The organism is Lysobacter sp. SCRH-1R (assembly GCF_057747855.1).
The window spans coordinates 513661-961560 of the sequence record NZ_CM173227.1 but is presented as its reverse complement, the minus strand read 5'-3'; the positions used below and the strand labels follow the sequence as shown (position 1 = coordinate 961560).

Genomic DNA, 447900 nt, shown 5'->3' with positions numbered 1-447900 from the left:
ATCTGGCGCTGCCGCTTGGGCAGCACCAGCAGCGACCACAGCACGACCAGCAGCGCGAGCGCGTCGCGATCGAGCTGCAGGTTGCTCGCGGCCCACGCGCGCGCACTGCCGAAGACATCGTTCTCCTGCGCGCGCGCCACGCCGACGGCGACGTGAGCGGCGTAGGGATGTTCGAGCAGGCGCAGGCCGACGCCGGCGAGGCGGCGGTCGAGGTCGTCGCGCAGTTCCGCGTCGACCAGGACCTGACGCACCGCGGAGTCGTCGCGCGGCAACCAGCGCTCGGCGAGCAGGCGGGCGATGAGGGTGGCGGTGGGATCGCTCATGGGGTTTCCGTTGTTGCGGCGGATTTCTTTTTCTGCTTTGGTTGTTTCGCCGTTGCCTCGCTTTGCCCGTCATCCCGGCGAAAGCCGGGATCCAGGCTGGCAGCGTCGGAAGCAGGCACGGCGTCGTCGGACGCTACGGGCCTGGGTCCCGGCTTTCGCCGGGATGACGGTTTCCTGGAAGGTTTCGGAGCGGCATGCGTGTCGGCTTCGCTACCTGCATCGCATTCGTCGTCGCCGTGGTTCACCGAGTCGGCCTCGTACGCCGCGTCGTCCTTCCCCGTCAGCCACGCCCGGCTCATGTACGCCACGCCCGCGCGGTTGACCTGCTCGAACTGCGTGCCGACCTTCCAGCGCAGCGGCAGCTGGGCAATCGATGCGCTGACGCCGTTGCGGTTTTCCGCGCCGGGGTCGCCGATCAGGCCGAGCAGCGACAGCCGGTACGCGCTGACCGCGAAGCCGTCCTGCGGTACCCAGTCGGACAGCGCCGTGTCGGCATCGCGTTCGAGCGAGGTCAGCTGCGACAACCATTGCTCCGCGTGCGCGTAGTCGTTCTCGGCCACCGGCGCCTGCGTGTCGTCGGGCGCGTCCTGCGCGGGCGGCAGCGAGGCGTCTTCCTGCGCCTCGCGCTCGCGTTCGACCAGCTCGTATTCGGCGATGTCCAGTGCGATGGGCGCCAGCATGAAAGCCGGCGCGACCACGCGCGCGAGCGCGTCGTCCGCCAGCGCGGCGAGCGCATCGGTGTCCATGCCGCGCAGGAAGCGGTTGACGTCGGTGGACGACAGGCCGCTCGCGCCGATGTGCACACGGTGGCGGTCGAGTTGGTTCAGCGCCCGCTGGAACACCGACGCCTGCCGCAACATGGAGCTCTGCGCGCGACCGATCTGCTGCGCGACGCGATGCGTGGCGGCGTCGAGTTCCTCGTCGGCGGCGATCTCCTTGACGATCGCCGTGCCCTTCTCGACCCACTGCCACACCTGCTGCAGCGTGCCGGCGGCGCGCTGGATGCGGTGCTCCGAGCCGCTGAGCACGGCCTGGTCGAAATCCTCGCGGTATTCGTTGAGGCGCGACAACAGGTGCTGCAGATCGTCGCCGCGCACGCGCCCGACGGCCTGGCCGGCGGCGAGCTGCGCGGTGACGTAGGCCAGCTCGTCGCCCTCGCGGTTGAACTGCAGCAGCAGGCCGATCGACGACAGCGCCTGGCGCCCAACCGGGCTGATGCGGTAGCGCTGCGTGTCGTTATCCCAGCGCAGCAGGTCGTTCTCGCGCAGGCGGCCGAGCACGGTGTCGAACTTCACCGGGTCCAGGTAGGCGAAGTGGTCGCGCAGCTCCTGCGGGCTCCAGTCCGGGGCGGCGCCGCGCTCGCCGATGGCGCGCAGCACCAGCAGGCGCACCATCACGCTCTCCTCGCCACCGTGGAACAGGGTCGAGAAGGCGCGCAGGAGGTCGCGGGCGGACAGGAGCGGATGCAGGTCGGGCAGGTCGGCCGCGACGATGCCGGCGCGGAGGTAGTCCTGCAGGGGTGCGGAAGCGTCGTCCATACAGGACCGGAAACTACGGGTGGGCCATGTTCGGCGAGGGGCGGGCGGGAGACAACCCTTGCGCGCCGGGGCCTTTTGGGCGTGGGCGGTGGGCGCCCCCTGCTTGAACGCCACCGGCTTTCCCGGCATCGTGCCCGCTTCCGTACGCCAGCGTACATATCGACGACATCCGCCGATGACGGTCGCCAGCCCCCTGAGCTTCGCCCCCGCCGCGCCGCACGAGCCCCACCCGCTCTACCCGCACCTGTTCGCGCCGCTGGACCTGGGCTTCTGCACCCTGCCCAACCGCGTGCTGATGGGATCGATGCACACGGGGCTGGAGGACAAGGCGGCCGACTTCCCGAAGCTCGCCGCCTACTTCGCCGAGCGCGCGGCCGGCGGCGTCGGGCTGATCGTCACCGGCGGGTTCTCGCCGAATCTCGCCGGCTGGCTCAAGCCGTTCGGCGGGACGATGCGCTTTCCGTGGGAAGTGCGGCGCCACCGGCAGGTCACCGGCGCGGTGCATGCGCACGGCGGGCGCATCTGCCTGCAGATCCTCCACGCCGGCCGCTACGGCTACAGCCCGCTGCAGGTGGCGCCGAGCCGGCTCAAGGCGCCGATCAACCCGTTCACGCCGCGCGCGCTCTCAGCCGGCGGCGTCGAACGGCAGATCCGCGCCTTCGTGCGCAGCGCGACGATGGCGCGCGAGGCCGGTTACGACGGCGTCGAGGTCATGGGCTCGGAGGGCTACCTGCTCAACCAGTTCACCGCACCGCGCACCAATAAACGTCACGACGCGTGGGGCGGCGATGCCGCCAGGCGCATGCGCTTCGCGGTGGAGATCGTCCGCCGCATCCGCGAGGCCTGCGGGCCGGATTTCATCATCGTCTACCGGCTTTCGATGCTGGACCTGGTCGACGACGGCCTGGCGTGGGACGAGGTCGTGCAGCAGGCGAAGGCGATCGAAGCGGCCGGCGCGACGCTGATCAACACCGGCATCGGCTGGCACGAGGCACGGGTGCCGACCATCGCCACGTCGGTGCCGCGTGCGGCGTTCACCGGGATCACCGCGCGCCTGAAGCCGCACGTCGGCGTGCCGCTGGTGACGACCAACCGCATCAACATGCCCGAGGTGGCCGAGGGCGTGCTCGCCCGCGGCGAGGCCGACATGGTGTCGATGGCGCGACCGCTGCTGGCCGACCCGCAGTGGGTGAACAAGGCGCGCGAGCGGCGCGCGCTCGACATCAATACATGCATCGCCTGCAACCAGGCGTGCCTGGACCACGTGTTCGAGAACAAGACCGCCAGCTGCCTGGTCAATCCGCGCGCCTGCGCCGAGACCGAACTGAATTACGTGCCGACCTCGAACCCGAAGCCCATCGCCGTGGTCGGCGCCGGCCCGGCCGGGCTGGCCGCGGCGACGGTCGCGGCCGAACGCGGGCACCGGGTGACCCTGTTCGAAGCGTCGGGGGAGATCGGCGGGCAGTTCAACCTCGCCAAGCGGATCCCGGGCAAGGAGGAGTTCCACGAAACGCTGCGCTACTTCGGCCGCCGGCTGGAGCAGACCGGCGTGGACGTCCGCCTGGGCACCTACGCCGAGGCCGCGACGCTGGCGGGCTTCGACGCGGTGGTGCTCGCCAGCGGCATCCGCCCGCGCGAGGTGGATTTCCCCGGCGCTGACCACCCGAAGGTCGTCAGTTACCTCGATGTGCTGGGCGGTCGCGTCGTGCCGGGACGGAAGGTGGCGATCGTCGGCGCGGGCGGCATCGGCTTCGACGTGGCGGAGTTCCTGGTCGAGCACGGGCCCAGCGCCGCGCTGGACCCGGCCCGCTGGCGCGCCGAATGGGGCGTCGACCTGGCCTACGACGGGAACCGCGGCGGCCTGGCCGCGCCGAAGCCCGAAGCGCCCGCGCGCGAGGTCTGGCTGCTGCAGCGCAGCCCCGGCCGACCCGGCGCCCGGCTCGGCAGGACGACGGGCTGGATCCACCGCGCCACGCTCAAGGCGAAGAAGGTGCGGATGCTCGGCGGCGTCGAATACCTCGGCGTGGACGACGAGGGCTTCCACGTGCGCGTGGACTGCAGCGAACAGGTGCTGGCGGTCGACCATGTGGTGGTCTGCGCGGGCCAGGAGCCCTTCAAACCGCTGGCGGAGGAGCTCGTGGCGCAGGGCGCCGTGGTGCATGTGATCGGCGGCGCGGATGTCGCGGCGGAGCTCGACGCGAAGCGCGCCATCGCCCAGGGAAGCCGCCTCGCGGCCATCCTGTAGCGAATTGCGCAGCCCTTGCGGGGCAAGGGCTGCAGGGGTGTCGCGCAGTCGATCGGGAGGCCTGGTTTGGGGCGTGCGCCGACCCGACCGGCAACTTCCTGAACAGGCGTTCGGCATTCCGGTGACCGGGGCCCGCAACCCAATCCCGTTTGCATACAACGAGTTGCGATCGGGCCGGCGGATTTCCAGCCGGAACCGGGAGGCCCGGTCAAGCCCCCTTTGTTCACGAGGCATTTATCTTCGCGCCGCTACCGTGCGCCAACTTTTTTCGGCCACCCCCTTGGTGGCGACCCTCACCGCCCGCGCACCCTACCCTTCCGCGCGGCTTTGGTGAATGGGCAAAAGCGCGCCGCAGAGTGCGCTGCCCTCCCCAGTACGCCATGCCGGTTCGCGCGGTGGCCCCTTCCCCTTGGGAAGCGGACTCCAAGCGGCCCGGCGCAACGGAGCAAGGAGTCCGATTAGATGAAACTGGCTTGGATCCTGTGGCTGGCCTCCGTGCTTCCGCCACAAACCGCCGACTCGCTGTGCCTGAGCACCACCGTCTACCTGGAAGCGCGCGACCAGTCGGTCCGCGGCCAGAAGGCGGTCGCCGAGGTCGCCCTGCGTCGCCGCGACAGCGGCCTGTGGGGCAACACCGTCTGCGACGTGGTCACCGCACGCAAGCAGTTCGCCCCGACCCTGGTGTCGCCGGGCACGCGGCTGAGCAACACCGATGCCTGGGCCGAGGCCGTCGGCATCGCCCTCGACGCCGAGCGCAACTGGGCGCTGCCGCCCGGCGAGCGCAAGGAGATCGTCCCCGGCGCCAGCCACTTCGCCGCACACGCGATCGCCAGTCCGTCCTGGCGCACGGCGTACCAGGTGGCGACGATCGGCGACCACACCTTCTATAAGGTGCAGTCGTTGAAGCCGCGGCGTTCGTAGGCGCGCGGCGCCTCCGCCCGGCGGCATGGCCCGTCCGGGCGCATTCATGGCAATGATCTGTTGCATGCCACGGCGTTGAGCCGCGGCCCGCGCGTCGGCCATAGTGTCGGGATTCGCTTTCCTTGAAGGGATCCCCGCAATGAAGCTCTACACCAAGCCCGGCGCGTGCTCGACCGCCGACCACATCGCGCTGCAGTGGACGGGCCAGCCCTTCCAGCTGGAGATCCTCGACAAGGACTCGATGAAGGCGCCGGCGTACCTGGCGATCAATCCCACCGGCGCGGTGCCGGCGATCGTGGACGGCGACTTCGTGCTGACCCAGAACGCCGCGATCATGGGCTACATCGCCGACTCCTTCCCCGAAGCCGGCCTCGCCGGCGACGGCAGCGCGCGCCAGCGCGCCGAGGCGTCCCGCTGGCTGGCCTTCGTCAATTCCGACCTGCACCCGGCGTTCAAGCCGCTGTTCGGGCCGGGCAACTTCATCGGCGACGAGAGCCAGTACGAAGCCGTGAAGCACGCCGCCCGCGCCCGCGTGCGTTCGCTGTTCGAGGTCGCCGACCGCCAGCTCGCCGGCCGCCAGTGGCTCGCCGGCTTCCGCAGCTACGCCGATCCCTACCTCTACATCACCCTGCGCTGGGCGCGGGGCGTGGGCATCGATCTGACGGGCCTGGACCACCTGGCCGCGTTCAAGGCCCGCATGGAGGCCGACCCGGCGGTGCAGAAGGCGTTGCAGATCGAAGGGCTGGCGTAACGCGCGAAGCCACGCCACGAACGCACGAAGGCGGCTCCGGCCGCCTTCGTGTCGTTGGCACCCCGCCGCGCCTCAGGCCTGCGCGAGCGCGCGGAAACGGCGCTCCATCTCCGCGGCGAAATCGGTGTCGCGCGCCTTGCCCAGCGCGGTGCTGAAGTCCGGCAGCAGCGCGATCAGTTCGCCCACGTCGGTGCAGCGTTCGACCTTGAGCTGCAGGAAATAGCCGCGCAGCCCGAGGTGCTCGCGCACGGTGTCGGACATCAGCGTGTAGAGCGCGGAATAGCCGTTCGCGCCAGACGGCCCGGAGACGGGCGCGGGCGCCACGGGAGCCGGTTCGTTTGCCGACGCCGGGCGCGCGGCTTCGCGGATCGTCGCGGCAGCGGCGGCGGCCAGGCTCTGCGGCACGGCGATCAGGCCCATCGCCTGGAGCTGCTGCAGGGCGTCGTCCGGCGCCTTCAGGCCGGCCGCCACGCCACGCAGCTGCGCCCCGTTGCGTTGCCCGTCCACCATCAGCAGGATCGACCGCAACCCGTTCGGCAGCTTCAGCGTGCGGCTCTGGATCTCGTCGCGACCGGCATCGGTCTTGTTCGGCACTTCGTCGTCGCGCATGGTTCCCCCCGGACCATTGGCTGCGAAAGCCGGCCGACTATGCCACGGTTGGACGCGCCGCGCTCGGCACCCGTTCAATGTTCGACGCCGCCGATGCCGGGCGGCCTGCCCTTGCCCTGCGACGTCCGCGTTCCCCGCCACAGACCTTCCCAGGAAAAAGGCCGCGCAATGCGCGGCCCTTTCCATCTCGAACGAAGCGCCGGTCAGCGCTTGTCGATCGCCACGTACTCGCGATCTTCCGGCCCGGTGTAGTTCGCGCTCGGACGGATGATCTTGCCGTCCTCGCGCTGCTCGATCACGTGCGCGCTCCAGCCGGTGGTGCGCGCGATGACGAACAGCGGCGTGAACATCGGCGTCGGAATGCCCATCATGTGATAGGCCGACGCGCTGTACCAGTCGAGGTTCGGGAACATCTTCTTGGTGTCCATCATCAGGTTCTCGATGCGCTCGGACACGTCGAACAGCGTCTTGTTGCCGCCATCGATGCACAGCTTGCGCGAGAGTTCCTTGATGATCGGGTTGCGCGGATCGCCGATGGTGTACACCGGGTGGCCGAAGCCGATGATGATTTCCTTGCGATCCATGCGCGCGCGGATGTCGGCCTCCGCCTCATCGGCCGAACCGTAGCGCGCGATGATGTCCATCGCCACTTCGTTCGCGCCGCCGTGCTTGGGGCCACGCAGCGCGCCAATCGCGCCGGTGATGCACGAATGCAGGTCCGAACCGGTACCGGCGATCACGCGTGCGGTGAACGTCGATGCGTTGAACTCGTGTTCGGCGTAGAGGATCAGCGACTTGTCGAGCGAGTCGGCATGCAGCTGCGAGGGCTCCTCGCCATGCAGCAGGTGCAGGAAATGCGCGGCGACGGAATCGTCGTCGGTTTCCACGTCGATGCGACGGCCATTACGCGTGAAGTGCCACCAGTACAGCAGCATCGAACCGAAGCTGGCGATGAGCTTGTCGGCGATGTCGCGCGCTTCGGACGCCGGATGGCCTTCGCGCTCGGGCAGCACCGTGCCCAGCACGGAGCAGCCGGTGCGCAGCACGTCCATCGGATGCGCGTTGGCGGGAACCAGTTCCAGCGCTTCGGACACGATCGCCGGCAGCCCGCGCAGGCGCTTGAGCTTGGCCTTGTACTGCTTCAGCTGCGACGCGGTCGGCAGCGCGCAGTGCACGAGCAGGTGCGCGACTTCCTCGAAGGTCGACTTCGTCGCCAGGTCGTGGATGTCGTAGCCGCGGTAGTGCAGGTCGTTGCCGCTGCGGCCGACGGTGCACAGCGCGGTGTTGCCCGCGGCGGTGCCGCTGAGCGCGACGGATTTCTTGGCCTTGGGCAGGACCTGGGTGGTCTCGGTCATCGGGTTTCTCCTCGTGCGTGGTCCGACGCGGGGTGACCGGTCGGCCCGGGGTGCGACGTTGTCTGGATCGAAGGGTGAGCGTGAAGGGGCGACAGCGGGATTATTCGATCAAAGCCAGCCTGCGACGGGGGTCGCAGCCGACCGTGGTGGGCCGGATCGCGCCCGCCACGGTCGAAGGGCGACGGACGCGCCGGCGGAGATGGGGACAGGGGGACTCCATGGGAAGGCCCTGTACGCTCCGTCGGCCGACCTTTATTTCCTGCTTGCGAACAGCGCGTCGAGCTTGTTCTCGAAATCGTGGTAACCGATGCGATCGTAAAGCTCATCGCGCGTCTGCATCGTGTCGACGACGGCCTTCTGGTGGCCGTCGCGACGGATCGCGGTGTAGACGTTCTCGGCGGCCTTGTTCATCGCACGGAACGCCGACAGCGGGAACAGCTGGATCGCGACGCCCGCCGAGGCCAGCTCGTCGCGGGTGAACAGCGGCGTCTTGCCGAACTCGGTGATGTTCGCCAGCACCGGCACCTTCACCGCATCGACGAAGCGGCGGTAGGTGTCCAGGTCGTACGCGGCCTCGGCGAAGATGCCGTCGGCGCCGGCTTCGACGCAGGCGATGGCGCGCTCGATCGCCGCGTCCACGCCGTCCACCGCGATGGCGTCGGTGCGAGCGATGAGGAAGAACTCCGGGTCGGTCTTCGCATCGGCGGCGGCCTTGACGCGATCGGCCATCTCGCCCTGCGACACGATTTCCTTGCCGGGACGATGGCCGCAGCGCTTCGCGCCGACCTGGTCCTCGATGTGGCAGGCGGCGGCGCCGGCCTTGATCAGCGACTTCACCGTGCGCTCGATGTTGAACGCGCTGGGGCCGAAGCCGGTGTCGATGTCGACCAGCAGCGGCAATTCGCAGACGTCGGTGATGCGACGAACGTCGATCAGCACGTCTTCCAGCCCGGAAATGCCCAGGTCCGGCAGGCCGAGCGAACCGGCCGCGACGCCGCCGCCGGACAGGTAGATCGCGCGATACCCCGCACGCTGGGCGAGCAGCGCGTGGTTGGCGTTGATGGCGCCGATGACCTGCAGGGGCTTTTCGACGGCAAGGGCGGCGCGGAAACGCGCGCCGGCGGAGGCGGTGGTCATGCGGGGCTCCTGTGTGCGGCGGGCGTCAATCTGGCACCATCGCATTGGTTGATCAATCTTGATCGACCCAATCAATATGTCACCGCCATGCCGCCGACCCAGGACCTGCTTTCCGCCCGCGAAACCTGCCGCCTGCTCGGCATCAGCCCGGCGACGCTGTACGCCTACGTCAGCCGCGGCCTGCTCGAATCCCGCCCCGGGCCCGACCATCGGAGCCGCTTGTACCTGCGGCAGGACGTCGAGCGCCTGGCCCAGCGCCAGCGCGCCGGCCGCGGCGAGGCGCGCGGGGCAGCGCAGAGCCTGGATCGCGGCCTGCCCGTGCTGGAGACGCGGATCTCGCTGATCCATCCCGACGAGGGCCCGTATTACCGCGGGCGGTCGGCGATCGCGCTCGTGCGCGGCGGCGCCACGCTGGAGGACACCGCGCGTCTGCTGTGGGACTGTGGCGATGACGATCCGTTCGACGCACCGCTTCCGGCCGCGTGGCCGGCCACGGTGGCGGCGATCGCCAGCGATGCGTCGCTTCCTCCGCTGGAACGCACGATGGCGGCGTTCCCGCTGCTCGCGCTGGAAGAACGCCACTCCCTCAACGCGGCCACGCGAACGCGCCATCGCGTCGCGGCCACGCTGCTGCGCCAGAACGCGGCGCTGCTGGTCGCCGGAGCGCCGGCTTCGGCACCGGTGCATGCGCTGCTCGCGCATGCATGGATGCCGCGCGATGCGGCGTTCGAGGATCTGGTGCGCGCGGCGCTCGTGCTGTGCGCCGACCACGAGCTCAACGTGTCGGCCTTCGCCGCGCGCGTGGTCGCATCGACCGGCGCGCATCTGCACGCGACGGTCTGCAGCGGCCTGGCTGCGCTGTCGGGACCGCGGCATGGTGGCGCGACCGCGCGTGCGTACGCGCTGATCGGCGAGGCGCTGCAATCGGAATCTCCGCGCGAGGCGATCGCGGCGCGCTGGCAGCGCGGCGACGACCTGCCGGGGTTCCGCCACGCGCTGTATCCGCACGGCGATCCGCGCGCCGCCGAGCTGCTGTCGCGACTGCGCCGTTGCGCGCCCGATGCGGCGAAGATGGACGCGTTGAACGCGCTGGTCATCGCGACCGAGGAAATCAGCGGCCAGCGTCCGAACATCGACTTCATGCTCGCGGCGATCTGCCACGCGCACGCATTGCCGGCGACGCCGGCGCTGGTGATCTTCGCCGCCGGCCGCCTCGCCGGCTGGCTCGCGCACGCGCTGGAACAACAGGCGCAGGGCGGACTGATCCGCCCGCGCGCCCGCTACGCCGGGGTGACGCCCGCGCAGGAATGATGCGAGTCAACGTTCCGCGTCGGGCCCGCGCTCCAGCGCGCGCTTCACTTCCTCCAGCGCACCGGGATCGTCCAGCGTCGACAGATCGCCTGGATCGCGGCTTTCCGCCAACGCCTGCAGCGAACGCCGCAGCAGCTTGCCCGACCGCGTCTTCGGCAACGCGTTCACGACATACACGCGCGCCGGCTTCGCGACGCCACCGAGTTGTTCCACCACGCGCTGCTGCATCCCGATCGCCGCATCGCTCGCCGATTCATCCTGCCGCTTGAGCGTGGCGAACACCACCGGAACCTGCCCTTTCAGTTCGTCGCGAACGCCGATCACCGCCGCTTCGGCGACGCTGGGATGCGTCGAACACGACTCCTCGATCTCGCGCGTGCCCAGGCGATGGCCCGCCACGTTGATGACGTCGTCCGTGCGACCGAGGATGAAGGTGTAGCCATCCTCGTCGCGGATCGCCCAGTCCAGCGAGCTGTAGACGAGCTGTTTGAAATGGCTGAAGTAGCTCGAGAGGAAACGCGCGTCGTCCTTCCACACCGTCGTCAGGCAGCCCGGCGGCAGCGGCGGTTCGATCACCAGCACGCCCTTGGTTCCGGCGGGCACGTCGTCGCCCGTGGCGTCGTCGATCACGCGCAGCTTGTAGCCCGGCGTCGGCAGACCGGGCGAGCCGAACTTCACCGGTTTCAGGTCGAGTCCCGGCATCAGCGACAGCACCGGCCAGCCGGTTTCGGTCTGCCAGTAGTTGTCGACGATGGTCTTGCCGATGCCGTCGGTGATCCATTGCGCGGTCGGTTCGTCCAGCGGTTCGCCGGCGAGGAACAGCCACTGCAGCGCGGACAGTTCGTGCTTCTTCAGGAACGACGCGTCCTGCTTCTTCAGCACGCGGATGCCGGTGGGCGAGGAGAACATCGTACGCACGCCGTACTGCTCGCAGATGCGCCACCAGATGCCGGGATCGGGATTCGTCGGCAATCCTTCGTACAGCACCGATGTGGCGCCGGCGATCAGCGGCCCGTACACGTTGTACGAATGTCCGACCGCCCAGCCGACGTCGGACGTGGAAAACATCACCTGCCCCGCGCGCACGTCGTAGATCGACCACATCGACAGCGCGAGCGCCACCGCGTAGCCGCCGACGTCGCGCTGCACGCCCTTGGGTTTCCCGGTCGTGCCGGAGGTGTAGAGCAGATAGCTCGGCTCGTTCGATTCGAGCCATTCGACGTCGACTTCCGCGCCGTCGAACCGCTCGCGCAGTGGCGCGTAGTGCACGTCGCGGCCGTCGACCATCGCGTGCTGCGGATCGAGGCCGCGCTCGACGATCAGCACCTTCGGCGGCGGCGATTTCGCGGCATCGCATGCGGCATCGACCAGCGGCTTGTACGGAATCACCTTGCCGCCGCGCATGCCGGCGTCGGCGCAGATCAGCAGCTTCGGCGTGGCATCGTCGATGCGCAGCGCGAGGTTGTGCGCGGCGAATCCGCCGAACACCACCGAATGCACCGCGCCGATCCGCGCGCAGGCGAGCATCGCGAACACCGCCTCGGCCATGTTCGGCATGTAGATGACGACGCGATCGCCGCGCCCGACGCCGAGCGAACGGATCGCGGCGGCGAAGGTATTCACTTCGCGATGCAGCTCGCGATAGGTGATCTCGCGGGTGGCATTGGTTTCGGTCGAAATCGCGACGAGCGCGAGCTGGTCGGCGCGTTCGTGCAAATGGCGATCGACCGCGTTGTGGCAGAGATTGGTCTCGCCGCCGGCGAACCACTTGCGGAACGGCGGATTGGAGTAATCCAGGATCTTTTCCGGCGGCTTGTTCCAGTGGATCGCCCTCGCCTGCTCGCCCCAGAACTCCTCGGGCTGTTCGATCGAGCGGCGGTAGAACTCTTCGTAGCGCATGGATGGCCCCTCCGGCGGCGATGCGTTTCAGGCTAGTCCGGGCGGCGTGAGCATTCGTTACGACGATGGTCGAACGGGCGGCGATCGGCACGGGCGCGCGCGTAAGCGGTTGATTCTGGCCGGCGCGGCGCACCGATCCGGCAAGGCGCCTGGCGCGATGCAGCACCGGCGCACGTGGGCAATGCGGAATTTTCGCCCTGCTCCTGCCGGCACCGCGGGCCGCATTGTGTCGGGCGTCGCGGCCCCGGGGATCGGGACCGCGTTTCCCCCGACACCCGGACGTCCGCCAGCGCGGGCGTTCCCGCTCCATGCCATCGCATCGCCCATGAAGTCTTCCCCTTCCCGCTTCTATCTCTGGGTCCTGGCCGCCGTCGTGATCGGCGGCACGCTGGGCCATTTCCTTCCCGACACCGCCGTCAAGCTGAAGCCGCTCGGCGACGCGTTCATCGCGCTGATCAAGATGCTGATCGCGCCGATCATCTTCCTCACCGTGGTGCTGGGCATCGCCGGCGTGTCCGACGTGAAGAAGGTCGGGCGCGTCGGCGTGAAGGCGATCGCCTATTTCGAAGTGGTCTCGACCATCGCGCTGGTCATCGGCCTGATCGTGGTGAACACGATCAAGCCGGGCGCCGGATTCCACGTCGACCCGGCCACGCTGGATGCGGGCGCCGTCGCCAAGTACGTCGATGCGGCGAAGGAACAAAGCACCACCGAATTCCTGCTGCACATCATCCCCAAGACCTTCACCGACGCCTTCACCGGCAGCGGCGACCTGCTGCAGGTGCTGCTGCTGGCGGTGCTGTTCGGCTTCGCGCTGATGCACATGGGCAAATCCGGCGCGCGCGTGGTCGAGCTGTTCGACACGATCTCCAAGGCGTTCTTCGGAATGATGGCGACGATCATGAAGCTCGCGCCGATCGGCGCGGGCGCGGCGATGGCCTTCACCATCGGCAAGTACGGCGTGGATTCGCTCGGCCCGCTGGCACTGCTGATGGGCAGTTTCTACCTCACCTGCGCGCTGTTCGTGCTGGTCGTGCTGGGGCTGATCGCGCGCCTCACCGGTTTCAGCATCCTGCGTTTCATCCGCTACATCCGCGACGAACTGCTGCTGGTGCTGGGCACGTCCTCGTCGGAGTCGGCGCTGGTGCCGCTGATGCAGAAGCTGGAACGCCTGGGCTGTGCGCGTTCGGTCGTGGGCCTGGTGATTCCCAGCGGTTACTCGTTCAACCTCGACGGCACCAACATCTACCTGACGATGGCGGCGATCTTCGTCGCGCAGGCGCTGGGCATCGAACTGACGCTCACGCAGGAAATCACCCTGCTCGCGGTGGCGATGCTGACGTCCAAGGGCGCTTCGGGCGTGACCGGCGCGGGCTTCATCACGCTCGCCGCGACGCTGGCGGTGGTGCCGTCGGTACCGGTCGCGGGGCTCGCACTGATCCTGGGCATCGACCGTTTCATGAGCGAGGCGCGCGCGCTCACCAACATCATCGGCAACGGCGTGGCGACGATCGTCGTCGCGCGCTGGGAGAACGACCTCGACCGCGTCCGCCTCCAGCAGGAGCTGCGGCACCCCGGCTCGTTCCCGCTCGCACCGCAGCAGGCCGTGCGTACCGCTGCCGACTGAGTCCCTCCCACCCCACGGTTCCATCCCCCATGAAACATGCGTTCCTGGCCGCCGCACTCGGCGGCCTGCTGCCCTTTGCCGCCTCCGCCGCCGACTTCGACCAGTGGCCCACGCACCGCGTTTTCGCCGACGGCACCGACGTCGGCCTCACCGGCAGCTTCGCCTACGACCTCAACGATTTCTCCGGCGATCGCGGTTACGGCACGCCCGCCACCACGCTGCACGACGACGACGCGGTGCGCCGTCGCGAGCTTGCCCTGTTCGTGAAGAAGAAGGACGTGTACGACTTCACCGTCGGCATGGATTTCTACAACGACAGCTGGCTGGACGTCGCGCTTCGCGTCGAAACCAGGGCGTTGTTCGGCGCGGACGTCGGCCGCGTGCGCGTGGGCTATTTCAAGACGCCGGTGGGCCTGGAGGCGAACACCGCCGCGCGCGCGACCAGCCTGATGGAAACCGCGTCCGCCACGCAGGCCGTGTACGAAGGGCGCCGCACCGGCGTGGAATGGTCGCTCGCGCGTCCGGACTACGGCGTCAGCGCGGCGTATTTCTTCGGTCAGGATCTGCACGGCGACAACCCGGGCACGACCGCCGCCGGTCGCGCGTACTGGCTGCCGGTGCACGGTGAAGGTCGCACGCTGCACCTGGGCGTGTCGGCGTCGGCGGAGAATCCGCACGGCAGCACCGATGGGCGCGATATCCACCACGGCCCCGATTCGCGCTTCCGTGCGCGTCCCGAGGCGGGCCTCACCGACGTGCGGCTGGTCGATTCGGGCAAGCTCGGCCCGACCGACCGCATCGTCCGCAGCGGCCTGGAAGGCCTGTGGATCGACGGCGCGTGGTCGCTGCAGGGCGAATACCTGCGCGGCACCTCCAACCGCGCCGACGGACTGCGCGATTACACGGCGCAGGGCGGCTATTTGACGGGCAGCTGGGTCGTGACCGGCGAATCGCGCCCGTACTCGAACGGCAACGTCGGCAACGTGAAGCCGGCGCACGGCTACGGCGCGGTGGAACTGCTGGCGCGCTACGGCGACCTCGATCTGGACGACGCGGGCCTGGCCGGCGGCCGGCAGCGCGACCTGACGTTCGGCGCGAACTGGTATCTCACCTCGCACTTCAAGTTCCAGGCGAACTACGTGCATGTGCTCGACGAAAAGCGTTCCGCGTATTCGGCGAGCGATGCGGTGGAGTTGCGGGGACAGGTGCAGTTCTGACGCGAGGCGCGCCGCACCTGCCTACTGCGGATGCGGCGCGGCCTGGTGCGTGCGCGGCAACACGCGCCGCAAAAACAAACGGGGCGACCATTGGCCGCCCCGTTCGCATTCAACGCGGGAACCGCATCAGCCCAGCAGATGCGCCACGCCCGAACGCTCTTCTTCCAGCTCGGCCAGCGTCTTGTCGATCGCCTTCTGGCTGAAATCGTCGATCGGCAGGTCGCGGACCATCGTGTACTCGCCGTTCTGCGTGGTCACGGCGAAGCCGAACATCACGTCCTTCGGAATGCCGTAGCTGCCGTCGGACGGAATGCCCATCGTCACCCACTTGCCGTTGCTGCCCAGCACCCAGTCGCGCACGTGGTCGATGGCGGCGTTGGCGGCCGAGGCGGCCGACGACAGGCCGCGCGCTTCGATGATCGCCGCACCGCGCTTGCCGACCTTCGGGATGAACTCGTTCGCGTTCCAGTCGGCGTCGTTGATCTTGTCCTTCAGCGACTGGCCGTTGACGGTGGCGAAGCGGTAGTCCGGGTACATCGTCGGGCTGTGGTTGCCCCACACGACGAGCTTCTCGATGTCGCCCACCGCGACGCCGGCCTTGTTCGCCAGCTGCGACAGCGCGCGGTTGTGGTCCAGACGCAGCATCGCGGTGAAGTTCTTCGCCGGCAGGTCCGGCGCCGACTTCATGGCGATGTAGGCATTCGTGTTGGCCGGGTTGCCGACGACCAGCACCTTCACGTTGCGCGAGGCGACCTTGTTCAGCGCGGCGCCCTGGGCGGTGAAGATCTTCGCGTTCTCCAGCAGCAGGTCCTTGCGCTCCATGCCCGGGCCGCGCGGACGCGCGCCGACGAGCAGGGCGATGTCGGCGTCCTTGAACGCGACTTCGGCATCATCGGTGCCGACCATGCCGACCAGCAGCGGGAACGCGCAGTCTTCCAGCTCCATCATCACGCCCTTGAGCGCGGCCTGGGCCTTCTCCATCGGCAGCTCGAGCATCTGCAGGATGACGGGCTGGTCCTTGCCGAGCATTTCGCCGGACGCGATACGGAACAGCAGCGAGTAGCCGATCTGGCCGGCAGCACCGGTGACGGCAACGCGGACGGGGGTTTTCATGGGTGACTCCGTGATTCGTGATCGTGATTCGTGATCGGGGATTGGTGATTCGCAAGAGCAGTGAGGACGGTGATGCGTGACCCGCTTTCGCGAATCACGAATCACCCATCACGAATCACTGCAATTCAGCGAAGAATTCCTGGAAACGCTGCAGGCCCGGAGCGAGCTGCGGCGTCGGGCAGGTGTAGCTGATGCGCAGCGCGCGCGGCTCACCGAACGCCGAGCCCGGCACGCAGGCCACGCCCTTGGTTTCCAGCAGCGCGTTGCAGACGTCGACGTCGTTGTTGATCTTGATGCCGCTGGGGCCGTGCGTCTTGCCGAAGGCGACGCTGATGTCGGGGAACACGTAGAACGCGCCCTGCGGACGCGGGCAGACGACGCCCGGGATCGCGTTCATCACGTCCATCACCTGGTCGCGCTTGGCCTGGAACTCTGCGCACTTCTGCGTCGGGACGTCCTGCGGGCCGTTGAGCGCGGCGACGGCCGCGGCATTGACGATTTCCGGCACGTTGGTGATGTGGTTGGAGTTCATCGTCACCAGCGCCTGCGCGACGACTTCCGGACCGGCCATGAAACCCACGCGCCAACCCGGCATGCCGTAGGTCTTGGACAGCGAGTCCAGGAAGATCACGCGGTCCTTCAGCTCCGGGCGCGAATGCACGAAGTTGTGGTATCCGATGCCGTCGAACACCATGCGGTTGTAGATGTCGTCGGTGATGATCCACGTGTCCGGATACTTCGCCACGACGTCGGCCAGCGCGTCGATTTCTTCCTTCGTGTACACCATGCCCGTCGGATTGGACGGGTTGTTGAACAGGAAGACCTTCGGCTTCTTCGCGAGCGCGGCGTCGAGCTGCGCGGGCTTGAGCTTGTAGTCCTGTTCCGGCGGGCACGGCAGCAGGTCGATCTTCGCGCCGACGATTTCGGCGATGTCGAGGTAGCTGGTCCAGTACGGCGTCGGGAACGCGATCGTGTCGCCTTCGTCGAGCAGCGCTTCGGCGAGATTGTAGATGACGTGCTTGGCGCCGATGCCGGTGGCGCAGTTGACGCGGCCGTAGCCGGTCAGGCCAATCTTCGCCATGTGCTCGACGAAGGCGTCCAGCAGCGCGTCGGGACCGCGGTTGCTGCCGTACTGGCCACTGTCTTTCGACAGCGCCTCGCGTGCGGCGGCGTAGACGTGCTCGCCGGGCAGGAAGTTGGGAACACCGATCGAGAAGCTGATGATGTCGCGGCCTTCGGCCTTGAGCCGCTTGGCCTTCTCGGCAACCTGCATGATCGCGCTGGGCTTGGCGCGACCGATGCGCCGGGCAAGCTGGGGCATCGCGGAACCTCGTGGGAGTCGGATGTGGGGTGTGGCTCGCGGCTGGATCAGTCCGCCTGGAACACGCCGCGAACGTCGGCCATCGAGCCTTCGGATGTTAACACGCGGGGGCGGCGTGCCTGCCGGCGGCCGATGCGAAAACGCCCGCCTGGGCAAGCCGGGCGGGCGTTCCTCGGGCTTTACGTGGCGGAGCAGAAACCGTCCTGCCGCCGAACGCCGGGACGGGCCCGAAGCATTCGTCCGAGATCATCGCGATCAGCAGCGCATTGCTCGTCCCGACCCTCACCCCAACCCCTCTCCCGGTGGGAGAGGGGCTCAAGCATCGCGCGATTACGGACGAGCGTTCGCGTCGAGCGTCTTGTTCCACTCCGCGACGCGATCGGCCTTCGCCGCCAGCACGCCCGCGGTGTCGCCCTCGATCTTCACCGACTTGATCGTGTCGCCCTGCTTCACGCTGTCGACGATCTCCTGGCCCTCGATCACCTTGCCGAACACGGTGTGCTTGCCGTCCAGCCAGGGGCACGGGACGTGGGTGATGAAGAACTGGCTGCCGTTGGTGCCCGGGCCGGCGTTCGCCATCGACAGCACGCCGCGCTCATGGCTGAGCCCCGTACGGGTTTCGTCCTCGAAGCGGTAGCCCGGGCCGCCGGTGCCGGTGCCCTGCGGGCAGCCGCCCTGGATCATGAAGTCGTTGATGACGCGGTGGAAGTTCAGCCCGTCGTAGAAGCCCCGCTGGGCCAGATTCACGAAGTTGGCGACGGTCAGGGGCGCCTTGTCGGCGGCCAGTTCCACGCGGATCGGGCCGCGCTCGGTGTCGAAGGTGGCGATGAGGCTCATAACCGTCTCTCCTGGACGTTGGACAGCTGGGGGAAGGATTCCCGCATTCGTGGGCCCACATGGCGGCGGCGCGGAGCCCGCACAAGGGGGAAGCGACGCCGTTCAGATGAACAGGCCGGTGCGGTCACAATCCAGGTATACTGTCAGGCTTCCTTTTCCAAATTGAGCGCCGACCGGCGCCCTCTTCCCATGTCCGCTTCCCAGTCCGTAGAACGCCTGCGCAACATCGCCATCGTCGCCCACGTCGACCATGGCAAGACCACGCTCGTCGACCAGCTGCTCAAGCAGTCCGGCACCCTGAACGAGCGCGCCGTCGTCCCGGACCGCGTGATGGACAGCAACGACATCGAAAAGGAACGTGGCATCACGATCCTGTCGAAGAACACCGCGATCCGCTGGACCAACCCGAAGACGGGCGAAACCTGGCGCATCAACATCGTCGACACCCCGGGACACGCCGACTTCGGCGGCGAGGTCGAGCGCGTGCTGTCGATGGTGGACTCGGTGCTGATCCTGGTCGACGCGATGGACGGCCCGATGCCGCAGACGCGCTTCGTGACGCAGAAGGCGTTCGCGATGGGCTTCAAGCCGATCGTCGTGGTCAACAAGGTCGACCGCCCGGGCGCGCGCCCGAGCTGGGTGCTGGACCAGACCTTCGACCTGTTCGACCGCCTCGGCGCGAACGACGAGCAGCTCGACTTCACCACCGTCTACGCCTCGGGCCTGCAGGGCTACGCCGGCATGACCGAGGACGTGCGCGGCGGCGACATGACCCCGCTGTTCGAGGCGATCTGCGAGCACGTGCCGGCGCCGCCGGTCGATCCGGACGGCCCGTTCCAGATGCGCGTCACGTCGCTGGACTACAACAACTACGTCGGCATCATCGGCGTGGGCCGCATCCAGCGCGGCAAGGTCAAGACGAACCAGCAGGTCACGGTGATCGCGCCGGACGGCAAGACCCGCAACGCCAAGGTGCTGCAGGTGCTGGGCTTCATGGGCCTGGAGCGGGTGGAAGTCGGCGAGGCGCAGGCCGGCGACATCATCGCCTTCTCGGGCATCGAAAGCCTGGGCATTTCCGACACGCTGTGCGATCCGTCCGCGGTCGAACAGCTGCCTGTGCTGACGGTCGATGAGCCGACCATCTCGATGACCTTCCAGGTCAACGACTCGCCGTTCGCCGGCGTGAAGGACCGCAGCGGCGGCAAGTTCCTCACCTCGCGCCAGTTGCGCGACCGCCTCACCCGCGAGACGCAGCACAACGTCGCGCTGAAGGTCGAGGACACGCAGGACGCCGACAAGTTCAAGGTCTCCGGCCGCGGCGAACTGCACCTGTCGATCCTGATCGAGAACATGCGCCGCGAAGGCTACGAGCTGGCCGTGTCGCGCCCGGAAGTGATCATCAAGGAAATCGACGGCGTGATGCAGGAGCCGTACGAGTCGCTGGTCGTCGACATGGAAGAGCAGTTCCAGGGCGGCGTCATGGGTCGCCTGGGCGAGCGCAAGGCGCTGCTGCAGAACATGGAACCCGATGGCAAGGGCCGCGTGCGCCTGGACTACATCATCCCGGCGCGCGGCCTGATCGGCTTCCAGACCGAGTTCCGCACCCTCACCGCCGGCACCGGCCTGTTGTTCCACGTCTTCGACCACTACGGCCCGAAGACCGAGGGCGCGATCGGCCAGCGCATCAACGGCGTGCTGATCTCCAACGGCACCGGCCCGTCGCCGGCGTATGCGCAGGCGGCGATGCAGGAACGCGGTCGTCTGTTCATCGAGCCGGGCGAGGAGATCTACGAAGGCCAGATCGTCGGCATCAACGCCAAGGACAACGACCTCACCGTCAACGCCCTGCGCGGCAAGCAGCTGACCAACTTCCGCGCCGCCGGCAAGGACGACGACGAAGGCCTGATCCCGCCGATCAAGTTCTCGCTGGAACAGGCGCTGGAATTCATCGACGACGACGAACTGGTCGAAGTCACGCCGAAGGCGATCCGCCTGCGCAAGAAGCTGCGTACCGAGAACGACCGCAAGCGCGCCTCGCGTGCGGCGTGAACCAACGGGGCGTCGCCATGTCTGACCAGGCCATGAGCGACGCCCACTACGACCCGGATCCGCAAGCGCATCCGGGCCTGCATCTCATCGCGATTTTCGAAGCCGCCAAGGGCCTGCTGGCCTTCGCGGCGGCCTTCGGGCTGGAACTGCTGGGCCCGGAGCCGCTGCTGCGCTGGCTGCACGAGCTGACGCTGCGATTCCAGATCAGCACCGAACACGGCGCGCTGGCGTGGCTCTCCAGCGCCATCAATCCCGACAGCGTGCATCTCGCCGCGGCGCTCATCTTCGCCTACGGGGTGCTGCGCATGGTCGAAGCCTGGGGCCTGTGGCGGGTGAAGGTCTGGGCCTCGTGGCTGGGCTGCATCAGCGCGGCGATCTACCTGCCCCTCGACGTCTATGCGCTGTTCCGCCATCCGGGTTGGATGTCGGTCGGCGTGCTGGCGCTCAACTTGATCGTCGTCGCAGTGCTGGCACGCGACATCTTCAAGCGCCACCACTAGGCGGCGCGCGCGAACCTGAATGACGTATCCTCCGGTCAGCCACCTGCGACCGGGGAATCGCAATGCGCTCTTTGATCGTCAAGACGTTGCCGCTGGCGACGCTGCTCGCCCTGTTGCCCGCCTGCCAGCGCACCGCGCCGGGCACCGCGCACGCCGCCAGGCCCGCCGCCGCCGCGACGACGGCGCCCGCTTCGGCGCCACGCGGCGGCTTCGCGTTCGCCGAGGTCGGCATCGACGAACTGCAGATCCGCATGGGCCGCGGCGAACTCACCAGCCACGCGCTGACGCAGGCCTATCTCGCCCGCATCGCCGCGCTCGACGACGCCGGGCCGACGCTCAACGCCGTCATCGAGCTCAATCCGGCCGCCCTGAAGGAAGCCGACGCGCTCGATGCCGAGCGCAGGGCCGGCCGCGTGCGCGGGCCGCTGCACGGCATACCGGTCCTGCTGAAGGACAACATCGACGCCACGCCGATGGCGAATTCCGCTGGCTCGCTGGCGCTGGCCTCGCACCATCCACGCACCGACGCGTTCGTGGTCGCACGCCTGCGCGACGCCGGCGCGGTGATCCTGGGCAAGACGAACCTCAGCGAATGGGCGAACTTCCGCTCCACGCGTTCGACCTCCGGCTGGAGTGCGCGCGGCGGGCAGACGCGCAATCCGTACGCGCTCGACCGCTCGCCGTGCGGATCCAGCTCCGGCAGCGGCACGGCGGTGGCCGCGAACCTCGCCGCCGCGGCGATCGGCACCGAAACGGACGGCAGCATCGTCTGCCCGTCCTCGGTCGCGGGGCTGGTGGGCATCAAGCCGACCGTGGGTCTGGTGAGCCGCAGCGGCATCATCCCGATCTCGCACAGCCAGGACACCGCCGGCCCGATGGCACGCAGCGTCGCCGATGCGGCGATCCTGCTGTCGGCGATGGTCGGCCGCGACGACAACGACGCGGCGACGGCCGAAAGCACGGGCCGCGCGATCTTCGACTACCACGCGCGCCTCAACCGCGACGGCCTTCGCGGCGCGCGCATCGGCGTGCTGCGCAAGGCGATGGGCTTCCATCCCGCGGCCGACGCGGCACTGGAACGCAGCCTGGACGCGATGCGCCAGGCCGGCGCGCAAATCGTCGACGTCGAGCTGCCCACCGCCGGTCAGTGGAACGACGCGGAGATGGACGTGCTGCTCTACGAGTTCAAGCACGGCTTGAACGGCTATCTGTCGCGCAGCGGCGCGCCGGTGAACTCGCTGGCGGCGCTGATCGAATACAACCGCCGCAACACGAAGACCGAGATGCCGTTCTTCGCGCAGGAGCTGTTCGAACGCGCGCAGGCGAAGGGCACGCTGGACGAGATGGCCTACATCGACGCGCGCAGCAAGGCGCGGCGTCTCGCGGGTGCGGAAGGGCTCGAGGCGGTGCTGTCGGCGTCGTCGCTCGACGCGATCGTGGCGCCGGCGACCTCGCCGGCGTGGCTGATCGATCCGGTCAACGGCGACCACTTCCTCGGCGAAGGCTACGGCGCCGCCGCGGTCGCCGGCACGCCCAGCATCACCGTGCCGATGGGCGATTACTTCGGGCTGCCGATGGGCATCGTCTTCATGGGCCCGGCGTGGAGCGAACCGCGCCTGATCGAGCTGGCGTACGCGTTCGAGCAGAAGACGAACGCGCGCAAGGCGCCGCAGTTCCTCGCGACGGCTCCGCTGCAAACGACGAAGGGCTGACGCGGCCGCCAAGCAGACGGCCGCCCCGTTCGCGGAGGGCCGTCAAGCAGCGCGATGAGCGCGAGGCTTACGCGGGCGCCGCGATCTGCGCCTGCTTGCGCACGATCAGCATGGCGATTTCCAGCGCCTGCTCGTAGTTCAGGCGCGGATCGACCGTGGACTTGTAGGCGCGTTCCAGATCGCTCTCGGTGAGTTCGCGCGCACCGCCGAGGCATTCGGTGACGTCCTCGCCGGTGAGTTCCAGGTGCACGCCGCCCAGGCGCGTGCAGGCGGCGGCATGCAGTTCGAACGCCTGCTCCAGCTCGCTGCGGATGTTGCGGAAGCGGCGCGTCTTGTAGCCGTTGCTCGTGCTTTCCGTGTTGCCATGCATCGGATCGCAGACCCACAACACGCGGCGTCCGTCGCGGCGCACGGCGTCGAGCAGCGCCGGCAGCTTCTCGGCGATGCCGGTCGCGCCCATGCGGTGGATGAAGGTCAGGCGGCCCGGCTCGTCTTCCGGATTGAGCAGGTCGATCGTGCGCAGCAATTGGTCCGGCGTGACCGACGGGCCGACCTTCAGCGCGATCGGATTGCGGATGCCGCGGAAGTATTCCGCATGCGCGCCGTCGACCTGCGCGGTGCGCATGCCGATCCACGGGTAATGCGTGCTCAGGTTGAACCAGCCCCAGTGGCGCGGCACCTGGCGCGTGAGCGATTCCTCGTACGGCAGCAGCAGCGCTTCGTGCGAGGTGTAGAAGTCGACGCGGTTGAGGTTGTGCACCTCGCTACCCGACAGCGTTTCCATGAAGCGCACCGCATCGCCGATCGCGTTGACCATGCGGCGGTATTCGTCGGCGAGCGGCGAATGGCCGACCCAGCTCAGGTTCCAGTATTCGGGGTGATGCAGGTCGGCGAAACCGCCGTCGATCAGCGCACGAACGAAGTTCATCGTCATCGCCGAACGCGCGTGCGCCTTGATCATGCGGCGCGGATCGGGCGTGCGCGCGTCCTTCGTGAACTCCGGCGCGTTGACCATGTCGCCGCGGTAGCTGGGCAGCGTGACATCGCCGATGGTCTCGGTATCGGCCGAACGCGGCTTTGCGTACTGGCCGGCGAAGCGTCCCACGCGCACCACGGGCTTGCGCAGGCCGTGCACGAGCACCAGGCTCATCTGCAGCAGCACCTTCAGCCGGTTGGAGATGACGTCGGAGGTGCAGCCGGAGAACGTCTCCGCGCAATCGCCGCCCTGCAGCAGAAAGCGCTTGCCTTCCTGCGCTTCGGCGAGCTGCTGCTTGAGGGAGAGGATCTCCCACGAGGTCACCAGCGGCGGCAGAGTACGCAGTTCGGCGAGCGCGCTGTCGAGCGCTGCGGCGTCGGGATACTGCGGCAACTGCATCGCGGTGCGGTTGCGCCAGGACTGGGGCGACCAGTCGGCGGGCAGGTTCACGGCGCGGAGGGTGCGGTCGGACGTGGGCATGACACGATGCTGCGATGCGGCGAACCACTATGGGCGCTCGTCCGGCGCGCTGCAACCGTTACAGCGGCAACCGAGCCGGGCCGCCCTTCTTCGGGTCCGGGATACGGTAAGGAACGCGCTCAGGCGCGACGGAAGGCCGCGTAACCGGCCCACAGCGCGAGGGCGACGAACCAGATCAGGCTCCACCAGGGCATCGACAGCCCGGCGAAGGTCCAGTCGACGTCGCCGCAGTTGCCGGTCGCCGTCATCACCTTGCGCACGACGTCCCACGTCGACATGGTCTCGCGCATGAACGACAGCGGCGCGCCGCACGAGGCCACGCCCGGCGGCTGCATCTGCACCCACACATGGCGGCCGGCCACCGCGATGCCGGCGAGCGCCGCGAGCAACGCGGCGATGCCGTAGGACTTGCGTCCGGCCGGGCGCTTCGGGCCGTGCAGTGCGCCGATCAGGAATACGATCCCCAGCGCGGCGAACGCCACGCGCTGGAAGATGCACAGGTTGCACGGCTCCAGCCCGTCGTGCAGCTGCAGGTAGATCGCATAAGCGAGCAGCCCTGCGCACGCGAGGAAGCCGAGGAAGAACTGGAGGCGGAACGAGCCGCGCAGGAGGGTCGTCATGGCGGGAGAGCTTAACCGGCCTGCGTGTTCGATTGCACGGCGAATGGGCGGCGATCGCACGGCTGGTCGCCGGCGGTGCACGGTTCGGCGCGCGGACGTTTGATTGGCCGGGGCCGTCGTACGTGCGGGTGGCGTTCGACTGCGCGCATATCCCGTCGCGGAATGGGCGGATGCATAGGCGCGATGCAGCGGCGTGGCGAACCCAGGTGCGCTTCGCTTACCCGGGCTACAACGGCGGCGACGCTCCCGCGCACCGACCGCTCGTCCCCTATCGGCGCTCGTGCGCGAGTCGCAAAAGCAAAAAACCCCGGCTCTCGCCGGGGTTCTGCTGGATCTTCCGTCGGCAGCCTGGGCTACCGGCAGCCTTCGGATTACTCCGCGGCGGCTTCCGGACGATCGACGAGTTCGACGTAGGCCATCGGCGCGTTGTCGCCAGCGCGGAAGCCGCACTTGAGGATGCGCACGTAGCCACCCGGACGCGCCTGGTAGCGCGGGCCCAGCGTGGTGAACAGCGTGCCCACGGCTTCCTTGTCGCGCAGGCGCGAGAAGGCGAGGCGGCGGTTGGCGACGCCGTCGACCTTGGCCAGCGTGATGAGCGGCTCGGCGACGCGGCGAAGTTCCTTCGCCTTGGGCAGGGTGGTGCGGATGAGGCCGTGCTTGATCAGCGAGGCCGCCATGTTGGTGAACATGGCATCGCGATGGGCGCTGGTACGGCTGAACTTACGGCCGGCTTTCTGGTGGCGCATGACTGTGATTCCTGTTGAATGTTGAAACGCTGGAGTTCGCTGTCGCCTTCGTGGCGTTGTTACCTGGACTGCGGATGGTCCGAACCGGCGCTCCGTTGCCGGCTATGCCGCAGGGCTTGGGCCCTGTCGGCAGGACGCGGCGCTTTGATCGGATCAAAAGCGCCGCGCTTTGAACTTTGCTGCTGCCATCCCTGGCGAAAGGTGGTGGGCTCCGGAGAGTCCTGCCCGGGCATCCTGCCCGGTCGTTCGCGCCCGCAGCCGATGCCGGTAGGCAGCATCGGCTAAGCGCGGGCGTTCACCCCATCATGCCGTGGGAGGCGATGCCTGCCGGCGGCCAGTTCTCGAGCTTCATGCCGAGCGAAAGACCACGCTGGGCGAGGACTTCCTTGATCTCGGTAAGCGACTTCTTGCCGAGGTTCGGGGTCTTGAGCAGCTCCACTTCGGTCTTCTGGATCAGATCGCCGACGTAGTAGATGCTCTCGGCCTTGAGGCAGTTGGCCGAACGCACGGTCAGTTCGAGGTCGTCGATCGGGCGCAGCAGGATCGGGTCGATGCCGCTGGTGGCCGGCTTCGCCGCACCGCGATCGCGGTGGGTGAAATCGCCGAACACCGACAGCTGGTCGGTCAGGATGTCGGCCGCGGTGCGGACGGCTTCCTCGGCGTCGATCGTGCCGTTGGTCTCGATGTCCAGGACCAGCTTGTCCAGGTCGGTGCGCTGCTCGACGCGGGCCGCTTCCACGGCATACGCGACGCGGCGGACCGGCGAGAAGCTGGCGTCCAGCATCAGGCGACCGATGGCGCGGGTTTCCTCATCCGGACGACGACGCACGGCCGCCGGCTGGTAGCCGAAACCGCGCTCGATCTTCAGACGCATGTTGAGCGCGGTGTCCTTGGTCAGGTGCGCGATCACATGATCCGTGTTGAGGATCTCGACGTTGTGGTCCGTCTTGATGTCGCCAGCGGTGACGATGCCCGGGCCCTGCTTCGCCAGCGACAGCGTCGCCGACTCGCCGGTGTGCATGCGGATCGCCACGTCCTTGAGGTTCAGCAGAACCTCAAGCACGTCTTCCTGCAGGCCTTCGACCGTGGTGTACTCGTGCAGCACGCCATCGATCTCGACTTCCGTGATTGCGAAGCCCGGAATCGACGACAGCAGCACACGGCGCAGCGCATTGCCGAGCGTATGGCCGTAGCCACGCTCCAGCGGTTCGATGACGACCTTGGCACGGTTGCCCGTAAGGCGCTCGATCTGGGGGCCGCGCGGGCGCAGCACCTGGTTTGCGGTAACCGTCATGTGTTGGCGTCTCCTGGGATTACTTCGAGTACAGCTCGACGATCAGCGCTTCGTTGATGTCGGCCGGCAGGTCGGCACGATCCGGAACGGCCTTGAACACGCCAGAGAACTTCTTGCTGTCGACTTCAACCCACGACGGCGAGAGGTCCATCTGCGATGCGACGGTCAGGGATTCCTGCACGCGCAGCTGCTTCTGGGCGCGCTCGGCCAGCGCGATCGCGTCGCCAGCCTTGACCTGGTACGACGGCAGATTGACCGGCTTGCCGTTGACCGTGACGCCGCGGTGCGAAACCAGCTGGCGGGCGGCCGGACGGGTCACCGCGAAGCCCATGCGGTAGACGACGTTGTCCAGGCGGGTCTCGAGGAGCTGCAGCAGGTTTTCACCCGTGTTGCCCTTCTTGGTCGAGGCCTTCTTGTAGTAGTTGCGGAACTGACGCTCCAGCAGACCGTAAATACGCTTGACCTTCTGCTTCTCGCGCAGCTGGGTGGCGTAGTCGGACAGCTTGCCCTTGCGGGCGGTCGGACCGTGCTGGCCGGGCTTCTGCTCGAGCTTGCACTTGGAGTCGAGGGCGCGAGCCGACGACTTCAGGCCAAGGTCAGCGCCTTCGCGACGGGCGAGCTTACAGGTGGGACCAATATAACGAGCCATGTTCTTTCAGCTCCTCAGACGCGACGCTTCTTCGGCGGACGGCACCCGTTGTGCGGGATCGGCGTCACGTCGATGATGTTGATGATCTTGTACCCGACGTTGTTCAGCGAACGAACGGCGGATTCGCGGCCCGGACCCGGGCCCTTGATGCGGACTTCCAGCGACTTGACGCCGTAGTCCAGCGCGGCACGACCGGCCTTTTCGGCGGCGACCTGGGCAGCGAACGGGGTCGACTTGCGCGAGCCGCGGAAACCCGCGCCGCCCGAGGTCGCCCACGACAGCGCATTGCCCTGGCGGTCGGTGATCGTGACGATGGTGTTGTTGAAAGAAGCGTGGACGTGGGCGATGCCGTCGGTGACGACACGCTTGATCTTCTTCTTGGTCTTGGTAGCAGCCGGCTTAGCCATGGTCTAAGTCCTTACTTCTTGATGGCCTTGCGCGGACCCTTGCGGGTACGGGCATTGGTACGGGTGCGCTGGCCACGCAGCGGCAGGCCGCGGCGGTGACGCAGGCCGCGGTAGCAACCCAGGTCCATCAGGCGCTTGATCGCGATGCCGATCTCGCGGCGGAGGTCGCCCTCGACCACGTACTTGCCGACCTCGGCGCGCAGGCGCTCGACTTCCGGCTCGGACAGGTCACGGATTTTGGTGGTCGAGGTGACGCCAGCGGCTTCACAGACCTTCTTCGAACGGGTACGGCCGATGCCGTAGATGCTTTGCAGCCCGACCCAGACATGCTTCTGGGCAGGCAGATTGACGCCCGCAATACGCGCCATAACGCGATCTCCAACTGGTTTGGCGGCCAGGACGGATTAATCCCGGCGGAGTGAACTGGAAATTTTAACAAGGTCTCGGGTTAATAGGAAGCCCTGCCGCATCCCGGGGGACGCGGCAGTGCCCGGCATGGGGAGTGTGCCCATGCTCCGGCGACGAAACCGGACTGGTCGGACAAGGCGTTGAACTGCCCTGCCCGGCCCCGCGCGCTACTCTGGCGCGCGAAAGGTCCGGGATCACCCGCGCGCGAGACCGCCGCGCGAGCCGCCCTTCAAGTTCGCCTTCTTCAGCAGACTCTCGTACTGATGCGACATCAGATGAGCCTGGATCTGGGCGATGAAATCCATGACCACCACGACCACGATCAGCAGCGAGGTGCCACCGAAGTAGAACGAGGTGCCCAGTTCGGTGCGCATGACCTCCGGCAGGAGGCACACCAGCACCAGATAAGCCGCGCCGGCCGCCGTCAGGCGGGTGAGGACGCCGTCGATGTAGTCAGCCGTCGCCTTGCCCGGACGGATGCCCGGAATCAGCGCGCCCGACTTCTTCAGATTGTCGGCGGTTTCCTGCGAGTTGAACACCAGCGCGGTGTAGAAGAACGCAAAACCAGCGATGAGCCCGGCGTACAGGATCATGTGGAGCGGCTCGCCCGGGTTCAGCCACTGGCTGACACGATGCAGGAACGACCCCGAATTGCCCTGGCTGAACCAGTTGGCCGCCGTCGCCGGGAACATCACGATGCTCGAGGCGAAGATGGCCGGGATCACGCCCGACATGTTGAGCTTCAGCGGCAGGAACGACGACTGGTTCATGTACGCGCTACGGCCGCCCTGACGACGGGCGTAGTTCACCGTGATCCGGCGCTGGCCCCGCTCGACGAACACCACGAAGTACGTGAAGCCCAGGACGATCGCCACCACGACGATGGCCACGAGCGCGCTCATGTCGCCGTTGCGGATCTGCTCGAACATGCCGAACACGGCCGCCGGCAGGCCTGCCACGATGCCCGCGAAGATGATCAGCGAGACGCCGTTGCCGATGCCGCGCTCCGTCACCTGTTCGCCCAGCCACATCAGGAACATGGTGCCCGCCGTCAGCGCGATCACCGCGGTCAGGATGAAGCCCGGACCCGGGTTGTAGACCACCGCGATGCCCTGGCTCGCGCCACCGGCCTGAAGCGCGGTGGCGATACCCCAGGCCTGGAACACGGCCAACGGGATCGCACCCATGCGCGACCACTGGTTGATCTTGCGCCGGCCCGACTCGCCTTCCTTCTGGATGGCCTTCAGACTGGGCACGATCTGCACCAGCAGCTGCACGATGATCGACGCCGAGATGTACGGCATCACGTTCAGCGCGAACAGGCTGAAGCGATGGAGGGCGCCACCGGAGAACATGTTGAACATGTCCACGATGGTGCCCTTCTGGGTTTCCATCAGCCGGAGCATGGCTTCCGGATTGACGCCCGGCACCGGGATGTAGCAGCCGATGCGGTAGACGATCAGGGCACCGACCACGAACAGCAGGCGCTGGCGGAGCTCGGTGAACTTGCCGAGTCCGCCGCCGAGGCCGGCTACCGCGTTGCTACCGCTGCGCGCCATCCGTCGATTACTCCTCGACCTTGCCGCCGGCCGCTTCAATCGCGGCCTTCGCGCCGGCCGTAGCGGCCACGCCCTTGAGCACGAACTTCTTGGTCAGCTCGCCCTTCACCACGATCTTGGCCTGCTTCGCGGTGCTCGGCACCAGCTTGGCGGCCTTCAGGGCGGCGAAATCGACGTCACCGGCCGGCAGCTTGTCCAGCTGGTACAGCAGCACTTCGGCCGTGTCCCTGGCGAGCTTCGAACGGAAGCCGATCTTCGGCAGACGGCGCTGCATCGGCATCTGACCGCCTTCGAAGCCGGCCTTGATCTTGCCCTTGCCCGAGCGCGCGAACGAGCCCTTGTGACCGCGACCGGCGGTCTTGCCCAGGCCGGAACCGATACCGCGACCGACGCGGGTGCGCTCGGTACGGGCGCCCTCGGCGGGCTGCAGAGTGTTGAGACGCATGTTGATTACTCCTCGACTCGGACGAGGTAGTGCAGCTGATTGATCAGGCCACGCACCTGCGGGCTGTCCTTCAGTTCACGCACGTCGTTGAGCTTGTTCAGGCCCAGCGCACGCACCGACAGACGGTGACGCGACTGGGTGCCACGCAGACCCTTGACCAGGCGCACCTTGACGGTGCCGCCGGCGACAGCTTCGTTCTTAGCCATTGATCAGGTCCTCCACCTTCTTGCCACGCTTCGCGGCGATCTTGGCCGGCGAATGCATGTCGGTCAGGCCCTTCAGCGTGGCGCGGACCAGGTTGATCGGGTTACGCGAACCGACGGCCTTGGCCAGCACGTTCTTCACGCCGACGGCTTCCAGGACGGCGCGCATCGCGCCACCAGCGATGACGCCGGTACCTTCGGAAGCAGGCTGCATGAACACGCGGGCTGCGCCGTGGCCGGCCTTCACCGAGTGCCACAGGGTGCCGTTGTTCAGGTCGACGTTTGCCATCGACTTGCGAGCGTATTCCATCGACTTCTGGATCGCGACCGGCACTTCGCGCGCCTTGCCATAACCGAAGCCGACCTTGCCGTTGCCGTCGCCCACCACCGTCAGCGCGGTGAAGGTGAACTGGCGACCGCCCTTGACGGTCTTGCTGACGCGGTTGACCGCGATCAGCTTCTCGATCATGCCGTCGTCGATCTCTTCGCGGTTGCGGTCGCGATCACGACCCCGCGGTGCACGGTGTTCTTCTGCCATTTCGATAGCTCGGTAGTTGAGGGATTTGCGGCTTCGCCGCTTATCGTTGTGGTGTGTTGCGGGTGCTTCGCGATCGCGGAAATCCGTGGTCGCGCCCGGCATTCCCCATGCCGGCGGGCGAAAACCTGGCGTGGGGACGAATCCCCACGCCTTCAAGGCATCAGAACTGCAGGCCACCCTCGCGGGCGGCGTCGGCGAGCGCCTTGATGCGACCGTGGTAACGGTAGCCCGAGCGGTCGAAGGCGACCTTCTCGATGCCGGCCGCCTTCGCCTTCTCGGCGATGATGCGACCGACCTTGGCGGCGGCGTCGGCGTTCTTGCCGTTCTTCAGGCCTTCCTTGACGTCGGACTGCACGGTCGAGGCCGAAGCCAGGACCTTGGAGCCGTCGGAGGTGAAGACCTGGGCGTACAGGTGCTGGCCGGTGCGCAGCACCGACAGGCGCGGCACGCCGAGTTCGCGGATGTGCGCGCGGGTCGACTTGGCGCGGCGCAGACGGGCGGTGTTCTTGTTCATGTGCGTATCTCCGAAAGCTGAAGACCCGGTTAGGCCTTCTTGGCTTCCTTGCGGATGATGACTTCGCCGGCGTACTTCACGCCCTTGCCCTTGTAGGGCTCCGGCGGACGGACAGCGCGGATCTTGGCGGCGAACTCACCGACCGCCTGCTTGTCTGCGCCGGCGACGACGATTTCGGTCTGCGACGGCGTGGCGATGGTGATGCCGGCCGGAGCCTGCAGCAGCACCGGGTGCGAGAAACCCAGCGCCAGGTTCAGGTCCTTGCCCTGCATCGAGGCACGGTAACCGACGCCCACCAGCTCGAGCTTGCGCTCGAAGCCTTCGGAAACGCCCTTGACCATGTTGGACAGGATGGCGCGCAGCGTGCCGGCCAGCGGGATCAGGGCGGCGTCCTCGGTGGAGAACGTGGCCGTGCCGTTGTCGACATTGACGTTGATACCGGCCGGCTTCGCGACGCTCAGGGTGCCCTTCGGGCCCTTGGCGCTGATCGATTCGGCCTGGATGTTGAGTTCGACACCCTTCGGGAGGGCGACCGGCTTCTTGGCAACTCGGGACATGTCTATTCCTCCCTTAGGCCACGAAGCACAGGACCTCACCGCCGACGCCCTGCTGGCGCGCCTGCGCATCGGTCATGATGCCCTTCGAGGTGGAGATGATGGCGATACCGAGGCCGCCCAGGACCTTCGGCAGATTGGCCTTGCCGCGGTACTGGCGCAGGCCCGAACGGGAGTAGCGCTCGAGGCGCTCGATCACCGGCTTGCCTTCGTAGTACTTCAGCGAGATTTCGAGTTCGGACTTGCCGGCGCCGGCTTCGGTCACGCGCGAACCGAGGATGTAGCCCTCGTCCTGCAGCACCTTGGCGATGGCCACCTTGACCTTCGACGACGGCATCTTCACCGTCTGCTTCCGGACAGCCGCCGCATTCTTGATGCGGACCAGCATGTCGGCGATGGGATCAGTCATGCTCATGAATATGCACCTATGAGTAGCACCGATATCCGCGGGATTGCGAATTCAGTTGTAGTGCCTGCTTGATCGGGAAAGTTCCCGGCAGGCGCCCCGCCCTGTCGGCCGGGGCATGACGCGAGCGAGCCGGCAAGTCTAGCAGACTTGCCGGCGCCCTGTCTTACCAGCTGGCCTTGCGCAGGCCCGGAACGTCACCGTTCATGGTGGCCTTGCGCAGCATGTTGCGGCCGAGGCCGAACTTGCGGTACACGCCACGCGGACGGCCCGACAGCTCGCAGCGGTTGCGCTGGCGGCTCGGCGAGGAGTCGCGCGGCAGCTTCTGCAGCTTGGTGGCCGCTTCCAGCTTGTCCTCGTACGAGGCCGTCTGGCTGGAGATGATCTTCTTCAGCGCTTCGCGCTTGGCGCCGTGCTGCTTGGCCAGCTTCGCCCGCTTGATCTCGCGGTTGACCATGGAGGTCTTAGCCATTGTTCAATCCTCGAGTTAGTTGCGGAACGGGAAGCGGAACGCTTCCAGCAGGGCCTTCGCCTCGGCGTCGGTCTTCGCGGTCGTGGTGATCGCGATGTCCATGCCGCGGATCGCGTCGACGGCGTCGAAGTCGATTTCCGGGAAGATGATCTGTTCCTTGACGCCCATGTTGTAGTTGCCACGGCCATCGAACGAACGACCCGACACGCCGCGGAAGTCACGCACGCGCGGCAGCGAGATGTTGATCAGACGGTCGAGGAACTCGAACATGTGGGCGCGACGCAGCGTCACCTTGCAGCCGATCGGCCAGCCGTCGCGGATCTTGAACGAAGCCACCGACACGCGGGACTTGGTCACGATCGGCTTCTGGCCTGAGATCTTGGTCAGGTCGGCGACCGCGTTCTCCAGGATCTTCTTGTTCGTGGCGGCTTCGCCAACGCCCATGTTGATCGTGATCTTTGACAGGCGCGGCACTTCCATCGGGTTCGTGTAACCGAACTTCTTGGTCAGGGCCGGGACGACTTCGTCCTTGTAGAACTTTTCGAGACGGGTGGTCATTTGAGCATTCCTCAGGCGTCAACCGCCTCACCGCTGGAGCGGAACACACGCAGTTTGCGTCCATCCTCCAGCACCTTGAAACCGACGCGCTCACCCTTGCCAGTGGCCGGGTTGAACAGCATCACGTTGGAAATGTGGATCGGCGCTTCGCGCTCGACCACGCCGCCCGGCTGGCCAGCCTGGGGGTTCGGCTTGGTGTGGCGCTTGACGACGTTGATGTTCGACACGACGACCTTCTCGCCGAGCACGCGCACCACTTCGCCCTTCTTGCCCTTGTCCTTGCCGGTGGTGACGATCACCTGATCGCCCTTGCGGATACGGTTCATATCAATTCCTCCGCTCAGAGCACTTCAGGAGCGAGCGAGACGATCTTCATGAACTTCTCGGTACGCAGCTCGCGGGTCACAGGCCCGAAGATGCGGGTACCGATCGGTTCCTGCTTGTTGTTCAGGAGCACCGCGGCGTTGCCGTCGAAGCGGATCAGCGAACCGTCCGGTCGACGCACGCCCTTGCGGGTGCGCACGACGACGGCGTCGTAGACGTCGCCCTTCTTGACCTTGCCACGCGGGATCGCGTCCTTGACGGTGACCTTGATGATGTCGCCGATGCCGGCGTAACGGCGCTTCGAGCCGCCCAGCACCTTGATGCACATCACTTCCTTGGCACCGGAGTTGTCAGCCACATCGAGGTAGCTCTGCATCTGGATCATGACTCAGCCTCCTCTTATTCGGCCGCGCGGCTGACGATCTCAACCACGCTCCAGTTCTTGGTCTTCGACATCGGCGCAACTTCCTTCACCCGCACGACGTCGCCTTCCTTGCAGGCGTTGTCGGCGTCGTGGGCGTGGAGCTTGGTCGAGCGGCGGATGTACTTGCCGTACAGCGCGTGCTTGACCTGGCGCTCGACGAGCACGGTGACGGTCTTGTCCATCTTGTTGCTGACAACCCGGCCTTCAACCGTGCGGACAGCCTTCTCTGTATTGTTGTCGGTCATGGCGGGTCCTTACTTCTTCTCGCCGAGCAGCGTGTTGACGCGAGCGATCTCGCGGCGCACGCGGCGGACGTCGTGGGTCTTGGCGAGCTGGCCGGTGGCCTTCTGCATGCGCAGGGAGAACGTCTCCTTGTGCAGCTCGGCCAGATGGGCCTTCAGTTCGTCGGCCGACTTCTCTCGCAGTTGCTTGAGGTCCATTAGCGCACCGTCCGGGTAACGAAAGTGGTGGTCACCGAGAGCTTGGCGGCGGCCAGACGGAACGCTTCACGCGCCACGTCCTCTGCCACGCCTTCGATCTCGTAAATCATGCGACCGGGCTGGATCTGGGCGACCCAGTACTCGACGTTGCCCTTACCGGAGCCCATTCGGACTTCGATCGGCTTCTTGGTGATCGGCTTGTCGGGGAACACGCGGATCCACATCTTGCCGCCGCGCTTCACGTAGCGGCTGATGGAACGGCGCGCGGCCTCGATCTGGCGCGCGGTCAGCTGACCGTGCGCCGTCGCCTTCAGGCCGTACTCGCCGAAGCTGACGGCATTGCCGTTCCAGCTCAGGCCTTCATTGCGGCCCTTGTGTACCTTGCGGTACTTGGTTCGCTTGGGTTGCAACATGGCTTAGTCCCTCGCCTCGCGGTTGGCGCGCGCCGGACGGGCCGGACGCTCGCTGCGCTCTGCACGCGGCGCTTCTTCCTGCTTCTCCTGGCCCACCTGCGAGAAGTCGAACACCTCGCCCTTGTAGATCCAGACCTTGATGCCGATGATGCCGTAGGTCGTCTTGGCTTCAGCGAAGCCGTAGTCGATGTCGGCACGCAGCGTGTGCAGCGGCACGCGACCTTCGCGGTACCACTCCGAACGCGCGATCTCGGCGCCGTTCAGGCGGCCGGCGACGTTGACCTTGATGCCCAGGGCGCCCAGGCGCATCGCATTGCCCACGGCGCGCTTCATCGCGCGACGGAACATGATGCGGCGCTCGAGCTGCTGCGCGATCGACTCGGCGACCAGCTGCGCGTCGAGTTCCGGCTTGCGGACCTCGGTGACATTGATGTGCGCCGGAACGCCCATCACGTCGCTGACTTCCTTGCGCAGCTTCTCGATGTCCTCGCCGCGCTTGCCGATCACCACGCCCGGACGGGCGGTGTGGATCGTCACGCGGGCGTTGTTCGCCGGACGCTCGATGAAGATCTTCGAGATGCCGGCCTGCGCCAGCTTCTTGCGCAGCAGATCACGGACCTTCAGGTCCGCCGCCAGGAAGTCGGCGTACTGCTTCTTGTTGGCAAACCACTTGGAGTTCCAATCCTTGGCGATGCCCAGGCGGATGCCGGTGGGATGAACTTTATGACCCATTGTCTGACTCCGCCTTACTTGCCCGCGCCCACAACCACAGTGATGTGGCTGGTGCGCTTGAGGATGCGGGTGCCGCGGCCCTTCGCACGCGCCATGAAGCGCTTCAGTGCGGGACCCTCGTCCACCATGATGGTCTTGACCTTGAGCTCGTCGATGTCGGCGCCCTGGTTGTTCTCGGCGTTGGCAATCGCGGACTCCACCACCTTCTTGATCAGGTGGGCAGCCTTCTTGTCCGAGAACTTCAGCAGGTTGACGGCGCGCTCGGCCGACAGACCACGCACCTGGTCGGCGACCAGGCGGGCCTTCTGCGGGGAGATGCGCGCGGTGCGCAGGATGGCTTTCGCTTCCATGGTCATCTCCTTACTTGCCCGACTTCTTGTCGCCGCCGTGACCCTTGAACGTACGGGTCAGGGCGAACTCGCCAAGCTTGTGGCCAACCATGTTCTCGTTGACCAGCACCGGGATGTGGTTCTTGCCGTTGTGCACGGCGATGGTGAAACCCACCATCTCCGGCAGGATCATCGAACGACGCGACCAGGTCTTGATCGGCTTCTTGTTGTTGCCCGCGGTCTCCACCTTCTTGATCAGGTGGTGGTCGACGAACGGGCCTTTCTTCAGTGAACGTGCCATGGCCGATTAGCTCCTGCGATCGCGCACGATGAACTGCTGGGTGCGCTTGTTCTTGCGGGTCTTGTAACCCTTGGTCGGCACACCCCACGGGGTGACCGGATGCGGGTTACCCTGGCCGGCCTTGGCCTCACCACCGCCGTGCGGGTGGTCGACCGGGTTCATGGCCGCACCGCGGACGGTCGGCTTGATGCCGCGCCAACGCGCTGCACCGGCCTTGCCCAGCTTCTCCAGATTGTGCTCGTCGTTGCCGACTTCGCCGATCGTGGCGCGGCACTCGGCCGGCACCTTGCGCATTTCGCCTGAGCGAAGACGCAGCGTGGCGTAGCCCTGCTCGCGAGCGACCAGGTAGGCGCTGGCGCCGGCCGCGCGGGCCAGCTGGGCGCCCTTGCCCGGCTTCATCTCGACGCAGCACACCGTCGTACCGACCGGAATGTTGGTCAGCGGCAGCGTGTTGCCGACGCGGATCGGGGCGTCACGGCCCGCGATCACCTGGTCGCCATCCTTCAGGCCCTTCGGGGCGATGATGTAACGGCGCTCACCATCGACGTAGCACAGCAGCGCGATGTGCGCGGTGCGGTTCGGGTCGTACTCGATGCGTTCGACGCGGGCGGGGATGCCTTCCTTGTCGCGCTTGAAGTCGATGATGCGGTAGTGCTGCTTGTGACCACCACCGATGTGACGGGTGGTGATGCGGCCGTGGTGGTTACGACCGCCGGTCTTGCCCTGCTTCTCGACGAGCGCCGCGTGCGGGGCGCCCTTGTGCAGGCCCGGGGTCACCACGCGAACCGCGCTGCGGCGGCCGGCGGAGGTGGGCTTGAAAGTCATCAATGCCATGGGTCTTTCCTCAGGCCTTGGCCATCACGTCGATCGACTGGCCTTCGGCCAGCGTCACGTACGCCTTGCGCCAGCTGCCGCGGCTACCGGCGCGAAAACGGAAGGACTTGTTCTTGCCCTTGACGTTCACGACGTTGACCGCTTCAACCTTCACTTCGAACAGCTTTTCCACGGCGACCTTGATGTCGGCCTTGGTAGCGTCCGTCGCGACTTCGAAGACGTACTGGTTGGAAACTTCCTGCAGACGGGCGGTCTTTTCGGACACGCGCGGCGCACGGATGATGTTGTAGAGCTTGGCCTCGTTCATGCCAGCCACTCCTCGATCTTCTTGACCGCGTCGGCGGTGACCACGACCGAGTCGGCGCCGACGAGGGCGACCGGATCCAGGCCCTGGACGTCACGCACTTCGACGTACGGCAGGTTGCGCGCCGAGAGGTACAGGTTCTCGGTGGCATCTTCGGTGACGATCAGCGGACGCTTGCCGACTTCCAGGCCCTTGAGCTTGGAAACCAGACCGGCGGTCTTCGGGGCGTCCAGATCGAACGACTCGACGACCTTGATGCGGCCCTGGCGGTTCAGCTCGGACAGGATCGCGGCGATCGCGGCGCGGTACATCTTGCGGTTGACCTTCTGCGCGAAGCTGCGCGGCTTGGCCGCGAAGGTCACGCCGCCGCCGACGAAGATCGGAGCCGTCAGCGCGCCATGACGCGCACCGCCGCCCTTCTGCTTCTTCGACTTCTTGGTCGTACCGTTGACTTCAGAACGGGTCTTCTGCGCCTTGGTGCCCGCGCGACCGGCGTTGCGATAGGCAACGACCACCTGGTGGACCAAGTCTTCGCTGAATTCGCGGCCGAAGATCGCGTCGGAAACCGACACAGTCTTGCTGCTGTTGGTGATGGCGAGTTCCATCGTCATCTCTCCTTATGCCTTGCTCGAGGGACGCACGATGACGTCGCCACCCGGCGCACCCGGCACGGCACCCTTGATGGCGATCAGGCCGCGCTCGGCGTCGACCTTCACCACTTCAAGGCGCTGCGTGGTCTGGGTTTCCGCGCCCATGTGACCGGCCATCTTCTTGCCCGGGAACACGCGGCCCGGCGTCTGGCGCTGGCCGATGGAGCCCGGCGAACGATGCGACAGCGAGTTACCGTGCGTCGCGTCGCCCATCGTGAAGTTCCAGCGCTTGATCGTGCCCTGGAAGCCCTTGCCCTTCGTGACGCCCTGGACGTCGACCAGCTGGCCGGCGCTGAAGATGTCGGCCTTGATCTCGCCGCCCACTTCAAAGCCACCGATCTGGTCGGCTTCCACGCGCAGCTCCCACAGGCCACGACCGGCTTCGACCTTCGCCTTGGCGAGGTGACCGGCTTCCGGCTTGTTGACGAGCGCGGCGCGGCGCACGCCGACGGTGACCTGCACGGCGCTGTAGCCGTCGGTGTCGTCGGTCTTGATCTGGGTGATTCGGTTCGGGGTCGCTTCGATCAGCGTCACCGGAACCGACTTGCCGTCTTCAGTGAAGAAACGGCTCATGCCGGCCTTGCGACCGACGATGCCCAACGAATACTTCTTCGCGGTCATGGTGGGAGCCTCAGGTCAGCTTGATCTGGACGTCGACGCCAGCCGCGAGTTCGAGCTTCATCAGCGCGTCCACGGTCTTGTCGTTCGGATCGACGATGTCGAGCACGCGCTTGTGCGTGCGGGTCTCGTACTGGTCGCGCGCGTCCTTGTCGGCGTGCGGCGACACGAGAATGGTGTAGCGCTCGATCTTGGTCGGCAGCGGAATCGGGCCCTTGACCTGGGCACCGGTGCGCTTAGCCGTCTCGACGATCTCGCTGGCCGAGCGGTCGATCAGGCGATGATCGTACGCTTTGAGCCGGATTCGGATCTTTTGGTCCGCCATGACGGAATTCCTTGGTTAAAAGAGCGACGGGCCGGCCTCTGGGTGTGCCGTACCCCTGAAAAAATGCAAACACCCCGGAGCTGCACCCTCGCCCCGGAGCTTCCATGCCTCAAAAAACAAGGCAGACCGGTCACCCGGCCCGCCCAGACGGAGTAGAACGCACGAAGAGCCCCGTTTAGCGTTCCTTGGAAGCCCGAAGGCCCGGAACGTACGGAGCGCGCCGTGCGACATGTCCCTGTCTGGCGAACACGAGGCGCTTCCTGCACCTCATTTCGCTGGTTGCGGCGGTTCCCGAGGGATCTGCCGCAGTGGTCGTGCATTCTAACCGGATATCCACAGCCTGCGCAAGCACCGGGTCCGGCAAGACAAAGCCCGGCGCGCGAGGCGCCGGGCTTCGTTCATCACTTCAGGATCTTCGCCACCACGCCGGCGCCGACCGTACGGCCGCCTTCGCGGATCGCGAAGCGCAGGCCTTCGTCCATCGCCACCGGGTTGATCAGCGTGACCGACATCTTGATGTTGTCGCCCGGCATGACCATCTCGACGCCTTCCGGCAGCGTCACCGCGCCGGTGATGTCCGTCGTGCGGAAGTAGAACTGCGGGCGGTAGCCCTTGAAGAACGGCGTGTGACGGCCGCCTTCGTCCTTCGACAGCACGTACACCTCGGCTTCGAACTCGGTGTGCGGGGTGATCGAACCCGGCTTGGCCAGCACCTGGCCGCGCTCGACGTCGTCACGCTTGGTGCCGCGCAGCAGCAGACCGGCGTTGTCGCCCGCCTGGCCCTGGTCCAGCAGCTTGCGGAACATCTCGACGCCCGTGACCGTGGTCTTCTGCGTCGGGCGGATGCCGACGATTTCGATTTCGTCGCCCACCTTGATGATGCCGCGCTCGATACGACCGGTCACCACGGTGCCGCGGCCCGAGATCGAGAACACGTCTTCCACCGGCATCAGGAACGGCTTGTCGACGTCACGCTGCGGCTCCGGAATGAACGTGTCCAGCGCGTCCACCAGCTTCAGGATCGCCGGCACGCCGATTTCCGACTGGTCGCCTTCCAGCGCCAGACGCGCCGAACCCTTGATGATCGGGGTGTCGTCGCCCGGGAACTCGTACTTCGTCAGCAGCTCGCGCACTTCCATCTCGACGAGCTCCAGCAGCTCGGCGTCGTCCACCATGTCGGCCTTGTTCAGGAACACCACGATGTACGGCACGCCCACCTGGCGCGACAGCAGGATGTGCTCGCGCGTCTGCGGCATCGGGCCGTCAGCGGCCGAGCACACCAGGATCGCGCCGTCCATCTGCGCCGCACCCGTGATCATGTTCTTCACGTAGTCGGCGTGGCCCGGGCAGTCCACGTGCGCGTAGTGGCGCGTCGGGCTTTCGTACTCGACGTGCGCCGTCGAGATCGTGATGCCGCGCGCCTTCTCTTCCGGCGCCGCGTCGATCGCGTCGTACGCCTTGAACTCGCCACCGAAACGCTCCGCGCCCACCTTCGTCAGCGCCGCCGTCAGCGTGGTCTTGCCGTGGTCGACGTGACCGATCGTGCCCACGTTCACGTGCGGCTTGGTGCGCTCAAACTTACCCTTGGCCATGGCTATCTCTCTCTAAAAAAAGTTGTTGCTAGTTGATCTGGCATAACAGGGTGCCGGCGGGGGCCGGCACCCGCGGACTCAGCTATCAGCCGCCCTTCTTCATCACCGCGTCGGCGATGTTGGCCGGGGCTTCGGCGTAGTGGTCGAACTCCATCGTGAAGGTCGCGCGGCCCTGCGACATCGAACGCAGCGACGTCGCGTAGCCGAACATTTCGCCCAGCGGCACCATCGCGTTGATGACCTTGCCCGACGGGCTGTCGTCCTGACCGGACAGCAGGCCACGGCGGCGGCTCACATCGCCCATGACGTCGCCGACGTACTCTTCCGGCGTCACGATCTCGACCTTCATCATCGGCTCCAGCAGGACCGGATCGGCCTTGCGGAAGCCCTCCTTGAAGGCCATCGACGAAGCGAGCTTGAACGCCATTTCCGACGAGTCGACGTCGTGGTACGAACCGAAGACGAGCTTGACCTTGACGTTCACCACCGGGAAGCCGGCGAGCGGACCACTGGTGATCGTCTCGCGCAGGCCCTTCTCGACCGCCGGGATGAATTCCTTCGGGATCACGCCGCCGGTGATGTCGTTGATGAACAGGAAATCGTTCTCGACGTCCGGATTGGCGCGATCGGCTTCGGTCATCGGCGACAGCTCGATCACGACGTGACCGTACTGACCCTTACCGCCCGACTGCTTGGCGTGCTTGTAGTCCGACTTCACGTCCGACTTGCGGATCGTTTCGCGGTAGGCCACCTGCGGCTTGCCGACGTTCGCTTCCACGTTGAACTCGCGACGCATGCGGTCGACGATGATGTCCAGGTGCAGCTCGCCCATGCCGGCGATGATGGTCTGGCCGGATTCCTCGTCGGTACGGACGCGGAAGGAGGGATCTTCCTGCGCGAGACGCGACAGGGCCATGCCCATCTTTTCCTGGTCCGACTTCGTCTTCGGCTCGACCGCCATCGAGATGACGGGCTCCGGGAAGGTCATGCGCTCGAGCGTGATGACGTGGTCGGCGGCGCACAGCGTGTCGCCGGTGGTCACGTCCTTCAGGCCCACGGCGGCAGCGATGTCGCCCGCGCGGACTTCCTTGATTTCGTCACGCTGGTTGGCGTGCATCTGCAGGATGCGGCCGATGCGCTCCTTCTTCGACTTGACCGGGTTGAACACCTGGTCGCCGGAGTTGAGCACGCCCGAGTAGACGCGGAAGAACGTCAGCGCGCCGACGAACGGGTCGGTCATGATCTTGAACGCGAGCGCGGAGAACGGCTCGGAATCCGACGCCTTGCGGCTGTCTTCCTTTTCGTTCTCGTCGATGCCCTGCACCGGCGGACGATCGGCCGGCGACGGCAGCAGGTTGATCACGCCGTCGAGCATGGCCTGCACGCCCTTGTTCTTGAACGCCGAGCCGCAGAACACCGGCACGATTTCCACGCGCAGGGTGCGCTCGCGCAGGCCGGCGATGATCTCGGCCTCCGACAGCTCGCCTTCGGACAGGTACTTGTCCATCAGCGCTTCGTTCGCTTCGGCCGCGGCTTCGACCATGAAGCTGCGCGCAGCCTCGGACTTCGCCTGCAGATCGGCCGGAATGTCGCGGTACTCGAACTTCGTGCCCTGCGAGGCGACATCCCAGTGGATGGCCTTCATCTTGAGCAGGTCGATCACGCCCTCGAAGCCGTCTTCAGCGCCGACCGGCACCTGCATCGGCACGGCGTACGCGCCCAGGCGGGACTTCAGCTGTTCGACGACCTTGTCGAAGTTGGCACCGGTGCGGTCCATCTTGTTGACGAACGCCATGCGCGGCACCGAGTACTTGTTGGCCTGGCGCCACACGGTCTCGGACTGCGGCTGCACGCCACCGACGGCGCACAGGACGAACACCGCGCCGTCGAGCACGCGCAGCGAACGCTCCACCTCGATGGTGAAGTCGACGTGGCCTGGGGTGTCGATGATGTTGAAGCGGTGCTGCGGCAGGGACTTGTCCATGCCGGTCCAGAACGCGGTCGTCGCGGCCGACGTGATGGTGATGCCGCGCTCCTGCTCCTGCTCCATCCAGTCCATCGTCGCGGCACCTTCGTGCACTTCGCCGATCTTGTGGCTGACGCCGGTGTAGAACAGGATGCGTTCCGACGTGGTGGTCTTGCCGGCATCGATGTGGGCCATGATGCCGAAGTTGCGGTAACGCTCGATGGGAGTGGTGCGAGCCACGGGACCCTCTCGTAAATTTTGGAATTCCAGATGGCCAGATGCCGGCACTGGGCCGGCGTCCGGTTCGCATGGCGGCTCTCTTGCCGCCGCGGCAGCTCAGCGGGCTGCCGGGGCCGGCGACCCCGATATGGGGCCGCCTCGCTCAGATCACCAGCGGTAGTGAGCGAACGCCTTGTTCGCTTCCGCCATGCGGTGGGTTTCTTCGCGCTTCTTGATGGCGCCGCCACGGTTTTCCGAGGCGTCCAGCAGTTCCGCCGCGAGCTTGCGCGGCATCGTGTTTTCACCGCGCTTGCGGGCCGACTCGATCAGCCAACGCATCGCCAGCGCCATGCGGCGCGAGGCGCGCACTTCGACCGGCACCTGGTAGGTGGCGCCGCCGACGCGACGCGACTTCACTTCGACCGCCGGAGCCACGTTGCCCAGCGCCTTCTCGACGAGTTCGAGGGCGTTGGGGTTCTTCTCGCCGATGACATCCATCGCGCCGTAGACGATCTTCTCGGCGACCGACTTCTTGCCGCTCTGCATGACCATGTTGATGAAACGGGCGATCGTCTCGCTGCCGTGCTTGGGGTCCGGCAGGACCGAACGCTGGGGGGTGGAACCTTTACGCGACATGGTGCGTACCTATTCTGTGATTCTTGTACGAAAGGCCGTTGGAGCGACCGAACGGATCAGGACTTCGGACGCTTGGCGCCGTACTTGGAGCGGGCCTGGCGACGCTTGGCGACGCCGGCGGCGTCGAGCGAACCACGCACGGTGTGGTAACGCACGCCCGGCAGGTCCTTCACACGGCCGCCGCGGATCAGCACCACCGAGTGCTCCTGCAGGTTGTGGCCTTCGCCACCGATGTACGAGATGACCTCGTAACCGTTGGTCAGGCGCACCTTGGCCACCTTGCGCAGCGCCGAGTTCGGCTTCTTCGGGGTGGTGGTGTACACACGGGTGCAAACGCCACGACGCTGCGGGCAGTTCGCCAGCGCCGGCGAGGCGCTCTTGTAGGTGGTCGCCTGCCGCGGCTTGCGGACCAGCTGATTGATCGTCGCCATCTGGAACTCTTTGAGGAAGGCCGTCGGGCCTACGTGGAAAAAACGAACGGCACGCCGGAGGAACCCGGCATACCGAGACGAAAAAGTATAGCCCGCGTTCGACGTTACCGTCAACGCGGACTAAACCGGATGCCCTGCCCGGCCATCATGGATGGCGCACGGCTGGGGCTTCACTGCGATCCCGCCCGTCCTAGGCCGAACACGAGGCGCATTCCTTGCGACCTCATTTCGTGATCTGGGCGAACCACGAAGGTTCGCGAAAACGCCGGGATTGTACCGGCAAACCGGGCGAGTGGAAACCCGCCCGGCGTGGCGCCCCTTACGAGGCGCTGGACTCCTCGCCCTGGACGTCGGCGGTCTCGGTCGCCGGCTCGGCGCTCGCCACCGGGGTGGACAGCGCTTCCAGCTCCGATTCCGTCAGGCCCGTGGCGCCGCGACGGCGCTGGGTGTGGTACGCCAGACCGGTACCGGCCGGGATCAGGCGACCCACGATCACGTTCTCCTTCAGGCCACGCAGGCTGTCGCGGGTACCGCGCACGGCGGCCTCGGTCAGCACGCGGGTGGTTTCCTGGAAGGAAGCCGCCGAGATGAACGACTCGGTCGCCAGCGAGGCCTTGGTGATGCCGAGCAGCACCGGCTCGAACTTCGCCACGATCTCGTTGCGACCCGCCAGGCGCGCGTTCTCCTCGATCACGCGCTGGCGCTCGACCTGCTCGCCATTGAGGAACTTGCTGTCGCCCTGGTCGATGATCTCGACCTTGCGCAGCATCTGGCGAACGATCACCTCGATGTGCTTGTCGTTGATCTTCACGCCCTGCAGGCGGTAGACGTCCTGGATTTCCTTGGTCAGGTACACGGCCAGCGGCTCGACACCCAGCAGGCGCAGGATGTCCTGCGGGCTCGGCTCGCCGTCCACCACGGTCTCGCCCTTCTCGACGTGCTCGCCTTCGAACACGATGATCTGGCGGTACTTCGGGATGAGCTCTTCGTGCTCGTTTCCGTCGGTGTCCTTGATGATCAGGCGCTGCTTGCCCTTGGTGTCCTTGCCGAACGACACGATGCCCGAACGCTCCGCCAGCACCGCCGGATCCTTCGGCTTGCGGGCTTCGAACAGGTCGGCCACGCGCGGCAGACCACCGGTGATGTCGCGCGTCTTCGACGCTTCCTGCGGGATCTTGGCGACCACGTCGCCCACGCCCACCGGCGCGCCGTCCTGCAGGTTCACGATCGAGCGCGGCGGCAGCAGGTACTGCGCCGGCAGATCGGTACCCGGGATGGTCAGGTCCTTGCCGTTCTTGTCGACGATGCGGACGATCGGACGCAGGTCCTTGCCCTGCGAGCCGCGACGCTTCGGATCGGTGATCTCGCGCGAGGCCAGGCCGGTCAGTTCGTCGGTCTTCTCGATGACGGTGACGCCGTCGACGAAGTCGATGAAGCGCACGAAGCCCGCCACTTCCGACACGATCGGGTGGTTATGCGGATCCCAGTTGGCGACCGTCTGGCCGGCCTTGATCTCCGCGCCGTCCTTCACGGTGACGGTGGCGCCGTACGGCAGCTTGTAGCGCTCGCGCTCGCGGCCGTGGCCGTCGAGCACCGACAGTTCGCCCGAACGCGAGACCGCCACCAGGCTGCCGCTGGCGTGCTCGACGTGCTTGAGGTTGTTGAACTTGATCGTACCGGTGGTCTTGACGGTCACGTTGTCGATGGCCGCAGCACGCGACGCCGCACCACCGATGTGGAACGTACGCATCGTCAGCTGCGTACCCGGCTCGCCGATCGACTGCGCGGCGACGACGCCGACCGCTTCGCCGTGGTTGACCAGGTGACCGCGACCCAGGTCGCGACCGTAGCAGTGCGAGCACACGCCGAACGAGCTGGAGCAGGTGATGGTCGAACGCACCTTGATCGACTGGACGCTGGCGTCCTCGAGCTTCTGCACCCAGGCTTCGTCGAGCAGGGTGTTGCGCGTGACGATCGGTTCCTCGTCGTTGCCCGGCAGGAACACGTCCTCGGCCACGACGCGACCGAGCACGCGGTCGCGCAGCGGTTCGACCACGTCGCCGCCTTCGACGATCGGGGTCATGGTGAGACCTTCGAACGTGCCGCAATCGGTCTCGGTGATCACCACGTCCTGCGCCACGTCGACGAGGCGGCGGGTCAGGTAACCCGAGTTCGCCGTCTTCAGCGCGGTATCGGCCAGACCCTTACGGGCACCGTGGGTCGAGATGAAGTACTGGAGGACGTTCAGGCCTTCGCGGAAGTTCGCGGTGATCGGCGTCTCGATGATCGAGCCGTCCGGCTTGGCCATCAGGCCGCGCATGCCGGCCAGCTGACGGATCTGCGCCTGCGAACCACGCGCGCCGGAGTCGGCCATGATGTAGATCGAGTTCATCGACTTCTGGTCGATGGTCTCGCCCTTCGCGTTCTGCACCTTCTCGGTGCCGATCGCGTCCATCATCGCCTTGGCCACGCGCTCGTTCGTGCGCGACCAGATGTCGACGACCTTGTTGTAGCGCTCGCCGGCGGTGACCAGACCCGACTGGTACTGCTCCTGGATTTCCAGGACTTCGGCTTCCGCCTCGTCCAGGATGCCCTTCTTCTCGACCGGGATGAGCATGTCGTCGATGCCGATCGACACGCCGGCACGCGTTGCGTAGCCGAAGCCGGTGTACATCAGCTTGTCGGCGAACACGACCGTGTCCTTCAGGCCGAGCATGCGGTAGCACGAGTTGATCAGGCGGCTGATGTTCTTCTTGGTCAGCTCGACGTTGGCCAGCGCGAACGGCAGGCCTTCCGGCAGGATTTCACGCAGCAGGGCGCGACCCACGGTCGTGTCGACGATCGAGGTCTTCTGCTCGGTGGTGCCGTCCTCGTTCCTCACCGTCTCGGTGATGCGCACCTTGCACTTGGCGTGCAGCTGCACGACCCGGTTGTCGTAGGCGCGCTTGACTTCGGCGACGTTGGCGAACGCCATGCCCTCGCCCGCCTTGTTTTCCAGGGCGCGGGTCATGTAGTACAGGCCGAGCACGACGTCCTGCGACGGCACGATGATCGGCTCGCCGTTCGCCGGCGACAGGATGTTGTTCGACGCCATCATCAGCGCACGCGCTTCCAGCTGGGCTTCCAGCGAGAGCGGCACGTGGACGGCCATCTGGTCACCGTCGAAGTCGGCGTTGAACGCGGTGCAGACCAGCGGATGCAGCTGGATCGCCTTGCCTTCGATCAGCACCGGCTCGAACGCCTGGATGCCCAGGCGGTGCAGCGTCGGCGCGCGGTTCAGCAGGACCGGATGCTCGCGGATCACCTCTTCGAGGATGTCCCACACCTCGGCCTCTTCGCGCTCGACGAGCTTCTTGGCGGCCTTGATCGTCGTGGCGAGGCCACGGCGCTGCAGCTTGGCGAAGATGAAGGGCTTGAACAGCTCCAGCGCCATCTTCTTCGGCAGGCCGCACTCGTGCAGGCGCAGGGTCGGACCGACCACGATGACCGAACGGCCCGAGTAGTCCACGCGCTTGCCGAGCAGGTTCTGGCGGAAGCGGCCCTGCTTGCCCTTGATCATGTCGGCGAGCGACTTGAGCGGGCGCTTGTTGGTGCCGGTGATGGCACGGCCGCGACGGCCGTTGTCCATCAGCGCGTCGACCGACTCCTGCAGCATGCGCTTCTCGTTGCGCACGATGATGTCGGGCGCGTTGAGTTCGAGCAGGCGACGCAGGCGGTTGTTGCGGTTGATGACGCGGCGGTACAGGTCATTGAGGTCGGAGGTCGCGAAGCGGCCACCGTCCAGCGGCACCAGCGGACGCAGGTCCGGCGGCAGCACCGGCAGCACGGTCATGACCATCCACTCCGGACGGTTGCCGGATTCGAGGAAGGCTTCGACCAGCTTGATGCGCTTGGTGAGGCGCTTGAGCTTGGTCTCGCTGTTGGTCGCGGCGATCTCTTCCTTCAGCGTGACCATTTCCGACTGCAGGTCGATCGTGCGCAGCAGCTCATAGACGGCCTCGGCGCCCATCGACGCCTCGAAGTCGTCGCCGTGCTCCTGGCGCGCCTGCAGGAACTGCTCTTCGGTGAGCAGCGTGCCGCGCTCCAGCGCGGTCAGGCCCGGCTCCGTCACCACGTAGGCTTCGAAGTACAGGATGCGTTCGATGTCGCGCAGCGTCATGTCCAGCATCAGGCCGATGCGGGACGGAAGCGACTTCAGGAACCAGATGTGCGCGACCGGCGAGGCCAGGTCGATGTGGCCCATGCGCTCGCGGCGCACCTTGGCCAGCGTCACTTCCGTGCCGCACTTCTCGCACACCACGCCACGGTGCTTCATGCGCTTGTACTTGCCGCACAGGCACTCGTAGTCCTTGATCGGACCGAAGATCGCGGCGCAGAACAGGCCGTCGCGCTCGGGCTTGAAGGTGCGGTAGTTGATGGTTTCCGGCTTCTTCACTTCGCCGTAGGACCAGGAACGGATCAGGTCCGGCGAGGCCAGCGCGATCTTGATGGCGTCGAAGTCGATCGCCGCGCGCTGCTGGTTGAAGAGGTTGAGCAGGTCTTTCATGTTTTTCTCCAATCGGAGGAATTCGTCGATGGGCCGTAAATCGCTGAGTCAATGCAGCGGGAAGCGCGCGTTCCGCGGCGCTTCCCGCAACCCGATCAGTTCTCTTCCAGCTCCATGTTGATCGCGAGCGAGCGGATTTCCTTCACCAGGACGTTGAAGGACTCCGGCATGCCGGCCACCATCTCGTACTCGCCGTCGACGATGTTCTTGTACATCTGGTTGCGGCCCTGCACGTCGTCGGACTTCACCGTCAGCATTTCCTGCAGGGTGTAGGCCGCGCCGTAGGCTTCCAGCGCCCAGACTTCCATTTCGCCGAAACGCTGGCCGCCGAACTGCGCCTTGCCGCCCAGCGGCTGCTGGGTGACGAGCGAGTACGGACCGGTCGAACGCGCGTGCATCTTGTCGTCGACCAGGTGGTTCAGCTTCAGCATGTGCATGTAGCCGACGGTGACCTTGCGCTCGAATGCTTCGCCGGTACGACCGTCGAACAGTTCGGTCTGGCCGCTGGACGGAAGGTCCGCCAGCTCCAGCATGCGCTTGATCTCCGACTCGGCCGCACCGTCGAACACCGGCGTCGCCATCGGCACGCCATCGGTGAGGTTCTTCGCCAGGCGCAGCAGCTCCTCATCGGTGAACTGCGTCAGGTCGACGCGCTCACCCACGACCGAGTTGTCGTGGTTGTAGATCTCGTTGAGGAACTTGCGCAGCTCGCCGATCGCCTGCTGTGCTTCCAGCATGCGCTGGATCTTCTGGCCCAGGCCCTTGGCGGCCCAGCCCAGATGCACTTCGAGGATCTGGCCGATGTTCATACGCGACGGCACGCCCAGCGGGTTCAGGACGATGTCGACGGTCTGGCCGTCGGCCGCGTACGGCATGTCCTGCACCGGCACGATGGTCGACACGACACCCTTGTTGCCGTGACGGCCGGCCATCTTGTCGCCCGGCTGGATGCGGCGCTTCACCGCGAGGAACACCTTCACCATCTTCAGCACGCCCGGAGCGAGGTCGTCGCCCTGGGTGATCTTGCCGCGCTTGTCGGCGAAGCGCTTCTCGAACTCCGCCTTGTGCACTTCGATCTGCTTCTGCGCGCGCTCGATCGCCTCGACGGCGTCATCGTCCTTCATGCGCAGGGTGAACCAGTCCTTCTTCGCCAGGCCATCGAGTACCAGCGAGGTGACGGTATCGCCCTTCTTCAGGCCGCCGCCGCCGTTGGCGGTCTTGCCGACCAGTTGGGACTTCAATCGGTCGTAGATCGCGGCTTCGAGGATCCGGTACTGATCGTCGAAGTCCTTCTTGACGCGACGGATTTCCGATTCCTCGATCTGGCGGGCGCGCTTGTCCTTCTCGATGCCGTCGCGGGTGAAGACCTGCACGTCGATGACGGTGCCGTCCATGCCCGGCGGCACGCGCAGCGAGCTGTCCTTAACGTCGGACGCCTTCTCGCCGAAGATCGCGCGCAGCAGCTTTTCTTCCGGCGTCAGCTGGCTCTCGCCCTTCGGCGTGACCTTGCCGACGAGGATGTCGCCCGCGCGCACCTCGGCGCCGATGTACACCACGCCCGACTCGTCGAGGCGGTTCAGCGCCTGCTCGGAGACGTTCGGGATGTCTGCGGAGATTTCCTCCGGACCCAGCTTGGTGTCGCGCGCGACGCAGGTCAGCTCTTCGATGTGGATCGTGGTGTAGCGATCCTGCTCGACCACACGCTCGGAGAGCAGGATCGAGTCTTCGAAGTTGTAGCCGTTCCACGGCATGAACGCGACCAGCATGTTCTGGCCCAGCGCGAGCTCGCCGATGTCGGTCGACGGACCGTCGGCCAGCACGTCGCCGCGCGCGACCACGTCGCCCACGTTCACCAGCGGACGCTGGTTGATGCAGGTGTTCTGGTTCGAACGCGTGTACTTGATCAGCGTGTAGATGTCGACGCCGGCGTCGGTCTCACCGACGATCTCCGACTCGTTCACCTTCACCACGATGCGGCCGGCGTCGATCTGCTCGATCACGCCACCGCGACGCGCGTTCACCGTCACGCCCGAGTCGCGCGCCACGGCGCGCTCGATGCCGGTGCCGACCAGCGGCTTCTGCGCACGCAGCGTCGGCACGGCCTGGCGCTGCATGTTCGCGCCCATCAGTGCGCGGTTGGCGTCGTCGTGCTCCAGGAACGGAACCAGCGCCGCCGCGACCGACACGGTCTGCATCGGCGAGACGTCCATGAAGTGGATCTCGCTCGGCGGACGCAGCATCGACTCGCCCTGGTAACGGCACGCGACGAACTGGGCGGTGATGTGGCCCTTCTCGTCCTGCGGCGCGTTGGCCTGGGCGATGACGTACTCGTTCTCCTCGATCGCCGACAGGTACTCGACGGCATCGGTCACGCGACCGTCCACGACCTTGCGGTACGGCGTCTCGAGGAAGCCGTACTTGTTGGTGCGCGCGAACACGGCCAGCGAATTGATCAGGCCGATGTTCGGGCCTTCCGGCGTCTCGATGGTGCAGACGCGACCGTAATGGGTCGGGTGCACGTCGCGCACTTCGAAGCCGGCGCGCTCACGGGTCAGGCCGCCCGGACCGAGGGCCGACACGCGACGCTTGTGCGTGACTTCCGACAGCGGGTTGTTCTGGTCCATGAACTGCGACAGCTGCGAGGAGCCGAAGAACTCCTTGATCGCGGCGGCCACCGGCTTGGCGTTGATGAGTTCCTGCGGCGTCAGGCCTTCGGACTCGGCCATCGACAGGCGCTCCTTCACGGCGCGCTCGACGCGGACCAGGCCGACGCGGAACACGTTCTCGGCCATTTCGCCGACCGAACGCACGCGACGGTTGCCCAGGTGATCGATGTCGTCGACGGTGCCGCGACCGTTGCGGATCTCGGTCAGCACGCGGATGACGTCGAGGATGTCCGACGTCTGGCCGCACTCGCCGCGCAGGCGCACGGACTCTTCGTCCTTGCGCTCGGCGAAGTACTTGGCGTCGTACAGCACCGACGCGCCCTCGGTTTCCTTGCGGCCGAGGCGACGGTTGAACTTCATGCGACCCACGGCCGACAGGTCGTAGCGCTCGAAGGTGAAGAACAGGTTGTGGAACAGGTTCTGCGCGGCGTCCTTGGTCGGCGGCTCGCCCGGACGCATCATGCGGTAGATCTCGACCAGCGCTTCCAGCTGCGTCTTGGTCGCGTCGATGCGCAGGGTGTGCGAGAGGTACGCACCGCGATCCAGGTCGTTCACCCACAACGTGCCGACCGACTCGATGCCGGCCTTGCGGAACGCGGCCAGATGGTCTTCGGTGATCTCGTCGTTGGCGATGGCCAGCAGTTCGCCGGACTTCGTGTCGACGACGTCATGCGCCAGGATGCGGCCGACGAGGTATTCGTCCGGCACGGCCAGGGCGGAGATGCCCGACTGCTCCAGCTGCTTGACGTGGCGCGCGGTGATGCGGCGGCCGGCTTCGACGATGACCTTCTCGCCATCGGACAGGTCGAAGTTCAGCGTTTCGCCGCGCAGGCGCTCCGGCACGAGCTCCAGCTGCACGCCTTCGCTCGGATCGACGTGGAACGTGTTGATCTCGAAGAACTCGCGCAGCATTTCTTCGTTGTTGTAACCGAGCGCACGCAGCAGCACGGTCACCGGCAACTTGCGGCGACGGTCGATACGGGTGAACAGCGCGTCCTTCGGGTCGAACTCGAAGTCCAGCCACGAGCCGCGATACGGAATGATGCGGGCGCTGTACAGCAGCTTGCCCGAGCTGTGCGTCTTGCCGCGATCGTGGTCGAAGAACACGCCCGGCGAACGGTGCAGCTGCGAGACGATGACGCGCTCGGTGCCGTTGACGATGAAGGTGCCGTTCTCGGTCATGAGCGGGATCTCGCCCATGTAGACCTCCTGCTCCTTCACGTACTTGATGGCCTTGGTCGACGACTCGCGGTCGTAGATCACCAGGCGCACGGTCACGCGCAGCGGCGCGCCGTAGGAGAGGCCGCGGTTGCGGCACTCGCGCTCGTCGAACGGGGGTTCGCCGAGCTTGTAGCCGACATATTCCAGCGCGGCGTTGCCGCTGTAGCTGACGATCGGGAACACCGACTTCAGCGCGGCATGGAGGCCGCGATCGGCACGCTTGGCCGGATCGGTGTGTTCCTGCAGGAACTCGCGGTAGGAATCGACCTGGATGGCCAGCAGGAAGGGCACTTCAAGGATCGACTTGCGCTTGCCGAAGTCCTTGCGGATGCGCTTCTTTTCGGTGAACGAATAATTCGTCGTGGAAGCCGTGGTCATGATGAGCTGCCGCCTCGGTTTTCTCTGGATCGAAGGTTCGGATCGAGAAGGGAAACGGGTGCCTGCGTGCCATGTCATTCCAACCGGACTGACGTGTTTCGCTTGCGGCGTTTCCGTTGTCTCGAATCGCGACCCCTTCAGGGGAATGAACTGTCAGTTGGAAGCCGCGGGTATTGCCGGCACCCGCACGCCCTCTAGTGCTGCTTCCAACTACCAACTCGGTTGGGTTTTCTTTGTTGCCGGGAACGTGAAAATCCGCGTTTCCCTTGGAACGGCCAAAGGCCGGGGACTTTCGTCCCCAGCCTTCAGGTGGTCGCCGGTACTGCGCTCTCGGTCAAGAGCTGGCGACGCGGGTACTGCTTACTTCAGCTCGACGGTCGCGCCAGCGGCCTCGAGTTCCTTCTTGAACTTCTCGGCGTCTTCCTTCGAAGCGCCTTCCTTGATGATGCCGCCGGCCTCGGTCAGGTCCTTCGCTTCCTTCAGGCCCAGGCCCGTGATGGCGCGAACCGCCTTGATGACGTCGACCTTCTTCGCGCCGGCATCCTTCAGGACGACGGTGAACTCGGTCTGCTCTTCGACGGCCGGGCCGGCAGCGGCCGGGCCAGCGGCCACGGCAACCGGAGCGGCGGCGGAGACGCCGAACTTGTCTTCGATCGCCTTGACCAGGTCCATGACCTGGCTGATGGTCATGCCGGCAACGGCGTCGACGATCTGTTCGTTGGTAAGGGACATGTTGTTAACCTCTGGAAATATTTGAACGTACGAATCGGTTCAGTCGCGTCACACGAGCGGCGGTTACGCCGTCTCGGCTGCGGCCTCGGCAGTTGCTTCGCCACCACCCTGCTTGTCGGCGACCGCCTTGACGGCGCGGCCGAACATGGTGACCGGCTCGGCCAGGACGCGGGCCAGCATGGCCAGGGCCTGTTCGCGGGTCGGCAGGGAAGCGAGGACTTCGACGTGCGCGCCCGGGTAGAGCTTGCCGTCGATGGAAACGACCTTCGCCTGCAGCTTGTCGTTGGTCTTGGCGAATTCCTTGATCAGACGCCCGGCAGCACCGGGGTCTTCCGACGAGAACGCATACAGCAGCGGACCGACGAGCGCGTCTTTCGTGCACTCGAACTCGGTACCTTCGACGGCGCGCGCGGCCAGGGTGTTCTTGACAACCTTCAAGAACACGCCGGTCTCGCGAGCCTTCTTGCGCATCGCGGTCATCTGGCTGACCGTGGTGCCTGCGTACTCGGCAGCGACCAGGGAGTGCGCCTTCGAAGCGACTTCCGCCAATTCGGCGACTACTTCTTGCTTCTGGGACAGATTGAGAGCCATTGCACTCCTCCAAATGAACTCCGCTCGCGGCTCCAGCCGCTTGCGGTCCTGGGCGGCACCGGATCCCTGGCGCCGGGGATGTCGAAGCATCCCGGTGGTGGCCAATCCAGAAAGATTTCCAGAAGGCACCATCTACGCAGGCCGACCCGGACGGGTCCGGATTAAGCAGCCCCGCTTCCACCGACGGCGATTCCCTGCCATGTCGAGCATCCCTGCCCGTCGCCGGTAGGCGCTGACCGCACCTGCGGTCTTTGACGGCTGCCGCGCGGACCGGAGTCGTTGCGACGCCCTCAAAAGTTTCGTCAATCGATTCCGCTGCGCGGCCATCGACGTTTGATTCTTTCAGTGCCCTCGCGGCTGTTGCGGTGAGGGCACTGGTGGAACCCGGCCTTCGCCGGGATGACGCATTGGCAAAGGCGCTCGCGCTATGCGCGAGCGCGCCAATGCGTCACTTCAGGGTCAGCGAGGCCTGGTCCACGGTCACGCCGGGGCCCATGGTCGAGCTGATCGAGATCTTCTGCAGGTACTGACCCTTCGCCGTTGCCGGCTTGGCCTTGATCAGGTCGAGCAGCAGGGCCTGCAGGTTGTCCTTCAGCGAGGCGTCTTCGAACGAGGCCTTGCCGATGGTGCAGTGGATGATGCCGGCCTTGTCGGTGCGGTAACGCACCTGGCCGCCCTTGGCGTTCTTGACCGCCTCGGCCGGGTTCGGCGACACGGTGCCGACCTTCGGGTTCGGCATCAGGCCACGCGGACCGAGCACCTGGCCCAGCTTGCCGACGACGCGCATGGCGTCCGGCGTGGCGATGACGACGTCGTAGTTCAGGTCGCCGGCCATCATCTTCTCGGCCAGGTCGTCCATGCCGACGGCTTCGGCACCCGCGGCCAGAGCCTCATCGGCCTTGGCACCGGACGGGGCGAACACCGCCACGCGGACGCTCTTGCCGGTGCCGGCGGGCAGCACGGTGGAACCGCGGACCTGCTGGTCCGACTTCTTCGCATCCACGCCCAGGCGCACGGCGACGTCGACGGACTCGACGAACTTGGCCTTGGTGGCGGTCTTGATGATCTTGATCGCCTCGTCGATGGCGTACGCCTTACCCGGGACGACTGCGGCCTTGATGGCCTTCTCGCGCTTGCTCATTGCCATGTCTTAACCCTCCACCACCAGGCCCATGCTGCGGGCCGAACCCGCAATCGTCTTCACCGCCGCATCGAGGTCGGCCGCCGTCAGGTCGGGCTCCTTCTGCTTGGCGATGGCTTCCAGCTGGGCGCGGGTGACCTTGCCGACCTTCTCGGTGTTCGGGCGCTTGGAACCGGACGTGATGCCGGCAGCCTTCTTCAGCAGCACCGTGGCCGGGGTCGACTTGGTGATGAAGGTGAACGTACGGTCGGAGTACGCGGTGATGATGACCGGGGTCGGCAGACCCGGCTCGAGCTTGGAGGTCGCGGCGTTGAAGGCCTTGCAGAACTCCATGATGTTCAGGCCGCGCTGGCCCAGCGCCGGACCCACCGGCGGGGACGGGTTGGCCTGGCCGGCCTTGACCTGCAGCTTGATGTAACCGACTACTTTCTTAGCCATTTCTTCTCTCCGGGTGCTAGCGCCTGGACCTCAGGCTCCCCATCGCGCCGGGAAAATCACGTGTCCCGACATCACGTTTGAACCTGGGGTTGCCGCTGACACGGCAACGGCCGCCCTGCGGCGGCCGGTGTTCCGGCCCGCGCCAGAGGCAGCGAGCCGGCAAGTATAGCAGAGATTTAGGCCTTTTCGACCTGGCCGAATTCGAGCTCGACCGGGGTCGAGCGGCCGAAGATCAGCACCGCCACGCGCAGGCGGCTCTTCTCGTAGTTGATTTCCTCGACCACGCCGTTGAAGTCGTTGAACGGGCCGTCGATGACGCGGACCATCTCGCCGGGCTCGAACAGGACCTTCGGCTTGGGCTTCTCGACGCCTTCCTGAACGCGCTGCAGGATGGCATCGGCCTCGCGGTCGGCGATCGGGAGCGGACGATCGGCGGTGCCGCCGATGAAGCCCATGACCTTCGGGGTCTCCTTGACCAGGTGCCAGCTCTCGTTGTCCATGCGCGGGATGCCCGCCTCTTCATGGGTTGCGATCTGGACCAGCACGTAGCCGGGGAAGAACTTGCGTTCGGAACGGCGCTTCTGGCCCGAGCGCATCTCGACCACTTCCTCGGTCGGGACGAGCACTTCGCCGAACTTGTCCTGCATGCCGTCACGGGCGATGCGGTCGCGCAGCGCCTGCGCCACGGACTTCTCGAAGCCCGAATAGGCGTGGACGACGTACCAGCGCTTGTGCACTTCGGTCATTTGCTTACTGCCCCAGAATCAACTTGACCAGGAACTGGATGAGCAGGTCCATGGCGGCCAGGATCAGGCTCAGCACGGCCACCGCGATGATCACCACCCAGGTGGTGCGCATCGCTTCCTGACGGGTCGGCCAGACGACCTTGCGCAGCTCGAAGCGCGACTCGGAGAGGAACTCGCGGGTCTGCAGCCCCTTGGCGCTGGTCAGGAACACGACAGCGGCGAGCACGAGGCCGGCGGCCACGGCGCCCGCGCGGGCGATACCCGCCCACTGGTCGAAGTAGATGTACGTAGCCACGCCAGCGGCCACCAGCAGCACCGCAAGTGCGTACTTGACGATGTCGCCGGCGGAACCGGACCCGGGTTGTTCGACCTTGCTGTTCATCCGATCCATCGCGCGGCAGCCGCGCCGCGTCTGTAGAGGGAAAGACCGACCACGTCTGACCGGGCTTCTGCGGAGGACCCGCATGGGTTGGCACGCCAGGAGGGACTCGAACCCCCAACCTGCGGTTTTGGAGACCGCTGCTCTGCCAATTGAGCTACTGGCGTATGGAACTAGTGTAGGGCTTTCTCAGACGGCAAGGGCGGACCGAAGCCCGCCCTGCTGTCGATTCCGGCGTCGCCTGGCCGCAGGGCGCGTCCAGGTCGTCGGATCCCGCTCTCGCGGAAGCGCCCTGCGCGCCAAGGCGCGCAGGGCCGGTTTGTTACTTCAGGATCTTCGCCACCACGCCGGCGCCGACCGTACGGCCGCCTTCGCGGATCGCGAAGCGCAGGCCTTCGTCCATCGCCACCGGGTTGATCAGCGTGACCGACATCTTGATGTTGTCGCCCGGCATGACCATCTCGACGCCTTCCGGCAGCGTCACCGCGCCGGTGATGTCCGTCGTGCGGAAGTAGAACTGCGGGCGGTAGCCCTTGAAGAACGGCGTGTGACGGCCGCCTTCGTCCTTCGACAGCACGTACACCTCGGCTTCGAACTCGGTGTGCGGGGTGATCGAACCCGGCTTGGCCAGCACCTGGCCGCGCTCCACGTCGTCACGCTTGGTGCCGCGCAGCAGCAGACCGGCGTTGTCGCCCGCCTGGCCCTGGTCCAGCAGCTTGCGGAACATCTCCACGCCCGTGACCGTGGTCTTCTGCGTCGGACGGATGCCGACGATTTCGATTTCGTCGCCCACCTTGATGATGCCGCGCTCGATACGGCCGGTCACCACGGTGCCGCGGCCCGAGATCGAGAACACATCCTCCACCGGCATCAGGAACGGCTTGTCGACGTCACGCTGCGGCTCCGGAATGAACGTGTCCAGCGCGTCCACCAGCTTCAGGATCGCCGGCACACCGATTTCCGACTGGTCGCCTTCCAGCGCCAGGCGCGCCGAACCCTTGATGATCGGGGTGTCGTCACCCGGGAACTCGTACTTCGTCAGCAGCTCGCGCACTTCCATCTCGACGAGCTCCAGCAGCTCGGCGTCGTCCACCATGTCGGCCTTGTTCAGGAACACCACGATGTACGGCACGCCCACCTGGCGCGACAGCAGGATGTGCTCGCGCGTCTGCGGCATCGGGCCGTCAGCGGCCGAGCACACCAGGATCGCGCCGTCCATCTGCGCCGCACCCGTGATCATGTTCTTCACGTAGTCGGCGTGGCCCGGGCAGTCCACGTGCGCGTAGTGGCGCGTCGGGCTTTCGTACTCGACGTGCGCCGTCGAGATCGTGATGCCGCGCGCCTTCTCTTCCGGCGCCGCGTCGATCGCGTCGTACGCCTTGAACTCGCCACCGAAACGCTCCGCGCCCACCTTCGTCAGCGCCGCCGTCAGCGTGGTCTTGCCGTGGTCGACGTGACCGATCGTGCCCACGTTCACGTGCGGCTTGGTGCGCTCAAACTTACCCTTGGCCATGACAGTCGACTCTCGCTTAAGGACGGAATTACGGGTGGTACGGAAAGATGGTGCTCACGACTGGAATCGAACCAGCGACCTCCTCCTTACCAAGGAGGTGCTCTACCGACTGAGCTACGTGAGCAGGTTGTTCCAGCAGTTCGTCTGTCGCGGCATCAATGGAGCGGGAGACGGGAATCGAACCCGCACCATCAGCTTGGAAGGCTGAGGTTCTACCATTGAACTACTCCCGCGCCGGACAAACCTGCTTGGGTACTGCGCCGACAGGTGGTAAGTCCGTCGGGTCTTGCATCCACCAGACCTTGCTTGAAGCCGGGCCGGATTGGAACTGGTGGAGGGAGGTGGATTCGAACCACCGAAGGCGTAAGCCAGCAGATTTACAGTCTGCCCCCGTTGGCCGCTTGGGTATCCCTCCAAAAGAGCCCGCAATTTTGGGGCTGGGATCCGGGGTTGTCAACGCGTTTCACGCATCAATTTTCGCGCGATGCGCCCTGCGGCACTTTCCCGGTCCTTCAGGCCCGCCGACGAACGGCAGGCCAGCGCCTTACACGTTGAAGCGGAAGTGCAGCACGTCGCCTTCCTGGACGCGATATTCCTTGCCTTCCAGGCGCAGGCGCCCGGCATCGCGCGCGCCGGATTCGCCCTTGTACTTGATGAAATCGTCGAACGCGATGGTTTCGGCGCGGATGAAGCCCTTCTCGAAGTCGGTGTGGATCACCGCCGCGGCCTGCGGCGCGGTCGCGCCGGCCTTCACGGTCCAGGCGCGGACTTCCTTCACGCCGGCGGTGAAGTAGGTCTGCAGGCCCAGAAGCTTGTACGCGGCGCGGATCACCCGGTTCAGGCCGGGCTCGTCCAGGCCCAGGTCGGCCAGGAACGCATCGCGGTCGGCATCGTCGAGCTGGCTCAGCTCTTCCTCGATCGCCGCGCAGACCGGCACGACTTCGGCGCCCTCGGTCACCGCGCGGGCGCGCACGGCGTCCAGGTGCGGGTTGTTCTCGAAGCCGTCCTCGAGCACGTTGGCGACGTACATCACCGGCTTGAGCGTGAGCAGGAAAAGATCGCGCAGCACGAGCCTGTCATCGTCCGACAGCCCCAGCGCGCGCGCCGGCTTGCCGTCGTCGAGACCCGCGCGAACGCGACCCAGCACTTCCACGCGGATCTTCGCGTCCTTGTCGCCGGTCTTGGCCGAGCGCTCGGCGCGCTGCAGGGCCTTCTCCACCGACTCCAGGTCGGCGAGCGCGAGCTCGGTGTCGATCGTGTCGATGTCGGAAATCGGATCGATGCGGTTGCTGACGTGGATGACGTCGTCGTTCTCGAAGCAGCGCACGACGTGCGTGATCGCATCGACTTCGCGGATGTGCGCGAGGAACTTGTTGCCCAGGCCTTCGCCGCTCGCGGCACCGGCGACGAGGCCGGCGATGTCGACGAACTCCACCGCGGTCGGAATGACCTTCTGCGGCTTGACGATCTCCGACAGCGCATTGAGGCGCGGATCCGGCACCGGCACGACGCCGACGTTCGGCTCGATCGTGCAGAACGGGAAATTGGCCGCGGCGATGCCGGCCTTGGTCAGGGCGTTGAAGAGGGTCGACTTGCCGACGTTCGGCAGGCCGACGATGCCGCATTTGATGCCCATGGCGGTGTTCCGTGATTCGGGATTCGTGATTGGCGACTCGCTGCGCTCGCTGCGAATCGACAATCACCAATCGCGGATCATCGGCTGGTGTGCAGCCGCTTCATGGCTTCGTTGAAATCGCCGGCGACCGCCAGCGGAAGCACGTCGTCGGCATCGCCGATGGCGCGCAGGATCGACGCTTCATCGTCCACGCCGGGCTTGCCAAGCACCCAGGACGTCACGCGGTCCTTGTGGCCCGGGTGACCGATGCCGATGCGGAGGCGGTGGTACTTGCCGTGGCCGAGCAGCCTGGTGATGTCGCGCAGGCCGTTCTGGCCGCCGTGGCCGCCGTCGAACTTCAGGCGCGCGGTACCGGGAGCGAGATCCAGTTCGTCGTGGACGACCAGCATCTGTTCCGGCTCGATCTTCCAGTAGCGCAGCGCCGCCGTGACCGACTTGCCGGAAAGGTTCATGTACGTGGCCGGCTTGAGCAGCCACACGGGCCGGCCGGCGATATCGACCTTGGCGGTCTCGCCGAACAGCTTGGATTCCAGGCCGAAGCGGACACCCTGGCGCAACGCGAGGGCGTCCACAAACCAGAACCCGGCGTTGTGCCGGGTCCGGAGATGTTCGGCACCGGGATTTCCCAGGCCGACGAGGAGGCGCAAACCGTCCATCGTGAAGTCACGCCGCAACCTGCCCGCCCGCGCGGGCAGGTCGTCGGGACGCGATTACTTCTCGTCCTTCTTGGCGGCCTTGGTGGCCGGCACTTCGGCCGACGGAGCCTCGGCCGACTCTTCGGCTTCGACGCGGCCATGCTTGGCGATCACGACGGCGACGTCGTGTTCCTTGCCCAGCTTCAGTTCCGGCAGCTCGACGCCCTTGGGCAGCTTGATGTCGGACAGGTGGACGATGTCGCCGACCTTCAGCGCCGACAGGTCGATCTCGATGAACTCCGGCAGGTCGCGCGGCAGGCAGCTGACGGTGACTTCGTTGAGCTCGTGCGTGATGACCACGTCGGCCGACTTGCCGGCCGGCGAGCCTTCCTGGCCGATGAAGTGCAGCGGCACCGACGCCTTCAGCGCGGCGTTCAGATCAACGCGCTGGAAGTCCAGGTGCATGATGATCTGCTTGAACGGATGGCGCTGGATGTCGCGCAGGAGCACGGCTTCGACGGTGCCGTCGATGTCGAGGTTCAGGATCGACGAGTAGAACCACTCGTTCTGCTGGGCCAGCCAGATCTTCTCGTGGTCGAGCTGGATCGCCTTCGGCTCGGACTTGCCGCCGTAGACGATGGCCGGGATGCTGGCGGCGTGGCGAAGGCGGCGGCTCGCACCCTTCCCTTCGACCTTGCGGCCAGTGGCCTTGAGGGTATGTTCGGACATTTTCGTTTACTCACTTACTTCGTTATGCCGCCTCGCGGCGGCGATGTGACTCTTCCGCGACCAGAAGAGCCTTTGGACCGGGACCGGAAACCGCTCCCGGAAAACTTCAATCCACGTACAGCGAACTGACCGACTCGCCGAACGCCACGCGCCGGATCGTCTCGGCCAGCAGCTCGGCGACGCTGAGCTGGCGGATCTTGCCGCAGGCCCGCGCCGCGTCGGAGAGGCGGATGGTGTCGGTGACCACCAGCTCGTCGAGCTGCGACCTGGTCACGTTGTCCATTGCCGCGCCCGACAGCACCGGATGCGTGCAGTACGCGACCACCTTGGTCGCGCCCTGCGCCTTGAGCGCGTTCGCCGCGGCGCACAGCGTGCCGGCGGTATCGACGATGTCGTCGACGAGCACGCAGGTCTTGCCGGCGACGTCACCGATGATGTTCATCACCGTGGCGACGTTGGCGCGCGGACGGCGCTTGTCGATGATCGCCAGATCCGCGTCGTCCAGGCGCTTGGCGATCGCGCGCGCACGCACCACACCGCCGACGTCGGGCGAGACCACCACCATGTTTTCCGTACCGTGCGCGCGCCAGATGTCGGCGAGCAGCAGCGGCGAGGCGTACACGTTGTCGACCGGGATGTCGAAGAAGCCCTGGATCTGGTCGGCGTGGAGGTCGACCGTCAACACGCGATCGGTACCGACCGCGCTGAACATCTTCGCCGCGACCTTCGCCGTGATCGGCACGCGCGAGGAACGCGGGCGGCGATCCTGGCGGGCGTAGCCGAAGTACGGCACCACCGCGGTCACGCTGGCGGCCGAGGCGCGCTTGAGCGCATCCACCAGCACCAGCAGTTCCATGAAGTTCTCCGCCGTGGGGGCGTTCGTCGGCTGGATGACGAACACTTCCTGGCGGCGCACGTTCTCCTCGATTTCCACCTGCACTTCGCCGTCGGAGAAACGGCCGACCAGCGCCTTGCCCAGGCGGATGCCGAGTTCCCTGCACACCGAATCGGCGAGCGGGCGGTTGGCGTTACCGCTGAAAATCAGCAGGTTGCGATCGTTCTGCATGGTCGGGCCGGTCGAGGATCAAGGATTCGGGATTGGGGATTCGACGAACCGAATCCCCAATCCCGAATGCCCGATCCCTCAAGCAAGTGGTTCCGGATGGAGTTGGCAGGGGCGGTAGGATTCGAACCTACGGATGCCGGGATCAAAACCCGGTGCCTTGGGCCACTTGGCGACGCCCCTGCAGTGGAGCCCGTCAGGGCGCCGGTGTTGCCTGTTTCGTCCAGTCCGCCAGTGCACGGTGCAGCGGCGAGGCGTGCGCCCCTTCCGCCACCCAGGCGCGAAGCCCGGTCGGCAATGCGGCCAGCGCCGCCTCGGCGGCTTCGCGCGTGGCGAATTCGACGAAGCACCCGCTGCCGGAACCGGTCAGGCGTGGCGAGCCGATCCGCGACAGCGCAGCAAAGACAGCCTCGACGGCTGGCTCGCGCGCGCGCAATACCGGCTCGAACGCATTCCCGAGCGGCCCACCCGAAACGAAGTCCGATATTGTCGCGGCCGGGGCATCACGCGTCAATTCAGGGGCTTTGAACAAAGTCGCCGTCGGCGCGTGCACGCCGGGGTCGGCCAGGACATACCAGGCTGGTGGCAGTTCGACCGGCGAAAGCCGCTCCCCCACCCCCTCGGCCCACGCGTTCTCACCGCGCACGAAGACGGGAACGTCGGCACCGAGTTTCAGGCCCAGCTCGGCGAGCCGGTCGGTGCCCAGCCCTGTGCCCCAGAGCGCATCCAGCCCGACCAGCACCGATGCGGCGTCCGACGAGCCACCGCCGAAACCGCCCCCTGCCGGAATCCGCTTGTCGATGATGATGTCGGCACCTTGGATGCAGTTCGCAGCCGATTGCAGCAGCTTGGCCGCACGTACCGTCAGGTCGTCGGCCTCCTCGACCCCCGACACGGAGGGCCCATGCCGCCGGATCTGCCCGTCATCGCGAACCCGCAACCGCACGGTGTCGCCCCATTCGAGGATCCGGAACACCGTCTGCAGCAGGTGATAGCCGTCGTCGCGCCGACCGGTGATCCGCAGGAACAGGTTCAGCTTGGCCGGCGCGGGCCAGAGGGTCCACGCCGGAGTCGGTGCAATCCCGGTCATGGCGTCGCGCCGGGCGTCCACTGGTCGACGATCAGGCGGACCTTCGCCTCGCCCTGCGTCGCGGTCAGGCGGGCAGGCAGGACCGGTCCGCTTGCGACATCCGGCTGCCACTGCGTGTAGTCGATGGTCCAGCCAGCCTGGGTCAGGCGCACCGGGCGGTCGCCTTCGCCGTAGACGACGCGCGCCTCGCCGAAGCGCCCGGCGTCCGCGCCCACGCCGCGGACCCAATCGGCCATCGCGCGCACGGGAATGTTCCAGCCGGTGGTCTCGCGCAGCATGGCCTCGACGTCGGCCGCCTCGCGCGGCCCGCCTTCGATGCCTTCGAGCCGGCCGCCGCCGGCATCGCCGCTCAGGCGCCAGCTCTGCCGCGTCACCGGCGCGCCCAGCGACATCGTGTAGCGATCGCCCGTTTGCTGCCAGTCGATGCGCCCGCTCCCGCCCTGCTTGCCGTTCGACACTGCGATGCGCCCGGACAGCGACCAGTCCGTCAGCGCCGCGCGACGTTCGTCCTGCGCCCGCGCGTTCGCGGCATCGACCGGTACCTGCGGCGCGCGCGTCGGCTGCGAGACGCAACCCGCGAGGGTCAGCGCCAGCATCGCCGGCGCGAGGAACGCGTGGATCGCCTTCATGCGCCGGTCTTCTCCAGCGCGCGCTTGAGCGCACGGTTGTCCGGATCGATCTTGCGCGCCTGCTCGAAAACCTTGCGCGCCTCGTCCCTGCGGCCGAGCTCCCACAGGACCTCCGCCAGGTGCGAGGCGATTTCCGCATCCTTCTGCAAGGTCAGCGCGCGGCGCAGCTCGACCAGCGCTTCCTCCTTGCGGCCCAGGCGATAGAGCACCCAGCCGTAGCTGTCGATGATCGCGGCGTTGTCCGGCTCGGCGGTGCGCGCGCGCTCGATCAGCTGCAGCGCTTCCTGGTAGCGCGTGGTGCGATCGGCCAGCGTGTAGCCCAGCGCGTTTAGCGCGGCCACGTTGTCGGGTTCGGCGACCAGGATCTTGCGAAGGTCGGCCTCGGCGCGCGGGATGTCGTCGCGGCGCTCCCAGCTCAGCCCGCGTGCGTAGAGGATTTCCGGATCGTCCGGGAAGGCCGCCAGTCCGCGCGCGTACGCTTCCATTTCGCCCGTGGCGTCGTCGTCCTTGTCGCGCAGGGAAGCTTCCAGCAGGTAGGCATCGCGGCGCGCTTCGTCGTCGGCCGCCGCGTCGGCCTGCAGCTCGCGCAGCGACTTGTAGGCCTCGTCGCCCCGCTTGAGTTCGTGCAGCACGTTCGCCGCGCGCAGCCGCGCAGACCAGCGCTGGTCGCCGCCTGGCACGCCGCGATACCAGGCGAGCGCCTCGTCGTTGTGCTCGAGGAATTCGGCGATCTGCCCCAGCAGCAGGCGACGCTGCGGATCGGGGTCGCTCGAACGCGTACGCAGTTCGTCGTACAGCCGGCCGAGCGCGGTCTTGTCCTCGGCCTGCGCGAGCAGCGCCGCGCGCAACGCGAAGGTCTGGTCGTCCTGCGGGCCCTTGGCGAGCACGTTCTCGGCCGCGTTGTAGTCGCCCAGGCGGTGGTATTCGTCGGCGATCGCGCGACGCAGGTCGGCATCGTCGCCGGCCTGGCCGGTGAGGGAGGCCAGCAGCTCGCGGGCCTCATCGGTCTTGCCGGCCTCGCGCAGCTGGCTTGCGCGCAGCAGGCCGACGCGCGCCTCGCCGGGGAAACGCTCGACGACCTCGGCGACGATGCGCTCGACCAACTCCGGCTGCTCCAGCGCCTGCGCCAGCCCGCCGAATGCCAGCCACGCCTGCAGCTTGTCGGGAATACGCCCGCCGTCGACGAGCTTCTCCAGCAGCCGCGCCGCCTGCTTCGGATCGCGCGCTCCGCCCGACAGCACGCCCAGCACCTGGCGCCAGCCGGCGTCGCCCGGCGATTGCAGCAGCGCGGTCAGGTGCTTGCGGGCTTCGCGCTCGTTGCCGCGGCGGATCGCCAGCACGGCCTCGGCGGCGGTCAGGCTCAGCCCCTCGCCGCCCTGCTGGCGCCACAGGTCCAGCGCCTGCGCGGCGCGCTTGTCGTCCTTGGCGAGCAGCGCGATGCGCGTCGCGCGCTCGGCCAGCGCGACGTCGTCTGCCTGTCGCGCCGCGTCCAGGTACGCCTGCGCGGCGTCGTCCAGACGGCCGGACTGCAGCGCGAATTCGCCCGCGAGCAGCGATTCCAGCGAGGCGCCGGTCGGATCGGCCGGTGCCGGCGGCTCCTTCTCGGCCGCCCACAGGGGCGTGAGGGCGAACGCGGCGATGAGGGCGAACGTGACGGGAGCGAAACAGTGCGTGCGCGAGCCAGCGGGCATTCGAACGGGCCTGAGGGAAGCCGGGACGGGACGGGGCCGGTAGAATGTCGGCCTCCGGGTAGCCAGCAGCTTATCGCAAGCACCTGAACGAGAGTCCGGCGTCAATGAGTTTGTTCGTACTAGGCATCAACCACCAGACCGCGCCGGTCAGCCTGCGCGAGCGCGTGGCGTTCTCGGCCGATACGGTGCCGGCCGCGCTGGATGCCCTGAAGACGCTGCCGCAGGTGCAGGAAGTCGCCCTGCTCTCCACCTGCAACCGGACCGAGCTCTACGCGGTGTCCAACGACGACGGACAGGCGCTGGCCGACTGGCTGGCGACGCATCCGGACGACGTCGGCGATCTGCACGCCTATCTCTACCGCCATCGCGACGCCGATGCCGTGCGCCATCTGTTCCGGGTGGCGACGGGCCTCGACTCGCTCGTGCTCGGCGAACCGCAGATCCTCGGCCAGGTGAAGGACGCGTGGGCCACCGCGCGCCACGCCGGCACGCTCGGCAGCCAGCTCGACCGCCTGTTCCAGCACGCCTTCACCACCGCCAAGCGCGCGCGCACCGACACGCGCATCGGCGCCAATCCGGTGTCGGTGGCCTCGGCGGCCGTGCGTCTGGCGCAGGAGTCGTTCGCCCGGCTCGAAGACTCCACGGTGCTGATGATCGGCGCCGGCGAAACCGTCGAACTCGCCGCGCGCCACCTCGTGCAGGCGCGCGCCAAACGTCTTCTCGTCGCCAACCGCACGCTCGCGCACGCGCAGGAACTCGCCAGCCGCCACGGCGGCTTCGCGCTGCCGCTGAGCGAGATCGACAAGCATCTCGGCGAGGCCGACGTGGTGATTTCCGCCACCGCCAGCCGCGATCCGATCCTGCAGCGCCCGCAGGTCGCCGCCGCGCTTGCCACGCGCAAGCATCGGCCGATGCTGCTGCTCGACCTTGCCGTGCCGCGCGACATCGCACCCGACGTGGCCGAGCTCAAGGACGTGTTCCTCTACACGGTGGACGACCTGGAACGCGCCATCGAGGACAACCGCCGCAGCCGCCGCGAAGCCGCGACGGAAGCCGAAGCGATCGTCGAACTGCAGGTCGCGCGCTTCACCGAAACCATGGCCGCCAGCACGCGCACCGAGCCGCTCAAGCGCCTGCGCGCGCACGGCGAAGCCGCCAAGGCCGACGTGCTGGCGCGCGCGCAGCAGCAGCTCGCCGCCGGGCAGGCGCCGGAGGACGTGCTGAACTTCCTCGCGCACACGCTCACCAACCGCCTGCTGCACGCGCCGACGATCGCGTTGCGCGAAGCCGCACTGACCGGCAATGCGGAACTCGCGCGCGCGGCGGAGAAACTCTTCGCGCAGAGCGAGGAACGAGTGGACAGGAACGAGATACGAGTGGACGAGGGCGGCGAACGGGAAGCCTAGCGACCTTCATGTCGCGGCCTGTACCCGTTTCCCGCTCCTCCACACTCGTTGCTCGCCCCATGACGCCCAGCCTGCGCCGCAAACTCGAAGCACTCGCCGAACGCCGCGACGAACTCGAACGCCTGCTCTCCGACGCCGACGTCATCGGCGACGCGGACCGTTTCCGCCGCTTCTCGCGCGAATTCGCCCAGCTGGAACCGGTCGCGAACGCGCTGAAGGCCGAAGCGCAGGCGAAGGACGACCTCGCCGCCGCGCAGGCGATGCGCGAGGACCCCGAACTGGCGGAACTCGCCGCCGACGAAATCGCCGCCGCACAGGAACGCCTGGAGCGCCTGGACGCCGAACTGCTCGCGCACCTGATCCCCAAGGACCCGCGCGACGAAGGCGACCTGTACCTGGAAGTACGCGCCGGCACCGGCGGCGACGAGGCGGCCATCTTCGCCGGCGACCTGTTCCGCATGTACGCGCGCTACGCCGAGCGGCAGGGCTGGAAGGTCGAGATCGAATCGGCCAGCCCCGGCGAACACGGCGGCTTCAAGGAAGTCATCGCGCGAGTGGAAGGCCGCGGCGCGTATTCCCGGCTGAAGTTCGAATCCGGCACGCACCGCGTGCAGCGCGTGCCGGAAACCGAATCGCAGGGCCGCATCCACACCTCGGCGGCGACGGTGGCCATCATTCCGCTGGAAGCCGAAGGCGATCCCATCGAGATCAACCCCGCCGACCTGAAGGTGGACACGTTCCGCTCCAGCGGCGCGGGCGGCCAGCACGTCAACAAGACCGAGTCGGCGATCCGCATCACCCACGTGCCCAGCGGCATAGTGGTCGAGAGCCAGACCGAACGCAGCCAGCACGCCAACCGCGACAAGGCGATGAAACGCCTGGCCGCGATGCTGGCCGAAGCGCAGGCCGCGAAGGCCGCGGCGGCGCAGGCCTCGATGCGCAAACTGCAGGTCGGCAGCGGCGACCGCAGCCAGCGCATCCGTACCTACAACTTCCCGCAGGGCCGCATCACCGACCACCGCGTCGAAGGCCTCACGCTTTACGACCTGCCCAACGTCATCCAGGGCGACCTGGACGAACTCGTCGCGCGCCTCCAGCACGAGCACCAGGCGGACGAGCTGGCGCGTTTGACGCAGGAAGGCTGACGCTGCGCTTTGAGCCCCCTCCCACCGCGAGAGGGGCGGGCTTGAGTGACAACAACGGAGCCGAAGTGTTCGCGCCCCCGTGCGCTACCGCGCTGCGCGTGTGCCGAAGGGAGCACAGCTACAATCGCAGCACCCGAGCACGGACCCGCCCCATGCCCCTCGCGATCGCACGCGCCACGCTGGACGACCTCGACGACGTCGTACCGCTGTTCGACGCCTACCGCCGCTTCTACGCGCAGCCCTCGGACGAAGCGCGTGGCCGCGCCTTCCTCGAAGCGCGCCTGCGCGCCGGCGAATCGGTCATCCTCATCGCACGCGATGGCGAACGCGCGGTCGGCTTCACCCAGCTCTATCCGATGTTCTCTTCGGTCCGCACCGGGCGGTTGTGGATCCTCAACGACCTCTACGTCGATGCCGATGCACGCCGTATCGGCGCCGGCCGCGCGCTGCTCGACGCCGCGACGGATTTCGCCCGCGCCGACGGTGCCGCCGGCATCACCCTGGAAACCACGCGCGACAACGCCACCGCACGCGCGCTTTATCGCGCCGCCGGATGGGAGGAAGCGGACACGCAGTGGTACGGCCTGTCGTTCGCGAACGGGCGCCAATGAACCACGCCGATCCGCGCATCGAGTTGCGTCGCGCACTGGAGCGCAATCCGGCCGACGGATACGCGTGGATCCTGCTGGCCGAACACGAACTCGATCGCGGCGACGCGGTGGCCGGCGAAACCGCGGCGCGGCGCGCGCTGGCGCTGCGGCCGGGGCATCCGGAAGCGCTAGCGCGCCTGGGCCGCGCGCAGTGGATGCAGGGACACCGAGAGGACGCCGTCGCCAGCCTGCGCGCGGCCGCGAACAATGCGCCGGACCATCCCGGCATCGCGGTGTGGCTCGGCCATGCGCTGGAGGACACCGGTGAAGCCGAAGCCGCGTCCGAAGCATATGCGCGCGCGCACGCACTGGCGCCGCAGGAACCGCAGATCGCCGCCTACCTGCTCGCGTGGCGACGCAAGCTGTGCGACTGGCGCGACCTGGACACGCTCGCGATGCAGGTGCGCGCGGCGGTGAACGACGGCACGGCGTCGGTGGAACCGTTCGCCTTCCTCAGCGAGGACGTGAGCGCCGCCGAACAGCTGCGCTGCGCGCGCCTTCGCGCCGTCGTACTGTCGCGGCAGATCCGCCCGATGCCACCCGCGCCGCCGCGCACGCACGGCCGTCTGCGCGTGGGTTTCCTGTCCAACGGCTTCGGCGCGCATCCGACCGGCCTGCTGACGGCGGCGATGTTCGAGCGATTGCGCGCGCTCGACGAACTCGACCTCCACCTGTTCGCACTGGACGCCGACGATCGCAGCCCGATCCGCACGCGCCTGCACGCAGCGGCGCACGTGCTGCACGACGTATCGCAGCAACCGCACGCGCGCGTCGCGCAGCGCATTCGCGATGCCGGCATCGACGTGCTGTTCGACCTGCGCGGCTGGGGCGGCGGCGGCACGCCGGAAGTGCTGGCGATGCGGCCCGCGCGCGTGCAGGTGAACTGGCTCGCGTATCCCGGCACCTCGGGCGCGCCGTGGATCGACTTCGTGCTGGCCGACGGCTTCGTGCTGCCCGAATCGATGGAAAGCGCCTTCAGCGAACAGGTGGTCCGCCTGCCGCGCTGCTTCCAGCCTTCCGACACGACGCGCGCGATCCCGCCGCCGCCTTCGCGCGCCGAATGCGGGCTGCCCGAGGACGCGATCGTGCTGTGCTGCTTCAACAACAGCTACAAGCTCAACCCGCGCAGCATGGCGCGTGCGTTCACGATATTGCGCGATGCGCCGGGAAGCGTGCTGTGGCTGCTGTCCGGCCCGGGCCACGCCGATGCGCGGCTGCGCGCGGCGGCGCAGGCGAACGGCGTCGATCCACAACGCCTGGTCTTCATGCCCAAGCAGCCGCACGCCGCGTACATGGCGCGCTTGCAGCATGCCGACCTGTTCCTCGACACCGAACCGTACAACGCCCACACCACCGCTTCCGACGCGCTGTGGGCCGGCTGTCCCGTGCTGACGCGCCCCGGCGACACGTTCGCCGCGCGCGTCGCCGGCAGCCTGAACCATCATCTGGGCATGGCCGGGATGAACGTCGATACCGATGAAGCCTTCGTCGCGCGCGGCATCCAACTGGCGCGCGATCCGGCGGCGCTGCGTGCGCTGCGTGCGGAACTCGCACGGCGTCGCAGCGACAGCGGCCTGTTCGACATGACCGGCTTCGCCCGCGATTTCACCGACGCCGTGCAACGCATGGCGCGATCCCCTGTTGCGTAGGAGTACGCTCCCCCCATGACCGCCACCGCCGATCTCATTCCGCTCAACCTGTGCGTGCTGACCGTGTCCGACACGCGCACGCCCGCCGAGGACAGTTCCGGCGATTACCTCGTGCAGTCGCTCACCGACGCCGGCCATCGCCTCACCGAGCGCGCCCTGCTGAAGGACGACCGCTACCAGTTGCGCGCGGTCGTCTCGCGCTGGATCGCCGACGAGAACGTGGACGGGGTGCTGGTCACCGGCGGCACCGGCTTCACCGGCCGCGACTCCACGCCCGAAGCGCTGCTGCCGCTGCTCGACAAGCAGATGGACGGCTTCGGCGAATTGTTCCGCGCGGTGAGCTTCGAGGAGATCGGCACCTCGACGCTGCAGTCGCGCGCCTTCGCCGGACTGGCGAACGGCACGTTCGTGTTCGCATTGCCGGGTTCGACGTCGGCATGCCGCACGGCGTGGGAGAAGATCATCCGCACGCAGCTGGATTCGCGCACGAAGCCCTGCAACCTCGCCACGCTGCGCCCGCGCCTGCGCGAGCGCTGACGCGCGCGTCACCACGGTCTCCGGATCCTTGGTTCGGCGCAGTTCCTTCCCGCGTTGGAGTCAGACATGCCGCTGGACACCACCCTGCGATTGCTCGCCAAGGCCAGCGGCATGAGCGCCGCCGACATCGCCACCGCGATCCCGCGCGCCGGCGCGGCGACGGTGAGCGCGTGGCTGCGCGGCGACAGGCTTCCCGGACGCGAACAGCTCGACGCACTCGCACGCGCCTTCGGCGTGCCGGCCGGCGCGTTGCTCGCGGAACTGGCGAGCACGCTCGACCCCGCGCGCACACAGGGCGAACACGACCTGCTCGCCGCATATCGCGCGCTCGACACGCGCCAGCGGGGCGCCCTGCTCGAAGTCGCGCGCAGCATGGCCGGCACGCGCCGGCGCGGCGCATCGAAGCCGAAGAACGCGGTCGCATCGCGCGCGCGCAACCGGAGCGCATCGTGATGGGCAAGCTCAAGCGCAAGGACTACAAGGCGGCGCTGGAACCGCTGCAGATCGAACTAGTGGAAATGGCGCGCTGGCTCGCCGATACCGGCAAGCGGCTGGTGGTGCTGTTCGAAGGCCGCGACACCGCCGGCAAGGGCGGCGCGATCGACGCGATCGCCGAACACCTCAACCCGCGCCAGTGCCGCATCGTCGCGCTGCCCAAGCCGGCCGATCGCGAACAGACGCAGTGGTATTTCCAGCGTTACGTGCCGCACCTGCCGGCCGCGGGCGAGATCGCGCTGTTCGACCGCAGCTGGTACAACCGCGCCGGCGTGGAGCAGGTCATGGGCTACGCCGACGCCGAACAGGTGCGCACGTTCCTGCGCCAGGCGCCGGTGTTCGAGCAGCTGCTGGTCGACGACGGCGTGCTGCTGTTCAAGTACTGGCTGTGCTGCGACCAGGCCAGGCAGGAAGAACGCTTCGCCGAAAGGCAGGAAGACCCGCTCAAGCGCTGGAAGCTCTCGCCCATCGACGTCGCCTCGCGCGAACGCTACGAGGAGTACACGAAGGCGCGCGAGGCCATGCTCAAGGCCACCCACACGCAGCACGCACCGTGGACGCTGGTGGAGTTCAACGACCAGCGGCGCGGCCGGCTGACCTTGATCCGCGACCTGCTCTCGCGCATTCCCGACAAGCGCGTGCCGGAGCACTGCATCGAATTCCCGCCGCTGGAGCGCAAGTTGAGGAAGGAGCGCTACACGGTGATCGAACCCATCGAGCCGGTCGAGCCGGACGAGGACTGATTCACCAGTTCCAGCGCACGCCCGGCTTCCCGTCCCGCGCATCGAAGCGGTTGCCGGCGAAACTGCGCTGGTAGCCGGGGTTCGCGTACCGCGCCGTGTTGCCGCCGAACTGGCGCGTCCCGCCCGCGTTCAACTGCCACCACGTGCCCGACACGTCGGCCTGGAATACGGCAGGTCGCCATGGCCCGAGGCGAACACCGTTCGCGGCTCGCCCTTGAACTCGTGCCCGTTCGCACGCAGCCAGCCGCGCATGAGACGCGGCGCGCCGCGGGTGTCGGCTCCAGCCGCTGGTCGCGCGCCCAGTGCAGGCCGAGGCGCGCCGCCAGCGATTCGGCGTCGCGGAAGCGCACCTGCGCAGCGATGTCGTCGCCCTCGAAATCGTCCACGCGCGGGCCAGTCTCCGGCAGGTCCGATGAAAGGCGCCGTCACAACGTCGAGCCAGGTCCAGCGCGTTCGTTACGCTTCGTGAAGCGGATGTCTCACACCGCCGAGAAACCCTGCCCCGCCTCGTCCTCGCGCGCCGGCAGGCGCTCCAGATCGTCCACGCGCGCCATCGGCGGGCCTTCGCGCAGCCACGCGGCGAGTTCGTCGATCGCCGCATCGTCGCCGGCGGCGAGCACTTCGACGCGGCCGTCGGCCAGGTTCTTCGCGAAACCGCGCAAGCCGAGCGCCTGCGCGCGGTCGCGCGTGGACGCGCGGAAGAACACGCCCTGCACCTTGCCGCTGACGACGAAGCGCGCGGCGCTCACGACTGCGCCGCCGGCGCTTGCGCGGCCGGTTCCTGCAACGGCTTGGGGCCGCCGGCCCTGGCGATCGCCGATTCGATGTCCTTCGCCGTGACCGGGCCGAGGAACCTGTCGGCGACCTTGCCGTCGGGCGCGATGAGGTACGTCATCGGCAGGCCGCGCGGCGTGGCGAAATCGGCGGGCGGATTGAACGTGTCCACCACCGCGATCGGGTACACCACCGGATGCAGCTTCAGGAACACCTTCATGTCGTCCGGCGTGATGTCCTCGTAGGCGAGGCCGACGACTTCGATGTGTTCGCGCATCGCGTCCAGCGCCGACAGCTCGGGCATCTCCTTCAGGCACGGCTTGCACCACGTGGCCCAGAAGTTCACCACGACCCACTTGCCGCGGCGTGCGGCCAGGTCGAACTGCTTGCCGTCGACGGTGGCGATGGTGAGCTTCGGTATTTCGGCGCCGCCCTCGCTGACCGGATGTTCCGGCGTCTGCGGCAGCGTCAGCGCGCCGGTTTCGTCGGGCGCCTGCGGTTCGGCGAGGTCGGTGTCGGCGGGTTTCTTCTGGCAGCCGGCGGCGAGCGCCGTCATCACGAATGCGACGGCAAGAAGGGAACGCACGGGTGCGCGGGACATGTCAGACCTCGTCGGCGTGGATGGAGGAGGCGCGCCGCTTGAGCAGCTCGCGCAGGGGAAGGCGGAGTTCGTCGAGCGCGGCGATCGCCGAGCGGCCCAGCGAATCGTCCCGGCACGGCAGCACCGCTTCGGTGACGGGGATGCGCAGCTGGCAGGCTTCGTACAGTTCGGCGAGCGACAGCTCGTCCAGGTCGCGCGCGAGCAGCCATTCGCCGGTCTCGGCGCGGCGCACGACGTTGATGGTGTTCAGCTGCGCCAGCATCTGCTGCACCAGCGCGTCGGTGAGCATCGGCTCCATCGCTTCGATCTGGTCGCTGTGCAGGCCGCGCCCGGTCCTGCGCGCCTCGTTGAAACGCGCGAGCAGGCGCAGCAGGCCGTAGATCTCGAAGCCCAGCGGCAGGCGCATGCCGACCGGCTGGTAGCGGAACTCGGATATCGACGACGCCAGCGACGCGCCCAGCAGGATCGCCACCCAGCTCAGGTAGATCCACAGCAGGAAGATCGGCACCACCGCGAGCGCGCCGTAGATCTTCGAATAGGAATTGAAGTTGCCCAGATACAGGCCGATGCCCCACTTCACCATCTCGAACAGCACCGCCGCCAGCGCCGCGCCGGCGAAGGCGTGGCGCCAGTGGATCGTGCGGTGCGGGACAACGCGGTAGATCGCGGCGAAGGCGAGCAGCTCCAGCGTCATCGGCGTGAGCCGGAGCATCGCGGTCTGCAGGGTCCGACCGGCCTGCGTTTCGAACAGCGACATGGCGAAGAACTTCGCCGACATCGCCAGGCTCGCCGCGGCGATCAGCGCACCCAGGGTCAGCACCGTCCAGTACACCAGGAAGCGGCCGATGCGCGGCCGTGCCGACTTCACCCGCCAGATGCGGTTGAACGCCGCCTCCACGCCGTTGAGGGTGATCAGCAGCGACACCACCAGCGCGATCACGCCGGCGGTGGTGAGCTGGCCGACGTTCGCCGAGAACTGCTTGAGGTACGCCTCCACCGACCGCGCCGCGCTGGGCACGAAGTTGGAGAAGATGTAGTCGCTGAGGCGATCGCTCCATTCGCCGAACACCGGGAACGCCGACAGCACGCCGAACACCACCATCGACAGCGGCACCAGCGCGAACACCGTCGTGTACGCCAGCGCGCCGGCGGCCTGGAACAGGTTGTCCTCGAGGAAGCGCCGCGCGAGGAAGCGGAAGAACGTGCCCACCCGGGCGCGGTCGCGCGCGCGTTCGCTCCAGCGGTACAGGGAATCCAGTGGCTCCATGCGGCGGAGGGTAACCGATGGGGGCACGCGGCGGGGTCAGTGCAAAGCCCCTGTCCCACCGCCGAGCCCCTCTCCGATCGTTGAGCCCTTCTCATCGTCGAGCCGCGCTCCCAGCGGGAAAGGGGTTGGGTGAGGACCAACGAAGCAGCGGCTTCGAAGATCCATCAACATCGCAACGCTGCGGTTTCCAGCCTCCGCCGCTATCCTTCCCCTCCAGCTTAGGAGGACGAAATGCCCGAGATCCTGGTGCTCTACTACAGCCGCGGCGGTTCGGTGGCGCGGCTGGCGCGGCAGATCGCGCGCGGCATCGGCGAGGTCGAGGGCGTGTCCGCGCGCATCCGCACGGTGCCGCCGGTGGCGGCGGTGACGCAATCCGCGGCGCCCCCGGTGCCGGAGGACGGCGCGCCCTACGTCGAACCGCGCGACCTGGTCGAATGCGCCGGCCTGGTGCTTGGCAGTCCGACGCGCTTCGGCAACATGGCCGCGCCGGTGAAGTACTGGCTCGATGGCCTGGTCGGCGAATGGACCAGCGGCACGCTGGTCGGCAAGCCGGCGGCGGTGTTCACCTCGACCGCGACCATGCACGGCGGGCAGGAATCCACGCTGCTGACGATGATGGTGCCGCTGCTGCACCACGGCTGCGTGCTGATGGGGATTCCGTACACGGAAAGCGCACTGAGCAGCACGCGCAGCGGCGGCACGCCCTACGGCGCCTCTCACGTGGCCGGCGGTTCCGACGATCCGCAGCCGACCGAGGAGGAGGCACAGCTCGCACGCGCCCTCGGTCGCCGCCTGGCCGCGCTGGTCGCGAAGGTGGCCGTATGAACGCACGTCACATACTGGTCCTCGCGCTGCTGGCGCTGGCGGCGGTGTTCATCGCCTGGTTCGCGCCGCAATCCTCGCCCGTCGCCGAACTGCTGGTGTTCGCCTTCCCGCCGCTCGCGCTCGCCATGGGCGTGCTGCGCCGCATGCGCACCGCCCCGTTCTGGGCCGGCGTGCTGGGGCTGGCGTGGTTCAGCCACGGCGTGATGGTGGCCTGGTCGCGCCCGGCCGAACGGGGCTTCGCCCTGGCCGAGGTCGTGCTGGCGCTGGTCGTCATCTTCTCGGCGAGCCTGCCGGGCCTGCGCGCCCGCTTCGCGAAGACGAAATAGCTTTTGTAGCCCGGGTGAGCGCAGCGCACCCGGGTTGGCCTTCGGATGCATCTCCCGGGTGCGCTGCGCCCACCCGGGCTACAATTGCGCGCATCCCCACCGCGCGCACTTTCGATGGACCAGCTCTGCATCGTCACCACCGGCGGCACGATCGACAAGATCTACTTCGACGACAAGTCGGACTACCAGATCGGCGAGCCGCAGATCGGCGGCATCCTCCGCGAGCTGGGCGTGGCGTTCCAGTTCAACGTGATCCCGATCCTGCGCAAGGATTCGCTGCACATCACCGCCGAGGACCGCGAGCTGATCCGCGCCACCATCGCCGCCCAGCCTGCGCGCCACGTGCTGCTCACGCACGGCACCGACACGATGGTGGAAACGGCCAAGGTGCTGGCGAACCTCAAGGACAAGACCATCGTCCTGACCGGCGCGCTGAGTCCGGCGCGATTCCGCGGCTCGGATGCCGAATTCAACGTCGGCTGCGCGGTGGGCGCCGTGCAGTCGCTGCCGCCGGGCGTGTACATCGCGATGAACGGCCGCATCTGGGACCCGATGCAGGTCCGCAAGAATGTCGCGGCGAACCGCTTCGAGCCGCTCGCCTGAGCCATCGGCGATGCGGGCCGGCACGACACCGGCCCGCAACGCGCCCGATCAGAACGCGATCGACCACTGCCGCAGGCGGCCGGTGTCGCCCCGCGCGCCATCGTAGACGCGCAGACGCCACGTGCCGTCGAGCGGCTTGTTCGACAGGTCGAGTTCCACCGTCTTCACCAGGTTGTCCGCGCTGCCGCCGCTGCGGTTGTGCAGGTTGAACGGCGTGCCGTCGGGAGCGACGAGGTCGACCTTCAGGTCGCCGCGATACGTGTGCGCGATGTCGATCGACACCGACGCATTGGCGGGCGCCCTGCCGCCGCGACCGGACACCACGATCGGGCTCTCGACCGTGCGCAGGTCGAGGATCGGGACTTCCGTGGCGTTCGCGTAGGTCCTGCGCGCGCTCGTCGTCGCGGGCGTGTAGCGGCCCACCAGCGAGGCTCCGCTGTACGCGGCGTACCCGCGCACCAGCACGTAGTACGTGCCGGCCTGCGCGGCCCCGATGCTGCACGTCTCGGCATTGCCGGACCGGATCGAGCGGCACTGGTAGCTCGTCGTGGTCGGCGCGCTGCCGAACTTCACGTACAGGTCGGCGTCGCCCGTACCGCCGCTGGTGGCGAACGTCAGTCCGGTGGCACCCGCAGGCACGGCCAGCGTGAACAGCCGTTCGCCCAGCCTCGCACCCGACAGTCCGGTGACCGCCACGCCGTTGACCAGCGCGACGATCGGCGGCGGCATCACCGCTTCCACCGCCGCGCGCGCGTTGACGATGCCCGCGCCGATCGGCTGCGAGGGCGCCGACGGGAACGGCGTCGCGGTGGATTTCAGCAGCGCCTCGATCTGCGCCGGTGTCTTCGGCATCGGCGAAACCGACTGCATCAGCGCGACCACACCCGCGACGTGGGGCGCGGCCATGGACGTGCCGTGCAGCGCGGCGTACGACTCGGTCGTTGGCGAGGTCAGGCCGGCGTTGAGCGTCGAGAGGATGCCGACACCCGGCGCGGCGACGTCCACCGGCGAGCCGTGGTTGGAAAAGGACGCGCGCGTGCCGGTGGCCGTACTGGCGCCGACCACGATGACGTTGCGGCAGTTCGACGGCGTCGACAGCGATGCATCGATGTTCTCGTTGCCGGCCGCGACCACGACCGTGCTGCCGCGCGCGACAGCGACGTCGAACGCGTTCTGCATCGTGACGCCGCATGCGCTCCGTCCGCCCAGGCTGATGTTGATGACCTCGGCGGACGTCGTGTTGCCCGGCACGCCGGGCACCGCGCCGCCGGACGCCCAGATCACGCCGTCGGCGATGTCCGAGTCGTAGGCGCCGCAGCGTCCGAGCACGCGCACCGGCAGGATCTTGGCGCCGTACGCGACACCCGCCACGCCCTTGCCGTTGTGGGTGACCGCCGCGATCGTGCCGGCGACGTGCGTCCCATGCCACAGCGAGTTGCTCGCCGCGCTTCCGTAATCGCATTCGCCTGCCCTGACCCAGTCCCCCGGATCGCGTGCATCGGAATCGCGGCCGTCGCCATCGTTGCCCATCCACGCATCGCTGACGAAGTCGTACCCCGGCAGCACGTTCGCACCGAGGTCGCTGTGATTCACGATGCCCGAGTCGACCACGGCAACCACGACGCCGGCGCCGCTGGCGACATTCCATGCCTGGTCCGCACGGATGCCGTAGGCGCCGGCATAACCCCACTGCTCGCCATAACGCGTGTCGTTGGGCGTGAGCAGGGCGTGGTTGAGTTTGTCGACTTCGACGTACTCGACATCCGGGTCGGCCGCGAGGCGGCGCATCAGCGATTCGGCTTCGACGCGATCGAGCTTGCGGCTGGCACGGATCACGTCGGCGCCATTCGCCATGCGCCGCAGCGGTTGCAGTTGCGTGGCGCGGCCGGTGGTCGTCGCGGCGGCGCCCAGGGTCGAGCGCAGCACGGCGGCATCGCGCCGCGGCGCGGAGCCGTCGCGGTATCGGACGATGTAACGATCGGTGCCGGCGGGGACGTCGGTGCCGGACAGGTGGACCCGCGCGTCCTGTGCGAGGACGGGCGGGATGCCCGTCAAAGCCGCGAGCGCGGCGAACGAAAGCGCCCACAGGCGCCGGGCGCGCCGGGTGGCGTGCGATTGGAGGGACATGTTGGAGGTTCCGTTGAGAGCGGGACGCGCGCATGCGCGCGCACCGATCGTCGACGAGCCTTCGCCACGCCTTCCATGCGAAAGAATCCCGCGCGGCGGCGATGTCCACCGCGGCCCTCCAGGAGCCCCTCCCCCGCGTGGCGGGAGAGGGGTTCCATTCCGCACGAGGGGGAGGAGGTCGTGCGGGTTCCGCGCCTGCCGGAGCCGATCCGCCGGCCCCGGCTTCATCAGGACGTGTTCGTCAGAACGTGATCGACCAGCTGTTGATGTAGCCCGTGTCGGCGTTGGCGTTGTCGTTCACGCGCAGCTTCCACGTGCCGTTGAGCGGCTCGCTGGTCAGGTTCTTCGTGTACGTGCCGACGAGGTTGTCGGCGCTGCCGCCACTGCGGTTGCTGATGTTGTAGAGCGTGCCGTCGGGCGCGACGAGGTCCACCTTCAGGTCGCCCCGGTACGTGTGCACGATGTTGACGCTGACCGACGCGTTGCTCGGCGCGTTGCCCGTGCGGCCCGAAACGGTGATCGGGCTGTCGATGGTGGCGTTGTCGTTGATCGGATAGTCGGTCGCGTTCGTGTAGATCTGCGTGCCGCCACCGGGGGTACCGCCACGGAACGCGGCGATCGTCGCCTTGGTGTTCACCAGCACGCGCTGGTTGTGGCTGGTGGCCGCCGTGCCCATGGCGACACCGCCGTAGGTGACGTCGGGGTTCGACCAGTAGTTCAGGCGCGGGCAGCCGCCGCTGCAGTCGTAGGCCATGATCGTGCGCCAGGCGTTGTTCGGCGCGCGATAACCGTGGCCGTAGGCGTAGGGCGAGGTGCTCGGGTCGGTCGCGGGATCGTGCCGCGCCGATTGCAGGTGGCCGATCTCGTGCGCGAAGGAGTAATAGCCCGTCGCGCAATCCCAGTAAGCGGTCGCGAACGCGGTCGTCGCGCTGGAACCGATGCCCGACGCGAGGCCGCACGCGGAGCCGTCGTTGCCGATCAGCACGGCGACGTCGGCGGCGGTGCTGTCGCGCAGCGAGTGGATGCTGTCCATGTAGCCGTCGGACGTGCCGCGGAAACGCGACAGGTCGGTGCTCATGCCCACTTCGCTGTAGGCCACGCTGGTGTAGCCGGCGAGTTGCAGGTTGATGCCGACGTTGGAGTTGACGTACCCCTGGTTCGATTCGGCCACCGCCAGTTGCGCGAGCGCCTGCATGTCGCCGCCGTACGCGGACACCGCCGCGTTGGTCGCGACGACGAGCACGCGGATGGTCGCGGTCGGGCCCGGATCGATCGCCAGCGCGCCCACCATTCCCGACCGCGCCTGCATGTCGATCTGCGGCAGGTCGCGGAAGGCGGCGGGATGATCCGGCGGCATCGCATGTTCGTTGACTTCGATCACCGCGTGGCTGCCATCGGGCAGCGGGCGGATGCGGTACAGCTGCCCGTTCACGCGCACGTTGCCGGTGACGCCCTGTCCGCGCCGGACGAGGATCACCGAGTTGTTTCCGTCATGTCGCACTTCACGCGCCGTCATCGTGCGGAACTTCGCGGTCTCGCGCACGTGGCCGATCCAGGTGAGGCTGCCGTCGGGATTGGCGGTCGCCTGCTCGAGCACGGCCGTGACGTTCTTCAGGCCGAGATCAAGGCCGATTTCAGCGTTCTGCGCGGCGACCGCATCCGGGTTGGCGCGCAGCGCGCGCAGCGAAGCGGAGGCTGGTTGCGCGGCGAGGCGGCCGGCGGTGGCGGCCGATCCGGCCTGCACCTGCGCGGGACCGAGGAACAGCGGTTGCGCGGCGAAGGCCGCGCCGGAAACGACGAGTGCGCCGGCCGCGACCAGCAGCCGTGCGCGAAGCGAAGCGTTGCGGTTCATGGATGCGTTCTCCTGCGTGGATGGGTGTCCTTTCCCGCGTGATTTCGAGCGGGCGCGGCGGTGCCGATGCGAGTGCGAGCCCGACACTTCGTCACCCCTCACCCCAACCCCGCTCCCGTGGGGAGAGGGACTCGAAACCACGCGGCAACCCCGCTCCCGAGGCCCGGGAGCGGGTGTCGCACATGCCTGGAACAGATCAACCGGTGAAGCGGATCAGAACGTGACCGACCAGCTGTTGATGTACCCGGTGTCGCCGCCCGCGTTGTCGTTCACGCGCAGCCTCCACGTGCCGTTGAGCGGTTCGCTCGACAGGTTGAACGTCACCGTCTTGTTGACGTTGTCCGCGCTGCCGCCGCTGCGGTTGTGCACGTTGTAGAGGCTGCCGTCCGGCGCGACGAGGTCCACCTTCAGGTCGCCCTGGTAGGTGTGCACGATGGCGACGGTCACCGACGCATTCGTCGGCGCGTTGCCGCTGCGGCCGGACACCGTGATCGGGCTGTCGACCGTGGTGTTGTCGCCGATCGCGTAGTCGGTGCCGTTGGTGTAGGTCTGCGTGCCGCCACCGCCGGCGGTGTAGCTGCCGGTGAGGCTCAGCCCGGAGAACGCCGAATAGCCGCGCACCAGCACGTGGTAGGTGCCCGCCTGCGCGGTGGCGATGTTGCACGTCTCGGCGTTGGTGCTGCCTTCGGAGCGGCAGTCGTAGCTGGACGTGCTCGGCGCGCTGCCGAACTTCACGTACAGGTCGGCATCGCCGCTGCCGCCGGTGGTGACGAACTTCAACCCGGTGGCGCCCGCGGGAACGACCAGTGTGTAACGCAGTTCGGTGCCCGCACTGCCCGACAGGCCGGTCACCGGTACGCCGTTGGTGAGCGTGCCGGTCGGCGGCGGCGTGGTGCCGTTGGCGGCGTCGACCACGGCCTTCGCATTGAGGATGCCCGGACCGATCTGCTGCGACGGCGTGGACGGGAACGCGGTGACGTTCGCCTTGATGAGCGATTCCACCTGCGCCGGCGTCTTCGGCGTGGTCGCCACCGACTGCAGCAGCGCGACCACGCCCGCCACGTGCGGCGTCGCCATCGAGGTGCCGTTGTACGAGGCGTAGGTTTCCGAACCCGGCGTGGTCGAACCGCTGTTGAGCGTGGACAGGATGTTCGAACCGGGCGCCGCGATGTCGATCAGCGAGCCGTAGTTGGAGAAGCTCGAACGCGCGCCGGTGCTGGTGGTGGAGGCCACCGCGATGACGTTGTTGCAGTTCGCCGGCGAGGCGTTCGACACGTTGGTGTTGTCGTTGCCGGCGGCGATCACCAGCGTGGTGCCGCGCGAAACGGCGCTGTTGATCGCGCTCTGCGTGGTCGTGCCGCACGCGCCGCTGCCGCCGAGACTGAGGTTGATCACCTCGGCCGGGTTCGCGTTGGCGGGCACCCCGCTGACCGTGCCGCCGGAGGCCCAGATGATCGCGTCGGCGATGTCGGAGTCGTAACCGCCGCAGGTGCCCAGCACGCGCACCGGCACGATCTTCGCGCCGTACGCCACGCCGGCCACGCCCTTGGCGTTGTTGGTGACCGCGGCGATCGTGCCGGCCACGTGCGTGCCATGCCAGCTCGACGGCTGCGCGGCGTGCGAGAAGCCGCACTGGTTCGCGCTGACCCAGTCGCCCGGATCGCTCGGGTCGCTGTCGCGGCCGTTGCCGTCGTTCGACACGCTGGTGTCGATGATGAAGTCGTAACCCGGCAGCACGTTCGCCGACAGATCGCTGTGGCTGGTGATGCCGGTGTCGAGCACGGCGACGACCGAGCCCGCGCCGTTGGTCACGTCCCACGCCTGGTTGGCCTTGATGCCGTAGGTGCCCGAATAGCCCCACTGTTCGGAATAGCGCGTGTCGTTGGGCGTGAGATAGGCGCGGTTGAGCTTGTCGAGCTCGACGTACTCGACGTCCGGATCGGCCGCGATCTGGCGCATCAGCGATTCGGCTTCGACGCGGTCGAGCTTGCGGTCGGTGCGCACGACGTCGGCGCCGGTGGCGGTGCGGCGCACGTGCCGCACGCCAAGCGCCTTGCCGCCGGACACGGCGGCGGCGGTGCTCAACGCGCTCTGCAACGAGGCGGCATTGGCGCGCTGCGCGCTGCCGTCCCTGTACTTGACGATGAAGCGATCGCTGCCTGCCTGGGCGTCCAGCCCCGAGAGGTTGACACGCGCCTGCTGCGCGAGCGCCGGCGCGGCGAGCGCGGACGACAGGGCGATGGCGGTGGCGATCGAAAGCGCATGCGCGCGGAAACGACGGCTACGGCTACGTTCATCCTGGTGCATCGACATCTGGTGGAACCCCCGAAGTTGGAACTGCGTGATGGGAAGCCCGGCCTACCGGCGCGCGAGCGCCGTGCGGCCGGCCTTTGTGCGGCCGCCGCATCGAGGCGATCGGCCGTGCTGCCAGCTGACACCCCCGGTGCCGCATAACCTGCGACAGCCCGGCATCACGCACTCCGGGGTCCCGGCGGTCGCCCGCCCCCTGTTCCCGTGACCCCTGCCTGCGCAGCTGTCGGGACTTCCACCCCGCCCGGCCCGGTACCGGAAGGGGTCACGCGTCCGGCTGGAATCCGGGGCGCGTTTCAACTCAACGCGACATCTACCCCACGCCCCACCGTTCATCGAAGCGACAGTTAGCGCAAAGTCGAGTTCTGTGGATGGCGTCACCGTTCAGCGGCGGGGGCACGGACGATGCGCCCGGTGGACACCACAAACGCGAACGCCCCGCGATGCGGGGCGCTCTTGCGATGCAGCATGAGGATGGCGTGAAGGCGCGGTTCGACCGCTCAGAACATCCCGGTTTCCAGCCGCGCCGCCTCGGACATCATCGTGCGGTTCCACGGCGGGTCGAAGACCAGTTCGACGTCGGCTTCGGCGACGGTCGGGATCATCTCCAGCTTGTCGCGCACGTCGGCGACCAGGATGTCGCCCATGCCGCACGCCGGCGCGGTCAGGGTCATGCGCACCTCGACGCGGCGGCCGGGTTTTTCCGGATGCGGCAGGATGCGCGCCTCGTACACCAGGCCCAGGTCCACGACGTTGATCGGGATCTCCGGGTCGAAGCAGGTGCGCAGCTGGCGCCACACCATCTGCTCGACGGCGTCGTCGTCGGCGCCTTCGGGGAGTTCGAGCGGTTCGGGCGGTTCCTTGCCGATGGCGTCGGCGTCGCGGCCGGCGACGCGGAACAGGTTGCCCTCGACGAAGACGGTGTAGCTGCCGCCCAGGCCCTGGGTGATGTAGCCGACGCTGCCGGCCGGCAAGGTGACCTGTTCGCCCTGGGGGACCATGACGACGGCGCAATCGCGCTCGAATCGGACGGGTTCGCTGCTGCGGGAATACATGCCGGGAAGATTGGGGTGCCGGACCCCGGCACAAGGCCGTGCATTCTACCGGCAGCGCCTTCGCGCGGGCCGTCCGGCGACAACACGCAGCGTGCCGCGTGCGGCGTCCATGGGTGCGCGCGGTGTCTCGCGGCCTTGCCGGCTATGCTGTGCGGCCTGCCGTCGCTAGAGCGTTCGATGACCCCAGCCGCCCTGCCCGCCCGCCGCTCCACGTTCTTCTCGTGGTTGCTGTTGCTGCTGGGCGCCTTCGGTTTCGCCGCGGTCTGGGTGCTCGCGAGCCTCTACACGGGGCGCCAGCTGGGCTGGATGGCGGTGCTCGGCGCACTCGACATCGCCTGGATGCTGCGCCTGGGCGGCTGGCAACGGGGCCCGGGCCGCATGCTCGCAGGCGTCGGCGCGACCGCCGCCATCGTGATCGCCTCGAACTGGTTCATCACCGCGACCCAGCTGGGCGCGATGCTGGGGCTGGATCCATGGGATTCGGCGATGCGGCTGGGCTGGCATCACGCGTGGATCCTGGTGTCGCTGGCGAACCATGCGATGGACGCGGTGTGGATCGGCGTGGGGTTGCTGGTGGCGGCGTGGCTGTCGCGCTGAGGCCGCTTTCGCAGGGCTGCACGCGAGGGGACGAGAACTCCTCCAGGCACTGCCCGAACAACGCCACCGCCTGTTCGATCTCTCCCACCGACAATCCGCAATACCCCAGCAGCAGCCCCGCGCGATCCGGCGGCGCCCGGTAATACGGCGCGATCGGATACAGCCCCAGCCCCAGGCTGCGCGCCCGCGCGATGAACGCCTCCCCCTCTTCCGCGCTGCGATCGACCAGCCACACCACCAGGTGCATGCCGGCGTGCGAATCGTTGATCTGCAGCCGCCCGCGACTGCATCGGCGCAACCCCTCGAGCAGCGCGTCGCGGCGCTCCTTCAGCGTCTTCCACGCGCGGCGCAGGTGGCGTTCGAAGCCGCCATCGACGATGAACCGCGCCAGCGCCGCCTGTTCGATGCCGCACGAACCGAAGTCGTCCTGCCACTTCGCATTGACGAAATCCCCGCGCAGACCGGCGGGCACGACGAGGTAACCCAGCCGCAGCGACGGGAACATCGCCTTGGAGAACGTGCCGACGTAGATCACCCGATCGCCTTCGTCGAGCGAGCGCAACGCGGCGAGCGGACGCGCGTCGTAGCGGAATTCGCCGTCGTAGTCGTCCTCCAGGATCCAGCTGCCGTGCTGTCGCGCGTAATCCAGCAGTTGCAGCCGCCTCGGCAGCGACAGCACCGCGCCGCTCGGGAACTGGTGCGAGGGCGTGACGCAGATCAGCTTGGGCGGCGTGGCCGGAAGTTCGCCGACCTTCATGCCGTTGTCGTCGACCGCCAGCGTGGTCACTTTCGCGCCGTGGATCTGCAGTGCCTCGCGCATCGCCGAATAGTGCGGCTCCTCCAGCAGCGCCTCGTCGCCGGGGTCGAGCAGCACGCGCGCGGTGAGCGCGACGGCCTGCTGCGTTCCGTCGACGATCACCACGTCCTGCGGCTCGGCCTGGATGCCGCGCCGCCGCGCGAGGTAATCGCACACCGCCTCGCGCAACGCGGGCACGCCTTGCGAGGCGGGATAGTTCGGCGAGGTGTACGCCGCCGCATGCGCGAGTTCGCGCGCCCAGGCGCTGGTCAGCGCCGGGTTCGCCAGCGGCACGCCGTACTGGAAGGCGTAACGCACGCCGGGGATCGCGCGACCGGGAATGCGCAGGTGGTCGTGCACGATGCGCGCGCGCCGCGCGAACTGCGATTGCGGCGGCAGCGGCGAATCGACCGCGTGCAGCGGTCGCGCGTTCTGCAGCGGAGGCGTCACGTAGCTGCCCGAACCGACGCGGCCATCGACGAAGCCTTCCGCGCGCAGTTGTTCGTACGCGGCCAGCACAGTGTTGCGCGAAAGCCCGAGCTCGCGGGCGAGCTGGCGCGTGGCCGGCAGCCGCGCGCCCTCGCTGACGCGGCCGGCGAAGACCGCGTTCTTCAGCGCCCGGGTCAGTTGCGCGTGGAGCGGGCCGCGGCCGTCGAGCTGGAGGTGCATGGCCGCTCTCCCTGAAGCGCCAAAAGGCGATTGGCTCCATTCAACCGCCCCCGATTGGCCCTTGCCAGTGCCAATTCGGCGCGGCCTCATAGGGCCATTCGCCCGCCGCCGGAGAGCGCCGATGAAAGCGACCGCCCGCCCCTTCGCCTCGTCCCGCATTCACCCGGGCCGTTCGCGCCCCGCCCTGTGGGCCTGGATCGCGCTCGGCGGCCTGGCCATCGCCAGCGCGGACATGCTGTTCGCGATGGCCTGGTGGGCGCAGTCAGGCACCCCGCCGGCGCGGATCCTGCAGTCGGTGTGGGCGTGGATCGCGGGCCGCGAGGCGGCGTTCGGCGGCGGCGCGATCACCGCGTTCGCCGGCGCGGCGCTGTACTTCGTGCTGATGTCGGCGATCGTTGCGATCTACCACGCCGCCGCGCGCGAGCACCGCGTCCTGCGCGAACGTCCGCTGCTGCCGGGCGCGCTGTATGGCGCGGCGTGGTTCGTGCTCCTGCACGTCGTCCTGGTGCCGGTGTTCTCGGCGGCGCCGCCGAAGCGCTTCCTGCCGGACTGGAACCTCGCGTGCCTGCTTGCGCACGTGGTGCTGATCGGGATTCCTGCGGCGTGGATGGCGCGGCGGTGGTATGGGGGCGTGCGTTGACGCAAGCGCAGCGGTGGCTCCCTCCCCTTCGAACGTAATCAAACGCGATCGGTTGCGCCCGGTTCGCGCTTGACGGCTCCCCGTCCGCTTCGCTTGCCCGGGCTACAAGAGCGCGGCTTCGGGCGCGGACGCGGTCCAAATGGCCCCTGGCCACACCTCCGGATTGGTTCTCCAAACGCCACACCAACGCAACTAGCGTGGGGCCAATGGCGCGTTGCGCCGACTGGACCTTCGACATGCCGTTGCACAGACACGTCATGCCCTGCCCGTTCGCAGCCGACGGCGATGCGCACGCCGCCGATGGCTGGCATTTCATCGCCGGCGGCGGCGCGGGATCGCTGCAGCTTCCACCCGCCTGGCCGTCGCTCTGGCTGCCGATGCGCGGGCGCCTGTCGATGCAGGCGCAGGACGCACGCTGGACGCTGATCGGCGGCCAGGCGCAGCTGTGGCGTGCCGGCGCGCTGTGCATGCAGGCCTCGCGCGACGCACGCTGGTTCGCGTTGACCGCCGCACCGGCGACGTGGAACGACGCGTTCGCGAACATGCATGCGGACGCAACGTGCATCGAGGAAGAACCGCTTCCGTGGCGCGGCGATCCGGGCGACGACGTGCAAGCCGCCATCGAACGACTCGCGCATGACGACGCGGCGCTGGCATCGCTGATCCCCGCATTGATCGGACGCCAGCGCGACGTCGCCGCGTGCCTGCCGCGCTGTCGCGGACGCACGCTCGCGCATCGGCGCCAGGCGCTGCTGCGGTTGCTGCATCTTCGCCACCTGATGCAGTGCCATGTCGAGACCGACGACGACGCGGCCATCGACGTATCGTGGCTCGCCGCGCGCGCTCACTACTCGCCCGGCCACCTCATCCGCCTGCACCGTGCGGTGTTCGGCGAAACGCCGAGCGATTACTTCACGCGGCTGCGCCACGCGCGCGCATGGGAACTCGTGCGCGAGACGGATATGCCGGTGGCGACGATCACGCACCGGCTCGGGTTCGAAAGCCAGAGTGCGTTCTGCCGCGCGTTCAAGCACGCCTTCGGCATGACCGCCACGCAGGCGCGCCGCGGGGAGACCGACGCATGCGCGGCGTGACGCGGCGCGCCGCGGGCTGGGGCCTGCTCGGTGGCGTGGTCGCCGGGACGCTCGACATGCTCTACGCCACGGGCTTCTGGACGCTGCATGGCGTGGCATCGCAACGCATCTTCCAGAGCGTCGCGGCGGGCGCGCTCGGAACCGCTGCGTATGCCGGCGGATGGACCACGGCGATGCTCGGCCTCGCCCTGCATTACCTCATCGCCGCAATGATGGGCCTGGCGTATGCGTGGGCGGCGCGCGACGCCCTGGCGCTGCGCGACCGCCCGTGGCGCCTTGGCGCGCTGTACGGACTGGTGCTGTACGCATTCATGACCTTCGTCGTCGTGCCGCTCTCGGCGTCGCCGCGCAGCGCGACCTTGCCGGTGTCGTGGACCGTGTGCAGCGTGATCGCGCACGTCGCGCTCGTCGGCTGGCCGTGCGCGTGGTTCGCGCGGCGCGGCTGGGACGGCCGATGGTCGCGAAGACCGGTATCGCACGCATTCGTCGATTCCACGACCTGACCGCACTTCCCCCTCGCTCGCGCGCCCGCACGGAGCACGCGGCGCCGCACCGCGCGCATGCGGCCCGCACATGCATGGAGTCATGCCATGAACGTAGTGAAACCCGCCCTGCTCGCCGTGCTGGCCGCGAGCGCGATGATGGTCCTGCCGGCGAGCGCCGGCGAATGCAGGAAGATCCACGCGGACCTCGACGAGGTCCAGTCCACCCAGGGCTGCAATCCCGGCCTGAGCGGCTGCTTCCTCGGCGAAGTCGACGGCAACCACGGCCTGCGCGGCACCACGCACTTCAATTCCGACAGCGCGGTGCAGACGAGCCCGTCGACCTCGCCGAACTTCATCATCTACAGCGGACCGTTCGAATACCGCACCGGCCGCGGCACCATCGTCGCGCGCGAAACCGGAGCGACGACGCGCGGCAGCGAGGGCGTGGTGACGGCGTACCAGCAGATCGTGTCGGGCACCGGCGAATTCGCGGGCGTGACGGGCTATTTCTTCGTCAGCGGGCACAAGAGCGGGGGCACCGTCGACACCTTCGTCAACGGTGAAATCTGCGCGCCGTGAGCGATCGGCCAGCGCCGTTGCCGACGGGCGACGGCGCTGGATTCACGGCCTGCGCTGCGGCAGGACCTGAACGTCGCCGCGCGAAAACAGCGGCACGCAGTGCGTCATTGCGTTCAAAATAGCGCCTTTCGTGGAGCAGGGCCGGGGACGCATGCGCATTGGAATCGACTTCGGCACCAGCTATTCGGCGGCCGGCGCGGTCGTGGACGGCCAGGTGCAGCTGATCCGCTTCGGCGATGCGCGGCAGTTCCGCACGACCGTGTTCTTCCCGCAGCGCCTGCCGGACGTGCATCAGTTCGAACTGACCGACGCACTGCAGGAGCAGGCCCGGCAGTGGGCGGCCACCGCGAAGAGCGGACAGACGCGCGAGATCGCGCGACTGGACGCGCTGCGACGCGACGCGATGAACCAGCCCGCGCACCGGCGCGCCGAGGCGCTGGCGCAGATCCCGACCCTGCGCAGGCGCAGCGACGACGAGCTCTGGCGCGCGGCCGTCGCCGCGGTGCGTCGCGACTGGGCCGCCACTCAGGTGCGCGAGGCGATGGAAGCGAAGGCCGACGTCGGCAACGCGCTGTACGGCGATGAGGCCGTCGATGCGTTCCTGTCGGCCGGGGAAGGCCATCTCGTCGTTTCGCCCAAGTCGATGCTCGGCTACAAGCTGGAAGCGCACGCGCGCGACGTGCTGCTCGGCATCGCCACGCACATCCTGCGTCACATCCGCATCACCGCATCGGAGCAGCTCGGGACCGACGTGCGCGCCGCGGTGCTCGGCCGGCCCGTGCAGTTCCGCAGTTCGATGAAGGAAGCCGGTGGCGTGCAGGCGCTGGAAATCCTGACCGATGCCGCCAATGCCGCCGGCTTCGAGGACGTGAGCTTCCTCGAGGAACCGTCCGCGGCCGCCTACGGTTATCACCGCAGCGTCGATCGTCCGCGCCGCACGATGATCCTCGACATCGGCGGCGGCACGACCGACATGGCGTTGGCCGACGTCGGCGGCGATGCACCGGTGCCGGTGATCCGCGGGTCGTGGGGCCAGCCGGTGGGCGGCACCGACGTGGACCTGGAACTGAGCCTGCGCGGGGTGATGCCGGTCTTCGGCAAGGGGGTCACGCCGACGCCGGTGCATCGCTACTCCGAGGCGTCGCACGTGCAGGACCTGCAGCGCCAGGCGAGTTTCCGCGCCGCGAACTTCGACGACGTCGCATCGCCGTATCGCGAGCGCCTTCATGCGCTGAAGCGATCCGGCCACACCGTGCGTCTGAACCGCGCGGTGGAGCGCGCCAAGATCGAGCTCGGCGAGCAGGCCAGCGTCACGCTGGAACTCGACTACATCGAGGACCACCTGCGTTGCACGATCGACCAGGCGCGCCTGCACGAGGCCGCGCAGCGGCCGTTCCTGTTCCAGCTGCGCGAGCTGATGCACGCGGCGAAGGGCGGTGCCGCGCAGGCGCCCGAGGTGGTGTATCTCACCGGCGGCATGTCGCGTTCGCCGTACGTGCCTGCGCTGGCGGCGGAAGTATTCCCCGATGCGCGGATCGTGCGCGGCGACGCATCGCTCGGCGTGGTGACCGGACTGGCGCACGCAGCGGCGGCATAGTGCCTGCAACGTCCGCCGCTCCTGCAAGGAGAGCGGCGGACATTGGCGTCGTCAGTGTCCGCCGCCGTCGAGCGTCTTCAGCTCGCTCACCAGCGCGCTCGCCATTTCCGCCCCATCGCCGTAGAGCATGCGCGTGTTGTCCTGGTAGAACAGCGCATTCTCGATGCCGGCGAAGCCCGTGCCCTTGCCGCGCTTGATCACGATGGTGTTCTTCGAATTGGCGACGTCGAGGATCGGCATGCCGTAGATCGGCGAGGCCGGATCGGTCTTCGCCACCGGATTCACCACGTCGTTCGCGCCGATCACCAGCGACACGTCGGTGTTGGGGAATTCCGGGTTGATGTCGTCCATGTCGGCGATGAGGTCGTAGGGCACGCCGGCCTCGGCGAGCAGCACGTTCATGTGACCGGGCATGCGTCCGGCGACGGGATGGATGGCGAACTTCACCTTCACCCCGCGCTCCATCAGCTTCTGCGTGAGTTCCCAGATCTTGTGCTGCGCCTGCGCCACGGCCATGCCGTAGCCGGGCACGATCACCACGCGCTCGGCGTAGGCCATCATCGCCGCGACGTCGCCGGCTTCGATGGGCTTCTGGGAGCCGGTGATCGCGTCCTGCGCCTGCCCGCCGCCGCCGAAGTTGGAGAACAGCACGTTGCGGATCGGCCGGTTCATCGCCTTGGCCATCAGCTGCGTGAGCAGCGTGCCCGCCGCACCGACCATGGTGCCGGCGATGATCAGCGCCTCGTTGCCCAGCACGTAGCCCTCGAATGCGACCGCAAGACCGGTGAGCGCGTTATAGAGCGAGATCACCACCGGCATGTCGGCGCCGCCGATGGGCAGCGTCATCAGCACGCCCAGCGCGAGCGCCAGCACGAAGAAGCCGACGATCGCCGGCACGCTGAGCGAATGCACGACGATGCCGCCGAGCACCAGCATCGCGACGAATACCGCGAGGTTGAACAGCTGTTGTCCCGGGAAAACGACGCGCTTGTCGAGGCGGCCGTCGAGCTTGGCCCACGCGACGATCGAACCCGACAGCGAGATAGCGCCGATCGCCGCGCCGATCACCGCCAGCACCAGCGCCGTCGGCGACGGTGCCTGTCCGACGGACGCGAAACGCAGCAGTTCCACCGCGCCGATCGCCGCCGCCGAGCCGCCGCCCATGCCGTTGTAGAGCGCGACCATCTGCGGCATGTCGGTGATGGCGACCTTCCTGCCGGAGATCCACGCGGCTGCGGTACCGATCACCAGCGCGGTCACGATCAGCGGCAGGTTGTGCAGTCCGGGGAGCAGGAACGTCGCGGCGGTGGCGATCACCATGCCCAGGCCCGCCCAGCGGATGCCGCTGCGCGCGGTCACCGGCGAGGCCATGCGTTGCAGGCCCAGCAGGAACAGCGTGGCGGCGACGAAGTAGCTGGCGGAAGCGACCCAGACGAGCACGTTCGCCGTGGCGCTCATGCCTTGCCTCCGGGCTTCCGGCTCGACTTGAACATCTCCAGCATCCGCTCGGTCACCACGTAACCGCCCGCCGCGTTGCCCGCGCCGAGCAGCACGGCGAGGAAGCCGATGGCCTTCTCCAGCGTGGTGTCGGCATGGCCGAGCACCACCATCGCGCCGATCAGCACGATGCCGTGGATGAAGTTGGAACCCGACATCAGCGGCGTGTGCAGGATCACCGGCACGCGCGAGATGATCACGTGGCCGGCGATGGCCGCCAGCATGAAGATGTACAGCGCCACGAACCCGTCGCCCATCATGCATCCCCATCGAGTTGTCGTCGGCATCATAACCGCGGATGAATGCGGCGCCAGTCGTGTCAACCGGCCCGGCGCCGGGGCGTTCCCCTTCCCGCAAGGCCACCCGGGCCGACACGAGGAAGGACCGCGACGCATGACCGCATCGACCATCGCCCCGCGCGCCGGGACCGCTGGCGTCGGCATCGCCCCGGACCCCGTATGCTCCGACGCGTGAACCGCGAAACCGAAGACGACGCGCCGTCCGCTTCCGCGGCGGACGCACACGCACAGGCAGTGTCCGCGCCGGGCGCGGCGCCCGACGCCGCGCCGGAACGGCTGCCGGCGTCGCTGGAGGAATTCCTCGCCGGCATCGGCACGCGCGCGTTCCGTTTCGCCGAGCTCGGCCTGCGCAATCGCGACGACGCGCTAGACGCGGTGCAGGACGCGATGATGAAGATGCTCGTCTACCGCGAGCGCCCGGTGCCGGAATGGACGCCGCTGTTCTGGAGCATCCTGCGCAGCCGCATCGTCGACGTGCAGCGGCGCCGCACCTTCCGCCTGCGCTGGCTGATGCCGACGCCGGAGCGCGAGGACAGCGCGCTGGACTGGGCCGACGACGCGCCCGATCCCTCGCGCGCCCACGAGGGGCGCGAGGCCTACGGCAAGCTCGCCGATGCGCTGGGCACGCTGCCGGCCCGGCAACGCGAGGCGTTCACGCTGCGCGTGCTGGAGGAACTCGACGTCGCCACGACCGCGCGGGCGATGGGATGCAGCGAAGGCGCGGTGAAGACCCATCTGTCGCGCGCACGCGAAGCGCTGCAGCGGCAACTGGAGGATTGGCGATGACACGCGAGCACGACCCCATGACCCCACACGGCGGGACCACCCACGACGACCGCTTCGACCAGGCCATGCGCGAGCTGCACGCGCAGGCCGTCACGCAGGTGTCCTCCGCCACCCGCGCGCGCCTGCGCGTGGCCCGCAACGCCGCTGCCCGGCCGGCCGTGCCGCGTGCGCGGCTCCATGGGGGCAAGGCCGGTTGGGGCGCGGGCAACTGGATGCTCGGCAGCGGCCTCGCCGCGGTGTTCGCGGTGGCGATCGGCCTGCAGCTGCGGCCGTCGCAGGCGCCCGTGCCCACCGCCGCACCGCCGGCCGTTTCGGTCGCGACGACCGAACCCGCGATCGCCTTCGACGCCGATACCGCCGTCGCGGCGCTCGACGAAAACCCCGACCTGTACCTGTGGCTCGCGTCCAACAGCGACGCCGTGCCTGCCCTGGAGCCGTGACATGCGCATCGCCCTGACGTCCCTCGCCTTCGCACTGCTGATCGCCAGCGCGCCGGTGCTGGCCGCCGATCCGCCGGCCGCCCCGGCCAATCCGCTGCCCGCATGGGAGCAGCTGACGCCGGCGCAGCGCGACACCCTGCTCGCGCCGATCCGCGATCGCTGGAACGCCCAACCCGACGAACGCGCGCGCATGCTCGAACGCGCCCAGCGCTGGCAGCAGATGACGCCCGAACAGCGCAAGCGCGCGCGCCATGGCATGCAGCGCTGGGAAAGCATGAGTCCCGAGCAGCGCGAGCAGACCCGCGCGCTGTTCGCGAAGATGCGCACGCTCGACGAACCCCAGCGCAAGGCGCTCAAGGTGAAGTGGCGCGCGATGTCGCCGGAGGAACGCCGCGTGTGGGTGCAGGCCAACCCGGCGCCGGCCGACATGCCGCCGGGGCCGCCGCCGCGGGATTGATCGCGCGTCGCCGAGGCTTCCCGCATCCCGCCCCTCCCGGCTAAAGCCGGGACCCGCATCCGCAGCCGGTCGCACCCCCGCATCCCGGAACCTTCCGCTACGATGCGGAAAAACCGGCACGGGGAGCAACGATGGCGGGCATCACCATTGGCGTGGCGGGTGAGACCGCACGCGGCGAGCGCCGCGTTGCACTGACGCCCGAAACCTGCAGGAAACTCGTCGCCCTCGGCGCGCGCGTACGCGTGCAGCGCGGCGCTGGCCTGCGTTCGGCCTTCACCGACGACGCCTATGCCGAGGCCGGCGCGGAGCTGGTCGACACCGCCGCCGATGCGCTGCGCGAAGCCGACGTCGTGCTCTGCGTGCAACCGCCTTCCTCGCCGACGCTGATGAGCCTGCGCAAGGGCGCGGCGATCGTCGGCCTGCTCGCGCCGCAGGTCGATGCCGCGCGCGGCGAGGCAATCAACGCGCGCAACCTCATCGCCTTCCCGCTCGAACGCCTGCCGCGCACCACGCGTGCGCAGGCGATGGACGTGCTCAGCTCGCAGGCGGGCATGGCCGGCTACAAGGCGGTGCTGATCGCCGCGCAGCTCGCGCCGCGCTTCTTCCCGATGCTGACCACCGCCGCCGGCACGATCCGGCCGTCGAAGGTGCTGATCGTCGGCGCGGGTGTGGCGGGTTTGCAGGCGATCGCCACCGCCAAGCGCCTGGGCGCGCAGGTCGAAGGCTTCGACGTGCGACCGGAAACGCGCGAGCAGATCGAATCGCTGGGCGGACGCTTCCTCGATCTCGGCGTCAGCGCCGCGGGCGAAGGCGGCTATGCGCGCGCGCTCACCGACGAGGAACGCGCCGAGCAGCAGCGCCGTCTCGCCGAACACCTGAAGAACGTGGACGTCGTCGTCTGCACCGCCGCGGTGCCGGGCCGACCCGCGCCGAAGATCGTCACCGCCGCGATGGTCGCGGGCATGCGTCCGGGCAGCGTCATCGTCGACCTCGCCGCGGAAACCGGCGGCAACTGCGAACTCACCCGTCCGGGCGAGACGATCGACATCGGCGGCGTGACCGTCGCCGGACCGCTCGACCTGGCGAGCATGGGCGCGGTGCACGCCAGCGAGATGTACGCGCGCAACGTGCTGAATTTCGTGAACCTGTTCGTGACCGGCGACGCCTCGCGCGAAGGGCGGCTGGCCCTGGACTGGGGCGACGAACTGCTGGCGAAGACGGTGTGGCCGGAGCGGGTGGTTGCGGCTGCGGTGGCTGCGGCTGCGACGTAGGGCGAGGCTGGTTCGGTTGGGGTTGCCGGTCATTCGAGCGAAGTCGGTCGGCTTGGGCCGCCTGCGTGGCAATGACGATCAGACGTGGCAACGCAGCAACGGGGGTCGAGGCGTCGCGATGTTGCGATGGAAGTTGCGCGTGCGCGTGCGCATGCGTCGCGGCTGATGTTGTAGCCCGGGTAAGCGAAGCGCACCCGGGAACGCGGCCGCCTCTCCAACCCGGGTGCGCTTCGCTTGCCCGGGCTACAAAAGAACATCGTCGTCCCGAAACATCGCCGCCCGAAACACCGTCATCCCAGAACATCGTCATCCCGGCGAAGGCCGGGACCAGACCCGCAACGCACGGGCACTCCTGCACCGGCAAACCACGTCACCGTCATTCCAGCGAAAGCTGGAGCCATTTTGTTGTTGCTGATGTTGTAGCCCGGTAAGCGAAGCGCACCCGGGAACGCGACCGCCTCTCCAACCCGGGTGCGCTTCGCTTACCCGGGCTACAAAAGAACATCGTCGTCCCGGAACATCGCCGCCCGAAACACCGTCATCCCAGAACATCGTCATCCCGGCGAAGGCCGGGACCAGGCCCGCAACGCACGGGCACTCCTGCACCGGCAAACCACGTCACCGTCATTCCAGCGAAAGCTGGAGCCATTTTGTTGTTGCTGATGTTGTAGCCCGGGTAAGCGAAGCGCACCCGGGAACGCGACCGCCTCTCCAACCCGGGTGCGCTTCGCTTACCCGGGCTACAAAAGAACATCGTCGTCCGGGAACACCATCATCCCAAGCAGTTCACCGATGAAAGAGTGCCCGTGCGAAGTGCCGGCAAGCTACCCCTTCATCGCAACGCCGGTGAAAGACCCCACCGTCAGCACAAATCCACTCAGCGCGTGGCCGACGCCCGATCCAGGTGCCGCTTCACCTGACGCATCGCCTCGTCGAAGGCGGTGCGCTCCGCGCCGATGGTCAGTCGACCGGCGCCGGCGAGCGAAGCGAGTTCCTCCGCCGAGGCGACCAGCACGCGCAGGCCGCGACGGTTCACCAGCAGGTAGCGCGAGGTGAGCGGGCTGAGCCAGGCGACCTTCACCGCCGTGCTCTCGCCTTCGGTACTGGTCAGACGCAGCCAGTCGCCGACTTCCAGCGTGCGCATGCGGTCGGCGAGCAGCGGATCGTGGCGCACCTCGTCGGTGCCGCCGGCCAGCCACAGGCGGCGCTCGGCCTCGCCCGCATCGTCCTCGGGCATCGCCAGCGGCGACACCGGGCGCTGGCGGCGCGGCGTGTCGGGCGTCGCCAGCGCACGCACCAGGCCGGCCATGCCGTGCTGCGCGGCGCTGTCGTCCAGGCCGGAACTGGCCAGGCATTCGATGATCGCCGGCTGCAACGCGAGCAACTGGTCGGCCAGCTCGCGACCGCGGCCTTCCTCGGCCAGGCGATCGGCCATCACCAGCGCATCGCCGAGCGCGATGGCTTCGGCGTGGCGACGCTGGTCGGTGTTCTCGCGCAATAGCATCTGCACCAGATGATGGCGCCACGGCATGGCGAGGAAATCCGCCACCGCCTGCGTCAGCGTCGAGTCGGCCAGGCGCTCTTCCAGCGCCGATTCGGCCTGCGCGCGCGCGGCGCCGAGGCGCTCGCGGCCGTAGGTTGCCTTGGCGGCGCGCTGCTCCTGCAGTTCGAAACGACGGCGCTGCTGCGCGAGGAGGGCGTCGAGCTCGGCGTGCGCCATCTCGAACACCGCCAGGTCCTCGTTGTAATCGGCGACGATGCGTTGCGAGATCTCGGTGGCGCGATCGAGCAGCTCGCGATCCTGCGGGGTTTCGCCGTCGTTGCCTTCGCAGGCTTCGGTGATCGCGTCGAGCAGCCGGCGCGCCGGGTGTTCACGCTTGACGAACACGGCGTTGTCGGTGAGCGCGACCTTGACGTATGGCAGCACGAGGCGCGCGTACAGGCGACGCGCACGATCCTGCAGCGCGTTGTGGTGGAACAGAGAATCGAACAGCATCGCGACCAGGTCGATCGCATCCTCTTCTTCCGGACTGAAGCAGGCCTGGTCCGGGTTGAGGCCCAACCGGCGCGCGCCGTCCTGGAGGTGGTCGCGAATGGTCTCGCCCAGCCGGCCCGACACGGCCAGCGCACGGGCGAACGCATCCGGCGGCTCGGCCTGCAGCAGCGAGGCGACGCTGAGGATCTCGTCCACGCGCATTTCGCGGCGCTGCATGACCGGGCGATCGGACATGCCGGCGGGACCTGCGGCCACGTCGCCGCGGGAGATCGAATCGCGCCACGCATGCAACTGGCTGCGCAGCTGCGCCAGTTCCTGCGCCATCGACGCGATGTCCTGTTGCGACATCGGCGGACTGGACGGACGTGCCGGCGGCGGGCCGTACTCCGGTGCCCCGAACCCGTCCTGGGGTGGATAGGCGCCGTAACCAGGTGCGGGCGGGGCGGGCTCGTTCCGCCGGAAATTCTCCTGCGAACGCGCGATCGGCGCGCCATAGCCCGAACTGCCTAGCAGCGCGTTCACGCGCGCGTAGAGATCGCCGAGCAGGCGGATCAGTTCGTTTTCGTAATGACGGAACAGCCGTCCGCGCAGCGTGTCGGGTACCTGCGCATCCTGAAGGGTCTGCGAGAACGCGGTGACCAGGCGCTCCGGGCCGATCGGGTTCGTCCCCGACGGCACGCGCATCGTGTCGGAGAGCGTCTGCAGGCGCCCCTGCAGCGTGTCCAGCGGGCGCGCGAAGCGCGCCACCAGCGATTCGTTGAGGCGACCGCTGGCCAGTTCGTATTCCAGCTGCTGTTCGTCGAGCAGGCGCAGCGGGACGTCACCGCCGCTGCGGATGCGCAGCGCGCGGAAGTCGTCGAAGGCCTGCGCGATCTGCTGGCGGAACTTCATGACGTGCGTGGCCTGATGCTGGCGCAGCATCCACAACGCCGCCTGTTCCTCATAATGGTTGGTCTTGCCGTCGCCCTTGAGCATGGCGACCTTCAGGGCATCCTCGACCGGGCCATAGAGCGTGCCCGGCAGGCCGCCGAGGACCTCCAGGGACAGACGCTTGATTTCCTCGAGCACGCGCAAGGGATCGGTACGCGTGGCTTGAGCGACGCCGTGCGGGTAGCCGGACACTTCGATGTCCCCTGTTACATCCTGAAGCGGAGCGAAGATTTGAAGCTGAAGTTAGGACCGAACCTGCCGCTTGCCGGCAGTTCCCCGGCACATAGTGGCAAGATACGACACCTCTTGCAGGCCCACATTAGACAATTGTGACTGATGTCGCTAAACACTTCTGATACCCGGCAAATCGATCAGGCCCTGGCGGGTCTGGACGCCCGCCGGTCGGTGCCGCCGAAGCAGCTCGGCGAGCCCGCTCCCGACCCGGACACCCTCCTGCGCATGCTCCAGTCGGCCGTCCGCGTGCCCGACCACGGCAAGCGCGTGCCCTTCCGTTTCCTGAGCTTCCGGGGCGAGGCCCGGCACGCCTTCGGCGAGCGCCTGGCCGCCCGCAGCCGCGAGCGCGACCCGGAGGCCAGCGAGGCGGTGTTCGAGAAGGACCGTACGCGATTCTCGCACGCCCCACTGGTGCTGGCGGTCATCGCCCGGCTTGGGCCGGACGAAAAGATTCCTGAATCCGAGCGGTTCTCCACGGCCTCCTGCGTCTGCTTCGCCCTGCTCCAGGCCGCCCAGGCGCTTGGGTTCGGCGCGATCTGGCTGACCGGCTGGCTGGCCTACGACGCCGAAGTCGCCGGCTGGCTGGGCCTGGCCGAACACGAGCGCGTGGTCGGCTACATCCACATCGGCACGCCGAAGCTGGACGCCCCCGAACGCGAACGCCCCGACCCGCACGAGCTGCTGTCCGAATGGACGCCGGCATGAGCACGCCCGTCGCCACGGCGTCCGCATCGTCGGGCACGCTCTATCTCGTCGACGCGAGCATGTACGTGTTCCGCGCGTGGCATTCGATGCCCAACGAGTTCCACGACACCGAGGGCTGGCCGACCAACGCCGTGCACGGCTTCGCGCGGTTCCTGCTGGAGCTGCTCGACCGCGCGCGCCCGCAGCACATCGCCATCGCCTTCGATGAAGCGCTGGACTCGTGCTTCCGCAACGCGATCTACCCGGCCTACAAGGCCAATCGCGAATCGGCGCCGGAAGAGCTGCGCCGCCAGTTCGTCCACTGCCGCACGCTGTGCGCGGCGCTCGGGCTGGCGGTGCTCTCGCACGGCGAGTACGAGGCCGACGACCTGATCGGCAGCGCCGTGGCGGCCTCGCGCGCGCATGGGTTCCGCTCGGTGATCGTCTCGGCCGACAAGGATCTCTCGCAGCTGCTGGGCGACCACGACGAGCAGTGGGACTTCGCCAAGGGCCAGCGCTGGGGCGCGGCCGGCGTGCCGGAGCGCCACGGCGTGGGCGCGCACCAGATCGCCGACTACCTCGCGCTGACCGGCGACGCGGTGGACAACATCCCGGGCGTGCCGGGCATCGGCGCCAAGACCGCCGCCGCGCTGCTGGCGCACTTCGGCACGCTCGACGCGCTGCTCGATCGGGTGGAGGAAGTGCCGTTCCTGCGTCTTCGCGGTGCCGCGTCCACCGCCGCGAAGCTGCGACAGCACCGCGACCAGGCGTTGCTGTGCCGTCGGCTGACGACGATCGCGCTGGATGCGCCGCTGGGCGAGACCTCGCTGCATTTCGCACGCGGCGCGGCGGACGCGGCGATCCTCGGGGCGCTGTGCGATGGCCTGCGCTTCGGCCCGATGACGCGCCGGCGGCTGTACCAGTCGGCCGGGCTCGACTTCGCTCCGTCACAGGCTCCGTAATAGCATCGGGCGATCACCCTCGACGCGAACCGCATGAACGCGAACCCCGCCGGACACGACGAAAACGAACCCATCGAAACCCTGTACGAAGGCCCGTGGCTGCGCATGCTGCGGCGCGGCCGTTGGGAATACGTGGAACGCACGACCGGCGAAGGCATGGCGGTGATCGTCATCGCCGTGACGCCGCAGGACAAGCTGCTGTTCGTCGAGCAGTTCCGCGTGCCGCTGGGCGCGCCGACGATCGAAATGCCGGCCGGCCTGGTCGGCGACAACCACGACACCGACACGCTGGAAGCCGCCGCGGGGCGCGAGCTGATCGAGGAAACCGGCTGGGCCGCGCAGCGCCTGGAAGTGCTGCTGGTCGGTCCCACTTCGGCCGGCATGAGCAGCGAACGCATCGCCTTCGTGCGCGCGCGCGGGCTTTCCAGGGTCGGCAGCGGCGGCGGTGTCGACAACGAGCAGATCACCGTGCACGAAGTCCCGCGCGCGCAGGCGCCGGCGTGGCTGATGCAGAAGCAGCGCGAGGGCTATGAGCTCGATCTCAAGCTCTGGGCGGGCCTGTGGATGCTCGAGCACAACCCGGACGGCTCGCCGGCGGATTGATCCGCCGCCCCACTGCGCGAGCTTTTGCCTTTGTAGCACGGGTAAGCGAAGCGCACCCGGGACCTGTCACGCCTGACCCCGGGTGCGCTTCGCGTACCCGGGCTACACAAGCGAAACCGCAGCTCAGCCCTGCATGTCCTCCAGTTCCACGCCTCGCGTCTCACGCACGGCACGCAGCACGAACACCAGCGACACCAGCGCGAACGTCGCGTACAGGCCATAGGCGAAGCTCAGTCCGATCTCCGCCAGCGACGGGAAACTCACCGTGATGGCGAAGTTCGCCAGCCATTGCGCGGACGCCGCGACGGCGAGCGCGATCGCGCGGATGCGGTTGGGGAACATCTCGCCGAGCAGCACCCACACCATCGGCCCCCAGCTCAGGCCGAAGAACACGACGTAGGCGTTCGCCGACACCAGCGCCACGATGTTCCAGGGCGCCGGCAGCGACAGCGCCATCCCATTGCCGACCGCCTGCGCGAAGCACAGCGCCATCAGCCCGAGCGTCACCGTCATGCCGATTGAACCGATGATCAGCAGCGGCTTGCGCCCGATGCGGTCCACCAGCGCGATCGCCAGCAGCGTCACCAGCACGTTCACGATCGAGGTGACCACGGTGATGGTGAAGGCGTCCGACTCGCTGAAACCGACCGAATGCCACAGCGTGGCGCTGTAGTAGAAGATCACGTTGATGCCGACCGCCTGCTGGAACACCGACAGTGCGATGCCCACCCACACCACCGGCAGCAGGCCGAAGCGCGGACCGCGCAGGTCGCGCAGGCGCGGGCGCACTTCGCTGGCGAGGCTTCGGCGGATGTCCTGCAGTTTCTGCTCCAGCGCCGGGCCGTCCTCCAGCGCGAGCACCTGCCGCAGCACGCCACGCGCTTCGTCGATGCGCCCCTTGGCGACCAGATGGCGCGGCGACTCGGGAACGCCCAGCACCAGCGTGCCGTAGACCAGCGCCGGCACCGTCGCGACGAGGAACATCCAGCGCCACGCCTCCAGCCCCAGCCATGCCGGCTTCGCGGCACCGCCGGCGACACCGGCGACCCACGCATCGCTGAGCAGCGCCGCGAAGATGCCGAGCACGATCGCCAGCTGCTGCAGCGAACCCAAACGTCCACGCACGTGCGCGGGCGAGACTTCGGCGATGTAGGCCGGCGCGATCACCGACGCCACGCCGATGCCGACGCCGCCGACGAAGCGCCAGGCGATCAGATCCCACAGCCCGATCACCAGCCCCGAGCCGATCGCGCTGGCGGCCAGCAGCACCGCGGCGACCTGCATCGTGCGCACGCGTCCCCAGCGGTCGGCGACGGGACCTGCGTACCACGCGCCCAGCGCCGCGCCGAGCAGCGCGCACGACACCGCGAAGCCGATGCGCGCCGCGTCCAGCGCGAAGCCGCCGCGGATCGCATCGACCGCGCCGTTGATCACCGCCGAATCGAAGCCGAACAAAAAGCCGCCCATCGCGGCGGCCAGGGAAATCAGCACCACGCGCGAAGTGGCGTGCTGCTGCGCATGCACCAAGGTATCCATCGTCTCTCCCGGGCACCCACGGTGGGCACCATGCGCGGCCGATTGTGCGCGGCCGGGCGGACGGCGGAAGGGCTGAATACGTATGCATGCGCCGGAGCCGGTCGATCCGGCTCCGGCGATTGGGAAAAAGTCAGCCCGCGAAACGGTCCGTGGCGCGTACCAGCGCGTCGACGTTCTCCGCTTCGAACGCGGAGTGGCCGGAGGCCGGCGTGATCTCCAGGTCAGCCTTCGGCCACGCCTTTTTCAGATCCCACGCGTTGGCGACCGGGCACACCACGTCGTAGCGGCCGTGCACGATCACGCCCGGGATGTCGGCGATGCGATGCGTGTCGCGCAGCAGCTGGTCGTCGACCTCGAAAAATCCGCCGTTGACGAAGTAGTGGTTTTCGATCCGCGCGAACGCGAGCGCGAACTGCGGGTCTTCGTGGCTCGCCGCGAAGTCCGGATCGATGTGCAGGAAACTCGTCGCGCCTTCCCACACGCTCCATGCCTTCGCCGCCGCCAGGCGAGTGGCTTCGTCGGGCGAGGTCAGGCGGCGATGGAAGGCGCTGATCAGGTCGTGCCGTTCGTCCGCCGGGATGGCCGAGAGGTAGTGCTCCCACGCATCCGGGAACAGGCGCGAGGCGCCTTCCTGGTAGAACCATTCCAGCTCCCAGCGACGCAGCATGAAGATGCCGCGCAGCACCAGTTCGGTGACGCGCTGCGGATGCGTCTGCGCGTAGGCGAGCGCGAGCGTGGAACCCCATGAGCCGCCGAACACCTGCCAGCGGTCGATGCCCAGCTTCCCGCGCAGCCGTTCGATGTCGGCGACGAGGTCCCAGGTGGTGTTGTCGACCAGGTCCGCGTGCGGCGTCGAACGCCCGCTGCCGCGCTGGTCGAACAGCACGATGCGGTAGCGCGATGGATCGTGGAAACGCCGCATCTTCGCGCTGCACCCCGCGCCCGGACCGCCGTGCAGCAGCACGACCGGCTTGCCGTCGGGATTGCCGCACTGCTCGAAGTACAGCGTGTGGCGCCCGTCGACCTGGAGCGTGCCGCTGTCGAAGGGTTCGATCTCGGGATAAAGCGTGCGCATCGCGTGCTCTCGTGGGAGGAGTACGGAAATTCTAGCGCGCGGGCCGATGACAACCTTTTCTCGGGAAACGAATTTTTAAGAACCGTCCGATGTGGGGTCCGGTGCCGCGCGGCTTTACTGCGCACCGCCCGGCGTCCGCCGGGGATCCCCCTGATGAGGAACACCCGTGAAGAAGTCTTTCCTTGCCCTGGCGCTCGCCGCCGTTCCGTTCTTCGCCGCGGCCAGCGAGGCCAACGACATCGGCTACAACTACGTGCAGCTCGACTACGTCTACCAGGACGGCGCGCAGATCGACGGCGTCAACGCCTACCCGAATGGCGGCAACCTGAGCGGCTCGTACGCGTTCACCGACAACGTGTTCGGCACGGCCAGCTGGGGCTGGACCGAGGACTCGGGCTACCACGCCAAGTACAAGGACCCGAACTGGTCGCTGGGCCTGGGCTTCAACACCGCCATCGGCGCGAACGCCGACTGGGTCTCGCAGATCAAGTACATCGACAGCGACGCGCGCGTCCGTCTGGACCGTGATTTCTGGGTGTGCGACGACTGCCGCTTCGACCTGGACTACCAGGGCGGCCAGATCAGCACCGGCGTGCTGGGCCGCGTCTTCGACGGCCTGACCGCCAACGCCTACCTCGGCTACGAGGACTACAACCACAACTACGACGGCAACTTCTTCGCCGAGTTCGGCATGGTCTACGCCTTCAACAAGACCTGGGGCCTGCACGGCGGCCTGCGCCTGGCCGAAGGCGTCGACACCTACTCGCTGGGCGTTCGCGCGAGCTTCTGAGTCGGGGTTGTTTCCCGGCGTTGTACGAAAGGGCCCGCTTTGCGGGCCCTTTTTGCGCGTGAACTTCCTGGTCGCGAGTTCCTGGTCGCAAGCCTTTTGCGTCGCGAACGCTGGTGGTGTGGACGTCGCGTCTGTCGCTGTGGACGTTTCTGTCGCTCTGGATGTTGTAGCCCGGGTAAGCGAAGCGCACCCGGGTGCGCGGTCGCCTCTCCTTCCCGGTGCGCTTCGCTTACCCGGGCTACAACAGCAAACCTTCGTCCGAGAAGATCGTCATTCCGGCGCAACCCGGGACGACTAGCAATGGCCAGCTTTCGCTGGAACGACGGTGAGGTGGGGAATCGATTACGCGCCCACCCGCCCCAACGTCACCCGATCGCGCCGCTCCCAATCCTGCACCGTCTCGACCGCATCGAAGCCCGCGTGTTCGAAGATCGACCGTACCGCGGCACCCTGATCCCAGCCGTGCTCCACCAGCAACCAGCCGCCTGGATTCAGATGCATCGGCGCATGAGCCGCAATGCGACGGATATCGTCGAGCCCGTCCGCGCCCGACGCCAGCGCACTCGCCGGCTCGAAACGCAGATCCCCCAGCTTCAGATGCGCATCGTCATCGGCGATGTAGGGCGGATTGCTCGCGATCAGATCGAAGCGGTCGTCCGTGAGCGGCGCGAACCAGTCGCCTTCGCGGAACTGCACGCGCGACAGGCCCAGCGCGTTCGCATTCGCCTGCGCCACCGCCAGCGCCGCCGCGCTCGCATCCGTCGCCACTACCTGCGCGAGCGGGCGTTCGAAGGCGATCGCCAGCGCGATCGCGCCCGTTCCGGTGCCCAGGTCCGCCACGCGCAGCGACACGCCTTCCAGCAGGCGTTCCAGGGCGAGTTCGACCAGCCGCTCGGTTTCCGGACGCGGAATCAGCGTCGCGGGAGTCACCGCCAGGTCGAACCGCCAGAACCCCCGATGGCCGAGCAGGTACGCGACCGGCTCACCGGCGAGGCGGCGCTCCAGCAGGCGCTCGAATTCGGCCTGGCGCGCGATCGGCGGAACGTCGTCCCGATGCGTGTACAGCCAGGTCGGGCCCACGCCCAGCGCGTGGGTGAGCAGGCGCTCCGCCTCGGCGCGCGCCTCGTCGCCGGGCAAACGGCGCGTGGCAGCGGCGAGGAGTTCGCCGACCGTGGCCGGCGTCGGGCCGTCGCCGGCGTCGAGGGAGCGAAGGTCGTCATGCATCCCGCATTTTCGCCTGCCGCGGCCCGCGCAGGGAGGCCTTGCGCGGCGCTCCACCACCCGCATGTCGAATGGGTGCCGGGCTTCCTATCGGCCCGACATGTCCATAGACATCGCCTATTGAATCAATCTCATCAATCAACTTGATGGATTGGATTGGCCTCCTTACCCTACTCGCACTGGTTTCAACCCTCACCCACCCAGCCAAAGGAACCATCCTGATGTCGCTGATCAACACCGAAGTCCTGCCGTTCAAGGCCACCGCCTACAAGAACGGCGAGTTCATCGAAGTCACCAATGCCGACCTGAAGGGCAAGTGGTCCGTCGTGTTCTTCTACCCGGCCGACTTCACCTTCGTCTGCCCGACCGAGCTGGGCGACCTCGCCGACAACTACGCCGAATTCCAGAAGCTCGGCGTCGAGATCTACGGCGTGTCGACCGACACCCACTTCACGCACAAGGCGTGGCACGACACCTCCGACACGATCAAGAAGATCCAGTACCCGCTGATCGGCGACCCGACCGGCGTGATCACCCGCAACTTCGGCGTGATGATCGAGGAAGCCGGCCTGGCCGATCGCGGCACGTTCGTGATCGATCCGGAAGGCAAGATCCAGATCGTCGAGATCAACGCCGGCGGTATCGGCCGCGATGCGGGCGAGCTGCTGCGCAAGGTCAAGGCCGCCCAGTACGTCGCCGCGCATCCGGGCGAAGTCTGCCCGGCCAAGTGGAAGGAAGGCGAGCAGACCCTGAAGCCGTCGCTGGACCTGGTCGGCAAGATCTGACCCACGCGCCGCGCCCTGTTCCACGGGGCGTGGCCTGGACGGGGCGGCCATTCCGGCCCGCCCCGCTCCACCGCCTCCCGCACGGAGGCCGTTCCGGTCAGTGGCTGACCACCCTTTTCGAATGTCGCGACGCCCGGGTCTCTCTCCCTCCCTCCGCCCGGGCGCTCGCGGCGTTCACCCCCACGAAACGCATCGCATTGGAGTCATCGCATGTTGGACGCCGATCTCAGGACCCAGTTGAAGGCCTACCTCGAAAAGGTCACGCAGCCGATCGAGCTCGTCGCCTCGCTCGATGACGGCGACAAGTCGCGCGAGCTGGAAGGCCTGCTGCAGGACATCGCCTCGCTGTCGGACAAGATCACCTACTCGCGTCGCGACGACGACGCGCGCCGTCCGTCGTTCGCGATCAACCGCGCAGGCACGGACGTGAGCGTGCGCTTCGCCGGCATTCCGATGGGCCACGAGTTCACCTCGCTCGTGCTCGCCCTGCTGCAGGTCGGCGGCCATCCGTCCAAGGCCGCGCCGGAACTGCTGGAACAGGTGCGCGACCTCGAAGGCGAGTACCACTTCGAAACCTATTTCTCGCTCTCGTGCCAGAACTGCCCGGACACCGTGCAGGCGCTGAACCTGATGAGCGTCATCAACCCGAACATCCACCACGTCGCCATCGACGGCGCGCTGTTCCAGGACGAAGTCGAGCAGCGCCAGATCATGTCGGTGCCCACCGTGCTGCTCAACGGCCAGCCGTTCGACCAGGGCCGCATGACCATCGAACAGATCATGGCCAAGCTCGACACCGGCGCATCGACGCGCGATGCCGAGAAGATCAAGGCCAAGGACGCATTCGACGTGCTCGTGATCGGCGGCGGTCCGGCCGGCGCCGCGGCGGCGATCTACGCCGCGCGCAAGGGCATCCGCACCGGCGTGGCGGCCGAGCGTTTCGGCGGCCAGGTGCTGGACACGATGGCGATCGAGAACTTCATCTCGGTCACCTACACCGAAGGCCCGAAGCTCGCCACCGCGCTGGAACAGCACGTGCGCGAGTACGACGTCGACATCATGAACCTGCAGCGCGCGAGCAAGCTGATCCCGGCGAACGAGCCGGGCGGCCTGATCGAAGTGCAGCTGGAAAACGGCGCGTCGCTGAAGTCGCGCAGCGTCGTCCTGTCGACCGGTGCACGCTGGCGCCAGATGAACGTGCCGGGCGAGCAGGAATACAAGAACAAGGGCGTGGCCTACTGCCCGCACTGCGACGGCCCGCTGTTCAAGGGCAAGCGCGTGGCGGTGATCGGCGGCGGCAACTCGGGCGTCGAGGCGGCGATCGACCTGGCGGGCATCGTCTCGCACGTGACGCTGATCGAGTTCGACGCGCAGCTGCGTGCCGACGAAGTGCTGCAGCGCAAGCTGCGTTCGCTGAAGAACGTGGACGTGATCGTCAGCGCACAGACGACCGAAGTGCTCGGCGACGGCCAGAAGGTCACGGGCCTGGTCTACAAGGACCGCATCGAAGGCGACGCGCACCGCATCGACCTGGAAGGCGTGTTCGTGCAAATCGGCCTGCTGCCCAACACCGAATGGCTGAGGGGCGCGGTGGCGCTGTCGCCGCGTGGCGAGATCGAAGTCGATTCGCACGGCCGCACCTCGGTCCCGGGCGTGTTCGCCGCCGGCGATGCCACGACCACGCCGTTCAAGCAGATCGTGATCGCGATGGGCGAAGGCTCGAAGGCGGCGCTGAGCGCGTTCGACCACCTGATCCGCACCAGCGCACCGGCGCAGGCGACGACCGCCGCCGCGGCCTGATGTCCCCGGCCCTTCCCCTGCTTGCGGGGGAAGGGCGCGGAGGCCGATGCTCCACATCCATGCAGCATCACGCGAGGGACACGCCTTGAACCTGCGCGATCTCAAGTACCTGGTGGCCCTGGCCGACCACAAGCATTTCGGCCGCGCCGCGGCGGCGAGCTTCGTGAGCCAGCCCACGCTGTCGACCCAGATCAAGAAACTCGAGGACGAACTCGGCGTCGCGCTGGTCGAGCGCGCGCCGCGTCGCGTGATGCTCACGCCGGTCGGCCGCGAAGTCGCCGAACGCGCACGCAAGGTCATCGCCGATGTCGAGCAGATGGCGGAAATCGCGCGCCGCAGCCAGGACCCGGAAGCCGGAACGGTGCGCTTGGGGTTGTTCCCGACGCTGGGCCCGTACCTGTTGCCGCACGTCGTGCCGAGATTGCGGCAACGTTTCCCGCGCCTGGAACTGCTGCTGATCGAAGAGAAGACCGACCAGATCCTGCAGCGCCTGCGCGATGGCCGCCTGGACGCGGGCCTGCTCGCGCTGCCGATCCACGACGACCAGTTGCACGTGGAAGTCCTGTTCGACGAACCGTTCCTGCTGGCCGTGCCGCAGCAGCATCCGATGGCCGAACAGGATTCGCTGGAACTGGGCGACCTCGACAACCAGCACCTGCTGCTGCTCGAGGAAGGCCACTGCCTGCGCGACCAGGCGCTGGATGTCTGCCACATGGCCGGTGCCGACGAACGCGACGGCTTTCGCGCGACGAGCCTGGAGACGCTGCGGCAGATGGTCGCCGCCGGCGTCGGCATCACGCTGCTGCCGGTGCTCGCCGTGCAGCCGCCGGTGCCGTCCTCGCCCGACATCCACCTGTTGCGTTTCCGCGGGCAGCCGCCGCACCGGCAGATCGCGATGGTGTGGCGGCGCAGCTCGGCGATGGGCGAATTCCTGAAGCAGCTCGCCGCCGAGTTCCGTTCATTGCCCGAGCAGTTGCTGCGCCCGCCGCAACCGGCACCGTCGCAGGACAGCCGGCTGTAGTAGCCCGGCTTTAGTAGCAGCCCGGTTTTTTGTAGCCCGGGTAAGCGAAGCGCACCCGGGAAGTAGCCGGCCGCCTGCCCGGGTGCGCTTCGCTTACCCGGGCTACAACAGCTACAACAGCGTCGACCGCATCGAACGATCAGTAATGCAGCAGCGAATGCAGGCGCACGTCCGCGCCCCAGCGTTCGCGACCGCCCAGCGCATCCAGCTCGATCAGCACGCTCGCACCGACCAGGTTCGCGCCGAGCTTCCCCACCAGTTCGCGCGCCGCGGCCAGCGTGCCGCCGGTGGCGAGCACGTCGTCGACGATCAGCGTGCGTTCGCCCGGACGCAGCGCATCGTTGCGCGCCTGCAGGCGATCGGTGCCGTATTCCAGCGCGTAGTCCACCTCGACCAGCGGCGGCGGCAGCTTGCCCGGCTTGCGCAGCGGGACGAAGCCCGCGTGCAGCTTCTGCGCGAGCGCCGCGCCGAAGATGAAGCCGCGCGATTCGATCCCGCACACCGCCTGCACCTGGCTGCCCTGCCACGGCTCGGCGAGCGCGTCGATGCAGCGCGCGAAACCGCCGGCATCGGCCAGCAACGGGGTCACGTCGCGGAAGGTCACGCCGGGCTTGGGGAAATCGGCGACGGCGCGGATCAGGGAATCGAAATCGAAGGACATGGCGCGGGGCCCATGAAACGGCCGGCCACGATACCCGAACCAGGCGTTCAGGCCGGCAGCCAGCCCTGCGAGGAATCCGCGGCCTCGTCGTCGTCCGACGCTTCGGCCGGCGCATTCAGCGGGAGCGCGGCGACGATGTCCTGCGCCTGCGGCCAGACCACGTCCGGCACGCACACCAGGATGGTCCCGAACAGCGGCAGCTCGCCCATCCCGCCCGTCAGCGCCTCGCCCTGCAGGAACACGGGGATTTCCTCCGCCTCCAGCGCGTGCCGCACCAGGTGGGCGTCGATCAGGTTCGCGGCTTGGTAGACGACTTTCATGGGACGCTCCGGGGGAAGAGGCTCGCGAACAGCATACGCCCGGCCTGAACGCGGATGCCGGCGGGTGCACGGCGGGGAATTGCGCCACCGGCTAAACTTGCCGGTCTACTCCGTCCACGGCTTCACGCATGTCCGCTACGCCCCACCCCGCCCCGTCCGCGCCCGGATCGGCCAACGCTGGATCGGCTCTCCCCGAAACCGCGCCCGTGAAGCAGGACTTCATCCGGCAGATCGTCCGCGAGGACCTGGCCAGCGGCAAGCACCACGCGATCCGCACCCGCTTCCCGCCCGAACCCAACGGCTACCTGCACATCGGCCACGCCAAGGCGATCTGCCTGGACTTCGGCATCGCGGCCGAGTTCGGCGGCGACTGCAACCTGCGCCTGGACGACACCAACCCGGTGAAGGAAGACCCCGAGTACGTCCGCGCGATCCAGGACGACGTGCGCTGGCTCGGCTTCGAATGGCACGACCTGCGCCACGCGTCGGACTACTTCGGCGTGCTGTACCTCGCCGCGGAAAAACTGATCCGCCAGGGCGACGCGTTCGTGTGCGACCTCACGCCGGAACAGGTGCGCGAATACCGCGGCACGCTGACCGAGGCGGGCCGCGAATCGCCGTTCCGCAACCGCAGCGTCGAGGAAAACCTCGATCTGTTCCGCCGCATGCGCGCCGGCGAATTTCCCGACGGCACGCGCACGCTGCGGGCGAAGATCGACATGGCCAGCGGCAACATGAACCTGCGCGATCCCGCGCTGTACCGCATCAAGCACGTCGAACACCAGAACACCGGCCACGAGTGGCCGATCTACCCGATGTACGACTTCGCGCATTCGCTCAGCGACGCGGTGGAAGGCATCACGCATTCGCTGTGCACGCTGGAGTTCGAGGACCACCGCCCGTTGTACGACTGGTGCGTCGACAAGGTCGATCTGGCGAACTCGCCGGAGCTGCTCGAACCCGTGCTGTCGAAGGGCTTCCCGAAGGAAGCGAGCAAGCCGCGCCAGATCGAGTTCTCGCGCCTGAACTTCAACTACCTCGTCATGAGCAAGCGCAAGCTGCTCGCGCTGGTGAACGAAGGCCTCGTGGACGGTTGGGACGACCCGCGCATGCCGACCTTGCAGGGCATACGTCGTCGCGGCTACACGCCGAGCGCGCTGCGCCTGATGGTCGATCGCGTCGGCATCAGCAAGCAGAACTCGCTGCTCGACATCTCGATCCTGGAAGGCGCGCTGCGCGACGACCTCGACGCCGCCGCACAGCGCCGCATGGCAGTGATCGATCCGCTGAAGCTGGTCATCACCAACCTCGATGCGGGCCACGAGGAATCGTTGACGTTCCCGAACCATCCCAAGGACGAGAGCGCGGGCACGCGCACGGTGCCGTTCTCGAACGAGCTGTGGATCGAGCGCGAGGATTTCGAGGAAGTGCCGCCGAAGGGCTTCAAGCGCCTGATCCCGGGCGGCGAAGTGCGCCTGCGCGGCGCCGGCATCTTCCGTTGCGATGAGGTGGTCAAGGACGGCGATACCGTCGTCGAGATCCGCGGCGTGCTCGATCCCGAATCGCGCCCCGGCATGGCCGGTGCCGATCGCAAGATCAAGGGCACGATCCACTGGGTCAGCGCGAAGCACGCGGTGAAGGCGGAAGTGCGCCTGTACGACCGCCTGTTCGTCGTGCCCGATCCGGACAGCGAGGAAGGCGGCAAGACGTACAAGGATCATCTCAATCCCGAATCGCGCCGGGTCGTCACGGGCTATGTCGAACCCGCTGCGGCGAACGCGCATCCGGAGCAGTCGTTCCAGTTCGAGCGCATCGGCTATTTCGTCGCCGACCGCTACGACCATCGCAGCGAGGCGCCGGTGTTCAACCGCAGCGTCACGCTTCGCGACACCTGGACCACGAAGGGTTGAACAACGCGAAGGAGCACGCCATGCGCCGCCTGCTGACCGTACTGCTGGTTTCGTCCCTGCTCGCGCTTGCGGCGTGCGCCGCGCCGTCGCCGGAAGGCGCACGTGCGGCCACGCCGACGGCGGGCGATGTCGCCACGCCTGCATCCGACAACGCGCAGGCTGCCGCGCAAGCGACCCGTGCACGCGCTCCGGAGCCCACGCCGAAAGAGCGTCAGGCCGACTCCGCGCAGACGCCCGTCAAACTTGATTTCAGCTGCAGGACCGATGCGGATTGCGCGGTGAAGAACGTCGGCAACTGCTGCGGCGCCAAGCCGGCGTGCGTCAACGCGAACAGCCCGACCGATCCGGAAGGCGTCAAGGCCGAATGCGCGCGCAAGGGCATGATGGCGATGTGCGGCTTCAAGCCCATCGAGGGCTGCCAGTGCGTGCAGGGGCAGTGCAAGGACAAGATCGCCGAAGTGGAGATGGTGCACTGATGCTCTACGCGCAGGTTCACCTCACCCTGCCCGCCTGGGTCCACGAATCGGTCGATACGCAACGCCTCTACGTCGGCGACGCCGCGAAGGTCGAACTCGCCATCGCGCTCTCGCGCATGAACATCGAAGCCGGCAGCGGCGGACCGTTCGGCGCGGCGGTGTTCGGGCCGGACGAACGCATCATTTCCATCGGCGTGAACCGCGTGATGCCGCACACGTGTTCGCTCGCGCATGCCGAGACGATGGCCTACATGCTCGCGCAGCAGCGCACGCAGCGCCCGCGCCTCAACGAGGATGCGGTGGGCGCGAAGCTCGGGCCGGTCACGCTGGCGACCTCGTCGCAGCCGTGCTGCCAGTGCTACGGCGCGACGATGTGGGCCGGCATCGACCGGCTGCTCATCGGGGCGCGCAGCGAGGACGTCGAATCGCTGACGCAGTTCGACGAAGGCCCGCTGCCCGCGGACTGGATCGGCGAACTCGAACGCCGCGGCATCGAAGTCGTGCGCGACGTGCATCGCGAACTCGCACGCGAGGTGCTGCGTGCGTATGGCGAATCCGGCGGCGAGCGGTACTGACGCCCGCATCGACATGATCCCGGCCGACGCCCTGCTCTGCTACTGCCGCCCCGGCTTCGAGCCCGAACTCGCGGCAGAACTCGGCGAACGCGCGGCGCTCGCCGGCCATCCCGGTTATGCGCGCACCGAGCGCAACAGCGGCTACGTGGAATTCCTCGGTGCGGACGCCGGCGCGCTGACGCGCGCGATGCCGTTCGACTCGCTCATCTTCGCGCGGCAGAAGCTTGCGCGATTCGCCGAACTGCGCGGCCTCGATCCGAAGGACCGCATCACGCCGATCCTGCGTGCGCTCGAAGCGACGCTGGGCAACACGTACACCTTCGGCGAGTTGTGGGTGGAGCATCCCGATTCCGACGAAGCCAAACCGTTGGCGGGCCTTGCGCGCGCCTTCGGCAATGCACTGCGCCCCGTGCTGCGAAAGGGCGGCTGGCTCACGCAGTTCGACGATTCACGCAAGTCGCGCCTGCATGTCGTGTTCCTTTCCGGCGACCACGTGCTGCTCGCCATCGGCGAGGCCGGCGACAGCGCGCCGTGGCCGCTCGGCATTCCGCGCCTGCGCATGCATGCCGACGCGCCGAGCCGTTCCGCGCTCAAGCTCGAGGAAGCGCTGATGGTGCTGATGAGCGGTAAGGAACGCGAACGACTGTTCCGCGAAGGCATGCGTGGCGCCGACCTCGGCGCCGCACCCGGCGGCTGGACGTGGGTGCTGATGCGACAGGGCCTGCACGTCACGTCGGTCGACAACGGTCCGCTGCGTGAACACCTGCTCGAAAGCGGGCGCGTCGACCACCTGCGCGAGGACGGTTTCCACTGGCAGCCGCGCGCGCCACTGGACTGGATGGTGTGCGACATGGTCGAACAGCCGCGCCGCGTCGCCGAACGCATTGCGACCTGGCTGCGCGAGGGCTGGTGCCGGCACACCATCTTCAACCTCAAGCTGCCGATGAAGAAGCGCTGGGACGAAACGCGGCTGTGCCTGGACCTGTTCCAGCAGCGCGCAGAGAAGCCGCTGCTCCTGCGGGCTCGCCAGCTCTACCACGACCGCGAGGAAATCACCGTTTTCGCGACGGTGCGCTGACGCGGCGATCACGTGGGTGAACGCTGGGCGCAACCGCACGCGTGAAATTTACCTGTGGTTGATGCGTGCGGGACTAGCGTCGGCCTCGCCCCCAAACCAGGCGAGACCCACCATGAATTCCGCGCATGTTCTTTCACCGAAACTGCTGGCGGTCGCGGTGCTCGCGACGATCGGCATCGCCGGTCCGGCAGCCGCGCAGCGCACCCAGGCCCAGCCGGCGAAGGCGCAGCAGCAGGCCGAAGCGGCAGCGCAGGCCGCGACCGATGAAGCCGAAACCGCACGCGACGCCGCGCAGAGTGCGCGCGATGCGACCAAGGCGACGACCGGCGGCTACACCCCCACGCACCAGCACGCCGACACCGCGCAGCGCGCCGCCAACCAGGCGGTGGACGCGTCGCACGACGCGCACGATGCGACCTCGGCCGCGCAGTCGGCCGCCGATCCCGCGACGCCGGCCGCCGAAGCGCAGCAGGCGGCAACCACCGCAGGCAACGCCAGCATGCAGGCGCAGGATGCGGCCGACGCCGCCGCGCAGGCCGCGAATCCGCCTCCCGCGACCCCGATGAGGCCCACCACCCCGCAGACGACGACCGGCGCGTCGACGCGGCAGGAAGTGAACGCGACCTCCAGCCCGCCGAACTCGACGCTCGCCAACAAGGTGGATTTCGACGGACTCGACACCAACCGCGACGGCAACCTCAGCCGCGCCGAAGTCCAATCCGAAACGATGCTGTCCGCCGACTTCGCCGCGATCGACGCCAACCGCGACGGTCGCATCTCCAAGTCCGAGCTTGCCGGCGGTAAGTGACCTGTCGAAGCCGCTGGCGATGGCGAACCCCTCCCGCGTCGGGAGGGGTTCGCTTTATTGCCCGGCCGCGTGCCGCCAGAACGCGTGCGTCAGCGGCGGCAGCTTGCCGGCCAGGCCCAGCAGCGGCCCGCGCAGCAGCGTGGCGGCGAGCGAATCGTTCGAGAACAACCGGTTGATGCCATCGAAGGCATAGGCCGACAGCGCGTTCCCGCTGCGCTGCGCGCGCGCCCAGCGCGACAGTCGCGATGCCGGATCGATGCCGCGCGCACGCGCATCGGCGACGGTGCGACGCAGGGTCGCGACATCGCGCAGCCCCAGGTTCACGCCCTGCCCCGCCAGCGGATGCACCGCGTGCGCGGCGTCGCCGATCACCGCGACGCGACCGCTCGCCAACGACTGCGCCAGTTGCAGGCGCAACGGGAACGCGGCGCGCCGCGATACGCGCGTCGATGTGCCGAGCGTGCCGGCGAAGGCATTGTCGAGTTCGCGCAGGAACGCCGTCTCGTCGGCTTCGAGCAGGCGCTGCGCTTCGGCTTCCGGCAGCGTCCACACGATCGAACTGACGTTGTGTGCGTCGAAAGGCAAGAACGCGAGGGGCCCGGTCGGCAGGAAGCGCTGCCAGCACGTCGCCTGATGCGGCCGCTCGCTTTCGACGAACGCGACCAGCCCGCGCTGGCCGTAATCGTGGCGTGGCGCTTCGATGCCGGCGAGCGAACGCAGCTTCGACTCCGCGCCGTCGGCGGCGACCACAAGCTTCGAACGCAGCGACAGGCCGCTTTCGAGCACGACCGTCGCGCCGCTTTCGTCCTGTTCGAATCCGACCACGCTGTCGGGGCAATGCAGCTGCACGCCGGCGCCGGGCAGCGCGTTCCAGAGACGGTCGACCAGCAGGGCGTGCTCGACGATCCAGCCGAGTTCGCGACGCCCGAAGGCATCCGCATCGAACGCGAGCTCGCCGCCGCCGGCGGCATCCCACACGCGCATCGCGCGGTACGGCTGCACGCGCGCGTTCGCGACCTCGCGCCAGACGCCCAGGTTGTCGAGCAGCGCCGCGTTGTCGGGCGCGAATGCATACACGCGCAGGTCGATGCGATCGGCATCGGTGGGCAGCGGCTGCCATGCGGGCGGCTGGCGGGGTTCCACCAGCGCGACCCGCATTCCATCGCGCGCGAACGCAAGCGCGGCAGCCGCGCCGACCACGCCGGCGCCGACGACGATCGCGTCGAGTCCCGATCCGCGACGGCTCATGCGTGCACCTCGCGGCACAGCGCCGGCACGTCGCCGCGGTATCCCATCGCGCCGCCGACGAGGAACGACTGCACCGAGGCAACGCGATCGACCGCGAACAGGCCGAGGCTGCGCAGCGGACGCAGGAGCGTCGCGTCGTTTGCGGTCAGGCGCGCGAGGCCGTCGGAGAACCCGATCGTGCGCTCGCGATCTTCGCGGCGCCGTTCGGCATAGGCCTGCAACAGCGCATCGCTGCCGCAGTCGGCCTGCGCATCGAGCGCGCGCGCGTCCTCGATGAGTTCGGCGAGCGTGAGCGCGTCGCGCAGACCGAGGTTGAAACCCTGCGCGCCGATTGGATGGATCGTCTGCGCGGCGTTGCCGACCAGGACCGCACGCGAGGCGATGGTGCGCTGCGCGACGACGCGGACCGCCGGATGCGAACTGCGCGGGCCGCACGAAAGAAAGCGTCCCGCGCGCCAGCCGAACGCGTCCTGCGCACGCGCGAGGAACCCGGCTTCGTCGAGCGCCGCGACGGCATCCGCGTCTTCGCGCGCGACGGCGTGGATCAGTCCGTGGTGGCGATCGCCGCGCGGCAGAAGGGCGGTCGGGCCGTGGTCGGTGAGGCGCTCGAAGGCGGTGCCGTCCGGCGGGCGCGAGCTGCGCAGGCGCGCGACGAACAGCGTCTGCGCGTAATCGTGCTCGTCCACGCCGATGCCCAGCGCATCGCGCACGAGGCTGCGCGTGCCATCGGCCGCCACCAGCAGGCGCGCGCGCAGGATGCGTTCGCCATCGGCATCGGCCACGCGGATCGCGCGCACGTCGCCGGCGCTTTCGGCCAGGCCGATGAAACGCACGGGGCGATGGCGCAGCAGGCGCGTTGCGTCGGCGAGACGGGCTTCCAGCGCCTCGCCGAAATCGCGCGCGACCACGACCCGACCGAATTCGCTGCGCCCGTAGCGCGAGGCATCCAGCAGGCCGCGACCGAAATCGCCGCGCCGGCTGACATGGATGCGTGCGATCGCGCCGGTGGGCGCGCGCAGCTTCTGCATCACGTCCAGTGCGGTCAGTGCGTTGAGCGTGGCTTCGGCGAAGCTGAGGTTGCGCTCGTCGAAGACCGCCGGCAGCGCGCCGGGCGGCGTCGCCTCGACCAGGCCGACGACGAGGCCCAGGCGCTCCAGCGCGATCGCCAGGCTGGCACCGACCAGGCCACCGCCCACGATGAGGACATCGTGGAGATCGTGGGCCGGACCTTGGGCGAGGGAGTCTCCGGGCGCGCCGGAGGGCGGGTTTGAGGGGGCCGCGACAGGCATTGCGCTATGCTAGCGGTTCCTGAAGGCCGTGACCTTCTCAAGACCCGAACACGATGAACCGTCCCGCTTCCGCCTCGCCTGCCGCCCACGACCGTCCCGCTTCCGGCCTGTTCGCGCCCGGTCCGCTGGTGCTCATCGGCATGATCGTGATCGCCGCGCTCACGCGCCTGTTGCCGCATCCGCCGAATTTCTCGCCGGTCGAAGCGGTGGCGCTGTTCGGCGGCGCCTACTTCGCCTCGCGCGCGCTGGCGATCGCGGTGCCGCTGGTGGCGATGCTGGTGTCGGACCTCGTCCTCGGCCTGACGCTGGGCGGGACCTACTTCGAACACTTCACCAGCCCGGCCTACCTGGCGACGTGGCTGTCGGTGTACGCGTGCATCGCGATCTCGGCGGTGCTGGGCTTCGGCCTGCGCGGTCGCGTCAACGGCGCGCGCGTGCTGGGCTATTCGATCGTCGGCTCGGTGCTGTTCTTCGTGGTCACCAACTTCGCCGTGTGGGCGACGGCCACGCCGATGACCGCGCATCCGGCCTGCCTGGTCGGCCTGGGCCCGTGCTACGTCGCCGCGCTGCCGTTCTTCCAGTGGACGGTGCTGGGCACGCTGTTCTACGCCGCGCTGCTGTTCGGCGGCTTCGCCCTGCTGCGCCGTCGCGTGCCGGCGCTGCGCGCGCAAACGGTCTGAGAAGGACGGGATTCGGGATTCCGGATTCGTAAGAAGCCCGTCTCCGAATCCCCATCCAGACTCACATGGGCAACCGTCTCTCCAGGATCTACACCCGCACCGGCGACGACGGCACGACCGGGCTGGGCGACGGCAGCCGCGTCGCGAAGGACTCGGCCCGCGTCGCCGCGTACGGCACGGTGGACGAAGCCAATTCGTGCATCGGCCTGGTGCTGGCAAGCGACGTCCCCGACGACGTCCGCGCGCTGCTGACCACCGTGCAGCACCAGCTGTTCGACCTGGGCGGCGAGCTGTGCATCCCGGGCCATGCCGCGATCGTCGACGCCGACATCGATCGCCTCGAACAGCAGCTCGACGCCTTCAACGAACCGCTCCCGCCGCTGAAGGATTTCATCCTGCCCGGCGGCGGCGAAGCGGCGGCGCGCTGCCACATCGCGCGCACGGTCGTGCGCCGTGCCGAACGCGAAGCCGTCTCGCTGTCGCGCATCGAAACGGTCCGTCCGGAAGCGGTGCGCTACCTCAACCGCCTGTCCGACCTGCTGTTCGTGCTGGCCCGCGTGCTCGCGCGCGCCAGCGGCCACGGCGAAGTGCTGTGGAATCACGAGCGGCGCAAGGCCTGACGCGCCGCGCGCCATGCGCATCTACACGCATCCTGCCTGCACGCGCCACGATCCCGGCGAGGGTCACGCGGAACGTCCATCGCGACTGGTCGCGGTGACCGAAGCGCTGCGCGAGGCGTTCCCCGACCTGCACTGGGAAGAAGCGCCGCGCGCGAGCCGCGGGCAGCTGCTGCGCGTGCACGACGACGCGCTGCTCGCGCTGGTGCTCGACACGCCCGTCGATGGTCCGATGCCGCTGGATCCCGACACCGTCCTCGCGCCGGGTTCGGCCGAAGCGGCGCTGCGCGCGGCCGGCGCCGGCATCGCGGCGGTGGATGCGGTGATGCACGGCGAGGCACGACGCGTGTTCTGCGCGGTGCGTCCGCCCGGCCATCACGCCACGCCTTCGGCGGCGATGGGGTTCTGCCTGTTCAACAACATCGCCGTCGCCGCGGCACATGCCTGCGACAAACACGGGCTCGCGCGCGTGGCGGTGGTCGACTTCGACGTGCACCACGGCAACGGCACGCAGGCGATCTTCGATACCGACCCGCGCGTGATGTACCTGAGTTCGCACCAGATGCCGCTGTATCCGGACACCGGTTACGCAAACGAGCGCGGCGTGGGCAACATCGCCAACGCGCCGTTGCCGCCGGGCTGCGGCAGCGAGGCGTTCCGCCGCATCTGGCGCGAGCTGCTGCTTCCGACGCTGGACTCCTTCCGGCCGCAGTTGCTCTTCATCTCCGCTGGCTTCGACGCGCACAAGCGCGACCCGCTCGCGCAGATCGAACTGGAAACCGACGACTACGACTGGATCACGCGCGAACTCGTCGCGATCGCGCAAAGGCATGGCGACGGCCGGATCGTGTCGATGCTTGAAGGCGGCTACGACCTGGCCGCGCTGCGCGAGGCGAGCGTCGCGCACGTGGGCGCGATGCTCGCTTGAACCGCCTGGCGGCGATCAGGTCTCCGGCACGAACTCCAGCGCGGCCGAATTGATGCAGTAACGCAGGCCGGTCGGCGGCGGGCCGTCGGGGAAGACGTGGCCCAGGTGCGACTGGCAGCGCGCGCACTTGATCTCCACGCGCCGCATGCCGTGGCTGTCGTCCACGTGCTCGCTGACGGCGTCCCTGGAGACCGGTTCCCAGTAGCTGGGCCAGCCGCTGCCGGAGTCGTACTTCGTTTTCGAGGAAAACAGCGGCGCGCCGCAGGCCACGCAGGTGTACGTGCCGGCTTCCTTGTGGTTCCAGAAGCGGCCGGTGAACGCGCGCTCGGTCGCCGAACAGCGGCATACCGCGAACTGTTCGGGGCTGAGGCGCTCGCGCCATTCGTCGTCGGTCCGGCAGACCGGTGCGTTGTCGGAAGAAGGCTGCTGGGACATGGGCCACTCCTGTCTTGACGCGGAAATGAACAGTGCCGGGAGCAAGATGGTGCTCGCGTTGCCCCCTTGCAAGGGATGCGGCAAGCTAGCGACCCCGTTTTCCTGAACGCCGACGATCACGGTTCCCGAGTGCGCCGACCCCTCCGACTGCTCCCGTTATCGCTGTGCATCGCGCTGGCCCTGCCGGCCTACGCTGCCGACGGCGACGAGGACGACTGGGGCCTGTGCCCGATCATCGACGTGGTGCCGACGTTCGAGGACGCGCCCGTCCCGACCGGCGACGCCACCACGCGCGCGAACGAGCCCACCGACATCGCCGGCGGCCAGCTCGAACGCGCGGGCACCGCGGAAGACATCGTCGTGCAGGACAACGTGCGCCTGAACCGCGGCGACCAGTTCCTGGGTACCGACAAGCTCAGCTACAACGCCGAAACCGGTCGCTACAGCGCGATCGGCAACGTGCGCTACCAGGACAGCGGCATGCGCATCCTGGCCGAGCGCGCCGAAGGCGACCAGAACGCAGACCGCCATCGCATCGAGGACGTGCAGTACCAGCTCACCCAGCGGCGCGGCAACGGCGGCGCCGAGCGCATCGAACTCGATGGCGCCCGCGGCCGGCTGGTCGGTTCGACCTACTCCACCTGCGCGCCGAACCAGCGCGCGTGGGAACTGCGCGCGAACCGCATCGACATCGACACCGTCGAAGGCATGGGCGTGGCACGCAACGCGACCGTGCGCATCGGCAACGTGCCGGTGCTGTACGTGCCGTGGTTCATGTTCCCGGTCGACGAACGCCGCCGCACCGGCCTGCTGTATCCGCAGCTGTCGATGTCCGGCCGTAACGGCTTCGACTACCGGCAGCCGATCTACCTCAACCTCGCGCCGAACTACGACGCCACGCTCTACCCGCGCATCATGGCCGATCGCGGCGGGCTGCTCGGCGCCGAATTCCGCTGGCTGTACGAGCGCGGCAAGGGCGAGGTCTACGGCAACTGGATGCCGAGCGACAAGCTGCCGGGCGACGAGCCCGACCGCTACCTCAACCCGGACGTCGGCTTTCCGGTTTCGAGCCTGCCTGAGAAGAACCGCGGGCAGTTCGCGCTGTCGGCCTCGCACAACATCAACAGCGCGTGGTACGCCAGCACCAACCTCGGCTGGGTGAGCGACACCCACTACTTCGAGGACTTCAGCAGCAGCCTGTACGGCATCTCGAGCTATTCGATCCGCAGCGATGCGGGCGTGTACGGGCGCGGCCGCTACTGGCAGGCGGCGGTCATGGCCGACCATTACCAGCTCGCCGACTACACCCTGCGCGAGCGAAACCTCGCCTTCGACCGCCTGCCCCGCGCCTACTTCAGCTGGGAGCAGCCGCTCACCTCGTGGGTGCAGGCCGGCGTGGACGCCGAGGGCGTGCGCTTCGAGCACCAGGAATTCCTCGGCGGCGCGCGTCTGGACGTCAAACCGTTCGTGACCTTCCCCCTGGAAGGCGCGAGCTGGTTCGTCCGCCCGAAGCTGGCCTGGCGCTACACGGCCTACCAGCTGGACGGCAGCGCACAGCAGCGCGCCGACGAACGCGTGAGCCGCAGCGGCGGCACCGCGTCTCCCGAGCAGTTCCAGGACAGCCACCTGACCCGCAGCATGCCGATCACCTCGGTCGATGCGGGCATGTACTTCGACCGCAACACCATGTTCCGCGGCACCAGTTATCTGCACACGCTGGAGCCGCGCCTGTATTACCTGAAGGTCCCCTACCGCAACCAGGACGATTTCCCGGTCTTCGACACCGGTTCGATGACCTTCAGCTGGGGCCAGCTGTTCCGCGACAACCGTTACACCGGCGCGGACCGTCAGATGGACGCCAACCAGCTCACCGCCGCCCTGACCACGCGTTTCATCAGCGAGGAGGACGGCCGCGAGCGCCTGGCCGCGAGCATCGGCCAGATCCAGTACTTCGACGACAGCCGTGTGACGCTGCCGAACCAAGCGACGATCGAGTCGGGCAAGTCGGCCTGGGTCGCCGACGCGAGCGTGACCCCGAACGACCGCTGGAACCTCGGCGCCACCTACATCTGGAATCCGAAATACCGCGGCGAAGACTTCGTCAGCGCACGCGTGCGCTACATGTTCGAGCGTGGCGGCATCGTCAACCTGGGCTATCGCTACCGTCGCAATGCGGCGTTCCGCGAGGGCATCGACCCGCCGCAGAACCGCGATCAGCTCGAGCAGGCGGATTTCTCCTTCCTGTATCCGATCAACGAGACCTGGAGCGTCGTCGGGCGCTACTACTACTCGATCCTGGACAGGAAGGAACTGGAGACGATCGCCGGTGTCCAATGGGAAAGCTGCTGCCTGGCCGCGCGCCTGGTGGGCCGCCGATACCTGAGAAACCGCGACGGCGAACTGGACACCCGGATCATGTTCGAATTCGAGCTGAAGGGCCTTGGCTCCGCGGGCCAGAACACGGAGCGGGTCCTGCGCCGTGGTATCCTCGGCTACGACCGCGACGACCTGTATCTCGTGCCGCCCACCTCGACGCAACGCCTGAACAACGGCGGCGGCCAAGTCGAATCCACCCCCGACCCGACCCTATGAAGAAACTACTCGCGTCCGCCCTCGCCGTCGCGGTGCTGTCCGGCACCCTCCTGCCCGGCGCGACCGCCCTGGCCCAGACCGCGGCCTCCGTCCAGCCCATCGATGGCATCGCCGCCATCGTGGACGAGGACGTGATCCTGAAGACCGAGCTGGATCGCGCGGTGAACAACATCCTGGCCCAGTACGCGGGACGCGAGAACCAGCTGCCGCCGCGCGACGTGCTGCAGCGCCAGGTGCTCGAGCGCCTGGTGCTGGTGAAGCTGCAGGTCGCCCGCGCCCAGGGCACCGGCGTGCGCGTGACCGACCAGGAAGTCGAGCAGGCCATCGCCGGCATCGCCCAGCAGAACCGCGTCTCGCCCGAGCAGCTCCGCCAGCAGCTGGCGCGCGAGGGCACCCCGTACACCGATTTCCGCAACTCGATCCGCGACGAACTGCTGATCCAGCGCCTGCGCCAGCGTTTCGCGCAGAGCCGCGTCTCGGTCAGCGAGTCTGAAGTGGATGCCGCCATGGCCGCCCAGGCGAACCAGGGCGCGCAGTTCCACCTCGCGCACATCCTCGTGGCCCTGCCCGAGGGCGCGACCGCCGAGCAGATCGCCACGGCGCAGAAGAAGGTCGAAGGCGTGAAGTCGCTGATCGACAAGGGCGAGATGGACTTCTCCGCCGCCGCGGTGCGCTATTCCGACAGCCCCAACGCGCTGGAAGGCGGCGACCTGGGCTGGCGCAGCGTGGACGAGATCCCGAACGCGTTCGCCTCGCTCATGCGCAACATGTCGCCCGGCCAGGTCACCGAGCCGATCCGCGGCCCGAGCGGCTTCCAGCTGCTCAAGCTGATCGAAGTCCGCGACGCCTCGCAGGCCGGCCCGAGCATGGTCACGCAGTACCAGGCGCGCCACATCCTGATCCGCGTCAGCGATTCGGTGGACGACGCCAAGGCCAAGGCGCAGGCGCAGACCCTGCAGGCCCGCCTGATGGGCGGCGCCGACTTCGCCCTGCTCGCACAGGAGCACTCGCAGGACCAGAGCTCCGCCTCGAAGGGCGGCGAGCTGGGCTGGTTCACCCGCGACGAGTTCGGCCCGGAATTCGGCAACGCCGTCGCGGGCCTCCAGCCGAACCAGGTGTCGCAGCCGATCCGCACCCAGGCCGGTTACCACCTGATCAAGCTGGAAGGCACGCGCGAGGCCGACGTCGGCGAGCGCAACCGCCGCGCCCAGGTCCAGGAAACCATCGGCCGCCGCAAGCTGGAAGACGAGTGGAACCGCTTCCTGCGCGAGATGCGCGGCGAAGCCTTCGTCGACGTGCGCGTCGGCAAGGCCGCCGAAGAGACCGCCACGCCCACCGCGCCGGCCAACGGCGGCTGAGGTGGGCTGAGTGACCCCTGTTCGGCTCGCGCTGGTGCCGGGCGAGCCGGCGGGTGTCGGCCCCGAGCTCTGCGTCCGCCTGGCGCAGCAGCCACGCGATTACTCCCTGACGGCGTTCGCCGACGCACGCACGCTGCTTGCGGCGGCGCAGGCGGTTTCGCTGCCGTTGCGACTGCTCGGTCCGGACGACGCGGCGACCGCTCCCGGCGAGCTGGCGCTGGTCGACATCCCGAACGCCACCGTTCCCGCGTTCGGCCAACCCGATCCGCGCAACGCCGCCGCCGTGATCCGCGCACTGTGCGAAGCGGCGCAGGGCTGCCTCGACGGCCGCTTTGCCGGCGTGGTCACCGGGCCCGTGCACAAGGCGGTGATCAACCAGGGTGGCATCGCCTACACCGGCACGACCGAACTGCTTGCCGACCAAGCCGGCCGCGACGTCGTGATGATGCTCGCCAACGACGTCGTCCGCGTCGCGCTCGTCACCACGCACCTGCCGCTGCGCGAGGTCGCCGATGCGATCACGCCCGTCGCGCTCGACCGCACGCTGCGCATCACGCACGACGCGCTGCGTCGTGATTTCGGCATCGACGATCCGGCGATCGCCGTGCTCGGCCTCAACCCGCATGCGGGCGAAGCCGGCCATCTTGGGTACGAGGAAATCGACGTGATCGAGCCGGTGCTCGCGACGCTGCGCGCGGGCGGCATGCGCCTGGTCGGTCCGCTTCCGGCCGACACCGCGTTCCTGCCGGCCAAGCTGCGCGGCTTCGACGCGGTGGTCGCGATGTACCACGACCAGGGACTGCCGGTGCTGAAATACAGCGGCTTCGAGCGCGCAGTGAACCTCACCCTGGGCCTGCCCTACCCGCGCGTCGCGGTGGATCATGGCACCGCGCTGGAACTCGCCGGGCGCGGCACGGCCGATCCGTCGAGCCTGCTCGCCGCGGCCGACACCTGTGCCCGTATCGCCCGCTTCCGCACCCCGGCATGATGCCCCGATGAGCACGCGCAGCCCCCATTTCACCGAGCCGGCCAAGAAGCATCTGGGCCAGCACTTCCTGCACGAACGCCGGATCATCGACCGGATCGTCCAGGCCGTGGACCCGAAGCCCGGCGACCGGCTGGTCGAGATCGGCCCCGGCCAGGGCGCGATCACCTTCCCGCTCCTCGATCGCCACAAGGAGCTGACGGTGATCGAGTTCGACCGCGACCTGATCTTCCCGCTGACCGAGGCCGCGCGTGCGCACGGCACGCTGGAAGTGATCCATCGCGACGTGCTCACCGTCGATTTCACCGCGCTGGCGCGCAACGCCGGCGACGAAGGCGGGCAGATCCGCCTGGTCGGCAACCTGCCCTACAACCTGTCCTCGCCGATCCTCTTCCACGCACTGGAACACGCCGACGCGATCCGCGACATGCACTTCATGCTGCAGAAGGAAGTCGTCGACCGCATGGCCGCCGGCCCAGGGAGCAAGGTGTACGGGCGCCTGGGCGTGATGCTGCAGGCGTACTGCCACGTGACGCCGCTGTTCGACGTGCCGCCGGGCGCGTTCCGCCCGCCGCCGAAGGTGGACTCGGCCGTGGTGCGGCTGGTGCCGCGCAAGCCGGAGACGATCGGCATCGACGATCCGGCCGTGTTCTCCGCCGTGGTGCGCGACGCCTTCGGCCAGCGCCGCAAGACGCTGCGCAACGCGCTTTCGAACCAGTGCGACGGCGCGGCGATCGAAGCCGCGGGCGTACGCCCGGACGCGCGCGCCGAGCAGATCGACGTCGCCGATTTCGTACGCCTGGCCAATTCGCTCGCACGCCAACGCAACGCGTGACGCCGGGGGCAACGCGTTCTCCACGACGCGTTGACCTATCGTGCACCGCAGCCCCTACACTGTCCGCATGAACCGCAGTACCGACTATTCCTTCGACATCTCCGTGGCGACCCGCTACCTCGACACCCAGTCGGAGCCGGGCCAGGACCGCTACGTCTTCGCCTACACCATCAGCATCCGCAACAGCGGCAGCGCGCCGGCGCGGCTCACGCGCCGCCACTGGCTGATCACCGACGGCAACGGCAAGGTGCAGGAAGTCGAGGGCGAAGGCGTCGTGGGCGAACAGCCCTGGCTGCGTCCCGGCGACGATTTCGAATACACCTCCGGCGCCGTGCTGGAAACCACGCACGGCATGATGGAGGGCACCTACACGATGGTCGGCGACGACGGCACGCAGGTCGAAGCGCCGATCCCGGCTTTCAGCCTGTCCGTGCCCCGCACGCTGCACTGACGGACGCCCCATGAGCATCTGGGCCATCGGCGACCTGCAGGGCTGTTACGACGCGACGCAGCGACTGCTCGAACGCATCGCGTTCGATCCGGCGCGCGACCGCCTGTGGTTCTGCGGCGATCTGGTCAACCGCGGCGGGCAATCGCTGGAAACGCTGCGCCTGGTGCATTCGCTGCGCGAGCACAGCGTCGTCGTGCTGGGCAACCACGACCTGTCGCTGCTGGCGATCGGCGAGCGTCGCGAGGACGAGCAGCGCAAGGTCAATCCCGACCTGCAGCGCATCGTGCTCGCCGAGGATCGCGACGTGCTGCTGGACTGGCTGCGCATGCAGAAGCTGGTGCACGTGGACCGCTCGCTCGGCTGGATGATGGTGCATGCCGCGCTCGCGCCGCAGTGGACCACGCAGATGGCCGAACGCTTCGCGCGCGAGGTCGAGGAACGCCTGCACGGCGACCAGTTCCGCCGGCTGCTGAAGAACATGTACGGCGACAAGCCGGCGTGGCACCCCAAGCTCGCCGGCATCGATCGCCATCGCGCGATCATCAACGTGTTCACGCGCCTGCGTTATTGCACGCCGCGTGGCCGGATCTCGTTCGAGGACAAGGGCGCGCCGGGCACGCAGCCGGTCGGGCTGTATCCCTGGTACGAAGTCCCGGGCCGCGCCGAGCGCGACCTGAAGATCGTCTGCGGCCACTGGTCCACGCTGGGCCTATTCATCGGCCACGGCGTCCACGCGATCGACACCGGCGCGGTGTGGGGCGGCAAGCTGACCGCACTCCAACTCGACACCGACGAACTGCGCATCGTGCAGGTGCCGGGACGCGACGTTCCCGCCCAGCCGCCGCGTCCGCGTCCGCCGTACCACGGCGACGACAAGCGCGCGCAACGCCCACGTCCGAACCATAACGGGCAGCGGCGCCATCATGGACGGCCGAATCCGAATGGTCCGCAGGGACCGCGTAACGACGCGCCCGCGCCGAAGGCGACGACGGAGCAGGATCGCGACTGAGCTGGTGCAGCGAGCGGAAAATTCCGCATGCCTGGGAATCATCGGGATCCTTCACCACGCGACGCATTGAGCCCCTCTCCCTTCGGCGACCGGAGGAAGTGCAGCGCTGAGAGGGGTTGGGGTGAGGGTCGGGACGTGCGGGCACGCTGGCGCTCGCGATACGCTTTTGCCCCCGCAGCGAACGCACACGCAAGATCAAAATGGGTTCCAGCGTTCGCTGGAATGACGGTGTGGTTTGGAACCGTCGACAGAGTGCCCCTGCGCCGTGAGCCTTGATCCAGGCCGTCGCCGGGATGACGTTCTTCGTGGATGCGGACCGAGGGCCCTCGGCGGAACGTCCCTAAACCCGCACGTAATCCACGAACTCGAACGCGAACGCATGCTTCGCATCCGCGTCATGCCGCTCGCGCGAAACCACGCGCCACTGCGACACGTCGAACGCCGGAAAGAACGCTTCGGCCCCTTCGACCCGGGTTTCGACATGCGTGAGAAACAGATGCGTCGCGACGGGCAGCGTCAGCGCATACACCTCACCGCCGCCGATCACGCACAGCTCGTCGGCACCGTCGGCTTCGGCGATACGCAACGCCTCGTCGACCGACGCCACCGCCTGCATCCCCTCAAACGGCACCGTCCCCGAGCGCGTCAGCACCAGGTTCCGCCGTCCCGGCAGCGCGCGCCCCAGCGACTGCGCCGTCTTGCGTCCCATCAGCACCGGCTTGCCGATCGTCAGCGCCTTGAAGCGCTTGAGATCGTCCGGGAGGCGCCACGGCAGATCGTTGTCGCGACCGATCGCGTGGTCGCGGTCGAGCGCCGCGATCAGGCTCAGCTTCATGCGCTCAGACCGCCACCGGCGCCTTGATCGCCGGCAGCGGGTCGTAATGCTCGATGGCGATGTCGTCGAAGGCGAAGCCGAAGATGTCCTTCACCTCCGGATTCAGTCGCAGCTGCGGCAGCGCGCGCGGCGTGCGCGAGAGCTGTTCGCGCGCCTGTTCGAAATGGTTGGAGTACAGGTGCGCGTCGCCCAGCGTATGCACGAAATCGCCCACGCCCAGTCCGCACACCTGCGCCACCATGTGCGTCAGCAGCGCATAGCTGGCGATGTTGAACGGCACGCCGAGGAAGATGTCGCCGCTGCGCTGGTACAACTGGCAGCTGAGCTTTCCGTTGGCGACATAGAACTGGAACATCGTGTGGCACGGCATCAGCGCCATGCGCGGAAGGTCGGCGACGTTCCAGGCGCTGACGACCAGGCGGCGCGAATCCGGATTGCGCCTGATCTCGTCGACCACCCAGCGGATCTGGTCGATCTCGATGCCGTCCGCCCCCGCCCAGCGCCGCCACTGCTTGCCGTACACGGGGCCGAGTTCGCCCTGCGCATCGGCCCATTCGTCCCAGATCGAGACCTTGTTGTCCTTCAGGTAACCGATGTTCGTGTCGCCCTGCAGGAACCACAGCAGTTCGTGCACGATCGAGCGCAGGTGCAGCTTCTTCGTGGTGACCAGCGGGAAACCTTCCGCAAGGTCGAAGCGCATCTGCCATCCGAACACGCTGCGCGTGCCGGTGCCGGTGCGGTCGGACTTGTCGCTGCCGTGTTCCAGCACGTGGCGGAGCAGGTCGAGGTACTGCTTCATCGCGATCTCTCCGGCTTACTTCACGGGCACGAACGGCTGCGGTTCCAGGGTCGGCTGGCGGCGCGACCACACGAACAGCCAGAACAGGCCCAACGCGATCAGCGGCAGGCTCAGCACCTGGCCCATCGTCAGCCAGCCGAACGCGAGATAGCCGATCTGCGCGTCGGGCACGCGGACGAATTCGACGAGGAAGCGGAAGCAGCCGTACAGCAGCGCGAACAGGCCCGACACCGCGTAACGCGGACGCGGCTTGCTGGAGAACCACCACAGCACGAGGAACATCGTCAGCCCTTCCAGCGCCGCCTGGTACAGCTGCGACGGATGGCGTGCGAACCGGTCCAGCGCGCCCGTCGCGAACTGCGCCTGCAACTGCGGCAGCGTCATGCCGGCGAATTCGGCTTCCGCGCGCGGGAAGATCACGCCCCACCCGGCCTGGGTGTACTTGCCCCAGAGTTCGCCGCCGATGTAGTTGCCCAGCCGGCCGAAGCCCAGGCCGGGCGGCACCAGCGGCGCGAGGAAATCGACGGTGTCCATCAGGTGCAGCCGGTGGCGGTGCGACCACCACCACGCCGCGGCGACCACGCCGACGAGGCCGCCATGGAAGCTCATGCCGCCTTCCCAGATGCGGAACAGCATCAGCGGATCGCGCAGCAGGTCGCCGAAGGAATAGAAGAAGACGTAGCCCAGACGGCCGCCCAGCACCACGCCGAGCATCGCGTAGAACAGCAGGTCGCCGTACGCCTGTTCGTTGACGCCCGGCAGGCGTCCGGCGCGCACGCGCATGCGGCCGAGCCACCACGCCGTGCCGAAGCCGAGCAGGTACATGATCCCGTACCAGTGCACCTGCAACGGGCCGAGGTTGAAGGCGATCGGGTCGATCTGGTGCAGGACTGTCATTCGGCGGCTCGGCTGCGGCGGCTCGGGAAGGCGTCGCCGTATTGTGCCGCAGGCAGGCGCGCGGCGGGTCGCCGTGGCGCCGGTCGGCGCGCGTCAGAGCACGTAGGGCAGATCCGGCAACTCGTTGGCGTCGTGCATGCCTTCCCCGCGCGGGAAGTGCTCGACCAGGATCGCCGTGAGCGCGGACACGCCGGCAAGCACGCCGGTTTCCGGCTCACCGGCACGCAGGCGTTCCTCGATCAGCTGGCACACACCGCGCCACTGCTCGTCGCTCACGCGGCCGACGAAGCCGCGATCGGCCACGATCTCGATCCGGTGGTCGGCCAGCAGCAGGTAGAGCAGCACGCCGTTGTTCGCCTGCGTGTCCCACACACGCAACTGGGCGAAAGCCTCGTGGGCGCGATCGCGCGCCTGCACGCCGGACAGCACCGCGCGCGGGTGCAGCGCGGGCTCGACGGCGAAGCAGATCTCGCCGGTGTGATGGCGCTCGCTTTCGGCGATCGCATCGGTGATGCGCTTGAGGCTGTCGCCCGGGAACAGGCGCTTGGCCGACGGCGCGAACAGGTGCTTGAAGAGCCTCATCGTGCGCGCCTCACCAGCTTCCGGAGGCGCCACCGCCTCCGCTCATGCCGCCACCACCGCCCCAGCCGCCTCCGCCGAAGCCGCCCCCCCCACCGCCAAAACCGCCGCCGCCCCAACCTCCCCCGCCCCAGCCGCCGAATCCGCGATCGCGCGCGTAGCGGCCGGCCGGCATCGAGGTCAGGCCGAAAAAGAAGCCGATCAGCGCGCCGATGCCGCCGACGACGATCAGCGACGACAGCAGCCAGGCGATGCCGCCCGCCGCCGCGCCGCCGATCACACCACGCACCAGCGACGGTGCGCGCCCGAAGATCCCGCGCGCGACCTGCGCCACGACGAAGGCGACGAACAGCGCGATCAGCCATCCGCCACCCTTCCTGCGTTCGGGCCGGTGGTCGGCCATCGGCGCCGGCAGCGCTTCGCCGTCGATCAGCTTGACCAGCGCCGCGGTGGCGTCGGTGATGCCACCGGCGTAATCGCCGCTGCGGAATTTCGGCACCAGGTACTCCTGGATCACGCGCGCGGAGGTCGCATCGGGAATCGCGCCTTCCAGTCCGTAGCCGACCTCGATGCGCACGCGCCGGTCGTCCTTGGCGACCACCAGCAGCACGCCGTCGTCCACGCCCTTGCGGCCGATCTTCCATTCCTCGAACGCACGCACCGCGTACTGCGCGATGTCTTCCGGTTGCGTGGTCGGCACCACCAGCACCTGCAACTGGCTGCCCTTGCGCTGCTGCAGCGCGAGCGCCTGCGCCTGGAGCTGCTGCTTCGTCGTCGCATCGAGCGTGCCGGTGGTGTCGATCACCGGCGAATCCAGCGGCGGGACCGGCGCGAGATCCTGTGCCTGCGCGATCGCGCAGAACAGCATCAGCGCAACCGACGCAAGCGCGCGACGCCATGCGGGCAGCACGCGGGCTGCGACGAAACTGCGGCGCATCGGCATCACGATCCGTCCGTCGCGCCGATCAGCCGTTCGACGGTGCCGGCTGCTGCTGCGGCGCCTGCTGCTGCGGCGGCGTCTGCGGCTGGGCCGGCGCGCTGAAATCGACCTGCGGCGCCTGCTGGATCTGCGCTTCGTTCTCGACGGTGAAGTTGGGCCGCGTCTTGTGGCCGAACATCATCGCGGTGAGGTTCACCGGGAAGCGGCGGATGGTGGTGTTGTAGTCCTGCGCCGCGCGGATGAAGCGCTGGCGCGCGACGGTGATCCGGTTCTCGGTGCCTTCCAGCTGCGCCTGCAGTTGCAGGAAGTTCTGGTCGGCCTTGAGCTGCGGGTAGTTCTCGCTGACCACCAGCAGGCGGCTGATCGCACTCTGCAGTTCGCCCTGCGCCTGCTGGAACTGCGCGAGCGAGGCCGGATCGTTGGCGTTGACGTTGATGCTGCCCACGCGCGAACGCGCTTCGGTGACCTGCGTGAGCACCTGCTGCTCGTGGCTGGCATAGCCCTTCACCGTGGCGACCAGGTTGGGGACCAGGTCGGCGCGGCGCTTGTAGTTGTTGAGCACTTCCGACCAGGCGGCGTTCACCGCCTCGTCCTTCTCCTGGATGGTGTTGTAGCCGCAGCCGCTGAGCGTGGCGACCATCATGAGCAGCACGAGCGCTTGCACCAGACGGATCATGGGGAACTCCTGGGGTGACGATTGGCGGGCATTGCAGCACCGGGAAGGTCGAGACGCAATGAGGGTCTTGGACGGCTCGTTACGAAGGCGTTACGACGGAGCAGGGTGCGGGAACGAGCGAAGAGGAACGAGACGAGGAACGGGAAACAAGGAACGCAGGCGCCAAAAACAAACGGCCTTCCGCGGGGAAGGCCGTCGTGGAAACGGACGCGGCTCTGGCCTCGCTCGTTTCTCTTTCCTATCGATTCGTTCCTCGCAACATCATTCCGGCTGCAGTCGCGCCTGCGCGCGACGCTTCGCCCACAGGTTGAGGCATTCCACCAGCGCCGAGAAACCCATCGCGCCATAGATGTAGCCCTTCGGGATGTGCAGTTCGAAACCGTCCGCCACCAGGTACACGCCGACCAGCACGATGAAGGCCAGCGCCAGCATCTTGATCGTCGGGTTGTGGTCGATGAACTGGCCCAGCGGCTTGGAGGCCAGCAGCATCACCGCGACCGCGAGCAGGATCGCCGCGACCATCACCGGCGTGTGGTTGGCCATGCCGACGGCGGCGATCACCGAGTCCAGCGAGAAGACGATGTCGATCACCGCGATCTGCGCGATCACGCCCATGAACGACGCCTTGGGCTTGGTGTGGATGTCCTCTTCCTCGGACTCGCCGATGATGAGGTCCTTGATCTCCATCGTGCCCTTCACCAGCAGGAACGCGCCGCCCAGGATCAGCACCAGGTCGCGCACCGAGATGCCCTGGCCGAACACGGTGAACAGATCGTTGGTCAGCCCAGCCAGCCAGGCCAGCGTGAGCAGCAGCGCGATACGCGTGATGCACGCCACCGCGATGCCGAACTTGCGCGCCTTCTCGCGCTGCGCATACGGCAGCTTGCTGACCGCGATCGAGATGAAGACGAGATTGTCGATGCCCAGCACGATCTCGATCGCGCTCAGCGTCACCAGGGTGATCCACACCTGCGGATCGGTCAGCATTTCCAGAATCACGTTCGATTTCCTGCCAGATTCATTTCAGCGAGTCAGAGCAACCGGGGCAGCACGATCGCGCCCCAGGTCAGCAATACGTTCATCATCACCACGAACACCGCCGCCGACCCCATGTCCTTCGCGCGGCCGGCCAGTTCGTGGAACTCCGGGCCGTAGCGTTCGATGACCGCCTCGACCGCGGAGTTGAGCAGTTCCACGCTCAGCACCAGCAGCATCGAGCCGATCAGCAGCACGCGTTCCACCGGCGTCTGCCCGAGCCACCAGCCGACCGGGGCCAGGACGACGAACAGGTATACCTCCAGCCGGAAGGAGGACTCGTGCAGCCAGGCCGCACGCAGGCCCTGCATGGACCATTGGGTGGCTTTGGCGATACGCGCGGGACCGCGCGGAAGGTGCCCGAATTCGTCGGCCATTCGTGGACTCAGGAGGCCTGCCGTGGGCGACCCGGGCCGCACGCGACGGGAGCGCGGCCGGGATTCCCGGCGGGCGCGCACACGACGAGGAGCGGATCTGCGATCGGCATGGGAGGCGGTCGTGGAAGGAAGAGGTCGCGGACGGGCCGCGGCAGGGGGCCGATTTTGCCACAAAGGCTCCGGCCCGCCGGCGTTCACGGAACGCGCCGTGCGGCGAGCCTTGCGTGTCATGCGCCGGTAGCGGGTTCTTCGCGTCCCGTTAGCGCGGGCGGGCCCATCCTGACCGACCCGCCCGGAGGTCCGCCATGTCCCGCTGCGCGCTGCTGGCCCGCCTGGAGGCGAAGCCGGGCAAGGAAGAGGAAGTCGAGCGGTTCCTGCGCGGCGCCCTGCCGCTGGCCGAAGCCGAACCGGGCACGCGGACATGGTTCGCGCTGCGCTTCGGGCCGACCTCGTTCGGCATCTACGACACCTTCGACACCGAAGCCGGCCGCCAGGCGCACCTGGACGGCCCGATCGCCGCCGCGCTCATGGAACGCGCCGGCGACCTGCTGGCCGCGCCGCCGCAGATCGACCGTGTCGATCTTCTGGCGAGCAAGCTGCCGCACTGATTCCCACCGGTTCCACCCCACCGGCGCACCACGCGCCGCCACGTGCCCATGGAGGCCGACATGAGCGTCCCCGCCACTCCCGAGGGTTACCACAGCGTCACGCCGTACCTGATCGTCGACGACGCCAGCGCCGCGCTGGACTTCTATCGCGAAGCGCTCGCGGCGGAGGAGATCTTCCGCCTGCCGATGGGCGACAAGATCGGCCATGCGGAAATCCGCATCGGCGATTCGATGCTCATGCTGTCGGACGAATGGCCCGACATGGACGCCTTCGGCCCGAAACGCCGGGGCGGCGCGACGGCGACGTTCGTGATCTACGTGCCCGACGTCGACGCGTCCTACGACCGCGCGGTGAAGGCCGGCGCGAAGGTCGACCGCCCCGTCGAGAACCAGGCTTGGGGCGACCGCATGGGCACCGTGGTCGATCCGTTCGGCCACAAGTGGAGCCTGGCGACGCACGTCGAGGACGTGTCGCCGGAGGAACTCAAGCGCCGCATGGACGAATGGATGCAGCAGCAGGCGGGGCTGACGGCCTGAGGGTTCGAGCCCCTCTCCCACCGGGAGAGGGGTTGGGTGAGGGTCGGCGAAGTGTCACGCGACCCTGTCGCGCGGAACCGCTCCCTGCGGAGGCGTCATCCGCCCTGAACGGACAAGCCCCTCACTCCCCCTCGTGAATCGCCGTTCCCCGGCTGCCATCGGGCCTGATCCAGCCGCGGAACATGCTGCCGCTGTTGAACGGCATCGCGATGTTGCCGTCGCGGTCGAGCGCGATCGCGCCACCGTCGCCGCCAGCCGCCGTGACGACTTCGTTGACCACCGCGTTCGCCGCCGTTTCCAGCGAATCGCCGCGATACGCCATGCGCGCGCAGATGTCATGCGCCACCGCATTGCGGATGTAGAACTCGCCCCAGCCCGTGCCGGAGACGCCGCAGCGTTCGTCGGCCCAGCTGCCGGCGCCGATCACCGGCGAATCGCCGACGCGGCCCCACTTCTTGTTGGTCATGCCGCCGGTGCTGGTCGCCACGGCGATGTGCCCCTGCGAATCCAGCGCGACCGCGCCGACGGTGCCGAAATACGTCGGCGCCTCCATCGTGCCGTTGTACGCCTCGCGCTTGCCCTTCGCGGCTTCGTCGCGTTGCGCCTTTTCAAGCTGCTGGCGGCGCTTGTCGGTGTCGAAATAGCTGTTGGGGACGCGCTCGATCTCGGGGTGCTCATCGGCGAACGCTTCCGCGCCGTCGCCGGCGAGCATCACGTGCGGGCTCTTCTCCATCACCGTGCGCGCGAGCCTGATGGGGTTCCTGATCGTCGTGACACCGGCGATCGCGCCGGCGCGGCGCGTGTGGCCTTCCATGATCGAGGCGTCGAGCTCGTGCCCGCCCTTGGCGTTGAAGACCGCGCCCTTGCCGGCGTTGAACTGCGGCGCGTCCTCCAGGACCACCACCGCCGCGGTCACCGCGTCCAGCGCGCTGCCGCCCCGGCTGAGCACGGCGTTGCCGGCGTCGAGCGCGCGGTTGAGGGCTTCGTGGTAGGCCTTGCGCTCTCCCGGCGTGATCGCGTTGCGCGGCACGAAGCCGGCGCCGCCGTGGATGACCAGCGCGGTCTTGCCGGTGGCTGGCGCGTCGGCCGCATGGAGGTTGAAGGACATGGCGAGCAGGACGGCGAACGGGAGCGAAAGACGCATGGACGGACCGGATGGAAACCTGGCCCGAGGATAGCGACTTTTTCTCATGCGACAGAGTCGCAGTCTGGCCAACGTTGCCGGGCCCGTCCGATGGGCGGCGGGGCCCGGGCCGGCCCGGGACATCGCAGTCCTCAAACGGCGGGATCCGCCTGAACGCCAACCCGGGTCCCCGCGCCTGCTGCACGGGGACCGCTGTCGCGTCCGCCTATTGCTGCCGCAGCGCCTCGATCGGGTCCAGCTGCGAAGCCTTCCGCGCCGGGTAATAGCCGAAGAACAGCCCGGTCATGATCGAGAACGTCGCGGCCAGCGCGATCACCTGTCCGTTCAACGCCACCGGCAGGTCGCTGAAGCGGCCGACGACCAGCGCACCGGCGACGCCGATCGCGATGCCCAGCACGCCGCCGCCGAGCGAGAGCAGCATCGCCTCGGCGAGGAACTGCCGGCGGACGTCCGACGGCCCCGCGCCGACCGCCATGCGCAGGCCGATCTCGCGGATGCGCTCGGTCACCGACACCAGCATGATGTTCATGATCCCGATGCCGCCGACGATCAGCGAGATCGTCGCCACCGCGCCCAGCAGCAGCGACATCAGGCGCGTCGTCGCGGTGCGCGTGGCGACGATCTCGGAGATGTTGCGCACGTTGAAGTCGTCTTCCTCGCCCGGCTTGATGCGATGCCGCTGGCGCAGCAGCGCCTCGACTTCGCCCTGCGCGTACGAGAGGTCCTTCGCATCGGCGACGGTCAGCGCGATCTGCATCACCGCGCCCGAGGGCAGGCCCATCGCGCCCATCAGGCGGCGGCGTCCGGTTTCCAGCGGCACCATCACCACGTCGTCCTGGTCCTGGCCGAAACCGCCCTGCCCCTTCGGCTTGAGCGTGCCCACCACGGTGAACGGCACGCGTCCCAGGCGGATCGTCTGGCCCACGCCGGAGTCGTCGCCGAACAGCGTGCGCCGCACCGTCTCGCCGATGATCACCGACTTCGCCGCGCTGGTGTAATCCTGCGCGTCGAAGCCCTGGCCGTTGTCGATGGCCCAGCCGTTGATGTCGAAGAAATCCGCCTGCACGCCCTGCCAGCTGGTGGACGCGTTGTTCTCCGCGTAGACCACCTGCGTGTTGCCGCGCAGGGCGCCGGCGACGTACTGCACTTCGGGGATCTCGTTGCGGATCGCGTCGACGTCGCTTTCGTTGAGCGTGAAGAAACTCGACGCGCTCATGCGCCCGCCGCCGCCCGGACCGCGTCGCGAACCCGGGCTGATGTCCAGCCGCTGCGAGCCCAGTCCGGAGACCATCTTGTCGATCTCCTGCTGCGTGCCCTGGCCGACGGAGACCATCACGATCACCGCCGCGATGCCGATGATCACGCCCAGCGACGTCAGCGCGCTGCGCATCCAGTTGCCGCGCAGGGCGTAGATGGCGGTTCTCAGGATGTCGGAGAAGTTCATGGCGCGCTTCCTTCGGGAACCGGCTCTTCGGCGTGCAACTCCCCATCGCGCATCACATACACCCGGTCCGCATGCGCCGCGACCTCCGCGTCGTGCGTGATCAGCACCACGGTGTGGTCGTCGTCGCGCAGGCGCTTGAACAGCGCGAGGATTTCCTCGCCCGTCCTGCTGTCGAGCGCGCCGGTGGGTTCGTCGGCGAGCAGGATCGGGGGACGGTTGATCAGTGCGCGGGCGATCGCCACGCGCTGCTGCTGGCCGCCGGAAAGTTCGCTGGGCTTGTGGCCGACGCGTTCGCCCAGGCCGACCGACACCAGCGCTTCGCGCGCGCGCTCCAGGCGTTCGTGCGGCGGCACGCGCGCGTAGCCGAGCGGCATCGCCACGTTGTCCAGCGCGCTCATGCGCGGCAGCAGGTTGAACCCCTGGAAAACGAAGCCGATCTTGTCCCGGCGCAGCGCCGCCAGCTCTTCCGCATCGAGCGTGGAGACGTCCACGCCGTCGCATTCGTAGGTGCCGGCGGTGGGCGTGTCGAGGCAGCCGATGAGGTTCATGAGCGTGGATTTGCCCGAGCCCGACGGCCCCATGATCGCGACGAACTCGCCGCGATCGATGCGCAGGTTCACGCCGCGCAACGCCTGCACTTCGGCTTCGGTGTGCGCGGCGTAGGTCTTGCTGAGCGCGCGGGTGAGGATCACCGGCACGTCTGCGCCGTCGCGTACGGCGGCGTTCAAGGGCGCGCTCATTCGCGCGCTACCTTGCTCGTTCGAGGGCGCGCTCATTCGCGCGCGACCTTGCTCGTTCGAGGGCGCGCTCATTCGCGCGCCCTTTCGCCGGTCACGATCGCGTCGCCGGCCTTGAGGCCGCCGCCGGAGATTTCCGTGTCGGTGCCGTCGCTCGCGCCCAGGCGCACCATCACCGCCTGCGGCTGGCCGTCGACGAGCTTGTAGAGCGGCACGCGCTTGGCGTTGACCAGGTTCGACAGCGCGGCATCCCACTGCTTCTTCCGCGCATCGTCGAGCGTCGCGCGGAAGGCGGCGAAGTCTTCCTTGAAGCGGTCGGCCATGCGCTGGCGCACCTGCGCCTGCACGTTGCCGGCGCCGGGTCCGCCGATCATCACAGGCCCGCCCGGGCCACCGCGACCGCCGCCGAACAAGCCGTTGCCGCCCTGCTGCGTCGCCTGCGCCTGGCGCGCGGCCTGGCGCGCGCGCACGGCTTCGACGGCGGTGTCGAACGCCGCCTGCTGGTCGGCGTTCAACTTCATCGAAGCGGCCGTGCGAGAGAGATCGTCGAGCATGCCCGTGCCACCGCGCGGGCCACCCGCCTGCGGCGCGGCGACCGCGTTCTGCCCGGCGTCGGCCGGCTTGAAGCGCAGCGCGGCGTTGGACACCTTCAGCACGTCGTCGCGCTTGCTGACTTCGATTTCCGCGTTGACGGTCAGGCCCGGCAGCAGCGTGCCGTCGCTGTTGTCGACGGTGACGACGACGGGATAGGTCACGACATTGTTCGTGGTGGTCGCCGACAGGCGCACCTGCTCGACCGTGCCGCGGAACTGGCGATCCGGGAACGCATCGACGGTGAACGACACGTTCTGCCCGGTGCGGACCTGGCCGATGTCGGCTTCGTCCACGGCCAGTTCGATCTTCATCTTCGCCAGGTCCTCGGCGATGGTGAACAGCTCCGGCGCCTGCAGGCTCGCGGCCACGGTCTGGCCGGGCTCGATGCTGCGCGTGAGCACCACGCCGTCCACCGGCGAGCGGATCACGGTGCGCTCCAGGTTCACCTGCGTGGTCTGCGTGGATGCGGTCTGCTGGCGGATCGACGCCTGCGCCGCGTTGACCTGCGCGCGCGCCTGGTCGAGCGCGGCCTTGGCGAGATCGACGTCGCTGCGCGCGACCAGCTGGCGCGCGCCGAGGTCGGCCTTGCGCCTGTAATCGAGCTCGGCGTTGAGCAGCGTCGCCTGCGCCTGGTTGAGCGACGCGCGTGCGCTGGCGATCTGCGCGTTGCCCTGCGCGATCTGCGCCTCGTAGGTCTTCGGGTCGATGCGCGCGATGACCTGTCCCTTGCTCACCTGGTCGTTGAAGTCGACCAGCACGTCGGTGACCTGGCCGGAAATCTGGCTGCCGACGGTGACGGTGGAAATCGCGCTGAGCGTGCCGGTGGAGGAGATCGCCACGCGGATGTCGCCGCGCTCCACGGGCACGGTGCGGAACGCGCCCTCGGCCGCTTCCGCGCCGCGCTTGCGATAGAAGTACGCGCCGCCCGCGACCAGGGCGAGCACCACCGCGGCGACGATGCCGTGGCGGATCCAGGGCGTGGGCTTGCGGGCATTGCGGGTCGGGCGGGCTGCGCTCATGGGGCTCTATTCAGGAGGTATGCCGGCGCGAACGCGCCAGCGGCGTGTGCGTTGACAGTGGGCGGAGGGAATCGTTCAGCCGATTCTCCCTCCCCTGCGTGCACGGGTGAGGAGGGACGCTTGCGCACCACTGGCGCGTGTCCCGGCGAACGGGCCAGCCCCGATGGCCGCGGGGTTGCGGAGGCCGCGACAGCGGCGGGATTCCCGCGCGGAGGTTCGGCGCTAGCGCCGCTTACCCCTGCAAGCAGGGGGACGAGCAGACGCCGGGGGAGAGGAACGGACTCATCGCCCGAACCGGATCACCGCCGTCGTCCCCTGCCCCGGCGCACTCGCCAGGCTCACCGGCCAGCCGAAGCGCTCGCCGAGCCGGCGCACGATCGACAGGCCCATGCCCTTGCCGTCGCTGTCGGCCGAATCGGCGCGGAAGAACGGATCGAACGCCTTGGCCAGGATTTCCGGCGACATGCCGATGCCGCTGTCGCGGATCACCACGCGATCGGGCATCAGGCGCACCTCGATCTCGCCCGATTCGGTAAACCGCGCCGCGTTCCCCAGCAGGTTGCCGACCATCACCCGCAGCACGTGCGGCGGCGCGACCAGTCGCGGCGCGCCTTCGTCGTGCAGGCTCACGGTGACCGGGCGGTCGCCGAGCAGCGGGCGGATGCGTTCGACCTCGGCGGTGACGATCTCGCGCACCTCGAATTCCTCGCTCTGCGGCGCCACGTCGGCTTCGCGGGCGAGGATCAGGAACGCCTCGATCACTGCCTCCATGTCGCGCCCGGCCTGCTGGATGCGCGACAGCGAACGCCGCGTGCGCGGGCTGTTCTCGGTGTCGGCGAGCATCAGGTCGGTGGCGACGCGGATCACCGTGAGCGGCGTGCGCAGTTCGTGGCTGGCGTCGCGGGTGAAGTTGCGTTCGCGCTGGACGAAATCGCCGACGCGCTGCGACAGCCCGGTGAGCGCGCGCGAGAGCTTGCGCACTTCGTCGCCCGCTTCCGGCGGCAGGTGCGCGGAGGCGATCGCGCTCGCATCGGGATCGCGCGGGTCCCAGTGCGCGACCTGGTTCGCCAGCCAGCTCACCGGCGAAACCAGGCGCTTGGACGTGCGATACGTCATCCAGATCAGCACGCCGCTGGTGACCAGCGAAAGCAACAGCGACACCAGTCCAGTCAGCAGCACCGACTGGTCGGCGAGCCACGCGGAGAACACGATGTACAGCGTGCCCTGCTCGCGGCGATCGACGTACACCAGCCGCCCGCTGTCGCGCAGGCGCTGCACGCCGTTGCCGGTCACCGCGCGCAGTTCGGCCGGCAACGCCGGCTGCAGGTTGCCGGGAATGACCAGGTAGCTCGTCATCGTCGAACTGCCCGGCAAGCGATGCGAAGGATCTTCCGCGTACGCCTGCCAGAACGCCTGCGCTTCCTGCGCGACCCGCTGTTCCACGACCTTCTGGCGCACGATGATCCCGGTGAGCAGGATGCCCACCGTGATCACGATGCTGCCGATCAACGCCTGCGTGATGAACGCGAGTTTGATCCTGCGCGGTAGTCCGTGCGCCATGAGTCGCGACTATTCAGGCGGCTGGGATATGTCCGCCACGCGATAGCCCGCGCTCTGCACGGTATGCAGCAGCTGCTTGTCGAACGGCTTGTCGATGGTCTTGCGCAGGTTGTAGAGATGGCTGCGCAAGGTATCCGAATCGGGCAGGCCGTTACCCCAGATCTCGCGTTCGATCTCCTGGCGGCTCACCACGCGCGGCGATTCGCGCATGAGGATGGTCAGCAGGCGAAGCCCGATCGGCGAAAGCTGCAGCTCGCTTCCGCCGCGCGTCACGCGCAGGCTGGCGGGATCGAGGACCAGGTCGGCGACCTTCAGCACCTCGCCCCCGACCTGCCGGCGTTCGCGGCGGATCAACGCGCGCAGGCGCGCTTCCAGCTCCTGGATCGCGAAGGGCTTGGTCAGGTAGTCGTCGGCCCCGGCGCCCAGGCCGGTGAGCTTCTCGTCCAGCGTGTCGCGCGCGGTGAGCATGAGCACCGGCGTCGACTTGCGCGCTTCCTCGCGCAGTTTCTTGCACAGCTCCACGCCGTCCATGCGCGGGAGCATCAGGTCCAGCACGATGACGTCGTAATTGTTTTCCGTGGCCAGGCGATAACCGTCGAGGCCGTCGCTGGCATAGTCCACCTCGAAGCCGCGACCTTCGAGATACTCGCCTACCATCTCCGAGATGTTGCGGTTGTCCTCGACAATGAGGACCAGGCCGCCATCCCTTGTTCCGGTACCCTGCATGCAAACCTCCCGACGCTTCAGCTTTGTGAAGGCTGCCGGGGCGCGGGTGGAGGGACCGTGAAGGCCCACCACGAAAACTGAACCAGCCCCAGCGAATCCTGCCCATGCCCCTGGAACGCATCCTCCCCATCGCCCTGCTGCTGGGCTCGAACGTCTTCATGACCTTCGCCTGGTACGGCCACCTGAAGTACAAGTCCGCGCCGCTCATGATGGCGATCCTTGCCAGCTGGGGCATCGCGTTCTTCGAATACTGCCTGATGGTCCCGGCCAACCGGATGGGCAGCGCAGTCTACTCCGCGCCCCAGCTCAAGGGCCTTCAGGAAGTCATCACGCTGCTGGTCTTCGCCGCCTTCTCGGCGTGGTACCTGGACCAGCCGCTGAAGTGGAACCACTGGGCGGGATTCGCGCTGATCGCGGTGGCCGCCTGGTTGATCTTCCTGGAGTGAGGGGTTTGGAGCAGGGGCGGGAAGCGGGCAAAGCGGCGCTTCCCACTTCTCGTTCCTGGTTCCTCGCCCCTCCCCTAGAACCGGATCTTCCCCGTCACGATGTCCTTGAACATCACCCAGTCGCCGAGGAACGAATAGAACGGGTGCTTGAACGTCGCCGGCCGGTTCTTCTCGAAGAAGAAATGCCCGACCCATGCGAAGCCGTAGCCGCACACCAGCGCCGCGAGCAACCACCACGCATTGGCACGCACGATCGCCAGCGCGACCAGCGCCAGCACGCCGCAGCTGCCGATGAAATGCAGCCGTCGGCTGGTGCGGTGGCGGTGTTCGCTCAGGTAGAACGGATAGAACTCGCGGAAGCTGGCGAAGCGCGACATGTCGTCCTCCGATGCCGGGCGCTCAGGCCTTCTCGGCGGCCTTCGCGCGATCCCAGAGGCGATCCTGCGCTTCCAGCGGAAGGCCGGCAAGCGATGTGCCGTCGGCCTGCGCCAGCGCCTCCATCGCACGGAAGCGGCGTTCGAACTTGAGGTTGGCGCGCCGCATCGCCGCGCCCACGTCGACCTGCGCATGCCGCGCGAGGTTGGCGCAGACGAACAGCACGTCGCCGATCTCGTCCTCCAGCCGGTCGCGCGCGGCGGCATCGTCCGGATTGGCGTCGAGCGCGGCGAATTCGGCGCGCACCTCGTCGATTTCCTCGTGCAGCTTGGCGAACACCGGCGTCACGTCCGGCCAGTCGAAGCCCACGCGCGCGGCGCGCTTCTGCAGCTTCACGGCGCGCTGCCATTCGGGCAGGCCGCGCGCGATGCCGGCCAGCGCGGAGGTGTCCGCGTGCCCGCCCGCTTCGCGTTCGCGACGCTTGGTTTCTTCCCACGCGACGGTCTGCGCCTGTGCATCGTCCACCGATGCATCGCCGAACACGTGCGGATGCCGGCGCACCATCTTGTCGCAGATCGCCGCGACGACATCGCCGAACGCGAACGCCCCCTGCTCCGACGCCATCTGTGCATGGAAGACGACCTGCAGCAGCAGATCGCCGAGTTCGTCCTTCAGGTCCGCCAGATCGCCGCGATCGATCGCATCGGCGACTTCGTACGCTTCCTCGATCGTGTACGGCGCGATGGTCGCGAAGTCCTGTTCCAGATCCCACGGGCAACCGCCCTTCGGATCGCGCAGGCGGGCCATGATGTCGAGCAGGCGGTGGATGTCACTGGACTTGCGCATGTTCTCGTTCCAAAGACGATTCCTGATGATCGTCATCCCGGAAGGCCGGAATCCAGGCGGTCACGTTCCCGAAAGAAAGGCACCGCAAGAACCTGCCGCCCGTGCGTGGATCCCGGCCTTCGCCGGGATGACGGCTCTGTAGCTGCGCGCTACGCGCGATCGCCCATCCATTCCCGCCACGGCAATTCCACATCGCCGAGCGCGATGAAATCGCCGTTGAGGATGCGTTCGCGCTGGTTGTAACGGAACGGTCGTCCCTGCGGATCGAACACCGCGCCGCCCGCGCCTTCCAGCACGCACTGGCCCGCGGCGGTGTCCCATTCGCTGGTCGGGCCGAAGCGCGGATACACGTCGAGCGTGCCCTCGGCGAGCTTGCAGAACTTCAGCGACGAACCGAGTCCGACCGGTTCGGTCTCGCCCATGCGATCGATGAACGCCTGCGTGCGGCCGTCGCGATGCGAACGGCTCGCCGCCACGCGCAGCGGCGCCGTCGCCGGCCTGCGCACGTGCAGCGGCAGGTCGCGCGAGCCTTCGCGGCGGAACGCGCCCAGCGCCGCACCGCCGTGCCACAGCTCGCCGGTCACCGGCGCCTGCACGATGCCCCACACGGCAACGCCGTCCTCGATCAGCGCGATGTTCACGGTGAATTCGCCGTTGCGCTTGACGAACTCGCGCGTGCCGTCGAGTGGGTCGACGATCCACAACCGCGTCCATTGGCGACGCATCGCCGTCGGCACTTCGTGCGCGGATTCCTCCGAAAGCACCGGAATATCGGGCGTGATCCGCGCCAGTGCATCGACGATGCAGCGATGCGCGGCAAGGTCGGCGGCGGTGAGCGGCGAATCGTCGTCCTTGTGCTGCACGGCGAATTCGCTGTCGTAGATGCCCAGGATCGCGCTGGCGGCATCGAACGCCACGGCGATCACCGCCTCGCGCATCGCGGCATCGGGAAGTGCGGACGGGTTCGTCATCGGGAGTGCGTCCTCAGCCATTCGCGGGCGATGAACAGTGCGGCGATGCTGCGGCCTTCGGAGAAATCCTCGCGCAGGATCAGCTCGTGCAGCGCGTCGAGCTTCCACGGCACCACTTCCAGTTCCTCCGGCTCGTCGCCGGGCAGGCGCTCGGGATACAGGTCGCGCGCGATCACCAGGTGCGCCTGGTGGCTCATGTAGGTCGGCGCGAGCGTGAGCGCGCGCAGCACCTGCACGTCGCGCGCGCCGTAGCCGGCTTCTTCCTTCAGTTCGCGGTCGGCCGCCTGCTCCGGCGTCTCGCCCGCGTCGATGCGGCCCTTCACCAGCCCGAGTTCGTACCGGTGCACGCCCGCCGCGTACTCGCGCACGAGCAGCACGGTGTCCTGGTCGATCATCGGCACCACCACGACCGCGCCGTGCCCGCGCCCGTGCAGGCGCTCGTAGTGGCGGCGCTCGCCGTTGGCGAACTCCAGGTCCAGGCGCTCGAGCCGGTACGGGCCGGCGTCGTGTTCGGTGATGCGGTGGATGGTGGGCAGGCGACGCGACATGCGGGCTCCAGACATGCGCCATCCGAAACGGCGCGAACGCGGGCGTGGAAGGTCCCGGCCCGGCGCGCGGCTAGAATGGCGGGATGCAGCGAATGGACGACATGATAGCGCGCGGCGACGCGACGGCCGCGTGGCGCGAGCGCGACCTGGCGGTGCTGTGGCACCCGTGCACGCAGATGCGCGAACACCTCGATCCGGCGGGCACCCTGCCCCTGCTGCCGGTCGAACGCGGCGAAGGCGCGTGGCTGATCGGCCGCGACGGCCGCCGCTACCTCGACGCCATCAGCAGCTGGTGGACCAACCTCTTCGGCCACGCCGAGCCGCGCATTGCCGCCGCCATCGCGCGCCAGGCGGGCACGCTGGAGCACGTGATCCTCGCCGGCGTGTCGCACGCGCCGGCGGTCGAACTGGCGGAGAAGCTGCTCGCCATCGCGCCGCGCGAGGCCGGGCGCGAACCGCTGGCGAAGGTGTTCTATGCAGACAACGGTTCGGCCGGTGTCGAAGTCGCACTGAAGATGGCCTTCCACTGGTTCCGCAACCGCGGCATCGAGGGACGCACGAAGTTCATCGCGCTCGACAACGGATACCACGGCGAAACGCTCGGCGCGCTCGCCGTCGGCGACATCCCGCTGTACCGCCGCGTGTACGCGCCGCTGCTCGCGCAGGCGCTGTTCGCGCCCTCGCCCGACGCGTACCTGTGCGACGACGGTGAAACGCCCGCGCAGCGTGCGCAACGCGCCGCCGACGCGCTCGCCGCGCTGCTCGAACGCCACGCGGGCGAAGTCTGCGCGCTGATCCTGGAACCGCGCGTGCAATGCGCCGGCGGCATGCGCATGCACGATCCGCTGTACCTCCGGCGCGCGCGCGAGCTGTGCGACGCGCACGGCGTGTTCCTGGTCTGCGACGAGATCGCCGTCGGTTTCGGCCGCACCGGCACGCTGTTCGCTTCCGAACAATCCGGCGTGCAGCCCGATCTGCTGTGCCTGTCGAAGGGGCTCACCGGCGGCGCGCTGCCGCTCGCGGCAGTGCTGGCGACGCAGTCCATCTACGAGGGATTCCTCGACGATTCGCGCGAGAAGGCCTTCCTGCATTCGCACAGTTACACCGGAAATCCGCTCGCCTGCGCCGCGGCGCTGGCGTCGTTGGCGATCTTCGAGCAGGACGACGTCATCGCGCGCAATCGCGCCACGTCCCAACGCATGGCGCGACTGGCCGAACCGTTCGCCGGACATCCGCACGTGGCCGATGTGCGGCAGGCGGGGATGATCGTCGCGTTCGAGCTGACGCGCGGCGGCGACAAGCGCACGCCGTTCGATGCATCCGCGCGCATCGGGCTTCGCGCGTACCGCGAAGCGCTGCGTCGCGGCGTGCTGCTGCGTCCGCTGGGCGACGTGCTGTACTGGATGCCGCCCTACTGCGTCGACGACGACGCCCTGCAACTGCTCGCCGACACCACGCGTGCGGCGATCGACCACGCCATCGAGGAAGCCGCATGCGCCTGACCCGCGTCCACGTCGACGAACCGCTGGCCGTCGGCCGCGAGATCGCGTTGCCCGACAGCGCCGCCGCGCACCTGGGCCGCGTGCTGCGGCTGGGCGTGGGCGATGCGTGCGTGCTGTTCAACGGCGACGGCCACGATTACGCGGCGCGCATCGTCGCGATGAACAAGCGCGAGCTGCGCGTGGCGATCGATTCGATGGAACCGGTGACGCGCGAGTCGCCGCTGAAACTCGTGCTGCTGCAGGGCGTCGCGCGCGGCGAGAAGATGGACCTGATCCTGCAGAAGGCGACCGAGCTCGGCGCGCACGCGTTCCATCCGCTGTGGTCGCAGCGCAGCGAGGTGAAGCTCGACGAAGCGCGCGCGGAGAAGCGCCTGGCACACTGGCGCAGCGTCGTGTCGTCGGCGTGCGAGCAGAGCGGACGTGCGCTCGTGCCGGAGGTCGCCGCACCGGTGTCGCTGGCGGCGGCATTGACGGCGCTGCCTTCGGGCGGGCTGCGGTTGATCCTCGACCCGGAAGGCGAGCTGTCGTTCGGCACGCTCGAGGTCGATATCGCGCAACCGGTCCATCTCGCCATCGGACCGGAAGGCGGCTGGTCCGACCTCGATCGCACCCAGCTGCGTGCCGCCGGCTTCCGTGGTCTCAGGCTCGGCCCGCGCATCCTGCGCACCGAAACGGCGGGACTGGCTGCGGTGGCGGCGTTGCAGGCGAAGCTCGGCGATTTCGCGTGAGGCCCCGCGGCCTTGGCCCCAATCGTCCGCTCACGCGTAACGCATCATCAGCCACATGAGCAACGCAAACAGGACGAACACCGTCATCGCGATGACGGTTGCATAGCGCGTCAGCAATGAGGTGTCGGGATGTTCAAGCATGGCCTCGAACGCCTGCGCATCCACGCTGAGTGCGGGCTCGTGAGTGGGATCGCGCAGCAACTTGCGGACGTCGTCCGCCTGCTCGTTGATGCAGGCGAACAGGGCCCACTGTTCGCCCATTCTGGGCCGCTCGACCAATGGCGCGAACGTCGGAATGCCTTTTGAAGCGAGCAGGTGGCGAACGCGTTTCAGTTCGTCGCCATCGTGGAAGCGGCAGATGAATTCCATTCAGGCCGGTCGGTAGAGGATCAGATCTTGAAGTACACCTTCCGCGCATCCAGCACCCGCACCACGCCCCACCACACCAGCACGAACGCGATCGCATACGAGAGCGACGCCACGTATGGCCCGGAGCGCGGCGCGATCCATCCGGCGAATGCGTGCTGGTACAGCGGATCGAGCCAGCCGAGCGCGGCCAGCGCGTAGAGCATGAAGGCCGAACCGGCGTACGCGGCGATCGCGTTCACGCCGAAGGCGCGGCCCAGCGGCGGCCAGCCACGCAGGTCGATGAGCGAATGGAAGATCGCGAGGACCCAGCACGCGATGCCGCCAGTCCACAGCACGTAGGACGGCGTCCACAGGTTCTTGTTGAGCGGCTGCCACGACGACCACGCGAGGCCGGCAGCCATCGCGACCGCACCCGCGATCCACAGCGCGCGACGGTTCCCGCGCCTGAGCCATTCGCCCGCGCGCAGGCCGAGCAGCGTCGTGGCGAGCGCGCCCAGCGTGCTGACCAGGCCTTCCGGATCGTGGCCGCGGCCGGTGGCCGCATCGAGCTGGTAAACGTGCGCGCCGAGCAGCGCGTGGTCGATGCGGCTGGCGATGTTCACGAACGGCTCCAGCGAGCCGCCGGTCGCGAGCAGCGCGCCGTAGCCGGCGAGCAGCGCGCCGATGAGGACCCACTGCGTGCGCGCCCGCGTGTGCAGCGCGAGCACGCCCGCGGCGGCGAAGCACAGGCCGATGCGTTGCAGCACGCCCATCACGCGGTAGTGCGGCAGGTCGAACGCCCACAGCGCGCACAGGTGCAGCAGCAGCCCGAGCCCGACGATGCGCGCGGCGCGCACGAGCACGGTCTTTGTCAGCGCGCGCACGTCGTCGCCGCGTTCGACGCGCGGCAGCAGCGCCAGCGCGATCGACACGCCGACGATGAACAGGAACATCGGGAAGATCAGGTCGGTCGGCGTGCAGCCGTGCCACGCCGCGTGTTCGAGCGGCGCGAACACGTGGCCCCAGTCGCCCGGGTTGTTGACCAGCAGCATCGCCGCGACGGTGAGCCCGCGCAGCGCATCGACCGAGGCGTAGCGCGGTGCGGACGGACCGCCAGCGCGGTCGCCGCGGCTCAAGCCGCCTGCGCCAGCGCGAGGCCGATCTGGGTTTCGATCGCGCCGAGGTCCGGCAGGAACGCCGCGTCCTCGTTGAGCAGCACGCGCGCCTGCACGCCGTTGGGGAGCGGGTTGTGGTCGTCGACCACCACCAGTGCATCGCGCGACACGGTGACCAGTCGCGGGAAGCCCTGCGTCAGCAGCGCGAAATATGGTGCGCGCGGATTGCCGCCCAGCGCGCGCAGCACGATCACCTTGCTGCCCAGGCCACCGCGTTCGTTCGCCAGACCCGAGAACCGGCCGAACGCGAGCAGCGGCAGCTGCCAGCCGCGCCAGCGGATGCGGCCCAGCAGCCAGTCCGGTGCGTCGGCGACGGCGTCCGGTTCGGCGTAGGAGAGCACTTCGGCGATGGTCGCGTTGGGCAGCAGCAGCCGTCCGCCCGCGACCTGGATGAGCACGCCGCGGATGTCGTTTTCGGGTGCGCCGCTGGATTGGGCTGCGTGTTCGGTGGCCATGTCCTGTGCTCCTGGGTCGTGCACCTGCTCGCTCAGCGCCAGCGTTCGGCCAGACGCGCCGCCAGTTCGGCCGGCTGGCCCGACTGCGCGCCGCGCGAGACGAGCGCCGACGCGGCGACCGCATCGTAGCAGCCGTCCGCCGCCTGTCCGGCGACCAGCGCGCCCGACCACGACAACTTCATCGCCGCATCGACCTGCGCCGGATCCGCGCCGCTCAGCATCAGCACGGCGGAATCGCTGGCCGGCAACGTGGCGAGCACGTCGTCGCCGCCTTCGACGAAGCGCATGCCCGACTCGCTCACCGCGATGGAAACGTCCGCCGGGAGGATGTAGATCGTGCCGGCCATCGCGATCAGGCCGGGCTCGGCCAGGCGTACCTGCAGGGGCGTGGCGCGCTGCATCTGCGCGACGAGGCGGTCGTAGCGTCCACCGTCCAGACGCTGCTGGACGATCACCGGACGCGGGAATTGTTCCGGCAGGCCGCCGAGCAGCTGGCGCACCGCATCCGGTCCGCCGATGCCGGCGAGCACGAGGATCGCGCCGCCCAGCTGCACCGCCGGCTTGTCCTCGACGAGTTCGAGCGCGGAGATGCGGCGCTCGATGTCGCCGAGGTCGCGCTGGAATTTGTGGTTCGGATCGGCCTCGCGCGCGGCAGGCGCCGAGGCGGGCGCATCGTCGGTGAAGGACCAGTCCGGCGCGGCCGGTGCGGCGGCCTTCGGTGCGTCCACCGCCGGCGCGCCGTCGCGGCTGACGTCGAACATCAGCACCGGTGCGGACGCGGCGGGCGCTGCCGCCGGAATCGACGTGGACAGCTCGACCACGTCCGGCATCGTCGATTCGAACACCGGCGTTGGCGTGTCGGCGACTTCGTAGTCGAAGCTCGATTCGAACGGTTCGATCACCAGTTCCGCGGACGCATCGATGGCGTCGGCCGGGACCAGCGACGTGTCGGCGGCGAAGCTCAGTTCGATGTCGGCCAGCGCCGGCGGCAGTTCGACGGCCTCGGATACATCGAAGCCGGCTTCCGCGGCGACGGGGTCGAACGGGCTGAGCGTGGTTTCGTGCGTGTACTGGACCTGCGTTTCGGCGATTTCCAGCGCCGGCGGGGCGGTGTTCGCCACGGCAACCGGCGCGGGCGTTTCGATCACCGGCCCACGCGCCGCGATCGTGGCGACCGGCGCCGCTTCACTGGTCGGCGCCCGCGATGGCGCGTCGAACGTCGCGACCGGCGCGGCGGCTTCGACCGCACGTGGCGCGGCGACCGGTTCCGGCGGCTCCATGCCTTCGGGTTCGTGGCCCGGCGGCAGGACGTCGCCGTGGCCGTGCAGCTTCGCGGCGAGATGGCGCACCCAGCGCGCCAGGTCCCAGCCCTCGCGCGTGGCGGCCAGCGCGGCTTCTTCGTAGATCACTTCGACCGACGGATCGGCCAGCACCGGATCGAACTTCTCGATCACGTCCTCGGTGACCGGATCCAGCGCGACCACGATCACCTGCGGCGCGGCCTGGCCGAGCGCTTCGGGTTGAAGCGTGGTCGGGTCGGCTTCCAGCACCAGGTGCGCGCCCGCGTCGGCCAGGGCCGAGCGCAGGCGTTCGCAGGCTGCGCCCGGTCGCGCCAGAAGGACCGCGCGACGGGAGGACTCACTCATTCCGTGCAGCCCCCAGCAGCTCGTACACGTTGCGCATCAGTTCCGGCTCCTGGTACGGCTTGCCCAGGTAGCGCTCCACGCCGATCTCGAACGCGCGCTGGCGATGCTTGTCGCCGGTACGCGAGGTGATCATCACGATCGGCACGCTCCGCAGGCGCGGATCGCCCTTCATCGCGGTGGCGAGCTCGTAGCCGTCCATGCGCGGCATTTCGATGTCGAGCAGCATCAGGTCGGGCACGCGCTCGACCATGCGCTCCAGCGCGTCGACGCCGTCCTTCGCGGTGAGCACCTCGAAGTTGTGGCGTTCGAGCACGCGGCCGGTGACCTTGCGCATGGTGACCGAGTCGTCGACCACCATGACCAGCGGAACGCGGCGCGTTTCGGCCGGCGCGACCGGCGCGGCGACGTGTTCGCGCGGCAGCATCGACTGGCGGCGCACCAGCGGCGCGACGTCGAGGATCACCACCACGCGGCCGTCGCCCATGATGGTCGCGCCGAAGATGCCCGGCACCGACGCCACCTGCGGACCGACCGGCTTCACCACGATTTCGCGGTTGCCGACGACCTGGTCGACGCACACCGCCGCGCGCAGGTCACCCGAGCGGATCAGCAGCAGCGGCATCTGCAGCGCGCCTTCGGCCTTGGCGGTGCCATGGCCGACCAGCGTGCCCAGATCGTGCACCGCGTAGTCCTCGCCGCCGTAGCGGTAGGTCGCGTCGACCATGTCCAGGCGGTCGCGGGCGATGCGGCCCACGCCGCGCACCGAGGCGATCGGCACGGCGAAGGTGGTCTCGCCGATGCGCACGAACACCGCCTGCGTGACGGCGAGCGTCTGCGGCAGGCGCAGGGTGAAGGTGACGCCCTTGCCCGGCGTGGACGCGATGTCGAGCGTGCCGCCGAGCTGGCGCACTTCGCTGGCGACCACGTCCATGCCCACGCCGCGACCGGCCAGGCGGCTGACCGATTCGGCGGTGGAGAAGCCCGGTTCCAGGATCAGCGCGTCGATGGCGGCATCGGACAGCGTGGCGCCTTCCGGCACCAGGCCGCGCTCGCGGCCACGGCGCAGGATCGCCTCGCGGTTCAGGCCGGCGCCGTCGTCGGCCACGATCAGCACGACTTCCGAACCTTCGCGGCGCACCGCGATGCGGATCGTGCCTTCGTCCGTCTTGCCGGCCTTCCTGCGCTTGTCCGGCGTTTCCAGGCCGTGCGCGACGGCGTTGCGGAGCATGTGCTCCAGCGGCGCGGTCATGCGCTCGAGCACGTTGCGGTCGAGTTCGCCCTGGGTGCCGTCGAGCTTGAGCGCGACGTGCTTGCCCAGCTCGTTCGAGGCCTGGCGTACGACGCGGCGCAGGCGCGGCAGCAGGCCGTCGAAGGGCACCATGCGCGTGCGCATGAGGCCTTCCTGCAGGTCCGAGCTCACGCGCGACTGTTGCAGCAGCAGCGTTTCGTACTGGCGCGTCAGGTCGTCCAGCGTAGTCTGCAGGCTGACCTGGTCCGCCGCCGATTCGGCGAGCGCGCGCGAGAGCTGCTGCAACGTGGAGAAGCGGTCGAGTTCCAGCGGATCGAACGCCTGCTCGCCGTCGTCGCCCTCGCGCTGGTAGCGCGCGACGATCTGCGCTTCGGTTTCGATTTCCAGGCGACGCAGCTGGTCACGCATACGCGTGTTCGTCGCCGCCATTTCGGCGATGGCGCCACGGAACGCACCGAGCTGCTGTTCCAGGCGGGCGCGGTAGATCGCGACCTCACCGGCGTAGTTGACGAGGCGGTCCAGCAGGTCGGCGCGGATGCGCACCTGTTCCTGTGGAGCGCGCACGCCGATGTCGTCCTCGTCGGTCAGCGGCTGGTCGCTGATTGGTGCGGACAGCGGCTTCAGGTCGACGTGCGGTTCGTGCGTCGCGTCGTCGACAACCTGCGGGGCCGGCTTCGGCGCGGGCGCGGGCGCCGGCTTTGCAGCGGGCTTCGCGACATGGGCGGCAGCCAGGTCGCCCAGCGTCGTCTCGCCGCGCGAACGCGCGTCGAACTCGGCGATGAGCGCTTCGGGCATGGCGATCGCGCGGCGGTCGCCGACCCGGGTGACCATCGCATGCAGGCGGTCGAAACCGCGCTCGAGCAGTGGCACGCCGTCGCGGCCGAGTTCGCAGCGGTTCTCGACCACGGCTTCGAGCAGCGATTCCATCGCGTGGCCGAGTTCGCCCACGGCCATGATGCCGGCCATGCGCGCGCCACCCTTGATGGTGTGCAGGTCGCGCTGCAGGCCGACCAGCGATTCGCGCTCGGTCGGGGCTTCGCGCAGTTGCGCGAGCAGACCGTCGGAATGGTCGAGCAGGTCGCTGGCTTCCTCGACGAAAATGTCGACCAGCTCCGGATCGAGCTCGCTCAGGTCCAGCGCTTCGTCCGGATCGTCGGCCCCGGCCAGCGCGTGCGCGATGAGCGCGGCCACCGCCGGCTCCTGCGCCTCGATGGACGGAGCGGGCGCTTCGTGCGATGCCTGCGAAGGCTCGTGCGCGGGCGCTTCGGCGAACGCGTCCTGCGCGATCTCCTCCACGTCCGGCAATTCGTCGCGCACGTCGCCGATCGACGGCGCATCCACGAAGCCCTGGCCGATGGACGCCGCTTCCAGCGACGCGGCTTCGACCGTCGCCTGCTGTTCGCGGGCGACGCGCTCGGCTTCGGCGTATTCGGCTTCCAGGCGCGCGTACTCGGCTTCCTCGTCGGCGATGCGCGCCGCTTCGAGGCGTTCGGCTTCCAGGCGCTCGGTGGCGAGGCGCTCGGCCTCCAGCAGTTGCGCTTCGATGCGCTGCTGTTCGGCGAGTGCGGCGGCCTGGCGCTCGGCCATCGCCGCTTCGACGGCGGCCTGGTGCGCGGTTTCCGCAGCGAGCCGCTCGGCGTGTTCCGCGGCAAGGCGCTCGGCTTCGGCGCGTTCGGCCGCGACGCGTTCGGCTTCGGCGCGTTCGGCTTCGGCGCGTTCGGCGGCGAGACGCTCCGCTTCGGCGCGTTCGGCGGCTTGTTCGGCGGCGCGGTGCTCGGCCTCGGCACGTTCGGCAGCGAGGCGTTCGGCTTGCGCCTGCTCGGCCGCGATGCGCTCGGCTTCCAGGCGCTCGGCTTCGGCGGCTTCGGCGGCGAGGCGTTCGGCTTCGCGTCGTTCCGCGTCCGCGCGCGCGTCTTCCTCGCGCTTGAGCAGCGCCAGGCGTTCGGCTTCGCGCTGCTGTTCTTCCAGCGCGAAACGCTCCGCTTCCAGGCGTTCGACTTCGATGCGCTCGGCGTTGGCGCGCTCGATCGCCTCGCGTTCGGCCTCGATGCGGCGCGCTTCGGCCAGCTCGGCCTCGATGCGCGCGGCGTGCGCGGGATCGGAGAGGTAGTCCGGGCCGACGTCGGCGGCCAGGTCGGTGAACTCGCTGAGGTCGATCGCGGTGAACGCGGGCTCGGCCGGCTCGTGCTGCATCGGCTGGCGCGCGTCCGGCAGGCTGTCGCGCAGCGCGCGCATGCGCTCGGCGAGGCCGTCGAAGGTCGGGATGCGCGGTGCCGGCGACTTCAGCGTCGCCAGCGTGCGGCGGATCGCGTCGGCGACCTCGCCCATCGCAGCCACGCCCTCGGTGCTGGCGGGCTGGGCGGAGGCCAGCAGGCGCTTGACGTAGACCTCGGTCGGACCGGTGATCTCGGTGATCACCGGCACTTCGGTCATCGCGAAGGCGCCGTTGAGCGTGTGGAACGCGCGCTGCAGGCCGTCGTCGGCCGGGCGCGGCTGCGCCTGGGCGGCGGCCAGCCACTGTTCGATCGTGGCCAGATGGCCGCTGACTTCGGCGTCGAGGATTTCCAGCAGCACCGAATCGACCGAGGCCGGCACGCCGGACTCGGGTTCCAGCACCGGGGCGGCGTCGAGGACGGGCACGTCGTCGAAGCTGATTTCCTCGACGTCCACGCCGTCCAGGCCGTCGAAGCTGACGGCTTCCAGCGTGATCTCCTCGATCGCCGGCTCGGCGACCGGTTCGACCACCGGCTCGACCGCCTGGACAACCACTTCCACCTTCGGCGGCGCGGGCGTGTACAGCGTTTCGTCGCCCTCGGCGAGGCGATCGGCATGGGCTTCCATCGCCGGCAGGTCGGCGGTGATGGCGCCTTCGTTGCGCAGCGCGGCGTGCAACTGCGGCAGCGCCGTGTACGCGTGGCCGACCAGGCCGATCACCGCCGGGCTCGCCGGACGGGTGCCGTCGAGCACGCGATTGAGCAGGTTCTCGATCTTCCAGCTGAACTCGCCCAGCGTCTTCGCGCCGACGAGGCGGCCCGAACCCTTGAGCGTATGGAAAACGCGGCGGATCGGACGCAGGCGCTCGCTGTCTTCCGGCCGCGCGTGCCATTCGGGCAGCAGGTCGCCCAGGTGGCGGATTTCCTCGTCGAGTTCCTCGAGGAACACCTCGCGGATCTCGTCGTCGATGTCGTCGCTGTGTTCGAAGCCGCCGGCGGCGATCTGCTGCGGCGTGCTCGCGACCGGCGCGGGCGCCGGCGCCGGAGCGGCCGGCGCGGAAGCGGCGACCTGCGCGACCGGCACTTCGGCGGCCAGCGTCGGCGATGGCGTCAACGCATTCGCGTCGAAGGCCGGCGCGGCCGGCGTGCCAAGCGTGATCTCGTCGGTCAGTTCGAAGTCCGGAACGCGCGCCAGGTCCTCGCGGCTGATCGGCGAGGACGGCGCCATCGTCGCGGCGATGTCGAACTCCGGCAGCGGCCAGTAGCGCAGCGCTTCCAGGCTCTGGCGGGTGATGTCGAGGATGTGGTTGCGGTTCGGGCGCTGCTCGCGCAGCGCTTCGAGGTAGTACTCAAGACTCGCGAGCGCGTCGGCGAGCGTGTCCAGCTGCTGGCCGTTGGGCACGCGCTTGCGGCCGATCAGCTCGACCTCGGTGTAGCGCTTCACGCCGGTGAGGTAGTCGGCCGGCTGCGGCAGCTCCAGCATGCGCAAGGCGCCGGCGACTTCGTCCAGCACGCGCGGGACTTCGGCCAGTTCGGCGTGGTCCCAGTTGGTTTCCACGAACGCGACGAACGCCTGGCGCGCATCGCCGAAGTTGGCGATGGCTTCGCGCACGAGCACGTCGAGCACCTTGCGCGCCTCGCCAGCGAGCAGGTCGTCCTCGGCGCCGGCGTCGGGCAGGCCCAGGCGCGAGACCTGGTCGTCCAGCGAGGCGTCGACATAAAGCAGTGCACCGGCGACGTCGAGCAGCGCGCCCTCGTCGGCCGGACGCTTGCCCGAGACGATGTCGTGCATCGCGTCGCGCTGCTGCAGCACGACGGTGCGGGCGACGCCCAGTCCCATCATGCCGAGCGTGTCGCTGACGCGGCCGAGCGCTTCCACCTGCGGCTTGAGCTCGGCGACGTCGGTCTGGCCGGTGCGCAGGTGCAGGTCAAGCGCGTCCTTGACGCGCAGCAGGTCTTCCTTGATCGCCGCGGCGACGGTGTCCAGCAGCGCGCGGTTGCGGCCCGACAGCGAGCCGCGGGCGTGTTCGAGTTCGGACTCGCTGGGCAGGTGCGACGCCAGTTCGAAGGTGTGGCGCAGGTCGTCCAGCGCCGGATGGCGGCCGTCGCTGTGGGCGACGTGGTAGAGCAGCTGGCGGGTCGGCTCGGCAGCCGGCTCGGAGCGGTGCGCGCCGAAACCGTCGTCGGCGAGCATCAGTCGCGCTTCGCGCTCGACGCCACCGAAGGCCTGGCGCAGCGCGCGCGTGGCCGGTAGCGCGCCGTCGCGCAGGGCGCCGGCAACGGACGATGCGACCCACAGCATGCGGCGCACGGGTTCGAGCACGACTTCGCCGAGCAGGCCGTCGATGGCGCCGGCGAGCTTCTCGGGCTGGGTCGGGTTGCCGTCTTCCGGCCAGTTCGCCAGCGCATCGCGCAGGGCGGCCAGGTGCGGCGACGTCGCGCCGCGCGTCGGCGCAGCCGCCGGCAGGGCGCTGGGCAGGTTGGCCGGGAGCGGGCGGTCGAGATCCGGCGCGAACAGCACGCTTTCGTTGAGGCCCGCCTCGCCGCGCGTGGCGCGCAGTTCGTTGAGCAGCGGCAGCAACACGATCGGAATGTCGCGATGGCCGCCCTGCAGGCGTTCCAGGTAATCGGGCAGCAGGACGACGCCGCGCATCAGCGCCGCGCAGGCTTCGTCGCGGTCGGCGACCTTGCCCTGCTGCAATGCCAGCGCCAGGCGCTCCATCTCCTCGGCGACCATCGCCGGCGCGTACAGCTCGACCATGCGCAGCGTGCCGTGCACCTGGTGCAGCTGGTCGGCGCAGTGGCGCATGCGGGTGGCGTCGGCGGGATTCTCGGCGTACGCCTCGATCTCCTGCTGGGCCAGGCGCAGGGTCTCGTCCAGCTCGGGCTTGATCCAGCCCAGCGTGGTCGTGTCGATGGCCTCGCGCATCACGGTCATCGTCCACCTCGCATGTGGCCGAGGCGGCCCCGCTTACGGTGGCCGGTGGTCAACATTTTCATGGACCTCGCGTCCCTGCTCAGGCCGGCAGCTTGAAGTCGGCGACCGAGCGGCGCAGGTCGGCGGCCAGTTGCGCCAGGTTTCCAATCGACGCGGCGGTCTGGTTCGCACCCTGCGACGTCTGCGCGGTAATCGACTGGATGGTGTTCATCGTGGCGGTGATGTTCGATGCCGCGCTGGACTGCTGCTGCGCCGCGCTCGAAATGCCCTGAATGAGGTTGGACAGATCGCTCGACACCTTTTCGATCTCGCCCAGCGCGGTACCCGCGTCCTCGGCCAGTCGCGCACCGGCGACCACTTCGGAGGTCGTCTGTTCCATCGAGGACACCGCTTCGTTGGTGTCGGACTGAATCGTCTGCACCAGCGTTTCGATTCGCTTGGTCGCGTTCGATGCGCGTTCTGCGAGTCGCTGCACTTCGTCCGCCACGACCGCGAAGCCGCGGCCCGCTTCACCCGCCGAGGCCGCCTGGATTGCGGCGTTCAGCGCGAGGATGTTCGTCTGTTCCGAGATGTCGTTGATCAGTTCCACGATCGAGCCGATTTCCTGCGACGACTCACCCAGTCGCTTGATTCGCTTCGAGGTTTCCTGGATCTGGTCGCGAATGCTGTCCATGCCCGCGATGGTCTGGCGCACCACGCCCGCGCCCTTGGTCGCGATCTGCACCGAGCGCTGCGCCACGTCCGCCGATTCGGCCGAGTTGCGCGACACCTGGTTGATCGACGCCGCGATTTCGCTGATACGGCTGGAGGCGGAGTTGATTTCCTGCGCCTGGTGTTCGGCGGCCTCGGCCAGGTGCATGGCGGTGGCCTGCGTTTCCTGCGCGCTGGCGGCGACCTGCACCGAGGTGTCGGTAATCGTCTGCACCAGGCTGCGCAGCTGTTCGACGGCGAAGTTGATCGAGTCCGCGATCGCGCCGGTCATGTCCTCGGTCACGGTCGCCTTCACGGTCAGGTCGCCTTCCGCGAGCGAACCCATTTCGTCCAGCAGGCGCATGATCGCCTCCTGGTTGCGGTCGTTGAGTTCCTTCGTCGTCAGGTAGCGCTTCTTCTGCTGGCTGTTCAGCGAGACCACCAGGAAGACGATGGCGAGCAGCGCGACCAGGCCCGAGATGATCGACACCAGGATGTGGCCGATCGGGTTGGTCGAACGCACCGAGCCGAACGAGGTGAAGGCGCGGAACAGCGCCTGGCTGTCGGTCAGCAGCTTGTTGGAGCCACCGGTGATCGACTCGGCGGCGGCCTGCGCGGCGAACAGGTTCTGCGAGGAGGACAGGATCGCGTCCAGGTCCTTCTTCATTTCCAGCCACAGCGTTTCGGCCTGGCCGAGCGCGGCGATCGCGTTGGCGTTGCCCAGCGGGGTCACGCCGAATGCGGCGTCGCCCTTGCGCAGGCCGGTCAGCACGTTGCCGAACACCGCCGCGTCGCGGCCCAGCGCCTCACCGGCGAGCGCGGCGCCACTGCCGCCGGCGCGGATCTGCGTGATGCGCTCGGCCATCTTGCCCGACAGCACCACCTGGCGCAGCGCGATGTAGACCTGCGAGGACGGCGAACCCGACGCCGACATCGCGCGAACCAGTTCGTCCAGGCGCGCCTGCAACTGCGGCACGCGGCTGGCGAAGCTGTCGGCATTGCCGGCCAGCGCCAGCACGGCCTTTTCGGAGGCGACCACCTGCTCGGCGCTCTTGCCGAGCGGACCCCAGGTGTCGGTCACGGTGTTGATCGGCCCGGCCACGCCGGCGGTCTGGCCGAAGTTGGCGTTGAGCTGCTCGACGTCCTTCACGATCTGCGCGCGCGTTTCCTTGAACGCGGAGAACGCGGCGGCGTCGCCGCTCACCGCTTCCTGGCCCTGCACCGCGAGCTTCTGCGAATTCACCTGCAGGTCCGAGGCGGAGGAGCTCGCGCCGCCGAGGCGTGCGGCCTTCCATGTCGCGTAGCCTGTGTTCAGGCCGAAGATGAGCACCGATACGCCCAGCACGACCAGCCAGGTGTTGACGCCAAGATTGCGGCCCTTGCCGGCAGCGCTATCCATAACAGTGCTCATGGTTGAACCTCAACGTTGCTGATGCGATGCGGCATGTCGGATGCCGCCTGGCGGAATTCGGGAGTGCGGGCCAGCCTGTCCAGGCTGAAGATGCCCCACGTGTGCGCGTCGAGGCGATAGCCGCGTTCGACGAAATGCGCGTAACGGCCCTGGGTCAGCGCGACGACGTCTTCGTCGTCGTCCTGCCCGGGCGTGAGTTCGATGCGGTGCTGCTCGTGGAAGCTGCGCTGGCCGTAGAGCTCGTCGATCAGCACGGCCACGTCGCCGCCGGGCTGGCGGACGAGCAGGATGCGCTGGCTTTCGTGCAGGACGGTGCGCTCGCCTTCGAGGAACTGCTTCAGGTCGACGATGGGGAGCAGGTTGCCGCGCACGTTGGCCAGGCCCAGCAGCCAGGGCTGCGCACCCGGCACCTGGGTGACCTGCGGAAGCGGCAGGATTTCCAGCACTTCGCCGAAGCCCGAGGCCAGCCGGCGGGCGCCGATGCGGTAGCCCACGCCGCGCCACAGGCCGGGCGCGTCGAGCTGTTCGGGCAGGCCGACCACGTGCGCCAGGCTGCGGCGCTCGTAATCCACCAGCACGTCGAAGGGCGAATGGAGCATCGGCGGGTCCGGCTCAGGCGCCCAGCAGGGCGTTGATGCGGGCGATCAGTTCGTCCTCGCGCGGCGGCTTGACGATGTAGTCGCGCGCGCCCTGGCGCATGCCCCAGGCCTTGTCGGTGTCCATGCCCTTGGTGCTGACGATCAGCACCGGGATGGCGCTGGTGTCGGCGTCGCGCGACAGCGCGCGCGTGGCCTGGAAGCCGTTCATGCCCGGAAGCACGACGTCCATCATCACCAGGTCCGGCTTCTCGCGCTTGCAGGTCTCGATGCCGTCCTCGGCATTGCCCGAGGCCAGGACCTGGTGTCCGTTGCGCTCCAGGAGCTGGGTCAGGACCGCCGTGTCGGTCGGCGAGTCCTCGATCAGAAGAATACGTGCCATTGGTGCCCTACCCCCCGGTCAGGCGTTTACGTGCGTGCGGATCGCGTCGAGCAGTTCTTCGCGTGTGAATGGTTTGGTGAGGTACTGCTCGGAGCCGACGATGCGTCCGCGCGCCTTGTCGAACAGGCCATCCTTGGAGGACAGCATGATGACCGGCGTGCCCTTGAACAGATGGTTGTTCTTGATCAACGCGCAGGTCTGGTAGCCATCCAGCCGCGGCATCATGATGTCCACGAAGATGATCTGCGGCTGTTGATCGGCGATCTTCGCCAGCGCCTCGAAGCCGTCGGTGGCGGTGACCACCTCGCACCCCTCGCGCTTGAGCAACGTCTCGGCGGTTCGGCGGATCGTCTTCGAGTCATCGATGACCATGACTTTCAGACCGCCGAGGCTGCCGTTGCGGACCTCGTCTAGCATTTTCGAATTCCCCCATGCGAATGCCGCCGTGTGCAGGCACTTCGCCAGTCGCCTTTATTCCAAGCCGCGCGGAAGCTGTCAAGCAGCCGTTCCGGCAGGCAAGCTGAATGCGCCACGGAGCCGGCCCGGCCGGTTCCGCATCCGGATCGTGCTTGAGGTGCCGCGGGGCGGTCAGGCGACGATGGTGGGCACGCCCATTGCATATACCGTAACGAAGTGACAATTCCGAGCACTTCGGGGCCGAGCCGGGACGGCGGTCTCATTAGCCCGGAACCAGCGGAAAGGAACGAGAAACGAGTGATGGGTGGGGTGGCACCCCCTCGTTTCCCGTTCCTCTCTGCGCGTTTCTCGCCTGCTACCATCCCCCGACCCTCCCCCAGCAGCCCGCCATGCCGCTCGACATCGTCGTCGTGATGGACCCGATCGGGTCGATCAAGATCGCCAAGGATTCCACCTTCGCCATGCTGCTGGAGGCGCAACGCCGCGGGCATCGGCTGCATTACGTGCGACCCGGCGGGCTGTCGGTCCGCGACGGCGCGGCGGAGGCGATCGTCGCCCCGCTGCGCGTGCGCGACGACAAGAACGGCTGGTTCGAACTGGGCGAATTCGCGACGCTGCGCTTCGGGCCGGGACAGGTCGTGCTGATGCGCAAGGACCCGCCGGTCGACAGCGAATACATCCACGACACGCAGATCCTCGGCCTGGCGCAGAACGCCGGCGCGCTGATCGTCAACGACCCGCAGGGCCTGCGCGACTACAACGAGAAGCTCGCCGCGCTGCTGTTCCCGCAGTGCTGCCCGCCGACGCTGGTGAGCCGCGATCCGGCCGCGCTGAAAGCCTTCGTCAACGAACACACCGACGCCGTGCTCAAGCCGCTGGACGGCATGGGCGGGCGTTCGATCTTCCGCGCGCGCGCCGGCGAAGCGAACCTCAACGTCATCCTCGAAACGCTCACGCAGGGCGGCCACAGCCTCGCGATGGCGCAGCGTTATCTCCCCGAAATCACCGACGGCGACAAGCGCATCCTGCTGGTCGACGGCGAGCCGGTGGACTACTGCCTGGCGCGCATTCCACAGGGCGACGAATTCCGCGGCAACCTCGCCGCCGGCGGGCGCGGCGAAGGCCGTCCGCTGAGCGAGCGCGACCGCTGGATCGCCGCGCAGGTCGGCCCGGAAATGAAGCGCCGCGGCATGCTGTTCGTCGGCCTGGATGCGATCGGCGATTACCTCACCGAGGTGAACGTCACCAGCCCGACGTGCATCCGCGAACTCGATGCGCAGTTCGGGATCAACATCGCCGGCCTGCTGTTCGACGCGATCGAACGCCGGATCGGCGCGTGAAATCCCGACGCAATTCCGCTCCGGCAGCCACGATCGACGCGTACGCTAGGCACGCATGAACGCAGCAGTCGCCACTCCCTACGAACCGGCCGGCAATGGCCGCGTCAGCGCGACCTTCGTGCTGTCGCTGATCGTGCACGGCATCGTGCTGCTGGGCGTGGGCTGGACGCTGGAAACCGCCGCGCCGGTGATGCCGACGCTGGACGTGATCCTCACCCAGACGACGAGCGCGTTGACGCCGAAACAGGCCGATTTCCTCGCCCAGGCCAACAACCAGGGCGGCGGCGAACACGACAAGAGCACGCGTCCGCGCGATGCGCAGTCCGGCCCGCTGCCCCAGGCGGCCACCGGCATCGCGCCGCGTACGCTGCGCGCGCAGTCGCCCGCGCCGCAGCCGGCGCCGCAGGCGCGCGTGGTCGCCAGCACGCGCGGCGAAACCGCCACGCCGACGCCGCGCAGCACGCCGTCGCCGAGCGAACGTGCACTGCCGCGCGGCGAGGAGAAGATCGAGCGTGACATGCAGATGGCGCGACTGGCGGCCGAAATCCACATGCGTTCGGAACGCTACGCGAAGCGCCCGTCGCGCAAGTTCGTTTCGGCCAGCACGCAGGAGTACGTGTGGGCCGGTTACCTGCGCGACTGGGTCGATCGCGTCGAGCGTGTGGGCAATCTCAACTACCCCGATGAAGCGCGTCGCCGCCGGCTCGCGGGACAGGTGGTGATCAGCGTGGCGATCCGTCGCGACGGTTCGGTCGAGCGCGCCGACATCGTGCGCACCAGCGGCATTCCGTTGCTGGATGCCTCCGCGCTGCGCATCGCGAAACTCGCCGAACCGTATGCGCCGCTGCCGCGCACGGACGAGAACCCGGACATCCTGCACGTCACGCGGACGTGGAACTTCCTGCCGGGCGGGACGCTGGTGGACGACTGAGGCGTTGACTACGCCGCGGTTGTAGCCCGGGCAAGCGAAGCGCATCCGTGGCGCTTGATGGTCTGAGGTCGAGGCGACGTGGCGATCCCGGGTGCGGCCTTCGGCCTTACCCGGGCGACAAAAGCCATCGCCCGCGGCTGCCCTGACGCCCTGCCCCGGCCTTCGCCGGGATGACAGGATGAGTGGAGTGAAAGCGCTAACGCCACACGCGTGGCTTACCGCTTCGACTCGCGCAACGCCTGTTGCTCCTTCAACGTCAACGCGACGTTGTTGCGCAGGTAGGCCGGCTCGATGCGTTCGGCCGCGACCGCATCGCCACGTGCGAAGGCCATCGCCGCGAGCCGCGCGACGTCCGCCGCATGCGGCAATTGCGTTGCGTCGATCGAAACGAAGCGTGACGCCAGCCGTTCCGACAACGCATGCTCCGCCGCAGCAAAGCCGGTTCCCACGCCGATCCAGCCGCCGGCTTCTCCCGGCACGATCACATCGCCGGGCGCGCTGACACGCTCATCGCTGAGTGCGCGGGCGTCGCCGTCGCGCAGTTCGAACGCTGCCGAATACACCTCGCCCATGCGCGCGTCGATCGCGGCGAACACGCGCGACGCGCCGGTAGCGTGCGCATCGGCGCGCATCGCAAGCGCGGCCAGGGTCGAAATCGCCACGACGGGCCGATCCAGCGCAAGCGCGATCCCCTGCGCCAGCGCGATCCCAAGACGCACACCGGTGAACGCACCGGGCCCACGACCGACGGCGATCGCGTCGAGCTGCGCGCGCTTCAGGCCCGCATCCGCGAGCAGTTCTTCCGCCCACGGCAGCGCGAGTTCCGCATGCCGGCGCGGGGCGATCTCGAACCGCTCGCGCACCTCGCCGTCGATGGACAACGCGACGGAAAGGGCTTCGGTGGAGGTCTCAAAGGCGAGCAGGTTCATTGGGTTCCGCCGCGTGGATCAATGTGAGGTGGCCGGTGTCGCGGTGTTCGAAACGGCCCATCCAAACGCCTGGGCTGCCTGGATGATGTCGGGGTACCGCGTGCTTTCGCGAAGCATGCCATTCTCGTCCAGGAAACCTACGCCGCATTGCTTGAATTCCAGCGAGATGAAGAGTGCGGCCTCGCGTTCGCGGGCCACCACCCAGGCTTCGCCCTCGTCGCATTGCACACAAAATGGCGCGACGACCCGGGCTTCCAGTTCCGGGCAATACATCAATATCGCCTCGCGAATCTCCGCCTCGAGCGAGGCCACGATCGCCGCGGCCTCCTCGGGCGAGAGGTCGTCGTCCTGCCTGTCGTTCCCGTGCATCACGCGCCGCCTCCTTCCCGCCCATCGAAGAACGCCGCCACATCCTCCACCCGCCGCGTCTTCGGCAGCGGCGGCAGCGAATTGAGGAACACGCTGCCGTAGGTCTTGCTGGTCAGGCGCGGGTCGCACAGGACGAGCACGCCGCGATCGTTCTCGTTGCGGATCAGGCGGCCGGCGCCCTGCTTCAGCGCGATCACCGCCTGCGGCAGCTGCTCGTCGCGGAACGGGTTGCCGCCGTTGCGGCGGATCGCATCCAGGCGCGCCTCGAACACCGGGTCGTCGGGCGCGGCGAACGGCAGCTTGTCGATCACCACCACGCTGAGCGCATCGCCGGCCACGTCGACGCCTTCGCGGAAACTCGCCGCGCCCAGCAGCACGCCGTTGCCCGATGCACGGAAGCGTTCCAGCAGCACCGGGCGCGGCGCCTCGCCCTGAACGAACAGCGGCCACGGCCCGTCCTTCAGCAACTCGGCGGCTTCGCGCAGCGCGCGATGCGAGGCGAACAGCACGAACGCGCGGCCGTTGGACGCTTCGAGCACGGGCCTGATCTTCTCGATCATGCTCTCGTTGTAGTGACGCACGATCGGCTCGGGCAGGCCGCGCGGCAGGTAGCACAGCGCCTGCGTTTCCCAATCGAACGGACTGGGCACCAGCAGCGTGTGCGGCGGATCCTCGCCCTTGAGGTACAGGCCGAGCTTGATCGCGAAATGTTCGAAACGCCCGCCGACCGCGAGCGTCGCGGACGTGAAGATCCATGCCGCCTGCGAGCGCGCGCGATGCTGCGCCAACGGCCCCGCGACATCGAGCGGCGTGCGGCTCAGGCGGAAACCGCGTGCGGTGAGTTCGTACCAGAGCACGCTGTCGTCGGCGCGCTTGCGTGACGACTCCGCGTCGCTCTCACCCGCGACGCCTTCGTCATCCGGCGTTTCCGCGGCTTCGTCGACGGGCACGTCCTCGCCATCGCGCCAGCGCTTCAAACGTCCTTCGAATTCCACCGCGCGCGCCGCGCACGCATCGAATCCGGGCGACGCGGACGCGAACGGCACGACCGCCGAATGGAACGCGCGCAGCGCGTGTTCCAGCGCGTCGAACGCCTGTTCGACGCCGGCATCCTCCGCGGCGCGACGTCGCGTGCCGCGCACGGGCAGTTCGTCCATCGCGGCACGCAGCGCGCGCACGCCCTGCTCCAGCGCGCGCGCCGGATCCTGCACAGCGGCGAGCGCGGACGGGACCTGCCTGCATTCGGTGAGCGCGTCGCGCGCAAGCTCCACCAGCGGTCGCGCGCTCAGCGCTTCGCCGAAGAACTGCGCGGCGAGTTCGGGCAGCTGGTGCGCCTCGTCGACGACGAAGGTCTGCGCGCCCGGCAGGATTTCGCCGAAACCTTCCTGTTTCAGCGCCAGATCGGCGAGCAGCAGGTGATGGTTCACCACGACCAGGTCCGCGGCCTGCGCGCGCTGGCGCGCCTGCACGACGAAGCAGTCGTTGAAGAACGGGCACTCGCTGCCGAGGCAGTTTTCCGCGGTACTGGTGACCATCGGCAGCAGCGGCGAGTCTTCGGGCAGCGCGTCGAGTTCGGCGAGGTCGCCCATGCGCGTGCGGCCCGACCACGCGACGATGCGCTGGAACTGCGCGGCCATCTCGCGCGAGCTGAACGCGCCCTTGAAAAGATGCGGTTCGCCCTGCGCCTGCCGCATGCGGTAATGGCACAGGTAATTCGCGCGTCCCTTCAGGAGCGCCGTCTTGAGCCCCACGCCGAGCGCGTCGCGCACGCGCGGCAGGTCGCGATGGTAGAGCTGGTCCTGCAGCGCGCGCGTGCCGGTGGAAACGATGGTCTTCTTGCCCGACAGCAGCGCCGGCACGAGGTAGGCGAAGGTCTTGCCCGTTCCGGTCCCGGCTTCGGCGAGCAGCGTGCCGCGGCGATCGACGGCATCGGCGACGGCCGCGGCGAGGTCCTGCTGCGCCGGACGGGACGCGAAGGACGGGATGTTGCGCGCCAGTTCACCGCCTTCGGACAACGCATCGCGGCTCGCCTGCGCGAGGCGGCTCAAGGCGCGCGCATCGGCCGTCGCACCTTCGATGGAGGCGTCGTCGAAGCTCGTTTCGATGGGCGATGGCGGCGCGGCCTGCATGGTCTCGACGGTTCCTGTGAATGGCGCGGCGCGAGCTTCGCGCCTCCGGCCATCCCACGTGGCCGCCCCACTCACGACACCTGCCGATCACGGGAATCCGCGGCGACGCCGCGTGCACCGGGCCATTCTAGCCTGCGCGATGGGAGGAGCCGGTCAGAAGCGCATTCGATACGGATGAATGCGACGAGCGCCGATGCGGCGTCGCGATCCGGTGTGTCGGAACGCCGCTGCCGCTCAATAGCGCGGCGGGGCGGCGACGGTGCACGAGTCGCGCTCGCGGCGCGCGTCGGCGACGGTTTCGCCCGGCACTTCCAGCGGGGCCGATCGCGCCTGGCGCACCTGGGCGATGGTTTCCCAGTGGCGGCGACACAGCGGGCCGACTTTCGAACCGCGCTCGACGCCGAGCTTCGCGAAGCGCTCGGCAGCGGCGAGGTCCTTCACCAGCAACGCGGCCTCGGCGCGTTCCTGCAGCAGCGCGGGATCGTCAGGGTTCAGCTGCAGCGCCTGGTCCAGCGCGGCGACGGCCTGCGGGTACTGGCCGCTCTGTTCGAGCCGCTCGGCGTCCTCGCGCAGGTCTTCGACCTGGGGATCGCGGATCGGCTGCACGTCCAGCTCGGTGCTGGCGGCGCCGCCGGCGGCACGGATCGCGGCGACCGCCGCGACGGCGTCGATGCTCGGGGCCGGCGGCGCCGGCGGAGTGCTGCTGCAGGCCGCCAGGACGGACAGCGCCAGCGCGTGGAGGACGATGCGGGGGATGCGGGGGTTCATCACGGGGTCTCTTGCGGCGGGGCCTCCTCGCGCGGGGCCTCCTCTTCCTTCCGGCCGAAGCCGAACCACTCGCGCCAGCCGCCGCTCTCTTCCTCGACGGGTTCGGGCTGCGGGCACGGCGCGTACTGCGGCGCGAAGCCGGCGACATAGGCGAAACGGCGGGCGCCGGGGCAATCGGCGTCGGTGGAGTTGGAGCCGATCGTCCACTGCCAGTCGATGCCCTTGTTGCCCACTTCCAGCGGCGCGGTGGGCAGGCGCGAGAAGATCGACGACCACACGCGCATCGCACCGGTCGCGCCGTACAGGCCGGTTTCCTTGTTCTGGTCGTTGCCGACCCAGATCACCGCGAGATGGTCGCCCGTCCAGCCGGCGAACCAGCTGTCGCGGCCGTCGTTCGACGTACCGGTCTTGCCGGCCGGCGACAGGCGGCCCAGGCCGTCGCGCACGAGCTGCGTGCCGGTGCCGTTGGACACCGCCTGTTGCAGCGCGATGGTGATCAGCCGCGCGGCGATCGCGTCGCCTTCCTGCGCCGGCGCGGGCTCCTTGTCGTAGCGGTTGAGCGCCTTTCCGTTCGCGTCGAGCACGCCGCGCACGGCGTGCAGCGGCTGGATTTCGCCGCCGGATGCGAGGAACTGGTACAGCTGCGCCATCGCGTACGGGCTCTGGTCCACCGCGCCGAGGATCAGCGCCGGATGCGGCGGAGCTTCGATGCCGGCAAGCGTGCGGATCAGGCTGGCGATGCGTTCGGGCTCGACCTGCATGCCCACGCGTACCGTGGCCTGGTTGTAGGACATCGCCAGCGCATCGACCAGGCGCACCGTGCCGTGGCTGCGGCCATCGGAATTGCCGGGATTCCAGTTCTTGTTCTTGCCCAGCGCGACGGTGACCGGCGAATCGTCGACCCAGCTGGCCAGCGAATACCTGCCCGGCTGCGCCAGCGCGAGCAGGTAGACGAAGGGCTTGAGCAGCGAACCGACCGGACGCTGCGCTTCGATCGCGCGATTGAAACCGTGTTCGGCGACGCTGCGGCTGCCGACGACGGCCACCACGTTGCCGTTGTGCACGTCGGTGACCACCAGGCCGGTCTGCAACGGCGGACGACGCTTGCTGTCCAGGCCCTTGAGCGTGCGCGCGACCGCGCCTTCGGCCATCGCCTGCGCGGAGGGAGACATGCCGCTCATCACGCTCAGGCCCGCACCGGCGAGCGCGTCGGCGGGATAGTCGCGCGCCAGCTGGCGACGGATCAGGTCGACATAGGCCGGGAAACGGTTGGCCGCGATGCTGCCCGGATCGGTGGTCACGCCGAGCGGCGCCTTCAACGCGCGCTGGTACTCGGCGTCGTCGATGAGGTGGGTTTCGTGCATCTCGCCGAGCACGAAATTGCGGCGTTCCAGCGCACGCCCGGGATTGCGGCGCGGGTCGTAGTACGACGGGCCGCGCACGATGCCGATGAGCAGCGCGATCTGTTCGGTGCTCAGGTCCGACAGGTCGCGCCCGAACCAGAACTCCGAACCCGCCGCGACGCCGTGGATCGCCTGCGCGCCGCGCTGGCCGAGGTAGACCTGGTTGAAGTACGCCTCCAGGATCGTGCCCTTGTCGTAGCGCGCTTCGATCAGCAGGGCGTAGAGGATTTCCTTGCCCTTGCGGCTGAGCGTGCGCTCGCGGCCGATGCCGAGCAGGCCGCTGCGCGCGAGCTGCTGGGTCAGCGTGCTCGCGCCCTGCGTGCTGCCGGTGGCGGTCTTGAAGGCGGCGCGAACCATGCCGCTGACGTCGATGCCGTGGTGACTGTTGAAATCGCGGTCTTCCACCGCCTGCAGGCCGGTGACCAGCAATTCGGGCACCTCGCGCAGGCGCACGAGGCGGCGTTCCTCGTTCTTCTGGCCGTAGAGCGTGGCGATGCGCGCCGGGTCCAGGCGCACGGATTTCAGCGCGCGCTTCGCCGACGCATCGCGCACCGAGGCGACCTTGCTGCCGGACAGCACCACTTCGATGCGCCGCGCCGGCACCGGGCCGTCGACGTCCTGGAAGCCGCGGCTGGACACCAGCCATCGCCCGCCCTTGCGCGCGTAGGTGCCCGGGCGCGTCCCGTCGCCTTCGTGGTAGGCCGCCGCATCGAGTTCGGTCTTGAGCGTCGCCGAATCCAGGGTCAGGCCCGGCGCCAGTTCCAGCGGTCGCGCGTAGACACGCGTGGGGATCTGCCACTTCAGCTGGCCGAAGCGCTCGCCGACTTCATGGTTCAGGTAGAGGGTGTACGGGACCAGGAAGCCCAGCCCCAGGCCGATCGCCGCGAGTACCCAGATGACCAGCCGCCGGCGCCATTGCGGGGCGTCGCGCTGCTCGGTGTCGTCGTTGTCGTCTTCGTCGTACTGGATTCGGGCCACGGCATGGGACAATGGCGGGGCTGCGCCCTCGTGCCCGCGAGTCTAGCGCAGCCGGCCGGCGGCCCCGCGAACGGGGTGCGGGACCGCCGTTCGCGTTAGGGAGTTCCTTCAGCATGACGATGATCCGATGGGCCTGAGCTGGACCGAGTTGCGATTCTTCTACGACCGGGGAACCGGTCTTGTCCGCCGGGGGCTCGCCAGCGTGCGCACGCGCGGCGTGCGCGCCTCGTGGGAGCGGGTGCTCAAGCAGTTCCACACCGTGCCGATGGAGCAGCGTCTGGCGCTGTACCTGCCCCAGGCGGAGCCGTTCGCGCCGTTCGCGGTGCCGCATGCGCAGCGGCCGAAGGCGAGCATCGTCATTCCCGTCTACAACCAGTTCGCGCACACGCTGGCGTGCCTGCGGGCGATCGCAGCGCATCCGCCCTCAGCCCCGATCGAAATCATCGTCTCCGACGATGGTTCCTCGGACGAAACCGCGGATGCGCTCGCGCAGGTCGAAGGCGTGCGTTACCACCGCCGTGCGCGCAACGGCGGTTTCATCGCCGCCTGCAACGATGGCGCGATGCAGGCACGCGGCGAGTTCCTGGTTTTCCTCAACAACGACACGATTCCGCAACCGGGCTGGCTCGATACGTTGCTGGCGACGTTCGACAGCGGCCCGGACATCGGACTGGCCGGCGCGCAACTGGTGTATCCCGACGGGAGATTGCAGGAAGCCGGCGGCCTCGTGTTCTCCGACGGCTCCGCGCACAACTACGGCCGTTTCGAAAGCCCCAACGATCCGCGTTATGGGTTCGTGCGCGACGCCGATTACTGCTCCGGCGCGGCGCTGGCCATGCCGCGTGCGCTGTTCGAAAGCGTGGGCGGCTTCGATCGACGCTATGAGCCGGCGTACTTCGAAGATACCGATATGGCCTTCGCGGTCCGCGCGAAGGGATTGCGCGTCGTCTACCAGCCGCACGCCCACGTCGTGCACATGGAAGGCACCACGGCCGGCGTGGACGACACCAAAGGCGTGAAGGCCTACCAGGCGCGAAATCGCCATGTTTTCGCCGAAAAATGGCATGAAGCGCTGCAGCATCAGCCGCCACCGCAAACAACCCCGTACCTCGCAGCCGGTGCCGGCGCTGCGCGGCGGGTGCTCATCGTAGACGGCGCGACGCCGCAACCCGATCGCGATTCGGCTTCGTTGCGGCTGGTGAATCTGATGCGGCTGCTGCGCGAGGAGCAGGCGCAGGTGGCGTTCTTCCCTGGCGACCTGAGCCATGCGCGCGACAACACGCGCAGGCTCCAGTCGCTTGGCGTCGAAGCCTGGTACGCGCCGTTCGCGACGACGCCCGCACAATGGATGCGCACGCACGGCCGGGCCTTCGACACGATCGTGATCTGCCGCCACTACGTCCTGCGCGAATGGCTGCCGCTGGTGCGCCGGTTCGCGCCGCAGGCCAAGCTGGTCTTCGACACGGTCGACCTGCACTACCTGCGCGAACGCCGCGGCGCCGAGCTCGCGGGCGATGTCGCGCGCAAGCGCGCGTCCGAGCGTACCCGCACGCTGGAACTGGAGATGATCGCCCGCAGCGACGCGACGCTGGTCGTGAGCGAGGTCGAACGCACGCTGCTCGCGCAGGACGCACCCGGCGCCCGTGTGGAAATCGTGTCGAACCTGCACCACGTGCGCGGCCGCGGCCTGCCATTCGAGCAACGCCACGACCTGGTCTTCGTCGGTGGTTTCCGCCATCCGCCGAACGTCGACGCGGTGCAGTGGTTCGTAGGTGACGTGTTCCCGATCGTCCGCGCGCAATTGCCCGAAGTGCGATTCCACTGCATAGGCAGCGACACGCCGCCGGAGATCGCGGCATTGGCCGCACGCCCCGGCGTGGTCGTGCACGGGTATGTGCCCGACATCGACCCGTACATGGATGGCGCACGCATCGCCGTGGCGCCGCTGCGTTACGGCGCCGGCGTGAAGGGCAAGGTAAACCTGAGCATGGCGCACGGCCAGCCGGTGGTGGCGACGGCCTGCGCGGTCGAAGGCATGCACCTGCGCGACGGCGAGGACGTGCTGGTCGGCAACGACCCGGAGGCGTTCGCCCAGGCCGTGGTACGGCTCTACACCGATGCGGCGCTGTGGAATCGCCTGTCCCGCAGCGGCCTCGCGAACGTCGAGCGCCACTTCTCGCTGGACGCCGCGCGCGACGTCGTACGTCGCGTATTGCTGGAACGCGACTGACCGCTAGTTCGCCGCCGACGCCGCCCGCAGCCGGTCGGCGAATTCCCCGAGTCCCGTCGCCTGCGGATCCAGTTCGCGGGCGGCGGTCAGGGCGGCCTGGGCGGCGCCGATCTCGCCCGCGCCCAGGCGCTCGTCGCCCACCGCGATCCAGCGCTGCGCAAGACGCCGGCGCGCGTCGCGCAGGGCGGCGCTTTCGCCTTCCAGCACGGCGCGTGCGTCCAGGCATTCGCGCGCGCGACGCAGGCGGTTGCCGCGCAGTTCGTTCTCGAAGCACCGCTGCGCGGCCGGCAACAATCGCGCCATCGCGCCGCGCACGCGCGGATCCTGCGGCGCCAGCGCCTGCGCGGCGCGCAGCTTGTCGTACGCGCTGTCGCCGGGCGGCGTGAGCAGGTCGCCGTTCGCTTCGGCCCGCGAGGCATCGGTGAGCAACTGGTCGATGCGGCGCGCACGCTGCCCGGACGATTCGCGTTGCCCGTAGCGCTGCTGCGTCTGCCGGGCCTGCGTCAGCCGCTGCTGGGCCTGGTCGATGCCCGGCGCCTGCAGCGAGATCGCGCGCGCGTCGCGCAACGCGGCTTCGGCTTCATCGAAACGGAAATCCGCGGCGTAGCGTTCGCTGCGCTGGGCGTAGGTGTTGGCGATCTGGATCAGCCCGCGCTCGGCGGCGGCATCGTCGGGCATCGCGGCGAGCGCGGCGAGGTATTCGTCGAGCGCATCGTCCAGGTGGCCCCGGCGCAGCGCCTGGTCGCCGCGGCTGCGGTGCTGTTCGCCGGCGCGCGCGAGCTGCGCCAGCGCGTCGGGCAGGTCGACGTGGCCCGGATCGGCCGACTGCACGCGGCGGATGCGCGCGGAGGCCTCGGCCAGTTCGCCGCGCGAGAGCGAGGTGCGCGCGAGCTGGAGCAGATCGGCGAGCGTGTCCTCGCGGCCCTCGAGCGCTTCGATGCGCGCCGGCTGCAACGCGAGGACGCGCTGGTAGAGCGGCAATGCAGCGTGCTCGTTGCCGTCGAGCTGGCCCGCCAGGCGTGCAGCCGCGGCCTGCGCCAGCAGCGTGTCGATGCCCGCTTCGGCGGCTTCGCGGGCGCGCAGGCGTTTTTCGAGCGCGTCGACCTGCGCACGCGGCACGGACAGTTCGCGGGCGAGCGCCAGCATCGAATGCGCTTCCTTGTAGCGCCGGGCGTTCATCGCCTTGCCGGCGCGCGCCAGCGCTGCCTGGCCGACCTTCGCCAGGCCTGCGCGCGCTTCGCTGCGGTCCGGATCGCGCGCGAGCGCCGCGGCATACAGCTCGCGGGCGCCACGACCGTCGGGCGAGGTCAGGCGGCCCTGCGCCAGCGCGCGTGCGGCGTCGGCCTGCAACTGCTGGGCGCGCGTTTCCGGCCAGAGCATGTCCGACAGCGGCTGGCGCAGCACGAACAGGCCGGCACCGAGCGCGGCGAGGACGAGCATCGCCACGAGCCACGCCCAAGGACGCGACGGCTGCGCCGGCTCGGCGATGGGGCTGCGACGGCGATGCCGCTTCTTCGGCCCGGCACGGAAGTCGTCGACCTCCCAGCCGACCATTTCCTCGCGCGGCTCGGCGCCCAGCGTCGGCTCGATGCGACCACGCGGCGAGGCCGCATCGTCGCCGAGCGGGCCGTGCCAGGGGTCCGGGTTGGGATCGCGGGGCGTCTTTGAACTCACCACGCAAGGATAACGCCGGGAAAGTGGTGGGTCCGTCGCAACTTTCGGCGTGCGTTCAGCGGCGCGCGTTCAGCGGCGCTGCGCGTGCTCGACGCCCGGCAGCGCGGACAGCTTGCCCAGCAGCGTGGACAGCTGGCCGTAGTCGCCCACGCGCAGGCGCAGGCGCAACCGAACGCGCGCACCGTTGCGCTCGCTTTCGCTTCGGATGCTGACCACGTGCGCGTTGCCCTGCGCGATCAGGTTGGTGACTTCCTTCAGCAGCCACTTGCGGTCCAGCGCCAGCACTTCGACGTCGACCTCGTAGCCGCTGCCCGCGCGGCCCCACTCGACCGGCAGCACGCGCTGCGGCTGCGCGGCCGCCAGGCGCTGGAACGCGGCGCATCCAGGGCGGTGCACGCTCACCCCACGCCCACGCGTGAGATAGCCGACGATCGCCTCGCCCGGCAGCGGCTGGCAGCAGCGCGCGAGCTGCACCAGCAGGTTGCCCACGCCTTCCACGGTGAAGTCGTTGCTCCGTCGAGGCGCGCGGCGCGGGGTCGGCGGCGTGACGGTGGTGGTCGTCGCGGGCGCGGCGGCGACGGCCTGCGCGGCTTCGCGGGCGCGTTCGTGCTCGAGCAGCGCGCGACCCACCTGGTGCGGGCCGATGTCGCCCAGCGCCACCTGCACGTACACCTCCGCATCGCTGGCGAGGTTGAACTTCTCCCGCGCCGGCGCGAGGTCGGCACCGAGCAGGCCGAGGCGGCGCAGTTCCTTGTCGAGCAGCTCCTTGCCGGCCGCTTCGTTGCGCGCGCGGTCGAGCTTGTGGAACCACGCGCGCACCTTGTCGCGCGAACGCCCGCTGGCGAGAAAACCATTCGCCGCGACCAGCCAGTCGCGGCGCGGCTCGCCGGTCTTCGCGGTCATGATCTCCACGCGATCGCCGCTGCGCAGCTTGTGGTCGAGCGGGACGATGCGTCCGTCCACCTTGGCGCCGCGGCAGCGATGGCCCACTTCGGTATGCACGTGGTACGCGAAATCCAGCGGCGTCGCGCCGGTGGGCAGGTCGATCACCTCGCCCTTCGGCGTGAGCACGTAGATGCGGTCCTCCACCAGTTCGGTGTCGAACTCGCCCGCGAGCGACACCTCCTCGCGTCCGCCCTCGCCGCCGGCTTCCAGCAGCCGGCGCATCCACGCGATCTTGCGGTCGAACGCGGCATCGGCGCTGTGGCTGCCGACTTCCTTGTATTTCCAGTGCGCGGCGACGCCGAGCTCGGCCTGGCGGTGCATCTCGTGCGTGCGGATCTGCACTTCCAGCGTCTTGCCTTCCGGGCCGATCACCGCCGTATGCAGCGAGCGGTAATCGTTGCGCTTGGGTCGCGCGATGTAATCGTCGAATTCGCTGGGCACCGGCGTCCACGTCGCGTGCACGACGCCGAGCGCGGCATAGCAGTCGGCGAGGCTGTCGACCATCACGCGCACCGCGCGCAGGTCGTACAACTCGCCGATCGGCACGTTCTTGCGCTGCATCTTCTTCCAGATGCTGTAGATGTGCTTGGGACGGCCGGCGATGTCCGCCGTCAGCCCCTGCGCGGCCATCGCCTCGCGCAGCGTGCGCTTCACCTGCTCGATGTAGCGTTCGCGATCGGTGCGCTTCTCGTCGAGCAGGCGCGCGATCTGCTGGTAGGTCGCCGGTTCCAGGTAACGGAACGCGAGGTCTTCCAGTTCCCACTTCAACTGCCAGATGCCAAGCCGGTTCGCGAGCGGCGCGTGGATGTCGCGCGTGAGCGTCGCCAGTTCGCGGCGCTCGGCTTCGGGCAGACGCTCGGCGTGGCGCATGCGCGCCAGCTGCCGCGCGAGCAGGATCGGCACCACGCGCAGGTCGCGCACGATCGCCAGCAGCAGCCGGCGCAGGCCCTCGTTGCCGGCCTGGCCGTGGCGCTGGGCATGCAGTTCCCACACCTGCCCGGCGGCGCGCTGGCCTTCCAGCAGCGGCGCGATGCCGGGGAAATCGCGTTCGATGCGAGGGCGCAGCGCTTCCTCCCACGCCGGATGCGCGTGGAGGATCGCCGCCGCCGCGGTGTCGCCGTCGGCGCCGAGCAGCGCCAGCGCATCGAGCATGCTGGCCACCAGTTCGGGAGGATCGCCGCCTTCCGCACCGGCGGTCGCCGCCGCCTGCTGCATCGCCCGCTGCAGCGGCGCGGGGATGCCCGCGCTGGCCGGATGCGCCAGCGCCGGATGCGACGAGGGGGACGGTGTTGCCATGGCGCTGAACGGATGTGCCTTGGAGTCGGCGACGCGGGGACGGTCTACACTAGCCCGCATCCGACTGGAGGAACAGCGCATGACCCGCATCGCCCCGCCTGCCCGCCTTCTCGCGCTCGCCGCGCTGCTGCCCTTCGCCTTGGCGGCGATGGCGCAGGAGAAGATCGAACAGCAGATGACCTACGAGCAGTTCAAGGCCTCGGGCCTGGACAAGCTGTCGGCGGCGGAGCTGGCGAACCTCAACGCGTGGTTGTCGGGCAAGCTGGAAGTCGAGACGGCGAAGGCCGCCGACGAGGTCCGCCAGCAATCGGGCGAGGACCGCCGCGGTATCGCCCAGCGCGAATCGCGCGAGCCGGTCGCCGGCGCCATCACCGGCGCGTTCACCGGCTTCGGCAAGGGGCGCCAGTTCACGCTCGACAACGGCCAGGTGTGGCAGCAGATCGACGATGTCTCGCTCAGCGCCAAGCTCGACAACCCCAAGGTGCGCATCACCCCGAGCCTGCTCGGCGGCGCGTGGTACCTGGCGGTCGATGGCTACAACACCCGCGCGAAGGTGCAGCGCGTGAAGTGACGACGGCCTCGGCCGTTCAAGGGATGTCCGTTCGCGATTGAGTCCGACGAGGTGATCCGATGCGCTGGTCGTTGCCGTTCGCCGTTGTGATGTCGCTGTATGCGTTCCTTCCGTCTCCGTCGGCGCATGCCGCGGAGAAGACCTACGTTCCCATCGAACAGCGCCTGAGCGCCGAGCAGATGCGCGCCACGGGCCTGGACACGCTGTCGCAGGAACAGCTGTCGCTGCTCAACAGCCTGCTCAGCGAGGACCGCGCCGAAGTGGCGCGCGCGGTGGAGGCCGAAGTGGTCGCGAAACACACGCAGGACAGCGCCGGCAAACGTGCCGAGCGCGTCGAACGCCAGCCGGTGTCCGGCACGGTGGCCGGCGAACTGCGCAAATGGTCCACCGGCCAGACCGTGCAGCTGGACAACGGCCAGCGCTGGCGCATCGTGCAGGGCGACGTGTATTTCTCGAGGCCGGTGAGCAACCCGAAGGTCACCATCGCGCCGGGCTTCCTGGGCGCGTGGTGGATGCGCATGGAAGACGACACGCCGGCGGTGAAGGTGCAGCGCGTCGACTGACGCGCGCCTGCGTCAACGGCGCAGCTGCGAAAGCCGCTGCGCCAGTTTCTTCGGCGACACGCCGCCGCGCGTGCCCAGTTCCTGCGCGAACAGCGACACCCGCAGTTCCTCCAGGTCCCATCGCAGCGCCTGCCATTCCGGCGCGTCCGCCTCGTCCTTCTCCACCGCTTCGGCCAGCGCGTCGGCGAAGGGCTTGAGTTCGAGCATGCGCGCCTGGTCGCGCATCGGATCGCGCAACGCACGCTCGCCACGCAACGCGAGCGCCTTCAGATAGCGTGGATATTCGCGCAGCGCATCGGCCGGCACGTTGCGCAGGAATCCCGGCGGGGTCAGCATCGACAGGTGCGCGCGCATGTCGTCGAGGTTGCCGCTCGCCCAGCCCATCAGCGGCGATTCGAGCTTGGCACGCGCTTCCGCGACGGCGGCGAGGATCGCCTCCGCCTGCTTCAGCCGCTCCATCGCATCGCCGAACACCTGTCTGCCGATCGCATCGCGACGCGCGGCGAAGGTGTCGGCGTCGCGGATGTCGCCGATCGCGTCCTCGGCGGTGAGCGAAGCGAACGCGCCGTCGACGAGATCCGCGCGCAGCCGGTCGCCTTCCTTCAGGCCGTCCGTGCGCGGCGCCGCCGCTTCGATCGAGGCGTACAGCAGCCCCATCTTCGGCGTCACCGGCAGTTGCTTGCGCGCCTGCCGGAGCTTGTCGGCCAGCGCGATGGCCATCAGCCGCCGCACGCCGCGCGGATGTTCGAGCAGCGCGACGTCGCGCTCGGCGTGCACGCGCAGCGAGACGCTGTCGCCATCGTCGTGCAGCGCCGGATACGCCGGCACGCCGCCGGCACCCGGCACGGACGCCGGAATCGGCGCATCCGGGAACGCCACCAGCCCGCGTTGCGCGAGGCCATCTGCGGCCTTCGCCGCGAACGCCGCCGCCGCACGTTCGCCGAACCGCTGGCGCAGGTCGTCCAGATCGCGCGATTCGGCCAGTACCGATTTGCCGTCGCGGTCGAACAGGCGCAGGTTCATGCGCAGGTGCGGCTCCAGCGCGGATTCGTCGAAGTCCGTCTGTGCGACGGGCACGCCGCCGAGCTTGTGCAGGAAGCGCGCGAGCTCGCCGGTGATGCTGTCCGCCGACGGCTGCGGATGCGCCTCGTGGAACGCACGCGCGAAATCCGGCGCAGGCACGAAGTTGCGGCGAATGGTCTTGGGCAGCGTCTTGATCAGCGCGGCGGCCTTGTCCTGCACGAAGCCCGGCGCAAGCCAGGTCAGGCGCACCGGATCGATCGCGTTGAGCAGGTGCAGCGGCACCGCGAGCGTCATGCCGTCGTCGCTCGCGCCGGGCTCGAAGCGGTACTTCACCGCGAGCCGCACGTTGCCCAGCGCGAGGTACGGCGGGAAGCGCGCGGCATCGCTCTCGTCGCCGATCATCAAATCCGACAGCGACCATTCCAGCGCGACCTTCCCGTGCTGCGGCAGCTTGCCGTACCACGCATCGAGCGCCTGCGTGTTGTGCACGTTCGCGGGGAGGCGATCGAGGTACCACTGCGCCATCCAGTCCTCGTCGACGACCAGGCCGCTGCGGCGCTGCTTGGCTTCCTCCTCGCGCGCTTTCGCCAAAGTCGCCAGATTGCGCTGCAGGAACGCGCTGCGCGTGTTGATCTCGCCCGTCACCAGCGCGTCGCGCGCGAAGATCGCGCGGCTCTCCTCGGGGAACAGCGCGCCGTAATGCACCGGGCGCTTGGGCGCGAGCACCAGTCCGAACAGGCTGATCTGTTCGCTGCCGATCACGCGCCCCTGCGAGCGCGACCAGCGCGGATCGTGCTGCCGGCGCGAAAGCAGGTGCGCCAGTTCGGAGATGGCCCAGTCCGGTTCGATCGCCGCGTTGGTCAGCGCCCACACGCGTTCGGTGTCGAGCAAGGTCGCCGACAACACCCACGGCGGCGGTTTCTTCGCCAGCGGCGAGCCGGGAAACAGCTGGAATTTGCGACCGCGCGGGCCGTCGAAACCCTTGTCGCCGCGCGTGCCGATCTGCGTCGGCAGGCCGGCGAGCAGCGCCTTGTGCAGCGTGGCGTAGGCGGATTGATCGAGCGCGCCGTGTTCGTTGAGCGCGGCGCGCGATTCCTTCCAGCCCAACTCCTCCGCCATCAGTTTCAGCTGGCGATGCAGCTCGCGCCATTCGCGCATGCGCAGGAAGCCGAGGAAGTTCTTCTCGCACCACGCGCGCAGTTTCGACTGCGTGAGGTCCTCGTGCGCGGTGTTGTAGGCATTCCACAACTTCAGGATGCCGACGAACTCCGACTTGTGGTCGGCGAACTGCGCATGCGCGTTGTCCGCCGCGGCGCGCTGGTCGGCCGGGCGTTCGCGCGGATCCTGGATGCCGAGGAACGACGCGATGACGAGCATCTCGCGCAGCACGCCGTGTTCGTTCGCGGCCACGAGCATGCGCGCGAGCTTCACGTCCACCGGCAGGCGCGACATCAGCCTGCCGGTCGGCGTGAGGCGCCGCTGTTCGTCCACCGCGCCGAGTTCGGCCAGCTGCTGCCAGCCGTCGGCGACGGCGCGCGGATCGGGCGGCTCCAGGAACGGGAATTCCTCGATGCGGCCCAACCCCAGCGACAGCATGCGCAGGATCACGCCGGCCAGCGCGGCGCGGCGGATTTCCGGATCCGTGTAGCGCGGGCGCGATTCGAAATCGGCTTCCGAGTACAGGCGATAGCAGGTGCCTTCGCTGATGCGTCCGCAGCGGCCTTTGCGCTGGTCGGCGCTGGCCTGGCTTACCGGCTCGATGTGCAGGCGATCGAGCTTGCCGCGCGGGCTGTAGCGCTTCACGCGCGCCAGGCCCGGATCGACGACGTAGCGGATGCGCGGCACGGTCAGCGAGGTTTCGGCGACGTTGGTCGCCAGCACGATGCGGCGCTTCGGGCCGGGATTGAACACGCGGTCCTGGTCGCGCACGGACAATCGCGCGTACAGCGGCAGCACCTCGGTTTCGCGATACTTGCGACGTTCGAGCGACAGATGCGCGTCGCGGATCTCGCGTTCGCCGGGCAGGAAGATCAGCACGTCGCCGCGCGGGTCCTCGCGCGTGATCTCGTCGCATGCGGCGACGATGCCGTCGTTGGTGGTGCGATCGCCGTCGTCCTCGCCCTCGCCCTCGCCTTCCAGCGGGCGATAACGCACCGACACCGGATAGCTGCGCCCTTCCACGTTCACCACCGGTGCGTCGCCGAAGTGCGCGGCGAAGCGCTCGGTGTCGATCGTCGCCGAGGTGACGATGACCTTCAGGTCCTTGCGTTTCTGCAGCAGTTGCTTGAGGTAGCCGAGCAGGAAGTCGATGTTGAGGCTGCGTTCGTGCGCCTCGTCGATGAGGATGGTGTCGTACTGCGACAGCCAGCGGTCGGACTGGATCTCGGCCAGCAGGATGCCGTCGGTCATGAACTTCACCGCGGTCTGCTCGCCGACGTTCTCGGTGAAGCGCACCTGGTAGCCGACCGCACCGCCGAGCTGCGTCTGCAGTTCCTCCGCCACGCGGCGCGCCACCGCGCGGGCGGCGATGCGGCGCGGCTGCGTGCAGCCGATCATGCCGGCGGCGCCGCGTCCGGCGGCCAGGCACAGTTTGGGCAGCTGGGTGGTCTTGCCCGAGCCGGTTTCGCCGGCGATCACCACCACCGGATGCGCGCGGATCAGTTCGACGATCTCGTCGGCCTTCGCCGCGATCGGCAGGGTGGGATCGACCGGCGCGGTGGGCAGCGCGGCGGTGCGGGCTTCGCGTTGCGCGACCGATGCCGCCAGCGCCTGCGCGAAGGCATCGCGGGCGCGGGCGTCGGCGGGTTTGCCGCTCCAGCGCGACCACAGGCCGTGCAGGCGGCCACGATCGCGACTCAGCGCGCCGTCGATCGCGCGCCGGGCCTGGCGTAACGTATTGCTGACGTTGCCCTGACTAGACTCCGCCGGGTCCATAGACTTCATCGATTGCACTGCCTGGAAGAAACCACCCACATCGCGGACGGCATGGCCTATTGTCGCCGCAATGCCATGATCGAAGGGAGAACCGCAATGGCCAAAGCCAAGAACGACAAGACCGCCAAGCCGCAGAAGTCCGCAAAGTCCCAGTTCACCCCCACCGCCAGCAGCCAGGCCATCGATATCGGCATCAGCGGCGGCGACCGCCAGAAGATCGCCGAGGGACTGTCGCGCTTCCTGTCGGACAGCTTCACGCTGTACCTGAAGACCCACAACTTCCACTGGAACATCACCGGGCCGATGTTCAACAGCCTGCACGTGATGTTCGAAACCCAGTACACCGAGCAGTGGACCGCCCTGGACGAAACCGCCGAACGCATCCGCGCGCTGGGCTTCAACGCGCCGGGTTCGTACGCCGAATTCATCCGCCTGAGCTCGATCCCCGAGGAGCCCGGCCTGACCGAGGCGCCCGACTGGAAGGAGATGGTCCGCCAGCTGGTCGCCGGCAACGAGGCCGTGGCCCGCACCGCGCGCAAGGTCCTCAAGACCGCCGACGATGCCGGCGACGATCCGACGGTCGACCTGATGACCCAGCGCCTGCAGACCCACGAGAAGTACGCGTGGATGCTGCGCTCGCTGCTGGAGTGATGGCGCCGCGCGCCTGAGGTTTCAAGGTTCCGCCCCTCTCCCGTCCGCGGGAGAGGGATCCTGGCGGCAGGACGCAGGACGAGGCGCCTTCCGACCGTTCTTCCCGCAGTTTCCTGACAGCTCTGCCCGCGTCGCCCGGTAAACTGGCGGCATGTCAGACCCCGCACTCGATCTGCTCCGCCGCGTGTTCGGCCACCCCGGCTTCCGCGGCGAACAACGGCAGATCGTCGAACACGTCACCGGCGGTGGCGATGCCCTCGTCCTCATGCCCACCGGCGGCGGCAAGTCGCTGTGCTACCAGCTGCCCGCGTTGCTGCGCGAAGGCTGCGCGCTGGTCGTCTCGCCGCTGATCGCGCTGATGCAGGACCAGGTCGAGGCGCTGCGCCAGCTCGGCGTGCGCGCCGCGTACCTCAACTCCACGCTCGATGCGGAGGAATCCGCGCGGATCGAGCGCGAGCTCCTGTCCGGCGAACTGGACCTGCTCTACGTCGCACCCGAGCGGCTGCTGACCCAGCGCTTCCTTTCGCTGCTGGACCGCGCGCGACTGGCGCTGTTCGCCATCGACGAGGCGCACTGCGTCTCGCAATGGGGCCACGATTTCCGCCCGGAATACCGCCAGCTCACCGTCCTGCACGAGCGCTGGCCGGACATCCCGCGCATCGCGCTGACCGCCACGGCCGACGCGCCGACGCGGCGGGAAATCGCCGAACGCCTGAACCTGGAAGACGCGCGCCAGTTCGTCAGCTCGTTCGACCGTCCGAACCTGCGCTACCGCATCGTGCACAAGGACGGCGGCGGCGTGCGCCAGCTGCTGGATTTCCTCGACGGTCATCGCGGCGAAAGCGGCATCGTCTACGCCTTCTCGCGCAAGCGCGTGGAAACCGTCGCCGAGCAGCTCCAGGCCGCCGGCCTCAACGCCCTGCCCTACCACGCCGGCATGGACGCATCGCTGCGCGCGCAGAACCAGCGGCGTTTCCTGCAGCAGGACGGCATCGTGATGGTGGCGACGATCGCCTTCGGCATGGGCATCGACAAGCCGGACGTGCGATTCGTGGCGCACGTCGACCTGCCCAAATCCATCGAGGGCTACTACCAGGAAACCGGCCGCGCCGGCCGCGACGGCGAGGCAGCCGAAGCCTGGCTGAGCTACGGCCTGGGCGACGTGGTCAACCTGCGGCAACTGATCCAGCAGGGCGAAGCCGGCGAGGAACGCAAGCGCCTGGAACTTCGCAAGCTCGACGCGTTGCTGGGCTACTGCGAATCCACGCAATGCCGGCGGCAGGCGCTGCTGGGCTGGTTCGGCGAAGCGCACGGCGGCGCCTGCGGCAATTGCGACAACTGCCTGGACCCGCCGCGCAGCTGGGACGGCACGCAGGCCGCGCGCAAGGCGCTGTCGTGCGTGTACCGCACCGGGCAGCGCTTCGGCGCCGGGCATGTCATCGACGTGCTTCGCGGCGTGGTGACCGACAAGGTGAAGCAGTGGGGCCATGAACGCCTGAGCACCTGGTCGATCGGCAGCGATCTCGACGAGCGCCAGTGGCGCGGCGTGTTCCGCCAGCTCGTCGCCGGCGGACTGCTCGAAGCCGACGTCGAGCACCACGGCGCGCTGCGCCTCACCACGCTGAGCGGGCCGGTCCTGCGCGGCGAAGTCGAACTGCGCTTCCGCCATGAACCCGAGAAGCCCGCGCGCGGTCGCCGCACGCGTGGCGGCTCGGCCGGCACGGCAATGGTGGTGGACCTGGATCCGGAATCGCAGGTGCGTTTCGACGCGCTGCGCGAGTGGCGCTCCAGCACCGCGCGCGAACAGAACGTGCCGGCGTATGTGATCTTCCACGACAGCACATTGCGTGCCATCGCGCAGGCCGCGCCGGAAGACCTCGACGAGCTCTCGCGCGTGCCGGGCATCGGGGCGAGCAAGCTCGATCGCTACGGCGAGGCGGTGCTGCAGCAGTTGTTCGATGCCGCCTGAGCGAGCGGCCGGCGGCGATCAGCCCGGGGTCCGGCTGGAGCGCCTGAACACCCACCACTTCGCGCTGGCGAAATTCAGGCACATGCCCACACCCGACCCCACTGCGACCGCCAGCAGCGGCACCCACGCGGCCCTCGGCAGCAGCAGGACGGTCACGGTGTAGGCGGCCAGGTTCGCCGCGCCCCCGGCCGACATCGCCAGCAGATAGCGCCACCACTCCGCCCAGGCCGACCCGCGACGCCCGCCGGCGAAGGTGAAGCGGCGATTGATCCGCCAGGTCGTCCACACCGCCAGCAGGAACGAGCACGCGCGACCGGCGAAATAACCGGCCCCGAGCGCAAGCGCGGCGTACAGAGCCGTGGCGTCAACCACGAACCCGATCGCGCCTGCGACGGCGAAGCGGACGATTTCCCGTTTCATCCGTGCAATTGTAGGCGCGCGCTCCGGGCTCCCTCGCGCGGCCCACACACCCGCCCCGCTAGCCTCAAAACCTCCGCCACGTCAGGGTCGTGGAGGCCGGCATGGGAATGTCCATCGAAGGCGGTTGCCTGTGCGGAGCGGTCCGGTATCGCGCCACGGCGCCGCCGGTGTCGCGAAGCATCTGCCATTGCCGCAGCTGCCGGAAGGCGAGCGGCGCGCCTTCCGTCGCCTGGTCGACCTTCCACGTCAACAGTTTCGTCTTCACCCGCGGCCTGCCGGTGCGTTACCGCTCATCGAAGGAAGTGATGCGCACGTTCTGCGGCATCTGCGGCACGCAACTGAGCTACCGGCACGACGACGACGTGGACAGCATCGACATCACCACCGCGACGCTCGACGCACCCGAACAGTTCCCGCCGACCAAGGAAATCTGGATCGAACACAAACTGCCGTGGGAACGCGCCAACGAAGCGATGCGGCATTACCCGCGCACGAGCGCGGGCTGACACGGGAGCGACAGGATGCCGGAGCTCGGCAGTTTCGAAGGCGGCTGCCTGTGCGGCGCGATCCGCTATCGCGCTACGGCCGAACCGCTGCGGGGCGTGATCTGTCATTGCGAGCTCTGCCGCCGCCACTCCGGCGCGCCGGCGCTGGCGTTCGTGCACTTCCCCGGTACTGCCTTCGAATGGATCGGCGCGGCGCCGGCGTGGTTCCAGTCTTCCGCGCACGCGCAGCGCGCCTTCTGCCCGCGATGCGGGAGCACGCTGGGGATGCGCGAGGACGTACTCGCCGATCGCGTGCAGGTCTGCGTGGGCAGCCTCGACGACCCCTCCCGCGTACGCATCGACGACCACGTGTGGACGCGCTCGCGCGTGCCATGGTTCGACACGACCGACCGGCTGCCGCGTTTCGAACGCAGCAGCGCGGCGGTGGCGAGCCTGGCGGAGGATGGAAATCCGCCCGGAATCAGCGGCAGTTCGTGACGACCGGGCCGGTCCTGGCGACCGGGCAAAGCTCCAGCGGCGTCAGGCTGTCGGCAACGGGCGCGCACGTGCCGCGTCGCTCCAGTCCGTATCGCGCCAGATGCCCCGTGGCCGGATCGGTCCCTGCCGGTTGCAGGAGGAACATCGGCCCGGCATGGGACTGGACGGTCGAGACGACCTTCGACTGGAACTTCGTGCATGCATCGGGCTGGATGAATCCGTTGCCGATCGCCACCGCGGGAACCGATGCAGGCAGGAACGCCGCGGCATGGCCGATGGGTTCGTTGGTGTCGAGCAGCACCAGCGCATCTGCCGGCATCGCCGGGAATTCGACCGAGACCATCGGCGAAGCGAACTTCTGCCGCCACCAGCTCGGACGATTGGTCGCGGCGATCATCACCAGCGAGCACGCCACCAGCGCGACGATCCAGCGCTTCCGCGTGAGCGGAATTTCCGAAAGGAACCCGACGATGAGCAGCGAGAAGAGCAGTTCGAGCGGAAGCGCATAGCGGTAGATGCCGTAACCGCACACCCACAGCGCATACGAGACTGCGCAGAACGCGAGGATCGGAGCGAGCGGGCCTCGCTTTCCGCCGCCCGGATCGATCGCACCGCGCCGGCCGCGCCAGGTCGCCACGGCGATCGCGATGAGCGCGAGCCATCCCAGGAAAAGGCGCGGATCGGCGAGATTCACTTCGGAAAAGTGCTTGCTGTTGCGCAGGAGCCTGAGCGGCGCAAGCAGCGCATCGCCCGCGCCCTGCGGCAGGAAGCGCGTGTCGTTCCATGCCTGCGGCAGCGCGTAGGGCGAATGGAACCAGTGGTTGAAGTACGGGAACAGCGGGTTTTCGTAGAGCGACCACATCGTCCACATCCACGGCCCGGCGAATAGTAGGGTCGCGGCGACGCCGCCGATCCCGAGCGCCACGATCCGCATGGGCAACTGACGCACGGGCCCCGCGAAGCAGGCCGCGGCAATGAAGCCGAGCGCATAGATCGCCGCCGTCAGCTTGAGGCCCACCGCGGCGCCAACGACCAGCCCGATCGGCAGCCACGTGGCGAACACGCCGCGACGGCCGTCCGATGAAACCATCCACCACAGCGAGCCGATCACGGCGGCGGCCACCGGCGCGTCGTTCAACGTGGTTCCAGTGACGCTCCAGAAGCCCGCGCCCGAGATCGCGACGATGCCGGCGGCGAGCGTCCGCTGCCAACTGGTGCGGGCGGGCCACAGCGCATCCAGCAGGCGCAGGCCGAAGAAGAGCGCGATCGCGCTGAACGCCGCCAACCAGATCGACACCAGCCAGCCCGGCGCACCGGCGCGAACGGCCAGCGCCATCGGCAGGTCCAGCGTCGGGTTGTGCCAGGACTGGAGCTGCGCCGGCGCCACGTCGACGAGCATGCGTCCGTCGATCCAGGCGATGGCGTTGTAGAGGTGATAGTTGCGCAGGTCCCAGTTCGCGTCCTGCCCCTGGAAAATCACGGCGAACGCGACAAGCGCGATGCTGACGAGCGCCGCCGTACGGGTGGAAGCGTTCGCGTCTGAAGGGAATGGGCGATCCATTGCGGTCGAATCCGGTGGGCGTTGGCAGTGCTTGTCCCACGGCACGGGAACGCGCGCATTCCGTGGGACGAACGAGGGGGAAGTGCCGGAGCGTTCCGGCGGTCACAGGATATCGCCTTCGGTTGCGGTCCCGTCATGTCGGGCCACTTCGCTTGCGCGTGGCCGGCAGCCTCCGGCGCCGTCAGCGCCTGGCAGCGGCACCGCGATCTACCACCGCCAACAATCGCAGGAATCAATGCGGAATTTTCAGCCCGTTCCCTGCTGGCGGGGAGCCGACATGCTCAGGATCAGCTGAGCGCATTGGACATGCCGCACGAACGATGTGCGGACCTTGTTATCTCCTATTACGCGAGATGTCATTGCAGGAATTTTCTGAGTGAGCGCATCGCGTCCGGTCGCCGTGGAAGGCATCCATTCCTCCCGCCAGATCACCGCCGCAAGGGCCTTTTTCCCGCCACCGCGCGTACGAAACCGGGAGTTGCGGGCCGCTCCTCACGCGCAGCCCTGATGAGAAAACTTCGCGTTGCCGATCTTCACGATGGCGAAAAATGCTTAGGCCCGTCGCAACACACGGGAATCGAGACGGAAAGCCGCCTGGAACGGAATCGATCGGGAAGCTGCGCGCACGGAGAACGAGCGCTGCGCCGATGCTTCACGGTGTCACTGCCGCACGTATCGAATCGCGCCGGGCCGAATGGCGTCCGGCGCGACATGCGCACCTTGCGGAAGGACGCCTGACCGATGCCCACGCCCATCAACCGTGGCGCAGGCTGGATCATCTACGAAGACGACGTTTCCTTCGGCGGACCGTGCCGGCTGATGTCGTTGTTGCCGGCGCATCGCAGCGTGGCGTCCGTGGCGCGGTACGCCGAGCAGGTCTACGTCGATCGCCATGCGACGCTGGAGGAACGTTTCCAGTACCGGCGCAAGCCGCAGGATTCGCGCTATTCGGCCAAGACCGATCCGCGCCACGGCGGCATCTACGTCGGGCACTCGCCGCGGTTCGTCGGCGTGTATGCGCAGAGGATCGTGTCGCATGCGAGCGTGCTCGAGTTCTGGTACCGCATCGCCACCGACCGCGGAACGCCCGGGCCGATCTTCGAGTGCCGGATGCTGCGGCTCCCCGTCTGAACGCACGACATGCGTGACACCGGGGGCAATGGCGCGGCGACTGCTCTTCGTCGGCGAACGCGTCGTCCGGTGCGCGCGCGGTGCGTACGCGGATCAAGAATGCGTCTCGAAAGGTGGCGCCGCGCACGTTCGTTGGACAGGACGTGCCAACGGCTTGATCGAACAGAGAGTCGTCGACGCCATGGACCAGAGCGCGGGCTGGGTGATCTACGAAGACTATGGTGGCCACGATGCGCCGCGCCGGCTGCTGTCGGTGCTGCCGGCGCACAAGAGCTACGCCGCCGTCGCGCGCGTCATGGAGCAGATGTACGCCGAGCGGTTCGCGTTGATGGACGAGCCAATCCCGACCGGCCGGCGCCCTCGCCGCCCGCGTTTCATGGCGCAGAAGGACGCGCTGTACGGGGCGATCTACGTCGGCCACCTGCCGGTGTACATCGGCACCTACGCGCACCGGATGCGGGTGAACGGGGCGACGCTGGAGTTCTGGTACCGCATTTCGACCCGCGGCGACCCGTGCCGGCCCGTCTTCGAGGACCGCCACCAGCTGCTCTCGATCGTCTGGAACACCACGCCCTGATCCGGGGTCTGATCCGGTCCGGCGCCCCGGCCGACGGGCCGCGGACATGAGACATCCCCGGCTTGCCTGTATGCTACGCGGCCCTTCCAAGCAGGAATCCGCATGAACAAGGCACAGCTGGTCGAATCGATCGCCGAGCGCTCGCAGCTCACCAAGTCCCAGGCCGAGGCGGCGCTCAACGCGCTGGTCGAATCCGTGACCGAGACCCTGAAGAACGGCGAAGCGGTCACGCTGGTCGGCTTCGGCACCTTCGAGGCGCGCAACCGCGCCGGCCGCACCGGCCGCAACCCGAAGACGGGCGAGGACATCGTGATCCCGGCGACGATCGTGCCGGCCTTCAAGCCGGGCAAGGCCCTGAAGGACGCGCTGAAGTAAGCGCTTCGACGGTGCGCGTGGCTGCCTGGGCGGTCACGCGCGCCGGGTTTCACCCGACGCGCCGATGCGCGTCGATGCAGGCGCGCCTTGAGGACGTCGGGGCGCGAACCGCGCCACGATGCCCTGAGCCCGCTCGTTGGCGGGCACGCTCGCAGTCATCCCTCGATGCCGACGAGGCCTAGATCCTTCGCGACCTGACCCGCGCACTCCGCGCCGATGGCGGTCGCCGCTTCCACGACTTTCGCGTATTCGTCCGCCTGCCATTCGGGCAGCGGGCGCACCTGCTGAAACTGGCCCGTGCAGGTCGTCCTGCCGGCCTTCTTGCCTTCCGGCGTCTTCATCGACACGTCGATCGCGTACGCCAGGTGGTAGTCGTCCTTGAACATGCCCTCGTACTCCAGCGTCCACACCTTCTGCTGGACCTGCACGCGATAGCCCGCCGCGGCGTCGGCGGCGTGCACGGGCACGCCGATCTCGGCCAGGCGCTGCTGCAACGCGTCCTGCATGACCGGCGCCGGGCCAAGCAAGCCGACGCGCTGGTGGCCGTAGTCGTCGATGGCCTGCTGGGTCAGGTTTCCGGCCTGCTGCGCGATCTCCAGCGCATCCTGCGGATTGCTCGCGCCGCTGCCCATGGCATTGCCTACCAGCATGCCGATGCCGAAGGCCGCCATGCGCTGGCCCTTGGTCTTCACGGCCACGTTCTTGGCGCCCTTGACGGGCTCGAACGTGATGCCGCCGGTGCGCAGCGCATCGATGGATACCGCTTCGGCAGCCGCGGCCTGCGTGCTGCAGACGGCGAGTGCGAGCGAGAGGAGGCAGGCGGTGGTTTTCTTGTTCATTTGCATGGGTCGATCAGGTTGGTTGGAAAGGACACAGCGTTCGGCTGTCGGGATGGATGGATATGTTTGAGGGGCATCAGCGCAGACGCGCCCGCAATCCGCGTCGGGCGATGCAGCACGGGTGGCGGGTTCGTGGGTACGTCGCGGTCGCGCGCTTCGGTTCGCATGCGTCGCTCTTGCGCTGACGTCAGCGTTCGCATCAGTGTCGGGGGCGCGGGCAATCCACACGCCATTGGGACCCAGCTGTGCAAACCACATCCCTGTCGATCGAGCCACGTAGATCCTTCTCCTGCATCGGACGCGCAGGGTATTCCTGGCGCCACACAGCACGAGTGATCGGGTCACCGGCTGTCGGATACTCCTGAGATCGGCCGCAGATCGGGATACTTGAGGTCTTCAAGTGCGGGCGCGCTCTGAGGCCGCTGCGTCGCGTGCGAGCAAGCGATCACATGCAAGCGCATGTCGCCATGAGCAACGCTGCTTGAAACCAACTGAAGAAAGATGCGGCGCGCCGAAGCTTCATCTGATCGCCTCATTATGTGACGCGACGCGCAATTTGTTGACAGCTGTTCGCTCCGGCACTGATGATCAGCGCAGGGAGTCAGGACGCGACGGGGGCTGCATGCGCGCGACTTGTCGTTTTGCCGTGATCGTCTATTTGATCGCATCCAGCAGCGCGTTCGCGCACGGAGGCGGCCTTGATAAGGACGGTTGCCACACCAATCGCAAGACCGGCGACTATCACTGTCATCGCGGTGGCGGTAGTTCATCAAACCATTCGCCCAACATTCCGACGAACAACCTGCAGCCAACTCGCAGGGCGCCGGCGCGAACAAACGCATTTGCCAACTGCCCGGAAGCGCGAGCAGCTGGAGCAGCGCCTGTATACCGGGGCGAGCCTGGCTATGGGCCACATCTGGACCGCGACGGCGACGGCGTTGGCTGCGAACCCTATCGCGGCCGATAGGGCACGAGAAAGTAGTCCAACTGCACTACGACCCTTAGGGGCAAGGGAAGTGCGAAGGTTCATCCTTGACCAGAACGCCCAGAACAACGTCGTCCACGACACCGGCACTGGCTGCGCGTATATGCCAGCGCCCGCAAATCAAATCGATCGCATGGCGTCGCACGCGTGAATGTCTCGCTTGAACCGTTTGACGCTCGACGCACCGGCCTGGGCCGGCTCAAAATTGGACCTCTATAGCGTCTGAGATTCGTCCATGGCCCGATTCCCGGCTGCATGCGCCCTTCTGGTTTTCATGCCGATGGCCGGGCTCGCGGCGGCCAAAGCCGGTACTGCCACGGCTGTCAGTATCGAGATTTCCCAGGGCACATTCGACGGCACCGGATTCGACGCTACGACTCGGAATCCTGACCTTGGCAAGCGCTATCACGCGGCTCTCGCCGAAGCGGTTCGTCGGATATGGCCCGACATGGGGCAAGAAGAATCCACTTCATGTGAGATGCATTTGCGGCAGCTCCCAGGTGGCACAGTGCTAGGTGTCGACTTTGGCCCTGCTTGCGGTTTCAGCAGTCAGCTCAAGGCGGAGATCTACAAGGCCATTCAACGGACCTCGCCGCTGCCCTACCCGGGTTACGAGGCCGTGTTCAATCGTCTATTGACCGTGCGCATCACGGTTGGCAGGGATGCACATTCGACGGAGAGCCACACGTCTCCTGGGCAGAATGGCTATTTCGATCCTGTCATTGTCTATCGGGTTACGCCGGTGTATCCGGACCGCGCCGCAGCCCAAGGCATCGGCGGAACCGTCAGGGTTGAACTGACGGTGGGCGAAGATGGCAAGGTAAAGGCGGTGCAGATCCTGAAATCGTCTCGCCAGGAATCCCTGGACGCCGCGGCGCGCGAAGCCTGTCTGCAGTGGATGTTCCAGCCGGCGATGCTGGACGGAAAGGCCGTTGAGTCGCGCTGGACTGACGAACTCGTGTTCGCACCTTCGTCCTTGTGATCAGTGGCTGATGGTGTCGACGCCGGAGCGCCGACTGGCGGCCCCCGATGACGAATTACGGAGTCAATTACGGACGTGACGGAGTTAACTACGGCCGTGGCAGTTTCTCGCCAGATGAGCTGCTTAACTGCCTGATCGATATGGTGGGCCGTGATGGATTCGAACCATCGACCAGCGGATTAAAAGTCCGATGCTCTACCGACTGAGCTAACGGCCCACTTTGACGTTCGGCGCGGGCGATGCCCGGGCGCGAACCCGGCGTCGCGCCGGGGCGTGCATTCTAACGCAGGGCGCCGTGACGGTGCAGGCGGCGTGCGTCGCACGCGGGGCGAATGCGGTTCAGACGTAGCGCGTGGGATCGGCGACGCCCGCGGCGGCGAAACCCTCGGCGCGCAGGCGGCACGCGTCGCAGTGGCCGCAGGCGCGGCCATCGTCGTCGGCCTGGTAGCACGAGACGGTCTGCGCGAAATCCACGCCCAGGCGCACGCCTTCGCGCACGATGTCGGCCTTGCTCATGAACTGCAGCGGCGCGTGCACGCGGATGCCCGCGCCTTCCACGCCGGCTTTCGTGGCGAGATTGGCGAGTTTCTCGAAGGCTTCGACGAACTCGGGCCGGCAATCGGGATATCCCGAATAGTCCACCGCGTTGACGCCACAGAAGAGGTCGTTCGCGCCCAGCACTTCGGCCCAGCCCAGCGCGACCGACAACATGATCGTGTTCCGAGCGGGCACGTAGGTGACGGGAATCGCATCTTTCGGCGCGTCCTGCCCGACGGCGTGGCCGTCGGCGTCGGTCGGCACGGTGATCGCCTCGTCCGTCAGCGCCGAGCCGCCGATGCTGCGCAGGTCGACATTGACGGTCTTGTGCGCGACGGCACCGAGTGAGTCGGCGACGCGCTGCGCGGCATCGAGTTCGGACGTATGGCGCTGGCCGTAGCGCACGCTCAGCGCATGCACGGCGAAGCCCTGCGCGCGGGCGATGGCGACGACGACGGCGGAATCCATCCCGCCCGAAACCAGGACGACGGCTTTCTTCATGGCGTTTCCTCAAGGACGAGCGGGCTCAGCGGCCGGGCTCGTCGTTCCACAGGATCTTGTGCAGTTGCAGCTGGAAGCGGACCGGCAGGCGATCGGCGACGATCCAGTCGGCCAGGTCGCTCGGCTTGATCTGCGCGAAGCTCGGCGAGAACAGCACGTCGCAGACCTCGGTCAGGCGGTGCTGCGCGACGATGTCCTTCGCCCAGTCGTAATCCTCGCGCGAGCAGACGACGAACTTCACCTGGTCGTGCGGCGTCAGCAGCGGCAGGTTCGACCACAGGTTGCGATGCACCTCCATCGAACCCGGCGTCTTGATGTCGAGCACGCGCGAGACGCGCGGATCGACCTCGGCGATGTCGATCGCGCCGGAGGTTTCCAGCGACACCTCCAGGCCTGCGTCGCACAGCCGTTTCAGCAGACCGATGCAGCGCTTCTGCGACAGCGGCTCGCCGCCGGTCACGCAGACGTGGCGCGCGCCGAGGCGAGCGACCTCGGCCAGGATGTCGTCGATCTGCCACCACTCCCCGCCGTGGAAGGCGTAGGCGGTGTCGCAGTATTGGCAGCGCAGCGGACAGCCAGTCAGGCGGACGAATACGGTGGGCCAGCCGATCGAGCGGGCCTCGCCCTGCAGGGACAGGAAGATTTCGGTGATGCGCAGCCGGTCGGGCGATGCGACGGCCGCATCGAGGGGGACGGCGTTCATCCCGCTATTTTAGCGGATCAGCGCAGGCGTCCGAGCTGGATCGCGTTGAGGCGGTCGCTCGCGGTTCGGGCGGCGTCGGTGCCGGGGTACTTGTTCGACACGTCGGCCAGGGTGCGCTCGGCGGCCTCGACCTGCTTCTGGTTGAACTGCGACAGGCCGATCTTGAGCATCGCGCCCGGGGCCTTGTCGTGGGTCGGGTAGCGGTCCAGCAGCGACTGGAACTGCACCTGGGCCATCTGGTAGTTCTGGGTGACGTAGTAGCTCTCGCCCAGCCAGTACAGCGCGTTGGGCGTGTAGGCGCCTTCGGGGTGGGTCTCGATGAAGCTCTGGAACAGGCGGGCGGACTCGACGTAATCGCCGGTCTTCAGGGCGTTGAAGGCGGCGTCGTAAGCGACGCGCTCGTCGGCGCTCTTCGCCAGGGCGCCCTTGTCGCCGTAGACCGCCGGTGGGCGGTCCTTGGCCGAAGCCGACGGCGCGGCGGGCTTGGTGCCCGCCGGCGCCGGCGTACCTTCGGGAGCGGGCGGAAGGACCGCGCCGCTCTCGAGCCGGTTGATGCGACCGTCCAGGTCCAGGTACTGGGCCTTGGAACTCTGCAGCAGCTGCTGGTTCTGCTGCTGCAGTTCCTCGACCTGCGAACGCAGGGACTGGATCTCGTTGCGCAGCTGGGTGACCTGGTTGAGCAGGTCGACGTTGCCCTGGTTGTTGGCCGCCTGCTGTTCGAGAACAGTCACGCGGTCGGCCAGGCTGGCGCGCTGTGCGGCGGCAGGCGCGGCGACCCCGAGGGCCGCCGCGAATGCCATGGCGAGTACGGTCGTGCGGATCATCGACGCTTACTTCGCGGTGTAGACGATCTCGACGCGGCGGTTCTTGGCCCAGCAGTCCTCGTTCGAGTCCGTGCAGACCGGGCGCTCTTCGCCGTAGGAGGTCACGGTGATCTGGCTGGCCGAACCGCCATTGGCCTGGATGGCCGACGACACGGCGTTGCCGCGGCGCTCGCCGAGGCCCAGGTTGTACTCGCGGCTGCCGCGCTCGTCGGCATGGCCTTCCAGCGTCATGCGCGAGGACGGACGGTCGCGCAGGTACTTGGCGTGGCAGCCGACGATGGCCTGGAACTCCGGACGCAGGGTGTCCTGGTCGAAGTCGAAGTAGACCACGCGCTGACGCAGGCAGGCGTCGGTGTCGAGGTCTTCGGGGCCGTAGACGCCCGAAGTGGCCGGCTGTTCGGTCTGGGCCGGCGGCGGGGTGGTTTCGGCCGGCGGGGTTTCCTTGACCTTCTTGGAGCAGGCCACGGCCGCGGTGCAGAGCACGGCAGCCAGCAGGATACGAGTGGTGTTATTCATGGTTGTTCCTCGTCGAAATCGGGCGTGTGACAGATCGGGGCAAACAGCTCTCAGCAATACACCGCTTTGTTTGTATCAACGCGGCAAACGGAACGGCCCCCAGGCCGGCTCACGCACGTCCCCATCCGCCAGCACCAGGCGCTGGCGCACCCGGCCGTCGGACGAAACTGCGTAGAGCACGCCCCGGCGGCCCTCGCGCGCAGCATAAAGGATCATTGCCCCATTGGGTGCAAAGCTCGGCGACTCATCGAGGGATCCGGGCGAAAGTGTGCTCCATCGCGCACCCCCGAGGCTGCTGTCCATCAGTGCGATGCGGTAGTTGTTGCCGCTGCCCTGGGCCGTGGCGATCTTCTTGCCGTCGAAGGACACGCTGGCGCTGGCGTTGTAGCTGCCCTGGAAGGTCACGCGCGTGGCGCTGCCGCCGCTCGACGGGACCGAGTAGATCTGCGGACGCCCGCCGCGGTCGGAGGTGAAGTAGATCGTGCTGCCGTCCGCGCTCCACGTCGGCTCGGTGTCGATCGCGAAGTGGTTGGTCAGCTGGGTCAGGTTCTTGCTGCCCAGGTCCATCACGTAGATCTCCGGATTACCCGTGCGCGACAGCGTCAGCGCGAGGCGACGACCGTCCGGCGAGAACGACGGCGCGCCATTGATGCCGCGGTACTTGGCGATCAGCTCGCGCGCGCCGGTGGAGATGTTCTGGATGTAGATCGACGAATTGCCGCCTTCGAAGCTGACGTAGGCCAGGCGGTTGCCGTCCGGGCTCCACGACGGCGACAGCAGCGGTTCGGGCGAACGCACCACCGTCTGCGGATTGAAGCCGTCCGAATCGGCGATCATCAGCGCGTACTGCGCACCGCGGCCGGAGCCGGTGGCGGTGACGTAGGCGATGCGGGTGAAGAACGCGCCGCGCACGCCGGTGATTTTCTCGTACACGGCGTCGGCGATCTGGTGCGCGACGTCGCGCATCGCGTTGGCGCGGGCGGTCAGCGCGAAGCCGAGCAGGCGCTGCTGCTTGGCAACGTCGAACAGTTCGTACTCGACGCGGAAGCTGCCGGCGCCGGCATCGAGCACGCGGCCCACGACGATGTAGTCCTGGTTGAGCGCGCGCCACGTCGGGTAGTTGATCTCGCCGCCGCGGGTCGGCTTCTCGACGATGTCGTTGACCGGCAACGGACGGAACTGGCCCGAACGCGCCAGGTCGGCGGTGACCACCTGGGCGACATCGGTCTGCGGGGCCGTCGCGCTGCCTTGGTAGGGCATCGGCACGACGACGATCGGCATGGCCGCGGCGTTGCCGCCGACGATGTCGATCTCCAGCCCTTGCTGGGCCAGGGCGGACAGGGGCAGCAGGAGGGCGAGCAGCGAGGCCAGCCAGGCGAGGGATCGTTTCATCGGCACTCCAGTCATCAATCCAGTCGGTCGTCGGATCGGCGCAGGTCAATCCGTTCAGCTTTGTAATTGTTAACGCCGGGAGGTGAACGCCGCCTCAAGCTGAACCCCGCCGCGCCGCGAACCGTCGCGGCCGGGCCCGCTTGGCGCCGGGCCACCGTCGGCGGCCTCAGCGATCCTGGGCCGTGAAGTTCAGCGTCAGGTTGCGGGCGAACACGGATTCGAAGCCGGCGTACGGCAAGGGCTGGGCCTTCAGGACCGCCGCCTCGATCGAACGCCGGCCCTGCTCGTCGTAAGCGCAGGGCGAGGACACTTCGGCGCTCATCACCTGTCCGCCCGGCAACTGGCGGATCAGCAGCGTGCAGCGCGCGCCGACCGGCACCGTCTCCGGGCGCGTCCACTTGGCGAGGATGGCTTCCTGCAACGCCGCGGCATAGCGGGCCTTGAGGCCGGTGTCCGTGCCGTTGTTGCCCGGCGGCGGGCTGGCGGCATCGCTGCCGCTGCTCGGCTCGGTCTCGGACGACTGGCGCGCGCGCACGTCGGCGATCTGGCGCAGGCGCTGCTCGGCGAGATTGGCCTCACGCGCGGCCTGCTCGCGCTTCTTGCGGATCTCGGCGAGCTTGCGTTCCCGCTCCTGCGCCTGTTGTTCGGCCAGGCGGCGCTGCTGCTCGACTTCCTGCTGGCGCTTCTGTTCGGTCAGGTCGACCTGTTCCTGCTTGCGCTTGAGCTCCTGCGCCTTCTTCTCTTCGGCCGGAGTCGGGGTCGGCGTTTCGACGACCGCTTCCTGGTTCTCGGTGTCGGGCACCGGGATGAAGTCCTGCGCTTCCTGCTGCGGCGGCGCGACGGCGTCCTGCGGCGCGGGTTCGGGCAGCGGCTGCGGCAGCGGCGCGACGTCTTCGGGTTCGGGCGGCGGCGGGATCTCCTCCTCGACCGGCTTCGGGCGATCGCGCAGCGTGCGCTGCATCGCCGGCGACAGCGCGTTGGCGTCGATAAGCTCGGCCGCCACGGGCGATCCAGCCACCGACACCGGCGCCGTGGAACGGGTCCACAGCAGGCCGATGAACATCAGGCCGAACAGCAGCGCGTGCAGCAGCAGCGCCGCGATGACCGCCTGCGTGGTGTCTGCGCGCGATTCCCGCATCAGCGGCGTCCCTGGGCGGCCTTCTGCGCGGCCTGGTCCGGCTGGCTCATCAGGCCGACCTTCTTGACGTTGGCGCCCTGCAGCAGCACCAGCGCGTCCATGACCTTCTGGTAATTGGCCTTGGCGTCGCCGGCGACGAAGACGGCCACGTCGGGATTCTGCGACACGATGCCGCGCACCTTCGCCTCGAGCGTCTGCGCCGACACGGCCTCGTTGCTGCCGGCCTTCACCGTCAGGAAGTAGTTGCCGGCGGCGTCGACGCTGACGATCACCGGATCCTTCTTCTCCTGGATCGACTTGGCGTTGGACTGCGGCAGGTCGATGTCCACGCCCAGGTTCAACAGGGGGGCGGTGACCATGAAGATGATGAGCAGCACGAGCATCACGTCGATGTACGGCACGACGTTGATCTCGGCCTTGAGCTTGCGCTTGCGATGGCGGCGCGCGGTGATTCCGGCCATGGGCTACCTCGGTTGGCCCGGCGCGTCAGCGACCAGGGCAAGAAGATTGAAGCGTCCGCACGCCCAGGTGCGGGTTCCTGCGGGGGCCCGCATCACGCCTCGTCGACCTGCCGTTGCAGGATCGAGGAGAACTCCTCGGAGAACGCGTCGTAACGCACCGCGATGCGCTCGACCTTGGTCGCGAAGCGGTTGTAGGCCCACACCGCCGGGATGGCCGCGAACAGGCCCATCGCGGTGGCGACCAGCGCCTCGGAGATGCCCGGCGCGACCGTGGCGATCGTCGCTTCCTTCATGTTCGCCAGGCCCTGGAACGAAATCATGATGCCCCACACCGTGCCGAACAGGCCGACGTACGGGCTGATCGAACCGACATTGGCGAGGAATTCGAGGTTGTGTTCCAGCCCGTCGATCTCGCGCGAACCGGTGGCGCGCATCGCACGCTGGGCGCCTTCCAGCTGCATGCGGCTGTCGGCGCCGCGACGCTGGCGCAGGCGGCTGAACTCGCGGAAGCCGGCTTCGAAGATCGCCTCCAGGCCGGAGATGTCGCGATTGCGCTCGGTGGCGCCGGCATAGAGCTTGGACAGCTCGGCGCCGGACCAGAAGCGCTCCTCGAAGTGGTCGGCCTCGCGCGCCGCGCGATCGAGCACGCGCTTCTTGCGGAAGATGATCACCCACGAGGCGATCGAACCGAACAGCAGCAGCAGCATCACCAGCTGCACCGGGATGCTCGCGTGCAGCACCAGGGTCAGCAGGTTGAGGCTGTTGTCGCCGGCGGCGCCGGCGGTCACGGCCTGCGCGGCGTTGGCCGCGGCGTTGGCGGCGTCTTCCGGAAGGGCCTCGACCGTCGTGGCCTGCAGCGCGGTCAGCAGTGGCGTCATGCTTGGTTCTCCGTGCCCGTCGAGCGGGACTGTCTGAACGTGTGTCTTTAACGTACGTATGTCGTTGCGGGGTCGATCCGGGACGCTCTCAGCGCGGCCGTTCGAGCGCCTTGAGCTCGTCCAGCAGCGGCGAGGGAATCCCGCGCGGGCGGAAGCCGCCGGCATCGAGCGCCGCCACGCGCACCTGCGCGGTCAGCAGCACCTCATCGCCACGGCGGACGGTCTGCGCGAACACCGCGCTCGCGCGGCGGCATTCGGTCAGTTCGACTTCCACCGCCAGCGCGTCGTCCAGGCGCGCCGGCTTGAGGAAATCGATCTGCATCGCGCGCACCGCGAACACCAGATCGTGCTCGCGCCGCAGCAGTTCCTGGCCGTAGCCGTGGGCGCGCATCCATTCGGTCCGGGCGCGCTCCATGAAAGCCAGGTACTGCGCGTGATAGACCACCCCACCCGCGTCGGTATCTTCCCAATAGACGCGTGTCGGCCAACTGAACGTCACCCCAACCGTCGGATCGATCGCCACGCTCACGCCCCCTCGAACAGTCCGCCCGTACCGGGCTTGGGCTTGAGGCCGATGTGGCGGTACGCCTTCGGCGTGGCCATGCGACCGCGTGCGGTGCGCACCAGAAAGCCCTGCTGGATCAGGTACGGTTCGATCACGTCCTCGATCGTGCCGCGCTCCTCGCTCAGCGCCGCGGCGAGCGATTCCACGCCGACCGGGCCGCCGTCGAAGGCATCGACGATGGTGTGCAGCAGGCGGCGGTCGAGTTCGTCGAAGCCTTCCGGATCGACCTTGAGCATCGCCATCGCCGCGTCCGCGACCTCGCGGGTGATCGACCCGCCCGCGCGCACCTGCGCGTAATCGCGCACGCGACGCAGCAGGCGGTTGGCGATGCGCGGCGTGCCGCGCGAGCGCCTGGCGATTTCCGCCGCGCCTTCCGCCTCGCACGCGATGCCCAGGATCTGCGCCGAGCGCCGCACGATGCGGGTCAGCTCCTCGGCGTTGTAGAACTCCAGCCGCTGCACGATGCCGAAGCGGTCGCGCAGCGGCGCGGTCAGCAGGCCGGCGCGCGTGGTCGCGCCGATCAGGGTGAACGGCGGCAGATCGAGCTTGATCGAGCGCGCGGCCGGGCCCTCGCCGATCATGATGTCGATCTGGTAGTCCTCCATCGCCGGATAGAGCACTTCCTCGATCGCCGGCGAAAGGCGGTGGATCTCGTCCACGAACAGCACGTCGTGCGGCTGCAGGTTGGTCAGCAGCGCGGCCAGGTCGCCGGCCTTCTCGATCACCGGACCCGAGGTCTGGCGCAGGTTCACGCCCAGTTCGTTGGCGATGACGTGGCTCAGCGTGGTCTTGCCCAGGCCCGGCGGCCCGAAGATCAGCACGTGGTCGAGCGCCTCGCCGCGCGCCTTGGCCGCCTCGATGTAGATCTTCATCTGCTCGCGCACCGGCTGCTGGCCGAGGTACTCGTCCAGGCGCTTGGGGCGGATCGAGGCCTCGATGGCCTCGTCCTCGCGCGTGGCGCCGGCGGCGATGATGCGTTGATCGTTCATTGAAGGCCGGGATTCGGGACTCGGAATTGGAGATTCGACGCGAGGATCATCGGGCGATTGTAAGCAACCCGCCGCGGCAGTGCCGGTCGAATCCTTGCATCGCAACGAGCCGGCGATCCCGAATCCCGAATCCCGGATCTCCAATCCCGGTGCTCAGATCTCCACCTGCGCCCCCAGCTCCACCAGCCGGTTGCCCGGAATCCGGAAGAAGCCCGTCGCCGGCGCGGCGTTTCGGTGCATGAAGGCGAACAGGCGGTCGCGCCAGATCGGCATGCCGCGATGGCGGCTGGCGACGACCGTCTCGCGGCTGGCGAAGTAGGTCGTGTCCATCGGGTCGAAATAGGTGCCGCCGGCGTCGCACGAGCGCATCAGCGCAAGCGGCACGTCGGGCACTTCCATGAAGCCGAAGCGGATCAGCACGCGGTAGAAGTCCTCGCCCGCGATCGACTCGATCTTCAGCCGTTTCTCGCGCGGCGCGTACGGGATGTTGAGCGTCTCCACCGTCAGGAACACGTTGCGCTCGTGCAGCACCTTGTTGTGCTTGAGGTTATGCAGCAGCGCGTGCGGCACCACGCCCTTGTCGGCGGTCATGAAGATCGCCGTGCCCGGCACGCGCACCGGCGGCGCCAGCATCAGGCCGGGAATGAAGGTATCCAGGCCGATGCCTTCCTTGCGCACCTCGTCGTGCAGCAGCTCGCGGCCCCGGCGCCAGGTGCGCAGCAGGGTGAACACGACCACGCCCAGCAGCAGCGGGAACCACGCGCCGTCCAGGAACTTCGCGCCGTTGGCGACCACGAAGCCCACGTCGACGATGAAGAACACCAGGCACAGCGGCAGCACCCAGGTGCGCCAGCGCGGCCACAGCGCGCGCGCGACCAGCGCCAGCAGCAGCGTGTCGATCAGCATCGTCGCCGACACGGAGATGCCGTAGGCCGTCGCCAGCGCCGTGGAACTGCGGAAGGCCAGCACCACCACCAGCACCGCCACCATCAGCAGCCAGTTGATGCCGGGGACGTAGATCTGGCCGATGGTCTCGCGCGAGGTGTGCTTGATCTGCATGCGCGGCAGGAAACCCAGTTGCATCGCCTGTCTCGCCACGGAGAACGCGCCGGTGATCACCGCCTGCGACGCGATCACCGCCGCCATCGTCGCCAGCACGATCATCGGATACAGCGCCCATTGCGGCACCGCCTCGAAGAACGGGTTCTTCACCGCCTCCGGATGCGCCAGCACGAACGCACCCTGCCCCAGGTAGTTCAAGGTCAGGCACGGCAGCACGAGGAAATACCACCCATGGCGGATCGGGCGTGCGCCGAAGTGGCCCATGTCGGCGTACAGCGCCTCGCCGCCGGTCACGGCCAGCACCACCACGCCGAGGATCATCACCGACAGGCCGCCGTGCTCCATGAAGAAGCGCATGCCCCACATCGGGTTCAGCGCGGCCACCACGGCCGGCGCCTTGACGATGTTGTAGATGCCGATCGCCGCCAGCGACAAGAACCACAGCAGCATCACCGGACCGAACACGCGGCCGACCTTCTCGGTGCCGAAGCGCTGCGCCAGGAACACCAGCACCAGGATCACCACCGACAGCGGCACGATGAAGCGGTGCAGCCCGGGCGCGGCGACCTCCAGGCCTTCGACCGCGCCCAGCACAGTGATCGCCGGCGTGATCACACTGTCGCCGAAGAACAGCGACGCGCCGAAGATGCCGAGGATGCCGACCACGTACGCCGACCGCGAGCCCTTCGCCAGCGTGCGCTGGGCCAGCGCCATCAGCGCCATGATGCCGCCTTCGCCCTGGTTGTCGGCGCGCATGATGATGGTCACGTACTTCGCGGTGACCACGATCATCAGCGCCCAGAACACCAGCGAAAGCATGCCCAGCACCGTCGCTTCGTCCACGACCATGCCCAGTTGCTGCGCGAAGTGCGGCGAGAACGCTTCCTTCAGCGTGTACAGCGGGCTGGTGCCGATGTCGCCGAAGACGACGCCGACTGCGCCGACGATCAGGCTGGCAAGTCCCTGCTTGCCATGGCCATGGCTGCGCGGATCGGATGCGGAATGGGACATGATGGGGATCGGCAGGAAGATGGCACCGGAGCGCGTGGCCCCGGTGCGTGCGTCAACGAAGCGCGGACTTTAGCGCTTTGCGGATGATGGCGGCAGCGTCGTCGCCGGCTTCGGTCGCCTCGCGCGCCATGCGCGCGGCCTCGGCGGGCTTGTAGCCCAGTTGTTGCAGGGCGATGACCGCTTCGCTCTGCGGATCGGCCGCCGCGCCCGGCGTGCCCAGCGTCGCGCCGACGCCGGCGAGGTCGGCCGCGCGATCGCGCAGTTCCACGACCATGCGCTCGGCGGTCTTCTTGCCGATGCCCGGAATGCGCGTCAGCGCGGTGATGTCGCCGGCCTGCACCAGGCGGGCGAACTCGTCGACCGACACGCCCGACAGCACCGCCAGCGCGATCTTCGCGCCGATGCCGGACACCTTCTGCACGTCGCGGAACAGCCGGCGCTCGCCCTCGCGCAGGAAGCCGTACAGCGACACGCTGTCCTCCTTCTGCGCGTAGTGCGTGAACAGCGAGACTTCGCGGCCGAGGTCCGGCAGGTCGTAGAAGGTGCTCATCGGCGCCTCCAGCTCGTAGCCGACGCCGTTGACGTCGACCACCAGCCAGGGCGGCTGCTTCATGACGAGCATGCCTCTCAGGCGTCCAATCATGCTCCACGTCTCCGCAACAATGCCGTCGAAAGCCCCGTGCGCGCGGCCGTGGCGCTCATGTGGGCATGGGTAAGCGCGATCGCCAGCGCATCGGCGGCGTCGGCCTGCAGTTTCATGCCGGGAAGATTCAGCAGCAGCCGCACCATGTGCTGGACCTGCTCCTTGTCGGCGGCGCCGCGCCCGACCAGCGACTGCTTGATCACGCGCGGCGCGTACTCGTTGACCGGCAGGCGCCGGCGCACGACGGTCGCCAGCGCCGCGCCGCGCGCGTGGCCGAGCTTCAGCGCCGAGGTCGCCGACTTCGCCATGAACACCGTCTCGATGGCGACCTGCTGCGGCTGCCACTGGTCCAGCAGCGCTTCCAGTCCGTCGCACAGCAGACCCAGGCGCGAGGGGAAATCCTCGGCCTCCAGCAGCACCAGCGCCTGCGCGTGCACGAAGGTGCAGCGCCCGTCCGGGGCGACGTCGATGACGCCCACGCCGGTGCGCTGCGAGCCGGGATCGATGCCCAGGATGCGGATCACGGGGTGGTTGGCCTGCGCCGACGCAAGGTCAGGCGTAGGCGCCCTCGTCGAGATCGGCGTTGGAATAGACGTTCTGCACGTCGTCCATGTCTTCCAGCCAGCGCAGCAGCTTCACGACCTGCTGCGCGGTTTCGCCGGCCACGGCGATGTCGTTGTCGGCGCGCATCGTCACTTCGGCGATGTCGGCGGTCAGGCCGGCGGCCTCCATGGCCGACTTCACGCCGGCGAAGGCGTCCGGGGCGGTGATCACGTCGATGGCACCGTCGTCGTAGACGACGACGTCGTCGGCGCCGGCGTCGATGGCGATCTCGGTGATCTTCTCCTCGTTCGCGCCGGCGGCGAAGGACAGCACGCCGAGCTTCCGGAACATGAAGGACACCGAGCCGTCGGTGCCGAGGTTGCCGCCGAACTTGCCGAACGCGTGGCGCACGTCGGCCACGGTGCGGACCTTGTTGTCGGTCAGGCAGTCGACGATCACGGCGACCCCGCCCGGGGCGTAGCCCTCGTAGCGGATCTCCTCGTACTCGACGCCTTCCAGCTCGCCGGTGGCCTTCTTGATGGCGCGCTCGATCACGTCCTTGGACATGTTGACCGCCAGCCCCTTGTCGATGGCGGCCCGCAGGCGCGGGTTGCCCGACGGATCGCCGCCGCCGCTGCGCGCGGCCACGCCGATCTCGCGGATCACCTTGGTGAAGATCTTGCCGCGCTGCGCGTCCACCGCGTTCTTGCGCGCTTCGATGGAGGGACCTCTGCCCATGGAATCGTCCGGCTCAAAACGTGTCGAAGCGCGGAATTTTACCTGATCGGGCCCGACGTGCCGCGCGCCTCGAAGCGGCCCTCGCGGAAGAAGCCGACGGCGAGCCGGACGGCCTCGGGCGAGAACAGCAGGCCGGTGTGGCTGGTCGGGATCACGACGTGGTCGGCGAGCCCGGGCAGGCGGGTTTCGTCGACCGCGACGGTGCCGTCGTTCTCGCCGTCGAAACGGCCGAAATAGCGGCCCAGCCCCAGCGGAGTGCGGCCGGCGACCACGCCGACCTCGGTCCGGCCGCGCCATGGCTGGCAGCCGGTCCGCAGCAGCCGGGCGCTGCGGCCCAGGTATGGCGCGCTCCACGAGTGCCCGGCGAGCCGGTCCGCCGCCGCGCTGCCGCGCAGGGGCGAGCCCAGGCAGACCACGCGGGCGACCGGCAGGCCGGGGTCGCGCTCCAGCGCGGTCAGGGTCACCAGCCCCCCAAGGCTGTGGGCGAGCACGTGCGTCGGCCGCTGCCGCAGGCGTTGTGCCAGGCGCGGGACGGCGGCTTCGGGGCCGCCCGCGATCGTGGGGTAGCCGAAGACCTCGGGCGTGAAACCGCTGGCGCGGAGATGACGGGCGAGCCACTGCATCGACAGCCTCGGCATCCAGAGGCCGTGGATGAGGACGACGTGGCGGATGTGGCTGGGGTCGGTCATGGGGGCATGGTGCCCGATGGGGTGTTGCTTTGGCTTTCCTGTCGCTTGGGCGTCTCCGCGCGCTCGAGGCTCTCCCGCGTTTGAGCCCCTCTCCCTCCGGGAGAGGGGCTGGGGTGAGGGTCGGGACAAGCGATGCAACGATGCAGCTGCCGCCCTTGTAGCCCGGGTAAGCGACGCGCACCCGGGGCAACGTCTCCGATGGTGCTGCTCCCGGTGCGTCCTAGGCCTTAACTGGCCAGAAAGGTTAGGTAGCCAGAAAGGCTGAGGTGCTCCACTTCACCCTCCCCAACCCTCCCCTGCATTCGCAGAGGAGGGAGCTTCAAGCCCTTTTCCCTACGGAAGGCATTCGAGTGGGGAGCGGACAAACGGTGCAACGACGCTGCCGATGCCCGCTTCCGAGCAGCTACCCCAAACGCCGCAGAATGAACTCATGGTCGCGCGTGTTTCCGACCACGAAGTCGTAAGCCCCCACCCGCTCGAACCCATGCCGCGCATAGAACCGCTGCGCGCCGAAGTTCTCGCTCCACACGCCGATCCACAGCGTCCGCGGCCCGTCGCGCAGCAGCCACGCCAGCGCCGCGTCGAACAGGCGCGAACCGCGGCCACCGCCCTGGTGCGCGGCCAGCACGTACAGGCGCTTGAGTTCGCCATCGCCGGGCGCGACATCCGCGTGCGGCAGCGTGCAGGCGCCGGCCGTGGCATAACCGATCGCGACGCCATCGTCCTCCAGCAGCCACGTCGCGTACGCCGGATCGGAAAGCAACGAGGCCCATGCCGGAACGGCGTAGGCCTCGTCGACGAAGTGCGACAGATCCTCCGGCGGATACAGATGGCCGAAGGTTTCGGTGAAGCACGCCGACGACAGCGCCGACAGCGCCTGTGCGTCGGCAACGGTCGCGCGACGAAGCGCCATCGTTACTCGTCGTCCTCTTCCTCGTCCTCTTCCTCGTCCTCGTCGGACTCCTCGTCCCCCTCGTCCTCGGCGTCTTCGTCCTCTTCCTCGTACTCGTCGCCGAAATCCTCACCGTCCCAGCGGAACTGGTCGTCCGGGACGAATGCCAGCGACACGACGCCCGCACCGGCGCGCGTGCGCACCAGCCAGCCGCCGAACACCTGCGCGCGCTCGGTCACCAGGCCCGCGCCCGCGGCCGAACCGGCTTCGCCGAGGGCTTCCCACTCGAGGTCAAACGGAACTTCGCTCATGGTTACTTCCCTTCCTTCTTTTCACGAATCTGGATGTGCACTTCCGCCAGCTGCGCGTCCGGCACCGGCGACGGCGCACCGGTCATCAGGCACTGCGCGGTGGTGGTCTTGGGGAACGCGATCACGTCGCGGATCGACTCGGTGCCGGCCATCAGCGCGGCGATGCGGTCGATGCCGAACGCGATGCCGCCGTGCGGCGGCGCGCCGAATTTCAGCGCGTCAAGCAGGAAGCCGAACTTGCCCTCGGCCTCTTCCGCGCCGATGCCCAGCAGTTCGAACACCGCGCTCTGCATCTGCGGGCGATGGATGCGGATCGAACCGCCGCCGATCTCGTTGCCGTTGAGCACCATGTCGTAGCCGCGCGATACGGCGGTCTTCGCGTTCGCGCGCAGGTCGTCGATCGAATCGACCGCCGGCGCGGTGAACGGGTGATGCAGCGCGACGTAGCGGTTCTCTTCGTCGTCCCACTCGAACATCGGGAAGTCGGTGACCCACAGCGGCGCCCAGCCTCCGGCGACGAGGCCGAGATCCTTGCCGAGCTTCAGGCGCAGCGCGCCCATGAAATCCGACGCCGACTTGTACGTGGCCGCGCCGAAGAAGATCGCGTCGCCGGTGGTCGCGCCGGTGGCCTGCACGATGGCCGAAAGCGTCGCGTCGTCGAGGAACTTCGCGATCGGCGAATTGATGCCCTCGCGACCCTTGGATGCGTCTTCCACCTTCATCCACGCCAGGCCCTTCGCGCCGAACTTGCCGGCGTAGGCGGCGTAGTCGTCGATCTGCTTGCGGCTCAGCGTGGCGGCGCCCGGCACGCGCAGCGCGACGACGCGGCCATCCTCATGGTTCGCCCAGTCGGTGAAGACCTTGAACTCGCACGACTTCACCAGCTCGGCGACGTCGGTGAATTCCAGCGCGATGCGCAGGTCCGGCTTGTCCGAACCGTAGCGGCGCATCGCCTCGGCGTAGGTCATGCGCGGGAACTGCGCCGCGAGTTCGACGTTCATCACCTCGCGGAACACGACGCGGATCATCTCCTCCACCATGTCCTGCACGTCGCGCTCGGACACCCACGCGAATTCCATGTCGAGCTGGGTGAATTCGAGCTGGCGGTCGGCACGCAGCGCTTCGTCGCGGAAGCAGCGGGCGATCTGATAGTAGCGGTCGAAACCGGCCATCATCAGGATCTGCTTGAACAGCTGTGGCGACTGCGGCAGCGCGTAGAACTCGCCCGGATGCATGCGCGCAGGCACCAGGAAGTCGCGCGCGCCTTCCGGCGTGGCCTTGGTCAGGATCGGCGTTTCGATGTCCTGGAAACCGCGCTCGTCGAGGTAACGGCGCAGCGCCTGCACGAGCCTGATGCGCGTGCGCATCATCTTCTGCATCTCGGGGCGGCGCAGGTCGAGGTAGCGGTACTTCAGGCGGATGTCCTCGCCCGCGTTCTCGTGCGCGTGGAACGGCAGCGGCTCGGCCTTGTTCAGCACTTCGATCTGCGTCGCGACGACTTCGACCTGGCCGGTGCGGATCTTCGCGTTCACCGATTCGCGCCTGCGCACGACGCCGGTCACGCGCAGGCAGTCCTCGTAACCGACGTTGGCCGCCGTGGCGATGACCGCCGCATTGGCCTCGCCCGCACCCGGCGCCTTATCCGTGGTCGGCTCGGCCACGATCTGCACGATGCCCTCGTGGTCGCGCAGGTCGATGAAGCAAAGGCCGCCGAGGTTGCGGGCGACGTCGGCCCAGCCGCACAGGGTGACGGTCTGGCCGATCAGGGCCTCATCGATGAGGCCGCAGAAGTGGGTACGCATGGGGGCTCCAGGTTTCGCGATCCGGCCGCGTGGCCGGAGAACTGCGCATTTTAGCGGCAGCGGCGGGCACCGGAGCGAGGCCGACGCGGGCGCGATCGCCTGCGCGAGCCGGGGAACCTCAGGTCGAGGGCTTGGGGGTCGCCGTGTCGGCCTTTTTCTCGGCCGGCTTGCTCTCGGCGGGCTTGGCGTCGGACTTCGGCGTGGAACCGGCGTCGCCGGCCAGGTTGCGCTTCTTGTCCCCGTCCTTCTTGAAGTCGGTTTCGTACCAGCCGCCGCCGGCAAGGCGGAACTGCGGGGCGGTCAGCTGCCGGCGCACCTGCGGCTCGCCGCAGGACGGGCATTCGACGGGGTCGGCGTCGGACATCTTCTGCAGGCGGTCGAAGGAGTGGCCGCAGGCGGCGCATTCGAAGGCGTAGATCGGCATGGCACGACGGACGTTGCGAAGTCAGGCGGGCATTCTGGCGGCGAATGCGGGGTTTTCAAGGGTTTGGGGCCATATGCGCCGGGTTGGACTCTCTGCGAAGGCTGGGGAGGGTCGGGGACGGGTGAAGTGGCGTGCGCTCGCGCTTGATCCGAGCGTGTCCGCCCCCCGGGTGCGCTTCGCTTGCCCGCGCTACAAGGGCGGTTCGCGAAAATTTGGCGGCGCTGCGTCCGGCACGAGGCCCTAGACTGCCCTGCCGCCTTCCAGGAACACGGAATGTCTCCGCTTCGCATCTACCGGATCGACGCCTTCACCACCACCCGCGGCGAAGGCAACCCCGCCGGCGTGGTCACCGACGCGCGCGGCTTGAGCGACGCGCGGATGCAGGCGATCGCCGCGGAACTCGGACATTCGGAAACCGCGTTCGTCCTGCCGCCGCGCAGCGGGAATCACGACGTGCACGTGCGGTTCTTCTCGCCGACGGTCGAAGTGCCGGTGTGCGGGCACGCCACCGTCGGCACGCACTTCGCGCTGGCGCTGGAAGGCGGCGCCCGTGGCATGCGGCGCCAGCTCACGGGCGCTGGCGTGCAGCACGTCGACACGCGCGGGGATGCGGACGGGGTCATCGTGCGCATCCAGCAGAACGCACCGCAGTTCGACGCACCGCTCGGGGACGAGGTGGTGCGCGAGCTCGCCGACGCGCTCGGGCTGACGATCGACGAACTCGATCCGCGCGGGCCGGTGCAGTTCGTCAGCACGGGGCACGGGAAGCTGATGGTGCCGATCCGCAGCCGCGAGCGCCTGCGCGCGTTGCGCCCGGACATGGCGCGGCTGGCCGCGCTCGACGAGCGCAGCGGCAGCCACGGCTACTTCGTCTTCACGCTCGATACCGAAGAAGGCGCCGACGCGCTGACGCATGGCCGCATGTTCGCCCCGGGGATCGGCATCGAGGAAGACCCGGTGACCGGCAACGCGAACGGGCCGATGGGCGCGTGGCTGGTGAAGCATGGTCTGCTCGCGGCTCGCGATGGCGAAGCGCGCTTCCGCGCACGGCAGCGCAATGGCGCGGGGCGCGGCGGGTTCATGGATGTCGCGGTGACGGTGGAACGCGGCGAGCCGGTCGCGGTGGCGATCGAGGGACGCGCCGTGTTGGGAGAGGAGACGATCCGATCGGTCCACCGGGATTCTCTCGCCTGAGGACAACGGAAGCCGTGGTAGCCCGGGTAAGCGCAGCGCACGTGGGGACGCGGCCAGCCCCGGGTGCGCTGCGCTTACCCGGGCTACAAAAGCCGTGGTCCCGGTGAGATCAACCAGCCGATCAGGCGTCGTACAACCCCAGCAGCGCCTCTTCCGCCGCGGCCAGCTCCGCCGCCACCCGATCGCGCTGCTTCGCCAGGGCGGCAGCGTCGGTGCCACCGCCCGCATAGCGATCCGGATCGGCGAGATCCAGGTCCAGCGTGTGCAGCTTCGATTCCAGTTCCGCCACGCGCGCCTCGGCCTGCGCGAGCTTGTGCGCATTGACCTTCGGCCCCTTCGACGCCGTCTTCGGCGCGGGCGCGGCGGCGACCGGCGCCTTCGGCTTTTCCGCGGCGGATTCGCGCGTGCGCAGCCAGACCGCGTACGCGTCCAGGTCGCCGTCGAACGGTTGCGCGACGCCATCGGCCACGCGCCAGAACGTCTCGCACACCAGGCCGATGAGATGGCGGTCGTGCGAGACCAGCACGATCGCGCCGTCGAAATCCGACAGCGCTTCGGCCAGCGCCTCGCGCATGTCGAGATCGAGGTGGTTGGTCGGTTCGTCGAGCAGCAGCACGTTCGGCTTGCGCCACGCGATCAGCGCCAGCGCCAGTCGCGCGCGCTCGCCGCCGGAGAAGCCATCGACCGATTCGAACGCGCGATCGCCCGGGAAATTCCACTTGCCCAGGAAGTCGCGCAGCTGCTGCGTCGGCACGCCCGGCGCGATGTCGCCCAGATGGTCGATCGGACTGGAGCCTTCGCGCAGCGACTCCACCGTGTGCTGCGCGAAGTAACCGATGCGCAGGTCCGGATGCCCCCCGCGCTCGCCCGACAGCAGCGGAATCTCGCCGACCAGCGATTTCACCAGCGTCGACTTGCCCGCGCCGTTCGGGCCGAGCAGCGCGACGCGGTCGCCGGCTTCCAGCACGAAACGGATGTTGTCCAGCACGACGTGTTCGCCGTATCCGCAATCGGCGTCGGAAATGCGCAGCAGCGCGTGCGGCAGCTTCGCCGGCGCGGGGAAGTCGATGTGCAGCGAACGCTCGGCGCGCACCGCTTCGGTGCCGGCGAGCTTGGCCAGGCGCTTCATGCGGCTCTGTGCCTGCTTGGCCTTGCTCGCCTTCGCCTTGAAGCGGTCGATGAAGCTCTGCAGGTGCGCGCGCTCGGCCTGTTCCTTCTCGAACGCGATCTGCTGCTGGCGCAGCTGCTCGGCGCGCTGGCGCTCGAAGGCGGTGTAGTCGCCGGTGTAGAGTTTCGCCTTGCCGTCGTGCAGGTGCAGCGTGTGCGTGGACACGCCGTCGAGGAACTCGCGATCGTGCGAGATCAGCAGCAGCGTGCCCGGATACTTCAGCAGCCACTGCTCCAGCCACAGCACCGCGTCGAGGTCGAGGTGGTTGGTCGGTTCGTCGAGCAGCAGCAGGTCCGACGGCGTCATCAACGCACGCGCCAGGTTCAGGCGCACGCGCCAGCCGCCGGAGAATTCCTTCACCGCGCGCTCGTGCGTGTCTGGCGTGAAGCCCAGGCCGTGCAGCAGCTTGCCGGCGCGCGCGGTGGCGTCGTAGCCGCCGAGCTCTTCCAGCTTGTGGTGGGCCTCGGCCACGGCCTCCCAGTCCTCGCGCGCCATCGCCTCGCGTTCCATGACGATGGCCGCGTGAACCGCGGCGTCGCCGGACAGCACGAAGTCCAGCGCCGGATCGTCCAGCGCCGGCGTTTCCTGCGCGACGCTGGCGATGCGCACGCGCGCGGGGATGTCGATGTCGCCCTGGTCGGCTTCGACCTCGCCCTGCAGCGCGGCGAACAGCGACGACTTGCCGGTGCCGTTGCGGCCGATCACGCCCACGCGCCAGCCGGCGTGCAGGGCCAGATCGACGTTCGAAAGCAGCAGGCGCTCGCCCCGGCGCAGGGCGAAATTGCGGAAGGAAATCACGGCGTGGGTCGCGGAAGCGGGATCGGGTGCGATCCGGGCCGCGTAGTCTAAAGGCTCGGCCGGGCGCCCGGACGCGCGGCGGCCGATGACCCTCGTTTGACGCCGCTTGACGCAATCTGCTGGCTCGGCGACGGCGTGCGGGGTCGCGGGTTGCGTCGACCGGGTCCGCCCCACATCCTGAACGCGATCCCTTTCCGGAGAGCCGATGCACCACACGTCCCTCATCGCGATCCTCGTGGCCGGCTTCGTCCTGGCCTTCGTCTTCGGCGCGCTCGCCCAGAAAATGCGCCTGTCGCCCCTGGTCGGCTACCTGCTGGCCGGTGTCGTCGCCGGCCCGTTCACGCCCGGCTTCGTCGGCGACCAGACGCTCGCCCCGCAATTGGCCGAAATCGGCGTGATCCTGCTGATGTTCGGCGTGGGCCTGCATTTCTCGCTGCGCGACCTGCTGGACGTGAAGGCCATCGCCCTGCCCGGCGCGATCGCGCAGATCGCGCTCGCCACCGCGCTCGGCTGGGGCATGGCGCTGCTGCTGGGCTGGTCGCATGGCGCAGGCCTGGTGTTCGGTCTCTCGCTCTCGGTCGCCAGCACCGTGGTGCTGCTGCGCGCGCTCGAGGAACGCCGCCTGGTCGAAACCGGCCGCGGCCGGATCGCAGTCGGCTGGCTGATCGTCGAGGACCTGGCGATGGTGCTCGCGCTGGTGCTGCTGCCCGCGCTGGCGGGGCTGCTCAAGGGCGGCGACGTGAGCGCGGCCGACGTGTGGGAAGCGCTGTTCAAGACGCTGGTGAAGGTCGGCGGCTTCGTCGCGGTGATGTTGATCGTCGGCCGTCGCGTGATCCCGTGGGTGCTCGAACGCGTCGCCGGCACCGGCTCGCGCGAACTGTTCACGCTATGCGTGCTCGCCATCGCGCTGGGCGTGGCGTTCGGCTCGGCGGGCATGTTCGGCGTGTCCTTCGCACTGGGCGCGTTCTTCGCCGGCATGGTGCTCAACGAATCCGAATTCAGCCACCAGGCCGCGAACGAAACGCTGCCGCTGCGCGACGCGTTCGCGGTGCTGTTCTTCGTGTCGGTGGGCATGCTGTTCGACCCGATGATCCTGCTGGATCGCCCGCTGCAGGTGCTGGCGACGTTCCTGATCATCGTGGTGGGCAAGTCGATCGCCGCGTACGTGATCGTCCGCGCATTCGGCAAGCCCAACAACACGGCGCTGCTGATTTCCACCAGCCTGGCGCAGATCGGCGAGTTCTCCTTCATCCTCGCCGGCCTCGGCCTGCAGCTGGATGTGCTGCCGAAGGAGGGCCAGGACCTGATCCTCGCCGGCGCGCTGCTGTCGATCATCGTCAATCCGCTGCTGTTCGCCTGGCTCGACCGCCGCGAGGCGCGCGAGCAGGCGCAGCGCGCGGCCGAGGTCGAGGAGCACGTTTACCCGCCGATTCCCGCCGACCTGCGCGACCACGTGATCCTGATCGGCTACGGTCGCGTCGGCAGCGAACTGGGCCGCCTGCTCGCCGACCGCGGCGTGGGGCTGGTGGTGATCGACGGCGAGGAAGACCTGGTCGATCGCGCCCGGGCCGCGGGCATTCCGGCGATCCGCGGCAACGCCGCCAACGAGCGCGTGCTGCGCGAAGCCGCGCCGGAACGCGCGCATACGGTGATGCTCGCCATTCCCAATGCGCTGGAGGCCGGCGAGATCATCGCGCGCCTGCGCGAAGCGAATGCCTCGCTCACCATCGTGGCGCGCGCGCACAGCGACGCCGAGGTGAAGCATCTGCTGCAGCACGGCGCCGACGGCGCGGTGATGGCCGAGCGCGAGCTGGCGCACAGCCTCGCCGAGATGGTGATGGCCACGCCGCCGTATCGCGGTTCGCGGCACCTGCCACCGGCCACGGCCTGAGGACGCACGCATGAGCGAAGACACCGCACCGCTGCTGTCGCCCATCGACGCGCGCATCCTCGCGTCGCTGTTCGAAAAGGAAGCGACGACCCCGGACGCCTATCCGCTGACGCTCAACGCGATCGTGCTGGCGTGCAACCAGAAGACCGCGCGCGAACCGGTGATGGAGCTGGAACCCGGCGAAGTCGGCAACGCGCTGCGCCGCCTGGAAACGCGCGGCTGGGTGAAGTCGCAGCACACCGCGCGCGCGGAGCGTTACGCGCATCGCCTCGAAGCGGTGCTCAGCCTGACGCGACCGCAGACGGCGCTGCTCGCGCTGCTCATGCTTCGCGGCCCGCAGACCGCGTACGAGCTGATGTCGCGCAGCGAGCGTCTTGCGCGTTTCGAGAGCGTGGAGGATGTGCAGTACGCACTCGAACGCCTGTCGCAGCGTTCGCCCGCGCTGGTGGTCGCCTTGCCGCGCCAGTCCGGACAGCGCGGAGAGCGCTTCGCGCACCTGCTGTGCGGCGAGCCGGACGTGAGTGTTGGATCGCCTGCCGAAGCGGAAACCGGTACGGCGTCCTCGCCCTTGTCGGAGCGCGTCGCCGAACTGGAGCAGCGCGTGGCGGAGCTTGAGGCGCGGCTGATCGCGCTTGAAGCGGGGCGTGACGAGGGTTGAGGTACGTTCTGCGGATGCGGTTGCTGCTGTTGCCGTTGTAGCCCCGGTAAGCGAAGCGCACCCGGGAACGCAGCGCTTCTCCGACCCCGGGTGCGCTTCGCTTACCCGGGCTACAAAAGAACCACGTCATCCCGGCGACGGCCGGGATCCAGGCGCGTAGCGCCTGGGCAATCTCGCATCGGCAAACCACACCGTCATTCCAGCGAAAGCTGGAACCCATTTTGCCGTTGCCGCCAAAAGCCGTTGTGGCCCGGGTAAGCGAAGCGCACCCGGGAACGCTGGCGCTTCTCCAACCCGGGTGCGCTTCGCTTACCCGGGCTACAAAAGAACCACGTCATCCCGGCGACGGCCGGGATGACGGTGAGCGTGGTTCACCCCACGGCAACCAATCACGCCTTCCGAAACACCAACTGCCCACCCTGCGCTTCCACATGCACCGTATCGCCGCTGGCAAATTCGCCCGCGAGGATCTTCTGCGCCAGCGGATTCTCGAGTTGCTGCTGGATGGCGCGCTTGAGCGGACGCGCACCGTACACCGGATCGAAGCCGACGTTGCCCAGCAACGCGAGCGCGTCGTCCGACAGCACCAGCTTCAAGCCACGTTCGGAAAGTCGCTTCTCCAGCCCGTTGAGCTGGATGCGCGCGATCTGCCGGATCTGCTGCTTGTCCAGCGGATGGAAGACCACGATGTCGTCCAGGCGATTGATGAACTCCGGACGGAAGTGCGCCTGCACCACGCCCATCACCGCCGCCTTCATCTGCATGTACGCCTGCGGCGAATCGTCGCCGGAAAGCTCCTGGATCTGGTGCGAACCCAGGTTCGACGTCATCACGATGACGGTGTTGCGGAAGTCGACCGTGCGACCCTGCCCATCGGTCAGGCGTCCGTCGTCCAGCACTTGCAGCAGGATGTTGAACACGTCCGGATGCGCCTTCTCGACTTCATCCAGCAGGATCACGCTGTACGGACGGCGACGCACCGCTTCGGTGAGGTAACCGCCTTCCTCGTAACCGACATAGCCCGGAGGCGCGCCGACGAGGCGACTCACGGAGTGCTTCTCCATGAACTCGCTCATGTCGATGCGCACCATCGCGTCGGATGAGTCGAACAGGAATTCCGCCAGCGCCTTGCACAGCTCGGTCTTGCCCACGCCCGTCGGGCCGAGGAACAGGAACGAGCCCGAGGGCCGGTTCGGATCGGACAGCCCCGCGCGCGAACGGCGCACGGCGTCGGACACGACCTTGATCGCCTCTTCCTGACCGACCACGCGCGTGTGCAGCTGCTCTTCCATGCGCAGCAGCTTCTCGCGCTCGCCTTCGAGCATCTTGCTGACGGGAATGCCGGTCCAGCGCGCGACGACCTCGGCGATTTCCTCCGCGGTCACCTTGTCCTGCAACAGCGTGAAGCCCTTCGTTTCGGCTTCCTGCGCCGCCTTGAGCTGCTTGTCGAGTTCCGGCAGCGTGCCGTACTGGATCTCGCTCATCTTCGCGAAATCCTGCCGGCGCTGCGCGGCTTCCAGGTCGAGCTTGGCCTGCTCGATCTGCTCCTTGATCTTCGTCGCGCCCTGCAGCGTGGCCTTCTCGGCCTTCCATACCTCTTCCAGATCGTTGAACTCGCGTTCGAGCGTGGCGATCTCGCTTTCCAGGTCCGCGAGACGCTGCTTCGACGCTTCGTCCTTCTCCTTCTTCAACGCCTCGCGCTGGATCTTGAGCTGGATCAGGCGACGTTCCTTGCGATCGAGTTCTTCCGGCTTGGAATCGATCTCCATGCGGATGCGCGATGCGGCTTCGTCCATCAGGTCGATGGCCTTGTCGGGCAGCTGGCGGTCGGTGATGTAGCGGTTCGACAGCGTGGCCGCGGCGACGATCGCCGGATCGGTGATCTCCACGCCATGGTGCACGGCGTACTTTTCCTTCAGGCCGCGCAGGATCGCGATGGTGTCCTCCACGCTCGGCTCGCCGACGAACACCTTCTGAAAGCGGCGCTCCAGCGCGGCGTCCTTCTCGATGTACTGGCGGTACTCGTCCAGCGTCGTCGCGCCGATGCAGTGCAGCTCGCCACGCGCGAGCGCGGGCTTGAGCATGTTGCCGGCGTCCATCGCGCCTTCGGCCTTGCCGGCGCCGACCATCGTGTGCAGTTCGTCGATGAACAGGATGATCTGGCCTTCGTTCTTCGCCAGATCGTTGAGCACGGCCTTCAGGCGCTCCTCGAATTCGCCGCGGAACTTCGCACCGGCGATCAGCGCGCCCATGTCGAGCGACAGCACGCGCTTCCCGCGCAGCCCTTCGGGCACCTCGCCGTTGACGATGCGCTGCGCGAGGCCTTCGACGATCGCGGTCTTGCCCACGCCGGGCTCGCCGATCAGCACCGGGTTGTTCTTGGTTCGACGCTGCAGCACCTGCACGGTGCGGCGGATCTCCTCGTCGCGGCCGATCACCGGATCGAGCTTGCCGCCCTCGGCGCGCGCGGTGAGGTCGATGGTGTATTTCTCCAGCGCCTGGCGCTGGTCCTCGGCGTTTTCCGATTGCACGCTTTCGCCACCGCGCACCTTGGCGATGGCCGCTTCGAGTTTGTCCCTGTTCGCACCGGCGGACTTCAGGGCGCGACCGACTTCGCCGTTGTCGTCCAGCGCGGCGAGCACGAACAGCTCGCTGGCGATGAACGCATCGCCGCGCTGCTGCGCGAGTTTGTCGGTGACGTTGAGCAGCCGCGCCAGGTCGTTGCCGACGCTGATCTGCCCGGCCTGGCCGGTCACTTTCGGCAGTTTTTCCAGCGCTTCGCCGAGTCGTTCGCGCAGCAGCGGCACGTTGACGCCGGCCTGCGCGAGCAGCGGGCGCGTGCTGCCGCCGCTCTGGTCGAGCAGCGCGGCCATCAGGTGAACGGGTTCGATGACACTGTGGTCGCGGCCGAGCGCCAGCGACTGCGCGTCCTGCAATGCCTGCTGGAAGCGCGAGGTGAGTTTGTCCATCCGCATGGAAGGGGTCCTTCTAGACAGGTGGCGGCCACGTCGCGCAGCCGCGAATGTGCACCAGATGCGGGCAATCCTTGCCCGATTCAACGTCCGAACCCGCCAGTGCCGCCCGCTTGCCGCCATTGGGGAGCTCGTCCACTTCATGCTTACATGCCCGTGTTCACAATGCGTGCATGTCCATCGCCTCCCTCACCCTGCCCGCCCCGCCCGCGGTCTCCTCCGAATGGGCGCTGTTCCTCGATGTCGACGGCACGCTGCTGGATTTCGCCGATGTTCCCGGCGACGTGCTGGTCGATCCCGGCCTGATCGACGTCCTCGCCGTGCTGCACGGGCGCCTCGACGGCGCGATGGCGCTGGTCAGCGGGCGCCGGCTGGCGCAGCTGGACGCGCTGTTCGCCCCGCTGAAACTGCCCGCGGTCGGCCTGCACGGCCTCGAACGCCGCGAGGAAGGACACCAGGAGCGCCACCCGCGCCCGCTGATACTGGACGAGGCCGTGGCCTGGGGCCGGGCGCTGGCCGAGCGCTATCCCGGCGCGCGCGTGGAGGACAAGGGCACCACCATCGCGCTGCACTGGCGCGCCGCGCCGGATGCCGAAGACCTGCTGCGGCAGTACGCCGACTCGATCCTGATCGAACTGCCGGACTATCACCTGCAATACGGGAACATGGTGGTGGAGCTGCGCCCGAACGGCGCGCACAAGGGCCATGCGGTGGCGGACCTGCTCGCGCATCCGCCGTTCCACGGCCGCCGCCCGGTGTTCGTCGGCGACGACTTCACCGACGAACACGCCTTCCACGCGGTCGACAGCCACGGCGGATTCGGCGTGCTCGTGGGCTCGCGCCAGCCCAGTGCCGCGCGCTACGGATTGCACGATCCGGCAGCGGTGCGCGCGTGGCTGGAGGAAGGCCTCTCGCTCGCGTGACCGCCGCGCGACTTCTTCGAAACGGACCGGACAAAGGATGACTTCGACCTCGACCGACCGCACCGCCAGCCTCGATCTCGGCCTGATCGGCAACTGCAGCATCGCCGCGCTCGTGGATCGGCACGCACGCATCGTCTGGGGCTGCGTGCCCGCGTTCGATGGCGATCCGACGTTCTGCTCCCTGCTCTCGCCACGCGAGCACGACGGTGGCGACTGGACGATCGAACTGGAAGGCTGCGTGTCCGCCGAGCAGTCGTACATCACCAACACCGCGATGCTGCGCACGGTGCTGCGCGATGCGAACGGCGGCGCGATCGAGATCGTCGATTTCGCCCCGCGCTGGCACCAGAACGACCGCTTCTATCGCCCGGTGATGCTGATGCGCCGCGTGCGACCGTTGTCGGGAACGCCGCGCATCCGCGTGCACCTGAGGCCGCTGGCCGAGTACGGCTCGATGAAGCCGGAAACGACCTGGGGCAGCAATCACATCCGCTACCTCATTCCCGAATTCACGCTGCGCCTCACCAGCGACATTCCCGTGCGGCTGGTGCGCGACTCGCTGCCGTTCGTGCTGGATCGCGACGCGCACTTCGTGCTCGGCCCGGACGAGACGTTGACGCAGTCGGTGTCCGGCTTCGTGCGCATGGCCGAGGAGCACACGCTCAACTACTGGCGCAACTGGGTGCGCAATCTCTACATTCCGCTGGAATGGCAGGACGCGGTGATCCGCAGCGCGATCACGCTCAAGCTGTGCCAGTACGACGAGACCGGCGCGATCGTGGCGGCGATGACGACCTCGATTCCCGAAGCGCCCCACACCGTGCGCAACTGGGATTACCGCTATTGCTGGCTGCGCGATTCGGCCTTCGTCGTGCGTGCGCTGAACCGCCTGGGCGCGACGCGCACGATGGAGGAATACCTCCGCTACCTCGCCAACGTCGCCTCCAACGAGGGCGAGCTGCAACCGCTGTACGGCATCGGCTACGAACGGCAGCTCGCCGAATCGGAAGTCGAATCGCTCGCCGGTTATCGCGGCATGGGGCCGGTGCGTCGCGGCAATCTCGCGTGGTTGCAGAAGCAGCACGACGTGTACGGCAGCGTGGTGCTGGCGTCCACGCAGCTGTTCTTCGACCAGCGCCTGGCGCGCGTGGGCGATGCGTCGGTGTTCGCGCGCCTGGAGCCGGTGGGCGAACTCGCCTACGCGTTGCACGATCGTCCCGATGCGGGGCTCTGGGAATTCCGCGGCCGCGAGGAAGTGCACACGTATTCCAGCGTGATGTGCTGGGCGGCGTGCGATCGCCTCGCGCGCATCGCCGTGCATCTTCGCCTCGCGCCGCAGGTGCAGCTGTGGCGCCAGCGCGCGGACGAGATCCACGCGCGCATCGTCGCGCACGCCTACAACGAGGAGCTCGGACACTTCGTCGAAGCGCTGGACGGCAACCGCCTGGACGCCTCGCTGCTGCTGCTCGCCGACCTGGGCTTCGTCAAGCCGGACGATCCGCGCTTCGTGCGCACGGTGGAGGCGATCGGCAAGGGGCTCAAGCGCGGCGACGCGTTGTTCCGCTACGTGACGCCCGACGATTTCGGCGCACCGGAAACCAGCTTCACCATCTGCACCTTCTGGTACATCGACGCGCTCGCGTCGATCGGCAGGCACGAAGAAGCCCGCGCGTTGTTCGAGCGCATCCTCGCACGGCGCAATCCGCTGGGTCTGCTGTCGGAAGACCTGGAATTCGAAGGCGGCGAGGCCTGGGGCAATTTCCCGCAGACCTATTCGCACGTCGGGCTGATCAACGCCGCCATGCGCCTGTCGCGGCCCTGGCAGGATGCGGCATGAGCCGTCTGGTCGTCGTATCCAATCGTGTGGCAGTACCCGGAGTGAGCAGCGCCGGCGGACTCGCGGTGGCGCTGCAGGCGGCGCTGGAGGAAACCGGCGGCATGTGGTTCGGCTGGAGCGGCCGGATCGACCCGAACGATTCGGGCGAAGTGCACGAGCACGACGCCGGCAACATCCGCTACGTCACCGTCGACCTGTCCAAGCGCGACCACGACGACTACTACAACGGCTTCGCCAACCGCACGTTGTGGCCGCTGCTGCATTTCCGCGTCGATCTGGTGGATTACAGCCGCATCACATACGCGGCGTACCGGCGCGTCAACGCGCTGTTCGCCGAGAAACTCGCGCCGCTGCTGCGCGAGGACGACATCGTGTGGGTACACGACTACCACCTGATCCCGATGGCGAAGCTGCTGCGCGAACTCGGCGTGACGTGCCGGCTAGGCTTCTTCCTGCACGTGCCGATGCCCTCCTCCGACCTGCTCGCCGCGCTTCCGCAGCACGAACGTTTGTTCGAAGGCCTGTCGTCGTACGACCTGATCGGCTTCCAGACCGAGCGCGACCTCGAACGATTCCAGGACTACGTGCGCCTGTTCGGGCGCGGTCGCGTGATCTCGCACGGCGTGCTGGAAACCCGCAAGGGCAAGCGGCTGCGCGCGGGCGCGTTCCCGATCAGCATCGACACCGCGCAGATCGAGGAGCAGGCGCGCGCGGCGGCGGGCAAGGCCGGCGTGAAGCGGCTGGCGACGAGCCTGTCGGGACGTGCGCTGGCAATCGGCGTGGATCGACTGGATTACTCGAAGGGGTTGCCCGAGCGATTCCGTTCGTTCGGACGCTTCCTCAAGCGGCATCCGGAGCATCGAGGAAAGCTGACCTTCCTGCAGATCGCGCCGGTGTCGCGCGGCGAAGTGCTCGAATACCAGAAGCTGCGCAGCGAGCTGGAACAGTTGTCCGGCCACATCAACGGCGCGCACGCCGAGCCCGACTGGACGCCGGTGCGCTACGTCAATCGCAACTATCCGCACCCGACGCTGACCGGCTTCTACCGGCTCTCGCGCGTGGGCCTGGTCACGCCGTTGCGCGACGGCATGAACCTGGTGGCGAAGGAATACGTGGCCGCGCAGGATCCGAAGGACCCGGGCGTGCTGGTGCTGTCCAGCTTCGCCGGCGCCGCGCGCGAGCTCGACGCGGCGCTGCTGGTGAATCCCTACGACATGGACGGCGTTGCGGACGCGCTCGCCGCCGCGATGGAAATGCCGCTGGAGGAACGCCGCGAGCGCTGGGAAACCATGATGGCCGTGCTGCGCGAGAACGACATCACCGCGTGGCGGCGCAAGTACCTGGCGGCGTTGCGGGAGCCGATCTGAAGGCTCCGGCAAACGTATGGCGCCCCGGGTGCGCTTCGCTTACCCGGGCTACAACCGCCGGGCGCTGATGCCTTTGCAGCCCGGGCAAGGCCGAAGGCCGCACCCGGGACACAGAGGCCATCACGTCATCCGCCGGCGATCAGACCCGCGCGGTGGGCTGCAGGATCTCCACCCAGTACCCGTCCGGATCCTTGATGAAGGCGATGTTCTTCATGCGCCCGTCGGTGAGGCGCTTCTGGAAGGCGACGCCGAGCTGTTCGAAACGCGCGCACGCCGCTTCCACGTCGGGCACCGACACGCAGATGTGGCCGAAACCGCGTGGCTCGCCATTGCCGTCGTGATAGCGGAAGTCCGCATCGGATTCGGTGCCGTGGTTGTGCGTGAGTTCCAGCACGCCGCGCTGGCTGAGCAGCCATTCGCCACGCGCGGGTTCCTCGGCCGGGATCTGCGAGGGGTCGTCCACCAGCACCAGGAAGTACAGGCTGAACTTCGCCTCGTCGAAATCGCGACGGCGCACCAGCGTGAAGCCGAGCACGCGCGTGTAGAAATCCAGCGATTTCGCGACGTCCTTGACGCGCAGCATGGTGTGGTTGAACACGAAACCGTGCGTGGCCGCGTCGCGTTGCGCGGTCACGCCGGGGTTGGCGTTGAGTTCGTCTTGCAGGGACATGGGCGTTGGATCGTCTGGGGGAATCGAACTTCTGAAATAGGGGCTACGAACGCGCCGGTCAATGTGCGCCGTCGGCGCTTTCGGGCGACTGGCGTTGCAGCGACAGCAGCCCCAGCAGTACGGCGAGCGCCACGTACGCGCCGGCGAACTGCCACGCGATGACGCGCCGCAGGCCGTCCAGCGTCCACGGCCAGTAGATGCTGCCGCGCGGATCGACCGAGTGGATGAAGCCGAACAGCGTCAGCACCGCGCCGATCAGCAGCACCACGGCGGCACGGCGGAAGCGGTGGTCGATCATCGCCACCAGCGCGGTGGACCAGATCATCGCGGTGATGATGAAGCCGTTGCCGAGCGTCACGATCGTCGCAAGATCCGGCAGGCCGTGGCCATCGATGCCTTCGTACAGCGCGGCGAAACGGTCCGGCGCGATCCACGCCGGATTGCCGAGCTTGATCACCAGCAGGTACGCCACCGACGGCAGGAACGCCAGCGCGACCGCGAGCGCATGGCGGCGCGGGCTGTCGTGGAAGGCCTGCACGGTGATGTCCATGCCGACGTAGACGATGATCGGCGCGAGCACCGCGATCGGCAGCCACTGCACCAGGCCCGAGACGTAGCCGAACACGCCGCCCAGGCCGATGAACAGGCCCGTCAGCAGGGTGTAGCCCATGCGCGCGCCCATGTGCTTGTACGCGGGCTGGCCGATGTACGGCGTGGTCTGCGCGACGCCGCCGCAGAAACCGGCGACCAGCGTGGACACGGCTTCGGCGAGCAGCACGTCGCGCGTGCGGTAGTCGTCGCCGGCGGCGCGCGCGCTTTCGCTCACGTTGATGCCGCCCACCACCATCAGCAGGCCGAACGGCAGCAGCAGCGGCAGGTACGGCACGGTGTACGCCAGGCCATCGATGAACTGCAGCGTCGGCAGCGGCAGCGTGAAACGCAGCGGTGCGGCGTCGGGCAGCTTGAAGCCCGGCGTGCCCAGGCCCGCAAGGCCGAGTCCGTAATACAGCACCGTGCCGACGATGAAGGCGAGCAGCACGCCGGGCATGCGGATCGGCAGCTTGCCCTTCGCGACGAGCACGTACATCAGCAGGCCGAAGGTCACGAAGCCGACCAGCGGCGAGCGCAGGGTTTCGATGAGCGGCAGGAAGCCGAGCAACGCGAGGGCCGCGCCGCCGATCGAACCCAGCAGCGCCGCGCGCGGCACCGCGCGCGTGATCGCATCGCCGAAGAACGACAGCACCAGCTTCAGCACGCCCATCACCACCAGCGACGCCATGCCGAGTTGCCAGGTCGCGGTCGCCGCCGCCGCTTCGTCCATGCCCTGCTGCTTGAAGCCGACGAACGCCGGCCCCAGCACCAGCAGCGCCATGCCGATGCTGGTCGGCGCATCCAGGCCGAGCGGCATCGCGGTGACTTCCGTCCGCCCGCTCTCGCGCGCGAGGCGGTGCGCCATCCAGGTGTAGATCAGGTTGCCGACCAGCACGCCGAACGCGGTGCCGGGGAACATGCGGGTGAACACGACCTCCGCCGGGAAACCGAAGATGCCGATCAGTGCGGCGGAGATGAAGCCCAGGATCGACAGGTTGTCGACGACCAGGCCGAAGAAGCCGTTGAGGTCGCCGGGGACGAACCAGCGACGGGAAGGGGATGGCGGCATGGAGGGCTCGCGACGTGGGATGTGCGAATCGTAGCGGCTTTGGTCCGCCGGGCACCGGAAGGATTGGAATGGGCACATGGCGCCGGGCGATGCAGCGGCGCCGACAGGCGCGGGCGCCGCCGGCTAGAACGACACCTCGACCGCCGAACGGGCCCACAGCACCGACTCGTGTCCGGTCATGCGCTTCCACGCCAGCCGGATCGCCTCGATATCCTCGTGCGGCCTGACGCTGTCCGCGTGCAGCACCACGAGCACCTTCGCGCGTTGCCGAACCAGCCGGCCGCCCTGCTGGAAACGCCACTGCCCGTAACCGTCCAGCACCGTCAGGCCGTCGGGGAAGCGCGGCGTCACTTCCGCATCGAGGAATGCGCGCCACCGCGCTTCGTCGATCACACCGGTGCCGTCCTCGTTGCCGACCGCGAAGTAAAGCTCGCTGCGGACCCAGCCGGACGATTGCGCCGGGCGCGAGGCGTCGCCGTGCATCACGGCGGTGGTCGATGCGGTGGTCGCGCAGCCGGTCAATGCGACCGCCGCGAACAGCGCGCCCAGCACGAAGCGAAGATTCGTCATGGCAGGAACCTCGCCGCCTGCTCCGGCGCCGGGATCATGCAGTGTTCGTGGCGACCGAACATCCGATACCGGTTGCGCGCGATTCCGCGATACAGGCGATCGCGAACGTCACGCGGCAACACGCGCAGCAGCGCCGCGAGCCGCCACGCGCCGCCCAGGCCCGACAGCACGCGCACGATCGCGTCCGTGTCGGTCCATGCTGCGTTCTCCTCGATCAGCAGGAACGACGCCGGATCGTCGGCATCCAGGCCGTGCGCAACCAGCAATGCGCGCCCGCTCTCGCCCTGCATCGCGGCGAAGCGGTAGCGCCCGCGGCGATCGTGTCGCAGCAGGAAGCGAACCCAGCCGTTGCACAGCACGCAGACGCCATCGAACACGATGACCGCGCCATCGCGATCAGGTTGGATCGACATCCAGCCACCCCCGGTAATGCACCAGCCGCCCGATCCACGGCAGCGCCGCGAACACGTCGAACCGATAGCGACGATCGCGTTCGTACTCGCGCGCGCCCACCGCGTCGAACCAGCGGCGCGGCAGCGGCACGCCCAGCGCGCGCACCTTCGCCACACGCCACACCACGGCATGACCGGCGCCGAGCGGCTCGACGTCGAGGCGGAACGCGAACGTCACCAGCCCCAGGCGTTCGCACAGCAGCGCGTCGCGTGCCCACAGGCGCGAGCGCATCGCGCGCCCCGCGAAGATGCGCGCCCAGCGTTCGCCTTGCGCGGCGCTGTCGATCTCGACTTCGATCGTGCCCCGGCCTTCGCCGGGCAGTCGCGTCGCCCAGGCGCACATGCGCGAGAGCAGCCCGTGCCCGCGTTCGACCTCGACCTTGCCGCGATAACGATGCCGCCCCACGCGTTCGTGAAGCGCGCGCACGGTCGGCGGCAGATCGTCGAAACGCGCCGGAAGCAGCTGACGGTACAGCGGCGTCGGCGTCGTCGCGTTCATCCGCGCGGCTCGATCCAGACCAGCGAGGCCATGCGCCCACCGCGCTGGTCGCGGCGATGCGAGAAGAAGCGTTGCGGCTCGGAGATCGTGCACAGGCCGCCGCCGTGGATGCGATCGGGCGTCATGCCCGCGGCCTGCAGGCGGCGTCGCGCCAGTTCGTAGAGATCGACGCGCCAGTGACCGGGACGTGTGGCGGCGAAGGCGCTTTCCGCATCCGCATCGCGCGAGACGAAGGCGTCGAACACGTCCTGTCCGATCTCGTACGCCTGCGGTCCGGCGGCGGGACCGAGCCAGGCGTGCACGCGATCGGGCGCGGTGCGCATCGCGACCAGCGTGGTTTCGAGCACGCCGGCGGCCAGGCCGCGCCAGCCCGCGTGCGCGCCGCCGACCTCGCGGCCATCGTCGGCGCAGAACAGCACGGGCAGGCAATCGGCGGTGAGGATCGCCAACACGACGCCGGGTTCGGATGTCACCGACGCATCGGCTTCGACCTCCTCAGCGGCCGGCGCATCGAAACGATGCACGTGCGTGCCGTGCACCTGCCGCAGCCAGCACGGCGTGGAAGGCAGGCGGGCGTGTTCGGCCAGCAACGCGCGGTTGCGCTGCACCGCATCCGCTTCGTCGCCGGCGCGCAGGCCGAGGTTGAAACGATCGAACGGCGGCGCGGAAACGCCCAGCCCGTGCCGCAGCGTGGTGAAGCCGCGCACCTGCGCAGGCGCCGGCCAACGTGCGTCGATCCACGCCGCCGGCATCGCTCAGCGCTCCCGCTCGGCCGCGGCGGCCGTGTCGTCGCGAAGCACGCCGATGAGCGCCTTCAGGTCGGCCGGCACCGGCGCGGTGCAACGTACGGGCTCGCCGGTCACCGGATGCGCGAACTCCAGCGTCTCGGCGTGCAGCGCCTGGCGCTTGAAGCCGCGCAGCGTGGCGACCAGTTCCCCGGTCGCACCGCGCGGCAGTTTCAGCGGACCGCCGTACAGCGGATCGCCGACGATCGGATGCTTGAGGTGCGCCATGTGCACGCGGATCTGGTGGGTGCGGCCGGTTTCCAGGCGGCATTCCAGCAGCGTGTGCGCGCGGAAGCGCTCGCGCAGGCGGTAATGCGTCACCGCGTCGCGGCCGTCCTCGCGCACGGCCATGCGGATGCGGTCGCGCGGGTGGCGGTCGATCGGCGCATTGGCCGTGCCGCCGGACACCAGCGAGCCGACCACGACGGCCAGGTACTGGCGGTGCACCTCGCGCGAGGACAGCTGTTCGATCAGCGCCGTATGCGCCGGCAGCGTGCGCGCGACGACCATGACGCCGGAGGTGTCCTTGTCGAGCCGGTGCACGATGCCCGCGCGCGGCAGCGTGTTGAGCGAGGGGTCGCGGTGCAGCAGCGCGTTGACCAGCGTGCCGGCCGGATTGCCGGCGCCCGGATGGACGACCAGGCCCGCCGGCTTGTCGATGACGATGACGTGCTCGTCCTCGTACAGGACGTCGAGAGCGATGTCCTCGGGTTGCGAATGCGTCTGGATGTCGAGCTGCACGTGCAGCGTGACCGTCTCGCCGCCGCGCACCGGATCGCGCGGGCGGACCTCGCGGCCGTCCAGGCGGGCGTCGCCGGACTTGATCCAGGCAGCCAGGCGCGAGCGCGAGAAGTCGGGGAACAGCTCGGCCAGCACGGCGTCGAAGCGGCGCCCGGCGGCGGCGTCCGGGACGGTCGCCTGCAGGGGGACCTCGGGCGGGTTGGAATCGTCGGTCATCGGACGGGCAGGATTCAGGGCGGGCAGGTGGGGACTGCTATTATCCGGTCTTCGTACCTTCGGCGCCCGTCGAGATCCCATGACCCACCGTTCCGCCCCTTCGCGCCTGCTGGCCCTGCTGCTGATCGTCGTCTTCGCCGGCGTCGGCTGCAGCCGATTCAAAGACAAGGATTCGGACGAGGGCGTGCCGGTCGAGCAGCTCTACGAGAAGGCCCACAAGTCGATGACCAACGGCAACTGGGCCGGCGCCGAGACCACCTTCAAGCGCCTCGTCGCCCAGTATCCGTACGGCCCGTACACCGAGCAGGCGCTGGTCGAGACGGCTTACGCGCAGTACAAGGCCGGCAAGCACGACGACGCGATCAGCAGCATCGACCGCTTCATCCGCACCTACCCGACGCACAAGAACATCGCGTACATGTACTACCTGCGCGGACTGACCAACTCCAGCCGCGACACGGTGTTCCTGCAGAAGGTGTGGACGCTGGACGCCAGCCGCCGCGACCTGGCGACGCCGCTGCAGGCGTTCAACGATTTCTCGATCGTCGCCGACCGCTACCCGAACAGCCGCTACGCCGCCGACGCGCGCGAGCGCATGCGCGGCCTGCGCGACATGTTCGCCCGCCACGAGCTCGACACCGCGCTGTATTACCTGCGCCGCACCGCCTACGTCGCGGCGGCCGAACGCGCGAAGTTCCTGCTGGAAACCTACCCGCAGAGCCAATACCAGAACGATGCCGTCGCCACGCTGGCCGCCGCGTACGAGGGCCTGGGCAACGAGGCGTTGGCCGCCGACGCTCGACGCGTGCTGCAGCTCAATGAGCCGAACCACCCGTTCCTGGCCGGCAAGTGGCCGGACTATCCGAGCAACTGGCGCAAGCTCAACCCGTTCGCGGGCGAGAAGTCGGCGCTGGACAACGAGTAACCGGTTCGGCCGGATGCAAACGAAACGCCGCCCCCCGGGCGGCGCTTCTATTTGTTTCGCGCAACCGTTGCTGCCGAAGTCGGCCGTTGTAGCCCGGGTAAGCGCAGCGCACCCGGGGATCCGTGAACGTGTCGGCAACCCGGGTGCGCTGCGTTTGCCCGGGCTACAAAAGCATGGACGCGCGGGAGGATGCGGGCCCGCGTCCCGGCTGGCGCCGGGATGACGATGAGGGCGGAATGACGCGTGCGTGCAGTCGCCGGCGTCAGTGCCCGTACCCGTTGGTGATCGGATACCGCCGCTCGCGGCCGAACGCTCGACGCGACACCTTCGGGCCCGGCGCGGCCTGGTGGCGCTTCCATTCGCTGATGCGCACCAGCCGCAGCACGCGATCCACCGTCGCCTGGTCGAAGCCCGCACCGATGATGTCCTCGCGCGACTGCTCCTGGTCGACGTAGCGCAGCAGGATCGCGTCGAGCACATCGTAGGGCGGCAGCGAATCCTGGTCCTTCTGGTTCTCGCGCAGCTCGGCCGACGGCGGGCGGTCGATCACCGCCTGCGGAATGACGCGATCGCCCACCGTGTTGCGCCAGCGTGCAAGCGCGAAGACCTCGGTCTTGTAGAGATCCTTCAACGGTGCATAGCCGCCGCACATATCGCCGTAGATCGTGGCGTAGCCGACCGCGTATTCGCTCTTGTTGCCGGTGGTCAGCAGCAGGCCGCCGAACTTGTTGCTCATCGCCATCAGCAGCGCGCCACGCGTGCGCGACTGCAGGTTCTCTTCGGTCGTGTCGACCGGACGGCCGGCGAAGGTGTCGGCCAACGCATCGAGGAAACCCTGGAACGGCTTCTCGATCGGCAAGGTCAGCAAGCGCACGCCCTGCATGCGGCACTGCTCCTCGGCGAGGTCGTTCGACATGCCCGCCGTGTAGCGCGAGGGCATGCGCACGGCGGTGACGTTGTCGGCGCCGAGCGCATCGACGGCGATCGCCAGCACCAGCGAGGAGTCGATGCCGCCCGACAGCCCCAGCCACGCATGCTTGAAGCCGTTCTTGGCGAAGTAGTCGCGCGTGCCGCGCACCACCGCGCGCCACGCGAGCGCGTCGCGGCTTTCGTCGCCGTCCTCCATCCACTGCACCGGCGAGAAACGGCGCGAGTCGGGATCGAAATCCACCACCAGCCACTGGTCGGTGAACGCCGCCGCGGCGGGATGCACGGTGCCGTCGCCATCGGCCACGACCGAGCCGCCATCGAACACCAGCGCGTCCTGCCCGCCGACCGCGTTGACGTAGACCAGGCCGACGCCGGTTTCCTGCACGCGCTGCGCCATCAGCGCGTCGCGGTCGGCATGCTTGTCGCGTTCGAACGGCGAGGCGTTGGGCACCAGCACGATCTCCGCGCCCTTTGCCACGGTGCTGGCGAGCGGCTCGGGGAACCACAGGTCCTCGCAGACGAGCAGGCCGACCTGCACGCCATCCACGTCGAAGATGCAGTCGTCGCGGTCGGGATCGACGTCGAAGTAGCGGCGTTCGTCGAAGACGGCGTAGTTCGGCAGTTCGCGCTTGCGATAGGTATGCGAGACGTGGCCGTCGCGCAGCACGCTCGCGGCGTTGTAGACCACGCTGCCTGCCGCCTGCGGCCAGCCGACGACGGCGACGATGCCGCGCACGCCGGCAGCGATGCGTTCGATCTCCGCCTGGCAATCGGCCAGGAAGGAGGGCCGCAGCAGCAGGTCCTCCGGCGGATAGCCGCTGAGCGCCAGTTCCGGGAAGAGGACGACGTCGGCGCCGTATTCGTCGCGCGCCTGTTCGATCATCGTGGCGATGCGCTCGGCATTGCGCTGGACGGCGCCGACGGGGAAATCGAACTGGGCAAGGGCGATGCGCATGGGCGTACGGCGATGGCGTGGGGTGCGGTAATTCTTGCAGAATCCGGCGCCCGCGCCGCACACGCGCGGCTCACGCGCGGCGGCGCCCTGCCTTCGTCAGAGCCCCCAGACGTCCAGGCCGCGCGGCGCGACGACCGTGTACGACAGCGGCAGTTCGCGCTGCTCGCCCGGGGCGAGGCGCAACGTCCACTCGAGCCGGCCGGTGTCGGGCTCCAGCTTCGCGTCGGCGTAGCGCAGGTCTTCCACGCGCAGGCGGTTGTCGGTGGAGACGGGGATCTGGTCGACCACCACCAGATCGATCGGCTCCGGACGCGTGTTGCGCGCGGTGATCGTGTAGGCGAACTGCTGGCGGCTGCCCGTGCGGGTGGCGCGTTCGGTGGTCTGCTTGCGCGTCACCAGGATGCGTGGATCGCGACCGAGCGAGACGTCCATCGTGTCGCGCGCCTGCCGCACGTCCACCCTGCCCTGCCCGACGTAGGCGCCGTCGTGGAAGATGCTGCTCTGGCCCGGCAGCAGGTCGAGCCGATCCCAGTCGCGCACCCGCGCCTGCAGGAACGCGTCCGCATCGAGCTTGGGGGTAGCGACGTAGCGGTAGCTCGCGGGAAGATCGGTCGAACCGAGCATCACCATGTGGCCCTTGCCATCGGACGGCACGGTGTACGGCAGCGCGACCCTGTACTGGACGTTGAGGCCCGCGGCCTCGGTGGCGACGTAGCCGTCGAGCGTGGATTGCCGCCGGCGCGCGCCGGTCACTTCGACACGATCCGATACCGATGCCTCCGGCGCGGGCGCGTAGCCGGCCATCGCCTGCGCGACCAGTCGCGGTTCGTGCACACCCACCTGCCACGTCCGCAGCTCCGGTGCCTGCGCACCCCGCGCCGGATCGCCGCTGGACAGCGTCAGCCGCACCTGGTTCCAGGCGACGCCGGTGTTCTGGAAGATCCGCGCCTTCTGCACCAGCGTCACCGGTTGATCGATGCGACCGACCTGCAGGTCGTACGACGGCACCCAGCCCGCATCGTCCACCCAGTACGACAGCCGGAACGTCGCGCGCGTCGGCTGCCGCGCATGCAGCGCGAGGGTCAGCGTGCCGGCACGCTGGAAGCCCTGCGCGGCGACCTCGTCGAACATCTGCTGCACGCGTGCCTGCTCCGCCTGCGCGCGCGCCAGCCGCGGCACGTTCGCCGCGCGTTCGACCAGCGCCTGCTGCATCGTCGTGCCCAGCAGCGCGAGCATGCGGGTCACTTCGGCGGCGGCCACCGCGCCGTCCTTGCTGCCGGCGCGGCGGTTTTCCTTGAGCAGCGCGAGCTGCTCGTCGATCACCGCCTGCCGCGCCTCGATCCGCGCGGTGCGCGCCATCGCCGCATCGAGCTGGTCGCGCGCCTTGCGGGATTCGGGCGAGAGCGCGTCGTCATCGCCTTCCAGCGCCGGCGTGAACATCGAGGACAACACCACGACGTCGGCGCGCGTGGCCAGGGCGAGGCTGTCGGGGTCCATGCCGCCGGACACGCCCTGCAGCACCCACTCGCTGTCGCCCGCCGGCACGTCGAGCGTCACCGAGCCGTCGAGCTGCGCGCCGCGGAGGAAGACCGTGGCGCTCTCCAGCGACACGCGCGGCGCGGTGGCGGCTTTCGCGGCGGTCTGCGCGAATGCGGCGGGAGCCGACAGGCATAGCGCCAGGGCGGCTCCGGCGATGCGGAAATTCAGGTTCACTGCGTCGTCCTCCGATGGAAACTCCAGTCGGGACCTGCAAACGTCCCAGCCGGACCATCGGGGTTGAAGCCCGCGCGGCGGGCAAGAAAAAAGGCCGCCCGGAGGCGGCCTTTCTTCGATGCATCGAAGCAGCGCGGATGACGCGTCGCGCTTACTTCGCCAGGCGCTTGGCGATCGCCGCGCCGAGGTCGCCGGGCGACTTCACCGTGGTCACGCCCGCCTTTTCCATCGCGGCGAACTTGCCTTCCGCCGTGCCCGAGCCGCCCGATGCGATCGCGCCCGCGTGGCCCATGCGCTTGCCCTTCGGGGCCGAGGCGCCGGCGATGAAGCCCACGACCGGCTTGGTCACGTGCTTGGCGATGAACTCGGCCGCTTCTTCCTCGGCCGAACCGCCGATCTCGCCGACCATGATGATGCCTTCGGTCTGCGGGTCTTCCTGGAACAGCTTCAGCGCGTCGATGAAGTTGGTGCCGTTGATCGGGTCGCCGCCGATGCCGATGCAGGTCGACTGGCCGAGGCCGACGTCGGTGGTCTGCTTCACGGCTTCGTACGTCAGCGTGCCCGAGCGCGACACGATGCCGATCTTGCCCGGCATGTGGATGTGGCCCGGCATGATGCCGATCTTGCACTCGCCCGGCGTGATCACGCCCGGGCAGTTCGGGCCGACCAGCACGGTGTCCGGGTAGCCCTTCAGCGCGTTCTTCGCACGCAGCATGTCCAGCACCGGGATGCCCTCGGTGATGCACACGATGACCTTGATGCCGGCAGCAGCCGCTTCCATGATCGCGTCGGCCGCAAACGGCGGCGGCACGTAGATGACGGACGCGTCGGCACCGGTGGTCTTCACGGCTTCGGCGACGGTGTTGAAGACCGGCAGGCCGAGGTGCTGCGTGCCGCCCTTGCCCGGCGTGACGCCGCCGACGACCTGGGTGCCGTATTCCAGCATCTGCTGCGCGTGGAAGGTGCCCTGCGAGCCGGTGAAGCCCTGGACGATGACCTTCGTGTTCTTGTTGATCAAAACGGACATGTCATCAGCCCCTTACTTGCCAGCGACGGCCGCAACGGCCTTCTTCGCGCCATCGTTGATGTCATCGGCCGGGGTAATGGCCAGACCCGAGTTCTTCAGCAGTTCCTTGCCGGCTTCGACGTTCGTGCCTTCGAGGCGGACGATCACCGGGACCTTGACGTCGACTTCCTTCACCGCGGCGATGATGCCCTCGGCGATCATGTCGCAGCGGACGATGCCGCCGAAGATGTTCACGAAGATCGCCTTCACCTTGTCGGACGACAGGATCAGCTTGAAGGCCTCGGTCACGCGCTCCTTGGTGGCGCCGCCACCGACGTCCAGGAAGTTCGCCGGCTCGCCGCCGTTGAGCTTGATGACGTCCATCGTCGCCATGGCCAGGCCTGCGCCGTTGACCATGCAGCCGATGTTGCCGTCCATCGTGACGTAGTTGAGGTCGTGCTGGCTGGCCAGCACTTCGGTCTCGTCTTCCTGGCGGATGTCGCGCATCGCGACCAGTTCCGGATGACGGAACGAAGCGTTGTCGTCGGAGTCGACCTTGCCGTCGAGCACGGCGAGGTCGCCGTTGGTGAGGATGGCCAGCGGGTTCAGTTCGACCAGCGCCAGATCCTTCTCGTTGAACAGCTTGTACAGGCCCAGCATGATCTTGGTCAGCTGGTTGACCTGCTTGGCGTTCAGGCCCATCGCGAAGCCGAGGTCGCGGCACTCGTAGGGCTGCAGGCCCTGCACGTAGTTCACGTGCAGCGCGTGGATGGCTTCGGGCTTCTCGGCGGCCACCTGTTCGATGTCCATGCCGCCCTCGGCCGAGGCGATGAAGGTGACCGACTTGGTCGAGCGGTCGACCAGCACCGACAGGTACAGCTCCTTGGCGATGTCGGTGCCTTCGGAGATCAGGACCGCATCGATCGGCAGCTCGACGCCCGCCGTCTGGTAGGTCGCCATCTTCGTGCCGAGCATCGCGGCGGCGTACTGCTTCACCTCGTCGTACGACTTGGCCAGCTTGACGCCGCCGGCCTTGCCGCGGCCGCCCGCGTGGATCTGCGCCTTGACGACCCACAGGTCGCCCGGGATGGCCTTGGCGGCCGCGACGGCTTCGTCCGGAGTGCGCGCGACGCGCCCGGTCGGCACCGCGATGCCGTAGTCGGCAAACAGCTGCTTTGCCTGATATTCGTGAAAATTCATGCGTCACCGAGGGGAGTGAAAAGAATCCCCGCGGCCAATGCCGCGCCGGTGGCCCGTGAAGCCCGGGGACACCCGTACGGTCGAGCGCGAGGGGGCGGTATTGTCGCCCATCCACGCGGCCCGGGCAAAACCGCCCGGCGGTCGGGCGCCCGTGGTAGCGGTTCGGCGGCACCGCCGGCCATACTCGGCACATCGTTTTCGCACGGAAGGAACGCCGCTTGCCGACCGCCTCCGCCCGGCCGCCCATCGCCGCCGACGCCGACAGCGCGCTTCGCCGCGAGCTGTATTTCTTCACGCTGTACCGCCTGTTCGAGGCGGCGCTGCTGGTGTTCTTCCTGTTCGGACCGGCCACCGGGCTGGTCGAGCCGCTGCGCAACGAGCTGGGCGCGCGGTCGGTCGCCCTGTCCTACCTCTTCATCGCGGCCCTGCTGTTCGCCTTCGGCCGGCGCGGCGAGCTGCGCGCACAGACGCTGACCGGCATCGGCGCCGACCTGTTCTTCGGCCTGCTGGCCATGCACGCGATGCCCGCCGCCGGCACCGGCATCGCGCTGATGCTGCTGTTCAACGTCGGCGCGGCCTCGCTGCTGCTGCCGGCGCGGTACGGCCTCGGCGCGGCGGTGGTGGCGGTGCTGGGCTTGTTCGGGGAGTTCATCTGGACCCAGTTCGACCCCGAAGGCAGCGACCGCACGCTGGCCGAGCCGATGATGTTCGCGGTGGGCTACATGGCGATCGCCACGCTCACCAGCATCCTCGGCCGGCAGATGCGCGAGAGCTACGACCTGGCCGAGCGCCGCGGCGCCGAGGCCGCGCACCTGGGCGAGATCAACGAGCTGATCATCCGCCGCCTTCGCACCGGCGTACTGCTGGTCGACCGCGGCGACCGCATCCGCCTGGCGAACGAAGCGGCGATGCTGCTGCTCGGCGACGCCGGCGAAAGCACCGATCTGCACGGGCAGCGCAGCCTGGCCGTGGCCGCGCCGGAACTCGCGCGACGCCTGGAACGCTGGCGCCAGGACGGCAGCCACAACGACAGCCCGCTGCAGCTGGCGCCGGATCTTCCGGAAGTCGTGCCGCGCTTCACCCGACTGCTCGCCGGAAGCGAGCAGGTGCTGGTGTTCCTCGACGACACCTCGCTGCTCTCGCGCCACGCCGAATCGATGACGCTGGCGACGCTGGGCCGTTTCTCCGCGAGCCTCGCGCACGAGATCCGCAACCCGCTGGCGGCGATCAACTACGCCGTGCAGCTGCTGGAGGAATCCGACGACGTCCCCACCGCCGAGCGCCGCCTGCTGGAGATCATCCGCCAGCAGGGCATCCGCATGAACGGCATCGTCGAGAACGTGCTGGGCATGGCGCGACGCGAACCGGCCAAGCCCGAGCACGTCGAACTGGTCGGCTTCGGGCGGCAGTTCGTCGAGGAATACCTCGCCAGCCACCCGCTGGACCTGGATACACTGCGCTGCACTTCCGTGGTCGCGCGACTGCCGGTGCTGATCGATCCGCGCCACCTGCACCAGGTGCTCACCGTGCTGGTCTCCAACGCGCTGAGCTACGGGCGCATGCCGGGCGAACCGGCGCGGGTGACCGTCAGCGTGTATACGGATGACGCCGGGCTGCCGTGCATCGACGTGCTCGATCGCGGCCCCGGCATTCCCGAATCGGTGGCGACGCGGCTGTTCCGGCCGTTCTTCACCACCTCCAGCCACGGCACCGGGCTGGGCCTCTACATCGCGCGCGAGCTGTGCCGCGCGAATCAGGCCACGCTCGATTACGTCGCCATGCCGGGCGGTGGCGGATGCTTCCGCGTGCGGCTGATCGGCAGCCACTCGCTGCTCGCATCCTGAGGTGGCGTGCGCAATTCCAATGCCTGAACAGGCGAGACGACCGGCCGCGCTTGGCGCCCCGTGCGACCTTAAGTTATCGTGAAGGCCGGAGGAGAGGATGGCCGAAACACGTAGTGCATTGGTGGTCGACGACGAACGCGACATCCGCGAACTGCTCGTCATGACCCTGGGCCGCATGGGCCTGCGATGCGACACCGCCTCCACCCTCGGCGAGGCGCGCGGGCAACTCGCGCGCAATCGCTATGACCTGTGCCTGACGGACATGCGCCTTCCGGACGGGTCGGGCATGGACCTGGTCGCCGAAATCAGCCAGAAGCATCCGGAAACCCCGGTCGCGATGATCACCGCCTTCGGCAACGTCGAAGCCGCGGTCGAGGCCTTGAAGGCCGGTGCGTTCGATTTCGTCGCCAAACCGGTGGACCTGGCCGTGCTGCGCGACCTGGTGCGCCACGCGCTGGATCTCAACGAACGCCGCAAGAGCGCGCCGCCCGCCGACGCCGTGGCCGCGCGCCTGTACGGCCAGTCGCCGGCGATGGCGCAGCTTCGCGGGACCATCGCCAAGGTCGCCCGCAGCCAGGCGCCGGTGTACATCGTCGGCGAATCCGGCGTGGGCAAGGAACTCGTCGCCCGCACCATCCACGCCGAAGGCGCGCGCTCCACCGGGCCGTTCGTACCGGTGAACTGCGGCGCGATCCCGGCCGAGCTGATGGAAAGCGAGTTCTTCGGCCACAAGAAGGGCAGCTTCACCGGCGCGCATGCCGACAAGCCCGGCCTGTTCCAGACCGCCGACGGCGGCACGCTGTTCCTCGACGAGATCGCCGAGCTGCCGCTCGCCATGCAGGTGAAGCTGCTGCGCGCGATCCAGGAAAAATCGATCCGTCCCGTCGGCGCGAATGCCGAGGTGCCGGTCGACGTGCGCATCCTCTCGGCCACGCACAAGGACCTGGCTGCGCTGGTGGCCGACGGCCGCTTCCGCCAGGACCTTTATTACCGCATCAACGTGATCGAACTGCGCGTGCCGCCGCTGCGCGAACGCCAGGACGATCTGCCCGGCCTCGCCGAGAAGGTGCTGCAGCGCCTGTCCGTCGCGCAGGGCCGCGTGTTCCCGCCGACGCTCAGCCCCGACGCGCTCGACGCGCTGCGTGCGTACGCCTTCCCGGGCAACGTGCGCGAGCTGGAGAACATCCTCGAGCGCGCGCTCGCCCTGGCCGAAGGCGACAGCCTGACGGCGGAGGACCTGCGCCTGCCGAAGCCGGCCGTGCCGGCGCCTTCGGCAGTCACGACATCGCCAGCGCCCGGGGCGCCCGCTGCGCCCGCGGCTCCGGCTTCCCCGCCGCTGATGGTCCCCGGCCAGCCCGCGCAGGCCATCGACCCGCGCACGCTCAACCCGCGCGATACCGCCAGCAGCCCCCTGCCCTCGTACATCGAGGAAATCGAACGCGCCGCCATCCAGCAGGCGTTGCAGGAAAACCGCTACAACAAGACCCGCACCGCGGCGGCGCTGGGCATCACCTTCCGCGCGTTGCGGTACAAGCTGAAGAAGCTGGGGATCGATTGAGGGTGCCGCAACGCGACGCCTCGATGCGTCGCGTCGGTCTGCGTTGATTGGCTCCGCGTGATCGGGTGCGATCGCGCGCGCATTTCCGCACTGGATCTCATGACGCTTTTGGTAGCCCGGGTAAGGCCATAGGCCGCACCCGGGGCCGCCGCGGCTCCGCATGACGGTCGCCACCTCCGCCGCTATGAGCCCCGAAAGTAGGCTCTCCCCCCACATCCGGCCGTACGCATCCGTACAACCCTGTCCGGAAATCCCGCACAGGACTGACGCAAATGGTCAGCCCCTGAGTTGCGTGACAATTTGCGTCACCCGACGTTTGGCGGCTTCTGACATTTAGCGTGATGTCATCTCCAGTTCAGCACGCCCATGTGCGGAAAAGCTTGTTGGCACGGCTTATGCGTGTACCTTTGCGGCACGTGCAAGTGGGCACGGCTGCCGAGGACCGGAAAGTCCGGCCCACAGGCACGTGAAGTTCAACACTCCTAGGGGAAATCGTATGAAGAAGCAGCAGGGCTTTACCCTCATCGAACTGATGATCGTCGTCGCGATCATCGGCATCCTGGCCGCCATCGCGCTGCCGGCCTACCAGACCTACACCATCAAGGCCAAGGTGTCGGAAGCGATCCTGGCGGCCAGCCAGTGCCGCACGACGGTGGCCGAGGTGTACCAGAGCGCCAGCGGCACCGCGCTGCCGGGCGCCGGCGAGTGGGGCTGCGAAACCACCACGGCGACCAAGTTCGTGGCCTCCGTCGCTACCGACGGCGTCGGCAAGATCACCGTCACCACCAGTGCTGACGGCAGCCTGGGCGATGCGGCCAGCACCACGATCGACCTGATCCCGATGGCCGGCAACCCGCCGGCGGCTGCCACGGCGAACAACATCGGTGAGCAGATCACCGCCTTCGATTGCAAGCCGGGCACCACCTCCGGCATCGACCCCAAGTTCCTGCCGGGTTCGTGCAAGTAATCGCAATTGTCAGTTGAACAAAAACCCCGGCTTCGGTCGGGGTTTTTTTTGGCAAACTAATCTTGGGGTTCGCAGCCGTGGGTTACCGGCTGCCGTTTGAAGTCGATCGGCCATCAGCCGACCGGAACGGGGAGTTTCGCATGGTACAAGCCATGGATCGCGCGAGAGCGCATCCCATCGACGACGCTGCATCCTTGCGGCTGCCACGCGAGGCTACGGCTGCGACGGTGATCGCGATCCTGGCATCGCTCTGGATCTTCTGCGCAGGCAAGGACGCCAGCTGGGACGTCTTCAATCATCACTATTACATCCCCTTCGCGTGGATGACGGGCCGTATCGACGCCGACTTCTTCGGTGCCGGACCGCAGAGTTACCAGAACCCGCTGGGTTACCTGCCGTTCTATGTGCTGGTCTCTGCAGGCCTGCCCTCCTGGGTCGTAGGGCTGCTGCTTGGGCTTCTACATGCACTGGCCATCTATTTCGTCTGGCGGATTACGGGCGCACTGTGGACCCATGAACGCAAGGCGGTGTTGTGGCGAACCCTCGCCACCGCACTTGCGGCAGTCTCGCCCTCCTTCCTCATGACCTTGGGCACGTCCTCCGCGGACCCGATTTCAGCGGTCCTCGTGCTAGGCGGCATCTGGTGCCTCGTTTCGCTGAACGGACGCCGCTCGCCATGGATAGCCATAGCGGCCGGCACGCTGATCGGATTGGCCTTTGCCATCAAGTTGAGCAACGCCATCTTCGTTGCCGCAGCCGGCGCAATGGCCATCTGGCAAACCGCACGCGGCCGACTCCCGGTTGCGTCGCTGCTGCTTTGCGCCATGGGAGGCGCAGTGGGCGTCGCGGCAGGCATGGGGTGGCATGCCTGGGTGCTCTGGGAACATTTCGGCAACCCGGTATTCCCATTCGCCAACAACATCTTCCACTCGCCGCACGTGTCGACGCAGCCGCTCATGGCGCGGCGCTTCATGCCCGAATCGCCGTTGCAGTGGATCTCGCGGCTATGGGAAATGGCGTCCATGCGGCGCTATGTCTACCAGGAGACCTTCGCTCCCGATATCCGCCCTGCCCTCGCCTTGATGGTGACACTGGGCGGAGTACTGATCGCCGTTCATCGCCTTGTCCGGCGTCGAACGCAAGCTACGTCAAATCATGTCTCGCGATGGTCGGGGGCCGACGCCGATCTCGCCGTTTTCTGCATCGTTGCCTATGTCGGATGGCTGGCCACGTCCGGTAACGGGCGTTATGCGTTGGCGCTGCTGATGCTGATGGGGCTGTGGCTGGCGCGCGCCTGCTACCTGGTCATGCCGGACAAGCCTGCGCGTAGCCTCGCGCTCATCGTGATTCCGCTGCAGTTGGCTCATTTCGTTTCCGGCCAGGACGTCCGCATCGCAGCGGAGCCGTGGACGAACGCGTCTTACCTTCCGGTCGAAGTGCCGGAAAAGCTAGCCGACACTCCGTATCTGCACCTGGTTGTCGGCGGCTCACAAACGAATGCATCGCTCGCAGCGTTCTTCCATCGTGACGGTGCGCTGATCAATCCCATTGGGCAGATGTCCCTTCCAATGCACGGCGCGAACGGCGACCAACTCAAGCGACGCTTCGAACGATGGAAGGGCCGAACGAGACTGCTGTTTCCGGCTTTTCCCGCAGTGAGCAAGCAGGATCGCCTTCGAAACGCGGTCGCCGTGATGATCCGGCGGTTGGGATTTACCGTCGATTGGAGCGATTGCGTGCAGGTCCGCTATCGAGCCGCAACCGCTCCTGATGATTCGAGTTACTGGTGGATTCACCAGAAGTTCCTGCCGGGCAAACTCGATCGCCAGCTCACGAGCTGCGCCTTGATTGCAGCCCCCATCCTGCCGACAACGATCGACCCCATGAACGAGAAGGCAGAACGCGTATTCGCGTTGCTCGAACGCGAATGCCCCCTCGTCTATGGGCCGTCTCCGCCAGTTACCGAGCGGGCACCGAACGCCTGGGAACGTCTATACGCAAACACCGACACTGTCGTGGTCGTCTCTCCGACCAAGGGTGTGCTCGCCTCGCGCGAGCGCGTGCTGTCCATCCGCTACCTGGGCACGATCGATGAAGTGCTCGAAGGTCGCGGTGATCTTCAATGCAAGTTGTGGCCGCTGTCCACGCCGGAATGACATGGCTCCCATGAGCAACGAACTCGAGCTCACCATCCTGATGCCCTGCCTCAACGAGGCCGAAACGATCGAGCGTTGCGTGCGCAAGGCGCGCGATTTCCTTTCGAACCATGGCGTCGCAGGCGAAGTGCTCGTGGCCGACAACGGATCTACGGACGGCTCCCAGGCGCTGGCCATCGCAGCCGGCGCGCGAGTCGAGAGCATCGCGGAACGCGGTTACGGCGGGGCGCTCAGGGGAGGCATCGCGGCGGCGCGGAGTCGCTTCGTGGTGATGGGGGACGCCGATGACAGTTACGACTTCTCCTCCTTGCAGGGCATCCTCGAAGCCCTGCGCGATGGCGCCGACCTGGTGATGGGGAACCGGTTCAAGGGAGGAATCCAGCCCGGGGCGATGCCGCTGCTTCACCGGTACCTCGGCAATCCCGTCCTGAGCTTCCTCGGCCGACTCTTCTACCGCGTGCCGATCGGAGACTTTCACTGCGGGCTGCGTGGCTTCCGCAGGGAGTCCATCCGATCGCTGGGCCTGTCCACGCCGGGGATGGAGTTCGCCAGCGAAATGGTGGTCAAGAGCGCACTCAACCGGCTCCGCATCGCTGAAGTGCCGGTCACGCTGTCGCCCGACGGACGCTCCAGGCCACCACACTTGCGAACATGGCGCGATGGTTGGCGCCATCTGCGCTTCCTCCTGCTCTATAGCCCCCGCTGGCTTTTCCTCATTCCGGGCCTGTTACTTGCCGTTGCCGGCATGCTGGGCATGGCCGCGATCGCGTTCCACTCCGTCGCGATCGGCAACCTGGGACTGGACATCCACACGCTCTCGTACGCGGGCGCCGCGATCACGCTCGGTGTGCAGATGGTCGTTTTCGCGATCCTGACCAAGCTGATGGGCGTTCGCAACGGCTGGCTTCCGATTTCCCCACTGCAGCAACGATGGCTGTCGCGACTCACGCTGGAACGATGCCTGATCGCATCGGCGTTGCTGTTCGCCACAGGCATCATGCTGTCGTTGCATGCCGTCTCGCTGTGGGCTGCCACCGACTTCGGCCCGTTGGCGCCAAGGGAAACGATGCGTTGGGTCATCCCGTCCGTCACGATGATGGCGGTAGCCGGCGAGGTTGGCCTGGCCGCGTTCTTCCTGGAAGCGCTCCGGCTCCCCTCGGAACGGCGTGAAGAACGTGTCTGACCAGCATGCCTTCGTCGTCCTCGCGTATGGACGCTCGCCTTACCTCGAGGAATGCCTTCGATCACTGGCGACGCAATCGCTACCATCGCGAGTGATCGTCAGCACCTCCACGCCCTTCGAGGGACTCGACGAACTGTGTCGCCGGCATGGAGCGGCCCTGCATGTACACGGTCCAAACCGTGGCATCGGCCCCGATTGGAATGCCGCGCTCAGAGCGGCGGGGGATGCGCGCCTGGTGACGCTCGCCCATCAGGACGACCTGTACCTGCCGGACTTCGTTCGCACGGTCGTGGACGCCCATGGCGCCACGCCGGCTGCGGCGTTCTCGTTCTGCGATTCGGAAGAAGTGTGGCCGGATGGGCGGGTGCGTACCTGGGGCTTGAATCACCGCATCAAGCGCCTCCTGATCGCAATGGCCACCTTTGGTGCGGGCACGATGCGCGGGCAGCTTCGTCGGCAGTTGCTGCTGGGGTTCGGCAACCCGATCATCTGCGCCACCGTCACTTTCGACCGGTCCGTCGCACCCACCTTCGCCTTTCGCGAGGATCTGCGCACGAACATGGACTGGCTGGCGTGGAGCACCTTGTCCCGCCATGCGCCCGTGATCCGCGTCCGGCGGGCATTAGTCCGCCGACGTGTTCACGAGGCCAGCGAGACGGCACGCTGCATTGTCGACGGGAGCCGGCTGGCCGAAGATAGGATGATCTTCGCGTCCCTATGGCCGTCCACCCTTGCGCGGGGCATCGCGGCGGTTTACCGCCTTTCCTATCGTGGATACCTGAGTTGAACGTCCTGACCTATCTGCTGATCGCCGTCAGCACGTTGTGCACGCTGTCGGCACAATTGATGCTGAAAAAGGTCATCGTGGACCCGGCGACCCGCGAGGCGATGGCCGCCGGCCCGACGAGCTTCATCCTCTCGGCCGCCATGCATCCTTTCACCTGGCTGGCACTTTGCCTGCAGGTGGGCGGCTATGTCGTCTGGTTCTTCGTGCTCAGTCGCGAGCGTCTTGCGGTGTCCTTCGCGCTTTCCGGCTCGCTCTTCTACATTCTCACGGCGCTTGCGGCCTGGCACTTCTACTCGGAAAGGCTCACGCCCTACCAGTGGTCGGGCATCATCTTCATTTCCATCGGCGTGATGCTCATCGCCCGGCAGGGCTGAAGGACGACTTTGGATACGCCACGGCTCACCTACGCGAATTTCGAGAAACTGCCGGTCCCTAGGCCGGTGGATCGCCTGGACTATATTTCCGGGGCATGCCGGGGCAAGTCGGTGCTGGACATTGGTTGCCTTGATGAAACCGCGCTGGTCAAGCGCGATACGCAGCACTGGCTTCACGGTCGGATAGGAAAGGTGGCCGAGCGGGTCCTGGGCGTAGACAACTCGCCCAAGGTTCCGGACGAGGGTCTCGTCTCGGGATCGAACAGTCGCATCGTTCGGGGCGATGCAACGCTTCTGGATCTGCACGCCTTCGGCTTCGACCGAGTCGACGTCGTGGTCGCCGGCGAATTCATCGAGCACATCGAGCATCCGCTCGAGTTCCTGCGCCAGATGACGCGATCGTTCGCCGGCAGCGAGATGCTCCTCTCGACACCGAATGGAATGAGTCTTTCCAACACGATGATGGGCGTGCTCGGAAGAGAGGTCCAACACCCGGATCATCTTCACAACTTCACGTTCAAGACGCTCAACACCCTCTGCCTGCGAGCGGGCATTCCGGGTTGGCGGATCATTCCGTACCACTTCTATGCAACCGAGATGATCCTCGGATCGTCCGGCCTGAAACGCGCCGGAACGCGCCTGGCTGCCTCATGCGTCAGGGGCGTGGAGCGGTTCACCCCCCTGTTAAGCTTCGGCTATATCGTTCACGCACGACTCTAGCCGCGTCGGCTCCCGGCGGCTGCAGGGGGCGCGCTGGGAACGCGGCTCGGCTGTACTGGCGATCCCGCTGCTGTTTTTCACGGCCGAGACGTGATGCCGCTCTCAGGCCCGGCCCTTGAAACACCCCATTCTGGGCGACTTGGAGTACATTGCAGACGGGGAAAACAGAAGGTCAACCATGTCCACGGTCGCCACGGCCAACCTGGTGGGGGTCACCGGTATTGCACGACGCCTGGTTCTGGACGGCGCGCTCGAAGAACACGCCGCCCGTGAGGCCATGCGCGCTGCCAGCGCTGAACGCAAACCGATTGCCGCCTACCTGACCGAAAAACGGCTGGTCACGCCCAAGGCGATGGCCGCGGCCAACTCGGTCGAATTCGGCATTCCGATCTTCGACGCCGCCGCGCTCGACCCTTCGCAGATGGCCGTGCGACTGGTCAGCGAGGAACTGCTGCGCAAGCATCACGTGCTGCCGCTGTTCAAGCGCGGCGGCAAGCTGTTCCTCGGCGTCGCGGACCCCACCAACTCGCACGCGCTGGACGAAATCAAGTTCCACACGAACCTGACGATCGAGCCGATCCTGGTCGACCAGGACACGATCGTACGAAGCGTGGAGAAGGCCCTCGAACACACCGACGCGCTCGGCGATGCCGTGGGCGACGACGGCGAAGGTCTCGAAACGCTCGACGTCGGCAAGGACGACGATCTGTCCAGCGACAGCGGCGTTGACGCGAAAGGCGACGACACGCCTGTCGTCAAGTTCGTCAACAAGGTGCTGGTGGACGCGATCCGCCGGGGCGCATCGGACATCCATTTCGAGCCGTACGAAACCGAATACCGCGTGCGCCTGCGCATCGACGGCATCCTCAAGACGGTGGCGAAAGTCCCGGTCAAGCTGCAGGCGCGCATCGCCGCGCGCCTGAAGGTGATGGCGCAGCTGGACATCGCCGAGAAGCGCGTGCCGCAGGACGGCCGCATCAAGCTCAACCTGTCCAAGACCAAGCAGATCGACTTCCGCGTCAGCACGCTGCCGACGCTGTTCGGCGAGAAGGTCGTGCTGCGTGTGCTGGACGGCAGCGCCGCCAGGCTCGGCATCGACAAGCTGGGCTACGAGGACGACCAGAAGGACCTGTTCCTCGCGGCGATCCAGAAGCCCTACGGCATGGTGCTGGTCACCGGCCCCACCGGCTCCGGTAAAACCGTGTCGCTGTATACCGCGCTGAACATCCTCAACGACGACCAGCGCAACATCTCCACCGTCGAGGACCCGGTCGAAATCCGCGTGCCGGGCATCAACCAGGTGCAGATGAACGTCAAGCGCGGCATGACTTTCGCCGCCGCGCTGCGCAGCTTCCTGCGCCAGGACCCGGACGTGATCATGGTCGGCGAAATCCGCGACCTCGAAACCGCCGAGATCGGCATCAAGGCCGCGCAGACGGGCCACATGGTGCTGTCCACCCTTCATACCAACGACGCGCCGCAGACCATCGCGCGTCTGATGAACATGGGCGTGGCGCCGTACAACATCACCTCGTCGGTGACGCTCGTGATCGCCCAGCGACTGGCGCGCCGCCTGCACGACTGCAAGCGCGAAGTCGAACTGCCCGGGCACGCGCTGCTGGCCGAAGGCTTCTCGCAAGAGGAAGTGGCCGCCGGCCTGAAGATCTACGAGCCTGTCGGTTGCCCCGACTGCACCGAGGGCTACAAGGGGCGCACCGGCATCTACCAGGTGATGCCGATGTCCGAAGAGATCCAGGCCATCATCCTGGAAGGCGGCAACGCCATGCAGATCGCCGAAGCGGCGCAGAAGGCGGGCATCCGCGACCTTCGCCAGTCCGCCCTGCTGAAAGTAAAGAACGGCGTCACCAGCCTCGCCGAAATCAACCGCGTTACCAAGGACTAAGCCATGTCCGCTACCCGTACGATCTCCAAGACGCAACAGAACGCGCGACGCGTCGAGGCCATGCCCATGTTCGTGTGGGAAGGCACGGACAAGCGTGGCGTGAAGATGAAGGGCGAGCAGCAGGCGAAGAACGCCAACTTCGTGCGTGCCGAGCTGCGCCGCCAGGGCATCACGCCCGGCGTGGTGAAGGTGAAACCGAAGCCGCTGTTCGGCGGCGCCGGAAAGCGCATCACTCCGCTCGATATCGCCGTCTTCAGCCGCCAGATCGCCACGATGATGAAGTCGGGCGTACCGATCGTCGGTGCGCTGGAGATCATCGGCAACGGCCACAAGAATCCCAGGATGAAGCAGATGGTGAATGCCATCCGCTCGGACCTGGAGAACGGTTCGTCGCTCTATGAGTCACTGACCAAGCACCCGGTGCAGTTCGACGAGCTGTACCGCAACCTCGTCAAGGCGGGCGAGTCGGCGGGTGTGCTCGAGACCGTCCTCGACACTATCGCGACCTACAAGGAAAACCTGGAAGCACTGAAGGGCAAGATCAAGAAGGCGCTGTTCTATCCGGCCGCGGTGATCGCCGTGGCGATCCTGGTGAGCGCAATCCTGCTGATCTTCGTGGTGCCGCAGTTCAAGGAAGTATTCAGCAATTTCGGCGCCGACCTGCCTGCTTTCACGCTCATGATCATCGCCATGAGCGAGTTCATGATCAGCTACTGGTGGCTGATGCTGGTCAGCGTAATAGGCACTGGCGTAGCCTTCATCATGGCCAAGAACCGGTCATTGGCCTTCTCGCACTTCCTCGACCGCATGGTACTGAAGCTCCCCGTCATCGGCCAGGTGATGCACAACTCGGCCATCGCCCGTTTCGCCCGAACACTGGCAGTGACCTTCAAGGCGGGCGTGCCGCTGGTGGAGGCCCTTGACACCGTTGCGGGCGCCACCGGCAACACCGTCTACGAGAAGGCGGTGAAGCGCATTCGCGACGACGTATCGGTGGGCTACCAGGTCAACCTCGCGATGAAGCAGGTGAACCTGTTCCCGCACATGGTGATCCAGATGACCGCGATCGGCGAAGAAGCCGGTGCGCTGGACTCAATGCTGTTCAAGGTGGCCGAGTTCTACGAGCAGGAGGTCAACAACGCGGTGGATGCCCTGTCGAGCCTGATCGAGCCTATGATCATGGTGGTGCTGGGCGTGCTGATCGGCGGCATGGTGATCGGCATGTACCTCCCCATCTTCAAGCTCGGTGCGGCCATCTAACCTCGAACCTGCTCCTTAATGGCATTCCTCGATCAAAACCCCGCCATCGGTTTCCCGCTGGCGGCCGGACTCGGCCTGCTGGTCGGCAGTTTCCTCAACGTGGTCATCCTGCGGCTGCCCAAGCGGCTGGAATGGCAGTGGCGGCGCGACAGCCGCGAGGTGCTCGGCGAGCCCGACACCTACGATCCGCCGCCACCGGGGATCGTGGTCGAGCGCTCGCACTGTCCACACTGCAAGCACCAGCTGTCGTGGTACGAGAACATCCCGGTGTTCAGCTACCTCGCGCTGCGCGGGAAGTGCCGCAACTGCAAGGCGCCGATCTCCCCGCAATACCCGGCCATCGAGCTGCTGACGATGCTGCTGGTGGTCGCGAGCGTGTGGCGCTTCGGCTTCGGCTGGCAGGGTTTCGGCGCGATCGTCTTCACCTGCTTCCTGATCGTGCTGTCCGGCATCGACCTGCGCACGCAACTGCTGCCCGACCAGCTCACCCTGCCGCTGATGTGGCTGGGCCTGATCGCGGCATCGGACAACCTGTACTTCCCGGCCAAGCCGGCGTTGCTGGGCGCGGTGGCGGGCTACCTCAGCCTGTGGATCGTGTGGTGGCTGTTCAAGCAGCTCACCGGCAAGGAAGGCATGGGCCACGGCGACTTCAAGCTGCTGGCGGCCATCGGTGCCTGGACGGGGCTCAAGGGAATCCTGCCGACGATCCTGTTGTCGTCCGTCGTCGGCGCGATCGTCGGATCGGTCTGGCTGGCGATGAAGGGTCGCGACCGCGCGACGCCGATTCCGTTCGGCCCGTACCTCGCCATCGCCGGCTGGATCACCTTCTTCTGGGGCGACCAGCTGATCGGCTCGTACATGCAGATCGCCGGACTGAAATAGACGGGCACCGCTCGCGCCGGTTTACCCTAGCCGCCCCGGAGCGGCGCGCAGGTCCATGAGCGGATTCATCATCGGCGTTACCGGAGGCGTGGCCTCCGGCAAGAGCGAAGTCACGCGCCGCTTCGAGGCGCTGGGCGTCGTCGTCGCGGACGCGGACGTCGCCGCCCGCGAAGCGGTGTCCCCGGGTTCGGAAGGACTGGCCGAGGTGGTCGCGGGCTTCGGCGCCGACGTGCTCGCGCCCGACGGCAGCCTGGATCGCGCCGCGATGCGCCGCCACGTCTTCGGCGACGCCGCCGCACGCCGCCGCCTGGAAGCCATCATCCATCCCCGCGTGCGCGCGAGCCTGCGCGAGACCTCCGCCGCGGCGCCTGGGCCGTACGCGGTCGCCGCGATCCCGCTGCTGGCCGAAGGCGGCGGTCGTGCCGCTTATCCGTGGCTCTCGCGCATCCTCGTCGTCGATGTGTCGGTCGACGTGCAGCGCGCGCGCGTCATGGCGCGCGACCGCGTCGATGCGGAACTGGCGCAGCGGATGATCGCCGCGCAGGCCACGCGTGACCAGCGGCTCGCGATCGCGGACGACGTCATCGTGAATGACGGGCCGATCGAAGCACTCGCCGCGCATGTGGCGGCGCTGGATCGGCGTTACCGGTCGCTGGCTGCGGTCAGCGGATAGGATCCTGCGCCCCGCGCGCGCTCACGTCGAAGGCCACAAGCCCCGTATCGCCGCGATGCCCTGCGCGCCATGCGCACGGGCCTCCTCGACGTCGGCCGGGCCGAGGCCGCCGATGGCGTAGATCGGCAACGACACGCGTTCGCGCATCTGCGCGAAACCGTCCCAACCGATGCCTTCCACGCCCGGGTGGCTCGGCGTCGGCTTGATCGTGCCGAGCAGCGCGAAGTCGCATCCCATCGCCTCGGCGGCGAGCAGGTCCTCGACGTCGTGACAGGAGGCGGCCAGCGGCAGCCCGTCCGGAATGGGCCGGCCGGACAGCGCATGCAACTGGCGCCCCGGCAGATGCAGGCCGATGCCGAACTCCACCGCGAGCGTGGCGTCGCCATTCACCAGCACGTCGGCCCCGGCCTGCCGGCAGGCGTGCGCCGCGCGTGCGACGAGCGAACGCCAGCGTCCGTCATCCAGGCCCGTCGCGCGCAGTTGCACGCGACGAACGCCGTTCGCCAAGGCCTGTTCGAGCTGCGCCAGCCACGCGATGTCGCCGCCATCGGGCATTGGCGTCACCAGATACGTCGGCGGTTGCAGCAGCGCCGCGACGACGGGCCGGTCGGCCGGCGGCATCGAATAGCTCGCCAGCTTCTGCGGCGGCACCCAGACCAGCGCCTGCCCTTCCAGCCCGCGCGCGTGGCCGCGCCATGCGGCGATGACGCGCACGTCCAGGCGCAGGCGCTTGTCGGGATAACGCTGGGGGACATTGATCAGCGGCGCGCCGATGTCGACCTCGATGCCGAGCTCCTCGTGCAGCTCGCGCGCCAGCGCCGCTTCGGCGGATTCGCCGGGTTCGTGCTTGCCGCCGGGGAATTCCCACAGGCCCGCGAGGTCGCGGCCTTCGGTGCGTCGCGCGAGCAGCACGCGTCCGCGCGCATCGCGGATCACGCCCGCGACGACTTCGACATGACGCAACCCGGCGCCCGGCACGATGGCCGGCGGGGCGTCCTTCGAAGCGGTGATGCTCATCCATTCACCGGAACGCGTCGCGCATTCCGGCTGCCCTCCCCCGCGCGCGGGAGAGGGCCTGCGGAGTCGCTGCCGTCAGGCGATCTGCCCATGGCAATGCTTGTACTTCTTGCCGCTGCCGCAGGGGCAGGGATCGTTGCGGCCGACATTGGCGAACACATCGCCGCCCGCGCCCGCCTGCGCCTGCGCGGCTTCCTCGTCGGCGCCGTAGCCACCGGCGGAGGCGTGCTGGAACTGCATCTGCCGGGCCTGCGCCTCGGCGGCAGCGCGCTCCTGCGCTTCCATCGCGGCGATCTCCTCCTCGCTGCGGATGCGCACGCGCGCCAGCAGGGTCACGACTTCGCGCTTGACCTTCTCCAGCATCTCGGAGAACAGCTCGAAGGCTTCCTTCTTGTATTCCTGCTTGGGCTGCTTCTGCGCGTAGCCGCGCAGGTGGATGCCCTGGCGCAGGTAGTCCATGCGCGCCAGGTGCTCCTTCCAGTTCTGGTCGAGCACGTTGAGCATGATGTGCTTTTCCAGCAGGCGCATCGTCTCGCCGCCCAGCTGCGTCTCGCGTTGCGCGAAGTGACCTTCGACGGCTTCCTGCACGAGGCGCTCGATCGTCTCGGCGTCGACTTCCTCGCTCTTGCCGACGAAGTCGGCCAGCGACATCTGCACGCCGAACTCCGAGGCGAGCGTCGCTTCCAGGCCCTGCAGGTCCCACTGGTCTTCCACCGAGTTCGGCGGGACGAAGCGCGCCACCGTATCGGCCACCACGTCGCCGCGGATGCCCTCGATGTTCTCCTGGACGCTCTCGGCTTCCAGCAGTTCGTCGCGCTGGGCGTAGATCACCTTGCGCTGGTCGTTGTTGACGTCGTCGAAGTCCAGCAGGTTCTTGCGGATGTCGAAGTTGTGGGCTTCGACCTTGCGTTGCGCGTTGGCGATCTGCTTGGTCACCAGCGGGCTTTCGATGATGTCGTCTTCCTTCAGGCCCATGCGCGCCATCACGCGCTGCACCCAGTCGGCCGCGAAGATGCGCATCAGGTTGTCTTCGAGCGACAGGTAGAAGCGCGAGGAGCCCGGGTCGCCCTGGCGGCCGGCGCGTCCGCGCAGCTGGTTGTCGATGCGGCGGCTTTCGTGGCGCTCGGTGCCGACGATGTGCAGGCCGCCGGCGGCCTTGACCGCTTCGTGGCGCGCCTGCCATTCGGACTTCAGGCGGGCCTTGGTGACTTCGTCGATCTCGCCGCCGTTGCGCGACTCATGCTCGGCGATCTCGTTCTCGAGCGAACCGCCCAGCACGATGTCGGTACCGCGGCCGGCCATGTTGGTGGCGATGGTGATCGCGCCCGGGCGACCGGCCTGCGCGACGATCTGCGCCTCGCGCTCGTGCTGCTTGGCGTTGAGCACCTCGTGGTGGATGCCGGCATCGCGCAGCTGCTGGCTGAGCATTTCCGACACTTCGATCGAGGTCGTGCCGACCAGCACCGGCTGCTTGCGCGCGTTGGCGTCCTTGATCTCGTTGAGCACCGCTCGGTACTTGCCGTTGCGGTTGAGGAACACCGCGTCGGGGTGATCCTTTCGCTGCACCGGCTTGTGGGTCGGGATCACGATGACTTCCAGGCCGTAGATGCTCTGGAACTCGTACGCTTCGGTGTCCGCCGTACCGGTCATGCCGGACAGCTTCTTGTACATGCGGAACAGGTTCTGGAAGGTAATGCTCGCCAGCGTCTGGTTCTCGCGCTGGACCGGCACGCCTTCCTTCGCTTCCACCGCCTGGTGCAGGCCGTCCGACCAGCGGCGGCCGGCCAGCGTGCGGCCGGTGAATTCGTCGACGATCACCACCTCGCCGTCGCGCACGATGTAGTCCACGTCGCGCTGGTAGATGGCGTGCGCGCGCATGGCGGCATTGAGGTGGTGCACGACGCTGAGGTTCTGCGCGCCGTACAGCGAATCGTCGTCGCCCTGCAGGATGCCGGCCTGGCGCAGCAGGTCCTCGGCGTGTTCCTGGCCGGCTTCGGACAGGTGCACCTGCTTGCTCTTCTCGTCGACCCAGTAGTCGCCTTCGCTGTCTTCCGTCGCCTGGCGCGACAGCTGCGGGACGATGCGGTTGACCTTGATGTACAGCTCCGGCGACTCGTCGGCCGGGCCGGAGATGATCAGCGGCGTGCGTGCCTCGTCGATCAGGATCGAGTCGACCTCGTCGACGATCGCGTAATGCAGGCCGCGCTGGAAGCGGTCGTCCTTCGACAGCGCCATGTTGTCGCGCAGGTAGTCGAAGCCGAATTCGTTGTTGGTGCCGTAGGTGATGTCCGCGCCGTACGCCGCGTGCTTGTCGCCGTGCGGCATGCCGGGGTAGACGACGCCGACCGACAGGCCCAGCCAGTTGTACAGGCGGCCCATCCAGGCCGAGTCGCGGCGGGCGAGGTAGTCGTTCACGGTGACGACGTGGACGCCCTTGCCTTCCAGCGCATTGAGGTAGACCGGCAGGGTCGCGACGAGGGTCTTGCCTTCGCCGGTACGCATTTCGGCGATCTTGCCCAGGTGCAGGACCATGCCGCCGATCAGCTGGACGTCGTAGTGGCGCATGCCGAGCACGCGCTTGGACGCCTCGCGGCAGACGGCGAACGCCTCCGGCAGGATCCTGTCGAGCGATTCGCCATCGGCGATGCGCTTCTGGAACTCCGGCGTCTTGGCCTGCAGCTGCTCGTCGGAGAGCTTCTGCATCTCCGGCTCAAGTGCGTTGATCTTGGCGACGGAGCGTTGCAGTTGGCGCAGCAGGCGTTCGTTACGGCTGCCGAAAACGCGGGTAAGCAGGCTGTTGAGCATGGAGTGCGACTGGGTCCGTTGTAGCGGAACAGGGAAACCGGCGGCTGGACGCATCAGAGTCCGCGTCCGCCAGCGAGTTCCCCGAAGGAAGGCTCTGGCCGGCTCAAATGAAATCGGGGCGCCGCGCGCCCCGATCGTCTCGAGCCTGAACTGTGGCCACGCCGATTGTAGCGTGTGGGCGAGGGCGGGTGCTTGCAAGGCACCGCCTTGCACCGTCCGGGCGCCTGGAGCGTGTCGCGGAGGGCCCGGGATCCTCGCGAGGCGTCCGGTTGCCCCGAAGTCTCACCCATCCCTCCCCTGACGCCTACTTCAGCCCTTGATCTCCATCTTCAGCGGCGACTGCTGGCTGAGGAACTTGCGGGGGTTCACGACCCGGCCGTTCTCCCACACCTCGAAGTGCACGTGGGCGCCGGTCGAACGGCCCGTGGAACCGGCCTTGGCGATTTCCTGCCCGGCGCGGACCAGCTCGCCGACCTTGCGGGTCAGGCGCGAATTGTGCGCGTAGCGTGTGACGTAGCCGTTGCCGTGATCCACTTCGATGACGTTGCCGTAGCCCGAGCGCACGCCCGAGTAGCTGACCACGCCGTCGGCCACCGCGAGCACCGGATCGCCGACGTTCGCCTTGAAATCGATGCCCTTGTGGTTGGCATGCCCGCCGCTGAAGGGGTCGGCGCGACCGCCGAAGCCGGAGGTGATGTAGCTGTTGGCGATCGGCTCGCGGCCCGGCACGGCGTTCATGTCGAGCTGGCGGTTGAACAGCAGCGATTCCAGCACCGACAGCTGCTCGCCCGACGCCTTGAACTGCGCGTCCAGCGTGGCCATGCCATCGTCCAGTTCGGACTTGGTCATGTCGCGCACGGGGCCGACACCACCGACGCCCACCGGCTTGTCGAAGTCGAACTCGCCGTCCTGGAGCTGGCCGATGCGGGTCAGGCGCTCGCCGAGGGCGTTGAGGCGGTTGGCCTCGGCCTGGAGCTCGCCCATGCGGGCGGCCAGGGCGTTGATTTCACGCTGTGCGTCGCGGCGGGTCGCTTCGATCAGCGCCTCCTGCCGGTCGGCCTTGCTGCGCAGGACGGCGTTGTCGGCCAGGCCGATGCCCGCGCCGAGCGCGGTGCCGGTGCCCAGCAGCAGCGCCATCGCCAGCGCGGGACGCTGCGCGCCCCAGTGGCCGGCGCGATGCAGCCAATGCGAGAGCTGCACGCGCGATTTGTTTAGGATGGTCGAATAAGTCATGTCCAGTTCTGATTCCAAGCCCAGGCCCCGCAAAGGCGGCCCCTCGACTCCACGTGCCGCGCTGGATGCGCTGCTCGCCGAGCCCGCTGGCGGTCCGGTACGACGTGCCCTTTGGCTCGACGAACTGGACCAACGGTTTCGCCCGCTCCTCCCACCGTCGCTGGCCGCGCATGCGCGACTGGCCAACTACGAGCGGGGTGGCCGGCTCGTGTTTGTCGTCGATGCCCCGGTATGGCGGGCCAAGATGCGGCTCGCTGCCCCTGAACTGCTCGACGCGGCCCGTTCCATCGGGCTGGATGCGGCTGAACTCATCGTCAAAACGACAACGCCGGTGATTGCCTCCCCGCAATCGGACCGGAAAGCCAAACCCATCTCCGCCACTGCACTGCAGGCTCTGCAGGCAGCGCTGGATTCCCTGAAAGACCCGGATACTTCCGGTTCCCGGGATCCGACCTGAGATTTCTTCGCATCGGCTGAGGTGTCGCCATTGCGTCGATACACCAGGGTCCGGGGCATGCTAAAGGGCTAACCCCTTGAATTTGTTAAGAGGTTAGAAACCTTTCGGAAATATTTAGTTAAAAAAAGGTTAATACGTCACGTGAAGTTCACGTCTGTGACGCCCGCCCAATTCATGAAAACGCTTGCGGCGTGTGCCCAGCCGCTTTGCGAACCGCGCTCAGGCGGTTGCCGGAATCCCGTAGGTGACGGGCGCGTCGTGGAGGTCGGACTCGGTGAAGCTGACCTCGTCCCAGGCCGAGCGCTCGGCGAGCAGCGCACGCACCAGCTTGTTGTTGAGCGCGTGGCCGGACTTGTAGCCGACATAGGCCCCGATGATCGGACGCCCCGCCAGGTACAGGTCGCCGACGGCGTCGAGGATCTTGTGGCGGACGAATTCGTCGGCGTAACGCAGGCCGTCGTCGTTCAGCACGCGGAATTCGTCCAGCACGATCGCGTTGTCCATCGAGCCGCCTAGGCCGAGGTTGCGCTCGCGCATGTATTCCAGGTCGCGCATGAAACCGAACGTGCGGGCGCGGCTGACTTCCTGGATGTAGTTGGCGGTGGAGAACTCCACCACCGCGCGCGACTGCGACGCCGGGATCGCCGGATGGTCGAACTGCACGGTGAAGTCGAGGCGGAAGCCGTCGTACGGCTCGAACCGCGCGACCTTGTCGCCCTCGCGCACTTCCACCGGCTGGCGGATGCGGATGAAGCGCTTGGGCGCGTCCTGTTCGAGGATGCCCGCCGACTGCAGCAGGAACACGAACGGACCGGAGGAGCCGTCCATGATCGGCACTTCGGCCGCGGACAGCTCCACATAGAGATTGTCGATGCCCAGGCCCGCCAGCGCGGACAGCAGGTGCTCGACGGTCTGGATCTTGGCCGGACCGCAGCTCAGGCCCGTGCAGAGCGTGGTCTCGGTGACCAGCTCGGCGCTGGCCGGCACTTCCACCACCGGGTCCAGGTCCACGCGACGGAACACGATCCCGGTATCGACCGGCGCCGGACGCAGCGTGAGAAACACCTTCTCGCCGCTGTGCAGGCCCACGCCGGTGGCGCGGATCACGTTCTTGAGGGTGCGCTGGCGCAGCATGGGGGGAACCTTGGGAGGCGGCGTTCTTCTTGTTACAGGTGTGTGCGACCGCAGGCGAATGCAAATGGTTCTCGCCTGAACGGCCGGCAAGAATAGCACCGCGAACGCTGAACCATGACGGAAACGAGTCACGGAAAGCCGGCGTCAAGACGGCCGGCCGGACCCGCCTGGGCGGACCGGCCGGCCCCTGCCCCACGAGGGGCCAGAAGGACGACGGCGACATGGCCTTCCCCGTCGCCGCGGAAGGCCGGGTGAAGCTCAGCGTCCGGCGGCGGGTTGAAGCGCCGCCGGACGAGGTACGTCAGTCAGCCTGGCGGCGCAGGAACGCGGGGATGTCCAGGTAGCTGCTGTCGCTGCCGAAGTCCGCCACGGCCGGCGTCGCCGCCGGTTCCGCGCTGCGGGCGCCGGCGCTGCCGCGCAGACTGTTGCCGAAGCTCGGGCGGGCCGACGGCATCTCGTCCATCGCCGAGAATTCCGGCTGGCCGGTCGTAGCGTTGCGCACCAGCGAAATCGGGGCGCGGTACGCCTCGCGCTCGTTGCTGCGCTGGCTCTGGCGGGCGACAGCCCGGTTCAGGCCCGTGGCGACCACGGTGACCTTCACCTCGTCCTGCATGTCCGGATCCAGCACGGTGCCGATGACGACGGTCGCGTCCTCCGAGGCGAAGTTCTCGATGGTGCGGCCGACTTCGTCGAACTCGGCCATCGTGAAATCCGGACCGGCGGTGATGTTGACCAGGATGCCGTTGGCGCCGGACAGGTTCACGTCGTCCAGCAGCGGGTTCTGGATCGCCGCTTCCGCCGCGGCCTGTGCACGATCGTCGCCGCGCGCGGCGCCCGTGCCCATCATCGCCAGGCCCATCTCGCTCATCACGGTGCGCACGTCGGCGAAGTCGACGTTGATCAGGCCCGGACGCACGATCAGGTCGGCGATGCCCTGCACGGCGCCGAGCAGCACGTCGTTGGCGGCGCGGAAGGCCTGGATCATCGTCGCGTTGCGACCGAGCACGGTGATCAGCTTCTCGTTCGGGATGGTGATCAGCGAGTCGCAGTGGTGGCTCAGTTCCTCGATGCCCTTCAGCGCGACCTGCATGCGGCGACGGCCTTCGAACGGGAACGGCTTGGTGACCACGGCCACCGTCAGGATGCCCATCTCCTTGGCCAGCTGCGCCACGACCGGCGCAGCGCCCGTGCCCGTGCCGCCCCCCATGCCGGCGGTGATGAACACCATGTCGGCGCCGGTCAGCGCGTCCATGATGCGTTCGCGGTCTTCCAGCGCAGCCTGGCGGCCGACTTCCGGATTCGCGCCTGCGCCCAGGCCCTTGGTGACGTTGCTGCCCAGCTGCAGCTGCAGCTTCGCGCCGCAGTTCTTGATGGCCTGCGCGTCGGTGTTGGCGGTGATGAACTCCACGCCATCGACGTTGCCGCTGACCATGTGCGCCACGGCGTTGCCGCCGCCGCCGCCCACGCCGACCACCTTGATGACCGCGTTCGGGGCCATTTTTTCAACCAGTTCGAAATGTGCCATGTCGTCGTCCTCGTTATGTAGTGCTAGTTATTTGCTGTGCTTTCGAATCGTCGTAGTGCCGGAACCGCAAGTACTGCCGTCATCGCCTCGCCTGCCCGATCGATCCAGGCCCTGCCCGGATCGGGAACCGGCGTCGGCCCATGCCGCGTCGATTCCTTGAAAACCCCTGGTTGCCGCGTCGTCAGAACTCGCCGCGATACCAGTTCTTGATCTTGTTGAAGAAGCTCCCCGCTCGGCCGGTCGGAATCACCGGACGGCGCGGGTTCTCGATCTGGCTGCCCATCAGCAGCAGGCCCACGCCGGTGGCGTGCACCGGGTTGCCCACCACTTCGCCAAGACCGGTCACGTGCTGCGGAATGCCCACGCGCACCGGCATCTGCAGCATTTCCTCGGCCAGCTCGACCACGCCTTCCATCTTCGCGGCGCCGCCGGTGAGCACCATGCCGGCGCGCACGTGCTGCTCGAAGCCGCTGCGGCGCAGCTCGGCCTGGATCATTTCGAAGATCTCCTCGTAACGCGCCTGCACGGCCTGCGCGAGCGACGCGCGCGGCATGCGGCGCGGCGGGCGATCGCCGACGCTCGGTACCTGGATGGATTCTTCCGCCGTCGCCATCTGCGCCAGCGCGCAGGCGTAGCGCACCTTGATCTGCTCGGCTTCCGGCGTCGGCGTGCGCAGCATGTGCGCGATGTCCTCGGTCACCTTGTCGCCGGCGATCGGAAGGCTCGCGCTGTGCGCGATCGCGCCGCCGACGAACACCGCGATGTCGGTCGTGCCCGCGCCGATATCGACCAGCACCACGCCGAGTTCGCGCTCGTCGCTGGTGAGCACGGCCTGGCTGGAGGCGAGCACGCTGAGGATCAGGTCGTCCACCTGCAGGCCGCAGCGCTGCACGCACTTGCTGATGTTCGCCGCCGCCGACTGCGCGCACACGACCAGGTGCGCATGCACTTCCAGGCGCACGCCGGTCATGCCGACGGGATTGCGGATGCCTTCCTGCGAATCGTCGAGCACGTAGTCGCGCGGGATCGCGTGCAGGATCTTCTGGTCGGCCGGGATCGCAACGGCCTTGGCCGCTTCGAGCACGCGGTCCAGGTCGCCGTACGTGACTTCGCCGTCGCGGATCGGTGCGATGCCCTGCGAGTTGCGGCACTGCACGTGGTTGCCGGAGATCGACGCGTAGACCGAGCGGATCTCGCAGCCGGCCATCAGCTCGGCTTCCTCAATGGCGCGCTGGATCGACTGCACGGTGGACTCGATGTCCACCACGACGCCGCGCTTGAGGCCGCGCGATTCGTGCGAGCCGATACCGATCACCTCGATCGGGTTGCCCGGCGAGTATTCACCCACCAGCGCCACCACCTTCGAGGTGCCGATGTCGAGGCCGACGATCAGCGACTTGTCACCCTTGCGATTCATAACAACACGCTCATGATTGTCCCTGCTGCTGCAACACTGCCGCCGGCGCCGGCACGGGCGCCCACGTCAATGCAAAACCATTGGTGTAACGAAGGTCGGCGAGCTTGAGCACCTGCGCCTGCTGCGTGAGCAGCTGCGGCAGCAGGCGCACGAAACGCGACAGGCGTGCACGTGCTTCGCTGCGGCCGACGACGATGCGCGCGCCGTTGTCGAGGCCGAGCGTCCAGCTGCCGCGCGGATCGAGGCCGACTTCGCGCACTTCAAGACCGATCGGCGCGAACATCGCGCGCGACTCGTTGTAGAGCTCGACGACTTCACTGACGCGCGCTTCGGGACCGCCGAGCAGCGGCAGCCCCTTCGGCACGTCGATGCCCTTCGCCGGGAAAAGCCTGCCCTGTTCCGACAGCAGCATCCCGCCGCTCCAGCGTGCGAACGGGCGGTGTTCGAACACCGTCACTTCCAGCACATCGGGCCAGCGCTTGCGCACTTCGGCGCGCTCGACCCACGGCAGCTTCGACACCGCGTCCTGCGCGCCCGCCAGATCCACCGCGAAGAAGCCGCGCTGCGCGTACGGCAGCAGCGTCTTCTGCAGCAGCACGCCATCGACGCGCTCGAACTGGCCCGTCGCGCGCAGCTTCGTCAGCGGCCAGTGCGACGCGCCGATCCAGCCGTTGAGCACGGCCACGACCGGCAGCGCGACCAGCGCCAGCGCGAGGATCCATCCGACGAGGCGAAGCATGGCGTTCACGCCAGCGCACCTCCCGCGTTCGTGTCGTCGGCCAGGCTGGACTCGAGCACGCGCCAGCACAGCTCGTCGAACTCGATGCCGATCTGGCGCGCGGCCTTGGGCACCAGCGAATGACTGGTCATGCCCGGCGCGGTGTTCACTTCGAGCAGGTACAGCTGGCCGGTCGCGCGATCGCGCATGAAGTCCACGCGACCCCAGCCGCGGCAACCGGCTGCGACGAAGGCCTCCGCCGCGATGCGGCCGATCTCCGCTTCCTCCGAGCCTTCCAGGCCGGGGCACAGGTACTGCGTGTCGTCGGAAATGTACTTGGCGTGGTAGTCGTACCACTCGCCCTTCGGGACGATGCGGATCGACGGCAGCGCGATGTCGTTGAGCACCGGCACGGTGAGTTCCTCGCCGACGATCAGCTGCTCCATCAGCATCTCGCCCGGATAGTTCGCGGCGAGTTCGACGGCGGCATCGAGGTCGGCGTCGCTCAGCACGCGCGACACGCCGACGCTGGAGCCTTCGCTCGACGGCTTGATGAATACCGGCAGCCCGAGCTCGCGCGCGGCGGAGTGCACGTCACTGCCCTTCGCCAGGCGCACGTAACGCGGCGTCGGCAGGCCGATGGCGAGCCACACCTGCTTGGTGCGGATCTTGTCCATCGTCAGCGCCGAACCCAGCACGTCCGAACCGGTGTACGGAACGCCGAGCGCTTCGCACAGGCCCTGCAGCACGCCGTCTTCGCCGCCGCCCTTGTTGCCGTGGAGGATGTTGAACACGCGATCGACGCTGCCGGCGCGGATCGCGTCGATCAGCGCCGGGATGCCATCGACGGCGAACGCATCGACGCCGCGCGAGCGCAGCGCTTCGAGCACGTTGCGGCCCGAGTCCAGCGAGACCTCGCGTTCGGCGCTGGTGCCGCCCATCAGCACGGCGACGCGACCGAACGCGGCCGGATCGGTGATGCGGGTCGGACCGAGTTTCGCCGCTGCGGACTGCGCGCTCACTTCTTCTCTCCGTTGGATGCGTTGAAGCCGTTCGCAGCGATCTGCTGCGCGGCGTAGCCGATGTCGCCGGCGCCCATCATCAGCAGCAGGTCGCCGTCGTTGAGGACGTCGGGCAGCACGCTCGACAGATCGGCCGCGCCGCTCACGACCACGGGATCGATGCGGCCGCGCGCGCGGATCGCGCGTGCCAGCGACTTCGCGTCGGCACCGGCGATCGGCGCCTCGCCGGCCGGGTACACCTCGGTCAGCACGAGCACGTCGACTGTCGAGAGCACCGCAGCGAATTCGTCGAACAGATCGCGCGTGCGGCTGTAGCGATGCGGCTGGAACGCGACGACCAGCCGCTTGTCTGGCCAGCCACCGCGTGCAGCGGCGAACACCGCGTCCAGTTCCTTGGGGTGATGGCCGTAGTCGTCGACCAGTTGCACCGTCGCGCCCTTCGACGTGGTCGGGCTTGCAAGCAGGTTGAAGCGGCGACCGACGCCGGCGAAGTTCTGCAATGCACGCGCGATTGCATCGGCTGCGACACCCAGCTGCCATGCGACCGACGCCGCGGCCAGTGCGTTGAGCACGTTGTGGCGGCCCGGCAACGCGAGCGTGATCGGCGTGCGCGTCGCATCGGGCAGGCACAGCGTGAAGCGCATGTTCGGGCCGTCCTGCTGCACGTCCTCGGCGCGCACGTCGGCTTCGATGCTGAAGCCGTACGTCATCACGTGGCGCGGCGTTTTTTTCGCGAGCGCGGCGACTTCCGCATCGTCGATGCACAGCACCGCCAGCCCGTAGAACGGCAGGCGATGCATGAATTCCTCGAACGCCGCTTGCACGCGGGCGAAGTCGCCGCCGTAGTTCTCCAGGTGATCGGCGTCGATGTTGGTGACGATGGCGATCTGCGGATTCAGGCGCAGGAAGCTGCCGTCGCTTTCGTCGGCTTCGGCCACGAGCCATTCGCCCGTGCCCAGGCGCGCGTTCGCGCCGGCTGCGAGCAGCTGGCCGCCGATCACGAACGTGGGATCGATGCCGCCTTCGGCGAGCACGCTGGCCGCGAGCGACGTCGTCGTGGTCTTGCCGTGCGTGCCGGCCACCGCGATGCCGCGCTTGAAGCGCATCAGCTCGGCAAGCATTTCCGCGCGCGGCACGACCGGGATGCGCTGCGCGCGCGCTTCCATCAGCTCCGGGTTGTCGGGCTTGATCGCACTCGACACCACGACGCAATCGGTGCCGAGCACGTTCGCGGCAGCATGGCCCTTGTTCACGGTGACGCCGAGCGAGGCCAGACGGCGCGTCACCGCGTTGTCGGCGTTGTCCGAACCGGACACCTGATAGCCGAGCGTGCACATCACTTCGGCCAGGCCGCTCATGCCCACGCCGCCGACGCCCACGAAATGGACGCGCGGGAAGGCCTTGGCGAGGTCGCCGGTGTGCTGCAGGCGGCGACGCAGGGCCGTACTCATTCGACTTGCTCCAGAACCAGTTGTGCGACGCGTTCGGCTGCGTCGGGTTTGGCGATCGCGCGCGCGGCCTCCGCCATCTGCAGCAGGGCGCCGCGTTCGCCGAGGATTTCGAGGGTGGCCGACAGCCGCTGCGCCAGGTCGCCCGCCGTGCCCTGCGGCACGAGGTGCGCGGCGCCGCGATCGACGAGGTATTGCGCGTTCTTGGTCTGGTGGTCGTCCACCGCCTGCGGGAACGGCACGAGCACGCTGCCGACGCCGACCGCGCAGAGTTCAGCCAGCGTCAGCGCACCGGCGCGGCACACAACGATGTCGGCCCACGCGTAAGCGGACGCCATATCGGCGATGAAAGGTTCCACCGACGCCTGCACGCCCGCTTCGGCGTACGCGCGCTCGGCTTCCTCGCGCAGCTTCTCGCCGCACTGGTGGCGCACTTCGCACTGGATGCGGCCACGCAGGCCGGCGACGGCCTTCGGCACGGCGGTATTCAGCGCGCGCGCGCCCTGGCTGCCGCCGAGCACGAGTACGCGCAGCGCGCCGGTGCGTCCGGCGAAACGCTGCGCCGGCGGCGCGACCGCCGCGATCTCGGCGCGCACGGGATTGCCGACGACTTCCTCGTTCGGAAACGTGTCCGGGAAGCCCGTCAGCACGTGGCGCGCGAAACGCGCGAGCACGCGGTTGGTCAGGCCCGGCGCGCGGTTCTGTTCGTGCACGATCAGCGGAATGCCGGCGAGCTTCGCCGCAAGACCGCCCGGCCCCGCTGCATAGCCGCCGAAGCTGATCACCGCGCGCGGCTGGCGCTCGCGAAGCGTCTGCATCGCGGCGCGCACGGCGCCGATGAGGCGGAACGGCGTGGCCAGCAGCGTCGCGACGCCCTTGCCGCGCATGCCGCGCACGGCGATGGTGTCGATGGCGATGCCGTGCTGCGGCACAAGGCGCGTCTCCATGCCGCCTTCTGCACCGAGCCACAGCACCGGGACGTTGCGCTCGTTCAGCGCCTTCGCCACGGCGAGACCCGGAAAGATGTGCCCGCCGGTACCGCCGGCGAGGATCATCACCGGATGCAGGTCGGAGTCGGTCGCGGCGTGCATCACGCGATCCTCCCCAGCGTCGGCTCGACGCGCTGCTGCAGGCGGCTGGTGCCGCGTGACGTCGTTGCCGACGCAACCGGCGCGGGCTTGCGTGACGGCATCGGCGCGGCGGCCGGCGACGGTGCGCCCGGATCGTTCGCGGCCGACGGCGGCGCGGTCTCGTTGCGCACGCGCGCCACCTGGCGCTGCGCGCGATCGAGTTCGTACGACACGCGCAGCAGCAGGCCGAGTGCGGCGCAGGTCATGATCACGCTGGAACCGCCGTAGGAAATCATCGGCAGCGTGAGACCCTTGGTCGGCAGAAGACCGAGGTTCACGCCGATCGAGACGAAGCTCTGCAGGCTCATCCACAGCGCGATGCCGAACGCGCAGTAGCCGGCGAAATGGCGGCGCATCTCCACGCATTTCAAGCCGAGCCAGAACGCGCGACCGGCAAGTCCCGCGTACAGACCGACGACGAGGCACACGCCGAGGAATCCGAACTCCTCCGCGATCACCGCCATGATGAAGTCGGTGTGCGCTTCGGGCAGGTACGAGAGCTTCTGCACCGATGCGCCCAGGCCCACGCCGAGCCATTCGCCGCGACCGACCGCCATCAGCGCGTTGGTCAGCTGGTAACCGGTCTTGAACGGGTCCTGCCACGGGTCGAGGAACGAGGTCAGGCGCACGACGCGGTAAGGCTCGGCGATCGCGACGATCGCCAGCACCGGCAGGCCGATCAGCACCGGCCCGAACATGCGCGGCATGTTCACGCCGCCGAGTACCAGCATGCCGGCGGTGATCGCCAGCAGCAGCGACGACGAACCGAAGTCCGGCTGCAGCAGCAGCATGATGACCAGGGCGACGGCGACGCCGATCGGCTTGAGCATCGCGCCCCAGGTCGCGGTCACTTCCTCGCTGTAACGCTTGAGGTAGCTTGCCAGCCAGACGATGTAGAGCAGCTTCACCGCTTCCACGGCCTGGAAATTCGAGACGCCCAGGTTCAACCAGCGGCGCGCGCCGTTCACGCTGCGGCCGATGCCCGGCAAGAACACCGCGATCAGCAGCACGAAACACACCAGCAGCAGCCACTGGTTGTGCTGCTCGATGGTCTTCAGTTCCGTGCGCATCACCCACAGCGCGCCGACCACGCCGATGGCGAGGAAGACGATGTGGCGGGTGAGGAAGTAGAACGGGCCGACGTCGTGGCCGTCGGCGACGCCGATCGAGGCCGAGCCGACCATCACCACGCCCAGGCACGCGAGCGCGCACGAGATGCCGAGCAGCCACGGATCGAAGTGGCCGCCGATCGCCTCGAGTCGTGTCGCCTGGCGCGCGGATTCGCTCATCAACGCACCTTCAGCGTCGCAAGGCCGACGAGGACGAGCACGACGGAGATGATCCAGAAGCGCACGATCACGCGCGGCTCCGGCCAGCCCTTGAGCTCGAAGTGGTGGTGGATCGGCGCCATGCGGAACACGCGCTTGCCGGTGAGCTTGAACGACGCGACCTGGATCATCACCGAGAGCGTTTCGATGACGAAGATGCCGCCCATGATCACCAGCACCAGTTCCTGGCGCACGATCACCGCGATGGTGCCGAGCACGGCGCCCAGTGCGAGCGCACCGATGTCGCCCATGAACACCATCGCCGGATAGGTGTTGAACCACAGGAAGCCCAGGCCCGCGCCGGCGATCGCCGCGCAGATGATCACCAGCTCACCCGCTCCGGGGACGGCGGGGATCTGCAGGTACTTCGAGAATTCCGCGTGGCCCGACGCGTACGCGAAGATGCCCAGCGCGCAGGCGACCAGCACGGTGGGCATGATCGCCAGGCCGTCCAGGCCGTCGGTGAGGTTCACCGCGTTGGAAAAGCCGACGATCCAGAAGTACGCGATCGCGACGAAGCCGATGCCCGCCAGTGGCAGCGCGATCGACTTGAAGAACGGCACGTAGAAGGTCGTCGCCGTCGGGACGTCGGCGAAGAACCACAGGTACAGGCCGGCGCCGAGGCCGAAGATCGATTGCAGCAGGTATTTCCACCGCGACTTCAGACCGTTGGGATCGCGCCGCACGATCTTGATCCAGTCGTCGTACCAGCCGATCGCGCCGAAGGCGAGCATCACCAGCAGCACGATCCACACGTACTTGTTGCGCAGGTCGCCCCACAGCAGGACCGAGGCCATCACCGTGAACAGGATCAGCGCACCGCCCATGGTCGGCGTGCCGGCCTTGGAGAAGTGCGACTGCGGGCCTTCCTTGCGGATCGGCTGGCCGCCCTTGAGCTGGCCGAGCTTGCGGATCACCGCAGGGCCCCACCACAGCGACAGCGCGAGCGCTGTCAGCGCGCTGAGGATGCCGCGGAAGGTGAGATAGCCGAACAGTCCGAACAGGCTCTGCAGTTGTTCGAGCCAACGCGTGAGTTCAAGCAGCATGGGTTCCCCCTTCTTGCGGGCCCACGAGCGCGGCCACGATCCTGTCCATCGCGCTGCCGCGCGATCCCTTTACCAGTACGCGCACGCCTTCGCGCAGTTCGTTCCGCAGCACGCCGGCCAGCGCGTCGTGCGTTTCGAAATGCGTGGCGCCTTCGCCGAACGCCTGCGACGCCGCGGCGCTGTACGCGCCGAGCGTGAGCAGCCGGCGGATGCCGGCGCCCTTCGCGCGGCGTCCGGCTTCGGCGTGCATCGCTTCGGCATCGGCACCGAGTTCGCGCATGTCGCCCAGCACCAGCCACGCTTCGCCACCGCCGGCGGCGAGGGTGTCGATCGCCGCGGCGAGCGAGCCCGGGTTGGCGTTGTAGCTGTCGTCGATCAGCACCGCGCCGTTGCCGAGGCGATGGGTGATCAGGCGGCCCGCGACGGGCCTGGCGGCGTTGAGGCCTTCGGCGACCTGCTGCAGCGACGCGCCCACGCTCAGCGCGAGTCCGGCCGCGGCGAGCGCGTTGCTCACGTTGTGGCGGCCCGGAAGCGCGAGGGTGATGTCCGCATCGCCCTGCGGCGTAACCAGCGTGAAGCTGGAACCGTCGATGGTCGCGCGGATGTCGCGCGCGGTCAGGTCGGCGCTGGCTTCCAGGCCGAAGCGCAGCAGCCTGCGGCCATGCGCGCGCTCGGCGAAGTACGGTGCGAACGCGTCGTCGGCGTTGATCACCGCCACGCCCTCGCCCGGCAGCGCGTCGTAGATCGCGGCCTTGGTGTCGGCCACGCCAAGCAGGCTGCCCATGCGTTCCAGATGGCCCGGCGCGATGTTGTTCACGATGGACACATCGGGGCGCACGACATCGGTGAGGTACGCGATGTCGCCCGGCTTGCCGGCGCCCATTTCGTAGATCGCGAACTGCACGTCCTCGGGCGCGTCGATGACGGCGAGCGGCAGGCCGATCTCGTTGTTGCGGTTGCCCGGCGTCGCGTACGTCCTGCCAACGCGCTCGAGGATCGCCAGCGTCAGCGCCTTCACGCTGGTCTTGCCGTTGCTGCCGGTGATCGCGACGACCTTCTGCGCGCCGCCCTGTTCGAGACGCTCGCGATGCACGGCGGCCGCGAGATCGGCCAGCGCGCGTTCGGTGTCGGCGACGACGACCTGCGGCACCGACGCGTCGACTTCCCGCGACACCAGCGCCGCGGCGACGCCGGCCTGCGCGGCCTTCGCGACGTGGTCGTGTCCGTCGAAGCGTTCGCCCTTCAGTGCGACGAACAGCGCCGCGCCGCCTTGCGGCAACGCGCGGGTGTCGGTCGCGATGGCATCGACCGTGCGGTCGTCGCCGACCAGGCGGCCGTGCGTCATGCGGGCGATGTCGGAGAGCATGCGCGCCTTCATGGCTGCTCCTCCGCATCCTGCGGACGCAGCACTCGCACATCCATGTGCTTCGCCCCCAGCGCCGCGCGCGCGAACTGCGTGTCGTCGAACGGATGCTGCACGCCCTGGATGTCCTGGTAAGGCTCGTGGCCCTTGCCGGCCACCAGCACGATGTCGTTCGGCCCCGCCTCGCCCACCGCATGCGCGATCGCCGCCGCGCGGTCGCGCTGCACGGTGACGCGTTCCGGATGCGCGAAGCCGGCCATGATGTCGGCCACGATGACGTCGCCGTCCTCGAAGCGCGGGTTGTCGTCGGTGACGATCACCTCGTCGGCATGCGCTTCGGCGATCGCCGCCATCTGCGGACGCTTGCCGCGATCGCGATCGCCGCCGCAGCCGAACACGCAGACCAGCTTCGCCTGCACGTGCGCACGCAGCGAGGAAAGCGCCTGTTCCAGCGCGTCGGGCGTGTGCGCGTAATCGATGACGACCAGCGGAGCGCGACCGTCGCCGCCGAGGCGGTTCATGCGGCCGTGGATCGGCTGGAGCTTCGCAAGCGTCCCGGCGACCTGCGCCGGCCGGTCGCCCAGCGCGAACAGCACGCCGGCCACCGCAAGCAGGTTGTCGACGTTGAAGCGGCCCAGCAGCGGCGACTGCACCGGGTGCGACTCGCCATCAACGACCAGGTCGAAACCGATGCCGGCGTTGTCGAAACGCAGGTTGCGCGCCTGCAGCGTCGCTGTCGCATCGCCGCGCGAACTGACGCCGATCGCACGCACGCCCTGCGGCAGCGTGGCGATGAGCTCGCGACCGAACGCGTCGTCGAGGTTGATCACGGCGGCCTTCAAACCGGGCCACGCGAACAGGCGCGCCTTGGCGGCGCCGTAGGTCGCCATGTCGCCGTGGTAATCGAGATGATCGCGCGTGAGATTGGTGAACACCGCGACATCGAAATGCACGCCGTCTACGCGGCCCTGGTCGAGCGCGTGCGAACTGGCTTCCATCGCGATGGCCTGCGCGCCGTCGTCGTGCATCGTCGCGAGCAGTTCGTGCGTTTGCAGCACCAGCGGCGTGGTGAAGCCGGTCGGCACCACGTGGCCATACAGCCCGGCGCCGAGCGTGCCGACGCTGCCGCTGACGACGCCGCGCGCATGCCACGCCTGCGTGAGCAGCTGCACGGTCGAAGTCTTGCCATTGGTGCCGGTGACGCCGACGACGGTCATCGCCTCGGTCGCGCGGCCGTGGAAACGGTCGCCCATCTCGCCCAGGCGCGAACGCAGCCCGGGCACGGCAATGGCATCGCCCGGCGCGGGCAGATCGTCGGGCGCCGGCGGTTCGAACAGGATCGCCGCCGCGCCCGCCGCGCGCGCCTGGTCGACGAAGCGCAGCCCATGCGCGCCGAAACCGGCGATCGCGACGAAGGCATTGCCCGGACGCACGGCGCGGCTGTCGAGCACCAGGCCGGTGATGGTCAGATCGGCAGGAATCCCGGCGACGTCCGGCAGCAGTTCGGCCAGCGGCATGAGGCGGCTCATCGCGCACCTCCGGGCGGGCTGATCATGCCGACCGGCGCGGGCAGCGCGGCGGAGGCATGCGTCGGCGACGGCAGGACGGTACCGGTCGGCTTGCCGCCGTTCTGCCTGGCGCGCTTGGCTTCGGCGGCGGCCTGTGCGGCCATCCAGGTGTCGATGTCGTCCGGCGCCACGTCCATCAGGCGCAGCGAACCTTCCATCACGCTCTTGAACACCGGACCGGAGACGTAGCCGCCGAAGTAGCCCTTCGCCGGATCGGGATCGTTGATCACCACCACCATCGAGAAGCGTGGGTTGTTCACCGGCACGACGCCGGCGAAGAACGACACGTAGCGGCGCGAATAGCCGCCGGACGCGTTGAACTTGCGCGCGGTGCCGGTCTTGCCGGCGACGTGGTAGCCCAGGATCGCCGCCTGCGTGGCGGTGCCGCCGGACTCGGTCACGGTCTGCATCATGCGCATGATGGTTCCGGCGATGGCCGGGTCGAGCACCTGCACCGGCTCGTGCCGCTCGCCCTTCACGAACGTCGGCGCGATCAGCTTGCCGCCGTTGCCCAGCGCGGCGTACGCCTGCGCGATCTGCAGCGGCGTGGCCGACAGGCCATAGCCATAGGACATCGTCTGCTTGGTCGTGCCGCTCCAGCGTGAAGGCGGCGCGAGCACGCCGGACGATTCACCCGGGAAGCCGCTGTGGGTCTTGCGGCCGTAGCCGAAGCGCTTGAGGAACTCGTAGTACTCCTGGCTCGGGATCTTCGCGACGATCTTCGCCGCGCCGACGTTGGAGCTCTTGGTGATCACGCCCGTCGTGTCGAGCATGCCGTAGTTGCGATGGTCGGTCGTGCGGAATCTGCCGTTCGGCATCCAGCCCGGGTTCGTGTCGAACATCGTGTGCGGCGTGATGACGCCCGCCTCCAGCGCCGCGGCGACGGTCAGCGGCTTCATCGTCGAACCCGGCTCGATCACGTCCGTCACCGCGCGGTTGCGGTGCGTGTCGGGATTGCCGACGCCGACGGCGTTCGGGTTGTAGGTGGGCAGGTTCGCCATCGCCAGCACTTCGCCGGTCGCGATGTCGAGCACGACGGCCGAGCCGCTGCTGGCGCCGGTGCGCTCCAGCGCGCCGCGCAGTTCGCGCATCGCCAGGAACTGGATGCGGCGGTCGATGGTGAGCGTGAGGTCCCGACCGGGCTCGGCGGCCTTCACCAGGTCCACGCTCTCGACGATGCGGCCGGCGCCGTCGCGGATCACGCGCTTGGCGCCGGGCTTGCCGCGCAGCCAGTCGTCGAACGCGAGCTCCAGCCCTTCCTGGCCGAGATCGTCGATGTTGGTGAAGCCCAGGATGTGCGCCATCGCTTCGCCCTGCGGGTAGAAGCGGCGGAATTCGCGCTGCGAGAACACGCCGGGGATCCTGGCGGCGAGGATGCGCCTGGCTTCGTCCGGGTTGATGCGGCGCTTGAGGTAGACGAATTCCTTGCCGGCGCGCTGGCTGAGCTTGCGCGTCAGCGCGTCCGGCGGGACGCCCAGCGCACGCGCGAGCTGCGGGATGCGTTCGGGATTCTTCAGCAGTTCCTGCGGGTTCGCCCAGATCGACTCGACCGGCGTGGACACCGCGAGCGGCTCGCCGTTGCGGTCGGTGATCATGCCGCGCGAGGTCGGGATCGGGATCTCGCGCAGCGAGCGCGCGTCGCCCTGCTGGCGGTAGAAATCGTTGCTGATGACCTGCAGGTCCAGCGCGCGGCCGACCAGCGCGATCGAGCACAGCCCCAGCGCGCCGCCGACCAGCAGCAGGCGGTTGCGCAGGTTGAACGAGGCGCGGCTGCGACCCTTGCCGGCGACGCCGCGATCGTTGCCGCCGCCGAACTTCTCGCGCAGCGCGAGCACGGCATCGAGCGGGCCGCTGCGACCGGAGGCGTTGCGCGGATTGCGGGAGGCGCCGCTCATGGACGGATCACCACGGTTTCGGCGCCTTCCGGGAACTTCATGCCCAGGCGGTCGCGTGCGACCTGGTCGATGCGGTTGCTTTCCGACCACGTCGCCTGTTCGAGCTGGAGGCGGCCGAATTCGATGTTGAGTTCGTCGCGCGCGCGCTCCAGCCGGCTCAGCTGCACGAACAGCTGGCGATGCTGGTGGCGCGCCTGCACGACGGCCAACGCCGAAACGACGTTGGCCACCACCAGGACGCTCAGCAGCAGCCGGGTGATGCTCATGGCTGAGCTCCCGCGTGCGGACGTGGCACGTGCATGCGCGGAGCGCGCGCCTGCGCCCCAGCCGGGAATCGGGTGCGGGGAAGAGTCGATCGCCGGAGCACCGGCTCGCCGGGCGCCATCGCTTCCCACCGGTCTCCACGGCCCGTTTCCGGCTGTGCCGTGTCGGAGACGCCGTCCGATGCGTTCGCGCCTTCCCCGTTCCCGATTCCCAGCTTCTCCGCCACGCGCAGCACCGCACTGCGGGCACGCGGATTCGCCGAGGTTTCCTCGTCCGTCGCCTTCTGCGCCGAACCGATCGCACGCAGCACCGGCGTGAACGCCGCTTCCACCGGCATGCGGCGGTTGGCCGGCGGCGCCTTGCTGTGACGCGCGATGAACTGCTTGACGATGCGGTCTTCCAGCGAGTGGAAGCTGATGACCGCGAGCCGGCCGCCCGGCTTCAGGCGCGCGAGCGCGGCGTCGAGGCCGGTTTCCAGATCCGCCAGCTCGCGATTGATGAAGATGCGGATCGCCTGGAAGCTGCGCGTGGCCGGATGGATCTTCTGGTCGCCGCGCGGCACGACGGATGCGATGAGGTCGGCCAGCTGCGCGGTGCGCTCCAGCGGCTGCGTGTCGCGCCGGGCGACGATGGCGCGGGCGATCCTGCGGCTCATGCGTTCCTCGCCGTAGGTCCACAGCACGTCGGCGATCTCGCGATCATCGGCGCGCGCGAGCCACTGCGCCACGCTTTCGCCGCTGTCCGGATCCATGCGCATGTCCAGCGGGCCGTCCTTGCCGAAGCTGAAACCGCGCTCGGCGACGTCCAGCTGCGGCGACGACACGCCCAGGTCGAACAGCACGCCGTCGAGGCCGGCGGCGGTTTCGTCCCAATGCGCGAGTTCGGCGAAGCTGCCCCGGAACACGGCGACGCGGGCGTCCTGCGCGAAATCGCGCATCGCCACCGCAATCGCTTCGGGGTCCTTGTCCATGAGCAGCAGCCGGCCTCCGGGGCCGAGTCGTTCCAGCACGCCGCGCGCGTGACCGCCACGCCCGAACGTGCCGTCCAGGTACGTTCCATTCCCGCGCACGTTCAGGCCGTCGAGCACCTGCGCGTACATCACGGGAAGGTGGCCGGAAAGCGCGCCGCGCTCCATGCCACCCACCGTCACAGCTGAAGGTCGAGCAGCTCCTCGCTCAGATCGGCGTCAGAAATCGTCTGACGGATCTGCGCGTGGTGCGCCTGCTCGCTCCACAGTTCGAACTTGTCGCCCATGCCCAGCAGCACGGCCTTCTTCTCGATGCCCACCGCGCTGCGGTGGCTGGCCGGGATGCTGATGCGTCCGTTGCCGTCGAGCTCGACGAACGCCGCGGCGCCAACGAGCTTGAGCTGCATGCTGCGGTTGACCGCCTTGGCCTTGGGCAGCGCATTGACCTGGTCGCGCAGCCGCTCCCACGCAGCATGCGGGTAGAGGTACAGCGAGCCGGACTCGAAGGGGTTGTAGGTGATGACCAGGCGGTTTTCACACTCGCGCGCGACGGCATCGCGGTAGACGGTGGGTACCGCCAACCGGCCCTTGTCGTCGATCGTGATGGCGGTCTCGCCCTGGAACATTGCTCACCTGTTGGGGCCGCCTCTAGGCGGGCGGCTTGATCCTGGAAAACCACAAAAAACCCGGTTTTCCCTCAGATGCCCACCTTAGGCACGCCCCACAGGGTTGTCAACAAGTTTTGGGAGGCAAATTCACCTGTCCGGTCAATGACTTGCGAAGAACTTCACAGGTTTGTTCAAGAGTTATCCACTAGCCTTTGTTTCGTCTCAAATTTTGAGACGGAACCTGCGGGTCAACCCGCGTCGGGACGAAGTCCCACAGGGCCGCGGCGCGCATGCTGCCCCGCAGCATCCGCATGTCCATATGCGAAAGATATCGAAACAGGCGCATCAATCGTCAATGACTATTGCTAGCCACTGGGCTGTCCTGACGGGGTACCCGCCTCCCAGAAGCGGCAGCCACACTGGCCCGGATCCGCACCCGAAGCAGCAGCCCCCTTTAGTAGCAGCAGCCCCCTTTAGTAAAGGGGGCGCCGCGGCAGCGGCGGGGAATTGGAAGCCCCGGAGCTGGGGCCCGAAGTTTTGCGAGCAAAACTTTGGGGCTTTTTTGAAGCCGCGAAGCGGCAAGAAAAAGCGCGAAGCCAGCCGATAAGCCGGGTTCTGTCGTGGACAGTCATTCCTCTAGGCGCTGCGTCACCGCAACGCTCAAGCAACCTACCCGGAGGCACCGCGGGCCGCGGCATTGCCTCCCTATTTGGTCTTGCTCCCGGTGGGGTTTGCCGTGCCGGTCCGTTGCCGGACTCGCGGTGCGCTCTTACCGCACCGTTTCACCCTTACCACGCACGTCTTGCAACGCCGTTCGGCGGTCTGCTCTCTGTTGCACTTTCCGTCGGCTTTCGCCGCCCAGGCGTTACCTGGCACCGTGCCCTGTGGAGCCCGGACTTTCCTCGGCATCCTTTCGGATGACGCGACTGCCTGGCTGACTCCGCGCCGGCATTCTACTGCTTCGCAGCGAATTGCCCCCAAAGTTTTGCTGAAGCAAAACTTCGGGCCCCGGCTCACGACCTCCAATTCCCCGCGCCTGCCGGCGCGCCCCCTTTACTAAAGGGGGCTGTTCGCATCTTTGGCGTATTGGTGAGTCCACCGCTGCGCTTCAAAGCCGCCCGGGTTGAGCCCCTCTCCCAACGGGAGAGGGGTTGGGGTGAGGGGCAACGAAGCGTCAACCGTGGCCGGGTGGTTCCCGCACAGCGCTAAGCTGTCGCTCCCAGACTCACTCCTCCGCGCCGTACAACGCCTTCCGCGGCGCGCCGCTCAGCTCGGCGGCAAGTTTGGCCGCCTGCGAGGGCTTGAGGTATTCGGTGAGCTTGGCGTACAGGCGCTTGCCTTCGGCGACGGCGGCATCGGCGTCTTCGCCGGCACCTTCGACGATCAGGACGAACTCGCCCTTGCGCTGGTTGGCGTCCGCGCCGACGCGCTGGCGCAAGTCGGCCAAGGTTCCGTCGAGGACGGTTTCGAACAGCTTCGTCAGTTCGCGCGCGATGGTGCCGCGGCGTGCTTCGCCGAAGGCGGCGGCGAGGTCCTCCAGCGATTCCTCGATGCGATGCGCCGACTCGTAGAAGATCAGCGTGCGCACCTCTCCGGCCAGGCGCGACAACCGCTCCCGGCGCGCCGACGCCTTCGCCGGCAGGAAGCCTTCGAACACGAACCGGTCGCTCGGCATGCCGGCGACGCTCAACGCGGCGATCGCGGCGCAGGCGCCGGGCACGGGCGACACGCGCAGGCCGGCGGCGCGCGCGGTGCGCACGAGGCGAAAACCGGGATCGCTTACCAGCGGCGTGCCCGCATCGGACACCAATGCGAAGCTTTCTCCCGCCTGCATCCGCGCGACCAGCTGCGCGGCCTGCGCGTCCTCGTTGTGCTCGTGCAGCGCGACCAACGGGCGTTCCAGCCCGAAGTGCGAGAGCAATTGCCTTGTGTGGCGCGTGTCTTCGGCGCAGATCGCGTCGACGGACCTGAGCGTGTCCAGCGCGCGACTGGAGAGATCGCCGAGATTGCCGATGGGCGTGGCGACGACGTGAAGCGTGCCGGGGGCTTTCGAGCCGCCGGCTTTCGGGACGGCGGGCTGGGACGTGTGCATCGTGCGTCTGCGGTGGGGCCGGGTAGAATCCTAACCGGTCCCTCAGGAACGCCGCGTCGCGGCCTTTGCATGCAGATGATCCGAGCTTCCAACGGCTGGGCGATGAAGTCGATGTGCGCGGCGGCGCTGGCCGCCATGCTGCTGGGCGGTTGCGCCACCGTCTCCACCACCGGCACCACGACCTCGCAGCAGAGCCGCAACGCGACGATCGCCCAGGCCGGCGAACTGGTGCGCAGTGGTGCCGCGCTCACCGGCGCGGCGCGCGCCGCGAACGATCGTGAGATCGAACGCCTGCTCTCCACGCTCGACAACGCCACCCTCGCCCGAGAAACCGCGGCGCTGCCGGCAGGCGATCCGCTCTACAACCACGCCGGCCAGGCGCTGCTGCGCCGCGGGCTGCCGCTGCCGCGACCGTTCGACCGCACCGGCTGGAACTTCGACGCCGCCGGCCGTCCGGCGGCCGACAGCGACGGCTATCGCCCGCCGGTGAAGCTGGCCGTGCTGCTGCCGATGTCGGGCAACCTCGCCGTTGCCGCGGCACCGGTGCGCGACGGTTTCCTCGCCGGTTACTACGGCGAACCGCGCCGCCGTCCCGAGGTGAACTTCTACGACACCGCCGGCATGCCGGGCGGGGCCCTCGCCGCGTACGACCGCGCGGCGCTGGAAGGCAACGATTTCGTCGTCGGTCCGCTCGGCCGCGACGAAGTCAGCGCGCTGTTCGCGCGGGGCACGCTGCAGGTGCCGGTGCTCGCGCTCAATCGCGGCGAAAGCGAACCGCCGGCCGGGAATGCGAGCTTCTCGCTGTCGCCCGAAGACGAAGGCATCGCCGCGGCCGAATACCTGCTCGGCCTGGGCGCGAAGCGCGTGCTGGTCGTCGCGGCCGTCGACGACACCCAGCAGCGCGCGGTGTCGAGCCTGCGCGAGCGCCTGGTCGCGCGCGGCGCGACGGTGACCGACGTCGCCGGCGAAGGCACGTCCGATTTCATTCCCTTCGCGCAGAAGGAAGGCGGCGTGGACGCCGTCTTCCTCGCGGTGAAGGGCAGCAGCGCGCGATTGCTGATGCCCAAGCTCGCGCTCGCGGGCCTTGCGGGCAAGCCGCGCGTGGCGACCTCGCAGCTGCTTTCGGGCACCGGCAAGGCCGAGGAAGACCGCGTGCTGGACGGCATCGCGTTCCCGACCGAAACCTGGACCACGCGCGGCGTCCCGGGCCTGCCGCCGGCGACGATCGCCGGCTCGCAGCTCAACAACGCGAAGGGCCCGGCGGCGCGGTTGTTCGCCTTCGGTTTCGACGCGTGGCAGATCACCGCCTACCTGCAGCGCCTGGCGACCACGGCCGACGGCCACATCGACGGCGCCACCGGCACGCTGCGCCTGGACGGCTACGGCAACGTGCAGCGCACGCCGTCGTGGTCGACCTTCACCGCCGGCATGCCGACGCCGCTGGCGGATGCGCCCCGCCGCTGACCGGCGCGCGCGCGGCGCGGCGGTGGAAGCCGCTGCACGCGCGCATCTGGGCCGCGCCGGCCTTCGCGACGTCGCCGCGAACGCGAACTACCGCTTCGGCGAACTCGACCTGGTGATGCTCGACGGCGCCACGCTGGTGTTCGTCGAAGTGCGCTACCGGCGCGACACGCGCTTCGGCGGCGGCGCGGCCTCGGTCGACGTGCACAAGCGCCGCAAGCTCGTGCACGCGGCAAGCGCCTTCCTCGCACACCACCCCCGACATGCGAACGCGCCGTGCCGCTTCGACGTCGTCGAAGCCGAGGGCGACCCGGCGTCGCCGCGCCTGCACTGGGTAAAAGACGCCTTCCGCGCGGACGACGTCTAGGCGAAGATCCGCCAACCCCGAACCGTGCGGACGCGCGTTGAACTCCGACGCGGCATCGGGCCGCGGCAGTTCAATCGATCAGGGGACGATGATGCGAACGATGATCCGGACGGCCGTTCTGGCCTGTGCGTGGGCGATGGTGCTCGGTGGGTGCTCGCAGCAGCAAGAGGCGGCAAACGCCGAGATGGCGGCAGCAGCCGAGGATCCCTCACAGGCCACGTCGTCGCAGATGAAGTCGGACACCTCTGCACCCGACGCGCCCGCACCCGCCACGTCGGCTTTGCCACCTGATGTGCCCTCGCAGCTGCAATCTGCGGCGAACACCCAGACGCCGGAGGGGCGGCGCTTCATCCGTACGGCCAGCGTCGATTTCCGCGTCGCGGACGTCTACCGCTCGGCGCTGGCGATCGAGGACCTGGCCGCGAAACACGGCGGCTACGTGGCTCGCAACGTCATGCGCAGCGACGTCGGCGCGGTCCGATCGCATGCCAGCCGCGATGGCATGCGCGTCGACCTGGCCACCTACACCCTGCGAGGCGCGCTGACCGTGCGGGTCCCGAGCGAACGCACGCAGGAGTTCCTGCGCGCGCTCGCCACCCACGTCGAGTTCCTCGACGCCCGCACCTTCGAAGCGACCGACGCTCAGTTCGACCTGCTCCGCCAGCAGCTGGCATACGACCGCCACCAGAACGCCCAACAGGCGCTCGCGAACGCGGCCCGCGCGCCCGGGAAGACCGGCGAGAAGACCGACGCCATCGGCGCACGCGCCGACGCACAGGCGCAGCGCGACGAAGCGACCGTGGCGCGCGCCGAACTGGAAGACCGCATCGCCTTCGCGCGCATCGACCTGACCCTGCACCAGGCGCCGCAGCTGCGTCGTACCGAACGGCCGGACCTTGAAGTGGCGATGCGTCGCGAAGGCCCAAGCTTCTTCGCGCGCCTGGGCGATGCGCTGGCCGAAGGCGGGCGGCTCGGGCTCAACCTGATCATCGGCCTTGCGTACCTGTGGCCGCTGTGGCTCGGCGCCGGGCTGGCCGTGCTCGCATGGCGCGCGTGGCGCAGGCGCCGTCGCTGACATGCCGACGATCTTCACGCACGCGGTCGTGCCGCTGGCGGCGGGCATCGCGCTGGGTTCCCGGCGCGTTCCGCCGCACCTGATCGCGGCAGGCATGATCTCCGCGATATTGCCCGATGCCGACGTCGTCGCGTTCAAGCTGGGCATCGCGTACGCGGACGATCTCGGCCATCGCGGAGCGAGCCATTCGCTGTTCTTCGCCGGCGTGGTCGCGATGCTCGGCGCGCTGCTGCATCGGCCGCTGCGAACGTCGCCGTGGATCGCGGCCGTGTGGCTGTTCGCGTGCGTCGCGTCGCACCCGCTGCTCGACGCATTCACCAACGGCGGCCTCGGCGTCGCGCTGTTGTGGCCGTGGTCGGATGTGCGGCTGTTCGCGCCGTGGCGTCCGATCGCCGTGTCGCCCATCGGCAACGGGTTCTTCAGCGCGCGCGGCGTGGCGGTGATGGCGTCGGAGTTCCGCTGGGTCTGGTGGCCCTGCGCGCTGATCGCAGTGGCGGGCTTCGCCGCTCGGCGGGCGTTATCCTCGCGTCCATGACATCGCTGCCCACCACGCTCGATTCACGGATGCGCTCGCTGCTCGGCGACGCCTGGCGCACCGACGAAAGCGAGCGGCTTACCTACGCCTACGACAACTCGCGCCGGCAGTCGCTGCCCGATGCGGTGGCGCTGCCAACCTCGCGCGAGCACGTCGTGACGCTGGTGCGGGCCTGCCGCGAGGCGCGCGTGCCGGTGATCGCGCGCGGGCGCGGTACCAACACCACCGGCGCGGCGGTGCCGGTCGCGGGCGGCGTGGTGGTGTCGTTCGAACGGATGAACCGGATCCTCGACATCCGGCCGGGCGATCGCTGCGCGGTGGTCGAGCCCGGCGTGCTCAATGGCGACCTGCAGGCCGCGCTGAAGCCGCACGGCCTGTTCTGGCCACCGGATCCGACCAGCGCCGGCTACAGCAGCGTTGGCGGCAACCTCGCCTGCAACGCGGGCGGCCCGCGCGCGGTGAAGTACGGCGCCACGCGCGACAACGTGCTCGCGCTCACCGCGGTGACCGGCGCGGGCGAGCTGATCCACTGCGGCACCGCGACGACGAAGGGCGCGACCGGTTACGACCTGCAACGCCTGCTGGTCGGCAGCGAAGGCACGCTCGCGCTGATCGTCGAGGCGAGCCTGCGCCTCACGCCGTCGCCGGCATCGCGGCGCGCGCTGCGTGCGATCTATCGCGATGTATCGTCCGCCGCGCAGGCCGTCGCCCGCTTGATGGCGCAACCGGTCACGCCGTCGATGCTGGAATTCATGGACGCCGATGCGGTGCGCCTCGCGCGCGACGTGGGCGGCGCCGACCTGCCGCCGGATGCCGGCGCGCTGCTGATGATCGAAGCCGACGGCGATGCGCAGACGCTGCCGCACGACATGGAAGCGCTGATGCGCGCCGCGGCCGGCGACGGGCTCGTGTCGCTCGACGATGCCGCCGATGACGCTGCCCGCGAACGGCTCTGGGCCGCGCGCAAGGCGCTGTCTCCGTCGCTGCGGACGCTCGCTCCGGGAAAGATCAACGAAGACGTGGTCGTGCCGGTGTCGCGTATCCCGCAACTCGTCGACGGCGTGCGTGCGCTGTCGCGCGAGTTCGACCTGCCGATCGTCTGCTTCGGCCATGCGGGCAACGGCAACCTGCACGTCAACCTGCTCTACCATCCCGACGATGCCGCACAGACGACGCGCGCGCATGCCGCGATGGCGCGCGTGTTCGCGCTCACCCTGTCGCTGGGCGGCACGCTGTCGGGCGAGCACGGCATCGGCCTGGCGAAGCGCGAATTCATGCCGCAGGCGATCGACGCGCCGACGCTGGCGATGATGCGCGCGGTGAAATCGGCGTTCGATCCGGACGGCATCCTCAATCCGGGCAAGCTGCTGCCCGATTGAGCGCGGCGCGTCAGAGGAACTGGTCGAGCTTGCGCATCACCAGCATCATGCCGACCACCCAGCACAGGATCACCAGCAGCACCGCACCCCAGTTGCTGCCGATCCTGCCGCGCCGGCGCTGCATCCAGAAACCCAGCGCCAGCAGCACGGTGGGCACGATGAAGAACAGCATGCCGATCAGGAACCTCGTTTCCACGCGAATCCTCCCTGGGCAAGACTACCGGCGACGGGCTGATCTTACGATGCTATCGGGCTTCGGCGAGGCCGGCCGCTGTTGTAGCCCGGGTAAGCGAAGCGCACCCGGGGATCGCCTCGCCCGAATCGTCGATGTCGCCCGCCACCCGACCTCCGGGAAACCGCGAACGGAGCCTTGTCGGCCTTCAGCGCTCACGCGAAATGCTGATACCCCGCACGACCGGGTTCCCACGGCGCACCGAGCGCATCGAACGCCCGCACACCCTCGCCCGCCTCGACGCGACCGATGCGCGCGACGGGCGTTCCGGTCTCACGCGCGATCCGCTCGATCTCATCCCGCAGCCCGGACGCAGCGGTGAAGCACAGTTCGTAATCGTCGCCCCCGGTGGCCTGCAGGGCATGACGCGTCGCATCGTCGAACGCGGCGCGCAGCGCATCCGATGCAGGCAGGCGGTCGAGCTCTACCCGCGCACCGACACCGCTCGCACGCGCGACATGCGCCAAATCCGCCAGCAGGCCATCGGAAACATCGATGCACGCATGCGCCACGTCGGCGAGTGCCTCGCCGAGCGCAAGACGCGGCGTCGGCCGATCCAGGCGCGCGCGCAGGAACGCGTCGCGCGGCGAACCTTCGCGCCACTGCGTCAATGCGGCGGCGGCGTCGCCGAGCGTGCCGCTGACCCAGACGTCGTCGTCGATACGAGCGGCATCACGACGCAGCGCGCGGTCCGGCGCCACGAACCCGTGCACGGTCACGCTGATCGAAAGCGGCCCGCGAGTCGTGTCGCCGCCCACCAGCGCGGCGCGATGCGCGTGGGCGAGTTCGAGAAAACCGTCGAGGAAGCCATCCACCCAGGCCGCGTCGCCGCCCGGAAGCGACAGCGACAACGTGCACCACGCGGGTTCCGCGCCCATCGCCGCCAGATCGGACAGATTCACCGCCAGCGACTTCCAGCCGACGTCCGCCGGTACGGTGTCTTCGGGGAAATGCACGCCCGCGTTGAGCGTGTCTGCGGCGACGACCAGCAGGCGCCCGGTTGTGACCCGCAGCAGCGCGGCGTCGTCGCCGATGCCGAGCACCACGTCGTCCCGCGCATGCACGCGGCGACGGATGCGGTCGATCAGGTCGAATTCGCGTGCGTCGCGATGCGGATCACTCACGGGACACTCCGGCGTGTGCGGTTCGACACTGCCACCGCGACGCGCGTTGCGCGGTCGCGGCGATGCCGCTTCATCGCGGACGCGGCGCCTTCACTTCCGTCGCGCGCCACTCGGCGGCGGCGTGATCGAGCACGCCGTTGACGTAGGTGTGCCCGTGTTCGGCACCGAAACGCTTCACGGTTTCGATCGCCTCGTTGATGACCACGCGGTACGGCACGTCCGGGCGCATGCGCAGCTCGTACGCCGCGATGCGCAGCGCGGCGCGCTCGATGGCGTCGACCTGCTCGATGTCGCGATCGAGGAACGGCTTGAGCGCATCGTCCAGCGATTCGACATTCGCTTCGACGCCGCGCACGAGGTCCTCGAAATACTCCAGGTCCGCCTGCTCCTTGGCCTGTTCGTGGGCGAACTGCGCGATCACCTCGCGCGCGCTCGATCCCGACATCTGCCATGCATAGACCGCCTGCAACGCGCGGCGGCGCGCACGCGAACGGGCGACAGGATCGATTCCATCCGGACGACGACGGTTCATGGCAATTGCCCCAGCAGATGACTCATTTCAAGTGCGGCCAGCGCCGCTTCCTCACCCTTGTTGCCGTGCGTGCCACCGGCGCGGGCCTCGGCGTCCTCGTGGCGCTCCACGGCGAGCACGCCGTTGGCGACCGGGAATCCGTACTCCAGTTGCACGCGCATCAGGCCGTCCGAACACCCGTCGGCGACCTGCTCGTAATGACGCGTATCGCCGCGCACGACGCAGCCCAGCGCGACCACGGCGGCATGCCGGCCGGCCTTCGCCAGGCGCGTGGCGACGACGGGGATTTCCCATGCGCCGGGCACGCGGATGACGTCGACCGCGGACTCGTCCACGCCGTTCTCGGCGAAGGTCTTGCGCGCGCCGGCGACCAGCGTATCGGTGATGCGCGGGTTCCAGCGGCTGGCGATGATCGCGAATCGCGCGCCCGGGGGGCTGCGCAGGTCGCCTTCGAAGTGGGTCATGGGGCGTTCTTGGTGAAGGGCGGGGATTCTAGCGCGATGTCGGCATGGGCGCCGTGGAGCCCTCGCCGCCACGAACGAGAGTGGAGGAACGAGTGAGGCAATCGTCGCTCGTCGCTCGTTCCTAGTTACTCGTTTCCGGTCCCGGCACGTACTCCACCACCTCCAGCCCGAACCCGGCCAGCCCGATCTGCTTGCGCGGCGTGCCCAGCACGCGGAGCTTGCCCAGGCCGAGGTCCGCGAGGATCTGGCCGCCGGCGCCGTTGCGCCGCCACTCGGCGAGCGCGTGGCCGCGGGTCGGGCCGGCCTCGTCGGCATGCTGCGGCGCGCGGATGCGGGCCAGCAGCGCGTCGGCATCGGCGTGGTCGGCCAGCAGCACCAGCGCACCGCGGCCTTCGGCGGCGATCGCCTTCAGCACGTCGCCCACGGCCGGGCCGAAGTCCGGGCGACGCCAGTGCAGCGCGTCGGCGAGCGGGTTCTGCACGTGCACGCGCACCAGCGTCGGCGTGGCCGCGTCGGGCGTGCCGCGACGCAGCGCGAAATGCAGCGCGTGGCTGAGGCGGTCGCGGTAGGTGAACAGTTCGAACGGACCGTGCTCGGTGTCGATCTCGCGCGCATCCACGCGCTCGACCGTGTGTTCGGTCTCCAGGCGATAGCGGATCAGTTCCTCGATCGAACCGATCTTCAATCCATGCTCGGCCGCGAACGCCTCCAGTTCCGGACGACGCGCCATGCTGCCGTCGGCGTTGAGGATCTCGACCAGCACGCCGGCGGGTTCCAGGCCGGCCAGCAGCGCCAGGTCGCTCGCCGCCTCGGTATGCCCCGCGCGATTGAGCACGCCGCCGGGCTGCGCTTGCAGCGGGAAGATGTGGCCGGGCTGCGAGAGATCGCTCGCAGAGGCGTCCGGCCGCACGGCGGTGCGCACCGTATGCGCGCGGTCGTAGGCACTGATGCCGGTGGTGACGCCTTCGGCCGCCTCGATGCTGACGGTGAAGTTGGTGTGGTGCGGCGAGGTGTTGTCGCGCACCATCGGCGGCAGGCCGAGCTGGCGGCAGCGTTCGCGCGTGAGCGACAGGCACACCAGGCCGCGCGCGTGCGTGACCATGAAGTTGATGTCCTGCGGCCGCACGAGTTCGGCGGCCATGATCAGGTCGCCTTCGTTCTCGCGGTCCTCGTCGTCGACGATCACGACCATGCGGCCGTTGCGGATTTCTTCGAGCAGTTCGGGAATCGGGCTGAAAGGCATGTCGTTCCCCCTATTCGGCACGGCCGGCGAGCAGCCGCTCGACGTAGCGCGCGACCAGATCGATTTCCAGGTTCACCGCGTCGCCCACCTGCGTATGCGCGAAACGCGTGTGCGCGACGGTGTGCGGGATCAGCGCGACTTCGAAACCCGCATCGTCCACTTCGTTCACCGTGAGGCTCACGCCGTCGACGCAGATCGAGCCTTTCTTGGCGATGTAGCGCAGCAGCGGCGCTGGTGCCGAGAAACGCCAGCGCTGCGCGCGCGCGTCGGGTTCGATGCGCTCGACGCGGCCGAGTCCGTCGACGTGTCCGCTGACCAGATGCCCGCCGAGGCGATCGGTCGGGCGCATCGCGCGCTCCAGGTTCACCGCGTCGCCGACGGCGAGCGCGCCGAGCGTGGTGAGCGCGAGCGTTTCGTTCGATGCGTCGGCCGCGAAGCTGCGCGCGTCGTACTCGATGACGGTGAGGCAGACGCCGTTGACGGCGATGCTTTCGCCCAGCTGCACGGCGTCGAACGCGAGCGTGCCGACGTCGACGGTGAGGCGGACGTCGCCGCCGCGGTGTTCGAGCGAAGCCAGGCGGCCGACGCCTTCGATGATGCCGGTGAACATCAGCGCGCCTCCTGCTTGGAAGCGGCACGGGTAGTGAAGCGCTGGGTCATTGAAACGTTTCTCGATCTGGAGTGAACGAAAAACGCCTCAAGGCATGAGGCAGGCGCACGGCACGGGGCCGTGTGCGGCTGTCTTCTTTCATCCGGACTTTCCGGGAAGCTCGCGCTTTCCGACCGTCGGCTCCGGCATTGGACCGGATCTGCTGACCCTCTTCGCCATGGGCGGCGAGGCGCTCGCGGGCTCGTGCGAACGACGCTGCCGACAGCGCCATCGCACCTACCGCCGGTGGGGAATCTCACCCCGCCCTGAAGACGTTACGTGTTGTGGATGCCGGCGAACCGGCGCGGGGATTCTAGCACCCGCGCCCCGGGAGGCCCGCCGGACGGACTGTTCCGCGTCTGGCGCCTACCCGGCCCCGGCGGGTTTCAGGCCTTCTGCCGCAGGTGCAGGAACAGCGGCCAGCGGATTGTCCGGGCCTCGTCCGGATCGCCCCAGCTCGCCGCCAGTGAGGGCGCGTGCCGCGCCACCGGGTCCTCGCCCGCATCCGCCGCGCACCGCGCGACGGCCGACATGCTCGACAGATAGCGCAGGAAATGCGCCAGCGACCACTCCGCCTCCAGCCACAGCGCGGGGGCCGGCAGCGCGGGGAACGGCCAGTCGTAGCCGGCGTAGTGCGCGTCGATCTGCGCGCGTTCGGGCGGCCAGTACGGATCGATGCGCGCGCGGAAATCCTCCACGGCTTCGACCATGCCTTCCGGCGCGACGAAATCCGCATAGCCCCACGCCGCCAGCACGCTGCCCGGCGCGAGCACGCGTTCGCATTCGGCGAAGAACGTCGGCCGGTCGAACCAGTGCAGCGCCTGCGCGACGGCGACGAGCCCGACGCTCGAATCCGGCAGCGATGTGCGCTCGCCGGGCTCCACCGCAAGACTCACGCTGTCCGTGCCCGGTTGTGCCCAATGCTGCGCCAGTTGCTTCGCGCTCGGCTCGGTCGCGTGCACGTGCGCGAAGCGCGCGGCGAGCCCGCGCGTCGCCTGCCCGCTGCCGCAGCCCGGCTCCCACACGCGCGCGTCCCGCGGCACGACCGCGGCGATCGCGTCGAAGAGTTCGTCCGGGTACTCCGGGCGCGCCTGCGCGTACGCATCGGCGATGCCGGAGAAGTGGTCCTTGAAGTTCGCGCCGCTCATGTGCGCCTCCTCGGGCGTCGATCAGGCCGTCGGCTCCTGCGCGGAAGCCTCCGGGCGCAGCAGCAGGCGGATGTCCTGCCCGATGTAGCGCGATTCGACGATCGACATCTTCAACTTCTGCGCCATCGTGTCGATCGCCAGCCCGTCGAACATCGGGCGCGCGCGTTCGCCCAGCAGCACGGGCGCGACGTAGAGCAGCACTTCGTCGACGAGTCCCGCACTGAGGAAACCACCCGCCAGCGTGGCTCCGGCTTCGAGCTGGATCTCGTTGACGCCGCGTTCGGCGAGCAGGCGGAGCACGGCGTGCAGGTCGAAGCGACCTTCGCGCACGGGCACGGCGGCATGCTGCGCGACCAGTCCGCGCGGCGGCTTGGCATCGGGCGCGTGCAGGTACAGCGTCGGCGCGTCGCCTTCGCGCACGCGGCCACGTGCGACGGTCGCCAGTCCCGGATCGAGCACCACGCGCATCGGCGGCACGAACGGCGTGTCGTCGTGCATGCGCACGGTCAGCGCCGGATCGTCGGCGAGCACGGTGCCCGCGCCAGTGACGATCGCGCCGCTGCGCGCGCGCCAGTGCTGCACGTCCAGGCGCGAGGCCTCGCCGCTGATCCATTTCGATTCGCCGCTGGCGAGCGCGCTGCGCCCGTCCAGGCTCGTGGCGAGCTTCACGCGCAGCCATGGCCGGCCGCGCTCGACGCGAGAAAGGAAGCCGCGGTTGAGCGCGCGCGCCTGCGTTTCCATCAAGCCCGAAGCGACTTCGATTCCCGCTGCACGCAGCTTCTCGAAACCGGCGCCATCGACCTGCGGAAACGGATCGCGCATCGCCGCGATGACGCGCGCCACGCCCGCGGCGATCAACGCATCCGCGCACGGGCCGGTGCGGCCGATGTGCGCGCACGGCTCCAGCGTGACGTAGGCGGTCGCGCCCTTCGCGCGTTCGCCGGCATCGCGCAACGCGTAGACCTCCGCGTGCGGTTCGCCCGAGCGCTGGTGCCAGCCTTCGCCGACGGCCTCTTCGCCATGCGCGATCACGCAGCCGACCATCGGATTGGGCCTGGTCGTGTAAGCACCGCGCTCGGCCAGGCGCAGCGCGCGCGCCATCATGGCGTGGTCGGTGGCGGTGAAGGCGTCGATCGGACGCTGGCTCATCAACGTTTCCTGTTGCGCGGCGAGGACTCGGCTTCTTCTTCCAGCAGCGGCAGCTGGCCCTCGCCGGCGTTGTCGCTCTCCAGGCGGTCGAGTTCCTCGCGGAAATCGGCCACGTCCTGGAACGCGCGATACACCGAGGCGAAGCGCACATAGGCGACGTGGTCGAGTTTGCGCAACTCGGTCATGACGAAATCGCCGACGCGACGCGACGGCAGTTCGCGTTCGGCGGTCATGCGCAGGTGGTGCACTACGGCGCGCACGGAGGCTTCGATCTGCTCTTCCGACACCGGGCGCTTCTGCAGCGCGCGATCGAAACTGGCGCGCAGCTTGCGCGCATCGAACGCCTCGCGCCGACCGTCGCTCTTGATGATCAGCGGCAGCTTGAGCTCGATGGTTTCCAGCGTCGAAAACCGCTCGCCGCAGGCTTCGCAGACGCGACGACGGCGGATCGTCGCGCCGTCGTCGGACACGCGCGAGTCGATCACGCGGGTGTCGGGGTGTTGGCAGAAGGGGCAATGCATCAGCGAGCCGGCAAAGGAGAATGGGGAATGGGGAATCGGAAAGCGAGGCCAAGGCGACGGGCGCCTGCTCCGGGCACTCCCGATTCCCGATTGCCGATTCCCGTATCAGCCATACACCGGGAACTTCGCGCACTGCGCCGTCACCTTCTCGCGCACGGCGGCGATGACGTTCTCGTCCTTCGGCGCGTCGAGCACGTCGCAGATCCAGTTGGCGAGCTCGATGCAGTCGGCTTCACCGTAACCGCGCGTGGTGACCGCCGGCGTTCCGATGCGCAGGCCGGAGGTGACGAAGGGCTTCTGCGGATCGTTCGGCACCGCGTTCTTGTTGACGGTGATGTGCGCCTTGCCGAGTGCGGCTTCGGCGTCCTTGCCGGTCACGCCCTTGCCGATCATGTCGATCAGCATCAGGTGGTTCTGCGTGCCGCCGGACACGATCTTGTAGCCGCGCGCAATGATCGTCTTCGCCATCGCCTGCGCGTTCTTCACGACCTGCTGCTGGTAGGCGGTGAATTCCGGCTCCAGCGCTTCCTTGAAGGCCACGGCCTTGGCGGCGATGACGTGCATCAGCGGCCCGCCCTGGATGCCCGGGAAGACGATCGACTGCAGCTTCTTCTCGATCTCCTCGCCGGCGCCCTTCGCCACGATGATGCCGCCGCGCGGTCCGCGCAGCGTCTTATGCGTGGTGGACGTGACCACGTGCGCGTGCGGCAGCGGGTTCGGATACACGCCGGCGGCGACGAGGCCGGCCACGTGCGCCATGTCGACGAACAGGTACGCGCCGACCCTGTCGGCGATGGCGCGGAACCGCGCCCAGTCGATCTGCTGCGAATAGGCCGAGAAACCGGCGACGACCATCTTCGGCTTGTGCTCCAGGGCGAGCTTCTCGACTTCGTCGTAGTCGATCAGGCCCTGGTCGTTCACGCCGTACTGGATCGCGTTGAACAGCTTGCCGCTGACGTTGACCTTGGCGCCGTGGGTCAGGTGGCCGCCGTGGGCCAGCGACATGCCGAGGATCGTGTCGCCGGGGTTGAGCAGGGCCAGGTACACGGCCTGGTTGGCCTGGCTGCCCGAATGCGGCTGGACGTTGGCGTAGTCGGCCCCGAACAGCTGCTTCAGGCGCTCGATCGCCAGCTGCTCGGCCACGTCCACGTACTCGCAGCCGCCGTAGTAGCGCTTGCCCGGGTAGCCTTCGGCGTACTTGTTGGTCAGCACGCTGCCCTGGGCCTCCATCACGCGCGGGGAGGCGTAGTTTTCCGAGGCGATCAGCTCGACATGGTCCTCCTGGCGGCGCGCCTCGTTGGCGATGGCCTGGGCGAGTTCATCGTCGTAACCGGCGATGCGGGCGGAGCTGGGGAACATTCGGCAACCTCGGGCGTGGGGTGGTCAGGGGCCGGCGAGGCCCGGAAAGCTGCCGCGGCCGGGTCGAAGATGGTAGCCCAGGGCTTAAAATGCGGCCAGCGAGCACGCCGGCCCATGGGCCGTCAAGGCGAGCTTTCCGCCCCCACCCCACAGGGAATCCTCCGACCGTGAAATGGGTCTTCGTCCTGCTGTTCCTCGCCAGCGCGGTGTACGTGCACTACCGCGGCCGGGTGCGGCACCGCCTGGGCCGGCAATTGCTGGACCACTCCACCTTCATGGCCCCGATCAACGTGCTGATGTACGCGTTCTCGCGCGTGCCGACCACGCCGTTCATCGCCGATCCGGGCCGCCACTTCCCCGAGCTGGAACCGCTTCGCCAGAACTGGCAGGCGATCCGCGCCGAAGCCCTCCGCCTGCGCGAGCTGCAGCACATCAAGGCGGCCGAGGGTTACACCGACGTCGGTTTCAACTCGTTCTTCCGCCGCGGCTGGAAGCGCTTCTACCTGAAGTGGTACGACGACGCCCACCCGTCCGCGGCCGAGCTGTGCCCGCAGACCACCGCGCTGCTGAAACAGATCCCCAGCGTGAAGGCGGCGATGTTCACCGAGCTGCCCCCGGGGAGCGAGCTGCGCCCGCACCGCGATCCATACGCCGGGTCGCTGCGCCTGCACCTGGGTCTGGAAACGCCCAACGACGACGGCTGCTTCATCGAGGTCGACGGCCAGCGCTACAGCTGGCGCGACGGCGAGTGGACGATGTTCGACGAGACCTACATCCACAGCGCCCGCAACGACACGCAGGGCAACCGGATCATCCTGTTCTGCGACGTGGAGCGTCCGCTGCACACCGCCCCGGCGCGGGTGTTCAACCGGTTCGTCGCGCGGAACCTGATCGCCGCCGGCGCCTCGCCGAACCAGGAAGGCGACAGGACGGGCGGCTTCAACCGGCTCTTCAAGTACTTCTATGCCCTGCGCCTGAAGGCCAAGGGCCTGCGCGAGCGCAACAAGTCGCTCTATTACGGGCTGAAGTACGCGGCGGTGGCGCTGGTGGTGGCGCTCATCGTCTGGATCTGACGTTCCTGCGCTTGTAGCCCGGGCAAGGCCGAAGGCCGCACCCGGGGGCCCGCCGCGGCCCGAACCCCGGGGTGCGCTCCGCCTACCCGGGCTACAAACGCCCGGGTTTCCCAAGCTGAAGCCAGCGCGCCTCCCGCGCTGGGAAAGCCGCCCCTTCTGCGGGATAATCGCCGCTTCCACCCGCCCGACCAGGCCACTCCCGGCCGGCATGGGCGCGTCCCGGTTCCGGAGAGCGCATGCAATACATCTACACCATGAACGGCGTCAGCAAGGTCGTGCCGCCGAAGCGTCAGATCATCAAGGACATCTCGCTGTCCTTCTTTCCGGGCGCGAAGATCGGCCTGCTGGGCCTCAACGGCGCCGGCAAGTCCACCGTGCTGAAGATCATGGCCGGCGTGGACACCGACTTCGTCGGCGAAGCGCGCCCGCAGCCGGGCATCAAGGTCGGCTACCTGCCGCAGGAACCGCAGCTCGATCCGGAAATGACCGTGCGCCAGGCCGTGGAAGAAGGCGTGGGCGACGTCATCAACGCCCAGGCCGCGCTGGAAGCCGTCTACGCCGCCTATGCCGAGGAAGGCGCCGACTTCGACGCGCTCGCCAAGGAACAGGAGCGCCTGGAGGCGATCCTCGCCGCCGGCGACGCGCACACCCTGGAGAACCAGCTGGAAGTCGCCGCCGACGCGCTGCGCCTGCCGCCGTGGGACGCGAAGATCGGCAACCTGTCGGGCGGCGAGAAGCGCCGCGTCGCGCTGTGCCGCCTGCTGCTGCAGAAGCCGGACATGCTGCTGCTCGACGAACCGACCAACCACCTCGACGCCGAATCCGTCGAATGGCTGGAGCAGTTCCTCGCGCGCTACACCGGCACCGTGGTGGCCGTCACCCACGATCGCTACTTCCTCGACAACGCCGCCGAGTGGATCCTCGAACTCGACCGCGGCCGTGGCATTCCGTGGAAGGGCAACTACACCGAGTGGCTCGTCCAGAAGGAAGAGCGCCTGAAGCAGGAAGAGAACCAGGAGAAGGCGCGCCAGAAGGCGATCGCCAAGGAACTGGAGTGGGCGCGCCAGAACGCCAAGGGCGGCCGCTCGAAGGGCAAGGCCCGTCTCGCGCGCATCGAGGAACTGCAGTCGGTCGACTACCAGAAGCGCAACGAGACGAATGAAATCTTCATTCCGCCGGGCGAGCGCCTGGGCAACAAGGTCATCGAGTTCAAGAACGTCAGCAAGAAGTTCGGCGATCGCCTGCTGATCGACAACCTGTCGTTCTCGGTGCCGGCCGGCGCGATCGTCGGCATCATCGGCCCGAACGGCGCGGGCAAGTCGACGCTGTTCAGGATGATCACGGGCCAGGAGACGCCGGATACCGGCGAAATCGACATCGGCCCGACCGTGAAGCTGGCCTACGTCGACCAGAGCCGCGACAAGCTGGAAGGCAACCACAACGTCTTCCAGGAAGTCTCCGGCGGCCTGGACATCCTCAACATCAACGGCATCGAGATCCAGTCGCGCGCCTACATCGGCCGCTTCAACTTCAAGGGCCAGGACCAGCAGAAGCTGGTCGGCACGCTCTCCGGCGGCGAACGCGGCCGTCTGCACATGGCCAAGACCCTGCTGCAGGGCGGCAACGTGCTGCTGCTCGACGAACCGTCGAACGACCTGGACATCGAAACGCTGCGTGCACTGGAAGACGCGCTGCTGGAGTTCCCGGGCAACACGTTCGTCATCTCGCACGACCGCTGGTTCCTGGACCGCATCGCCACCCACATCCTCGCCTTCGAGGGCGACTCGCACGTGGAGTTCTTCCAGGGCAACTACCGCGAGTACGAGGAAGACAAGAAGCGCCGCATGGGCGACGAGGCTTCCAAGCCGCATCGCCTGCGCTTCAAGGCTTTGAAGTAAGGCTACGACCGACGCCCGCCTGCAAAGGCGGGCGTCTTCGCAATGGAACAAGGAACGCCACGATGAGCTTCATGCAGACGCTGCGCGCACGATGGACGCAGGCCGGTTCGCTGGTCTGCGTCGGCCTGGACCCGGAACCGGCGAAGTTCCCCGCGATCTTCGCGAACGACGACGACGCGGTCTTCAACTTCTGCCGCGCCATCGCCGATGCCACCGCGCCGTATGCCTGCGCCTTCAAGCCGCAGATCGCGCACTTCGCCGCACTCGGCGCGGAAGGCGCGCTGGAGCGGCTGATCGCGCACATCCACGCGCGACATCCCGGCGTGCCGGTGATCCTCGACAGCAAGCGCGGCGACATCGGCAGCACGGCGCAGCATTACGCCACCGAGGCGTTCGATCGTTACGCCGCCGACGCGGTGACCGCCAATCCCTATCTCGGTCGCGATTCGGTGCAGCCGTTCCTGGATCGCGCCGATCGCGGCGTGGTGATCCTGTGCCGCACGTCGAATCCGGGCGCGGGCGATCTGCAGGACCTCGTCATCGATGGCCGGCCGCTCTACCAGCACGTCGCCGAGAAGGTCGCGCGCGAGTGGAACACGCACGGCAACTGCTCGCTGGTGGTCGGCGCGACCTGGCCCGCGCAGCTGAAGGAAGTCCGCGCGATCGTCGGTTCCGACGTGCCCTTCCTCGTCCCGGGCGTGGGCGCGCAGGGCGGTGACGTCGAAGCGGTGGTGACCCATGCGAAGAGCGCGGACGGCGCCGGACTCATGGTGAGCAGCTCGCGCGCGATCCTGTACGCATCGAAGGGCGACGATTTCGCCGACGCGGCAGCGAACGCGGCGCGCGAACTGCGCGACCAGATCAACCGCTTCCGCTGAGTCCAGCAGTCTTGTGGCCCGGGTAAGCGGAGCGCACCCGGGACTTGCGGCGGCGCGAGGCTCATCCCGTGGCATGTCGCGACCATTTCCCGATGCTGCCGCACGCCGCCGCAGGCTAACCTCTCCAGTCTGCCGCACTCCCCTCCCCCAGGACCCGCCATGGCACGCCCCGCCTTCCGCGCGCTGGATTCGCTGTTCAGGTTGCGCCAGCACGGCACCGACGTGCGCACCGAAATGGTCGCCGGCCTGACCACGTTCCTCACGATGTCCTACATCGTGTTCGTGAACCCGAGCATCCTCGGCAATACCGGCATGGACACCGGTGCGGTGTTCGTCGCGACCTGTCTTGCAGCGGCGATCGGCACGCTGGTGATGGCCTTCGCAGCGAATTACCCGGTCGGCATGGCGCCAGGCATGGGCCTCAACGCGTTTTTCGCCTTCACCGTCGTCGGCGCGATGGGCTACACGTGGCAGCAGGCGCTGGGCGCGGTGTTCGTCTCGGGCGTGGTGTTCCTTCTGCTCACCATCACCGGCGCGCGCGCGTGGCTGATCGCGGGCATTCCGCATTCGCTGCGCAGTGCGATCACCGCAGGCATCGGCCTGTTCCTCGCGATCATCGCGTTGCAGAAGTCCGAACTGATCGTCGGCGATCCCGACACGCTGGTCGCGCTCGGCGATCTGCGCGAGCCCGAACCGCTGCTGGCCGTCGCCGGCTTCCTGCTGATCGCCGTGCTCGAAGCGTGGCGCGTGAAGGGCGCGATCCTGATCGGCATCCTCGCCGTCACCGGCGTCGCGCTGCTGTTCGGCCGCGTGCAGTACCACGGGATCGTCGACGTGCCGCCGAGCCTGGCGCCGACGTTCCTGCAGCTGGACATCGCCGGCGCGCTCGGCGGTGGCGACGGGTTCTCGATCGCGGCGATGCTGCACGTCGTCATCGTGTTCGTGCTGGTGGAAGTGTTCGACGCCACCGGCACGCTGATGGGCGTCGCACGCCGCGCGGGCCTGCTGCCGCTGGACGATGCCTCGGCCGCGCAGCAGAAGCGTTTCGGCCGCGCATTGTTCGCCGACAGCTCGGCGATCCTGGCCGGCTCGGTGCTCGGCACCAGCAGCACCACGGCGTACATCGAAAGCGCGTCGGGCGTGCAGGCCGGCGGGCGCACGGGACTCACCGCGCTCGTGATCGCCGCGCTGTTCCTGCTCGCGCTGCTGTTCTCGCCGCTGGCCTCGATGGTCCCCGCATACGCGACCGCGCCCGCCCTGCTCTACGTCGCCGGCCTGATGCTCCGCGAACTGGGCGACGTGCACTGGGACGACCTCACCGAAGCCATCCCCGCCGCGCTGTGCACGCTGGCGATGCCGTTCACCTACTCCATCGCCAATGGTCTGGCGTTCGGCTTCATCGCCTACGCCGTGCTGAAGCTGTTCACCGGCCGCGCCCGCGAGGCGCACGCGGCGGTGTGGCTGGTGGCGGTGCTGTTCGTGTTGCGGTTTGCGTTGGAGTGACGACGCCGGGCGGCGTTTGAGCTCCGCTCACTCATCGCGTTGTTTCGTACGCAACAACATCTCCAGCCCCGCGAAGATGAGGCCGGCTCCGGCCGGCACTTTGTATTCGCCAAACGCGATCGGCCAGCGATGAATCACTCCATCACGGGACGCGATGAGGGTGAGACCAGCGCTCACAAGCGTGGATGGCCACAGCAGATCGCCGAGCTTCCACCGACCTTCCGGGTTGCCATCCGTTGGCAGCAACGCGAAACCCATCGCTGCGGAGCCGCTTCCTGCAAGTAGCAGAACCACGCAGAACCCGGCATCGCGCCCGTCAGCGCTGAGCTTGCTGGCGAAGAAGGCGCTGATCGACGGCGCGCCTTTCAGGGCGTAGTAAACAACCGCCACGCCGGCGGTCAGACATAGCAAACCCAGCAACAACCGCACGAACGCCTCGGCATCAAACTTGAACATGGCTGGGACTCGCTCTGGATCACTCTCAAGATCAAGCGTGCGGATCGCCAGAACGTCAACGGCGACTACTTCGCGAAACATGTGCGCTTTACGCGCAAGGGAGCCCTCTAGCTCTTTGCCTAAGCCTTTAGCACGCCGCTTATTTCGTCCTTCGAAATGGTCGCACTGCGCTACGCTGCGAACCCACGGCCGAGCCGGTCGTGGCATACGTGTACGCGTCCGTGTACGCGTCGAGGTCGAAGTAGCAAATCCTGGCTTGTGCCAGCCTGAGCGTTCACAAACAGACAGAAGGTGCCGATCGCTACAGGGTACGCAATCTTTCCATTGCATCCTGAAGGGAGCCCTCCCCCGAATTATCCAAACGCCCCCATCGCATCAAGCGATAGACCTGCGAATAGGAGCACGAGGAAGAGCGTCAAGGACGCATACAAGCATCTAAGTGCGGTCCGTCGCGCGCGCGTCAACTCGACGCGGACTTCGTTCGCGGGTGGCGGAGTCCTGTGCTCTCGAAGGGACCGATACGCGGTTGCCATCCAACTTTCGGATGGCCTGCCTCGCGCGCGAGCTCCCGCCCATGCTTCGGGCATATCTCTTGCCACCAATTTCCAATAGGAATTCACTGCAACCAGATATGCAACCACGCACCCGATGAAAACTGGGAGAGACAGCACGAAGACAAGCGAGAGTACGGATGCCATGTCGGCCATTCTCCGCGCGGATCGAAGGGCTAGTTGAGCCCAAAAAGGGTCCCGAGCCTATACCCGACGTACGCCCCTATCCCAGCGCCCAGGAACGCCACGATTGCCCAGACTAGGTGAAGCTTAACCATGCGCCTGTGTGTCCGAATTGCCCGGCGCTTCGCATCAGCCATCCGAATCCAGCCCATACACGTAGCGCTTCTGCAGCGCGCCGGCAGCGCTGTTCTCTAGCATGACCTGGTCGCCGTCGTACTCGAACACCGTGGCAACGCTGTTGATCGTGGTCTTGGCCAGACGACCTTCCGGGTCGTAGTCCAAAGTAGCCGTCGTGCCGGTCTTGTTGGCGTTGCGCAGACGATTGTCGGCGTCATAGCCGTACGTCCAGCCGGCATTCGACTTCAGGTTCCCACGCGTGTCGTAGGCCAATGCGGCGCCGGCCACGCTCGTGTACTGGTTGAGCCCGTTCGCCGTGTAGCTCTGTGTGCCAGGCTGCGCGCCGCGCCATTGGTACAGGTCGTTGCTGGTCGTGGTGCTGGTGATGTCACCGATCTGGTTGCGGGCGAATGACCTTGACCCAGACGTGCTCGATGGAGACGTCGGTCATCGCGGCCTGCAGGCTGGGGCACGTTCCGGCTGCCGTGGCATTGATCGAGTAGACAGGGATCTGGCCCTGTCCTAGCAGATTGAGCACGCCACACACGTTACTCGTATCGAACCCGTACCATTCCTTGAACTGCTGCGCCGGTAGCGTGATGACGCCGCGCACGTAGCTGGCGGTATAGCCGGAGGCACGCAGCAGCTCGACCATCAGGGTCGCCTGGTCCATGCCGGTGCCCTGGTTGTCCAGCACCGTGCCGAGGCCGCCTTTCTGGATACCCCAGACCGGATGGAACTCGATGTTGTTGCGGACGTACTGATAGATCAGGTCCGGATGGTTGCGCAGCGCGCGTGCGAGTTCGCTGATGGAAGCCGGACCGAGCGGGTTTGCGTCTCCGCCGACACGCGTGGCGGTCATCAGCGTTCGACCTCCCGAAGGAGCGACGCCCTGATTCAGGTTGGACGGGAGCGCTTGACCATTCCGTTCGACGGCTTGACGGGACTCCTCCACCGTGACAGGCGGAAGAATGGCGCGGAAAACGTTGGGGGCCGGCGCCCAGGTGGACTGCCCACCCGCGCCGACCATCGCGCCTTGCGCCGACAGCATCGGCCGCTTGGATCCGTAGTTCACGGCAGGCTGTCCTGCCCCGAACTGGACGTTTCCAGCCCATGCCACGTGGCTTGCTGCCAGGGCGCAGAGGATCAAACCTCGCGCCACACGTCCGATACGCCGTTCCTTCATACCCGCTCCATGCAGATTTGGCGCGCACGACAGCACACCTGCACAGGCAGGCTGGTGCGCAACTGGATTGATCGATCAGCCCGGGTTTCGGGCGATCAAGGCGAAGTCGTTACCGTCGACGTCCGGTTTCCCGCGGCGTCGTACGTGTAGTTGACCATCGTGGTCGTGGTACCGACCGTGTACACGACGCGAATCACGCGTCCGAGCGAGTCGTAGGTGTAGGCCACGGAGCCTGCATATGCCTGCGATCCGAGCAGCAAGCACGAGACGATCAATGCGGCGCAGAAATGCTTCATGCGTACTCCCCTTCTCTCCATGATCCGGGAGTCACGTTATCTCCGCATTCAGACAGGCACTACGCGTAAAAGTCGTAGCGACTTCCTCGTATTGACGCTCGCGTAGCGCCGCTATTCGCTGCCAATCCGGAGCTTTTCCGCTCCCACAAGAACCGTGCGGGATGGCGAACGTCGCGCACATCACCGCGCACGAACACTGAGATCTGCATGGACAACAGCACCTCATCCAATGAAGATCGACTGATAGCCGCGATCCTTGCGCTCGGGTTGCCACTGTTTATGGTCGTGTGGTTGATGGATCCGACGACACTGACCGCCGACGACAAGTACGGATTCACGCCGGACGATGCATTGCAGATCGAATGGATTCCAGCGACATCGCCGGCAAAGCCCACCCATGCAATGCAAGCGATCAGCGTGCCTGATGTCGTGCCGGAGCCCTCGACCGAAGAGCTGCCAACGCCGAGTTCCGACGCGCCAACCACCTCGGTCGCCACGCAAGAAGATGCAGCTCCCGTCGGCCTTCCCGTCGACACCTCTGGTTCCGTTTACGACCCAAGCCGCACACAGACGGTTGCGCCCGACGCCAGGGCATTCGTGCGATTGACCCCGGCGAACGATGAAACGACTGCCGCACACCTCGACGGCGCTTCCTGGATCGAGAATCCGCCGGCCTTTTCCGAATCCCTGCGGACACAGTCGAACGCGCGTGTCGTTCTCGAACTCGAGGTGGACGAGACTGGAGCCATCACTCACGCCGCCATCGCCGAATCCAGCGGCTCTGAGGAGATCGACCTGAGTGCAATGAGCGCCGCTCACGCGTGGCATTTCGAGCCGGAACGTCGCGCCGGCATCGCTGTCCGGACAACCGTGCGCCTGGATGTCGTCGTACAGGTGGAAGGTAACGGCGGCGCCGAAGACAGCCAACCGCTATGACTTGAGTCGCGCCCGCAGGTACGCCACCGGAAACCGCAACCAGACCGCCGCGAACACCGCCGCCGACATCGCGATGCCGCGACGCGGCGCTTCGAACTTGCGGTAATAACGCCACAGCCCGCGATGCTTGTGCCATTCGACGAAGAACGGACGCGAGCGGCTCGATACGCCGCGCACGTGCAACACGCGGACGTGGTTGGCGACGGCGACCAGCGCGCCGGATTCGCGGGCGCGACGCGAGAGGTCGAGATCCTCGGCGTGCAGGCGATAGCCTTCGTCGAAGCCGTGCAGGCGTTCGAACAATGCGCGCGGCATGAGCATCAATGCGCCCGACACCGCTTCGACCTGCTGCAGCGCGCGCGTGTCGTCGATGGGCAATTCGAGTTTCGGTGCGGGCGTGCCGCCGAGTGCGGCGGTCAGCATCGCGCCGAAGTCTGGGTCGCGCCGGCGCGCGGCACCGTCGCGCACGCCCTCGTCGTCGACCAGGTCGGCGCCGAGCAGCGCCTCGCCCTGCCTTGCCGCGAGTGCGCGCAGGCGCGCAAGCGTGTCGCGTTCGACCAGGCAATCGGGATTGACGAACGCGAGCCACTGCACGCCCTCGCCCGCGTCGCGCGCGCCCTGGTTGCAGGCGGTGCCGAAGCCGGGATTGTCGGGATTGGCGATGAAGCGCACGCGCGCATCGTGGCTGGCGTGGCGCTGGACGATCTCCAGCGTGCCGTCGTCGGAGTTGTTGTCGACCACGCGGATCGCGTGCACGCCATCGGCCGCGCGCAGGCGCGTCAGGCAGTCGTCGATGGTTTCGGCGCTGCGGTAGGTCACCACCACCGCGGCGATGCCGGCGCTGGCGTCAGGCGAAGAGATCACGTTGCGGTTCCGGAGGTCCGAGGTGTTCGAGCAGCGCCGCAAGCTGCGCACGCGACGCGCGCAGTGGGTCCTGCATGAGGTGGTTCGCCAGACGCGCGTGCCAGTCGGGCCAGCGCGCGGCGAGCGCGTCCATGTCGCCGTCGAACGGCACGCCTTCGCCACGGCGCGCGACGAAGGCGGTATCGCACAGGGCGTTGCGCCAGCCCAGGCCGGACAGGCGCAGCGACAGATCGATCAGCGCCGCATACCACGAGCCGTAACTGCTCGCGTCGAGTCCGCCCGCACGACGTCGCGCCGTGCCGCGCAGCAGCACGGCGTGGCTCACGGCGGCGGGAAGTTCCGGGTGCAGCGCCGGCATCGCCTTGGCGGCGCGCGCGACGCGTTCGAGATCGTCAGGTACCGGTTCGATCTCGCCGATGCGCGGCCACGAGGCGGCTTCGCCCGCGTTGCTCCACGGCGTGGCGGTCGCGATCGCGCCATCGCCGGCGAGGCTGGCGACGAGTCGTGCGAGCCAGCCGGGCGCGGGTAGCGAATCGCTGGCGAGCACCGCGACGTCGGCATCGCCGCATGCGCCCAGCACTTCGTCCAGGTGCGCGACTTCGCCGACGCTGCGCTGGCGGCGCGTGTAGTCGGCCTTCAATGCGGTGCGCGAGATCCAGCGTTCGATGATCGCGTAGCCGCGCGGGCCGGCCTGCGCGTCGTCGGCCAGCCACACCGGCGTGCCCGGCGCGGTGGCGGCGTCGAGTGCGGCCAGGCAGGCGTCGAGCGCGTCGTCGTCCGGGCCGACCGGGACGACGACGATGGGCCCGACGACCGCCGGCGAGGCGGTCGTCTTCGTCACTGTTGCTGGCCTGGGCGGCGAGGCTTCTTCTGCAGCGGCTCCATCGCGCGGAAACGACGGGTGTATTCGTCGGTGAGATTGCGCGCTTCCTGCGGGTTGCGCACGATCGTCGGCGTGAGCAGCACGATCACTTCGTTGCGCGTCTTGCTCGAACGCTGCTGGCCGAACAGGCCGCCGATCACCGGGATGCGGCTCAGGCCCGGGAAACCCGACGCTCCGCGTTCGACGCTGTCGCTGATGAGGCCGGCGAGCATCACCGTGTCGCCGCTCTGCACCGCCGCTTCCGTCTTGAGCTTGCGCGTGTCGATGCGCACGTTGCCGTTCTGGTCGGCGGTGGACTGGGCGCCGGGCGAGCTGACTTCCTGCACCATGTCGAGGAACACCACGCCATCCTTCGCCACGCGCGGGCGCACCTTGAGGATGATGCCGGTGTCCATGTACTGCACCTGGCTGTAAGTGTTGTCGCTGCCGGTGGTCGGATTGAAGGTGACGGACGAGATCGGAATCTTGCTGCCGACGTTGAGCGTCGCCTCGGCGTTGTTGCGCACGACCACGGACGGCGTCTGCAGCAGTTGCAGGTCGGTGACCGAATCCAGTGCGCTGATGACCGCCGCCGCATTGCGGCCGAGGAAGGTCCACGCCAGGCCGCCGCCCCCTTCGCCGTCGCCGGGCAGGATGCTGCCGGCGAGCGTGCTCCACGTCGTGCGGCCGACCGCGCTGGGCAGGCCTGCGTCGGTGACGGCGCGTTCGAAGTACCAGTTGACGCCGTATTTCAGGTCGCCTTCGAGCTGCACCTCCACCACCTGGGCTTCGATGTGCACCTGCATGGGCATCACGTCGAGGCGTTCGATCACGTCGCGGATCGACTTCCATGCCGACGGACTGCTGCGCACGATGATCGAGTTGGTTTCCTCCACCGCCGACACGCCGACGCGGTCGCCGTTGACGTCGAGGGTGAGGGCGGCGTTGCCGTTCTGCTGCTGGCCCAGCGACAGCGTGCCATTGGAGCCGGTACCGCTTCCGGTGCCGGTGTCCATGCCGGTGCCGTCCTGGTAGTTGCCGAGCGTCGCGGTGCTGCCGGCGTCGGTGTCCTTCAGCTCCACCGATTCCAGTCCCGGCATGAGCGAGGGCGGACCACCGGTCCCGCCCGCGCCACCGCCGCGCCCGGACCCGAACACGTCCGCCAGGCGGTCGGCGAGGTCCTTGGCCTTGATGTACTTCAGCTCGTACGAGAACAGCTGCACGCTGCCGCCGGCGCTGTCGATGCGGTCGAGCCACTGCTGGATGTCGTCGAGGTAGTTCGCCTGCGAGGTGATGACCAGCACCGCATTGGCGCCTTCCAGCGGCATGAAGCGGAACATGCCCGCGACCGGCGACTTGCTCTGTTCGCCGAACACCTTCTCCAGGTCGGCCACGACCTGGGACGCCTTGCCCGACTGCAGCGGGAACACGCCCACCGACATGCCCGACAGCCAGTCGACGTCGAACACCTCGATCGTGCGCATGTAGTTTTCGAGTTCCGCGCGGCTGCCGCCGACGGTGATCACGTTGCGCGAGTTGTCGACGTTGACGATCGCGTTCGGCCGTGCGTACGGCTTGAGGATCTTCTCCATCTCCGTCGCCGAGACGTACTTCAGCGGCACCGTGCGCACTTCGAAACCGCGCGCGGTGCTCGGCGCGCCGGTGCGCGCGGCGACGTTGCCCGCCAGCGCCTGGTCGGCCGGCACGATGTTGTAGCGACCGCCGTTGTAGACCAAGCGGGCGTTGTTCCAGCCCAGCACCATCTCCAGCAGGTTCAGCGCTTCGGCCGGGCTCACCCGCTTGGGCGTGGCGAGCGTGACCGTGCCCTGCACGCCCGGCGCGATCACGTAGTTCTGGCCGAGCATGTCGCCCAGGATCGCCTTGACCACCGCATGCAGCGATTCGCCTTCGAAATTGAACGTCGCCGCTCCCGTGGTCCCGCCCAGGCCCGGCGGCGGCGCGGAGGCCGCGCTGCGGTTGATGACCTGGCCGGTGCCGCGACGGATCTGCGGACGCGCGTCGCCGCCGGCGGTGGACTCGGGCAGGGTTTCCTGGGTCGTCGCGCCGGGCGCCGTAGCGGGTGCGCCAGCCTGGCCGGGTGGCACCTCGGCGCGGCGGATGTCCGGCACGGGTGCGGTCGCGCACGAGGCCAGCAGGCTGGCGATGGTCGCGGTCGCGATCGCCTGTGCGGCGAGGCTGGGGCGGAGCTTCATCGGACGAGGCTTCATGCAGTCTCTCAAGGCGTCTGGGCCGGGGGTTGCGCGGATTGCTGCTGCCGCATCTGCGCGCGACGCGCTTCGATCCGCTTGCGGATGGCTTCCATCTGCGCCTCCGGCGTCATCGGCGTGTTTTCGCTGGGTTCGGGCGCAGGCGGCGGGGCCGGCTGCGCCTGGGGGTTGGCATTGCCGTTCGCGCTGCGGTTCTGCGCGGCGGCGTTGTTCGCCGGACGCGCGTTGGCGGCGGGGCGTGCGGCGCTGGTCGAAGCGCTCGGCGGCGGCGTGACCGGAACGCCCACCGGCTGCGCCCGGTTCGCACCGGGCGGCGCGTTGTTCACCGCGGTCGGCGGCTGGCCGCCCTGCCCGTCGAACACGCGCAGCATCATCTCGCGACGACCTTCTGGACCTTCGAACACGGCGCTGCGTGCATCCAGCGCGGTCAGGCGCCAGGCCGGATGCGATTCGGGCACTTCGCCGAGCCTCACGCGCACCGATTCGCTGCCGTCGGCCGGCTGCAGGATCGCCATCTGCAGGGTCGGCGTGATCAGCACGCTGGTCAGCACGTAATCGAACGCGGTCTGCTGGCCTTCGCCCTCGCCGTCGCCCTGCAGGAAGAACGGCTTGGGCTGGCGATCCTGCGAGAACAGCGGACGCTGCGCGATGGCCGCGTACTGCGACAACGGGCCGAGCCGTTGCGGCGCGGGAGGCCGCGCGTTCGGCAACGGGCGCAGCAGGCCGGGATCGGCGTCCAGGGCCTGCGCGTGCCGGCCCATGCCGAACACCGCCAAGCCCCAGGCGAGCACCGCCCAGCCGGCGACGGTCGCCAGCAGCCAGGTGCGCGGACCGGCGTCGTCAAGGCGCACGCGGCACCTCCGCGGTGTTGGGCGAGGGACGCAGGTAGCCGTAGAGGTCGAAGCTCACGTCGAGTCCGCCGTCGCCGCTGGGCTGGTTCGCGCCGGGCAGGAAGTAGCCGCGCGAGGACAACAGGTTGAGGTTGCCGACGAACAGGCGCGGCGATCCGCTTTCCAGCGCGTACAGCACGCTCGCCAGTTCCGGCGTGCCGCAGCGCAGGCGCACCTGCACGATCACGCGCGCGTAGCGTTCGCGGCGCGGCTCGCTGAGCGGCGAGCGGTTGCTGATCGCGCAGCTGCGATTGCCCGGGCTGGCCTCGGCGACCACACGTTCCAGCCGCTGCACGAGGCCGGCGGTCGCCAGTTCCGCGCTGCTTTCGGGAAGGAATCCGGGCGAACGCGCCTGCTGCGCACGCACCTGCGCAAGGCGCTGCTGCACCTGCGGCGCCTGCTGCAGTTGCATGCGCTGGCGCAGTTCGCGCTGCTGCAGGGTTTCGACGCGTTCGTTGGCTTCCAGCATCGGCGCGGTGAACCACGGATGCACGAGCACCAGATAGCCCAGCAGCAGCGCCGCGAGCAGCAGGCCGAGCGCGAGCCATTGGTCGCGGCCGATGCGTCGCGCCGGCGTCGCCATCGGCACCTGCGCCTGCACGGAAGTCGGTTCAACCGCCATCGGCGTCCTCCGGCTGCGGTTGCGGGGGTGCGCGCTGCGCGGCGGGCGCGGGCGCGCCGAGTTCGGCGGTCAGGGTGAAACGGTCGCGGCTGGTCACGGGATCGGGCATCAGCGCGCCGGTCAGCGACGGCGCGCGCCACAGCCTGGATCCCTGCAGGCGCTGCACCAGCGACGGCGCCTCGCGGCTGAGGCCGATCATCAGCAGGTTGCCGTCCTCGACGGCGAGCTTTTCCAGGTACGTGCTGTCGGGCAGGCGCCGGGTGAGTTCGTCGAGCACTTCCACCGTGGTCGGCCGCTGCGCGCGCTCGCGGTCGAGGAAGGCTTGGCCTTCGATGAGGTCGATCAACGCCTGCCGCTGCGCCGCGGCGTCGCGCGCGGCGGTCGCCTGCTGGGCGATGCGCGCTTCGAGTTCGTCGGCCGCCGCGCGGCGATTGGCGAGCAGCTGCCACATCGTCGCGGCGACGGCGATCACCGCCAGCGCGGCAAGCGCGAGGTTCCAGTAGCGGAAGGCATCGCCGTGGCGGCGACGCAGCGCTGGATCGAGCAGGTTCACGCCCAGCGGCATGCCATTCTCGGCGCACAGGTCGATGCCGGCCAGCGATCCGGCCATCGGGCCGAGCGCCGCCATCGGCGCCTCCAGGCGCTGGCGCGGCACGACGACGAGTTCGGCCTCGATCAGCCCATCGGTATCGCGACGGCCGAGCACGCGCGCGTCGAAGGCGACGGTGTCGGCGGAGAACGGGGTCTGGCGGTCGATCTCGAAACCGACCACGTCGCGGAGCCGGTCGCCCGCGGCGCCCGGCAGGGTCAGTCGGCGGCGCAGGCCGGCGGCGGCCGGCAGGAGCAGCCAGCGCGGCAGGTCGGCCAGGCGCGACGGAAGCAGCGTCGCCAGCGGATCCACCGGCGCGACGATGGCGTCCTCGTCCGGCAACGCCAGCTGCGGCACCGCGCCGAGGTCGCGGAGATCGCCGGCCTGCTGGAGCCGCAACTGCACCGCATCGCCCTGCACCTGCAGCAGCAGCCGGCCGCGATCGAACCCGAGCACGCGGCGCACCCGCGCCGGCAGCCAGGCGGCGAGGTTGTGCGCCCACCAGTGCGCGAACCCGCCCGCGCCGGGCGCGAGGCGCGCGCCCAGGCGACGCAGCCGGTCCTGCGCCCAGTCGGCGGCAGGCCGGTTCGGGGACCGGCTTTCGCTCCTAGCGTTCATCGCGGTGATGCTCCCTCCTCCCAGCGCAACGGCACGTACGCCATGCCAGGCAGGCCTCCTCCGCCCGTACGAACCACCGCTCGCAGCAGCGACTGACGACCATCCGGAAGCCGCGCGCGGCTGTCGATACTATAGGTGCCGCTGCCGGCGCCGGCCATGTTCGGGCCTGTCGAGGCACCGTCCACGGGCAGCGAACCGGCCGGTCGACCGCGCTGGGCCACCAGCTCGGCGCCGTTCAATCCCATCGCATCGAGCAGTACCGCAGACGCATACGCGGGATCCGGCTGGGCTCGGCCGCTGAAGACGGTCAGGTCCGGTTCCAGCTTTGCGTACAGCTCCGGCGTCATGCCCAGCACCTGCAGCAGTTCGGCCACGCTTTCGAAGTCCGCGTCCTTGGCGCCGTAGGGGCGGCCGGCAGCTTCGTAGTCCCCGTCCTCGGCGCCGCCGGCGGGCTGGGTCAGCGGGTCCGCATCGCGCCAGTCGATGATGGCCCCGGCGATGCGCCCGGCCTCGGACGGCTCCACGCCGTGGCGCTGGATCAACGCGGCGAGCAGCGGATGCGGCGCCTGGTTGATGTCGAGCTTGCCGTTCTCGTCGACGATCCTCACCTCGACCTGCGCATCGCCGAAGCGCCAGGGGTGCGGCTGGCCGTCGGGCTTCCACTGCAGGCGCGCGTCCGGCAGCGCGACGCGGGTCAGCGAATATTCCAGCCCCGCGCGCGCGGCGTTGGACGCCACCAGTCCGCGCACCAGCACGCGGCCCTGCAACGCCTCCACGCGTGCGGCGAGCGCGAAACCGCCGATCAGCGCGGTCAGCAGCACGATCAGCCACAGCACCAGGATCAGCGCGGCGCCGCGTGCGCGTGAGGGAGTCCGCGGCGCGCGCGTCATTGCGTCTGCACCGGTTGTGCGTACGCGCTGAACGCCGGCGCGAGCGGCAGCGAAACGATCAGCGGCGGCCATGGCACGCCGTCGCGGTCGACCATCGTCACTTCCACCAGCAGCGGCAGCTGTTCGGTCGCTTCCCACGTGTCGAGCCACTCGCCGAGGCGCCCCTCCTGATCGAGCGCGCGATAGCGGAAGCGTGCTTCGCGCAGGTTCCCCACCAGTTGCTCCGGCGGGCGCGGATCGCGCTCCTCCACGGTCTTGCCGGCCTGCACCATGCTCAGCGCGAGCGTCATCCGCACGCCCTCGCCTGCGTCCTCGATGCGGAAATCGTGCAGGTATGGGCCGCCGCGTCCGAGGTAATCGGGAATGTCGGCGACGAAGCGCATGCGCTCGCGCTCGCCGATGAAACGGATGGCGATCGCGCGCGACTGGTCGATGTCGAACGGGATCGGCCGCGTGCCGGTGAGGCGCGCGCGCAGGAAGCCTTCGACCGTGCGCATGCGCTCGCTGCGACCGGCCATCGCCTCGCCGCGCGTGGTCGTGCGTGTGGCGGCGCCGAGCGTGGCGAACGCCAGCGAAAGGCCCGCGACGAGCAGCACCATCGCGATCAGCACTTCGATGAGGGTGAAGCCACGCGCGCGGGTCATGGCAGCACGCCTCCGCTGCCGGCCGCGGCGATGCGCAGCGTGCGCAGCTGCAGGCGCTGCCCCGGCCCGTCGCCCCACTGCATCGCCAGGGTGATCTCGAACAGTTCCGGCCCGCCGAGCGTCATCGGCTGGCCGCTGGCGGCCACCGCGGGATCGCGCCACGGCGCCACGCGCAGGCGCCAGCGATAACGGCCCTGCTCGAACTCGCCATCGCGCTCGCTCGCCGCCAGGCGCTCGCCGACGCCGACCTGGTCCATCACCGACTGCGCGTACATCGCGGCGCGTCCGGCGTCGGCCGATTGCCGTACCTGCCGCGTCGAACCCGACAGGATCCCGAGCAGCAGCGTGAGCGCCATCGCGAGCAGCGCGAAGGCGACGATGACTTCCAGCAGCGTGTAGCCGGTCTGGAGCGAGGAACGAGCGGAGAGGAACGAGGAACGCGTCGAAAGCGCGCATCGGCGCGTGGCCGTGACTGGTTTCCCGTTCCTCTCCACTCGTTCCCCGTTCATGGCTGGGCCTGCGCGCGCCGCAGCTTCACTTCGCCGGTGAGCCAGGCGACGTCGATATTCCACGCTGCCCGGCGCGCGGCGAGCTGCACGCGGCCACCGGTGCTGGCGCCGTCGGGAAAGAACACGATCGCGCCTTCGCCGCGTCGCGGCTGCACTTCGCGCGCGGCGGTGAAGGTGATGCGCAACGAAGGCGGGATGTCGCCGCGGCGCCCCATCGGCGCGGCCCAGGCGCGCTTGGCCGGATCGAGCGTGAAGCGCTGCGGTTGCCCGGTCGCGATCGCGTGGGTGCGGGTGAAACGCAGCGCGGCGGACACCTGCTTCGCGCTGGAACGCAGCTGCATGCCTTCGCGACCGCCGCTCATCGCCGCCAGCGCGAGCACGCTGATGGCGGCGATCAGCGCGATCACCAGCAGCATTTCCAGCAGGGACACACCCCGCGCGCGATGCATGGCCGAATGCCCCCGCTGGGCTCGCGCTTACTCGTACTTGATGTCGCCGTCGACGCTGGTGCCGCCCGGCTTTCCATCCTTGCCCAGGCTGACCAGGTCGAACGGGCCGCTTTCGCCCGGCGCGCGGTATTCGAGCGCGTGGCCCCAAGGGTCCTTCAGCTCGGCCGGCTTCGCGTACGGGCCGAGCCAGCCGTTCACGTCGGCGGGTTGGGTGACCAGTTCCTCCAGCGAGGTCGGCAGGCGGCCGGTGTCCATCTGGAACGACTCGACCTTCCCGGCCATCGTCTGCACCTGCGCCTTGGCGATGTTGTAGTCGCCGCGATCCTTGCCGCCCAGCACGCGGCTGCCGACGAAGGCCAGCACCGCGCCGATCAGCACGATCACGATGATGATCTCGATCAGGCTCATGCCGCGCTGGCGGGCGGCCGATGGCGAACGGGTCGGTGAACGGCGGTTGCGCATGTGGGTTCCTTTGGAGTCCGGAAGAGGGGATGTTTACCCGAAAACGATTGCAAGTGGACTGACTGCGGGGGGCGATGTTCAGTTCCTGCGATGCCGGTGTGAAGGGGCATATGTCGCCTTGCGGGCCTCGCGGCGCGCTTCGTCGCGATGCCGCCCCGCTGCGTGAGGCGTCCGCGAGCGGGCCGCAGACCCGCATTGCGGACTCACCCTATCGCGTTCGTCAGCCCGTACAGCGGCATCAGCACCGCCAGCACGACGACGCCGACGACCGCCGCCAGCACGATCGTCACCACCGGCACCAGCGCGGCCAGCATGCGGTCCAGCGCCAGCGAGGTTTCCTGTTCGAACGTCTCGGCGGTCCTGACCAGCATCGCGTCCAGCGCGCCGGACTCCTCGCCGACCTGGATCATCTGCAGCGCCAGCCGCGGATAGCGCTTGCCCCGGCCGAGCGCGGTGGACAGCGCGACGCCGTTCTTCACTTCCTGCGCTGCCGCGTCCACGTCCGCCGCCAGCACGCGATTGCCCAGCACGTTGCGGCCGATGCCCAGCGCGGTGATCAGCGGCACGCCGTTGCGCACCAGCGTGCCGAGCGTGCGCGCCAGTCGCGCGGTTTCGGCCTTGGCGACCAGGCCGCCGACGAAACGCCGCTGCAGCAGCCATGCATCGAAGGCTTCGCGGAACACCGGATCGCGACGCTTGCGATCGAACCACCACAGCGCCAGCGCAGGCACCGCGAGCAGCAGGATCCACCAGTCGCGCACGAACAGGCCGATGGCCAGCACGATCTGCGTGAACACCGGCAGCTCGGCATCGAGACTTTCGTACATCGCGCCGAACTGCGGCACCACGTAACCGAACAGGAACAGCAGGCTGCCGCCGACCATCAGCAGCAGGATCGCGGGATAGATCAGTGCGTTGACGACGCGCCCCTGCAGGGCGCGCGTGCGTTCCAGGTAATCGGCCAGTCGCGCCAGGGTTTCCTGCAGGCTGCCGCCGGCTTCGCCCGCGCGCACCATGTTCACGTACAGCCGCGAGAACGTGCCGTGCTGGCGCTCCAGCGCCGTCGACAGCGAACTGCCGCCGCGCACCGCATCGCGCACATCGCCGATCGTGCGACGTGCGGTCTCGTCCTCGGGCAGTTCGAGCAGGATCGTGAGCGCGCGATCCAGCGGCTGTCCCGCCCCGAGCAGCGTCGCAAGCTGTTGGGTGAACTGCACCAGTCGCGCACCGGCAAAAGGCTTGGCCTTGAACAGCCCCTTCCACACCGACGCCCCGGACGCCTCGCTGGCGAGCTTCGCCTCCACCGGCAGATGCCCCTGCTCCTGCAGGCGCGCGACCACCTCCGCACTGCTGCCGGCTTCCATCTGGCCGTCGAGCAGCTCGCCGCGCGGGTTGAGGGCCTTGTAGTGGTAGAGGGGCATGGCGTTACGCGTCCTCGGTGACGCGCAACACTTCCTCGATCGTCGTCTCGCCGCGCAGGGCCTTGGCGATGCCGTCCTCGTACATCGTGCGCATGCCGTTCTGGCGCGCGATCTGCTCGATCTCGCCCATGCCGGCGTGGCGCATCACCGCGCGACGGAGTTCGTCGTTCATGACCAGGAACTCCATGATGGTCGTGCGGCCCAGGTAACCGGTCGTCGCGATCGGCGACGGCATCGGGTGGTACAGGAAGATCTCGCCTTCGGGCTGGTAGCGGCGTAGATCGAAGCGCTCGATTTCCTCCGGCGAGGCCGGATAACGACGCGCATGCGTCTGTTCCAGGCGGCGGACGAGGCGCTGCGCGAGGATGCCGTTGATGGTGGAGGTCAGCAGGTAATCCTCCACGCCCATGTCGAGCAGGCGCGTGATGCCGCCGGCCGCGTTGTTGGTGTGCAGCGTGGACAGCACGAGGTGGCCGGTGAGCGCGGACTGGATCGCGATGCGGCACGTTTCCAGGTCGCGCATTTCGCCGATCATGATGATGTCGGGGTCCTGTCGCACGATGCTGCGCAGCGCATGGGCGAAATCGAGCCCGATCTGCGGCTTGGCCTGGATCTGGTTGATGCCTTCGATCTGGTATTCGACCGGGTCCTCGACCGTGATGATCTTGACGTCAGGCGTGTTGAGTTTGCTCAGCGCGGTGTACAGCGTGGTCGTCTTGCCCGAGCCGGTCGGGCCGGTGACCAGCAGGATGCCGTGCGGCTGGTCGAGCACCTTCTGGAACTGCGGCAGGAACGCGTCCGTGAAGCCCAGGCGCTTGAAGTCGAACACCACCGTTTCGCGATCGAGCAGTCGCATCACCACGCTTTCGCCGTGCGCGGTCGGCACGGTGCTCACGCGCAGGTCGAGTTCCTTGCCCTGCACGCGCAGCATGATGCGGCCGTCCTGCGGCAGGCGGCGCTCGGCGATGTTGAGCTTGGCCATGATCTTGATGCGGCTGATCACGGCGGCGGTGAGGTTCGCCGGGGGGCTTTCGCCTTCGCTGAGCACGCCGTCGATTCGGTAACGCACCTTCAGGCGGTTCTCGAACGGCTCGATGTGGATGTCGGACGCGCGCAGTTCGACGGCGCGCTGGATGATCAGGTTCACCAGCCGGATCACCGGCGCTTCGGATGCCAGGTCGCGCAGGTGTTCGACGTCGTCGAGGTCGCCGCCCGCGCCTTCGCCCTCGGCGGTTTCGACGATCGCGCCCATCGCGCTGCGGCCCTGGCCGTACCAGCGTTCGACGAGGTCGCCGATTTCCGAACGCAGGGCCACGGCGGGATGGATGTCGCGCCCGGTCGCCAGGCGCAGCGCGTCGCGCGTGTATTCGTCCTGCGGATCGGCCATCAGCACGTCGACGGCGGCCTCGCTCTCGCCGACCGGACAGACGGCGAACTGCTTCATGAAGCGGGTGGACAGCGCGACGCCTTCGGGCGGCAGCTCCGGTGCGTCCTTGATGGCGACCAGCGGCAGGCCGAGGACTTCGGCGCAGGTTTCGGCGTGGTCGCGCTCGGACACCAGGCCCAGCCGGGCGAGCAACGCCAGCAGGCTGCCCCCGGTTTCCTCCTGCAGGCGGCGTGCGCGGGTGAGGTCGGCATCCTTGAGGCGGCCCTTGGCGAGCAGCGCGTCGACGATGCGGTGCTCGGCGTCCGAGGGGGGAATGAGGTCGTTGGCGACGGCGTTCACGCTTGTCAGGTCGTTGCCGACCGTCCTCCGCGATGGGGCCTTCGACTTTAGCAGGCCGAGGTTGACGGAAGCGCGCAGACGCCACGCGCTTTTGTCACCACGCCCTTCCCTGACGCCGGCCCGCGCCGATCGCGTACGCTTGGCCCCGTTCACAGGGGAGACAACGCATGAAGATCCGTTGCGCCGCAGCAGCGGCCGTCGCCGTGTTCATCGCCGGCGCCGGCGCCGGTTACACCGCGCAGAAGGCGCAGCGCACCGCGCCGGACATGTACCACGCCAGGCAGAACCAGGACGCGGCGAAGGCGCTGCTCGCCGCCGCACGCATCCAGGCCGGCAAGGGCAGCTGGGAGCAGATCGCGGTGGGCCGCGTGTATTACCTCGGGGGATTCAAGGCGGAAGGCCAGGCGATCTTCGACGCCATCCTCAACGGCAAGCACGAGGACAGCGACGTGTTCCGCATCGCCCGCGTGTACAGCGAAGCCGGCGAGTGGTCCCGGGCGCAGCCGCTGTTCCAGCAGTATTTCAAGACCACCGACGACGACGGCACCGGCCTGGCCGAAGTCGGCGCGCTCTACCTGCTCAACGGCGACCGGCAGACGGCCGAGCAGATGTTCGACCGCTCGGTCGCGATCGAACCGGAAGACCTGTGGGCGACGCTGCACATGGCGGGCGCGTATCTGGACGTCAAGCCGCAGGAGTGAGGCGGCTCGGCTTCGGCGTCGTCGCTTGCAGGGGCGCGCAGGTGGCGACGCCGATGGCGGGCGTATCCGGTGTTCCTGAGCCGATGCGTCGGTGGAGTGGATGCCAACCCAGCTCCGGTGTCCTCAGCAGGAGCCGGTGTTTTTTTGCGTCTGCCGTCGTTCCCCCGAAGGCGGAAATCCATGTATCCGCGGCGATTCCGCTCTCCGGAAGCGGTGATGCACGCAAGCCTGGATCCCCGCCTTCACGGGGATGACGTCTGGATGGCGGGTACGCCGCGCGCCTGTGTGTCTGGGGGCCGACTTTCGCCGGCGCGACGTACTGACTGGAGATGTCCGACCAGGCTCCGAGCGCCGTCGGAAGGAGCGGCGCTCTTCTGCCCTCGTTCCCGCGAAGCGGGAATCCACGCATCACGCCGCGTCGCTTCCTCGCGACTTCGCGACTTCGCGAAGAAAATCGCTATGAGACGCAACGGGGCCACTCGCCCCGTCGCGCACTCTCAGCGACCGCTCACCCCACCCACACCCGCGCGTTGCGGAACAGGCGCATCCACGGCGAATCGTCGCCCCACTCCGCCGGCGCCCAGCTGAGGTTCGCCGTGCGCAACGTGCGCTCGGGGTGCGGCATGAGGATGGTCGCGCGGCCGTCGGCGCTGGTGAGTCCGGTGATACCGTCCGGCGAACCGTTCGGATTGAGCGGGTAACGCGTGGCCGCGTGGCCGTTGCCGTCCACGTAGCGCAGCGAGACGTGCGCGGCGCTCTGGTCGAGCGGGCTGTCGAACTCGGCGCGGCCTTCGCCATGGGCGACGGCGACCGGAATCCGCGAACCGGCCATGCCGCGCAGGAACAGCGACGGCGATTCGACGACTTCCAGCAGCCCCGTGCGCGCTTCGAACTGTTCGCTGCGGTTGCGCAGGAACTTCGGCCAGTGCCCGGCACCCGGGATGATCGGCTTGAGCTGCGAGAGCATCTGGCAGCCGTTGCACACGCCCAGCGAGAAGCTGTCCGGGCGCGCGAAGAACGCGGCGAACGCGTCGCGCAGCGCGCTGCGTTCCAGCACCGACGTCGCCCAGCCACGGCCCGCGCCGAGCACGTCGCCGTAGCTGAAACCGCCGCACGCGGCGATGCCCTTGAAGTCGGCCAGGTCGAAGCGACCGGCGATGAGGTCGCTCATGTGCACGTCGACCGCTTCGAAACCGGCGCGCGTGAAGCCCAGCGCCATCTCGATCTGGCCGTTGACGCCCTGCTCGCGCAGGATCGCGACCTTCGGCCTCACGCCGGTGTTGATGAACGGCGCGGCGATGTCGTCGGACGCATCGAACGCCAGCTTCGGCTTCAGGCCCGGCGCGTTGAAGTCGCGTGCGACGGTGCGTTCCTCGTCGGCACCTTCCGGGTTGTCGCGCAGCTTCTGGATCGCGTGGCTGGTGGACCACCATGCATCGAAGAGTTCGTCCCAGCGCCACTCGACGAGCGTCTTGCCGTCGTCGCGCACACGGATCGCCGGCGCGGTGGTCGGGCGGGCGATGCGCTGCGCGCAGTCGATGAGGCCGTGGCGCGCGACGAGGTCGGCGAATTCGGCGCGATCCTCGACCGACACCTGCACGATCGCGCCGAGTTCCTCGTTGAACAGCGTACGGAACGGATCGTCGCCCCAGCCGTCCAGCGTGATGTCCAGGCCCATGCGCGAGCAGAACGCCATTTCGCACAGCGCCGCGAACGCGCCGCCGTCGGAACGGTCGTGGTACGCGCGGACCAGGCCGGCCTCGCGTGCATCGCGGATGAGTTCGAAGAAATCGCGCAGGCGCTGCGGGTTGTCGAGATCCGGCACGCCGAGCGGGCCGGAGAACGCGGGCAGCGAACCCTGGCCGTCCGCGGCGTCGGGATGGCATTGCGCCAGCACCGAACCGCCCAGGCGCTGCTTGCCTGCGCCCAGGCCGATCAGCCACAGCTCCGATTCTTCCTCGCGCGCCAGCAGCGGCGTGAGCTGCGCGCGCACGTCGACGACCGGCGCGAACGCGCTGACGATCAGCGACACCGGCGACACCGACTTGTGCGCTTCGCCATCGGCATGCCACTGCGCCTGCATGGACAGCGAGTCCTTGCCGACGGGGATGCTGAGGTCGAGTTCCGGGCACAGTTCCAGGCCCACGGCCCTGACCGCGTCGAACAGCCGCGCGTCCTCGCCGTCGTGGCCGGCGGCGGCCATCCAGTTCGCCGAAAGCTTGATGCGGTCCAGCGATTCCACCGGCGCGGCGCACAGGTTGGTGATCGCCTCGCCGACGGCCATGCGCGCGGCGGCGGCGGCGTCGATCAGCGCCAGCGGCGTGCGCTCGCCGATCGCCATCGCCTCGCCGACGAAACCGTCGAAGCCCGCGAGCGTGATCGCGCAATCGGCCACCGGCACCTGCCAGGGGCCGATCATCTGGTCCCGCGCGGTCAGGCCGCCGACGCTGCGATCGCCGATGGTGATCAGGAAGTTCTTCGATGCGACCGACGGATGCGCCATCACGCGCAGCGCGGCATCGCGCAGTTCCAGGCCGTCCCAGCGCAGCGCGGGCCACGGCGCGGCGGGCGGGCGGCGCGTGTCGCGGTGCATCTTCGGCGGCTTGCCGAACAGCACGTCCATGGGCAGGTCGATCGGCCAGTCGCGGCCGGCTTCGCGTGCGGTTTCGCGCGTGGCGCCGTAACCGACGACCAGCCGTTCCTCCGCCGTCGCGAAACCGACGGCGGCGAACGGGCAGCGCTCGCGCTCGCAGATCGCGGCGAATTCCTCGACGCGGTCGGCCGGCACGCCGAGCACGTAACGCTCCTGCGATTCGTTGCACCACAGCTGCATCGGCGAGAGCGAGGGATCGTCGCTGGGCACCTTCGCCAGATCGATGATGCCGCCCAGACCGGAGTCGTGGAGCAGTTCGGGAATCGCGTTCGACAGACCACCCGCGCCGACGTCGTGCGCGGTCGCGATGGGATTGTCCTCGCCGCGCGCGACGCAGCGGTCGATGACTTCCTGGCAGCGGCGTTCCATTTCCGGGTTGTCGCGCTGCACGCTGGCGAAATCGAGTTCCTCGTGGCTTTCGCCCGAGGCCACCGAACTGGCCGCGCCGCCGCCCAGGCCGATGAGCATGGCCGGGCCGCCGAGCACGATCACCGCATCGCCGGGCTGCAGGCCGAGCTTCTTCACCTGCACGCGGTCGATCGCGCCCAGGCCGCCGGCGAGCATGATCGGCTTGTCATAGGCGCGGGCAACAGCCCCGCCAACAGACGTGCCTTCATCCAGCTCGAAGCTGCGGAAATAGCCGGTGAGGTTCGGGCGGCCGAATTCGTTGTTGAACGCGGCGGCGCCGATCGGGCCTTCGATCATGATTTCCAGCGCGGACGCCATGCGCGGGTTGAGCGAACGCTCGCGCTCCCACGGCTGCGGCAGCGTGGGAATGCGCAGGTGCGACACGCTGAAACCGCACAGGCCCGCCTTCGGCCGGCCGCCGCGGCCGGTCGCGCCTTCGTCGCGGATCTCGCCGCCGGCGCCGGTGGACGCGCCGGGGAACGGCGCGATCGCGGTGGGATGGTTGTGCGTTTCGACCTTGATCGCGAAGGCCGAATCGACCTGCGCTTCCTCGCGGTACGCATGCGTCTGCGGGTCGGGGCGGAAGCGACGGCTCGCGTAGCCTTCCACCACCGCCGCGTTGTCGCTGTACGCCGAGAGCGTGTACTCCGGCGTGGTCGCGTGCGTGTGCTTGATCATCTTGAACAGCGAGGTCGTCTGCTCGACGCCGTCGATGGTCCAGGATGCGTTGAAGATCTTGTGGCGGCAGTGCTCGGAATTGGCCTGCGCGAACATCATCAGCTCGACGTCCGACGGTACGCGACCCAGCGCGCCGTAGCGCTCGCGCAGGTAGGCGATCTCGTCGTCGGCCAGCGCCAGGCCCAGGCCGGTGTTCGCCAGTTCCAGGTCGGCCAGCGGGATGCGCTCGAGTTCGCCGCGCACCGGCACGGAGAACAGCGCGATGGCGTCTTCGCGCGCTTCCAGCAACGACTGCGTCATCGGGTCGTGCAGCACCTTCGCCAGCGCGCCCTGCGTCGGGGCGTCCGACGGCCAGCCGGCGAGGTCGTAACGCGTACCGCGTTCGACGCGCTTCACCGGGAGCTCTGCGCCGTGCAGAAGCTCGGTCGCCTTGCTCGCCCAGGGCGACAGCGTGCCCAGGCGCGGCGTGACGTAGCGCGATACCGCGCCGTCCGCGCGCGGTGCGGCATCGAAACCGGCCTGGAGGATGCGACGCAGCGCGTCGGCGTCGGGCGTCGCGCCGGCGTCCGGCTCGACCCAGTAGACGGGCCATGCGCCGAGAAGGCGGACGGACGGATGGAGGGCTTGCAGTCGGGCTTGGAGCCGTTCCAGTCGGAACGGCGACAGGGCGGAAGCGCCCTCGAGGACGATCATGTCCGGGGAACCGTGCAACGTCGGGCCCGCCATTGTACCCAAGCGCCCCGCGCCCCGCCGCCGAAACCGGCCGGATCGGGGTCCGAAAACGCCGACGCCGCCCCTCGGGCGGCGTCGGAACGTCGGGTCGGGCTTCCAGTTGCGGCTTGTCAGGTGCCCGGCGTCGCGGACGCGGTGCGGGCCTGTTCGGCGGCGAGCTTGTCCAGCGTCTCGCGCAGGGCGGCCGGCGGGACGTAGCCGCCGACCTGGACGCCTTCGGCCGTCAGGATCATCGGCGTGCCGGTCAGGCCGACGCGCTGGCCGACGTCGTACTGCTGGTTGACGCTGCTCTTGCAGTCGGCCTTGGTCGGGCCGTGGTCGTTTTTGGCGTCGGTGAGCGCCTTGCGGCGGTCGGGCGCGCACCAGACGGCGACCATCTTGCGGTAGTCGTCGCTGCCCAGGCCCATGCGCGGGAAGGCGAGGTATTCGATGGCGATGCCTTCGCGGTTGTACTCGGCGATCTGGCTGTGCAGCTTGCGGCAGTAGCCGCATTCCACGTCGGTGAAGACGGTGACGGTGTACTTGGGCTTGGCCGGCGAGAAGACGATGCGCTCGCTGGCGGGGATGGTGGCGACCAGTTCCTTGCGCAGGCCCGCCATGGCGTCCTCGCTGAGATTCTTCTTCGCGGTCACGTCGAACAGCGCGCCGCCGGAGCCCGGCAGGAACAGGTAGCGGCCGTCGTCGCTGACGTAGACGACCTGGCCGGCGACGATGGCCTCGCGGAAGCCCGGCACCGCCGCCGGCGCGACGCGCTCGACTTCGACCTGCGGGTTCAGCGTGCGCACGGCCTCGATGGCGCGGGCCTCGGGCGTGCCGGCGGCCGGCTTGGGCGCGGCGATCGGCTTGGCGGCGGCGGTGGTCGCCGTCGAAACCGGGGCCTTGTTGTCGCCGGGCGCCTGGGCGCAGGCGGAAAGACTGATGGCGCCGAGCACGGCGAGGACGAGTCGTTTCATTCGCGATCCTGTCGGGCGGCCATGGGGCCGCGAGGGGGAATGGCCGATTGTGGCACGGGGCTGTGGCGGGGCGAGTGTCGTAGGTCCCGGTGTGGGGCGGCGGTTTGGGTGGGGGTTCATGGGGTGCGGGCGTCTGGGACGATCGCTTTCGGTGTCGGCGCAGACTTGTCGCGGGGGCGGTGTTGGGGCGGGTTTGCGGTTTGGGTTGTTGCCGTTGTAGATCAATCCGCCATTCCTCAAAGATCGTTGCCCCGGGAGGCACGTCACCGCTGGAAGGAAGAACGTCACCCCAGCACCAGAGGCTCGTCATCCCGGCGAAGGCTGGGATCCAGGCTCGCAACGCTCGGGCACTCCCTTCCCGGTGAACCATTCCACCTCCATTCCAGCGAAAGCTGGAACCCATCTTGTTTTTGCTGTTGCTGTTGCCGATCCCGCCCTTCGCCGGGATGACGAGCAAGAGCAAGGCAACTGCAAACGCAACTTGCAACTGCAAACGCAACCGCAAAAGCGCCGCTTCGAATCGCGCTTCGCCGCCATCCATGGCGTCACGCAACCGGCTTCGGGTCGCCCTGCCCGGCCTTCCGTGGCCGGGCGTTCGCGACCGCGCGCGCCAGTGGCGCGCAAGCGCGGTCGCTCACCCCCTGGGATGATGCTTGGCGTGGAGCTGCTTGAGCTGCTCCCGCGCCACCAGCGTGTAGATCTGCGTCGTCGAGAGGGAGCTGTGGCCCAGCAGCATCTGCAGCGCGCGAAGGTCGGCGCCGCGGTTGAGCAGGTGCGTCGCGAAACTGTGGCGCAGGCCATGCGGGCTGATGCGGTCCGGGTCGATGCCGGCAGCGGCGGCGTATTTCTTCACCAGTTGCCAGAACTGCTGGCGCGTCGGCGCCTCGCCGTTCGCGGAGAGAAACAACGGCGCGAGCGAACGCTTGCCGGCAAGCTGCGGACGCGACTGCGCGAGGTATTTCTCCAGCCAGTGCTGCGCCTCCTCACCCAGCGGCACCAGCCGTTCCTTGCTGCCCTTGCCCATCACGCGCAACGCGCCCTGGCGCAGGTTCACCGCGGTCGCGGGCAGGTTCACCAGTTCGCTCACGCGCAGGCCGGCGGCGTACATCAACTCGAGCATCGCGCGATCGCGCAGGCCGAGAGGCGTGGCGATGTCGGGCGCGGCGAGCAGCGCATCGATCTGGCTTTCCGCCAGCGCTTTCGGCAACGAACGCGGCAGCTTCGGCGGATCGAGCAGCGCCGTCGGATCTGCCGCGCGCGCACCGCGCCGCACGAGCCAGCCGTAGAACGCGCGCAACGCCGAGAGCAGGCGCGCGTTGCTGCGCGGCGAATAACCCTGCTGCGAACGCCACGCCAGGTAGTCGAACAAGGCGGCGCGATCGGCGTCGGCAAGGCCGCCCCTGCGACCCGAGCGGTAGCGCGCGAGCAGTTCCAGATCGCGGCGATAGCTGTCGAGCGTGGGCTGCGCGAGGCCGTTCTCGGCCCAGATGGCATCGAGGAAACGGCCGATCAGCGCGGCATCGTCGTCGGGCAGCGGCGGCAGCGCCATGGCGATGGAACGGCGTTGCGCGGGCGTACGTGCGGTCATCGCCGCAGCTTAGCGGCTATCCTGATGCGATGGCATCGACTCCCGCATCGCCCCGTCCTTCCGCGCTCATCGGCTGGCGCATGCTCGCGCTCGTCTACGACATGTGGCCGGTGATCGCGATGTGGATGGTCGCCTCGCTGTTGTTCACCGTCGGCTTCGCGCTCAGCGGCCATGCGAGTCGCGAGAACATCGCGCCGTTCAGCGCCCTGCAGTGGCTGCTGTGGCTGGTGTGCTGGCTGATCACCGCCGGCTACGCACTGTTGAGCTGGCGGCGCGGCGGGCAGACGCTGGGGATGCGGCCGTGGCGGTTGAAGGTCGTCGCCGCCGACGCTGTCTCGGCGCCGGAACTGCGTGCGCTCACGATCCGGTTCGTGGTCGCAACGTTTTCGCTGGCGCTGGCGGGGCTGGGGTTCTGGTGGGCGTGGGTCGATCGCGAGCGCTTGACCTGGCACGACCGTGCGAGTGGCACGCGGATGGTGCGGTTGCCCAAGCGGACGTAGGTGATGCTGTCGTAGCCCGGGTAAGCGAAGCGCACCCGGGAAGGAGATGCGGCTGCGATCCCGGGTGCGCTTCGCTTACCCGGGCTACAGACGCTGACGCGGCATGACGTGCAGGTGTGCGCCCGCAGGTTTTCATCCCGATCGTCGCTTGAACAGGAAGTACGACACCCCGAGCATGACGAACGTCGGCAGCAGATAGGCGAGCCGGAAGTCGAACTTCACCACCTTCGCCAGTCCCACCGCCTGTGTCTGCAGCTGCCAGAAGATGAGCGCGAACACGATGCCGATGAACAACCGCTTGCCCATGCCGCCGCTGCGCAGCGTGCCGAACGCGAACGGAACCGCGGCCAGGCACAGCGCCAGCACGTTGAGCGGATAGAACCAGCGGCCCCAGTAGTGTTCCTGGAACTCCGAGGCGTCCAGGTCGTTGCGCTGGCGATACTCGATGGCGGCGCGAAGGGCCATCGCCGAGAGATAGCGCGGGCGCTCGGTTCCGGACGAGAGCGCGGCGGCGTCGAGCTGCGATTCCCAGCGCTCCTCGGGCACCTTCACCTGGCGCACCGAACGCTCCTCGAAATAGTTGCGCGTCACGTCGCGCAGCACCCAGCCGCCGGGGCGGTGCTGGGCGACGCGCGCGTTGGCCAGCGAGCGCAGGTGGCCGTCGGGGGCGAACTCGAACAGCTTCACGTCGTTCAGTTCGAGGAAGCGTTCGCCATCGCGCTCGCGCTCCTGCCCGCCGGCGGCGTGGAGGATCGTCTCGCCCTCGCGCGCCCAGAGTCCGGTGTACTGCGCCACCACGGTGTTGCCGGACTTGGCCGAGGACTTCAGCGCATCGGCGCGCTGCTGCGCCCACGGCGCCACGCTCTCGCCGTTGAACACCATCAGCGCGGTCAGCAGCGCGAGCGCGCCCGCCACCGCCAGGCCGAGCCGGCGACGCGACAGGCCGAGCGCGCGCAGCGCGGTGAGTTCGGACGTGGCGGCGAGCTGGCCCAGCGCCATCAGCGAACCGATCACCGCGGCATAGGGGAACAGGTAATACAGCCGTCGCGGAATGCTGAGCGCCATGTAGACGAACGCCTCCGACAGGCCGTACTTGCCCTTGCCGATGTCGCCGAACTCGCTCACCAGGCCGAGCATCACGTCCAGGCCGGCCAGCACCGCCCAGGTCAGCGCGACCGTGCCGAGCACGACGCGACCGACGTACAGGTCGTGGATCTTCGGGAACGGCTTCATGCGGCCGCTCCGTTCGCGGCGGGTGCGCTCTTGCGGCGGCCCACGCGGCCGTCGGTGAAGTACAGCCACAGCGCGATCGCCATGATGGGCACGACCAGCCACCACAGGCCCAGGCCGGTGGCGATCTTGCCGTCCTCCAGCCAGCCGCGGCCGGCGGTCATCAGGTTCTGGCCGATCAGGTAGGCGAGGAAGCCCACCAGGATCCGCCCGTAGCGCGCCTGCCGCGGCATGCTGCGCGCCAGCGGCACCGCCATCAGCGCGAAGGCCAGCGCGAGCAGCGGCGGCGCGATGCGGTAATGCAGCTGCGCGCGCGCCTCGCGGCTGCCGTCGGCGAGCAGCATGAGCGTGGGCTGCATTTCCGGCGCATCCGGGTCGTAGCGTTCGTCGTTCGCGGGCAGCAGGATCTCGTTGCGCGCGTAGCGCAGCAGGCGGAAATCCTTCGCCCCCGTGGCCTGGCCTTCGATCTGGAAGCCGTGGTTCAACGTGAGATAGCGGTGGCCGGCTTCATCGACGGTGAGCTTGCCGTCGTTGGCGGTGATCACGTCGAGGCGGCTCTCGCCGTTGTCGCGATAGACGAAGATTTTTTCCAGGCCGCTGCCGTCCTTGGACATGTTCGACACGTAGATGACCCCGCCGTCGCCGGGAATGCCGGTGAAGGCGCCCGGTTCCAGCCCGGCCATCACCAGGCTGCGGTTGGCGTCGTTGATCATCTGCTTGGAGATGCGATCGGCCCACGGCCCCAGCCACAGCGAACACGCGGCGACCACGCCCACCAGCGGCCCGACCACCATCAGCAGCGGCCGGAGCATGCGTCGCGGGCCGACGCCGATCGAGGCGATCACCGGCATTTCCGAATCGCGGTACAGCCGGCCCACGGCCATCATGAGGCCGAGCATCAGCGCCAGCGGCAGGATCAGCGGCAGCCACTTCAGCAGCACCAGCCCGAGCTGCGCCATCATCAATCCGGCCGGAACGCGGCCCCGGGCGATGTCCTGCAGCACATCGGTGAACGCGCCACCGACGGTGACGATCAGCAGGACGATCAGCGTGGCGAGGATCGCCTGCGCGAATTCGCTGATGAGGTAGCGGTCCAGCTTGGGCATCGGGTCGGTCGGGCCTGGGCGTTTCGGGGGAAGGACGGGCCAGTGTGGTGCAACGGACGCATGCAGCGCGTGGGCATCCGCCGTGGGCCGCCCTGCGCCCGAGCCTCCGCCTTTGCCGCCGCGACCGTCGCCGCCGGGCCCCTCCGTTCCGCGGGCCGGGTGTGTGCGGCCTGCTAGAATCGGAGGTTCGTCCGAGGGCGTGAGGCGGCTGCGCGATGCGCGGCCCGGGATCGAATCCCCCTCACCGCCCAATTGTACGGAACTGTCGTACTCCGTACGGAACTACCGTACGGAGCTGCCTCTCAATCTGCCCGGGAATCTGTTGGATGGCCCTCGAATTCGACCTGAACCGCGACGCGCCCGCCGCCGCCCACACCGATTGCATCGTGGTCGGCGCCTTTGCCGACAACAGCCTGACGCCCGCGGCGAAAGCCCTCGATGAGGCCAGCAACGGCCGCATCCGCGCCCTGCTCGAGCGCGGCGACGCCAGCGGCAAGACCGGCAAGACCGCGCTGCTGCACGACCTGCCGGGCGTGACCGCGCCGCGAGTGCTGGTGATCGGCCTGGGCGAAGCCGGCAAGTTCGGCGTGCCGCAGTACCTCAAGGCCGTCGGCGATGCCGCCCGCACGCTGAAGAGCGGCCCGGTGTCGACGGCGCTGTTCACGCTGTCCGAACTCGACGTCGCCGGCCGCGACAAGGCCTGGAACATCCGCCAGGCCGTGATCGCCGCCGACCACGCCTGCTATCGCTACACCGCCACGCTGGGCACCTCGCGCAAGAAGGACGAGCCGGGCCTGCGCACGTTCTCCGTGCTGGGCGACGACGCGCTCGCGCTGGCGCAGGGCCAGGCGATCGCCGCCGGCGTGCAGTTCTCGCGGGAGCTGGGCAACCTGCCGCCGAACATCTGCAACCCGGCCTACCTCGCGCAGCAGGCGCAGGAATTCGCCGGCCGTTTCCCGACCACCTCGTGCGACGTGCTCGACGTGGCGCAGATGCAGGAACTGGGCATGGGCTCGCTGCTGGCCGTGGGCCGCGGCTCGGCCAATCCGCCCAAGCTGATCGTCCTGAAGTACAGCAATGGCGGCGACGCCAAGCCGTACGTGCTCGTCGGCAAGGGCATCACCTTCGATACCGGCGGCATCAACCTCAAGACGCAGGGCGGCATCGAGGAAATGAAGTACGACATGTGCGGTGGCGCCACCGTCATGGGCACCTTCGTCGCCGCGGTGGGCATGCAGCTGCCGATCAACCTCGTCGTGGTCGTGCCGGCCGTGGAAAACATGCCCGACGCCGATGCGTACCGCCCGTCCGACGTACTCACCAGCATGTCCGGCAAGACGATCGAAGTGGGCAACACCGACGCCGAAGGCCGCCTGATCCTGTGCGACGCGCTGACCTATGCGCAGCGCTTCGAACCGCAGGCGCTGGTCGACGTGGCCACGCTCACCGGCGCCTGCATGATCGCGCTGGGCAAGTTCGCCTCCGGCCTGATGAGCAAGCACGACGACTTGGCGAACGAGCTGCTGGACGCCGGCGAGAACGTGTTCGACCGCGCATGGCGCCTGCCGCTTTGGGACGAGTACCAGACGCTGCTGGAATCCAGCTTTGCCGACGTCTACAACATCGGCGGCCGCTGGGCCGGCGCGATCACCGCCGGCTGCTTCCTGGCGCGCTTCGCCGAAGGCCAGCGCTGGGCGCACCTGGACATCGCCGGTTCGGCGTCGGACGAAGGCAAGCGCGGCATGGCGACCGGCCGTCCGGTCGGCCTGCTGAGCCAGTGGCTGCTGGATCGGGCCGGGAATTGAGAACCGGGAATTGGGAATCGTGAAACACGCGCACGACGCAGATGGACTCGCTTCGAGTCATGAGGCCTGTCGCTCCTACGATTCCCCATTCCCCACTGCCGATTCCCGATCCTGATGGCACGCGCCGATTTCTACCTGATCCAGAAGGAGCGTTTCCGCGAGGAACCGCTCCTGCTGGTCTGCGAACTGGCCCGCAAGGCGCACGACGCGAACCTGTGGACGCTGGTGCTCGCGCGCGACGCCGAACAGGCCGAGCGACTGGACGAGCTGCTGTGGGAATTCGACGAGGACGCCTACATCCCGCACCAGTTGGCCGGCGACGACGAGGACGAACTCGCGCCCGTGCTGATCGCCACGCCCGACACCGACACGCCCATGCGCGCGCTGGTGATCAACCTGCGCGACGAACCGGTCAACGGCAGCTTCGACCGCGTGCTGGAAGTGGTACCCGCCGACGACAGCGCGCGCGGCCCGCTGCGCGAACGCTGGAAGCAGTACCAGTCGCGCGGGCTGGAACTGAAGAAGTACGACATGTGAGGAGCGGTGATGGGTGATTCGTGAATGGTGATTCGTTGAAGCCAAGCACGTACGCCGCCCCTCCCGCTCTTTCGAATCACGAATCACCAATCACGAATCACGGCATCATGTCCTCCCTCGCCTCCTCCTACGACCCCAAGCAGTTCGAAACCCGCCTCTACCAGGAGTGGGAAGCCAGCGGCGTATTCCAGCCGCGCGGCGAAGGCGAGCCGTATTCGATCCTGCTGCCGCCGCCGAACGTCACCGGCACGCTGCACATGGGCCACGCGTTCCAGCACACGCTGATGGACGCGCTGATCCGCTACCACCGCATGCGCGGCTACGACACGCTGTGGCAGATGGGCACCGACCACGCGGGCATCGCGACGGAAATGGTGGTCTCGCGCAACCTCGCCGCCGAAGGTGCGGGCGAGACGCGCGACTCGCTCGGTCGCGACGGCTTCATCGCCAAGGTCTGGGAGTGGAAGCAGCAGTCCGGCGACACCATCGAGAAGCAGATGCGCCGCATCGGCGCGTCGGGCGACTGGTCGCGCAGCGTGTTCACGATGGACCCGATGGCCGCCGAGGCGGTGATCGAGGCGTTCGTTCGCCTGTACGAGGACGGCCTGATCTACCGCGGCCAGCGCCTGGTCAACTGGGACCCGGTGCTGAAGACCGCGATCTCCGACCTTGAAGTCGTCAACGAGGAGGAAGACGGCTTCCTGTGGTCGATCAGCTATCCGCTGACCGACGGCAGCGGCGAACTCACCGTCGCCACCACGCGTCCGGAAACCATGCTCGGCGACGTCGCCGTGATGGTGCATCCGCAGGACGAGCGCTACACGCACCTCATCGGCAAGACCGTCACGCTGCCGCTCACCGGCCGCGAAATCCCGGTCATCGCCGACGATTACGTCGATCGCGAATTCGGCACCGGCGTGGTGAAGGTCACGCCGGCGCACGACTTCAACGACTACGCGGTCGGCCAACGCCACAACCTCGAACTGATCAACATCTTCACCCCCACCGCGGCGGTGAACGAGAACGCGCCGGAGAAATACCGCGGCCTGGACCGCTACGAGGCGCGCAAGGTCGTGCTCGCCGACCTGGAAGCCGCAGGCCGCCTCGTCGAGACCAAGCCGCACAAGCTGCAGGTGCCGCGCGGCGACCGCACCGGCCAGGTGATCGAGCCGTACCTCACCGACCAGTGGTTCGTGAAGATGGAGGGCCTCGCCGCGCGCGGCCTGGAGCTGGTCGAAAAGGGCGACGTGAAGTTCGTCCCGGCGAACTGGATCAACACCTACCGCCACTGGATGGAGAACATCCAGGACTGGTGCATCAGCCGCCAGCTGTGGTGGGGCCATCGCATCCCGGCGTGGTACGACGACGACGGAAAGATCCACGTCGGCCGCACCGAGGAGGAAGTGCGCACGAAGCACGGCCTGGGCGCGGACGTCACGCTCTCGCAGGACAGCGACGTGCTGGAGACCTGGTTCTCCTCGCAGCTGTGGCCGTTCTCCACCATGGGCTGGCCGAACGAGCCGGCGATGGCGCAGCGCGGTTTCGACCGTTACCTGCCGTCGAGCGTGCTCGTCACCGGCTTCGACATCATCTTCTTCTGGGTCGCGCGCATGATCATGGCGACCGATCAGTTCACCGGCCGCGTGCCGTTCCGCGACGTCTATGTCACGGGCCTGATCCGCGATTCGCACGGCCAGAAGATGTCCAAGTCCAAGGGCAACGTGCTCGATCCGCTTGATCTGATCGACGGCATCTCGCTGGACGATCTGGTCGCCAAGCGCACCGGCGGCCTGATGCAGCCGAAGATGGCCGAGAAGATCGAGAAGGCCACGCGCAAGGAATTCCCGGACGGCATCCCCGCCTTCGGCGCCGACGCGCTGCGCTTCACCATCGCCGCGCTGGCCACGCACGGCCGCGACATCAAGTTCGACCTCGGCCGCGCCGAGGGCTACAAGAATTTCTGCAACAAGCTGTGGAACGCCACGCGCTTCGTGCTGATGAACACCGAAGGCGCAAACTTCATCGGCGTCCCGGACCCGAAGACCGATGCCGAGCGCTGGATTCTCTCGCGCCTGGCGAAGGTCGCCGCCGAGGCCGAGCAGCATTTTGCCGGCTACCGCTTCGACCTGCTGTCGCAGGCGCTGTACGAGTTCGCGTGGAACGAGTTCTGCGACTGGTTCGTCGAACTGGCCAAGCCCGCGCTGCAGGGCGAGGACGCCATCGCCGCCAACAGCACGCGCCACACGCTGCTGTTCGTGCTCGAACGCCTGCTGTCGCTGCTGCACCCGCTGATCCCGTTCGTGACCGAAGAGCTGTGGCAGCAGGTCGCGCCGAAGCTCGGCGTCGCCGAGAAGACCATCATGCTGCGCCCGTATCCGCAGGCGTCCGACTTCGCCGGGCAGGATTACGCCGCGGCCGAAGGCGACGTCGAATGGCTCAAGGCGATGGTCACGTCGCTGCGCAAGATCCGCAGCGAGCTCAACGTCGCGCCGTCGAAGACCGTGCCGCTGCTGGTGGCCGATTGCAGCGCGAGCGATCGCGAACGCGTCGCGCGCTTCGATTCGCAGCTGCGCTTCCTGACGCGCCTGGACGGCATCACGGTGCTCGACGACGCGAACGCCGCACCGGCTTCCGCGACCGCGCTGGTCGGCGAATTGAAGCTGTTCGTGCCGCTGGAAGGCCTGGTCGACCTCGGCGCCGAACGCGCGCGCCTGGACAAGGAACTCAAGCGCGTCGATGGCGAGATCGCCAAGTGCCACAACAAGCTGGCGAGCGAAACCTTCGTCGCCAACGCCCCGCCGGCGGTGGTCGAACAGGAGCGCAAGCGCCTGGCCGACTGGAACCTGCAGCGCGACGCGCTGGCGGTGCAGCGCGCGAAGCTGGGCTGACGCGTCCGCTTCACTCGTCATCCCGGCGGAACCGGGATGACGAGGCGGGTGTTTCCGAAGCGTCGCGCCGCCTCACTCCGCCGCGTCATCTCCCTCGAACGCGGTACGCGAATTCACGTTCTGCGGCTTGATGCCGCGCGATCGCGCTTCCAGTTCCGCGACATCGACCGGCTTCAACACGCACTCCGCCGCCGATGCCGCCGGCAGATGGATCGCCGCGCCGCTCAGCTTCACGTAGACGGGTTTCCGGGTGCGCTTGCCGTTGCGGGTGAAGTACACGCCCTGATGATTGCGCAGCACGACCGCGTTGGCGCCCTTGTCCGCCGCGGCGCCGGCGAGTTTGCGCAGTGCGCGCGAGTAATCGACGGTGGGCACGTTGTCGTCCTGCGTGATCTCGCTGACGCGCTCGCCCGCCGTGACGACGACGGCGCCGAGCTTCTCGTGATCGCATCCCGGCGATTCCCACACCACCGGGACCACCGGTTCGGCCGCGTGCAGCGGCGTGAGTCCGAACAGCATCGCGATCACCATCGCCATCGCCAACGCCCTGCCCTTCCCCATTGCCGCCTCCCGCACCCAAGGTGAGGGGCATCCTCGCGCGATCAGTCTTCCGGCGGCAACAGCTCGATGGCCATCACCAGGGCGTCCTCGCGGCCGTCCCGCGCCGGGTAGTAGCGCGGACGGCGGCCGATCTCGTTGAAGCCTTCGGAGTGGTAGAGCGCGATCGCCCCCGCGTTGGAGGGGCGCACCTCGAGGAACACCCGCTCGGCATTGCGCCCGCGCGCGACGCGGACCAGCGCGCGCAGCAACTGGCGGCCGAGCCCGCGCCCCTGGAAGGCCGGATCGATGCAGATGTTGAGCACGTGCGCCTCGTCGGCGGCGATGCTCATCAGGAAATAGCCGATGATGCGGCTTTCGTGCTGCACCACCCACGCGGGGTAATCGGCGCGCAGGCAGTCGCGGAAGATCCCGACCGTCCACGGGAATTCGTAGGCGCGGATCTCCACCGCGTGCACGGCGTCGAGATCGTCCTCGCGCATCGGACGCAGCGCGCCGGGCAGCGGGCGTTGGCCGGCGTCGGAGGCGAGCGCATTCATCCGCGCGATGTCCTGCGCAGTGCGCGCAGCCGCGGCCACAGCGCGCGCTTGGCGGCGGCGTTGCCGCGCAGCGCGGCGAGGTCGCCGGCGAGGTCGCGCACGCGTGCTTCGTCGGCACCGCCGCTGGCGCGCATCAGCGCCTGCATCAGGCGGTCGCCGCCTGCCGCGCGTGCCGGGGCCGGCCTCGCGGGCGCGGGTCGCGCCGGGCGCTCCTCGCGTGCGAGCAACGCCGCCGCTTCGCGCATCGCGGCGCCCGCACCGGAGGAGCCGGCTGGGGCTTCGCGTCCACGCTCGTCAGGGCCGCGTTCGTCGGGCGACTCCGGCTGCCGCTCGGCGACCAGCGCCTCCGCCGGCGCGATGGACCACACCGTGTGGCCCATGGCCTCCAGCCATTCGCGCTGCTCGGCGGTCCACGGCTCGGTCATGACGCGATCTCGCTCCCCGGTGCGCGACGCACGCGGCGGAACGCGGCGTACACCGGTCCGGACAAGGCGTACAGCGCGCCGATCGCCAACAGCACGCGCGGCGGATCGATGGCGATGCCGACCAGCACCGCCAGCACCACGATGATGGCGAGGAACGGCACGCGGTCGCTCTTCGGACCGCCGCCCTTGAAGCTGAAATAGCGCATCCGGCTGACCATCAGCAGGCCCGCCGCCACGGTGACGCCCAGCGCGAGGTAGCGCAGCTGCTCGCCGGTGAAGCCCAGGTCGTCGCAGGTCCACACGAAGCTGGCGACCAGCCCCGCCGCGGCGGGACTCGCCAGGCCGATGAACCAGCGCTTGTCCACTTGGCCCACCTGCGAATTGAAGCGCGCCAGCCGCAGCGCCGCGCAGGCCGCGTAGACGAACGCGGCGACCCAGCCGATCTTGCCGGGGATCGCGCCGTCCAGCCGCATCTCCTGCAGCGCCCAGTGGTACATGACCAGCGCCGGCGCCAGGCCGAAGCTGACCAGGTCCGCCAGCGAGTCGTACTGCACGCCGAATTCGCTCTGCGTGTTGGTCAGGCGCGCGACGCGGCCGTCGAGGCCATCGAGGATGCCGGCGACGAACACCGCGATGCAGGCGTCGTCGAAGCGGCCCTGCGTGGCGGCGATGATCGCGTAGAAGCCGGCGAACAGGCCGCCGGTGGTGAACAGGTTGGGCAGCAGGTAGATCCCGCGGCCACGCGGGCGTGGGGGCTGTTGCGTGTCGTCCATGTGGGGGGCAGTCGGCATGACGGATCGGGGAAGCGGCGGACCGCGACAGGAAAGTGTAAGTCCATCGGCGCGCGACCCGGCATCCCCGGGACGGTCGCCACGTCGCGCGGGCAACGAGACCCAGGCCACATAAGTGGACGATAGCGGCTCCCGGCGCTTGCCTGCGGCCAGTCGCGGTGCTGCAATCGCGGCCATTCCCCCGCCCGACCCCGCACCGGAGTCCTGCATGTCCAGCCCGATCCGCCTGCTGCCCGGCCTCCTGGCCGGCCTGAGCCTGCTCATCGCGACCCCCGCCTTCGCCGCGAAGGTCTACCAGTGGAAGGACGAGAAGGGCGTTACCCACTATTCCGACGCGCCGCCGCCGGACCAGTACATCAAGGGCCGCAACCTGACCGACAAGGGCGGCACGGCGGAGGCCGCGCAGCCGGCCAAGCCCGTCGTCAACGCCAACTGCTCCAATGCGCGCAGCAACCTGGCCGTGCTCAAGGACGGCGGCGAGGTAGGCATCGACGAGGACAAGGACGGCAAGCCCGACCGCAGCCTCAACGAGACCGAGCGCGCCAACCGCACTGCGCTGGCCGAAGCTCAGATCAAGACCTACTGCGAGAGCCCGGCGGTCGCCAGCAGCAACACCTGAGCCGCACCGCAGGCGCGTCCACCGAAGCCGGCCCCGCGCCGGCTTCGTCGTTCCGGGCGTCCGGCGGGGCCGGGAACGCATGGCAGAATGGCCGCCTCCCTTACGTTCGAAAGCCCCACGCCGATGCGCCTGTCGCAGTTCCACCTCCACACCAGCAAGGAAACCCCCGCCGAGGCCGAGGTCGTCAGCCACAAGCTGATGCTCAAGGCCGGCATGATCCGCAAGCTCGCCGCCGGCCTGTACACCTGGTCGCCGCTGGGCCTGCGCGTGCTGCGCAAGGTCGAACGCGCCGTGCGCGAGGAAATGAACGCCGCCGGCGCGATCGAGGTGCTGATGCCGGCCGCGCAGCCGAAGGAACTGTGGGAAGAAACCGGCCGCTGGGAGAAGTTCGGCGGCCAGCTGCTGAAGATGCAGGATCGCAAGGAAGCCTGGTACTGCTACGGCCCCACGCACGAGGAAGTCATCACCGACTTCGCGCGCAACGAGCTGTCCAGCTACAAGCAGCTGCCGGTCAACTTCTACCAGATCCAGACCAAGTTCCGCGACGAGATCCGCCCGCGTTTCGGCGTGATGCGCGCGCGCGAGTTCCTGATGAAGGACGCCTACTCCTTCCACGTCACCGACGAGGACCTCGATCGCGAATACCGCAACATGTACGAGACCTACGGGCGCATCTTCACGCGCCTGGGGCTGAAGTTCCGCGCGGTGTCCGCCGACAGCGGCGCGATCGGCGGCGCGGTGTCGCATGAGTTCCAGGTGCTCGCCGATTCGGGCGAGGACGCGATCTTCTTCTCCGACGGTTCGGACTACGCGGCGAACGTCGAGCTGGCCGAAGCGATCTCGCCCGGCCCGCGTCCCGTCGCAAGCGAAACGATGCGCCGGATCGACACGCCGCACCAGAAGACCTGCGAGGACGTCGCCGCGCTGATGGGCATCACGCTCGATCGCACGGTGAAGTCGGTCGCGGTCATGGGCGCGGACGCCGAAGGCAATCCGCAGTTCGTGCTCGCGCTGGTGCGCGGCGACCACGTCGTGAACGAGGTGAAGCTCGCCAAGCTTCCCGGCCTGGGCGAATACCGCCTGGCGACGGAAGCGGAAATCGCCGGACACCTCGGCAGCGAGCCGGGCTTCCTCGGCCCGGTGAACCCGGAAAAGAAGATCCGCATCGTCGCCGACCGCAGCGTCGCGGCCATGTCCGATTTCGTCGTCGGTGCCAACGAAAAGGGCTTCCACCTCGCCGGCGTGAACTGGGGCCGCGACCTGCCCGAGCCCGATGAAGTCGCCGACATCCGCAACGTCGTCGAAGGCGATCCCTCGCCCGACGGCCGCGGCACGCTGCAGATCGCGCGCGGCATCGAGGTCGGCCACGTGTTCCAGCTCGGCCGCAAGTACACCGAGGCGATGAAGCTCACCGTGCTCGACGCGAACGGCAAGGCCGCCACGCCGTCGATGGGCTGCTACGGCATCGGCGTGTCGCGCATCGTCGCCGCCGCGATCGAACAGAACCACGACGACAACGGCATCGCCTGGCCCGAGCCCATGGCGCCGTGGCGGGCGGTGGTGTGCGTGATCAATCCGAAGAACGACGCGACCGTCGCGCAAGCCGCCGAAGCGTTGTACCGCGACCTCAACGCCGCCGGCATCGAAACCGCGCTGGACGATCGCGGCCTGCGTCCGGGCGCGATGTTCGCCGACATGGAACTGATCGGCATCCCGCACCGCGTGGTCGTCTCCGAACGCGGCCTGGCCGCCGGCACGTTCGAGTACCGCCACCGCCAGGCGAGCGAGGCGGAAAACCTCGATCGCGCGGGCGTGTTCGCGAAGTTCGGGAAGTAGACGCGCATACCGCGTCTTCGAAGCCCTGTCCCGGATCCGGGACAGGGTGACCCGCTGCCCCGGGGTCGCGTTCCTACGCCTGCTTTCGACCCGGGGATGGACCTCTGCTGCGGCAGTTTTGAATCAAGGACCGGAGCGCATGACGAGCCAGTCTGTTCTCCTGATAGTCGCCGGTTGCGCAGGCTGGTTCTGGTTCTCGCTCAGTCCCGGATCGTGGCTTGGCTTTTCGCTGTCGAGCGGCGACTGGGGATGGCTGCTTCGTAAGCGCGACAGCAAAAAAAATACGCAACGATCGGAACTTCGCCTCGCGGGCCGTCGCTCGCTCGTGAGCCACTGCACGCTTCTCGCCGTCGGGCTCGCTGCTGGCGTGAACAGCGGCAACTGCGCTGTTTCGGAAGCCCTGGCCGTAATGACGGTCGTAAGCGGAGGCTTGTTCGCCGGCTTCCTGCTCCTGCTCTGGTCGACCCGGCCCGGGGGCTGGTACGGGCACCGATGATGGAATGGTCAAACGCTTCTGGCCGAACCCAAGACCGCGGCGAAACAGCCGGTCCCCGGCCGCGCTTCGTTTACGCCGCCCGCCGCCGGCGATTATCATCGGGAAAATGCGCGGTAAATGGCCGCGATTATTCCCCGATAATCCCGTCCGCCCGGAGGCTCCAATGTCGATCAATCTCGATGCGCTGTCCGCGAAGGAACTCGACGCGCTGATCAGCCAGGCGAAGAAGCGCAAGACCACGCTGAGCAAGCGCAAGCCGATCGCCGTGGTGCGCAAGAAGCTGACCCAGCTCGCCAAGGCCGAGGGTTACAGCATCGCCGAACTGTTCGGCGGCTCTTCGGCCCCGACGTCCGCCGCACGCGCCGGGAAGGCGCCCGCCCGAAAGGTGTCGAAGAACGCCGGGAAGCCGGTCGCGCCGAAGTATCGCAACCCGGCGAACCCGTCGGAAACCTGGGCCGGGCGCGGCAAGCAGCCGCGCTGGCTGGCGGCGCAGACGAGCGCGGGGAAGAAGCTCGAGGATTTCCTGATCAGGTGATCTAGGGATCGCCTGTCGCCTGTACGACCAGAGCGCCGGCCATGTGCCGGCGTTTCTGTTTTCAGGGGCACTGCGAGGTGTCGTGGAATTACGGAGCCTGCGGACAGACAGCCATCAGCCTGGATCCCGGTCTTCGCCGGGATGAGGGGAAAAGAGGTCCGGACGTTCGCTCTCCCGACTCCCGACTCCCGACTCCCGACTCCCGATTCCCGATTCCCGATTCCCGACTCCCGATTCCCGATTCCCGACTCCCGACTCCCGACTCCCGACTCCCGACTCCCGATTCCCGACTCCCGATTCCCGATTCCCGATTCCCGATTCCCGATTCCCCCAAAGCTTCAAAGATTCCGCCGGGCCGGCAACAACAGGTTGCCGAACAAAAGCCCCGCGATCAGCGCCAGCAGGATGTTCAGTACCGCCAGGACGGCGGCCTGGCCGGCGTCGATGTCCTGTTGCTGGATCAGCGTGAGCAGGCCGCGCAGGCTCACGCTGCCGGGCACCAGCATGATGATGCCGGGCACGCGCAGGATCGCGCCGGGACGGTTCCACCAGCGCGCGTACGCATTGCCGGCGGCGGTCAACACGAGCGCGGCGAGGAAGATGCCCGCCGGGCTGCCGAACGCCTGCCCGCCGAAGCGCGACACGAGGTAGCCGCCGGCCGCCGCCGCCATCACCTTCGGATAGTCGCGCCACTGCGCGCGGAACAGCACCGCGAAGGCGAACGCCGCCAGCGTCAGCGCGCCCCACTCCACCCATTCCGGTTGCGGTCGCGAGGCGCGCACCTGCGCGTCCAGACCGGCGACCTTCGCCAGGTACAGCGCGATGATCGTGCCGATGGCGAGCTTGAGCACCGTCGTCACCGCACCGGCGAAACGCGCCGTGCCGGACACCAGGTGCTGGCTGGTCAGCTCGTTCATCGCGTTGGTCAGCGCCATTCCGGGCAGCAGCACGATCAGCGAGGCGATGATCACCGTGTTCTGGTTGAGCGGCGCGACGAACGAGGCCACCAGCAGCGTCACCAGTGCCGCGAACATCGCCGTCACCGCTTCCAGTGCTTCCTTGAAGCGCGGGTGCGATTCGGACCACTGCACCAGCAGGCCGATCATCAGCCCGTTGACGCCCGCCACGCCGATGTCGAGCCACGGCAGCCGCAGCACGCCGGCGATGCCGAGCGCGGCCAGCCCGTAGGCCAGCACCTGCATCGCGCGGAAGCGGAACGTCGGCGGCGTGTCCAGGGCGCTCATCTGCGCGTGCGCGTCGACCAGGCCGAGCTTGCCGGCGAGCACCTCCTCGGCGATGCGGTCGGTTTCGGCCAGCCGATGCAGGTCGGTCTCGCCGGGTGGGAGGCGGATGACGCGCGTGGTGTCGCTCTCGCCCGGCGCGCGTTGCGGGTCGGCGAAGGTGAGGATCAGTCCCGTCGGATTCGACCACGGCTCGCATTCCAGGCGCAGGCGGTGCGCGACGGCGCTGATCGAGCCCTCCAGGCGCTGCGCCGTGGTGCCGTAGGCGTGCAGGCGCTCGGCCAGCTCGATCACGAAGTTGATGCGTGCGGCGTAAGTGGCGGCGCTGAGGGGAGGCGGATTCGACATGCGCGGAAGCATCGCATGCGGCCGTGCCGCGTGGCAGCGGGGCGGATGCGCATGGACACCTTCGCGCCGCGTTCGCGGCGGGCGCGATACGCAGGCTGCTATCCTCGCGCCATTGCCTTGGCCCGCCCGATGACGGAATCCACCGCGCACCCGCCGCAGATCGACGCCGACGGCCCCTCGCCGTCGCGACTGCGGCTGTCCGGGTCCTGGACGCTCGACTACGCCGGGCAGATCGGCACCGCGCTGGGCGGCGCGCCCGGTGGCGTCGAGGCGATCGACGCCACCGGCGTGGAGCGGCTGGATTCGGTCGGCGTGTTGCAACTGCTGCGCTTCGCGCGGCGCAGCAACCTCGATTTCGACGTCTTCACCTTCCACGACTCGCACCGCGCGCTGGTCAGCGCGATCGAGGACGTCGCCGACGACCGCCCGCGTCGCAAGCGCGAATACGGCGTCAGCGCGGCGCTGGCCCGCCTGGGCCGCGCGGTGCACAACAACTGGCACGAGGCGCTGGCGCTGGTGGGATTCCTCGGCGAGACGCAGCTGAAGCTGCTGCGCATGTTCAAGGAGCCCGCCCGCTTCCGTCCCACGGCGACCGTGCACCACATGGAACAGGTCGGCCTCGACGCCGTGCCGCTGGTCGCGCTGCTGTGCTTCCTGGTCGGCGCGGTGGTCGCGTTCCTCGGCGCGAACATCCTGCGCGATTTCGGCGCGGTGATCTTCGTGGTCGAGCTGGTGAGCATCTCGTTCCTGCGCGAATTCGCGGTGCTGCTCACCGCGATCGTGCTCGCCGGCCGCACCGCCAGCGCGTTCACCGCGCAGATCGGCGCGATGGTCAGCCGCGAGGAAGTCGACGCGATCCGCACGCTGGGCATGGACCCGATCGACCTGCTGGTGATCCCGCGCATGCTGGCGCTGCTGGTGATGCTGCCGCTGCTGACCTTCATCGCGATGGTCTTCGGCCTGCTCGGCGGTCTTACCGTGGGCGCCTACAGTCTCGACATCCCGCCGGAGCAGTACCTCGCGCGCATGCACGAGACGATGGAGCTGCGGCATTTCCTCGTCGGCCTGGCGAAGGCGCCGGTATTCGCGCTGCTGATCAGCCTGATCGGCTGCCTGGAAGGCCTGCAGGTGGAAGGCACCGCGCAGTCGGTGGGCGAGCGCACGACCTCCAGCGTGGTGCAGTCGATCTCGATGGTGATCGTGCTCGACGCGTTCTTCGCGATCTGGTTCATGGAGATGGGCGTGTGAGCGCGACGTCGGCTTCCCCGTCGAACGGTGCGGTGCATCCGCTCTGCCCGACCCGCGAAAGCGGCCGGCCGATCGTGCGCGTGCGCGGGCTGGTGAACCGCTTCGGCGAACAGGTCGTGCACGACGGGCTGGACCTGGAGGTGCGGCCGGGCGAAATCATCGGCATCGTCGGCGGATCCGGCACGGGCAAGTCGGTGCTGATGCGGGCGATCCTCGGCCTGCGCCCGCCGCAGGCGGGCGAGATCGAGGTGCTCGGGCTGGACGCGCTCACCGACGACGCCGCGCAGCGACGCGCGATCGAGCGCAACACCGGCGTGCTGTTCCAGGACGGCGCGCTGTTCTCCTCGCTCACCGTCGGCGAGAACGTGCAGGTGCCGCTGAAGGAATACCACGCCGACCTGCCCGATTCGCTGCGTTACGAACTGGCGCTGCTGAAGGTGAAGCTCGCCGGCCTGCCGGCCGATGCGCTGAACAAGCTGCCGTCGCAACTGTCGGGCGGCATGCGCAAGCGCGCGGGCCTGGCGCGGGCACTCGCGCTGGATCCGCCGCTGCTGTTCCTCGACGAGCCAACGGCGGGACTGGATCCGATCGGCGCGGCGGCGTTCGACCGCCTGATCCGCACGCTGCAGCAGGCGCTGGGGCTGACGGTGTTCCTGATCACGCACGACCTGGACACGCTGTACGCGATCTGCGACCGCGTCGCCGTGCTCGCCGACCGCAAGGTCGTGGTGTGCGCGCCGATACAGGAAGTGGAACGATTCGATCATCCGTGGGTGCAGGAGTATTTCCACGGTCCGCGTGCGCGCGCCGCACGCACCACCCTCGAGGCCGCGAGCTGACATCATGGAAACCCGGGCCAACTATGTCCTGATCGGCGCCTTCACCATCCTGGTGACGCTGGCGCTGCTGCTGTTCGCGCTGTGGGCGGCGAAGTATTCCTCCGAGAAGGAATGGCGCACCTACGCGGTGCTGTTCAACGAACCGGTGACCGGCCTGAGCGAAGGCAGCTCGGTGCAGTACAACGGCATCTCCATCGGCACCGTGCAGAACCTGAGCCTGGCGCCGGACGATCCGCGTCGCGTGATCGCGATCCTGCGCCTCCAGGCCAACGCGCCGGTCAAGACCGACACGCGCGCGAAGCTGTCGATCCAGGGCATCACCGGCAGCCCCTTCATCCAGCTCACCGGCGGCAGTCCGGGCAGCCCGATGCTGGCCGACACCGACCGCCGCGAAGTGCCGGTGATCCAGACCGAAGCCTCCGCGCTGCAGAACATCGCCGACACCGCGAACCGGCTGGTGTCGCGACTGGACCAGGTGCTGAGCGACCAGAACGTGCAGCGCGTGTCGAACACGCTGGCGAACATCGAATCGATGACCGGCTCCATCGCCGAGCAGCGCGAGGACCTGCGCGCGCTCATCGTCAACGCGCGCAAGTCCAGCGAGCAGCTCTCCGCCACGCTCGACAACACCAACCGCGCGGTGCAGAGCGTGGACCGCGAACTGGTCGCCAAGCTGCCGGGCCTGATCGCAAAGCTCGACAGCACGCTCACGCGCCTGGATTCGGCCGCCGCCAATGCCAACGGCGTGCTCACCGACAACCGCGCGGCGATCAACAGCTTCGCCAACGAAGGCCTGGCGCAGCTCGGCCCGACGCTGGCCGAACTGCGCACGCTGGTGCGCGACCTGCGCCGCATCAGCGATCGCCTCGACGGCAACCCGACGCGGTACCTGCTCGGTCGCGACGGCCCCAAACAGTTCGACCCTTCCGAGTTCGAACCCGAATGACCACGCGCGCCGACATGACGACGACCGCTCCGACCTTCGCCCGCACCGCCCGCCTCGCGCTGGCCACCGGAATGCTGCTCGCGCTCGCCGGCTGCTCGATCCTGAGCGACAAGCCGCGCAGCACCAGCACGATCTACGCACCGGAGCCGACCGTGCAGGCCGATCCGTCGTGGCCGAAGGTCGACTGGCAGCTGGTGGTCGCCCCGCCCGCCGCACCGCGCATCGTCGACAGCCTGCGCATCGCCGTGCGCCCGACGCCCGGCGAAGTGCAGGTCTATCGCGACGCGCAATGGGTGCGCCCGCCTTCGGACATGCTCGTGGACACCGTTCTGCGCGCGCTGGAAGACTCCGGCCGCATCGGCGGCGTCGCACGCCAGGGCACGGGCGTCGCGTCCGAATTCAAGCTGTTCTTCGAAGTACGCCGCTTCGAATCCGACTACGCGGGCGGCGCGCTGCCGTCGGCGACGATCGAGGTCAGCGCCAAGCTGCTGCACGTGCCGCAGCAGAAGGTCGCCGCGTCGAAGGTGTTCCGCCAGGCAGTGCCGTCCTCGAGCACGGCGGTGGCCGATGTGGCGCGCGCGTTCGAACAGGCGCTGTCGAACATCGGCGGCGACATCGCCGGCTGGACGCTGACCAGCGGCGAGGCCTACCGCCGCACGCTTCCGCCCGCGAAACCCTGAGCGCGTTCAACCGTCCGGCGCGAGGATCCGCCGGAAGGTCAGGTTGATCCGCGGTCCGATCGGCCGCGTCGTGCGCGGCAGCGCGTGGCGGTAATGGCGCTGCGTCCCGCCGGACATCACCAGCAGGCTGCCGTGGGGCAGGTCCAGCGCGAGTTTCCGGGCCGGATCGTCGCGATGCTTCAACGCGAACCGCCGGGTCGCGCCGAGGCTGATCGAGGCGATCACAGGCTCGCGCCCGAGTTCCGGCTCGGCATCGCTGTGCCAGCCCATCGCGTCGTTTCCATCGCGATACAGGTTCGCCAGGACACTGTTGAACGCGACGCCGAGCGTACGCTCGAGTCGCTCACGCACGGGACCGAGCGACGCTGGCCACGGGTGGGGATCGAACAACGTGCCCGAATAGCGGTAGCGCGCGTCGGGATCGCCGATCCAGCAGCTCAGCCGCGGCGAATCGACTTCGCGGCCGAAGATGCGGATGCGGTGGACCTCCCAGGGAACCTGCGCGCGCAGGGTATCCAGCAGCGCATCGGCCTCGACCGGGCCCAGCCAGTGCGGATCGAACCGCAGCTGTGCGTCGGGCAAGGGAACGGGGGCGAGGACCATACGCCAAGCTAGCACGCCGTATCGCGTGCGCCCGCCGGCGGATTTGGCGCGGGCGGCGCAAACCGCGACAATCACGCCTTGCGGACTCGCCCTGGAATCCGCCCTGAAATCCGCCAGCCGCTGTACGCCAGCCCGTCTTGGAGCGCCTCCCATGAGCCAACCCGATCCGAACGCCGTCGAACGCGACGTGATGGAGTACGACGTCGTCACCGTCGGTGCCGGTCCGGCCGGGCTGTCGTTCGCGATCCGCCTGAAGCAGCTCAATCCGGAGCTGTCCGTCTGCGTGATCGAGAAGGCGTCCACCATCGGCGCGCACATTTTGTCCGGCGCGGTGATCGAACCGGGCCCGCTCGACGCCCTGCTGCCCGGCTGGCGCGACAACCCGCCGCCAATCTGCGTGCCGGCGAAGGACGACGAGTTCTGGCTGCTCACGCACGAAGGCCACCGTCGCCTGCCGATTCCGCCCGGCATGCACAACGAGGGCAATTTCATCGTCAGCCTCGGCGCGATGTGCGCGTGGCTCGCGCCGCAGGCCGAAGCGCTGGGCGTGGAGATCTACCCCGGCTTCGCCGCCGCCGAGACGTTGCACGACGACAGCGGCGCCGTCGTGGGCGTGCGCATCGGCGACATGGGCGTGGCGAAGGACGGCTCGCACAAGCCCGGCTACACGCCCGGCATCGACATCCGCGCCAAAGTCACCGTGCTCGCCGAAGGCGCGCGCGGCCATCTCACCAAGCGCCTGATCAAGCAGTTCAAGCTCGACGCCGACAGCGATCCGCAGGGTTATTCGATCGGCATCAAGGAACTGTGGCAGGTGCCGGAAGACCGCGTGACGCCCGGCAAGATCGTGCACAGCTTCGGTTGGCCGGCCGACAACGCCATCTACGGCGGCGGCTTCCTGTACCACCTGAACAAGGGCCGCATCGCGCTGGGCTACGTCAGCGGACTCGACTACAAGGACCCGGAATACAAACCGTGGGAGGCCTTCCAGCAATGGAAGAACCACCCGCTGTTCAGGCCGCTGCTGGAAGGCGGCAGCATTCTTTCGGCGGGCGCGCGCGCGATCGTGACGGGCGGTTACCAGTCGCTGCCGAAGATCGAGATGCCCGGCGCGCTGCTGATCGGCGACACCGCCGGCCTGCTCAACGTGCCCAAGATCAAGGGCACGCACCAGGCGATCCGCTCCGGCATGCTCGCGGCGGAGCACCTCGTCGCTTCGCAGCTGTCGGCGCAAGGCTTCGACGCGAAGCTGCGCGGCTCGGAGATCATGGCCGAGCTGAAGAAGGTCCGGAACATCAAACCGGGCTTCAAGCGCGGACTGTGGTTCGGCATCCTCAACTCGGCGTGGGAAACCGTCACCGGCGGGCTCTCGCCATGGACGCTGAAGAACAAGGCCGACTGGTGTTCGCTGGAAAAGATCGGCGAATACGAAAGTCCCAAACGCGACTACATCGACCGCCCACTCGCGCCGCGCGACCGTTTGCAGGGCGTGTACTACGCCGCCACCGAGCACGACGAGGACCAGCCCGTGCACCTGAAGGTGCGCGACACGTCCATCTGCATCACGCGTTGCGCCGAGGAATACGACAACCCCTGCACGCGCTTCTGCCCGGCGGCGGTGTACGAGATCGTGCAGGATGAAGCCGGCAAGCGCCTGCAGATCAACGCCGCCAACTGCGTCCACTGCAAGACCTGCGACATCAAGGATCCCTACGAGATCATCGACTGGGTGACGCCGGAAGGCGGCTCGGGACCGAACTACCAGAACCTGTGAGGCATCGCGCCTGCGGGGAACTTCCTCGCAGGCGCTTGCTGGAAATCAGTAGCGCGGATTGCGATGCCAGCGCCACGCGGTGTCGATGATTCGCGCGATGTCGGTGTAATGCGGCTGCCACCCCAGCAGGCGCCGCGCCTTTTCGCTACCTGCCACGAGGCGATCGGGATCGCCCGCGCGTCGCGGCGCGATCTCGTAGGGAATGGGCGTGCCGGCCACGTCGCCCGCGGCCTGGATCATCTGCATCACGCTGAACCCCGCGCCGTTGCCGAGGTTGAACGCGTGCGCGCCTTCGTTCGACGCCATGAAATCCAGCGCGCGCGAATGCGCATCGGCGAGGTCGTCGACGTGCACGTAGTCGCGCACGCAGGTGCCGTCGGGCGTCGCGTAATCGTTGCCGAAGACTTTCAATGACGGCGCGTCGCCGTTGGCCGCGCGCAGCATGTTCGGGATCAGGTGCGTTTCGGGCGAATGCGACTCGCCGATGTCGCCTTGCGGCGACGCGCCCGCCGCGTTGAAGTAGCGAAGCGCGACCGAACGCAGTCCATACGCACGCGCCGCATCTTCCAGGATGATTTCCACCATCCGCTTGCTCGCGCCGTACGGATTGATCGGCCGCGTCGGATGCGACTCGTCGATCAGTTCCGATTCCGGATGGCCGAACACCGCCGCGGTGGACGAGAACACGAGCTTCCCGACATCGGCGTCGCGCATCGCCTGCAACAGGTTGAGCGTGCCAGCGACGTTGTTCTGGTAGTACGCGTAGGGCTCCTGCACCGATTCGCCGACCAGCGATCGCGCGCAGAAATGCATCACCGCGTCGAAGCGATGCTGCGCGAACAGATCGCGCAGCTGCGCCGCATCGAGCAGATCGCCGCGCACGAAGGCGGCGTCGCCGATCGACTCGCGATGGCCGGTGGAAAGGTTGTCGAACACGACCGTACCGACGCCATCGCGCACGAGGCGACGCACCATGTGCGAGCCGATGTAGCCCGCACCTCCGCAAACCAGCACTTTCATCGAAGGCTCGATCTCACGCGGCGCGCGAGAACGGCACGCCGGTCTTCTCGCGCAGCTCTTCTTCGGTCACGTCCGGCGCGAGCTCGACGAGCTTCAGGCCGTCTTCGGCGACGTCCAGCACCGCAAGGTCGGTGATGATGCGGTTCACCACGCCCACGCCGGTCAGCGGCAGCGTGCATTCGGGCAGGATCTTGTGCTCGCCGTTCTTCGCGGTGTGCTCCATCAGCACGACCACGCGCTTCACGCCGGCGACCAGGTCCATCGCGCCGCCCATGCCCTTCACCATCTTGCCGGGCACCATCCAGTTGGCGAGGTCGCCCTTGTCGGTGACCTGCATCGCGCCGAGGATCGCCAGGTCGATGTGGCCGCCGCGGATCATCGCGAACGAATCGTGGCTACCGAAGTAGCTCGCGCCGGCACGCGCGGTGACGGTCTGCTTGCCGGCGTTGATGAGGTCGGCGTCGACCTCGGCTTCCGTCGGGAACGGGCCGATGCCGAGCAGGCCGTTCTCGCTCTGCAGCCACACGTCCACTCCGTCGGGAATGAAGTTGGCCACCAGCGTCGGCAGGCCGATGCCGAGGTTGACGTAGGCGCCGTCGGTGAGTTCCTGCGCGGCGCGCTGCGCCATCTGGTCGCGGGTCCAAGCCATGTCGTTGTTCCTGTATTCGTGGGGATCAGGCGGCGCGCACGGTGCGCTGCTCGATGCGCTTCTCGGGCGTGGCGTTGACGACGATGCGGTCGACGTAGATGCCCGGAAGGTGCACGTGGTCGGGGTCGATCTGGCCGACTTCGACCAGTTCCTCGACTTCGACGATGCAGACGGCGCCGGCCATCGCGCAGGCCGGATTGAAGTTGCGCGCGGTCTTGCGGAACACCAGGTTGCCGGCCTTGTCGGCCTTCCACGCCTTCACCAGCGAGACGTCGGCCTTGAGCGCGGTTTCCATCACGTAATGGTGGCCGTCGAATTCGCGCGTTTCCTTGCCTTCGGCGACGACGGTGCCGTAGCCGGTGCGCGTGAAGAACGCCGGGATGCCCGCGCCGCCCGCGCGCAGGCGCTCGGCCAGCGTGCCCTGCGGGTTGAATTCCAGCTCCAGTTCGCCGGAGAGGAACTGGCGCTCGAACTCCTTGTTCTCGCCGACGTAGGACGAAATCATCTTCCTGATCTGCCGCGTCTCCAGCAGCAGGCCCAGGCCGAAGCCGTCGACGCCGGCGTTGTTGGAGATCGCGGTGAGCCCCTTGGCGCCGCTGTCGCGCAATGCGGCGATCAGCGCCTCGGGAATCCCGCACAGGCCGAAGCCGCCGACGGCGAGCGTCTGCCCGTCGGCGACGATGCCGTCGAGCGCCGCCTTCGCGCTGGGGAAAACCTTGTTCTTGCCGTTTTGCGTCGCGGCCATGACGGACTCCGTTCGGTTCTGCGCAATGGCCGGCAGTTTACCGTGGCCGCGCGACGCGCCCCACCGTACGTTCGGGCATGCGGCGGGGAGTTGCTCTCATCGCGGCCGGAGGCCGCCAGCGTCTAGACTTCGGGCATGACCCGGATCGCCCTCGTGACCGCCATCGCCGCCGCAGGTGCCGACGACGACCTGGCGCCGCTGCTCGACGCCTGCGCCCGTGCCGGCCTTGCCGCCCATGTCCGCGCCTGGGACGACCCGACCGTCGGCTGGAGCCGCTTCGATGCGGCGATCCTGCGTTCGCCCTGGGATTACGTGCCGCGGCTGCGCGAATTCCTCGCATGGAGCGCGCGCGTGTCGACGCAGACGCGGCTGATCAATCCGCTCCACGTCATCGGCTGGAACACCGACAAGCACTATCTCGCCGACCTCGCCACGCGTGGCGCGCCGATCGTCCCGACGGTGTTCGTCGAACCGGACATGGAACCGCTGCCGGCGTTGCAGGCGTTCCTCGCCGAACATGCGGACGCGGCGGAGTTCGTCGTGAAGCCGAGCGTGGGCGCGGGCTCGAAGGATGCGCAGCGCTACGCGCGGTCGCAGGAATTCGCCGCGGCCAACCATCTCGCGCGCCTGCTCGACGCCGATCGCAGCGCGATGCTGCAGCCGTATCTCGCGTCGGTGGACGAACACGGCGAAACCGCGCTGATGTTCTTCGCCGGCGAATTCAGCCACGCGATCCGCAAGGGCGCGCTGCTGCGGCCGGGCGAAGCGCCCACGAACCATCTGTTCGCCGCCGAAGCGATCGCGCCGCGGCTGCCGTCGCAAGAAGAATTCTCACTGGCGGATCGCGTCATGGCAGCCGCACGCGATGCGCTGGGCCTGGACGAAGCGCCGCTTTACGCGCGCGTCGACCTCATCCACGACGGTGCCGGCACGCCGCGCCTGCTCGAACTCGAGCTGTGCGAGCCGTCGCTGTTCTTCGCGCATGCGCCGGGCAGCGCGGAGCGGTTCGCGTCGTTGCTGGCGAAGCGCCTCGGCGGCGTTTCGCCCTGACGGCCGCATCGTCCAAGGCGCCCCGGACCGGGGCGCCCTGGGGTATCGCTTACGAACGCCCGTACACGTCTTCCAGGCGGACGATGTCGTCCTCGCCCAGGTAGCCACCGGACTGCACTTCGATCAGCTCGACAGGTTCGGTGCCGCGGTTGCGCAGACGATGCACGCTGCCCAATGGGATGTAGGTGCTTTCGTTCTCGTGCAGGTCGAACACGCGGTCGTCGCAGGTGACCTCGGCGACGCCGGAGACGACGATCCAGTGTTCGGCGCGATGCGCGTGTTTCTGCAGGCTGAGCGCGGCGCCGGGCTTCACCATGATGCGCTTGACCTGGAAGCGCGGTCCGACACCGATGGAGTCGTAACTACCCCACGGACGGTAGACCTTGCGATGGAACAGGTGCTCCTGGCGACCGTCGGACTTCAACTTGTCGACGATGGCCTTGACGTCCTGGACCCGGTCCTTGCGCGCCACCAGCGTGGCGTCGGGCGTATCGACGATCACCAGGTCCTCGACGCCGATCGTGGCAACCATGCGCCGCTCCGACGCACGCACGAGACTGTCGCGCGTGTCGACGGCGATCACGTCGCCTTCGTACCGATTGCCGTCTCCGTCGCGCTGCGCGACCGACCACAGCGACGACCACGACCCGATGTCGCTCCAGCCGCAGCTCACCGGAACCACGGCAGCCCTGTCGGTTTTCTCCATCACCGCGTAGTCGATCGAGTCGCTCGGACTCGCCGCGAAGGCGTCGTGATCGACGCGGGTGAAATCGAGGTCGGCCTTCGCACCGCCCATGGCGGCGCGCGCGGCCTCCAGGATCGCCGGCGCATGGCGCCCAAGCTCGTCCAGATAGCGTTGCGCGCCGAAGAGGAACATGCCCGAATTCCAGGCGTACGTGCCCTCGGCGACATAGCGCTCGGCCGTCGCCTTGTCCGGCTTTTCGACGAAGCGCTCGACACGGAAGCCGCCTTCTCCGAGCTCGGTGCCTCGCAGGATGTAGCCGTAGCCCGTCTCGGCGTATTCGGGGCGGATGCCGAACGTGACCAGCCAGCCCTCGTGGGCCAGCCCGGTCGCGGCTTCGACGGCGGCGCGGAACGCCGCTTCGTCCTCGATGAGGTGGTCGGCCGGCATCACCAGCAACATCGCCTCCCGGTCGCGCGCCAGCGCGTGCAGCGCGGCCAGCGCGATCGCCGGGGCGGTGCTGCGCGCGGCGGGCTCCAGGAGGATGCCGCCGCTGGCGATTCCCGCGCCCTGCAGTTGTTCTCCGACCATGAACCGGTGGTCGTCGGCGCAGACGGTGATGGGCGGCTGCGCGCCGGGCAGCTTGCTCGCCCGCCGCACGGTTTCCTGATACAGCGAGTGATCGCCGACGAGCGCCAGGAACTGCTTGGGCTGGTTCTGGCGGGACAACGGCCAGAGCCGGGTTCCGCTGCCGCCGCTGAGAATGACCGGATGAAGCATTTGGACTCCGCCTTGGGGGGAACGAGCCCGCTGAAGGGTACCGGATCGGGCTGCCCCGGCCGAAGCCGGGATTCCAGACAATGAACGGATTGCGGCGCGCCTACCGTCCCTGCCGGACGCAGGAAGACCGATTCCATCCGCCTGCGTAGGGAGCCCCACTCGGCTAGAATCGCCGGTTCTCGGCCCGCTTTCGGCCCAGCAACCATAGGAATCCCCGCACGATGAAGATCCTCGTCGGCTACAAGCGCGTGGTGGACTTCAATGTCCGCATCCAGGTCAAGCCGGACGGCTCCGGCGTGGTCACCGACGGCGTCAAGCTGTCGGCCAACCCGTTCGACGAAATCGCGCTGGAAGAAGCCCTGCGCCTGCGCGACAAGGGCATCGCGACCGAGGTCGTGGTCGCCACCATCGCCCCGGCCGACGCCCAGGCGCACCTGCGCAACGGCCTGGCAATGGGCGCCAACCGCGCCATCCACGTCGTGTCCGACCAGCCGATCCAGCCGCTGACCGCCGCACGCACGCTGCTCAAGCTGATCGAGAAGGAACAGCCGGACCTGGTGATCCTCGGCAAGCAGGCCATCGACGACGACGCCAACCAGACCGGCCAGATGCTCGCCACGCTGTGGGGCCGTCCGCAGGCGACGTTCGCCTCGAAGCTGGAGGTGGAAGGCGGCAAGGCCACGGTCACGCGCGAAGTCGATGCCGGACTGGAAACGCTCGAAGTCGACCTGCCGGCGGTCGTCACCACCGACCTGCGCCTGAACGAGCCGCGCTTCATCAAGCTGCCGGACATCATGAAGGCCAAGAGCAAGCCGCTGGAAACCGTGCAGTTCGCCGATCTCGGCGTCGATGCCGGCGAAGGCCTCAAGACCACGCACTACGCCGCGCCGGCCAAGCGCAGCAAGGGCGTGATGGTGAAGGACGCGGCCGAACTGGTCGCCGCACTCAAGCAGAAGGGGCTGCTGTAATGAGCAAGGTACTCATCGTCGCCGAACACCTGGACGGCAAGCTCAACGCCTCCACCGCCAAGTGCGTTTCCGCTGCCCAGGCGCTGAAACCCGAGTCCATCGACATCGTGGTGCTGGCCGCCGATCCGTCGGCCGTTGCCTCCGAAGCCGCGCAGATCGCCGGCGTCGGCAAGGTGCTGACGGTCGCCAACGCGGCCAACGCGAACGCCATCGCGCAGATCCTGGCACCGCAGGTGGCGAAGATCGCCGCCGGTTACACCCACGTCTTCGGCCCGAGCACCACCTTCGGCAAGGACCTGATGCCGTGCGTCGCCGCGCTGCTGGGCGTGTCGCAGGTGTCCGACGTCATGGCCGCGGAAGGCAGCCACACCTTCAAGCGCCCGATCTACGCGGGCAACGCGATCATCACCGTCGAAGCGCCGGCCGGACAGACCGTGGTCGCCACCGTGCGCACGGCCTCGTGGCCGGAAGCGGCGAGGGGCGGCAATGCGGCGGTCGAAGCCGCCAGCGTCGACGCCGCCCTGCCCTCGCACACGCGCTTCGTCGGCCTGGCGGCCGGCAAGTCGGATCGCCCGGACCTGCAGTCGGCGCGCCGCGTCGTCTCCGGTGGTCGTGGCGTCGGATCGGCGGAGAACTTCAAGGTCATCTACGCGCTGGCCGACAAGCTCGGCGCCGCCGTCGGCGCATCGCGCGCCGCGGTCGACGCGGGCTACGTGCCGAACGAACTGCAGGTCGGCCAGACCGGCAAGATCATCGCGCCGGAGCTCTACATCGCCGTCGGCATCAGCGGCGCGATCCAGCACCTGACCGGCATCAAGGACGCCGGCACCATCGTGGCGATCAACAAGGACGGCGACGCGCCGATCTTCGAGATCGCGGACATCGGGCTGGTGGGGGATCTGTTCAGCCTTCTCCCTGAACTTACGACTGCCCTACAGTCCGGTTAGTATCGGGCTCCCCTCGGATGGGCTCCGATATGCACGAACTGTATCTGTCCAGTGACAGCCATATCGAGGTCGAGGCCGGAGCGGCGCCTCCTCCCAGCAGATGGATGACCATCGGCCATAGCGGCGTCGCCCGCCCCGCCCTGCTGCTGCTCGCGGGCGAGCGGGTGCGGCTGGGTTCCATCACGATCTCCAGTGGGCAGCGGATGGCCGTGCGCTACGGCGCTGCCCACGGCAACCTGAGCCGGGACGGCGCCGAGCTCTTCATTGAACTGATCGACGACAAGGGCGGTACCCATCGCATCGGCGCCTTGAAGGTGCCGTACGGGGAATTCGGGCTCGCTCCCCGCCATGCGTACTTCGACCTGAGCCCTTGGATGGGTGCGCAGTTCACCGTCCGCCTGGTCTGCGGCGCGGGCGATGCGAACGATCCGCGCGGCGACTGGATCGCGATCTACGACCTGGCGGTCGGCAGCGAGGAGCGCATGGGCGCGTTGCGTGCGATAGCGTTCCGCAAGGAGCGCATCGCGAACGAGATCGCGCATTTTTCCAGCGTCTACGATCATTCGATGTACCAGGGCTCGCTGGACCGGTCCGGGAGCGCGGTCCCGCCCGCCGAATGCATCCCCCTGCATGAGCTGCTGGCGAACGCGCGGGCGACGCAGCAGCAGCCGGCACCGCCCGGCAGGCCCGAGTTTCCGTTCCCGCATCAGCTGGCCCGGTTCCCTTCCGGCGCCTACGAGTACGCACACCACCTGCTCGGAAGCACGCTGCAGGCGACGGCGCCGGACTTCGGCGAACGGCTGGTGCGCGCCGCGGAACGCCTGCAGGCCACGCCCGATAAGCCCGTGCGGATCCTTTCGCTCTGCGCGGGAGCGGCCAGGATCGAGGCGCAGTTCGCATCGCGCGTCGGCGATCGCGCACGGTGGACGCTGCTCGACATCAGCCGCGACCTGCTGAAGAGCGCGGCGCTGAACTTCCCGCCGGACCAGCAACCGCGGCTGATCCTGGCCGACGTCAACGAGATCCGGGACTTCGGCGAGCAGTACGACATCGTGATGTGCGTCTCGGCACTGCACCACGTCGTCGAACTGGAGGGCGTGCTGAACTTCATTCGCGATGCCCTCACCGATGACGGCGAGTTCTGGAGCATCGGCGAAGCCATCGGTCGCAGCGGCAACCGCCTGTTCGACGAGGACTACCGGGTCGGCAACTCGGTCTTCCGTGCGCTTCCCGAGCGGTATCGTCGCAACCGCAACACCGGTCGTGTCGACGAGGATCTGCCCAACGTCGATTTCTCGGACGCGACGTTCGAGGGAATCCGCAGCGACGAGATCGAACCACTGCTGCTCCATCGCTTCGAACCCATCGCGGTGTATCGGCGCAACTGCTTCCTGTGGCGCCTCGTCGACCTGGCCTATTCCGACAACTACGATCTTTCGCGAGAGGGGGATGTCCTGCGCATCCATTCCCTCGTCGAACAGGAACTCGCGCATTTCAGGAACGGCGGTCGCCCGACCGAGCTCCATGGCACGTTCCGCAAGCGCGCTCTTTGAACCAGCATCTCCACGGGAATAAATGAATCAACGCAGCAAGAAAGTCCTGGTGGCCTTCGGCACCAGGCCAGAGGCGATCAAGATGGCGCCGGTCATCAAGGCACTCGCCGCAGCGCCCGCCGTCGAGCCGATCGTGGTGGTGACCGCCCAGCACCGGCAGATGCTCGACCAGGTCCTGGACCTGTTCGGCATCACGCCCGACGACGACCTCAACGTGATGGAGCCGGGGCAGACCTTGCCGGGCCTGTTCGGCAAGATCGTCTCCGGCATGAGCGAAGTCATCGGCAGGCACAAGCCGGACCTTGTGCTCGTGCATGGCGACACGAGCACGACGCTGGCCTCCGCCCTTGCGGCCTTCTACAACCGCACGCCGGTCGGCCATGTCGAAGCGGGATTGCGGACGGGCAACCTCTATGCGCCATGGCCTGAAGAGGGCAACCGCTGCATGACGGCTCCTCTGGCCAGCCTGCACTTCGCACCAACCGCGACCGCGCGCGACAACCTGCTGCGCGAAGGCGTTGCGGACGGGAAGATCCTGGTGACCGGCAACACCGTGATCGACGCGCTGCTTGAAGTCATCGGCAAGATCGAAGCCTCGCCAGAGCTGCAGGCTTCGCTGTCCGCGCAGTTCCCGTTCCTCGAGGAGGGCAAGCGGCTGATCCTGGTGACCGGTCATCGCCGCGAGAACTTCGGTGGCGGATTCGAGCAGATCTGCCTGGCGCTCAAGGCCATCGCCGACCGGGGCGACACCCAGGTCGTGTATCCGGTGCACCTCAATCCGAACGTGCAGGAACCGGTCAACCGCATCCTCGCCAACCACCCTGGCGTCACGCTGATCCCGCCGCTGGACTACCTGCCGTTCGTGTACCTGATGTCGCGCGCCTACCTGATCATCACCGACTCCGGTGGCGTGCAGGAGGAGGCTCCGTCGCTCGGCAAGCCGGTCCTGGTGATGCGCGATACCACCGAGCGCCCGGAAGCGGTCGAGGCCGGCACGGTGGTGCTGGTGGGCACCGACAGCCGGAAGATCGTCGCCGAAGCGAACCGCCTGCTGGATGAGCCGTCTGCCTACGAGCAGTTCGCACGCGCCCACAATCCCTACGGGGACGGGCAGGCCTCCAGGCGGATCGTCGAACGCATCCTGGCCTGACGGCGCTTTAGAACAGGGCGGCGCATCCGCTTCGCCCTGTGGGCGCTGGGCCTTTCATAGGGGCGAGCATCAGCCTGCCCCGCATCGCCTACGGGCTGGCGGTGACCACGAAGGTGCCGACCGAAACTTCACCGGCTTCATCCTCGCAGCGGTACTTGACCGGGTACTCACCGGGCGCCGTGAGGAATTGCGGATTGTCGAAGCCGGCCGACGCGATGTTTCCCGCCAGGGTCACGCGGACCTCGTCCTCGCCGATCATCAGGATGGGCGTGCCCCGGCCTTCCGTCACTTTCAGCCAGATCGCATTGGAACCATCGGGCTGGACGTTGAAGCCCTTTCCGCTCGATGCGGTGCGGGGCCCCCAGTTCTGCACGCCCAGCTTGCAGGCCCCGTAGGGCAGGTTCTGCTGCATGGCGACGGGCTTCGCGAGCCACGCCTGGTTGGCGGCGTGCAGGAACTGCTGTTTGCCCTGGATGAGATCCTTGCGCAGCATCTTGGTCTGCTCGAGCTGCTTCGACGCCTTCCTGCAATCAGGCGTGTCGGTCGTGCAGGCGTCCCAGCCTCGATTCTTCCTCGCAAGGAAGGCCCCGAGGAAGATTCGGCTGCGCGCATCGCCCGTGACCTGCGCGTAAGGCAACTTAGGCGCGCCGGGGCCCAGCAGCGCGAGCACGCGGGAAGGCAGTGCGTACAGCGGGATCTGACCCATGTCCGCCGCGCCCTTCTGTCCATCGATTACCAGCAGGGGCGTGGAACTCATCTGCACCAGGCCGGATCGACCCGCCCCCGCCTCGCCCTTCAAGCCCGAGACGACGTAGGGATCAGGATTGGCTCCCAGCACGGGGGCGTGGTCGCCGAACAGCACGATGATGGCGTCGGGATCCAGTTCGCGAACGGCTTCGATGTAATCCATCATCGCCGCGGTCGAATACGCCACCGCGTTCGCGTACGCCTGCAACAGGTCCGCCTGGGGCGAGACCGTGACCAGGTCGGGGCGCTTGGCGCGATCGCGATCGTAGGGGAAATGCGAACTCAGGCTGACCACGTAAGCGAAGTACGGGCGCTGGGGATCGAACTTGTTCAGCCGATCCAGCGTCTGGAAATACATGGAGCGGTCGTTGAGGAACGCACCGTCCATGTCGTCCAGCCGGTAGGCGCCACTGGGGTTGTACTGCTCGAAGCCGACCTTCGGATACGCCTCGTCGCGGGACCAGAACTTGGCCTTGTAGGGATGGTTGGCGACCGTCAGGTAACCGCGCTCGCGCAACATGCGTGGCAGGCACGGCACCGTATTGTCCAATCCGTCTTCGAAGACGACGCGGTCGGGATACGCGGGCAGGCCGCACAACGCCTCGAATTCCGCGTTGGCGGTAACGCCTCCGAAGGTCGGACTCAGGACGGTCGAACGCCCGCCCTGCTCCCATAGGCGCCGGAAACGCGGATCCCACGGGTCGCGCGAGAACTTGTAGGTCTCCAGGCGGAGCGGATCCCACAATCCCTCCATCAGCAGCAGGTGGACGTTGCGCTTCCTGAAGTCCCCACCCAGGGACTCGCGCCCGCGGTGTCCAGCGGCGAGCGCGTCGATCTTCGCCTCATCGACGGACGACCATCTCTCCCGCCATCCCTGCGCCAGGTCGGCGAATACGAACGTGAGGCTTCCGTGTTCGCCGACGACGGATGCGCTGGACGCTCCTTCCGAACGGGGCCCGGCCAGCGATGCCAGGCCGTACGCCAGCAGCGGAAGGCAGGCAATGTAGGCGAGGAGTGCCGGCAGCGCGTACCACCTCGCCTTGCGGAACCGCAGCGCCCATGCCAGCAGGAGAACCGCGACCACGCACCCGGCTAGCGCGAACACGAGGTGCGCCCCATGCAGCACGCGGATCAGCTGGACGCCGGAGACGATGTCGCCGAACGTGATCGGCAAGGCCATCAGCGAAATCTTGGCCGACTGCCCGAGCACGAAGACGCCGGCGATGACCGTCGCGAACACCCATGTCGACGAACGGCCCGGCGCCATCCAGCCGATGAGCCAAACGGCAGGCCAGAGCAGCAACGTGTCGATGACCACGGCAAGGATGCCGTAGGTGAATCCGAACAGAAACTTCGACAGGAGCGCGCACGACACCACGATCACGGCGGAGATCGCCATGGTTCGCAGTGGCAGCGACACGGCCGTCCCCTTGGAATCCTTCAAGACATCCCCCTTACGACCGACCCGTGAAGCCGACGCGGCACCCCTGCCGCGTCATGCCTTCTGACGATAGCAATGGGGCTTCCACTCGCCCCACTTCTCTTCGTAAATCGCCTTGTTCTTTTCGAACAGGGCCTGGCGCACGCCCGTGTCGAGCGCACCGAAACTCGCCGACAGCTGGTGATGCACGAAGACGTCCTCGGCACAGAGGATGCGGAAGCCTTCGATCGCCAGGCGCCGACAGTAGTCGTCGTCCTCGAAGAAGCCGATGCCGAACCGCTCATCCAGCCCGCCAACCGCGGTGTACGCGGCGCGGCTCAGCATGACGCAGAAGAACGCGGCGGTTTCCAGCGGGAACGACCTGCCCACGCGCGCGCGGGTGTACGCGCCGGCCGCCTCGATCATTTCGGGCATGCCGGAGTACTGGATGTCGATCTTCGCTTCGTTGCCGATGTTGTTGGTCACCGGCCCGACGAGGCCGACGCTGGCGTCGCGCCGGAAGTGGGAGATCATGGTCCTGATCCAACCCGGCGTGACGTACGTGTCGTTGTTGAGGATCACCAGGTAATCGCCGGACGCGACGGCCAGCCCGATGTTGTTGCCGGCCGAAAAGCCCGAGTTCACCTCGTTCGCGATGAAGCGTCGGTCTTCGCCGCGCGCGGCCCATTCGCGCAGGTAGTCCTGGCTGCCGTCGCTGGATGCGTTGTCGACGACGATCACTTCCATGTTGGGGTAATCGCTGTAGCGTTCCAGGCTTTCCAGGCACGCCTTCGTATAGTCGAGCTTGTTGTAGGTCAGCACCACGACGCTGACGCGCGGCTCGCTGATGCTGGCCAACGCGTCATCGAGCGCCTGCGCCCGATGTGCCCAGGTTTGACGCGCGGCGAACTCCCTGCGGAGTTCGGCCGAGGAAGCGCCATCGGTCTGGTCGACCAGTACCTTGCCCACTTCATCCACGAACGAATCGGCGTCGCCAGCCAGCGCGACCAAGTCTTCGAACTGGGCCAGCTCCGGCAGGTCGACAGACACCACAGGCTTGCCCGCACTCAGGTATTCGTAAACCTTCACGGGATTCGTCGCCAATGTCAGCGGAATCACCTTGAACGGCAGCAGGCAGACGTCGAACCCGTAGAGCCAGTACGGCAACTCGGCATACGGTACTTCGCCGGTCATCCGCACGTTGGCCAGGTCGGCAAGCTCTGCGGCGACGCCAGCCGTGTCGCGACCGACCAGCAGGACCAGAGCGTCAGGGTGTGCGAGCGCGACACGCCGGACCAGCTCGGCGTCGAACCATTCGGCGATTGCACCGTAGTAGCCGATTACTTTGCGTCCATGTTCGTCGCGGAATACCGAGGCGGGCGCGCGACTGAAGTGGTCGAACTCCGTTGCGTTGCGGATAAGCGCGATCTTCCGCCCTTCGCCGGAAAGCTCATCCTCCAGCCACTGGGAGGTCACGATCAACAAGTCACAGGCGTTGATCAGCGCACGCTCGCCTTCGAGAATCGATGACGCGTTATTCTCGAATCCACCGTGATGGTCCATACAATCGTAGACCAGCTGCGCATTCGGCAGACATTGCGCCGGATCGAGCCAGAACGGGTGCTGGACGAATGAAACACACTTCGTGGATCTGGTCCACTCCAGTAACGTGCACAGACTCCCGCGGATGCTTTCGACCTGGCTTCTGGTAGGCATGTCAGAATAGATCTGGGGAGCCCCTGAAACATTCAGATTGACTTGGAAGAGCCTGTCGCTCCCCTCGATTGCCTCCACCGAAAAGCCAGGAACCTCTGAGTCCACAAAATTGTTAGAGATATAAAAAACGCGATGCCCCTTCTTCGCCATCGCTGTTGCAAGGTGCTGAGGGCGCTGGGTGCGGAAGTTCCAGTCGATCACCGCCCACACGAACACATCGCCAACGCCGTCGGCAACGCCAGCCAGCTTAGGAAGTCTGGAAAAGTCACTATGCTTGAGCCGCTTGACCGCTCGCGAGCGGATCATGGACATCACACGTGCCCGATCGGAGGGATCGATCCGCCGCGCCTTCAAGGTGCGCCTGGCGAACCTCAGCCCGGAGGCGATGCGCCGCTTCCAGGCGGCCACTTCCCGCGACTGCCCGCCCAGCCCGCGCACGCATAACCGCGCCACATACTTCGTCGTTTCAAGCGGGCGACTCATAAACCGCCGCAGCAACCGCAAAGGACGAGTGATCTGCCAGGACGTACTGGCATAGACTGCACTCAGCTCCGCTTGGTAGCTGGCTGCTTGGTTGTTCTGCGCCTTTAGCGACGCATACATAACCTCGATCTCTCTCAATGCTTCCAGAGATTGCTTCTGCTCCGCCTCTACGACGCGCTGCCAGCGCTCAGCTTCGGCGCACTCGCGTTCGTACAACCTCTTCCACAGCTCCATGTCCTGAATTGCTTTAGCTGCGATCTCATCTGCCGACGCCAGCTTCTCTCGGAGTCCACTGACCGCTTCAGTCTCGCCGACCAATGGCACCAAGGCGTTGAGCGCAGACGAAAGCTCGATCGCGTGCCGCTGGTCCCGGGCCACTTGCTCGAAGTGCCACGCCGGCGCAGCACTTTGCTTTTGGGATTGACGCACTGCAAGCCAGTGCATGAGTGCATTGCGCAGTCGCTGGGCGTCATCCGCACGATCGGGTCTAGATTCGGCGAGGGCGTTGAGGGTCGTCCCCAGGTCGGCAACCAGACTCTCGACATCCGAGCGCAGCCCAGCCACGGTGCTGGACGGTTCGACTTCGAACCGAACATCGTTGACCCGCAGCGACAACGAGTCCAACCACGCCGGATCGGCCCATACGAGCATGACTTGCTCACCCGGCCAATAGCACGGCTGGTCAGCGCTGGTATCCCGCACTTGCACATGCACCAGTACTTTGCCGCCCGGAAGCGTGATCGGCACGTTCGAAGGATCGAACGACGCGTGATGCTCATCAATCAAGCGTCGCTCGCGGAAAGGCAACAGCATCGCGACGGCATAGCGCGCGTGCGATGCCACCCGCTCAAGAATCGCCCACGGCTCGTGAAAGTGCTCAAGCGTGTTGGAACTGAAGACCACGTCGTACAACGAGGCTTCGGCACTGCCATTCGTCCAATCCTGGACAACGAAGTTCTGGGCAGGGTAGGCCGTCATCGCCGATTTAATAGCGACCGGTGAGAAGTCGATGCCCGTTATCGGCACGCCGCTCAGGCCCAATGCGAGCTCGTTCGTGCCGTCGCCCAAGGCACATCCCCAGTCGCACCAGCTCAACGGTAGCCTGCGCGATGCTTGCTTCAGCCAATCGGGCAGCATCTGCAGTGCAAGCGCGCCGAAAAACCGTGATTGCTCGCGGCCGTGAAGCGCCTCCCAGTCTTCGTCGAAGCGGCCGTCCCAGTAATCCTGAGAGTTGATCGAATCACCTGACACCCGACGCCTCCCGGAAGCGGTGCTTCATACTCGGCTGATAGACCCCAGAAAAGCGCCTCGGAGTCAACGATGAAAAGTATCGTGCCCCTTCAACATACTCATAGTATTCAATCGATGTGCCATGTCGCCGCTCAAGTGCGGCCACCAGGAAATATTTCCCTTCGACGAGACCATTCTCGAAGTCGAACTCGACTTCTACCTCGTCGCCAGCACGCCAGTTGGGATATCGAGCCTCGCCTGCATCGTGCGTGCTGGACACGATGATGTCCGACCCGCGCAGATCCTTGATAGAAAAGGCCACGCCGAATGTATCCGGCGAATAGCTCTCCGGAAGCACGAAACGAATCCGCACTCGACAGACGTCGCCCCAATAGATGAGGTCGACGGGCTGGCCATTGACGTCCAGAACGTTTGCAGAGCGTATTAGACCGACCTCTTCGCCCCAGTGAGCGACCGGGCGCGCATCCAAAGCCACGTCGGCGATCTTGGGCGCCTTGATGCCGTCCTCCGCCACCCTCACGTTGTGCACAGATGTGGCAGCCTCGGATTCGGCAACGCCGGGCATTCCGGTACCGATGCCCCCTACCTCTGCCGCTGCTTCCGGATCATCGGCGAATATCGACTCCATGTAACGGGAGGTGACCTGGAGGACCGGTCCCAGCGCCCGCGCCCGCCCCCCATCCAGCCATAGAGCGCGCTGACACAACGCGCGTACCGCCGAGACATCGTGACTGACAAACAACACCGAGGCGCCACGGTCTTGAATCTGCCGTAGCCGTTTCATGCAGCGCGCCTGAAAGCGAGCATCGCCCACGGCAAGCGCCTCATCGATGATGAGAACGTCCGCATTCACCGACGTCGCCACGGCGAACGCCAATCGAACGAACATGCCACTGGAGTAGGTCTTGGCAGGCTCATCGATGTACTGTCCGATATCTGCGAACGCGGCAATATCGTCGAAGCGCTGCTCGATTTCTTCCCGCTGTAGTCCGAGCAGCATGCCGCTGAGGAACACATTTTCGCGTCCGCTGAACTCCGGATTGAATCCGGCACCCAACTCCAACAGCGCGGCCACTCGTCCATCAACGAAAACATGGCCTTCGGTCGGATTGACCGTGCCGCATAGCATCTGCAGAAGAGTGCTCTTGCCCGATCCATTGCGGCCGATTACACCAAGCGTCTCCCCGCGTTCGACTTCGAAGTCCACGCCACGCAGGGCCCACACCTCCCGACCACGCGCGCGCGGTTCGCGGCCGAGCGCTCTCGTAAGCGGAGTCTCGACCAGTTGCATCAACCTATCAGCAGGACTCGCGAAGATTTCATATCGTTTGCCAAGACCCGATGCCCGGATTACGACTTCAGATGACATCGGCAAACCCCTTGCGCACGAACCGGAACCACCACAATCCGAGCGAAGCAATGGTCAACGCTGCCACGTATTGCCAAGCAAGAACGCTCAGGTCAGGCAACCTTCCGAAGATGAGGACTTCTCGCACACCTTCCACGACACCGGTAATGGGATTGAGCTCGACGATGCGCCGAAACTTTTCCGGAACTGCAGTGATTGGATAGAAAATGGGCGAAAGAAAGAGCAGCATCGTCGAGACGAGGGGCATGACCTGCGTCAGATCACGCAGGTATACGCCTGAGGCCGCGATGAACCAGGTGATGCCTAGCGTCGCAAACGCCAGCGGAAGGAAAACGAACGGGAACATCAGCGCCGTTGCCGGAATCCACCCCTGGACCAGCAACATCGCGGCAAACAACACCAGCAATCCGACGACCATATGGAAAGTAGCCGCGAGGACGCATGAGACAGGGAGCACTTCCAATGGAAATACCACCTTCTTCACGAACTGGATATTCGCAGTAATCAGCGCTGGTGCTTTGATCAGGCATTCAGAGAACATGCCGTATACGATCAACCCAGCAAAAAGTATCAATGCAAACTCAGACGTAGGCAGGTTTCCGGCATCGGCGCTCCAGCGAGAGCGGAAAATTACGCCGAAGACGAACGTATAGACCCCAAGCATCAAGACCGGGTAGAAGAACGACCAAGCAAGCCCTGCCACAGATCCTTGATAGCGCGAGTAGACTTCGCGCTTGGCCATTTCCCACGCGAGCGCGCGTTGAATCCAGAACGAGGCTGTTGACTGCCGATTCATCCGAGCAGCCCCAGAGCTTGGCCCAGGTCATTGCGCAGGTCGGCCAGATCCTCCACCCCCACGCTCAACCGCACCAGGTTGTCCGAAATCCCCAGCGCGGCGCGGCGCTCGGCGGGCACCGAGGCATGCGTCATGATCGCCGGGTGGTTGATGAGGCTTTCCACGCCGCCGAGCGATTCGGCGACGGTGAAGTATTCGCAACGCTCCATCATGCGGCGCGCGGCGGCTTCGCCACCCTTGACGTAGATGCTCAGCATGCCGCCGAAGCCGTGCATCTGGCGCTTGGCCAGTTCGTGCTGCGGGTGCGACTTCAGGCCGGGGTAGATGACCTTTTCGATCTGCGGGTGCTGCTCCAGCCATTCGGCCAGTGCCTGCGCGTTCTCGCAGTGCGCCTTCATGCGCAGGTGCAGCGTCTTCAGGCCGCGCAGCGCGAGGAAGCTGTCGAACGGGCCCTGCACGCCGCCGACGGCGTTCTGCAGGAAGGCCATGCGATCGGCGATCTCGGCGTCGTCGCCGACCACCGCCATACCGCCGACGATATCGGAATGGCCGTTGAGGTACTTGGTCGCCGAATGCATGACGATGTGCGCGCCCAGTTCGAGCGGGCGCTGCAGGATTGGCGAGCAGAACGTGTTATCGACCACGACAATGAGGCCGCGCTTGCGCGCGATCTGTGCGATCTGCGCGATGTCGACCAGCTTGAGCAGCGGGTTGGTCGGTGTTTCGATCCAGACCATCTTCGTTTCGGGTCGGATCGCCGCTTCGAATGCAGCCGCGTCGCTCAGGTCGACCCAGCTGAAGTCCAGGCCGGCGGAGCGGCGTCGCACGCGCTCGAACAGGCGGTACGTACCGCCGTAGACGTCGTCCATCGCGATGACGTGGCTGCCCGAATCTAGCAGCTCGAGGATCGTCGAGGTCGCCGCCAGTCCGGAAGCGAACGCGAAGCCGCGCGTGCCGCCTTCCAGGCCGGCGACGCAGCGCTCGTACGCGAACCGGGTCGGGTTGTGACTGCGCGAGTACTCGAAGCCCTGGTGCACGCCCGGGCTGCTCTGTGCGTAGGTCGAGGTCGCGTAGATCGGCGTCATCACCGCCCCGGTGGTCGGGTCGGGCGCCTGGCCGGCGTGGATCGCGAGGGTACCAAGGCCAGGCTTCCCCGCCCTGCCGTCGGCATGTCGTTCAGTCATTACGTCCTTCCGTCTTTTTTAGCTAGTCCGCGCTAGCATGGGCGGCCGACGATTCTAGCACCGCACATGAGCCCACCCAGGCGTTTGCCGCCGGACTTCAGCCGCAGTGCAGCGTATCCGCTGTTCGCGTTCGATGCGGCGCAAAACCGGGCCTGGGTGCTGCATTTCGAGGCCGGGGATTACCGGCGGGCGAGCTTCCTCGACCAGCGTTCGCTGGGCCGCCGCGAGGTGTCCGGCTGGACCCTCGACCGGGCCGAACTCGACGCGGCGCTCGGGCCGTCGCCGCCCCTGCGCGACGTCCACTGGCTGTTCCATGTCGGCCACTGCGGTTCCTCGCTGGTGAGCCGGCTGCTGGACCTGGTGCCGGGCGTGCTCGGCCTGCGCGAACCCCTGCCCCTGCTCGCCCTCGCCCACGGCCGCGAGGACCCGGCCGTACGCGCGTGGGAGGCGCCGGTGCTGGCCCTGCTCGCGCGGGGATTCCCCGACAGCCGGGCGGTCGTGGTGAAGCCGACCAGCGTGGTGACCACCCTCGCCGACCGCCTGCTGCCGCCCACCGGCCGTGGCTGCCTGTTGTGGGTCGACCTGCAGACCTGGCTGGCGACGATGCTCCGCGACCCGGGCCTCATCGAGGGCGTCCTCGCCACCGAGCCGCTGCGGCTGGCGCGCCAGCCCGCGCTGCCGCGTGCGGAACTGACCGGCGCCCGGCTCGCCCGCGCATGGCTGGTCGAGCAGCTGCGCTGGCGAACGCTGTCCGCCGACCCGGCCCTGGCCGGGCGCCTGATCGACCTGGATTTCGCCGACGTCCTGCGCGACCCCGCACCGGCGACGGCACGGCTGGCGGCGCATTACGGCCTCGCGGTGCCCGACGACTGGGCGCAGCGCATCAAGGCGTCCGAACTGCTGAGCCGCTACGCGAAGGACGGTGGCGCGCATTTCGATGCGAACGCGCGCCGGCGCGAACTCGCCGCCGCAGCGGAGAAACACGCCGACGGCATCGGCGACGGAATGGAATGGGCACAGGCCGCGCTGGACGCGATCGGCACCGCCGACCTGGCGCCGCGCCTGCGTCCTCGCGGTTGAATCAGGCCAGGAACGTGGTCATCGCGTAACGCGTGCCGCGTTCGACCGGCAGCACTTCATGCAGCAGCGAGCACGAGAACACCAGCGCCGCACCGGTCGGCGGCGAGAACAGGTGCGGGCCGAATTCCGGATAGCGGAACTCGCCGCCGACGTAGTCGCCCTGGTTGAGGTTCACCGACAGCGCGAAGCGCCGGTGCGCGACGTCGGGCGACTCGTTGTCGCGATGCGCGCGGAAATAGCCCGCGCGTTCCGGATACGCCAGCAGCTTGAACGGATCGCGCCGCCGCACTTCGAAATTGAACACGCGCGCGATCTCCGGCAGCGCGCGACGCATCAGCCGCTCGTGCATGCGCGCTTCGAGCTGCGCGTCGCGCGGAATCGTCTCGCGCCGCTGCTTGATGTCCGGATCGACCTGCATCCGCCGTTCGCCGTCCTGCATCACCATCACCGCGGACACGTCGCCGCCGCCGCAGTCGACTTCGAGATGACGGATCAATTCGGCGCAGAACCCGGGCTCGAACACGCCCGGGATCTGCAGCACCGGCGCGATCGGAAACGTGCGCTCACCCGTCAACGGCTCGATCGGATGCGCTATTGCAGGCGGCGCCCGCTGCGGCAACGCGAGCGACGCGCACAGGCGCAGGTTCGCGTCGACCAGCCACAGCAGGCCGGTGCCGACGCCGGCGCACCAGCGCGCATCGGCGGCGAACGCGCGCCAGCCTTGCGGTGCGCCGACCGGCGCCTGCGGACCCACGCACAGCGCGAACGTGCCGGACGGCGGCTGCGGAAGCCGCGCGGCGTCCTGCGCATCGGCCGGCGTTGCGAGCCACAACGGAGCGCCGGCGAATTCGGCGTGCAGCGTGCAGTTCGTTCCGTCGGCAGCGCGCAGGCGCACGTCGGGCAACCGGTCGCCCGGCAGCCAGTGCGCGGACGCCGCGGCGTTCATTACTGCACGCGCCTGCGCAGGTAGTTGAGCAGGTCGATGCGCGTGATCAGGCCGATGAACTTCTCGCCGTCCACGACGATCGCGACATGCCCGCGATCGAACACCGGCAGCAGCGATTCGATCGGCGAACGCACGTCGATCTTGTCGAGCTTGCTCACCATCGCGGTCGACACCGGATCGCGGAAGCGCGATTCGTCGCCGTACACGTGCAGCAGCACGTCGCTCTCGTCGACGATGCCGACGATGTTGTCGCCGTCCATCACGGGAAGCTGCGAGACGTCGTACAGCTTCATGCGCTGGTACGCGGTGACCAGCAGGTCGTTCGGGCCGACGACCACCGTGTCGCGCTGCGAGAACGGACGCAGGATCAGGTCGCGCAGGTCGCCCGTGGACTGGCGCGCGAGGAAGCCGTTGTCCAGCATCCAGTAGTCGTTGTACATCTTCGACAGGTACTTGTTGCCGGTGTCGCACACCAGCGTCAGCACCTTCTTCGGCGTGGTCTGTTCGCGGCAGTATTTCAGCGCCGCGGCGAGCAGCGTGCCGGTGGACGAACCGCCGAGGATGCCTTCCTTCTCCAGCAGTTCGCGCGCGGTGAGGAAGCTTTCCTTGTCGCTGATCGCGTAGGCCTTCTTCACCCGGGTGAAGTCGGAGATCGGCGGCAGGAAATCCTCGCCGATGCCTTCGACCATCCAGCTCGCCGACTTGTCCGACAGCGTGCCGCGGTTGATGTATTCCTCGAGGATCGAACCGACGGGATCGGCGAGGATCAGTTCGGTATCCGGCGATTCCTTCGCGAAGTAGCGCGACAGGCCGGTCATCGTGCCCGAGCTGCCGCAGCCGAAGACGATCGCGTCGAGCCCGCCGACGTCGCCCATCTGCCGCAGGATTTCCGGGCCGGTGACGAATTCGTGCGCGGCCGGGTTGTCCGGGTTCCCGAACTGGTTGATGAAGTACGCGCCGGGCGTTTCGCGCGCGAGGCGTTCGGCCAGATCCTGGTAGTAGTCGGGATGGCCCTTGGCGACGTCCGAACGCGTGAGCACGACCTGCGCGCCCATCGCCTTGAGGTTGAAGATCTTCTCGCGGCTCATCTTGTCGGGCACGACGAGGATGAGCTTGTAGCCCTTCTGCTGCGCGACCAGCGCCAGGCCGATGCCGGTGTTGCCGGCGGTGCCTTCCACCAGCGTGTCGCCGGGGCGGATTCGCCCCGCCTTCTCGGCCGCTTCGATCATCGACAGGCCGATGCGGTCCTTGATGGAGCCGCCCGGGTTCTGCGATTCGAGCTTGAGATAGAGCTCGCAGACGCCGGTGTCCAGGCGCTGCGCCTTGATGATCGGCGTGTCGCCGATCAATTCGAGTACGGATTGATGGATGCTCATCCGGGCAGTGTAAAAGCCCGGCGTGAAGCGCGGAAAGGCCGGATGGACGTCGCGGCGCCGCCGGGGCCGCGATTCGCGGCGCGCCAGGGGGCGCCCGGCCATGCGGGCGCCATCGGGGAGGGGAAGTTCCTTCGCACCGGGGCGGCTGCTGGGCGCAGCCGCCCCGGCTCTTCGGAGACGCGGGCGGAGAGACCGACGAGGAAGTCGCCGCCCGCGGCGAGGAAAGGGGTGGACGTCAGTGGTGTTGCAGGTCGTACATGCGGACCAGTCGGTCCTTCGCAGCCAGCTTCTCGCGCTTCATCTGCGCCAGGGTGATGTCGTCGATCGGTAGCACGCCCAGTTCGGCATCCATCACTCTCTTGTCGAGATCCTTGTGGCGCTGGTAGAGCTGCTTGAATTCCGGGTTGGCCTTCATCAGCGCCTCGATCTCCGGCTGCGGTCGTTCTTCGAACATGTAGAGCCTCCTTCAGCGGGTATGGAAGCCCGGGCGCGAGGCCCGGGCCCGTGCGGAAGGCCCCGCAAACGAAAACGCCCCAGCCGTCCTCGGGCCAGGGCGTTGCGCGGGGTCGTGGAAGAGCCGGTCGGGGCGGCGGCCTCACAAGGACCGGCCCCGTACTGACGTGGGGCGGCGGGGTCCTGCGAGAGGGGCGTTGACGTCATCGACCGGGCTCATCGCCAAGCGGAAAACAGGCCGCTTGGAGTACCGACCCTACTCCTCCCTCCAGCGGTCGGCAAGGGCGTCGAGGGCGGCTTGTGAGCACCGTCGCGAAGGTCGCGACGAACGGAAGGCGGTCTGCGCCGCGCTTCCGCGCATTCAGCGTAACTGATTGTTTTCGCTCAGATTTACTTGGACTGAACGACGACTTCGGCGCGATCGCCCTTGCCGGCGCGACCGGTCACCTGCACCTGGCCCTGCGGCCAGCCGCCGGCCACGAGCGCGTCGCGGACGGCCTCGGCGCGACGCTGCGCGAGTTGGGCATCGGCGGCGGTCACCTCGACCCGGACGCCCGGCGAGGACGAGGCCTGCGCGTAGGCGGCGATGGTCCTGGCGGTGGTCTGGGCGCCATCGCTGAGGCTGGCCTTGCCGGAACCGAAGGTGCCCTTGCCCAGCGCGAACACTTCGCCGCGATTGTCGCGCTTGGCGGCCGGCAGCTTGCCGCCGGTCACCAGTTCGGCTTCCTCGCGGGCGAGCTTGGCCTGGCGTTCGCGGGCGGCGTTCAGGCGCGCGGTCTGGGCGCCGGCCACGCCCTTCAGCGCGGTCTCGACGTCCTGCATCGCGGCGGCGTCGGCCTCGCTCTGCAGGCGCAGGCGTTCGGCTTCCTCGGCCTGCATCTGGGCCTGCAGGCGCAGGCGCTCGTTCTCGGCGCGGGCGCGCGCGGCGTCACGCTGGCTGGCCTCGACCAGCAGCTCGGCGCGCTCGCGCTCCAGCTGGTCGGCCTGGCGCTGCATGGCCTGCGTGCGCGCGGCGGATTCGGCGATCGCGACGCGGCGCTCGGCGACGTACAGCGCGCCCGGACGATCGCGCTTGGCGGCCTGATCGAGGACGCCGATCGCCTGCCGTGCCTGCAGGCGCTCGTAGGCGGCGAAGGTGTTCAGGGTCGAATCGGCGTCGAGCGCGGTCAGGCGCTGCGACAGGCGGGCCGCATCGGGGTTGTCGGCCGCATGGGCCTGCGTGGCGGCGAAGGACGCGGCCAGCGCGAGGGTCAGGAGCATCGGGCGGATGGTCACGGCTGGGCCTCCTGCAGGCGGCTGCGCAGCTCGGCGACTTCCGCGCGGCGCTGGTTGAGTTCGGCCGTGGCCAGCGCCTCGCGGCTCTTCGCGTATGCCAGGTCGGCGTCGGCGGCGGACGCGAGCGAGAGGCGCCGCGCCTCGTCGTCGTCGCCGGCGCTCATCGCGGCCTGGGCCTGCGACAGCCCGGTCCGGGCGGTGCCCAGTTCCTGCGGCGCGTACTGGTCGGCGTCGGCGTCCTCGGCGCGGGTCACGGCCTGCCGGGCCGCGGCCAGCTCGCCCGTCGGCGGTGGCAGCGAAGCGCAGGAGCAGAGTGCGGAAGCGAGAACTGCAGCCAGCAGCGGAAATCGGAATTGTGCGAAGCTTGGACGCATTGGGGAGGCCGTGCCTGAGTTAGGTACCCGGCCATTGTCGTAAAGCCGCCGCCGCGCTTGCAACGGGACCGTTCCGGGGCGTGACGGCGCAAGAATAGGGGTTGCTTGCATGGACATCGGCTATTTCCTGAAGCTGATGACGGAAAAGAACGCGTCGGACATGTTCCTGACGACCGGCGCACCTGTGTACATCAAGGTCGAAGGCAAGCTCTACCCCCTGGGCAACACCGGCCTGCCTCCGGGCATGGTCAAGAAGATCGCCTATTCCCTGATGGACGAGGGACAGGTTCCGCTTTTCGAGCGTGACCTTGAACTGAACATGGCGCTCGCGCTCCCCGAAGCGGGCCGATTCCGCATCAACGTGTTCAAGCAGCGCGGCGAAGTAGGCATGGTGATCCGCGCGATCCGCAGCGTGATCCCGTCGATCGAGGAACTGCAGCTGCCGCAGGTGCTCAAGGACATCATCATGGCCCCGCGCGGCCTGGTGCTGATCGTCGGCTCCACCGGCTCGGGCAAGTCGACGACGCTGGCGTCGATGATCGACTACCGCAACAGCAACATCTCGGGCCACATCCTCACCATCGAGGACCCGATCGAATACCTGCACAAGCACAAGAAGTCGATCGTGAACCAGCGCGAGGTCGGCCTGGACACGCACGCCTTCCACAACGCGCTCAAGAACGCGATGCGCGAGGCGCCGGACGTCATCCTCATCGGCGAAATCCTCGACGCGACCACGATGGAGGCGGCCATCGCCTTCGCCGAAACCGGCCACCTGTGCCTGGCGACGCTGCACTCCAACAACGCCGACCAGACGCTGGAACGCATCCTCAACTTCTTCCCGGAAGCGGCGCACAAGAACGTGCTGATGAACCTCGCGCTCAACCTGCGCGCGGTGGTCAGCCAGCGCCTGGTGGTCGGCACCGATGGCCGCCGTTTGCCGGCGGCGGAAGTGCTGATCAACACGCCGCACATCCGCGACCTGATGCGTCGTGGCCAGGTGCACGAGATCAAGCAGGCGATGGAGGAATCGCTGGAGGAAGGCATGGAGTCGTTCGACCAGTGCCTGTTCCGCCTGCACAAGGAAGGCCGCATCGACATGGAGGAGGCGCTGAAGGCCGCCGACTCCCGCGAAGGCCTGGCGCTCAAGTTCCGCCTCTCGGAGGGCTCCACTGGCGAACACGATCCGTACGCGGATATCTACGATTCGGCCACCCAGTAATCCTCGGGCGCCCTCCATCGGACCACGTCGGCGCCTGCGGGCCGCGCTGTTGAGCCCTCTCCCTCGGGAGAGGGGTTGGGCCGAGGGACGGACGTGCGGTCGCCTCGGCGCCCGCGATGCTTCGTGTGATAACGCTCCGGACGCAAGCACGGCGGCCCCCGGTGCGCTTCGCTTTCCGGGGCTACAAAAGCCCCGGCTCAGCGCAGTCTATGTCACCGGCGCGTCCGGCTGCTTCTCCGGCCGCGCGGCTTCGAACGCCGGCAACGCCAGGCACGCCTTCTCGATGCGGGTGATCGTCGGGTACTTCGACAGATCCACCGCGAAGCGCCGCGCGTTGTAGACCTGCGGCACGAGGCAGCAGTCGGCCAGCGTCGGCGAATCGCCTTCGCAGAACATGCCGGTCGAGGGATGGTCGGCGAGCATCGCCTCCAGCGCGGTGAATCCCTCGTGGATCCAGTGCTGCACCCACGCGTCGCGCTCGGGCTGCGGAACATGCCATGCGCGATCGAAATGCTGCAGCACGCGCAGGTTGTTCAGCGGATGGATGTCGCAGGCGATCGTTTGCGCCAGCGCACGCACGCGCTGGCGATCGCGTGCCGCGGCGGGCAGCAGCGGCGGCTCGGGCCAGGTTTCGTCCAGGTATTCCAGGATCGCGACCGACTGCCGCATCACGCGATCGCCATGCTGAAGCACCGGCACCAATTCCTGCGGATTGATCTGCCGGTAGGCATCCGAATGCTGCTCGCCGCCGTCGCGCACCAGGTGCACGGGCACCGTCTCGTACGGCAGCGATTTCAGGTTCAGCCCGATGCGCACGCGATACGCCGCGCTCGATCGCCAATACGAGTACAACCGCAGATGCTCAGCCGCCATGCCGTTCCCCGCGAAGCTGTGTCGATCCGCGCACGGCGCGAGGCCATGCGCGGCGTGATGCGTCAGGCGTTGCCGCCCTTCTCGATGCGCTGCTCGATCGCGCCGAAGACGCTCGCGCCATCGCGCGAAAGCATCTCGATGCGAACGGTGTCGCCGAAGCTCATGAACGGCGTGATCGGCTTGCCGGTTTCCAGCGTCTCGACCGTGCGCCTTTCCGCGAAGCACGATGCGCCCAGCGACGTGTCCTGGTTGGCGACGGTGCCGGAGCCCACGATCGTGCCGGCCGAGAGCGGACGCGTCTTCGCCGCGTGGGCGACGAGCTGCGCGAAATCGAACTGCATGTCGACGCCCGCTTCCGGCGCACCGAACCACTCGCCGTTGATGTGCGTGGTCAGCGCCAGGTGCACCTTGTTGCCCTGCCATGCGTCGCCGAGTTCGTCCGGCGTGACGAACACCGGGCTCAGCGCCGAACGCGGCTTGGACTGCAGGAAACCGAAGCCCTTGGCGAGTTCGTTCGGAATGAGGTTGCGCAGCGACACGTCGTTGACGAGGCCGACGAGCTGGATGTGCGAGGCCGCTTCCGCGGGCGTGACGGCCATCGGCACGTCGTCGGTGACCACGACCACTTCCGCTTCCAGGTCGATGCCGTACTCCTCGCTCGGCACGCGCACCGGATCGCGCGGCCCATAGAAGCCGGCGCTCACCGCCTGGTACATCAGCGGATCGGTGTAGAAGCTCTCCGGCACTTCGGCGCCGCGCGCGCGGCGCACGCGCTCGACGTGCGGCAGGTACGCCGAGCCATCGACGAATTCGTACGCGCGCGGCAGCGGCGCGGCGAGTGCGGTCATGTCGAGATCGAACGCGCCTTCGGCATTGCCTTCATTGAGCGCGTCGTACAGCGCGTTGAGGCGCGGCGCGGTGTTCGACCAGTCTTCCAGCGCGCGCTGCAGCGTGTCGGCGATGCCGGTGGCGCGCACGCCGCGCGAAAGATCGCGCGAAACCACGATCAACGTGCCGTCGCGACCGCCTTCCTTCAGTGAACCAAGCTTCATCGAAACTCCCGGATTCCAGCGCTGCCGCGCGATGGTTTCAATTGTAACGACTGCGCGCGGCGTGGCGAGACATGAACGAGAACGCAAAACACCGGCGCATTCTGACAGCGCGGGCGGCGGCTCGCCGCCGTGGTGCCGCGAGACGCGTCACGTATCGGAGCCATGGAATCGCAGGCAACAAAAAACCCGCCTTGCGGCGGGTTTCTTGTTTTGTCTGGCAGCCCCGGATGGATTCGAACCACCGAATGTCTGAGTCAGAGTCAGATGCCTTACCGCTTGGCGACGGGGCTATGGGACAGATTGTAACCCAAAAACGATTAGCGCTTCGAGAACTGCGTAGCGCGGCGGGCCTTGTGCAGACCGACCTTCTTACGCTCGACTTCACGCGCGTCGCGGGTCATGAAGCCGGCCTTGCGCAGCTCGGTCTTCAGGGTTTCGTCGTACTCGACCAGCGCGCGGGCGATGCCCAGGCGGATCGCACCGGCCTGGCCGGTGATGCCGCCGCCAGCGACGGTGACGACGACGTCGAACTTGTCGGTCGACTGGGTGAGTTCGAGCGGCTGGCGCACGATCATGCGCGCGGTTTCGCGACCGAAGAACTCATCCAGCGGACGCTGGTTGACGGTGATGTTGCCAGCGCCCTTGCGCAGGAAAACGCGGGCGGTGGAGGACTTGCGGCGGCCGGTGCCGTAGTTCTGCTGGAGTGCCATGGGATGTCTCTAAGAATAGGGTCCGAATCAGAAGTCCAGCGGCTGCGGCTGCTGGGCGGCGTGCGGGTGCTCGGAGCCCTTGTAGACCTTGAGCTTGCGGTACATGGCGCGGCCGAGCGGATTCTTCGGCAGCATGCCCTTCACGGCGATCTCGATGACGCGCTCCGGATGGCGCTCAAGCGCCTGGGCCAGGGTCTCGGTCTTGAGGTTGCCGATGTAGCCGGTGAAGCGGTGGTACTGCTTGTCCTGCAGCTTCTTGCCGGTGACGGCCACCTTCTCGGCATTGATCACGATGAGGTAGTCACCCGTGTCGACGTGCGGGGTGAACACCGGCTTGTGCTTGCCGCGCAGACGGCGGGCGAGTTCGGAAGCGAGGCGGCCGAGGGTCTTGCCTTCGGCGTCTACGACGTACCAGTCACGCTGGACGGTCTCGTTCTTGGCGGTAAAAGTCTTCATGACTGGTCTTTGATGGTGTTCCGGTCGGGCTGGTTCCGTACTCGTTTCCGGCAGGGCCGGACCGGCGGAACTTCGCCACGCGTTGTAGAGGGGGTAAAACGAAGAGGCGGAATGATAGCCGGCCCGGGACGGCGCCGCAAGTCGCCCGGCCCGCCCGGCTAGAATTGCGCCATGCCGCCCGCCGCCCCGCTCCGACCCACCGCCCCGGATCCGCTGGTGGCCCTGGCCGACCGCTGCGTGCAGTGCGGATTATGCCTGCCAGCGTGCCCGACCTACGCCGAATCCCGGCTGGAAACCGAGTCGCCGAGGGGCCGCATCGCCCTGGCCCGAGCCTGGGCGCTTGGCACTCTCGAGCCGACGCCGGTCGGCGAGGCGCACCTGGACCATTGCCTGGGCTGCCGCAGCTGCGAGGCGGTCTGTCCGGCCGGGGTCCGGTACGGCACCCTGCTCGTCCAGGCGCGGACACGCCAGCGCGAGCGTCGGCCGGCTGGACTGGGCCAGCGCGCGATCGAAGCGCTCGTCGAGCGCCCCGCCCTGCTTGGCCTGGTGCTGCGGACCTATGGACGGCTGCATCCGTGGTTGCCGGCCCGCTGGCGGCCGTTGCCGCCGCCGGCGCCCGCTCCGAGCCGCCGGATAGCGGTCGAATCGGCGGAAGCCCGCATCGCCCTGTTCGTCGGCTGCGCTGCGGGGACGTACGAAGCCGGCCTGCGCGATGCGCTGTCGCGATGCCTCGCCGTGCTCGGGATCGGCGTCGACATCCCTTCCGGCCAGACGTGCTGCGGAAGCGTTCACGCGCACGCGGGCAATACAGCAGGTGCGGACGAACTGGCCCGCCGCAACCACGACGCATTCGGCGGCGCGAGCATCGTGCTGACGCTTGCCAGCGGCTGCCACGAAGCCGTCTCACGGGCCGTCGACGAGGGTCCGGAGCGCCGCACCGTCGACGCCCTCGACTACCTCTCGCGGCAGCTCACCGTCCGCCCCGATCGCTGGCGATGGCGAGCGATGCCCGAGCGCATCGCGCTGCATTTGCCGTGCACACAGCGCAACGTCGTGCGCTCGGCTGGCGCCTTGCGCGCGCTGCTGGCGTCGGTGCCCGGGCTGGAGATCGTCGAGCTCGACGCCTCCGGCTGCTGCGGGGCCTCGGGCACGCAGATGCTGGAGGATCCCGCCCGCGCCGCCGCGTTCCGCGCGCCGTTGCTGCGCCAGCTCGAGGCAAGCAGCGCGACGCGGCTGCTCAGCGCGAACCTCGGCTGCCGTCTCCACTTCGCCAACGGCACGGCGGTGCCGGTGCAGCATCCACTCGAATTCCTGGCCGAACGCCTCGAAGCGGCGCCTTCACCGCGGACCGTTCCGGCCGGCGCGTAAACTGCCGGCATGGATACGCACCGCCAGCTCACGCCCCTCGACCGTTTCCTCACCGACACCCAGCGCGCGCTCGACACCGTCTTCGGCGCGCCCGGCGCGCAGCGACCGAATCCCGCGCGCGACGTCGCGCAGATCGAACTCGATGAAGACGAACGTCGTCACGCCAGCGGTCTGATGCGCATCAACCATGTGGGCGAAGTCTGCGCGCAGGCGCTGTATTGCGGGCAGGCGGCGATCGCGCAGGACGAGGCCACGCGCGCGCACCTGCTCGCCGCCGCGCAGGAAGAGACCGACCATCTGGCCTGGTGCGCGGATCGCCTTCGCGAACTCGACAGCCGCCCCAGTCTGCTCAATCCGCTCTGGTACGCCGGCAGCTTCGCGATCGGTACGCTCGCCGGCCTGCGCGGCGATGGCTGGAACCTGGGCTTCGTGGTGGAGACCGAGCGCCAGGTCGAGGCGCACATCGACGAACACCTCGACTCCCTGCCCGCCGCCGATGCGCGCAGCCGCGCGATCCTGGAAGTGATGAAGGCCGACGAAGCCCGCCACGCCGATCACGCCGAGGCCGCGGGCGCGCGCGTGCTGCCCCCGCCGGTGCCGTCGCTGATGGCGATGGCGTCGAAGGTGATGAAGACCGTCGCGTATCGCATCTGACGGTTCGCACGACAGCAACAAAAAAGGCCCGCAAGCGCGGGCCTTTTCGTTCAGGACGACAGCCCGGCCTCAATCGGCCAGGTTGCGCCCGTGATAAAGCTCCTCGATCTCCCGCTTCAGGCGCGCCTCGATCTTCATGCGCTCCTTGAACGACAGGTTCTTGGCCTTTTCCTCGAACAGGTACGTGTCGAGGTCGAACTCCTTCAGGTGCATCTTCGTGTGGAAGATGTTCTCCTGGTAGACGTTCACGTCGAGCATCTCGTAGCGCGACTTGATGTTCTTCGCCAGGTAGTCCTGGATCGAATTGATCTTGTGGTCGATGTAGTGCTTCTTGCCCTTGATGTCGCGGGTGAAGCCGCGCACGCGGTAGTCCATCACCACGATGTCGGACTCGAAGCTCTCGATCAGGTAGTTCAACGCCTTCAGCGGCGAGATCACGCCGCAGGTGGCCACGTCGATGTCGGCGCGGAAGGTCGCGATGCCGTTGTCCGGATGCGTCTCCGGATACGTGTGCACCGTGATGTGCGACTTGTCCATGTGCGCCACGACCGCGTCGGAGATGATCTCCTTGCCGGCATCCTTCTTGTCGATCACCGGTTCCTCGGAGATGAGGATGGTCACCGACGCGCCCTGCGGGTCGTAGTCCTGGCGGGCGATGTTGAGGATGTTGGCGCCGATGATCTCGGCGACGTCGGTCAGGATCTGGGTCAGGCGATCGGCGTTGTACGCCTCGTCGATGTACTCGATGTAGCGACGACGCTCGTCCTCCGACGCCGCGAAGCAGACGTCGTAAATATTGAACGAGAGGGCCTTGGTGAGGTTGTTGAAACCTTGCAACCTCAGGCGAGGCAACGGCTTGACCACGGCAGTGAGATCCCGGTAGGGCGGCGAGGGCCGCGATTATGCGGCACAAACCCCCACGGGGGAACGCGTGCGGTCCGGAAACCGCCCAGCGGGGGCTTCCGCGCCGACCCGGGGCTGAACCTGATTGCCGTCACAGGTTAGAGTTCACACGGAGTGACGCGCTAGGGCGGATATTTGCCCAACGCGTTACTTCGTCCTAAGCTCGACCGATCACAAAACTTTCACGCCCATGTCCGCAAATCCGGCTGCCTCCTCGTCCGTCATGCGTCGCACCAACAGCCCGCTGCTGCCGGACGGTGCCACCATCGAACGCTTCCTGGCCCACTGCCACCGCCGCCGTTACCCCTCGCGGACGGATGTGTTCCGTCCGGGCGACCCGGCCAGCACGCTGTACTACATCGTGTCCGGCTCGGTCAGCATCATCACCGAGGAGGAAGACGGCCGCGAACTGGTGCTGGGCTACTTCGGCCCCGGCGAGTTCGTCGGCGAGCTGGGCCTGTTCATCGCCAGCGACCAGCGGGAAGTGATCCTGCGCACGCGCAGCACCTGCGAGCTGGCAGAGATCGGCCACGAGCGCCTCTACGACCTGCTGCTGACCCGCCTGTCGCTGGACGCGCCGAAGCTGCTGTACGCCATCGGCGCGCAGATCTCCCGTCGTTTACTGGACACCAGCAGGAAGGCCGGCCGCCTGGCGTTCCTCGACGTGACCGACCGCATCGTCCGCGCCCTGCACGACCTCGCCCGCGAGCCGGAGGCGATGAGCCACCCGCAGGGCACGCAGATCCGCGTCTCGCGCCAGGAGCTGTCGCGCCTGGTCGGCTGCTCGCGCGAGATGGCCGGCCGCGTGCTCAAGAAGCTGCAGGCCGACGGCAAGCTGCACGCGCGCGGCAAGACCGTCGTCCTGTACGGCACGCGCTGACGCGTGGCCCGCGCCGGCGCACCCGATGAAGCCGTGACGGCCCGGGTGCGCCAGGCCGAACTGGGCGACGCCAGCGACGTCGCCCGCCTGCTCGGCGAGCTCGGCTATCCCTGCTCTCGCGACGAAGCCGCCGAACGCATCGCCGTCGTCCGCCACGACCCGCGCCAGCACCTGCTGCTGGCGGAAATCGACGGCGATGCCTGCGGGCTGATTTCCCTCTACACGCTCTACTCGGTCGTGCACGGTCATGAGCTGGGCCGCATCACCGGCCTGGTCGTCCTGCCCGAAGAACAAGGAAAAGGCGTCGGCAGGCGCCTGTTGCGCGAAGTCGAGTCGATCTGCCGCCGCTACGGCGTGCGCCGGATCGAAGTCACCAGCAACGCCAGCCGCACCGAGGCGCACGCGTTCTACCGCCAGTGCGGGTATCTGGACGGGTCGATGCGGTTCGTGAAGGCGCTGGGCGACTAGTCCGCCATCGAAAGCGTCACCCTCGGCGAGCGGTTACGCCGCCACCGCCCCGCCCTCCCCGGCGTGAGAGGGCTTGAGTCTCCTCACGGCGCGACGGGATCCCCGCCGCGCTCCTTGCAACCCCAGTTGAGGATCGGCGTGCCCGGTGGCAGCACGCGGCGGAACATCGCCACGCGGCGGCGCTTCGGATTGACCACCACCGGCTTGCGCGCGGCCTTGAGCAGCGGCAGGTCGGCGCTGCTGTCGGAGTACGCGACGGCGATCTGGTCGTAGCCCGCGTCCCAGATCATCCGCATCTTGTTCTCGTGATGGCAGTGTTCGACGGTGATCATGCCGCCGAGGAACGGGCCGCCGATGCTGCCGATCACCGGCAGGTCCTCGTGCGCGACGAAGTCCAGGATCGCGCGCGCCAGCTCCGGCGAGGCGCCGGTGGCGATGATCACGCGATCGCCCGCGTCGCGGTGCTTCTGCAGCACCTTCAGCGCGGTCGGCAGCAGGCGCGCGCGGATCTCCTTCGCATGCTTGCGCACGTACAGGTCGATCAGGCGGTCCATGTCGTGGCGCCGGTGCGTGCCCAGCGTCGCGATCCACAGGTAGACCGAAATCGCGTGACGGCGCGTCGGCAGCCACGCGATCAGCGGCAGCAGCAGCGGCGACAGCGCGATCGCCGCCGCCACGCGCGCCCAATCGCGCCTGATCAGCCACAACACCAGGTGGCTGCCCGAATCGCCGTCGTACAGCGTGTGGTCGAAGTCGAACACGACCAGCGGCGCGTACGGGCGTTCGCCCGGCTTGTCCTCGCCCGTCGTCTGCACGGCCGCCGCGCCCGGCAGGTGCTCGACGCCTTCGGGCATGTTCGCCTTGTGCGTGCTCATGCGACGAACAGCCGCTGCAGGGCGACGCCGGGCTCGGCCTCGCGCATGAACGATTCGCCGACCAGGAAGGTCTGCACGCCGGCCTCGCGCATCTTGGCGACGTCCGCCTGCGTGGCGATGCCGCTTTCGGTCACCAGCGTGCGGTCGCGCGGCACCGCGTCCTTCAGCGCGAGCGTGGTGTCGAGCGAGACCTCGAACGTGCGCAGGTTGCGGTTGTTGACGCCGATGAGTTCGCAGTCGGTCTGCAACGCGCGCTCGAGCTCGTCGATGTCGTGCACTTCCACCAGCACGTCCATGCCCAGTTCCATGGCGAGGTTGGCCATTTCCACCAGCGGACCGTCTTCCAGCGCGGCGACGATCAGCAGGATCGCGTCGGCGCCGATCACGCGCGCCTCGTACACCTGGTACGGATCGATGGTGAAGTCCTTGCGCAGCACCGGCAGCGAACACGCCGCGCGCGCTTCGCCCAGGTACAGATTGCTGCCCTGGAAGAAATCGACGTCGGTCAGCACCGACAGGCACGCAGCGCCGCCGGCTTCGTAGCTGCGCGCGATCTGCGCAGGATCGAAGTCCTTGCGGATCAGCCCCTTCGACGGGCTGGCCTTCTTCACTTCGGCGATCACCGCCGCCTCGCCCGCGGCATGCCTGCGACGGATGGCATCGGCGAATCCGCGCGTGGGTGGCTGCTGCAGCGCGCGCGCGCGCAGGTCTTCGAGCGGCCGTACGCGGCTGCGCTGCTGGATCTCCTCGGCCTTGCGGGCGAGGATCGTGTCGAGGATGTCGCTCATGACAGGAACGGGTGGAAAGGAACGAGAAACGAGTGCGGGGTGTTGCCTCCCACTCGTTTCTCGTTCCTCTTCAGCGTTTTCTCTCCTTTCCGTACGCGCGTTCGACTTTCGCCACGCGCAGCTCGAAGTGTTCGTACCAGTGCACGCGACCGTGCGCGCGCGTGGCGGCATGTTCGGCGTGCTGGCGCCAGGCGGCGATCGCGGCCTCGCTGTCCCAGTACGAGACGGTGATGCCGAAGCCGTCCGCGCCGCGCGTGGATTCCACGCCGAGGAAGCCCGGCATCGTGGCGGCGAGTTCGACCATGCGTTGCGCCGCCTCGCCGTAGCCGGCGTTGTCCTCGCCGTTGCGGCGCGAGGAGAAGATCACCGCGTAATACGGCGGGGCCGGCAGGCGGGCGAACGCGTCGTCCATCAGGCGCCCACCGCTTCGCCGGCGAGTTCGCGCGTGATCGCGACGAATTCCTCCAGCTTGCGCTTCGCCGCGCCGGAGGCCAGCGCCGCGCGCGCGCGTTCGATGCCTTCGGCGATGCTGTCGGCCACGCCGGCGGCATAGATCGCGGCGCCCGCGTTGAGCGCGACGATCTCGCGCGGCAGGCAGGCTTCGTCGTTCAACGCCTGCATCAGCAGGACCTTGGATTCGGCCGCGTCGTTCACGCGCAGGTTGCGGCTGGCGGCCATGGCGATGCCGAAGTCTTCCGGATGCACTTCGTACTCGCGCACGACGCCGTCGCGGAGTTCGCCGACAAGGCTGCCGGCACCGAGCGACAGCTCGTCCATGCCGTCGCGTCCCCACACCACCAGTGCACGCTGCGCGCCGAGTTCCTGCAGCACGCGCACCTGGATGCCGACCAGGTCCGGATGGAACACGCCCATCAGGATGCTCGGCGCATCGGCCGGGTTGGTCAGCGGCCCGAGGATGTTGAACATCGTGCGCACGCCCATCTCGCGGCGCACGGGCGCCACGACCTTCATCGCCGGGTGGTGGATCGGCGCGAACATGAAGCCGATGCCGCAGCGTTCGATGCAGCGCGCGACCTGTCCGGGCTGGAGTTCGATCGCCGCGCCCAGCGCTTCCAGCGCGTCCGCGCTGCCGGATTTGGACGACACGCTGCGATTGCCGTGCTTGGCGACCTTCGCGCCGGCGGCGGCGACCACGAACATGCTCGCCGTCGAGATGTTGAAGGTGTGCGCACCGTCGCCGCCGGTGCCGACGATGTCGATCAGGTGGGTGCGATCGGCGACGTCCACCGGCCGCGCGAACTCGCGCAGCACCGTTGCCGCGCCGGCGATCTCGCCGACGGTTTCCTTCTTCACGCGAAGGCCGGTGAGGATCGCCGCGGTCATCGTCGGCGAGACCTCGCCGCGCATGATCATGCGCATCAGCTCGACCATCTCGTCGTGGAAGATTTCACGATGCTCGATGGTGCGTTGCAGGGCTTCTTGCGGGGTGATGGGCATGGCGGCGGCGGGCGTGGCGGGCGTGGCGGACGGGAAGCGGGTCTCGGGCGGGTGAGAGCGGAACGATAGCAGCTGGCGCGCGGGCACCGGGGCGTTTCGCAACCGGCGCTTGGCATGGGAGCCGGTCATCGCTCGAGGAAGTTCTTCAGCAGCGCATGGCCGTGTTCGGTGAGGATCGACTCGGGGTGGAACTGCACGCCCTCGACCGGATGCTCGCGATGGCGCAGGCCCATGATCTCGTCGAAGGCCGGCGCCCCGTTTTCGCCCTCCACTTCGGTCCAGGCGGTGATTTCCAGGCAATCGGGCAGCGTGTCTCGGGAGACGACCAGCGAGTGGTAGCGCGTGGCCTCGTAACCGTCGGGCAGGCCGGCGAACACGCCGCGCCCCTCGTGACGGATGCGCGAGGTCTTGCCGTGCATGATCCGCTTGGCACGGACGATGTCGCCGCCGTACGCCTGCCCCAGGCTCTGGTGCCCCAGGCACACGCCGAACACCGGGATGCGCGGGCCGAGTTCGCGGATCACGTCCACCGACACGCCCGCCTCGTTCGGCGTGCACGGGCCCGGGGAGACGACGATGCGCTCCGGCGCGAGCGCCTCGATCTGCGCCACGCCGAGCTCGTCGTTGCGGATCACCTTCACCTCGGCGCCCAGCGCCTGCAGGTACTGCACGAGGTTGTAGGTGAAGCTGTCGTAGTTGTCGATCATCAACAGCATCGGCACGGGCTCGGGTTCGATGTGGACGCAACGCGATTATCCCGCGCGGCGGCGGGCCGGCGGGGGCATCGGTGCGAAGGGGATGTGCGGGACGCGGCCGGTGCGGCCGGCGGAAGGTCAGTGCGTGGGGCGGGAAACACTCGGCAGTTCCTTGGACGACGAAGACGGGCGGACGGCAGCCAACGGCCACCATCGCCAACCCTGGTCGGCTTTTCGGAACTGTGGGGAGCGACGCACGATCATGGGCCTACTGTAACGGCTCGGCCGGCGCGATGCGACCCGCCGGCTCAGGCAGGCGGCAGGGTCACCCGCACGCGCAGGCCGGGCCCTCGGTCGAGGAGTTCGATCCGCCCGCCATGGCGCAGCGCGATGGCCCGCGCCAGGCTCAGCCCCAGGCCGCTGCCGGGCGTGCCGCGATGGGATTCCAGGCGCTGGAAGCGGTCGAACACGCGCTCGCGGTCGGCGTCCGGAATGCCGGGGCCATCATCGTCGACGCACAGCACGACGGCCTCGCCCTCATGCAGCGACAGGCCCACCTGGCTGCCTTCGGGCGCGTACTTGAGCGCGTTGTCGAGCAGGTTCACCAGCAGCTGGAACAGCTGGTCGCGATCGCCGCGCACGCGCGCCGGCGAGAGGTCCACGCGCAGCCGCACGCCGCGTTCGGCGCCGATCGGCGTGTACAGCTCGGCGGCGTCGGCGGCCAGCGCGGAAAGGTCGAGCAACGGCCCCTCGCCCGCCGGCGGCTGCGCTTCGATCCGCGCAAGCCGCAGCAGCGCGCCGAACGTGGTGAGCAGCTGGTCGGTCTCCTGCACGGCGCCGTCGAGCGCGGCGCGTTCGGCGGGCGTGGCGTCGGCACGGTGGCGCAGGTCTTCCAGCCGGTTGCGAAGGCGGGTGAGCGGCGTGCGCAGGTCGTGGGCGATATGGTCGGTCGCGTGGCGCACGCCGCCGAGCAGCTCCTCGATGCGGTCGAGCATCGCGTTGAAGCGCCGCCCGAGCCGGTCGAACGCATCGCCGCTGCCGTCCAGCGGCACGCGCAGGCCAAGTTCGCCGCGGCCCACGCGCGCGGCCGTGCGATCGAGATGCTCCAGCCGGTGCGACACCCAGCGCGAGGTCAGCCAGCCGGCAAGCGCGCCGAGCGTCGCCGCCACCGCCAGCGCCACCAGCGCCGTGCGCAGCATCAGCGCGAGGAAGCGGTCCTGCGATTGCAGCCGCAGTCCGGTCAGCAGCGTGTCGCCGCCGGGCAGCGGCTGCAGTTGCGCGAGCACGCGGCGCGACTGCGCACCGATGCCGGGCGCCTGCGCGTCGGCGAGTTCGAACGTGACCCAGCGCGCGCCGCGGCCGGTCCGCATCGCCCGCGCGCCCATCGACGGCACGTCGCCGACTTCGACGCGGCCGCTCGCGGCGATCAGCGCGTGCACGGCGTCCGGATCGTCCGGCGCTTCCACGCGATCGCGCAGTTCCTGCACCAGCGCGGCACGGCCGCCGTCGCGGTGCAACTGCATCAGTCCGGCGGCGTCTGTGCGCACGAGTTCGCGCGTGTCCTGCAGCAGCAGCGTGGACACCGCGACGTACACGCCCGTGCCGAGCAGCACGAAGGCAAGCAGGAACGCACCCATCACCGCGAGCGCGAGGCGCGTGCTCGTGGAGCGCAGCGGCCGCGTCATTCGCCCAGCCGGTAGCCGGCGCCGCGCACGGTGTGCAGCAGCGGCCGTTCGAAACCGTGGTCGATCTTCTGCCGCAGGCGGCTGATGTGCACGTCGATGACGTTGGTCTGTGGATCGAAGTGGTAGTCCCACACCGCTTCCAGCAGCATCGTGCGCGTGACGACGCGACCGGCCTGGCGCATCAGGTATTCGAGCAGGCGGAATTCGCGCGGTTGCAGTTCGATGCGCTTGCCGGCGCGGCGCGCGTCGCGGGCGAGCAGGTCCAGCTCGAGTTCGCCCACCGACAGGCGCGTCGGTTCGCGCTGCGTGTCCTCGCGCTGCCGGCGCACGATGCTGTCCAGCCGCGCGCTCAGTTCCGAATACGCGAAGGGTTTGACGAGGTAATCGTCGGCGCCGGCGCGCAGGCCTTCGACGCGATGGTCCACCTCGCCCAGTGCGGTGAGCAGCAGCAGCGGCGTGCGGTTTCCGGCGCCGCGCAAAGTCTGCAGCAGCACCAGGCCATCGAGCGCGGGCAGCATGCGGTCGAGCACGATGGCGTCGAAATTTTCCGTCGTCGCGAGGAACAGGCCCTGCCTGCCGTCGCCGGCATGTTCGACGGTGTGCCCGTCCTCGCGCAGACCCTTGCCGATGAAGGCCGCGGTGTGGGGATCGTCTTCGATCAGCAGGACGCGCATGGCAACTCCGGAAGGCAAAAAAGGATACCCCGACGGTGCTCACCGCCGGGGTATCCGCCCGCGTTGCACGGGCTCCGGGGACGTTGAAGGGGATCAGCTCTTCTTCGCGTCGCTCTTGCTGGCTGGGGCGGCGGCCTTCTTGCCGGCGTGCTTGTGCTTGGAGATCGTGTGCTTGGCCGGGGCGGTCGACGCGGTCGGGGAGGCGGGCGCGGTGCTCGGCGGCGCGGCCAGGGCGGAACCGGCCAGCGCGGTCAGGGCGACGGCGAACAGGGACTTGCGCAGGTTCATGGGTGACTCCTTGGTAAGACGCGGGATGACTCGGACGAGGATCTTTGCCGGCCGGGACTGTCTTCCCGGTCGCAGGATCAGACTGCGCCGACGCGGCTCACCACGGGATTTCCGCTGGATTAACGATCGGTAATGTTGTGCGCGCCGATGGACGTCATCCCCGCCGATCCGTCCTCCTGGAATTCGTCACAACCCATCATCCCGGCGAAGGCCGGGATCCAGGCTGGTAGCGGAGCTACGTGCGGTGCGCGCTTCTTCCGGACGACGTGACGGCCAGGGTCCCGCCCTACGCCGGGACGACGGTACGGGTGGGGTCGACGCGACCGACCTTCCAGCAGCGAATCAACGGCGCATCGCCCCTATGCCACGCCGCTCCCCCGCCGCAGCGGCACCGGTGCCGTCGCGATGCGCGCCTTCAGGTCCGCCATCGTCCCCGGCAACACGACGAGGTAGGTGATCAGTTGCTCGGCCAGCTCCAGCAGCAGTTCCGCGTTGGCCTTGTCGATCGTCGTCTCGTCCTCGAACTGCCGTCCGAACGTGCCGCTGGGCGCAAGCAGTTGCGCGATGTCCTGCAACGGACGCGACAGGTCCACGTCGTTCGGCAAGGCTTCGAGCTTGCGCGTGAGCGACAGCTCGGCTTTCTCGTCGGGCAGCATGCGCGCCGTGAGCCCGCCGAGCAGGTGCCGCACGATCAGTGAACTCGCGCCCCATTCGGCATGGTTGTACAGCTTCAGCGCCGATTCGTAGCTGCGCGCCAGCGGTGCCGACATCGCGTGCAGGTGTTCGACGCCGGCCATCGTCTCGCGTCCGCCGGGGCCGGGATGGCAGAACAATCCGGAAGGCTTGTTGGTCCCGTCGGCTTCGAGCAGCTGCACGAACAGCACCGTGTGTTCGCAACGCGCACATTCGAGTTCGCTCGCCGCCAGTTGTCGTCCGTGTTCCTGCCAGGGCCGCGCTTCGAACAGCGCTTCCTTGAGGCAATGGGGGCAGAGGATTTCCACCGTGCGCGGGAACGTATTGGAGAAACGCGACTGGACGTGTGAGTCGTGGACGAGCTGCATGGCCGTCTCCTTCCCGCGTTGTCGGTGCCGCGATGACACCGTGCCCGGCAGTGAAACCCGGTGTTTGTGAATAAAACGTTGTTGGCGCGCGCAGTCGGCCGCCACCCCGCGCGAAGTGAACGCGGCGTGAGAAAGGAACCGTGATTCGCATCGCATCGCGGCGCCGGTGCGCCGCGATGCCCGGGCCATCAAAGCCCGCGGGCCGCCTGCGCGACGGCGCGGAACAGCGCGCGCCCCTTGTTCATCGTCTCCTCCCATTCCATCGCCGGATCGGAGTCGTAGACGATGCCTGCGCCGGCCTGCACGTACAGGCGGCCGTCCTGGATGACGGCGGTGCGGATCGCGATGGCGGTGTCGGCGTCGCCGCTGCGACCGGGTTCGCCCCAGCCGAGGTAGCCGATCGAACCGGCGTACACGTTGCGCTTGATCGGTTCGAGCTCGCGGATCACTTCCAGCGCGCGGATCTTCGGCGCGCCGCTGACGGTGCCGGCGGGGAACGTCGCGCGCAGCACGTCGGCGTAGCTCAGGCCCGGCTTCAGCGTGCCGGTGACTTCGCTGACGATGTGCATGACGTGGCTGTAGCGTTCGATCACGAACTGCTCGCCGACCTCGACCGTGCCCGCCTCCGAGACGCGGCCGACGTCGTTGCGGCCGAGATCGATCAGCATCAGGTGCTCGGCGCGCTCCTTCGGATCGGCGAGCAGTTCGGCTTCCAGTTCCGCGTCGCGCTCGGGCGTGTCGCCACGCGGGCGCGTGCCGGCGATCGGGCGCACGGTGACCTTGCCGTCCTGCAGGCGCACGAGGATTTCCGGCGACGAACCCACCACCTGCGTGCCGCCGACGTCGAGGTAGTACATGTACGGCGACGGGTTCAGCGCACGCAGGGCGCGATACACGTCGACCGGGCGCGCCTTGAACGGTACCGACAGCCGCTGGCTCAGCACGACCTGGAAGATGTCGCCGGCGCGGATGTATTCCTTCGACTTCTCCACCGCGTCGATGAAGCCCTCGCGCGTGAAGCCGGACACGAAATCGGCCTCGTCCAGCAGGCGGCCTTCCAGCGTCTCCGGATACCCCGGCCCGCCCTGTCGAAGGCGATGCACCAGCTCGTCCAGGCGGCGGTTCGCGCGCGCCATCGCACGCGGTTCGGATGGATCGGCGTGCACGATCAGGTACAGCCGGCCCTTGAGGTTGTCGAACACCGCCAGCTCGTCGCTCTGCATCAGCAGGATGTCGGGCGTGCCGAGCTCGTCTTCCTTTTCGCCGCCGGCAAAGCGCGGCTCGATGTACTGGATCGACTCGAAGCCGAACCAGCCCACCAGCCCGCCGGTGAAGCCGGGCAGGTCGGGAATCGTCGGCACGCTGTGCATCGCGCGCAGGCGCTCGACTTCGGCGAACGGATCGTCCACGACGCGGCTTTCGACCAGCTCGCCGTCCTCGGTCACGAACAGCGTGTGCCCGGCGAACGCGTACACGCGGCGCGCCGGCAGGCCGATGATCGAATAGCGGCCGAAACGCTCGCCGCCTTCGACCGATTCGAACAGGTAGGTGTGCGGGCCGTCGGCGAGCTTGAGGTAAACCGACAGCGGCGTGTCGAGATCGCTCAGGACCTCGCGCACGACGGGGACGAGGGTATGGCGGTCGGCACCCGCCGCGGGGGCGGGCTGGAAAGGATCGGAGGTCACGGGGCAAATCCCTGGATGTGTCAGGCGGTGGCGGAAGGCGGTCGCGGCATGCGCGTCACCATCGCCATCCCGCCTCGACGGTCGGGAAATGCGGGTTCGACAGGTGCGTGTCCGGCACGGGAATCATGCCGGTACTGTAGCCGCTCAACGGGCCGCGATGCGAGCGTGGGCCAGCAGCGGGCAATGCGCGGGCAGGTGCATGCGCAGGCGCGCCGGGACGCAGGCGATGGCGAACCGCCGCGCCTGCACCGGCTCGCCGTCGAGGTTGAGCGTCATCGGCGCGTCCGCTTCCACGCGCACCTCGCGCATGCGCCCGCGTTCGCCGACGTGGTCCAGCGCGGCGAGGCGGCCCTCGCGGATCCAGGTGGCGACGGTGGTCGCCAGCTCGCCGGAGAGTTCCGGGACGATGGTGAGGTCGAGCAGCCCGTCGTCGATGCGTGCCTCCGGGCACAGCAGTTGCCCGCCGCCCGCCTGCCGCCCGTTGCCGATGCCGAGCGCGATGAAGTCGCCGCGCCAGTCGAAGCCGTCGCCGTGCACGCGCGCGACGATCGGCTCGATGCGCCCCATCCGCGCCACGCCGGTGACGAGGTACGCGACGCCGCCGAGCAGCCGCTTCAGTCCATCGTCGGTCTCGACCGTCACCTCGGTGCCGAAACCGCCGCTTGCCAGGTTGATGCACCAGTGGCGCGCGCCGTCGGCGTCGACGCGCAGCACGTCGATCGCGTGCGGCGACGTGCCGGCGATCAGTTGCAGCGCTTCGTGCGGCTCCATCGGGATCGTCGCCGCGGTGGCGAAATCGTTCGCGGTGCCGAGCGGCATCGCACCGAGCGCCGGCAGCGCATCGGCGTCTTCCGCGCGCTGCGCGAGCGCGCCGGCGATTTCGCCCAGCGTGCCATCGCCGCCGCCGGCGATCACGCAGCGCGCGCCATCCGCGATGGCGTCGTCGACGTAGCGCTTCGCATCGCCGCGTTCCCAGGTCACACGCACGTCCAGCGTCACGCCGGACGCGCGCATCGCTTCGACCGCGGCGCGCACGGCATCGTTGCCCGCGGATTTTCCGTTGAGGATCAGGCGCCAGTGCGTCGCCATCGTCGTCATGATCGTGAGCCCGATGCGCAGGCTAAACAGCGCGGGCGTGAGCGTTCGTGAACAGGCAAGACGTACGCGTCGCGTCACATGCCCGTCATCGAACGTCCGGAGAATCGGAGTCCATTCTCAAGGACGACGGGCGGAGGCGGGATTGCCTCCAAGTATTCCGGAGCAGGCCAGCGATGGCCTGCTCCTTTGTTTTGCCGATCCGACCGTGGCGGCCAGCGCGAGTCAGCGCAGGTCGGTATCGGCGAGAATCACGCCGTCCTCGTCCGCGCACAGCCAGTCGCCCGGACGGATGCGCACACCACCGAATTCCACCTCCACGTCGCGCTCGCCCGCGCCGAGCTTGTCGGTCTTGCGCGGACAGGTGCCCAGCGCCTTCACGCCGATCGGGATCGTGGCGATCGCATCGCTGTCGCGGATCGCGCCGAACACGACGATGCCCGCCCAGCCGTTTTCGGCGGCCTTGCCCGCGAGCAGGTCGCCGATCATCGCGCGGCGCATCGATCCCGCGCCGTCGATCACCAGCACGCGGCCCAGCCCCGGCTCGTCCACCGCTTCGCGCACGCGCGAGTTGTCCTCGAACGCGCGCACCGTGCTGACCGGGCCGTTGAACGCGATGCGCCCGCCGAAATCGCGGAACGCAAGCTCGATCACGCGCACCTGCGCGTCGTGGAGATCGCACAGGTCGCAGGTCTTCATCCGCGTGCCTTCGCGACCGCGTCCTTCATGCGGCCGATGACGTCCGCGTAGTCCGGCGCATTGAAGATCGCCGAGCCGGCGACGAAGGTATCCGCACCGGCAGCAGCGATCTCGCCGATGTTGTCGGCCTTCACGCCGCCGTCGATTTCGAGCCGGATCGGTTTGCCGCTCGCGTCGATCATCTCGCGCACGCGACGCAGCTTCGCCAGTGCGGACGGAATGAAGCCCTGCCCGCCGAAGCCGGGGTTCACCGACATCAGCAGCACCATGTCGAGGTCTTCGAGCACCCACTCGAGCACGTCGACCGGCGTGGCGGGATTGAGCACCAGGCCCGCCTGGCAGCCGTGGGACTTGATCAGCTGGATCGTGCGATGCACGTGCGCGCTGGCTTCGGGATGGAAGCTGATCAGCGTGGCACCGGCCTTGGCGAAGTCGGGGACGATGCGGTCCACCGGTTCGACCATCAGGTGCACGTCGATCGGCGCGGTGACGCCATGCTTGCGCAGCGCCTCGCAGACCATCGGGCCGATGGTGAGGTTGGGGACGTAGTGGTTGTCCATCACGTCGAAATGCACCCAGTCGGCGCCGGCCTTGAGCACGTTGTCGACCTCCTCGCCGAGCCGGGCGAAGTTGGCCGAAAGGATGGAAGGGGCGATGACGGTGGATTGCATGGGAATTCCTGTTGCTGGAAACGGATGGACCGGAAGACTCCGGGACGAGCGCCTCGCTCGTTACCCGTTCCTCTTCGCTGGTTCCTAGGCCTTGCGCCTGAGCGTCTTGATCCGGTCGTAGGCCTGGTTGATCTCCCGGGCCCGCGCCTCGGCCTGCTCGCGCAGTTCGGCGGCGGCGCCGGCGAGGCGGTCCGGGTGGTACTGGGATATCAGGCGGCGGTAGGCCTGGTCGACTTCGGCGTCGGTCGCGTCGGAGGTCAGGCCCAGCGCGGCATACGGGTTGTCCCGGCGCAGCTTGAACCAGTCGGTGTCGAAGGCGTGGCCGATCAGGAGCCCGACCAGGGCCCCGAACAGCGGGTTGGTGCGGAACAGCGCGGCTCCCGCCAAGAAGCCCAGCAGCTTGCCGTACCAGCGTTTCATCGTCCTCCCCGCGGGTCCGCGGTCGCCCGTTTAGGTCCGGCGACAGTGTACCTGCACGCCGTCGCCGGCCGGCGTACACTGGCCGGCCCTGTCGCGCACGCGCGCGAGGCAAGGCGAGCGTCGGGCGGGGACTCCATCGCACCCATTGGGGACTCCTGCGTTGTCCACGACCCTGCTCCAGTCCGATCTCCCCGGCCTCCACCTGCGCCATCGCGGCAAGGTCCGCGACGTCTTCGACCTGCCCGCCGACCGCCTGCCCGCCAACGCCGGCGAATGCCTGCTGATGGTCGCCACCGACCGGCTCTCGGCCTTCGACGTGGTGCTGCCCGATCCGATCCCCGGCAAGGGCGAGATGCTCTGCCAGATCAGCAATTTCTGGTTCGGCAAGACCGAGCACATCATCCGCAACCACCTCACCGGCATCGACGTCGCCTCGGTGCTGCCCGAGGGCGTGGACGCATCGCTGTACGGCAAGCGCGCGGTGGTGACGAAGAAGCTCAAGCCGGTGCCGGTGGAATGCATCGCGCGCGGTTACCTCATCGGCAGCGGCTGGAAGGATTACCAGCGAACCGGACGCGTCAGCGGCATCGCCCTGCCCGATGGCCTGCGCCAGGCCGAGCAGCTCGCCGAACCGATCTTCACGCCCTCGACCAAGGCCGCGGTGGGCGACCACGACGAGAACATCGACTTCGACACGGCCGTGCGCACGGTCGGCGCGGACCTGGCCGAACAGGTGCGCGACGCGACGCTGCGGCTGTACAAGTTCGCGCGCGACTACGCGGCGCAGCGCGGCATCATCCTGGCCGACACCAAGTTCGAGTTCGGCCTGGACGCCGACGGCCGCCTGCACGTGATGGACGAGATGCTCACGCCCGATTCCTCGCGCTACTGGCCGGCCGACGAGTACCAAGTCGGCACCAGCCCGCCGAGCTACGACAAGCAGTTCGTCCGCGACTACCTGGAAACGCTGGCCTGGGACAAAACGCCGCCCGGCCCGAACCTGCCGGCCGAGGTGATCGACCGCACCCGCGCGAAGTACGCCGAGGCGCTGATGAAGCTGGCGGGGATTTCGGTCGACTGAAGGCGGCGCGGCCCGGGTAAGCGCAGCGCACCGCGCCCCCGGTAATACAGGCGCCATGGTCGATGACCACGCCGCAGCGCGTTGCATCGATAAAGCCGCAATTCTTCTGGCGATCGGCATCCGGGTGCGCTGCGCTTGCCCGGGCTACAAAGGCCGGGTCTGCGCCTCCCCCCTTCGATCCCGCTATCCTCCCTACACCCGCGCATCGAGCGCGGGCCGTCATGCGCCTTGGAGGGTCGCCATGAACACCGCCGCCGAATCTTCGCAGCACGCCACGCAGCGCCCGATCGACCGCTGGTTCGCGCACTACTCCGCCGATCATCGCAACCAGACCAACCAGCGCATCCACGTGATCTGCGTGCCGGCGATCCTGTGGAGCGTGATCGCGCTGCTGTGGTGCATCCCGACGCCGGCCTCGTGGATGAACTCCGGCTTCTGGGCCGGCGTGGCGATGCTCGCCACGGTGCTGTTCTACTACCGCGCCTCGCGCATGCTCGGCCTGGGCATGCTGGCGGTCTACGTGCTGATGGGCCTGCTGACCAAGTGGATTTACGACAGCCACGGCGCCAGCACGCTGCTGTGGCTGGCGATCGGCGTGTTCGTGGTCGCGTGGATCGGCCAGTTCATCGGCCACAGCGCGCGCTTCGAGAACAAGCGCCCGAGCTTCCTCACCGATCTCACCTACCTGCTGATCGGCCCGGCCTGGGTGCTGTCGAAACTCTATCGCAAGATCGGCCTGCGCTACTGAGCGATCACAGCCTGCACCTCACAGCCTGTAGTGCTCGGGGCCGATCAGGTCCACGCCGCACTCCAGCCGTTCGATCCAGTCGAGGAAACGCTCCATCGCCTCGCCGCGCATGGGCAGGCCGTGCTGCGGCACGATCATCGACGGCGCGAGTTCGCGCACCATCCGCGCCCACAACCGCGTGGCGCGGTTGGAGGCCATGTAGCGCCGATGGAATCCTTCCATGCGCGGCACGTGCGCGTCGAAATCCTGCACGAACGCGTACGGCGTTCGGCTGGGCACCATCGACGCGCCGACGTCGCCGGAGAACAGGATCCGGCTCACCGGATCGTGGAAGCTGAAATTCCCCACCGAATGCATGAAGTGCGCCGGCAGCGCGCGCACGACGCTGTCGCCCATCGGCACGTGCCCGCCCTCGTCGGGCAGCAGCAGGTAGCGATCGCTCCCGGCATTGCGCAGATAGCCCGGCACCACGTGCGGCACGAAGCGGCCCCATAGCTTCGAACACACCACCGTGGTGTTGGTGTACAGCAGCCACTTGTCGACCGAACCGATGATGTCCGGGTCCTGGTGGGAGCACAGCAGCCAGGTGACGTCGGTCGGCGCGACGAACTCGCCCATCGCCAGGATCAGCGGGTTGTAGAGCAGCGCGCCGCCGGGATCGAGCAGCGCGCTCCTGTCGCCATGCTGGATCAGGAACTGGTTCGCCTGCACGCCGTCGTCGCCGCGCACCAGGTCGCTGAAGGCGATGCAGCGATGGCCGGGCTGCTCGAACAGGATCGTCGCCATGGTTTTTCCCTTTGCACGAGCGGGCGACTTTAGGAACGCGGGCCGCACGCGCGCTTGAGCCGGATCAAACGATGCGTGCGCCGTCTGGCCGCGCTCACGGCGAAACGACGACAATGGCCGGGCCGGACGCCTCCTCCACCCGCGTCCGTGGAGTGCCATGTCTCCCCGCGATCTCCTGCTGGTCCTGCTCGTCGTCGTGGCGTGGGCCGTGAACTTCCTGACTTCCGCGCTGGCGATGCGCGAGATCCCGCCGTTCCTGTTCACCGCGCTGCGTTTCGCGCTGCTCGCGCTGCCGCTGGCGTGGCTGGTGAAGCGGCCCGCGCCCGGACAGTGGCCGCGGCTGCTCGCGGTGTGCCTGTGCATCGGCGTGCTGCACTTCGGTCTGAGCTTCACCGCGCTGAAGCTCGCTGGCGATCTCTCCTCACCCGCCATCGTCATGCAGAGTTATGTGCCGATGACGACGCTGCTCGCATGGTGGTGGCTGGGCGAGCGGTTCGCGTGGCGCACGGGCCTGGCGATCGCGATCAGCTTCGCCGGCGTGCTGGTGCTCGGGCTGGACCCGACGGTGATGGACCATCCGATGTCGCTGGTGCTGATGCTGATTTCGGCGGCGTTCCTAGCCGTCGGCACGGTGCTGATGAAGGGCCTGCGCGGCATGGACGCCTACAGCCAGCAGGGCTGGACGGCGCTGATCGCGGTGCTGCCGCTGCTGGCGATCAGCGCGGTGCTGGAGCCCGGTGCGATCGCGACGCTGCCGCGCTGGAGCTGGGTCGCCTGGGCCGGTGCGCTCTATGCGGCGTTCGTGTCCTCGCTGCTCGGCCACGGCCTGTACTACGTGCTGGTGCAACGCCACCCGGTGGCGCGCGTCATGCCGTGGCTGCTGCTGGTGCCGGTGCTCGCGATGGGACTGGGCATCGCGTTCTGGGGCGATCGTCCGGGACCGCGATTGCTGATCGGCGGCGCCATGGTGCTCGGCGGCGTGCTGCTGATCGCGATGCGCGCATTGAGCCGCCAGCGCCCTGCGCCGGCCGCCGAGGAAATCTGACTCAGCCTTCCCCGCTTCGCGGCTGGAACATCTTCGCGTTCGGACGGAACGGGCGCGGCGCGTAGCCGAAATCGCGTTGCGCGGGCCCGATGTCGAAGGTGAGATCGCTGCGCATGCGACGCACTGCCGCTTCGCCCAGGCCGGTCGCCCGACCGGTCAGCTGCGCGACGAACAACGCCGCGTTGAACATCGGCGACGGCAGTTCGATCAGGGTCGGCGGCGGCGTCAGCGAGGCGAGCACGCGCGCGACCATATCGCGATAGGTCAGCGTTTCGCCGCCGGGCAGCGCGTAGGTCTGTCCCTGCGTGGCCGGCGTGTTGGCGCAGGCGAACGCCGCCGCCGCGAGATCGTCCGCATGCACCGGCTGGCGAAGGCCGTTGGCGCCGCGCGGCAGCGGGAAACGGCCCCAGCGGCGCGCGAGCTGCGCGATGCGCGTGAGCGTGGCGTCCCGCCCCGCGCCGTAGATGAGCGTCGGACGCAGCAGGGTCGCGGTCGCGCTGCGCTTGGCGGCGGTGGCGAACACGCGCTCCTCGCCTTCGCGCAGGCGACGCGCGACGTCGCGTTCGGCCGCGTCCGCCGAACCGCGCTTCACCTCCACGCTGGTCGAACCGAACGCGATCACGCGCGCACATTCGATCGGCGCCTGTGCGTACCACGCGGCGAATCCGTCGAGCGGCCCGCAGCTGAAGATCGCATCCACGCGCGCAGGCAGCCCCGCCGCGGCGGGAAGTTCGCCGCGAAGCCAATGCAGGCCGGGCTCGTCGGTGTGTTCCGACCGCGACAGCGCGGTCACCCGCCAGCCGTCGCCCTGCAGCATGCCGAGCAGGGGGAACCCGATCTGCCCGGTCGCGCCGAACACCAGTGCGTGGCGCATGCCGTCAATCCGCCTTCGCGGTGGCCGGCAGGGTCGCGCGCAGCCACAGCCAGCCGAGCACCGCCGACAGCAGCGAGGCGAGCAGCACGCCCAGCACCGCTTCGCCGTAGGCGTCCGAGTCGTGATAGGCGAGCGAGGCGATGAACAGGCTCATCGTGAAGCCGATGCCGCACATCAAGCCCAGGCCGATCATCGCGCGCAGGTCCATGCCGGCCGGGAAGCGCGCCCAGCCCAGCGCGCGCATCAGGACCGCCGCGCTCACGATGCCGATCGGCTTGCCGACGACCAGGCCCAGCACGACGCCCATCGGCAGCGGCGCGAGCAGTTCGTCCAGATGCATGCCGGCAAGCACGCGTCCGGCATTGGCGAACGCGAACAGCGGCAGGATCGCGTAGGCGACCCACGGATGCAGCGAGTGCTCGAGCGATTCCAGCGGCGAATGCACGTGCTCCGCCCCGTCCCGCGCGTCGGCGACATTGCGCCTGTGGGGAATCATGAGGCCGGTCAGCACGCCGGCGAACGTCGCGTGCACGCCCGACTTCAGCACGCACACCCACAGCACCACGCCCAGCAGCAGGTACGGCGCCAGCCGCATCACGCCACGGCGGTTGAGCAGCCACATGCCGGCGACGGCGGCCGCCGCCCACACCAGCGCGGTGACCGAAAGCCCGTGCGAATAGAAGAACGCGATGATCAGGATCGCGATGAGATCGTCGACCACCGCGATGGTCGACAGCAGCAGCTTCATGCCGCTGGGCACGCGCGACCCCAGCAGCGCGAGCACGCCCAGCGCGAAGGCGATGTCGGTCGCCGTCGGCACCGCCCAGCCGCGCATCGCCTGCGCATCGTGGTGGTTCAACGCGATGAACAGCACCGCTGGCACCGCCACGCCGGCGGCGGCGCACACCAGCGGCAGCACCAGCTGCGAGCGGCTGGCGAGCTGGCCGCTCAGTGCCTCGCGCTTGATCTCCAGCGCGACCAGCAGGAAGAACACCGCCATCAGGCCGTCGTTGATCCACAGCAGCAGCGGCTTGGCGATCTCGAACGCACCGATGCGCACCTGCACCGGCAGCTCGCGGAAGCCCTCGTAGACCGAGACCAGCGGCGAGTTCGCCGCGACCATCGCCAGCAGCGCGGCGGCGATCAGCACGATGCCGCCGGCCGCTTCGAGCCGGAAGAACTCGGCCAGCAGCCGCAGCGCGCGCGGGGAAGAACGGTCGGTGGTGTGCATCGGGGATTGCGTCATGCCACGAGTATATCGGGCGCGGCAAGACGCATCCGGCGAGGCCGCGGCCGGGCGGGAGTCAATGCATCGTCAGCAGTTCGAACGCGACCCACGCCAAGAACGCGATCAGCAGCCCCGCGCCCTCGCCCTTGCTGATGTGCAGGTCGCCGCGCAGCATCGGATAGAGCATCAGCGCGAACACGCACGCCGCCGGCAGTTCGAACGTCACGAACGACGCCGGGAACGCGAGCGAACCGCCGACCGCCGCGATGCCGCCGACCACCACGAGCAGGTTGAACAGGCTCGATCCGATCACGTGCCCCACCACCATGTCGCCGTGGCCCTTGCGCGCGGCGGAGACGGCCGCGGCCATTTCCGGCAGCGCGGTGCCGATGGCGACCGGCAGCAGGCCCGTCAGCAGCGGCGCCATGCCGATTCCTTCGCCGATCGTCGGCGCGCTGCGCACGATCATGCGCGAACCGAAATACAGCAGCACCGCGGCGATGCCGAAGCGGATCAGGTTGAGCCACAGGTCGGTGCTGGTGCGCGCGAAGGCGGCGATCGCGTCCTGCAGTTCGGGCGATTCGCGCCGCGTCCGCAGCCCGGCGTACACCACCACGACGAGGAATGCGACGAGCAGGATTGCGCCTTCCACGCGCGTGAGTTCGCCATCGGAGCCGAGCATCATCGTCAGCAGCGTGCCCAGCAGCAGCGCCAGCAGCAGCGGCGCCAACGCGCGCCAGCGCACCGTCAGCGGCGCGATCAGCGCCGCCGCGCCGAGGGTCAGGCCGATGTTGGCGACGTTGCTGCCGACCGCGTTGCCCAGCGCCAGCATCGGCTGGTCGCGCACGACCGCCTGCAGGTTGACCGCCAGTTCCGGCAGCGAGGTGCCGAAGGCCACCAGCACCAGCCCGGCGACGAAGGGCGATGCGCCCAGCCGCTGCGCCAGCCCGGAGGCGCCTTTCACGATCGAGTCGCCGCCCAGCGCGAGCAGCACCAATCCCAGTACGAACCAGCCGATGGCCTCGAGCATCGTGTCCCCTCCACGCCTCAATCCCTGGATTCTATGCCCGTGGCACCGCGCGGCGTACAGGACGCGAGCGCATGGCCTGCCTCAGGAACAACCTTCCACGTAGTCCACCTGCGGCGGCTCGCCGATGCGCCACTCGGTCACGCGGCCGTCCGCATCGGTCTCGAACAGCACCACGCCCGGCCCGCCACCGGGGTTCGGGATGCGCAGGTAATGGCCGCCTTCGACGTACTTGTGGTTCTGCACCTGGACGTGGCCGGCGTAGAGGCGCTGGATGTCCTGCGTCGTCATGCCGATGCGGCCACCGCCCGGGGCCTCGATGTCGTCGGCATCGACGTCCATGCGCACGAAGCGCTGGTCCTCGAACATGAAACCGATGCGGTAGCCGCGCTGCGTGCGCGGCTGCGGCATGAGGTAGTAGCAGCCGGCCGGCGTGTCGGGCGTCGGACCCGCGAGGTCCTTGCCCCACGCCATGCGCACCTCTTCCTCGGTCGCGCCGAACGGCGCCGGGCCGAAGCCGGCGTAGCCGATCGCACCCGGCGCGGGCATCGCGCCGGCCGGTGCGGGCGGAGGAGTCGGCGCCGGAGGGGCGGGCGCGGGCTGCGCGGGTACGGCGGGGGCCGTGGATGCGGACGACGGCGGCGATGCGGGCCCCCGCGGGCGCGACGGTTCGCGTTCGCCGCAGGCCGACAACGCCAGCAGCAGCACCGTCGCAAACGCCATCCTCATCGACCCGCTCCCTCGACCACGGCTGGCCCGCAGCCTACTCCGGAGCGCCGTCAACGTCGCGCAAACGCACGGCCTCACGCCTTCGCGTCGAAGTGCTTCTTCAGGCCTGCCCAGCACGCCTGGTAATCGCGCTGGCGATGCGCGGCGTCCAGCGCCTGCTTCGTCGGGCGGATCACGGCGCGCGTTTCGAACATGAAGGCCATCGTGTCGCGGATGACGTCCGGCTTCGACAGGTCGGCCGCGCTCGCCTTCTCGAAGGTCGCCGCATCCGGGCCGTGGCCGGTCATCGAGTTGTGCAGCGATGCACCGCCCGGGACGAACCCTTCGGCCTTCGCGTCGTACGCGCCGTGCACCAGGCCCATGAACTCGCTGGCGATGTTGCGGTGGAACCACGGCGGACGGAACGTGTCCTGCGCCACGAGCCAGCGCGGCGGGAAGATCACGAAATCCATGTTGCTCGTGCCGGCGGTGTCGCTGGGCGAATGCAGCACGAGGAAGATCGACGGATCGGGATGGTCGTAGCTGATGGATCCGATCGTGTTGAAGTGGCGCAGGTCGTATTTGTACGGCGCGTAGTTGCCGTGCCATGCGACCACGTCGATCGGCGAATGGTTGATCGTCGCGCGCCACAGGTGGCCCTGGAACTTGGCGATCAATCCGAACTCGCCTTCGACGTCCTCGTACGCGGCATTGGGCGCGAGGAAATCGCGCGGATTCGCCAGGCCGTTGCTGCCGATCGGCCCGAGGTCGGGCAAGCGCAGCATCGCGCCGAAGTTCTCGCACACATAACCGCGCGCTTCGCCATCGGGCAGCGTCACCGCGAAGCGGATGCCGCGCGGAATCACCGCGATTTCCTGCGGTTCGACGTCGAGCACGCCCAGCTCGGTTTCGATATGCAGCCGGCCCTGCTGCGGCACGATCAGCAGTTCGCCGTCCGCGTCGTAGAACCAGCGGCCGTGCATGTCGCGATTGGCGGCATACACGTGGATGCCGACGCCGTGCTGCGACACGGGCGAACCGTTGCCGGCCATGGTGAAGAGGCCGTCGACGAAATCGATGCCGTCGGCGGGCATCGGCAACGGGCTCCAGCGCAGCTGGTCGGGCGAGACCGGGCCGTCGCCGAACTCGTTGTGGAAGGTCGCCTTCGCCTGCGCGTAAGGCGCGAAGCTTCCGTGCATCGCCGCCGGGCGGATGCGGTAGAGCCAGCTGCGCCGGTTCGCATGGCGCGGCGCGGTGAATGCGGTGCCGGAGATCTGCTCGGCATACAAGCCGTGCGCGACACGCTGCGGCGAGTTGCGCCCCACCGGCAGCGAGCCGGCCACGGCCTCCGTCGCGAACTCGTTCCCGAAACCGGATTGGTAGCCGTTGGTGGTGATGGTCATGACGGGTCCGCCTTTGCTTGTAGCCCCTCTCCCTCCGGGAGAGGGGTTGGGGTGAGGGTCGGGGTGTCCAGATGGTTCCAGATCGCCTCGATCACCGCGTCCAGTTGCTGGAGAACTTCATTGCTTGCGCAGCGGAGGATCGCAATTCCGCGCGAATGGAGGAAGGCGTCCCGCGCCGCATCCGATACGGCCGTGTGCTGCGAGCCATCCACCTCTACCGCCAACCGCGCACGCTCGCAGTAGAAGTCCACGATGTACGGGGGCACTGGATGTTGGCGACGAAACTTGAAGCCACCGAGCTGGCTTGCACGCAACCGTTGCCACAGCACGCGCTCCGAGTCCGTCATGCCGCCACGCAACCGTTTCGCATGCGCGTGGGTTCGTGTCGGCAATGGCGGCTTGGACGACATGGGCTTCCCTACCCTCACCCCAACCCCTCTCCCGGTGGGAGAGGGGCTAAAAGCCCGTGGGCTACGAAGACATCGTCTCCGCCTAAACGGTCTTCGCGCTACTTACAACACTCCGCGCCGCATCTGATCCCGCTCGATGCTCTCGAACAGCGCCTGGAAGTTGCCTTCGCCGAAGCCTTCGTTGCCCTTGCGCTGGATGATCTCGAAGAAGATCGGGCCGATCGCGTTCTGGGTGAAGATCTGCAGCAGCTTGCGCTGGTGCGTTTCCGGGTCGGCGTCGATCAGGATCTTGTTCTTCTGCAGGCGCGCGACGTCCTCGTTGTGGCCCGGCACGCGCTGGTCGATCACCTCGAAGTACGTGTCCGGCGTGTCGAGGAATTCGACCCCCTGCTCGCGCATCGCCTCGACCGTGTCGTAGATGTTGTCGGTGAAGCAGGCGATGTGCTGGATGCCCTCGCCCTTGTACGCGTCCAGATATTCGTTGATCTGCGACTTGGGGTCGTTCGACTCGTTCAGCGGGATGCGCACGATGCCGTCCGGCGCGGTCATCGCCTTGGACACCAGGCCGGTCTTGACGCCCTTGATGTCGAAATAGCGGATCTCGCGGAAATTGAACAGGCGCTCGTAGTAGTCCGACCACTTCTGCATGTTGCCGAAGTAGAGGTTGTGCGTGAGGTGGTCGATGAAGGTCAGGCCGAATCCCTTCGGATTGGCGTCCGCGCCCTGCACCGGCAGGTAGTCGCCGTCGTAGATCGAACCGGCGGCGCCGTAGCGGTCGACCAGGTACAGCATGCAGTCGCCAATGCCCTTCACCACCGGTGCGGCCACGGCGCGCGTTTCGGCCTTGTCGACGATGGCTTCGCCGCCGTTGTTGACGACGGTGTCGAACACCTTCGACGAGGGCTCCTTGAAGCGGATCGCGAAGCCACATGCGCTCGGGCCGTGCTTGGCGGCGAAGTCGGCGGCGAAGCTGTCCGGTTCCTCGTTGACCAGGAAGTTCACGTCGCCCTGGCGGTAGACGGTGATCGCACGCGTCTTGTGGCGCAGCACGGCGGTGAAGCCGAGCTTGCGGAAATAATCGTGCAGGGCCTCGCCCTGGCCGGCGGGGGCGGCGAATTCGACGAACTCGAAACCGTCGATGCCGAGCGGGTTCTCGAACGTGGTGACCTGCATGCCGAGGTTGGGCTGTGCATTCATGGCATTGTTCTCAGATGGCGACCCGGCTGTGGGGACGGACTTCCGGCCGGGTCATTCGGAAACGAACGTTATAGTTTCACCTGAAACCATAATCAAGGCACATCGCATCATGAATGCGCGCGACCCCGGATTCCTAAGGCTCGGACAACCCCTGCCCGGCCACGCCCAGCTCGATCTGGAGCATTTCCTTCCCTATCGGCTGTCGGTGCTGAGCAACCGCGTGAGCGGCACCATCGCGCGCATCTACACCGAGCGATTCCAGCTCAGCATCACCGAATGGCGGGTGATGGCGGTGTTGGGTCGATACCCGGGCCTGTCGGCCAACGAGGTCGCGCAGCGCACCGCGATGGACAAGGTGGCCGTGAGCCGCGCGGTGGCCCGCCTGCTCGATGCAGGGCGGCTGGATCGCGAGATCCATGGCGACGACCGGCGGCGTTCGGTCCTTAAACTGTCCGAGGGCGGGTATCGCATCTACGACGAGGTGGCGCCGCTGGCGCTGGAGTTCGAGCGGCGGTTGCTCGACGGGATCGACGACCAGGAACGGGCGGTGTTGTTCCGGTTGCTGGACAAGCTGGATGAGCTGGAGTTGCGGGCTGAGGCGGAAGGGATGTCGTGAAGCTTCTTGTAGCCCGGGTAAGCGAAGCGCACCCGGGGGCTGTCATGCCCGACCCGGGTGCGCTTCGCTTACCCGGGCTACAAAGGCTCGTAGTGTTTCAACGTGACCATTCAAAAAAACAACGGCGACCTTGAGGTCGCCGTTGTTCGTGAAGCATCGCGATCTGCCAGGCTGCGGGCCTGGATCCCGGCTCTCACCGGGATGGCGATCCGGCAAAGCCGCTCGCGCAAAGCGCGAGCGGGCCGGATCGTCACTTCACCCCATGCATCAATCGCTGCACGAGCGGCGCGATGAGGAACAGCAGCACGCCCGGGATCACCAGCGCCCAGAAGCCGAAGGTGTAGCCCGACAGCGCGGACTGCACGTTCATGCCCGTCTCGCCCGACACGTGGCTGGCGAAGATGCCCGACAGGTTGTTGCCGATGCCGGTCGACAGGAACCAGCCGCCCATGCCGAAGCCGACCAGGCGCACGGGCGCCAGCTTGGTCACCATCGACAGGCCGATCGGCGACAGGCACAGCTCGCCGATGGACTGGATCCAGTACACCGCGAACAGCGTCCAGAACGGGATCTTCAGCGTCTGCGGGTTCACCAGCGACGACAGCGCGAACATCAGCAGCAGGAACGCCAGGCCGTTGAAGATCAGGCCCAGGCTGAACTTGCGCGGGATCGACGGGTTGTTGCGGCCCATCTTCACCCAGATCCACGCGATGATCGGCGCCAGCGTGATGATCGCCACCGAGTTCACCGACTGGAACCAGCCCACCGGGAACGTCCAGGCGCCGAACTCGCGGTTGACGATCTTCTCGGCGAGGAAGCTGAAGGAGCTGCCGGCCTGTTCGAAGAAGCACCAGAACAGCACGTTGAACGCGAAGATGATCAGCATCGCGATGACCATGTCGCGCTGGCGCGGACCTTCGCGGATGCCTTCCACCAGCAGCAGGATCGCCAGCGCGATGAACATCGCGGTGAGCACCCACTGCAGCGAATCGGCGCCCATGCTCAGCAGGAAGTAGATGCCGGGGATCGCGACGATCGCGCACAGCGCGGTGATCGCCAGGCGCGCGCGGCTTTCGCTGCCCGCCGGCGGACGGCCGATGCCCTGCAGCTGGCTGCGGCCGATCCAGAACCACACCAGGCTGATCAGCATGCCGATGCCCGAGGTGATGAACACCACCTTGTAGGCCGGCATCTCGGGCGAACCGAACACGTTCTCGGCGAACCAGCCGGTGATCAGCGGCGAGACCATCGCGCCCAGGTTGATGCCCATGTAGAACAGGGTGAACCCCGAGTCGCGGCGCTCGTCGCCGACGGCGTAGAGCTTGCCGACCATCGTGGAGATGTTCGGCTTGAACAGGCCGTTGCCGGCGATGATCGTCGCCAGGCCGAGCTTGAAGACCTCCTGGTTCGGCATCGCGATCATGAACAGACCGGCGGCCATGATCGTCGCGCCGAGCAGGATCGAACGCTGGTAGCCGATCACCCGGTCGGCCACGTAGCCGCCGAAGATCGCCGCGGCATACACCAGCGCCAGGTACGCGCCGTAGAGCTGGTTGGCGGGCGTCTCGCCCGTGCCGCTGCCGTCGTAGAACTGGGCGACGATGTAGAGCACCAGCGCCCAGCGGATGCCGTAGAACGCGAAGCGCTCCCAGAACTCCGTCATGAAGAGCATCCACAGCGGGCGCGGATGGCCCATGGTCTGCGGGAATGCGGGAAGAGGCGCGGCCGTGCCGTTCGCCGATGATGCGGTTCCGCTCATGCGGTATCCCCCGTGGTGGATCAAGTACTGGCAAAGGAAAACCCACGCCGGGCGGCACGGGACCGGGGAGGATTACCGGCCGGCGCCCGATCCGTCAAACCCGCGTGAATGCCGAAAAGTCGTGCTGCGCCGCAGCATCGCAGCTGAACGGGGACGGCGTCGCGCCTAGCCGCCCGCGGCGGCGGCTTCGATCGCCAAGGCGAGCAAACGCGGGAAATCCGCATGCGCGTCGCGCAGCAGCGCCTGGGCCTCGTCCAGCGCGCACCAGCGCAGCTCGGTGTGCTCGGCGAGGTTCGCCGGCTCGCCGCTCCAGTCGCGGACGAGGTAGAGCCGAAGGCGCCATGGCTCGGGCGCGGCGCCTTCGAGGCGATCGAGATAGAAGAAGTCGCGCGCGACGATGCCGAGCTCCTCCGCCAGCTCGCGCGCGATCGCCTGCTCGCCGCTCTCCCCCGCTTCGACGTGGCCGCCGAACACGTCCCACGCGCCGGCCAGCCAGTCGCAATCGTCGCTGCGGCGGCCGAGCAGCACCCGCCCATCGCGCACCAGCAGCGCGCCGACGCAGTCGTGCACCGGCCGCGACGTCGTCATTTCGCCGGCGGTGGCGTGCCGTACCCGGCCTGCGCGCCGATCATCGTGCGCACGTCGAACAGTTCCGGGAAGAAGGTCAGTTCCAGCGCCTGCTTGAGGAAGCCCACGCCACTGGAGCCGCCAGTGCCGCGCTTGAAGCCGATGATGCGCATCACCGTGCGCATGTGGCGGAAGCGCCACAGCTGGAACTGGCTTTCCAGGTCGACCAGGTCCTCGCACAGGTGGTACGCGGCCCAGTGCGCGTCGACGTTCTCGTAGATGCGTTCGAACACCGGCAGCAGCGCCGGGTCGGCCACGTGCGACTGCGACCAGTCGCGCTCGACGTGGCGTGCCGGAACCGCATGACCGTGGCGCGCGAGGTAGCGCAGCACTTCGTCGTACAGGCTCGGCGATTCGAGCACCTCGCGCAGCGCGCCTTCCGCCTTCGCGTCGTGCGAGAAGACCTTGAGCATCGACGCGTTCTTGTTGCCGAGCAGGAACTCGATCGTGCGGTACTGCAGCGACTGAAAGCCCGACGAAGGCCCGAGGATCTCGCGGAATTCCATGTATTCCGACGGCGTCAGCGTTTCCAGCACCGACCACATCTCGGTGAGCTGGCGCAGGATGTTCTTGCAGCGCGCGAAGATCTTCTGGCATTCGCCCAGGCGGTCCTCGCGCAGGTTCGCGATGGCCGCCTTGAGCTCGTGGATCATCAGCTTCATCCACAGCTCGGCGACCTGGTGCTGGACGATGAACAGCAGTTCGTCGTGGTGCGGCGGATTGGACAGCCGCTGCTGCGCCGACAGCAGCGTGTCGAGCTGCAGGTAGCCGGAATAGCTCATCCGCCCTTCGAAGTCGGTGTGGATGCTCGATTCCAGTTCGCGCTCGTTCTTCTCGACCGTCATTGCAGGCTCGGGTGACGCCGGATCGTTCCGGCCAGGGGGCCAAAAGGGTAACGCATCGGCCCTTTGCGCCCGGGGATGGCGGCGTGGTCACCGGCGTGAAATACCCGCGACGGACCATGCGGCAGACTCGGCCGGTCCGCGACAGGGGCGTTGGCGGACCGGGTGCTCACTCTCAGTGCCCGCCCGCCAGGGCGGCTCGACAACGGGGAAGTCTATGGACAGGGCCAGGGGCCGCCGGGCGGTCGCGTTGTTCGCCTTCGCATCGCTGCTCGCCCTCGCCGGCGGCGCGCATGCGCAGGTCGTCATCAGCCAGGTGTACGGCGGCGGCGGTGGCGGCACGGCCGTCTACGCCAACGATTACGTCGAGCTCCACAACCGCGGCACGGCGCCCGTCTCGCTCGCCGGCATGTCGGTGCAGTACGCCAGCGCGACCGGCACCGGCAACTTCAGCGGCGTCGCCGTGCTGCCGTCCGTCACGGTGCAGCCGGGCAAGTACTTCCTCGTCGCGATGAGCGGCGGGTCGGCCGGCGCGCCGCTGCCGGCACCCGATGCCACCGGCCCCGCGGCGATGTCCGCCAGCGCGGGCAAGGTCGTTCTCGTGCGCCAGTCCGCCGCACTCGCCTGCAACGGCGGCAGCGCGCCGTGCTCGGCCGAGCAACGCGCGCTGATCGCCGACCTCGTCGGCTACGGCAGCGCGAACTTCTTCGAAGGCGCCGGTGCGGCGCCGACGCTCAGCGCCGCCACCGCGGCGCTGCGCAACGACAACGGCGCGACCGACACCGACAACAACAACGCCGACTTCACCGCCGGCGCGCCCACGCCGCGCAACAGCGGATCGACCACGCCGGAACCCGAACCCGCGACGCCGCGCACGATCGGACAGATCCAGGGCAGCGCGCTGCGTTCGCCGCATGAAGGCGAGCGCGTGGTGACAGAAGGCATCGTCACGGCGTTGAAGTTCAACAACGGCTTCTTCCTGCAGGCCGCGAACGACGACGGCGATGCGGCCACGTCGAACGGCGTGTTCGTGTTCACCAGTTCCGCGCCGCCCGCCAGCGCCGCCGTCGGCAACCGCGTGCGCGTGACGGGCAAGGTCGAGGAATTCGTCCCGGCCTCCAACGTCAACCAGCTCACCATCACCGAAATCACCGGACCGACGGTCGAGTTGCTGGAAGCCGGCCTCGCCCTGCCCGCGCCGGTCGAACTCACGTCCGCCGATCTGTCGCCGAACGCCACGCCGGGCACGCTCGAACGCCTGGAAGGCATGCGCGTGAGCGTCGGCAACGCGGTCGTCGTGGGCCCGTCCGAAGGCCGCATCGACGAGGACGACGCCACCGCGAGCAGCGACGGCGTTTTCTACGTGACGCTGCCCGACGTGCCCACGCCGTTCCGCGAACCCGGCATCGGCGTGATGGACGCCGCGCTCGCGACGCTGCCCCCGGGCAAGGACCCTCCGCTGTTCGACACCAACCAGGAACGCCTGATGATCCGCAGCCGCGGCCAGGTCGGCGCGTTCCCGCTGTCGGTCGATACCGGCGCGCAGGTCGCGGGCCTGTCCGGCGTGCTCGACTACTTCGGCGGCACCTGGGCGCTGCTGCCCGACACCGGGACGCCGCCGACCGCCACCGGCGGCCGTCTGCCGCAAGCGGTGAACGACGCGGGCCTGGATGAAGTCACCATCGGCGGCTTCAACCTGCTGCGCTTCTTCGACGAGATCGACGACAACAACGGCGCGCCGACGATCAAGCCCGAAGCGCTCGACAGGCGCCTGACGAAGACCGCGAGCGTCATCTGCGATTACCTCAAGGCGCCCGACATCCTCGGCGTGGTCGAAGTCGAGAACCTGCGCGTGCTGGGCCTGCTCGCCGATCGCATCAACGCGAACTGCGCGAGCGCGCCGCAGTACGTGCCGTACCTGTCGCAGGGCAACGACGTGGGCGGCATCAACGTCGGCTTCCTGGTGTCCACGCGCGCGGTCGACGCCGGCGTGTCGCGCGTCGAGGTGCACGAAGTCGTGCAGTTCGGCAAGGACGCGACGCTCGCCAATCCCGACGGCAGCACCAGCCTGCTCAACGATCGCCCGCCGCTGCTGCTGCGCGCCTCCGTGCATCACGACAATGGCGCTACGTATCCGGTGACCGTGATCGTCAACCACCTGCGCTCGCTCAACGACATCGACTCGGTCGCGCCCGGCAGCAACGGCTGGAGCACCGACGGCGCGCGTGTTCGCGCCAAGCGCGGCGCGCAGGCGGCGTATCTCGCCGGCTTGGTGCAGCAGATGCAGGCGACGAATCCCGCCGGGAAGATCGTGCTGATCGGCGACTTCAACGCGTTCGAGTTCAACGACGGCTACGTCGACGTGCTCGGTGTCATCAAGGGCACCGAAGCGCCGGAGGACCAGGTGCTGACCTACGTCGACAGCCCGGTGACGACGCCGCTGATCGACGGCTCGGAACTCATCGCCGATCCGGCGCAGCGCTGGTCCTACGTGTTCGGTGGCAGCGCGCAGACGCTCGACCATGCACTGGTGAACGAAGCGGTGGTGATGGGCGCGTCCGCCGTCACCGTCGAACACGCGCGCATCAACGCCGGTTTCGCCGTCGATCATTACGGCGATGCCTCGCTGCCGCTGCGCGTGTCCGACCACGATCCGGTGCGCGTCTCGATCCGCGTGCCGGATTTCCGCAGCGCGAACCTGTCGGCCAGCGCGTCGGCGACGCCGTCGACGCTGCGTGCGGGCGAAACCGCGACGTGGGGCGCCAACGTGCGCAACGCCGGCCCGGATGCGGCGGAAGGCACCGCCGTCGCATTCGCCTTCGATGCCGATGTGACGCCGTCCATCACGGCGCCCGCCGGCTGGACGTGCGCCGCGCCGGTGCACGACGCCGCGACGACGACGGTGGCCTGCACGATCGGCTCGTTCGCATCGACGGCGCAGGCGACATTCACGCTGCTCACGCCGATGCCGTCGCTGCCGAACGGCACCGTCGTTCGCATGGCCGTGGCTGCGCGTTCGCAGACGCGCGATCCGGTCAACGCAGACAACGACGCCACCGCGAGCATCACCGTGGTGACCGCGGCCGACATGTCGGTGCGGATCGAAGGCGGCGCGCTGCCCGTGCGCCGTGGCGCCATCGCGACCTTCCTCGTGCCGGTGCGCAATGCCGGCCCGGACGCGGCCGCGCAACCGACGCTGTCGATCGACGGCAACGTCGCGGCGTCGGCCGCCGCGATCGCCGCACCGTCCGGTTGGAGTTGCGCGCGCACCGCGACCGTCGCCGGCTTCCGCGCGCAGTGCACGCACGGCGGCGGCATCGGCCAGGGCGTGCAGTGGTTCGCCTTCGCGATCGTGGTGCCGAACCGTCCGGCCAACGGCACGCAGCTGGAGTTCAACGCGCACGTCGAATCGGTGACGCCCGATCCCGACGCGTCCGATAATACGGACACGCTGCGCGTGGCGATCCGGCGCTGAGAACCCGGACGATCGGCCGGAAGGGCGCGGCATTCCGCGCCCTTTCCGCTTTCCGGCGCGCATTCAGCCGCGCTCCATACCGACGCGTCCGGCGCCATCTAGCGTCTTTTCCGCAAAGTTGCATGCCGCACCGCGCAACGGGCCTTGACGCGGGCTTGGGTATCATCGCGTCCAACAGCGCGTTGCTACGGCCCGGTTTCCCGGCCGCCTGCGCGCCTCGGAGCCAGGTCGGGCGCGCCCCGGCCCAGCCCTCCGAACGGTCCCTGCCGGCACTGGATCCGGGACGCGGCCGTTTCGGCTCCCTGTCACCCGACACCCAGTCAGGACTCCCGCGATGACGGTCGCCGCGACCTTCGAAATCGAATACCTGCAATACCTCGGCCCGGACGGCAAGCCCGTCGCCGAACTTCCTTCCGCATTCCGCGATCCCAAGGCGTTGCTGCCGCTGTTCAAGCAGATGCTGTTCGTGCGCACCTTCGACGCGAAGGCCATCGCGCTGCAACGCACCGGCAAGCTCGGCACCTACGCCAGCTGCCTGGGCCATGAAGCCACGCACGTCGGCATTGGCGCTTCCATGCAGCCCGACGACGTGTTCGCGCCGAGCTATCGCGAGTACGGCGCGCAGTTCATGCGCGGCGTACTGCCGCGCGAAGTGCTGCTGTACTGGGGCGGCGACGAACGCGGCAACGACTTCTCCGGCCCGAAGCAGGATTACGCCTGGTGCGTGCCGATCTCCACGCAGTGCCTCCACGCCGCCGGCGCCGCGCTGAAGTTCAAACTTATGAAGCAGAAGCAGCTCGCCGTGGCGTGCTGCGGCGACGGCGGTTCGTCGAAGACCGACTTCTACGCCGCGCTCAATTCCGCCGGCGCGTACCAGCTTCCGCTGATCCTGTGCGTGGTGAACAACGGCTGGGCGATCTCCGTCCCGCGTTCGGCGCAGACCGGCGCGAAGACGCTCGCGCAGAAGGGCCTGGCCGGCGGCCTGCATTGCCTGCAGGTGGACGGCAACGACCTCATCGCCGTGCTCGAAGGCATGCGCCGCGCAAGCGAGCGCGCGCGCAGCGGCGAAGGCGGCAGCGTGATCGAGTTCATGACCTATCGCCTGCACGACCACACCACCGCCGACGACGCGCGCCGCTACCGCAACGAGGACGAGGTGAAGGACGCCTGGACGCGCGAGCCGATCGCGCGCCTGCGTGCCTACCTCACCGCGCAGGGCGTGTGGAGCGAGGCGGAAGAGAAAGCCTGGGCCGACGAGTGCGCGGCGAAGGTCGACGTCGAGATCAACGCGTACCTGGAAACGCCGGTGCAGCCGGTCGAGGCGATGTTCGATTACCTTTATGCCGATCCGCCGCCGGACCTGCTGGCGCAACGCGCCTTCGCGCTCGCACAGGAGGGCCGCTGATGAACGCCGAGGACAAGAAGAAAATCGACGCCGCGAAGGCCGCGACGCCGACGGCGATCACGCTGATCGAAGCCATCACGCAGGCGCTCGCCTACGAGATGCGCGCCGACGAGAAGGTGCTGGTGCTCGGCGAGGACGTCGGCGTCAACGGCGGCGTGTTCCGCGCCACCGCCGGCCTGCAGCAGCAGTTCGGTCCGGAGCGCGTGCTCGACACGCCGCTGGACGAAACCACCATCGCCGGCCTCACCGTCGGCCTTGCGTCGCAGGGCATGAAGCCGGTCGCCGAATCGCAGTTCGACGGCTTCGTGTACCCGATGGTCGACCACATCATCTGCCACGCCGCGCGCTTCCGTTACCGCACGCGCGGTCGCCTCAGCTGCCCGATGGTGCTTCGCGTGCCGTGGGGCGGCGGCATCCGCGCGCCGGAGCATCACTCCGAAGCGAACGAAGCGATCTTCACCAACGTGCCCGGCCTGCGGGTGGTGATGCCGTCCTCGCCCGCGCGCGCCTACGGCCTGCTGCTCGCCGCGATCCGCGATCCGGATCCGGTGATCTTCATGGAGCCCAAGCGCATCTACCGCCAGTACAAGGAAGTCGTGCCCGACGACGGCGAAGCGCTGCCGCTGGACGTGTGCTACGTGCTGCGCGACGGCACCGACGTCACGCTGGTGACGTGGGGCGCGCAGGTGAAGGAAGCGCTGGAAGCAGCGGAGAAACTGGCAGCCGAAGGCATCAGCGCCGAAGTCATCGACGTCGCCACGCTGCGTCCGCTGGACTTCGACACCATCGCCGAATCGGTGAGCCGCACCGGCCGCTGCGTGATCGTGCACGAAGCGCCGAAGACCGCCGGTTTCGGCGCGGAAATCGCCGCGCGCCTGGCCGAGGAATCGATGTTCGACCTGCTCGCGCCGGTGGAACGCGTGACCGGCTACGACACGCACATCCCGCTGTTCCGCCTGGAAATGAAGTACCTGCCGAGCGTCGACCGCATCGTCGCGGCGGCAAAGCGCACGCTGGCGGCGAGCTGAGCCATGCGTCACGCACGCGTCGTCGTCTCGCACAGCGCGCCGGATCGCCCGCCGATCCGGCTTGCGCGCGGCGACGCCGTGCACCTTGGCGAGCGCGACACCGACTGGCCGGAGTTCGTGTGGACCACGATCGCCGAAGGGCACGAGGGCTGGGTTCCGGCGCGGTTGTTCGATCGCGACCAGGGCCCGGCCACCGCGCTGCAGGACTACGACACGCGCGAGCTCGACGCGCAGGCCGACGAAGTGCTGACGCTGCACTACGAGCTGGCGAACTGGTGGTGGGCCGAGAACGCGCTCGGCCACCAGGGCTGGATTCCGGCGCGCGCGCTCGAACTGCTCGACGATGACGAAGGCGAGGACGCATGACCGCCGTCGCCGCGCTTTCCACGTTCCGCCATTGAAAGACACGGCCCGCCGCGCGCCGCGCGAGGGCCATCACCGCACTCCAACGAGACAACGACCGTATGGCCAACACGAAGAAGACCTTCCTGCTCCCCGACCTCGGCGAGGGCCTGCCCGACGCGACGATCGTCGAGTGGTACGTGAAGGAAGGCGACACGATCCGCCTCGACGACAACCTGGTGTCGATGGAAACCGCGAAGGCGGTGGTCGACGTGCCCTCGCCCGTGTCGGGCAAGGTGATCAAGTTGGCGGGCGCCGCGGGCGACGTGATCGTCACCGGCAAGATGCTGGCCGAGTTCGAGATCGACCCGTCGATGCCGCAGCGCGCCGAAGGCCAGGACACCGGCCATCACCACGGCGCGGGCAGCCATGCGCCGGAAGACGGCGACAAGGTGGTCGCGTCCGACGAAGGCGGCGTGATCAGCGATGCGGGCGAGGAAGCACCCAAGGGCGAAGCACGCGCGGATTCGGGCACGGTCGTCGGCGCGATGCAGAGCTCCGACGCGGTGCGCAGCGAACAGGCCGTCGCGGTCGGCGGCGTGAAGGCGATGCCCGCCGTGCGTGCGATGGCGCGCAAGCTCGGCGTGGACATCGCGCGCGTTCGCGCGTCGGGCGCCGATGGCGTGGTGACGATGGATGACGTGAAGCGCGCGGCGGCCGATGGTTCGGCTTCGGGCATCGCCCCGTCCGCCCGGGTGAAAGGCACCGGCGGCGCCGACCTGCCGCCGTCCCGCCCTCACCCCAGCGCGATCCCGCAAACGGCAGGGGCGACGACACCGTCGCGCAGCACGCTTTCTCAGGGCGGCAAGCCGATGCGCACGCAGCCGCCGGGTGTCTCCGCCAGCGGCCAGCCGGAGCAGCTCAAGGGCGTGCGTCGCAACATGGCGCGCGTGATGGCCGACGCGCACGCGAAGGTCGTGCCGACCACGCTGTGCGACGACGCCGACCTGCACGCATGGCTCGGCAAGCAGGACATCACCGCGCGCCTGGTGCGCGCGATCGTCGCCGCCTGCAAGACCGTGCCGGCGTTGAACGCCTGGTTCGACGGCGACACGCTGAGCCGCACGCTGCATCCGCACGTGGACATCGGCATCGCCGTGGACACCGAGGACGGCCTGTTCGTCCCGGCGCTGCGCAACGCCGACATGCTCGACGGCGCCGGCGTGCGCGGCGCCATCCAGCGCCTGCGTGCGCAGGTCGAGGACCGCACGATTCCGGCGACGGAACTGAGCGGCTACACGATCTCGCTGTCGAACTTCGGCATGTTCGCCGGCCGCTACGCGACGCCGGTCGTGGTGCCGCCGTGCGTGGCGATCATTGGCGCGGGCAAGCTCAGCCACGACGTGGTCGCGGTGATGGGCGGCATCGAAGTGCATCGCCGCATGCCGATCTCGTTGACGTTCGACCACCGCGCCTGCACGGGCGGCGAAGCGGCGCGCTTCCTGAAGGCGCTGCTGGACGACATGGCGTTGCCGCAGTAATCACCGGCATTCGTAGCCCGGGCATGCGATGCCGCGCCCGGGATGCACCTCGGCGAAGCTCCGGGTGCGCTCCGCTTCCCCGGGCTACGAGAGCGACATCGACTGTACGTGAAAGCTGCTGACACCAGGTTGTCAGCAGCTGCGGTACAACCTGCCACCACTGCCATCCGAACGGGAGTGTTGCCATGGTCCATCGCAGCCGCCTTGCCGGTTTCATCATCGACTGCAAGACCGATGACCTCGACGCCGCCGCCGATTTCTGGGCGCAGGCGCTGGGGGTCACCATCGCCGACCGCAACGCCGGCGACGACACGGCCGAATACCAGTACTTCGGCGACACACCAGGCGACCTGTACATCGAGGTGCAGAAGGTCGATCACCCTTCGCGCGTGCATCTGGACATCGAAGCCGACGACATCGATGCCGAAGCCGAACGCCTCGAGAAGCTCGGCGCGAAGAAGGTCGCGTTCGTGAAGCGCTGGTGGGTGATGGAAGCGCCGACGGGACAGCGGTTCTGCGTGGTGCGGATGAAGGAACCGGAGAAGCGGTCTCTGCCTAACGAATGGACGTGAGCCCGCAAGGCTGCCTGGATGGTGAGTGCGCGCAGCGCGAAACAACGCCATGCGACGCTTCGCTCAATCGTGCACCGGCGTATCGTCCACCACCACTCGATTGCGTCCGCCCGCCTTCGCCCGATACAACGCCTGGTCCGCGCGGTCGAACACCTGCTCCGACCAGTCGCGCGTCGGCTCGCCGGCCGCCACGCCGATCGACACCGTCAGCGTGAACGGCAGCGGCGCGACGGCGATGCGCTGGCGGATGCGTTCGGCCACCTGCGTGGCCTGCGCGAGTCGCGTGTCGGGCAGCAGGATCAGGAATTCCTCGCCGCCATAACGCACCGCGACGTCGTGGTCGCGGATCGACGCCGCCACCGCGTCGGCCACGGCGCGCAGCGCGCGATCGCCGAGCAGGTGGCCGTGCCGGTCGTTGACGTCCTTGAAGTGGTCCACGTCGAGCAGCATCAGCGTGTACGGCGCCTGCTGCAGCTGGCGCATCGCTTCGACGTTGTCGCGCAGCTGGGCGAGCGCTGCACGGTTGAGCAGGCCGGTCAGCGCGTCGTGCGTGGCGCTGTGTTCGAGCAGGTCGTTGCGGCGCTGGAGGTCGGCGCGCGCGTCTTCCAGGCGCTGCGCGAAGGCCTCGCGCTCGCTGAGCAGGCGCCGCTGCTCCATCGCGTAGCGACGCAGTTCGAGCAGGTGCTGCGTTTGTCGCGCCAGCACTTCCAGGCCTTCGCGCTGCGCGTCGGTGAGCGTGCGCGGCCTGCTGTCGAGCACGCACACCGCGCCGAGCGGCTGGCCGTCGGGACTGAGCAGCGGCACGCCGGCGTAGAAGCGCAGCGGGTCGCCATCCACGCGCATCGCCGGACGCGGCAGTTCCGGATGTTCGAGCAGGTCCTCGACCACGAGCGTGCGGTCGGGATGGCGGATGACGCGATCGCAGATCGCCTCGCTGCGCGCGGTCTCGCGCGTGTCCAGGCCGATCTGGGCCTTGAACCACTGGCGATCGTGGTCGATCAGCGAGATCGCCGCCGCGGGCACGTCGCATAGCGTGATCGCCAGCCGCACGATGTCGTCGTACGACTGCTCCGGCACCGAATCCACGACCGCGTACGCGTCCAGCGCGGCCTGGCGGCGCGCCTCGTCGGGCGGTGGCGGAGGAAGGGAGCGCAGGGCGGACATGGGCGGGGCCAAAAAGGTCGCTAAGGCTACTCCCGGCCCGCCGCCCGACTCGTGATGCAGCCCACAACCTGCGCGGCTGCCCGCACTCCGTTCAGCGACGCGGCAGGTCAGCGAACCTGAACAGGGCGCTGGGCCGCGGCCTCGCGCGCCAGCCAGACCTCCAGGCCCTGCGCGTTGAGCTCGATGTCGATGGCCAGCAGCGCGCGGGCCTCTTCCGCCGTCACCGGCGCGCCATGCTCGCGGGCGCGCCCGAGGTACAGCGCCGCCAGCGACCCGACCAGGCGCTCGTGCCGGTCCGCCCGGCCTTCCGCGTCGCGCGCCAGCTCGACCATCGCGTCGATCTGGTCGATCAGATCGTTGCCGAGCCGCGCCACGTCGCCGACACGGCCGTAATGCGTGAGGTACATCGCCGCCGGATCGCGCGCCAGCATCGTGCGGATCGACCGCTTCAGCGGCTCGGGTTCGAACTGCACGGGCGAACTCGTCGGGATCACGAACGGCTCGCCATGCGCGTTGTCGAACTCGCGGTACGACAGGCCGAACGTGTCGCCGGTGAACCAGCTGCGGCTGCGTTCGTCCCACACGCACAGGTGATGGCGTGCGTGGCCGGGCGTGTCGATGCACAGCAGCGGACGGCCGGCCAGGTCGAGCGTTTCGCCGTCGTGCACCTCGCGGACGCGCACCGCGTCGATGGGCACGATCTCGCCATAACTGCGCGCGATTTCCTCCTCGCCGTACACGGCGGTGGCGCCGGCGACGAGGCGTTCGGGATCGATCATGTGCGGCGCGCCGCGCGGATGCACCGCCAGCGTCGCGTTCGGCAGCGCGCGCATCAGCGCGCCCGCGCCGCCGGCGTGGTCCAGGTGCACGTGCGTGAGGATCAGCCAGTCGACATCCTGCGGCTGCAGGCCCTGCCAGGACAGCGCATCGAGCATCGCCGGAACCGAATGCTGCGTGCCGCAGTCGACGTAGGCGCCGCGGCCGTGTTCGACGATGAGGTAGGCGGCGTCGAAGTCCGGCCGCTGGAATCCGGTGTCGATGGTGACGATGCCGTGCGCGTCGTTCATGCCGTGGCGCTCCTTGAGGGGACGTCCGCCCAGTCTAGGCCGCGCCGGATGATGCCTCGATGCGGCTTTGGTCGTGATGCGCGATCAGGTGTGCCGGCGCAGCCAGCGGCGCCGCACGAAGAACGCCACCGTCAGCACCGCCAGGAACACGCCGTATCCCACGGCGGTGGCGAGGATCTGCTGCCACATCTTGCCGTACACCGGATCGGCGTTCGCGTGCGACCAGTACAGGCTCAGCAGGAACGCGGTGAACGCCAGCAGCAACGCGACGCCGTCGAACAGCTTGCGCGAGGCGGTGCGCGGCTGGCGCGGGAACATCCAGTACAGCACGCCCAGGATCGCGAACCACGGCAGGAACAGGATCAGCGCAAGGTTGAGTTCGACGAACGGGTTCATGCCTTCTGCGCGCTCTTTTCCAGGTCGGCTTCGATCATCGCGACCAGCGCTTCGCGCACTTCATCGGGCGATACGCCCTCGGCGGGCGTCGCCAGGCCGGCAAGCGCATCGAACCCGGTCGCGCCCGACTTCAGGCTCGCGATGAGCGTGCCCGCATCGCGCGCGGAGTCGAACGCGCCGCTTTGCAGCAACAGGCGGTCGCCATCGACCAGCTTGAAGTAGAAGCGCCCGTCGGCTTCGCGATACTGCTTGAACGTCGGCAGCGAGGCCTTCGCGGCTTTCGTCTTCGCACCGACCTGCACCTGCGACAGGTCGCGCAGGCCGACCGCCGCGCGCAGCGTGTCGAGCGTCGGGCGCGCGTAACGCGCGCGCAGGCGTTGCGCACCGTCGCGCAGGATGGCTTCGATGTGCGAAGGCCGGGCGATCAGCGCTTCGTACTTCTCGCGCAGCGGCGAGATCTCGCGATCGATGCGTTCGAACAGCGCCTGCTTCGCCTCGCCCCACGCGATGCCGTCCTCGAAGGCACGGCGCATTGCCGCGGTTTCATCGTTCGACGCGAAGGCCTGGTACAGCTGGAACACGTTGGAGGTGTCGGCGTCCTTCGCCTCGCCCGGCGCGCGCGAATCGGTCACGATCGAATAGATCAGCTTCCTCAACGTCTCGCGCGGCGTGAACAGCGGGATCGTATTGTCGTAGCTCTTGCTCATCTTGCGGCCGTCGAGGCCGGGGAGCGTCGCGACGTTCTCGTCGATCACCGCTTCGGGCAGCGCGAAATGCTCGCCGTAGAGATGGTTGAAGCGCTGTCCGAAATCGCGCGCCATCTCGATGTGCTGGATCTGGTCGCGACCGACCGGCACCTGGTTCGCGTTGAACAGCAGGATGTCGGCCGCCATCAGCACCGGATACATGAAAAGCCCGGCGCTCACGCCCGCATCGTCGTCCTCGCCGGTCTCGCGGTTCCGGTCCACCGCGGCCTTGTAGGCATGCGCGCGGTTGAGGATGCCCTTGCCGGCGACGCAGGTCAGGAACCACGTCAGCTCCTGCACTTCCGGCACGTCGCTCTGGCGGTAGAACCACACCTTGTCCGGCTCCAGCCCGCAGGCGAGCCAGGTCACGGCGATTTCCAGCGTCGAGCGCTGCACGCGCGCCGGATCCTGCACCTTGATCAGGGCGTGGTAATCGGCGAGGAAGTAGAAGCTCTCCACGCCAGGATCGCGACTGGCCGCGACGGCGGGGCGGATCGCGCCGACGTAGTTGCCCAGGTGCGGGGTGCCCGAGGTGGTGATGCCGGTGAGGACGCGGGTGAGGCTCATGGAACGCTGACGGCGGGAAACGGCCCCACAGTGTACCCGGCGGAACGCCAGCGGACGCCCTGTCACCCGGGGCGCTCCCGCCCGTCCCGCGATCGCGGCAGGACAGGCAACAGAAAGGGCGGCCCGCTTGCGCGTCCGCCCTGCTCCTTCCCGGCCGGCCTGTTCTTTCCGACGCGGCGTTCGTGCCGTTGCGCGCGCCGGTGGCAGCCGGGGGCCGCCCCGATGCCGGCGCGCGCGCCGCATTCACTACGTCAGTTCAGCGTCTTCTCGAAGTCGCGAACTTCCTGCTGGGCGCGATCGCGTTCCCAGCCGTAGCGTTCCTGCAGCTTGCCGGCGAGATATTCGGCGTTGCCTTCGGCGACATCGAAGTCGTCGTCGGTCAGGTCGCCCCAACGCGCCTGCGCCTTGCCCTTCAACTGCGTCCACTTGCCGGCGATGATGTCTTTGTTCATCCGTTGCATTCCTCTTGTCGTAAGTGACGGCTTCAACCGCGGGGCCAGCATCGCAATCGGGCCATTCGAATGGAGTCGCGATTGTGTTAGCCGGCGTTTGATGTCGGTGAATGCACTCGAACCGGGCTTGCGCAAAACCCCTGAAAAACAAGGGGCCGGATCGCTCCGGCCCCTTGTTCGGCAATCGGGTTGCGTCACGCTTCGTGCATCAGCACTTGCCGTCCTTGCAGTCCTCGGCCGTGTTCTCGACCTTCTCGCCCGCGCTCTGCACGTCCTTGCCGGCGCCGGCGACGGTGTTGCAGGCGCTCAGGGTGCCCATCGAGAACATGGCCAGCAGCAGCAGTGCCATCAAACGCTTCATGGAAGTCTCCTCGGCTCCAGGCACGCCACGGCGTGCGGTGGATGCATCACACGCGAGAAGGCGTGAAAGCGAAGTGGATGTGGGAGCGCGCGATTCAGCGCTCGGCCAGCAACGGAGAGGCCGGCGAATGCCGGCCCTTCCGATGCGTTCGGCGGTTCCGTGCGGCGCTTACTTCGCCGCGTCCTCGACCTTCTCGCCCGCCTTCTGCACGTCCTTGCCGGCGCCGGCGATCGTGTTGCACGCGCTCAGCGTGCCGACGGAAAACAGGGCCAGCAGCAACAGGGCCATCAAACGCTTCATGGGTCACCTCGTTCGTGGGAATTCCTGGTCACGCTCGTGGCGTGCGCCTGCATCTGACGCGAGGGACCGTGAACGCGCGGTGGATGGCCCCGTGCACGGCTGGCGCCGCTTCGTCCGCGCCCGAACGCCGGAAAAAGAAAGGCCGGCAGAAGCCGGCCTTCGCAGCGCACGCGACGCGTGGATCAGTTGCTCGCCTTCTCGTCGATCTTCTGGCCGAGCTTCTCCACGTCCTTGCCCAGGCCTTCCATGGTGTTGCAGCCGTTGAGCAGGACGAGCGACAGGGCGACGAGCAGCAGCGTGGCGATGGAACGCTTCATATGTCTCTCCCGGGAGACGTTGGGTCGATGGGCGCGAAGCATCGCACGATGGCAACGGTGCCGCACCTGCCGCCGGGCGCCGTCCGCCGCGATCCGCGGATCCGGTTCAGTCGCGCATCAGCGTGGACTTGCCGAACAGGCTCTCCACCAGGTCCACCGCCAGCTTCGCGGTGCGGTTGCGCTTGTCGATGATCGGATTGAGTTCGACGATGTCGAGCGACGCCATGCACCCGGTGTCGGCGATCATCTCCATCACCAGCTGCGCCTCGCGGTAGTTCGGCCCGCCCGGCACCGTGGTGCCCACGCCCGGCGCGATGCTGGGATCGAGGAAATCGACGTCGAAGCTCACGTGCAGGTGCGTGTTGTCGTCCACGCCTTCCAGCGCTTCCTCCATCACGCGCTTCATGCCGATCTCGTCGATGTAGCGCATGTCGTACACGTCCAGGCCGTATTCCTGCACGAGGCGCTTCTCGCCTTCGTCGACCGAACGGATGCCGATCTGGCGGATCTCGTCCGGCCGCAGCGCCGGGGCGTCGCCGCCGAGGTTGATGAGCGCATCGGGCCCGAGCCCGCACAGGCACGCCACCGGCATGCCGTGGATGTTGCCGGACGGCGTGACCTCGTGCGTGTTGAAGTCCGCATGCGCATCGAGCCACAGCACGCGCAGCTGCTTGCCGGCCCTGCGGCAATGGCGCGCGACGGCGGTGATCGACCCCAGGCCCAGGCAGTGGTCGCCGCCCAGCAGGATCGGCATGCGACCTTCGTCGAGCTCGGCGCCGACGGCGTCCATCACCGCACGGTTCCACGCGACCACCTCGGCCAGGTGGCGGTAGCCCTCGACCGGCTTCTGCCAGGGATTGCGCGGACCGTCGAGATTGCCGCGATCGATCACGTCCACGCCGCGCTTGGCGAGCGCCTCCCCAAGCCCCGCGATGCGCAGCGCCTCCGGCCCCAACCGCGCGCCGCGGTGTCCAGCGCCGACATCCGTGGGCGCGCCGATCAGCGAAACGGGGGGATAGGTGCGGCTCATCGAACGGGGGTCCTCTTGAGGTGTAGGCGCCCGGGGATCGACGTAAGTAGCTGAATCATAAGCAGATACGGTCAAACTTCTAGCCGAACGACCGCCGTCACCCGCCGGAGCAGAAGTCCACGATACCGGACGCCCCTCAACCCGCCTACTCGCATTGTGTTCGCACCTCGCGCACGACCCATTTTCTCTTGCGCAACTCCGCACTCATGTCCATTGCGCAAACGTCGTTGTTGGTCTGTAAGCGAATGCTCTGCCTATTGTGGACCCTTAGATCGGCATAGCCTGGTTCACGTGCCGGGATGAGCATGCCGACGACCTCCTTTGGGGGCGCACGCCTGGCCACTTGTTCAATGTTTCCTTCCGAAGTGAAGGTTTCCTCCACCAAACGCACGGGCTGCGGGAGATACGGCAGCACGACTGCGGCAGAGTCTGCCGGATCATCAAAGCCGCACAGCACCTTGGTCAAAAGTCGCCACAGCGTGTCGGGTTCGGCAGCCTTCGCGAAAACGACGGATCGGAAGTTCCGCAGTTCTTCGGACCGGCAAGGCGAGCCAGACGACGCGTCGGGAGAGCTAACTCCGTCTGCGGTTGCCGATACGGGGGTGACTGCTAGAGCCAAGGCCACAACAAATTCGCTTTTCATGGGTTCGAGCTCAATCTGCGTCGGGGTCAACAGCGGACACGTGAAGATGGTTTCGATGGGTCTGGTCAGTGTTGAGCCAAGGGTCCGCCTTGAACCCACCGAGATTTTCCGAGTCTGCGAAGACGATCGCCTCAAATGTTGAATAGAGTCGGCTCCTCGCGCCCGACGCGATGTTCACCTGGAAACGGCTGATCGGCCGCCCTTGGGCATCTCGGTCATCAAAGTCATCAACGAACACTACATCCAGCCCCACGCCCATGCGATGCAGCACTGATCCAAGCATTGGGCGCCACGTGCTGCTGAGTACCAGTTCGTCGATGCCTGACTTCCAGGCCGCTTCGATAACGCCCTTATAAGTCAATGGATTGGTGCGCTTCAGAACATCGGCCACAGTGATGCGCTCCCCAGCCCCGATCGCGTTCGCGAACGCACCTTGCTGATAACGCAGGCGGATATTCACGATCGGAAGGTCAATGTGGCAGCCCCAGTCACTGTGGCGGGCGCCTATCAGCCCGTCATATCGCCCCTCAAATATCGGCAAGAGGACAGCCGCCCGATCGTCAATGATTAGGGTTTCCTGTGTGTCGGGGCGTGGGAGCGCGGGCGGTGGAACGACCTCGTGACGTCCAGGAAATGGTGGAATCGGCCTTCCTTCCCCAGTTGCAGTAGGCGGTAACTCTGGTCTCGTTGCTGCGGGGCGGACTCGATTCCGCCCACGATCCTCTGCGAAAGGCCGGGTTAGAGTGGACGGCGCGCAGAGACGAGAGATGTCTGTAATGGAGAATTCGTATGAGAAGTCCTTCCATACATCGCCTGTCAGGTAGCCGATGTGCGTGTCGTCTGGCTTCTTGAAGGTTTGAGCATGCGCCGCCACTGGATAGGCAGCCGTAGTCGCGGGGCTTGCCTGGAGCCGACTCAAGCGGAGGTGCGGCAGTTCATGAATATAGACAACCGTCAAACCTTCCGCGTTTGGCGTGACACGGAATAGCGGCGAAATCCTACGGGCCTCGTAGGCGTCGTTACCCAACTATATTTCGACCTCGGCGACATCATCGGGAACAGGAATAACCGGAGTTACGTAAGTGGTTCCGAGAAGCGAGAACGATTTTCCGTTGCTCGTTCTGTGAAGCACTCTTTCTTTGTTCCCTGCCTCGGTAACGACATATGGCAGGTTCCTGAGTTTACTCGCGCTGTCCGTGACGATTCGATCCGAAGCGCGTCCGCCGGGCGCTCCAGAATCGAGAGGCGCAGCAATGAAATGATATTGAATTCGACGGCCATCGGCCCTCACTACCTGCTGTCGCGCGTGATCTTCGGAAGCAGTCGTTTGCGCCAATGGAACGCCACGTTGTTGAGTATTTGGCATCGTCAGCACTCCTTGCACACTTCCAGTCCGTTACCACCTTGCTCAACCGTCTCGTCCGGGTAGAGCTCAAAGCGGGTGTATACAGACGAGTACCGCCGCGCAGTTTCGCCGGCGGTGTTGGTGCGCCCCCGATACTCCTTTCCCGCACCGTCGACGATGAGATACGGGAAGTCGGCGACCGGGCGCCCTTTCGCGTCCCTGACCACGAACTGGGCGCTGTATCGCACCCCAGACGGCGGGGCTACGTATGCCGGCGCGAGCCGCCGCGAGTCGCCCCCTGCGGGCGGACGTTCCGTCCGTAACGGAGAAGCCGCGCTGCAGCTTTGCGACGAGCTTGTGCCCGCAGGCGAGATCACTCCCGTCCGCCGCGACGAGGGGGCCGCTTACCCAGAACGCCTCAACGCCCGACACGACCTGCGTGGGACCGCATTGCCCGCAGAGCACGGGGTCCCCCACCCGAACGACTGGCCTGAGAACACCGTCGAGACATTCGAGGTCGAACCCCGCCGCCCCCGTCAGCGCCTGACCTCCCCCGGTGGTGGGGTCACCCACCACACACAGGAACCGCTCGCTCATTTGGGCATCTCGCACGGAACCAGGAGCAGCTCATCGTCGTCGAACTCCACGATCCCGGAGGTGCTCTGCGGGCTTTCGACCAGCGTGTCTCCGTTCTCCAGTTGGCTTCCGACGACCGCCAACGGGCGATCATTGACCAGCACCTTGGGGATGCCTGTCGAGATCCTGGACTCAGTGCCGTCGGAGTATCGGACGGTGTCGCCTACGCATGCGACGAGGCGCCCCTCCAGCTCGTGAATCTTGTCGTGGACCGCGACCACAACGCCACCTCGTTCTGTCCTCGTTCCCAGCACTGCGATCCGGTACGTCCTTCGCAGGACGCGGTCTCCATGCGTATCGAAATTCAAAGTTTGCGGCGGGTTGCTACCAGGCATCCTTCGGCTCCTTCTTGTTGTCGGCACGTGTTGCAGCCGAACCATAGGCCGACATCCCGACCTGATCGCAAGCTGATTCTTTCGCCTTGAACTAACCGTCCTTCTACTTTCAATGAGTGATGCAGACCCCGCGACACCCCATGAATCGACCCGTCAACCGCATGCGCCCCGTCCATCCGGGCGAGATCCTGCGCGAGGAATTCCTTGCGCCATTGCAGATGAGCGTCAATGCGCTCGCCGTGAAGCTGCACGTGCCGGCGACGCGTCTGCACGAGATCGTCAACGAGCGTCGTGGCATCACCGCGGACACGGCCGAGCGCCTCGCCCGCTATTTCGGCGGCGACGCCGGCAGCTGGATGGCGTTGCAGGCCGACTATGAGTTGAAGACGCTGCCCAACCGGGCCGAGATCGCGCGCGACGTGCATCCGCGCGCGGCGGTGGGTTGATCCGCGACGTCGCGCAGGACTTAGCCGGAGTGCGGCGGATCGTGCATAGCGTTCATGGATGCACTCTCACCAAGCGTGCGTAATGGGCCTTCACTTCATCCACATCCGCGAAAACATCGATCGAACTGGCGCCGTGATGCAGCACGCGCTCCAGATGCGTGAAGAAGCCGACCCAGCAGCCTTTCGCGACGGACGTGTCCGTGAAGTCGATGTGCTTGGCGATGTGGCCCAGCAGGTTCGAACCGACGGAGTCCGGGTTGTCCTTGAGGTACTGCAGAAGATGTGCGGCGTATTCGCGGCCCAAGCCGCACGCCTCGGCATAGTCCTGCACGGGCGGTACCTGCCAGTTGCTGTGCTGGCCTTTGCCCGGGTGGGACACGAAGGGCAGATCGAAGAAGGGCGCGCGGCCAGTGCGACGCGCGTAATTGCGTCGCGGCGGGAAAGCGGACTTCGGCATGATGGATTCCTTGGCTTATAGGAAATCCGCCACCGCTGCTAAATGGTGACGGACGACGCGGGGTTAGCAGACCGGGCCAAGGACCGGCGCACCTTGCGGTGCCCCCGCGCCGCCCGCCGTAAAGCGAACAGCACTGACGCCCATCGCGATGCGGGCATGAAAAAAGCGCCGAGCATCGGACGATGGGCGCTTACGCGCCTTAGCTGCGGGCTGCTAAACCCGATCACCGAATTTGCGGTGACTCGACAACGCTGCGCCCATCACGCAGACGGAGCAATGGGAAATAGTAGCGCCCCGCGACGCCGCGCGTGGCACACGCCAGTTCGCTCGTCCCGTGAAATCAGGGTGTGCGTAGAGGGGAAAATGGGCGGGTGGTCCGCCCTCGACACCAGGGCCGGACGACACTCCCAGCCATCACCCACGCGCCACCAACAAAAAAACCCCGCGATCCGCAGGGCCTTCAAACGCTTCTGGTGCCGGCAGTCAGGATCGAACTGACGACCTACCGCTTACAAGGCGGTTGCTCTACCAACTGAGCTATGCCGGCGAAGAGGGCATTCTAGCCTGCGGCGACGCGCAGGTTCATGTCGGAACGGTCAGCGCATGCGCGCGCAGTCGAGTTCGCGGGCCGGGACCTGCACGGCGGCTTCGGCACGTGCGGGATCGAATGCGGGCTTGGCGACGAGGTCCAGCCAGACGCTGGTGCGGCCGTCGCCCAGCGGTTCGGCGCGCGCGGGGAAGCCGGCGGCGACGAGGCTTTCGGCGCGGCGGCGTGCGGAGTTTTCGCTGCGGTAGCGGCCGAGCGCGATCGAGTTCGTCTCGTCGCCCTGACGGACGATGAAATAGTCGTTGAAACCGGCGGCGGCGATGCGCTGCGCGGTCGCGGACGCTTCCTCGGCCGACGCCGCGGCGGGCAGGTAGACGCGCCAGCCTCGGCCGCTTCCGGTGCGCTGCTCGCGCGGCACGACGCGGGTGGCGACGGCCATCAGCACTTCGCGCGCATTCGATGCGGCGGCGCTGTTGGCGAACGGGCCGACGCTGTAGCAGCGCGCGGTTGCGGTTGCAGGCGGCGCAGGCGCGGTGGCGGCCGACGCGACGGGGGGCGTTGCCGCCGGTGAAGTCGGCGCCGGCGCGGCGGATGTCGTCGCGGTAGGCGCCGTCGCCTTCACCGTCTCGCTCGCCAGTTGCAGGCGCGCCACGCCCGCCGGCGGCACGAACGCGGGCGCGGGCGCCGGCGGCGCGCGCAGCGTCCACCAGGCGGCCACACCGAGATTGAGCACCAGCAGCAGGACGACCAGGGCGCGAGCGAGCATGGGGCGATTCTAAGCGGCGGTTTCGACGCAGGCCCAGCGGGCCAGGCCTTCCAGCACCAGCGTTGCGACTTCGGTCGCGTTCGGCAGGTGGCGGGCCAGCGCGTCCGATCCGCCGCCGTGCAGCAGGACCGCCGGCGCCTGACCGAGGCGGTCGGTCGCGACGCGCAGGCTGTGCTCGATCAGGGCCACGCCCGCGCCGTCGCAACCGGATACCAGCGCATCCTCGGTGTCGCTCGCGAAGTCCTCGTATGCGCCGCCGGTTTCCGGCAATTGCGGCGCACGCGCGTGCAGCGCTTCGCGCATCAGCGTCGGCGACGGCGCGATGCGACCGCCGAGATGGCGGCCGTCCGCGTCGACCAGATCGATCGTGAGCGCCGTCCCCACGCCGCACACCAGCGCCGCACCGCGAACGCGGGCGCGCGCGCCCAGCAGCGCGAGGAAGCGATCCACGCCGAGCTTGCGCGGATCGGCGTAGGCGATGCGCAGCTCGTCGAAACGCGGCTGTGTCCGCGCGATGGAAATGCGCCCGCAGCGCGCGGCCAATGCGTCGAGCACCGCGACCCGAAGGCCCTGCTGCGCGACGCTCGCCAGGTACGCGACGTCGATGCGCGCGGGCAGGTGCAACGCCATCGCGGCGGCGATGTCCTCTTCGCGATGCGGCAGCGCGATGGCGTCGCCGATGCGGCCGTCCGCATGCAGCGGGGCGCATTTCAGCCGCGTGTTGCCGAGGTCGAACAGCCACGCGCTCATGCCGCCGCTCCGCTGCGCACGCTGACTTCGCCGGAATGGAAGCTGCGCTCCTCGCCGCCGGCCAGGCGCACGCGCAGCGCGCCGTCGTCGGCGAGTCCCAGCGCGATGCCGTGCAGTTCGCCCGATGGCGTGTGCAGGGTGACGCGACGTTCGGTGAGCACATCGAGCGCGGCGTAGCGTTCGCGGAACGGCGCCAGTCCCTCGGCGTCGAATTCGTCCAGCGCCGGCAACAACCGCGCGAGGACGGCGGCGGCGAGGCGGTTGCGGTCCGGCGATGCATCCGAAAGGCCGGCCAGATCGCACCAGGGTTGGTCGATGCCGGCGGCGATTGCCGCCGGCATGCGCACGTTGATGCCCATGCCGATCACCGCGCGCACCGGTCCGGCGTGTTCGCCACCGCCTTCGACCAGTACTCCGCCGAGCTTGCGCAGCGTACCGTCCTGCGCGGGGACGACGAGGTCGTTGGGCCATTTCAACGCGACGCCGAAGCCGGCTTCGCGCAGTGCTTCGGCCGCCGCGACGCCGGCCACCAGACTGAGCCCACCCAGCCGCGCCAGCCCGCCGCCGAACTGGCGCGACACCGAGAGGTACAGGTGCGCGGCCAACGGCGAGGCCCAGGGGCGGCCCCGCCGTCCGCGCCCGCCGGTCTGGCGCTCCGCCAGCAGGACGTCGGCGCCTCGCGTCGGCACCGGACGACGCAGCAGTTCGGTGTTGGTCGAGTCGATCGACCACGCGGTTTCGAGCAACGCCAACGCATCGCGGACCGGCGACGGCAACGCGGCGCGGATCGCCTCCGCGTCGAGCAGGTCCATCGGCGCCGCGAGTGCGTAGCCGCGCCCGGCCTGGGCCTGGATCGGGACGCCGGCCTCGCGCAGGGTTTCGATGCGCTTCCACACGGCGGCGCGGGTCTGCCCGCCTTCGCGGGCCAGGGCGTCGCCCGAGACCGGGCCGGCGATCAGGCGCTGGAGCAGTTCGCGATCGTTCATCGGCGGGCGCGCGCGCATTCGGCAGGAGTGACGGGCCTGACCGGGCGACGGCGGGCGCGGGAGCGGCGGGAAGTAAGCGACGTCATGCGCGGATTATGCGGGAGCCGCCTGCAACCGACGAACGGCGCCGGGCGCTCCGGGACCCTCCCGAAAGGCGCTCGCGGCACACCGCGCGCGGGGATTCGGCGGGACGATGGCGGTGCGCGCCGAAGCGTTGCAACGCTTTGCTCCATCGGCGCATCGATAGGAGATGATGGCGTTGGCAAGGCGCCGTCCGGACCGACGACGTTGCCGGCCCGCCGGCAGGATCGCCTGAACACGGAGAGTTGTTGCAATGCGCCACCCGACCGCCCGGCCGACGTTTCTTTTTCGCGGTATAGTCCAGCCTTGCCCGGGGTCTGCCCCGGGTCCGTCCGAGGATTCCGCCATGTTCCGGATCTGCCTGTGCCTGCTGATCGTGGTCGCCAGTTCGACCGTGGCCGCGCGCGAGATCAAGCTCAGCTCCGCCAACAGCGGCAGCTGCCCGGAGGCGTCCTCGATCGCACGCGAAAGCGTGCGGGCGACCCCGCGCGCGAGCGCACCGGTGCGCGACGTCAAGCCGGCCCGTCCGAGCGTCCACAGCGATGCCGGCTCCAGCGCCGGCCGCATGCAGTCGCCGCGCTGGCACAGCTTCCTGCCGGGCATGTTCCGCTGATTCCTGCGCGGGCGTCGTGATTTGCTGAGCTTCTTCCGGCGCCTGCGGCTCTCGCCCGCACCGATCCCCGACGATTCCTGGCACGCCGCGCGCGATTTCGTGCCGTGGCTGCACGCGCTCGACGGCGCACGCGAGGCGCGACTGCGCGAGCTGGCCGCGCGCTTCCTGCACGAGAAAACCATCACGCCGATCGGCGAGCTCGCGCTCGACGACGCGCAACGCGTCAGCCTCGCCGCGCTGTGCTGCCTGCCGCTGCTGGAGTTCGGCGCCGAAGGCCTGCGCGGCTGGTCGCAGCTGATCGTCTACCCCGACGCGTTCCGCGTGAACCGCACGCACGTCGATGCGGCCGGCGTGCTGCACGAGTGGCAGGACGAGCTGATCGGCGAGGCGTGGGAAATGGGGCCGGTGATCCTGTCGTGGGCGGACATCGTGGCCGACTGCGAAGATCCGCGCGCCGGCTTCTGCGTCGCCGCGCACGAGATGGCGCACAAGATCGACGTGCTCGACGGCGCGCTCGACGGCACGCCGCCGTTGCCGCGTCCGTGGCAGAAGGAATGGGCGCGCGATTTCCAGGTCGCGTACGACAGGCTCGCGAAACAGGTGGATCGTGGCCGCGAAACTGCGATCGACGGGTATGCCGCCGAAGCTCCCGAGGAGTTCTTCGCCGTCGTCACCGAGTACCACTTCAGCGACCCGCGCACGTTGCGTGCGGAAATGCCGCAGGTCGCGGCGCATCTGGAGCGTTTCTACGGGCCGTCGCCGTTCGGGTAGAAGACCGGTCGCTCCTTGATGTCATTCCCGCGAAGGCGGGAATCCGTCTCCCCACACTGCTCCGCCTTTGAAGGCGGTGATGCACGCTTGCATGGCTCCCCGCCTTCGCGGGGATGACGGCATGAGGCGGGGCTTACAGCCCCGGCGGCAGCACCACCTCGAAATGCGCCCCGCCCAGTTCGGCCGAGCGGCTGACATCGAGCGTGCCGCGATAGCTGCGCACCACGTCCTGCACGGTCGCAAGGCCGATGCCGTGGCCCTGCACGCGCTCGTCGCCGCGCACGCCGCGCTGCAGGACCATGTCGATCTTGTCCTCCGGTACGCCGGGGCCGTCGTCGTCCACCGCGAGCAGCAAACCCGGACGACGGTTCGGCGCGATCTCGCCTTCCTTCACCGTCAGCAGCACGCGTGAGCGCGCCCACTTGAAGGCGTTCTCGATCAGGTTTCCGAGCACCTCCTGCAGGTCGCCCGGCTCGCCGTAAAAGCGCGCGTCGGCGTCGATGTCGAACTCGCAGATCACGCCCTTCGATGCGTAGATCTTCTCCAGGCTGCGCACGATCTGGTCGGCGTACGGCTCGATCTCCAAGGGCGCTGCGAACAGCACGTGGCCCGAACGCGCGGCGCGCGCGAGCTGGTACGACACCAGGTCGCTCATGCGTCGCACCTGCAGGTCGATTTCCTCGCGCAGTTCGTGCACGGGCACGTCCTCGCCGCTGCGCGCACGCAGCACGGCGAGCGGCGTTTTCAGGCTGTGCGCGAGATCGGCGAGCGTGTTGCGCTGGCGGTCGAGGTTCTCGCGCTCGCTCTCGATGAAGGCGTTGATGCTCTCGGTAAGCGGTTCCAGTTCGCGCGGATGGCGTCCGCTCATGCGCGAGGCGAGACCGCGCTGCACGCGCTTGAGTTCATCGACCACGCGCTTGAGCGGTCGCAGGCTCCAGCGCAGGATCACCGCCTGCAAGAGCAGCAGGATCAGGCCGGCGCCGCCGAGGTATCGCCACAGCGCCTGCCGGAACACGCTGACCTGCCGGCTCAGCGCGGTCGTGTCTTCCAGCACGTAGATCGTGTACGGGAATTCGGCGCGCGCGTCGTCGCTGCCGGCGCTCCAGATCAGGCCGCGGCCGTAGCGATAGGCTTCGCCGGCCTCGCCGCTGATCTCGGTGATGGGCAGCGCGCGCTCGAAGATTTCCTGGTTCGGATCGAGCATCTTGCCCGCCGGCAGGATCGGCCCCTGCGCCGAGGTCGAATCCCAATGCCCGTTGGGCAGCACGACTTCCGCGTAGAGGCCGCTGCCGGGGCGTTCGAGGCGCGGGTCGACGGTTTCGTACGGCGGAATGAACTCGCCGTTGCGGGCGAACTCGCCGCCGGCGACGTAGGCCAGCGCGAGGCTGCGCAGGCGCTGGCGCATGTTGCTCTCGGCCGTTTCCAGGAACGCGCGGTCGAGCGCGTAGCCGGCGAGCGCGAGGAACGCGACCAGGCCCAGGCTCGCCGCCAGCAACTGGCGCGCCTGGAGCGAGCGCGGCTGGCCCCAGCTCACTTGCGGCGGGCGGCGTGGCATGGGGCGAAGTCGGAAACGGGCGACGGCATCGCCGCCAAGGGTACCCAGCGCGCCATGCGTTGACGATGACTCGCCGACGCCCGGCGCTGCTGGCTCATCGAAACCGTGCGCTGGTGCTTAGTCTCCGCTGCGCGCGATGGCGAAGCGGTAGCCACGACCGCGCACGGTCTCGATCGGCTTGAGCGAACCGTCCGGATCGAGCTTCTTGCGCAGGCGGCCGATGAAGACTTCCAGCACGTTCGAGTCGCGGTCGAAGTCCTGCTGGTAGATGTGCTCGGTGAGGTCGGCCTTCGAGACCAGTTCGCCGGCGTGCATCATCAGGTACTCGAGCACCTTGTACTCGTAGCTGGTCAGGTCGACGTTGCTGCCGTTGACGCTCACCGTCTGCGCGGCGAGGTCGAGGACGACCGGGCCGCATTCCAGCGTCGGCTTGCTCCAGCCGGCGGCGCGGCGGACCAGTGCGTTGAGGCGGGCGAGCAGCTCCTCGATGTGGAACGGCTTGACCAGGTAATCGTCGGCGCCCTGCTTGAGGCCCTCCACCTTGTCCTGCCAGCTGGAGCGGGCGGTGAGGATCAGCACGGGGAACTTCTTGCCTTCGTCGCGCAGGGCCTTGATCAGCTCCATGCCCGACATCTTCGGCAGGCCCAGGTCGATGATGCCGAGGTCGAACGGGACTTCACGGCCCATGTAGAGGCCTTCCTCGCCGTCCTGGGCGGCATCCACCGCGAACCCTTCCCGCTTCAGGCGGGCGGCCAGGGTTTCGCGCAGCGGAGCTTCGTCTTCGACCAGCAGAATTCGCATGTGGACTCCAATGTCTGTCGTTCTGTCTAGGCCGCTACCCCGGCGGGCCCCCGAGAGCGTGGCGGGTCAGTCGTCGTCGCGGCGTGTACGGTTTTCCTGCTGCTGGCGGTCGCGGGACTGCGGATCGTCCATGTAGATGCGAACCCGCCCGCTCGAATCGACCACCTTCACGCGGTTGACGTCGCGGCCGTCGTAGGGGACCCGCTCGGCGCTCAGGACCTGACCGCCGGTGCGGCGTTCGACCCGGCGCACCGAGTCCGACAGGGCCTGGCGGTCGCTGGCGCGGCCGTGCCCCCGATCGCCGCGGTCACCCCGATGCGGACCGCCGCGATCCTGTGCCGACACGGCGCCGGCCAGCGCGAGCAGCGCGGCGAGCAGGGCGAGTGGCAACGGTCGGAAAGACGGCATCTTCATCGAGACTGGGCACACGAACGGGGCAATATCGCACGACCGTGCGACAGTGTGCATTCTTGAAACGATGCGGTGAATCCGGTCTGAACTTTTCTGCTTGCCAACGGCGATCATTCAGACCTTGGCTCGGAGGCAGCCGATTTCGGGCCGGAGGCTAGAAAATCTCGGCGATGCAGCACCGCAGCGAGCCGCCGCCCGCTTCGATGGCATCCAGCTCGACCGCCCGCACCTGGAACCCGGCCGCCGCGAGCAACTGGCGATTCCGCGGATCGAGCGCGGCATCGGCGCGGGCGCTCATCCAGACCGTGTCCGCAGACAGGGCGATGGCATTGCCGGCGAAGGCGGCGTGTTCGGCCTGCGAGAGCACCACGGCGTTGGGCGCGTAGAAATCGGCGATGCCCTGCGCCACCGCTGGATCGGCGAAGCCGCGGGGGCTCACGATCGCCGCCCTTCCCGCCAGCACCGCGAGCACGACGTTGGCGTGGTACTCGCCCGGCGCGAGGTCGAACATCAGCGTCGCGCGCAGGCCGAACGCTTCGTGCATCAGCCGAGCGCCCTCCTCGTCGCAGCGTTCGGACAGGCCGCACAGGCCGAGCCCACGGGCGCGGTCGATCACCAGCGAGCCGGTGAGTTCGCACGGGTGCGGCTGCCCAGACAGGTCGATCTCCGCGTAATCCAGCACGCCGCCAAGGAAACCACGGATGTCGGCGCGGCCGGCCTCACGCTGGCGCACCGCATGGCGCATGCGCGCGACCACGTAACGTCCGCGCGCGGTGGCGAAGACGTTGTTGGGGAACACCGCATCGGGCGTGTCGGCGTCGCCGGGGAAGCACAATGTCGGCAGCACCTGCGACATCGCGCGATGCAGCGCGCGATGCTGGGTGAGCGCGCATTCGGCATCGAAGCACGACGCCTGCGCCATGTAGCGGTTGTCCTGCGCGGACTGCTCGGCCAGGCAGAAGCCTTCCGGCGCGACCAGGAATGCCGCCTGCGCCGTCGCCGGGCCGAAGTCGTGCGACAGGGTGCGCGCATGCGCGAAGAACGCGGCGGAATCGCGCGTGATCATGCGGCGTCCACGCGCTCGCCGGCGAAGGATCCGGTCACCGCCAGCGCGTGTTCGATCAGCGACCAGCCCGCGCCCGGCTTGTGCGCGCCCTCGCTGAGCACCTGCCGGAACGCGCGTCCGCCGCGTTCGCCGGCGAACAACCCGAGCAGATGGCGCGTGATGTGCTTGAGGTACACGCCGCGCGCAATCTGGTCCTCGATGTAGGGACGCAGCGCGCGCAGCAGTTCGCCGCGCGTGCGCGGGTCACCGCCGAACCAGGCGACATCGAGGCGATGCAGCAGGTACGGATCGTGGTATGCCGCGCGCCCCAGCATCGCGCCGTCGGTGTGCGCGAGGTGCGCGGTGGCTTCTTCCTGCGTGGCGATGCCGCCGTTCACGACGATCTGCAACTCCGGCCGCTCGCGCTTGAGCCGATACGCCCAGTCGTAACGCAGCGGCGGCACTTCGCGGTTTTCCTTCGGCGAAAGTCCCTGCAGCCACGCGTTGCGCGCGTGGATCACGAACATGCCGCAGCCCGCCTTCGCGACGGTGTCGATGAAGGCGAAGAAGCGGTCCCAGTCGTGATCGTCGTCGACGCCGAGGCGGCACTTCACCGTCACCGGCACGTCGCAGCTTTCGACCATCGCCGCGACGCTTTCGGCGACCAGCTGCGGCTCGCGCATCAGGCACGCGCCGAAGCGCCCGGCCTGCACGCGATCGGACGGGCAGCCGCAGTTGAGGTTGATCTCGTCGAAGCCGTGCTGCGCGCCGATCCTCGCCGCCTGCGCGAGCAGCTCCGGCTCGCTGCCGCCGAGCTGCAGCGCCACCGGATGCTCCACCGGATCCATCGCCAGCAGGCGCGCACGATCGCCGTGGATCACCGCGTTGGCATGCACCATCTCCGTGTACAGCCGTGCGTGCGGCGCGAGCAGGCGGTGGAAGACACGGCAGTGCGTGTCGGTCCAGTCCATCATCGGCGCAACGGAGAGGCGGATCTGGGCGGGGGGCGGGACAAGGCCTTTCATGCGGGCATTATCCGTTACCCGGGTGCGTTCACGTCACGCCGGCGCGGGGCCGTACGGTTCCCACACCATGTACACGTCCGCGCGCGCGTAGTGCGAACCGGGGCGCGGCGCGGGGTGATGGCGGAAGCCGACGCTTTCGTACAACGCCAGCGCGGGACCGAGCTTGCGGTTGGATTCGAGGAAGAGTTCGCGACCGCCGAGCGCGCGGAACAGGTCGAGCGCGCCCAGCATCAGCCTGCGGCCGACGCCGCCGCCGCGCACGTCCGGCGCCACCACCATCTTGGTGAGTTCGTACACGCCGTCGGATTCGCGCTTGAGCGCGACGGTGCCGATGGCGCGGTCGTCCCCGTCGACGGCGAACAGCACGTGGCCGCCGTGGGCGAGGATGTGGGTTTCCGGATCGCCCAGCACTTCACGGTCGATCGGCTCGACCGTGAACCAGCGTTCGAGCCATTCCAGGTTGAGTCGGGCGAAGTCCTCGCGCCAGCACGGCGCGTAATCGACGATGCGGATGGTGGGGGCGTTCATGCCGCCATGATAGGCGCCGCCGCGCCCCAAACGCATGCGGCGGCCGAAGCCGCCGCATGGAACGCAACACGGGCCGGACTCAGCCCTTGTTCGGGCCGCCCTTCTGCTTCCCGTCGGACTTGCCGTTGCCTTTGCCCTTCGGAGTGCCGCCGGCCTTGTCGTTTCCCTTGTTGCTGCCGGCGTCCTTGTTGCCGGCCGCCTTCGTCTTGCCCGAAGACGCAGCGCCCTTGTTCGAGGGTCCCTTGTCCGAGGACTTCGACGCTCCCCCGCCCTGCTTCGCCCTGGCCGGTTCGCGCGGCCGGCCGGGGAAATCGCGCGCGAGGTCGGCATCGAGCGTGATGCTGCGACCCCAGCGGTCGTAACTCGGGACGAAGCCCTTCTTCAGCCGGTGGAATTCCGCCGAACCCGGTTTGATGCCGAGGTTCTTCGCGACCGCGCCCCAGCCGAGCCCGTGGTCGCGCTCCCACACGTCGGCGACGTAGCGGCACGGGCGGCCCAGCACGGAGGCGATCGCGCAGGCGAAGTACACGTCGCCCGGCGCCCAGCGGCGATCCACCAGCAGTTCGCTGACCAGATCGCGCGGCGCGCCGTAGTAACGCACCATCTCGTCCACGAACGGATCGCGGTAACGCGTGCCGTAGCGGTTCATGTCCGACAGCCAGGTATCGACCCAGACGTCGCCCGAGCGCGGATTCCAGCCGAAGGTGTAGTCCTGCGCCGAGGCCGAGCCCCAGCCGAGCGTCGCCGCGGCGGCCACCAGCACCGCGCCGAGTCGTGCACGCCACGTCATCGCCATGTCCAAGCTCCTCTCGTCGTCGAAGGGACGCCACGAAGGCATCCCCTTATGGTCCACGCCCATGATCAGTCACCGCGCCAGCGGCGCTCGTAACGGTCGCGATAGTCGCGATGGTAACGGCGGTCGTCCCAGCGGCGGTCGTGGTGGTAGTAGCCGCGATCGTAGCGACGGTCGTAGCGCGCGTCGTAGTAATGGGTGGTGCACTTGCCGTGCTTGTTGCAGCGCCCGCGCGGGGAATTCCAGTATCCGTACGCGTTGCCGTACGGCGGGCCGGCGCGGTATACGCGGCGGTAGTAGTTCGGACGGCCGCGGTAGTCGTGCACGACGACCAGGCGGTCGCGATAGCCGCGGTCGTAGCGGTAGTACGGATAGCCGCCGTGATAGATCACGTCGGCGACGTCCACCACGACACGCGCCCAGTCGTCGCCGGCGCGCGCCGGTGCCGGCGCGGTCGCGGCGACGGCGCCCAGTCCTGCGGCCAGCACCATCGGGGCGAACCATCGGGTCAGGACGGTGGCCATTGTCTGCGCTCCTCGATGCCCGCACCCCGCGGGCCTTGCGGCCACGATGCGGCTGGCGCGGTGAACGCCTTTTTAATCCGGCCGGGCCGCCCCGCGTGCGCTCAGCCGCGGTTGGGGAACGTGTTCAAGCCGCGCGGGCGGCGAGGTCGCGCACCGCGCCGGGCAGTTCGTGCGCGCTGGCGATGCGGCGCAGGCGCGGCGCGTCGTCGGCGACGTCGGCTTCGTTCTCGTGGCCCCAGGTGGTGTGGTACGGCACGTGGATGCCCCACCCGCCCAGTTCCAGGACCGGCGCGATGTCCGAACGCAGCGAGTTGCCGACCATGACGAAGCGCTCGGCCGGCAGTTCGAATTCGTCCAGCAGCCGCGCGTACGTCGCCGCATCCTTCTCGCTGACGATCTCGATGCGCCGGAACAGATCGGCGAACCCGCACTGGCGCACCTTCGCTTCCTGGTGGAACAGGTCGCCCTTGGTGATCAGCACCACGTCGAAGTCCGCGGCAATGGCTTCCACCGCCTCGCGCACGCCCGGCAGCAGTTCGACCGGATGGCGCAGCAGCGCCTTGCCGAGTTCGACGATGCGATGCACGTCGCGCGCCTCGATGCGCTGCGCGGTGATGTCCACCGCCGCTTCGATCATCGACAGCACCATGCCCTTCACGCCATAGCCGAACAGCGCGATGTTGCGCTTCTCGACTTCGTACAGGCGCTCCTGCACGCGCGCGTCGCGCAGGTCCACGTAGGTGCCGACGATGCGTTCGAATTCGAGCTGGGCGTCGTCGAAATAGTCCTGGCTGCGCCAGAGGGTGTCGTCGGCGTCGAAGCCGATCAGCTGGATGGCGGTCATGCGGGCAGTTTAATGGAGGCGGATGTCGCGCGGCCCGGCGTGACGATGGCGGTTGCGGCATTCGCACGACACGAGCAAAGACAAGGGCGGCCGGAGCCGCCCTTGTTCCGTGTCCAACCAATGCGCGAGTTGGACGGATCGACCGCAACGGCGCCTTACTTGCCGCCGCTGTTGCCCGCCGCGCCGCCCTGCGCCTTGGCGACGTAGGCCTTGTATTCGTCGGCGGTCAGCGCGCCATCGGCGTCGGCGTCGGCCTGGTCGAAGACCTGGCTCAGCGCCGGCACGCTGGAGGCTTCGGACTTGCTCAGCGAGCCGTTCTTGTCGGTGTCGACGTCAGACCAGCTCTTCTTGCCCGAGCTGCTGCCCTGCGCCGCGCTCGTATCCGACGCACCGGCGGCGCCGGCCTGGTCGGACGAGGTGGTCGGATCCTGCGGCTGCGGCGAAGCGGTCTGCGCGAAGGCGAGCGGCGCCGAGAGGAAGGCGGCCAGTGCGGCGGCGGCGAGCAGCGGCTTGCGGTTCTGGATGGTCATGCGATGTCTCCTGGAGGGAAGGAAGTTCTGCGCGTGCTTGCCCGAGGCGTGCCGCACGGATCGACCTTGACGTGTCCGCGATGAACGAGCGCGCGTGCCCGGCCGTTAAGGCAACGTTGCCTTAACCATTCGAGCGTGCGTGGAGGCTAGGAAGGCGCCTCGGTCGTGATGTCCGACACGCTCGAGCGTGACCTGCGCCGCAGTTATCGCGCGCCCCGCACGCGTCTGGTGGCTGAACGGAACACAACCTTCACCGCGCCACAGGTCAACGCCTCCCCTGCTGGCGCGTTGACCGCGTCCTTCAGGCCTCGTCCTCGCGATCGACGCTGACGTCGAGTTCGCCGTCCCCGTCCACGCGCACGCGCACCACCATCGGACGGCAGCACACGTGGCAGTCCTCGACGTACGACTGCGCGCCCGCGGAATCGTCGACAAACAGCGTCAGCGGCTCGCCGCAGTAGGGGCACGTCACGTCGACCGGAGGCAGCACGTCACTTCGCCTTCGGCAGCGCCTCGTCCGGTGCGAGCGTCAGCACGATGTCGACCGGCGTGCCGGGGTTGTGGCTGCGCAGGTGCAGCTCGCTTGCGTCCAGGCGAAGAATGTCGGTGGGATACGCCTGCCCTTCCTCGACCATCGTCAGCTGGCCGTTCTCGAAGCGCCACTCGCCGCGCATCGGCGTGCCGTTCGGCGAATCGATCACGAGCGTTCCGTCCGACAGGAACGCGTACACCGTGTCGGGTTCCACCGCGCTCGACGACTTGACGCGCCATACCTTATCGGTGAACGCCGCCGGCGTGACGGCCGGCGCTGCGGGCGCCGCGGCTTCCCCTGGTGCGGGCTGGTCGGTCGAACGGGCCGGTTGCTGCGAGGTGTCGGCGGTGACCTGCGGCGTGTCGGCGACAGGCCGCGCCTGTTCCGACGTCGAGGGCGCCTGGCAGGCCGCCAGCACGCACGCGGCGATCGCGCCGCACAGTACGGAAGAACGCGCGGAAAGACGCATGGTTCGGCACCCGTGTCGGTAGGTGCGCGCACCTTATCACCGCGCGCGCGAGACCCGCGTTCATCACGTCCCAATAACCGCGGCGCGGCAAAGCTGCGGGCATCCATACCGTGCGCCGGCAGCACGGATGAGGGAGGCTCCGATGAAAGTCCGCCACGTATTCAGCACGCCCGATCTCGACACCGCGCAGGCCGTGATGAACGCCGCGCGCAGCGCCGGCGTGCACGACGACGACATCCTGCTCGTCGCGCGTTCGGACATCGAACTGGAGGAGATCCCCAACGAACTGAAGGAAGCCGACACCGACCTCATGCCCGCCGCCCTGCGCGGTGCAGGCTACGGCGGCGCGGCGGGCCTGCTCGCGGGGTTGGCGGCGATCGTGATCACGCCGATCGGCCTGACGCTCGCCGGCGCAGCCGCCGCGGCGGTGGCCGGCGCGCTGGTGGGATCGTGGGCCTCGGCGCTGGTGGGTTCGTCGCTGCCGGACCCGATCCGCCGCAAGTTCGATGCGGAAATCCAGGAGGGCCGCATTCTCGTCGTGCTCGACGGCGACAAGGATTTCCTCGACCGCACCGAAACGCAGATCGTCGCCGCCGGCGGCACGCATCTTCCCTACGAATCGACCAAGGCGATGGCGTAAGCGCGTTACGGCGAGGCGAGCGCGCCGCTGCGCGACTTGGCCGAAGGTTTCTCCAGCGCGGCGCGATAGCGCCCATGCAAGGCCTGCACCTTCGCGACGTACGCCTGCGTTTCCGCGTAAGGCGGCACGCCGCCATAACGCGCGACCGTCCCGATGCCCGCGTTGTAGGCCGCCGCGACCAGCGTCATGTCGTTGCGATAGCGACGCATCAGCGCGCGCAGGTGACGCGCGCCGGCCATGATCGATTCGTCCTGCGAGAACGGGTCGGCGACGCCGTATTCGCGGCTGGTATCGGGCATCAACTGCATCACGCCCTGCGCGCCTTTCGACGAAACGGCTGCGGCGTCGTAATCGCTCTCCGCGTGTGCGATCGCACGCAGCCAGGCCTCGTCCACGCCCGTCGCCTTCGCCGCGGCGCGGAACTGCTTCGGATAGCGATCCAGCTTCGGCGGACCGACGCGCCCGAGGCCTGCATGCGCGGGCTCGCCCGGCGGCGCCGGCACGGTGAACGACAGCACTTTCACCGCGCCCGGCAGCTTGCGCGTGCCGTACACCGGCTTGCCGTCCTGCATGCGTTCGTACAGCACGCCGCTCACCGCTTCGCCGGTGCCGAACAGGTTCGTCACGCTCGCGGCGTTGTCGTCGATGTGCTTGGCCGTGCAACGCGAGCCGGGCTCCGGCGCGGTCGACAGACTGACGGTGCCATCGCGCACGCAGCGGTATACGGTGCGTGCTTCCACGCTGCCGGCGACCAGGAGCGCCAGTGCGAAGAGCGCGACGGCGGAACGGGAGCGGACCATCCCGCGGATTCTAGGCAGCGCACCCGAACGCGAATGCAACGAAGCCGTGCCGTCCGTCGGCCGGGACCGCACGCCCACAGGCTCGCGGACGCGAATTGACCCAGGTCAAAAAGGCCCCGGACCGGCGCCGATAGGCTCCGCGCATGCCCATCGCGCCGCCCTTTCCCACCGAACTGCTGCGCCGCTACGACCGGCCCGGCCCGCGCTACACCTCCTATCCCACGGCGCCCCAGTTCAGCGCGGATTTCGGCGCGCAGCAGCTGCGCGACGCGGCCCTGGGCAGCAACGGCGATCCGATTCCCCGCCGCCTCTCGCTCTATGTGCACGTGCCGTTCTGCGCGCGTCCGTGTTTCTACTGCGGTTGCAACCGCGTGATCACGCGCGACCGCGCGCGCAGCGAGCCCTACCGCACGCGACTGGCGCGCGAGATCGGGATGATGTCCGGCCTGTTCGATCCCGACCGCGAAGTCGTGCAGTTGCACTTCGGCGGAGGCACGCCGAACTTCTTCACGCCCGCGCAGCTGCGCGCGACCGTGCAGGACCTGCGCGACCATTTCCGCTTCAGCACTGCTGCCAATCGCGACATCTCGATCGAGCTCGATCCGCGCGAACTCACACCGGACGATGTTGCCGGACTCGCCGACGCCGGCTTCAACCGCGCGAGCCTGGGCGTGCAGGATTTCGACCCCGACGTGCAGCGCGCGGTGAATCGCCAGCAGGACGTCGACGCGACGCTGGCGATCATCGACGCGTGCCGCACGCAGGGCATGCGCTCGGTCAACGTCGACCTGATCTATGGATTGCCGTTGCAGACGCTGGATGGCTTCGCACGCACGCTCGACATCGTGGTCGCCGCGCGCCCGCATCGCCTCGCGGTCTACAGCTACGCGCACCTGCCGGAACTGTTCAAGCCGCAACGGCAGATCCGCGCCGAGGACCTGCCGTCGAGCGAACTCAAGCTGGAACTGCTGCGACTGGCGATCGAACGGCTCACCGCCGCCGGTTATGTGTACATCGGCATGGACCACTTCGCGCTGCCCGACGACGAGCTCGCGCTCGCGCAGGCGCGCGGCGGCCTGCATCGGAATTTCATGGGGTACACCACGCATGCCGACTGCGATCTTGTCGGCTTCGGCGTGAGCGCGATCAGCCGCATCGGCGACAGCTACAGCCAGAATCCGCGCGAACTGCCGGCGTGGGAGGAGGCGATCGACGCGCCGCGCCTGCCGGTGTGGCGCGGATTGCGCCTGACCGACGACGACCAGCTGCGCGCGGACGTGATCCAGCGCCTGATGTGCCAGGGCGAAATAACCATCGGCGCGATCGAGCGCGCGCACGGGATCGACTTCACGCACCACTTCGCCGACGCGCTTGCCCGCCTGCAGCCCCTGCAGGACGACGGGCTGGTCTGGATCGAGCCCGAACGCATCGTCGCCACGCGCGAGGGGCGGTTGCTGTTGCGGGTGATCGCGATGTGCTTCGACGCGTACCTCCGGCAGCCGCAGGCGGCGCCGGCGCGCTATTCGCGGACGGTCTAGGCGCGGGCGAGTCAACGCCGCCAGGCGGAAGCCGCAGCCCGGGGCCGCCCTAGCGGCAGCCTGGGACCGACTTCCATCGCGACCAGCCCTTCTGGGCGATCGTACCCATCTGGTCCTGATCCCCGCGCGGTACTGCGCGCCCCCCTTCCGACCTCCCCCCGGAACCCTGAACGGGCTCAGCCGCCGAACGGTCGGCCGGCCCCGCCCGGTTGCGCTTGAATGCCGTAGCCGACGCTTTGATCGAAATCAAGCGCGGCGCATGAACGGGTTCCTAACATGCCGCCGACCCCGGCCCTGCCGCTCGGGAGTGTCCATCATGCATACCCAACCAGAAACCTATAACGACAAGATCGTGCGCCAGTTCACCGCGATGACGGTGGTCTGGGGCATCGTCGGCATGGCGGTCGGCGTGTTCATCGCCGCCCAGCTGTATTGGCCGGCGCTCAACTTCGACATCCCGTGGCTGAGCTACGGCCGGTTGCGGCCGTTGCACACCAACGCGGTGATCTTCGCCTTCGGCGGCTGCGCGCTGATCGCCACCAGCTACCACATCGTGCAGCGCACCTGCCATGTGCGGCTGGCGTTCGACAAGCTGGCGGCCTTCACCTTCTGGGGCTGGCAGGCGGTCATCGTGGCGGCGGCGATCACGCTGCCGATGGGCCTCACGCAAGGCAAGGAATACGCCGAGCTGGAATGGCCGATCGACATCCTGATCACCCTGGTGTGGGTGGCCTACGCGGTGGTGTTCTTCGGCACGATCGTGAAGCGCCGCGTCAAGCACATCTACGTCGCCAACTGGTTCTACGGCGCCTTCATCATCACCATCGCGCTGCTGCACATCGTCAACAACATGGCGATGCCGGCCGGCTGGGGCAAGTCGTACTCGCTCTACACCGGCGCGGTCGACGCGATGGCGCAGTGGTGGTACGGGCACAACGCGGTGGGCTTCTTCCTGACCGCGGGCTTCCTCGGGATGATGTACTACTTCGTCCCCAAGCAGGCCAATCGCCCGGTGTATTCGTACCGGCTGTCGATCGTGCACTTCTGGGCGCTGATCGCCGTGTACATGTGGGCCGGCCCGCACCACCTGCAGTACACCGCGCTGCCGGACTGGGCGCAGTCGCTGGGCATGGTGTTCTCGCTGGTGCTGCTGGCGCCCAGCTGGGGCGGCGCGATCAACGGCATCCTCACGCTCTCCGGCGCGTGGGACAAGCTGCGCACCGATCCGATCCTGAAGTTCCTCATCGTGGCGGTGTCGTTCTACATGATCGCGACCTTCGAAGGTCCGATGATGTCGATCAAGACGGTCAACTCGCTGTCGCACTACACCGACTGGACCGTCGGCCACGTGCATGCCGGCGCGCTGGGCTGGGTGGCGATGATCTCCATCGGTGCGGTCTACGCGATGCTGCCGCGCCTGCTCGGCCAGACGCGGATGCATTCGGTGAAGGCGATCGACCTGCACTTCTGGCTGCACACCGTCGGCGTGGTGTTCTACATCGTCTCGATGTGGATCGCAGGCGTGATGCAGGGCCTGATGTGGCGCGCGACCAACGAAGACGGCACGCTGACCTACAGCTTCGTCGAAGCGCTCAACGCCACCTATCCCTACTACCTGGGCCGGCTGCTCGGCGGCCTGATCGTGCTGAGCGGCATGGTCGTCATGGCCTGGAACGTCATCCGCACCTGGCAGCAGGCGCGCGAACTGGCACCCACGCCGGTGCTGCCGCCCGACGCCGCGAGCGCGCACGCCTGAGGTCGACGACATGAGCCATTCACACGAGAAAGTCGAAACCAACGTCGGCCTGATGGCGGTGCTGATCGCCGTCGCGGTCTCCTTCGGCGGGTTGGCGGAAATCGTTCCGCTGATGTACCAGGCCGAGGCGATCACGCCGCTCCCGGGCGTCAAGCCCTACCCCGCGCTCGAACTCGCCGGACGCGACGTCTACGTCCGCGAGGGCTGCTACAACTGCCATTCGCAGATGGTGCGCACGCTGCGCTTCGAAACCGAGCGGTACGGCCACTACTCGCTCGCCGGCGAGTCGGTCTACGACCGCCCGTTCCAGTGGGGTTCCAAGCGCACCGGGCCGGATCTGGCGCGCGTGGGCGGCCGGTATTCCGACGACTGGCACCGCGTGCACCTGATGAACCCGCGCGACGTCGTGCCCGAATCGAACATGCCCGGCTTCCCCTGGCTCGCCGAGGCGAAGGTCGACGGCGAACAGGTGCAGCAGCGCATGAAGGCGCTCAGGACCATCGGCGATCCGTACAGCGCCGAAGACGTCGCCGGCGCGCCGGCCGCGGTGGACGGCAAGACCGAACTCGATGCGGTCGTCGCCTACCTGCAGGGCCTGGGCCGCCACGCTCCGAGGGGAGGCTGACATGGTGTCCGGAATCGTCACGACCGTCCTGCTGGTGCTGTTCGTCGCCGGCTGGGTGTGGGCCTGGAGCCCGAAGCGCAAGAAGGAATTCGACGCGGCTGCACGCATGCCGCTCGATGAAGACCGGGAGACACGGCAATGACCACCGGCTGGTCGATCTATGTGATCGCGATCGTCGTGATCAATCTGTTTGGTTGCCTCTGGCTGATCTGGTGGACCGGCAAGCGCCGGCCGGGCGATCCCGCCCCCACCGACACCAGCCACGTGTGGGACGGCAACCTCACCGAATACAACAAGCCCATGCCGAAGTGGTGGGTGAACCTGTTCTACATCACCATCGTCTTCGCGGTGGGCTACCTGATCTGGTTCCCGGGCCTGGGCGCGTACGCAGGCATGAGCAGGTGGACCTCGGCGAAGGAGCAGGCGTCGGACAAGGCGCGCGACGACGCGAAGCTCGAAGCGGCCTTCGCGCCGTACGCGGGCAAGTCGATCGACACCATCGCGCGCGACCCGAAGGCCGTCGCGCTGGGTCGCTCGATCTTCAACAACACCTGCGCGACCTGCCACGGCTCCACCGCGCAGGGGGCGATCGGCTATCCCAACCTCACCGACCAGGTGTGGCATTGGGGCGGCACGCCGGATGACGTGCTGCATTCGGTGATGGAAGGCCGCGAAGGCGTGATGCCCGAATGGGGCAAGGTGCTCACCGGCATGGGCGGCGACAACGCGGTGGATTACGTGGTCGCTTACGTCCGCACGCTCTCCGACCCGGACAGCATGCAGAACAACTACATGGCCGCGCAGGGCAAGAGCCTCTACAACGGCGTGTGCATCGCGTGCCACGGCGTGGACGGCAAGGGCAACACCGCGATGGGCGCGCCCGACCTGACCGACGACTACTGGCTCTACGGCAATACCAGCGAAAGCCTGCGCCAGACGATCGAGCACGGCCGCCACGGCGTGATGCCCGCATGGCGCACCACGCTGGGCGAAACCCGTTCGCGCCTGGCCGCGGCCTACGTCTGGTCGCTCTCGCACCCCGACAAGCCCCCGGCCACCGCCACGCGCTGAACCTTCACGAGGTGAGCAAGCCGTCATGAGCCAGCCCACACCGCGCTTCGACCACCCGCCCCGACCGCTCTCGCAGCGGCTCGGGGCGATCCTCTGGCCGAGCTTCTTCGCCGCCTGCGTGGCGACGATGGTGTTCTTCGCCTTCGTCGATCCGATCGCGCTGCGCGACATGACCTTCCCGCACCTGCCGATGACACGCACGCTCGGGTACAGCCTGGGCTTTTTCATGTTCTGGCTGGCCACCGCCGGCTCCAGCGCCTTCACCTGGGTGCTGCTGCGTCCGGCCAGCCGCTTCAACGGGCCGCTGCGACCCGAGTGACACCGACGAGTCGACGAAGAACCGCAATGAACAAGAAGATCGAGATCGACCTGCTCGACGACGGCGGCAACGCTCTGTACGTCAGCGAGCGGAAGATCTATCCACGCAGCGTCAGCGGCACGTTCCAGACGTGGCGCAACGTCGCGGTCGTGGTGCTGCTGGGCATGTTCTACGTGTTCCCGTGGCTGCGCTGGGACGGGCGACAGGCGGTGCTGTTCGATCTGCCGGCGCGCAAGTTCTACGTGTTCGGGCTGAACTTCTGGCCGCAGGATTTCTTCCTGCTCGCGGTGCTGATGATCATCGCCGGCCTGTCGCTGTTCTTCTTCACCGCCATCGCCGGGCGCCTGTGGTGCGGCTATGCGTGCCCGCAGACGGTGTGGACGGAAGTGTTCCTGTGGATGGAGCGCTGGACCGAAGGCGACCGCAACGCGCGCATGAAGCTCGACGCGGCGCCGTGGAGCGGCGAGAAACTGCTGCGCAAGGGCGGCAAGCACGTGCTGTGGCTGCTGTTCGCGCTGTGGACCGGCTTCACGTTCGTGGGCTTCTTCACGCCGATCACGGAGCTGGCCGCGCGCGTGCCGTTCCTCGGCAATCCACCGGGCTGGGGCGGCTGGGAAACCTTCTGGGTGCTGTTCTACGCCCTGGCGACCTGGGGCAACGCGGGCTTCCTGCGCGAACAGGTCTGCAAGTACATGTGCCCGTATGCGCGCTTCCAGAGCGCGATGTTCGACCGCGACACGCTGATCATCGCCTACGACCCGATGCGCGGCGAACCGCGCGGCCCGCGCAAGCGCGGCCTGGCCAGCGTGCTCGAACGCGCGCGCGGCCTGCTCGACCCGGCCACCGCGTACGACTACGTGTTCCGCGCCGCGCGCCAGGGCAACGCGGTCGCGCTCGGCGCCGCCGGCACCACCGCGGTCACCGACGTGGGCCTGACCGCCGAACCGCTGCCGAAGTTCGCGCCGGAAGAACTCGGCGACTGCATCGACTGCACGATCTGCGTGCAGGTCTGCCCCACCGGCATCGACATCCGCAACGGCCTGCAATACGAGTGCATCGCCTGCGGCGCATGCATCGACGCCTGCGATTCGGTGATGCAGAAGATGGGCTACCCGAACGGCCTGATCCGCTATTCCACGCAGAACGCCATCGACGGCAGGCCCACGCGCGTGGCGCGCCCGCGCGTGCTGCTCTACGGCACGCTGCTGCTGGCGTTGTGCGTGGCGTGGGCGTGGGGCATCGGCCATCGCAGCCCACTGATCGCCGAGGTGCTGCGCGACCGCAACGCGCTGTACCGCGAGACCGCCGCGCAGCGCATCGAGAACACCTACACGCTCAAGCTCGTCAACAAGGACGTGGCGCCGCGCTCCTTCCGCATCCGCGTCGAAGCGCCGGCGGGCATCGAGCTTCGCGACGGCGTGCAGACCATCGACGCCGGCGCCGAGCAGGTGCTGAACCTGCCGCTGGTGCTGGCCGCGCCGTCGCACGTGCGCGGCAAGCAGGCGGTGACCTTCCATGTCGAACGCGTCGACGGCGCCGCAAGCGCGTCGGTCGAATCGACCTTCTTCGGACCGATGTGATGGGCATGGCCGCGAAAACCCGCAATCCGGTGATGTGGCTGGTGATCGGCCTGCCGGTGCTGTCGATCGTGGCCGGCGTCGGCCTGGTGGTGATCTCGGTGCGCAGCGGCGGCGACGACGCGGTGATCGACACCGTGCAGCGCACCGCGCAGATCCAGACGACCGAACTCGGGCCGGACGAACGCGCGCAGTCGATGAAGCTCTCCGCCGTGATGCATGTCGATGCGAAGGGCCTCGAACTGCTGCCGGTCGGCGGCGCGTTCTCCAGCGGCGAGGTGCCGCGCGACGTGCCGCTGACGTTGGTGCTCTCGCATCCGAGCGACGCGACCCTGGACCGCAGCGTCGAACTTCGCCCGAGCGAACTGGGCTGGCACGCCGACCTCGCGCTGCCGCTCGATCACGACTGGCTGCTGCAACTCGCGCCTGCCGACACACGATGGCGTCTGCGCGGCCGGCTGATCGCCGGACAGGGCGCGGCGCACCTTGGTCCGGCGCTGCGCGACGAATGACGATGGACGCGGCGCTGCCACTTCGCGAAACGCACGCCGCCGGGCTCGGCCTCTGCCACCACTGCGGCGAGGCGCTCGCGCCCGATGCGATCCGCGACGGCGACCGCGCGTTCTGCTGCAATGGCTGCGCGGCGGCATCCTCGTGGATCCGCGAAGCCGCGCTCGGCGATTACTACGCGCTGCGCACCTCGCCCGCCAGCCGCGTTCAGGCCGACGCCGCCGACTTCGGCGCCTGGGATCGCGACGTCGTGCTCGCCGAACACAGCCGCATCGTGCCCGGAGGACGCGAGATCACCGTGCTCACCGACGCGATGCGCTGCGCCGCGTGCGCGTGGCTGATCGATCGCGCCCTGCGCCGCCAGCCGGGCGTGCTCGACGCCGGCGCGAATGCCGTCACCGGCCGCATCGTGGTGTCGTGGGATCCGCAGCGCGTCGCGCTGTCCACGCTGATGCAGCGCCTGTCCGCGCTCGGCTATCGCCCGTGGCTTGCGACCGGCGAAGCACGCGAACAGGCGCAGCGTCGCGAGCGCCGCCGCTGGCTGATGCGCCTGGGCGTGGCGGGCCTCGGCGCGATCCAGGCGATGATGTTCGCCGAGGCGCTGTACCTGGACACCACGCAGCAGATGCCGGTCGCCACGCGCGATTTCTTCCGCTGGATCACCTTCCTGGTGTCCACGCCGGTGGTGTTCTATTCGGGATGGCCGTTCCTGGAAGGCATGTGGCGCGAACTGCGCGGCCGCCGCCTCGGCATGGACACGCTGATCGCCGGCTCCACGCTGCTCGCCTACATCGCAAGCCTCGTGGAAACCCTGCGCGGCGGCACCCACGTCTGGTACGACGCGGCGGTGATGTTCGTGCTGCTGTTGCTGGTGGCGCGCATGTTCGAACAGCGCGCGCGCGGCGTCGCCAGCGCGCAGGTCGACGCGCTCGCGCGTGCGCGCCCCGCGCTCACCGTGCGCGAGAAGGCCGACGGCGGCGCCGAACAGATTCCGCTGGGCGACATCGCCGTCGGCGACGTCCTGCGCGTCGCCGCCGGCGAAGCGGTACCCGCCGACGGCGTGCTGCTCGACGGCGCCGCATCGTTCGACGAAGCGCTGATCACCGGCGAATCCACCCCGGTGCGTCGCGACGCCGGCGAACCCGCGCTGGCGGGCAGCATCTGCCGCGAGCGGTCGGCGCGCCTGCGCGTGGTGCGCACCGGCAGCGACACGCGACTGTCGCAGCTCACCCGCCTGGTCGAACAGGCGCAGTCCACGCGCCCGCAGCTGGCGCGCGCGGCCGAACGCGTGGCCGGCGGCTTCGTCGTCGCGCTGCTGGTGTGCGCGGCGGGCACGTTCGCGTGGTGGCACGTGCACGATCCCGCGCGCGCACTGGAAATCACGCTCGCCCTGCTGGTGGTGAGCTGCCCGTGCGCACTGTCGCTGGCGATCCCGACCGCGCTGACCACCGCGCACGGCGCGCTCGCGCGGATCGGCGTGCTGGGCGTGCGCGAGGACGCGCTGTCGACGCTCGCCCGGGTCGATCGCGTCGTGCTCGACAAGACCGGCACGCTCAGCAACCGCCGGCCGGAACTGGATCGCGTCGCGACGTTCGAGCGCATCGACGCCGCGACGGCATTGTCGATCGTCGCGGCGCTCGAACGCGGCAGTGCGCATCCGCTCGCGCAGGCGTTCGCGCACGTCGACTCCGATCGCGTCGCGCACGGCGTGCACGCGGTGGCCGGTTGCGGCATCGAAGGCGACGTGGACGGGACGCGGTGGCGGCTCGGCCGCGCCGATTTCGCCGCCGCGCGCGCGGACGACGGCGCGCTGTGGCTCGGCGACGGCGCTCGCGGGTTCGCGCGCATCACCGTGCGCGAAACGATGCGGGAAGGCGCGCGCGAAGCCGTGGCCGCGCTGCGGGAAGCCGGCGTCGCGGTCGAACTGTGCAGCGGCGACGCGGGCGATCCCGTGGCGGGCTTCGCGCGGCAGGTCGGCATCGATGCGTTCCATGCGCGGCAGTCGCCCGAGCAGAAGCTCGAACGCGTGCGCCAGGCGCAGGCGCGCGGCGAGATCGTCGCAATGGTCGGCGACGGTCTGAACGACGCGCCCGTGCTCGCCGGCGCCGACGTGTCGCTGGCGATGGCCGAGGGCGCCGCGCTCGCGCAACGCGCGGCGGACTTCGTCGTGACCAGTCCGTCGCTGCTGCGCGTGCCGCAGGCGATCGTGCTGGCACGGCGCACGCAGCGCATCGTGCGGCAGAACCTCGCCTGGGCGCTGGGCTACAACGTGCTGGCGATCCCGCTCGCCGCGACCGGCCATGTCACGCCGTGGATCGCCGCGCTCGGCATGGCCGGTTCCTCGCTGCTGGTCACCCTCAACGCGCTGCGGCTGGGCCGGCGCGAACGCACTTCGCGGAGGACCGCATGAACATCCTGCTGCTGCTCGTCCCGATCAGCCTGGTACTGCTGGGCATCGCGATCGCTTCCTTCGTGTGGGCGGTGCGTCGCGGCCAGTTCGACGACCTGGACACCCCGGCCATCGACATCCTGCGTGAGGACCCGCAGCCCGTGCAGCCCGGCGATGCGCGCGATGAGGTGCGCGATGGCGGTTGACTGGCTCACGCTCGGCGCCGCATCGCTCAGCGGACTGCTCGGCGGCGCGCACTGCGCGGCGATGTGCGGCGGCATCGCGACGGGGTTTTCCGTCACGGGCAAGCGCTCGATCGCACCGGCGCTGGAAGCGAATCTCGCGCGCGTGGGTGGCTACGTCATCGCGGGCGCGATCGCCGGCGGCCTCGGCCACGGCATCGTCGGCGTCGCGCGCATGGACGGGCTCGCGACCGCGCTGCGCATGCTGGTCGGGCTGGTGCTCGTCGTCGTCGCGCTGCGCCTGTTCGATCGGACCGGACGGCTGTCGGCGCTCGGCGGTCCCGGCGCGCGCATGTGGGCGTGGCTGCGTCCGCTGCAGCAGCGGCTGCTGCCGGCGGATTCGCGCGCCAGGCGCATCGGCCTGGCGGTGCTCTGGGGCTGGCTGCCGTGCGGGCTGAGCACCACGCTGCTCGCCGCGGCGTGGCTGCAGGCGAGCGCGATCAACGGCGCGCTGACGATGCTCGCCTTCGGCCTCGGCACGCTGCCGGTGATGCTGCCGCTGACCTGGAGCGGCGCGCGCCTGGGGCGCTGGCTGCAGACGCGCTGGCGCAATGCCGGCGCGGCGCTGGTGATGGTGGCGGGATTGCTGACGCTATCGGCGCCGTGGCTGATGCAGGTCCCGCAACTGCACGCGGTACTGTCCGCGCTGGGCTGCGTCGCGCCGACGGCGTGAGGTCGGAAACCCCGCCGCCTACGACGCGCTGCGCGTGCGGCGCGCGCGCGGGGTTTCTTCCTCGATGCCGTGCGCCAGGCGCTTGAGTTCGTCCATGTCGAGGACCTCCACGCGGCGGCCGTGCACGTCGATCACGCCATCCTCCTGCAGGCGCGTGAAGCCGCGGCTCACCGTTTCCAGCGCGAGGCCGAGGTAACGCGCGACGTCCTCGCGGCTCATCGGCAGCTTGAACTGCGTCGGCGACTGGCCGATCTGACGGAAGCGCTCGCCCAGTCCGTGCAGGAACAGCGCGATGCGCTCGTTCGCCTGCCTGCGCACCAGCATGCCCATGTGGTCGTGGTCGCGATTGAGGCTGTGCCCGATGACGCGCAGCAGCTGCTGCTGCAGGCCCGGCAACTGCGCGGCGACGTCGGTGAGCTGGTCGAACGGGACTTCGCACACGTTCGCATCGCCCAGCGCGACCGCCTCGCAGCGATGCGAGCCGCCGCCCAGCGCGTCCAGCCCGATCAGTTCGCCGGGCAGATGGAAACCGAGCACCTGTTCGTCGCCGTCCTCGCTCAGCGTGACGGTCTTGAACGCGCCGTCACGGGCGACGTAGACCGAGGAAAGGGTATCGCCGATGCGGAACAGCCGTTCGCCGCGATTGATGGTGCGGCGACGGCGGACGATGTCGTCCAGGCGATCGAGTTCAGGCCCGCTGATGCCCGCCGGCAGGCAGAGCTGCTGCAGCGAGCACTGCGAACAGCTGCGACGAAGATGCGCGAGATCCAGGGGAGCGGGACTGTTCATCGTGCGCCATTGTCGCATGCCCGATCGTGCAGTCGTGGCGCTGACCCCGGGGCGTATTGTCCATGCACGCAAGCGAAAGGCGGCCGAAGCCGCCTTTCGCGCCACACACCCGAGGTTCCGCCCTCTTCCGAGGCTCGCGATGCCGCCGGGAACAGGACGGCGAATCATCGCGAGCGCACTGTGCGCCGCCACGCATGAACCTGCGCGTGATCGCGGGCCGCGCGTGCACGTGCGCTTAACCCGCCCCTGCGGCTTTTCTGCTTGCCCGTGGCTGGAATGTGATCGCGTCCGCGTTCGGCGTCGCATGGACGCGGCATCGCGAGCATCGCGGCCCCGGACGACCGCGCGCATGACCTTGCCGCCATATCCGGCAAAGATCGCGTCGAAAGTTCCAGTCGCGGGACAGTGTTTCCCCGAAGTCCGGCCTTTGTTCCCCGGATGCAACGCCCATCTCCTTCGTGCAGCGATGGCCGCCCAGGCATTCCGCCAGGACCCGTCGCACGAAAAGCGCCGCTCCCTCCCCCACTTCGCGGCGCGCATGCAGGAGTCGATTCGCAATGAAGAAGCACAACACCTACAAGAACAAGCTGCTCTCCACCGCCCTGGTCGCCGTGGTCGCCAGCGCCGCCGCCTTCGGCGCGCAGGCCGCGGACAAGGGGTTCTACGCCGGTGCGGGCGTGGGCCAGTCGTATGTCGACGAAGGCGCCTACGACGACGAGGACACCGCGTACTCGGTCTTCGGCGGCTACCAGTTCAACCGCTATTTCGGCCTGGAAGCCGGCTATGCCGACTTCGGCAAGCTCGAGCCGCGCGGCACCGGCACGCCGCTGGAAGCCAGCTCGGTCTACCTGACCGCCGTGGGCACGGTGCCGATCACCGACCGCTTCTCCGCCTACGCGAAGGCCGGTTTCCAGCGCTGGGACCTGGACCGTTCGATTCCGTCCATCGTCGGTAACACCGACGACAACGGCACCGACCCGACCTACGGCCTGGGCGTGCAGTACCGCTTCACCGACAACGTCGCGCTGCGCGGCGAGTACAGCCGCTTCGAGGTCGAGGACACCGATCTGGACCTGGCGCAGATCCAGGTGCGTTACGACTTCTGATACGCCCGGCGACCAGGAGTGAGGAACGGGAAACGAGTGGGGAAACCCGCTCGTTTTTCGTTTGCCGCATCGACTGGTTTCTCGTTCCTCTCCACGGGTTCCTCGTTCCTCTCCGCTCATTCCCCGTATTACTCTCGGCGCTGGCCGACCATGGACCATGCCCTTGGACCAGCCCGACGCTTCACCCGGCACGCTGCGCGCGGTCAGCCGATGGCAGATCGTGGGACTGTCGATCAACGACGTGATCGGCAGCGGCATCTACCTGCTGCCGGCCGCCGCCGCGGCGCTGCTCGGGCCGGCGAGCCTGTGGGCCGTGCTGCTCGCCGGTTTCGCGGTGAGCCTGCTGGTGCTGTGCTACGCGCAGGCGGCGAGTTACTTCGATGCGCCCGGCGGCGGTTATCTGTACGCACGCGAGGCGTTCGGTCCGTTCATCGGTTTCGAAGTCGGCTGGATGCTGCTGCTCACGCGCGTGGCGACGGCGGCGGCGCTGGCGAACGGGCTCGCCGAAGCGGTCACGCATTTCTGGCCCGCGGCCGACGCGGGCTGGGCGCGCGTGTCGATCGTCACCGGTTCGCTCGGCTTGCTGGTGGCGATCAACGTGGCCGGCGTGCGCGCGGCGGCGAACGCGGGCGTGCTGCTGGCGATCGGCAAACTGGTGCCGCTGGCGTTGTTCGTCGCGATCGGCGCGTTCCACGTCGACGCCGCGCTCGCCGCGCCGATGGATGTGCCGCTGACCGCGCGCCCGCTCGCCGAGGCGGCGCTGTTGCTGCTGTTCGCCTACGCCGGCTTCGAGAACCTGCCCGCCGCGGCCGGCGAATACCGCGATCCGCGTCGCGACGTGCCGTTCGCGTTGCTGACGATGATCGCCACCGTCACGCTCGTGTACGTGAGCGTGCAATGGGTCGCGCTCGGCACCCTGCCCGGCCTCGCGCATTCGACGACGCCGCTCGCGCAGGCGGCCTCGCGTTTCTCCGGCGAATGGCTCGCGCTGCTGATGACGGTTGGCGCGAGCGTGTCGATCCTGGGCACCAGCAGCAACACCGTGCTGATGGCGCCGCGCTACCTGCTCGCGCTGTCGCAGGACGGCTACGGGCCGCGCTGGCTCGGCGCGATCCATCCGCGTTTCCGCACGCCGACCGTGGCGATCGTGCTGATCGGCGTGGTGTCGCTCATGCTCGCGCTGTCGGGTTCGTTCGTGCAGCTGGCGCTGCTGTCGGTGGTGTCGCGGCTGTGCACGTACCTGGGCACCGCCGGATCGGTGCTGGTGCTGCGCCATCGGCACGGTGATCGCGCCGATGCGCTGCGCCTGCCCGGCGGCGCGCTGATTCCGGTCGCGGCGATCGCGTTGAGCCTCGCACTGCTGGCGAGCGCGCAGGTGGAGAATCTGATCGCGGCGGCGATCGCGTTGCTGATCGGCGCGGTGGTGTATCGGTTTCGCAGACGGTGATGCGTCCCGGGTGCGGCCTCCGGCCTTACCCGGGCTACGACAGCGGCGTGGCTCTTGTAGCCCGGGTAAGCGAAGCGCACCCGGGGCTCGTCACGGCGCAGGCGTCGATGCTGGCTCCGGCATCGCCATCAACTGCCGTTGCAGGTCGAACAGGATCTCCGCATCGCCCGGCAACCACCGGGCTTCCTCGTTGCCGCGGTAATGGCGATGGAACGCGCGCAGCGCCGCGTCGGGATCGCGCAGGTCGTAGCCGACCAGGCGCAGCGCCGCCCACGCATCGAAGCCGGCCGGTGCGGGCACGAGCTGCGCACGTGGCCACAAGCCATGGCCGGCATCGGCCAGCTGCTTCCACGGGAACAGCACGCCGGGATCGCGCTTGCGCGTCGGCGCGATGTCGCCGTGCCCGATCACCAGGTGCCGGGGAATGTCGAGCCGCGAGGTGATGTCGTCGAGCAGGCGGATCAGCGCGGCGACCTGCGCCTGGCTGAAAGGCTCCACGCCGTCGTTGTCCAGCTCGATGCCGATCGACGCCGAATTCAGGTCGCTCACACCCCCCCAGCGCGAGGCGCCCGCATGCCATGCGCGCTCGCCTTCGGCGACGAGCTGGTACAGCGCGCCGTCGTCGCCGATGAGGTAATGCGCGCTCACGCGACCGCCGGAATTGCGCGTCTGCAGCGTGAGCAGCGCCGCTTCCGCGCTCTCCATCTCCGTCTGGTGCAGCACGATCATCACCGCGCCGCGCGGATCGTGATTGGCCGAAGGACGCCACGCCGCGAGCGGGTTCCGCTCGGGCGGTGGCGTCGTTGCGCAGCCGGCGAGCGCGGCGATCAGCAGGGCAGGCGCGAATCGATGCATCGGTCGGGAGCGGCTCGATGGGAACGCGGCGAGTATAGGCAGGCCCGCACCCGGCGTTATCACGCGTCGCCCGTCCGACCGCGTTGCCGGATCAGCCCAGCCAGCCGCGCGCCGCCGCACGGCGCGAATACCACAGCAGGAACAGCGCGATCGCCAGCAGCACGACCGGCATCGTCAGCGCCGCCGGCCCGAGCACGGTCCATGCCGGCGTCGCGATGAAGGTGCCCAGCACCTGCACCACCAGTGCGACCAGCGAGAGCAGGAAGAAGCCGATCGCCCAGCGCTTCTTCGCCAGCAGCCCGATCGCGCCGAGCACGCCGCCGAACACGGCCAGCGCGTACGGCACCTGCAACCATGCCGGCGTCGCGTCGTGCAGCTGGCGCTGTTCCGGCGGCATCATCGCGAGCTGCTCCGGCGTGGCGAGCACCTGCATGAGGAACGCTCCGACGCCGAGCAGGTTCCAAAGCAGCGCGAAGATGGCGATCAGCCAGTAGCTGATCGGACGCGAGGTCATCGTGGCGGTCGTCATGTCGATCTCCCTGGCGGTAGCCGTAACGCGGCGACAAGACTAGACCGATGTCGCGCTGCATCACGCATTCCGCCGACCGGCGGCGTTCATTCCCGCTTGATCGCATGCCCGCCGAACTGCGCGCGCATCGCCGCGAGGAGCTTGTCGGCGAACGAATCGTCCTCGCGCGAACGCAGCCGCTCCAGCAGCGAGAGCGTGATCACCGGCGCGGAAACGTCCAGCTCGATGGCTTCGGCCACCGTCCAGCGGCCTTCGCCGGAATCGGAAACGTAGGGCGCGATGCCGGCCAGCGTCGGATTCTCCTCCAGCGCGTTCGCGCTGAGATCGAGCAGCCACGAACGCACCACGCTGCCGTGGCGCCAGATCTGCGCGATCTGCGCGAGGTCCAGCGCGAAGTCCGCACGCTTGTGCAGGATCGCGAAGCCTTCGGCGTAGGCCTGCATCATTCCGTATTCGATGCCGTTGTGGACCATCTTGGTGAAGTGGCCGGCGCCGCTCGGGCCGACGTGGCCCCAGCCGCGATCCGTCGCCGGCGCAAGCGCTTCGAACACCGGCCGCAGCCGCTCCACTGGCCCGTCCTCTCCGCCGATCATCAGGCTGTAGCCTTCGCTCAATCCCCACACGCCACCGCTGGTGCCGCAATCGACGTAGGCGATGCCGTGTTCGGCGAGCATGCGCGCGCGGCGCATCGTGTCCTTGTAGAACGAATTTCCGCCATCGACGAGGGTGTCGCCGCGCGACAGCTGCGGCAGCAGGTCGGCGATGGTGCGGTCCACCGGATCGCCGGCCGGCACCATCATCCACACCACGCGCGGCGCGGGGAGGCGGTCGAGCAGGGACGCGAGCGAGTCCACCGGCTCGATGCCGCCCTGCGCGGCGCGATCGCGCGCCTGCGCGCCGGGATCGAAGCCCACCACGCGATGCCCGTTGCGCACGAGCCGCTGCGCCATGTTCGCGCCCATGCGGCCCAATCCGATCATGCCCAGTTCCATGCCGACTCCGATGACAGGCGGCCGATGCGCCGCGGTGGCGACAGGATGGCGCATGCGCGGGCGCAGTTCATCCTTGGGGATGTGTGCTAAGCGCGTGTGAAAGGGCCGACGAGCCGGGCCTGCGCGCTGTTGCTGCCCCTGCTTGAAGGGGCGGGGAGGGACGCTTGCGCGCATGCCGACGAACGCCATCGGGCCATGCCCGGCGGCCGCGCGGTTGGGGAGGGTGCGAAGCCGCGACAGCGGCGAGCTTCAGCGCCGCAACGGAAGAAACAGAATCGAAAAGCTGGGACCGCGCACCAGCTCGGCGCCATCCCGCGTCACACCCCTCCCAACCTCCCCCTGCAAGCAGGGGAAGGAGAAGAGCTTCAGGCCATCCGCCGCACTCAATGCGGCAACGACGGTGCCGCCGAAGGCACCACCGGATCGCGCTCCATCCGCTCCTGCTCCAGCGCCGCGAGGTGCTCCTCCAGCGTCAGCCCCACCGCCGCCGCCTCGCGTGCCGCGGCGTTGAGCAGCGGCGGCGAAGCCTCCAGGCGCAGTTCGCGCCCGGCGCGCTCCTGCACGGCGACGACGTGGCGCAGCATCGCCAGCGCCATCGCGGCGCTGTCGCTGCGCGCGGCGACCTGGCCGCCGAGCACCAGCAGCCATTCGCCATCGCGCCAGCCCACGCCGCCGATCGCCGCGTCGTCGGCATCGAGCAGCTGCGCATGCGGCTGCAACGCCGCGCCGAGGCGGCGGATCGGCCGGCCCGGCTCCTTCTTCTTGCGGGCGTCGCGTTTGGCCTTGGAATTGCGGGACATGGAATCACTCGGGACCGGGGCGCGCATTCTAGGCCGTTCGCGTCGCCGGGGGCGTCGCGATCCGCCCGTTCAGCGAAGCGGCGCCATCACCTTGAGCTCGCGCAGGTTGTAGCCCTTCATCGCCGCGTTCGCCTTCAGACGCTGGAACAGCGCGCGGTTCATCTCGGGCTGGCGGGAGAGGATCCACAGGTGCTCGCGATCCGGCCCGCCGACGACGGCCCACTGATACTGCGGATCCAGGTCGATCACCCAGTAATCCGCCCAGGTCATCGGCAGCCACGCGAGCCAGTCGGGCGCGAAGCGCACTTCCAGCGCGCCGGGCCTGCCTTCGACCGGGCGCGCGATGCCGTCGGAAACGTCGGTCGTGCCGTCCTTCGTGCGGCACGCGTTGCGCACGCCGACGGTGCCATCGGCGTTGGGCGTGTAGGTCGCGGTGATGTCGCCCACGCACTGGCGCTGGAAGAACATCGGCAGATGCGCGATCTCGTGCCAGAGGCCGCTGTAGCGCTGCAGGTCGAGCGCCTCGACCGGGACGTTGACCTGCTCCTGCGCGCGCACGGGCGCGGCGAGCGCGACCAGCAGCACGAGCGCGGACACGAACGGCATTCGGGATCGCGGCATGGCAGGTCCTCATCGCCTGGACCTGCAGGGTCACCGTGGCCGTGTCGTTTCCGCGTGAGCGGTCGTGCGCGGCCCGGTGCGACCGAAGGCGCCCGCTTCGGGGGGCGAAGCTCAGCGGAACGGCGACAACGCCGTCGTGCCGCACACCGACGACACCGCGTGGCTGTGGAAGGTGGCGCGACGGCGGCGGCGTTCCAGGCGCGCCTCGCGTGCACGCCTGCGCGCTTCCTCCTGCGTCGGCGCGTTGTCGACGCCTGCGAGCGACATCGCCAGATCCACGTCGTGGATGTGGCCGTGATGGAACAGCAGACCGGTGAAGAGGTTCATGGCGGGACTCCCTGTCTTGACGTGCGTCCATCGTGCGTCGCCGACGGCGCGCGAAAAAGCGACGTTTCTGGAAGGCTTTCTTGAATGCCATTCAAGGCTCGCGAGTGAGGCGCGAGGCACCCTCACGTCCCGCCATCACCGAGCGCGCGCAGCGTCTCCAGCCGATCCGCTTCCGGCGCCGGCTTGTCGTGCCGCCAGCGCAGGATGCGCGGGAACCGCACGGCGATCCCCGACTTGTGCCGCGTGCTGCGATTCACCGCTTCGAAGCCCAGCTCGAACACATGCTGCGGCGTCACCGCACGCACCGGGCCGAAGCGTTCGATCGTGTTCGCGCGGATCCAGCGGTCCAGCGTCAGGATCTCCTCGTCGCTCAGGCCCGAATACGCCTTCGCCACCGGCACCAGCGCATCGCCGTCCCACAGGCCGAACGTGTAGTCGGTGAACAGCGTGCTCCGCCGGCCCGACCCCGGCTGCGCGTACAGCAGCACCGCATCG

At 68.2% G+C, this 447900-nt stretch carries 432 protein-coding genes, 8 tRNA genes, 1 other RNA gene, 8 pseudogenes and 1 riboswitch (2 of these 450 cut by a window edge); of the genes and pseudogenes, 150 read left to right on the top strand and 299 right to left on the bottom strand.

Annotation, left to right across the window (positions count from 1 at the left end; translation table 11 throughout):
• Together AC3ANK_RS04455 and AC3ANK_RS04450 are read right to left on the bottom strand one after the other, a co-directional pair.
• Positions 1 to 323, bottom strand: partial view of a hypothetical protein gene (locus tag AC3ANK_RS04455; protein ID WP_484172212.1) — the 5' portion only. The gene continues 421 nt to the left of window position 1, outside the view; 323 of the gene's 744 nt are visible here — the first part of the coding sequence; its start codon is at positions 321 to 323; its stop codon lies off the left edge, out of view.
• Positions 320 to 1861, bottom strand: a complete 1542-nt coding sequence (locus AC3ANK_RS04450; RefSeq protein WP_484172211.1) for a hypothetical protein — start codon at positions 1859 to 1861, stop codon at positions 320 to 322. The genes AC3ANK_RS04455 and AC3ANK_RS04450 overlap by 4 nt, the downstream gene beginning before the upstream one ends.
• 175 nt (positions 1862 to 2036) lie before the next feature.
• Here AC3ANK_RS04450 and AC3ANK_RS04445 point away from each other — a divergent pair, with 175 nt between their 5' ends.
• The 3 genes from AC3ANK_RS04445 to AC3ANK_RS04435 all read left to right on the top strand — a co-directional run bounded on the left by AC3ANK_RS04445 (position 2037) and on the right by AC3ANK_RS04435 (position 5778).
• A complete protein-coding gene (locus AC3ANK_RS04445; protein WP_484172210.1) occupies positions 2037 to 4106 on the top strand; it encodes an oxidoreductase in 2070 nt (689 codons plus the stop codon).
• 462 nt (positions 4107 to 4568) lie between these two features.
• Positions 4569 to 5027 (top strand): cell wall hydrolase, encoded by a 459-nt coding sequence (locus AC3ANK_RS04440; protein WP_206859794.1) that lies wholly within the window; start codon positions 4569 to 4571, stop codon positions 5025 to 5027.
• A gap of 139 nt (positions 5028 to 5166) precedes the next feature.
• Positions 5167 to 5778: a glutathione S-transferase N-terminal domain-containing protein gene (locus AC3ANK_RS04435; protein ID WP_206859795.1), complete on the top strand. Its 612-nt coding sequence runs from the start codon at positions 5167 to 5169 to the stop codon at positions 5776 to 5778.
• Positions 5779 to 5850: 72 nt separating this feature from the next.
• On the opposite strand, the gene AC3ANK_RS04430 is transcribed toward AC3ANK_RS04435, so the two are convergent.
• From AC3ANK_RS04430 to prpB, 3 genes are all read right to left on the bottom strand, one after another.
• Positions 5851 to 6387 (bottom strand): hypothetical protein, encoded by a 537-nt coding sequence (locus AC3ANK_RS04430; protein ID WP_484172209.1) that lies wholly within the window; start codon positions 6385 to 6387, stop codon positions 5851 to 5853.
• A 203-nt stretch (positions 6388 to 6590) separates the two neighbouring features.
• The gene (gene prpC, locus AC3ANK_RS04425) at positions 6591 to 7742 is read right to left on the bottom strand and encodes a bifunctional 2-methylcitrate synthase/citrate synthase (RefSeq protein WP_484172208.1); all 1152 of its coding nucleotides are present in this window, start codon (positions 7740 to 7742) and stop codon (positions 6591 to 6593) included.
• A gap of 252 nt (positions 7743 to 7994) precedes the next feature.
• Positions 7995 to 8879 carry a methylisocitrate lyase gene (prpB, locus tag AC3ANK_RS04420; protein ID WP_484172207.1) on the bottom strand — a complete coding sequence of 295 codons (885 nt, stop codon included), beginning with the start codon at positions 8877 to 8879 and terminating at the stop codon, positions 7995 to 7997.
• 87 nt (positions 8880 to 8966) lie between these two features.
• Here prpB and AC3ANK_RS04415 point away from each other — a divergent pair, with 87 nt between their 5' ends.
• Entirely contained in the window at positions 8967 to 10190 is a 1224-nt protein-coding gene (locus tag AC3ANK_RS04415; protein ID WP_484172206.1) for a citrate synthase family protein, read from the top strand.
• Positions 10191 to 10196: 6 nt separating this feature from the next.
• On the opposite strand, the gene prpE is transcribed toward AC3ANK_RS04415, so the two are convergent.
• A complete protein-coding gene (prpE, locus tag AC3ANK_RS04410; protein ID WP_484172205.1) occupies positions 10197 to 12089 on the bottom strand; it encodes a propionate--CoA ligase in 1893 nt (630 codons plus the stop codon).
• A 325-nt stretch (positions 12090 to 12414) separates the two neighbouring features.
• Between prpE and AC3ANK_RS04405 the strand changes: the two genes are divergently transcribed.
• Both AC3ANK_RS04405 and AC3ANK_RS04400 read left to right on the top strand, forming a co-directional pair.
• Positions 12415 to 13716 carry a dicarboxylate/amino acid:cation symporter gene (locus AC3ANK_RS04405; RefSeq protein WP_206859801.1) on the top strand — a complete coding sequence of 434 codons (1302 nt, stop codon included), beginning with the start codon at positions 12415 to 12417 and terminating at the stop codon, positions 13714 to 13716.
• Positions 13717 to 13745: 29 nt separating this feature from the next.
• The gene (locus tag AC3ANK_RS04400) at positions 13746 to 14933 is read left to right on the top strand and encodes an OprO/OprP family phosphate-selective porin (protein ID WP_484172204.1); all 1188 of its coding nucleotides are present in this window, start codon (positions 13746 to 13748) and stop codon (positions 14931 to 14933) included.
• A 126-nt stretch (positions 14934 to 15059) separates the two neighbouring features.
• Here the strand turns inward: AC3ANK_RS04400 and AC3ANK_RS04395 are convergent, their stop codons facing one another.
• From AC3ANK_RS04395 to AC3ANK_RS04385, 3 genes are all read right to left on the bottom strand, one after another.
• Positions 15060 to 16046, bottom strand: a complete 987-nt coding sequence (locus AC3ANK_RS04395; RefSeq protein ID WP_206859803.1) for a malate dehydrogenase — start codon at positions 16044 to 16046, stop codon at positions 15060 to 15062.
• Between the two features lie 115 nt (positions 16047 to 16161).
• Entirely contained in the window at positions 16162 to 17367 is a 1206-nt protein-coding gene (locus tag AC3ANK_RS04390; RefSeq protein WP_484172203.1) for a pyridoxal phosphate-dependent aminotransferase, read from the bottom strand.
• A 330-nt stretch (positions 17368 to 17697) separates the two neighbouring features.
• Positions 17698 to 18204, bottom strand: a complete 507-nt coding sequence (locus AC3ANK_RS04385) for a peptidylprolyl isomerase (protein WP_206859805.1) — start codon at positions 18202 to 18204, stop codon at positions 17698 to 17700.
• A gap of 189 nt (positions 18205 to 18393) precedes the next feature.
• On the opposite strand from AC3ANK_RS04385, the gene typA reads away from it, so the two are divergent.
• The 3 genes from typA to AC3ANK_RS04370 all read left to right on the top strand — a co-directional run bounded on the left by typA (position 18394) and on the right by AC3ANK_RS04370 (position 22465).
• Entirely contained in the window at positions 18394 to 20253 is a 1860-nt protein-coding gene (typA, locus tag AC3ANK_RS04380; RefSeq protein WP_206859806.1) for a translational GTPase TypA, read from the top strand.
• A 32-nt stretch (positions 20254 to 20285) separates the two neighbouring features.
• Positions 20286 to 20753, top strand: a complete 468-nt coding sequence (locus tag AC3ANK_RS04375; RefSeq protein WP_206859807.1) for a DUF2127 domain-containing protein — start codon at positions 20286 to 20288, stop codon at positions 20751 to 20753.
• Between the two features lie 62 nt (positions 20754 to 20815).
• A complete protein-coding gene (locus tag AC3ANK_RS04370) occupies positions 20816 to 22465 on the top strand; it encodes an amidase (protein ID WP_484172202.1) in 1650 nt (549 codons plus the stop codon).
• A 67-nt stretch (positions 22466 to 22532) separates the two neighbouring features.
• On the opposite strand, the gene AC3ANK_RS04365 is transcribed toward AC3ANK_RS04370, so the two are convergent.
• From AC3ANK_RS04365 to AC3ANK_RS04100, 54 genes are all read right to left on the bottom strand, one after another.
• Complete coding sequence (locus AC3ANK_RS04365) at positions 22533 to 23921, bottom strand: class II 3-deoxy-7-phosphoheptulonate synthase (RefSeq protein WP_484172201.1); 1389 nt, start codon at positions 23919 to 23921, stop codon at positions 22533 to 22535.
• A gap of 119 nt (positions 23922 to 24040) precedes the next feature.
• Positions 24041 to 24541, bottom strand: coding sequence for a disulfide bond formation protein B (locus tag AC3ANK_RS04360; RefSeq protein ID WP_206859810.1), 501 nt, complete (start codon positions 24539 to 24541; stop codon positions 24041 to 24043).
• Positions 24542 to 24912: 371 nt separating this feature from the next.
• Positions 24913 to 25287 (bottom strand): 50S ribosomal protein L17, encoded by a 375-nt coding sequence (gene rplQ, locus AC3ANK_RS04355; protein ID WP_158982351.1) that lies wholly within the window; start codon positions 25285 to 25287, stop codon positions 24913 to 24915.
• A 295-nt stretch (positions 25288 to 25582) separates the two neighbouring features.
• A complete protein-coding gene (locus tag AC3ANK_RS04350; protein WP_484172200.1) occupies positions 25583 to 26581 on the bottom strand; it encodes a DNA-directed RNA polymerase subunit alpha in 999 nt (332 codons plus the stop codon).
• 19 nt (positions 26582 to 26600) lie between these two features.
• Positions 26601 to 27230, bottom strand: coding sequence for a 30S ribosomal protein S4 (rpsD, locus tag AC3ANK_RS04345; RefSeq protein ID WP_115843837.1), 630 nt, complete (start codon positions 27228 to 27230; stop codon positions 26601 to 26603).
• 14 nt (positions 27231 to 27244) lie between these two features.
• Positions 27245 to 27637 (bottom strand): 30S ribosomal protein S11, encoded by a 393-nt coding sequence (gene rpsK, locus AC3ANK_RS04340; RefSeq protein WP_115843839.1) that lies wholly within the window; start codon positions 27635 to 27637, stop codon positions 27245 to 27247.
• 11 nt (positions 27638 to 27648) lie between these two features.
• Positions 27649 to 28005 (bottom strand): 30S ribosomal protein S13, encoded by a 357-nt coding sequence (gene rpsM / locus AC3ANK_RS04335; protein WP_206859812.1) that lies wholly within the window; start codon positions 28003 to 28005, stop codon positions 27649 to 27651.
• A gap of 234 nt (positions 28006 to 28239) precedes the next feature.
• Entirely contained in the window at positions 28240 to 29604 is a 1365-nt protein-coding gene (gene secY, locus AC3ANK_RS04330; protein ID WP_206859813.1) for a preprotein translocase subunit SecY, read from the bottom strand.
• Between the two features lie 7 nt (positions 29605 to 29611).
• Positions 29612 to 30055, bottom strand: coding sequence for a 50S ribosomal protein L15 (gene rplO / locus AC3ANK_RS04325; protein WP_484172836.1), 444 nt, complete (start codon positions 30053 to 30055; stop codon positions 29612 to 29614).
• Complete coding sequence (gene rpmD / locus AC3ANK_RS04320; protein ID WP_115843848.1) at positions 30055 to 30255, bottom strand: 50S ribosomal protein L30; 201 nt, start codon at positions 30253 to 30255, stop codon at positions 30055 to 30057. The genes rplO and rpmD overlap by 1 nt, the downstream gene beginning before the upstream one ends.
• A complete protein-coding gene (gene rpsE / locus AC3ANK_RS04315; RefSeq protein ID WP_484172835.1) occupies positions 30248 to 30790 on the bottom strand; it encodes a 30S ribosomal protein S5 in 543 nt (180 codons plus the stop codon). Before rpsE ends, rpmD begins: the two co-directional genes overlap by 8 nt.
• Before the next feature lie 160 nt (positions 30791 to 30950).
• Positions 30951 to 31304, bottom strand: coding sequence for a 50S ribosomal protein L18 (gene rplR / locus AC3ANK_RS04310; protein ID WP_206859814.1), 354 nt, complete (start codon positions 31302 to 31304; stop codon positions 30951 to 30953).
• A 29-nt stretch (positions 31305 to 31333) separates the two neighbouring features.
• Entirely contained in the window at positions 31334 to 31861 is a 528-nt protein-coding gene (rplF, locus tag AC3ANK_RS04305) for a 50S ribosomal protein L6 (RefSeq protein WP_206859815.1), read from the bottom strand.
• A gap of 13 nt (positions 31862 to 31874) precedes the next feature.
• Positions 31875 to 32273, bottom strand: a complete 399-nt coding sequence (gene rpsH, locus AC3ANK_RS04300) for a 30S ribosomal protein S8 (protein ID WP_206859816.1) — start codon at positions 32271 to 32273, stop codon at positions 31875 to 31877.
• 157 nt (positions 32274 to 32430) lie between these two features.
• Positions 32431 to 32736, bottom strand: coding sequence for a 30S ribosomal protein S14 (gene rpsN / locus AC3ANK_RS04295; RefSeq protein ID WP_206859817.1), 306 nt, complete (start codon positions 32734 to 32736; stop codon positions 32431 to 32433).
• A 15-nt stretch (positions 32737 to 32751) separates the two neighbouring features.
• The gene (gene rplE / locus AC3ANK_RS04290; RefSeq protein ID WP_206859818.1) at positions 32752 to 33294 is read right to left on the bottom strand and encodes a 50S ribosomal protein L5; all 543 of its coding nucleotides are present in this window, start codon (positions 33292 to 33294) and stop codon (positions 32752 to 32754) included.
• A gap of 11 nt (positions 33295 to 33305) precedes the next feature.
• Positions 33306 to 33620 (bottom strand): 50S ribosomal protein L24, encoded by a 315-nt coding sequence (gene rplX / locus AC3ANK_RS04285; protein ID WP_206859819.1) that lies wholly within the window; start codon positions 33618 to 33620, stop codon positions 33306 to 33308.
• Positions 33621 to 33634: 14 nt separating this feature from the next.
• A complete protein-coding gene (rplN, locus tag AC3ANK_RS04280) occupies positions 33635 to 34003 on the bottom strand; it encodes a 50S ribosomal protein L14 (RefSeq protein ID WP_056136003.1) in 369 nt (122 codons plus the stop codon).
• A gap of 14 nt (positions 34004 to 34017) precedes the next feature.
• A complete protein-coding gene (gene rpsQ, locus AC3ANK_RS04275) occupies positions 34018 to 34287 on the bottom strand; it encodes a 30S ribosomal protein S17 (RefSeq protein WP_484172199.1) in 270 nt (89 codons plus the stop codon).
• A 9-nt stretch (positions 34288 to 34296) separates the two neighbouring features.
• On the bottom strand, positions 34297 to 34482 hold the full coding sequence (gene rpmC, locus AC3ANK_RS04270; protein WP_206859820.1) for a 50S ribosomal protein L29: 186 nt from the start codon (positions 34480 to 34482) through the stop codon (positions 34297 to 34299).
• The gene (rplP, locus tag AC3ANK_RS04265; RefSeq protein ID WP_055902334.1) at positions 34482 to 34895 is read right to left on the bottom strand and encodes a 50S ribosomal protein L16; all 414 of its coding nucleotides are present in this window, start codon (positions 34893 to 34895) and stop codon (positions 34482 to 34484) included. Before rplP ends, rpmC begins: the two co-directional genes overlap by 1 nt.
• Before the next feature lie 3 nt (positions 34896 to 34898).
• Positions 34899 to 35627: a 30S ribosomal protein S3 gene (rpsC, locus tag AC3ANK_RS04260; protein ID WP_206859821.1), complete on the bottom strand. Its 729-nt coding sequence runs from the start codon at positions 35625 to 35627 to the stop codon at positions 34899 to 34901.
• Positions 35628 to 35641: 14 nt separating this feature from the next.
• Complete coding sequence (gene rplV, locus AC3ANK_RS04255; protein ID WP_115843977.1) at positions 35642 to 35977, bottom strand: 50S ribosomal protein L22; 336 nt, start codon at positions 35975 to 35977, stop codon at positions 35642 to 35644.
• 10 nt (positions 35978 to 35987) lie between these two features.
• Positions 35988 to 36257, bottom strand: a complete 270-nt coding sequence (gene rpsS, locus AC3ANK_RS04250) for a 30S ribosomal protein S19 (RefSeq protein WP_200606502.1) — start codon at positions 36255 to 36257, stop codon at positions 35988 to 35990.
• Between the two features lie 6 nt (positions 36258 to 36263).
• Positions 36264 to 37091: a 50S ribosomal protein L2 gene (gene rplB / locus AC3ANK_RS04245; protein ID WP_206859822.1), complete on the bottom strand. Its 828-nt coding sequence runs from the start codon at positions 37089 to 37091 to the stop codon at positions 36264 to 36266.
• Positions 37092 to 37101: 10 nt separating this feature from the next.
• A complete protein-coding gene (rplW, locus tag AC3ANK_RS04240) occupies positions 37102 to 37398 on the bottom strand; it encodes a 50S ribosomal protein L23 (protein ID WP_115843875.1) in 297 nt (98 codons plus the stop codon).
• Positions 37395 to 38000, bottom strand: coding sequence for a 50S ribosomal protein L4 (gene rplD / locus AC3ANK_RS04235; protein ID WP_206859823.1), 606 nt, complete (start codon positions 37998 to 38000; stop codon positions 37395 to 37397). Before rplD ends, rplW begins: the two co-directional genes overlap by 4 nt.
• A 12-nt stretch (positions 38001 to 38012) precedes the next feature.
• On the bottom strand, positions 38013 to 38666 hold the full coding sequence (gene rplC / locus AC3ANK_RS04230; protein WP_206859824.1) for a 50S ribosomal protein L3: 654 nt from the start codon (positions 38664 to 38666) through the stop codon (positions 38013 to 38015).
• 10 nt (positions 38667 to 38676) lie between these two features.
• A complete protein-coding gene (rpsJ, locus tag AC3ANK_RS04225; protein ID WP_036137876.1) occupies positions 38677 to 38988 on the bottom strand; it encodes a 30S ribosomal protein S10 in 312 nt (103 codons plus the stop codon).
• Positions 38989 to 39389: 401 nt separating this feature from the next.
• Positions 39390 to 40580, bottom strand: a complete 1191-nt coding sequence (gene tuf / locus AC3ANK_RS04220) for an elongation factor Tu (RefSeq protein WP_206859825.1) — start codon at positions 40578 to 40580, stop codon at positions 39390 to 39392.
• 85 nt (positions 40581 to 40665) lie between these two features.
• A complete protein-coding gene (gene fusA / locus AC3ANK_RS04215) occupies positions 40666 to 42786 on the bottom strand; it encodes an elongation factor G (RefSeq protein ID WP_206859826.1) in 2121 nt (706 codons plus the stop codon).
• Between the two features lie 147 nt (positions 42787 to 42933).
• The gene (rpsG, locus tag AC3ANK_RS04210; RefSeq protein WP_206859827.1) at positions 42934 to 43401 is read right to left on the bottom strand and encodes a 30S ribosomal protein S7; all 468 of its coding nucleotides are present in this window, start codon (positions 43399 to 43401) and stop codon (positions 42934 to 42936) included.
• Between the two features lie 56 nt (positions 43402 to 43457).
• Positions 43458 to 43832 carry a 30S ribosomal protein S12 gene (gene rpsL, locus AC3ANK_RS04205; protein ID WP_206859828.1) on the bottom strand — a complete coding sequence of 125 codons (375 nt, stop codon included), beginning with the start codon at positions 43830 to 43832 and terminating at the stop codon, positions 43458 to 43460.
• A gap of 319 nt (positions 43833 to 44151) precedes the next feature.
• A complete protein-coding gene (gene rpoC, locus AC3ANK_RS04200) occupies positions 44152 to 48378 on the bottom strand; it encodes a DNA-directed RNA polymerase subunit beta' (RefSeq protein ID WP_206859829.1) in 4227 nt (1408 codons plus the stop codon).
• Between the two features lie 95 nt (positions 48379 to 48473).
• Positions 48474 to 52643, bottom strand: a complete 4170-nt coding sequence (rpoB, locus tag AC3ANK_RS04195) for a DNA-directed RNA polymerase subunit beta (protein ID WP_206859830.1) — start codon at positions 52641 to 52643, stop codon at positions 48474 to 48476.
• A gap of 360 nt (positions 52644 to 53003) precedes the next feature.
• Positions 53004 to 53375, bottom strand: coding sequence for a 50S ribosomal protein L7/L12 (gene rplL / locus AC3ANK_RS04190; protein WP_484172198.1), 372 nt, complete (start codon positions 53373 to 53375; stop codon positions 53004 to 53006).
• A gap of 63 nt (positions 53376 to 53438) precedes the next feature.
• Positions 53439 to 53966 carry a 50S ribosomal protein L10 gene (gene rplJ, locus AC3ANK_RS04185; RefSeq protein WP_206859832.1) on the bottom strand — a complete coding sequence of 176 codons (528 nt, stop codon included), beginning with the start codon at positions 53964 to 53966 and terminating at the stop codon, positions 53439 to 53441.
• A gap of 448 nt (positions 53967 to 54414) precedes the next feature.
• Positions 54415 to 55113 carry a 50S ribosomal protein L1 gene (rplA, locus tag AC3ANK_RS04180; protein WP_206859833.1) on the bottom strand — a complete coding sequence of 233 codons (699 nt, stop codon included), beginning with the start codon at positions 55111 to 55113 and terminating at the stop codon, positions 54415 to 54417.
• Between the two features lie 3 nt (positions 55114 to 55116).
• The gene (gene rplK / locus AC3ANK_RS04175; protein WP_206859834.1) at positions 55117 to 55545 is read right to left on the bottom strand and encodes a 50S ribosomal protein L11; all 429 of its coding nucleotides are present in this window, start codon (positions 55543 to 55545) and stop codon (positions 55117 to 55119) included.
• Positions 55546 to 55721: 176 nt separating this feature from the next.
• Positions 55722 to 56291: a transcription termination/antitermination protein NusG gene (gene nusG, locus AC3ANK_RS04170; protein WP_206859835.1), complete on the bottom strand. Its 570-nt coding sequence runs from the start codon at positions 56289 to 56291 to the stop codon at positions 55722 to 55724.
• A gap of 4 nt (positions 56292 to 56295) precedes the next feature.
• A complete protein-coding gene (gene secE, locus AC3ANK_RS04165) occupies positions 56296 to 56673 on the bottom strand; it encodes a preprotein translocase subunit SecE (RefSeq protein ID WP_206859836.1) in 378 nt (125 codons plus the stop codon).
• An 88-nt stretch (positions 56674 to 56761) separates the two neighbouring features.
• A tRNA-Trp gene (locus AC3ANK_RS04160) sits at positions 56762 to 56837 on the bottom strand.
• Positions 56838 to 56992: 155 nt separating this feature from the next.
• Positions 56993 to 58183 carry an elongation factor Tu gene (tuf, locus tag AC3ANK_RS04155; protein ID WP_206859825.1) on the bottom strand — a complete coding sequence of 397 codons (1191 nt, stop codon included), beginning with the start codon at positions 58181 to 58183 and terminating at the stop codon, positions 56993 to 56995.
• A gap of 48 nt (positions 58184 to 58231) precedes the next feature.
• Positions 58232 to 58307 (bottom strand) — tRNA-Thr (locus AC3ANK_RS04150).
• Between the two features lie 35 nt (positions 58308 to 58342).
• A tRNA-Gly gene (locus tag AC3ANK_RS04145) sits at positions 58343 to 58416 on the bottom strand.
• Positions 58417 to 58512: 96 nt separating this feature from the next.
• Positions 58513 to 58598: transfer RNA gene (locus tag AC3ANK_RS04140), tRNA-Tyr, on the bottom strand.
• A 129-nt stretch (positions 58599 to 58727) separates the two neighbouring features.
• Positions 58728 to 59819, bottom strand: a complete 1092-nt coding sequence (ychF, locus tag AC3ANK_RS04135; RefSeq protein ID WP_206859837.1) for a redox-regulated ATPase YchF — start codon at positions 59817 to 59819, stop codon at positions 58728 to 58730.
• A gap of 77 nt (positions 59820 to 59896) precedes the next feature.
• Positions 59897 to 60475, bottom strand: a complete 579-nt coding sequence (pth, locus tag AC3ANK_RS04130; protein WP_206859838.1) for an aminoacyl-tRNA hydrolase — start codon at positions 60473 to 60475, stop codon at positions 59897 to 59899.
• Between the two features lie 54 nt (positions 60476 to 60529).
• The gene (locus tag AC3ANK_RS04125; RefSeq protein WP_206859839.1) at positions 60530 to 61183 is read right to left on the bottom strand and encodes a 50S ribosomal protein L25/general stress protein Ctc; all 654 of its coding nucleotides are present in this window, start codon (positions 61181 to 61183) and stop codon (positions 60530 to 60532) included.
• Between the two features lie 106 nt (positions 61184 to 61289).
• Positions 61290 to 62249, bottom strand: coding sequence for a ribose-phosphate diphosphokinase (locus AC3ANK_RS04120; protein ID WP_206859840.1), 960 nt, complete (start codon positions 62247 to 62249; stop codon positions 61290 to 61292).
• 103 nt (positions 62250 to 62352) lie between these two features.
• Positions 62353 to 62429 (bottom strand) — tRNA-Gln (locus AC3ANK_RS04115).
• Positions 62430 to 62442: 13 nt separating this feature from the next.
• Positions 62443 to 63336, bottom strand: coding sequence for a 4-(cytidine 5'-diphospho)-2-C-methyl-D-erythritol kinase (gene ispE, locus AC3ANK_RS04110; RefSeq protein WP_484172197.1), 894 nt, complete (start codon positions 63334 to 63336; stop codon positions 62443 to 62445).
• On the bottom strand, positions 63333 to 63965 hold the full coding sequence (gene lolB / locus AC3ANK_RS04105; RefSeq protein WP_206859842.1) for a lipoprotein insertase outer membrane protein LolB: 633 nt from the start codon (positions 63963 to 63965) through the stop codon (positions 63333 to 63335). Before lolB ends, ispE begins: the two co-directional genes overlap by 4 nt.
• A complete protein-coding gene (locus AC3ANK_RS04100) occupies positions 63962 to 65656 on the bottom strand; it encodes a tetratricopeptide repeat protein (RefSeq protein WP_484172196.1) in 1695 nt (564 codons plus the stop codon). The genes lolB and AC3ANK_RS04100 overlap by 4 nt, the downstream gene beginning before the upstream one ends.
• A gap of 104 nt (positions 65657 to 65760) precedes the next feature.
• Between AC3ANK_RS04100 and hemA the strand changes: the two genes are divergently transcribed.
• The 7 genes from hemA (at position 65761) to ppk2 (ending at position 72281) form a co-directional block, all read left to right on the top strand.
• Positions 65761 to 67062, top strand: a complete 1302-nt coding sequence (gene hemA / locus AC3ANK_RS04095; protein WP_484172195.1) for a glutamyl-tRNA reductase — start codon at positions 65761 to 65763, stop codon at positions 67060 to 67062.
• 59 nt (positions 67063 to 67121) lie between these two features.
• Complete coding sequence (gene prfA, locus AC3ANK_RS04090) at positions 67122 to 68207, top strand: peptide chain release factor 1 (protein WP_206859845.1); 1086 nt, start codon at positions 67122 to 67124, stop codon at positions 68205 to 68207.
• A gap of 152 nt (positions 68208 to 68359) precedes the next feature.
• On the top strand, positions 68360 to 68818 hold the full coding sequence (locus AC3ANK_RS04085; protein WP_484172194.1) for an N-acetyltransferase family protein: 459 nt from the start codon (positions 68360 to 68362) through the stop codon (positions 68816 to 68818).
• A complete protein-coding gene (locus AC3ANK_RS04080; protein WP_484172193.1) occupies positions 68815 to 70506 on the top strand; it encodes an O-linked N-acetylglucosamine transferase, SPINDLY family protein in 1692 nt (563 codons plus the stop codon). Before AC3ANK_RS04085 ends, AC3ANK_RS04080 begins: the two co-directional genes overlap by 4 nt.
• Before the next feature lie 15 nt (positions 70507 to 70521).
• Positions 70522 to 71043: a molybdenum cofactor biosynthesis protein B gene (gene moaB / locus AC3ANK_RS04075; protein ID WP_484172192.1), complete on the top strand. Its 522-nt coding sequence runs from the start codon at positions 70522 to 70524 to the stop codon at positions 71041 to 71043.
• Positions 71044 to 71109: 66 nt separating this feature from the next.
• Positions 71110 to 71496, top strand: coding sequence for a helix-turn-helix domain-containing protein (locus AC3ANK_RS04070; RefSeq protein WP_484172191.1), 387 nt, complete (start codon positions 71110 to 71112; stop codon positions 71494 to 71496).
• Positions 71496 to 72281 (top strand): polyphosphate kinase 2, encoded by a 786-nt coding sequence (ppk2, locus tag AC3ANK_RS04065; protein WP_484172190.1) that lies wholly within the window; start codon positions 71496 to 71498, stop codon positions 72279 to 72281. Before AC3ANK_RS04070 ends, ppk2 begins: the two co-directional genes overlap by 1 nt.
• A 1-nt stretch (position 72282) precedes the next feature.
• Here the strand turns inward: ppk2 and AC3ANK_RS04060 are convergent, their stop codons facing one another.
• The 4 genes from AC3ANK_RS04060 to AC3ANK_RS04045 all read right to left on the bottom strand — a co-directional run bounded on the left by AC3ANK_RS04060 (position 72283) and on the right by AC3ANK_RS04045 (position 74923).
• Entirely contained in the window at positions 72283 to 72435 is a 153-nt protein-coding gene (locus AC3ANK_RS04060) for an autotransporter outer membrane beta-barrel domain-containing protein (RefSeq protein WP_484172189.1), read from the bottom strand.
• A 325-nt stretch (positions 72436 to 72760) separates the two neighbouring features.
• Positions 72761 to 73030: an acylphosphatase gene (locus tag AC3ANK_RS04055; protein WP_206859852.1), complete on the bottom strand. Its 270-nt coding sequence runs from the start codon at positions 73028 to 73030 to the stop codon at positions 72761 to 72763.
• A complete protein-coding gene (locus AC3ANK_RS04050) occupies positions 73027 to 73656 on the bottom strand; it encodes a TlpA family protein disulfide reductase (RefSeq protein WP_484172188.1) in 630 nt (209 codons plus the stop codon). The genes AC3ANK_RS04055 and AC3ANK_RS04050 overlap by 4 nt, the downstream gene beginning before the upstream one ends.
• Position 73657: 1 nt before the next feature.
• The gene (locus AC3ANK_RS04045; RefSeq protein ID WP_206859854.1) at positions 73658 to 74923 is read right to left on the bottom strand and encodes a YihY family inner membrane protein; all 1266 of its coding nucleotides are present in this window, start codon (positions 74921 to 74923) and stop codon (positions 73658 to 73660) included.
• Positions 74924 to 75154: 231 nt separating this feature from the next.
• Between AC3ANK_RS04045 and wrbA the strand changes: the two genes are divergently transcribed.
• The 3 genes from wrbA (at position 75155) to AC3ANK_RS04030 (ending at position 76677) form a co-directional block, all read left to right on the top strand.
• Positions 75155 to 75748 (top strand): NAD(P)H:quinone oxidoreductase, encoded by a 594-nt coding sequence (wrbA, locus tag AC3ANK_RS04040; RefSeq protein WP_484172187.1) that lies wholly within the window; start codon positions 75155 to 75157, stop codon positions 75746 to 75748.
• Positions 75745 to 76074 carry a DUF2069 domain-containing protein gene (locus AC3ANK_RS04035; RefSeq protein ID WP_206859856.1) on the top strand — a complete coding sequence of 110 codons (330 nt, stop codon included), beginning with the start codon at positions 75745 to 75747 and terminating at the stop codon, positions 76072 to 76074. The genes wrbA and AC3ANK_RS04035 overlap by 4 nt, the downstream gene beginning before the upstream one ends.
• Positions 76075 to 76188: 114 nt before the next feature.
• Complete coding sequence (locus AC3ANK_RS04030; RefSeq protein ID WP_484172186.1) at positions 76189 to 76677, top strand: asparaginase domain-containing protein; 489 nt, start codon at positions 76189 to 76191, stop codon at positions 76675 to 76677.
• A 48-nt stretch (positions 76678 to 76725) separates the two neighbouring features.
• Here the strand turns inward: AC3ANK_RS04030 and AC3ANK_RS04025 are convergent.
• The 8 genes and pseudogenes from AC3ANK_RS04025 to pdxR form a co-directional block, all read right to left on the bottom strand.
• Positions 76726 to 76956 (bottom strand): annotated as a pseudogene (locus tag AC3ANK_RS04025) (proprotein convertase P-domain-containing protein); the annotation flags it as partial.
• A 132-nt stretch (positions 76957 to 77088) separates the two neighbouring features.
• A pseudogene (locus tag AC3ANK_RS04020) lies at positions 77089 to 78804 on the bottom strand (S8 family peptidase); the annotation flags it as partial.
• Positions 78805 to 79045: 241 nt separating this feature from the next.
• The gene (locus AC3ANK_RS04015; protein WP_484172834.1) at positions 79046 to 79237 is read right to left on the bottom strand and encodes a proprotein convertase P-domain-containing protein; all 192 of its coding nucleotides are present in this window, start codon (positions 79235 to 79237) and stop codon (positions 79046 to 79048) included.
• 171 nt (positions 79238 to 79408) lie between these two features.
• A pseudogene (locus tag AC3ANK_RS04010) lies at positions 79409 to 80656 on the bottom strand (zinc-dependent metalloprotease); the annotation flags it as partial.
• A 213-nt stretch (positions 80657 to 80869) separates the two neighbouring features.
• Positions 80870 to 81052: pseudogene (locus AC3ANK_RS04005) on the bottom strand (proprotein convertase P-domain-containing protein); the annotation flags it as partial.
• Positions 81053 to 81229: 177 nt separating this feature from the next.
• Positions 81230 to 82963: pseudogene (locus AC3ANK_RS04000) on the bottom strand (S8 family peptidase); the annotation flags it as partial.
• Positions 82964 to 83466: 503 nt separating this feature from the next.
• Complete coding sequence (gene sufT / locus AC3ANK_RS03995; protein ID WP_206859861.1) at positions 83467 to 84021, bottom strand: putative Fe-S cluster assembly protein SufT; 555 nt, start codon at positions 84019 to 84021, stop codon at positions 83467 to 83469.
• Positions 84022 to 84454: 433 nt separating this feature from the next.
• Positions 84455 to 86083: a MocR-like pyridoxine biosynthesis transcription factor PdxR gene (gene pdxR / locus AC3ANK_RS03990; protein ID WP_484172185.1), complete on the bottom strand. Its 1629-nt coding sequence runs from the start codon at positions 86081 to 86083 to the stop codon at positions 84455 to 84457.
• A gap of 121 nt (positions 86084 to 86204) precedes the next feature.
• Here pdxR and AC3ANK_RS03985 point away from each other — a divergent pair, with 121 nt between their 5' ends.
• The 5 genes from AC3ANK_RS03985 to AC3ANK_RS03965 all read left to right on the top strand — a co-directional run bounded on the left by AC3ANK_RS03985 (position 86205) and on the right by AC3ANK_RS03965 (position 90478).
• Positions 86205 to 86723 (top strand): hypothetical protein, encoded by a 519-nt coding sequence (locus tag AC3ANK_RS03985; protein ID WP_206859863.1) that lies wholly within the window; start codon positions 86205 to 86207, stop codon positions 86721 to 86723.
• Between the two features lie 236 nt (positions 86724 to 86959).
• Complete coding sequence (locus AC3ANK_RS03980) at positions 86960 to 87817, top strand: helix-turn-helix transcriptional regulator (protein WP_484172184.1); 858 nt, start codon at positions 86960 to 86962, stop codon at positions 87815 to 87817.
• Complete coding sequence (locus AC3ANK_RS03975; RefSeq protein WP_484172183.1) at positions 87805 to 88320, top strand: hypothetical protein; 516 nt, start codon at positions 87805 to 87807, stop codon at positions 88318 to 88320. The genes AC3ANK_RS03980 and AC3ANK_RS03975 overlap by 13 nt, the downstream gene beginning before the upstream one ends.
• An 87-nt stretch (positions 88321 to 88407) precedes the next feature.
• Positions 88408 to 88881, top strand: a complete 474-nt coding sequence (locus AC3ANK_RS03970; protein ID WP_206859866.1) for a hypothetical protein — start codon at positions 88408 to 88410, stop codon at positions 88879 to 88881.
• 151 nt (positions 88882 to 89032) lie between these two features.
• Positions 89033 to 90478: an Hsp70 family protein gene (locus tag AC3ANK_RS03965; RefSeq protein ID WP_206859867.1), complete on the top strand. Its 1446-nt coding sequence runs from the start codon at positions 89033 to 89035 to the stop codon at positions 90476 to 90478.
• A 51-nt stretch (positions 90479 to 90529) separates the two neighbouring features.
• On the opposite strand, the pseudogene AC3ANK_RS03960 reads toward AC3ANK_RS03965, so the two are convergent.
• Both AC3ANK_RS03960 and AC3ANK_RS03955 read right to left on the bottom strand, forming a co-directional pair.
• A pseudogene (locus tag AC3ANK_RS03960) lies at positions 90530 to 91894 on the bottom strand (NAD(P)(+) transhydrogenase (Re/Si-specific) subunit beta); the annotation flags it as partial.
• Between the two features lie 38 nt (positions 91895 to 91932).
• The gene (locus tag AC3ANK_RS03955; RefSeq protein ID WP_206859869.1) at positions 91933 to 92232 is read right to left on the bottom strand and encodes an NAD(P) transhydrogenase subunit alpha part 2; all 300 of its coding nucleotides are present in this window, start codon (positions 92230 to 92232) and stop codon (positions 91933 to 91935) included.
• A gap of 201 nt (positions 92233 to 92433) precedes the next feature.
• Between AC3ANK_RS03955 and AC3ANK_RS03950 the strand changes: the two genes are divergently transcribed.
• The 4 genes from AC3ANK_RS03950 to AC3ANK_RS03935 all read left to right on the top strand — a co-directional run bounded on the left by AC3ANK_RS03950 (position 92434) and on the right by AC3ANK_RS03935 (position 95228).
• Positions 92434 to 93060, top strand: a complete 627-nt coding sequence (locus AC3ANK_RS03950) for an RNA polymerase sigma factor (RefSeq protein ID WP_484172182.1) — start codon at positions 92434 to 92436, stop codon at positions 93058 to 93060.
• A 17-nt stretch (positions 93061 to 93077) separates the two neighbouring features.
• Complete coding sequence (locus tag AC3ANK_RS03945; protein WP_484172181.1) at positions 93078 to 93500, top strand: hypothetical protein; 423 nt, start codon at positions 93078 to 93080, stop codon at positions 93498 to 93500.
• 1 nt (position 93501) lies between these two features.
• Positions 93502 to 93957, top strand: a complete 456-nt coding sequence (locus AC3ANK_RS03940) for a DUF3106 domain-containing protein (RefSeq protein WP_206859872.1) — start codon at positions 93502 to 93504, stop codon at positions 93955 to 93957.
• Between the two features lie 131 nt (positions 93958 to 94088).
• A complete protein-coding gene (locus AC3ANK_RS03935; protein WP_484172180.1) occupies positions 94089 to 95228 on the top strand; it encodes an NAD(P) transhydrogenase subunit alpha in 1140 nt (379 codons plus the stop codon).
• Positions 95229 to 96105: 877 nt separating this feature from the next.
• Here AC3ANK_RS03935 and AC3ANK_RS03930 read toward each other — a convergent pair.
• Positions 96106 to 98346, bottom strand: coding sequence for a DUF1631 family protein (locus AC3ANK_RS03930; RefSeq protein ID WP_484172179.1), 2241 nt, complete (start codon positions 98344 to 98346; stop codon positions 96106 to 96108).
• Between the two features lie 144 nt (positions 98347 to 98490).
• Here AC3ANK_RS03930 and AC3ANK_RS03925 point away from each other — a divergent pair, with 144 nt between their 5' ends.
• Genes AC3ANK_RS03925 through AC3ANK_RS03915 form a run of 3 tightly spaced genes read left to right on the top strand, consistent with a single transcriptional unit; the run spans position 98491 to position 100637 of the window.
• The gene (locus tag AC3ANK_RS03925) at positions 98491 to 99093 is read left to right on the top strand and encodes a nitroreductase family protein (protein ID WP_484172178.1); all 603 of its coding nucleotides are present in this window, start codon (positions 98491 to 98493) and stop codon (positions 99091 to 99093) included.
• Positions 99090 to 100034, top strand: a complete 945-nt coding sequence (locus AC3ANK_RS03920) for a 5'-3' exonuclease (protein ID WP_484172177.1) — start codon at positions 99090 to 99092, stop codon at positions 100032 to 100034. Before AC3ANK_RS03925 ends, AC3ANK_RS03920 begins: the two co-directional genes overlap by 4 nt.
• Before the next feature lie 33 nt (positions 100035 to 100067).
• On the top strand, positions 100068 to 100637 hold the full coding sequence (locus tag AC3ANK_RS03915) for an NUDIX hydrolase (RefSeq protein ID WP_206859877.1): 570 nt from the start codon (positions 100068 to 100070) through the stop codon (positions 100635 to 100637).
• Positions 100638 to 100760: 123 nt separating this feature from the next.
• On the opposite strand, the gene AC3ANK_RS03910 is transcribed toward AC3ANK_RS03915, so the two are convergent.
• Positions 100761 to 102173, bottom strand: a complete 1413-nt coding sequence (locus AC3ANK_RS03910) for a sugar porter family MFS transporter (RefSeq protein WP_484172176.1) — start codon at positions 102171 to 102173, stop codon at positions 100761 to 100763.
• Positions 102174 to 102303: 130 nt separating this feature from the next.
• Positions 102304 to 103248 (bottom strand): prolyl aminopeptidase, encoded by a 945-nt coding sequence (gene pip / locus AC3ANK_RS03905; RefSeq protein WP_484172175.1) that lies wholly within the window; start codon positions 103246 to 103248, stop codon positions 102304 to 102306.
• Between the two features lie 166 nt (positions 103249 to 103414).
• On the opposite strand from pip, the gene AC3ANK_RS03900 reads away from it, so the two are divergent.
• A complete protein-coding gene (locus tag AC3ANK_RS03900) occupies positions 103415 to 104038 on the top strand; it encodes a hypothetical protein (RefSeq protein ID WP_206859880.1) in 624 nt (207 codons plus the stop codon).
• Positions 104039 to 104380: 342 nt separating this feature from the next.
• Here the strand turns inward: AC3ANK_RS03900 and prmC are convergent, their stop codons facing one another.
• On the bottom strand, positions 104381 to 105262 hold the full coding sequence (prmC, locus tag AC3ANK_RS03895; protein ID WP_484172174.1) for a peptide chain release factor N(5)-glutamine methyltransferase: 882 nt from the start codon (positions 105260 to 105262) through the stop codon (positions 104381 to 104383).
• A gap of 218 nt (positions 105263 to 105480) precedes the next feature.
• Between prmC and ahpC the strand changes: the two genes are divergently transcribed.
• The 3 genes from ahpC to oxyR all read left to right on the top strand — a co-directional run bounded on the left by ahpC (position 105481) and on the right by oxyR (position 108865).
• Positions 105481 to 106044: an alkyl hydroperoxide reductase subunit C gene (gene ahpC / locus AC3ANK_RS03890; RefSeq protein WP_206859882.1), complete on the top strand. Its 564-nt coding sequence runs from the start codon at positions 105481 to 105483 to the stop codon at positions 106042 to 106044.
• A 210-nt stretch (positions 106045 to 106254) separates the two neighbouring features.
• A complete protein-coding gene (gene ahpF / locus AC3ANK_RS03885; protein ID WP_484172173.1) occupies positions 106255 to 107844 on the top strand; it encodes an alkyl hydroperoxide reductase subunit F in 1590 nt (529 codons plus the stop codon).
• Between the two features lie 85 nt (positions 107845 to 107929).
• Positions 107930 to 108865, top strand: a complete 936-nt coding sequence (gene oxyR / locus AC3ANK_RS03880; RefSeq protein ID WP_206859884.1) for a DNA-binding transcriptional regulator OxyR — start codon at positions 107930 to 107932, stop codon at positions 108863 to 108865.
• Between the two features lie 139 nt (positions 108866 to 109004).
• Here oxyR and AC3ANK_RS03875 read toward each other — a convergent pair whose 3' ends face one another.
• Complete coding sequence (locus AC3ANK_RS03875) at positions 109005 to 109526, bottom strand: adenine phosphoribosyltransferase (protein WP_206859885.1); 522 nt, start codon at positions 109524 to 109526, stop codon at positions 109005 to 109007.
• A gap of 47 nt (positions 109527 to 109573) precedes the next feature.
• Positions 109574 to 109846 carry a putative signal transducing protein gene (locus AC3ANK_RS03870; protein ID WP_206859886.1) on the bottom strand — a complete coding sequence of 91 codons (273 nt, stop codon included), beginning with the start codon at positions 109844 to 109846 and terminating at the stop codon, positions 109574 to 109576.
• Positions 109847 to 109974: 128 nt separating this feature from the next.
• On the opposite strand from AC3ANK_RS03870, the gene AC3ANK_RS03865 reads away from it, so the two are divergent.
• From AC3ANK_RS03865 to AC3ANK_RS03845, 5 genes are all read left to right on the top strand, one after another.
• Positions 109975 to 111756, top strand: a complete 1782-nt coding sequence (locus AC3ANK_RS03865; RefSeq protein WP_484172172.1) for a glutamine--tRNA ligase/YqeY domain fusion protein — start codon at positions 109975 to 109977, stop codon at positions 111754 to 111756.
• 20 nt (positions 111757 to 111776) lie between these two features.
• Positions 111777 to 112232: a hypothetical protein gene (locus tag AC3ANK_RS03860; RefSeq protein ID WP_484172171.1), complete on the top strand. Its 456-nt coding sequence runs from the start codon at positions 111777 to 111779 to the stop codon at positions 112230 to 112232.
• Positions 112232 to 112807, top strand: coding sequence for a nucleoside deaminase (locus tag AC3ANK_RS03855; RefSeq protein WP_206859889.1), 576 nt, complete (start codon positions 112232 to 112234; stop codon positions 112805 to 112807). The genes AC3ANK_RS03860 and AC3ANK_RS03855 overlap by 1 nt, the downstream gene beginning before the upstream one ends.
• A gap of 13 nt (positions 112808 to 112820) precedes the next feature.
• On the top strand, positions 112821 to 113885 hold the full coding sequence (gene rlmM, locus AC3ANK_RS03850) for a 23S rRNA (cytidine(2498)-2'-O)-methyltransferase RlmM (RefSeq protein WP_484172833.1): 1065 nt from the start codon (positions 112821 to 112823) through the stop codon (positions 113883 to 113885).
• A gap of 112 nt (positions 113886 to 113997) precedes the next feature.
• Positions 113998 to 114693: an EF-hand domain-containing protein gene (locus tag AC3ANK_RS03845; protein ID WP_484172170.1), complete on the top strand. Its 696-nt coding sequence runs from the start codon at positions 113998 to 114000 to the stop codon at positions 114691 to 114693.
• Positions 114694 to 114747: 54 nt separating this feature from the next.
• Here AC3ANK_RS03845 and AC3ANK_RS03840 read toward each other — a convergent pair whose 3' ends face one another.
• Complete coding sequence (locus AC3ANK_RS03840; RefSeq protein ID WP_484172169.1) at positions 114748 to 115941, bottom strand: FAD-dependent oxidoreductase; 1194 nt, start codon at positions 115939 to 115941, stop codon at positions 114748 to 114750.
• Positions 115938 to 117137, bottom strand: a complete 1200-nt coding sequence (gene ubiH, locus AC3ANK_RS03835; protein WP_484172168.1) for a 2-octaprenyl-6-methoxyphenyl hydroxylase — start codon at positions 117135 to 117137, stop codon at positions 115938 to 115940. Before ubiH ends, AC3ANK_RS03840 begins: the two co-directional genes overlap by 4 nt.
• Before the next feature lie 146 nt (positions 117138 to 117283).
• Here ubiH and AC3ANK_RS03830 point away from each other — a divergent pair, with 146 nt between their 5' ends.
• The 3 genes from AC3ANK_RS03830 to AC3ANK_RS03820 all read left to right on the top strand — a co-directional run bounded on the left by AC3ANK_RS03830 (position 117284) and on the right by AC3ANK_RS03820 (position 119455).
• Positions 117284 to 117910, top strand: coding sequence for a DUF6580 family putative transport protein (locus AC3ANK_RS03830; RefSeq protein WP_206859893.1), 627 nt, complete (start codon positions 117284 to 117286; stop codon positions 117908 to 117910).
• A gap of 65 nt (positions 117911 to 117975) precedes the next feature.
• Positions 117976 to 118530 carry a cob(I)yrinic acid a,c-diamide adenosyltransferase gene (locus AC3ANK_RS03825; protein ID WP_484172167.1) on the top strand — a complete coding sequence of 185 codons (555 nt, stop codon included), beginning with the start codon at positions 117976 to 117978 and terminating at the stop codon, positions 118528 to 118530.
• A 13-nt stretch (positions 118531 to 118543) separates the two neighbouring features.
• Positions 118544 to 119455 (top strand): histone deacetylase family protein, encoded by a 912-nt coding sequence (locus AC3ANK_RS03820; RefSeq protein WP_206859895.1) that lies wholly within the window; start codon positions 118544 to 118546, stop codon positions 119453 to 119455.
• Positions 119456 to 119470: 15 nt separating this feature from the next.
• On the opposite strand, the gene msrB is transcribed toward AC3ANK_RS03820, so the two are convergent.
• On the bottom strand, positions 119471 to 119890 hold the full coding sequence (msrB, locus tag AC3ANK_RS03815; RefSeq protein ID WP_484172166.1) for a peptide-methionine (R)-S-oxide reductase MsrB: 420 nt from the start codon (positions 119888 to 119890) through the stop codon (positions 119471 to 119473).
• A gap of 129 nt (positions 119891 to 120019) precedes the next feature.
• Between msrB and lptD the strand changes: the two genes are divergently transcribed.
• The 6 genes from lptD to AC3ANK_RS03785 all read left to right on the top strand — a co-directional run bounded on the left by lptD (position 120020) and on the right by AC3ANK_RS03785 (position 127120).
• On the top strand, positions 120020 to 122482 hold the full coding sequence (gene lptD / locus AC3ANK_RS03810) for an LPS assembly protein LptD (protein WP_425492480.1): 2463 nt from the start codon (positions 120020 to 120022) through the stop codon (positions 122480 to 122482).
• Positions 122479 to 123840 carry a peptidylprolyl isomerase gene (locus AC3ANK_RS03805; RefSeq protein ID WP_484172165.1) on the top strand — a complete coding sequence of 454 codons (1362 nt, stop codon included), beginning with the start codon at positions 122479 to 122481 and terminating at the stop codon, positions 123838 to 123840. Before lptD ends, AC3ANK_RS03805 begins: the two co-directional genes overlap by 4 nt.
• Before the next feature lie 10 nt (positions 123841 to 123850).
• Positions 123851 to 124828, top strand: coding sequence for a 4-hydroxythreonine-4-phosphate dehydrogenase PdxA (pdxA, locus tag AC3ANK_RS03800; protein ID WP_484172164.1), 978 nt, complete (start codon positions 123851 to 123853; stop codon positions 124826 to 124828).
• A gap of 7 nt (positions 124829 to 124835) precedes the next feature.
• Positions 124836 to 125660: a 16S rRNA (adenine(1518)-N(6)/adenine(1519)-N(6))-dimethyltransferase RsmA gene (gene rsmA, locus AC3ANK_RS03795; protein WP_206859900.1), complete on the top strand. Its 825-nt coding sequence runs from the start codon at positions 124836 to 124838 to the stop codon at positions 125658 to 125660.
• Between the two features lie 67 nt (positions 125661 to 125727).
• Positions 125728 to 126111, top strand: a complete 384-nt coding sequence (gene apaG / locus AC3ANK_RS03790) for a Co2+/Mg2+ efflux protein ApaG (RefSeq protein ID WP_206859901.1) — start codon at positions 125728 to 125730, stop codon at positions 126109 to 126111.
• Positions 126112 to 126121: 10 nt separating this feature from the next.
• Positions 126122 to 127120 (top strand): symmetrical bis(5'-nucleosyl)-tetraphosphatase, encoded by a 999-nt coding sequence (locus tag AC3ANK_RS03785; protein ID WP_484172163.1) that lies wholly within the window; start codon positions 126122 to 126124, stop codon positions 127118 to 127120.
• Between the two features lie 340 nt (positions 127121 to 127460).
• On the opposite strand, the gene AC3ANK_RS03780 is transcribed toward AC3ANK_RS03785, so the two are convergent.
• The 8 genes from AC3ANK_RS03780 to AC3ANK_RS03745 all read right to left on the bottom strand — a co-directional run bounded on the left by AC3ANK_RS03780 (position 127461) and on the right by AC3ANK_RS03745 (position 133258).
• Positions 127461 to 127955, bottom strand: a complete 495-nt coding sequence (locus AC3ANK_RS03780) for a dihydrofolate reductase (RefSeq protein ID WP_484172162.1) — start codon at positions 127953 to 127955, stop codon at positions 127461 to 127463.
• A gap of 4 nt (positions 127956 to 127959) precedes the next feature.
• Complete coding sequence (locus AC3ANK_RS03775) at positions 127960 to 128754, bottom strand: thymidylate synthase (protein ID WP_484172161.1); 795 nt, start codon at positions 128752 to 128754, stop codon at positions 127960 to 127962.
• A gap of 15 nt (positions 128755 to 128769) precedes the next feature.
• On the bottom strand, positions 128770 to 129651 hold the full coding sequence (lgt, locus tag AC3ANK_RS03770; protein WP_206859905.1) for a prolipoprotein diacylglyceryl transferase: 882 nt from the start codon (positions 129649 to 129651) through the stop codon (positions 128770 to 128772).
• Positions 129652 to 129744: 93 nt separating this feature from the next.
• On the bottom strand, positions 129745 to 130233 hold the full coding sequence (locus tag AC3ANK_RS03765) for a TPM domain-containing protein (protein WP_484172160.1): 489 nt from the start codon (positions 130231 to 130233) through the stop codon (positions 129745 to 129747).
• Between the two features lie 10 nt (positions 130234 to 130243).
• Positions 130244 to 131167 carry a TPM domain-containing protein gene (locus AC3ANK_RS03760; protein ID WP_206859907.1) on the bottom strand — a complete coding sequence of 308 codons (924 nt, stop codon included), beginning with the start codon at positions 131165 to 131167 and terminating at the stop codon, positions 130244 to 130246.
• 28 nt (positions 131168 to 131195) lie between these two features.
• Positions 131196 to 131846, bottom strand: a complete 651-nt coding sequence (locus tag AC3ANK_RS03755; RefSeq protein ID WP_484172159.1) for a LemA family protein — start codon at positions 131844 to 131846, stop codon at positions 131196 to 131198.
• Between the two features lie 261 nt (positions 131847 to 132107).
• Positions 132108 to 132845 (bottom strand): TerC family protein, encoded by a 738-nt coding sequence (locus AC3ANK_RS03750; protein WP_206859909.1) that lies wholly within the window; start codon positions 132843 to 132845, stop codon positions 132108 to 132110.
• A gap of 32 nt (positions 132846 to 132877) precedes the next feature.
• Positions 132878 to 133258 (bottom strand): diacylglycerol kinase, encoded by a 381-nt coding sequence (locus tag AC3ANK_RS03745; RefSeq protein ID WP_206859910.1) that lies wholly within the window; start codon positions 133256 to 133258, stop codon positions 132878 to 132880.
• A 305-nt stretch (positions 133259 to 133563) separates the two neighbouring features.
• On the opposite strand from AC3ANK_RS03745, the gene AC3ANK_RS03740 reads away from it, so the two are divergent.
• Both AC3ANK_RS03740 and AC3ANK_RS03735 read left to right on the top strand, forming a co-directional pair.
• Positions 133564 to 133866: a putative quinol monooxygenase gene (locus AC3ANK_RS03740; RefSeq protein ID WP_206859911.1), complete on the top strand. Its 303-nt coding sequence runs from the start codon at positions 133564 to 133566 to the stop codon at positions 133864 to 133866.
• 60 nt (positions 133867 to 133926) lie between these two features.
• The gene (locus AC3ANK_RS03735; RefSeq protein ID WP_484172158.1) at positions 133927 to 134403 is read left to right on the top strand and encodes a VOC family protein; all 477 of its coding nucleotides are present in this window, start codon (positions 133927 to 133929) and stop codon (positions 134401 to 134403) included.
• A gap of 121 nt (positions 134404 to 134524) precedes the next feature.
• Here the strand turns inward: AC3ANK_RS03735 and AC3ANK_RS03730 are convergent, their stop codons facing one another.
• The 6 genes from AC3ANK_RS03730 to AC3ANK_RS03705 form a co-directional block, all read right to left on the bottom strand.
• Positions 134525 to 135547 carry an isoaspartyl peptidase/L-asparaginase family protein gene (locus AC3ANK_RS03730; RefSeq protein ID WP_484172157.1) on the bottom strand — a complete coding sequence of 341 codons (1023 nt, stop codon included), beginning with the start codon at positions 135545 to 135547 and terminating at the stop codon, positions 134525 to 134527.
• A 205-nt stretch (positions 135548 to 135752) separates the two neighbouring features.
• Positions 135753 to 136991, bottom strand: coding sequence for an ABC transporter permease (locus AC3ANK_RS03725; RefSeq protein WP_206859914.1), 1239 nt, complete (start codon positions 136989 to 136991; stop codon positions 135753 to 135755).
• On the bottom strand, positions 136988 to 137731 hold the full coding sequence (locus AC3ANK_RS03720; protein ID WP_206859915.1) for an ABC transporter ATP-binding protein: 744 nt from the start codon (positions 137729 to 137731) through the stop codon (positions 136988 to 136990). The genes AC3ANK_RS03725 and AC3ANK_RS03720 overlap by 4 nt, the downstream gene beginning before the upstream one ends.
• A gap of 68 nt (positions 137732 to 137799) precedes the next feature.
• Entirely contained in the window at positions 137800 to 139341 is a 1542-nt protein-coding gene (locus tag AC3ANK_RS03715) for an efflux RND transporter periplasmic adaptor subunit (protein WP_484172156.1), read from the bottom strand.
• A gap of 282 nt (positions 139342 to 139623) precedes the next feature.
• On the bottom strand, positions 139624 to 140901 hold the full coding sequence (locus AC3ANK_RS03710; RefSeq protein WP_206859917.1) for a sensor histidine kinase: 1278 nt from the start codon (positions 140899 to 140901) through the stop codon (positions 139624 to 139626).
• A 9-nt stretch (positions 140902 to 140910) separates the two neighbouring features.
• The gene (locus tag AC3ANK_RS03705; RefSeq protein ID WP_115843669.1) at positions 140911 to 141627 is read right to left on the bottom strand and encodes a response regulator transcription factor; all 717 of its coding nucleotides are present in this window, start codon (positions 141625 to 141627) and stop codon (positions 140911 to 140913) included.
• Between the two features lie 104 nt (positions 141628 to 141731).
• Here AC3ANK_RS03705 and AC3ANK_RS03700 point away from each other — a divergent pair, with 104 nt between their 5' ends.
• A complete protein-coding gene (locus AC3ANK_RS03700) occupies positions 141732 to 142073 on the top strand; it encodes a DMT family protein (RefSeq protein ID WP_206859918.1) in 342 nt (113 codons plus the stop codon).
• A gap of 74 nt (positions 142074 to 142147) precedes the next feature.
• On the opposite strand, the gene AC3ANK_RS03695 is transcribed toward AC3ANK_RS03700, so the two are convergent.
• The 4 genes from AC3ANK_RS03695 to nudE all read right to left on the bottom strand — a co-directional run bounded on the left by AC3ANK_RS03695 (position 142148) and on the right by nudE (position 144813).
• A complete protein-coding gene (locus AC3ANK_RS03695; protein WP_206859919.1) occupies positions 142148 to 142450 on the bottom strand; it encodes an Mpo1-like protein in 303 nt (100 codons plus the stop codon).
• A 22-nt stretch (positions 142451 to 142472) separates the two neighbouring features.
• Positions 142473 to 143294 (bottom strand): nucleoside triphosphate pyrophosphohydrolase, encoded by an 822-nt coding sequence (gene mazG, locus AC3ANK_RS03690; RefSeq protein WP_484172155.1) that lies wholly within the window; start codon positions 143292 to 143294, stop codon positions 142473 to 142475.
• Positions 143295 to 143443: 149 nt separating this feature from the next.
• The gene (gene cysQ / locus AC3ANK_RS03685) at positions 143444 to 144265 is read right to left on the bottom strand and encodes a 3'(2'),5'-bisphosphate nucleotidase CysQ (RefSeq protein ID WP_484172154.1); all 822 of its coding nucleotides are present in this window, start codon (positions 144263 to 144265) and stop codon (positions 143444 to 143446) included.
• The gene (nudE, locus tag AC3ANK_RS03680; protein ID WP_206859922.1) at positions 144262 to 144813 is read right to left on the bottom strand and encodes an ADP compounds hydrolase NudE; all 552 of its coding nucleotides are present in this window, start codon (positions 144811 to 144813) and stop codon (positions 144262 to 144264) included. Before nudE ends, cysQ begins: the two co-directional genes overlap by 4 nt.
• Before the next feature lie 92 nt (positions 144814 to 144905).
• Here nudE and bioA point away from each other — a divergent pair, with 92 nt between their 5' ends.
• Both bioA and AC3ANK_RS03670 read left to right on the top strand, forming a co-directional pair.
• Positions 144906 to 146315, top strand: coding sequence for an adenosylmethionine--8-amino-7-oxononanoate transaminase (gene bioA, locus AC3ANK_RS03675; protein WP_484172153.1), 1410 nt, complete (start codon positions 144906 to 144908; stop codon positions 146313 to 146315).
• Positions 146306 to 147043, top strand: coding sequence for a 16S rRNA (uracil(1498)-N(3))-methyltransferase (locus AC3ANK_RS03670; protein ID WP_484172152.1), 738 nt, complete (start codon positions 146306 to 146308; stop codon positions 147041 to 147043). Before bioA ends, AC3ANK_RS03670 begins: the two co-directional genes overlap by 10 nt.
• 30 nt (positions 147044 to 147073) lie before the next feature.
• On the opposite strand, the gene AC3ANK_RS03665 is transcribed toward AC3ANK_RS03670, so the two are convergent.
• From AC3ANK_RS03665 to pilG, 9 genes are all read right to left on the bottom strand, one after another.
• Positions 147074 to 147412 carry a hypothetical protein gene (locus AC3ANK_RS03665; protein ID WP_484172151.1) on the bottom strand — a complete coding sequence of 113 codons (339 nt, stop codon included), beginning with the start codon at positions 147410 to 147412 and terminating at the stop codon, positions 147074 to 147076.
• Between the two features lie 20 nt (positions 147413 to 147432).
• Complete coding sequence (locus tag AC3ANK_RS03660; RefSeq protein ID WP_484172150.1) at positions 147433 to 148527, bottom strand: acyltransferase family protein; 1095 nt, start codon at positions 148525 to 148527, stop codon at positions 147433 to 147435.
• On the bottom strand, positions 148524 to 149021 hold the full coding sequence (locus tag AC3ANK_RS03655; RefSeq protein ID WP_206859925.1) for a chemotaxis protein CheW: 498 nt from the start codon (positions 149019 to 149021) through the stop codon (positions 148524 to 148526). The genes AC3ANK_RS03660 and AC3ANK_RS03655 overlap by 4 nt, the downstream gene beginning before the upstream one ends.
• 32 nt (positions 149022 to 149053) lie before the next feature.
• Positions 149054 to 150667: a chemotaxis protein CheB gene (locus tag AC3ANK_RS03650; RefSeq protein ID WP_484172149.1), complete on the bottom strand. Its 1614-nt coding sequence runs from the start codon at positions 150665 to 150667 to the stop codon at positions 149054 to 149056.
• Positions 150660 to 157067 carry an Hpt domain-containing protein gene (locus AC3ANK_RS03645; RefSeq protein ID WP_484172148.1) on the bottom strand — a complete coding sequence of 2136 codons (6408 nt, stop codon included), beginning with the start codon at positions 157065 to 157067 and terminating at the stop codon, positions 150660 to 150662. Before AC3ANK_RS03645 ends, AC3ANK_RS03650 begins: the two co-directional genes overlap by 8 nt.
• Before the next feature lie 79 nt (positions 157068 to 157146).
• The gene (locus tag AC3ANK_RS03640) at positions 157147 to 159168 is read right to left on the bottom strand and encodes a methyl-accepting chemotaxis protein (RefSeq protein ID WP_206859928.1); all 2022 of its coding nucleotides are present in this window, start codon (positions 159166 to 159168) and stop codon (positions 157147 to 157149) included.
• Positions 159165 to 159767, bottom strand: a complete 603-nt coding sequence (locus AC3ANK_RS03635) for a chemotaxis protein CheW (protein ID WP_484172147.1) — start codon at positions 159765 to 159767, stop codon at positions 159165 to 159167. Before AC3ANK_RS03635 ends, AC3ANK_RS03640 begins: the two co-directional genes overlap by 4 nt.
• A gap of 13 nt (positions 159768 to 159780) precedes the next feature.
• Positions 159781 to 160146 carry a response regulator transcription factor gene (locus tag AC3ANK_RS03630; protein WP_206859930.1) on the bottom strand — a complete coding sequence of 122 codons (366 nt, stop codon included), beginning with the start codon at positions 160144 to 160146 and terminating at the stop codon, positions 159781 to 159783.
• 18 nt (positions 160147 to 160164) lie between these two features.
• On the bottom strand, positions 160165 to 160563 hold the full coding sequence (gene pilG / locus AC3ANK_RS03625; RefSeq protein WP_115843698.1) for a twitching motility response regulator PilG: 399 nt from the start codon (positions 160561 to 160563) through the stop codon (positions 160165 to 160167).
• 389 nt (positions 160564 to 160952) lie between these two features.
• Here pilG and gshB point away from each other — a divergent pair, with 389 nt between their 5' ends.
• Together gshB and AC3ANK_RS03615 are read left to right on the top strand one after the other, a co-directional pair.
• Positions 160953 to 161903, top strand: a complete 951-nt coding sequence (gshB, locus tag AC3ANK_RS03620) for a glutathione synthase (RefSeq protein WP_206859931.1) — start codon at positions 160953 to 160955, stop codon at positions 161901 to 161903.
• A gap of 55 nt (positions 161904 to 161958) precedes the next feature.
• A complete protein-coding gene (locus AC3ANK_RS03615; RefSeq protein ID WP_206859932.1) occupies positions 161959 to 162834 on the top strand; it encodes an energy transducer TonB in 876 nt (291 codons plus the stop codon).
• A gap of 215 nt (positions 162835 to 163049) precedes the next feature.
• Here AC3ANK_RS03615 and tsaB read toward each other — a convergent pair whose 3' ends face one another.
• The 5 genes from tsaB to mrcB all read right to left on the bottom strand — a co-directional run bounded on the left by tsaB (position 163050) and on the right by mrcB (position 169410).
• Positions 163050 to 163763: a tRNA (adenosine(37)-N6)-threonylcarbamoyltransferase complex dimerization subunit type 1 TsaB gene (gene tsaB, locus AC3ANK_RS03610; protein ID WP_484172146.1), complete on the bottom strand. Its 714-nt coding sequence runs from the start codon at positions 163761 to 163763 to the stop codon at positions 163050 to 163052.
• A gap of 18 nt (positions 163764 to 163781) precedes the next feature.
• Positions 163782 to 164132, bottom strand: coding sequence for a hypothetical protein (locus tag AC3ANK_RS03605; RefSeq protein ID WP_484172145.1), 351 nt, complete (start codon positions 164130 to 164132; stop codon positions 163782 to 163784).
• Positions 164132 to 166180 carry a DNA repair helicase YoaA gene (gene yoaA, locus AC3ANK_RS03600; protein WP_484172832.1) on the bottom strand — a complete coding sequence of 683 codons (2049 nt, stop codon included), beginning with the start codon at positions 166178 to 166180 and terminating at the stop codon, positions 164132 to 164134. The genes AC3ANK_RS03605 and yoaA overlap by 1 nt, the downstream gene beginning before the upstream one ends.
• A gap of 315 nt (positions 166181 to 166495) precedes the next feature.
• Positions 166496 to 167029 (bottom strand): tetratricopeptide repeat protein, encoded by a 534-nt coding sequence (locus AC3ANK_RS03595; RefSeq protein WP_484172144.1) that lies wholly within the window; start codon positions 167027 to 167029, stop codon positions 166496 to 166498.
• Positions 167029 to 169410 (bottom strand): penicillin-binding protein 1B, encoded by a 2382-nt coding sequence (gene mrcB, locus AC3ANK_RS03590; protein ID WP_206859936.1) that lies wholly within the window; start codon positions 169408 to 169410, stop codon positions 167029 to 167031. The genes AC3ANK_RS03595 and mrcB overlap by 1 nt, the downstream gene beginning before the upstream one ends.
• Positions 169411 to 169537: 127 nt before the next feature.
• On the opposite strand from mrcB, the gene AC3ANK_RS03585 reads away from it, so the two are divergent.
• Positions 169538 to 171640, top strand: a complete 2103-nt coding sequence (locus AC3ANK_RS03585; RefSeq protein WP_484172143.1) for a glycosyltransferase — start codon at positions 169538 to 169540, stop codon at positions 171638 to 171640.
• A 3-nt stretch (positions 171641 to 171643) separates the two neighbouring features.
• On the opposite strand, the gene AC3ANK_RS03580 is transcribed toward AC3ANK_RS03585, so the two are convergent.
• Positions 171644 to 173317 (bottom strand): tetratricopeptide repeat protein, encoded by a 1674-nt coding sequence (locus AC3ANK_RS03580; RefSeq protein ID WP_484172142.1) that lies wholly within the window; start codon positions 173315 to 173317, stop codon positions 171644 to 171646.
• A 66-nt stretch (positions 173318 to 173383) separates the two neighbouring features.
• Complete coding sequence (locus tag AC3ANK_RS03575) at positions 173384 to 175555, bottom strand: RelA/SpoT family protein (protein WP_484172141.1); 2172 nt, start codon at positions 175553 to 175555, stop codon at positions 173384 to 173386.
• A 79-nt stretch (positions 175556 to 175634) separates the two neighbouring features.
• Between AC3ANK_RS03575 and AC3ANK_RS03570 the strand changes: the two genes are divergently transcribed.
• Together AC3ANK_RS03570 and AC3ANK_RS03565 are read left to right on the top strand one after the other, a co-directional pair.
• The gene (locus AC3ANK_RS03570; protein WP_206859939.1) at positions 175635 to 176126 is read left to right on the top strand and encodes a hypothetical protein; all 492 of its coding nucleotides are present in this window, start codon (positions 175635 to 175637) and stop codon (positions 176124 to 176126) included.
• A gap of 59 nt (positions 176127 to 176185) precedes the next feature.
• Positions 176186 to 176689 carry a hypothetical protein gene (locus tag AC3ANK_RS03565; protein WP_484172140.1) on the top strand — a complete coding sequence of 168 codons (504 nt, stop codon included), beginning with the start codon at positions 176186 to 176188 and terminating at the stop codon, positions 176687 to 176689.
• A gap of 12 nt (positions 176690 to 176701) precedes the next feature.
• On the opposite strand, the gene hrpA is transcribed toward AC3ANK_RS03565, so the two are convergent.
• Entirely contained in the window at positions 176702 to 180646 is a 3945-nt protein-coding gene (gene hrpA / locus AC3ANK_RS03560) for an ATP-dependent RNA helicase HrpA (RefSeq protein WP_484172831.1), read from the bottom strand.
• A gap of 96 nt (positions 180647 to 180742) precedes the next feature.
• Here hrpA and AC3ANK_RS03555 point away from each other — a divergent pair, with 96 nt between their 5' ends.
• Positions 180743 to 181297: a Dps family protein gene (locus tag AC3ANK_RS03555; protein WP_484172139.1), complete on the top strand. Its 555-nt coding sequence runs from the start codon at positions 180743 to 180745 to the stop codon at positions 181295 to 181297.
• Positions 181298 to 181448: 151 nt separating this feature from the next.
• On the top strand, positions 181449 to 183266 hold the full coding sequence (gene recQ / locus AC3ANK_RS03550; protein WP_484172138.1) for a DNA helicase RecQ: 1818 nt from the start codon (positions 181449 to 181451) through the stop codon (positions 183264 to 183266).
• Positions 183267 to 183284: 18 nt separating this feature from the next.
• On the opposite strand, the gene AC3ANK_RS03545 is transcribed toward recQ, so the two are convergent.
• Entirely contained in the window at positions 183285 to 183686 is a 402-nt protein-coding gene (locus tag AC3ANK_RS03545) for a GtrA family protein (RefSeq protein WP_484172137.1), read from the bottom strand.
• Between the two features lie 101 nt (positions 183687 to 183787).
• Between AC3ANK_RS03545 and AC3ANK_RS03540 the strand changes: the two genes are divergently transcribed.
• The gene (locus tag AC3ANK_RS03540) at positions 183788 to 184192 is read left to right on the top strand and encodes a GFA family protein (protein ID WP_206859944.1); all 405 of its coding nucleotides are present in this window, start codon (positions 183788 to 183790) and stop codon (positions 184190 to 184192) included.
• Positions 184193 to 184207: 15 nt separating this feature from the next.
• Complete coding sequence (locus AC3ANK_RS03535; protein WP_484172136.1) at positions 184208 to 184669, top strand: GFA family protein; 462 nt, start codon at positions 184208 to 184210, stop codon at positions 184667 to 184669.
• Here AC3ANK_RS03535 and AC3ANK_RS03530 read toward each other — a convergent pair.
• Positions 184653 to 186230 (bottom strand): hypothetical protein, encoded by a 1578-nt coding sequence (locus AC3ANK_RS03530; RefSeq protein ID WP_484172135.1) that lies wholly within the window; start codon positions 186228 to 186230, stop codon positions 184653 to 184655. The two genes, AC3ANK_RS03535 and AC3ANK_RS03530, sit on opposite strands and share 17 nt — an antisense overlap.
• Positions 186231 to 186971: 741 nt before the next feature.
• On the opposite strand from AC3ANK_RS03530, the gene AC3ANK_RS03525 reads away from it, so the two are divergent.
• The 3 genes from AC3ANK_RS03525 (at position 186972) to AC3ANK_RS03515 (ending at position 188313) form a co-directional block, all read left to right on the top strand.
• Positions 186972 to 187361 (top strand): hypothetical protein, encoded by a 390-nt coding sequence (locus AC3ANK_RS03525; protein ID WP_206859947.1) that lies wholly within the window; start codon positions 186972 to 186974, stop codon positions 187359 to 187361.
• A gap of 154 nt (positions 187362 to 187515) precedes the next feature.
• A complete protein-coding gene (locus AC3ANK_RS03520) occupies positions 187516 to 187938 on the top strand; it encodes a hypothetical protein (RefSeq protein WP_484172134.1) in 423 nt (140 codons plus the stop codon).
• A gap of 102 nt (positions 187939 to 188040) precedes the next feature.
• Positions 188041 to 188313 carry an HU family DNA-binding protein gene (locus tag AC3ANK_RS03515; protein ID WP_206859949.1) on the top strand — a complete coding sequence of 91 codons (273 nt, stop codon included), beginning with the start codon at positions 188041 to 188043 and terminating at the stop codon, positions 188311 to 188313.
• Between the two features lie 155 nt (positions 188314 to 188468).
• On the opposite strand, the gene AC3ANK_RS03510 is transcribed toward AC3ANK_RS03515, so the two are convergent.
• Positions 188469 to 189152: a hypothetical protein gene (locus AC3ANK_RS03510; protein WP_484172133.1), complete on the bottom strand. Its 684-nt coding sequence runs from the start codon at positions 189150 to 189152 to the stop codon at positions 188469 to 188471.
• Positions 189153 to 189774: 622 nt separating this feature from the next.
• On the opposite strand from AC3ANK_RS03510, the gene AC3ANK_RS03505 reads away from it, so the two are divergent.
• Both AC3ANK_RS03505 and AC3ANK_RS03500 read left to right on the top strand, forming a co-directional pair.
• Complete coding sequence (locus AC3ANK_RS03505) at positions 189775 to 190119, top strand: excalibur calcium-binding domain-containing protein (protein ID WP_305061841.1); 345 nt, start codon at positions 189775 to 189777, stop codon at positions 190117 to 190119.
• A gap of 253 nt (positions 190120 to 190372) precedes the next feature.
• Positions 190373 to 191119 (top strand): TonB family protein, encoded by a 747-nt coding sequence (locus AC3ANK_RS03500; RefSeq protein WP_206859951.1) that lies wholly within the window; start codon positions 190373 to 190375, stop codon positions 191117 to 191119.
• A gap of 141 nt (positions 191120 to 191260) precedes the next feature.
• Here AC3ANK_RS03500 and AC3ANK_RS03495 read toward each other — a convergent pair.
• The 20 genes from AC3ANK_RS03495 to AC3ANK_RS03400 all read right to left on the bottom strand — a co-directional run bounded on the left by AC3ANK_RS03495 (position 191261) and on the right by AC3ANK_RS03400 (position 207738).
• Positions 191261 to 191336: transfer RNA gene (locus tag AC3ANK_RS03495), tRNA-Lys, on the bottom strand.
• Positions 191337 to 191458: 122 nt separating this feature from the next.
• Complete coding sequence (gene queC / locus AC3ANK_RS03490; protein ID WP_206859952.1) at positions 191459 to 192157, bottom strand: 7-cyano-7-deazaguanine synthase QueC; 699 nt, start codon at positions 192155 to 192157, stop codon at positions 191459 to 191461.
• A gap of 25 nt (positions 192158 to 192182) precedes the next feature.
• Positions 192183 to 192860, bottom strand: a complete 678-nt coding sequence (gene queE / locus AC3ANK_RS03485; protein ID WP_206859953.1) for a 7-carboxy-7-deazaguanine synthase QueE — start codon at positions 192858 to 192860, stop codon at positions 192183 to 192185.
• Positions 192861 to 192877: 17 nt separating this feature from the next.
• Complete coding sequence (gene ybgF, locus AC3ANK_RS03480; RefSeq protein WP_206860408.1) at positions 192878 to 193681, bottom strand: tol-pal system protein YbgF; 804 nt, start codon at positions 193679 to 193681, stop codon at positions 192878 to 192880.
• A gap of 9 nt (positions 193682 to 193690) precedes the next feature.
• The gene (gene pal, locus AC3ANK_RS03475) at positions 193691 to 194200 is read right to left on the bottom strand and encodes a peptidoglycan-associated lipoprotein Pal (RefSeq protein WP_206859954.1); all 510 of its coding nucleotides are present in this window, start codon (positions 194198 to 194200) and stop codon (positions 193691 to 193693) included.
• Positions 194201 to 194275: 75 nt separating this feature from the next.
• Positions 194276 to 195592, bottom strand: a complete 1317-nt coding sequence (tolB, locus tag AC3ANK_RS03470; RefSeq protein ID WP_484172132.1) for a Tol-Pal system beta propeller repeat protein TolB — start codon at positions 195590 to 195592, stop codon at positions 194276 to 194278.
• A gap of 166 nt (positions 195593 to 195758) precedes the next feature.
• Positions 195759 to 196730: a cell envelope integrity TolA family protein gene (locus AC3ANK_RS03465; RefSeq protein ID WP_206859956.1), complete on the bottom strand. Its 972-nt coding sequence runs from the start codon at positions 196728 to 196730 to the stop codon at positions 195759 to 195761.
• On the bottom strand, positions 196730 to 197191 hold the full coding sequence (tolR, locus tag AC3ANK_RS03460) for a protein TolR (RefSeq protein ID WP_206859957.1): 462 nt from the start codon (positions 197189 to 197191) through the stop codon (positions 196730 to 196732). Before tolR ends, AC3ANK_RS03465 begins: the two co-directional genes overlap by 1 nt.
• Before the next feature lie 92 nt (positions 197192 to 197283).
• On the bottom strand, positions 197284 to 198069 hold the full coding sequence (gene tolQ, locus AC3ANK_RS03455) for a protein TolQ (RefSeq protein ID WP_206859958.1): 786 nt from the start codon (positions 198067 to 198069) through the stop codon (positions 197284 to 197286).
• A gap of 88 nt (positions 198070 to 198157) precedes the next feature.
• Positions 198158 to 198598: a tol-pal system-associated acyl-CoA thioesterase gene (ybgC, locus tag AC3ANK_RS03450; protein ID WP_320415139.1), complete on the bottom strand. Its 441-nt coding sequence runs from the start codon at positions 198596 to 198598 to the stop codon at positions 198158 to 198160.
• Positions 198595 to 199623 (bottom strand): Holliday junction branch migration DNA helicase RuvB, encoded by a 1029-nt coding sequence (ruvB, locus tag AC3ANK_RS03445; protein WP_206859959.1) that lies wholly within the window; start codon positions 199621 to 199623, stop codon positions 198595 to 198597. Before ruvB ends, ybgC begins: the two co-directional genes overlap by 4 nt.
• Positions 199624 to 199776: 153 nt before the next feature.
• On the bottom strand, positions 199777 to 201696 hold the full coding sequence (locus tag AC3ANK_RS03440; RefSeq protein ID WP_484172131.1) for a potassium transporter Kup: 1920 nt from the start codon (positions 201694 to 201696) through the stop codon (positions 199777 to 199779).
• Positions 201697 to 201748: 52 nt separating this feature from the next.
• Positions 201749 to 202339: a Holliday junction branch migration protein RuvA gene (gene ruvA, locus AC3ANK_RS03435; RefSeq protein WP_206859961.1), complete on the bottom strand. Its 591-nt coding sequence runs from the start codon at positions 202337 to 202339 to the stop codon at positions 201749 to 201751.
• Positions 202336 to 202863, bottom strand: coding sequence for a crossover junction endodeoxyribonuclease RuvC (gene ruvC / locus AC3ANK_RS03430; protein ID WP_206859962.1), 528 nt, complete (start codon positions 202861 to 202863; stop codon positions 202336 to 202338). The genes ruvA and ruvC overlap by 4 nt, the downstream gene beginning before the upstream one ends.
• A 28-nt stretch (positions 202864 to 202891) precedes the next feature.
• Positions 202892 to 203620 (bottom strand): YebC/PmpR family DNA-binding transcriptional regulator, encoded by a 729-nt coding sequence (locus AC3ANK_RS03425; RefSeq protein WP_206859963.1) that lies wholly within the window; start codon positions 203618 to 203620, stop codon positions 202892 to 202894.
• 38 nt (positions 203621 to 203658) lie between these two features.
• A complete protein-coding gene (locus AC3ANK_RS03420; RefSeq protein ID WP_484172130.1) occupies positions 203659 to 204309 on the bottom strand; it encodes an alpha/beta fold hydrolase in 651 nt (216 codons plus the stop codon).
• 403 nt (positions 204310 to 204712) lie between these two features.
• Positions 204713 to 205222, bottom strand: a complete 510-nt coding sequence (locus tag AC3ANK_RS03415) for an N-acetyltransferase family protein (RefSeq protein ID WP_484172129.1) — start codon at positions 205220 to 205222, stop codon at positions 204713 to 204715.
• 2 nt (positions 205223 to 205224) lie between these two features.
• On the bottom strand, positions 205225 to 205512 hold the full coding sequence (locus tag AC3ANK_RS03410) for a DNA primase (protein WP_206859966.1): 288 nt from the start codon (positions 205510 to 205512) through the stop codon (positions 205225 to 205227).
• Between the two features lie 2 nt (positions 205513 to 205514).
• A complete protein-coding gene (gene aspS, locus AC3ANK_RS03405) occupies positions 205515 to 207314 on the bottom strand; it encodes an aspartate--tRNA ligase (RefSeq protein WP_484172128.1) in 1800 nt (599 codons plus the stop codon).
• 118 nt (positions 207315 to 207432) lie between these two features.
• Positions 207433 to 207738, bottom strand: coding sequence for an FmdB family zinc ribbon protein (locus AC3ANK_RS03400; RefSeq protein ID WP_484172127.1), 306 nt, complete (start codon positions 207736 to 207738; stop codon positions 207433 to 207435).
• A 273-nt stretch (positions 207739 to 208011) separates the two neighbouring features.
• Here AC3ANK_RS03400 and AC3ANK_RS03395 point away from each other — a divergent pair, with 273 nt between their 5' ends.
• Complete coding sequence (locus AC3ANK_RS03395; protein WP_484172126.1) at positions 208012 to 208932, top strand: PhzF family phenazine biosynthesis isomerase; 921 nt, start codon at positions 208012 to 208014, stop codon at positions 208930 to 208932.
• A gap of 121 nt (positions 208933 to 209053) precedes the next feature.
• Here AC3ANK_RS03395 and AC3ANK_RS03390 read toward each other — a convergent pair whose 3' ends face one another.
• Complete coding sequence (locus AC3ANK_RS03390; protein WP_206859970.1) at positions 209054 to 210898, bottom strand: ATP-binding cassette domain-containing protein; 1845 nt, start codon at positions 210896 to 210898, stop codon at positions 209054 to 209056.
• Between the two features lie 205 nt (positions 210899 to 211103).
• Here AC3ANK_RS03390 and ybaL point away from each other — a divergent pair, with 205 nt between their 5' ends.
• On the top strand, positions 211104 to 212789 hold the full coding sequence (gene ybaL / locus AC3ANK_RS03385; protein ID WP_484172125.1) for a YbaL family putative K(+) efflux transporter: 1686 nt from the start codon (positions 211104 to 211106) through the stop codon (positions 212787 to 212789).
• A 10-nt stretch (positions 212790 to 212799) separates the two neighbouring features.
• Entirely contained in the window at positions 212800 to 213447 is a 648-nt protein-coding gene (locus AC3ANK_RS03380; RefSeq protein WP_484172124.1) for a YceH family protein, read from the top strand.
• Positions 213448 to 213836: 389 nt separating this feature from the next.
• Here the strand turns inward: AC3ANK_RS03380 and clpB are convergent, their stop codons facing one another.
• The gene (gene clpB, locus AC3ANK_RS03375; RefSeq protein WP_484172123.1) at positions 213837 to 216422 is read right to left on the bottom strand and encodes an ATP-dependent chaperone ClpB; all 2586 of its coding nucleotides are present in this window, start codon (positions 216420 to 216422) and stop codon (positions 213837 to 213839) included.
• A gap of 170 nt (positions 216423 to 216592) precedes the next feature.
• Between clpB and otsB the strand changes: the two genes are divergently transcribed.
• From otsB to otsA, 3 genes are read left to right on the top strand one after another with little or no spacing between them, the layout of a single operon-like run.
• On the top strand, positions 216593 to 217342 hold the full coding sequence (gene otsB, locus AC3ANK_RS03370; protein WP_206859974.1) for a trehalose-phosphatase: 750 nt from the start codon (positions 216593 to 216595) through the stop codon (positions 217340 to 217342).
• A gap of 37 nt (positions 217343 to 217379) precedes the next feature.
• A complete protein-coding gene (locus tag AC3ANK_RS03365; RefSeq protein ID WP_206859975.1) occupies positions 217380 to 219179 on the top strand; it encodes a glycoside hydrolase family 15 protein in 1800 nt (599 codons plus the stop codon).
• A complete protein-coding gene (gene otsA, locus AC3ANK_RS03360) occupies positions 219176 to 220546 on the top strand; it encodes an alpha,alpha-trehalose-phosphate synthase (UDP-forming) (RefSeq protein ID WP_206859976.1) in 1371 nt (456 codons plus the stop codon). The genes AC3ANK_RS03365 and otsA overlap by 4 nt, the downstream gene beginning before the upstream one ends.
• A gap of 139 nt (positions 220547 to 220685) precedes the next feature.
• Here otsA and gloA read toward each other — a convergent pair whose 3' ends face one another.
• From gloA to rluD, 7 genes are all read right to left on the bottom strand, one after another.
• A complete protein-coding gene (gloA, locus tag AC3ANK_RS03355) occupies positions 220686 to 221216 on the bottom strand; it encodes a lactoylglutathione lyase (RefSeq protein WP_206859977.1) in 531 nt (176 codons plus the stop codon).
• A gap of 58 nt (positions 221217 to 221274) precedes the next feature.
• The gene (locus AC3ANK_RS03350; RefSeq protein WP_206859978.1) at positions 221275 to 222876 is read right to left on the bottom strand and encodes a SulP family inorganic anion transporter; all 1602 of its coding nucleotides are present in this window, start codon (positions 222874 to 222876) and stop codon (positions 221275 to 221277) included.
• Between the two features lie 123 nt (positions 222877 to 222999).
• Positions 223000 to 223446 carry a DUF3574 domain-containing protein gene (locus AC3ANK_RS03345; protein WP_206859979.1) on the bottom strand — a complete coding sequence of 149 codons (447 nt, stop codon included), beginning with the start codon at positions 223444 to 223446 and terminating at the stop codon, positions 223000 to 223002.
• Entirely contained in the window at positions 223443 to 223859 is a 417-nt protein-coding gene (locus AC3ANK_RS03340; protein ID WP_484172122.1) for a thiol-disulfide oxidoreductase DCC family protein, read from the bottom strand. The genes AC3ANK_RS03345 and AC3ANK_RS03340 overlap by 4 nt, the downstream gene beginning before the upstream one ends.
• Positions 223843 to 224397 carry a DUF4166 domain-containing protein gene (locus tag AC3ANK_RS03335; RefSeq protein ID WP_206859981.1) on the bottom strand — a complete coding sequence of 185 codons (555 nt, stop codon included), beginning with the start codon at positions 224395 to 224397 and terminating at the stop codon, positions 223843 to 223845. The genes AC3ANK_RS03340 and AC3ANK_RS03335 overlap by 17 nt, the downstream gene beginning before the upstream one ends.
• The gene (pgeF, locus tag AC3ANK_RS03330) at positions 224394 to 225149 is read right to left on the bottom strand and encodes a peptidoglycan editing factor PgeF (protein WP_206859982.1); all 756 of its coding nucleotides are present in this window, start codon (positions 225147 to 225149) and stop codon (positions 224394 to 224396) included. Before pgeF ends, AC3ANK_RS03335 begins: the two co-directional genes overlap by 4 nt.
• Positions 225150 to 225152: 3 nt before the next feature.
• Complete coding sequence (gene rluD, locus AC3ANK_RS03325; protein WP_484172121.1) at positions 225153 to 226139, bottom strand: 23S rRNA pseudouridine(1911/1915/1917) synthase RluD; 987 nt, start codon at positions 226137 to 226139, stop codon at positions 225153 to 225155.
• A gap of 79 nt (positions 226140 to 226218) precedes the next feature.
• On the opposite strand from rluD, the gene AC3ANK_RS03320 reads away from it, so the two are divergent.
• Positions 226219 to 227064: an outer membrane protein assembly factor BamD gene (locus AC3ANK_RS03320; RefSeq protein WP_206859984.1), complete on the top strand. Its 846-nt coding sequence runs from the start codon at positions 226219 to 226221 to the stop codon at positions 227062 to 227064.
• Between the two features lie 262 nt (positions 227065 to 227326).
• Here the strand turns inward: AC3ANK_RS03320 and AC3ANK_RS03315 are convergent, their stop codons facing one another.
• The 4 genes from AC3ANK_RS03315 to sucC all read right to left on the bottom strand — a co-directional run bounded on the left by AC3ANK_RS03315 (position 227327) and on the right by sucC (position 232868).
• The gene (locus AC3ANK_RS03315) at positions 227327 to 228949 is read right to left on the bottom strand and encodes an NAD+ synthase (RefSeq protein WP_206859985.1); all 1623 of its coding nucleotides are present in this window, start codon (positions 228947 to 228949) and stop codon (positions 227327 to 227329) included.
• Positions 228950 to 229045: 96 nt separating this feature from the next.
• Positions 229046 to 230662 carry a DUF4139 domain-containing protein gene (locus AC3ANK_RS03310; RefSeq protein ID WP_484172120.1) on the bottom strand — a complete coding sequence of 539 codons (1617 nt, stop codon included), beginning with the start codon at positions 230660 to 230662 and terminating at the stop codon, positions 229046 to 229048.
• A 151-nt stretch (positions 230663 to 230813) separates the two neighbouring features.
• Positions 230814 to 231689 (bottom strand): succinate--CoA ligase subunit alpha, encoded by an 876-nt coding sequence (sucD, locus tag AC3ANK_RS03305; RefSeq protein WP_115841436.1) that lies wholly within the window; start codon positions 231687 to 231689, stop codon positions 230814 to 230816.
• A gap of 12 nt (positions 231690 to 231701) precedes the next feature.
• A complete protein-coding gene (gene sucC / locus AC3ANK_RS03300) occupies positions 231702 to 232868 on the bottom strand; it encodes an ADP-forming succinate--CoA ligase subunit beta (protein ID WP_115841435.1) in 1167 nt (388 codons plus the stop codon).
• Between the two features lie 218 nt (positions 232869 to 233086).
• On the opposite strand from sucC, the gene AC3ANK_RS03295 reads away from it, so the two are divergent.
• The 12 genes from AC3ANK_RS03295 to coaE all read left to right on the top strand — a co-directional run bounded on the left by AC3ANK_RS03295 (position 233087) and on the right by coaE (position 247175).
• Entirely contained in the window at positions 233087 to 234712 is a 1626-nt protein-coding gene (locus AC3ANK_RS03295) for a sensor histidine kinase (protein ID WP_206859988.1), read from the top strand.
• Between the two features lie 97 nt (positions 234713 to 234809).
• On the top strand, positions 234810 to 236270 hold the full coding sequence (locus tag AC3ANK_RS03290) for a sigma-54-dependent transcriptional regulator (protein WP_206859989.1): 1461 nt from the start codon (positions 234810 to 234812) through the stop codon (positions 236268 to 236270).
• Between the two features lie 496 nt (positions 236271 to 236766).
• Complete coding sequence (locus tag AC3ANK_RS03285) at positions 236767 to 237237, top strand: pilin (protein ID WP_206859990.1); 471 nt, start codon at positions 236767 to 236769, stop codon at positions 237235 to 237237.
• 140 nt (positions 237238 to 237377) lie between these two features.
• A complete protein-coding gene (locus AC3ANK_RS03280; RefSeq protein ID WP_484172119.1) occupies positions 237378 to 239393 on the top strand; it encodes a glycosyltransferase 87 family protein in 2016 nt (671 codons plus the stop codon).
• 10 nt (positions 239394 to 239403) lie between these two features.
• Positions 239404 to 240576, top strand: a complete 1173-nt coding sequence (locus AC3ANK_RS03275) for a glycosyltransferase family 2 protein (protein WP_484172118.1) — start codon at positions 239404 to 239406, stop codon at positions 240574 to 240576.
• Positions 240560 to 241363: a glycosyltransferase gene (locus tag AC3ANK_RS03270; protein ID WP_206859993.1), complete on the top strand. Its 804-nt coding sequence runs from the start codon at positions 240560 to 240562 to the stop codon at positions 241361 to 241363. The genes AC3ANK_RS03275 and AC3ANK_RS03270 overlap by 17 nt, the downstream gene beginning before the upstream one ends.
• Positions 241360 to 241737, top strand: a complete 378-nt coding sequence (locus AC3ANK_RS03265; RefSeq protein ID WP_206859994.1) for a hypothetical protein — start codon at positions 241360 to 241362, stop codon at positions 241735 to 241737. The genes AC3ANK_RS03270 and AC3ANK_RS03265 overlap by 4 nt, the downstream gene beginning before the upstream one ends.
• 66 nt (positions 241738 to 241803) lie before the next feature.
• Positions 241804 to 242457, top strand: a complete 654-nt coding sequence (locus tag AC3ANK_RS03260; protein ID WP_206859995.1) for a methyltransferase domain-containing protein — start codon at positions 241804 to 241806, stop codon at positions 242455 to 242457.
• 178 nt (positions 242458 to 242635) lie between these two features.
• Entirely contained in the window at positions 242636 to 244360 is a 1725-nt protein-coding gene (gene pilB / locus AC3ANK_RS03255; protein ID WP_206859996.1) for a type IV-A pilus assembly ATPase PilB, read from the top strand.
• Between the two features lie 3 nt (positions 244361 to 244363).
• Positions 244364 to 245620, top strand: a complete 1257-nt coding sequence (locus AC3ANK_RS03250) for a type II secretion system F family protein (protein WP_206859997.1) — start codon at positions 244364 to 244366, stop codon at positions 245618 to 245620.
• A gap of 18 nt (positions 245621 to 245638) precedes the next feature.
• On the top strand, positions 245639 to 246502 hold the full coding sequence (locus AC3ANK_RS03245) for a prepilin peptidase (RefSeq protein ID WP_206859998.1): 864 nt from the start codon (positions 245639 to 245641) through the stop codon (positions 246500 to 246502).
• Positions 246503 to 246557: 55 nt separating this feature from the next.
• Complete coding sequence (gene coaE / locus AC3ANK_RS03240) at positions 246558 to 247175, top strand: dephospho-CoA kinase (RefSeq protein ID WP_484172117.1); 618 nt, start codon at positions 246558 to 246560, stop codon at positions 247173 to 247175.
• 21 nt (positions 247176 to 247196) lie between these two features.
• On the opposite strand, the gene AC3ANK_RS03235 is transcribed toward coaE, so the two are convergent.
• From AC3ANK_RS03235 to AC3ANK_RS03225, 3 genes are all read right to left on the bottom strand, one after another.
• Positions 247197 to 248192 (bottom strand): Nudix family hydrolase, encoded by a 996-nt coding sequence (locus AC3ANK_RS03235; protein WP_242524986.1) that lies wholly within the window; start codon positions 248190 to 248192, stop codon positions 247197 to 247199.
• Between the two features lie 75 nt (positions 248193 to 248267).
• Entirely contained in the window at positions 248268 to 250997 is a 2730-nt protein-coding gene (gene secA, locus AC3ANK_RS03230; RefSeq protein ID WP_206860000.1) for a preprotein translocase subunit SecA, read from the bottom strand.
• Positions 250998 to 251306: 309 nt separating this feature from the next.
• Complete coding sequence (locus AC3ANK_RS03225; protein WP_206860001.1) at positions 251307 to 252230, bottom strand: M23 family metallopeptidase; 924 nt, start codon at positions 252228 to 252230, stop codon at positions 251307 to 251309.
• Between AC3ANK_RS03225 and AC3ANK_RS03220 the strand changes: the two genes are divergently transcribed.
• The gene (locus AC3ANK_RS03220) at positions 252229 to 252687 is read left to right on the top strand and encodes a DciA family protein (RefSeq protein WP_484172116.1); all 459 of its coding nucleotides are present in this window, start codon (positions 252229 to 252231) and stop codon (positions 252685 to 252687) included. The genes AC3ANK_RS03225 and AC3ANK_RS03220 overlap by 2 nt on opposite strands.
• A 219-nt stretch (positions 252688 to 252906) precedes the next feature.
• Here AC3ANK_RS03220 and lpxC read toward each other — a convergent pair whose 3' ends face one another.
• The 17 genes and pseudogenes from lpxC to rsmI all read right to left on the bottom strand — a co-directional run bounded on the left by lpxC (position 252907) and on the right by rsmI (position 272212).
• Positions 252907 to 253821 (bottom strand): UDP-3-O-acyl-N-acetylglucosamine deacetylase, encoded by a 915-nt coding sequence (gene lpxC / locus AC3ANK_RS03215; RefSeq protein WP_484172115.1) that lies wholly within the window; start codon positions 253819 to 253821, stop codon positions 252907 to 252909.
• Positions 253822 to 254286: 465 nt separating this feature from the next.
• Positions 254287 to 255346, bottom strand: a pseudogene (gene ftsZ, locus AC3ANK_RS03210) (cell division protein FtsZ); the annotation flags it as partial.
• A 181-nt stretch (positions 255347 to 255527) separates the two neighbouring features.
• Entirely contained in the window at positions 255528 to 256763 is a 1236-nt protein-coding gene (ftsA, locus tag AC3ANK_RS03205; protein ID WP_115841421.1) for a cell division protein FtsA, read from the bottom strand.
• Positions 256764 to 256773: 10 nt separating this feature from the next.
• Complete coding sequence (locus AC3ANK_RS03200) at positions 256774 to 257511, bottom strand: cell division protein FtsQ/DivIB (protein ID WP_484172114.1); 738 nt, start codon at positions 257509 to 257511, stop codon at positions 256774 to 256776.
• Positions 257508 to 258503 carry a D-alanine--D-alanine ligase gene (locus AC3ANK_RS03195; RefSeq protein WP_484172113.1) on the bottom strand — a complete coding sequence of 332 codons (996 nt, stop codon included), beginning with the start codon at positions 258501 to 258503 and terminating at the stop codon, positions 257508 to 257510. The genes AC3ANK_RS03200 and AC3ANK_RS03195 overlap by 4 nt, the downstream gene beginning before the upstream one ends.
• The gene (gene murC, locus AC3ANK_RS03190) at positions 258500 to 259954 is read right to left on the bottom strand and encodes a UDP-N-acetylmuramate--L-alanine ligase (RefSeq protein WP_425492485.1); all 1455 of its coding nucleotides are present in this window, start codon (positions 259952 to 259954) and stop codon (positions 258500 to 258502) included. The genes AC3ANK_RS03195 and murC overlap by 4 nt, the downstream gene beginning before the upstream one ends.
• On the bottom strand, positions 259951 to 261042 hold the full coding sequence (gene murG / locus AC3ANK_RS03185; protein WP_484172112.1) for an undecaprenyldiphospho-muramoylpentapeptide beta-N-acetylglucosaminyltransferase: 1092 nt from the start codon (positions 261040 to 261042) through the stop codon (positions 259951 to 259953). Before murG ends, murC begins: the two co-directional genes overlap by 4 nt.
• Positions 261042 to 262370, bottom strand: a complete 1329-nt coding sequence (gene ftsW / locus AC3ANK_RS03180) for a putative lipid II flippase FtsW (RefSeq protein WP_484172111.1) — start codon at positions 262368 to 262370, stop codon at positions 261042 to 261044. The genes murG and ftsW overlap by 1 nt, the downstream gene beginning before the upstream one ends.
• The gene (mraY, locus tag AC3ANK_RS03175; protein ID WP_206860008.1) at positions 262370 to 263455 is read right to left on the bottom strand and encodes a phospho-N-acetylmuramoyl-pentapeptide-transferase; all 1086 of its coding nucleotides are present in this window, start codon (positions 263453 to 263455) and stop codon (positions 262370 to 262372) included. Before mraY ends, ftsW begins: the two co-directional genes overlap by 1 nt.
• Entirely contained in the window at positions 263445 to 264833 is a 1389-nt protein-coding gene (locus AC3ANK_RS03170; RefSeq protein ID WP_206860009.1) for a UDP-N-acetylmuramoyl-tripeptide--D-alanyl-D-alanine ligase, read from the bottom strand. Before AC3ANK_RS03170 ends, mraY begins: the two co-directional genes overlap by 11 nt.
• Positions 264830 to 266347, bottom strand: coding sequence for a UDP-N-acetylmuramoyl-L-alanyl-D-glutamate--2,6-diaminopimelate ligase (locus AC3ANK_RS03165; protein ID WP_484172110.1), 1518 nt, complete (start codon positions 266345 to 266347; stop codon positions 264830 to 264832). The genes AC3ANK_RS03170 and AC3ANK_RS03165 overlap by 4 nt, the downstream gene beginning before the upstream one ends.
• Positions 266344 to 268281 carry a peptidoglycan D,D-transpeptidase FtsI family protein gene (locus AC3ANK_RS03160; RefSeq protein ID WP_484172109.1) on the bottom strand — a complete coding sequence of 646 codons (1938 nt, stop codon included), beginning with the start codon at positions 268279 to 268281 and terminating at the stop codon, positions 266344 to 266346. Before AC3ANK_RS03160 ends, AC3ANK_RS03165 begins: the two co-directional genes overlap by 4 nt.
• The gene (gene ftsL, locus AC3ANK_RS03155) at positions 268278 to 268541 is read right to left on the bottom strand and encodes a cell division protein FtsL (RefSeq protein ID WP_206860412.1); all 264 of its coding nucleotides are present in this window, start codon (positions 268539 to 268541) and stop codon (positions 268278 to 268280) included. Before ftsL ends, AC3ANK_RS03160 begins: the two co-directional genes overlap by 4 nt.
• Positions 268542 to 268543: 2 nt before the next feature.
• Positions 268544 to 269680, bottom strand: a complete 1137-nt coding sequence (gene rsmH / locus AC3ANK_RS03150; protein ID WP_484172108.1) for a 16S rRNA (cytosine(1402)-N(4))-methyltransferase RsmH — start codon at positions 269678 to 269680, stop codon at positions 268544 to 268546.
• An 11-nt stretch (positions 269681 to 269691) separates the two neighbouring features.
• Positions 269692 to 270138 carry a division/cell wall cluster transcriptional repressor MraZ gene (mraZ, locus tag AC3ANK_RS03145; RefSeq protein WP_115841413.1) on the bottom strand — a complete coding sequence of 149 codons (447 nt, stop codon included), beginning with the start codon at positions 270136 to 270138 and terminating at the stop codon, positions 269692 to 269694.
• Positions 270139 to 270708: 570 nt separating this feature from the next.
• Positions 270709 to 271062, bottom strand: an RNA gene (rnpB, locus tag AC3ANK_RS03140) — RNase P RNA component class A.
• A gap of 283 nt (positions 271063 to 271345) precedes the next feature.
• On the bottom strand, positions 271346 to 272212 hold the full coding sequence (gene rsmI, locus AC3ANK_RS03135) for a 16S rRNA (cytidine(1402)-2'-O)-methyltransferase (RefSeq protein ID WP_206860014.1): 867 nt from the start codon (positions 272210 to 272212) through the stop codon (positions 271346 to 271348).
• A gap of 69 nt (positions 272213 to 272281) precedes the next feature.
• On the opposite strand from rsmI, the gene AC3ANK_RS03130 reads away from it, so the two are divergent.
• From AC3ANK_RS03130 to AC3ANK_RS03110, 5 genes are all read left to right on the top strand, one after another.
• Positions 272282 to 273676 carry a penicillin-binding protein activator gene (locus AC3ANK_RS03130; protein ID WP_484172107.1) on the top strand — a complete coding sequence of 465 codons (1395 nt, stop codon included), beginning with the start codon at positions 272282 to 272284 and terminating at the stop codon, positions 273674 to 273676.
• Positions 273660 to 274040 carry a YraN family protein gene (locus AC3ANK_RS03125; protein ID WP_206860016.1) on the top strand — a complete coding sequence of 127 codons (381 nt, stop codon included), beginning with the start codon at positions 273660 to 273662 and terminating at the stop codon, positions 274038 to 274040. The genes AC3ANK_RS03130 and AC3ANK_RS03125 overlap by 17 nt, the downstream gene beginning before the upstream one ends.
• Before the next feature lie 184 nt (positions 274041 to 274224).
• A complete protein-coding gene (locus AC3ANK_RS03120) occupies positions 274225 to 275115 on the top strand; it encodes a DUF4349 domain-containing protein (protein WP_484172106.1) in 891 nt (296 codons plus the stop codon).
• 1 nt (position 275116) lies between these two features.
• Entirely contained in the window at positions 275117 to 275650 is a 534-nt protein-coding gene (locus AC3ANK_RS03115; protein WP_484172105.1) for a metal-dependent hydrolase, read from the top strand.
• On the top strand, positions 275647 to 277029 hold the full coding sequence (locus tag AC3ANK_RS03110) for an FAD-binding oxidoreductase (RefSeq protein WP_484172104.1): 1383 nt from the start codon (positions 275647 to 275649) through the stop codon (positions 277027 to 277029). The genes AC3ANK_RS03115 and AC3ANK_RS03110 overlap by 4 nt, the downstream gene beginning before the upstream one ends.
• A 10-nt stretch (positions 277030 to 277039) precedes the next feature.
• On the opposite strand, the gene AC3ANK_RS03105 is transcribed toward AC3ANK_RS03110, so the two are convergent.
• The 10 genes from AC3ANK_RS03105 to glyA form a co-directional block, all read right to left on the bottom strand.
• Positions 277040 to 277225: a hypothetical protein gene (locus AC3ANK_RS03105; RefSeq protein ID WP_206860020.1), complete on the bottom strand. Its 186-nt coding sequence runs from the start codon at positions 277223 to 277225 to the stop codon at positions 277040 to 277042.
• A 191-nt stretch (positions 277226 to 277416) separates the two neighbouring features.
• The gene (gene thiL, locus AC3ANK_RS03100) at positions 277417 to 278385 is read right to left on the bottom strand and encodes a thiamine-phosphate kinase (protein WP_484172103.1); all 969 of its coding nucleotides are present in this window, start codon (positions 278383 to 278385) and stop codon (positions 277417 to 277419) included.
• A 70-nt stretch (positions 278386 to 278455) separates the two neighbouring features.
• Positions 278456 to 278917 carry a transcription antitermination factor NusB gene (gene nusB / locus AC3ANK_RS03095; RefSeq protein WP_206860022.1) on the bottom strand — a complete coding sequence of 154 codons (462 nt, stop codon included), beginning with the start codon at positions 278915 to 278917 and terminating at the stop codon, positions 278456 to 278458.
• Positions 278914 to 279381, bottom strand: a complete 468-nt coding sequence (ribH, locus tag AC3ANK_RS03090) for a 6,7-dimethyl-8-ribityllumazine synthase (RefSeq protein ID WP_206860023.1) — start codon at positions 279379 to 279381, stop codon at positions 278914 to 278916. Before ribH ends, nusB begins: the two co-directional genes overlap by 4 nt.
• 121 nt (positions 279382 to 279502) lie before the next feature.
• On the bottom strand, positions 279503 to 280624 hold the full coding sequence (gene ribB / locus AC3ANK_RS03085) for a 3,4-dihydroxy-2-butanone-4-phosphate synthase (protein ID WP_484172102.1): 1122 nt from the start codon (positions 280622 to 280624) through the stop codon (positions 279503 to 279505).
• Positions 280625 to 280634: 10 nt separating this feature from the next.
• On the bottom strand, positions 280635 to 281234 hold the full coding sequence (locus AC3ANK_RS03080; RefSeq protein ID WP_484172101.1) for a riboflavin synthase: 600 nt from the start codon (positions 281232 to 281234) through the stop codon (positions 280635 to 280637).
• Positions 281235 to 281360: 126 nt separating this feature from the next.
• A riboswitch (FMN riboswitch) is annotated at positions 281361 to 281551 on the bottom strand.
• A gap of 108 nt (positions 281552 to 281659) precedes the next feature.
• A complete protein-coding gene (locus AC3ANK_RS03075; protein WP_484172100.1) occupies positions 281660 to 282421 on the bottom strand; it encodes a class I SAM-dependent methyltransferase in 762 nt (253 codons plus the stop codon).
• Positions 282422 to 282442: 21 nt separating this feature from the next.
• Positions 282443 to 283570 carry a bifunctional diaminohydroxyphosphoribosylaminopyrimidine deaminase/5-amino-6-(5-phosphoribosylamino)uracil reductase RibD gene (ribD, locus tag AC3ANK_RS03070; protein WP_484172099.1) on the bottom strand — a complete coding sequence of 376 codons (1128 nt, stop codon included), beginning with the start codon at positions 283568 to 283570 and terminating at the stop codon, positions 282443 to 282445.
• The gene (gene nrdR, locus AC3ANK_RS03065) at positions 283570 to 284091 is read right to left on the bottom strand and encodes a transcriptional regulator NrdR (protein WP_206860028.1); all 522 of its coding nucleotides are present in this window, start codon (positions 284089 to 284091) and stop codon (positions 283570 to 283572) included. The genes ribD and nrdR overlap by 1 nt, the downstream gene beginning before the upstream one ends.
• A gap of 105 nt (positions 284092 to 284196) precedes the next feature.
• Positions 284197 to 285450, bottom strand: coding sequence for a serine hydroxymethyltransferase (gene glyA / locus AC3ANK_RS03060; RefSeq protein WP_484172098.1), 1254 nt, complete (start codon positions 285448 to 285450; stop codon positions 284197 to 284199).
• 167 nt (positions 285451 to 285617) lie between these two features.
• Between glyA and lpxO the strand changes: the two genes are divergently transcribed.
• The 4 genes from lpxO to AC3ANK_RS03040 all read left to right on the top strand — a co-directional run bounded on the left by lpxO (position 285618) and on the right by AC3ANK_RS03040 (position 290802).
• A complete protein-coding gene (lpxO, locus tag AC3ANK_RS03055) occupies positions 285618 to 286523 on the top strand; it encodes a lipid A hydroxylase LpxO (protein WP_484172097.1) in 906 nt (301 codons plus the stop codon).
• Between the two features lie 236 nt (positions 286524 to 286759).
• Complete coding sequence (gene ettA / locus AC3ANK_RS03050) at positions 286760 to 288421, top strand: energy-dependent translational throttle protein EttA (RefSeq protein ID WP_206860031.1); 1662 nt, start codon at positions 286760 to 286762, stop codon at positions 288419 to 288421.
• A gap of 62 nt (positions 288422 to 288483) precedes the next feature.
• A complete protein-coding gene (pyrF, locus tag AC3ANK_RS03045) occupies positions 288484 to 289299 on the top strand; it encodes an orotidine-5'-phosphate decarboxylase (RefSeq protein WP_206860032.1) in 816 nt (271 codons plus the stop codon).
• Positions 289300 to 289458: 159 nt separating this feature from the next.
• A complete protein-coding gene (locus AC3ANK_RS03040; protein WP_206860033.1) occupies positions 289459 to 290802 on the top strand; it encodes an NCS2 family permease in 1344 nt (447 codons plus the stop codon).
• A 27-nt stretch (positions 290803 to 290829) separates the two neighbouring features.
• On the opposite strand, the gene AC3ANK_RS03035 is transcribed toward AC3ANK_RS03040, so the two are convergent.
• The 4 genes from AC3ANK_RS03035 to AC3ANK_RS03020 form a co-directional block, all read right to left on the bottom strand.
• Positions 290830 to 291258 (bottom strand): hypothetical protein, encoded by a 429-nt coding sequence (locus AC3ANK_RS03035; protein ID WP_484172096.1) that lies wholly within the window; start codon positions 291256 to 291258, stop codon positions 290830 to 290832.
• Positions 291259 to 292121: 863 nt separating this feature from the next.
• A complete protein-coding gene (locus tag AC3ANK_RS03030; protein ID WP_484172095.1) occupies positions 292122 to 292397 on the bottom strand; it encodes a hypothetical protein in 276 nt (91 codons plus the stop codon).
• A gap of 100 nt (positions 292398 to 292497) precedes the next feature.
• Positions 292498 to 293184 (bottom strand): transglutaminase domain-containing protein, encoded by a 687-nt coding sequence (locus AC3ANK_RS03025; RefSeq protein WP_484172094.1) that lies wholly within the window; start codon positions 293182 to 293184, stop codon positions 292498 to 292500.
• Positions 293185 to 293390: 206 nt separating this feature from the next.
• Complete coding sequence (locus AC3ANK_RS03020; RefSeq protein WP_206860035.1) at positions 293391 to 293591, bottom strand: hypothetical protein; 201 nt, start codon at positions 293589 to 293591, stop codon at positions 293391 to 293393.
• A 207-nt stretch (positions 293592 to 293798) separates the two neighbouring features.
• Here AC3ANK_RS03020 and AC3ANK_RS03015 point away from each other — a divergent pair, with 207 nt between their 5' ends.
• Positions 293799 to 294527, top strand: a complete 729-nt coding sequence (locus tag AC3ANK_RS03015) for an energy transducer TonB (RefSeq protein ID WP_206860036.1) — start codon at positions 293799 to 293801, stop codon at positions 294525 to 294527.
• Here AC3ANK_RS03015 and AC3ANK_RS03010 read toward each other — a convergent pair.
• The 13 genes from AC3ANK_RS03010 to gspE all read right to left on the bottom strand — a co-directional run bounded on the left by AC3ANK_RS03010 (position 294522) and on the right by gspE (position 307301).
• Positions 294522 to 295388, bottom strand: a complete 867-nt coding sequence (locus tag AC3ANK_RS03010; RefSeq protein WP_206860413.1) for a glycosyltransferase — start codon at positions 295386 to 295388, stop codon at positions 294522 to 294524. The genes AC3ANK_RS03015 and AC3ANK_RS03010 overlap by 6 nt on opposite strands.
• The gene (locus tag AC3ANK_RS03005) at positions 295375 to 296232 is read right to left on the bottom strand and encodes a glycosyltransferase (RefSeq protein WP_484172093.1); all 858 of its coding nucleotides are present in this window, start codon (positions 296230 to 296232) and stop codon (positions 295375 to 295377) included. The genes AC3ANK_RS03010 and AC3ANK_RS03005 overlap by 14 nt, the downstream gene beginning before the upstream one ends.
• Complete coding sequence (gene gspD, locus AC3ANK_RS03000) at positions 296229 to 298466, bottom strand: type II secretion system secretin GspD (RefSeq protein WP_206860038.1); 2238 nt, start codon at positions 298464 to 298466, stop codon at positions 296229 to 296231. Before gspD ends, AC3ANK_RS03005 begins: the two co-directional genes overlap by 4 nt.
• A 23-nt stretch (positions 298467 to 298489) precedes the next feature.
• Positions 298490 to 299332 (bottom strand): type II secretion system protein XpsN, encoded by an 843-nt coding sequence (locus AC3ANK_RS02995; RefSeq protein WP_484172092.1) that lies wholly within the window; start codon positions 299330 to 299332, stop codon positions 298490 to 298492.
• On the bottom strand, positions 299322 to 299954 hold the full coding sequence (gene gspM / locus AC3ANK_RS02990; RefSeq protein WP_206860414.1) for a type II secretion system protein GspM: 633 nt from the start codon (positions 299952 to 299954) through the stop codon (positions 299322 to 299324). Before gspM ends, AC3ANK_RS02995 begins: the two co-directional genes overlap by 11 nt.
• Before the next feature lie 28 nt (positions 299955 to 299982).
• Positions 299983 to 301200 carry a PilN domain-containing protein gene (locus AC3ANK_RS02985; RefSeq protein ID WP_206860040.1) on the bottom strand — a complete coding sequence of 406 codons (1218 nt, stop codon included), beginning with the start codon at positions 301198 to 301200 and terminating at the stop codon, positions 299983 to 299985.
• A complete protein-coding gene (locus AC3ANK_RS02980) occupies positions 301197 to 302090 on the bottom strand; it encodes a type II secretion system minor pseudopilin (protein ID WP_206860041.1) in 894 nt (297 codons plus the stop codon). Before AC3ANK_RS02980 ends, AC3ANK_RS02985 begins: the two co-directional genes overlap by 4 nt.
• Complete coding sequence (locus AC3ANK_RS02975; RefSeq protein WP_206860042.1) at positions 302087 to 302734, bottom strand: prepilin-type N-terminal cleavage/methylation domain-containing protein; 648 nt, start codon at positions 302732 to 302734, stop codon at positions 302087 to 302089. The genes AC3ANK_RS02980 and AC3ANK_RS02975 overlap by 4 nt, the downstream gene beginning before the upstream one ends.
• Positions 302731 to 303243, bottom strand: coding sequence for a type II secretion system protein XpsI (gene xpsI, locus AC3ANK_RS02970; protein ID WP_242524988.1), 513 nt, complete (start codon positions 303241 to 303243; stop codon positions 302731 to 302733). The genes AC3ANK_RS02975 and xpsI overlap by 4 nt, the downstream gene beginning before the upstream one ends.
• Positions 303240 to 303692 (bottom strand): type II secretion system protein XpsH, encoded by a 453-nt coding sequence (gene xpsH, locus AC3ANK_RS02965; RefSeq protein WP_242524989.1) that lies wholly within the window; start codon positions 303690 to 303692, stop codon positions 303240 to 303242. Before xpsH ends, xpsI begins: the two co-directional genes overlap by 4 nt.
• Positions 303693 to 303719: 27 nt before the next feature.
• Complete coding sequence (gene gspG / locus AC3ANK_RS02960; protein WP_206860043.1) at positions 303720 to 304154, bottom strand: type II secretion system major pseudopilin GspG; 435 nt, start codon at positions 304152 to 304154, stop codon at positions 303720 to 303722.
• 203 nt (positions 304155 to 304357) lie between these two features.
• Complete coding sequence (xpsF, locus tag AC3ANK_RS02955; protein WP_206860044.1) at positions 304358 to 305575, bottom strand: type II secretion system protein XpsF; 1218 nt, start codon at positions 305573 to 305575, stop codon at positions 304358 to 304360.
• A 4-nt stretch (positions 305576 to 305579) separates the two neighbouring features.
• Positions 305580 to 307301, bottom strand: coding sequence for a type II secretion system ATPase GspE (gene gspE, locus AC3ANK_RS02950; RefSeq protein ID WP_206860045.1), 1722 nt, complete (start codon positions 307299 to 307301; stop codon positions 305580 to 305582).
• Between the two features lie 167 nt (positions 307302 to 307468).
• Between gspE and AC3ANK_RS02945 the strand changes: the two genes are divergently transcribed.
• Positions 307469 to 308002, top strand: a complete 534-nt coding sequence (locus AC3ANK_RS02945) for a tetratricopeptide repeat protein (protein WP_484172091.1) — start codon at positions 307469 to 307471, stop codon at positions 308000 to 308002.
• Between the two features lie 508 nt (positions 308003 to 308510).
• Here the strand turns inward: AC3ANK_RS02945 and purL are convergent.
• From purL to xerD, 3 genes are all read right to left on the bottom strand, one after another.
• A complete protein-coding gene (gene purL, locus AC3ANK_RS02940; protein WP_484172090.1) occupies positions 308511 to 312434 on the bottom strand; it encodes a phosphoribosylformylglycinamidine synthase in 3924 nt (1307 codons plus the stop codon).
• Between the two features lie 149 nt (positions 312435 to 312583).
• Positions 312584 to 313426, bottom strand: coding sequence for a DsbC family protein (locus tag AC3ANK_RS02935; protein ID WP_484172089.1), 843 nt, complete (start codon positions 313424 to 313426; stop codon positions 312584 to 312586).
• Between the two features lie 634 nt (positions 313427 to 314060).
• Positions 314061 to 315014: a site-specific tyrosine recombinase XerD gene (xerD, locus tag AC3ANK_RS02930; protein ID WP_206860050.1), complete on the bottom strand. Its 954-nt coding sequence runs from the start codon at positions 315012 to 315014 to the stop codon at positions 314061 to 314063.
• 29 nt (positions 315015 to 315043) lie between these two features.
• Between xerD and AC3ANK_RS02925 the strand changes: the two genes are divergently transcribed.
• The gene (locus AC3ANK_RS02925; RefSeq protein WP_484172088.1) at positions 315044 to 315514 is read left to right on the top strand and encodes an RDD family protein; all 471 of its coding nucleotides are present in this window, start codon (positions 315044 to 315046) and stop codon (positions 315512 to 315514) included.
• Positions 315515 to 315646: 132 nt separating this feature from the next.
• On the opposite strand, the gene lptG is transcribed toward AC3ANK_RS02925, so the two are convergent.
• Positions 315647 to 316816, bottom strand: coding sequence for an LPS export ABC transporter permease LptG (gene lptG, locus AC3ANK_RS02920; protein ID WP_425492488.1), 1170 nt, complete (start codon positions 316814 to 316816; stop codon positions 315647 to 315649).
• Positions 316744 to 317850 carry an LPS export ABC transporter permease LptF gene (gene lptF, locus AC3ANK_RS02915; RefSeq protein WP_484172087.1) on the bottom strand — a complete coding sequence of 369 codons (1107 nt, stop codon included), beginning with the start codon at positions 317848 to 317850 and terminating at the stop codon, positions 316744 to 316746. Before lptF ends, lptG begins: the two co-directional genes overlap by 73 nt.
• Positions 317851 to 318176: 326 nt before the next feature.
• Here lptF and AC3ANK_RS02910 point away from each other — a divergent pair, with 326 nt between their 5' ends.
• The 3 genes from AC3ANK_RS02910 to AC3ANK_RS02900 all read left to right on the top strand — a co-directional run bounded on the left by AC3ANK_RS02910 (position 318177) and on the right by AC3ANK_RS02900 (position 323080).
• Positions 318177 to 319655, top strand: coding sequence for a leucyl aminopeptidase (locus tag AC3ANK_RS02910; RefSeq protein ID WP_484172086.1), 1479 nt, complete (start codon positions 318177 to 318179; stop codon positions 319653 to 319655).
• A gap of 114 nt (positions 319656 to 319769) precedes the next feature.
• A complete protein-coding gene (locus AC3ANK_RS02905; RefSeq protein ID WP_206860055.1) occupies positions 319770 to 320192 on the top strand; it encodes a DNA polymerase III subunit chi in 423 nt (140 codons plus the stop codon).
• A 107-nt stretch (positions 320193 to 320299) separates the two neighbouring features.
• Positions 320300 to 323080, top strand: coding sequence for a valine--tRNA ligase (locus AC3ANK_RS02900; protein ID WP_484172085.1), 2781 nt, complete (start codon positions 320300 to 320302; stop codon positions 323078 to 323080).
• A 72-nt stretch (positions 323081 to 323152) separates the two neighbouring features.
• Here the strand turns inward: AC3ANK_RS02900 and AC3ANK_RS02895 are convergent, their stop codons facing one another.
• From AC3ANK_RS02895 to pssA, 4 genes are read right to left on the bottom strand one after another with little or no spacing between them, the layout of a single operon-like run.
• Complete coding sequence (locus AC3ANK_RS02895; RefSeq protein WP_206860057.1) at positions 323153 to 323641, bottom strand: hypothetical protein; 489 nt, start codon at positions 323639 to 323641, stop codon at positions 323153 to 323155.
• 41 nt (positions 323642 to 323682) lie between these two features.
• Positions 323683 to 324177: a ribosomal protein S18-alanine N-acetyltransferase gene (gene rimI / locus AC3ANK_RS02890; RefSeq protein WP_484172084.1), complete on the bottom strand. Its 495-nt coding sequence runs from the start codon at positions 324175 to 324177 to the stop codon at positions 323683 to 323685.
• Positions 324174 to 324602, bottom strand: a complete 429-nt coding sequence (locus AC3ANK_RS02885; protein ID WP_242524990.1) for an alanine acetyltransferase — start codon at positions 324600 to 324602, stop codon at positions 324174 to 324176. Before AC3ANK_RS02885 ends, rimI begins: the two co-directional genes overlap by 4 nt.
• Positions 324599 to 325375 carry a CDP-diacylglycerol--serine O-phosphatidyltransferase gene (gene pssA / locus AC3ANK_RS02880; RefSeq protein ID WP_206860417.1) on the bottom strand — a complete coding sequence of 259 codons (777 nt, stop codon included), beginning with the start codon at positions 325373 to 325375 and terminating at the stop codon, positions 324599 to 324601. Before pssA ends, AC3ANK_RS02885 begins: the two co-directional genes overlap by 4 nt.
• 226 nt (positions 325376 to 325601) lie before the next feature.
• On the opposite strand from pssA, the gene AC3ANK_RS02875 reads away from it, so the two are divergent.
• The 4 genes and pseudogenes from AC3ANK_RS02875 to AC3ANK_RS02860 form a co-directional block, all read left to right on the top strand.
• Complete coding sequence (locus AC3ANK_RS02875) at positions 325602 to 326012, top strand: DUF4124 domain-containing protein (protein ID WP_206860059.1); 411 nt, start codon at positions 325602 to 325604, stop codon at positions 326010 to 326012.
• A 123-nt stretch (positions 326013 to 326135) separates the two neighbouring features.
• The gene (locus AC3ANK_RS02870) at positions 326136 to 327848 is read left to right on the top strand and encodes a proline--tRNA ligase (protein ID WP_484172922.1); all 1713 of its coding nucleotides are present in this window, start codon (positions 326136 to 326138) and stop codon (positions 327846 to 327848) included.
• 139 nt (positions 327849 to 327987) lie between these two features.
• A complete protein-coding gene (locus tag AC3ANK_RS02865; protein WP_484172083.1) occupies positions 327988 to 328344 on the top strand; it encodes a hypothetical protein in 357 nt (118 codons plus the stop codon).
• Positions 328345 to 328507: 163 nt separating this feature from the next.
• A pseudogene (locus AC3ANK_RS02860) lies at positions 328508 to 328873 on the top strand (H-NS histone family protein); the annotation flags it as partial.
• 344 nt (positions 328874 to 329217) lie between these two features.
• Here AC3ANK_RS02860 and AC3ANK_RS02855 read toward each other — a convergent pair.
• Positions 329218 to 330468, bottom strand: a complete 1251-nt coding sequence (locus AC3ANK_RS02855; RefSeq protein ID WP_484172082.1) for a threonine/serine exporter family protein — start codon at positions 330466 to 330468, stop codon at positions 329218 to 329220.
• A 15-nt stretch (positions 330469 to 330483) separates the two neighbouring features.
• On the opposite strand from AC3ANK_RS02855, the gene AC3ANK_RS02850 reads away from it, so the two are divergent.
• The 4 genes from AC3ANK_RS02850 (at position 330484) to AC3ANK_RS02835 (ending at position 334181) form a co-directional block, all read left to right on the top strand.
• A complete protein-coding gene (locus AC3ANK_RS02850) occupies positions 330484 to 331716 on the top strand; it encodes an ABC transporter permease (RefSeq protein ID WP_425492489.1) in 1233 nt (410 codons plus the stop codon).
• Between the two features lie 32 nt (positions 331717 to 331748).
• Positions 331749 to 332555, top strand: coding sequence for an ABC transporter ATP-binding protein (locus AC3ANK_RS02845; RefSeq protein WP_206860419.1), 807 nt, complete (start codon positions 331749 to 331751; stop codon positions 332553 to 332555).
• 4 nt (positions 332556 to 332559) lie between these two features.
• Complete coding sequence (locus AC3ANK_RS02840; RefSeq protein ID WP_206860063.1) at positions 332560 to 333501, top strand: MlaD family protein; 942 nt, start codon at positions 332560 to 332562, stop codon at positions 333499 to 333501.
• A 71-nt stretch (positions 333502 to 333572) separates the two neighbouring features.
• On the top strand, positions 333573 to 334181 hold the full coding sequence (locus AC3ANK_RS02835) for an ABC-type transport auxiliary lipoprotein family protein (protein ID WP_206860420.1): 609 nt from the start codon (positions 333573 to 333575) through the stop codon (positions 334179 to 334181).
• Positions 334182 to 334187: 6 nt separating this feature from the next.
• Here the strand turns inward: AC3ANK_RS02835 and AC3ANK_RS02830 are convergent, their stop codons facing one another.
• Entirely contained in the window at positions 334188 to 334784 is a 597-nt protein-coding gene (locus tag AC3ANK_RS02830; RefSeq protein WP_206860421.1) for an alpha-ketoglutarate-dependent dioxygenase AlkB family protein, read from the bottom strand.
• A 151-nt stretch (positions 334785 to 334935) separates the two neighbouring features.
• On the opposite strand from AC3ANK_RS02830, the gene AC3ANK_RS02825 reads away from it, so the two are divergent.
• Complete coding sequence (locus tag AC3ANK_RS02825; protein WP_206860064.1) at positions 334936 to 336558, top strand: electron transfer flavoprotein-ubiquinone oxidoreductase; 1623 nt, start codon at positions 334936 to 334938, stop codon at positions 336556 to 336558.
• A gap of 45 nt (positions 336559 to 336603) precedes the next feature.
• Here the strand turns inward: AC3ANK_RS02825 and galE are convergent, their stop codons facing one another.
• Genes galE through AC3ANK_RS02810 form a run of 3 tightly spaced genes read right to left on the bottom strand, consistent with a single transcriptional unit; the run spans position 336604 to position 338972 of the window.
• On the bottom strand, positions 336604 to 337578 hold the full coding sequence (gene galE, locus AC3ANK_RS02820) for a UDP-glucose 4-epimerase GalE (protein ID WP_206860065.1): 975 nt from the start codon (positions 337576 to 337578) through the stop codon (positions 336604 to 336606).
• Between the two features lie 13 nt (positions 337579 to 337591).
• Positions 337592 to 338227 (bottom strand): CoA transferase subunit B, encoded by a 636-nt coding sequence (locus AC3ANK_RS02815; protein ID WP_484172081.1) that lies wholly within the window; start codon positions 338225 to 338227, stop codon positions 337592 to 337594.
• 25 nt (positions 338228 to 338252) lie between these two features.
• On the bottom strand, positions 338253 to 338972 hold the full coding sequence (locus tag AC3ANK_RS02810) for a CoA transferase subunit A (protein ID WP_484172080.1): 720 nt from the start codon (positions 338970 to 338972) through the stop codon (positions 338253 to 338255).
• A 135-nt stretch (positions 338973 to 339107) separates the two neighbouring features.
• On the opposite strand from AC3ANK_RS02810, the gene AC3ANK_RS02805 reads away from it, so the two are divergent.
• On the top strand, positions 339108 to 340022 hold the full coding sequence (locus tag AC3ANK_RS02805) for an ATP-grasp domain-containing protein (RefSeq protein ID WP_206860068.1): 915 nt from the start codon (positions 339108 to 339110) through the stop codon (positions 340020 to 340022).
• 49 nt (positions 340023 to 340071) lie between these two features.
• Here the strand turns inward: AC3ANK_RS02805 and AC3ANK_RS02800 are convergent, their stop codons facing one another.
• The gene (locus tag AC3ANK_RS02800; RefSeq protein ID WP_206860069.1) at positions 340072 to 341484 is read right to left on the bottom strand and encodes a mannose-1-phosphate guanylyltransferase/mannose-6-phosphate isomerase; all 1413 of its coding nucleotides are present in this window, start codon (positions 341482 to 341484) and stop codon (positions 340072 to 340074) included.
• Between the two features lie 221 nt (positions 341485 to 341705).
• On the opposite strand from AC3ANK_RS02800, the gene AC3ANK_RS02795 reads away from it, so the two are divergent.
• From AC3ANK_RS02795 to wecB, 4 genes are read left to right on the top strand one after another with little or no spacing between them, the layout of a single operon-like run.
• The gene (locus tag AC3ANK_RS02795) at positions 341706 to 342452 is read left to right on the top strand and encodes an electron transfer flavoprotein subunit beta/FixA family protein (RefSeq protein ID WP_206860070.1); all 747 of its coding nucleotides are present in this window, start codon (positions 341706 to 341708) and stop codon (positions 342450 to 342452) included.
• Positions 342452 to 343399: an electron transfer flavoprotein subunit alpha/FixB family protein gene (locus AC3ANK_RS02790; protein WP_206860071.1), complete on the top strand. Its 948-nt coding sequence runs from the start codon at positions 342452 to 342454 to the stop codon at positions 343397 to 343399. Before AC3ANK_RS02795 ends, AC3ANK_RS02790 begins: the two co-directional genes overlap by 1 nt.
• 17 nt (positions 343400 to 343416) lie before the next feature.
• Positions 343417 to 344952, top strand: a complete 1536-nt coding sequence (locus AC3ANK_RS02785; RefSeq protein WP_484172079.1) for a class I SAM-dependent methyltransferase — start codon at positions 343417 to 343419, stop codon at positions 344950 to 344952.
• A 22-nt stretch (positions 344953 to 344974) separates the two neighbouring features.
• A complete protein-coding gene (gene wecB / locus AC3ANK_RS02780; protein WP_206860073.1) occupies positions 344975 to 346102 on the top strand; it encodes a non-hydrolyzing UDP-N-acetylglucosamine 2-epimerase in 1128 nt (375 codons plus the stop codon).
• Positions 346103 to 346190: 88 nt separating this feature from the next.
• On the opposite strand, the gene AC3ANK_RS02775 is transcribed toward wecB, so the two are convergent.
• The 5 genes from AC3ANK_RS02775 to AC3ANK_RS02755 form a co-directional block, all read right to left on the bottom strand.
• Entirely contained in the window at positions 346191 to 348269 is a 2079-nt protein-coding gene (locus AC3ANK_RS02775; protein WP_206860074.1) for a sulfatase-like hydrolase/transferase, read from the bottom strand.
• Positions 348270 to 348344: 75 nt separating this feature from the next.
• Positions 348345 to 351719: a glycosyltransferase gene (locus tag AC3ANK_RS02770; protein WP_484172078.1), complete on the bottom strand. Its 3375-nt coding sequence runs from the start codon at positions 351717 to 351719 to the stop codon at positions 348345 to 348347.
• Positions 351709 to 353010 (bottom strand): ABC transporter ATP-binding protein, encoded by a 1302-nt coding sequence (locus tag AC3ANK_RS02765; RefSeq protein WP_242524991.1) that lies wholly within the window; start codon positions 353008 to 353010, stop codon positions 351709 to 351711. Before AC3ANK_RS02765 ends, AC3ANK_RS02770 begins: the two co-directional genes overlap by 11 nt.
• A gap of 67 nt (positions 353011 to 353077) precedes the next feature.
• Positions 353078 to 353830, bottom strand: a complete 753-nt coding sequence (locus AC3ANK_RS02760; RefSeq protein ID WP_206860077.1) for an ABC transporter permease — start codon at positions 353828 to 353830, stop codon at positions 353078 to 353080.
• A gap of 50 nt (positions 353831 to 353880) precedes the next feature.
• Positions 353881 to 355068 carry a cystathionine gamma-synthase gene (locus AC3ANK_RS02755; protein WP_484172077.1) on the bottom strand — a complete coding sequence of 396 codons (1188 nt, stop codon included), beginning with the start codon at positions 355066 to 355068 and terminating at the stop codon, positions 353881 to 353883.
• Positions 355069 to 355134: 66 nt separating this feature from the next.
• Between AC3ANK_RS02755 and AC3ANK_RS02750 the strand changes: the two genes are divergently transcribed.
• Complete coding sequence (locus AC3ANK_RS02750; protein ID WP_206860079.1) at positions 355135 to 356148, top strand: hypothetical protein; 1014 nt, start codon at positions 355135 to 355137, stop codon at positions 356146 to 356148.
• 1 nt (position 356149) lies between these two features.
• On the opposite strand, the gene AC3ANK_RS02745 is transcribed toward AC3ANK_RS02750, so the two are convergent.
• The 5 genes from AC3ANK_RS02745 to AC3ANK_RS02725 form a co-directional block, all read right to left on the bottom strand.
• The gene (locus AC3ANK_RS02745) at positions 356150 to 357094 is read right to left on the bottom strand and encodes a 2OG-Fe(II) oxygenase family protein (RefSeq protein WP_206860080.1); all 945 of its coding nucleotides are present in this window, start codon (positions 357092 to 357094) and stop codon (positions 356150 to 356152) included.
• Complete coding sequence (locus tag AC3ANK_RS02740; RefSeq protein ID WP_206860081.1) at positions 357094 to 358470, bottom strand: pyridoxal-phosphate dependent enzyme; 1377 nt, start codon at positions 358468 to 358470, stop codon at positions 357094 to 357096. The genes AC3ANK_RS02745 and AC3ANK_RS02740 overlap by 1 nt, the downstream gene beginning before the upstream one ends.
• Before the next feature lie 235 nt (positions 358471 to 358705).
• Positions 358706 to 358924 (bottom strand): HP1242/YdcH family protein, encoded by a 219-nt coding sequence (locus tag AC3ANK_RS02735; protein WP_206860082.1) that lies wholly within the window; start codon positions 358922 to 358924, stop codon positions 358706 to 358708.
• Positions 358925 to 359313: 389 nt separating this feature from the next.
• Positions 359314 to 360192: an OmpA family protein gene (locus AC3ANK_RS02730; RefSeq protein WP_484172921.1), complete on the bottom strand. Its 879-nt coding sequence runs from the start codon at positions 360190 to 360192 to the stop codon at positions 359314 to 359316.
• A 2-nt stretch (positions 360193 to 360194) separates the two neighbouring features.
• Entirely contained in the window at positions 360195 to 360452 is a 258-nt protein-coding gene (locus tag AC3ANK_RS02725; RefSeq protein ID WP_484172076.1) for a DUF4398 domain-containing protein, read from the bottom strand.
• Positions 360453 to 360681: 229 nt separating this feature from the next.
• Here AC3ANK_RS02725 and AC3ANK_RS02720 point away from each other — a divergent pair, with 229 nt between their 5' ends.
• Positions 360682 to 361794 carry a PilT/PilU family type 4a pilus ATPase gene (locus AC3ANK_RS02720; RefSeq protein ID WP_206860084.1) on the top strand — a complete coding sequence of 371 codons (1113 nt, stop codon included), beginning with the start codon at positions 360682 to 360684 and terminating at the stop codon, positions 361792 to 361794.
• Between the two features lie 207 nt (positions 361795 to 362001).
• On the opposite strand, the gene maiA is transcribed toward AC3ANK_RS02720, so the two are convergent.
• The 5 genes from maiA to rplM form a co-directional block, all read right to left on the bottom strand.
• Positions 362002 to 362667, bottom strand: a complete 666-nt coding sequence (gene maiA / locus AC3ANK_RS02715; RefSeq protein WP_484172074.1) for a maleylacetoacetate isomerase — start codon at positions 362665 to 362667, stop codon at positions 362002 to 362004.
• Between the two features lie 62 nt (positions 362668 to 362729).
• Positions 362730 to 363719, bottom strand: coding sequence for a fumarylacetoacetate hydrolase family protein (locus tag AC3ANK_RS02710; RefSeq protein WP_484172073.1), 990 nt, complete (start codon positions 363717 to 363719; stop codon positions 362730 to 362732).
• 215 nt (positions 363720 to 363934) lie between these two features.
• Positions 363935 to 364009: transfer RNA gene (locus AC3ANK_RS02705), tRNA-Gln, on the bottom strand.
• A gap of 27 nt (positions 364010 to 364036) precedes the next feature.
• A complete protein-coding gene (rpsI, locus tag AC3ANK_RS02700; RefSeq protein WP_115841324.1) occupies positions 364037 to 364429 on the bottom strand; it encodes a 30S ribosomal protein S9 in 393 nt (130 codons plus the stop codon).
• Positions 364430 to 364456: 27 nt separating this feature from the next.
• Complete coding sequence (gene rplM / locus AC3ANK_RS02695; RefSeq protein WP_115841323.1) at positions 364457 to 364885, bottom strand: 50S ribosomal protein L13; 429 nt, start codon at positions 364883 to 364885, stop codon at positions 364457 to 364459.
• A 216-nt stretch (positions 364886 to 365101) separates the two neighbouring features.
• On the opposite strand from rplM, the gene AC3ANK_RS02690 reads away from it, so the two are divergent.
• Entirely contained in the window at positions 365102 to 366253 is a 1152-nt protein-coding gene (locus tag AC3ANK_RS02690) for a heterodisulfide reductase-related iron-sulfur binding cluster (RefSeq protein WP_206860087.1), read from the top strand.
• A 9-nt stretch (positions 366254 to 366262) separates the two neighbouring features.
• Positions 366263 to 366907: a 2-polyprenyl-3-methyl-6-methoxy-1,4-benzoquinone monooxygenase gene (gene coq7 / locus AC3ANK_RS02685; protein WP_206860088.1), complete on the top strand. Its 645-nt coding sequence runs from the start codon at positions 366263 to 366265 to the stop codon at positions 366905 to 366907.
• A gap of 69 nt (positions 366908 to 366976) precedes the next feature.
• Here coq7 and speD read toward each other — a convergent pair whose 3' ends face one another.
• Positions 366977 to 367771 carry an adenosylmethionine decarboxylase gene (speD, locus tag AC3ANK_RS02680; protein WP_206860089.1) on the bottom strand — a complete coding sequence of 265 codons (795 nt, stop codon included), beginning with the start codon at positions 367769 to 367771 and terminating at the stop codon, positions 366977 to 366979.
• Positions 367772 to 368033: 262 nt separating this feature from the next.
• On the opposite strand from speD, the gene crp reads away from it, so the two are divergent.
• Positions 368034 to 368690, top strand: coding sequence for a cAMP-activated global transcriptional regulator CRP (gene crp, locus AC3ANK_RS02675; RefSeq protein WP_242524992.1), 657 nt, complete (start codon positions 368034 to 368036; stop codon positions 368688 to 368690).
• 33 nt (positions 368691 to 368723) lie between these two features.
• Positions 368724 to 369158: a GNAT family N-acetyltransferase gene (locus tag AC3ANK_RS02670; RefSeq protein ID WP_206860091.1), complete on the top strand. Its 435-nt coding sequence runs from the start codon at positions 368724 to 368726 to the stop codon at positions 369156 to 369158.
• An 83-nt stretch (positions 369159 to 369241) separates the two neighbouring features.
• On the opposite strand, the gene AC3ANK_RS02665 is transcribed toward AC3ANK_RS02670, so the two are convergent.
• From AC3ANK_RS02665 to AC3ANK_RS02600, 14 genes are all read right to left on the bottom strand, one after another.
• Complete coding sequence (locus tag AC3ANK_RS02665; protein ID WP_206860423.1) at positions 369242 to 370012, bottom strand: haloacid dehalogenase-like hydrolase; 771 nt, start codon at positions 370010 to 370012, stop codon at positions 369242 to 369244.
• Positions 370013 to 370029: 17 nt separating this feature from the next.
• The gene (gene trpC / locus AC3ANK_RS02660) at positions 370030 to 370821 is read right to left on the bottom strand and encodes an indole-3-glycerol phosphate synthase TrpC (RefSeq protein WP_206860092.1); all 792 of its coding nucleotides are present in this window, start codon (positions 370819 to 370821) and stop codon (positions 370030 to 370032) included.
• A 70-nt stretch (positions 370822 to 370891) separates the two neighbouring features.
• Positions 370892 to 371233, bottom strand: a complete 342-nt coding sequence (locus AC3ANK_RS02655; protein WP_206860093.1) for an antibiotic biosynthesis monooxygenase family protein — start codon at positions 371231 to 371233, stop codon at positions 370892 to 370894.
• The gene (trpD, locus tag AC3ANK_RS02650) at positions 371233 to 372279 is read right to left on the bottom strand and encodes an anthranilate phosphoribosyltransferase (protein ID WP_484172072.1); all 1047 of its coding nucleotides are present in this window, start codon (positions 372277 to 372279) and stop codon (positions 371233 to 371235) included. The genes AC3ANK_RS02655 and trpD overlap by 1 nt, the downstream gene beginning before the upstream one ends.
• A 125-nt stretch (positions 372280 to 372404) precedes the next feature.
• Complete coding sequence (locus AC3ANK_RS02645; protein ID WP_484172071.1) at positions 372405 to 372995, bottom strand: anthranilate synthase component II; 591 nt, start codon at positions 372993 to 372995, stop codon at positions 372405 to 372407.
• Positions 372996 to 373282: 287 nt separating this feature from the next.
• Positions 373283 to 374659 carry a sensor histidine kinase gene (locus AC3ANK_RS02640; protein ID WP_484172070.1) on the bottom strand — a complete coding sequence of 459 codons (1377 nt, stop codon included), beginning with the start codon at positions 374657 to 374659 and terminating at the stop codon, positions 373283 to 373285.
• Positions 374656 to 375333, bottom strand: coding sequence for a winged helix-turn-helix domain-containing protein (locus tag AC3ANK_RS02635; protein WP_484172069.1), 678 nt, complete (start codon positions 375331 to 375333; stop codon positions 374656 to 374658). Before AC3ANK_RS02635 ends, AC3ANK_RS02640 begins: the two co-directional genes overlap by 4 nt.
• Positions 375334 to 375426: 93 nt before the next feature.
• Positions 375427 to 375621, bottom strand: a complete 195-nt coding sequence (locus AC3ANK_RS02630; RefSeq protein WP_206860098.1) for a hypothetical protein — start codon at positions 375619 to 375621, stop codon at positions 375427 to 375429.
• 359 nt (positions 375622 to 375980) lie between these two features.
• Positions 375981 to 376682, bottom strand: a complete 702-nt coding sequence (locus tag AC3ANK_RS02625; protein ID WP_206860099.1) for a hypothetical protein — start codon at positions 376680 to 376682, stop codon at positions 375981 to 375983.
• Between the two features lie 188 nt (positions 376683 to 376870).
• Complete coding sequence (trpE, locus tag AC3ANK_RS02620) at positions 376871 to 378367, bottom strand: anthranilate synthase component I (protein ID WP_484172068.1); 1497 nt, start codon at positions 378365 to 378367, stop codon at positions 376871 to 376873.
• 144 nt (positions 378368 to 378511) lie between these two features.
• Positions 378512 to 379465, bottom strand: a complete 954-nt coding sequence (gene yegS / locus AC3ANK_RS02615; RefSeq protein ID WP_484172067.1) for a lipid kinase YegS — start codon at positions 379463 to 379465, stop codon at positions 378512 to 378514.
• Between the two features lie 222 nt (positions 379466 to 379687).
• Positions 379688 to 380161 carry a ribonuclease E activity regulator RraA gene (rraA, locus tag AC3ANK_RS02610; RefSeq protein ID WP_484172066.1) on the bottom strand — a complete coding sequence of 158 codons (474 nt, stop codon included), beginning with the start codon at positions 380159 to 380161 and terminating at the stop codon, positions 379688 to 379690.
• Entirely contained in the window at positions 380158 to 380832 is a 675-nt protein-coding gene (gene rpe, locus AC3ANK_RS02605; protein WP_206860103.1) for a ribulose-phosphate 3-epimerase, read from the bottom strand. The genes rraA and rpe overlap by 4 nt, the downstream gene beginning before the upstream one ends.
• Positions 380833 to 380916: 84 nt before the next feature.
• Positions 380917 to 381252 carry a J domain-containing protein gene (locus AC3ANK_RS02600; RefSeq protein WP_206860104.1) on the bottom strand — a complete coding sequence of 112 codons (336 nt, stop codon included), beginning with the start codon at positions 381250 to 381252 and terminating at the stop codon, positions 380917 to 380919.
• Between the two features lie 160 nt (positions 381253 to 381412).
• Between AC3ANK_RS02600 and AC3ANK_RS02595 the strand changes: the two genes are divergently transcribed.
• Entirely contained in the window at positions 381413 to 382333 is a 921-nt protein-coding gene (locus AC3ANK_RS02595) for a phosphoribosylaminoimidazolesuccinocarboxamide synthase (RefSeq protein ID WP_206860105.1), read from the top strand.
• 241 nt (positions 382334 to 382574) lie between these two features.
• On the top strand, positions 382575 to 383081 hold the full coding sequence (locus AC3ANK_RS02590; RefSeq protein ID WP_206860106.1) for an Mpo1 family 2-hydroxy fatty acid dioxygenase: 507 nt from the start codon (positions 382575 to 382577) through the stop codon (positions 383079 to 383081).
• An 18-nt stretch (positions 383082 to 383099) separates the two neighbouring features.
• Here AC3ANK_RS02590 and AC3ANK_RS02585 read toward each other — a convergent pair whose 3' ends face one another.
• Entirely contained in the window at positions 383100 to 383867 is a 768-nt protein-coding gene (locus AC3ANK_RS02585) for an oxygen-binding di-iron domain-containing protein (protein ID WP_484172065.1), read from the bottom strand.
• A gap of 157 nt (positions 383868 to 384024) precedes the next feature.
• Between AC3ANK_RS02585 and AC3ANK_RS02580 the strand changes: the two genes are divergently transcribed.
• Positions 384025 to 384912, top strand: a complete 888-nt coding sequence (locus AC3ANK_RS02580) for a DMT family transporter (protein WP_206860108.1) — start codon at positions 384025 to 384027, stop codon at positions 384910 to 384912.
• Position 384913: 1 nt separating this feature from the next.
• Here the strand turns inward: AC3ANK_RS02580 and AC3ANK_RS02575 are convergent, their stop codons facing one another.
• The 7 genes from AC3ANK_RS02575 to hppD form a co-directional block, all read right to left on the bottom strand.
• Entirely contained in the window at positions 384914 to 385786 is an 873-nt protein-coding gene (locus AC3ANK_RS02575; protein WP_484172064.1) for an SDR family oxidoreductase, read from the bottom strand.
• Between the two features lie 4 nt (positions 385787 to 385790).
• Positions 385791 to 387032 (bottom strand): Na+/H+ antiporter NhaA, encoded by a 1242-nt coding sequence (nhaA, locus tag AC3ANK_RS02570; RefSeq protein ID WP_206860110.1) that lies wholly within the window; start codon positions 387030 to 387032, stop codon positions 385791 to 385793.
• 58 nt (positions 387033 to 387090) lie between these two features.
• Entirely contained in the window at positions 387091 to 388044 is a 954-nt protein-coding gene (locus AC3ANK_RS02565; protein WP_484172063.1) for a calcium/sodium antiporter, read from the bottom strand.
• A gap of 81 nt (positions 388045 to 388125) precedes the next feature.
• Complete coding sequence (locus AC3ANK_RS02560) at positions 388126 to 388770, bottom strand: hypothetical protein (RefSeq protein WP_484172062.1); 645 nt, start codon at positions 388768 to 388770, stop codon at positions 388126 to 388128.
• Positions 388771 to 388844: 74 nt separating this feature from the next.
• Positions 388845 to 390152, bottom strand: a complete 1308-nt coding sequence (hmgA, locus tag AC3ANK_RS02555; protein WP_484172061.1) for a homogentisate 1,2-dioxygenase — start codon at positions 390150 to 390152, stop codon at positions 388845 to 388847.
• The gene (locus tag AC3ANK_RS02550) at positions 390149 to 390562 is read right to left on the bottom strand and encodes an endonuclease domain-containing protein (RefSeq protein ID WP_484172060.1); all 414 of its coding nucleotides are present in this window, start codon (positions 390560 to 390562) and stop codon (positions 390149 to 390151) included. Before AC3ANK_RS02550 ends, hmgA begins: the two co-directional genes overlap by 4 nt.
• A gap of 102 nt (positions 390563 to 390664) precedes the next feature.
• Positions 390665 to 391759 carry a 4-hydroxyphenylpyruvate dioxygenase gene (hppD, locus tag AC3ANK_RS02545; RefSeq protein WP_242524994.1) on the bottom strand — a complete coding sequence of 365 codons (1095 nt, stop codon included), beginning with the start codon at positions 391757 to 391759 and terminating at the stop codon, positions 390665 to 390667.
• Positions 391760 to 391868: 109 nt separating this feature from the next.
• On the opposite strand from hppD, the gene AC3ANK_RS02540 reads away from it, so the two are divergent.
• Positions 391869 to 392375, top strand: a complete 507-nt coding sequence (locus AC3ANK_RS02540; RefSeq protein ID WP_484172059.1) for a MarR family winged helix-turn-helix transcriptional regulator — start codon at positions 391869 to 391871, stop codon at positions 392373 to 392375.
• Between the two features lie 250 nt (positions 392376 to 392625).
• On the opposite strand, the gene AC3ANK_RS02535 is transcribed toward AC3ANK_RS02540, so the two are convergent.
• The 3 genes from AC3ANK_RS02535 to AC3ANK_RS02525 form a co-directional block, all read right to left on the bottom strand.
• Entirely contained in the window at positions 392626 to 394134 is a 1509-nt protein-coding gene (locus AC3ANK_RS02535; RefSeq protein WP_484172058.1) for a peptide MFS transporter, read from the bottom strand.
• A gap of 165 nt (positions 394135 to 394299) precedes the next feature.
• Positions 394300 to 394722, bottom strand: a complete 423-nt coding sequence (locus AC3ANK_RS02530; protein WP_206860117.1) for an NUDIX domain-containing protein — start codon at positions 394720 to 394722, stop codon at positions 394300 to 394302.
• A complete protein-coding gene (locus tag AC3ANK_RS02525; protein ID WP_484172057.1) occupies positions 394719 to 395606 on the bottom strand; it encodes a tryptophan 2,3-dioxygenase in 888 nt (295 codons plus the stop codon). Before AC3ANK_RS02525 ends, AC3ANK_RS02530 begins: the two co-directional genes overlap by 4 nt.
• 214 nt (positions 395607 to 395820) lie before the next feature.
• Between AC3ANK_RS02525 and AC3ANK_RS02520 the strand changes: the two genes are divergently transcribed.
• The 6 genes from AC3ANK_RS02520 to AC3ANK_RS02495 all read left to right on the top strand — a co-directional run bounded on the left by AC3ANK_RS02520 (position 395821) and on the right by AC3ANK_RS02495 (position 403966).
• Positions 395821 to 399078: a lamin tail domain-containing protein gene (locus AC3ANK_RS02520; RefSeq protein WP_484172056.1), complete on the top strand. Its 3258-nt coding sequence runs from the start codon at positions 395821 to 395823 to the stop codon at positions 399076 to 399078.
• Between the two features lie 334 nt (positions 399079 to 399412).
• Positions 399413 to 400483, top strand: coding sequence for a pyruvate dehydrogenase (acetyl-transferring) E1 component subunit alpha (gene pdhA / locus AC3ANK_RS02515; protein ID WP_484172055.1), 1071 nt, complete (start codon positions 399413 to 399415; stop codon positions 400481 to 400483).
• Positions 400483 to 401511 carry an alpha-ketoacid dehydrogenase subunit beta gene (locus AC3ANK_RS02510; protein WP_484172054.1) on the top strand — a complete coding sequence of 343 codons (1029 nt, stop codon included), beginning with the start codon at positions 400483 to 400485 and terminating at the stop codon, positions 401509 to 401511. Before pdhA ends, AC3ANK_RS02510 begins: the two co-directional genes overlap by 1 nt.
• 3 nt (positions 401512 to 401514) lie before the next feature.
• Entirely contained in the window at positions 401515 to 401877 is a 363-nt protein-coding gene (locus AC3ANK_RS02505; protein WP_206860122.1) for an SH3 domain-containing protein, read from the top strand.
• 98 nt (positions 401878 to 401975) lie between these two features.
• A complete protein-coding gene (locus AC3ANK_RS02500) occupies positions 401976 to 403394 on the top strand; it encodes a dihydrolipoamide acetyltransferase family protein (RefSeq protein ID WP_484172053.1) in 1419 nt (472 codons plus the stop codon).
• 185 nt (positions 403395 to 403579) lie between these two features.
• Entirely contained in the window at positions 403580 to 403966 is a 387-nt protein-coding gene (locus AC3ANK_RS02495) for a VOC family protein (protein ID WP_484172052.1), read from the top strand.
• A 63-nt stretch (positions 403967 to 404029) separates the two neighbouring features.
• On the opposite strand, the gene AC3ANK_RS02490 is transcribed toward AC3ANK_RS02495, so the two are convergent.
• The 13 genes from AC3ANK_RS02490 to AC3ANK_RS02430 form a co-directional block, all read right to left on the bottom strand.
• Positions 404030 to 405130, bottom strand: a complete 1101-nt coding sequence (locus tag AC3ANK_RS02490; protein ID WP_206860125.1) for a GGDEF domain-containing protein — start codon at positions 405128 to 405130, stop codon at positions 404030 to 404032.
• Between the two features lie 107 nt (positions 405131 to 405237).
• Positions 405238 to 406197: an MBL fold metallo-hydrolase gene (locus AC3ANK_RS02485; RefSeq protein ID WP_484172051.1), complete on the bottom strand. Its 960-nt coding sequence runs from the start codon at positions 406195 to 406197 to the stop codon at positions 405238 to 405240.
• A gap of 84 nt (positions 406198 to 406281) precedes the next feature.
• Positions 406282 to 406593: a hypothetical protein gene (locus AC3ANK_RS02480; RefSeq protein WP_206860127.1), complete on the bottom strand. Its 312-nt coding sequence runs from the start codon at positions 406591 to 406593 to the stop codon at positions 406282 to 406284.
• The gene (locus AC3ANK_RS02475) at positions 406590 to 407906 is read right to left on the bottom strand and encodes a tryptophan--tRNA ligase (RefSeq protein WP_484172050.1); all 1317 of its coding nucleotides are present in this window, start codon (positions 407904 to 407906) and stop codon (positions 406590 to 406592) included. The genes AC3ANK_RS02480 and AC3ANK_RS02475 overlap by 4 nt, the downstream gene beginning before the upstream one ends.
• Before the next feature lie 251 nt (positions 407907 to 408157).
• Positions 408158 to 408358, bottom strand: a complete 201-nt coding sequence (locus AC3ANK_RS02470; protein ID WP_206860129.1) for a CsbD family protein — start codon at positions 408356 to 408358, stop codon at positions 408158 to 408160.
• A 208-nt stretch (positions 408359 to 408566) separates the two neighbouring features.
• On the bottom strand, positions 408567 to 408719 hold the full coding sequence (locus tag AC3ANK_RS02465) for an entericidin A/B family lipoprotein (protein WP_206860130.1): 153 nt from the start codon (positions 408717 to 408719) through the stop codon (positions 408567 to 408569).
• A gap of 168 nt (positions 408720 to 408887) precedes the next feature.
• Complete coding sequence (locus AC3ANK_RS02460; protein WP_206860131.1) at positions 408888 to 409019, bottom strand: entericidin A/B family lipoprotein; 132 nt, start codon at positions 409017 to 409019, stop codon at positions 408888 to 408890.
• A 182-nt stretch (positions 409020 to 409201) separates the two neighbouring features.
• On the bottom strand, positions 409202 to 409336 hold the full coding sequence (locus AC3ANK_RS02455) for an entericidin A/B family lipoprotein (protein WP_206860132.1): 135 nt from the start codon (positions 409334 to 409336) through the stop codon (positions 409202 to 409204).
• Positions 409337 to 409442: 106 nt separating this feature from the next.
• Entirely contained in the window at positions 409443 to 410366 is a 924-nt protein-coding gene (gene rocF / locus AC3ANK_RS02450) for an arginase (RefSeq protein WP_206860133.1), read from the bottom strand.
• Positions 410367 to 410511: 145 nt separating this feature from the next.
• The gene (locus tag AC3ANK_RS02445; RefSeq protein ID WP_206860134.1) at positions 410512 to 411039 is read right to left on the bottom strand and encodes a hypothetical protein; all 528 of its coding nucleotides are present in this window, start codon (positions 411037 to 411039) and stop codon (positions 410512 to 410514) included.
• Entirely contained in the window at positions 411020 to 411469 is a 450-nt protein-coding gene (locus tag AC3ANK_RS02440; protein ID WP_484172049.1) for a hypothetical protein, read from the bottom strand. The genes AC3ANK_RS02445 and AC3ANK_RS02440 overlap by 20 nt, the downstream gene beginning before the upstream one ends.
• Before the next feature lie 972 nt (positions 411470 to 412441).
• A complete protein-coding gene (locus AC3ANK_RS02435) occupies positions 412442 to 412951 on the bottom strand; it encodes a PAAR domain-containing protein (RefSeq protein ID WP_206860136.1) in 510 nt (169 codons plus the stop codon).
• Positions 412948 to 413325 (bottom strand): PAAR domain-containing protein, encoded by a 378-nt coding sequence (locus tag AC3ANK_RS02430; protein ID WP_206860137.1) that lies wholly within the window; start codon positions 413323 to 413325, stop codon positions 412948 to 412950. Before AC3ANK_RS02430 ends, AC3ANK_RS02435 begins: the two co-directional genes overlap by 4 nt.
• Positions 413326 to 413465: 140 nt before the next feature.
• Between AC3ANK_RS02430 and AC3ANK_RS02425 the strand changes: the two genes are divergently transcribed.
• On the top strand, positions 413466 to 413771 hold the full coding sequence (locus tag AC3ANK_RS02425) for a HigA family addiction module antitoxin (RefSeq protein WP_206860138.1): 306 nt from the start codon (positions 413466 to 413468) through the stop codon (positions 413769 to 413771).
• A 52-nt stretch (positions 413772 to 413823) separates the two neighbouring features.
• Here the strand turns inward: AC3ANK_RS02425 and AC3ANK_RS02420 are convergent, their stop codons facing one another.
• The 5 genes from AC3ANK_RS02420 to birA all read right to left on the bottom strand — a co-directional run bounded on the left by AC3ANK_RS02420 (position 413824) and on the right by birA (position 417277).
• Positions 413824 to 414228 (bottom strand): hypothetical protein, encoded by a 405-nt coding sequence (locus AC3ANK_RS02420; protein WP_484172048.1) that lies wholly within the window; start codon positions 414226 to 414228, stop codon positions 413824 to 413826.
• A 471-nt stretch (positions 414229 to 414699) separates the two neighbouring features.
• Positions 414700 to 414775: transfer RNA gene (locus AC3ANK_RS02415), tRNA-Thr, on the bottom strand.
• 49 nt (positions 414776 to 414824) lie between these two features.
• On the bottom strand, positions 414825 to 415541 hold the full coding sequence (locus AC3ANK_RS02410; RefSeq protein WP_484172047.1) for an SPOR domain-containing protein: 717 nt from the start codon (positions 415539 to 415541) through the stop codon (positions 414825 to 414827).
• Between the two features lie 9 nt (positions 415542 to 415550).
• A complete protein-coding gene (locus AC3ANK_RS02405; protein WP_484172046.1) occupies positions 415551 to 416291 on the bottom strand; it encodes a type III pantothenate kinase in 741 nt (246 codons plus the stop codon).
• Positions 416288 to 417277 (bottom strand): bifunctional biotin--[acetyl-CoA-carboxylase] ligase/biotin operon repressor BirA, encoded by a 990-nt coding sequence (birA, locus tag AC3ANK_RS02400; protein WP_484172045.1) that lies wholly within the window; start codon positions 417275 to 417277, stop codon positions 416288 to 416290. Before birA ends, AC3ANK_RS02405 begins: the two co-directional genes overlap by 4 nt.
• A gap of 427 nt (positions 417278 to 417704) precedes the next feature.
• On the opposite strand from birA, the gene AC3ANK_RS02395 reads away from it, so the two are divergent.
• Together AC3ANK_RS02395 and AC3ANK_RS02390 are read left to right on the top strand one after the other, a co-directional pair.
• Complete coding sequence (locus AC3ANK_RS02395) at positions 417705 to 417971, top strand: hypothetical protein (protein ID WP_206860143.1); 267 nt, start codon at positions 417705 to 417707, stop codon at positions 417969 to 417971.
• A gap of 21 nt (positions 417972 to 417992) precedes the next feature.
• Positions 417993 to 418742 (top strand): M90 family metallopeptidase, encoded by a 750-nt coding sequence (locus AC3ANK_RS02390; protein ID WP_242524995.1) that lies wholly within the window; start codon positions 417993 to 417995, stop codon positions 418740 to 418742.
• Between the two features lie 133 nt (positions 418743 to 418875).
• Here AC3ANK_RS02390 and AC3ANK_RS02385 read toward each other — a convergent pair whose 3' ends face one another.
• The 12 genes from AC3ANK_RS02385 to AC3ANK_RS02330 form a co-directional block, all read right to left on the bottom strand.
• A complete protein-coding gene (locus AC3ANK_RS02385; protein WP_484172044.1) occupies positions 418876 to 420297 on the bottom strand; it encodes an ATP-binding protein in 1422 nt (473 codons plus the stop codon).
• 117 nt (positions 420298 to 420414) lie between these two features.
• Entirely contained in the window at positions 420415 to 421098 is a 684-nt protein-coding gene (locus AC3ANK_RS02380; protein WP_115841270.1) for a response regulator transcription factor, read from the bottom strand.
• 66 nt (positions 421099 to 421164) lie between these two features.
• Positions 421165 to 421623, bottom strand: a complete 459-nt coding sequence (locus AC3ANK_RS02375; RefSeq protein ID WP_242524996.1) for a hypothetical protein — start codon at positions 421621 to 421623, stop codon at positions 421165 to 421167.
• Positions 421624 to 421663: 40 nt separating this feature from the next.
• A complete protein-coding gene (locus AC3ANK_RS02370; RefSeq protein WP_206860145.1) occupies positions 421664 to 422575 on the bottom strand; it encodes an arginine deiminase-related protein in 912 nt (303 codons plus the stop codon).
• On the bottom strand, positions 422572 to 423579 hold the full coding sequence (gene dusA, locus AC3ANK_RS02365; RefSeq protein WP_206860146.1) for a tRNA dihydrouridine(20/20a) synthase DusA: 1008 nt from the start codon (positions 423577 to 423579) through the stop codon (positions 422572 to 422574). Before dusA ends, AC3ANK_RS02370 begins: the two co-directional genes overlap by 4 nt.
• Before the next feature lie 33 nt (positions 423580 to 423612).
• A complete protein-coding gene (locus AC3ANK_RS02360) occupies positions 423613 to 424107 on the bottom strand; it encodes a GNAT family N-acetyltransferase (protein ID WP_484172043.1) in 495 nt (164 codons plus the stop codon).
• A gap of 79 nt (positions 424108 to 424186) precedes the next feature.
• Positions 424187 to 424903 carry a hypothetical protein gene (locus AC3ANK_RS02355; RefSeq protein WP_206860148.1) on the bottom strand — a complete coding sequence of 239 codons (717 nt, stop codon included), beginning with the start codon at positions 424901 to 424903 and terminating at the stop codon, positions 424187 to 424189.
• Between the two features lie 65 nt (positions 424904 to 424968).
• Positions 424969 to 425424 (bottom strand): hypothetical protein, encoded by a 456-nt coding sequence (locus tag AC3ANK_RS02350; RefSeq protein WP_206860149.1) that lies wholly within the window; start codon positions 425422 to 425424, stop codon positions 424969 to 424971.
• A 124-nt stretch (positions 425425 to 425548) separates the two neighbouring features.
• Positions 425549 to 426268, bottom strand: a complete 720-nt coding sequence (locus AC3ANK_RS02345) for an HAD family hydrolase (protein WP_206860150.1) — start codon at positions 426266 to 426268, stop codon at positions 425549 to 425551.
• Between the two features lie 155 nt (positions 426269 to 426423).
• Entirely contained in the window at positions 426424 to 426798 is a 375-nt protein-coding gene (locus AC3ANK_RS02340) for an EF-hand domain-containing protein (RefSeq protein ID WP_484172042.1), read from the bottom strand.
• Between the two features lie 301 nt (positions 426799 to 427099).
• Complete coding sequence (locus AC3ANK_RS02335) at positions 427100 to 427288, bottom strand: CPXCG motif-containing cysteine-rich protein (protein WP_484172041.1); 189 nt, start codon at positions 427286 to 427288, stop codon at positions 427100 to 427102.
• A gap of 1 nt (position 427289) precedes the next feature.
• Positions 427290 to 427799, bottom strand: coding sequence for a hypothetical protein (locus AC3ANK_RS02330; RefSeq protein ID WP_206860153.1), 510 nt, complete (start codon positions 427797 to 427799; stop codon positions 427290 to 427292).
• A 142-nt stretch (positions 427800 to 427941) separates the two neighbouring features.
• On the opposite strand from AC3ANK_RS02330, the gene AC3ANK_RS02325 reads away from it, so the two are divergent.
• Entirely contained in the window at positions 427942 to 428439 is a 498-nt protein-coding gene (locus AC3ANK_RS02325; RefSeq protein WP_206860154.1) for a hypothetical protein, read from the top strand.
• Positions 428440 to 428444: 5 nt separating this feature from the next.
• Here AC3ANK_RS02325 and AC3ANK_RS02320 read toward each other — a convergent pair whose 3' ends face one another.
• The gene (locus tag AC3ANK_RS02320) at positions 428445 to 429239 is read right to left on the bottom strand and encodes a lytic transglycosylase domain-containing protein (protein WP_484172040.1); all 795 of its coding nucleotides are present in this window, start codon (positions 429237 to 429239) and stop codon (positions 428445 to 428447) included.
• Positions 429240 to 429382: 143 nt separating this feature from the next.
• Here AC3ANK_RS02320 and hemN point away from each other — a divergent pair, with 143 nt between their 5' ends.
• The 11 genes from hemN to AC3ANK_RS02265 all read left to right on the top strand — a co-directional run bounded on the left by hemN (position 429383) and on the right by AC3ANK_RS02265 (position 439939).
• Positions 429383 to 430777 carry an oxygen-independent coproporphyrinogen III oxidase gene (hemN, locus tag AC3ANK_RS02315; RefSeq protein WP_484172039.1) on the top strand — a complete coding sequence of 465 codons (1395 nt, stop codon included), beginning with the start codon at positions 429383 to 429385 and terminating at the stop codon, positions 430775 to 430777.
• Between the two features lie 316 nt (positions 430778 to 431093).
• Positions 431094 to 432533 (top strand): cytochrome-c oxidase, cbb3-type subunit I, encoded by a 1440-nt coding sequence (gene ccoN, locus AC3ANK_RS02310; RefSeq protein ID WP_484172038.1) that lies wholly within the window; start codon positions 431094 to 431096, stop codon positions 432531 to 432533.
• 10 nt (positions 432534 to 432543) lie between these two features.
• Positions 432544 to 433158 carry a cytochrome-c oxidase, cbb3-type subunit II gene (ccoO, locus tag AC3ANK_RS02305; protein WP_484172037.1) on the top strand — a complete coding sequence of 205 codons (615 nt, stop codon included), beginning with the start codon at positions 432544 to 432546 and terminating at the stop codon, positions 433156 to 433158.
• A 1-nt stretch (position 433159) separates the two neighbouring features.
• Complete coding sequence (locus AC3ANK_RS02300; protein ID WP_206860159.1) at positions 433160 to 433300, top strand: cbb3-type cytochrome oxidase subunit 3; 141 nt, start codon at positions 433160 to 433162, stop codon at positions 433298 to 433300.
• Positions 433297 to 434229 (top strand): cytochrome-c oxidase, cbb3-type subunit III, encoded by a 933-nt coding sequence (gene ccoP / locus AC3ANK_RS02295; RefSeq protein ID WP_484172036.1) that lies wholly within the window; start codon positions 433297 to 433299, stop codon positions 434227 to 434229. The genes AC3ANK_RS02300 and ccoP overlap by 4 nt, the downstream gene beginning before the upstream one ends.
• 25 nt (positions 434230 to 434254) lie before the next feature.
• Entirely contained in the window at positions 434255 to 434548 is a 294-nt protein-coding gene (locus AC3ANK_RS02290) for a hypothetical protein (RefSeq protein ID WP_206860161.1), read from the top strand.
• Positions 434549 to 434574: 26 nt separating this feature from the next.
• On the top strand, positions 434575 to 436128 hold the full coding sequence (locus AC3ANK_RS02285; protein WP_484172035.1) for a 4Fe-4S dicluster domain-containing protein: 1554 nt from the start codon (positions 434575 to 434577) through the stop codon (positions 436126 to 436128).
• Positions 436129 to 436133: 5 nt separating this feature from the next.
• Positions 436134 to 436637 (top strand): FixH family protein, encoded by a 504-nt coding sequence (locus AC3ANK_RS02280; RefSeq protein ID WP_484172034.1) that lies wholly within the window; start codon positions 436134 to 436136, stop codon positions 436635 to 436637.
• Positions 436634 to 439045, top strand: a complete 2412-nt coding sequence (locus tag AC3ANK_RS02275) for a heavy metal translocating P-type ATPase (protein ID WP_484172033.1) — start codon at positions 436634 to 436636, stop codon at positions 439043 to 439045. Before AC3ANK_RS02280 ends, AC3ANK_RS02275 begins: the two co-directional genes overlap by 4 nt.
• A complete protein-coding gene (gene ccoS / locus AC3ANK_RS02270; protein ID WP_484172032.1) occupies positions 439042 to 439230 on the top strand; it encodes a cbb3-type cytochrome oxidase assembly protein CcoS in 189 nt (62 codons plus the stop codon). The genes AC3ANK_RS02275 and ccoS overlap by 4 nt, the downstream gene beginning before the upstream one ends.
• A complete protein-coding gene (locus AC3ANK_RS02265) occupies positions 439220 to 439939 on the top strand; it encodes a sulfite exporter TauE/SafE family protein (protein ID WP_206860165.1) in 720 nt (239 codons plus the stop codon). Before ccoS ends, AC3ANK_RS02265 begins: the two co-directional genes overlap by 11 nt.
• 18 nt (positions 439940 to 439957) lie before the next feature.
• Here the strand turns inward: AC3ANK_RS02265 and fnr are convergent, their stop codons facing one another.
• Positions 439958 to 440728, bottom strand: a complete 771-nt coding sequence (gene fnr / locus AC3ANK_RS02260; protein ID WP_484172031.1) for a fumarate/nitrate reduction transcriptional regulator Fnr — start codon at positions 440726 to 440728, stop codon at positions 439958 to 439960.
• 557 nt (positions 440729 to 441285) lie between these two features.
• Between fnr and AC3ANK_RS02255 the strand changes: the two genes are divergently transcribed.
• Both AC3ANK_RS02255 and AC3ANK_RS02250 read left to right on the top strand, forming a co-directional pair.
• On the top strand, positions 441286 to 441834 hold the full coding sequence (locus tag AC3ANK_RS02255) for an outer membrane beta-barrel protein (RefSeq protein ID WP_206860167.1): 549 nt from the start codon (positions 441286 to 441288) through the stop codon (positions 441832 to 441834).
• Positions 441835 to 441991: 157 nt separating this feature from the next.
• Entirely contained in the window at positions 441992 to 443281 is a 1290-nt protein-coding gene (locus AC3ANK_RS02250; RefSeq protein ID WP_484172030.1) for an APC family permease, read from the top strand.
• Positions 443282 to 443371: 90 nt separating this feature from the next.
• Here AC3ANK_RS02250 and AC3ANK_RS02245 read toward each other — a convergent pair whose 3' ends face one another.
• From AC3ANK_RS02245 to AC3ANK_RS02215, 7 genes are all read right to left on the bottom strand, one after another.
• Positions 443372 to 444136, bottom strand: a complete 765-nt coding sequence (locus AC3ANK_RS02245) for an N-acetylmuramoyl-L-alanine amidase (protein WP_484172029.1) — start codon at positions 444134 to 444136, stop codon at positions 443372 to 443374.
• A 91-nt stretch (positions 444137 to 444227) separates the two neighbouring features.
• Complete coding sequence (locus AC3ANK_RS02240; protein WP_484172028.1) at positions 444228 to 444665, bottom strand: hypothetical protein; 438 nt, start codon at positions 444663 to 444665, stop codon at positions 444228 to 444230.
• A gap of 86 nt (positions 444666 to 444751) precedes the next feature.
• Positions 444752 to 445657 (bottom strand): phosphogluconate dehydrogenase (NAD(+)-dependent, decarboxylating), encoded by a 906-nt coding sequence (gene gnd, locus AC3ANK_RS02235; protein ID WP_484172027.1) that lies wholly within the window; start codon positions 445655 to 445657, stop codon positions 444752 to 444754.
• A gap of 383 nt (positions 445658 to 446040) precedes the next feature.
• On the bottom strand, positions 446041 to 446457 hold the full coding sequence (locus tag AC3ANK_RS02230; protein ID WP_206860172.1) for a hypothetical protein: 417 nt from the start codon (positions 446455 to 446457) through the stop codon (positions 446041 to 446043).
• Positions 446458 to 446526: 69 nt separating this feature from the next.
• A complete protein-coding gene (locus AC3ANK_RS02225; RefSeq protein WP_242524999.1) occupies positions 446527 to 447078 on the bottom strand; it encodes a lipocalin family protein in 552 nt (183 codons plus the stop codon).
• Positions 447079 to 447189: 111 nt separating this feature from the next.
• On the bottom strand, positions 447190 to 447405 hold the full coding sequence (locus AC3ANK_RS02220) for a hypothetical protein (protein ID WP_484172026.1): 216 nt from the start codon (positions 447403 to 447405) through the stop codon (positions 447190 to 447192).
• Positions 447406 to 447527: 122 nt separating this feature from the next.
• Positions 447528 to 447900 carry the 3' portion of an ATP-dependent DNA ligase gene (locus AC3ANK_RS02215; protein ID WP_484172025.1) on the bottom strand. 1226 nt of this gene lie beyond the right edge of the window, so the window shows 373 of its 1599 coding nt (coding positions 1227-1599); the start codon falls outside the window, past its right edge; it ends in the stop codon at positions 447528 to 447530.

Excerpts from the sequence above, each read along its gene's own strand:
- rplC (WP_206859824.1), bottom strand. The coding sequence starts at position 38,666 with ATGACCGCGAAGAAGTATTCGTTGGGCATCGTCGGTCGCAAGGCCGGC.
- AC3ANK_RS03765 (WP_484172160.1), bottom strand. The coding sequence starts at position 130,233 with ATGAGGCTCTTCAAGCACCTGTTCGCGCCGTCGGCCAAGCGCCTGTTC.
- AC3ANK_RS03465 (WP_206859956.1), bottom strand. The coding sequence starts at position 196,730 with ATGCGGGAATCGCGCGCAGACACCACGCAGGCGGTCATCGCGGCGCTG.
- msrB (WP_484172166.1), bottom strand. The coding sequence starts at position 119,890 with ATGTCCCAGCAGCCTTCTTCCGACAACGCACCGGTCTGCCGGACCGAC.
- rplR (WP_206859814.1), bottom strand. The coding sequence starts at position 31,304 with ATGAACAAGAACACCGCCCGTCTGCGCCGCGCCAAGTCGACCCGCGCG.
- ruvB (WP_206859959.1), bottom strand. The coding sequence starts at position 199,623 with ATGAACGATCAACGCATCATCGCCGCCGGCGCCACGCGCGAGGACGAG.
- AC3ANK_RS03760 (WP_206859907.1), bottom strand. The coding sequence starts at position 131,167 with ATGCGCCGCAGTTTCGTCGCAGCCCGCGTGCTGCCCGCATGGCGTCGC.
- AC3ANK_RS02245 (WP_484172029.1), bottom strand. The coding sequence starts at position 444,136 with ATGCATCGATTCGCGCCTGCCCTGCTGATCGCCGCGCTCGCCGGCTGC.
- AC3ANK_RS03915 (WP_206859877.1), top strand. The coding sequence starts at position 100,068 with ATGAACGCGAACCCCGCCGGACACGACGAAAACGAACCCATCGAAACC.
- AC3ANK_RS02945 (WP_484172091.1), top strand. The coding sequence starts at position 307,469 with ATGAAGATCCGTTGCGCCGCAGCAGCGGCCGTCGCCGTGTTCATCGCC.
- coaE (WP_484172117.1), top strand. The coding sequence starts at position 246,558 with ATGAGCGGATTCATCATCGGCGTTACCGGAGGCGTGGCCTCCGGCAAG.
- trpD (WP_484172072.1), bottom strand. The coding sequence starts at position 372,279 with ATGCCCATCACCCCGCAAGAAGCCCTGCAACGCACCATCGAGCATCGT.
- AC3ANK_RS02575 (WP_484172064.1), bottom strand. The coding sequence starts at position 385,786 with ATGCGCCACGCACTGGTGTTCGGCGCGACCGGGCAGATCGGGTTCCCC.
- AC3ANK_RS02755 (WP_484172077.1), bottom strand. The coding sequence starts at position 355,068 with ATGACTGAACGACATGCCGACGGCAGGGCGGGGAAGCCTGGCCTTGGT.
- rplF (WP_206859815.1), bottom strand. The coding sequence starts at position 31,861 with ATGTCCCGAGTTGCCAAGAAGCCGGTCGCCCTCCCGAAGGGTGTCGAA.
- rlmM (WP_484172833.1), top strand. The coding sequence starts at position 112,821 with ATGATCCCGGCCGACGCCCTGCTCTGCTACTGCCGCCCCGGCTTCGAG.
- sufT (WP_206859861.1), bottom strand. The coding sequence starts at position 84,021 with ATGTATTCCCGCAGCAGCGAACCCGTCCGATTCGAGCGCGATTGCGCC.
- AC3ANK_RS03830 (WP_206859893.1), top strand. The coding sequence starts at position 117,284 with ATGAACCGTCCCGCTTCCGCCTCGCCTGCCGCCCACGACCGTCCCGCT.
- rpsD (WP_115843837.1), bottom strand. The coding sequence starts at position 27,230 with ATGGCTCGTTATATTGGTCCCACCTGTAAGCTCGCCCGTCGCGAAGGC.
- AC3ANK_RS04415 (WP_484172206.1), top strand. The coding sequence starts at position 8,967 with ATGCCGCCGACCCAGGACCTGCTTTCCGCCCGCGAAACCTGCCGCCTG.
- rplN (WP_056136003.1), bottom strand. The coding sequence starts at position 34,003 with ATGATCCAGATGCAGAGCTACCTCGATGTGGCTGACAACTCCGGTGCC.
- ccoN (WP_484172038.1), top strand. The coding sequence starts at position 431,094 with ATGCATACCCAACCAGAAACCTATAACGACAAGATCGTGCGCCAGTTC.
- AC3ANK_RS03340 (WP_484172122.1), bottom strand. The coding sequence starts at position 223,859 with ATGTCGATCCAACCTGATCGCGATGGCGCGGTCATCGTGTTCGATGGC.
- AC3ANK_RS02805 (WP_206860068.1), top strand. The coding sequence starts at position 339,108 with ATGACCCGGATCGCCCTCGTGACCGCCATCGCCGCCGCAGGTGCCGAC.
- pyrF (WP_206860032.1), top strand. The coding sequence starts at position 288,484 with ATGAGCTTCATGCAGACGCTGCGCGCACGATGGACGCAGGCCGGTTCG.
- AC3ANK_RS02980 (WP_206860041.1), bottom strand. The coding sequence starts at position 302,090 with ATGACGCGCGCGCCGCGGACTCCCTCACGCGCACGCGGCGCCGCGCTG.
- rpsN (WP_206859817.1), bottom strand. The coding sequence starts at position 32,736 with ATGGCTAAGACCTCCATGGTCAACCGCGAGATCAAGCGGGCGAAGCTG.
- AC3ANK_RS03970 (WP_206859866.1), top strand. The coding sequence starts at position 88,408 with ATGAACGTAGTGAAACCCGCCCTGCTCGCCGTGCTGGCCGCGAGCGCG.
- galE (WP_206860065.1), bottom strand. The coding sequence starts at position 337,578 with ATGAAAGTGCTGGTTTGCGGAGGTGCGGGCTACATCGGCTCGCACATG.
- AC3ANK_RS04365 (WP_484172201.1), bottom strand. The coding sequence starts at position 23,921 with ATGCCCACGTCCGACCGCACCCTCCGCGCCGTGAACCTGCCCGCCGAC.
- AC3ANK_RS03735 (WP_484172158.1), top strand. The coding sequence starts at position 133,927 with ATGAGCGTCCCCGCCACTCCCGAGGGTTACCACAGCGTCACGCCGTAC.
- AC3ANK_RS03615 (WP_206859932.1), top strand. The coding sequence starts at position 161,959 with ATGAACGCAGCAGTCGCCACTCCCTACGAACCGGCCGGCAATGGCCGC.
- gshB (WP_206859931.1), top strand. The coding sequence starts at position 160,953 with ATGCCGCTCGACATCGTCGTCGTGATGGACCCGATCGGGTCGATCAAG.
- AC3ANK_RS03410 (WP_206859966.1), bottom strand. The coding sequence starts at position 205,512 with ATGAGCGAAGTTCCGTTTGACCTCGAGTGGGAAGCCCTCGGCGAAGCC.
- AC3ANK_RS03745 (WP_206859910.1), bottom strand. The coding sequence starts at position 133,258 with ATGGCCGACGAATTCGGGCACCTTCCGCGCGGTCCCGCGCGTATCGCC.
- AC3ANK_RS02975 (WP_206860042.1), bottom strand. The coding sequence starts at position 302,734 with ATGACCCGCGCGCGTGGCTTCACCCTCATCGAAGTGCTGATCGCGATG.
- AC3ANK_RS03535 (WP_484172136.1), top strand. The coding sequence starts at position 184,208 with ATGCCGGAGCTCGGCAGTTTCGAAGGCGGCTGCCTGTGCGGCGCGATC.
- AC3ANK_RS02360 (WP_484172043.1), bottom strand. The coding sequence starts at position 424,107 with ATGAACGCCCCCACCATCCGCATCGTCGATTACGCGCCGTGCTGGCGC.
- AC3ANK_RS03125 (WP_206860016.1), top strand. The coding sequence starts at position 273,660 with ATGCGCCCCGCCGCTGACCGGCGCGCGCGCGGCGCGGCGGTGGAAGCC.
- AC3ANK_RS02535 (WP_484172058.1), bottom strand. The coding sequence starts at position 394,134 with ATGAGCGGAACCGCATCATCGGCGAACGGCACGGCCGCGCCTCTTCCC.
- prpC (WP_484172208.1), bottom strand. The coding sequence starts at position 7,742 with ATGACCGAGACCACCCAGGTCCTGCCCAAGGCCAAGAAATCCGTCGCG.
- rpsE (WP_484172835.1), bottom strand. The coding sequence starts at position 30,790 with ATGGCAGAAGAACACCGTGCACCGCGGGGTCGTGATCGCGACCGCAAC.
- AC3ANK_RS02910 (WP_484172086.1), top strand. The coding sequence starts at position 318,177 with ATGGCCCTCGAATTCGACCTGAACCGCGACGCGCCCGCCGCCGCCCAC.
- AC3ANK_RS02300 (WP_206860159.1), top strand. The coding sequence starts at position 433,160 with ATGGTGTCCGGAATCGTCACGACCGTCCTGCTGGTGCTGTTCGTCGCC.
- AC3ANK_RS02475 (WP_484172050.1), bottom strand. The coding sequence starts at position 407,906 with ATGAGCCTCACCCGCGTCCTCACCGGCATCACCACCTCGGGCACCCCG.
- ftsW (WP_484172111.1), bottom strand. The coding sequence starts at position 262,370 with ATGAGCGAATCCGCGCGCCAGGCGACACGACTCGAGGCGATCGGCGGC.
- AC3ANK_RS03645 (WP_484172148.1), bottom strand. The coding sequence starts at position 157,067 with ATGACCGTGATGCGCGAGGCCATCGACACGACCACGCTGGGCTGGATC.
- AC3ANK_RS02520 (WP_484172056.1), top strand. The coding sequence starts at position 395,821 with ATGGACAGGGCCAGGGGCCGCCGGGCGGTCGCGTTGTTCGCCTTCGCA.
- rpsI (WP_115841324.1), bottom strand. The coding sequence starts at position 364,429 with ATGGCACTCCAGCAGAACTACGGCACCGGCCGCCGCAAGTCCTCCACC.
- AC3ANK_RS03945 (WP_484172181.1), top strand. The coding sequence starts at position 93,078 with ATGACCCCACACGGCGGGACCACCCACGACGACCGCTTCGACCAGGCC.
- maiA (WP_484172074.1), bottom strand. The coding sequence starts at position 362,667 with ATGGCGGCTGAGCATCTGCGGTTGTACTCGTATTGGCGATCGAGCGCG.
- secA (WP_206860000.1), bottom strand. The coding sequence starts at position 250,997 with ATGCTCAACAGCCTGCTTACCCGCGTTTTCGGCAGCCGTAACGAACGC.
- bioA (WP_484172153.1), top strand. The coding sequence starts at position 144,906 with ATGGACGACATGATAGCGCGCGGCGACGCGACGGCCGCGTGGCGCGAG.
- rpsJ (WP_036137876.1), bottom strand. The coding sequence starts at position 38,988 with ATGGCGGACCAAAAGATCCGAATCCGGCTCAAAGCGTACGATCATCGC.
- rsmI (WP_206860014.1), bottom strand. The coding sequence starts at position 272,212 with ATGCACACGTCCCAGCCCGCCGTCCCGAAAGCCGGCGGCTCGAAAGCC.
- AC3ANK_RS02895 (WP_206860057.1), bottom strand. The coding sequence starts at position 323,641 with ATGGGGAAGGGCAGGGCGTTGGCGATGGCGATGGTGATCGCGATGCTG.
- AC3ANK_RS03665 (WP_484172151.1), bottom strand. The coding sequence starts at position 147,412 with ATGGAATTCATCTGCCGCTTCCACGATGGCGACGAACTGAAACGCGTT.
- AC3ANK_RS02635 (WP_484172069.1), bottom strand. The coding sequence starts at position 375,333 with ATGCGCGTCCTGCTGATCGAAGACGATCCCCACACCGCGGCCTTCATC.
- gspD (WP_206860038.1), bottom strand. The coding sequence starts at position 298,466 with ATGAAGCTCCGCCCCAGCCTCGCCGCACAGGCGATCGCGACCGCGACC.
- AC3ANK_RS03080 (WP_484172101.1), bottom strand. The coding sequence starts at position 281,234 with ATGTTCACCGGCATCATCGAAGGCGTCGGCCGCCTGGCTTCGCTCGAA.
- apaG (WP_206859901.1), top strand. The coding sequence starts at position 125,728 with ATGAACCGCAGTACCGACTATTCCTTCGACATCTCCGTGGCGACCCGC.
- tolB (WP_484172132.1), bottom strand. The coding sequence starts at position 195,592 with ATGAAACGATCCCTCGCCTGGCTGGCCTCGCTGCTCGCCCTCCTGCTG.
- tolQ (WP_206859958.1), bottom strand. The coding sequence starts at position 198,069 with ATGACGCCACTGCTGACCGCGCTGCAGGCCACGACGGTCGAGGCCCTT.
- xpsI (WP_242524988.1), bottom strand. The coding sequence starts at position 303,243 with ATGAACGGGGAACGAGTGGAGAGGAACGGGAAACCAGTCACGGCCACG.
- AC3ANK_RS03780 (WP_484172162.1), bottom strand. The coding sequence starts at position 127,955 with ATGAAGCTGAGCCTGATCGCGGCGCTCGACCGCGACCACGCGATCGGT.
- AC3ANK_RS04435 (WP_206859795.1), top strand. The coding sequence starts at position 5,167 with ATGAAGCTCTACACCAAGCCCGGCGCGTGCTCGACCGCCGACCACATC.
- AC3ANK_RS02470 (WP_206860129.1), bottom strand. The coding sequence starts at position 408,358 with ATGAACAAAGACATCATCGCCGGCAAGTGGACGCAGTTGAAGGGCAAG.
- AC3ANK_RS03505 (WP_305061841.1), top strand. The coding sequence starts at position 189,775 with ATGCGCGCGACTTGTCGTTTTGCCGTGATCGTCTATTTGATCGCATCC.
- lptF (WP_484172087.1), bottom strand. The coding sequence starts at position 317,850 with ATGCCCAAGCTGGACCGCTACCTCATCAGCGAATTCGCGCAGGCGATC.
- aspS (WP_484172128.1), bottom strand. The coding sequence starts at position 207,314 with ATGCGTACCCACTTCTGCGGCCTCATCGATGAGGCCCTGATCGGCCAG.
- AC3ANK_RS02785 (WP_484172079.1), top strand. The coding sequence starts at position 343,417 with ATGGGCTCCGATATGCACGAACTGTATCTGTCCAGTGACAGCCATATC.
- AC3ANK_RS03165 (WP_484172110.1), bottom strand. The coding sequence starts at position 266,347 with ATGAGCCGCCTCATGCCGCTGGCCGAACTGCTGCCGGACGTCGCCGGG.
- AC3ANK_RS02765 (WP_242524991.1), bottom strand. The coding sequence starts at position 353,010 with ATGCAACTGGTCGAGACTCCGCTTACGAGAGCGCTCGGCCGCGAACCG.
- AC3ANK_RS02900 (WP_484172085.1), top strand. The coding sequence starts at position 320,300 with ATGTCCTCCCTCGCCTCCTCCTACGACCCCAAGCAGTTCGAAACCCGC.
- ychF (WP_206859837.1), bottom strand. The coding sequence starts at position 59,819 with ATGGGCATCAAATGCGGCATCGTCGGCCTGCCGAACGTCGGCAAGTCG.
- ftsA (WP_115841421.1), bottom strand. The coding sequence starts at position 256,763 with ATGAATCGCAAGGGTGACAAGTCGCTGATCGTCGGCCTCGACATCGGC.
- AC3ANK_RS02255 (WP_206860167.1), top strand. The coding sequence starts at position 441,286 with ATGAAGAAGCACAACACCTACAAGAACAAGCTGCTCTCCACCGCCCTG.
- AC3ANK_RS02405 (WP_484172046.1), bottom strand. The coding sequence starts at position 416,291 with ATGAGCGCGTGGCTGTTCGACCTCGGCAACACGCGGCTGAAATGCGCC.
- AC3ANK_RS02380 (WP_115841270.1), bottom strand. The coding sequence starts at position 421,098 with ATGCGAATTCTGCTGGTCGAAGACGAAGCTCCGCTGCGCGAAACCCTG.
- rpmD (WP_115843848.1), bottom strand. The coding sequence starts at position 30,255 with ATGGCTAAGAACGAAGCTGTCGCCGGCGGCACCGTCAAGGTGCGCCTG.
- AC3ANK_RS02825 (WP_206860064.1), top strand. The coding sequence starts at position 334,936 with ATGAGCCAACCCGATCCGAACGCCGTCGAACGCGACGTGATGGAGTAC.
- AC3ANK_RS02625 (WP_206860099.1), bottom strand. The coding sequence starts at position 376,682 with ATGCAGCTCGTCCACGACTCACACGTCCAGTCGCGTTTCTCCAATACG.
- AC3ANK_RS02495 (WP_484172052.1), top strand. The coding sequence starts at position 403,580 with ATGGTCCATCGCAGCCGCCTTGCCGGTTTCATCATCGACTGCAAGACC.
- ccoP (WP_484172036.1), top strand. The coding sequence starts at position 433,297 with ATGACCACCGGCTGGTCGATCTATGTGATCGCGATCGTCGTGATCAAT.
- AC3ANK_RS03710 (WP_206859917.1), bottom strand. The coding sequence starts at position 140,901 with ATGGCGCACGGACTACCGCGCAGGATCAAACTCGCGTTCATCACGCAG.
- AC3ANK_RS03920 (WP_484172177.1), top strand. The coding sequence starts at position 99,090 with ATGAGCACGCCCGTCGCCACGGCGTCCGCATCGTCGGGCACGCTCTAT.
- recQ (WP_484172138.1), top strand. The coding sequence starts at position 181,449 with ATGTCAGACCCCGCACTCGATCTGCTCCGCCGCGTGTTCGGCCACCCC.
- AC3ANK_RS02850 (WP_425492489.1), top strand. The coding sequence starts at position 330,484 with ATGCGGCCGTGCCGCGTGGCAGCGGGGCGGATGCGCATGGACACCTTC.
- AC3ANK_RS03585 (WP_484172143.1), top strand. The coding sequence starts at position 169,538 with ATGGGCCTGAGCTGGACCGAGTTGCGATTCTTCTACGACCGGGGAACC.
- AC3ANK_RS03700 (WP_206859918.1), top strand. The coding sequence starts at position 141,732 with ATGCCCCTGGAACGCATCCTCCCCATCGCCCTGCTGCTGGGCTCGAAC.
- xpsF (WP_206860044.1), bottom strand. The coding sequence starts at position 305,575 with ATGCCCCTCTACCACTACAAGGCCCTCAACCCGCGCGGCGAGCTGCTC.
- AC3ANK_RS03655 (WP_206859925.1), bottom strand. The coding sequence starts at position 149,021 with ATGGCCACCGAACACGCAGCCCAATCCAGCGGCGCACCCGAAAACGAC.
- AC3ANK_RS03950 (WP_484172182.1), top strand. The coding sequence starts at position 92,434 with ATGCTCCGACGCGTGAACCGCGAAACCGAAGACGACGCGCCGTCCGCT.
- rpsH (WP_206859816.1), bottom strand. The coding sequence starts at position 32,273 with ATGAGCATGACTGATCCCATCGCCGACATGCTGGTCCGCATCAAGAAT.
- AC3ANK_RS03130 (WP_484172107.1), top strand. The coding sequence starts at position 272,282 with ATGCAGATGATCCGAGCTTCCAACGGCTGGGCGATGAAGTCGATGTGC.
- otsA (WP_206859976.1), top strand. The coding sequence starts at position 219,176 with ATGAGCCGTCTGGTCGTCGTATCCAATCGTGTGGCAGTACCCGGAGTG.
- rsmA (WP_206859900.1), top strand. The coding sequence starts at position 124,836 with ATGAGCACGCGCAGCCCCCATTTCACCGAGCCGGCCAAGAAGCATCTG.
- AC3ANK_RS03115 (WP_484172105.1), top strand. The coding sequence starts at position 275,117 with ATGCCGACGATCTTCACGCACGCGGTCGTGCCGCTGGCGGCGGGCATC.
- AC3ANK_RS03775 (WP_484172161.1), bottom strand. The coding sequence starts at position 128,754 with ATGAAGCAGTACCTCGACCTGCTCCGCCACGTGCTGGAACACGGCAGC.
- AC3ANK_RS02370 (WP_206860145.1), bottom strand. The coding sequence starts at position 422,575 with ATGATCACGCGCGATTCCGCCGCGTTCTTCGCGCATGCGCGCACCCTG.
- AC3ANK_RS03840 (WP_484172169.1), bottom strand. The coding sequence starts at position 115,941 with ATGAGCCGTCGCGGATCGGGACTCGACGCGATCGTCGTCGGCGCCGGC.
- AC3ANK_RS02835 (WP_206860420.1), top strand. The coding sequence starts at position 333,573 with ATGCTGCTCGCGCTCGCCGGCTGCTCGATCCTGAGCGACAAGCCGCGC.
- AC3ANK_RS02540 (WP_484172059.1), top strand. The coding sequence starts at position 391,869 with ATGAATGCGCGCGACCCCGGATTCCTAAGGCTCGGACAACCCCTGCCC.
- AC3ANK_RS02455 (WP_206860132.1), bottom strand. The coding sequence starts at position 409,336 with ATGAAGCGTTCCATCGCCACGCTGCTGCTCGTCGCCCTGTCGCTCGTC.
- tolR (WP_206859957.1), bottom strand. The coding sequence starts at position 197,191 with ATGGCCGGAATCACCGCGCGCCGCCATCGCAAGCGCAAGCTCAAGGCC.
- AC3ANK_RS02325 (WP_206860154.1), top strand. The coding sequence starts at position 427,942 with ATGAAAGTCCGCCACGTATTCAGCACGCCCGATCTCGACACCGCGCAG.
- AC3ANK_RS02655 (WP_206860093.1), bottom strand. The coding sequence starts at position 371,233 with ATGGACGACGCGTTCGCCCGCCTGCCGGCCCCGCCGTATTACGCGGTG.
- AC3ANK_RS02350 (WP_206860149.1), bottom strand. The coding sequence starts at position 425,424 with ATGGCCACCGTCCTGACCCGATGGTTCGCCCCGATGGTGCTGGCCGCA.
- AC3ANK_RS02525 (WP_484172057.1), bottom strand. The coding sequence starts at position 395,606 with ATGACGGTCGAGAAGAACGAGCGCGAACTGGAATCGAGCATCCACACC.
- rpsS (WP_200606502.1), bottom strand. The coding sequence starts at position 36,257 with ATGGCACGTTCACTGAAGAAAGGCCCGTTCGTCGACCACCACCTGATC.
- AC3ANK_RS03275 (WP_484172118.1), top strand. The coding sequence starts at position 239,404 with ATGAGCAACGAACTCGAGCTCACCATCCTGATGCCCTGCCTCAACGAG.
- AC3ANK_RS02395 (WP_206860143.1), top strand. The coding sequence starts at position 417,705 with ATGTTCCGGATCTGCCTGTGCCTGCTGATCGTGGTCGCCAGTTCGACC.
- AC3ANK_RS03250 (WP_206859997.1), top strand. The coding sequence starts at position 244,364 with ATGTCCGCTACCCGTACGATCTCCAAGACGCAACAGAACGCGCGACGC.
- otsB (WP_206859974.1), top strand. The coding sequence starts at position 216,593 with ATGTCCATCGCCTCCCTCACCCTGCCCGCCCCGCCCGCGGTCTCCTCC.
- birA (WP_484172045.1), bottom strand. The coding sequence starts at position 417,277 with ATGAACGATCGCGAACTGCTCCAGCGCCTGATCGCCGGCCCGGTCTCG.
- AC3ANK_RS03980 (WP_484172184.1), top strand. The coding sequence starts at position 86,960 with ATGCCGTTGCACAGACACGTCATGCCCTGCCCGTTCGCAGCCGACGGC.
- AC3ANK_RS03280 (WP_484172119.1), top strand. The coding sequence starts at position 237,378 with ATGGTACAAGCCATGGATCGCGCGAGAGCGCATCCCATCGACGACGCT.
- AC3ANK_RS02500 (WP_484172053.1), top strand. The coding sequence starts at position 401,976 with ATGGCCAACACGAAGAAGACCTTCCTGCTCCCCGACCTCGGCGAGGGC.
- AC3ANK_RS04050 (WP_484172188.1), bottom strand. The coding sequence starts at position 73,656 with ATGTCCCGCGCACCCGTGCGTTCCCTTCTTGCCGTCGCATTCGTGATG.
- AC3ANK_RS02870 (WP_484172922.1), top strand. The coding sequence starts at position 326,136 with ATGCGCCTGTCGCAGTTCCACCTCCACACCAGCAAGGAAACCCCCGCC.
- AC3ANK_RS03345 (WP_206859979.1), bottom strand. The coding sequence starts at position 223,446 with ATGACGAATCTTCGCTTCGTGCTGGGCGCGCTGTTCGCGGCGGTCGCA.
- AC3ANK_RS02640 (WP_484172070.1), bottom strand. The coding sequence starts at position 374,659 with ATGACGCGGCCGCTGCGCTCCACGAGCACGCGCCTCGCGCTCGCGGTG.
- nhaA (WP_206860110.1), bottom strand. The coding sequence starts at position 387,032 with ATGACGCAATCCCCGATGCACACCACCGACCGTTCTTCCCCGCGCGCG.
- rplJ (WP_206859832.1), bottom strand. The coding sequence starts at position 53,966 with ATGGCTCTCAATCTGTCCCAGAAGCAAGAAGTAGTCGCCGAATTGGCG.
- coq7 (WP_206860088.1), top strand. The coding sequence starts at position 366,263 with ATGGATACGCACCGCCAGCTCACGCCCCTCGACCGTTTCCTCACCGAC.
- AC3ANK_RS03245 (WP_206859998.1), top strand. The coding sequence starts at position 245,639 with ATGGCATTCCTCGATCAAAACCCCGCCATCGGTTTCCCGCTGGCGGCC.
- rpsK (WP_115843839.1), bottom strand. The coding sequence starts at position 27,637 with ATGGCTAAGCCGGCTGCTACCAAGACCAAGAAGAAGATCAAGCGTGTC.
- AC3ANK_RS03975 (WP_484172183.1), top strand. The coding sequence starts at position 87,805 with ATGCGCGGCGTGACGCGGCGCGCCGCGGGCTGGGGCCTGCTCGGTGGC.
- AC3ANK_RS03040 (WP_206860033.1), top strand. The coding sequence starts at position 289,459 with ATGGCACGCCCCGCCTTCCGCGCGCTGGATTCGCTGTTCAGGTTGCGC.
- AC3ANK_RS02630 (WP_206860098.1), bottom strand. The coding sequence starts at position 375,621 with ATGAACCTGCGCAAGTCCCTGTTCGCCGTCGCCCTGACCGCGCTGGCC.
- AC3ANK_RS02810 (WP_484172080.1), bottom strand. The coding sequence starts at position 338,972 with ATGGCCGCGACGCAAAACGGCAAGAACAAGGTTTTCCCCAGCGCGAAG.
- AC3ANK_RS03855 (WP_206859889.1), top strand. The coding sequence starts at position 112,232 with ATGCTCTACGCGCAGGTTCACCTCACCCTGCCCGCCTGGGTCCACGAA.
- AC3ANK_RS03440 (WP_484172131.1), bottom strand. The coding sequence starts at position 201,696 with ATGTCCCATTCCGCATCCGATCCGCGCAGCCATGGCCATGGCAAGCAG.
- tuf (WP_206859825.1), bottom strand. The coding sequence starts at position 40,580 with ATGGCCAAGGGTAAGTTTGAGCGCACCAAGCCGCACGTGAACGTGGGC.
- AC3ANK_RS03715 (WP_484172156.1), bottom strand. The coding sequence starts at position 139,341 with ATGAGCGCAGCCCGCCCGACCCGCAATGCCCGCAAGCCCACGCCCTGG.
- pilG (WP_115843698.1), bottom strand. The coding sequence starts at position 160,563 with ATGCTAGACGAGGTCCGCAACGGCAGCCTCGGCGGTCTGAAAGTCATG.
- AC3ANK_RS03425 (WP_206859963.1), bottom strand. The coding sequence starts at position 203,620 with ATGGGCAGAGGTCCCTCCATCGAAGCGCGCAAGAACGCGGTGGACGCG.
- dusA (WP_206860146.1), bottom strand. The coding sequence starts at position 423,579 with ATGAAAGGCCTTGTCCCGCCCCCCGCCCAGATCCGCCTCTCCGTTGCG.
- AC3ANK_RS02230 (WP_206860172.1), bottom strand. The coding sequence starts at position 446,457 with ATGTCCCGCAATTCCAAGGCCAAACGCGACGCCCGCAAGAAGAAGGAG.
- lgt (WP_206859905.1), bottom strand. The coding sequence starts at position 129,651 with ATGACAGTCCTGCACCAGATCGACCCGATCGCCTTCAACCTCGGCCCG.
- typA (WP_206859806.1), top strand. The coding sequence starts at position 18,394 with ATGTCCGCTTCCCAGTCCGTAGAACGCCTGCGCAACATCGCCATCGTC.
- queC (WP_206859952.1), bottom strand. The coding sequence starts at position 192,157 with ATGAAGAAAGCCGTCGTCCTGGTTTCGGGCGGGATGGATTCCGCCGTC.
- AC3ANK_RS03825 (WP_484172167.1), top strand. The coding sequence starts at position 117,976 with ATGGGCAACCGTCTCTCCAGGATCTACACCCGCACCGGCGACGACGGC.
- AC3ANK_RS03785 (WP_484172163.1), top strand. The coding sequence starts at position 126,122 with ATGAGCATCTGGGCCATCGGCGACCTGCAGGGCTGTTACGACGCGACG.
- prpB (WP_484172207.1), bottom strand. The coding sequence starts at position 8,879 with ATGACCACCGCCTCCGCCGGCGCGCGTTTCCGCGCCGCCCTTGCCGTC.
- AC3ANK_RS03870 (WP_206859886.1), bottom strand. The coding sequence starts at position 109,846 with ATGAAAGTCGTCTACCAAGCCGCGAACCTGATCGACGCCCACCTGGTG.
- ribD (WP_484172099.1), bottom strand. The coding sequence starts at position 283,570 with ATGAGCCAGCGTCCGATCGACGCCTTCACCGCCACCGACCACGCCATG.
- rplV (WP_115843977.1), bottom strand. The coding sequence starts at position 35,977 with ATGGAAGCGAAAGCCATCCTGCGCACCGCGCGCATCTCCCCGCAGAAG.
- gspG (WP_206860043.1), bottom strand. The coding sequence starts at position 304,154 with ATGCGCAACCGCCGTTCACCGACCCGTTCGCCATCGGCCGCCCGCCAG.
- AC3ANK_RS02320 (WP_484172040.1), bottom strand. The coding sequence starts at position 429,239 with ATGGTCCGCTCCCGTTCCGCCGTCGCGCTCTTCGCACTGGCGCTCCTG.
- secE (WP_206859836.1), bottom strand. The coding sequence starts at position 56,673 with ATGAACAGCAAGGTCGAACAACCCGGGTCCGGTTCCGCCGGCGACATC.
- AC3ANK_RS02420 (WP_484172048.1), bottom strand. The coding sequence starts at position 414,228 with ATGCCGAAGTCCGCTTTCCCGCCGCGACGCAATTACGCGCGTCGCACT.
- AC3ANK_RS02985 (WP_206860040.1), bottom strand. The coding sequence starts at position 301,200 with ATGAACGCTAGGAGCGAAAGCCGGTCCCCGAACCGGCCTGCCGCCGAC.
- AC3ANK_RS03545 (WP_484172137.1), bottom strand. The coding sequence starts at position 183,686 with ATGAAACGGGAAATCGTCCGCTTCGCCGTCGCAGGCGCGATCGGGTTC.
- AC3ANK_RS03225 (WP_206860001.1), bottom strand. The coding sequence starts at position 252,230 with ATGACTTATTCGACCATCCTAAACAAATCGCGCGTGCAGCTCTCGCAT.
- ispE (WP_484172197.1), bottom strand. The coding sequence starts at position 63,336 with ATGACCGGGATTGCACCGACTCCGGCGTGGACCCTCTGGCCCGCGCCG.
- lolB (WP_206859842.1), bottom strand. The coding sequence starts at position 63,965 with ATGAAGGCGATCCACGCGTTCCTCGCGCCGGCGATGCTGGCGCTGACC.
- AC3ANK_RS03555 (WP_484172139.1), top strand. The coding sequence starts at position 180,743 with ATGGCCAAAGCCAAGAACGACAAGACCGCCAAGCCGCAGAAGTCCGCA.
- AC3ANK_RS03935 (WP_484172180.1), top strand. The coding sequence starts at position 94,089 with ATGGCGGGCATCACCATTGGCGTGGCGGGTGAGACCGCACGCGGCGAG.
- AC3ANK_RS02735 (WP_206860082.1), bottom strand. The coding sequence starts at position 358,924 with ATGTTCGAAGAACGACCGCAGCCGGAGATCGAGGCGCTGATGAAGGCC.
- mraZ (WP_115841413.1), bottom strand. The coding sequence starts at position 270,138 with ATGTTCCAGGGCGAGACCGCCATCACGATCGACGACAAGGGCCGGTTG.
- AC3ANK_RS03570 (WP_206859939.1), top strand. The coding sequence starts at position 175,635 with ATGACCCGCATCGCCCCGCCTGCCCGCCTTCTCGCGCTCGCCGCGCTG.
- AC3ANK_RS02760 (WP_206860077.1), bottom strand. The coding sequence starts at position 353,830 with ATGGCCAAGCGCGAAGTCTACTCGCGCTATCAAGGATCTGTGGCAGGG.
- rpsG (WP_206859827.1), bottom strand. The coding sequence starts at position 43,401 with ATGTCGCGTAAAGGTTCCACCCCCCAGCGTTCGGTCCTGCCGGACCCC.
- AC3ANK_RS03575 (WP_484172141.1), bottom strand. The coding sequence starts at position 175,555 with ATGGCAACACCGTCCCCCTCGTCGCATCCGGCGCTGGCGCATCCGGCC.
- mazG (WP_484172155.1), bottom strand. The coding sequence starts at position 143,294 with ATGCGCAAGTCCAGTGACATCCACCGCCTGCTCGACATCATGGCCCGC.
- AC3ANK_RS02435 (WP_206860136.1), bottom strand. The coding sequence starts at position 412,951 with ATGAGCGAGCGGTTCCTGTGTGTGGTGGGTGACCCCACCACCGGGGGA.
- AC3ANK_RS02565 (WP_484172063.1), bottom strand. The coding sequence starts at position 388,044 with ATGCTCGAGGCCATCGGCTGGTTCGTACTGGGATTGGTGCTGCTCGCG.
- AC3ANK_RS04405 (WP_206859801.1), top strand. The coding sequence starts at position 12,415 with ATGAAGTCTTCCCCTTCCCGCTTCTATCTCTGGGTCCTGGCCGCCGTC.
- trpC (WP_206860092.1), bottom strand. The coding sequence starts at position 370,821 with ATGAGCGACATCCTCGACACGATCCTCGCCCGCAAGGCCGAGGAGATC.
- AC3ANK_RS03160 (WP_484172109.1), bottom strand. The coding sequence starts at position 268,281 with ATGAGCGGCGCCTCCCGCAATCCGCGCAACGCCTCCGGTCGCAGCGGC.
- AC3ANK_RS02875 (WP_206860059.1), top strand. The coding sequence starts at position 325,602 with ATGTCCAGCCCGATCCGCCTGCTGCCCGGCCTCCTGGCCGGCCTGAGC.
- AC3ANK_RS03650 (WP_484172149.1), bottom strand. The coding sequence starts at position 150,667 with ATGAGTGAGTCCTCCCGTCGCGCGGTCCTTCTGGCGCGACCGGGCGCA.
- AC3ANK_RS04035 (WP_206859856.1), top strand. The coding sequence starts at position 75,745 with ATGAACGCACGTCACATACTGGTCCTCGCGCTGCTGGCGCTGGCGGCG.
- AC3ANK_RS04080 (WP_484172193.1), top strand. The coding sequence starts at position 68,815 with ATGAACCACGCCGATCCGCGCATCGAGTTGCGTCGCGCACTGGAGCGC.
- rplQ (WP_158982351.1), bottom strand. The coding sequence starts at position 25,287 with ATGCGCCACCAGAAAGCCGGCCGTAAGTTCAGCCGTACCAGCGCCCAT.
- hmgA (WP_484172061.1), bottom strand. The coding sequence starts at position 390,152 with ATGACCATCACCACCAACGGCTACCAATCCGGTTTCGGGAACGAGTTC.
- AC3ANK_RS03500 (WP_206859951.1), top strand. The coding sequence starts at position 190,373 with ATGGCCCGATTCCCGGCTGCATGCGCCCTTCTGGTTTTCATGCCGATG.
- AC3ANK_RS02745 (WP_206860080.1), bottom strand. The coding sequence starts at position 357,094 with ATGAACGCCGCGGCGTCCGCGCACTGGCTGCCGGGCGACCGGTTGCCC.
- rimI (WP_484172084.1), bottom strand. The coding sequence starts at position 324,177 with ATGAATGCGCTCGCCTCCGACGCCGGCCAACGCCCGCTGCCCGGCGCG.
- AC3ANK_RS04120 (WP_206859840.1), bottom strand. The coding sequence starts at position 62,249 with ATGCAGAACGATCGCAACCTGCTGATTTTCAGCGGTAACGCCAACCGC.
- AC3ANK_RS02720 (WP_206860084.1), top strand. The coding sequence starts at position 360,682 with ATGGACATCGGCTATTTCCTGAAGCTGATGACGGAAAAGAACGCGTCG.
- AC3ANK_RS03940 (WP_206859872.1), top strand. The coding sequence starts at position 93,502 with ATGCGCATCGCCCTGACGTCCCTCGCCTTCGCACTGCTGATCGCCAGC.
- rocF (WP_206860133.1), bottom strand. The coding sequence starts at position 410,366 with ATGAGCCGCACCTATCCCCCCGTTTCGCTGATCGGCGCGCCCACGGAT.
- AC3ANK_RS03630 (WP_206859930.1), bottom strand. The coding sequence starts at position 160,146 with ATGGCACGTATTCTTCTGATCGAGGACTCGCCGACCGACACGGCGGTC.
- AC3ANK_RS02550 (WP_484172060.1), bottom strand. The coding sequence starts at position 390,562 with ATGTCGTCCAAGCCGCCATTGCCGACACGAACCCACGCGCATGCGAAA.
- xpsH (WP_242524989.1), bottom strand. The coding sequence starts at position 303,692 with ATGCATCGCGCGCGGGGTGTGTCCCTGCTGGAAATGCTGCTGGTGATC.
- AC3ANK_RS02265 (WP_206860165.1), top strand. The coding sequence starts at position 439,220 with ATGGCGGTTGACTGGCTCACGCTCGGCGCCGCATCGCTCAGCGGACTG.
- pssA (WP_206860417.1), bottom strand. The coding sequence starts at position 325,375 with ATGGACGACACGCAACAGCCCCCACGCCCGCGTGGCCGCGGGATCTAC.
- mraY (WP_206860008.1), bottom strand. The coding sequence starts at position 263,455 with ATGCTGCTTGAACTCACGCGTTGGCTCGAACAACTGCAGAGCCTGTTC.
- gloA (WP_206859977.1), bottom strand. The coding sequence starts at position 221,216 with ATGTCCCTGCAAGACGAACTCAACGCCAACCCCGGCGTGACCGCGCAA.
- AC3ANK_RS02885 (WP_242524990.1), bottom strand. The coding sequence starts at position 324,602 with ATGACCGAGCCGTGGACCGCCGAGCAGCGCGAATGGCTGGAGGCCATG.
- rpmC (WP_206859820.1), bottom strand. The coding sequence starts at position 34,482 with ATGGACCTCAAGCAACTGCGAGAGAAGTCGGCCGACGAACTGAAGGCC.
- AC3ANK_RS02800 (WP_206860069.1), bottom strand. The coding sequence starts at position 341,484 with ATGCTTCATCCGGTCATTCTCAGCGGCGGCAGCGGAACCCGGCTCTGG.
- AC3ANK_RS03285 (WP_206859990.1), top strand. The coding sequence starts at position 236,767 with ATGAAGAAGCAGCAGGGCTTTACCCTCATCGAACTGATGATCGTCGTC.
- yegS (WP_484172067.1), bottom strand. The coding sequence starts at position 379,465 with ATGACGACGATGGCGACGCACTGGCGCCTGATCCTCAACGGAAAATCC.
- AC3ANK_RS02280 (WP_484172034.1), top strand. The coding sequence starts at position 436,134 with ATGGCCGCGAAAACCCGCAATCCGGTGATGTGGCTGGTGATCGGCCTG.
- AC3ANK_RS03725 (WP_206859914.1), bottom strand. The coding sequence starts at position 136,991 with ATGAACTTCTCCGACATCCTGAGAACCGCCATCTACGCCCTGCGCGGC.
- AC3ANK_RS03320 (WP_206859984.1), top strand. The coding sequence starts at position 226,219 with ATGACCCACCGTTCCGCCCCTTCGCGCCTGCTGGCCCTGCTGCTGATC.
- AC3ANK_RS04370 (WP_484172202.1), top strand. The coding sequence starts at position 20,816 with ATGCGCTCTTTGATCGTCAAGACGTTGCCGCTGGCGACGCTGCTCGCC.
- AC3ANK_RS03955 (WP_206859869.1), bottom strand. The coding sequence starts at position 92,232 with ATGGGCGACGGGTTCGTGGCGCTGTACATCTTCATGCTGGCGGCCATC.
- tuf (WP_206859825.1), bottom strand. The coding sequence starts at position 58,183 with ATGGCCAAGGGTAAGTTTGAGCGCACCAAGCCGCACGTGAACGTGGGC.
- AC3ANK_RS03755 (WP_484172159.1), bottom strand. The coding sequence starts at position 131,846 with ATGATCCGTCTGGTGCAAGCGCTCGTGCTGCTCATGATGGTCGCCACG.
- AC3ANK_RS02935 (WP_484172089.1), bottom strand. The coding sequence starts at position 313,426 with ATGAAACGACTCGTCCTCGCCGTGCTCGGCGCCATCAGTCTTTCCGCC.
- ruvA (WP_206859961.1), bottom strand. The coding sequence starts at position 202,339 with ATGATTGGACGCCTGAGAGGCATGCTCGTCATGAAGCAGCCGCCCTGG.
- AC3ANK_RS03015 (WP_206860036.1), top strand. The coding sequence starts at position 293,799 with ATGGACAACAGCACCTCATCCAATGAAGATCGACTGATAGCCGCGATC.
- rpoB (WP_206859830.1), bottom strand. The coding sequence starts at position 52,643 with ATGACCACGGCTTCCACGACGAATTATTCGTTCACCGAAAAGAAGCGC.
- AC3ANK_RS04450 (WP_484172211.1), bottom strand. The coding sequence starts at position 1,861 with ATGGACGACGCTTCCGCACCCCTGCAGGACTACCTCCGCGCCGGCATC.
- AC3ANK_RS04395 (WP_206859803.1), bottom strand. The coding sequence starts at position 16,046 with ATGAAAACCCCCGTCCGCGTTGCCGTCACCGGTGCTGCCGGCCAGATC.
- hemA (WP_484172195.1), top strand. The coding sequence starts at position 65,761 with ATGAGTTTGTTCGTACTAGGCATCAACCACCAGACCGCGCCGGTCAGC.
- AC3ANK_RS02410 (WP_484172047.1), bottom strand. The coding sequence starts at position 415,541 with ATGCTCGCTCGCGCCCTGGTCGTCCTGCTGCTGGTGCTCAATCTCGGT.
- AC3ANK_RS03925 (WP_484172178.1), top strand. The coding sequence starts at position 98,491 with ATGTCGCTAAACACTTCTGATACCCGGCAAATCGATCAGGCCCTGGCG.
- ahpF (WP_484172173.1), top strand. The coding sequence starts at position 106,255 with ATGTTGGACGCCGATCTCAGGACCCAGTTGAAGGCCTACCTCGAAAAG.
- AC3ANK_RS03415 (WP_484172129.1), bottom strand. The coding sequence starts at position 205,222 with ATGGCGCTTCGTCGCGCGACCGTTGCCGACGCACAGGCGCTGTCGGCG.
- rplP (WP_055902334.1), bottom strand. The coding sequence starts at position 34,895 with ATGTTGCAACCCAAGCGAACCAAGTACCGCAAGGTACACAAGGGCCGC.
- AC3ANK_RS04400 (WP_484172204.1), top strand. The coding sequence starts at position 13,746 with ATGAAACATGCGTTCCTGGCCGCCGCACTCGGCGGCCTGCTGCCCTTT.
- AC3ANK_RS02585 (WP_484172065.1), bottom strand. The coding sequence starts at position 383,867 with ATGGCGACGATCCTGTTCGAGCAGCCCGGCCATCGCTGCATCGCCTTC.
- AC3ANK_RS03315 (WP_206859985.1), bottom strand. The coding sequence starts at position 228,949 with ATGCGCATCGCCCTTGCCCAGTTCGATTTCCCCGTCGGCGCCGTCCAG.
- AC3ANK_RS02225 (WP_242524999.1), bottom strand. The coding sequence starts at position 447,078 with ATGCCGCGATCCCGAATGCCGTTCGTGTCCGCGCTCGTGCTGCTGGTC.
- AC3ANK_RS03740 (WP_206859911.1), top strand. The coding sequence starts at position 133,564 with ATGTCCCGCTGCGCGCTGCTGGCCCGCCTGGAGGCGAAGCCGGGCAAG.
- AC3ANK_RS03510 (WP_484172133.1), bottom strand. The coding sequence starts at position 189,152 with ATGAACAAGAAAACCACCGCCTGCCTCCTCTCGCTCGCACTCGCCGTC.
- pgeF (WP_206859982.1), bottom strand. The coding sequence starts at position 225,149 with ATGCCGGCGGCGTGGATCGACGCACGTTGGCCGGCGCCTGCGCAGGTG.
- AC3ANK_RS02250 (WP_484172030.1), top strand. The coding sequence starts at position 441,992 with ATGCCCTTGGACCAGCCCGACGCTTCACCCGGCACGCTGCGCGCGGTC.
- AC3ANK_RS03640 (WP_206859928.1), bottom strand. The coding sequence starts at position 159,168 with ATGAGCACTGTTATGGATAGCGCTGCCGGCAAGGGCCGCAATCTTGGC.
- sucD (WP_115841436.1), bottom strand. The coding sequence starts at position 231,689 with ATGTCCGTTTTGATCAACAAGAACACGAAGGTCATCGTCCAGGGCTTC.
- pip (WP_484172175.1), bottom strand. The coding sequence starts at position 103,248 with ATGCGCACGCTTTATCCCGAGATCGAACCCTTCGACAGCGGCACGCTC.
- xerD (WP_206860050.1), bottom strand. The coding sequence starts at position 315,014 with ATGACCGCACGTACGCCCGCGCAACGCCGTTCCATCGCCATGGCGCTG.
- wrbA (WP_484172187.1), top strand. The coding sequence starts at position 75,155 with ATGCCCGAGATCCTGGTGCTCTACTACAGCCGCGGCGGTTCGGTGGCG.
- nudE (WP_206859922.1), bottom strand. The coding sequence starts at position 144,813 with ATGTCGCGTCGCCTGCCCACCATCCACCGCATCACCGAACACGACGCC.
- rpsM (WP_206859812.1), bottom strand. The coding sequence starts at position 28,005 with ATGGCGCGTATTGCGGGCGTCAATCTGCCTGCCCAGAAGCATGTCTGG.
- AC3ANK_RS03695 (WP_206859919.1), bottom strand. The coding sequence starts at position 142,450 with ATGTCGCGCTTCGCCAGCTTCCGCGAGTTCTATCCGTTCTACCTGAGC.
- AC3ANK_RS04030 (WP_484172186.1), top strand. The coding sequence starts at position 76,189 with ATGGACCAGCTCTGCATCGTCACCACCGGCGGCACGATCGACAAGATC.
- AC3ANK_RS04045 (WP_206859854.1), bottom strand. The coding sequence starts at position 74,923 with ATGGAGCCACTGGATTCCCTGTACCGCTGGAGCGAACGCGCGCGCGAC.
- AC3ANK_RS02375 (WP_242524996.1), bottom strand. The coding sequence starts at position 421,623 with ATGATCGCCGTTGGCAAGCAGAAAAGTTCAGACCGGATTCACCGCATC.
- AC3ANK_RS03565 (WP_484172140.1), top strand. The coding sequence starts at position 176,186 with ATGCGCTGGTCGTTGCCGTTCGCCGTTGTGATGTCGCTGTATGCGTTC.
- AC3ANK_RS04390 (WP_484172203.1), bottom strand. The coding sequence starts at position 17,367 with ATGCCCCAGCTTGCCCGGCGCATCGGTCGCGCCAAGCCCAGCGCGATC.
- AC3ANK_RS03110 (WP_484172104.1), top strand. The coding sequence starts at position 275,647 with ATGACATCGCTGCCCACCACGCTCGATTCACGGATGCGCTCGCTGCTC.
- AC3ANK_RS02220 (WP_484172026.1), bottom strand. The coding sequence starts at position 447,405 with ATGAACCTCTTCACCGGTCTGCTGTTCCATCACGGCCACATCCACGAC.
- AC3ANK_RS03075 (WP_484172100.1), bottom strand. The coding sequence starts at position 282,421 with ATGAGCGGCGCGAACTTCAAGGACCACTTCTCCGGCATCGCCGATGCG.
- ribH (WP_206860023.1), bottom strand. The coding sequence starts at position 279,381 with ATGACCCACTTCGAAGGCGACCTGCGCAGCCCCCCGGGCGCGCGATTC.
- fnr (WP_484172031.1), bottom strand. The coding sequence starts at position 440,728 with ATGAACAGTCCCGCTCCCCTGGATCTCGCGCATCTTCGTCGCAGCTGT.
- AC3ANK_RS03965 (WP_206859867.1), top strand. The coding sequence starts at position 89,033 with ATGCGCATTGGAATCGACTTCGGCACCAGCTATTCGGCGGCCGGCGCG.
- AC3ANK_RS03035 (WP_484172096.1), bottom strand. The coding sequence starts at position 291,258 with ATGTTCAAGTTTGATGCCGAGGCGTTCGTGCGGTTGTTGCTGGGTTTG.
- AC3ANK_RS03400 (WP_484172127.1), bottom strand. The coding sequence starts at position 207,738 with ATGCCGATCTACGCCTTCGAATGCGCCGCCTGCGGCCACTCCTTCGAC.
- tsaB (WP_484172146.1), bottom strand. The coding sequence starts at position 163,763 with ATGAACCTGCTCGCCTTTGAGACCTCCACCGAAGCCCTTTCCGTCGCG.
- AC3ANK_RS03805 (WP_484172165.1), top strand. The coding sequence starts at position 122,479 with ATGAAGAAACTACTCGCGTCCGCCCTCGCCGTCGCGGTGCTGTCCGGC.
- purL (WP_484172090.1), bottom strand. The coding sequence starts at position 312,434 with ATGATCGTCCTCGAGGGCGCTTCCGCCCTGTCGCCGTTCCGACTGGAA.
- rraA (WP_484172066.1), bottom strand. The coding sequence starts at position 380,161 with ATGAAGACCTGCGACCTGTGCGATCTCCACGACGCGCAGGTGCGCGTG.
- AC3ANK_RS03910 (WP_484172176.1), bottom strand. The coding sequence starts at position 102,173 with ATGGATACCTTGGTGCATGCGCAGCAGCACGCCACTTCGCGCGTGGTG.
- queE (WP_206859953.1), bottom strand. The coding sequence starts at position 192,860 with ATGAACGCCGTCCCCCTCGATGCGGCCGTCGCATCGCCCGACCGGCTG.
- AC3ANK_RS02510 (WP_484172054.1), top strand. The coding sequence starts at position 400,483 with ATGAACGCCGAGGACAAGAAGAAAATCGACGCCGCGAAGGCCGCGACG.
- nrdR (WP_206860028.1), bottom strand. The coding sequence starts at position 284,091 with ATGCATTGCCCCTTCTGCCAACACCCCGACACCCGCGTGATCGACTCG.
- AC3ANK_RS03020 (WP_206860035.1), bottom strand. The coding sequence starts at position 293,591 with ATGAAGCATTTCTGCGCCGCATTGATCGTCTCGTGCTTGCTGCTCGGA.
- AC3ANK_RS03515 (WP_206859949.1), top strand. The coding sequence starts at position 188,041 with ATGAACAAGGCACAGCTGGTCGAATCGATCGCCGAGCGCTCGCAGCTC.
- AC3ANK_RS02815 (WP_484172081.1), bottom strand. The coding sequence starts at position 338,227 with ATGGCTTGGACCCGCGACCAGATGGCGCAGCGCGCCGCGCAGGAACTC.
- AC3ANK_RS02275 (WP_484172033.1), top strand. The coding sequence starts at position 436,634 with ATGACGATGGACGCGGCGCTGCCACTTCGCGAAACGCACGCCGCCGGG.
- AC3ANK_RS04385 (WP_206859805.1), bottom strand. The coding sequence starts at position 18,204 with ATGAGCCTCATCGCCACCTTCGACACCGAGCGCGGCCCGATCCGCGTG.
- rplE (WP_206859818.1), bottom strand. The coding sequence starts at position 33,294 with ATGACCACCCGTCTCGAAAAGTTCTACAAGGACGAAGTCGTCCCGGCC.
- AC3ANK_RS03525 (WP_206859947.1), top strand. The coding sequence starts at position 186,972 with ATGCCCACGCCCATCAACCGTGGCGCAGGCTGGATCATCTACGAAGAC.
- AC3ANK_RS03820 (WP_206859895.1), top strand. The coding sequence starts at position 118,544 with ATGCGCATCTACACGCATCCTGCCTGCACGCGCCACGATCCCGGCGAG.
- hppD (WP_242524994.1), bottom strand. The coding sequence starts at position 391,759 with ATGAATGCACAGCCCAACCTCGGCATGCAGGTCACCACGTTCGAGAAC.
- rplB (WP_206859822.1), bottom strand. The coding sequence starts at position 37,091 with ATGGCATTGATGACTTTCAAGCCCACCTCCGCCGGCCGCCGCAGCGCG.
- AC3ANK_RS02865 (WP_484172083.1), top strand. The coding sequence starts at position 327,988 with ATGACGAGCCAGTCTGTTCTCCTGATAGTCGCCGGTTGCGCAGGCTGG.
- AC3ANK_RS02290 (WP_206860161.1), top strand. The coding sequence starts at position 434,255 with ATGAGCCAGCCCACACCGCGCTTCGACCACCCGCCCCGACCGCTCTCG.
- pdxR (WP_484172185.1), bottom strand. The coding sequence starts at position 86,083 with ATGCACCTCCAGCTCGACGGCCGCGGCCCGCTCCACGCGCAACTGACC.
- AC3ANK_RS02485 (WP_484172051.1), bottom strand. The coding sequence starts at position 406,197 with ATGAACGACGCGCACGGCATCGTCACCATCGACACCGGATTCCAGCGG.
- rpsC (WP_206859821.1), bottom strand. The coding sequence starts at position 35,627 with ATGGGTCATAAAGTTCATCCCACCGGCATCCGCCTGGGCATCGCCAAG.
- clpB (WP_484172123.1), bottom strand. The coding sequence starts at position 216,422 with ATGCGGATGGACAAACTCACCTCGCGCTTCCAGCAGGCATTGCAGGAC.
- rplA (WP_206859833.1), bottom strand. The coding sequence starts at position 55,113 with ATGGCAATGAGCAAGCGCGAGAAGGCCATCAAGGCCGCAGTCGTCCCG.
- secY (WP_206859813.1), bottom strand. The coding sequence starts at position 29,604 with ATGGCGCGCAGCGGTAGCAACGCGGTAGCCGGCCTCGGCGGCGGACTC.
- AC3ANK_RS02480 (WP_206860127.1), bottom strand. The coding sequence starts at position 406,593 with ATGAACCCGTTCGTCGAACTCAACCTTGCGCTGATCCTGTTCCTGCCG.
- AC3ANK_RS04350 (WP_484172200.1), bottom strand. The coding sequence starts at position 26,581 with ATGACGGTTACCGCAAACCAGGTGCTGCGCCCGCGCGGCCCCCAGATC.
- AC3ANK_RS04445 (WP_484172210.1), top strand. The coding sequence starts at position 2,037 with ATGACGGTCGCCAGCCCCCTGAGCTTCGCCCCCGCCGCGCCGCACGAG.
- AC3ANK_RS03540 (WP_206859944.1), top strand. The coding sequence starts at position 183,788 with ATGGGAATGTCCATCGAAGGCGGTTGCCTGTGCGGAGCGGTCCGGTAT.
- prfA (WP_206859845.1), top strand. The coding sequence starts at position 67,122 with ATGACGCCCAGCCTGCGCCGCAAACTCGAAGCACTCGCCGAACGCCGC.
- AC3ANK_RS02925 (WP_484172088.1), top strand. The coding sequence starts at position 315,044 with ATGGCATCGACTCCCGCATCGCCCCGTCCTTCCGCGCTCATCGGCTGG.
- AC3ANK_RS02285 (WP_484172035.1), top strand. The coding sequence starts at position 434,575 with ATGAACAAGAAGATCGAGATCGACCTGCTCGACGACGGCGGCAACGCT.
- murC (WP_425492485.1), bottom strand. The coding sequence starts at position 259,954 with ATGAGTACGGCCCTGCGTCGCCGCCTGCAGCACACCGGCGACCTCGCC.
- gnd (WP_484172027.1), bottom strand. The coding sequence starts at position 445,657 with ATGGAACTGGGCATGATCGGATTGGGCCGCATGGGCGCGAACATGGCG.
- rluD (WP_484172121.1), bottom strand. The coding sequence starts at position 226,139 with ATGACCGACGATTCCAACCCGCCCGAGGTCCCCCTGCAGGCGACCGTC.
- AC3ANK_RS03670 (WP_484172152.1), top strand. The coding sequence starts at position 146,306 with ATGCGCCTGACCCGCGTCCACGTCGACGAACCGCTGGCCGTCGGCCGC.
- AC3ANK_RS04125 (WP_206859839.1), bottom strand. The coding sequence starts at position 61,183 with ATGTCCGAACATACCCTCAAGGCCACTGGCCGCAAGGTCGAAGGGAAG.
- AC3ANK_RS04360 (WP_206859810.1), bottom strand. The coding sequence starts at position 24,541 with ATGACGACCCTCCTGCGCGGCTCGTTCCGCCTCCAGTTCTTCCTCGGC.
- ppk2 (WP_484172190.1), top strand. The coding sequence starts at position 71,496 with ATGGGCAAGCTCAAGCGCAAGGACTACAAGGCGGCGCTGGAACCGCTG.
- AC3ANK_RS02385 (WP_484172044.1), bottom strand. The coding sequence starts at position 420,297 with ATGCCACGCCGCCCGCCGCAAGTGAGCTGGGGCCAGCCGCGCTCGCTC.
- ccoS (WP_484172032.1), top strand. The coding sequence starts at position 439,042 with ATGAACATCCTGCTGCTGCTCGTCCCGATCAGCCTGGTACTGCTGGGC.
- AC3ANK_RS03595 (WP_484172144.1), bottom strand. The coding sequence starts at position 167,029 with ATGAACCCCCGCATCCCCCGCATCGTCCTCCACGCGCTGGCGCTGTCC.
- glyA (WP_484172098.1), bottom strand. The coding sequence starts at position 285,450 with ATGTTCCCCAGCTCCGCCCGCATCGCCGGTTACGACGATGAACTCGCC.
- rpsQ (WP_484172199.1), bottom strand. The coding sequence starts at position 34,287 with ATGACCGACAACAATACAGAGAAGGCTGTCCGCACGGTTGAAGGCCGG.
- murG (WP_484172112.1), bottom strand. The coding sequence starts at position 261,042 with ATGCACGCCGCGACCGACTCCGACCTGCATCCGGTGATGATCCTCGCC.
- rsmH (WP_484172108.1), bottom strand. The coding sequence starts at position 269,680 with ATGGAGCGCGGCGCGCTTTCCGGCCACCTTCCCGTGATGTACGCGCAG.
- pth (WP_206859838.1), bottom strand. The coding sequence starts at position 60,475 with ATGGACGGTTTGCGCCTCCTCGTCGGCCTGGGAAATCCCGGTGCCGAA.
- AC3ANK_RS02345 (WP_206860150.1), bottom strand. The coding sequence starts at position 426,268 with ATGACCGCCATCCAGCTGATCGGCTTCGACGCCGACGACACCCTCTGG.
- ahpC (WP_206859882.1), top strand. The coding sequence starts at position 105,481 with ATGTCGCTGATCAACACCGAAGTCCTGCCGTTCAAGGCCACCGCCTAC.
- AC3ANK_RS03120 (WP_484172106.1), top strand. The coding sequence starts at position 274,225 with ATGGCGGCAGCAGCCGAGGATCCCTCACAGGCCACGTCGTCGCAGATG.
- AC3ANK_RS02340 (WP_484172042.1), bottom strand. The coding sequence starts at position 426,798 with ATGACCATCCAGAACCGCAAGCCGCTGCTCGCCGCCGCCGCACTGGCC.
- AC3ANK_RS03380 (WP_484172124.1), top strand. The coding sequence starts at position 212,800 with ATGAGCGAAGACACCGCACCGCTGCTGTCGCCCATCGACGCGCGCATC.
- AC3ANK_RS03170 (WP_206860009.1), bottom strand. The coding sequence starts at position 264,833 with ATGAAGGCGCGCATGCTCTCCGACATCGCCCGCATGACGCACGGCCGC.
- ettA (WP_206860031.1), top strand. The coding sequence starts at position 286,760 with ATGCAATACATCTACACCATGAACGGCGTCAGCAAGGTCGTGCCGCCG.
- AC3ANK_RS03220 (WP_484172116.1), top strand. The coding sequence starts at position 252,229 with ATGTCCAGTTCTGATTCCAAGCCCAGGCCCCGCAAAGGCGGCCCCTCG.
- cysQ (WP_484172154.1), bottom strand. The coding sequence starts at position 144,265 with ATGACGAACCCGTCCGCACTTCCCGATGCCGCGATGCGCGAGGCGGTG.
- AC3ANK_RS02330 (WP_206860153.1), bottom strand. The coding sequence starts at position 427,799 with ATGCGTCTTTCCGCGCGTTCTTCCGTACTGTGCGGCGCGATCGCCGCG.
- AC3ANK_RS03860 (WP_484172171.1), top strand. The coding sequence starts at position 111,777 with ATGCGCCGCCTGCTGACCGTACTGCTGGTTTCGTCCCTGCTCGCGCTT.
- AC3ANK_RS02740 (WP_206860081.1), bottom strand. The coding sequence starts at position 358,470 with ATGAGCATCCATCAATCCGTACTCGAATTGATCGGCGACACGCCGATC.
- AC3ANK_RS03605 (WP_484172145.1), bottom strand. The coding sequence starts at position 164,132 with ATGCACGGGAACGACAGGCAGGACGACGACCTCTCGCCCGAGGAGGCC.
- gspM (WP_206860414.1), bottom strand. The coding sequence starts at position 299,954 with ATGGCGACGCCGGCGCGACGCATCGGCCGCGACCAATGGCTCGCGCTC.
- AC3ANK_RS02600 (WP_206860104.1), bottom strand. The coding sequence starts at position 381,252 with ATGAAACGCTGGTACGGCAAGCTGCTGGGCTTCTTGGCGGGAGCCGCG.
- moaB (WP_484172192.1), top strand. The coding sequence starts at position 70,522 with ATGACCGCCACCGCCGATCTCATTCCGCTCAACCTGTGCGTGCTGACC.
- rplL (WP_484172198.1), bottom strand. The coding sequence starts at position 53,375 with ATGTCCCTTACCAACGAACAGATCGTCGACGCCGTTGCCGGCATGACC.
- AC3ANK_RS03865 (WP_484172172.1), top strand. The coding sequence starts at position 109,975 with ATGTCCGCTACGCCCCACCCCGCCCCGTCCGCGCCCGGATCGGCCAAC.
- AC3ANK_RS03985 (WP_206859863.1), top strand. The coding sequence starts at position 86,205 with ATGAAAGCGACCGCCCGCCCCTTCGCCTCGTCCCGCATTCACCCGGGC.
- AC3ANK_RS04430 (WP_484172209.1), bottom strand. The coding sequence starts at position 6,387 with ATGCGCGACGACGAAGTGCCGAACAAGACCGATGCCGGTCGCGACGAG.
- AC3ANK_RS02580 (WP_206860108.1), top strand. The coding sequence starts at position 384,025 with ATGTCTCCCCGCGATCTCCTGCTGGTCCTGCTCGTCGTCGTGGCGTGG.
- AC3ANK_RS03845 (WP_484172170.1), top strand. The coding sequence starts at position 113,998 with ATGAATTCCGCGCATGTTCTTTCACCGAAACTGCTGGCGGTCGCGGTG.
- pal (WP_206859954.1), bottom strand. The coding sequence starts at position 194,200 with ATGAATAACACCACTCGTATCCTGCTGGCTGCCGTGCTCTGCACCGCG.
- AC3ANK_RS03730 (WP_484172157.1), bottom strand. The coding sequence starts at position 135,547 with ATGCGTCTTTCGCTCCCGTTCGCCGTCCTGCTCGCCATGTCCTTCAAC.
- ribB (WP_484172102.1), bottom strand. The coding sequence starts at position 280,624 with ATGCCTTTCAGCCCGATTCCCGAACTGCTCGAAGAAATCCGCAACGGC.
- AC3ANK_RS04375 (WP_206859807.1), top strand. The coding sequence starts at position 20,286 with ATGAGCGACGCCCACTACGACCCGGATCCGCAAGCGCATCCGGGCCTG.
- AC3ANK_RS03350 (WP_206859978.1), bottom strand. The coding sequence starts at position 222,876 with ATGCCGCCATCCCCTTCCCGTCGCTGGTTCGTCCCCGGCGACCTCAAC.
- rplD (WP_206859823.1), bottom strand. The coding sequence starts at position 38,000 with ATGGAACTCGCCATCACCAACAGCAGCAAGACTGTGTCGGTTTCCGAC.
- AC3ANK_RS03705 (WP_115843669.1), bottom strand. The coding sequence starts at position 141,627 with ATGCAGGGTACCGGAACAAGGGATGGCGGCCTGGTCCTCATTGTCGAG.
- AC3ANK_RS04070 (WP_484172191.1), top strand. The coding sequence starts at position 71,110 with ATGCCGCTGGACACCACCCTGCGATTGCTCGCCAAGGCCAGCGGCATG.
- pdhA (WP_484172055.1), top strand. The coding sequence starts at position 399,413 with ATGACGGTCGCCGCGACCTTCGAAATCGAATACCTGCAATACCTCGGC.
- AC3ANK_RS03635 (WP_484172147.1), bottom strand. The coding sequence starts at position 159,767 with ATGCTCCATTCGCCCTTCGACGTGCTGGTGGATTACGAGCGCCGCAGC.
- hrpA (WP_484172831.1), bottom strand. The coding sequence starts at position 180,646 with ATGGACCCGGCGGAGTCTAGTCAGGGCAACGTCAGCAATACGTTACGC.
- AC3ANK_RS02710 (WP_484172073.1), bottom strand. The coding sequence starts at position 363,719 with ATGAAGCTTGGTTCACTGAAGGAAGGCGGTCGCGACGGCACGTTGATC.
- crp (WP_242524992.1), top strand. The coding sequence starts at position 368,034 with ATGCGTCGCACCAACAGCCCGCTGCTGCCGGACGGTGCCACCATCGAA.
- prmC (WP_484172174.1), bottom strand. The coding sequence starts at position 105,262 with ATGCATGACGACCTTCGCTCCCTCGACGCCGGCGACGGCCCGACGCCG.
- AC3ANK_RS04100 (WP_484172196.1), bottom strand. The coding sequence starts at position 65,656 with ATGCCCGCTGGCTCGCGCACGCACTGTTTCGCTCCCGTCACGTTCGCC.
- sucC (WP_115841435.1), bottom strand. The coding sequence starts at position 232,868 with ATGAATTTTCACGAATATCAGGCAAAGCAGCTGTTTGCCGACTACGGC.
- rpsL (WP_206859828.1), bottom strand. The coding sequence starts at position 43,832 with ATGGCGACGATCAATCAGCTGGTCCGCAAGCCGCGGCAGGCGACCACC.
- AC3ANK_RS02465 (WP_206860130.1), bottom strand. The coding sequence starts at position 408,719 with ATGAAGCGTTTGATGGCACTGCTGCTGCTGGCCATGTTCTCGATGGGC.
- ccoO (WP_484172037.1), top strand. The coding sequence starts at position 432,544 with ATGAGCCATTCACACGAGAAAGTCGAAACCAACGTCGGCCTGATGGCG.
- rplM (WP_115841323.1), bottom strand. The coding sequence starts at position 364,885 with ATGAAGACTTTTACCGCCAAGAACGAGACCGTCCAGCGTGACTGGTAC.
- rpoC (WP_206859829.1), bottom strand. The coding sequence starts at position 48,378 with ATGAAAGACCTGCTCAACCTCTTCAACCAGCAGCGCGCGGCGATCGAC.
- pilB (WP_206859996.1), top strand. The coding sequence starts at position 242,636 with ATGTCCACGGTCGCCACGGCCAACCTGGTGGGGGTCACCGGTATTGCA.
- rplX (WP_206859819.1), bottom strand. The coding sequence starts at position 33,620 with ATGAACCGTATCCGCAAGGGCGATCAGGTGATCGTCACCACCGGCAAG.
- ybaL (WP_484172125.1), top strand. The coding sequence starts at position 211,104 with ATGCACCACACGTCCCTCATCGCGATCCTCGTGGCCGGCTTCGTCCTG.
- AC3ANK_RS02840 (WP_206860063.1), top strand. The coding sequence starts at position 332,560 with ATGGAAACCCGGGCCAACTATGTCCTGATCGGCGCCTTCACCATCCTG.
- AC3ANK_RS02240 (WP_484172028.1), bottom strand. The coding sequence starts at position 444,665 with ATGACGACCGCCACGATGACCTCGCGTCCGATCAGCTACTGGCTGATC.
- AC3ANK_RS03420 (WP_484172130.1), bottom strand. The coding sequence starts at position 204,309 with ATGACCGACCCCAGCCACATCCGCCACGTCGTCCTCATCCACGGCCTC.
- AC3ANK_RS02560 (WP_484172062.1), bottom strand. The coding sequence starts at position 388,770 with ATGAGGATGGCGTTTGCGACGGTGCTGCTGCTGGCGTTGTCGGCCTGC.
- AC3ANK_RS02790 (WP_206860071.1), top strand. The coding sequence starts at position 342,452 with ATGAGCAAGGTACTCATCGTCGCCGAACACCTGGACGGCAAGCTCAAC.
- AC3ANK_RS03290 (WP_206859989.1), top strand. The coding sequence starts at position 234,810 with ATGGCCGAAACACGTAGTGCATTGGTGGTCGACGACGAACGCGACATC.
- hemN (WP_484172039.1), top strand. The coding sequence starts at position 429,383 with ATGCCCATCGCGCCGCCCTTTCCCACCGAACTGCTGCGCCGCTACGAC.
- AC3ANK_RS02460 (WP_206860131.1), bottom strand. The coding sequence starts at position 409,019 with ATGAAGCGTTTGATGGCCCTGTTGCTGCTGGCCCTGTTTTCCGTCGGC.
- AC3ANK_RS02590 (WP_206860106.1), top strand. The coding sequence starts at position 382,575 with ATGAACACCGCCGCCGAATCTTCGCAGCACGCCACGCAGCGCCCGATC.
- AC3ANK_RS03365 (WP_206859975.1), top strand. The coding sequence starts at position 217,380 with ATGACTTCGACCTCGACCGACCGCACCGCCAGCCTCGATCTCGGCCTG.
- AC3ANK_RS03395 (WP_484172126.1), top strand. The coding sequence starts at position 208,012 with ATGTCTCCGCTTCGCATCTACCGGATCGACGCCTTCACCACCACCCGC.
- AC3ANK_RS02855 (WP_484172082.1), bottom strand. The coding sequence starts at position 330,468 with ATGTCGAATCCGCCTCCCCTCAGCGCCGCCACTTACGCCGCACGCATC.
- AC3ANK_RS04085 (WP_484172194.1), top strand. The coding sequence starts at position 68,360 with ATGCCCCTCGCGATCGCACGCGCCACGCTGGACGACCTCGACGACGTC.
- AC3ANK_RS02430 (WP_206860137.1), bottom strand. The coding sequence starts at position 413,325 with ATGCCTGGTAGCAACCCGCCGCAAACTTTGAATTTCGATACGCATGGA.
- AC3ANK_RS02490 (WP_206860125.1), bottom strand. The coding sequence starts at position 405,130 with ATGTCCGCCCTGCGCTCCCTTCCTCCGCCACCGCCCGACGAGGCGCGC.
- AC3ANK_RS02665 (WP_206860423.1), bottom strand. The coding sequence starts at position 370,012 with ATGCCCGAAGGCGTCGAGCACCTGCCGGGCGCGGCGGCCGTGCAGACG.
- wecB (WP_206860073.1), top strand. The coding sequence starts at position 344,975 with ATGAATCAACGCAGCAAGAAAGTCCTGGTGGCCTTCGGCACCAGGCCA.
- AC3ANK_RS02905 (WP_206860055.1), top strand. The coding sequence starts at position 319,770 with ATGGCACGCGCCGATTTCTACCTGATCCAGAAGGAGCGTTTCCGCGAG.
- AC3ANK_RS02530 (WP_206860117.1), bottom strand. The coding sequence starts at position 394,722 with ATGACGACGTCGCGGCCGGTGCACGACTGCGTCGGCGCGCTGCTGGTG.
- AC3ANK_RS02355 (WP_206860148.1), bottom strand. The coding sequence starts at position 424,903 with ATGGCGATGACGTGGCGTGCACGACTCGGCGCGGTGCTGGTGGCCGCC.
- rplW (WP_115843875.1), bottom strand. The coding sequence starts at position 37,398 with ATGAACGAGGCCAAGCTCTACAACATCATCCGTGCGCCGCGCGTGTCC.
- AC3ANK_RS02505 (WP_206860122.1), top strand. The coding sequence starts at position 401,515 with ATGCGTCACGCACGCGTCGTCGTCTCGCACAGCGCGCCGGATCGCCCG.
- nusB (WP_206860022.1), bottom strand. The coding sequence starts at position 278,917 with ATGAACCGTCGTCGTCCGGATGGAATCGATCCTGTCGCCCGTTCGCGT.
- AC3ANK_RS03875 (WP_206859885.1), bottom strand. The coding sequence starts at position 109,526 with ATGTCCTTCGATTTCGATTCCCTGATCCGCGCCGTCGCCGATTTCCCC.
- AC3ANK_RS02425 (WP_206860138.1), top strand. The coding sequence starts at position 413,466 with ATGAATCGACCCGTCAACCGCATGCGCCCCGTCCATCCGGGCGAGATC.
- AC3ANK_RS02750 (WP_206860079.1), top strand. The coding sequence starts at position 355,135 with ATGAGCCCACCCAGGCGTTTGCCGCCGGACTTCAGCCGCAGTGCAGCG.
- rpe (WP_206860103.1), bottom strand. The coding sequence starts at position 380,832 with ATGCAATCCACCGTCATCGCCCCTTCCATCCTTTCGGCCAACTTCGCC.
- AC3ANK_RS03720 (WP_206859915.1), bottom strand. The coding sequence starts at position 137,731 with ATGAGCGCGCCCTTGAACGCCGCCGTACGCGACGGCGCAGACGTGCCG.
- rplK (WP_206859834.1), bottom strand. The coding sequence starts at position 55,545 with ATGGCTAAGAAAGTAGTCGGTTACATCAAGCTGCAGGTCAAGGCCGGC.
- AC3ANK_RS02645 (WP_484172071.1), bottom strand. The coding sequence starts at position 372,995 with ATGCTGTTGATGATCGACAACTACGACAGCTTCACCTACAACCTCGTG.
- AC3ANK_RS04440 (WP_206859794.1), top strand. The coding sequence starts at position 4,569 with ATGAAACTGGCTTGGATCCTGTGGCTGGCCTCCGTGCTTCCGCCACAA.
- AC3ANK_RS03530 (WP_484172135.1), bottom strand. The coding sequence starts at position 186,230 with ATGGATCGCCCATTCCCTTCAGACGCGAACGCTTCCACCCGTACGGCG.
- AC3ANK_RS02795 (WP_206860070.1), top strand. The coding sequence starts at position 341,706 with ATGAAGATCCTCGTCGGCTACAAGCGCGTGGTGGACTTCAATGTCCGC.
- AC3ANK_RS03335 (WP_206859981.1), bottom strand. The coding sequence starts at position 224,397 with ATGAACGCGACGACGCCGACGCCGCTGTACCGTCAGCTGCTTCCGGCG.
- prpE (WP_484172205.1), bottom strand. The coding sequence starts at position 12,089 with ATGCGCTACGAAGAGTTCTACCGCCGCTCGATCGAACAGCCCGAGGAG.
- AC3ANK_RS03235 (WP_242524986.1), bottom strand. The coding sequence starts at position 248,192 with ATGAGCATCACCGCTTCGAAGGACGCCCCGCCGGCCATCGTGCCGGGC.
- lpxC (WP_484172115.1), bottom strand. The coding sequence starts at position 253,821 with ATGCTGCGCCAGCGCACCCTCAAGAACGTGATCCGCGCCACCGGCGTG.
- AC3ANK_RS02830 (WP_206860421.1), bottom strand. The coding sequence starts at position 334,784 with ATGGTCCTCGCCCCCGTTCCCTTGCCCGACGCACAGCTGCGGTTCGAT.
- nusG (WP_206859835.1), bottom strand. The coding sequence starts at position 56,291 with ATGACCGAAGTGCACAAGCGCTGGTACGTCGTCCACGCCTATTCGGGC.